Source organism: Streptomyces sp. NPDC018045 (assembly GCF_044327445.1).
Lineage (GTDB): Bacteria > Actinomycetota > Actinomycetes > Streptomycetales > Streptomycetaceae > Streptomyces.
Genome location: NZ_JBIRFL010000003.1, coordinates 58,694 through 517,214, shown reverse-complemented (window position 1 = coordinate 517,214; position 458,521 = coordinate 58,694). Strand labels below are relative to the sequence as shown.

Below are 458,521 nucleotides of genomic sequence, written 5' to 3'. Positions count from 1 at the left end.
TCCACGGTCGTCGTCGGCGAGGAGGCCCTGGCGTACGACATCTTGCTCAGCGGCACCAGCGGCCTCGGCGGCCAGGTCCGCAGCGCGGTCACCGGCGAGCCGGTGGCGGACGCGATGGTCGTGGTCACCGATGTGCGCGGCGAGGTGCTGGCCACCGGCAAGACCGGCGAGGAGGGCTTCTTCTCCTTCGACGAGCTGGCCCCCGGCACGTACACCATCGCCGTCAACGCGGCCGACTTCCGGCCGACGGCACTGCCGGCCGAGGTCGGCGGGCAGGGCACGACCCGGATGGAGATCGAGCTGCTGTCCGGCGCCCGGGTGCAGGGCATCGTACGGGCGGGAGCCGACCGGCGTCCGCTGCCGGACGCGCGGGTCACGCTCGTGGACGCGGCGGGCAACGTCGTGGCCAACTCCACCACCGGTGAGGACGGCGCGTACGCCTTCACCGACCTGGACGCGGGCGACTACACGGTCATCGCGAGCGGCTACCCGCCGGTCGCCAACGGCCTGACGGTCGACGCGCGCGGGGTCGACGGCTACGACGTCGAGCTCGCCCACCCCGGCGAGTGATCCCGGGCCCGGGGGTCGCCGTACGGCGGCGGGCCCCCGGGGACCCCGGTGAGCCGGGACCCGGACACGTCCGGAAGCCCCGGTCAGGCCGGAAGCCCCGGCAGGACCGGGACCCCCGGTAGGGCCGGGGGACAAGACCCCGGTTCACGGTGTCCTTTTGAGCGGAGAGGCAGCGCGGACCGGACCCCAGGGCTCCGGCGGCGGCACGCGCACAGGCAGGGGACGGCCTGCGTGCCGCCGCCCGGAGCCCGACATGTGAGAGGCAAGAACGGGAGTGGGAATGACTTCGACGGGCGCGGCAGCGGGAGCGGCCAAGGGCGCGGGCGTACGCGCACAGGTCCGTACACGGGACGGCTGGGCGGTGCAGCACGCGGTGCTGACCGTCACCGACATGACCGGCACCCAGGTGCTGCGCGCGGCGGCCGACGAGGACGGTGTCGCACGGGACGCGCAGCCGCTGGCCCCCGGCCCGTACACGGTGATCGTGACGGCCGTCGGCTACGCGCCGGTCGCCTCCAGCGCGATCGTGACGGCGAGCGGCCGGATGGACGTCGGCACCGTGGTGCTGGCCCGCCAGGGCGGGGCCGAGCTGCCGCCGCCCGGCGCCTGGACCATCGACCCGACGCACTCGACGGTCGCGGCGACCGCCCAGCACCTGGGCATCACCAGCGTGCACGGCCGCTTCCTGGACTTCGCGGGACGCATCGAGATCGCCGAGGACCTGGAGAAGTCGTCGGTCGAGGCGGTCATCAGGACGGCGTCGATCGACACCGGCAACGGGATGCGCGACGGGCACCTGCGGACCGGGGACTTCCTCGACATCGAGCAGTACCCGGAGATGACCTACCGCAGCACCGGCCTGGAGCCGGCCGGCCCCGACCGCTGGACCGTGCACGGCGACCTGACGCTGCGCGGCGTGGTCCGCCCGGTGGACCTGGACCTGAGCTACCTCGGTACCGGCCCCGACCCGTGGGGCGGCGTGCGGGCGGCCTTCAACGCCACCGCCGAGCTGCGCCGCGAGGACTTCAAGATGAACTACAACCAGGTCGTCGCCGCCGGAATCGCGGCGATCGGCACGACCCTGAGGGTCGAGCTGGACATCCAGGCCGTACAGGGCGAGAACCTGCCCACGGCCTGACGACCGCGGCCCATACCCCGACCGGGGGCCGCATGCGACGGTGCCCCGCCCCTTGCAGCGCTGCAAGGGGCGGGGCACCGTCGTGCGGGGAGTCCCGTCAGTTGGTCTTGCACTTGTTCCCCGTGGCGGGGTTCAGCAGCCCGATGACGTCGATGGTGTTGCCGCAGAGGTTCAGGCCGAGGTCGATCGGTACCTGAATGGCGTTGCCCGACAGGATGCCGGGCGAGTTGGCGACCTTGGCACCCGCCCCGGCGTCGGCGACGGCGGTACCGACGCTGCCGAAGACGGCGGCGACGGTCAGGACACCCGCGCTGATGGTGGTACGAACGCGCATGTGGAGCTCCTTACGCTGCGCTGAGAAATGATCAGAAAAGAGGTACACACGGCGCGGTGACCGGAAACCGCCGCGCCCGCCGATGCCCACGTTCGGCGGGGGCCCTTCACCCGTCCGGACGCGCTCGACGCCCGTACCCGGGGGGCGAGGTGATAGGGCCGCCGTCAGCTACCTTTTGGTGGTCTGATCCGTTCTGGTGCGGGTGGTGGAAGAGGCGGGAGGGACGCCGGTGCCGGCTGCTGCGGCGGCGTCGGTGACGTCGGCGGCGTCATTCGCTGCGGCCGTCGCCTGTCCCCGCTCCCGTTCCTGTTGCCGCTCCCGCTCGCGCATCGCCTCGATGCCCGCGATCTGTAGTTCGAGGGCGAAGGCGAAGTCGTCGGACAGCCGCTGTTCCGCCGACAGCTCCTCACGGGCGTACGTGGCGTTGACGGACAGCTCCATCGTCTCGGCGAAGCGCGGGCGGTCCCGCACCGCCTCCACGACCTGCTGGAAGTACTCGTCCAGGGTGGTGCCCTCGGCCCGGCAGTGGGCGCGGTGCTGGCCCTGGATGCTGCAGAAGCCGTAGACGAACTGAAACACGGCGGCCAGCGCGCCCGACGTCGACTCCTTCGACAGGCCGCTGCGCGCCATCACCCGCAGCGTCGCGTTGGAGAACGCCATCGAGCGCGGCCCGAAGTTGAGGTACTCCCCCAGGAGCCTGGGCAGCCACGTGTGGGCGAGCAGCAGTTTGCGGTACTCGAAGGCCAGGTGGCGGAGCTGGTCGCGCCAGTCGGCCCGCTCGTCGGACTCGTCGGGCAGGTCGAGTTCGCCGGCCACCGCGTCCATGGCCAGTTCCAGCAGGTCGTCCTTGGTGTCGACGTACCAGTAGACGGACATGGCCGTGACGCCGAGTTCGGCGGCGAGGCGGCGCATGGAGAACTTCGCCAGGCCCTCGGCGTCCAGCAGCCGGACCGTGGCCGCGACGATCTTGTCGAGGTCCAGTCCGGCCGGCTGCTCCGCCTTCCGTTTCACCGGGGGGCGCTCGGCCAGCCACACACTCCTCGGCTGCTTCCCGGCGCGGCTCGAAGTCGCTGCCATCTCGCGCCCTCCCTTTCGTTCACGCAGTGGTACGGAGTCGATGCTATTCCGGCCGGGCGGCGGCCGGACGCGGGCGTACGGAGCCGTCTTCCGGGGCGGCGGATCCGGGCGCCATGGCGCCGGACGACGCGGCTCCGGACAGGGCGGCCTCGGTGCCGGGGGTTTTGGTGGCGGCAGCTCCGGTGGTGGGGCCTTCCGTCGCGGGGTCTTCGGCGGCCGGGGTGCCGGCGGTCGGGAGGCCGCGCTCCGCACGGCGCAGCAGGAAGGCCGCGAGCAGCCCGCCGAGGAAGACGGCGGCCGCGCCGACCAGTTGGCTGGTGCCGATGCCGGAGGCGAACGCGTCGTGGACGGCTGCCCGGTCCGCGTCCGTACGGGCCATCGCCAGCGCGGCCGGCAGCGAACCGGCACCCAGGGCGACCGCGGGCAGCAGCGCGGCGAAGCGGGAGTTGAGGACCGCGCCGAGGACGGCGACGCCCAGGCCCTGGCCGAACTCCATCAGCGTGCCGTTCACGCCCGCGCCCACTCCGGCCTTCTCCACCGGGATCGACGACATGATGGCGTTGGCCATGGTGGGCATCGCGAACGCCACGCCGACACCCATCAGCAGCAGGCCGAGCAGCATGCCGCCGTAACTGTCGCTGCCGAGGGTGGCGATGGCGGTCAGACCGCCGGCCAGCAGGCTCATGCCCACCACGATCATGCCGGGGGTGCCCAGCTTGGGCAGCAGCCGGACACCGAGGCCGGTGAAGTTCAGCGCGACGACCATCAGGGCCAGCGGCGCCATCCGCAGCCCGGCCTCCAGTGGCCCGTATCCGAGGACGAGTTGCAGGTGCTGGGTGAGCAGGAACATCGAGCCGCCCATGCCGAAGGCCACCAGGATGCCGCCGGAGACCGCGCCGATGAACCGGCTGTTGCGGAAGAAGTGCATGTCCAGCATCGGGTTCGGTATGTGCAGTTCCCACAGCGCGAACACGGCGAGGCCCACGACGCCGACGGCGGCGGAGAGCAGCACCCGGCCGGAGAGCCAGCCGCTCTCGGGCCCCGAGATGATCGCGAAGACCACGCCCACCATGCCGACCATGGAGAGCAGCGCGCCGACCAGGTCGGGACGGTCGCCGCTGGCGTTCTTCGACTCGGGGACGAGCCGCACCACGGCGACCAGGCCGATCAGGGCGACCGGGATGTTGATCAGGAACAGCGAGCCCCACCAGAAGTGGGCCAGCAGGGAGCCGCCGATCAGCGGCCCGGCGGCGAAGCCGAGCGAGTTGACCGAACTCCAGATGCCGATGGCCTTCGGGCGCTCGGCGTCGTCGAAGATCTGCATGACGACGGCGAGCGTGGTCGTCATCAGCAGCGCGCCGCCGACGCCCATGGCCGCGCGGGCCGCGATGAGCTGGCCGGGCGACTGGGCGAGGGAGGCGGCGAGCGAGGCGACGCCGAACAGCACCAGGCCGAGGGCGAGCATCTTCTTGCGGCCGTAGCGGTCGGCGGCGTTGCCGGCGGTGAGCAGCAGGCCGGACTGGACCAGCGAGTACGCGTTGAGCATCCACTGGACGTCGGCGGTGGTCGCGCCCATCTCCTCGGTGAGCGAGGGGACGGCGACGTTCAGGACGGTGTTGTCGAGCAGGACGGTCAACTGCGCGAGACAGATGACCGCGAGGATGAGCCAGCGGGTGGGATTGCGGGCCGGGCTCACGGGTGGAGTGGCACCGGAGGCCACGGAGGACATACGGGCTCCCTGTACGGAGAGGTCGAGCGGAGCAGCGGGACATCTACACCGTACAGGGAGCGCTATACGCCGTACAGCCAATAAGAGAGAGGGCAGGCCGGACCTCTGGTCACATCACGAGGCGGGTCGCGTCAGGTCGTACAGCGTCGTATTGCCGACGGTCACCTTCTCGAAGGACTTCTCGACCCAGCTCGTGATGTCGGACGAGGTGGACTTCTGGGCACCGTTCGGCCCGAAGAAGCCGCCGCCCGTTCCGCCGCCGATGTAGTAATGGATCTTGCCCTGGCGTACGTACTCCTTGAACTGTGCGAGCGTCGGCGACGGGTCGCTGCCGTTGAAACCCCCGATGGGCATGACCGGCACCTGGGCGGCGAGCTGGTAACTGGCGGCGTTCTGGGAGCCGGTCGCGGCGGCCGCCCAGGTGTAGTCGTCCGCGTCCTTCTGGAGGGCGGCCTTGGCCTTGGCGCCGACCTGCTGACCGTTGAGGAGACCGCCCAGCATGTTGCCCTGGGCGGGGGCTTGGGTGGGGGTTCTGCCGGGGTTTCGGCCTTGGCTCTGGCGGGGGTTCTGGCCTTGGCCGGGGTTCTGGCCTTGGCCGGGGTTCTGGCCTTGGCCGGGGTTCTGGCTCTGGCCAGGGGGCGGGCCGTCCTTGCCTCCCTTGCCTCCCTTCCCGTCCTTCCCGTCCTTCCCGTCCTTCCCGTCCTTGCCTGCCTTTCCGCCGGGTCCAGGCCCCCCGACGACGATCATGCCACCGTGCCGGCCCCCGGCGCCCTCCACCGCCGGGCCGGCGGTGACGATCGACCCGGTGTGCGCCGTGCCGACCGTGTTCGCCGCGTACGCCACCGGACCGCCCAGCCCGGCGGCCACGCCCAGACCGGCGGCCACCACGGCCAGCCGCCGGCCCATCCGTACGGACAGCAGCAGTCCCAGCGCCGCCACGGCGCCGACCGCCAGCACCGACCAGCGCAGCCACGGCAGCCACTGCGGCGAGCGGGCCAGCAGGACGTACGCCCACGCAGCCGTCACCGCGACGGTGCCCGCGAGAACGACAATGGCGGCGGTGCGGTCGCGCCGCCGCCACAGCAGCGTCGCGCCCATCGCGACCAGCGCCGCGATGTACGGAGCCAGCGCGATGTTGTAGTACTGGTGGAAGATCCCGGACATGAAGCTGAACGTCGCGAACGTGATCAGCAGCGCGCCGCCCCACACCAGGAACGCCGCGCGCGCGGCATCCGTCCGCCCCGCCCGCCGCAGCACGACCAGCCCCGCGACCAGCAGCAAGAACGCGGCCGGCAGCAACCAGGAGATCTGCCCGCCCATGTCGGAGGTGAAGAGCCGGGTGATGCCGGTGTCACCCCAGCCTCCCCCACCCCCGCCTCCGCCGGGGCGGCCGCCGCCCACGCTGCCGGTCTCGTTGCCGTTGATGCGGCCGAGGCCGTTGTAGCCGAAGGTCAGCTCCAGGAAGCTGTTGCGCTGCGAACCCCCGATGTACGGGCGCGAACCGGCCGGCCACAGCTCGACGATCGCGACCCACCAGCCGCCGGACACGACCATCGTCAGCCCGCCGAGCAGGAGTTGGCCGAACCGCCTGCGCACTCGCGTGGGTGCGCAGACCGCGTACACGACCACCAGCGGCGGCAGGATCAGCCATGCCTGCAACGTCTTGGTCAGGAAGGCCAGGCCGAAGCAGACACCCGCCAGCACCAGCCACTTCGTACGGGCGTCCTCCAGCGCGCGCAGCACGCCGTACACGGCGCACACCATCAGCAGGCACAGCAGGGCATCGGGGTTGTTGAAGCGGAACATCAGGGCGGCGACCGGCGTCAGCGCGAGCAGCGCCCCCGCGAACAGCCCGGCGCCCACCCCGAAACGGCGCCGTACGGCCGCGTACAGCACCCCGACCGTGGCGACGCCCATCAGCGCCTCCGGCACCAGGATCGCCCACGAATTGAGGCCGAAGAGCCGTACGGACAGGCCCATCGGCCACAAGGCGGCCGGGGGCTTGTCGACGGTGATGGAGTTCGCGGCGTCGGACGAACCGAAGAAGAACGCCTTCCAGCTCGCGGAACCGGCCTGGGCGGCCGCCGAGTAGAACTGGTTCGCGTAACCGGACGCGCCGAGGTCCCAGAGGAAGAGCGCGGCGGACGCCAGGAGCAGCGCGAGGAGGGCGGGGCGGGCCCAGCGGGGGGAGGCGGAGGGGGCGGCCGGGCCGGGTGCTGCCTCGGTCGGGCCCGCCGGATCGGTGGAGTCCGCCGGATCGGTGGGGCCCGCCGGATCGGTCGGCTCCGTCGGCTCCGCCGGTTCGGTGAGGCGGGGGTGGTGCGTGGTCATCGGGCGCTCCTGCCGAGGTGGTGCGGGCGGTGCGAGAGGTTCGGTACGGCCGGGTGGCGGTCCGGTGCGTTGTCCCGGCCCGTCGCGGTGCCCCGGCCTGTCGCGGTGCCCCGGCCCGGTGCGCTGTCCAGGTCCGGTGCGGTATGCCGACCCGGTGTGCTCATACGACCGTTGCCGCCGTGCCGACCGTTGCCGCCACCCCCGCCGTCCCGCTCCCGGTCCGAGAAGACCCATGCCCGGAAGAGCAGGAACCGCAGCAGCGTCGCCGCGAGGTTCGCGGCCACCAGCACGGCCATCTCGGTGCCGTGCGCGGGGTCGCCGGTCGCGGCGTCCAGCGCGGCCAGGGACCCGCTGGTCAGCGCCAGCCCGATGCCGAAGACGACGAGCCCCTGGGCCTGGTGGCGGACGGCGCGCTCCCGCCCCCGTACGCCGAAGGTCAGCCGCCGGTTCGCCGCCGTGTTGCCGATCGCCGACAGCAGCAGTGCGGCGGCGTTGGCCGGCTGCGGCCCGACGCCGAGCCGGAAGAGGGAGTAGAGGCCGAGGTAGAGCAGGGTGCTCAGGGCGCCGACCGCGCAGAAGCCCAGGATCTGGCGGGCCAGACCGCGCGGTACGCCGGTCAGTTCGCGGTCGCGCGGGTCGTCACCGAAGGGGCGCGCGAGCCGGTCCAGCGGAAGCGCGCCGGTCGCCAGCGCGCGCCCCACGCGCCAGACGCCCTTGAGGTCCTCGGTGGCCGTCCGCACGATGTGCACGGTGCTGTCCGGGTCGTCCACCCAGTCCACCGGCACCTCGTGGATGCGCAGCCCGGCGCGTTCCGCGAGCACCAGCATCTCGGTGTCGAAGAACCACCCGCTGTCCTCGACCATCGGCAGCAGCCGCTCGGCGACATCGCCGCGTACGGCCTTGAATCCGCACTGCGCGTCCGAGAACCGGGCCGCCAGCGAACCGCGCAGGATGAGGTTGTAGGAGCGGGAGATGAACTCCCGCTTGGGGCCGCGCACCACCCGCGAGCTGCGGGCCAGGCGCGAGCCGATCGCCAGGTCGGAGTGGCCCGAGATGAGCGGGGCGACCAGCGGCAGCAGCGCGTTCAGGTCGGTGGACAGGTCGACGTCCATGTAGGCGAGTACCGGCGCGTCGGAGTGGGACCACACGGCGCGCAGGGCCCGGCCGCGGCCCTTCTCCTCCAGGCGTACGGCCGTCACCTCGTCGATCGCCTCGTCCAGCGACGCGGAGATCTCGGGCGTGCGGTCCGTGCTCGCGTTGTCCGCGACGGTGATGCGGAAGCCGTAGGGGAAGGTGCGGGAGAGGTGGTCGTGGAGCCGGCGGACGCACGGCTCCAGGTCGGACTCCTCGTTGTAGACGGGGATCACGACATCGAGCACCGTGTCGATCTGGCCGAGGCGCAGATGCTCACGGGGCGGCAGGGAGCCCAGGGGGGTATGGGCCGGCTGTGTCGTCGTCATGGCACCGACACTCGCCAAGTGCGCTGTCACCCTTGTGTGGTGCCGCTGTGCCCAGGCTGTGAATGGGCGTATTCAAGGGGCGTGTGGGAATGCTGGAGGGCGCGTGTGGCGTCGCGCGCCGGTCCGTCGACGGGCAGCCGGACACGGAAGACGGTCTGTCCGGGCACGCTCTCCACGCCGACCGTGCCGCCGTGCGCCGCGACCACGGCCTCCACGATCGCCAGCCCGAGCCCCGTACTGCCTCCGGCACGGGAGCCCGTACCGGAGGCGGTGGTGGAGGCGGCGGCACCGTCGCCGTCGCGGCCGGTCCGGGGGGCGTTGTCGTCGCCGGTCCGGGGGGCCGGGCATCCCGTATGGCAACCGGTCAGGGGGGCCGCGTCCCTCGCACGGGAAGCGTCCCGAGCACCCGCGTCCCCCGTACGGGTACGCGACGCGTCGCCGCGGGCGAAGCGCTCGAAGACGTGCGGCAGCAGTTCGGGCGGCACGCCGGGGCCGTCGTCCCGTACCTCCAGCCGGACGAAGTGCCCCGCCCCGGGCAGCGGCATCTCGCGCCGCAGGCGGGCGACGACCGTGGTGCCCTCCGGCGTGTGCGTACGGGCGTTGGCCAGCAAGTTGACCAGGACCTGGAGCAGTCGGTCGGGATCGGCCCGTACGGGCACGGGGTCGGCCGGCAGCTCCAGGCGCCACTGGTGACGGGGGCCGGCGGCGCGGGCGTCGCTGACGGCGTCCACGACGAGCGGCGCGAGATCGGCGCACTCGTACGACAGCGGGCGCCCGGAATCCAGTCTGGCGAGCAGCAGCAGATCCTCCACCAGCCCGGTCATGCGCACCGCCTCGGACTCGATGCGGCCCAGGGCGTGCCGGGTGGCCGGGCCCGGCTCCTCGCGGCCCCGCCGGGTCAGCTCGGCGTAGCCCCGTATCGAGGCCAGCGGCGTCCGCAGCTCGTGGCTCGCGTCCGCGACGAACCGGCGGACCCGCGTCTCGCTCTCCTGCCGGGCGGCCAGCGCCGACCCCACGTGACCGAGCATCCGGTTGAGTGCCGCGCCCACCTGCCCGACCTCCGTACGCGGGTCCGCTTCGGCGGCCGGGACCCGCTCGTGCAGCGCGACCTCACCGCGGTGCAGCGGGAGTTCGGAGACGCGGGTGGCGGTGGCGGCGACCCGGCGCAACGGCCACAGCGCGATACGGACCGTGGCGGCGCCCGCGAGACCGGCGGCCACCAGACCCGCCGCGGTCACACAGACCTCGACGACGATCAGCCGCCCGACGACGTCCTGCACCTCGCCGGACGGCAGGCCGACCAGCGCGGAGTCGTCCGGCGCCGACTCGACGCGGTAGTCGCCCAGGCCGGGGAGGGTGACGGTGTGCGGACGCCCGTCCCGCGGGACGACGGCCAGCGCCCGTACCTGCTCGTCGGTCAGGCTGACCAGGTTCTGCGCGGGCAGCGGATTGCGCGCGTCGATACTGCGGGCGGCGGCGGTGACGTCGCCCTCGGGGGAGAGCCGCGCCCCGACGGTGCCGATGGGCCGGCCGGGGCCCGCGATGAACCCGAGGTCACGGTGCCCGGTGAAGTCACCCTGCCGTCCGACGGAATGCTGGGCCGACTCCCGGAGTTTTCCGTCGAGTTGGTGCTGGAGGTAGGAGTGCAGCGCGATGGTGGTGACCGTACCGATCACCGCACAGACCACCGCGATCAGCAGAACCGCCGACACCACCAGCCGCGTCCGCAGGGTCCACCGCCGCGGCCGGAGCCGGATCCGCCGGGGACGCCGGTGCCGGTGCGCAGCAGGAGAAGCGACGGCCCCGGCCCCCGGCCCCGCCCGCGCGGCGGGAGAAGCTGCGGCGGCCCCGGACACCCGCTACCCGCCGGGCTTGATCAGGTAGCCGGCCCCGCGGCGCGTATGGATCATCGGGGCGCGGCCCGCGTCGATCTTCCGGCGCAGATACGAGATGTACAGCTCCACGACGTTGGCCTGGCCGCCGAAGTCGTAGCTCCACACCCGGTCCAGGATCTGCGTCTTGCTCAGCACCCGGCGCGGGTTGCGCATCAGGTAACGCAGCAGCTCGAACTCGGTGGCCGTCAGGTGGATCTCCTGGCCGCCCCGCCACACCTCGTGGCTCTCCTCGTCGAGCAGCAGGTCACCCACCGAGAGCAGCGACTCGCCGCGGCCCGCCGCCGCGCCCGCCCGGCGCAGCAGACCGCGCAGCCGTGCCACCACCTCCTCCAGGCTGAAGGGCTTGGTCACATAGTCGTCGCCGCCCGCCGTCAGCCCGGCGATCCGGTCCTCGACCGCGTCCTTCGCGGTCAGGAACAGCACCGGTACCTCGGGCAGTTCGTGGCGCAGCCGACCCAGTACGGTCAGGCCGTCCATGTCCGGCAGCATCACGTCGAGCAGCACCGCGTCCGGCCGCCACTCACGTGCCGCCCGCAGCGCGGCCGTGCCGTCGCCTTCGGCGCGGATGTCCCAGCCCTCGTAACGCAGCGCCAGGGAGAGCAGTTCGGCGAGCGACGCCTCGTCGTCGACGACCAGCACCCGTACCGGGCTCCCGTCGGGACGCAGCAGTCCGGCATGCTTCTTGGCGGTGGATGTGGACGCTGTCACGGTCATGCTGTCGAGGCTGACCACCCCCTCTGAGAGCCGTCTTGCGCGTACCTGTGAATCTCCTGAGAAACACCCGTCACCACAGCACTGATGCGGTGGGACCGGGCTGGGCCGCCCCCCGCGCGGTCCAGCCGGTCACCACGGAAACAGCATCGCACCCACCACTGACAATCGCTCTGACCTGCGCCTTCGCCGGGAAAAGCGCCCCAGCACGGCCCCGCCGAAACCGACCGCCGACCGCACCCACCCCCTCGGTCGCCGCCCCGCCCGTCGGTCGCCACCCCGCCCGTCCCGGGCTTCCCTTCACCCCGACGTCAATCCGTACCGTCACGGCATGAAGATCCTCACCCTCAACGGCAGCCTGCGCGCCCGCTCCTCCAACGGCGCCGTCCTGCGCTCCGCCCTCGCGCTCACCGACGCCACGTCAGCCGCCGCCGACATCAGCGCGCTTCCCCACTTCGACCCGGACCTGGACACCGAAGGTGCCACGCCGCCCGCCCCGGTGGCCGCCCTGCGCCGGGCCGCGGTGGACGCGGACGCCCTCCTGGCCGTCAGCCCGGAGTACGCCCACGGCGTCCCCGGCGTCCTCAAGAACGCCCTCGACTGGCTGGTCAGCAGCGCCGAGTTCCTGGGCAAGCCGGCCGCGGTACTGACCGCCTCGCCCTCACCGGCCGGCGCCGCCCACGCACACGGGCAGCTATGCGAAATCCTGCGCATGATGTCCGCCGACGTGATCCCGGATGCCTGCCGCGACCTCGCGGCCATCGGTCCGAAGACCGACCCGGCCACCGGAACCGTCACCGACCCCGCCACCCTCCAGACCCTGCGCACGGCCATGAGGGCACTGACCACCGCAGCCACGGCAGTCACCACAGCCGCCGCGGTCACGGTCACCGCCGAAGCCACCACCGACGCCACCACAGACGCCGCAGACACGACAATCACCACAGACGCCACAGTCACGGCCACCACTCCAACCACCCCAACCACCCCAGGCAACCCAGCCACCCCCACCCCCCACAGCCCCCAGCCCGCGCACACGCCCTAGAACAAGCTCCCCTGCTCCTCACCCGCCCCACCCTTCGGAGCCCGCACCACCGCCGTGGTCACCCCGCCCACCGCACGCCGCAACACCCACCCCGCCAGCAACCGCGTGTCCACCACGAACACCTCCGCCTCCCGCTCCCCGGATGCCACCGCACCCCGCACATACAGATCGGCCCCCACCCACGCCACAACAGCCCCCACGACCTCTTCCCCCGCAGCCAGCCCAGAGACCTCCCCGGCCCCCACCGGAATCCGCGCCGCCCCGAACACCTCCGTATGATCCGTCCACGCGAACGCGGCCGGCTCCAGCGCCTCCGGCCAGCCCGCCAACCCACGTGCCGCGCCGTGCAGTCCGGCCAGCGCCGCCACCCGCTCCGGCACCGGCGGCAGCGCGGCACGCGCCGCCCGCTTCGCCGCCTTGCCGAACCGGTCCCGTACGTCCAGGGCGCTCCCCAACAACGCTTCCGCACGCCGCGCGGCCATCAGCGGCCCGTATCCCAGCCACGCGTACGTGACCGCCCCCTGCTCCACCAGGCGCGCCGCGCCGCGCTCGGCCGCCGTGATCCCCACCTTCAGCAGGCCGGGCCCGAAGTACGCCAGGTAGACGCCGTACGTACGCGGATCGTCGGCCACCGTGTCCGCCGCCACCGACCGCGAACGGTCGAGCCGCGCACAGTCCGCACACTGGTCCCGCGCGCTCCCGCCGTCGATCACCGCCGCGTACGGGCAGGCCGTCCACCGCGCTCCCCGCCGCACCCCGAGGCACCGCCGCTCGCCCGTCACCGCGAACGCCAGCGGCTTTCCCGCGGGAAGGGCGCTGCGCCGCCACGCGCCGCGTCCGGGGCAGTACCAGCCGAGCCCCGGCTCGTTCCCGGCCCAGCTCGGCCCCGTACACCACCAGGCGCCCGCCCCGCTCACGTCCCGGCACCCGCCGCGACCGAGCCGGACCGCGCCGGACCGGCCGCGTCGCCCCGGAAGGTGCCGCGGTACGCGCTGGGCGACACACCGACCGCGGCCTGGAAGTGCTGCCGCAGCGAGGCCGCCGTGCCGAACCCGGCGTCCGCCGCCACCCGGTCCACCGTCAGTTCCGTCTCCTCCAGCAACTGCCGCGCCCGCTCGACGCGCTGCTGTGTCAGCCACTGCAACGGCGACACCCCCACCTCGTCGCGGAACCGCCGGGTGAAGGTCCGGACGCTCATCGCCTCGCACGTGGCCAGTTCCCGCAGGGTCACGGGCCGGTCCAGGTGCTCCAGCGCCCAGGCGCGGGCCGCGGCCGTCGAGGAGTACCGCGGTTCGGGCACCGGCCGCCGGATGAACTGGGCCTGCCCGCCTTCCCGGTGCGGCGGCACGACGGTACGCCGCGCCACCTCGTTGGCCACCGCCGCCCCGTGATCACACCTGATCATGTGCAGGCACAGATCGATCCCCGAGGCGACCCCGGCGGCCGTCAGCACCCCGTCGTCGTCCGTGTACAGGACGTCCGCGTCCAGCGCCACCGTCGGAAAGAGCTGCCGGAACTGCTCCGCCGACCCCCAGTGCGTCGTCGCCCGCCGCCCCTCCAGCAGCCCGGCCGCCGCCAGCACGAACGATCCCGTACAGATCGAGGCGATCCGCGCACCAGGACGGATGCGCGCCACCGCCCGCGCCATCTCCTCGCCCAGGCGGCCGTCGTCCGTCCCGCAGTCCTGCTCCGAGGCCGGCACCACGACGGTGTCCGCCTCCGCCAGCGCCTCGGGTCCGTGGCGCACACGGACCGTGAAGTCCGCGTCCGTACCCAGCTCCCCCGGCTCCGGCGCACACGTCACCACCTCGTACAACCGCCGCCCGTCGGCCGCCTCGGCGTACCCGAAGAGGCGGTGGACGATCCCCAGCTCCATCGGAAGCAGCCCGTGCCGCACCAGTACGGCGACCCGATGCCGCCCGTCCTCCGCGAAGACACCCATGGCCCGATCCTTGCACACCTTGGCCATCCGGCCACTCGTCCGGCGGGGACCACCGCCCCCAGGATCGAAGCACGGATCCGTTCAGTAACCCCACTCCCCTCCCTCCCCACTGACAACCCCACTCCGACCCCGAAAGGTCTCCCATGAAGGTCCTGTGGCTCGCCGCCCACCCCGAGGAGCGCTCCCTGAACGGCTCCCTCAAGGACGAGGGCCTGCGCACCCTGCGCGCCCACGGCCACGAGGTCCAGCTCTCCGACCTCTACGCCATGAAGTGGAACCCGGTCGTCGACGCCGACGACTTCGACCACACCCCCGGGGCGCGCCTCCAGATCAGCGCCGCCGCCGAACGGGCCCACGGCAACGGCACCTTGAGCCCCGACATCCGCGCCGAGCAGGAGAAGGTCACCTGGGCGGACACCCTCGTCGTCCAGTTCCCCCTCTGGTGGTACGGGATGCCCGCCATCCTCAAGGGCTGGTTCGACCGCGTCTTCGTCAAGGGCTTCGCGTACGGCATCAACGACCCCGCCACCGGGCAGCCGCTCCGCTACGGCGACGGCCCGCTGACCGGCAAGCGCGCCATGACCGTCGTCACCGCCGGCGCCCGCCCCTCGTCCATCGGCCCCCGAGGCGTCAACGGCGACCTCAACGACCTGCTCTTCCCCCTCCACCACGGCACCTTCTGGTACACGGGCATGAGCGTCGTCCCGCCGTTCTTCGTCCCCTCGGCGGACCGGATGACCCCCACCACGTTCGAGGACACCGTCGACCGGCTCCGCGACCGCCTCCTGGACCTGCCCTCGACCCCGCCCCTGCCCTTCCGCCGCCAGAACTCCGCCGACTACGACCCGGAAACCCTCACCCTGCGCCCGGACCTCGCACCGCACACCACCGGCCCGGCCCTGCACTACACGGAGACTCCGTAGACAAAAAAGACCGGTCCGGCACGTTTCCGTGCCGGACCGGTCTTCGCAGTAGCGGGGACAGGATTTGAACCTGCGACCTCTGGGTTATGAGCCCAGCGAGCTACCGAGCTGCTCCACCCCGCGTCGGTTGCCCTGACTCTACGCGACACCCACCCCAAAGGGAAATCATCACCCGCCCAGCCCCTCACCCACCCCACCGCCAACCACGACAAAGCCCCCGTCCGGGTGACCCGGCGGGGGCTTTGACCTGCTGTGCGCTCGGCAGGATTCGAACCTGCAACCTTCTGATCCGTAGTCAGATGCTCTATCCGTTAAGCTACGAGCGCTTGGCTTTCCGGCGGTTTTTCTTGCCGGTCGGCGTTGCGGGAACAACATTACATGAACCACGCCGTGAGGCGAAATCCGATTGCCCCACCCCCTCTGACCTGCGGAAACACCCTGCGGGTGGGGGTGGGGGGCTACTCGGGCCAGGCGGAGTCCTCGACGGTCCGTACGAAGTCCGGACGGATGTGGTCCGGATCGAAGCGGGACAGGACGTCGGACCCTGTGGTGCCGAGGGTGGTCTCCGGGCGGTGGGCGATGCCCTGGTGGAGGGCGCGGAGGATGCGGCGCTTGAAGTCGGGACGGGGGTGGGCCACGAGGATCTCGTCGCGGGCCTCCGACGGGAGGGTGGCGTAGCCGATGCCGAGGACGTCCAGGTCGAAGCCGGCCGCGAGGAGGGCGATCTCCGGGGCCATGCGGTGGGGGACCTCCGGCGTGGTGTGCAGGGCGACGGCTTCCCAGGCGAGACGGGCGCGGTCCGGCGCCACGCCGCGGGCGGTCAGGAAGCGGTGGGCCGCGTCGGCGCCGTCCAGCTCGTAGCGCTGCCGGGAGGCGCGGAACCGGTCGGTCAGACCGAGGGCGTGGAAGAGGGCGCCGACGTAGAGGAGTTCCGCGTCGAAGGCCAGGCCCCGCTCGCGGCCGTGCCGGGCGCCGAAGAGGTGGACCCGGCGGGAGTGGTGGTAGATCAGCTCGTCGGTGGTGTCCCGGATCAGCTCGGTGGCCTCCTTGGCCAGGGCACTGTCGGGGAGGGGGATGCCGGCGATGTGGGTGTGGGTGGTGTGCGCGGTGTGGGTGGCGCGGCGGATCGCGGTCGGGTCCGGGGGTGGGGGCTGGTTGCTGTCGGGGGGCATGGCAGCAGGGTGGACCGGAATGCCGGGCGGGCGCTCGGAGTGTTCCGGACAGGTGTGTCGGGGGGCCGGTCGGCGGCGGGGCGGCGAGGGGTATGGGGGCCGGGCCGGGTTGGGCCGGGTGGGCAGGTCGTGGCGCGGCTGGGCCGGATCTGCGGCCCGTACGGCGAATTCCGTGCGCGGCCGGGTGAGCGGGGAAAACCGGCGGGGAAAAGCGTTCAGGCCCCGGTCGTGGTGACCGGGGCCTGAACGAAACGGAGCGGAGGCGGAGGGATTTGAACCCTCGATGGGCTTTAAAACCCAAACCGCATTAGCAGTGCGGCGCCATAGACCGGACTAGGCGACGCCTCCACACGCCCCGACCGCGCGCAAGCGCGATGTGGCGTGACCAGATGATGGCACAGCTCGGCGGGCTGTCACCAATCGACCCCTACGGTACTCGGCGGCCCGGCTCCCCGGCAAAGGTCTTTGCGGGGTGATTCGGAAGGGTTCGCGGGAGGCCCGGGACGGCTCTCGGGGCCGCACCGGTCGTACGAAGGGCCCGACCCCGGCCCGTCCCGCCGCGCCGCCCCCATCCCCGGCGCGCCCCGCACCCCGCGAATCGAACGCGGCTCAAACATCCCGGCGGGCGAGAGGCCGCGCGCAACGTCGGGCCCGGCGGCGCGTTAGACGCTGCGGGGACGGGACGGGTCCCGGCGGAAACGCTTCCGTGCCGCCCCCGGACCTGTCCCCATGCCTCCTGGAGTCCCGATGCCGTTCCGCCGGCTGTTCCGCTTCGCCACGGCCACCGCCGCCGCCACCGCCGCGCTCGCCCTGACCGCCCCGGTCGCCGCTTCCGCGCCCGCCGACGTCTCCGTCGGGTCCCCGTCCGTCACGGCGCCCCTCCCGCTCCTGTCGCGCTCCTCCGACCACCTCACGGTCACCGTCAGCGACACCGGCAAGGCGGCCGCGGACGGCACGTACGAGCTGTACTGCCACCCGGCGCGCGGCACCCACACCGACGCGCGCGGCGCCTGCGACAAGCTGGACCGGCTGACGCGGTGGGGCAAGGACCCGTTCGCGGGCGTGCCGAAGAACAGCCGGTGCACGATGCAGTACGGAGGTCCGGCCACCGCGCGGGTCACCGGCACCTGGGCGGGGCGCCCGGTCAACGCCCAGTTCAAGCGCACCGACGGGTGTGAGATCAGCCGCTGGGACCGGTTCGTGCCGGTGCTGCCCTCGCTCGCTTCGTGATGTGCAAGCGGGCCAGTTCAGGATGCGGGGCACATGTCGGGCGTGCGACGAGTCGCACAATCCCGTGGCATTACCTCCTCGTCATCCGTCTCCGCGTCCACATCAGGTGCCCGTAGACTCCCTTCCAGTGACCCGCGGCGGACGTGGCTGCGGGCGCGGCAAGGTGCGGTAACTGCAGGGAGGAAGCGTCGTCGTGAGCAGCAGGCCATCCCGAGGCGCTGCTCGCCTCGCAGCCATACTCGACGCCCTGCCGGACGCGTTGCTGCTGGTGAACTGCAACGGCACGGTCGTCAACGCGAACGCCATCGCCCTGGAGACCTTCGAGGCCCCGGGCACCGCTCTTGTCGGCCGCGGGCTGCTGGACCTGCTGCCGTCCTTCGACTCCAAGCGCATCCCCGGTTCGATGCGGCGCCACGACGAGCAGGAGCAGGGCCCGCGCACGAAGCCGACGCGGATGGTCGCCCGCCGCACCGACGGCAGAGAGCTGCTGGTCGAGGTGACCAGCGCGAACCTGGAGGACGGCCGTACGCCGTACGAGTCCGCCTTCGAGGCCGCGTACGCCGACCACCGCAACGGTTACACCGGCGACGAGTTGCTGATGCTCGTCGTACGGGACCTGACCGGGACGCTCGACACCGAGACCGAGCTGGCCCGCCAGCAGCGGCAGACCGAGATGATCCTGCGCGCCGCGGCCGAGGGCGTCGTCGGCGTCGACTCCGCGGGCAAGGTCGTCCTCGTCAACCCGTCCGCCGCGCAGATCCTCGGCTACCGGGCCAGCGAGCTGGGCGGCAAGGAACTGCATCCGCTCATCCACCACTCGCGGGCCGACGGCACGCCGCTGCCCTGGGAGGAGACGCCGCTCGCCGACTCGCTGCGCTCCGGGCGCAAGCACCGGGTGCGGGGGCAGGCGCTGTGGGCCAAGGACGGGCGGTCGGTCCCGGTGGACCTGACGACCGCGCCGGTACGCGACGGCGACCAGCTCGTGGGCGCGGTGATGACGTTCACCGACCGGCGGCCCTATGACGCGCTCGCGGCGCGCCACACGCAGCTCCTGGCCGTACTGGACCAGTCGCTGCGCGGCCCGCTGGAGGAGCTGAAGGCGGAGCTGGGCACACTGGCGTCCGACCCGGCCGGCCAGCTCTGGCCGGAGGCGAACCAGATCCTGCACCACCTCGCCGCCGGGTACGCGCGGATGACGACGTTGGTCGACAACGTGCTGAGCTACCAGCGGCTGGACGCGGGCGGCGAACGGCTCGCACGGTCCAAGGTCTCGCTCGACGGGGTCGTGGCGGCCGGCGTCGAGGGCGCCATCGAGCTGATCGGCCCGGGCCGCGCGCAGTTCGCGGTGCACGCGCCGCCGATCGAGGCCGAGGTCGACGCGGAGCGGCTCGCGCAGGCCCTGTCCCACCTGATCGCGGACGTGGCCGGGGTCGACGCCACCGGCAAGTCCTCCGGTGGCGGGGCCGAGGCCGCCGCCTCCGGTGACTCGACGATCGTGGTGGCCGCGGCGCAGCGCGGCGAGGTCGTACGGATCGAGGTGCGCGGCCCGTACGGCGGTGGCAACCCGGTCCACGCGCCCATCGTGCGTGGCATCGTGCGGCAGCACGGCGGCGTGCTGCAGACGCACGAGGTGCCGGGCGCGGGCGGCAGCGCGTACGTACTCGAAGTGCCGGTGTCGGCCGGTGGCACGCCGGTGTCCGGCAGCGCGGACCGGGCGGGCGAGGCGACGGGCAACGAGACGACGGTGATGCCGGTGCCCGCCGAGCGGGCCCGGGGGACGCAGGCGCGGGCTCAGGGCCCGGGCGCGAAGGCCAAGGGCGTGCCGGGTGCGCAGGCTCAGGGTGGTGAAGGCGGGGCGGCCGGTCCTGAGGGAGCGGCCGGTTCCGGTGGGGCTGCCGTTGGGCGTGGGGCCGCTGATGGGCTGCGGCCGGTGAGCGGTCCTGGTGGTGCCGGGGGTGCTGGTGGTGCTGGGCGTCCCGGTGCGTCTGGTGCTGCGAGTGGCGATCCGGCCCGTACGGACGGTGGGACCGAGGGCGCGCCGACCGGGCGGCGCCGGGCACGGCACGGTGACGTACCGGAGCAGCAGCCGGGCGGCGGTGCCGCGGCGGCCGGGAACGGCAACCGCCAGGTGCCCCGGGCCCGCAGCGAAGCGGACGCCGCCGGGCGGCAGGCTCCGGGCGGCCCCGGTACCGGCGTCGGCGGTACGGGCACGGGCGGCGGCCGCCCGGGCGTGGCTCCGGAAATGCCCGGTACGCCCGGTGGACCCGGTGCGGCCGGGATGCCGCAGGGCATGGCCGGGGCCGAGGTCGTACCGCCGGGTGGCCGGCGCCGGGCCCAGCAGGACGCCCCCGAGGGCGCCGGGCGCGCCGCGCTCCCGGCGGCCGCGAACGGCCCGCAGGGGCAGGCTCAGGGGCAGCAGCAGGGCCAGGGGCACGGGCAGGCGGTCCATGCCCAGGCCGCCCACGTCCAGGACCCCCAAGCCCACCAGGCCCACCAGGCACAAGCGGCGCACGCCCAGGGGCAGGTGCCGCCGTCCGGACGCCGGGCACGCAGAGCGCTGGCCGACACGGCCGAACGCCCCATCCCGAACCAGTCGCAGGCCCCCGTCCGTAACGCGCACTCGGCCTTCGCGCTGCCGCCCGCCGCGGCCGACCAGCTTCCGCAGTCCCCCCTGCCCGCGCTGCCGGTCCTGCCCGGGCAGGCGTCCGGGCGGCCCGACGGCCCGCAGGGCGGTACGGGTACGGACGCGGGCACCGGCACGGGCCGCCGCCGCGCCCACACCGGTACGCCCGACGCGGCCGGTGGTCCGGCCGGGGCGGCGCCCGACCCGGGTGCGCCCGAGGGCGGTTGGGGCCCCGAGCCGACCGGGCGGCGCCGTGCGCGCCGGGCCGCCGCCGAGGAGCGGGCCGCTGCCGCGATGGCCGACTCGGAGTCGACGGGGACGTTCGTCGCCGGTCCTGAGGGGCTGGTGGCGCACCCCACCGAGGGCGGGGCGCCGGCTCCCGGTGCCGCTCCGGTGGCCGGTCCCGGAACCACTCCGGCTGCCGGGGACGTTCCCCCCGCGCCGACCGGGCGGCGGCGTGGGCGCCCCAGCCCGGTGGAGGCCGAGCAGGGCGGCCAGGGGCCGCAGAACCAGAACCAGAACCAGGATCCGGCTCGGCCGGGGATGTCGAACGCACCGGGCCATCCGCAGGACCGGGCCGGTCGGCCCGGCCCCTCCGGTGCGCCCGGGAACGGCACCGGCACCGGACCCGCCGCCGGTGGCCCCACCGAGGGCCCCGGCGCGGCCGAGGCGCCCGTACCCGACCCGACGGCCCCCCGGCAGCCCATGCCCGCTCCCGCCTCTCCGGAGACCGCGGAGGGCGACGACGCGGCGGGTGACCCCGCCGCGGGCCACTCCCACGGGCGCGCCTTCAGTGTGCGTACGCTCGGGCAGGGTGTGCCGTTCTCGCAGCAGCTCACCGAGCAGCAGCGTCCGGGCGCGCCCGGAGGCGCCGCGCCCGCCGCGGGCTCGGGCCGCCGCCGCAAGCTGGCGCAGCCGCCGCAGGAGGGCGAGCGTACGGCCGCGTCCGACGCCGCCCCCGCCGAGGCCCGGCCGCACCCGCAGCCCGGTGCCCACGCACCGGGACAGGCCCAGCCCCAGCAGTCGCAGCAGCACCTGCTGAACGCCTCGGAGGGGCGCGCCTTCGCCGTCTCCGCGCCCGACGAGGGCAGCGAGGGCCCGGAGCCGCTGGACGGCCCCAACGGCGCCGTCGAGGTGACCGAGCCGCAACCGCAGCCGATGGACGACGAGTTGCCGCCGGAGCCGCTGGACAATCCGCGCCGGCTGCTGGTCTGGCCCGCCCCGGACGTCTCCACCCAGCAGGCGCTGAGCGACCGCGGCTACCGCCCGGTCATCGTCAACTCCCGCGAAGAGGTGGACGCGCAGATCGCCGCGTATCCGGCGGCGCTCTTCGTCGACCCGCTGACCGGGCCGATCACCCGTACCGCGCTGCAGTCGCTGCGTACCGCGGCGGTGGCGGCCGAGGTGCCGGTCCTGGTGACGGCCGGACTCGGCCAGGCGACGCGGGAGGCCGCGTACGGGGCCGACCCGGCCGTACTCCTCAAGGCGCTCGCCCCGCGCGACAGCGAGCAGCACCCGCCGCGGGTCCTGCTGACCGAGGAGAACGACGCCGTCGCCGGAGCGCTGATCGCCTCGCTGGAACGGCGCGGCATGCAGGTGGCACGGGCGGCCACGGACGCGGACGCGGTGGCGCTCGCGGCCCAGACACGCCCGAACCTGGTGGTGATGGACCTGATGCAGGTACGCCGCCGCCGGGCCGGAATCGTCGACTGGCTGCGCTCGAACGGCCGGCTCAACCGCACCCCGCTGGTCGTCTACACGTCGGCGGACCTCGATCCGGCCCAGTTGCCGCGGCTCGCGGCGGGCGAGACCGTGCTCTTCCTGGCGGAGCGCTCGACGAGCGCGGAGGTGCAGGCCCGGATCGTCGACCTGCTCGCCAAGATCGGTACGAACTGAGGCACCGGGCCCGGCCGACGGCTCCGGTGGGCGTCCCCGGCGGGCGTCTCCGGGGACGGCGGTGACCGGCTCCGGGGACGACGGTGGACGGCTCCGGAGACGACGCCGGCCCGCTCCGGTGGCTTCGGCCGCCGGCCCCGGTCGACGGCCCCGGAGGTCACCGGAGCCGCCCGCCCGGCCCGTACGGGTACGCCGTCGTCTCACCTCACCCGGGTGACCGTCAGCTCCCCGTCCGCGTACTGCCTGCGCAGCACCTTCTTGTCGAACTTGCCGACGCTGGTCTTCGGTACGGCCGCCACCGCCGTCCACCGCTCCGGGAGCTGCCAGCGCGCCACCCGCTCGCCGAGGAAGGTCCGCAGCTCCTCGAATCCGGCGCTCGCGCCGTCCCGCAGCACCACGGCGGCCAGCGGGCGTTCGCCCCACTTGTCGTCCGGTACGGCCACCACCGCGGCCTCGGCGACCGCCGGGTGGGCCATCAGGTGGTTCTCCAGCTCGACCGAGGAGATCCACTCGCCGCCGGACTTGATGACGTCCTTGGCACGGTCGGTCAGGGTCAGATAGCCGTCCGGCGTGATCGTGCCGACGTCACCGGTGCGCAGCCAGCCGTCGGGGCTGAACTTGTCCTCGGGGCGCAGGTCGGCGCCGTCCGCGCCGCCGTAGTACGCGCCCGCGATCCACGGGCCGCGCACCTCCAGCTCGCCCGCCGACTCGCCGTCCCAGGGCAGGTGGGCGCCGTCGGGGCCGACCAGCCGGGCCTCCACGGAGGCGGGGAAGCGGCCCTGCGTCGCGCGGTAGGCCCACTCCTCCTCGCCGCTCACGCCGGCCGGCGGGTGCGAGACCGAGCCGAGCGGGGAGGTCTCGGTCATGCCCCAGGCGTGCACCACGCGCAGCCCGTGCCGCTCCTCGAAGGCGCGCATCAGCGCCGGGGGACACGCGGAGCCGCCGATGACGGCGTTGCGCAGCGAGGTGACGTCGCGCTTCGTGGCGTCCAGCTCGGCGAGCAGGCCCTGCCAGATGGTGGGCACGGCGGCGGCGACGGTCGGCCGTACCGTCTCGATCATCTCGGCGATCGGCCCCGGCTGAAGGAACCGGTCCGGCATCAGCAGGGAGGCCCCGGCCATGAAGGAGGCGTGCGGCAGGCCCCAGGCGTTCACGTGGAACATCGGCACCACCGGCATCGCGATGTCCTTGCCGCCCAGCGCGAACGCCTCGGCGTTGTTGACCTGCATGGAGTGCAGGTAGAGGGAGCGGTGGCTGTAGGCCACGCCCTTCGGATCGCCGGTCGTGCCGGAGGTGTAGCAGAGCGCGGCGGCCTGCCGTTCGTCGATCTCCGGCCAGTCGAAGTGCTGCGGGCGGCCGGCGATCAGCTCCTCGTACTCATGGACGCGGGGCCGCACGCCGTCGAGTACGGAGCGGTCGCCGGCTCCCGACACGACGACGTGCTCGACCGTCGGCAGGTGCGGCAGCAGTGGCGCCAGCAGCGGCAGCAGGGAGCCGTTGACCAGTACGACCCGGTCGGCGGCGTGGTTGACGATCCACACGAGCTGCTCGACGGGCAGCCGCAGATTGAGGGTGTGGAGCACGGCACCCATGGAGGGAATCGCCAGATATGCCTCCATGTGCTCGGAGTTGTTCCACATCAACGTTCCTGTTGCACTCCCCTCGGTCACTCCGAGGTCGCGCAAGGCATGTGCAAGCTGAGCGGCACGGGCGCCGATCTCCGCGTAGCTCCGGCGGTGTGGTTCGCCTTCACCGGTCCAGGTGATCACCTGGGATCGTCCGTGGATCGTTGAACCGTGCGTCAAGATCCTCGAAACGAGCAGGGGTACGTCTTGCATCGTGCTCTGCACCGGGAGCCTCCCCATAGGGTGCGCCTGTTACGCGCGGGTAAGTTCCTGGTGATTGTCCTGGTGTTTCTCGCGGTATGTCACTACCCGGCCAGTGCCAATTCGGCCGTGGTCACGGTTGCTGGCAGGTCCGAGTCGCCGTCGACAGGCGGCATGTCGGGTGACGTCCATGGGTCCGGTTCCCACACAGGGTGAACCTCAATCAGTCCATCTTCGCCATGTTCGCCGTTTCGGACGAGTGCCACCCGCCGGATGAGTTGCCGGATGATCGCGTTTCGCTCGGCTGTGAGGAGCGTGTCCCACTCCTCGATCAGCCCTACGGCGATCGGCCGGAAGTCCTCGACGCTTGGCAGTTCCTCGATCACGGCGACCTTGTCCAGGTCGCGTTTGATCGCGTCCCGTTGCGCTACAAGCGTGTCCCGGGCATCCTCGTACGTCCCTTCTGGGTACTTTTCAGGGTTGAGTGCGTTGTCTACCGCAAGCCGCTTGAGCGCGTCGATGTACTTGGCGTGCTCAGCCTGCAACTTCACCCGCTGCCTCAGTACGCGCGTGCGTTCTGCTTCGAGGTCACGTTGTTCTTGTTCCGCGGCTGGGGCCTGGTCGATGCCGGCTGCCTGTGTGCGCAGCCAACGAAGGAACGCGTCTTCAACCTTGTCGCGCTGAATCCAGACGCCTTCACAGGCTGTGCCGCCTGACTGAGTGTGTGCGCTGCACCGGTAGGCGTGTCCAGGAATGACCACCTTCTGTTTCTGGCGTGTGGTCTGTAGCGAGTTGATCCCTGTGCCGCCTCGGCAGGCGCGGTGGCGTACAAGGCCGGAAAGCATGTACTTGGCTTTGCGGGATCGGGGGGCTGTGTCCTTGATCTGTTGGCGTCGTGCTTGGTACTGCTGCCAAAGGTCGAGGGCGATGAGTTCCTCGTGTGCGCCTTCGATCAGGAAGTGGTTGGGGCAGCCTCCGTTCGTCAGTCGGTTCTCGCAGGTGCACTTGGGGTCGTGGATGCGGAGCAGGCCGGCGGCGAACCCGCTATCCATGTAGCGTTTGAGGGTTTCCGACCGCCAGAGGGTGTTACGAGTGGTCCGGTACCCCTGGCTGTTGAGCCATGCGCAGAGCTGCGGAAATCCGTCGCCTGCCACATAGCGTCGGTACAACTCAGCGACGACCGGGCCGAGTTCGGGGTCTATCTCGTACCACTCTTTTTGAGTGGTCCAGCTTCCGTTGGGGAGCAGTACTCGGCGGGGGTGCCAGATGTAGCCGAAGCGGGCGCGTCCGGTGGCTGGCAGTTTGGCGTCGCGGCGGAGTTGGTGTGTCTCCTTCCACTGTTCGCCTGCCCGGTCGCTTTCGTAGGCGGCGAACTCGAACAGGATGCCGCGTTGCAGCTTTCCGAGGGCGGTGCGTGCGTCGATCTGCTCTGTGGCGGATTCGAGTTGTCCGCCGACGGACTCGACGCGCTTGAGGTTGACGGCAATGCCGTCGCGGTTGCGGCCGAAACGGCTGTACTTCCATACAGCGATTCCCTTGGCGTCGCCGCGTTCGACGGCCGCAATCCCTCGCATGACCTTGCGTTTGAAGTTTCGCCCGGTCTTGTCGAGGTCGATGATCCATCGAACGATGCGCCGACGGGTGCGGCGGGCCCAGTCTTCGATGGCGGCCTTTTGGATCTGAGGAGAGATTTTCTCCTCTTTCCATGTCGAGACGCGTATGTACCCGATGTACGGTTCGAGGCCGGAGAGGTCATCCGGTATGACGACGTCGGCCATGAACGTTTCGAGTCCGTTGTGCTCGGTCTCTGGTGTGTCCTCTGGTTCGAGGACTGGTGCACGCATCAACGTGCGTCCCTCCCTTGGTCATTCGGTATGGGGTGCGGTCGCGCTACCCCCCGCGGTAGCGCGTACGGCTGGTGGCGTTCCTCCTTCGTGGCGCCGAATGGTTTCGTCAGGCGGTGCGGCGCGGGGCCATGTCGTCCTGTGCGGTGCGCGGTGCCGGGACGGCGCGCAGGCGTCGCACCGTGGGTGTGTCCGGCGTGACGCTGGTGGTGCCGTCGCCGTTGGGCGGGATGATCAGTCCGCGGGAGCAGTGGTCGAGGCAGAGGCGGTACCCCTCTCGGCGCAGCGCCTCGTCGGATTCCCGGCTGAGGCGGGTGTGCCGGCGGACGCGGGAGAGGATGACGCCGGGCAGGAGGGCGAGGGCGAGGCAGGCCCCAACTGCCGCGAGCCGTCCGTTACCTGTGGCCGCGCTGATGGTGATCAGGGCGAGGCTGGTGACGAACGCAAGGTGCGTGGCCGCGATGTAGAGGTGCTCGCGGGTGATCAATGGGGCGGGCCTTTCTGTGCTATCCGTTCGCGCGGCGGTCGTCCTTCGTGCCGCGTAGGGCGCCGACCATGGCTTCGAATGCGGCGACGGACTGCGGGTCTGTGATGCCTAGCTCGGCTGCTGCCTGTTGTGGCGTTATGGGGTCGGGACTGATGGGGCGGGCGGCGGCGGCGAGATCCTCGGGCCTGGCGATGGCTGCGCGTACGAGCAGCTCTCCCAGTGGGACGCGCAGCGTTTCGGCAAGGAGTGTGAGCGTCCGCAGGTCGGGGATGCCGTCAGCTCGTAGGAGTCGTGAGACGGTCGCCGGGCTGATGCCTGAGTCGGTGGCGAATCTCTTCTGTCCCCCGCGTTCGGTGTAACCGCGCTGGTCGAGTTGCTCGCGGAGCCATGTTGCGAACGTCTGTGGTGAGTGGGCAGCACCTGATGTCATGCGTGAAACATATCGCGCATGAATGAAACCCACAGCCTGAGTGCCGATTTGTCAAGGTTTGCGCCCCTCCCCCGTATGTGCCGCGCTTGTCACTGTTGGTCACAGGATGATCGTTATTTTTCAGTTTAAGCACGTGAGGGACGGCCTGTCACCCACGTTCTGAAACATACCGCCACGTAGTGACAGCCCCGGGGCGTCACAAGTGTGCGGCACACGCACGCCCATCACGTTTCACACGTGAAACGACTGTGCTAGTTTCATTCCCGAGAGAAACGTTTCTCTCGCGAAAGGAACAGTCATGCCGTACGCCTCTGCTGCCCTGCGCGCTGCTGCCACCAAGCGCGGCGATCACACCCCCGCCGCCATGGCCCGCCGCATGGGCGTCCCCTACCTCGCCGCCTACCGGTGGGCCACCGGCCGCCACGCCCCCAGCCCGGCCGGCCTCGCCGCCATCGAGCGCGCCTACGGCCTCACCGCCGCCGACCTCGTCCGCAAGGAGGTCCGCAGCGCATGAGCACCGTGATCCCCCGTGAGCAGGCGTTCGCCGACGCCCGCCGCATCCTCGACCACGCCCGCGCCCGCCGCGACGCCCTGCCCATCCGGCAGGCCGCCGAGCAGGCCGCCGTCGGATCGTTCCGCAGCGCCGACGAGATCGAGCTGCACCTGCGCCGCCTGCACCGCAGCGCCCGCCAGCAGCAGCCAGCCGCGGCCCCGACCTCCGCCGCCGCCTGATGAGCGCCCTCGACGCCCTCGCCGAGGCGTACGCCGACGATCCGGCCACCGTCGAGCACCTGCTGCTCGCCCTCGCCGACGCGTCCGCGCATGCCGCCCACATGCGGCACGACCCGGCCGCCACCGACTACGGCCGCAACTCGGCCTACGCCGCACTCGACGCCGCCCGCGAGCGCCTCGCCACCGTCCTCGACCTGTCCAGCACTACGAACGGAGCCACCCTGTGACCGTCCTCCCCTTCGAGCGCCGCACCGTCCCGGCCGCGGCGGGCCCGTCCGACCTGTCCGCCGAACAGGTCAAGACCCTGCTTGCCCCCATCAACCCGGGACGCGTGCAGAACCTGCGCGGGCAGTCCCACCTCGAAGCGTGGGATGTCCGCCGGTGGCTCAACCGAGTCTTCGGCTTCGGTGGCTGGGCCGACGAGACGCTCGAACTCGCCTGCGTCGCACAGGTGGAGATCAAGCCGGGCCGCTGGACAGTCATCTACCGGGCGCAGGTGCGCCTCACGGTGAAGACGACCGACGGACGCGTGCTCACCACCTATGACGACGCCGCCATGGGCGACTCGCGCAATCAGCCGTCGCTCGGCGACGCCCACGACCAGGCCATGAAAACCGCCCTCTCGCAGGCGCTGAAGCGGTGCGCGCACAACTTGGGCGATCAGTTCGGCCTGAGCCTCTACAACGACGGGAGCCGCAACCCTGTTGGCCTGTGGTCGGCCGCACACCCCGTGCCCAAGGGGGCTGACGATGCCGTGCCGGGCGTGCCGGACGACGAGCCGGTGAAGCCCGAGCCCGCCCCGAAGGTCGAGGAGCAGGAGCCGCCGGCCGAGCAGCAGGTGCGCCGTACGAAGCGGGCCGAAGGTGGCCCGTGGGAGCAGCAGCCGAACGGTCCGCACCGCGTCAAGCGGTCCGCCGCGCCGCAGCAGGCGCCCGCCGCGCCCGGCCCGTCCCGCGACTACCTCGCCGAGGCGCGCGCCGCCGAGTCGCGCGAGCGGTTCGATCAGGTGCGCGCCGCGGCGGTCGCCGAGGGGGCCCCGCAGCAGTACCTCGCCCAGCTCGACGCCATCGCCCGCCGCAAGGAGCAGGCCGCCCAGCAGCAGGGATCGGCGCAGCCGCAGAAGTCGGCCCGCGGAAGCGCGGAGAAGAAGACTGCGGTCCGGGGCCGCACCGTCAAGGCCGCGCCCGAGGCTGACGCCTCCCGCGACCAGCACGCCGCCGCCCTCGCCGAGCTGCTCGCCGTGGGGGCCGCCCTCAGCCTGACCGCCGAGCACCTCGACGACATCGCCCGCGCCGAGCACGGCCGCCCGGCCGCCGAGTGCACCGTCGAGCAGCTCGCCGCCCTGGTTGCAGACCTGCGCGCCGCGACCGAGGAGGCCGCCGCGTGAGCGCCGACCAGACCTCCGAGGCCCCGAAGTACACACCCGCGCAGATCAAGGCCGCCACGACCCGCGAAGCCGTCCTCAAAGCCCTACTTGACCAGGTCGAGGCCGCTTACGAGACCGCCCGCACCGACGTGCAGGCCATGCTCGACGAACAGCAGAAGCTCAGCGGCGGCACCAAGTTCGAGGCCGTCCTGCCCGACGGAACCAAGGTCGGCGACATCGGTCTGACCGGTGGCGAACCGGCCGCCAAGATCACCGACGAGCGCGCGTTCGCCGCGTGGGCACGAGAGCGGTTCCCGTCCGAGGCCGTGACCAAGCTGGTCAAGACCGTGCAGCCTGCGTTCGTCGGGCGGCTGCTCGACCAGATGACCGCGGCCGGTGCCGCGCGCATCGTCGACGAGGAGACCGGCGAAGTCCTCGACGTACCAGGGGTCGAGATCAAGGCCACCCGTAGGCGGTCGCATTCCGTGCGGTTCCTGCGCAAGAGCAAGGCCCGGCCCAAGGACGGCCGCGCCCTGGTCGCCGAGGCATGGCGGGCCGGAGTCCTCGCCCCGATCGTGTTGCCCGCCCTCGCCCCGGCGCCGCCGGCCGACGAGACCGGGGGTGCAGCGTGAGCCGCATCGTGCGCGGACTCGACCTGTCCCTGACCGGTAGCGGTGTGGCCGGTGCCGGGTGGGCGCAGACCCTCGGCAGCAAGGGACGACGGCACGACCCGTACGCGGTGCGCCGCGCCCGCCTCGACCGCCTCGCCGACCGCATCCTCGACACCGTCGGCACCTGCGATCTCGCCGTGGTCGAGGGCCCGAGTTACGGATCGCGCGGCGCCGGAACCTGGGACCGCGCCGGGTTGTGGTGGCTGGTCGTCGACCGCCTCGCCGCCCGGAAAATCCCGGTCGCCGTGGTCGCCCCGACCGCCCGCGCCCGGTACGCGACCGGGGACGGCCGTGCGGGCAAGCAGGCCGTACTCGACGCCACCGCAGCCCGGTACGGGATCGCGCTGCGCGACGACAACCAGGCCGACGCGTACGTGCTCGCCGCGATGGGGCACGACTGGATCGGCGAGCCGCTCGCCACTGTGCCGGACCGGCACCGCGCCGCCCTGGCCCGGGTCGAGTGGCCCGATCTGCTGCCGCCCCCGGCCGTGCAGCTCGGCCTCGACGGGACCGGGTTGCCGTACCCGGAGACGATCCCGGCCGCACCGCGGCGGCGCCGACTGCGCCCGGTCGAGCCTCCCGCGGCCGGCCCCGGGCAGGTCGACGCCCTCGCCCTGGTCGAGGAGGTGGGCGCCGCATGAAGTGCGGCCACTGGATCGGCTCGAAGAAACGCTTCTGCCGCATCCCCGGGGCCCGCCTCTACCTGCCCGGTTACCGGTGCCCCCTGCACACTCCCGCGGCCCTCAGCGGCCGCCCGGAGCCCGGCGCGCCGCCCCGCCCCGCACCCGCTCAACCCTGAACCAGGAGATCCCCGCACATGAGCTACGACGCCCGCGAATGGGTGTGGGAGCACAGCACCGCCAAGGGCACCGCCCGCATGGTCCTCGTCCTGATCGCCGACCGGTGCCCCGACCGCCGGTGCATCGCGTACGCCTCGGTTTCCGCGCTCATGAAGCGCGCCAACGCCAGCCGAACGGCCGTACGCTCCGCGCTCGACAAGCTGCTCGAAGGCGACGAGCTGCTGCTGCTCGAAGGGCGGAAGGGGCCCCGCGGCGAGACCTACTACATGCTGCCGACGGCCGCGCGGTTCCTCGCCGAGCAGGACGTCGAGGGGGGCCGGAATGCGGCCCCCGCAGGGTCGGAATCCGACCCGGCTGACCACTTCGGCGGGGGGTCGGAATCCGACCCGGGGGAGCGGATTCCGACCCGGGAGGGGGCCGGAATCCGGCCCGGAGGAGGGACGGAATCCGACCCCCAGAACAGAAGTGAACCGAAGGGAACGGTAAAGAGCAGCAGCTCTACCGCCCCCACCTCCGCTGACGAGTGGAACCCCAACACCGCCGCCCGCACGTGGGCGCAGCAGCAGGGCCACCTCGACCGCCTCGGCGAGCACGGCCTGCTCGCCGCTACTGAGAAGTGGCGCACGTACCGGCACGCCGCTCCGCCCCGTACGCCTGCGGCGTGGGCCGCTGACTGGCGCGCGTGGATCGCACGGGAGCGCCCCACCGTCCCCGGCCGCCCCGCCCTGTATGCCCTGCCCGGTGGCACGCCTGCCTCGGCGCCCGGCCGGACCCGTGCTCAGGCGCACACCGACGCTCTGCTCGCCGCCCTCGAAGACGACCCGACCGGAACGGAGTAACTGCCGTGGAACGCCGCGAAATTGCTGGACTGCTCGCCTACATCGGCCGCCTCGACCCGCGCACCATGCGCACCGACACGGCCGAACTGCGTGACCAGATTGCCCAGTGGCACGAACTGCTCGGCGACGTGCCGCTGCTCACCGAGCAGGGGTGGGACGCCCGCGAGACCGTACGGGCGCACATCCTCGACAGTCCGTACCCGATCCTGCCCGTGGACGTCGTCCGCAAGTGGCGCGCCTACAGCCGCGACCGCCTCGCCCGCCACACCGACCCCACCCCGGCCGCAGACCCGGACAACGTCGAGGCATGGCGCGCCGAGTTGCTCGGCACCCGGCACGCCGTCGCCAAGGGTCAGCAGGCGCCGACCGAGCAGCGCGCCATCACCGCCGGGCCGGGCCCGCACGTCGAGGAGTACCTGCGCGCCACCGGGTCGCCCATCCCGCCCGCCGTGCGCAACGACCTCGCCGCCTACCGGCCGGTGCGGGCCGCACGCGAGGCCGCCGTCATGGCCGGCCGCCCCGACCCGCTCAGCGTGCGGTGCGAATGGTGCCACGCCCCCATCGGAGAGCCCTGCCGCTCCCGCCGCACCCGCCCCGACGGGTCCGTGCGCGGCAACGCCCGGCGCGCCATTCCGCACCCCTCGCGCGTCGACCTCGCCGCCGCCCGCACCCGACAGGAGACAGCCGCATGACCTCCCGTACGTTCCGCGTCACCGGCGTATGGCCGGCGCCTGCGCCCGACAGCACCGCGCAGGGCAGCGACCGGGCCCGTATCCGGGCCACTGCCCGCAGGTGGGCCGCCGCCGGAGCAACCGCCACCGTCGAGGAGGCCGCCGCCGGCTGGTCATGGCGCCACGTCAAGACCTACGCCCCGCCCGCACCGGCCCCCAGGGTCGAGCAGGCCCTCGCCGCCGTTCCCCCGCCGCGCGTCGAGCAGGTCGTCGACCAGGACGAGCGCGCCATGTACGAGCGGCTCATGCGGCAGGCCCCGACCGGCCGAGACCACCGCGGACGCGTCGCCTGTCGCCACGTCGCCAACGGCCGCGGCATCCGCTGACCCCCAGGGGCAACTCGGAGGACAGCGCACACCCATACCCGCTACGTTTCACGTACGATTCAAACCGAGCATTTCGTTTCACGAAAGAAAGAGAGCGCCCGTTGTCCGGCGAGACCGTCATCACGCTTATAGGCAATCTGGTCGACGACCCTGAGCTGCGGTTCACCCCCGCCGGCGTCGCGGTCGCATCCTTCCGCGTCGCCTCGACCCCGCGCACGTTCGACCGGCAGGCCAACGAGTGGAAGGACGGCGAGAGCCTGTTCCTGACCTGCTCGGCGTGGCGCAGCCTCGGCGAGAACGTCGCCGCGTCCCTCAGCCGCGGCGCCCGGGTCATCGTGCAGGGCCGTCTCAAGCAGCGCAGCTACGAAGACCGCGAGGGGGTCAAGCGCACCGTGTTCGAGCTGGACGTCGAGGACTGCGGCCCCTCCCTGCTCCGCGCAACCGCCACCGTCACGAAAACCACCGGCAACAACGGCTTCAACGGCCCGCAGGCGCCTCAGCAGCCCGCCGCCGACCCGTGGGCCCAGCAGCAGCCGCAGCGCCCCGCACAGCGCCCCCAGCAGCCGCAGCAGCACCAGGGCGGATACAGCGACGAACCCCCGTTCTGACCGTCGCCCGCGACCGGTCGCTGCCGCCCCCACGCGCGGGAGGGAGGACGCGGTACTCACCGTGCACACCGTGAACACCGCATCCTCCCGCCCGCCCGAATCCCGGAGAACTCCCGTGCTCGTTCCGCACCGCCGCACCGTCCACGTCACCCGAACCGAACACGCCCTCCCCCTGCCCGCATCGCTGCTCGACGTGGCCCACCTGGTCGAGATCGTGCGCGACGAACTCGACCGTGCCGACCGCTCCGCCGCCGAGGCCGAGCTGCGCGCCGCCGACGGGAACCTGATCGCGTCGTACGAGATACCGCGCGCCTCGGTGGTGAAGCGATGAGCCGCCGCCGCAACGCGCGGGCCGAGCGTGAGCACCTGCGCGACACCCGCCGCGAGCAGCTCGCCGTCCTCCTGTCCCGCGCCGAGCGCGGCGTGATCAGCCGTGCCGAGGCCGCCCTGCTGCGCGCCGCCGTCGAGGCCGAGATCGGCGAGGGCGACCGGTACCGACGTGAGGCCGGTGGGCAGCAGGCCGCCGTACGTCGGGAGCAGCAGCGCGTCGCCGCCGGCGAGCAGGCCCTCGTCGAGGCCGAGCAGCGCGCCGAGGCCGCCGAGCAGGCCCTCGCCGAGCAGCGCCGCGCCGGGGCGCAGCAGTGAGCACCAGGCCGCACCGCCGGCGCCGGTGCTGTTCCCTGCGCCCCTCGCGCCCCGTACACCAGACCACCGCGTAACCCCGTCGAGGAGACACCACCCGTGCAGCACCCCATCGCCCACCGCACCGCCGCCCGCCTGCGCACCATCCGGGAGCAGTGGGGCGCCCTGGAAGCCGCCGTCGAGACGCCGCCCACCTCCCGCGAGTGGCCGCCGGCCGAGACCCGCGCGTTCCTCAACACCGGGAGCAGCGACGGGGCCCTGCTGGTCGAGGACCGTGCGCCCCTCACGTTGCGGGATCATCCGGCGCCCGCGAATCTCGACGCCCTCGACTGCGGCCTGTTCGTCGAGCAGCAGGTGTTCGACCTCGCCGACACCCTCGCCGCCGCCGTGCAGCACGCCGACCCGTCCGGCCGGGGCCGGTGGGTGTACCGGAATCCGGGCGCGCCGGACGCTCGTACGGCCACTGGCTCCCGCGCGCACGGCCTGCACTGGGCCGCCCTGTACGTCGAGGGCCGCGTGCTCGACGAGGACACCACTCCGGAGTACGACGAGGCCGGCACCCTGCTCCCTGCTCCGTTCTCTCCGCTCCCCGAGCACCTGCTGCACGAAGCGGCCCGCGTGACCCAGCAGTGCGAGCAGCGCATCGCGCGCGCCCTCACCGCGGACACGATCACTGCCAGCCGGACCCTGCCGACGCCGTGCCCGTCGTGCGGGGGCGCCCTGGTCGCGCGCGGCGCACCGGCCGAACCGCCGGCAGTGACGTGCCGGACGGGCGCAGCGTGCGGAGCCGACACCGGCCAGGACGCGCAGGGGCGCCGCGTGTGGGCGTGGCCCGAGTGCCTGCCTCTGCTACTTGCCGCGCAGCAGGCCGAGGACGTGTTGCCGCAGGCAGCGTGACGAGGGGCCCCAGGGTCGACCCTGGGGCCCTTCGCACGTGGCGCGGAATTCGGCGAGCCGACTTCGGTGCGGCCAACGCAACTTCCGCAACTCCGCCCTTGTGAAGCGACTTCAGAAGTCGCTACAGTGAGGCTCGCCGGACCTCACCCGGCGCCCTGCCGGACCTCACCCGGCACACCACAACCAAGGGAGCAACCCCCATGGAAATCACCATCCCCGGCGCCCTCGCCGACCACCTCGCCAGCACCAACCTCGCCACCGGCCCCGCGTCCGTCGATCCGGCCGCGCCCGCAGCCCGCGCCGCCCTCGACGCCGGACGCCGCGGACGTGGCCGCACGCTGGTGATCACGCCTCGCTCGACCGCTGTACTCCAGTTCATCAGCGCGTTTGCCGAGGCGATCCTGATCAATCGCACGTTGCACACCGCGGCCGAGGCACGCGCCGCCCGTGCGTGGCTCAACCGCGCCGGACGCGCTACGGCAACGCTCGCCGCCGACCTCGCCGCCGAGCGCCGCCGGGCCGCCGCCGAGGTCGCCCTCGCCAAGACCGTTGAGGAGGACGACACCGAGCACGCCGCCGAACAGGCCAGCAGCGAGGGCAGGGCCGCCGGTACATGGCGCGACGAGTGGATAGGCGAGCAGGCGGGCGACGACACTCTGTTTGCCATCGAGCCGGCCGCCGAACAGGGCGCCCTCTTTGCCCCCGGTCCTCGTGTCGTGTGCGCCGACGGCCGCGAACGCACCGTCGAGGACACGGTCGAGCGCACCGGCGAACCGGCCCGCGTCGTCGTCGAGGGTGGCACCGAGTGGATCGCCGACAACCGCCGGCCTGTCCGCGAGCAGCAGCGCGCCGCCCTCGCGCGGATCAAGGCCAAGGCCGACGCCGACCGCGCCGCCTACCAGGCCGCAACCGATGATCAGATCGCCGCCGAGTGCGCCGCGCACGGTGTGCCGGCCCCGCACACCGTCACCGCCCGAATCGCCGCCCGCACCAAGCAGACGCCTGCCCGCCGCCTGATTGAGGGCGTTGTCGTGACCCACGTCGGCACCGCCAAGGGCAGCACCCCGGCCGACGCCGACCACCCGAACGTGATGGCCGCCCGCTCCGCCCTCGACGGCCTCGCCGCCGCGACCATGACCGACCACCACGACGTGACCGAACCGACCGAGGACGAACAGCACGTACGCGGGTACCTGATCGACCCCCGCGAAGGTGACCGCGTCGCCGTCTACTGGCTCGAAGGCGGGCGCGTCATCCGACGTGACCAGATGCCGCACGGGCCCGCCCTCGACTGCCTCGCCGACCGGCTGCACCGCCGCGGATGGAAGATCGAACCCATGCTGCGTATCTCGCAGTGCGTGTTCGCCCACCGGCCCGCCAAGTAATCCCCAACCGGCCCGCCCCGGCCGGGGCGGGCCCCCTCCCAAACCGACAGGAGCAGCACATGAGCACCGACGATCAGGAGCCCCAGGCGCAGGAACCGCAGTCGCTCAGGGAGCAGCAGGCTGCCGTACGCGAATACCTGAGTGAGCGCGGCTACCAGGTTCGGCCCGCGCCTGCCGACAAGGCCCGCGCCGACCTTGACGCCCTGCTCGACGGCCGTCCGCAACTCGCCACCCTTGCGCTCAACCTGGTTACGGCTGCCCTTGATTCCGGAACGGTCGTCACCAACAGGGGCCCCATGTCCTCACGCGACATTACGAGCACGCTGCGCCGAGGGCGCCGATCGCAGTTGCTCGCCGACCGCGCCGAGATGATCGAAGGCGAGTTCCCCGTCGAGCTGCACCCCATGGCGCTCGCTCTCGCCCAGCTCGCCGACACCCGCAAGGCGGGCGAAAAGGCCGTCGAGTCAACCCCGGCCATGATCCGGCGCGCCAAGGCCGAGGGCATGAAGCCGGCTGACATCGCGCGCCTGCTCAAGGTCAGCGACTCGCACGTATACGCCGTTCTGCGCAAGAAGGTCGACCAGGAGGCAGTTACCACGGTCGAGAAGTTCCTCGGCGAGATGACGGGTGCGTTTGCAGAGGCGGACCGGGAAGTCTACGAGCGTAGGCGCGCACATGTGCCCGCAGGGCAGACTCTCTACAACTGGCGCCTTGACCTGCATGACGGCCCAGACGGGGCCGGGTGGCGAGTGCGGGACGAGGGCGACGCCGCCGACATTCCGGGGAGCGAGGCCCGCCTCGCTCTCGCAGTGCTCGCCGATGCCGAGGCGGACGACGAGGACGTCAGGCGGCACCGTGCCCGCGTCTTGGTCTGGGAAGGCCCCGAGGGCACTGACGACGATGCCCTGTACTTCCACAAGCGCGAGCCCGCCGCGGACACTGCGACACCGCCGCCCGCCGACACCCCCGACGACAAGTAACCAAACAGTGCGGGCCCGCTTCGGCGACCTCACCGCCGTACGGGCCCTAACCGATGAACGGGAGCAACCCCCGCCCATGGCTACGCACCACCCTACCTACGCACGCCCGGACACGAGTACGCCCTCATGGGCACACCTCGCCGCCGCCGTGGCTGCCACCGCCGGTTTCGCCGCCCTGGCGTTCCGGCTGTCCTTCGAGGCGCTTACCGCCCTCGCCGCCGAGCACGGCACCGCCGCCGATGTGGCGTGGATGTTCGCCGTTCTGGTCGACGGGGGCGCAGTCGTCGGCACCGTCGGCGTGGTCGCCGCCAAGCGCGCCGGCCGCCGGACCCGGGCCTACTGGGCAACCGTCGTCACGTTCGCCGCCGTGTCCCTCGCGTTCAACGTCGAGCACTCCGACGGAACAGGCGTAGGCGTCGCTATCGCCGTCGTGCCGCCCATCGCGCAGCTTGTCGCTACCGAGTTGCTCGTGCGGATGCTGCCTGCCGCCGGTACGGCGACGGCCGCCGACGTCGCACCGGCGGTTGTGCAGGCCGACGCCGCCGCCCGCCGGGCGCAGGCTGCGGCGGATGCCGCCGGTAGCGCCGCCGCTAACGCGCAGGCCGTGCTCGACGCTGCCGCCCGGACCGTCACCGACGCCGCCGCCATGGTGCGGACCGATACCCGCGACGCTGTCGCCGACGCTGTCGAGCGCAGCGCCGAGGCCGCGAGCGTCGCCACCGGCGCCGCCGCCCGCGCTGAGCAGGCCGCCGCCGTCCTGGTCCCCGCCGCCGCGCCGCCGCTCGCCCTGGTGGACCTCGCCGCCGCCGTCGCTGCGGTCGAGGCGCCGCCTGCCCTCGACGACGTCCTCGACGACGCTCCGGCGCCGCTCCCCTTGTCCGCGACGTTCACCGCGCCGCCGCTCCCGACGTCCGCGCCGCTCGACGACGACCTCGACGACGCCGCCCCCGCCGGCGCAGCAGTGCCCGCCGCTCCGGCCGACGCAGTCGCCGCGTACCGTCGCCTGCGCCGTGAGACCGGTGGCCGGCCGACGGCCGAGGCTCTCGGCCGGGCGTTGGGGGTGAGACGGACGCGGGGCGGGGAGCTGCGCCGCTTGGTCGAGCAGGCCCTCGAAACCCCTGTTGCTGCCGTTATCGAATCGTGATCTAATGGGGGGCGTCTCCGGCGTGCCCGGAAACACCCCACCCTCGACGCCCCGGTGCACCCCCCGCACCGGGGCGTCGTCATGCCCGCGGGAGGTGAGACCGTGCGCGAGCCGATCACCGACGCCGACCGCAACCAGGTCCGCCGCCTGCACGCCGCAGGCAAGACCCGCAACCAGATCGCACGGGAAATCGGGCGCAGCGGCTCGACCGTGTCCAAGATCGCCCGCGACCTGAACCTGTCCTTCGAGCGCGGGCCCGAGGTGATCGCCGCCACCGAGGCGCGCCGTATCGACCTCGCCGCCCGCCGGCAGCAACTCGCCGAGATGTTGCACCAGGACGCCGAGCGTCTGCGCGCGCAGCTCTGGGAGCCCTGCACCATCGGCGCGTTCGGTGGCAAGGACAACCAGTGGTCCGAGGTGACCCTCGACCGCCCGCAGTTCTCCGATCAGCGGCAGATCCTCGCCGCAACGTCCATCGCCGTCGACCGGTCCCTGCGCCTCGCCCCTGCTGAGGGCGGCGAGGGCGCCGACCAGGTCCGTTCGATGCTCGGCACCCTCGGCGACGTGCTCACCGGCGCGTTCGCCGACGACGAGGGGGACGACGGGGGGTGAGCCGTGCGCCTGCCCAAAGGCGTCGACCTCCCCCTGTCCCGCAAGCAACTCCGCTCCATCGGGCGCGCCACCGCCCGTATCAACCTGTGGCACGGCAGCGTCAGGTCGGGCAAGACCGTTGCGTCACTGCTGGCGTTCGTGATCGCGGTTGCCGCGGCCGGCCCGTCGGGACTGATCCTGATCTGTGGCAGGTCGCTGCAAACGATCGAGCGGAACGTGTTCGAGCCGCTCGCCGACCCGGCGCTGTTCGGCCCTCTGGCGCGGCACATTCACCACACCCGCGGCGCCACCACGGCCACGATCCTCGGCCGTACGGTCCACCTGATCGGCGCGTCCGATGTCCGGGCCGAGGGACGCCTGCGCGGCCTGACCGCGCAGCTCGCCTACGTCGACGAGGCCACCCTCGTTCCAGAGAGTTTCTGGACGCAGCTCCTCGCCCGACTCAGCACGCCCGGCGCGCGGCTGATCGCCACCACCAATCCGGACAGTCCGCGGCACTGGCTCAAGGTCGGATACCTCGACCGGGCCCAGGAACTCGACCTTCGGCACTGGCACTTCAAGCTCGCCGACAATCCGTCGCTGAGCCGGGCGTACGTCGATGCCTTGAGCGCCGAATACGTCGGCCTGTGGCGTCGCCGCATGATCGACGGTGCATGGGTCGTCGCCGAGGGCGCCGTGTTCGACATGTGGGACGAGCAGCAGCACGTCGTCGACACTCTGCCGCCGATGGTGCGGTACTGGTGCGCCGCGGACTACGGCACGACGAATCCGTTCGCTGCCCTGGTGCTGGGCCTCGGCGCCGACGACCGGCTGTACGTCACGTCGGAGTGGCGCCACGACAGCAAGGCCGCGCACCGGCAGATGACCGACGCCCAGTACAGCGAGGCCGTACGGGCGTGGCTGGCACGGCAGCAGGTCGAGCCGGAGTGGACGTTCATCGACCCGTCGGCCGCCTCCTTCCAGACGCAGCTATGGGCCGACGGCCACCCCGGCGTCACCCGGGCCGACAACGAGGTAGGCGCGGGCATCCGGTCCGTGTCGTCCGCCCTCGCCGCCGGCCTGCTGCGCGTCCACAAGTCCTGTACCGGCCTGCTCGACGAGATCCCTGGTTACTCATGGGACCCGGCCGCCTCCGCCAAGGGCGAAGACAAGCCGATCAAGATCAACGATCACTCCGTTGACGCCCTGCGCTATGCGGTACACAGCACGGCCCATGAGTGGCGGCACTTGATCACTGCGGCCTATCCGTGTGTTCGCTCCTAGGAGGGAACTTCGGGGCAACGAGACTGGTAGCAAATGAACGCGCTTATAAGCCCAATGAACGCGAAGGGCGCAATCATGCCCTTCGGAGCGTTCAGCTCGAAGCTCATCACCCATACCGTGAGAGCGCATACACCCGCCAGTAGCGTGAGGGCGAGCTGCCGCTTTAGCCATCTGTGGTACCGGCGCTGGGCGGCTTGTCGCTGAGCGGCGTACTCACGCGCTGCCTGATCCTCAGCCTCTAGCCGTGCATTCCACCTCCGTACCAGGCGTGCCTGCTCGGCTGCATCAGCCGGATTGCTGGCCGGGGCGCCGTAGATCGCGCCTGCCTGATAGACATCGCCACTCACCTGGCCACTCAACTCGTTGCTCACGTACGGCCGTTGCTCCATAGACGCAAGATACGCCGGAGCCTCACTAGATCACCATTTGGAGGTCCCGATGCCTCTGCCCGAGAACGGGACCGCGTGGCCGCCTCGGAGCGTCGCTCCGCTGTACGCCGATATTCGCGTTGATGATGCCTGGTACTCCGGTGACCGTAAGAAGCTGACCAACGTCTACCGCCACGCTCCGCAGCAGCGCCACGACGGCCGGCGCCGTCTGTGGGGGCGCCACCGCCCGCCGGGCCAGCGCGAGCACCGGCTGCACATTCCCCTCGCCGGAGAGATCGCGCAGACCAGCGCGGATTTGCTGTTCGCCGACACTCCCGTGATCACCGTGGGGGACACGGCGACGCAGGATCGCCTCGACGACCTGCTCGACGCGGGCGGGGTGCCTGAGCTGCTGCTCACCGCGGCCGAGACCGCCGCGGCTCTCAGCGGCGTTTTCCTGCGGGTGATGTGGGACCGGGACGCCGCCCCCGACCGGCCCCTGCTCACGGCCGTACACCCCGACCAGGCCGTACCGGAATGGCACTTTGGGATCATGAAGGCCGTCACCTTCTGGCGGGCCCTGTCCTCGACGACCGCGACCGTGTGGCGTCACCTCGAACGCCACGAACGCGGGCGCATCCTGCACGGCCTGTACGAGGGGACCGACGACCAGCTCGGCCGCCGCGTGCCACTCACTGAGCACCCCGACACCGCGGCCCTCGCCGACTCCCTCGGTGCGGAAGGCGACGCCATCGAAACCGGCATCGATCTGCTCACCGCCGTGTACGTGCCGAACATCGGCCCCAACCGCCGACACCGCGGCGCCCCCTGGGGACGCAGTGATCTACAGGGCGTGCACGACCTGCTCGACGCTCTCGACGAGACATGGACATCGTGGCTGCGGGATATCCGTCTGGCCCGCGCCCGGCTGATCGTGCCCGACGGCTACCTGCGTGACCGGGGCCCCGGCAGGGGAGCGTCGTTCGACGCCGACCAGGAGGTATGGCAGACCCTCAATATCCCGCCGACGGAGCAGGGCGCCGGCATCACGTTGTCGCAGTTCGCCATCCGGGTCGAAGAGCACCGCGCAACCGCTGAGGCGATCGTGCGGCAGGCCACGACCGCGGCCGGCTACTCCCCCGCCTCCGTCGGGCTCGACGGGGACGGGGCCGCCGTCACCGCAACCGAGATCGCCGCCCGTGACCATCGGTCGATGGTGACCCGCGGCAAGAAGGCGCGCTACTGGCGTCGGGCAATCGCCGACATCCTGCACGTCCTGCTCGCCATCGACGCGCAGCAGTTCGGCAGCCGCATCACGCCGGAGCGGCCGACCGTGGATATCGGCGACGGTGTCGCCGAGGACCCCGGCAGCACCGCGCAGACGCTTGCCCTGCTCACGCAGGCGCAGGCGCTGAGCACCGACACGAAGGTGCGCATGGTGCATCCGGACTGGGACGATCAGGCCGTTGCCGAGGAAGTAGCCCACATCCATGCAGAGACCGGGCAGGCCGCCCCTGATCCGGTGGCGAGTTTCCCGCTCGCCGTCTGAGTCACGTATCTTCTATCGCACTAGGAAGATCCGACGGCGCATTGTCATATCTTCAACAGCTCCATTGGAGCGGTTTAAGCTTCCGTGCGCTGAACTGAAATCTCCCTCTGCGCGCCCGTGGCGGGTACCCCTTTACGAGACATGAAAGTTCTCCGCAACAGGGAGTAATCATGCGCAAAGCCCGACGCACAGGCCGCTACACCCTCACCCTGGCCGTGGCCTGCACCCTGGCCTTTTCCAACTCGACGATGGCCCAAGCGGCTGACATCACACGCCCAATCCCGAACCTCTACGCAGGAACGTGGTTGAAGGACTGGATGACAACCTCAGAAGGAAAGGTCACCTTTAAGAGGAAGACTGTAGAAATTTCCGCCATGATTTACATGGAGTGCTCGGGCGACGGTTCAGCGTACTTGCAACACTACACACGCGGAAAAGTCACGAGCCCCACCAAGAAGACAACGCCTGTTTACTGCCCAAACGGCAATGTCGCTGAATGGACAGTAGGGGTGAACGACTTTAGCGAGACTCATGGTGAGAGCGCCATGATTCGCGCGTGCATCTCCATGTCCGTCGGTTCAGGGTGTAGTGACTGGGTCGAGGTACGCGAACATCCAAAGCGGTAAGGAAGCAGGGCCCCCCTCCCCGTCTGAACGCAAGGGGGGTGCCGCATGCCTGTGTCCCCCGACCAGGTCGAGTACCTCGCCGCGGTGACCGCGGACCTGTACGCCGGAGTCGAGCGGCAACTGCTCGAACTGTGTGCGCGGCAGCTCGCCGCGGGACTGGACGCGCCGGGGTGGGCCGTCGCCAAACTCGCCGCCGTGTCCCCGCTGCGGCGCGCGGCCGACGAGCTGCTCGGCGCTCTGGCCGGGACCGTCGACACCGAGGTACGGCACGCTGTGGCCGAGGCGTACGACGCCGGCCGCGCTTCCGCCCTAGAAGAACTCGACGCCCTGCCGGATGAGGAGCGGCGGACGGTGGCCGAGCGGACCCCGCACGCGCGAGCCGTCGACCGCCTCGCCGCCGAGACGATCAACACCGTCACCTCGACCCACCGCGGCATTCTCCGCGCGGTCGAGGACGGGTACCGGCAGGTCGTTGCCGAGGTCACCGCGGCGCCCCTGCTCGGCACCGAGACACGCCGACAGGCCACACAGCAGGCCATGCAGCGGTTCGCCGACCGAGGCATTTCCTCGTTTCGGGACCGGGCGGGGCGCCGCTGGTCGCTGACCGCGTACGCCGAGATGGCTGTACGGACGTCCGTTGCGCGGGCCGCGACCGAAGCACACATGACCACCCTCGCCGACGCCGGCATAGACCTGGTCATCGTCTCCAACAGCCCGCGCGAGTGCCCGCTGTGCCGCCCGTGGGAACGCCGCATCCTGTCCATTGGCGGGCCGGACGGGGCCCGGACGGTCGAAGTCGAGCACGCCCTCGACGACGGCCGCATGATCCGCGTGGACGTGGCCGGATCGCTCGACGAAGCCCGCCGCGCCGGCCTCCAACACCCCAACTGCCGCCACAGTGTGTCGTCTTACACGCCCGGTCTGACCACCGTGGAAGCACCGGAGCCGGACCCGGCCGGATACGAGGCTGGTCAGCGGCAGCGCGAGATCGAGCGGCACATCCGCAAGTACAAGAACCGGGCGGCCGGTGCGACCACGCCGGAAGCCAAGGCGCAGGCCGAGGCCAAGGTGCGCCAGTGGCAAGGGGCCATGCGGCTCCATCTGGCCGCGCACCCGAAGCTGCGGCGCCTGCGCCACCGGGAACAGCCGGGCGCGTCCAACCTGCCCGTCAAGCGGGCCGCGGCGCCGGACGACGTCATGCAGGCCGCCCGCGTGCGCGCCAGTGACGACGCCACGCTGCGGGAGATGTCCGACGACCAGCTCGGCGCCGCCATGCGGCCCGGAGTGCTCGACGACCGCGCCCGCGACCGAATCGCCACGGAGGCGGACCGCCGCGACCGCGAGGCCCTGCTCGATTGCGTGCGGACCGGTGACCTGTCGTCGGTTGCCGACGACGACCTCGCCGAAGCGATGCGCCACGGGACCGTCGGCGACCTCGCCCGAATCGCCGCCGAGTTCGACCGGCGGTACCCGCCCGAGCCCCTGCCCGCGCCCGCGCGCAGCGGCGACGCCGTTGAGGACCTGATCGCCGACCGCGCCGCCCTCGACGACCTGCTCGCCCCCGCCCCCGATCCGGACGGGTGGGCGGCCCTCGCCGATGACGACACCTGGGCCGCACTGGTTGAGCAGGAGCGCGCTGCCCAGCGGACCACGCGCGCGGCACGCCACGCCCCGACGGCCGAGCCGGAGCAGGCGCCGCGCGTCACGCGCCGTGTCGCACGGCAGATGTACGACGAGTACGTGATGCGGCAGTACCTCGCGGCCGAGGACGATCTACGCGGCGTACTGCTCAACAAGCAGGCCGCGGCGGCCGGACATGATCCGGTGTCGCTGTTCTCCGGGCCCGCGCGCATCGCGCACGCCCGCGCGTCCGACGAGCTGCGGGCATGGTGGGCTGAGCACGGCCGGCTGACGCAGGCCGAGTTCATCGAATCGGTAACCGGTGAGCGGCAGCGATGGGCCGAGGGCGCCCGTAAGAACGAGTCGGACCACCAGAACAAGAGGTGAGCATGAGAACGCGCGAGCAGGTCATCCGGGCCGTCACCGCCGGGGCCGAGGCCCGACGCCGCGGCGACCGGCCGACCACCTGCCCGTACCCGCGTGACTCCCTGCTGCGCTCCGCGTGGATTCGCGGATACACCCGCGCCGCGCCACCCGCGCCCGGCCGCGAAGACGACGAGTAGCACCACCCACCGACGCCCACCGGGGCCCGCCAGGCGCGGGCCCCTTTCGTATGCCCGCACGCCCGCCCGGCGCGGGCCCAGCACCAGGAGCACCACGCATGAGCGAGAACGGCACCGCCAGCGGACAGCAGGGCGCGCCGAGCGCCGACGCCGGGGGCACCCCGTCCGCGGCACCGCCGAACAGCCCTCCGCCCGCGCCGGCCGACAACGCCCCCACGGCCCCGGCCGCCGATCCGGCCGCCGAGCAGCGGGTGAGCGCCGCCGAGCAGGCAGCGCAGCAGGCCGCCACTGAGCGCGACGACCTGCTCGCCGCCCTGCGCAAGGTGCTCGACCCGGAGGGTTCCGCGGCCGACGGGGACCCGGCGCGTCTGGCCGAGCAGGCTGCCGCCGAGCGCGATCAGGCCCGCGCCGAGGCGCGGCAGCTCCGTGTCGAGCTGGCTGCGCACCAGGCCGCGCACACCGCCGGCGCCGACCCCGCCCGCCTGCTCGACTCCCGCACTGTCGAGAAGCAGCTCGCCGACCTCGACCCGACGGACGCCAAGTTCGGCGACCAGCTCGCCGAGGTGATCAAGACCGCCCTTGAGGCCAGCCCGCACCTGCGCGCCGCCGCTCCCGGCCCGGCCAAGGGCGGCGCCGACTTCACCGGCACCACGGCCGAGCGCCGGCCCGCCACCCTGCATGACGCCATCGCCGCCCGCCTCACCGGCTGAACCACTGGAGACACCCGCCCATGGCCATCACCCTCGCCGACGCCAAGCTGAACACGCAGGACGACATCGACCTCATGGTGATCGATGAGTTCCGCAAGTCCTCGTGGCTGCTCGACAACCTGACCTTCGACGATGTCGTGAACCCCGCCGGGGGCGGCGCGACGCTCACGTACGGCTACACCCGACTCGTCACCGAGCGCGGCGCCGCCTTCCGCCCGCTGAACACCGAGTACAGCACCGAGCAGGCCAAGCGCACCCGCGCGACCGTCGACCTGTCCGTGCTGGGCGGCGCATTCGAGATCGACCGCGTCCTGTCCAACCTCGGCCCGGCCGCTACGAATGAAGTGGCGTTCCAGATGAACCAGACGATCAAGAGCGCCAAGGCGTTCTTTGCTGATCAGGTCATCAACGGCACCCGCAACACCTCGACCGCCACCGGATTTGAGGGGCTGTCCAAGATCCTCACTGGTTCCCGCACCGAGGAAACGCGGGGCCCCAACTGGACGGCCCCCGCCGACCAGCTCACCGCGCACAACGCACTCGATGACCTCGACGAGTTCCTCGGCATGTTGGATGACACCCCGAGCGCGCTGCTCGGCAACAAAAAGACCATCGCTCGTATCCGCTCCCTCGCCCGTCGGGCTGGCTACTACAGCCGCACCGAGAACGCTTTCGGGCAGGTGGTCGAGAACTACAACGGCATTCCGTTCGTGGACCTGGGCGCCAAGGCAGGTTCCGCCGACCCCGTGATCGGCATCGACGCCAAGACCGGCACCACCGACCTCTACGCCGTCCGCTTCGGACTCGACGCCTTCCACGGTGTCTCGACCGTCGGCAGCAACCTGGTACGGCAGTGGCTCCCCAACTTCGACACCGCCGGCGCCGTCAAGCGCGGCGAGGTGGAACTCGGCCCGGTCGCCGTCGCCCTCAAGACGACCAAGAGCGCGGCTGTGTGGCGTGGCATCAAGGTCAGCCAGGGCACCGGCACCGGCACCGGCGGGGCGTAACGTTCATGCGCCGCCCCTACGCCACGCCCGAACAGCTCGCCGCATGGACAGGGGCGACCGTTCCGGACGACGCCGAGCGGCTGCTCGCCCGCGCGTCCGAGGACATCGATTCGGCTCTGCTGACTGCCGTGTATCCGGTCGACGCGGACGGCGACCCCACCGACCCGGCCACCGCCGCGGCCCTCGCCCGCGCCACCTGCGCTCAGGTCGAATACTGGGCCGCCGCGGGCACCGACGGCACCGGGGCGGGTGATCACTGGGACAGCGTGAGCATCGGGCCGGTGAGCCTGTCGGGGCGCACCGCGCGCCCACCGGGCGCCACCGGGGTGGAGCTGGCGCCGCGCGCCGATCGCATTCTGCGCCGTGCCGGACTCGCCCCGGGCCGGGTGATCGCGTGGTGACCCGCGTGCCCGAGGTACTGCTGCGCCACCGCATCACGGTCGAGCCGTACGCGGGGGAAGGCGCCTACGGGCCCCAGTACCGCCACGCCATCCCGAATGTGCCCGCCCTGGTCGACGTGAGCGTGCGCATGGTGCGTGCCCCGGACGGCCGGCAGGTAACCGCCTCGGCAACGATCGTGGCCGGGCCGCTGCTCGACTGCCCGCCCGGGTCCCGCATCACGCTTCCTGACGGGCGCACCACTACGGCGCTCACCACCGCCCACCACACCGCGCCCGGTCTGCCGGTGCCTGCCTGTACGGAAGTGACCTGCGAATGAGCGGACCGCGCCACGAACTGAACTGGAACGGCGCTGCCGTGACTGAGGCGCTCCGGCAGGCCGCTGCCCACGGTGCCCTGCTCGGCGCCGAGCATGTTCTACAGCTCAGCCGTCAGCTTGTGCCGATCGAGGAGGGCACCCTCGAACGGAGCGGCGCGACCAGTGTGGACGCGCGCCGCGGCACGGCCGCCGTGTCCTACGACACCCCGTACGCCCGCCGCGTGCACGAGGACATGACCGCGCGGCACGACCCCGGCCGCACCGCCAAGTACCTCGAACGCGTCCTGCCGAGCGCGACCGACACCGTGCAGGCGCTCATCGCCGCGCAGGTCAGGCGGGCGCTGCGCTGATGTCGTACACCGTCGACCTGCTCGACGGTCTCGCCCGCCTGCTCGACGCCGCAGACGTCGGCACCTACCGGCCCGACGGCGTGTACGCGGCCGACGAGACCGCCATCACCATTGCCGCCACTCCTCCGGCGCCGGATCGGGTCATCTGCCTGTCGGCGTACCCCGTCGAGGAGTCCACGGCCCTGACCGACACCACCACCGGCATACAGGTGCGCACCCGCGCCGGGCCGGACCCGCGCGAAGTCGACGCCCTCGACGACCAGGTACTCGACGTGCTGCACGGCTCCGGCCCCCACCACTGGGGCGCGGCATACGTGCAGCTCATCTACCGCAACTCGGCCGCCCCCATCGGCGCCGACAGCAGCGGGCGCGCGGAGCGCAGCAGCAACTACTACGCCCGCGCACACCGCGCGGCCCGACACCTTGAATAGGGAGGCGCCTTGAGCACCCCGACGCCGCCGGCCGAGACGATCACCGCCCTCGCACGCCGGTACCGGTGCGAGATCGACATGAGCACGGACGGCACCACCCCCGCATGGACGCTGCTGCCGGGTATCAGTGAGTTCGCGCCGAAGATCGAGCCCACGCAGCAGGAGAGCACGACGTACGACGCCGAGGGGTGGGTCGAGCAGACCGTGACCATGCTCGCCTGGTCCATCGAGACGACCATCGCGCACCGCGCCCACCCGACCACCGGCGTGTTCAACGCTGTGCAGGAACGTTTGCGCAAGGCGTCGATGGCGTTCGGTGCTGACTCGTATGTGCGGGTGCGGTACTACGACCGCAACGGGGCCGCGGACGCGTACGCGGGCACGGCCCTGGTCACGTGGGAGCCGGACGGCGGCGGCGCCGACGAACTCGACACCGTCAAGATCACCCTGACCGGGTCGGGCCCGCTGGTTGAAATCACCAACCCGGCCGCCGGTACCGGCAAGACGCTGACCCCGTCGCCGAAGGGGGAGGCCGCCTGATGGCGTTCAAGGAACTCGGCGAACTGCTCGACGAGACGTTGGCCATACCGATCAAGGGCACCGTCTACACCGTGCCCGCCCCGTCCGCCGAGATCGGTCTGCGGGTACAGGCGATCACCAACGCCGCGGCGGTCGCCGCCGACGGCGGACGCGTCGACGAGACGATCCTCAGCGATGCGGCCGAGCGCGACCTGTTCCGCGACGTGCTCGGCACCGCACACCGCCAGATGGTGGCCGACGGCGTGCCGTGGCCCGCCCTCAAGCACGCCGCGATCACGGCCATGGTGTGGATCGCGCAGGACCAGGACGCCGCCGAAGCCTTCTGGAACTCCGGCGGCGACCCAAACCGCTTGGCCCCGAACCGGGCGGCACGTCGGGCCCGGCCGGGCGCGGCGAACTCGACCCAGTCTCGGGGCTCTACGAGTGGTACGAGTGGCCCGAAGGGCACGCCCCGTCCCGCGGGCAAGGGTCGCGCGCCGCGCTGACGTGGCGCCGCATCCTCGACGAGTGGCCGCTCGTCGAGGCGGACCTGCACGAGGTCTATGGCATCGACCTGGGCGCCCCCGGCATCCTGCGCGCCCGCTCCTGGCGCTGGCTCCGCCTGCGCATCCTCGGCTTGCTCTCTGCTGAATCGCGGCTCGCCCGCGTGCTCACTCCCTCGCACGACGCTCCCGCCCCGGGAGGCACGACCCCCCGGAGGTGAGCGCGCATGGCTCTCATGGTCGGCGAACTCGCCGCCACGATCCGGGTGGACGACTCCGGGGCCCGTGCGGGTATCCGCCGCGCCGAGGCTGCCATGCGCGCCGGCGGCGACCGGATGGCAGCCGACGCGGGCAGCAGCGGACAGCAGGCCGGCCGCCAGCTCGGCGACGGCGTCGCCGATGGTGCCGAGCGGGGCGGGGACCGCGCGGCCAGCAAGGTCGGCGAGGCCCTGAAGAAGGGGATCGCCGCCGCGGCGATCGGCGCCACGATCGGCGGCGCACTGATCGCGGGCATTGGCTCCGCCCTCGAACAGGGCAAGATCCCCGGGCAGCTTCAGGCGCAGCTAGGCACCACTGGGCCCGTGGCCGCGACGTACGGCAAGGTCGCGGGTGATCTGTACGCGGGCGCCGTGGTCGACTCGGTGCAGGACGGCGCCGAGATCATCAAGGGCATTGCCCGCAACGGCCTCTTGCCGCCGGAGGCGACACAGGCCCAGGTCCAGACGATGGGCCGGCGGGTCGCCGATACGGCAGCCGTCATGGGCGAGGACGTTTCCAAGGTCTCTCGCGCCGTCGGCACGATGATGAAAAACGGCCTCGCCAAATCGGCGGATGAGGCCATGGACGTCCTTGTCAAGGGCGCCCAAGACGGCATCGATACTGCCGAGGATCTGCTCGATACTTTCTCGGAGTATCCGACGGAATTCCGGCAGCTTGGTCTCGACGCGAAAACGTCGATGGGTCTGCTTCAGCAGGGGCTCAAGGGCGGTGCGCGCGACGCTGACGTAGTCGCCGACGCCCTGAAAGAGTTCACCCTGCAAGCGCAGGGGATGAACGACGCCACAAAGAAGGCGTATGCAGATCTCGGCCTGTCCGGCGAGAAGATGCAGGCGGTTTTCCAGAAGGGCGGGCCCGCCGCCGGGAAAGCCTTCGAGCAGGTCATCACGAAACTCCGGGCCGTCAAAGACCCGGCCAAGAAAAGCGAGATCGCCCTCGGACTGTTCGGCACGAAGTTCGAGGACATGCAGCAGGCGATCTACGCCCTCGACCCTGCGCACGCGGTGCAGGCCCTCGGCAAGGTCAAAGGCGCCACCGACGCGGCCGGCAACGCCATGCGCGACAACGCCGCGACGAAGATCGAACGCTTCAAGCGGTCGTTGACGCAAGGCGCCGTCGAGGTGATCGGCACGTACGTGGTTCCGGCGTTGATCAAGTTGGGTCAGTGGGTGCTCTCGCTCGGCTCGAAGTGGGACGCCGTAACCGGGTTCATCTCCCGGCACTCGACCGCCCTGACGATCGCGGCGAGCGTGATCACGCTCCTGATGCTGCCCACGCTGGTCAGCCTCGGCGTACAGGCCACCACGACCGGCGCGGCTGTGGTGGCGAGCTGGGCCACGCAGGGCGCCGCCGCGGTGACCGGCGCGGCGCGGTTCGTCGCCTCGAACGCTATGACGTTGGCCGGGTGGGCGGCGCAGGGCGCCGCCGCCACAGTCAACGCCGGTCGCGTGGTTGCCGGTTGGGTGCTCATGGGTGCGCAGTCCATGATCCAGGGCGCCCGCATGGCTGCTGCGTGGCTGCTGGCCATGGGCCCGATACCGCTGATTATCGCGGCAGTTGTCGGCCTGGTCGCGCTGATCGTCTCCAACTGGGACGCCATCCAGTCCAAGACGGCCGCCGTCTGGGACTGGATATGGAACAAGATCAAGGCCGTTGGCCAATTCCTGATCGACCTGTTCCTGAATTTCACCCTCGTCGGGATCATCATCAAGCACTGGGACGACATCAAGGCCGGAACTCAGCGCGTTTGGACGGCCATTGTCGACTGGGTCAAGGCACTCCCCGGGCGCATCGTCGACTTCTTCCTGAACTGGACTCTCGTTGGCTTGATCATCAAGCACTGGAGTTCCATCAAGGAGGGCACGAAGCGCAAGGCCGGGGAAATGCTCGACTGGGTCCGTGAACTGCCGGGAAAAATCGTCGGGTTCTTCGGCGATTTCGGATCGATGCTCTACGACAAGGGACTCGACCTGATCCGCGGCCTGTGGAACGGAATTCAGAACATGGGCCCGTGGCTCGCCCGCAAACTGGTGAGCTGGGCCAAAGACATGATCCCCGGACCGATCGCCCGCGCGCTCGGCATCCACTCGCCCTCGCGCCTCATGCGCGACAAGATCGGCAAATTCATTCCGGCCGGTGTCGTCGAGGGCATCAAGGCCGGTGCGCCCGCGGTCGATCGCACCATGCGCAACCTCGTCTCCCTGCCGCCCGCGCCGCAGTTCGCCGCCGCCGGCGGCGGGCCGTCGTACGGGCCCGGGTTCGGCGGGGGCATGGCGCCCGCGGTGCACATCGAGAACTGGCACGCCGGATCGGCGACCGCGGACCAGACAGCCGCGGCACTCGCTTGGCACGCCAAGGGCAGGGGGTGACATGGCCGCCGGAGACCTGGTCACCCTGCCCGGTCACATCCAGTACGGCGACCTGCTGATCGGCCCCGGCACCGCCGTGCGCTGGAAGTCGGTCACCGGCTGGCTCGATACGCCCAGCCTCGATTCCGGCACCGTGGTGCGCTCGGACGGGCACGGCGCCTACCCCGGACCGCTGTACGCACAGCCACGCACGATCACGGTGGATGGGCTGGTGATCCGTACGGCGCCCGGCGCGATGTCGGCCGCCGTACGGACCCTGTCCGCACACCTCGCGTTGCGCGACGACGAGCTGCCGCTCGTGATCCGCCTGGACGACGCGCCGCCGCTGATGTGCTGGGCCCGGTGCCTGCGCCGCTCCATCCCCGTCGACACCGGGTACCGCATCGGCACGAGCATCGGCGGGGCGATCCAGTTCGAGGCCACCGACCCGCGCCGCTACAGCCTGACCGAGCAGCGCATCGAGACCCGCCTGCCCTCCCCCGAGCCCGGTCTCGACTGGCACCACGACCCCGGGCCCGAACACCTCGACTGGCAGACCGATCCGGGCCCCGAACAGCTCGATTTCGGCGCCCCCGGATCGACCGGCGCCCTGATCGCAGTCAACGAGGGCGACGCCGACGCGCACCCCGTGATCGTCTTCCGGGGCCCGGTCGCCCGGCCGAGCCTGACGAATCTGCGCACGGGCGAGGCGGTCGAGTACGACATCGACCTCGCTGCCGACGACGTGCTGCACGTCGACACCAACGCCGGCACCGTCACCCTCAACGGCAACGGTGGCGCCTCGCGCCTGCACACCGCGACCGCCCGCTCGATCCCGGAGCAGGCATTCACCCTCGCCCCCGGTGTCACGCAGCTTGCGTTCCGGGCCGCGCCCGGATCATCCGACCCCCGCGCGAGCGTCACCGTGCGCTACCGCTCGGCCTACTGGTAAGGAGAGATCGCCCGTGACCGTGCGCGCCGCATGGCTGCTGCCGCTGGGGCAGACCCGACAGGACACCCGCACCGCGCCCGTGGGGACCATGGCGCCGGAGGACGCAATGACCTCGCGCGCCGGAGTGATCGCCGGAGGGCAGCCGTTCACCGCAACTGGGGTCGGCGCCATGCAGGTACAGATCGGTGTCGGCCGCGCTGTGGTGCAGGGCACCGCCGCGCAGGGCGCCTATCCGGTCGCCGTGACGGCACCGGAGACGCTATCGGTCGCGGACGGCGACGCGCAGTACGGCCGTATCGACACGGTCGTGCTCCGCATCCTCGACGGGCTGTACGACACCAGCGAGCAGACCCTCGCCGCCGTCGAGATCATCCAAGGAGACCGCTCCGACACCCCCACCGCGCCACCCCTGCCGCCCGCCTGCCTCGCCTTGTGGGACATCGCGGTTCCGGCGGGCACGTCGGCTGGGGTGGGCGGGATCAACTGGGCCACCGCGTTGACCGATCGGCGCCGCTACACCGCGGCGTACGGCGGGATCATCCCCCGCGGCGGGCCCGCGTCCTACCCGGGCGCCTACGACGGGCAGTACCGCGACACCGGCACCGGACTGGAACGCTGGTCCGCCGCCGCCGCAGCGTGGCAGCCGTACCCGGCCGATACCGGGTGGCTCGACCTGCCCCTGCCCACCGGATATCAGCGGTTCTCCAGCAACGCGTACCCCTTCCAGATCAGGAAGTGCGGCACGCAGGTACACCTACGTGGGCGCATCGTACGCACCGCCGGCCTCATCCCCGCCGACGGCCAACCCCTGCCCGGTCTGACCTTGCCGCAGACGTACTGGCCCACCCAGTCGCCCACCTCGTACGCCGAGGTCAGTTTCGGCTGTGAGGTCAGTGCGACCTCTCCGGCCGGCACCGTCCGCGGCGAGATCAGCGGCCGAGGCAAGATCACCGCAGCTTTCCAGCGCGCCACCAGTTCTTGGCTGGCGTTCGGCTGCTCCTGGTGGACCGACTGACCCACGCGCAAGGGGGTGGCCGTGTCCGCCCCCTACCGGGCCCTGTTCTGCGACCTGCGCACCGACCAGGTCATCGACGCCCTGCCCGTACAGGGCGTGTCCCTTGACGACTGGATCGGCAAAAGCGGGTCGCTCGGCGCCACCATCCCCATACCGAACGCCGCGTTGGCCGCCCGGGTGCGGCGCGCGGTGACGCCCGGCCGCACCGCCGTATGGATCGAGCGGGGCCGAGAGATTTGGTGGGGCGGCATCCTGTGGACTGCCAACGTCAGCAGTTCCTCGCGCGGGTTTCTGTCCATGCAGATACAGGCCGCTACCTGGGATTCGTACCTCGATCACCGGTTGCTGTACGACACGATGACCGCGGCCGGTGTTGATCAGTTCGACATCGCGCGGCAGCTCGTCGACTACGCGCAGCAGCAGGCCGGCGGAGACATCGGCATCGAGTACGACACCCACGCCTCCGGGATGCTGCGCGACCGCACGTACAGCCGGTACGACCTGCCCACGATCCGCGATCTTCTGTCCAAACTCGGTCAGGTCGAGCAGGGTTTCGAGTGGCGCATCGCGTCGTACCGCGATCCGGAGTCCGGCCGACGGGTCAAACGGCTGCGTCTGGGCTGCCCGATACTGCGCAGCGGTACGGCCGACATCGTCCTCGACCACCCCGGGCCCGTCCTGACGTACTCGTGGCCGGTGGACGCGACCGGGCAGGCGAACGTCTGGCAGTCGCGCGGGTCGAGCACCAACAGCAACCAGGCCGCCGACAGTGTGCCGCTGATGTCGCAGCTCCTGGTCGCCGAGGACGACATCGCGGCCGGCTGGCCGCGGCTGGACGGCAGCAGCGATCACTCGACCGTCGAGCAGCAGGCCACCCTCGACGCGCACGCCCGCGCAGACGGGGCCGCCGCCCGCCACCCGCTCACCATTCCCGAAATCACCGTGCGCGTCACTGATTCGATCTCGCCCGCGCTGCTCGGCGCGTCCATCCGATTGCGCGTCCGGGATCTGTGGTTCCCCGAAGGGCTCGACCGCCGGTACCGCGTCGTCGGCATCGCCATCACACCGCCCTCCCGCGGCACCCCCGAGACCGCAAAGCTCTATTTGGAGGCCGCCTGATATGGCCGCGATCCCCCTTGACCTGCTCGACCGCATCCGGGCCCTCGAACGGCAGGTGCGGGAGCTGTCCGGCCGCGCGCAGATGCGGCCGGCGCTGAACACGATCAACCACGGAACCGTGACCATCGGTGAGGGCGGGCAACTGCGGGTGCAGGCGCCCAACGGCCACGACGTTTTCGGTACCGGGCAGTCCCCCCAAGGTGACTGGTATGTCGAGATGGCCCGCGAGGACGGCACCCCGGCCGTTCAGGTTGGCAACAACACCTTCGATGGTGACGACGTTCGGCAGATGGTCCGGCTGCGGTCGCGCTCCGGCGACGTGATCGTGATGGACGACTACTACGCCGACGGTTACCTCGGCCGCCCGTGGGTGCCCGTCCCCATGTCCTCCGCCGCGTACGTCACCGGGTCCGAATGGCGCACCACACACGTCGGGCGCATTCAGGCGCAGCACGCCGTACTTGCCGCTTCCTGGTCGGTTTACGCCCCGCCCGGCACCACCGCCGAGACGCGCCTGATGATCAACCGGGGCGGCGAGTTGTCGCAGCTCGGCGAGGCGGTCGAGGCGGGCGGTAAAGAAGTCTTCACCACTCAGCGCCTCACCCCGGGCGATCACCGCCTGAACCTCGGCGACACCGCGACCCTCGTCCTTCAGGCCCGCCGTGCCAGTGGCAGCGGAACGGGTGAGGCGTGGTGCCTCGGTATGTGGGGCGTGCACACCACCACCGCCAACGAAGCGAACTGAACCGGAGCCCCTTTTCGTGCTGCCCGAGAACATCCCCACGGTCACCGTGACCGGCCGTTTCCTCTCCCCCGACGGACAGCCCCTGTCCGGCACCGTGGTTTTCCGCGCCCCCGGACAGATCACGTTTCCCGACTCCGACGTGATCCTCGGCGGCCCGGTCGTGGCAAGCCTCGACGCGCAGGGCCGCATCACCGCGCGCCTGCCCGCGACCGACGCGCCGCACATGGACCCGGCCGGCTGGTCGTACACCGTCGCCGAACAGCTCGCCGGTATCCCCAACGGGCGCAGCTACCAAGTCCTGTTGCCCGCGGAGGCGCCGCAGGTCGACCTCGCCGATATCGCGCCCACGGACCCCAGCAAGCCGAACTACGTCGCCGTACGCGGCGCCTCGGCCTACGAGGTAGCCGTCGCGAACGGCTTCTCCGGCACCGTCGCCGACTGGCTTTCGTCCCTGGTCGGTCCGCGCGGGCCGGAGGGTGCGACCGGCCCGCGCGGCGAGCAGGGCCCCCGCGGTGAACGCGGCGAGCAGGGCCCGCCCGGCGCCGACGGGGCACCGGGAAAGGACGGTGCCCCCGGCGTCGTCCAGTCCATCAACGGCCACCGTGCAGCCGAGGTCACCCTCGACGCCGCGGACGTGCACGCCGTACCGGACACCGCGCCGGGTGCTCCAGGTGGTGTCGCGCAGCTCGACGCCGACGGGCGCGTGCCCGCCGCCCAGCTTCCCCCGCTCACCGCGGGCGGCGTGGCGTCCGTCAACGGGGACCGCGGCCCGGACGTGCAGCTCGACGCCGCGGGCGTCGGAGCGGTCCCCGCCGCCGCGGCCGGCGCCCCGAACGGCGTCGCCCAGCTCGGTGCGGACGGGCGCGTACCCGCCGCTCAGCTCCCCGCGCCGGTCAGCGGCGCCCGCAACGTCTGGACGCCGCAGGCACTCGGTTTTCAGGCATGGACGTGTGACCCGTACACGGTCGCCAACCCCGTGATCAAGTACCTCACTCCTCAGCGGCTGTACGTCTGCGGCATCAACATCACGGAACCGACCAAGGTCAACCGGGTGATCATGTTCGCCCGCGGCTACGGAGGGGTGTCCTCCAACCGCTACGCCGCGGGCATCTACCGCGAGGACGGCACGAAGGTCACCAGCACCGCGGCGCCGGTCGGCCTCGCGATGGCCGGGCAGACCGCCGGTAGCCCACCGCAGATGCTCAACAACCACATCGGGGCAACGCCGATCGCCATGCCTGCAACGGTGACTCTGGCGCCCGGCCGCTACTGGCTGACCTGGGCACTGACCACGGGCGGCACAGCCGATTACGCGTACTTCCACGTGCAGAACGAGTCGCCGGTCGCAACGGCGAACTTCTTCTTCGGTGCGCCGTTCGCGCGTGCCTGGTACCTCAACGGCCAGTCCGACACCCCCGCCCGCCTCAACCAGGCCGAGGCGAACGCACTGACTGACCACGATTTTCCGATCATGGCTCTCGCCCTGGCCTGAGCTGCCCGCAACAGAGAGGACCCATCCATGTCCAAGACCGTCCGCGCCGAAGTCACCGTGACCTACGGCGACGGCAAGGGGCTGAGTAGGGCCGTCATCAGCCACGACATTGCCGTCACCGGCTGGGCGCCGGGTGGCTCCGTCTACCTCACGCCCCAGGAGAACGAGGCCGCGCTGCGCGCCGCCGCCCAGGCGTTCGCCGCCGCCCTGCCCACCGACCGCGGGTACAACATCGACGCCTTCCTGGTGAGCGAGACCGAGACTCCCGCCTGATCCGCTCCGCTCCCACGCCCCAGCCCCGTGCCACATGGCCGGGGCTTTCTTGATGTCTGGAGATACATGGCACAGCCGCTTTCCGCCGACCGCCTGCTCGCCGCCCTGCGCGCCGAGGGACTCAACGTCATTGAGTACGGCAACTGGCGTTCCCACAACCGCAACCACAAGGGCTCGTTCGGCCCGGTCAACGGCGTGATCATTCATCACACCGTCAGCTCCGGCACCGACAACACGGTGCGCATGTGCCACGACGGATACGCCGATCTTCCCGGGCCGCTGTGCCATGCCGTGATCGCCAAGAACGGCGACGTCTACCTGCTCAGCTCCGGCCGCGCCAACCACGCGGGCAAGGGCGACCGCGACGTGCTCAACGCCGTGATCGCCGAGCGCGCCCTGCCCGCCACCAACGACAACAACACCGACGGCAACGTGCACTTCTACGGATTCGAGTGCGTGAACCTGGGCAACGGGGCCGACCCGTGGCCCGAGGCGCAGCTCGACGCCATCGAGCGGGCCGGCGCCGCCATCTGCCGCGCCTACGGCTGGAGTGCAGCGAGCGTGATCGGTCACAAGGAGTGGACGAACACCAAGATCGACCCGCGCGGTTTCAGCATGGCCACCATGCGCGAGCGCATCGACCGCCGCCTCGGCACCAAGCCCGGCAAGCCCGTCCCGGCGCCGCAGTACGAGCCGTTTCCGGGAGTCGACTTCTTCAAGACCTACCCGCGGTCCCCGATCGTGACCGCGATGGGCCGGCGCCTGGTCGAGGTGGGGTGTTCGGCGTATGCGTCCGGGCCCGGCCCGCAGTGGACCAGTGCTGATCGCGAGTCGTTCCGCAAGTGGCAGAAGCGCCTCGGCGACGCCCCGCAGTACTGCGATGGCTGGCCCGGCCGCCGCCAGTGGGACGCGCTCAAGGTCCCCAAGGTCTGACCCCACCCCAGCCGTACGGGTCCGCGCCGCCGCGCGGGCCCGCTTCCATTTCCCTGAAAGGAATCCATGTCTCCCGAGAACAAGCGCACCATTCGCACCGTGGCGCAGGGCATCGTCGCGTTCGCCCTGGCCCTGCCCGCGATCATCGACGCATCCGGCATCCCCGACACGCTGCCGTGGGTGGCCGGCTCCCTCGCCGTCGCCGGTGGCCTCACGCGCGTGATGGCCCTGCCGCAGGTCGAGGCCCTGCTCGACCGCGTCGGCCTCGGCCTGGTCGACGACCAGGACTCGGCCCGTAAGGACGGGGGCAACGTGTGACCGAGCCCGCCAGCACCGGGGTAGCCCTCGAACTGGAACGGCTCCGCGGGACCGTCGAGGCCGGGTTCGCCCGCCTCGACGGCGCCCTCGCCCTGCTCGTACAGCGATCCGACCAGACCGACCAGCGCATAGCCGACCTCGAACAGCGTCTCGCGTCCGTGGAGCGCGGCCGGTGGCCGCTGCCCAGCATCGCGGCCCTGGTCGCCGTCGCCGGTCTACTGCTCACCCTCTGGCAAGCCACCGCCGCCCACTGACATCGCAGTGCCCCCGCTCCGGCCATGCGCCGGGGCGGGGGCATTCTGTCGTTTTCGGACGTGCGACGGGCCGCCGACTTGTGGTCGACGGCCCGTCAGAGGGAGTTTCACCGCCTCGCGGATATGCCTGTTCGGCTACCGGCGAGGGAACACTCGCCCCCCTCTCCTCCGCTGTCCACCCGCCGCCGCGTTGGGAAGGCATGGGACGAGCGGAAGCGGTGGTTTCTGATCCGCCGGTCCCGGCCGCAGGGTTGCGTGTCATCGTCGAGGTGGACCTGCACCGGCCCCTCGTATCCGCTGCACCAGCAGGTGTAGAGGTAGCCGCGCCGGTCCGGCGGGGGCGTCACCCCGCGCCGCGGCGCCGGCCACGTCGCCCAGTGGATCAGGAGTATGGCCGCCGCACAGCTCAGGCCGATGGCGAAGAACCCCCAGAGCATGTGCGCGTAGGTCACGGCCGTATCTCCTGGTGCAGCAACGGGTCGAAGATGGTCGCGCCTAGCACTTGGGCGAATTCGTGCAGGAAGTCGACCGCGTGCTCGACGCTTAACTCGGCATGGGCAGACATGTCATTGATGTACAGCCACACCGGCCGGGACGCCCCTTCCACATAGCTCACGTACACAGGCGGCTCTTTGACCGCCTCGGAGAGACTGATCACGAAACGTCACCCTTTCTGGCTCTGTCGAGCGCGAACCACACGCCCTTGCGGACGCGGTGCTCGGCGTTGGGCCGGTAGATGCCCCAGCGGGACGCAAGCGCCTCGACGAGCAGCAGGCCACGCCCCGATCCGTCGTCGACCAGGGCCGGCAGGCTCAGGAGTCGGCTTCGGGGCGCGTCGTCCCACACGGCCACACGTACGGACGCAGGGTGCACGGCTACGTCGAGGCGTACGACGGCTGTCTCGGTGTGCAAGTGAACATTGGTGACCAACTCACTGACCAGCACACGCACGTCGTCCGCTAGTTCGGCGACGCCGAGGAGGGCCAGCAGTTCACCGGTGATGGTCCGGGCGATACGCGGCGCGGTGTCTCCGCAGGGCAGATCGAACCGGAACGACTGGTGGGGTTGCGGGGGTGCAGGGGGTGATGCGGGGGGTGCGAGAGTCATAGCTACGTCTCCCAACGCGGTCTGACACGCGCCGCGTCGCTGCCGTGTCCTTGACCACTCCCCGGGGGCACGCCCGAAGGCGCGCGCGAGCGGCTGCACTTCGGCAATCCGACATGTTGCGCGGTGCTGCGACGACCGTAGCGCGTCCGTCTCACTTGTTGTACCCCTTCGCACGAAAGGTGGAACGCTGTGGACCCACGCAGGTACACGGTCCACACTGAGACGGAGCAGAAGGGGAACCGATGCCACCAAGAAAGGCACCAACCGCGCGCCAGCGCCGCGTAGGGGTCGAGCTGCGCAAGATGCGCGAACACGCCGGCCTCGCGCTGGGCGAGGCCGCGGCCCTACTCGGCACCGACCGGACCACGATCAGCAACACCGAGTCAGGGCGGTTCGGAGTGAGCGGTGAGCGCGTACGCCAGTGGGCGACGCACTACACATGCCCGGACGCCGACTACATCGACGCGTTGGCAGCCATGGCCGAGGAACGCGTTCATGGCTGGTGGGAGGATTACCGAGACGACCTCTCGCGCGGGGTCTTGGACCTCGCCGAGCTGGAACACCATGCGGTCGCGCTGCGAGCAGTCCAGATCATGCACATGCCTGGCTTGCTTCAGTCCGAGGACTACGCCCGTGCTGTGTTCGAGGAAGCCGTCCCACCCCTTGAGCCTGCCGCGCTGCGCCGCCGGCTGTCGCATCGTTTGAGACGTCGCGATGTGCTCGACCGCACGTCGCCCCCTTCGTGCACCTTCCTGATCCATGAAGCGGCTCTGCGCATGGAGTTCGGTGGGCGCGCGGTCGCCCATACCCAGCGCGAGTACCTGCTCAAGCAGATGGACCGGGACAACGTCGAGGTCCGAATCATTCCGTTCGGCGCCGGGTTCCCCAACGCTGGCAGCTCAACACTGTACGCGCACGGCCCTGTTCCGCAGTTGGACACCGTTCAAACCGACATTCCGACGGGCCCGACGTTCTTGGACGCAGAAACACGCTTGTCTAACTACCGTGCGGTTCTCGACCGCACGCAAGAGCGATCTTTGTCCCCCGCGGAGTCTGCCGACTTCATTCGCAAAATAGCAAAACAAGCATGAAGGCTGGAGATAGTGGAAATTCAGTGGCGGAAGTCGTCTAAGTCGACCGACGCAGAGGATAACTGCGTGGAAATCGCCGTACACGAGGGCGAGATACTAATGCGCGAGAGCGCCGACCCAAAGGTCGTAGTTCGCACATCGCAAGCCAAGTTCCGCGCATTCCTCGCGGGCGCCAAAGAAGGCGAGTTCGACGACATGACCTAGCCCCCACTGCGACAAAACCCCCCATTGGGCGTGATGGGGGGTTTTGTCATTAAGTGTAGGTATCAAAGATTTGCATATGCAGTCTCACTCTTTAGACGTACAACCATTGAGACGGTCGTGAAGCACGCGCTACCGTTGCAGCGCGTCGCTGTCCCGAGACCGCATCCCGCAGATGTACGGGCGGCGCGCACCTCTCACTGCCGTAAGGCATGAGGGAACCCGTGAATCCCTTCCCCGTCGATTCGCCCCTAGCAGGGCGCGGCGGGGAAGGGGCGCGGTATCAACACAGCAGGTCTCACCCCGCAAGGGAAAGGAAGACTCTGTGACAGACATTGCGCACCCCCGGGAAGCATTTCCGCTCGCACCCGAAGGCGGACGCATTCCCCACAGCACCGAGCCCCCCACCGGGCCGACTAGCCGTCCGTGGATTCTCCGCTTCGCCCGAGTCCCGGACGCTACTCACGCGACTGTACGGCCGGCCGCCTTCTACGACACCGAATTGCAGATGTCCGTAACACCGCTCGGCGAACCCGTCATCACCTTCGGCCAGACGCACGACCCCACCATTCCCGACGGGGATGTGAAAGATCCTCCGCCGCTCGACGAGGGAGCCAAGGACTGATGACCATCCTCGTCATCGCGGCCCGCGATGACTGGCCCACCGACCGCATCGTGCGGATGCTCACCGACCGCGGCGCCGACGTGTTCCGCCTCGACTCCGCCGACTTCCCACAGCAGCTCACCCTCGACAGCCACCTCGGCCCCACCGGCTGGACCGGAACCCTGTCCAACGCGCACCGCGCCGCGGACCTCTCCAAGATCGAGGCCGCCTACTTCCGCGCCCCCGGCGCCTTCCAGTTCCCGGCCGCCATGTCCGCCCCGGAACGCCACTTCGCCGCCGCCCAGGCCCGCGCCGGCCTCGGCGGCATCCTCACCGCGCTCAACTGCCGATGGGTCAGCCACCCCGCCGCCATGTCCCGCGCCGAGTACAAGCCCCTGCAACTCGCCACAGCCCGCGAGTGCGGCCTGCGTGTCCCCCCAACGCTCATCACCAACGACCCGGCCGCCGTCCGTACCTTCGCTCACGACATCGGCGGCCCGATCATCTGCAAGCCGATCGCCAGCCCCGTCTTCATCGAGGGCGACCAGCTCAAGACGGTCTACACCCGCCGCCTCACCTCCGACGACCTCGCCGACCTCGCCGGAATCGACACCACCGCCCACCTCTTCCAAGCATGGGTGGACAAGGCCCACGAGGTCCGCCTCACCATCGTTGGCCACCAGTTGTTCGCCGCCGAGATCCACGCCGGCAGCCCCCAGGCACACGAGGACTGGCGCAGCGACTACCCGTCGCTCACCTACAAGCCCACCCGCACACCCGACCGCATCGCGCACGCCGTACGCCGCCTCACCAGCCGCCTCGGTCTCCGCTTCGCGGCCTGTGACTTCATCGTCAGCCCTGACGGCGAGTGGACGTTCCTCGAATCCAACCCGTGCGGTCAGTGGGACTGGATCGCGCACGCCACGGGGCTCCCCATCGCTGAGGCAATCGCCGATGAACTGCAAGGAGTAGCGCCGTGAACGCCCACCTCCCCGACGATGTCCGGCGCCGGTTGGCCGCCCTTGTCATCGACCTCGAAAAGGCCGGCGCACTCCGCTCTGAGTTCTGGGCGCAGATTTTCGCCACCGTGCCTCGGCACGCCTTCGTGCCACGCTGGTACGAGCAGCAGGCCACCGAGGCAGGCGTCACCGCTTGGCGCCTGCGTGACGACTCCGACCGGGACGCATGGCTCACCGCCGTCTACAGCGACCGAACCCTCGTCACCGCCCTCGACCCCGCCACCGCCGAGCAGATCGACGACCGCACGTGGACCGGTCTTCCCACCTCGTCCAGTACCGCACCGCACATCACGGCCGGGATGCTCGAAGAACTCGACGTGCACGACGGTCACCGCGTCTGGGATGTAGGCACCGGCACCGGCTACCTCACAGCCCTACTGTGCGCCCGCCTCGGCTCCCGCCGCGTCCACTCCAGCGACATCACCCCCGAACTCGTCGACGCCGCCCGCAACCGCTTGGCCGACCTCGGCTACACCCCCGAACTCACCGCCGCCGACGCCCGCCTCGGCCACCCCGGAACGACCAAGTTCGACCGCATCCTCGCCACCTGCTCCGTGCAGACCATCCCCACCGCATGGGTGCAGCAGACGCGCAGAGGTGGCGCCATCCTGACCGACCTTGATCTCGGCATCGAGGGCGGACTCGTCCGCGTCACCGTCGACGGCGATTACGCCGGCGGCGGCTTCACCAAGACGACCGGCCGATTCATGGCGGCCCGCGCCGACGCCCACACCTACCTTCGCAAGCCCCGCGCTCCGTACGCCCCAGAAGCCGCCACACGGCCCACCACGGTCACCGCGGCAGACGTCCGGAACAACTACCCCTTCCGCCTGCTCCTCGCCTTCCACCTGCCCTACAGCACGCTCGTCTACCACTCCGCTGACGACGGCACTCTTTCCCTCCAGCTTCAGCAACACGACGGAACATGGGCCCGCGCCCCGATCACCGGAGACCACCCCCACACCGTCACTTACGGCGGAACACACAACCTGTGGACAACCGTCGAGGCCGCATGGCAGTGGTGGAACGACCACAACCGCCCAACGCAAGATCAGTTCGGCTACGCCCGCGAGCCGAACGGCCAGCACTACGCATGGCACATCCCCGACGGCCGCCGATGGAACCTCAAACCGTAGGTCGCCGCCATGCAAAGAAGCGCCTCCGGCTGCACTACAGCCGGAGGCGCTCCGTACCTACCCTCTCTGACCTGCGCTTACGCCGCTCTACAGCTTGCACGTGCAACAGAGACGTTGATCCACATGAGAGTGGCCACCCGCTCGTCGCCGCGGACGCCCAGCTCGTCGTGGAGGGCGTGGGCGAGCTGCGCCGTGCGCAGGCCCACGTCGCGGAAGGTGCGGCGGTGCGGCCCGGTCGGCTCCCCGGTCCACGTCACCACCTCGGAGGAGCCGTGCACCCCCGCCCCGTGCTGGAGAATGCGGGTCACTGTCAGCGGTACGTCCTGCATCGTGCTCAGCACCGGGGGCCTCCCGAAGGACCGGGTTACGCGCGGGTAGGGTTGCGCGCCGATTCTGTCTCCGTACCACGCGGTATGTCACCCCCGCACGGAGAAATCAGGAGTCTCGGACACTACGGTCGTGGCAGCCTGGAGGCATGGGGACGATGGTGGGAACGGTGACCACGCTGTGGCGATATCCGGTGAAATCACTGCTGGGTGAGGAGGTTCCGGACGCCACTGCGGACGCCCGCGGGCTGGCCGGGGACCGCGCGCTCGCCCTGGTGCACCAGACATCCGGCCAGGTCGCCAGCGCCAAGAACCCCCGATTGTGGCGCGACTTGCTGAAGTTGCGGGCCGAGATCATCGACGGTGCCGTACGGATCACGCTCCCCTCCGGCCGGACCGTACGGTCCACCGACGCGCACGTGGACAGGACGCTCTCCGCGCACCTCGGGCAGCCCGTCACCCTGACCGGCACCCGGCCCGACGGCGCCACCCTCGAACGCTCCCACCCCGAAGAGGTGCTGGACGCCGGAACGGACGCCCGGGTCGACCACGACACCCTGGAGATCGGCGCCCAGGCCCCGCCCGGCACCTTCTTCGACTACGCGCCACTGCACCTGATCACCCGCGCCACCCTCGACCGGATCACCGAACTCGGTCCCCGGGCCACCACCGTCGAGGCCGAGCGCTACCGCCCCAACATCGTGATCCGCACCGAGGCCGCCGGTTTCGTGGAGAACGACTGGCCCGGCCGCGAACTGCGCATCGGCGACGACCTCACCCTCCGGATCGTGGCCCGCACACCGCGCTGCGCCGTACCGACGCTGGAGCACGGCAGGCTCCCGCGTGACCCGGACGCCCTGCGGGTGCCCGCGCGCCACAACCGGGTGGTGCCGAGGGAGGGCATGGGGCCGCAGCCGTGTGCGGGCGTGTACGCGCAGGTCGTCCGGCCGGGACGGATCCGGCAGGGGGACGCCGTACGGCTGACGTGAGAGCCCGGGCCCGGCAGGGCCCGGCGCCGTACTGATGGTGTGAGCCCGGGCCCAGCGCCGGTGAGCCGGGCGGGGGCGGGCGCACACGGAGGCGGTCCGTGTGCGCGGGGGAGGTGTCCTACGCGGCGACGGACAGTTCCGGGTCCTCGCGGAGCTTGGCCAGGGCCCGGGAGACCGCACTCTTGACCGTACCGACGGAGACCCCGAGCACCTCCGCCGTCTGCACCTCGCTCAGGTCCTCGTAATAGCGGAGCACGACCATGGCCCGCTGCCGCGCCGGCAGCCGCAGCACCGCCCGCCACATCGCGTCCCGCAGCACCTGGGCCTCGGCCGGGTCGGGCGCCGGCACCGGGTCGGGCTCGGGTATCTCCTCGCAGGCGAACTCGTCGACCTTGCGCTTGCGCCACTGCGAGGTGCGGGTGTTCAGCAGGGCGCGGCGCACATAGCCGTCCAGCGCCCGGTGGTCCTCTATCCGCTCCCACGCCACGAACGTCTTGGTCAGCGCGGTCTGCAGCAGGTCCTCGGCGTCGCTGGGGTTGGCGGTGAGCGAGCGGGCGGTCCGCAGCAGCACCGGCCCGCGGGCCCGTACGTAGGACGAGAACGACGGGAACACAGCGGCGCGGGAGGCGCTGATGCACACTGGCGTGGTCATGGTCCAACGCTAGAAGCGCGGGATGCCGAAGCGGATCGCCCCCAGGTGCCGAAGGCCCCTCCCTCTCAAGTTGTACAGGTGGGGTTGGCCCTACCTCCTAAAGGCGGACGGCCCCTCGTCCCTCGTCAGGGTCACCCTCCCACTTTCGGCAGGGGCCCGGCTCCGGGGCCCCTGCTCCGGGGCCCCGTCCGGTCCGGCCGTCCGACCGGTCCGTCCCACCGGGCTACCTGATCACGGCGACCGGCGCGTCCACCTGATTGCGGTCGATGACCAGCTTGCGCCCGCCGTACGTCTCGGCGACGTTGCCCGCGTACTGGTGGATCCGGCGGTGCGGACGCCACGCCGTGCCGGACAGCTCGGGCTCGCCGTACAGGTTCGGCTTGGTGTGCCAGCGCGCGAACCACATCACCGCCGGCAGGTCCCGGGTACCGGCCTGCCGCGCCCGCTCCATGTGCCGTACGCCGGAGTCGGCGCTGCTGTAGAAGCCGGGCACGTAGCCCAGGCGGACGGTCTCCCGGTTCCAGGCCCGGATGAAGTCCAGTGTCCTACGGGTGCAGGCCGCGTCGCGCAGGCTGTACGCCTCCATGTCCAGGTAGAGCGCGCTGTCCGGGGCGATGCCCAGCGCCTTGGCGCGCCGTACCGCGTCCTGGGCCTCGCTCGTGCCCGCCTGGACCGGACGGCTGCCGATGGTCACCTTGCGCTTGTGCTGGTTGACGACGCAGGGCGCCTGCGAGCCGACATACAGCGGCAGCAGCCGCCAGCCCGCGCTGTGGGCGGCGCGCACCCAGTCGCGGCTGAGGTTCGGCTGGTTGGGGCAGGCCCGGCCGCGCCCGCCGAAGTAGATGCCGATGCCGCGGTACTTGGACGCCTTCCAGGCTTGCAGGGTGCTCTGCGGGGGCGTCTTGCAAGTGTCGAACGCCCAGCCCTGGAACACGTTCGGGCCGCGTGGTCCGGCCCGGTCGGGCTCCGCGCCGGCGGCCGGGGCGAGGAGCGTGGCCAGTACACCGAGCAGCCCGGTCAGGGCCGCGGCCAGGACGGTGGGGCGCGAGGCGCCCCGTCGGATGATCCTTTTTGTCGATCCCATACCCCGGAGTCAAAGTGCGGCCACGCTGCGCCGCGCGCCGGACACGCCAGCAGCCGCACGCATTCAACCGTCTGGGTGCTTTCCCGGGGCGGTGTTCGAAGAGGGTTCGGCCGGGGTGAGACACGGGCCCTCAGCCGTCGGCCCCCAGCACCAGCCCGGAGGTCGGCACGCCCGTACCGGCCGTGACCAGGACACCGGCGGCGCCCGGCACCTGGTTGACGGAGGTGCCGCGGAGCTGCCGTACCGCCTCCGCGATCCCGTTCATGCCGTGCAGATACGCCTCGCCGAGCTGCCCGCCGTGCGTGTTGAGCGGCAGGCCGCCCGCGGCGACGAAATCCGCCGCCTCGCCCGGCGCGCAGAAACCGAACTCCTCCAACTGCATCAGCACGAACGGCGTGAAGTGGTCGTAGAGGATGCCGACGTCGATGTCCGCCGGACGCAGCCCGCTCGTCCGCCAGAGCTGCCGCGCCACCACGGCCGACTCGGGCAGACCGGTCAGGCCGTCCCGGTAGTAGCTGGTCATCTGCTCCTGGGCGCGGCCCGCGCCCTGTGCCGCCGCCCGGATCACCGCGGGCGGATGCCGCAGGCCGCGGGCCCGGTCGAGCGAGGTGACGACGAGGGCCTGGCCGCCGTCCGTCTCCTGGCAGCAGTCGAGCAGCCGCAGCGGCTCGACGATCCAGCGGGACGCCGCGTGGTCCGCGAGCGTGATCGGTCTGCCGTGGAAGAACGCGGCGGGGTTGCGCGCGGCGTGCCGTCGGCAGACGACCGCGACCTGTCCGAACGCCTCCGTGGTGAGCCCGTACGCGTACAGGTACCGCTGCGCCGCCATGGCGACCCAGGAGGCGGGCGTCAGCAGCCCCGCGGGCAGGTTCCAGCCGAGCGCCACGCCCTCGGCGGACGGTTCGCGGCGCTGCACACCGGCGCCGAAGCGGCGGCCCGAGCGCTCGTTGAACGCCCGGTAGCAGACGACGACTTCGGCGACCCCGGCGGCGACCGCGAGGGCCGCCTGCTGGACGGTGGCGCAGGCGGCGCCACCGCCGTAGTGGACGCGGGAGAAGAAGGACAGTTCGCCGATGCCGGCCGCCTGGGCGACGGTGATCTCCGGGCTGGTGTCCATCGTGAAGGTGACCATGCCGTCCACGTCGCCGGGGCCGAGCCCGGCGTCGTCCAGGGCGGCCCGGACGGCTTCGACGGCGAGCTTCAGCTCGCTGCGGCCGGAGTCCTTGGAGAACTCGGTGGCACCGATCCCGACGACGGCCGCCCGGCCGCCGAGGGTGTCCGCGCGGCGGAGGCTCATGGGGTGGCCTCCTGGGCCGCCTCCTGGGCGAGGGCAGGGCCGGGGGCGGGGACGGTGAGGGTCACCGTGCCGGTGACGTGGTGGCCGAGGCGGTTGGTGCCCACGACCCGTACGTCCACCGTGGCACCGTCCACGGCGAGGACCTTCCCGCGTAACACCATGACATCACCCGGGTAGTTGGGTGCCCCGAGCCGGATCGCGACCTTGCGGAGCACCGCGCGGGGGCCGAAGACGTCGGTGATGTAGCGGCCCACGAGGCCGTTCGTGGTCAGGATGTTCATGAAGACATCAGGGGAGCCCTTGGCCCTGGCCGCCTCGGTGTCGTGGTGCACGTCCTGGTAGTCACGGGAGGCGACGGCCCCCGCGACGATGAGGGTGCGGGTGACGGGGACGGTCAGCGGGGGCAGTTCGTCACCGGGCCTCATGGCTTCCTTTTCCGTAACGTCTCATGGCTTCTTTCCGTTCCACCGCATGACTTCCGCCCGTCCGCCTCGTGGCTTCCTTCCGTTCCGCCGCATGCCTGCTTCCCGGTGAAGACGGGCAGCACCAGTTCTTCGTCCACGGACCGGAACTCCAGCCGTACGGGCATCCCGATGCGCACCTCCTCCGGCGCCACCCCGACCAAATCGGTCACCATCCGTACGCCTTCCGCCAGTTCGACCAGCCCGACCGCGTACGGCGGGTCGAAGGCCGGGAAGGGCGGGTGGTGCATCACGACGTACGAGAAGACCGTGCCGGAACCGGCGGCCTCCACGGTGTCCCAGCCCTCGCCGCCGCAGGTCCGGCAGCCGGGCAGCCAGGGGAACCGGAGCGTCGCGCAGTCCGCGCAGCGCTGGATGAGCAGCTTGCGGCGGGCGACTCCGTCCCAGAACCCGGCGTTGTCCCGGTTGATCACGGGGCGCGGGCGGCGGCTCGTACGGCCGGCCCCTGATGACGGCTGTCCGGCGTCCGGCTCCGGGCGCCCGGCGGGGGCGTACTTGAGGATGCGGAAACGATGCGTCCCGGCCGGTTCGCCGTCCGCCCGTACGTCCATCCGCGTCGTGACGAAGTACCCCGTACCCAGCTTCGTCGTCTTGCGCGGGGACACCGACTCGATGACGGAGTCGAAGGTGACGCGGTCACCGGGGCGCAGCGGGCGCAGATACTCCTGCTCGCAGTCGGTCGCGACGACGGCGGTGCAGCCGGCCTCGTCCAGCAGGGCGAAGAGCGCCTCGTGCGCCGCCGAGCGGCCCGGGTGCCCGGAGAGGCCGCCCATCGTCCACGCCTGCAACATGGTGGGCGGGGCGATCGCGCCGGGACCCTGGTACGCGGGGCTGGTGTCGCCCATGGCCTCGCACCAATGCCGGATCATCGGCTCGTTGACAGGGTCCTTGCCGACCCCGGCCGTCACGGCGGCCTGTCCTTCGAAGGTCTTCAGCCGTATGTGCAGGGCGTCACTCGCGGTTTCGTCCGGGGGGCCGTTCGCGGGGCCCGCGGTGCCGTCCGCAGGGCCGTCCGCAGGGCCGTCCGCGGTGCCGTCCGCAGGGCCGTTCGCGGTGCCCGCAGCGTTCCCCGCGCTTGGGGCCATGCTCACGGACGCGTCCTCGGCCGTACGCTCGGCCACCTCATCAGCCATGTTCTCGCCCCCACTCCGGCCTCCACGGGAACGAACGAAGAGTTCCTGACTGTCGGTCAGGAACCGTCCCGAGTCAAGAGCGCCATGGCACCGGCCGGCCGAGACCTCCGGTCCCCACGACCGGCCGCCCGTACTTTTCCGACCTTTCCCGGCCAAGCCCCCCTGCCCCCTTCCCTGAATCGAACGCGCATACGAAAATGGAGCCATGGCCTCTCCCCACCTCACCGCCACCGGAAGCCATCCCTCCCACCCCGCCGCCCGCACCGCCCGGCACAGCCCCCGGACCGCCCGGCATCACGGCGACGACCACGCCGCCGCCCTCACCCACGCCCTCGTCGCGGCCGGCCGCGGTTACTCCGTCATCCCGCTCACCCGCGCCAAACTCCCCGCCGTACGCTCCCCCCACCACGCCGACCCGTCCCCCACCCCCTGCCGCGGCGCCTGCGGCCGCCCCGGGCACGGCATCCACGACGCGACCTCGGACCCGATCGCCGTACGCCGCCTCTTCGCGGCCGCGCCCTGGGCCACCGCGTACGGCATCGCCTGCGGTGTCCCCCCGCACCACCTCATCGGCATCGACCTGGACACCAAGAACGGCGCGGACGGCCTCACCGCCCTGCGCCTGCTCGCCGCGGAACACCACTTCGCCCTGCCGCCCACCGTCACGGTCCACACCCCGAGCGGCGGCCGCCACCTGTACTTCGCCGGCCCGCCGGCCCCGCCCGTACCCAACTCCGCGGGCCGCCTGGCCCCGGGCATCGACATCCGCGGCACCGGCGGCTACCTGGTCGGCCCCGGCTCCCGTACGTCCCGGGGCGCCTATTACCTCGCCCCCGGCACCCCACGGACCCCGGCCCCGGCCCCGACTCCGCTGATCACCCTCCTCCCTCCCCAGACACCGCCGCACCCCCACCCCCACGCGCTCCACCACCCGTCCGCCCTGCCCTCGCCTCCCCCGCACCCCAACCCGGCCCCCGCGCTGCTCCGCTTCGTCCGCACCTCCCCGGACGGCCAGCGCAACGCCCGCCTCTTCTGGGCCGCCTGCCGCGCCTACGAGTCGGGCCTGGGCCAGGAGATGGCCACCGCCCTGACGACCGCCGCCCTCCAAACGGGCCTCACCGAACGCGAGGCCCGCGCGACGATCGCCTCGGCGGCCCGGCACTGAGCCGGTGCGTCCGGACCATGTCTCTCTCCCCGACCCGACCACCCCGGGGGTGCAGTTGCCATGGGCATGCGGGCTGGCCGCCCGCCGGAACATGAAGACGTCAAATCTTGGGAATGCCGAGATCGGCGAAGAGTTGTCGGGTATCCGAATCCACCGAGTAGAGGACCGTGCCGCGAATGGAGCGCGTCATGAGGACCCCGTAGGCGTTGCAGATTCGTTTCGCCAATTCTTCGTCAGAGCGAATCCGGCTGGCCTTGCTGTGCACATGCTCACGGTCCAGAGCCCAAGCCGTCCCGGTCCAGGTGAGGTCGGGGCCCATGATGACACCGCCCCACTCGTACTCGAGCCCTTGAGCCGTGTGGACACAACCGATCTGCCCGAACCCTCCCGGATCCGTGGCCCAGAAGCGGCGCTTCGGCACACCAGGTGTCGGGTGGTTGTCGCCGGCATTCCACGGCCGCGACCAGCCGCCCTCCAGCGCGACGTCCGGCGCTGTGCCCGTGTCGTCGGTCCACTTCCAGCACAGCCCGGCGGTCATCCGGGCACTCGCCCCCGCGTCCATCTTCGACTGCAGGAATTTCTCCATCCGCGCTGCGCTGTCGGCGTAGTACAGCTCGAACGGTTCCGGCTCGTGATCAGCATCCGGATTCCACGGCAGCGGGTCACCGATCAGCAGCCGCTGCACCCACGTGTCGTAAGTGGAACTTCCGACCGCCCGAAGCGCGCGGTCGAGATGGATCGGCACGACCTCCGCTCGCAACTTCTGTATTGCTTCTATGAGTCCGCTTTCGCTCCAAACTTCCTCTGCGAACAGCCTCTGGTCTCCGTCAATGAAGAACACAGGCACTTTGGCCCGCGTCACGATCACGGACACCGACGACTCGCCCGGGCGCATGGAGAACGAGCCCGTCATCGGGCGTTCGGTGAGCCGGTGCGCTTCATCGCACAGCAACAAATCCAGTTGGTCGTGCCCCACCTTGTCAGCGACCTGGTTTAAGGTCGTGAAGGCCTTTCCCTTCCCTCTGACGCCGCGTTTGAAGTTCTCCCGGGAAGCCACGCCCCCTGACACAAAGCGCGCGTCGGCTCCACCCTTGAGAGCCTCGCCCAGCAGTGTCAGTGCCACCAGAGACTTCCCGGTACCCGCCCTCCCGCTGACGACGTACACCTTCTTCGCACCAGGCGACGGCTTCCGAACCGAGGCCATGATTCCGTCCACAGCTTCGCGCTGTTTCTCCAGCAAGCTGAACTTCGTGTAGCCGTTGACGATGCCCCCGACTTCGGACGTCAGCAGCGCACCCGAGCGACGCCGGGCCAGGAGCTCCTGTGCCGCTTCAGCGTCCATCGCAGGAGTGAAACGTTTCTGCAGAAACTTGCGAAGATCGTCCGGCTGACGAGCAGTGAACGTCGGGATGTCCGGGACAGGCCGTACCATACTGATCCACTGGGACTGCAGGTTCTTGAGGTTGTGCAGATACGAGGCTCCCGCAAGGTGCACGTACCGGTCGTCGAACATGCTGTGATGACGCCTGAGTGCATCAAGGTTGTCCCTGACCTGCACGGCGGGGTGCTTTTTGTGTTGCCCGTAGCACGGTGCGAAGACCCGCTCTACCGCGCAGTCCCCACAGAGCGAGCCCGCAGTGGACTTTCTGCACGGGCCGCAAAGCCCGACCGTCGTCTTCGAGGAGTCAGGACGCTCCACCTCGGCCCACTGCTTCAATTCGATCGCGGCGAAGCTCAGCCCACCGTCCGGGTGCCTGCCGGCGAGCACTACATCGATCGGGTTCATCGCCGGATGGACGCGGTACTCCACGAACACGTACACCTGCCCGAGCCTGAGATCGGCCAGCGCTGTGGCCACCTCGTACACGCTCTCCCGCCACGACGTCATCTCGCTCTCGGAGGGCTGCTTCCCCTTGGGGTGCGCCGCCTTGTAGCAGGCCACGATCTTGGGGATGAGGCGCTCCCGATCCCGCACCAGTTCCTCAGCCGGCCAGAACGCTTCCAGCTCCGACCAAGTGCCCCCGCCAGCCATCTCGCCTACCTGCTTCCGCCGTCGACCGTCCGTCTCGAACATTCACACGCTTGACGGCAGTGATGCTAGTGACCAGGTGGGTGAATGAGTACCGCAAGTGGCCAAAGTGTCAACAGCTTTCACCGGCCGGAACAACTGCCTGTTGCGTTTGACGTCAGGCGGTGCCGGACACGATGTCGTCCAAGATGCACCCCGCCTCCGAACCGCTCCCACCCCTCGGAGGCGAAGCGGTGAGGACACGCCGGCCGACGCGTACTCGTCGGCCGACGCTGTGCCCTTCCTCGTTTACAGGTCGAGCCAAGAGCAGATGAGCCGTCCGAGTACGTAGACGCTCACCTTGACCAGGGCCTGCCCGACGGGCCGCAAAACGGCCCGCCGCTTGGTGCACTTCTCCGTGTCCAAGAGGTTTCCTCTCTCAGCAATGGCCCGCCCGTGCCGGTGCGGGGAGTGCCTCCCGGCGACTCCGCCGGAAAGCCGAACCCGCGTATCGGGTAGGGCAGATGAAGCTTGAGAAAGGGCTTGGACGAAACAGTACCGGGCTGCTCGCATCTGCCTCGAACCGGGCCGCTTCTGAAAGCCGTTGAAGGACTCAGGCACGGCCAGTAGGAGGGCGCCCCGGCAGGCCGCACGCGGGCCCAGCCGAACGAGCAGGCCCTACGCGGGGCCCAAAGTTCCCATCCACGTCTGGCCCACATGGGCTGGTCCCCAGCGAGGCAGCAGCGATACGGAGAGTGACAGCACATACGCGAAAGGGGCGCCCGATTCGCTCGGGCGCCCCTTCTGACCAGCTACTTCGCTGGCCTCGGCGGAGGCTGTGGGATTTGAACCCACGGTGGGGGGTTACCCCACGACAGTTTTCAAGACTGTTCCCTTAGGCCGCTCGGGCAAGCCTCCCCGCGCGCCGGTGGACGGTGCGCGGGGATCAGACTAGCGCGTCACTTGTCGCCCGTGCGTTGGCCCAGGGTCACCTGGGCGGTGCGCTCCTTGCCGCCGCGCTTGTAGGTGAGAGTCACCTTGTCGCCCGGCTTGTGCTGGTAGATGGTGCTGATCAGGGTGGGGCCGCTGTCGATGATGGTGTTGTCGAGCTTGGTGATCGTGTCGCCGGGCTTCAGGCCGGCCTTGTCGGCGGGGCCGTTCGGGGTGACCGAGGCGGAGCCGCCGGCGCCGCCGTCCGGGGCGATGGTCGCGCCGTCGCCGGTGTCCCGCATCAGGACCTGGGCGCCGATCTGGGGGTAGACCGGCTGGCCCTTCTTGATCAGGTCGTTGGCGACCCGCTTGGCCTGGTCGATCGGGATGGCGAAGCCGAGGCCGATGCTGCCGGTCTGGCTCTCGCCGCCGAAGCCGCCACCGCCGTTGCCGGCGGACTGGATGGCCGAGTTGATCCCGATGACGCTGCCGGTGGCGTCCATCAGGGGGCCGCCGGAGTTGCCCGGGTTGATCGAGGCGTCCGTCTGGAGGGCGCTCATGTACGAGGGGGTCGCACCGCCGCCGTCGCTGGAGGCCACCGGGCGGTTCTTGGCGCTGATGATGCCGGTGGTGACCGTTCCGGACAGGCCGAAGGGCGCGCCGATGGCGATCGTCGCGTCACCCACCTGGACGTTGGCGGACTTGCCGAGCGGGAGCGGGACGAGGTCGGCGTCGGAGGGGTTCTTGAGCTTGATGACGGCGACGTCGTAGCCCTGGGCCCGGCCGATGACCTCGGCGTCGTACTTCTTGCCGTTGGAGAACGTGGCGGTCAGCTTGCCGCCCTGGGCGGCGCTGGCGACGACGTGGTTGTTGGTGAGGATGTGGCCCTGCTTGTCGTAGACGAAGCCGGTGCCGGTGCCGCCCTCGCCGGTCGCGCCCTGCGCCTCGATCGTCACGACGCTGGGCAGCGCCTTCTGCGCTATCCCGGAGACGGAGGTGGGCTTGCGGTTGAGCGCCTCGGGGTCGCCGGAGGCGGAGACCGTGGTGGAGTTCGCGTCGTCGCGGTTGGCGGCCCAGAAGCCGATGCCGCCGCCGATGCCGCCGGCCACCAGGGCGGCGACGAGTACGGCGGCGACCAGGCCGCCGCCGCGGCGCTTCTTGGGCGCGGGCGCGCCCGGGGCGCCCCACACGCCGTCCGGGCCGCCCGCGCCGCCGCCTCCGTAACCGGGCGGGGGGCCGCCCCAGCCGCCCGCGGAGGCGCCGTGTGCCGCCGTCGCGTACGGGGGCGGCGTGGCCTGGTGTGCGGCGTGGGAGGGGGCACCCTCGCCGCCCGGGTAGGGGTGGGCGCCCGGGTGCGGCTGGTGGGCCGGGTGCGGGCCGCCTGCCGCGTGCGGCCCGTCCTGCGGGTCCGTCGGCCGGGAGATCTGCTGCGTGCGGCCGGGAGCGCCGTCCGCCGGACCCGCCTGACCGGCCGTCGGCGCGAACTCCGGCGGCGGGGGCGCGGACGGCGGGGTCGAGGCGGGAACCGGCGCGGAAGCGGGCGCGGAGCCTGCTCTGGGCGCGTCGTGCGCCTCCGCCGCGCCCGGCGCGTCGTGCGCCCCCGGGGCACCCGGTGCGTCGGGGGACTCCGGCGTGCCCGCCGCGCCCCGCACACCCGCGCCGTCCGAAGGACGCGCACCGGACTCGGGTGCGCTGTCCGACGCCTGGGGCGCCGACGGCGGCTGGGCCTCCGGCGGGACGGCGGCGCCCTCGTTCTCGGTGCTCACGGCTCTCTCCTCAGCTTCGCGACGGTGCCGGGCCACGGCCCGGCCTCTCCTTGGGATGCGGTCCGGTGTCCAGGATGCGGCGTAGGACCCTGGCGTACGGGCGACGGGCAGGCAGTACCGGCGACTGTCACAGGTGCAAGCCTTTCCCACCACGCGTCAGGGCGCCGTAAGCCGAGGCTGTGACTCTCCCCCCATCCTTTATGCCGGACAAAAACGGCGCATCCGATGTTATGCGGATCAGGTAGCGCACAAGGCGTCCCTCTCGCGGGCGATGGCACGATAACCCGGTGACCACCGCGTACCCGCTCCGGGACCGCACCCCGGGCCCCTCCCCCATTTCCGTCGTAGCCCATCGTGGCGCGTCCGAGGACGCACCGGAACACACTCTGGCCGCCTACCGCAGGGCGATCGAGGACGGCGCCGACGCGCTGGAGTGCGACGTACGGCTCACCGCCGACGGCCACCTCGTCTGCGTCCACGACCGCCGGATCAACCGGACCTCCAACGGGCGCGGCGCGGTCTCCGCCCTGGAGCTGGCCGACCTGGCCGCGCTGGACTTCGGCTCCTGGAAGGAGGACGAGGACGCGACCTGGGAGGCGCCGGACCGCCAGCACGAGGACCCGGAGCGCACGTCCGTCCTGACCCTGGAGCGACTTCTCGAACTCGTGTCCGATGCCGACCGCCGCGTCGAGCTGGCCATCGAGACCAAGCACCCCACCCGCTGGGCCGGCCAGGTGGAGGAGCGGCTGGTCGCCCTATTGGCGAGATTCGGCCACACCAGGGCATCGGCCGAGGGGCCGCCGCCCGTCCGCGTCATGAGCTTCTCGGCCCGGTCGCTGCACCGGGTGCGGACCGCGGCCCCCGACATCCCCGGTGTCTATCTGATGCAGTTCCTGACGCCGCGCCACCGCGACGGGCGGCTGCCGCCCGGTGTGGGCATCGCGGGGCCCGGCGTCCGGATCCTGCGCGCGCATCCCGATTACGTCTCCAAGGCGCACCGCGCGGGCCACCAGGTGCACGTCTGGACCGTCAACGATGAGGCGGATGTCGAGCTGTGTGAACGCCTGGGAGTGGACGCAATCATCACGAACCGCCCCAAACAGGTACGAGCCCAACTGGGCCTGGAGTAGCGGCCGTCACGGGGAGTGCACCGGCGCACTCGGCCCGTGTCCGATCGTCGCGAGTGCGTCACCGCACCTGGCCTGGCCGGTTTCCGGTCCAGGCCATTGGGGCATCCATCTCGTGGCGTGGGGTGAAGGAGGTCTCGGGGGTGGCGTTGATGGTGGCACAAGAGGTGCCGACGGCGTCGGTCATGGCCGTACCCCATGGTCCGTCGGGGGTCGGGGCGGCCAGGCGGCGCATGCGTGCCGAGCTGCTGGCAAGCGGTGTTCAGGACACGGTCGTCGACGATGCGGTACTCATTCTTTCCGAACTGCTGAGCAATTCGTGTCGGCATGCGCGTCCGATATGCGTGCTGGAGGCGCCGGGTTCCGTACGGGGCCCGGCCCCCGACGCGACGCCGGACGCGATACGCGCGGCGTGGCGCATCGACGGGCACGGCCAGTTGACCATCGCGGTCACCGACGGTGGCGGCCCGACCCGGCCACAACCGGCCACTCCGTCGGTCACCGCCAGGGGCGGCCGCGGGCTGGCGATCATCCGGTCCCTCGCCAAGGAATGGGGCGTGGAGGACGCGGAGGGTGAGGTGACCGTCTGGGCACTGCTCGCCTCGCACGGCCTCCGCAGCACGTTCGCTACGCGCGTCGACCTCCCGGTGGAGCTGTCCGCCGACTTCTCCGGCGGCGCGCTTCCCGGACGCTCGAACGGCGTCCCGCAGGGACGCGGGACCGGCCGTCGACGCACCGACCGGGCCCCGGCGCCGGATCGGGTCCCAGCACCGGAACGGGCTCCGGCACCGGCCATCCGCCGCGACGAGCCCGTTCCCAGCCTCGGTGAACCGACACTCCAGCTCGGCGGGGAGCCGCCCCTCCGGTTCGGTGAGCCGGCTCCCCGGCTCGGTGAGCCGGCGCTCCGGCTCGGTGAACCGGCTCCCGTGGCGGAACCGGCCACCGCCGGCGGGCGCGGCGCGGCCCTCCGGCAGAGCGCCAGGACCGGGCGGGACGCGGCCATCGGCCAGGGCCCGGCCCTCGCGGACACGGCCGCCCGGCCGCCGGAGCTGTCCCTGGTGGAGTTCGACCGCTCGGCCAACTGAGGCGGGCGTACAGCCCGCGGGCCGGGCCACGCGACAGCCCGGGGGCCGGGCCGCGAGGCAGGCCACGGGACAGCCTGGGACATCTCGGGGGCATCCCGGGAGCTTCTTTGAGGGCAGCCCAGAGGACATCCCCGGGAGCAACCTGGAAGCTGGGCTGCGAACCCCCGCCACGGACCGGGCCGAGGCCCGCCCGGCCCCGGCCCGCGCCGCCACGTCCGCCCCGCCTACGCGCCCGGCAGTTGCCCGTGCGCGTCCGGGCCGTACCCCCGCCGTCCGGGGCGCCGACGCGGCCGTACGGCGGCGAGCGGTCGCGCGGGACCAATTCCGTTGGTCTGCGCGGCGGAGGCGGCAGGCGGGGAACCGTTCCGTCCCCATCCCGGGCAGTGCGCGGCCGTGGGCCGCAGCGCGCGGCGTGGGGCCGGTCCCAGTCGTCTAGGCTCGCGCCGGAACGCGTCCGTACGCCCAGGAACGACCAGGAGAAAGCCTCGCCATGGCCAAGAAGCGCCGTCCCCAGACCAAGGCCGCAGCACCGCAGATCAAGGACGGCGAGATTCCCGTCGTCGGGCCGCGCGAGCCCTGCCCCTGTGGCTCGGGCCGCCGCTACAAGGCGTGCCACGGCCGGAGCGCGGCGCACGCCGCCACCGAGCTGGTGCAGCGCCCCTTCGAGGGCCTCCAGGGCGAGTGCGACTGGGTGGCGCTGCGCGAGCTGGTGCCCGCCGCCACGGTCGAGTTGAAGCTCAAGGACGGGCTGCCCGAGGGCGTGCCGTCCGTGACACTGGCGACCGTCCTGCCCATGGCCTGGCCCGCGCTGCGCCGCGACAACGGCGCCGTCCTGCTCGGCCTGCAGAACGACACCGCGTCGGGCGACCTCAGCCGCGACCTCGCGGACACGCTGCGCCGCGCGCTGGCCGTCGAGCCGGGTACGCCGGTCGCCGCCGAGCGCGCCGCCGCGGACGGCCCGCGTCTGCAGGACCTGCTGGACCCGGCCGCGCCGTTCGAGCCCCAGGTGCACAGCGGCTTCGAGTTCTGGGTGGAGGACGCCGAGAACGCGACCGGCGAGGTCGCCGCCTCCCTGGAGCGGGCGAACGCCGCCGCCATCCCGACCGCCCGGCTGGACGGCCTGGAGGGCGCCTACTGGTGCGAGACGCCCGAGAAGAACCACCTGCGCTGGGTGATGGCCCACCCGGAGGAGAAGCTGCTGGACGCGCTGGCCCGGCTGCACGCCGCCGGTACGTCCTCGCTGGGTGAAGGCACCCGTCTGGTCGGGTCGTTCCGCGCGCACGGTCTGGTCGTGCCGGTCTGGGACCTGCCCTCCGGGATGGGCGCCGCCGACGTGGCCGAGTCGGCCGCCGCCTTCGGGGAGCGGCTCGCCACGGCGCTCACCACGGACACTCCGCTGACGCCGGAGGAGCGCCGCGCCCGCAGCGGCCTCACCAACCGTCAGGTGACGCTGAGCTGAGCGTGACGCGCGGGGCGCGAAGCGGGGCGTCGGGCGTGACTCCGGTCACAAGTCGCCGTACCGACCGGTAAATACGCGTCCGGAATTCCACGATCGAATTTGCGAACCGCGGATCTCTTGTTACCGTTCTAGGAGCCCGGTCGCTGGTGCATCCCCCGTCGCCAGCGACCGGGCGCTTCCATGCCCGCGTCCGCAGGACCGGGCGGACGGCCCCGATGCCGTGTGACCGCCGCGAGGGCACCGCCCCGGCGCGACCGGCCCGCCACAGCCCCTGTGAGCCCGCCTCCCGCCGTTTCCGGCCCGCCGCGCCCTTCCCGTCGGCCCGCCCACCGACACGGCCGCCAGCCCCCCGTACCGGACGCCACGGACGCCGTCCACGGTCCGCCGTCGCGCCGGGCCCGACGTACCCCGCCGTACGTCGCCACCGCTCCCGTACCGTCAGTGGTCCGAACCACCGGCATCCGGCGCCGGGTTGCTGCCGGAGCGCAGCAGCTTCCGCTCGCCCCGCGCGTCTGCGACCTCCGCGACCGCGACATACGCCGCCCGGTCGCGGTCGGCCATCGCCTCACGTGGGGTTTCGCAGCTTCCGGGCTCGTCACCGGCCGGCAGGTCGCAGTGCGCCTGCACGGTCCGGCCGTCCGGCCGCATCAGGGTCAGAACGGCGTGCAGGGGCTCGCCGGAGGTGTTCCGGTAGTACGTGCGCCCCCAGGTCCGGCCGCCCCCGGAAAGAACGCATGTCTGAGCTTCCACCCCTTCGGGTGATGCGAGTTCAGGGCCGCAGCGGGCACCACGCCGACCGTCGGACGTGCGGGAGTCCGTACGAGGGGCCGCGCGAGGGCCCGTACGGGCGTCATCGCGGGAATCGGCACGGGAATCGGGGCGGGCGTCCGTACGGGCACCTGTACGCGGGCCTGTGCGCGCACCGTGGGACGGGCCCGGTGCCGCGTATGGACCCGGTGCCGCGTACGGAGCCGACGCGGCGGAGAGGCCCGACGCGGCGGACGGGCCCCCGCCGACCGGAACACCGGCATCCGGATGTGGAGCACTCGCGGAGCCGTCGGCCGCCGACCGATCGGATTCGGCCGGACCAGCGGTCGCCGCGGCCAGCGGCAGCGCGACGGCGAGCGCGACCGTGCTCGCCAGCGCGATCATGCGGAGATTCGGCGCACGCTCCATGGGACCACCTGGGATTGTCAGGGCGACGGAGTTGACCGCCGGATTGACGGTGCGCCGAACATAACGGCCCGGAACGGGCACATAACGGGCTCGTACCCCCGATTCCCCACCAACACCGGGCAGCTCACACCCGTACGAGTGAACCGCCCGCGCGTTCTTCGTCCGCGCCGAGCGGTGGGAGGGGAGCCGGGGTCAGGAGGCGGTGGTACGGACGCCGGGCGGAGCGCCCGGCGTGAGCACACCCGGCCGGGCGACGCCGTACGCGAGCAGACGGTCCGGGAGCGGGCAGGCGGTCCGGTCCGGGAGCGGACGGTCCGGTGCGAGAACGGGCAGTCCGGCACCCGAGCGAACGGTTCAGTAAGCGAGCCGGCTGCCGCCGTCCGGCGCGCTGGTGCTCGCGGTGACCAGGGCGTCCACGATCGTCTCCACCCGGGGCAGCCAGGGCGCGGCCGGTCCGGTGCCCGGCGACCGCTCCCAGCGCACCTTGCCCGCGCCGATCTGCGAGGGCGGCAGCACCACGTAGCCGCCCTCGCTGTGAAAGCGCAACGAACTCGGCACCCAGTCCCGGGAGTGCAGCAACTCGCCCAGTTCCGCGAGGGAGTACGGGGCGACCAGCAACGACCAGCGGGTGGGGGTGGCGACGACCGGGCCGGTCCGGACGCCGAAGTGGTCCAGGGCGGCCAGCGCCCGCGCCCCGGCGACGGCCGGCAGGCTCAGCGCGCAAGGCGCCCGGCCGCCGGTGGCCAGCAGGACGGGCGCGGTCGGCCGGTTCGTCCACCACCAACGCACCATCCGGGCATCGGTGGTGGCGGCGAACAGGCCGGGGTCGAAGGGGTGCGCGCCGGGCACCACGCAGTCCGGGTCGGGGCAACTGCACGGGCGCGTCCCGCGCTCGGCACGGCCCCGCCCGGCGGGCGGCTTGCCGCCCGCCTGTTTCCCGCCGGTCCGCAGCCCGACGCCCGGGAGTACGGGCCACTGCCACTCGGTGGCGCAGTGGAGCGCCGCACCGAGCAGCGCCGACCTTCCGCCGCGCCGAAGCTGAAGCTTGCGTCGCCTTCCGAGGATCTCGCGCATGAGCGCTCGTTCCTTTCCGTTAACGCCGAGGGCTATGTCCATCGCACTACATGCCGGTTCATGCCGCTGCGTGGCGTTCTCCGGTGGCTCCTGCGAACCCCTGACGCCACGTGGATCTCTGGTCACTGCGTGTACGGAGCAGCGCATCACGCCATACGCCGAGCGTGGAACGTGGCGGAGGGTGGCGCACGCATGGCGCTTGCTGTCCCGTGAAGCAGATCCGCCACTTGGGGGTGCGGTGCGGCGCGGTCGTCGCCGTGTTAGACGCCCGTGCCCGTCGGAGAGTTCCGGCGCGGCCCCAACTGGCTCCGCGCCTTTCCGAGTACGTACCCGCCATGGTGGTGATGACGCACTGTCGAACGCCGCCAGTCGACCTCAAATTGACGTTCGGGGGGATATTTTCCGGCCAACTTCCTCGTCCCGTTGACACCACAAACCCCATGGGGACAATGCTGGACATCGTGTCACTGGGGCGTGTACATGTGGAGGCATTGATAGCGGAGCAGCATGACATGGGGGTTTGCGATGCTATTGAGGAAATTGAGCAGTTCGACACACTACTCAACAACACTCAACAAAATGCCGCAATCCACTCCAACATGCGGCCTGACCTGGGGATTCACCCGGCGCTACGTAAGCCGTCGGCCATGACCACCCCCCACGTACCGAAAGTGGCTGGAATCGAACCAGCACTCCCCGCCCCCACGCACACTGCCGAGTCCACAACCGCAGCAGCCCCTGCGGGCACCTCACCCGACACCCGCCCCACGGCCGTCCAGGACCGCCTCGCCGGCCGGGTCTCCGACCTCACCACGCTGCACGACCTCACCGAGCGGCTGGCCCGTACACGGACGCTCGAAGCCGCTCTCCAGGAGCTGCTGCGCGCCGGTTCCTCCCTCGTGGGCGCCCGGCGCGGGCTGGTGGTCCTCGAACCGTCCGACGGGCACGGGCCGGACACCACCATCGGCCTCGGACTCGGACAGGCGGACATCGGCCACATCGAGACCGTGCCGCGCCGCGCGCTCTCCTTCGGCCGGATCCTCGACGGCCTGCCCGTACAGGACGGACCCGCGCGGGACCGGGCGCCCGGCGTCGGAGCCGGGGCCGGAACCGGATCCGGAGTCGGAGCCGCCGCGCCGGAAAGACCTGACGGGCGCCCTGCGGGCGCGCCCACCGGCACCCCGGCCGGCAGCGTCCCGGCCGGCACCGGCATCCCCACCGACACCGGCTCCAGCTCGGGCACCGGCACCGGCACCGGCACCGGCACCGACGACATCGAGCAGGGCAGCACGGCGGCGGGCAGCGGGCGCCCGGACGGTTCCGGCTGCGTCGCCTGCGGACACGGCCACATCGCCCAGCCCGACATTCCCGGCGAGCCCGGCCTCGATCCCCGCCTCCGGGAGGTCGCCGCCCGCCTCGGGTACGCGGCCAGCTACGCCGTACCGCTGGAGGCCGGGTCCGCCGGCCGGTTCGGCGCCGCGGTCTGGCTCTACGACGAGCCCGCCGAGCCCGCCGAGCGGCAGCGCCACCTCGTCGGCCGCTACCTCGCGTACGCCACCGAACACCTCGCCCGCCTCCTCGAACTGCACCGCCAGCGGCAGACCGTGGCGACGCTGCGCGAGGAGCTGCTGCCCAGCAGGCTGCCCCGGGTGCCCGGGGTGCGGCTCGCGATACGGCACAGCTCCGGACCGCTCGGCGGCGGTGACTGGTACGACGCGCTCCCGCTGCCGGACGGCGCGCTGGGCCTGGCGGTCGGCTCCGTCACCGGCCCCGGGCCGGGCGCGGTGGCCGCCATGGGGCGGCTGCGGGCCTCGCTGCGCGCGTACGCGGTGATGGAGGGAGAGGACCCGGTCGCGGTCCTCTCCGACCTCGAACTGCTGCTGCGGCTGACCGAGCCGGCCCGCAGCGCGACGGCCCTGTTCGCCTTCGCCGAGGCGCCGCCGGGCGCACCGGGAGCCGGCCGGGGACCGGGCGCGCCCCCGGCCGGGGTGCCGGGGACGGCCGGGCTGCCGGGCGCGGGCGTCGGAACGTACGGCGGGACCGGTGGCGCGTACGCGGGGGCGGACGGAACGTACGGCGGGCGGGACGGCGGCCGGACGGCCGCGCGCCGGATCGTGCTGGCCGGGGCGGGGCACTGCCCGCCGCTGATCATCGGCGACCGCCGTACCGAGTACGTGGAGACCTCCCTGTCCGCGCCGCTGGGCATGCTGGCGTGCTGGGAAGCGCCGAGCGTGGAACTGCGACCGGTGTCAGGAGAAACCCTTCTGCTGTACAGCGACGGGCTGCTGCGCCGCACCGGCGAGCCGATGGACCGCGCCTTCACCCGGCTGCACGCCGCCGCCGCGGGCGTCCCCCGGTCCGCACGCCACGACCCCGAGGCGCTCACGGACCACCTGCTGCGCACCCTGCTGCCGGACGGGCTCGACGACCCGGAGTCACCGGAGGACGTGGTGCTGCTCGCGGCGTACTTCGAGTAGCCGTGCCGCTGCGGGGCGGCGGACCGCGCGGCCGGCCACCGCGGCGTTCCCCGTACGGCGGAGGCCGCGCCCCGTACGCGCCCGGCTGCTTACGCGTAGCCCTCTCCGTACGCGCCCCGGCTCCACTCGCGTACCTGTCTCCGTACGCGGCCCCGGCTCCGTACGCGGCCCCGGCTCCGTACGCGCCCGCGTTTCCACACCCGGAACGCGGCGCCCCGCTCCTCCGCGTGCCCGGCCCGCCACGGGCGGTCGGCGGCGCGCGCCCGAACTGTCTGATACCTCACCGCTTCCGGCCCCTGGACCCCCTTCCCCGCGCACTTACGATGGAATGCGGTGCAGTCTTACAAGGAGGCATAGTGACCGACGAGCTCACGCCGGAGACCCCGGACGAGGACGAGCAGCCGATCAAGCAGCGTAAGAACGGCCTTTACCCGGGCGTATCGGACGAGCTCGCGGAGAACATGACGTCGGGCTGGGCCGACACCGAGCTGCGTGACCTGGAGCCCGTCGAGCAGGCACCGAACGCGGCCCGGCGGCGCGAGGCCCTGTCCCGCCGCTTCCCCGGCGAGCGCCTGGTGATCCCGGCGGGCAACCTGAAGACCCGCTCCAACGACACCGAGTACGACTTCCGCGCCTCGACCGAGTTCGTGTACCTCACGGGCGACCAGACCGACGACAGCGTGCTCGTCCTGGAGCCCCGCGAGAACGGCGAGGGCCACGACGCGACGGTCTACCGCCTGCCCCGCTCCAACCGCGCGAACGGCGAGTTCTGGCTGAACGGCATGGGCGAACTGTGGGTCGGCCGCCGCAACAGCCTGACCGAGGCCGCCACGCTGCTCGGCGTCCCCTGCGCGGACGTGCGCGAGCTGGCCGGCACGCTGCGCGAGGCGACCGGCCCGGTCCGCGTGGTGCGCGGCCACGACGCCGGCATCGAGGCGGCGCTGGCCGACAAGGTCACCGCCGAGCGCGACGAAGAGCTGCGGGTGTACCTCTCCGAGGCGCGCCTGGTGAAGGACGCCTTCGAGATCGGTGAGCTGCAGAAGGCGGTCGACTCGACCGTGCGCGGCTTCGAGGACGTCGTGAAGGTCCTGGACAAGGCCGAGGCGACCAGCGAGCGCTACATCGAAGGAACGTTCTTCCTGCGCGCCCGCGTCGAGGGCAACGACGTCGGCTACGGCTCGATCTGCGCCGCCGGGCCGCACGCCACCACCCTGCACTGGGTCCGCAACAACGGCGAGGTGCGCTCCGGCGACCTGCTGCTGCTGGACGCGGGCGTGGAGACCACCACCCTCTACACCGCGGACGTCACCCGTACGCTGCCGATCAACGGCAGGTACAACGACCTCCAGCGCAAGATCTACGACGCCGTGTACGAGGCCCAGGAGGCGGGCATCGCGGCGGTCAAGCCGGGCGCCGCCTTCCGCGACTTCCACGACGCCGCCCAGCGCGTGCTCGCCGAGAAGCTGGTCGAGTGGGGCCTGGTCGAGGGCCCGGTGGACCGGGTGCTGGAGCTGGGGCTGCAGCGCCGCTGGACGCTGCACGGCACCGGCCACATGCTCGGCCTGGACGTCCACGACTGCGCCGCCGCCCGTACGGAGGCGTACGTCAACGGGACGCTGGAGGCCGGCATGGTGCTGACCGTCGAGCCCGGCCTGTACTTCCAGGCGGACGACCTGACCGTGCCGGAGGAGTACCGCGGCATCGGCGTCCGCATCGAGGACGACATCCTCGTCACCGAGGACGGCAACCGGAACCTGTCCGCCGCGCTGCCGCGCCGCGCGGACGAGGTCGAGGCGTGGATGGCGGAGCTGACCGGGCAGCGGGGCTGATCCCGGACCCGATCACAGCCGCGGCCACGGGCCGCTCCGGCGGGCGGCCGGTGACTCTTACGGAGTCACCGGCCGCCTTCGGCGTTTCCGGCGCTTCCTGTGCCCGTGTCCCCGCCGCCCCCGGCGGGTGCGAAAGCCCCGGCCCGTGCCGCCGCCCAGGCGGCCTCCGCGGCGCAGTCGGCCAGCCGGAGGTCGACGGGCCTGCGGGCGATCAGCAGCCGGTAGTAGAAGGGCGCGCCCAGGGCGGCCAGGACCTCGTCCGGTTCGGCACCGGCGGGCAGTTCGCCGCGCTCCGCGGCGCGGGTCACCATGCTGCCGGCCAGCCGCAGCCGCTGGTCGAAGAACTGCCGCAGCACGTCGGCGGCCTCCGGCCGGCGGGCCGCGGCGGACACCACCGCGTCCAGCAGCCCGCAGTAGCGCGGTTCCGTGTAGAAGGCGGCGATCGAACGGCCCAGCGCGCGCAGGTCGCCGCGGAGCGTGCCGGTGTCCGGGAGCGGGATCTCGGCGCTCAGGTCGGCCATCAGCTCGCAGACGAGCCCCTCGGGAGTGCGCCAGCGGCGGTAGACCGTCGCGACGTGGACCCCGGAGCGCTGCGCGATCCGCTCCATGGTGAGCGCGGCGTACCCGCCCTCCCCCAGCTCCTCGAAGACCGCGTCCAGTACGGCTTGTCTCGTACGCGCGGTACGTCCCCCCGGCCGGGACGCTCCGGGAGGGTGCTGCGCTGTGCTCACGGCGGCTCCGTATTGCAGTGCGGGTTCAGGCCACGTATCGTCCAGACCACGCTAACGCGAGTCACTTCGCGTTAGAGCGGGTGGGCGTGGGTCCCGCGGCAGTCGGGGACGCGGCGGGGGACGTCCTTCCCCTGCGGGACCACGCCACCCGCCACCCGCCATCGACCGACCGGCCGGCCGGTTCCCGGGCACTTCTTCAGCAGGTCGGGGCCGGCGCGCGGAGCAGGGCCGGGAGGCCGGTGCCCGAGCAGGGCCGGGAGGCCGGTGCCCGGAGCCGGTTCGTACGACGTCGGTACGGCGTCGTCACGACGTCGGGGACCCCGCGGCAGCCCCCTCACGACGCCATCAGCGGCGCCTCCTCCTTCCACTTGAGGATCTTGTCGAAGCTGACCACCGCGCCGCGCCGCCCGGTGCGGTTGCGGTAGCGGACGTGATCGGTCAGGGCCTCGATCAGAAAGAGCCCCCGTCCGTGCTCGGCCTGGGCCGGGGCGGGGGCTGCCATGGGTGGGGGCGGCGCGTGATCGGGCAACGTGCTCCGCCCGGGGCGCATGGACCTGCGGGCCCGTTCCCGGAACCCGGGACCGGAGTCGGTGACTTCGATACGACAGGTGTCGCCGTTGATGAAGGCGGTGACCCGATAGTCCTCCGCAGCGGCGTCGCCACCGTGTTCGACGACGTTCGCACACGCTTCGGAGAGGGCGACGGACAGGTCGTGGGAGATGTCCGGGTCCACCCCGGCCGTCTCCATCGTTCCCAGCAGGAGCCGCCGGGCGAGCGGGACGCTCGCGGCCTCGCGCCGCAGATGCAGGGACCACCAGATGCTCATCGCTGTAGCCTCCTGGTCGCGGCTCGACATATCGATACGTATTGCCGGGGCACATGGTCCGTAAGCGTGCTCCGGACGTGACTCCGCTCATTCGGCCGATGCGCCCCCGACGCCCGCCGGTGTAGCGGTGCCTGTGTGCGCCCGCGTGCGCGCCGGAGCTGACCGTGAGTGCTCCGGCGGCGCCCCTCGCTCCGCGCCCCGCACTGACCTGCGCGGACCGGAATGGCGCGATCCGCCGGGTGCCGGGCGGCGGACCTGCCGTATGCGGGCCGTAAGGGCAGTGGGATGATGGCGCGGCCATGACTGCCCCGTCCGACCCCGAAGAGCGCGCCGCCGCGGACCTGCGGCTGCTGAGGGCCGCGGTGTTCACCGCGGTCTGCGTCGCGCTGTCCGCGGCCGGGCACATGATCGGATCCTGCGCCGCCGTCCCGCTGTGGACGCTGGGCGTGGGTTGCGCGGCGGTGTTCGCCGTCGCGGCGCCGCTGGCCGGGCGGGAACGCTCGCTGCCCGGCATCGCCGTGGCGCTGGCCGCCGGCCAGCTCGCGCTGCACACCGTCTTCGCGCTGGGACAGCACCGGATGGCGCCCACGGCCGCCACGGCACCGGCCGGCGGCGGGCTCTCCGACCAGGCGGCCGTCTCCCTCGCCCGGCACATCACCTGCGGCCTCGGCGCCGGGCAACTGGACGGCGCCGAGGCGCGCCGCATCCTGCACACCTCGGTGCTCGGCCCGGGCGGCCCCGGTGCTCCGGGCGGCGCCGCCGGGCACGCCATGGACCCGGCGGCCACGGCGGCGCACGGGCTGCTGCCCTCGCTGCCCATGCTGCTGGCGCACCTGCTCGCGGCGCTGGCCGCCGGCTGGCTGCTGCGCCGCGGCGAGGCGGCCCTGTGGCGGCTGGTACGGCTCTCGGTGCCCGCGGCGCGGGAGGCGTCGGCCGTGGCGGAAGCGCTCGCCGGCGCACTGCGCGGCGCGCTCGCGCTCGTACGCGCCCTGTGTACCGGGCTCCTGGGGGCGGCCGTACGCCCCGTGGCGCGTTTCTCGTCCGGGGGCGGCCGGGCCCGCCCGAAGGAACTCGCGCTCCAGCACAGTGTCGTCAGGCGGGGCCCGCCCGCCCTGGCCCTCGCGGCCTGACGACCACGCACCGCACTCCCCGCGGCAGGACCGGGCACCCGCCCCGGCGCACGGGAGGTGGCGGCGTGCGCTGTCGTCACCGCACGCGCGCCGGCCGTTCCTTCCCTGTCCCTCCTGCCTGTGGAGTGCATTCCCGCCATGTCTGAGACCACTGCCGTACCGTCACCGTCCCCTGCCACACCGTCACCGGGCGCCGCACCGGCCCCGCACGCGGGCCGCCGCGGCCGGCTCGCCCGCCGGCTGCCCGTCGTGGGCGGACTCGCCGCCGGCGGCGTCCTGCTGCTCGCCGGCCCCGCCTTCGCGCACGTCAGCGTGCAGCCGGGCCAGGCCGAGCAGGGCGGCTACGCGACGATCAACTTCAAGGTCCCCAACGAGCGCGACAACGCCTCGACCGTGAAGCTCGAAGTGAGCCTGCCGACCGACCACCCGCTGGCGTCCGCCATGCCGCAGCCGGTGCCGGGCTGGAAGATCGACGTCACCCGGACCAAGCTCGACAAGCCCCTGGAGACGCACGGCAAGAAGCTCACCGAGGCCGTCTCGAAGATCACCTGGACCTCGGACGGCAGCACGATCGAGCCCGGCCAGTTCCAGCAGTTCCCGGTCTCCGTCGGACAGTTGCCCAAGGCCGACCGGATGGTCTTCAAGGCCCTCCAGACGTACGACAACAAGGAGGTCGTACGGTGGATCGAGCCGACCAAGAAGGGCGGCCCCGAGCCGGAGAACCCGGCGCCGGTGCTCGAACTGACCCCCGCGTCCGGTGACGGCCACGGCTCCGGCACGGCCGACGCGAAGAACACCGGCGGCGACGCGGACGGCGGCCGGCCGGCCGCCGCGGACGGCAGCGACACCACGGCGCGCGTCCTGGGCGGCGCCGGCATCGTCGTCGGCATCATCGGTGTCGCGTTCGGCGTGCTCGCCGGCCGGCGCCGCGGCGCCTGATCCGACCCCGTGCCCGTCCCCGGCGCCCGGCCTCCCGGGCGCCGGCCGGCGCACCCTTCCTGAAAACGGGACACACGTACATGCGCAAGAGGAACCTGACCGCCGCCGGCATCGCGCTGGTCTCGGCCCTGACCCTGGCCGCCTGCGACAGCGGTGACGACAGCGGCAAGCCCGCCGCCAGCGTCTCCGGCGGCACCCGCTCCGAGCCGATCGTCACGCTCGACCAGCCCATGGAGAAGCCGGACCTGGTCCTGACGGACACCGAGGGCAAGAAGTACGACCTGATCGAGCAGACCAAGGGCCACCCGACCCTGGTCTACTTCGGCTACACCCACTGCCCGGACGTCTGCCCGCTGACGATGAACAACATCGACGTCGCGATGCGGCAGTTGCCCAAGGCCGAACAGGACGACCTGCGCGTCGTCTTCGTCACCTCGGACCCCGAGCGGGACACGCCCGCCGCGCTCAAGAAGTGGCTCGGCGGCATCAATAAGAAGTTCGTCGGCCTGACCGGCTCCTTCGACACCATCCAGGCCGGCGCGCGCAGCGTGAACATCGGCATCGAGAAGCCCGTCAAGAAGAAGAACGGCGACGTGGTCTCCACCCACGGCGCGCAGGTCCTGCTCAGCTCCCCCAAGGACGACAAGATCCACTGGATGGGGATGCAGGACGCCGGCGTCGACCACTACTCCACAGCACTTCCGAAGATCGTCAAGGGACAGAACCCGTGAACCGCCGCACCACCCTCGCCGCCGTACTCGCCCTCACCGCCGGATTCGCCCTCGCGGGCTGCGGCGGGGACAGCGCACCCGAGCTGAAGGTCTCCGGGCCGTACATGCCGCAGCCGGTCGACCAGAGCATGGCCGGAGCGTTCATGATCATCGAGAACTCCGGCGGTACGGCCGACAAGCTCACCTCCGTCACCAGCGACCTGGCCGACGACGTCACCATGCACACCACCAAGGACAACAAGATGGAGGAGGCCAAGTCCCTGGACATACCCGCGAACGGCAAGCTGGAACTCGCCCGCGGCGGCAACCACCTGATGTTCATGGGGCTGAAGAAGAAGCCGGTCGAGGGCCAGCGGGTCAGCGTGGAGCTGCACTTCGGCACGTCGAAGACGATCAAGGTGGACGTCCCGGTCAAGGCCGCCACGTACACCCCGAAGAACGGCGGGGCCGAGCCCGGCGCCGGGGACGCGTCCGGCCACGGGGCGACGCAGCACGGCGGCTCCCAGCACGGCGGATCGAAGCACGAAGGCTCGGAGCAAGCGGGCTCGGAGCACGAGGGTGCCACGCACGATCACGCGCAGCACGACGCCAAGAAGTAGGGGGCGCCTCGCCATGACCACCACCGTCCTCTGCGCACCGGGCTCCGGCGCCAGCGCCCCGAGCGCACGCCGGGGCGGCGGCGCACCGCGCGTCCGCCGGCCGTACGCGCTGCGTCTCCTCGTGCTCGCGGCGGCCCTGTTCGGCGCGCTGTTCGGGGGCGCCGCCCCGGCCTCCGCCCATGCCGCGCTGACCGGCAGCACGCCCGCGCAGGGGTCGGTGGTGCGGAGCGCACCCGAACAGGTCAGCCTCACCTTCTCCGAGGGCGTCGCGATGGGCGACGACTCGATCCGGGTCCTGGACCCGCAGGGCAAGCGGGTGGACCGCGGCAAGCTGCGCGACCTGTGCAGCGGCGAGACGGTCAAGTACGGCGCCGGGCTGCCGCCGGGGCTCCCGGACGGCACGTACACCGTCGCCTGGCAGGCGGTCTCCGCCGACAGCCACCCGGTCTCCGGCGCCTTCACCTTCTCCGTGGGCGCGCCCTCCGAGACGAGCGCGCCGCTGCCGCAGCAGGAGGTCGGCGGCGGTGTGGTCGGCGCGCTGTACGGCATCGCCCGCTACCTCGCGTACGCGGGTTTCGTCGTCCTGGTGGGCGGGGCGGCCTTCGTCCTGATCTGCCGCCCGGCCGCCGCGCGCGTACGGTCCGTGCGGCGGCTGGTCGCCCGCGGCTGGGCCGCGCTGACCGCCACGACCATCGCGATGCTGCTGCTGCGCACCCCCTACACGACGTCCGGCGACCTCGCCGACGTCTTCGACCTCGGCGGGCTCCGTCAGGTCCTGGAGACCAAGCCGGGGGCCGCGCTGGTCTCCCGGCTGCTGCTGCTCGCCGCCGCGGCCCTGTTCGTGGCCGTCCTCTTCGGCGCGTACGCCCGCGCGCAGCAGAGCGGGGCGCGCACCGGCGCGGAGGGCGAGACGGTCCCGAAGGCACGGTCGGGGCAGGAGCCGAGCGAAGGTGCGCAGGCGGAGCGGGCCGGGCAGGACAAGGGCTCGCGGGACGCGGCCCGTTCGGCCGACGGCACCCCGGACGGCACCGCCGACGCGTCGCCCCACGGCACCGCCGACGCGGACGCCAAGCGCCGCAAGGACCTCACTCTCGGGCTCTCCGTCGGCGGCGGCATCGTCGCCGTGGGGCTGGCCGCGACCTGGGCGATGGCCGAGCATGCCTCGACCGGCCTGCAAACCGCTGTCGCCATGCCGGTGGACGTCCTGCACCTGCTGGCCGTCGCCAGTTGGCTCGGCGGCCTGACCGCGCTGCTGGTCTCCCTCTACCGGGGCCCGTCCGTGGCCCGTTCCGCCGTACGGCGCTTCTCGCGGCTGGCGTTCGGTTCCGTCCTGGTGGTCGTCGCGACCGGTGTGTACCAGTCGTGGCGGCAGGTCGGCACCTGGCAGGCGCTGACCGACACCTCGTACGGCCGACTGCTGCTGGTCAAGGTGGCGCTGGTCGTCGTCCTCGTCGGCGTCGCCTGGTTCTCGCGGCGCTGGACGGCGCGGCTGGGCGAGGCCCCGGCGCCCGAGGCGGAAGCCACCGCCGTACTGGAGAGCGTGGCGGCACGTACGGAGACGGCGGTACGTACGGAGCCGACGGCGCGCGGCGAGGGCGCGGCGCCCGGCGGCGCGGCCACGGGCCCGGCGGACACCGGCGGGCCGGCGGAGGACGCCGACCCCGAGCGGGCCGCGCAACTCGCCCGGCAGCGCGCGGCACTGGCCACCGCGCGGACGAAGCGCATCCGCGACGCCGACCCGGAGCGTTCCGGGCTGCGCCGCTCGGTCCTCGCCGAGGCGACGATCGCCGTGGTCGTGCTGGCCGTCACCACCGTGCTGACCGCCACCGAACCGGCGCGTACGGAGGAGGCTGTGAAGGCGGCCGGCGGGGCCGGGCAGCCGGCCGACGCCAACCAGCCGAAGGTGCTGAACATCGCCTTCGACACCGGCGGCCCGCGCGGCAAGGGCACCGCACGCGTCGACCTGGACCCCGGCCGCAGCGGCAGCGGCAGCGCCAACACTCTGCACCTGCGGATCGCCGACCCGGACGGCAGGACCCGGGACGTCCCCGAGGTGAAGGTCTCCTTCACCCTCCCGGACAAGAACCTCGGGCCGCTGCCGGTCACCCTCGACCACGTCAGCGAAGGACACTGGAGCGCGCGCGACGTCCAGTTGCCGGTGCCCGGACAGTGGCAGCTCTCCCTGGTCGTACGGACCTCCGACATCGACCAGGTCACCGAGACCAGGAACGTGAAGATCAACTCATGACGACCACCGCTTCTCCCTCCGGCGGCACCCCCGGGGCCGACGACCGCACCGGCTCCGGGCCCCAGCGCCCCGAGACCCTCGAACTGTCCCGCCGACGCCTGCTGGGCACCGTCGGCGCCGCGGGCGCGGCGGGTCTCGTCGCCGGTGCCGCGGGCGGCGCGATCGGTGTCGCCGCCGCCCAGGACGGCCCGCCGACCGCCCTGAACAGCGTCGGTTCGACCGCGGTCGCCTTCCGCGACGAGCGGGCCAGGCAGCAGGCGGGCATCACCACGCCCCTCCAGGCGCGCGGGCACCTCGTCGCCTTCGACCTCGCGCCGGGCGCCGGGCGCAAGGAGGCGGCCGCGCTGCTGCGCCGCTGGTCCCGTACGGCCGAGGAGCTGATGGCCGGGCGCGCCCCGGCCACGGACACCGGTGTCGCGCTGGACGCGGGCCCGTCCTCGCTCACCGTCACCTTCGGCTTCGGCCGCACCTTCTTCGACCGTACGGGCCTGGCCGCGCGCCGCCCGGTCCAGCTCGAACCGCTGCCGGACTTCTCCTCGGACGCGCTGGACGCCGGGCGCAGCAACGGCGACCTGTGGATCCAGATCGGGTCCGACGACGCGCTGGTCGCCTTCCACGCGCTGCGCGCCCTCCAGAAGGAGGCCGGGGACACCGCACGGCTGCGCTGGCAGATGAACGGCTTCAACCGCACCCCCGGCGCCACCGCGAGCCCGATGACCACCCGCAACCTGATGGGCCAGATCGACGGCACCAACAACCCCAAGCCGGCGGAACCGGACTTCGACGAGCGGATCTTCGTCGGCCGGGACGCCGGCAGCGGCCCGTACGCCTGGATGCGCGGCGGCTCGTACGCCGTCGTGCGCCGCATCCGGATGCTGCTGGACGACTGGGAGAAGCAGCCGCTGACCAAGCAGGAGAAGGTCATAGGCCGCCGCAAGTCCGACGGCGCGCCGCTGACCGGCGGCGACGAGCACACCAAGATGGACCTCGACAGGAACGGCCCCGACGGGCTGCCGGTCATCCCGGCCGACGCGCACGCGCGGATCGCGGCGCCGGAGTCCAACCAGGGCGCGGCCATGCTGCGGCGGCCGTTCTCGTTCCACGACGGGTTCCGGGACGACGGCGCCCCGGACGCCGGGCTGCTGTTCGTCTGCTGGCAGGCCGACCCGCTGCGCTCCTTCATCCCGATCCAGCGCAAGCTGGACCGGGGGGACGCGCTGTCGCCCTTCCTGCGGCACGAGGCGAGCGGACTGTTCGCCGTGCCGCCGGCCGCGGTGGCGGGCGGGTACGTGGGGCAGCCGTTGCTGGAGGGGTGACCGTTGGGACATGTGTCCTGCGGGGCTGTGGAACGGCTCCGGGGCCCGTGCGCTGTTTCGGGCTTCCCGGCCGGGGCGGCCGGGCGGGCGGGTAACGTGGCGAGCGGGTGATCGGCGAGGCGGTCCCCACCGGAGCGTGAGGGAGTCAGAGGCACATGTCGGTCAGCCGCTATACGTACCTGGGGCCCGAGGGAACGTTCACGGAGGCGGCCCTGCGGACGCTCCCGGAGGCCGCCACCCGCGAGCTCGTCCCGATGGTGTCCGTACCGGCCGCGCTGGACTCCGTACGGGCGGGTGAGGCCGCGGCCGCGCTGGTGCCGATCGAGAACTCGGTCGAGGGCGGGGTGACCACCACCCTGGACGAACTGGCCGCCGGCGAACCGCTGATGATCTACCGCGAGGTGCTGCTGCCGATCGCGTTCGCCCTGCTCGTCCGGCCCGGCACACGACTGGCGGACGTCAAGACCGTCACCGGGCACCCGGTGGCCCAGCCGCAGGTGCGCAAATGGCTCGCCGGGCATCTGCCCGAGGCGCTGTGGGAGTCGGCGGCGTCCAACGCGGACGGTGCGCGCCTGGTCCAGGAAGGCCGGTACGACGGCGCCTTCGCGGGGGAGTTCGCGGCCGCGACGTACGGCCTCGAACCGCTGGTCACCGAGATCCACGACGCGCAGAACGCCGCCACCCGCTTCGTGCTGGTGGGCCGGCCGGCCCGGCCGGCGGCGCGGACCGGCGCCGACAAGACCTCGGTCGTGCTCTGGCTGCGCGAGGACCACCCCGGCGCGCTGCTGGAGCTGCTCCAGGAGTACGCGGCCCGCGGCGTCAACCTGATGCGCATCGAGTCCCGGCCGACCGGAGAGGGCATCGGCTCCTACTGCTTCTCGGTGGACTGCGAGGGGCATCTCACGGACCGCCGGGTCGGGGAGGTGCTGATGGCGCTCAAGCGGGTCTGCCGGGAGGTGCGTTTCCTCGGCTCGTACCCGCGCGCCGACCGGGTGCGGACGAACGTACGGCCGGACACGGTGGACGAGGCCTTCACGCGCGCGGCGGACTGGCTGACGCGTTGCCTCGACGGGCGGGCCTGAGCCGTCCGCCGCGGGTGGCGGAGCGCCCGGGCGGCGATCCGGAGGGGGCCGCCGGGGGGCTGGTCTGGGGCCTTGGGGTTGTCCACAAAGTTATCCACAGGCCCCGTTCTCGACCTGGGGATAAGTCGACACAACGGCTGCCGCGACCCCGGCGGAGTCGACATGTTGCTCTACCGACCCCCGGAACCTTCCACAGCTCCGCGCAGCGGCCCGCGTCAGCACAAATTACGCGAACAATCCTTTAGGGCGAGGAAATCCCACACGAAAGAGCGTCCACTCGGGGTTTCGCCGGTGAATCCCTGGCAACGCATTCTTGAAACGGAACCGAATCTTCCGACTTCCACAGATCCCACACACAGCCTGTGGATAAGATTCCGTAACTCCCCCACCCCTGTGGACAACCCTGGGTACAACCCGCGTCGCCCTTCGCCCCGGACCGCCCGCCAACTCGGGCCGCCCACAAGGGAAGCCGAGCGGCACCCCGGGAGCGACTACCCCCGTACCGGCATCGGCGCAAGATTTCCCCGGCGCTTTTTTCCGCCACTTTCCGCCCGCCCGTACGACCCCCCGCCACACTTCCCGTGCCACCGCCTTCGCCTCCCGCCCTTCCCGCACGCCCCTTATGCCCTCCTTACGCGCCCTCACCGGGCCGCCTTTCCCTGCCGTACCGCACGGAATAACCAAACACACTAAACATCAACAAACCGGACAAAGCGCCACGCAGGGAATATGGCGTCGAAGGTCCCGCCCGCACCCCGGTAGCCTGGTGGGGTGATTGACCTTCGCCTGCTCCGTGAGGACCCCGACCGTGTGCGCGCGTCCCAGCGCGCCCGTGGAGAGGACGTCGCGCTCGTCGACGCACTGCTCTCCGCCGACGAGCGGCGCAGGACCTCCAGCGTCCGCTTCGACGAGCTGCGCGCCGAACAGAAGTCGCTCGGCAAGCTCATCCCCAAGGCCACCGGCGACGAGAAGGCCGCGCTGCTGAAGAAGGCCGGGGAGCTGTCCGCCGCCGTCAAGGCCGCGGACGCCGAGCAGGACCAGGCCAAGGAGGAGACCCAGTCCCTCCTGCGGAAGCTGGGCAACATCGTCCACCCCGACGTGCCCGTCGGCGGCGAGGAGGACTTCACGGTCCTGGAGACGCACGGCACGATCCGCGACTTCGCCGCCGAGGGCTTCGAGCCCAAGGACCACCTGGAGATCGGCCAGGCGCTGGCCGCGATCGACGTCGAGCGCGGCGCCAAGGTCTCCGGCTCGCGCTTCTACTACCTGACCGGCATCGGCGCGCTCCTGGAGCTCGCGCTGGTCAACGCCGCCATCGCGCAGGCCACCGAAGCCGGCTTCACGCCGATGCTCACCCCGGCCCTGGTGCGCCCGCACGCCATGGAGGGCACCGGCTTCCTCGGCCAGGCCGCGGAGAACGTGTACCACCTGGAGAAGGACGACTACTACCTGGTCGGCACCTCCGAGGTCCCGCTCGCCGCGTACCACATGGACGAGATCCTCGACGCGGACCACCTGCCGATCCGCTACGCGGGCTTCTCCCCGTGCTTCCGCCGCGAGGCCGGTACGTACGGCAAGGACACCCGGGGCATCTTCCGCGTCCACCAATTCGACAAGGTCGAGATGTTCTCGTACGTCGACCCCGAGGACGCCCAGGCCGAGCACCAGCGCCTGCTGGACTGGGAGAAGCAGTGGCTGACCGGCCTGGAGCTGCCCTTCCAGGTGATCGACGTGGCCACCGGCGACCTGGGCGCCTCGGCCTCGCGTAAGTACGACTGCGAGGCGTGGATCCCCACCCAGGGCAAGTACCGCGAGCTGACCAGCGCCTCGAACTGCGACGAGTTCCAGGCCCGCCGCCTGTCGGTCCGGATGCGGACGAACAAGGACGGCAAGCAGCAGGTCAAGCCGCTCGCCACGCTCAACGGCACGCTCTGCGCGGTGCCCCGCACCATCGTGGCGCTGTTCGAGAACCACCAGCAGGCGGACGGCACCGTGCGCGTGCCCGAGATGCTGCGCCCGTACCTGGGCGGCCGGGAGATCCTGGAGCCCGTCGCCCGGTGACCACCGCCCCCGAGCCCGCGCACCGGGCCGCCCCGGCCCGCCCGCTGCCGTACAAGCTCGTCGCGACCGATCTCGACGGCACGCTGCTGCGGCACGACGACACGATCTCCGGGCGCACCCGCGCCGCCTTGGCCACGGCCACGGCGGCGGGCGCCGCGCACATCGTCGTCACGGGCCGCGCGGTGCCGTGGACCCGGCACATCCTCGATGCGCTGGACTACGACGGCATAGCGGTGTGCGGGCAGGGCGCGCAGGTCTACCACGCGGGCGAGCACCGGCTGCTGACCTCGGTGACCCTCGACCGGCAGCTCGCCGGACTGGCCCTCGCCAAGATCGAGGCGGAGGTCGGCCCGCTGTTCCTGGCCGCGAGCCGGGACGGTCTGGACGGCGAGGTGCTGGTCACCCCCGGTTACCGCGTCCAGGAAGGCCCGCTGCCCAACCTGCTGGTCCAGGAACCGGGCGAGCTGTGGGCGGCCCCCCTCAACAAGGTCTACATCCAGCACCCGACCCTCGGCGACGACGAACTGGTCCGCGCCGCCCGCGAGGTCGCCGGCGACCTGGTCGGCGTGATGATGGCCGGCGAGGGCGTCGTCGAGCTCCTCCCCCTCGGCCTCTCCAAGGCCACCGGCCTCTCCCTGGCCGCCCGCCGCCTGGGCGTGAAGGCCGCGGACACGATCGCCTTCGGCGACATGCCCAACGACATCCCGATGTTCGGCTGGGCCGCACACGGCGTCGCCATGGCCAACGCCCACGACGAGCTGAAGGCCGTCGCGGACGAGACCACAGCCTCCAACGAGGAGGACGGCATCGCGGTCGTGCTGGAACGGCTGTACGGCGCCTGAGACGCACCCCGGCCCGCCCGGCCGCGTCGGTCCTCTGTCGGCCTCACCGTCCCCGGCCCGCCGCCGGCCCGCGCGCGATGGGGCCGGAGACGATCCGGCCGTGACCGTGTGGCCCGGCTCCCTTGAGGCGCCGGATCAGGGGGGCCGTCTCCATGTTCCGTACGGCGGGCAGCGCCGCGATCCGGGTGGTCAGGTACGTGTAGAGGGCGCGTACGTCCGGGCACAGGACCGACGCGAAGAGGTTGTGCGGGCCGGTGGTGGCGCAGGCGAACGCGATCTCGGGGTGCTGGGCCAGGGCGGCGCCGGTGGCGGCGAGTTCGCTGGGGGCGACGGAGAGCCAGAGGGAGACCATGACGCCGAGCCCGAAGTGCCGGGCGTCGTAGTCGACGTCGTAGTAGAGCACGCCGTCGGCACGCAGCTCGGACAGCCGGCGGCGGACGGTGGACTGCGACCAGCCGGTTGCCGTGGCCAGGTCGGCGAGGCCGGTGCGCCCGTCCTCGGCGAGAACGTCCAGAAGGCGCCGGTCGGTGTCGGTGAGCGTGACGGGCACCGCCCGCACGGGCGGGTCCACGGCCCGCGCGTCGGCCGCCGCGGACGCCGGGTGGCGCAGCCGTTCGGCCTGCTCCTCGGTCAGCGCGCCGGATTTGTTGACGAGCCCGAGCGGGCCGCCGAAGAACTCGTGCACCATGCAGTGCGCGGTGACGCCGACCACGCTCGGGGTCCGCGGCAGTTTCTGGAGGAGCAGCGCATCGCTGTCCCGGCTGCTCGCGGAGCGGCAGGCCACACTGATCTCGGTGCCGCCGGACATCAGGCTCACCCAGGACGTGTCGGGGCGCCGGGCGAGCGCCTCGGCGACCGCGACGGCCGCGTCGGGCGTGCACTGCACCCGTACGATCCACTCGATCTCGCCGAGGGCGGACGGGTCGGTGAGCCCCATGACCTTGATCATGCCCGCGCCGCGCAGGCGTCCGTAGCGGCGGGCGACGGTCTGGTCGGAGACGCCGAGGACCTCGGCGATACGGCTGAAGGGCGCCCGGCCGTCGAGCTGGAGGGCGTGGACCAGACTCCGGTCCAGTTCGTCGAAGCCGTCGGTTTTCACCATCGAAGGCTAACGCGTGTCGGATCGCGCCGCTCGGGACGCCGTGGTTGGGAATGACGGGCACCGGGACCGATTCTGGGCGGAATACGACTACACCGATCGCAGAGGTTCTTGATGCACAACGGGCGGAGCAAATGGTGGCCCCTGGTCGCCATCACCCTGGGCAACTTCATGTTGCTCGTCGACGTCACGATCGTGAACACCGCGCTGCCGCGGATCGCCGACGGCCTGGACGCCTCCTTCACCTCCCTGCAATGGGTGATGGACATCTACGCGCTGGCGCTGGCCGCGCTCCTGATGGTGGCCGGCTCGGCGGCCGACCTGTTCGGGCGCCGCAAGCTCTACCTGGCGGGCCTCGGGCTCTTCGCGCTGGCCTCGCTCGCCTGCGGGCTGGCCCCCGACGAGGGCACGCTGATCGCCGCGCGAGCGGTGCAGGGCGTGGGCGCGGCGGCCATGTTCGCCACGAACACCCCGCTGCTGATGGCCGCCTACCAGGGCCGTGACCGCGGAGTGGCGTTCGGCATCTGGGGCGGCACCAGCGGCGCCGCGGCGGCGGTCGGCCCGGTGCTGGGCGGCGTACTGACCCAGTACGTGGACTGGCGGGCGATCTTCCTGGTCAACCTGCCGCTGACGGCGGTGGCGGTCTGGATCACCGTGCGGTCGATCCAGGAGTCGCACGGCAACCGCGAGGCGCGCATCGACTGGCCGGGCGCCGGCGCGTTCACGCTGTGCGCGGGCGCACTGACGTACGGGCTGATGCGCGGCGGCGAGGAGGGCTGGACGGAGTCCGGCACCCTGCTGGCGCTGGCGGTGGCGCTGCTGTCGCTGCTCGTGTTCGTCGCCGTGGAGCGCCGGGCGCGACAGCCGCTGCTGGACCTGAAGCTGCTGCGCCGCCCGAGCTTCGCCGTCCTGATGGCGGCCGCGCTGCTGCTCCAGGCCGCGGCGTTCCCGTACCTGACGTACGTGGGTCTGTGGGTGCAGAACATCCTGGGCCTGAGCCCCGTGATGGGCGGTGTCGCGGTGCTGCCGATGGCGGTGGCGTCGATGGCCGTGGGCATGTTCGGCGGCCGGTTCCTGCACCGTCTGGCGCCGCAGGTGCCGATCGGCATCGGTCTGCTGCTGATCGGCGCGGGCCCGCTGCTGCACGTCCTGCTGCTGAACGACGGCTCCGGCTGGGCGGTCCTCGTCCCGGGCCTGCTCGTCAGCGGTCTCGGCATCGGCATGTCGATGCCGGTGCTGGTCTCGGCGGCGCTCGGCGCGGCTCCTCCGCAGCGCGCCGGCATGGCCAGCGGCGCCGTGAACACCTTCCGCCAGCTCGGCTACGCCATCGGCATCGCCGTCCTCGGCACGGTCTTCACGCAGGGCATGCGGTCCGCGGGCGCGTCCGCCGCCCCCGGCAGCGCGTACGTGCACGGCCTGACCCGGGTGTCCCTGGTCGCGGGCGTGGTGGCGGTGGCGGCGGGCCTGCTGGTCCTGGCCGTCGTCCGCCACCGGGAGGCGGAACGGACGGTTCCGGCCGCCGGAGGCGCGGCGGGAGCCGGGACGGCGGTGCCCGGAGCGAAGGAGTCCGGAGCGAACGGGTCGGGCGCGAACGGGGCCGACGCGAACGGCTCCGTGCCTGCGGGCCGGGGCCAGGCCGGTGGGGTGCCGGTCGGTGCCGACCGGGGGTGAGGCCGAGGCCGTACGACGGCGTGCGTACGGCTCGACCGTACCGCGCTCCTACCGGGGGCCGGCCCAGGACGGGTCGGCCCCCGGAACCGTATGGCGCCTGATCCGGTTCCGGGTGACCGCCCTGGGCCCTGCACCGATAGTCGACCCGGCCGTGTACCCAAGTCAATCCTCGGGTTTTCTTCCAAAGGCCCCAGGTATAGCTTGGGTTGGTGACCATCGATGATCTCCGTGCCTTCGTCGCCGTCTGCGAGGCGGGCAGCCTCAGCGCCGTCGCCCGTGATTTGGGCTGTACGCAGTCGGCGGTCAGCCAGCGCGTCAAACGGCTCGAACGCGAGGCGGGCATCGCCCTGTTGGAGCGGCGGTCGCGCGGCGTGGCCCCCACCCAGGCAGGCCGCATCCTCTGCCGCGCCGCGACCGGGTCGCTCGCCGAACTGGACCTGGCCCTGCGCCGCTTGGCCGATCTGCGCCGGGGCGACGGCGGCACCCTGAGGGTCACCACGGGAGCGACGACCGTACGGCACTTCATGTCGGCGGCGGTGGTCGCCTTCCGCGCCCGTCACCCGCACGTCGACCTGGAGTTCCAGACCGAGAACTCCGGCCGCCGCTGCTTCGAGTCGGTGGCCGACGGCACCGCCGAACTGGCCTGGATCACCATCGGCCCGCCCGTACGCGGCATCGAGCAGCACCCGGTGCTGGAGCTGCCGTGGGTGCTCGCCGTCCGGGCCGACGACCCGCTCGCCGACCGTGCCCGCATCGAGCCCGGTGAGCTGGCGGGCGGCCTGTCCGGCATCCGGCACATCCGGCTGCCGGAGAACTCCGTCTCGCGGATGCGGCTCGACGGCCACCTGGGGCGCCCGGAGACCGGGCCGGGTCCGTCCGGCGCGCGCGCCAGTTCCACCAGCGTGGCCGACTGGGACACCGCGATCCTGCTGGCGGAGCTGGGCGTCGGGCACGCGGTGGTACCGGACCTGCCGGGCTGGCGGGGTGCCGGGCATCCGGCGCTGCGGCTGATCCCGATCCCGGGGCTGCCACCGCTGGCGGCCGGGTGGGCGGTACGGCAGTGGGCGGCGCTGAGCCCGGTGGCGGTGGAGTTCGCCGAGACGGTGAACGACGCGCTCGGAGCGGGGACGGGAGTGGGAGCGGAGGTCGGGGTGGGAGCGGGCACGGGCGCGGTGTCGGACACGGCGGTCGCCGCCGATATGGCCGGCGCATCGGGCGCAAGGCCCCGGACACGGCGAACCGTGGGCGTCGAAGCACAGATGCCCCCGTGCGCCTTTCCACGCGCCGGCGCACTTGAGGGCGCACGGCACGACGCCGCCATGGCCGACGTACCCGGTACCGACGACGTACCCGATGCGACCGACGCCACCGCCGCACCCGGCATCCCGGAAGCACGCACCCCACCCGGCACAGCACCGGGCGCAACACCCGGCACGCCGGCCACCGCCCCTCCACCCACCCCCGGCCTCACCCCCCGGTGATCGGCTCCTGCAACTCGGTCACCCACTGTTCCCGGTCCTCCGGGGACTCCAGCGTCAGTTCCCGCGGGTACCCGGCGGAGCGGTAAGGGCTGTCGTCGAGCCAGCGGGCCAGCACCTGGGCGGTGGGCAGCACCCGTTCCATGGGCCCGCGGTGCACCACCGTGGCCGCCTGTCCGATCGCCGGCAGGTCCACGATCGCGAAGTCGTGGTGCGGCTGCGGGGCGGCCGCGACCACGACCGCCGCGTGCACCGTGATGCGGTCCCCGTTCCCGGGCGCGTCCTCGTAGTACGCGATTTCCGGGCCGGCCGGCTCGACGCCCGCTGCGGCCAGCCGCCGGAACAGATCGTCGTACAGCGGCCGGATGACCGGGCCGACGTCCTCGGGCCCGAAGCTCGCGGCGGTACCCGTCAGTTCGGCGACCCGTACCGCCTCGACCCGCTTGACCACCACCTCGTCGGCGGCCAGCCGCCCCTCGCCCTCGATCGTCCGCAGCCGCGCCTCGACCCGGGCCAGGCGGGCGCCGGCCGCCGTGACCGCCGCCGCCAGCTCGGCCCGGCGCAGCCGCAGCATGCCGCGCAGTTCCGCCGCGCTGACCTGCTCGTCCAGGATGGCGGTCACCTGCTGGAGGCTGAAGCCGAGGTCCTTGAGGGCGATGATGCGGTTGAGGCGGGCGAGCTGTCCGGCCTCGTAGTAGCGGTAGCCGGTGGCCGGGTCCGTACGGGCCGGGCGCAGCAGCCCGATGGCGTCGTAGTGGCGCAGCATGCGGGCCGACACACGGCCGTGGCCGGCGAACTCTCCGATGGTGAACATGACGTCTCCCAGTGCAGGGCTTGCCACGGTGTGAAGGTCAAGAGGGCGGGCCGGCGGTCGAGGCGATCCTCGTCGATGCCGGGCGGCGCCGCACCGCGATCGGGCCTTTGCCGAGGCGTACGCACGGGCCCGCGCCGGGGCGCACGTCGTTTCCGTGCACCGGGGCGTGCGCCGGAGCACCAGCATTCCGTCAAGGGGCGTCCACGGGCCGTCAACGATGCGTCAGTACGCCGCCGTGCGCAGGCCGCTACGGGCATAGCGTCGAGGAGGAGCCCCGGCACTTTCCTTCCCACCGGTCCGGGGCCGGTCCTGCGCGAGGAGCGACGTCGTGTCCCAGCAACACCTGTACGCGGAAGACCCCGAACCTGCCGAACCCGTCCCGGCCGGGCTGCTGTTCGTCCCTGTCCGGCCGGGCCCCGCGGGCTGTACGGCCCGCCTGTTCCGCACCCCGCTCGGCGGCCGCACCGCCGTCGGCTACACCTCCGCACAGCGGCTCGCCGCGGCGCTCGGCACCGACCAGCCGTGGATCCGGCTCGCCGAGCCCGCGCTGCGTGCCCTCGCCGAGCCGCTCGGCGCCGCCGTGCTGACCGTGGACCCGCGTCTCGCCCCCGGTTCTCCCCGTACGCCGCTGCTGCGGGCCGTCTGAGAAGGGGCGTACGACCACCATGACCGTGACGACCACGAACCCGACCCCGGCCGCACCACCGCGGCACGACGCCGCGCAGCAGCACGGCCGCCGCCCCGCCGACCTCTGCGTATGGCCCGCCTCGGCGGCCGAACTGCCCGACGCCGACCTCACCGTCGGCGGCGTCCCCCTCACCGAACTCGCCGCGCGCTTCGGCACTCCCACGTACGTCCTGGACGAGGCCGAGGTACGCGCCCGCTGCCGCGCCTACCTGCGCGCCTTCCCCGACGCCGACGTCCTGTACGCGGCCAAGGCCTTCCTGTGCCGCGCCATGGCCCACTGGGTCCGGGAGGAGGGCCTGGGCCTGGACGTCTGCTCCGCGGGCGAACTGGAACTCGCCGTCACCACCGGCTTCCCGCCCGCCCGAATCGTGCTGCACGGCAACGCCAAGAGCCCCGAGGACCTGCGCGCCGCGCTGCGCCTCGGTGTCGGCCGCATCGTCATCGACAGCACCTCCGAGATCGCCCGGCTCGCCGCCGCGGTGCCCGCCGGAACCCGGCAGCAGGTCCTCGTACGGGTGGTGCCGGGCATCGCGGCCGGCGGGCACGCCAAGATCCGTACGGGTACCGACGACCAGAAGTTCGGCCTGTCCCTGGCCGACGGGTCGGCGCAGCACGCCATCACCCGCGTCCTGGGCCAGCCGCGGCTCCACCTCGTCGGGCTGCACTGCCACCTGGGGTCGCAGATCACCACCGTCAAGCCGTACCTGTCGGCCGTACGGCGGCTGGTCGGGCTGCTGGCCCGGGTCCGCGAACAGCACGGCGTCACGCTGCCCCAGCTCGACATCGGGGGCGGCCACGGCGTCGCCTACCGGCCCGGCGAGGACTGCCTGGACATCGCGGCGCTCGGCGCCAGGATACGGGCGGAGCTGGCGGGCGGCTGCGCGGCGGCCGGGCTGCCGGTGCCCCGGCTGACCGTCGAACCGGGCCGCGCCATCGCGGGGCCGTCCGGCGTCGCCCTGTACCGGGTGCTGTCCGTCAAGCGGAGCGGTGAGCACACCTTCGTCGCCGTCGACGGCGGGATGAGCGACAACCCGCGGCCCGCGCTGTACGGGGTGCGCTACGCACCCCGGCTGGTCGGGCGGCAGTCGTCCGCCGCGCCCGTGCCGGTGAACGTGGTGGGGCGGCACTGCGAGGCGGGTGACGTGCTCGCCGCCGGCGTACGGCTGCCCGGGGACGTGCGGCCGGGGGACCTGCTCGCCGTCCCGGTGGCGGGCGCGTACCACCTGTCCATGGCCTCGGGCTACAACCTCGTCGGCCGCCCGCCGGTGGTGGCCGTCGCGGACGGGCACGCGCGGGTCCTCGTACGGCGGGAGTCCCTGGCGGACATGCAGGAGCGCGACATCGGACTGTGACGCGTCCGGGCTGTGACGCGCTCGAGGTGCGGTGTGCGCTGTGACGCGCCCGAACGGTGCGGTGTGCACGGAGGCGAGAACTCCGTGCATACTGCACCCATCAGTTGTAGGATGACTGGGCAACCGGGCGATCACCCTGCCCGGACCCGGACCGCACCCCGGGCCGACGGATCGAGGAGTTGCGCATGACGTTGCAGGCAGCGGGACGGCAGTCCCTCGTGGACACCGTCGTCGACGCCCTGCGCGCCCAGGTGGCCGCCGGCACCTGGCCGGTGGGCGAGCGCATCCCCACCGAACACACCCTGGCCGAGCAGCTCCAGGTCGGCCGCAACACCGTCCGCGAGGCCGTACGGGTCCTCGTGCACGCCGGCATGCTGCGCTCCCGGCAGGGCGAAGGCACTTTCGTCCTCTCCCAGGCCGACCCGGGCGAGATCATGCGCGGCATCCAGCGGGCCGGGGTCCGGGACGTGCTGGAGCTGCGCATCGCACTGGAGGCCGAAGCCGCCCGGCTGGCGGCGCAACGGCACGAGCCGGACGACCTGGAGCGGATGCGGGCCGCGCTGGACGCGCAGGCCGCACTGGAGGCCGCCGGCGGGCAGCCGTTCGGCGGCGATCTGGAGCTCTACGCCGATCATGACGTCGCCTTCCACCGGGCCGTCGTGGAGGCCGCGCACAACACCGCGCTGACCGCCACGTACGCCTGGTTCAGCAGCTCCGTACGCGAGGCGCTGGTCTCCTCGCTCGGCGACGAGCTGATGCCGCGGATCGTGCACGGCGACCACCGCGCCGTCCTGGACGCGATCGCCTCCGGTGACCCGGAGGCCGCGGAGAAAGCCGCCCGCGCGCTGCTGGAGCCGCCCAAACGGGCGGTGGAGAAGCTGCTCGCGGAGCGGTGATCGGTGCGCGGGACCGGGCTCCGGTGAGTACGGGTCCGGGGCGCACGGACGCGCCCCGCCGCCCGGAGCGGTGACCACCCCGCCCGCCCGGCCACCGCAGAAACGATCCCCCCTCCGCCCTCCGTACGTCCCGGTCCTCGGCCACGCCCGTACGACCGCCCCGTACGACCGCCCACGCCCCCCACGCAAGGAGAGTCACGTAGCCATGTCAGGGACCCGGACCGAAGCACCACTGATCGACGCCGAGGAGGACCTGGCCCCCGCGCCACCGGTCGCCGCGGCACGCCGCCGACTGCGCGCGCACCCGGTCCTGGTCCTGCTCGGCATCGTGCTCGCCTCACTGAACATGCGCGCCGCACTGGCCGGCGTCTCGCCGCTGGTGAGCGAGATCGGCGACCACTACCACCTGGCCGCGACCGCGAGCAGCCTCGTGACGACCATCCCGCTCGTCTTCATGGGCCTCGGCTCGATCGCCGCGCCGCGGCTGGCCCGCCGCTGGGGCACCGAGACGGTGCTGTGCGGCGCGCTGGTGCTGCTGTGCGGCGGCATCCTGCTGCGCATCGCCCCGCCGGTCGTCGCGCTGTTCGTGGGCTGTGCGGTGGTCGGTACGTCCATCGCCCTGCTGAACGTCCTGATGCCCGGCCTGATCAAGCGGGACTTCCCGGAGCGGGCCGCGGGCATGACCGCCCTGTACTCGACGGCGATGATCCTCGGCGCCACCGTGTCGGCGGCGTCCGCCGTGCCGCTGGAGAACGCGCTGGGCGGCTGGCAGGGGTCGCTGGCCTCATGGGCGCTGCTGGCCGCGGTCGCCGCGGCCGCCTGGATCCCGCAGGCGGTCATCGCGCGGCGCGGCACGCGGCACGGCCAGGCCGCCGCGACGCCGGCGCACACCACCGAGGACGGGCCCAACCTGAGCCGTACCCCGCTGGCCTGGCAGGTCACGCTCTTCATGGGCTCGCAGTCGCTGATCGCGTACGTGATGATCGCCTGGATGCCGACCATCTTCACCGACCACGGCATGAGCAAGGCCACCGCCGGGCTGGTCTTCGCCTTCAGCACCCTGGTGCAGATGGCCGGTTCGTTCGTGGTGCCGATGCTCGCCGGGCGGATGCGGCGGCAGCGGCTGCTGGCCGTCGCCGTCACCGTCCTGATGGCCTGCGGCATCGTCGGCCTCCTGGTGGCCCCGGTGGCGGGCGCCTGGATCTGGGCCGTCCTCCTCGGCATCGGACAGGGCGGCGCGCTCGGCCTGGCGCTGACGATGATGGTGCTGCGCTCCGGTGACGCCCACACCGCCGCCCGCCTCTCGGGCATGGCCCAGACCTGGGGCTACCTCCTCGCCGCCGTCGGCCCCCTGGCACTCGGCGCGGTACACCAGGCCACCCACGGCTGGACGGTACCGATCGTGCTGCTGCTGGCCGTCTGCGCGGGCCTGATCCTCCTGGGCCTGGGCGCGGGCCGCGACCGCCGGATCGGGACGAACGGATAACGGGGCCCGCCCGGCCCTGCGCCGGACTCCTTGCCGTCACGAGCGCTGCCTGCGGTCCGGTGGTCCGGGGCAGCGCTCGTCGCGTACCGCTGTTTTCGAGCCCCGCGGCAGCCTGGCCGAGGTCGCCGTCCGTCTGCTGCGGCCAACCGCTCGCCTCGTAGCTCAGCGATGTTCAGCACGTCCGTCAGGCATTCAGCCGTCCGACGCCACATGAAACAGGACTCCTCGGCCGTCAGCCGGGGACCGTCCGGCATCGCGCGTACGAGCGCCAGGACGACTGCCGCTGACTCGATCAAGTCGTTCCCGATCGCGTCGCTCATGGCGGCGACGACTCCGCCCGGTTGGCAGAACCCGATGCGTCCGTGCGCTGTCTCGGGCATGCGCCGGAAGTCGCTCATGCCGACACCGCCTCGAACGGCAGGGGCAGGCTCACAATCCACGTACGTGGTGAGCGGTCGAGGTTACTTCGTCGCCTTCGGGCCGACTGGCTGAGACCGCAGGGGTGACACGGGCGCCGGATGCGGGGGGCTCCGCTCGTCCGGCTCCCGTGCGGATGCGGGCCCGTTGTCAGTGGCGGTAGGTATAACTGCCCCATGGCACTGACGTGGAAGCTGGTCATCGACAGCACGAACGCGCCCGCCCTCGCGGACTTCTGGGCCGCCGCCCTGGAGTACGAGGTCGAGGACCCCAGCGCTCTCGTGGAGCAGTTGCTGGCCGCCGGGCACCTCGGCGAGGAGGCGGTTGCCGAGCACCGTGGCCGTAAGACCTTCCGTGGGTACGCCGCGGTTCGTCATCCCGAAGACCCGTTCGACGCGACCAGCGGCGTCGGGCGCGGGCGGCGGCTGCTCTTCCAGGACGTGCCCGAGGGCAAGGCGGGCAAGAACCGCCTGCACATCGACATCCACAGCGAGCCCGGCGGCCTCGACGCGCTGGTGGACCGGCTGGAGGAGCTGGGGGCGACCCGCGTCCGCCAGGTCGATCAGGGGCCCGCCGGGCACTGGTGGGTGATGCGGGACCCGGAGGGGAACGAGTTCTGCGCCGCGTAGGCCGGACCGGCCGGGTGTCCTGGCCTCGGTGAACGCGGAAGGCCCGGCCGCCTCCCAAGGGGGCTGCCGGGCCTTCTCCGGGGCCGCGGTGGTGCGGCTCCGGGGCCGCGATGGGCGTGGCTCCGGGACTGCGTTACGTGCGGCTCCGGGCCGTGATGGGTGCGACTCCAGGGCCGCGTGACGTCGCGCAGGTCCGCGATACGGCCCGCCTACTCCTCCCCCGCCAGCGTCAGCGACCGCAGCTTGCGTGCCGCGTACCAGGTCGCCAGGCCCGTCACGGCCACCAGGAGGACGACCGCGAGCGGCAGGCCCACCTCGGACGTGAGGGCGCCTTCCGCGCCGACCTTCTGGCCCACCGCAAGGGCCCACTGCTGCACGCTCAGCGTCCGCGCGCCCGGTACCAGGTTGCCGAAGAGGGTCTCCCACACCAGGGCGTAGACCAGGCCGAAGACGACCGCGTGCCGGCTGACCGTGCCGAAGAAGAGGAACAGCGCGCTGTACGCGACGGAGGCCACGGCGGCGGCGACCGCGTACGCGACCGCGATCTGCTGGCTGTTGCCGTTGAGGACGAACCCGGCGATCAGCACCGGTACGGCCGAGAACGCGGCCGTCACGCCGATCGCCACGACCAGCTTGGTGATGATGATCGAGGACCGCCGCAGCGGCTTGGCCAGCAGATACACCACCGAACCGTCGTCGATCTCCGGGCCGATGGCACCCGTACCGGCGATGACGCCGATCAACGGCACCATCGTCGCGAGTGCGAACGTGCCGAGCACACCGTTGGCGGTGGAGTCGTCGGCGCCGGCCAGCGCCCGTACGGCGACGGAGATGACGATCAGGAGGGCGGGCAGCGCGCAGAGGATCAGCGCGCGGCGCCGGCCGAGGAGGGCCCGGAAGGTGAGCCGGGCGACGGTGGGGTTGAAGACCGACGGGGCCGCGGAGGGGCCCGCGGCGGGGGCCGGGGACGGGTCCGGCCGGACCGATGAGGTCGCTGACATCGCTTTCAGGCTCCTTTCAGGCCGCGACGAGGTAGGAGAAGACCGATTCCAGGGACTCGTCGGAGGGCGAGACCGTCAGGAGGCGGATGCCGTGGTCGCGGGCGACGCGCGGCAGCAGGGCGGTGAACCGCGGGAAGTCGACGGCCTGGACGCGCAGCGCGCCCTCCTGGAGGTCCACCTCGATACCGGCCGTGGAGGGGTCGGCGATCAGGGCCGCGGCCAGGGCGCGGTCGTCGTCGGAGCGGATGAGATAGCGGTGCGGCCGGTCCGTCATCAGGCGGCGGATCTTGCGGAAGTCACCGGACGCGGCGTGCCGTCCGGCCACCACCACCTCGATGTGGGAGGCGAGTTGCTCGACCTCTTCGAGGATGTGGGACGAGAACAGGACCGTACGGCCCTGCGCACCCATGTTCCGCAGCAGCTCCATGAGCTGCATCCGCTGGCGCGGGTCCATGCCGTTGAACGGCTCGTCCAGCAGCAGTACGGACGGCTCGTGGACCAGCGCCGACGCCATCTTCACGCGCTGGCGCATGCCCTTGCTGTACGTGGAGATCTTGCGGTCCTGCGCGTACTCCATCTCGACGGTGGCCAGCGCGCGCCGCGCCGCATCCCGCCCCAGGCCGTGGAGTTCGGCGTTGGCGAGGACGAACTCGCGGCCGGTGAGGAAGTCGTACATCGCCTCGCGTTCGGGCACGATGCCGATGTCGCGGTATATGCGCTCGTTGCGCCAGACGGTCCGGCCGTCGAGGGTGACGGACCCGCCGGACGGGGCGAGGAAGCCGCCCATCATGTTGATCAGGGTGGACTTGCCCGCGCCGTTGGGGCCGAGGAGGCCGGTGACGCCGGGGCCGATGGTCATGGTGATGTCGTTGACGGCAACGACATTGCCGAACCAGCGGGAGACGTGGTCGATCTGGATGGTCGTCATGGGCGCGGCCCGTTCCTTCGGGGGCTGGTGGCGGGCGTCGGGTGCGCCTTCGGGGGCGCGGGGCGGGCGGTCACAGGCCGGCCTTCCGGTAGCGGCGCATCAGCAGGGCGTACGAGCCCGCGACGGCGAGCAGCGTGACCAGGAGGGCGACCAGCCCGGCGGCGGTGGACGGCTGGACCTCGCCGGGGAACGACGCGGTACCGCCGAGGAACGTCGCCTGCACACTGTCGATCAGGGTGATGGGCGAGAACAGGGCGAGCCAGCCGACGACGTCCTCCTGACCCTGGACGGCGGCGATGCCCTGTACGGCGCTCACCGCGGCGTACGGGATCGTCAGCGCGGCGATGACGGCGGCCACGCCGAAGCCGCGGCGCGGGGTCAGCGCGGAGATCACCAGGCCGACGCCGGCGAACAGCAGCGACAGCAGCGCCACCGACACCAGGCCCTGGGCCATCCCCTTGGTCTGGTCGACGAAGTCCATCTTGGCCAGCAGCGCGCCCACGTACAGGATCAGCAGCGGTGCGGCGGTCAGGAGGAACAGGGCGCCGGCCATGGCCGCGAACTTCGCCACCACGTAGTCGACCCGCTCGATCGGCCGGGAGAAGTACAGCGGCACCGTCTTGAAGCGCAGGTCGCGGGAGACGGACTGCGGTGCCTGGGCGGCCAGATAGAGGCCGATGACCGCTTGGAGGAAGATCGCGTACTGGGTGTACGCCACCGGGAGGTCCTTCATCTTCGTGAACACCGCGACCGCCACCATGATGGCCGCGGGCAGGCACATCACGGCGAACAGCAGCATCGGCAGGACCTTGGACTTCGGCGAGCGGCCGAGTCCGTAGGCGCCGCGCAGGCTCTGCGAGAACAGGGAGCGGCGGGCGTAGGCGCGGCCCAGGCGGGGGCCGTCGAAGTGGCGGTAGCCGATGTCGTGGATGACGTCCGGCGCCGCTCCGGCGGTGGGGTTCCTGGTCTCAGGCGACATCGGGGGCGCCTCCGTCCTCGGTGGCTCGGTGGGCGGTCGTCGCGGCGACGGCGGGGCGGGCCGTGGCGGGCCGCGCGCCGTCCGCGCCCGGCGCGCCGTCGCTCTGGAAGACCTCGGAGATGCGGTGCCGGCGCTGTTCCATCCGCACCAGGCCGAGGCCGAGGCCGGCGACGGTGTCGCGCAGCAGGTCGTACGTCTCCTCGCCGGTGGCCTCCACGTACAGCACATGGGTGGCGGAGGCGCCGCTCTCCGAGCCGGGGGCCGCGGTGGTCACCGCGACACCGGCGCGGGTCAGGGCCGCGCGCAGCGACGCCGTGCCGTCCGGGTGCTCGTCGGTGTCCGTGACCTCGACGGCGAGCGAGGCGGTGAGCCGGGTGAAGTCGTCGGTGGCGGAGGAGCGCAGCAGCTTGCCGCCGTCGATGACGACGACGTGGTCGCAGGTGCGCTCCAGTTCGCCGAGGAGGTGCGAGGTGACCAGGACCGATATGCCGAAGTCGGTGTGCACCCGGCGGATCAGACCGAGCATCTCGTCGCGGCCGACCGGGTCCAGGCCGTTGGTCGGCTCGTCCAGGAAGACCAACTGCGGGTCGTGGACCAGCGCCTGCGCCAGTTTGACGCGCTGCTTCATGCCCGTCGAATAACCGCCGATGGGGCGGTAGCGCTCCTCGTAGAGGCCGACGTGCCGCAGCGTGTCGGCGGTCCGCTCGCGGGCGGCGGTCGGCGGCAGGCCCGACATGCGCGCCATGTGGACGACGAACTCGGTGGCCGAGACGTCGGGCGGCAGGCAGTCGTGCTCCGGCATGTAGCCGACGCGCTCACGGATGGCGCCGCCTTCCCTGGCCACGTCCAGGCCCAGGACGGTCGCGGACCCCTCGCTGGCCGGGGCGAGGCCCAGCAGCAGCTTGATCAGGGTGGACTTGCCGGCACCGTTGGCACCCACCAGGCCGGTCACGCCGGGGCCGATGTCAACGGTGAGCCGGTCCAGCGCGGTCACCCTCGGGTACCGCTTGCTCAGGCTTTCGGTCACGATCACAGTCACACCATCGACGGTAGTGGCGCGCACCACACCGGTCGTCAGACCTGGCGGCTGGTTCGGACTCCGACCACAGGTGTAGGGGCCCGTAGGGGATCTCCTGCTTTCGGCCCCCAGGGAGGCGGTGGCGACGGCGGGACGGGGCCTGGACGGGGCCGTCGCCGGAGGCGCTCCCGCGAGTTTTCCACAGGCTGTGACCGACCCCTTGACGCCGACGCCGGGCATTGTCACATTCATCAGTGTCAAGTTACGGGCACGTACCGCGATGTACGGCTTACGGGACGGACGGTTGGCGATGGCATCGGCAGCAGGGGCCGCAGCGGCCCGGAGGGACGGCGGAGCGCGGGAGTTCACCGCCGAGCTGCGGGGATTCAGGGAGGTGCAGCGGCTGGCGTACGCCTGCGCCGAGGCGGTCGCCGCGCAGCTCAGGCCGGGGGTGACGGAGCGGGAGGCGGCGCGGATGCAGCGCGAGTGGCTGCGCGAACGCGGTGTACGGGACTGGTTCCACCTCCCCTTCGCCTGGTTCGGCGACCGTACGGCGTTCACGGGCTTCCGCATACCGCTGCAGTTCTTCCCCACCAACCGGCGCCTGGAGCCCGGGATGCCCTTCGTCCTCGACATGGCGCCGGTCCACCAGGGATACACCGCCGACATCGGCTATTCCGGCTGCCTCGGGCTCAACCCCGTGCACGACCGGCTGCTGGCCGACCTCGAAGCACACCGCGACCTGATCCTCGCCGAGGTGCGCGAACGCCGCCCGCTGCGCGAGATATACGAGGACGTCGAGCGGCTCATGGTCCGCCAGGGGTATGCGAACCGACACCGCGCCTATCCCTTCGGCGTGATCGCCCACAAGATCGACCGCGTGCAGCCCCGCCGCTGGTCACCCACGCTCTTCGGGTTCGGCACCCAGTCGCTCAAGGGCCTGGCCTCCGACGCGCTGCACGGCCACCGGGACGGCTGGTCGCCGCTGTGGAGCCCGTACAAATTCTCCGACCACCCACCGCAGCCGGGGCTGTGGGCGGTCGAACCGCACCTCGGTTTCCGGGGCACGGGCGCGAAGTTCGAGGAGATCCTCGTCGTGACGGACTCCGCCGATCCGCGGGAAAGCGCCTTTTGGCTGGACGACGATCTGCCGCACGTGCGGCGCTGGCAGGAGGAGAAGGCCGCATGAGCAAGCCGACAGGAGCCGGGCCGGAAGGCGCGCGGGAGCGCTGGGTCCGCACGGGCGGGGTGGAGCTGTGCGTCGCCGAGCTGGGCGACGCCGCGCGCCCCACGGTGGTGTTGGTGCACGGCTATCCGGACAGCAAGGAAGTGTGGTCGGAGGTGGCCCGCGGCCTGGCCGACCGCTTCCACGTGGTGCTGTACGACGTCCGGGGCTGCGGCCGGTCCACGGCGCCCAAGCCACTGCGCGGCGGCTTCACGCTGGAGAAACTGACCGACGACTTCCTCGCCGTCGCGGACGCGGTGAGCCCGGACCGGCCGGTCCACGTGGTCGGCCACGACTGGGGGTCGGTGCAGGCCTGGGAGTTCGCGACGGTACGGCGCACGGAAGGCCGGATCGCCTCCTTCACCTCGATGTCCGGCCCGTCCCTGGACCACTTCGGCCACTGGATCAAGAAGCGTGTCTCGCGCCCCACCCCGCGCCGCGCCGCCCAACTCCTCAACCAGGGCGCCAAGTCCTGGTACGTCTACATGCTGCACACCCCGGTCCTGCCCGAGCTGGCCTGGAAGGGGCCGCTCGGCAAGCGCTGGCCGAAGATCCTCCAGCGGGTGGAGAAGGTGCCGGCGGGCGACTACCCGACACCGTCCCTGCCCACGGACGCGGCGCACGGCGCGTGGCTCTACCGCGACAACGTCCGTGCCCGGCTGCGCCGTCCGCGTGCCGACGCCTACGCCCACTGCCCGGTGCAGCTCATCACGCCCACCGGTGACGCCTTCCTGTCCCAGCGGCTCTACGACGACCTCGGCCACTGGGTGCCGCACCTGGTGCGGCGCACCCTCCCGGCCAAGCACTGGGTGCCGCGCACCCGGCCCGACCAACTGGTGGCCTGGATCGGCGAGTTCGTGACGTCCAAGGAGGAGGGCGATCCGGCCAAGGAGGTCGTCGCCGCCGGCCCGTACGCCGACCGGTTCGGCGGACAGCTAGTAGTGATCACCGGGGCCGCCAGCGGCATCGGCCGGGCCACCGCGTTCGCCTTCGCCGAGGCGGGCGCGCGCGTCGTCGCCGTCGACCGGGACGCCGAGGGCGCGGCCCGTACGGCCGACCTGGCGCGGCTGGTCGGCGCCCCGCAGGCGTGGGCCGAGACGGCCGACGTCTCGGACGAGGCCGCCATGGAGAAACTGGCCGACAAGGTAGCCGCCGAGTACGGCACCGTCGACGTGCTGGTCAACAACGCCGGCATCGGCCTGGCCGGCTCCTTCCTCAGCACGACCACCGAGGACTGGAAGAAGGTCCTGGACGTCAATCTCTGGGGGGTCATCCACGGCTGCCGGCTCTTCGGCCGGCAGATGGCCGAGCGCGCGCAGGGCGGCCACATCGTCAACCTCGCCTCTGCCGCGGCCTTCCAGCCGTCGCGGATCCTGCCCGCCTACGGCGCGTCGAAGGCGGCGGTGCTGATGCTCAGCGAGTGCCTGCGCGCCGAACTGGCCGGTCAGGGCATCGGCGTGACGGCCATCTGCCCCGGCATAGTGAACACGAACATCACCGCGACGGCCCGCTTCGCCGGCGTCCCGGCGGACGAGGAGCAGCGCCGCCGGGCCAAGACGTCCCGGGCGTACGGCCTGCGCAACTACCCGCCGGAGAAGGTCGCCGACGCGATCCTGCGCGCGGTGGTCCGCAACGAGGCGGTCGTCCCCGTCACGCCCGAGGCGCGCGGCGCCCACCTGATGTCCCGCTTCGCTCCGCGCGCACTGCGCGCGCTGGCCCGCATCGAACCGCCCGTGTGAGCGCGTGCGCCACGGCGCGGGCAGGCCGGGGCGGGCGCGCCACCGCCCCGGTCTCCTCCCCCTTACGTCACACGTCAGGAGCCCAGCGTGAGCACGCACCCCTACGGTCCGGAGGAACACCACCCGATCGCCCCCCGCCGGGTCTCGTTCGACTGGCGCCGGACCCCGCTGCACTGGATACCGGACGAGCCCACCGCCACCCACGTCATCAACGTGCTGCACCTGCTGCTGCCCGCGGGCGAGCGCTGGTTCGTCAAGGTCTTCAAGGAGGCCCTGCCGCTGGTCCGTGACCCCGCGCTCCTCAAGGACGTCAAGGGTTTCATGGGCCAGGAGGCCACCCACAGCGTCCAGCACGCCTACGTCCTGGAACACCTCGCCCACCAGGGCCTGGACACCGCCCCGTACACGAAGCACGTCGACTTCCTCTTCGAGTACCTCCTCGGCGAACGGCCACCGTTCGCCGCCCCGATACCCACCCAGGAGTGGCTGCGCTTCCGGCTCTCCCTCATAGCCGCCATAGAGCAGTTCACCGCCATCCTCGGCAACTGGGTGCTGCACGCCGAGGGCCTGGACCGGGCCGGCCCCGACCCGGTCATGCTCGACCTGCTGCGCTGGCACGGCGCGGAAGAGGTCGAGCACCGCGCGGTGGCCTTCGACATGTACCAGCACACCGGCGGCGAAAACCTGCCCCGTTACGCCCGCCGGGTGCTGGGCATGGCCGTCACCGCGCCCGTCCTCCTCTACCTGTGGGCCTGGGGCGCCGCATACCTGATACGTCACGACCCCGAGCTGGCCGGCCGCCTGCGCTACTCCCTGCGCGCACACAACCGGGCCGTACGCGCCCAGCTCCTGCCGACCTGGCGTGAGCTGGGCGCCGCCGTACCGCGCTACCTGAAGCGGTCGTACCATCCCTCGCAGGAAGGGTCGCTGCGCAAGGCCGCCGCATACCTGGCGTCCTCACCGGCCGCCCGCGCCGCGGCGGGTGCGGTGGGCCGCGCGGCCATCTCGTAAGGAGCACCGCATTGACCGACCAGCCGCCGGCCGAGTACCGCATCGAGGACCTCGCCCACATCAGCGGCACCTCGGTCCGCACGATCCGCGCCTACCAGGACCGTGGCCTCCTCCCCAAGCCGGAGCGCCGCGGCCGGGCCAACGTCTACGGCGACGAACACCTGGAGCGCCTGCGCCGCACCGCCGATCTGCTCGACCGCGGCTACACCCTCGCCAGCATCAAGGAACTCCTGGAGGCCTGGGACACCGGCCGCGGCCTCGGTGGCGTACTGGGCCTGGTCGCCGAGATCGACGGCCCGTGGAGCGACGAGGAGGCGGCGCGCATCTCCCGCGCGGAGCTGGACGCCGCGTTCGGCGGCACACCGGACGAAGCGGCTCTGGCGGACGCCGTCGAGCTGGGCGTCCTGGAGCGCCTCCCCGGCATCGACGACGCCTTCCGCGTGCCCAGCCCCCAGGAGTTGGCCGTCGCCGCCGAGCTGCACTCAGCGGGCGTCCCCCTGACCGCCATCTCCGGCCACCTGCGCGAACTCCGCGGCCAGGTCGAACACATCGCGGCCCGCTTCCTCGACTTCACCACCGAATACGTCTTCCACCCCTACCTCGACCACCAGCCCACCGACGCCGAAGCCACCGAAGCCGCCGGCCTCGTACGCCGCCTCCGCCCCCTCGCCCAACAAACCGTCGACGCCGAACTGGCCCGCGCCATGCGCACATTGGCGACCCGGTACATCCATCACCACCTGGGGAGCGTCGGCGGGTCGAGCGACCGGGGGGAGGGGGCCGGGACGGGGCCGACCACGGTGACGTGCTCAGGGGTGGGGCCGGATGCGGCGGCGGACTCAGCGACGGGGGCGGACCTGGAGGCACGTCCCGGCCCTGGGGCGGGGCCGGCAGCAGGCCCGGGCGCGAAGACACGTTCGGGCGCGGGAACGGGGACGGGCGCGGGAACGGGTACAGCGGCCGGCTCGGGGGTGGGGCCGGGTACGGCGGCGGGCTCAGCAACGGAGGCGGGCCTGGAGGCCGGCCCTGGGGCGGGCGCGGCAGCAGGTCCGGTGCCCGCATCAGCCCGTACGCACACCCCCGGCCCCACGGCCGCCGCTGCCACCCCCCGCACAGCGACCGACACCGACATCGACGCCGACCTCGATTCCAACGCCGACCCCGACCCCAGCACCAGCACCAGCACCAGCACCGAGCCGATCCTTGTCTCGCTCCCCGCTGAGGCTGTTCGTGCCGTGCGGGACCTGGTCGGTCAGGAGAACGTGGCGGCCTTCATCACAGCCGCCGCCCAACGCGAGGTCCATTCCCGCACCATGGACGAGCTGGCCACCCGCCGCACGCCGCCCCGCTGACCGTCGGCCCCCGCCCGGCCCCCGCTCAGTCGAGGTTCATGTCACCGAAGACGACTTTGCTGTTCCAGTTGTTCCCTCCCCAGTTGTGCGAGGCGACGGACGGTGCGTAGGTGTGCTTGTCGATGGTGACGGCGCCGACTTCCCGGCCGTCACGGCCGCCGTCCCGCCCGGTGGGGCCGAGCCGGCCGAGGTCGGCGCCCTTCCCGGGCCGGCCGGTCCAGCCGTCGTGGCTCTCGGCGGTGGCCGTGCCGGTGGTGAGCAGGGTGGCCGCGGCGGTCAGGGACAGTGCGCCGAGGGCAGTGGCGGTACGTACACGCATGGGGCTTCTTTCCTCATCTGAAGCGGGCCGGAGCCGTCCGGCCCCGGCCCCGCCCGGCAACCGTGGACATCGCCCGGTCGCGGCAGGCGGGCCTCGTCGGAAGGCGGCGCCCGGAGCCGTACCGGCTTCGTCGACCGGAGCGGACCCCTTCATCCGATACCGCCGCATCTCCGGCCGCCATTCAGCGGCAGCCACTCGGGGACCGGAACGCCCCGTGGCGTCCGCTATTGGGCCGGGTCCGGAATCCAGTTCCCGTGGAAGCCGAAGGGCACCCGCTGGGGCAGGTGGACCGTGGCCACCGGCCCCTGGGATATGTCCTCCGCGTCGAGGATCACAAGATCACTGGTGTCGCGGGCGGCGTCGTAGACGTACGTGAGCAACCACCCCGGCCCGCCCGGCCGGTCGTCCGCCGGTGCGAAGGCCGCTTCGGCGGGTGTGCGTCCGGGACCGAAGTCGTGCCGGGTACTGGCGCCGGTGTGCAGGTCGTAACGGATCAGCGCACCCGGCATCGGGCCGGAGCCGGGGCCCTCGGACCGCGTGATGTGCCCGAACCTGGCGTCCAGCCCCGCCAGCCGGTCGTCGATGCGCGGGAACTCGCCCGACTGGTCGTCCATCTGCTCCTCGACGACCTTCCCCGAAGCAAGGTCGACGGTCCACCGCCACAGGGTGGGCGGCGACTTCAGCTCGAACGCCGGATAGCGGCAGACGTAGAGGACGATGCGCCCCAGGCTGTCGTCGTACGCGTTCAGGGAGTGGAAGACGTAGCAGGCATCGATGGTGAACCAGCGGACCTCACCGTACGGATCATCGCGGCGCAGTACGCCGAGCCGGGCGCCGTACTCCGCGTCCCACCCGAACGGCATACCGGGCCTCCCGTGGTCGTAGACGAGCGGGAGGTCCATGAAGACGACATGCCCGGCCGTCAGATGGAAGTCGTGCATCATCGTGGGCGCGCCCACCTCGACGGGGCGGCTCACCACCAACGCGCCGGAGGCATCGGCACGGTGGTACGTCAGGAACGGCGGCTCCGGGGCGCCGTACCCGAAGAAGTGCAGCTCGCCCGTGGTCGGGCAGGTCTTCGGATGAGCGGTCATGGCGGTGGTCAGGCGGCCGTCGAAGTCGTACGGGCCGACGGTTTCCAGCTCGCGTCCCGGGCGGTGGTCGAGCTCGTACGGGAAGGACGACTCGACCAGGGCGATGGTGCGGCCCGCGTGCCGGACGACATGGGTGTTGGCGACGCCGGCGGTCAGGATGGGGCGCCCCTGCCGGTCACGGCCCGGTATGCCGTCGGTGAACCTCGATGTGCGCACCCAGCGGTTGCGGTACGAGGCGGCCTTGCCGCCTTCCAGGCGGACGCCGTGGACCATGCCGTCCCCGAAGAACCAGTGCGCCGACGCGGCGTCCCGCGGGTTGGGGCCGTTGCGCAGATACCAGCCGGTCAGCTCGGGCGGCACCGCGCCGGTGACCGGCAGTTCATACGCGGTGAGCTCCTCCTGCACCGGGGCGAAATTTCCCGCCAGGTGCGGGGCAGGCGCGGCAGAGGTGCCGGACGCCGGGGCGGCGCCGGGAGCGTTTGACGTCGTCATGCGGGTCGAGCCTCCTGGACGTAGGAGTGGCCGTCGACCTTCGCCAGGAACCGTGCTCGCGCACGCTCCGGGTAGCTCGCGGTGAAACGCAGCGGGATGACGAAGGCGCAGACGTGGATGGCGATCATGACGGTCGAACCGAGCCCGTAGGCCGTGGCCAGGGCCTGCCCCGCAGCGGCGAGCGTGAAGGACGCCGCCCAGGCCGCGCTGAGCACGTGGTTGATCCGCAGGAAGAGCCGGGTCCGCCAGACCTCGGGCGGCGCCTTGCGGCGGGCTATGGCGAGCGTGAAGGGCCGACGGGCCGCCATCGACCCCCAGGCGATCAGCGCCAGCCAGCCGGAGGACAGGGCCCCGTCGTAGGCCCGCAGGCCGCTGTCCGGGCGGAAGAAGGCGAGGAACGTGATGCCCGCGAAGAAGACGAGACTGCCGTACTCCAGCACCCGGAGCGGCAGCGACAGCCCTTCGGCCCGCTCCAGGTACAGCACCACGCCACTGAGCACCAAGGCCAGCAGCGCGGCCCACTCCCAGGACGCCCAGGCCACAGCGCCGTAGGCGATCCACGGGAAGAACCCCCGCAAATAGGTCATGACTCTCGTCTCCCCCGTCATCCAGCGACATTCCAACTTCGACAGGTCAAAGCTAGAAGGTCTGCCGTTGACGTGTCAAGAGTGGAAGGTAAGGTGGCGGACATGAGCCTCCGCCACGCCGTTCTGGGCCTGCTGGCCGAAGCGCCCGCCAGCGGCTACGACTTGATGAAGACGTTCGACGTGTCGCTCGCGCACGTCTGGCCGGCCACCCAGAGCCAGGTCTACGGGGAGCTGAACAAGCTGACCGCGGCCGACCTCATCGAGGTGGCCTCCCACGGCCCCCGCGGCCGCAAGGAGTACGCCATCACCAAGGCGGGCCGGGCCGAGCTGCATCACTGGCTCACGGAGGTGGAGCCCGTCGGCCCACAGCGCCACGACGGCCTGCTCCGCGTCTTCTTCCTCGGCGTCCTGTCGCCCCTGGAGGCCCGTACATACCTCCTGCAACAGGCCGAGCGAGCCGCCCGCGCGCATGCCGCCTACCGGGACCTGGCGGACGCCGGCCACTGGGAGGACGAGATGGTCGCGGTGTACGGGCGGGTGGCCCTGGAATTCGGCCTGCGGCAGACGGCCATGATGCAGGATTGGGCCAACTGGGCGGCCCGGGAGATCACTTCGGACCAGGCCCGCCGGATCAGGGAGTCGGTCAGGGAGCAGGCGCAGGACCAAGGGCAAGACCAGGCTCAGGACCAAGAGCAGCCCCAGCCCCAGGACCAGCCCCAGGCTCAGGGCCAGCCGCAGGCCCAGCCCCGAGAGCAGCAGTGACCTGAGCTGGCAGACAAGCAGGACGTGAAGTACGAGCAGACGGTAAAGGGCCGGTCACAGCCCCGGCGCGCCCCAGACCGGGAACCAGCGGCTCAGATCCGGCTCGGTCTCCAGGTCGTCGGCGAGCAGGGCCCGGACTTCCAGTTCGAGCGCGTTGTCACGCTTCTCGGCCGCCCCGTCGGGGCCGTTCTGCGGCGCGAAGGGGTAGAACGTACCGCGCTTGTAGAGGTAGACCAGCGCGAGCGACCTGCCGCGCTCGTCCCGGAAGCCCATCAGGGAACACAGCAGTTGTGGGCCGAAACCGGCGCTCTCCAAAGAGCTGTTGACCGTGTGCAGGTCGTTCACCAGGCCCGCGCTGTCCTCCGGCTCGTGGCGCGCGAGCATCCAGGAGTAGCCGTAGTCGTCCCGGCTGAACTCGGCCGGGCTGCCCAGCAGATCCCGTACCTCCTCCTGGATGCCGCGGAACGCACCGCCTTCGACGCTCGCGAAGCACACCGAGCCGAGACCGGTGGGCCGGAACCCGGTCGCGGCCTGAAGCGTGACGGCGGCGGAGGGAAGCGCGAACAGCCGGTCGAGGTCGGGGCGTACCGGCTTGCTGCGCCCGAGGATGGCGTCCAGGAATCCCATACGGCGTCTCTCCTTGATCGAACTGCTCGTACCGCTCGCACTGCCGGTACCGCTCGCACTGCTGATACTGCTGGTACCCCTACGGGCCGCCCGAGCACGGGCCCGCGAGCCGCGGCCGTCCCGAACAACGCCCCGGGCACGGCCCCGTCACCCGGCTCCACCCCGGACCCGGCCCGCTTCCTACGGCCGCCCCAGTTGCGCCGAGATCCGTCCTAGCTGCTCCAGCCGCTGCTCCAACGTCGGGTGCGAGGACAGCAGCCGTCCGAAGCTCTCCTTCGTGAAGGCCGGTGCGAAGAAGAACGCGTTGAACGGTTCGGCCTTGCGCAGGTCCCGCGTCGGTATCTGCGCCATCTGCCCGGTGACCTTGGTGAGCGCGGCGGCCAGCGCCGACGGCCGTCCGGTCAGGATCGCCGCGGCCCGGTCGGCGGACAGCTCCCGGTAGCGCGACAGCAGCCGGGTGAGCAGGAAGCTGACGGCATAGACCACGGCACTGACCAGCGTGACGACCAGGACGGCGATCGCCGCGTTGTTGTCCCGGTTGTTGCGGCCGACGCCGCTCCACAGCGCCGCGCGCGTGATGATCCCGGCCAGCACGCCGAGGAACGAGGCGATGGTCATGACCGCGACATCGCGGTGCGCGACATGCGACAGTTCGTGCGCCAGCACGCCTTCCAGCTCCTCCGGCTCCAACCGCCGGAGGAGCCCGGTCGTCGCGCAGACCATCGCGTTCTTCTGGTTGCGCCCGGTCGCGAAGGCGTTCGGTACGTCGGACTCGGCGACGGCGACGCGCGGCTTGGGCATGTCGGCGAGCGCGCACAGCCGGTCCACGGCGCCGTGCAGTTCCGGTGCCTGCTCCGGGCTGACCTCGCGCGCCCCCATGCTGAAGGCCGCGATCCGGTCGCTGAACCAGAACTGCGCGACGAACATGGCGCCCGAGATGAGCAGCACCACGAGCCACGCACCCTTGAGGAGCACCACCAGCGCGCCCACCACGACCACGTACAGCAGGCCGATGAAGAACATCGTCGTCACCATGCGTGACGTCAGGCCGCGGTCGGGGGCGAATCGAGTCCGTGCCATGCCTCTCAGTCCTCCAAACCGCAGAGTCCGCAGAGTCCACCCGAGGAAACCACGAAGGCGCCTCTGACCCGATTCTCCCTCTTGTCCGCTCTGTGCGGCGTAAAGCGCAGGCCATGGATGCGTCCGTGCGCCGCCGAGGCCGTCCTACCGCTGGAGCTGCGCCAATCCCTCGGTCGCGATCCGCTCGAACACCGCAAGATCGGCTTCGAAGATCGAATCGGGGATCGGCCAGTGCAGCACGATCTCGTCGATGCCCGCCGCCGCGTGTGCGCCCGCGAAGTCCACGAAGGCGTCCACGGAGGCGAGCGGCCGGTCCGGCGTGAATCCGGTGAGCATGATCTTCTCCAGCTCCCCGGCATCCCGGCCGGTGTCGGCGCACGCCTTGCCCAGCCGCTCGACCTGGCTGCGGACCGCCTCCAGCGACTCGGCCGCGGTGCCGGACGCGGAGACCTTCGGGTCGCCGGTGGTCACCCACGCCTGCCCGTACCCGGCCGCCAGCCGCATCCCGCGCGGCCCGGTGGCCGCGACCGCGAACGGCAAACGGGGCCGCTGGACGCAGCCGGGGACGTTGCGCACCTCGTGGGCGCGGTAGTGCGCACCCTCGTACGAGACCACGTCCCGCGTCAGCAGTTGGTCCAGCAGCGGTACGAATTCGCCGAAGTGATCGGCCCGTTCCCTGGGTGTCCACGGTTCCTGGCCCAGCGCCGTGGCGTCGAAGCCGGAGCCGCCGGCGCCGATGCCCAGGGTGATCCGCCCGTCGCTGAGGTCGTCCAGGGAGATCAGTTCCTTGGCCAGGGTCACCGGGTGCCGGAAGTTCGGGGAGGTCACGAGCGTGCCCAGCCGCAGCCGGGACGTCGCGGCGGCGGCCGCGGTCAGCGTCGGCACGGCTGCGAACCACGGACCGTCGCGAAAGCTCCGCCAGGAGAGATGGTCATAGGTGTAAGCGGTGTGGAAGCCCAGTTCCTCGGCGCGCTGCCACACCTCCCGGCCACCCTCGGACCAGCGGCGGACGGGAAGGATCACGGTGCTCAGTCGCATGGGTACGAGCCTACGGCGGCGCGACGGCGGCCCTGTGGGCCGTGGGGAGCGACCGCACGCGGGAGACACACGCCGTACGCGCGGCGGGCACACGCCGTAGGCCCGCGCACGCTTCTGACCGTACGCCCGCTCCCGCACCCGTACGCCTGCCGGCGGCCCGGCCTGTGCGATCCGGCTCGGCCCGTGGGCGGACAGGTCCGGCACCCGCTTCGGTACGGTCCAGCGCTCGCCTCGCCACGGCCCGGTACCCGTTCCCGTACGGCTCTGGGCGCCCGCCGGAGTACGTCCCGGTGATCTCGACACGGACTCCGGCCCTGTCAAGCTCATGCGCGCGACCCGCCGCACGCCTGTGCGCGCATATGCGCGAAGATGGACTGCGTGACTGATGCCTCCGCAGGGCCGCCCCTGGCGCCCGGGTCCGACGGTAAAACGATCCGGCTGATCGCCACCGACCTCGACGGCACGTTGCTGCGCGACGACAAGACGGTCTCCGGCCGGACGATCGCCGCGCTGGCCGCCGCCGAGCGGGCGGGCATCGAAGTCTTCTTCGTGACCGGTCGTCCGGCCCGCTGGATGGACGTGGTCAGCGACCATGTGCACGGGCACGGGCTGGCGATCTGCGCGAACGGCGCGGCCGTCGTCGATCTCCACCGCGGCCGCCGCATCGTCGAGATCAGCCCCCTGGAACGGCCGGAGGCGCTCTGCGTCGTGCACGCGCTGCGCGACGCCGCTCCCGGTACGTCGTTCGCGGTCGAGCGGACCGGCGGCATCAACTACGAGCCGGAGTACCCGCCCTTCCACCTCGACCCGGCCGCTGTCATCGCCCCCGCGGAGAAGCTGCTGGCCGAGGCGAGCCCGGAGGACCACCGTTCTCCGTCGTACCCGGAGTCCCACTGTTCTCCGTCGTACCCGGACAGCCCGCAGCCCGCCTCGCCCCACCAGACCGCCAAGGCCCGGCAGACCGTCCAGTCCCACGAAAACACCATTCCCGCACCGCCCCCGCAGGACATCGGCGCCGACCAGCCCGTGCTGAAGCTCCTCGCGTACCACCCCGACCTGGACCCGGACGCCTTCCTGGACCTGGCCCGCGCGCGGGCGGGCGCCTACGCCTCCTTCACCCGGTCCAGCCCCACCGCGCTCCTGGAGATCAGCGGGCTGGGCGTCAGCAAGGCCGGCACCCTGGCGCGCTGCTGTGCGGAGCGTGGCATCACCCCTGACCAGGTGGTCGCCTTCGGGGACATGCCCAACGACATCGAGATGCTGGCCTGGGCCGGGACCGCGTACGCCATGGCGAACGCGCACCCCGCCGTGCTGGCCGCGACGGACCGGCGCACGGCCGGCAACAACGAGGACGGCGTCGCGGCCGTCATCGAACGCATCCTGGAGCACCGCTGACCCCTGTTGTTTCCGGCAGCAACAGAAACATCACCGCCCTCACACCCCACCCGTGGCGCCCGCCACCTCCCTCACCGCAGCCGCACCCCCCGGCTCGCCAGCCACGGCACCGGGTCGACCCCCGACCCCATACGCGGCGTGCGGCGAACCTCGAAGTGCAGATGGGGCCCCGTGGAGTTGCCGGTCGTACCCGACAGCGCGATCTGCTGTCCCGGCCGCACCCGCTGCCCGGGGCGGGCCAACGCCGCCGACAAGTGCGCGTACTGCGAGAACGCACCGGCGCCGTGCTGCACGACCATGCTGATCCCGAAAGCGTCGCCGCAGGTCAGGCTGGTGACACGGCCCCAGCCCACGGACCGTACGGGCGTGCCGACCGGCACCGCGAAGTCCTGGCCGGTGTGGCCGTGCGCCCAGCGGCGGCCCGAGCCGCCGAAGCCGGCGGACAGGACGTAGCGCTCCACCGGCCGGGTCCACCCGCGCCCCGGCACCGGCGGCACCACCGGTTCGGAGCGCCGCGCCGCCGCCGTCACCGGGCCGGACGGTCCGCAGCGCCCGGCCCGGGACGCCTGCCGGGACAGCCGCTGTAGCCGGCCGCGGACCACGTCAAGGCGGCGGCCGATGTGCCGGCGCTCGGCGTCGAGACGGGACCGGTGGGCGTCGAGCGCGGCGGACCGGGACAGCACGGCCGCGCTGTCCGCCTCCAGGGACCGGCTCCGCCGCAGCGCTTCGCGCGCCCGCGCCGCGAGCAGGCGTTGTCGGCGCTCGGCCTTACGGTAGGCACTCAGCACCGCCTCCGCCCCGACACGTGCCTGGGCGCCGTGGCCTGCCCGGGCGCCCTGGCCTTCGTGGTCACCCTGCCCTGCCCGGGCGCCCTGGCGCGGCTTGGCACCCAGCTCGAACGGCAGCCGGCTGCCGCTGCGGTACTGCGCGCCCGCGACCCGTCCCGCCAGCCGCCGCAGTTCGGCGGCCGTGCGGCGTTCCCGGAGCAGCGCCGCGTGCAGCCGTGCGGCCCGGGCCCGGCCGGCCCGCACCTCGCGCACGGTCCTCGCGTACGACCGGCCGGTCCGGTGCACGGCCCTGCCGAGCCGGAGCACCTCCAGGCTCGCTTCGGCCAGCCGGTCGGTGCCGTGGCCGCGCGCCGGGGAGGGGCTCCGGGGGGCGGGAAGCGACGGCAGGGGGGTGGCGGCGCTCGGTTCCGCCGGGGCCGGGGCGACGGCCGGAGCTCCGGCGTGGGCCGCACCGCCGACGGCAGACGCCGTGCCGGCCGCCCCTGTCAGCGCTATGACCAGCGACAATGTCACCCGCACCGCGCGGGACGGCGCACCACGCGACCAGGAGGCAGGGCGGGAGGCCCGCCCGTGGGTACGTCGGGCAGGGCGCCACCGCCCCCGGACCGCCTTACGCAACCAATCCAGCAAGCCTGGACACATAGTCGGATAGTTGCCCGGATCGTCACGAACCCAACGAAAACGTTTCTCCAGTCCCACCCGCAGGACTCCGAACGGAGCAGCCCGACCTCCGCGGAATGGCCGGAATCAGCCGTTCCAGCAACCACGACAGATCACTCGAATACCGGCTGAACCGTATGGGTGTATCCCTTCCCCGACCGCCGCCCCACCGTGTCAGAGCGGCGCTTCCCAGGTCACCATCGTCCCCGCCCCGTCCTCGCCCAGGCCCGGTCCGTACGTGCTGGACCCGCCCAGCGACTCGGCCCGCTTCGCGAGGTTGCGCAGGCCGCTGCGCCGGCCGCCGTCCGGAATGCCCACCCCGTCGTCGGCGACCGTCAGCCGCACGCCGTCCCGGCCGTCCGGCAGCTTGATCATCGAGTCGACGACGACCTCGATGCGCGAGGCGTTCGCGTGCCGGAAGGCGTTGGACAGCGCCTCGCGCAGCGCGGCGATCAGGTTCTTGCCGGTCAGCTCGCCGACGCGGGCGTCCACCGGGCCGATGAAGTTCGCGGACGGCTGGAAACCGAGCGGCACGGCGGCGGTGCCGATCTCCCGCAGGACCCGGGTCCGCAGTCCGGACGGCGCCTCGGCCGGGCCCTGTTGCAGCGCGAAGATCGCGGTACGGATCTCCTGGATGGTGACGTCGAGTTCGTCGACGGCCTTGCCGATGCGCTCCTGCACCTCCGGCACGACCGACCTGCGCTGGGCGCTCTCCAGCATCATCCCGGTCGCGAAGAGCCGCTGGATGACCAGGTCGTGCAGGTCGCGGGCGATCCGGTCGCGGTCCTCGTAGACGGCGAGGCGTTCGCGGTCGCGCTGCGCGTCGGCCAGTACGAGCGCCAGCGCGGCCTGGGCCGCGAACTGGGTGGCCAGCGTGCGTTCGGCGGGGGTGAAGGGGCGCGCACCGCGTTCCCGCGGGGTGGCCAGTGTGCCCAGCACCCGGCCGCCGCTCTTGAGGGGCAGCATCATGCTGGGGCCGAACCGCGGCGCGACGTCCGTGACCATCCGCGGGTCGGTGGCCGAGTCCTCCACGAACACCGGCTCCCCGGCTAGCAGTTGTGCCGCCACCGGGCTCTCGGACGACATACGGGCACCGATGAGGCCGGCGGGGTCGTCCGCCGACGCCGCGACGATCTCCAGCCCGCCGCCCTCCGCGGGCAGCAGCACGATGCCGGCCGCGGAGTCCGCCAGCTTGCGGGCCTGTTCGGCGACGACCGCGAGCGCGTCGTGCACGTCGCTGCCGGCCAGCAGCGCGGTGGTCACCGCGGCCGAACCGTCGATCCACCGCTCCCGCTGCCGCGTCGCCGCGTACATTCGCGCGTTGCCGATCGCGATGCCGGCCTCGGTGGCGAGCACCCGCACCATGTGCAGGTCGCCCTCGCTGAACTCGCCACCCCCGCGCTTCTCGGTCAGATAGAGGTTGCCGAAAATCTCCCCCTGCACACGGATCGGCACCCCGAGGAACGTCCGCATCGGCGGGTGTTCCGGCGGGAAGCCCGCCGACCGCGCGTCCTGGGTCAGGTCGGCCAGCCGCAGCGCCTTCGGGTCGTGGATGAGCGCGCCGAGCAGTCCCTTGTGCCCGTCGGGCAGCGCGCCGATCCGGGCGTGTTCCTCGGGACCGACCCCGTACGTCACGAAGTCCGACAGGCCCTCGCGCGCCTCGTCGATGATCCCGATCGCGGCATAGCGGGCGTCGGCCAGCTCGGCGGCGGTCTCCACGATCCGGTCCAGGGTGATGTGCAGGTCCAGGCCCGCGCCGACGGTGCGCATCGCCTCCAGGAGCTGCGGGACGCGTGCGGTCAGCTCGGTCGACAGGCCCTGGAGGCTGCGGGTCGCCTCGGTGGCCGCTTCCATGGGGTCGGGCGCGGGCGCGGCCGCGCCGTCGGGGCCGGTGTCCGTCCCGGTGCCCATGGGGTCTGAGGGTCCTGTCGTGACTGCCATGGGACGAGCCTAATAGTCGCTTTTTCTCACGAAAAGCCTTCTATACGGCAATTCGGACGCCGGACCGGTCCACCCCGGACCGCCCCGGGCTGCCACGTCACCCCGGTCCGGACGTCCGCCGCCACCGTACGCAGCGGCCGCCCGCGTCCGTCGTTCTTCAGCCGTTCACCGCACCGGCCCCGCTCCCGCCAGGCGCGCGTCCGTCTCGTGTCCTTCCCCGGACCGCGGGTCCACCGCCCGTTCCCGCTCCCGCATCCGGCGGAACGGGCCGTCGGCCGCCGCCAGCTCCGCGTACGTGCCGCACTGGACGGGCCGCCCCTCGTCCAGGACCACCACCTCGTCGACGGCCTCCAGTCCCGCCAGCCGGTGCGTGATCAGGACGGTCGTACGGCCCTCGGTCGCGGCCAGCAGATCGGCGGTCAGTGCGTCGGCCGTGGCCAGGTCGAGGTGCTCGGCAGGCTCGTCCAGCACCAGGACGGGGAAATCGGCGAGCAGCGCACGCGCCAGCACCAGGCGCTGCCGCTGGCCGCCGGAGAGCCGGACGCCGTGCTCACCGACCATCGTGTCCAGCCCGTCGGGCAGCGACCGCACCCAGTCGGCCAGGCGGGCCCGCGCGAGCGCGTCCCACAGGCTGACCTCGTCCGCGCCGGTACGGGCGAGCCGCAGGTTCTCCCGTATGGAGCTGTCGAAGAGGTGGGCATCCTGCGCGCACAGGCCGACCTGGCGCCGTACGGCGTCACCGTCGGCTGCCGCCGCGTCCACACCGCTCAGCGTGTACGAGCCCGACTCCCGGTCCAGGAAGCGCAGCAGTACCTGGGCGAGCGTCGTCTTGCCCGAGCCGGACGGGCCGACGACCGCCAGACGCCGCCCGGCGCGGAGGGTGAACCCGACCCCGTCCAGCGCGGGGACCCGCTGCCCGGGATACCGGGCGGTCAGGTCCTCGACGACCAGCGGGAACGGCGTGTCCGGCAGCGCCACGGCCGCCGAGCCGGCCGGTTCGCGGACCGGCTCCGGGGCATCCAGCACCTCGAAGACCCGCTCGGCCGCCCGGCGCGTGCGCTGCCGGTACTGCACGGCGAGCGGCAGCCCCGCGACGGCCTCGAACGCCGCGAGCGGAACGAGCACCACGACCGCCAGGCACACGCCCGCCAGCCGCCCGTCGTGGACGGCCCGGACACCGACGACGGCCGCGGCGGCCACCGTCAGCCCGCACAGCAGCGCGGACAACCCGGCACCGACACCGGCCACGGCCGCCGAACGGGACGCGATCCGGGTCAGGTCGCGGTCGGCGCGCCGGGTCCGGCCGATACGGCGCGCGAGCGCGCCCGCCACCGTCAGTTCGGCCGTACCGGTGAGCAGATCGAGGACGTGGGCGGAGAGCACACCACGGGCGGGGGAGAGCTGCCGCTCGGCGCGGCGCGCGAGCACCGCGGACAGCGCCGGCACCCCGACACCCGCCAGCAGCAGACCGGCGGCGAGGACGGCGCCCGCCTCGGGCAGCAGCCAGGCGGTGAACCCGACCGAACCCACACCGACCACCACGGCCGCCCCGACCGGCAGCAGCCACCGCAGGAAATAGTCCTGCACGGCGTCGACATCGGCCACCAGGCGCGACAGCAGATCACCGCTGCTGCGCTCCCGCAGCCCGGCGGGCGCCAGGCGCTCCAGCCGCCGGAAGACGGCCACCCGTACGTCTGCGAGCATCCGGAAGACGGCGTCGTGCGCGACCAGCCGCTCCGCGTACCGGAACGCGGCCCGGCCGATGCCGAAGGCGCGCGTCGCGGTGACCGCCACCATCAGGTAGAGCACGGGCGGATGCTGTGCCGCCCGGGAGATGAGCCACCCGGACGTCCCCATGAGGCCCACGGCGCTGCCCAGCGCCAGGCTGCCCAGCAGCAGCGCCAGCCCGAGCCGCCCCCAGCGGGCCCGCGCCAGGCCCCGGAGCCGCGCCGGCGCCGGGCGCCGGGAACCGGGCACGACGTCCGGCCCGGCACCGGGCTCCGCGGCCGCGAGATCGTCGCGTGCGGCTTCCGCCTCGTCGCCCTGCCCGGCCGCAGCGGCGTCCGCGGCGGCGTCGACGTCCGGGGCGGTTGCCACGGCCTCTCCGACGCTCTCCGGTACGGGCACCGCGGGCGTCACCGGCGCGGCCAGCCGCACCGTACGGTCCGCCACCGCCAGCAGCGCGGGCCGGTGGACGACCAGGAGCACCGTGCGTCCGGCCGCCAGGCGGCGTACCGCCTCGACGATGCCCGCCTCCGTCTCGCCGTCCAGGTTCGCGGTCGGCTCGTCGAGCAGCAGGACCGGGCGGTCGGCGAGGAACGCGCGGGCCAGGGCCAGGCGTTGCCGCTGCCCCGCCGACAGGCCGGAGCCACCCTCGCCGAGCACGGTTTCCGCGCCGTCGGGCAGGGCGGAGACGAAGTCCAGGGCCCCGGCCTCGCGGAGCGCGGCCCGTACCGCCGCGTCGTCCGCGTCGGGGCGGGCCAGCCGCACGTTGTCGGCGATGGTGCCCGCGAAGAGGTACGGGCGCTGCGCCACCCAGGCGATGCGGCGCCGCCAGTCCTCCGGGTCGATGGCGGACAGGTCCCGGCCACCGACCCGTACCCGGCCCGCCGCGGGCGCGGCGAAGCCGAGAAGGACGTTCAGCAACGTCGTCTTGCCCGCGCCGGACGGGCCGACGAGGGCCACCGTCTCACCGGGCCTGACCTCGAACGACGTCGCGGGGAGCGAGGGTTCGGCGCGGCCGGGGTGGCGTACGACGAGACCTTCGACGGACAGCGCGGTGCTGTCGGGAGCGGGCTCGTCGCCCGTCGTGCGCAGCGGTGTCTCCAGCACCGCGAAGATCTCCTCGGCGGCCGCCAGGCCCTCGGCCGCCGCGTGGTACTGCGCGCCGACCTGCCGCAGCGGCAGATACGCCTCGGGCGCCAGGATCAGCACCAGCAGGCCCGTGTACAGGTCCAGGTCGCCGTGCACGAGCCGCATCCCGATGCCGACCGCCACCAGCGCGACCGAGATCGTGGCGAGCAGTTCCAGCGCGAACGAGGACAGGAAGGCGATCCGCAGGGTGCGCAGGGTGGCGCGGCGGTACTCACCGGTGATGGAGCGGATGGACGCCGCCTGCGCCTTGGCCCGTCCGAAGACCTTCAGCGTGGGCAGCCCGGCGACGACGTCCAGGAAGTGTCCCGAAAGCCGCGACAGCAACTGCCACTGGCGGTCCATGCGGTTCTGCGTGGCCCAGCCGATGAGGGCCATGAACAGCGGGATCAGCGGCAGTGTCACGACGATGGTCGCGGCCGAGATCCAGTCCCCGGCGACGATCCGCGCCAGCACCGCGACCGGTACGACGACCGCCAGGCCGAGCTGCGGCAGATAGCGCGCGAAGTAGTCGTCGAGGGCGTCGATGCCGCGGGTGGCGAGGGTGGTGAGTTCCCCGGAACGCTGGGTGCTCAACCACCCCGGCCCGAGGCCGGCGGCCGCCCGCGTCAGCAGCCGGGTACGCAGCTCGGACTTGACCGCCGCGCTCGCCCGGTGTGCGGCCAGTTCCGTCAGCCAGGCCACCAGGCCCCGGCCGACGGAGACCAGCGCGAGCAGCAGCACCGGTGTGCTCAGGTCGCCCAGTTCCAGGTTGTGCTGGAAGGCACCGACGACGACTTCGGCGATGAGCATGGCCTGGCCGATGACCAGGCCCGCGCCGGCCAGCCCGAGGACCACCACCGCGGCGAGGAAGAAGCGGGTGGCGCGGGCGTACCGCAGCAGGCGCGGGTCGACGGGTTTCACGTGAAACAACCTCTCCCGGGCGGAAGTTGATCAGTGGGGCCCCGGGCGGGGCCCCACCGGGGTGGTGCCTTCCTAGTGGGCGTCGGCGATGTGCTGCGTGCCGATCCGCTTGCGGAAGACCCAGTAGGTCCAGCCCTGGTAGAGCAGGACGATCGGAGTGGCGATGCCCGCGCCCCACGTCATGATCTTCAATGTGTACGCGCTGGAGGAGGCGTTGGAGACCGTGAGGTTCCAGCTCTCGTTCAGCGAGGACGGCATCACGTTCGGGAAGAGCGTCAGGAACAGCATCGCGACGGCGGCGACGATGGTGACGCCGGAGAACGCGAACGACCATCCCTCGCGCCCGAGCTGGTTCATCACCAGGGCCGCGACCAGCGCCAGTACCGCGACGGCCATCGCCACCAGGGACGTGGCGTCGCCCTTGTCGAGCTGGGTCCAGCCCAGGAAACCGAGCGCCAGCACGGCGGCGATCAGGCCCAGGACGGTGGCCGTCCGGCGGGCCCGCTGCCGGATGTCGCCCAGCGTCTTGAGCGAGGCGAACACCGCGCCGTGGAAAGTGAACAGCGACAGCGTGACCAGGCCGCCGAGCAGGGCGTACGGGTTCAGCAGGTCCAGGACCCCGCCGACGTACTCCTTGTGCGCGTCGATCTGCACACCCCGCACGATGTTGCCGAAGGCCACTCCCCACAGGAACGCGGGAAGCAGCGAGCACCAGAAGATCGCGTGCTCCCAGTTGCGCTGCCAGCGCTCCTCGTTCCGCTTGACGCGGTACTCGAAGGCCACGCCGCGCACGATCAGGCAGACCAGGATGAGCAGCAGCGGCAGGTAGAAGCCGGAGAAGAGGGTGGCGTACCACTCGGGGAAGGCGGCGAAGGTCGCGCCGCCCGCGCTGAGCAGCCACACCTCGTTGCCGTCCCAGACCGGGCCGATGGTGTTGATCAGGACCCGCCGCTCGGCGCGGTCCCGGGCGAGCAGCTTGGTCAGGACGCCGATGCCGAAGTCGAAGCCTTCGAGGAAGAAGTACCCCGTCCACAGCACGGCGATGAGTACGAACCAGACGTCATGGAGTTCCACGGTCGCCCCCTAGTACGAGAAGGCCATCGGCCGGTCGGCGTCCGCGGGGTCGCCGCCGATCTTGGTGGGCGGGTTGAGGTCGTCGTCCGTCAGCTCCGGCGGTCCGGCCTTGGCGTACTTGACCAGCAGGCGTACCTCGATGACCGCGAGGATCGCGTACAGCAGGGTGAAGACGGTCATCGACGTGAGCACCTCACCCTGCGAGACGCCCGGGGAGACCGCCGAGGAGGTCTTCAGGACGCCGTACACGGCCCAGGGCTGGCGGCCCATCTCGGTGAAGATCCAGCCCCAGGAGTTGGCGATGAGCGGGAAGCCGAGGGTGACGAACGCCAGCGACCAGTACGCCTTGCCCAGCCGGGCACCGAGCACCTTGTTCTTGGTGAACGCCAGGTTGGGTGGCTCCTCGTCCCCCGTACGCAGCCCCGGCGCGAGCCAGAACTTCTTGCGGGTGAGCCAGAGCCCGGCCAGACCGACGGCGAACGAGGCCATGCCGAAGCCGATCATCCAGCGGAAGCCCCAGTAGGCGACCGGGATGTTGGGCCGGTAGTCGCCGGGCCCGTACTTCTGCTGCTCGGCGCGGTTGACGTCGTTGATGCCGGGGACCGGTGTGGAGAAGTCGTTGTGCGCGAGGAAGGAGAGCAGGCCCGGTATCTCGATGGCGACCTTGTTGTGGCCCTTGTCCACGTCGCCGTAGGCGAAGACGGAGAACGGCGCGGGGCCTTCCTTGTCCCACAGTGCCTCGGCGGCGGCCATCTTCATCGGCTGCTGCCGGAACATGACCTTGCCGAGCTGGTCGCCGCTGATCGCGGTGAGCGCGCCGGCGATGACCAGGGTGACCAGGCCGAGCCGCAGCGAGGTGCGCATCACCTTGACGTGCTTCTTGCGCATCAGGTGGTACGCGGCGATGCCGACCATGAACGCGGCGCCGGTCAGGAACGCGGCGGTCAGCGTGTGGAAGACGACGACGAGGGTGGTGTCCTGGGTCAGCACCTTCCAGAAGTCGGTCAGCTCGGCGCGGCCGTTGGCGGCGTTGTACTTGTAGCCGACCGGGTGCTGCATCCAGGAGTTGGCGGCGAGGATGAAGTACGACGACAGGATCGTGCCGATCGAGACCATCCACATGCAGAAGCAGTGGATCTTCTTCGGCAGCTTGTCCCAGCCGAAGATCCACAGACCGATGAAGGTGGACTCGAAGAAGAAGGCGATGAGGGCCTCGAACGCGAGCGGGGCGCCGAAGACGTCACCGACGAACCGCGAGTAGTCGGACCAGTTCATGCCGAACTGGAACTCCTGGACGATGCCGGTGACGACACCCATCGCGATATTGATCAGGAAGAGCTTGCCCCAGAACTTGGTGGCCTTGAGGTACTGCTGCTTGCCCGTCCGTACCCATGCGGTCTCCAGCCCGGCCACCAGAGCGGCAAGGGAGATCGTGAGGGGGACGAAGAGGAAGTGGTAGACGGTCGTGATGCCGAATTGCCATCGCGCCAGGGTCTCTGGCGCCAACGCCAGGTCCACGTCGGGTCTCTCCTTACGTCGCCGTGTGCTGACTACGGCTGCTTCGCCCTAATTTGTCCCGATGGAAGCGGTACATAAAGGGCGGGCTTGTGAACGCGTTCACATTCACAAGCAATTATCACCCATGGCTGGTTCCCGACCCCGGCGGGGGGTGCGTGATGACCGTCACGCCCGGAAAAAGCGCGCGCGACCTCTTCCCGCGCACTTCGACAAGCTGTCGTATTCGGCGCCATGGAGATGCGAATCCGCCTCACATGGCCGGCCGGCCAACTGGCCGCCACCCTCGACGAGCCCCCGTCCCCCGCTGCGCTCGCCGCCGCCCGGCCACTCGTCGCGACCGCCCGGACCTGGGGCGAAGAGGTCCACGTCGACACCGGGCTCGCCCTCGCCCCGGAGAACGGCGCGCGACAGGTCGTCGACCCGGGCACCGCCGCCTTCTGGACCGGGGGCAGCGCGCCGGCGCTGCCCTACGGCCCCACGCCCCTGTCGAGAGGGGGCGAGTCCCGCCTCGCCCCCCCCGCAATGTGCTCGGCCGCCTCGACGGCGACCCGCGCGCTGGACACGGTGCGGGGCGGTGATCCCCTACGGGTCGAGCGCGCGTGATCCGCCCAGTCGGCGGAACCGGCGGGACCGGCGGGACCGGCGTGCACCCGTCCGACGCACGCCCCACCCGGCCGGCTCACGGCACCTAGCTGGTCACCGCGCTTGCCGAGCATGCTTTCCCGCTGGTCACCGCGCCCGCCTAGCACGTTTTCCCGCTGGTCACAGCTCCTTGCGGAACTGCTCGGCCGCCTGCACGAACAGGTCCATCGCCGCCGTCTCGCCGATCGTCACGCGCACCCCCTCACCCGGGAAGGGACGCACCACCACCCCGGCCTTCTCGCACGCCGCCGCGAAGTCGAGCGTACGGTCGCCCAGCCGCAGCCAGAGGAAGTTCGCGTGCGTTTCGGGCACCGTCCAGCCCTGCGCGGTCAGCGCCTCGCAGACCCGGGCCCGCTCCGTGACCAGCGCGTCCACCCGCTCCATCAGCGCGTCCTCGCTGCGCAGCGAGGCCACCGCCGCCTCCTGCGCGAGCTGGCTCACGCCGAACGGCACGGCCGTCTTGCGCAGCGCGGCCGCCACCGGCTCGTGGGCCACCGCGAAGCCGATCCGCAGCCCGGCGAGCCCGTACGCCTTGGAGAAGGTTCGCAGCACACAGACGTTGGGGCGGTCCCGGTACAGGTCCAGACCGTTCGGTACGTCCGCATCGCGGTTGAACTCCTGGTACGCCTCGTCCAGGACGATCAGAATGTCGCTCGGCACCCGGTCCAGGAACGCCTCCAGCTCCGCCCGGCGGACGACGGTGCCGGTGGGGTTGTTGGGGTTGCAGACGAAGATCAGCCGGGTCCGGTCGGTTATCGCCGCGTACATCGCGTCCAGGTCGTGCACCTCACCGGCGGTCAGCGGCACCTGCACGGAGGTGGCGCCGGCGACCTGGGTGACGATCGGGTACGCCTCGAAGGACCGCCACGCGTAGATCACTTCGTCACCGGGCCCGGCGGTCGACTGCACGAGCTGCTGGGCCACGCCCACCGAGCCGGTGCCCGTCGCCAGGTGCTCGACGGGCACCGAGAAGTGCTCCGACAACTCGGCCAGCAGCCCCGCGCAGGCCATGTCCGGGTAACGGTTGAAGGCCCCGGCGGCGGCCACCGCGCTCTCCAGGACGCCGGGCAGCGGCGGATACGGGTTCTCGTTGGAGGACAGCTTGTACGTGACGGGGCCGCCCGTCGCCGCCGGCTTGCCGGGCTTGTAGGTAGGGATGCCGTCCAGCGCAGCGCGCAGCTTCGGGCTCTTCTCGCTCACCGCAGGTTCCTCCTCGACCGTGCCGTCCGTCGCCAATACTCCACACCTTATGAGGATTGCCCCGTCAGGCGTAGGCCCCAGCCGGTACGGAAACCGTCCCGGAGTGCCAGCCCGGTAGGAGCGGATGCCCGGCCGGTGCACCTGTCCGGCACCCCGCCCGGGAAGATCGTCTCGGCGGGAGGCCCCCGGCCGGGAGATCACCGCGCGTTCCGTCCCCACCGCGCACAGCCCTTGGGGAGCGCTACTCCCTCCGTCACGCGCCGGTGGCTCGCGCCGTGGCGCGCATCCCTCGTGAAGGTGACTTGAGACCTCTTCGAGACCTGGACCAATCGGCAGGCGACTCCCAACGTTCCTCAACCAGTCGCTGGCGGGCACCACCAACTCCCTTGCTTTCGCAGGGCATCAAGGTCATAAAGCCGTGCAGAAACGTGCCTTTCCGCTCCTGCACGCAGCGCCCCGCGAAAGGACCGCCCGAGCCCTACTATCGGCTCGCCATGACAGCAGCAGGGAAGCACCAGGTGAGCCGGTCTACCGGTCGCCGGCTGGGGCGGGCAGGCATCCGGGACGTGGCCGCCGCAGCCGGGGTATCCATCACGACTGTCTCCGACGCGCTCAACGGCAAGGGCCGGCTTCCGGATGCCACCCGTCGCCACGTCCGCGAGGTGGCCGACCGGTTGGGTTACCGCCCTTCCGCCGCCGCCCGCACGCTCCGTACCGGCAAGTCAGGACTGATCGGCCTGACCGTCACCACGTACGGGGATGAACCTTTCACCTTCACCGAATTCGCGTACTTCGCGGAAATGGCCAGAGCCGCCACCTCGGCGGCGCTCGCCCGCGGGTACGCCCTCGTCATCCTGCCCGCGACCTCCCGCCACGACGTCTGGTCGAACGTCGCCCTCGACGGCACCGTCGTCATCGACCCGGCCGACGGCGACCCCGTCGTCACCGAGCTCGTACGGCACGGCATCCCCGTCGTCTCCGACGGCCGGCCCGGCGGCACCCTCCCCGTGATGGGCTGGGTCGACAACGACCACGAGGCGGCCGTCCTCGGCCTTCTCGACCACCTCGCCGACGCCGGCGCCCGCCGCATCGGCCTGCTCACCGGCACCACCACCGACACCTACACCCGCCTGTCCACCACCGCGTACCTGCGCTGGTGCGAGCGGGTCGGCCAGGACCCGGTGTACGAGTCCTACCCCGCCCACGACCCGTGCGCGGGCGCGGTGGCCGCCGACCGGCTGCTGGCCCGTCCGGACCGTCCGGACGCGGTGTACGGCCTGTTCGACCCGAACGGCACCGACCTGCTCGCGGCCGCCAGACGCTACGGGCTGCGCGTCCCCGAGGACCTGCTGCTGGTCTGCTGCAGCGAGTCCACGGTCTACGCCACGACCGAGCCGCCGATCACCACCCTCTCGCTCAAGCCCCGCCGGATCGGCACCGCCGTGGTTCAGCTCCTGATCGACGCCATCGAAGGGCTGGACAGCGGGCGTCCGGTCGAGCAGGTGATACCGACGGATCTGATCGTGCGGACCTCCTCCCAGCGCAGGTCCACACGGACGACCGTCAGTCCGCCCCGGGGACCGTCCGGGGCCTGAGGCCGCCGGTCACCGCGCGGGCCCTCCGGGTCCGACCGTCACACGTTCGAGCGGCCGTGTGGACGTGCCTTCCGCGTCCACACGGCCGGAGGTTTGTGTGGGGCACGCGAGGTGTTGTGTGCACGGTGGGGGCTGTGCGGCGGTGTGCCGGCGACCGTGCGGCGCGCGGCGGGCCCGTAGAGCCTGTCACGGTGCCCGTACGACCTGTCGCGGTGTCCGTACGAGTGTGGTACCCGTGCGACGTACGGCGGCCCCGTACGACCTGTCGCGGCGCCCGGGCGACTTGTGGCACCCGTGCGGCATACCGCGGGGCCCGTGCGACATACCGCGGTGCTCGCCCGACGCACCGGTGCACCGCCCCGCCCTCCGCCTCGGCCGGAGCCCGCCCCGTCACCGGCTCGCGGTCGGCCGACGCCACGCCGAAAGCGCCACTCGGGCGACTTCATCACGTCGTACCGTCGTCCTGCCGTCGCCGTGCCGCCCGCCCGGTGCCCCGTCGCCCGGGATAAAATCGGGTGGATCCCGGAGAAAACGGCAGCGAAGACCGGGCGCCGAACGATTGACCACCCCCGGGTGCGTCACAACCCGCGAGCGGCATTCCTATGATGGGCGCACGACACCACGGACCGCCGTCGACCAGGCAAGGTCCGCGAGGTGCACGGCGGCGCGATGGTGGAGGGGTCGATGACTCAGGGGGCCAGTGTGGGACCCATGGTGCGGACCATGCCGGCACAACCTCCGGCTCCGGCACAGCCGCCGGTGCCCCCGGCACCCGCGGTTCCCCCGCAGCCGCCGGCGCCGCCGGCCTCCGTGGGCGCGCCCGCCGCCCCGCACGGCATGCCGCCCGAGTACACGCCCACCGAGCGCTCCCTCCCGGTCATCGGCGCCGGTGCCCGGGCCGACGGCACCGGCCACGCCGCCGGCCGTACGGACCTCCCGCCCGTCACCCGTACGGACACCCTCATCGACCGCCCGACCGTCGACCTGACGGCGGTGCCCGAGTCGGCCGCGTCCGCCTCCGAGCAGCAGGAGGGCGGCGGCCCGCTGTACGTCGTCGGCGACGTGCACGGCTACTACGACGAGCTGCGCGAGGCGCTCGCCGCCGAGGGGCTCATCGACGCCGATGGCCAGTGGGCCGCCGGCAACGCCCGGCTGTGGTTCCTCGGCGACTTCACCGACCGCGGCCCGGACGGCATCGGCGTCATCGACCTCGTCATGCAGTTGTCCGCCGAGGCCGCGGCGGCCGGCGGCTACTGCAAGGCCCTCATGGGCAACCACGAACTGCTGCTGCTCGGCGCCAAGCGGTTCGGCGACACCCCGGTCCAGTCCGGCGCCGGTACCGCGTCCTTCCAGGCCGCCTGGCTCCTCAACGGCGGCCAGAAGACCGACATGGACCGCCTCCAGGACCACCACCTCCAGTGGATGGCCCGGCTGGACGCCGTGATGGAGGAGGACGGGCACCTGCTCGTGCACTCCGACACGACCGCCTATCTGGAGTACGGCGACTCCATCGAGGACGTCAACGACACCGTCCACGACGTCCTCACGCGCAGCGACGCCGACGAGGTCTGGGACCTGTTCCGCAAGTTCACCAAGCGGTTCGCCTTCCGCGACGAGGAAGCGGGCCCGCTGGCCGTACGCGAACTCCTCGACACCTACGGCGGCCGGCGCGTCGTGCACGGCCACAGCCCCATCCCGTACCTCCTCGGCGAGGTCGGCGGCGAGGACGACGAAGGTGAGGGCATCGCCGTCGACGGTCCGCACGTCTACGCCGACGGGCTGGCGATCGCCATGGACGGCGGGATCACCATGGCCGGAAAGCTACTGGTCGTTCAACTTCCCCTGAGTGGCTGAGCGTTATCCGGGCAGGGGTAGCGGCAGGTAGGGAAGTGGCGCAGCGGGGTCCGAGCTGGACAGGAGCGGTCCCTATTTCCGCAAACACCCTGTCACCCCGTGCCGGAGGCGCTCTACCATCGGTCTATCCGTAGCAGGCTCTCCTCCGTTTCCGCCCACTGCCCGGCCCACGCCGGCCTGTACGGCCCTACGGAGCATCGGGGGATGCACATGAACAGCGCTCCGCACCTGCTGAACGAGGACCGCGCGGACTTCGCGCGGCTCCTCGACGAGGCGCTGCGCACCGCGGAATACCGACCGGAAATGACCTCCGCGGCGGGAAAGCACCTCAACACCGAGCAGTTGCGCACCATGGCGCTCAGCGCCACGTCCGCCATCGCCGTATGCGCGACGGCCGAATACCGACACTATGTACGGCTTCGCGAGGAGCTGCGCACTCCCGCACCCGCACCGGACGCGGGCGGTGTGGAAGGCCGTGAGGAGAAAAGCGCGTCCGCGGGCGGCCCGGGGATCGACCTCGCCACGACCGTGAGCGAGGTCGCGGAACCGGCCGGTGCCGGGCTGGGCGCGATGCTCGCGGTACTGGCCCCGGTACTGGCGGGGATCGCCGCCGTCCTGTTCCTGGTCATCGGATACATCCTGCGGACGGTCGGCACCGACCCGGCCGCCGCCCAGCCGATGATCAGCGTCGGCTGGATCTTCGCGGCGATCACCGCCGCGGGGGCCCTCATCGCCATGGCGAGCCTGGTCCACGCGGCCTGGCGCAACGGGTCCACCTCGCTCCGCGCCCCACGCACCGGTGACGGGCGCGGCGGCCGGGCCCGGGAAGTGGACCTCGCCCGGGACGCCTGGCGGCAGGCGCTCCTGGAGCGCGGCATACTGCCGTTCCTGCGCGAGGCCCTGACCGACCCGGCCGGCGTCAACGGCCACGGCACGGCCCGGTACGTACCGCGCCGCGGCGTCGACGGTGGCAGTCGTATCCCGTCCCTGGGCTACTCACGGCCCGACTTCACCAGCCCGGACGGCGGCCCGCCCGCCGCTCCCCGACCCCGCTTCACCAGCCCGGACTTCACCAGCCCCGACTACGGCGGCCCGGACCACCATCCTGAATAGCGCCGACGTTCCATGACCGCGGGGGCCCGAAGCCGGGCCCCCGCGGTGCGCGTGCGAGGGCACTCCGCCCCGGTGGAGTGAAATGCGGTTCACCGGGCGGGGGTTGGAGTGGCCGGGGACTTACGTTCGGCGTGGAGGTGATTCGCGATGAGCGAATACGACCAACGACGGGTCACGAGACCCAGCAGGACGCCATGGACGTGAGTGACTTCGTGTACGGCGGCGACAGGAGCGCGCGTACGGAGGATCGCTCTCCCCCACGGGGAGCCCTGGTTCCCCGCAGCCGATGTCTGCCGGGAACCGGGTTACACGACCACCCGTGAGGCGCTCCTGGATCATGTGCCGAGCGACGAGAGTTTCCTGACGGCTTCGGGCCCGTCCGTCTCAGAAACCCTCACTCCGCGATCGGCAAATACACCCGATTCCCCGCCGCCGCGAACTCCTTCGACTTCTCGGCCATGCCGGCTTCCGCCTCCGCGTCGAGCGCCAGGTCGCCGCCGTGTTCGCGGCGGATGTCCTGGGAGATCTTCATGGAGCAGAACTTCGGGCCGCACATGGAGCAGAAGTGCGCCGTCTTCGCCGGCTCCGCCGGCAGCGTCGCGTCGTGGAAGGCGCGCGCCGTGTCCGGGTCGAGGGCCAGGTTGAACTGGTCCTCCCACCGGAACTCGAAGCGCGCGTCGGACAGCGCGTCGTCCCACTCCTGGGCGCCCGGGTGCCCCTTGGCCAGGTCCGCCGCATGGGCCGCGATCTTGTACGTGATGACACCGGTCTTCACGTCGTCCCGGTCCGGCAGGCCCAGGTGCTCCTTGGGCGTGACGTAGCAGAGCATCGCGGTGCCCCACCACGCGATCATCGCCGCGCCGATCCCGGAGGTGATGTGGTCGTACGCGGGCGCGATGTCCGTGGTCAGCGGGCCGAGCGTGTAGAACGGGGCCTCTTCGCAGATCTCCTGCTGAAGGTCGATGTTCTCCTTGATCTTGTGCATCGGGACGTGCCCCGGGCCTTCGATCATCGTCTGTACGCCGTGCCGCTTGGCGATCGAGTTCAGCTCCCCGAGCGTCCGCAGCTCCGCGAACTGCGCCTCGTCGTTGGCGTCCGCGATGGAGCCGGGGCGCAGCCCGTCGCCGAGGGAGTACGTGACGTCATAGGAGGCGAGGATCTCGCAGAGTTCCTCGAAGTGGGTGTAGAGGAACGACTCCTTGTGGTGGGCCAGGCACCACGCCGCCATGATGGAGCCGCCGCGCGAGACGATGCCGGTCTTGCGGCGGGCCGTCAGGGGGACGTACCGCAGCAGGACTCCCGCGTGCACGGTCATGTAGTCGACGCCCTGTTCGGCCTGCTCGATGACCGTGTCCTTGTAGATCTCCCAGGACAGTTCCTCGGCCTTGCCGTCCACCTTCTCCAGTGCCTGGTAGAGGGGGACGGTGCCGATGGGGACGGGGGAGTTGCGCAGTACCCATTCGCGGGTGGTGTGGATGTTGCGGCCGGTGGACAGGTCCATGACCGTGTCGGCGCCCCAGCGGGTCGCCCAGGTCATCTTCTCCACCTCCTCCTCGATGGAGGAGGTGACGGCGGAGTTTCCGATGTTCGCGTTGACCTTCACCAGGAAGTTCTTGCCGATGATCATCGGCTCGATCTCCGGGTGGTTGACGTTGGCGGGCAGTACGGCCCGGCCGGCCGCGATCTCGTCCCGTACGAACTCGGGTGAGACGTTCTCGCGGAGCGCGACGTACTCCATCTCCGTCGTGACCTCGCCGCGCCGCGCGTACGCGAGCTGGGTGACCGCGGCGCCGCCCCGGCCCCGGCGGGGCTGCCGGGGCCGGCCCGGGAAGACCGCGTCGAGGTTCTTCAGGCCGCCGCGCGGCGAGGTGTGCTTGAGGCCGTCGTCCTCGGGCCGCGGCGGGCGGCCCGCGTACTCCTCGGTGTCCCCGCGGCTGATGATCCAGTTCTCCCGCAGCGGTGCCAGGCCGCGGCGGACGTCCGTTTCGATGGTGGGGTCGGTGTACGGCCCTGACGTGTCGTAGAGCGTCACGTCCTTGCCGTTGGTGAGGTGCACACGACGGACCGGGACCCGGAGGTCGGGGCGCGATCCGGCGAGGTAGCCCTTGTGCCAGCCGATCTCCTTGGCGGAGCCCCGGCCGTTTTCGGGCGTGCGTGCATCCTGCAGAGTCATGAAGACCCACTCCCTACGCCGGCATTACCCGGTAACAGGTTCGGCGGTCGACGCAGCGATGTCCGTGCCGGCGGTCCGGCTTCTGCCGGACGTTCCGTACGGGGGTCAGCGCCCTCTCAGCCCGGTGCTCCGAGCTCCCGCGATTGCAAAGGTGCCACCACGGTAGCGGCCGGTGTGGCGCGGTGAACAGGGGGCCCTGCCAGTTCTTGCGATGATCGTGCGGTGACCAGCAACGAGCCTTCGCACTCCGCGCACCACGACGCTTCCGGTCCGCCGCACGGGTACGGGTACGGGCCGCAGCCCGGGTCCGCGCCCGGCCCTGATGCCGACTCCCGACGCGTCGTGCCTGATGACGGCCGTCAGCGGCACGCGCGCGCGCCACGCGACCAGGGGCACGACCAAGGACGCGGTCACGGGCACAATCACGGGCGCGATCCCGGCCAAGCCACACCGGAGACCGGCCACGGGGCCGGATCCGGACACGGGGCCGGGCACGGCCACGGCCACAGCCACGGGCACGGCCCCGCCGCCCCCGTCTCCCGTCACCTGCGGAAGGTCATCGCCGCGGTGCTCATCCCCTTCGCCGCCGCGGTCCTGGCCGGTCTGGTCGTGCTGTGGCCGGGCGGCGCTCCCGACCACAAGCCGACCGGCGTCGGCTTCGACCAGCCGACCGAGAAGGCGAAGGTGGTGAAGGTGGAGGAGGTGAACTGCGCGGACGTCCATGCCCAGCAGCAACAGCAACCGTCGCAGCAGCAACCGTCCTCCCCCGCGGGCCCCCGGCAGCCCACGCACTGCGAGCGGGCGGTCATCGAGGTGACCACGGGCAAGGACACGGGCCGGCGGTTCGAGTCGATCGTGACGCCCGACGCCACGCGGCACTACAAGGCCGGGCAGGGAGTCGTGGTCGCGTACGCGCCCAAAGCGCCCAAGGATTTGCAGTATTCGGTCACCGATGTGGACCGGACCTTCCCGATGTGGGTACTCGCCGCCATCTTCGCAGCGGCGGTCGTCGTGGTCGGGCGGCTGCGCGGCGTCCTCGCGCTGGTCGCGCTGGTCGTGAGCTTCCTGGTCCTGACGCTGTTCATCCTCCCCGCCATCCTCCAAGGGTCGAATCCCCTGGTGGTCGCCATCGTCGGGGGCAGCGCGATCATGCTGGTCGCCCTCTACATGTGCCACGGCCTCACGGCGCGTACGTCCGTCGCCGTCCTGGGCACGCTCGTCTCACTGCTGCTGATCGGCCTGCTCGGCTCCGTCTTCATCGGATGGGCGCTGCTGACCGGCAACACCGACGACCAGACCGGACTGGTGCACGGTCTGTACCCCGACATCGAGATCCGCGGGCTGCTGCTCGCGGGCATCATCATCGGTTCGCTGGGCGTGCTCGACGATGTGACCGTCACCCAGACCGCCGCGGTCTGGGAACTGAAGGAGGCCGACCCGTCGGCAGGCTGGCGCAAGCTCTACACCGCGGCGATGCGCATCGGCCGCGATCACATCGCGTCGGTCGTCAACACACTGGTGCTCGCCTACGCGGGCGCGGCACTGCCGTTGCTGTTGCTGTTCTCGATCGCACAGAGCAGCGTCGCGACAGTCGCCACCAGCGAGGTGGTCGCCGAGGAGGTCGTACGGACGCTGGTGGGCAGCATCGGCCTGGTCGCGTCCGTACCGCTGACCACTCTGCTGGCCGCGCTGGTCGTCTCGGCTGACCGGGGCACGGGCGGCGGCCTGCGCACGGACCACGGCACAGGCCGGGGCGATGACCGGGATACGGGGCGGAGCGCAGGACGCGCAGGGCACGCGGGACGGCGTGCCGGGCGGAGCGCCGGCGGTGGCAGACGGCGCCGCAAGCGCTGAACCGGCCGGTCGGCTCGGGCGCGTCCGGCCCGGCGACCATCCGGCGGGGCCGGCCGGAGCCGGCGCCGGTCACCCCGCCTTCTGCGCCTCCGAAAGAATCCGGTCCAATGTCGAGTCGAGCGTGTCGCACACCTCTTCCTCCCCGATCGGGACGAGTCGGTCCGTACGGTCGAGGAAGGCCACCAGCGGCGCGGCGCCGGCACGGAACAGCGCCCGTTCGTCGGCCACCTGAAGGCTGATGAAGACATCGCTGAGGTGCTCGGAGGAGGACGGCTCGATGCGTACGTCGCCCTCACCGGACGGCTTGCTCAGTCCGTCCAGCAGCAGTTCCCGGCTGAACGCCCAGGTCACGGGCACATCGCCGGGAAGGTCGAAGGTGAAGCTGACCGCATAGGGGTCCGCGCGGTCGAAGTACAGCTCCACCGGGATACGGAAGGCGAGTTCCTCGGACACGAGGAAGCTCATGATCACTTCTGCCTGAACTGTGTCGGTCATCAACCTCTGCCCCGGACTTGGTCGGAGATGGCCAGGAATCGTCCCTCTTGGCTCCATTGACGCCATCGTCTGTCACGTGCCAGCGGATCACAAGGAGTGATTTTTCAGATACTGATAGAGAAAGCGAGGGTAGTTAACGTCGCCTCCACCATTCTGCGTAGTCGATCGGTAACGCAGTGTAGGCGCTCGGTGTCGCTCGCGGGAAGAGAAATCGCCACGGTCGCCGCCGCCGAACCCACCTGGATCGGAATCGCCGAGCATACTGTGCCCAAGGCATATTCCTGTTGCTCATAGGCGACTTGGGCGCGGCGCACCGCGTCCAGGCGGTGCAGCAGATCGTCCTCGCTCCGCACCGTGTGGGGCGTGAGCGACCGCACCGGGTGCCGGGCCAAGTGGTCCTTCCTGGCCTGCTCGTCGAGTTGCGCGAGCAGGCACTGCCCGATCGCGTGTGCGTGCGCGGTGGTACGGAAGTCCACCCACTCCTCCACCGGCGGACATTGCGGACCCTCGGTGGCGGCCACCACCTCCACCTCGCCCGCGCGGTAGACGGCGAAGTAGACGGCCGCGCCGATCCGTTTGCCCACGACGGCCAGCGCGTCGCCGATCTCGGTACGCCTACGCCGCTCGGCGCCCGCCCTCCCGATGGAGCCGGCGGCCTCGCCGTAGACGAACACGCCGTTCTCGCGCCGCAGGTAACCCTCGTGCGTCAGGGTCCGCAACAGGTGGTACGTCGTCGGAAGCGGCAATCCCGCCTCCCTGGCCAGTTGCTTGGCGGGCGCGCCGGCGGGGTGCGCGCCCACTGCCTCCAACAGGCGCAGCGCCCGCTGCACCGAGCCGATCAACGTAGGGTGCGAGACGGATTCACCGTTCACCATTGCCAACGCCAACCCCCTGATCGGGTCACCGGGACAGCTCGGCCCCGACGGCGGGAGCCGCTCCCGCTACGCCCGCGTCTCCCAGGGGACTCCATCGTCGACGCGCCCGGCCCGGTCCTGCCTCACTCGGTATTTTCCGGAACGTCATCATCCGGAAGACGCCTGCGCACCGCACTCTAGCTTGGCCGCTCGGGGCGACAGGGGGCGTGGCAAGGGGATCGGCCGGTGACACGACACCCCCGCCAGCCCCGGGTCCGGCCGAGTTGCCGCACCTGATGGGTCGGAGTCCCGGTGGCGAAGGCGGACGGCGCGGGACGAAAGGCGAATGCCCCGCCCCCTTGCGGTACGGGGGGGGGCGGGGCAAAGCGGTACGGGTCAGGGCGGGGTGAAGCAGTGCGGGTCAGGGCGAGCCGGACCGGGCTGGGCCGGGACCCTGGACCGGTGGCCCTGGCGGGGCAGGGGGCCGGAGGAGCGGGCGCGACGGCAGGATCAGGCCCGGTCCCCGGCGTACCGCTCGGTCACCAGTCGCTCCGCGACGAGGAGGACGCGGAGCCCTTGATCCTGCGCGCCAGGTAGACGACACCGGCGATCAGCGCCGCCGCCACCAGCACCTTGAAGAGCAGGCCGATCAGGAAGCCGACCGCGCTGGCGATCAGGCTGCCGAACACCACCAGGAGGACGACGGGCACCGCGACCCACGTCACCCACCACGGAAGTCCTGCGAACGTCCCCTTGCCGGCCATTGCTCTGCCCTGCTTTCTGCGTCTTCTTCGCGTTTGCGGTCGTCTGTCTAAGGGGTGCCTGGGTCTTGCGGGCCCTGCTGGTCCTGTGGGCCCTGCTGGCCCTGCGGGTTGTTCATGTCGGGCATGGTCCCCGGGCTCCGTGGCCTTCGGCCCGCGGCCCGCGTTCCACTGCCCCGGTACGTGGTCCCCGGCCCTTGGCCTGGTCAACGTTCCGCGGCCGTACCGCGTGCCCGGCGCCCCGGGCCGGGGCCCGATGCTCCGTTCCCCCCTGCACCATCGATGCTAGGACGGCACGGGGCGGAACGGATGCCGCGCGGCCCGGGCCCTCCCCTGAACCGTCCCCTACGGGTCCGTGGGGGCGCGCCTCAGCTTTCGGGCGGAGAGAAGACCACCATGACCCGCAGGTCCTCGCTGATGTGGTGGAACTTGTGCGGTACTCCGGCGGGGACGTACACCACGCTGCCGCGCGCCACCGAGGTCGTCTCCATGCCGACGGTGATCGCCGCCCGTCCGCTGACGACCAGGTACACCTCGTCCTGGTTGTGCGGAAGCTGTGGATCGGTGCTGCCCGCGTCGAGGGCGTAGAGCCCGACCGACATGTTCCGCTCTCGCAGGAACTGCAGATACGCGCCGTCGTTGGCGGCCCGCTCCGCCTCCAGTTCGTCGAGCCTGAAAGCCTTCATGCCGTTGGTACCCCTCGGAGAGTCCGTATCGTCTGCGACGATCTCACCATGAAGAATTTCGTGGTCAAGACGATCGCCAACGCCGCGGCGCTTGCCGTGGCCATCTGGCTGCTGAAGGACATCACGCTGACCGGTGAGAACACCGGCCGCAAGGCGCTGACCCTGCTGCTCGTCGCGCTGATCTTCGGTGTGGTGAACTTCGTCGTCAAACCCGTGGTGAAGCTGCTGTCCTTGCCACTCTTCATCCTCACGCTCGGCCTCGTCACGCTCGTGATCAACGCGTTGATGCTGCTGCTCACCTCGTGGCTGGCGGAGAAGTTCGATCTCGCCTTCCACGTCCAGGGGTTCTGGACCGCCGTCCTGGGCGGCGTGATCATTTCCATCGTCTCCTGGGCGATGCACATGGTGCTGCCCGACGACAAGGACTGAACCGCCCGTGCGCACCCCGATACCGCGTCCGGCGCGCCCCCGGGCGGCCGCCCCGTACCGCGTCTGCTTCGTCTGCACCGGCAACATCTGCCGCTCCCCGATGGCCGAGGCCGTCTTCCGCGCCCGCGTCGAGGAGGCCGGCCTCGACGAGCTGGTCGCCGTCGACAGCGCCGGTACGGGCGGCTGGCACGAGGGCGACGGGGCCGATCCCCGGACCGTCGCCGTCCTCCGTGCCGCCGGCTACGAGGAGGACCACGTCGCGCGACAGTTCCAGGCCGAGTGGTTCGACGCGCTGGACCTGGTGATCGCGCTGGACAACGGCCATCTGCGCGCACTGCGACGGCTGGCGCCCACCGCGCGGGACGCGGCCAAGGTGCGGCTGCTGCGCTCGTACGACGCGGCGGTGTCGGCGGGGTCGCCCGCAAGCGCCGTACGCCTGACCGGGACGGCGCCCTCCGCCGAGGCTCCTTCGGGGGCGCGCTCCCACGATCTGGACGTCCCGGACCCGTATTACGGCGGTATGGCAGGGTTCGAGGCGTGCCTGGAGATGGTCGAGGCCGCGAGCGTTGGCCTGCTGGCAGCGGTGCGGGCTGCCCTCGATGAGGAGGGCGCCCCGACGGGAGTGCAGTCGGCCGGAGGGGCGCGGCCCGATGTTGGGGAGCGGCCCGCTGCCGGGGAGCCGTCTGTCGCCTAGCGGGGCCTCGGGGGTGGCGGGGCTCACGGTCAGGGCGTCCGCTGCCCTGAGCGATGCGGCGGGACCGCCACGGGCCGACCGGGCGCTTCATCCCCGAGCTTCCCTGAGCTTCGGGGGACTTCATCGAGTTTCACCGAGCTTCACCGAGGAGAACCCCGTATGACAGGCGACAGCACACGGGCCGTACGGGCCGGCCTCCCGGCGGCGGAGGCGTACGAGCCGTCCCTGCCCGGGCCGGTCTTCGCCGCGCACTACCACCTGCCCGGCGACGCCACCGGTCCGTACACGTACGGCCGTGAGTCCAACCCCACCTGGACCCGGCTGGAGGCGGCCATCGGCGACCTGGAGTCCCCGGACGAGCCCGCGCGGACCGTGGCCTTCGCCTCCGGGATGGCCGCCATCTCGGCCGTCCTCTTCTCCTGTCTGCGCAGTGGTGACGCGGTCGTTCTCCCGGAGGACGGCTACCAGTTGCTGCCCGCCGTGCGCGGGCGCCTGGAGAGTTACGGCATCGAGGTCCGTACGGCCCCCACCGCCGCTGACGGGCAGCTCGACGTGCTCGACGGCGCCCGGCTGCTGTGGATCGAGACGCCCTCCAACCCCGGCCTGGACGTCTGCGACATCCGGCGGCTGGCGGAGGCCGCGCACGCGCGCGGCGCCCTGGTCGCCGTCGACAACACCCTGGCCACCCCGCTCGGCCAGCGCCCCCTGGACCTCGGCGCCGACTTCTCCGTGGCCAGCGGCACCAAGGCGCTGACCGGCCACGGTGACGTACTCCTCGGTTACGTCACGACCCGCGACGCGGCGCTCGCCGACTCCGTACGGTCCTGGCGCAAGACCGTCGGCGCGATCCCCGGCCCGATGGAGGCGTGGCTGGCCCACCGGTCGCTCGCCACGCTCGCCCTGCGCGTGCGCCAGCAGTCCGCCGGAGCGCTCGCGCTCGCGTCGGCGCTGCGCGCACGGCCCGAGGTGACGGGCTTGCGGCATCCCGGGCTGCCGTCCGACCCCGCGCACGAGGTCGCCGTACGGCAGATGCGCGAGGGCCGCTTCGGCAACGTGGTCTCCTTCACGCTGCCCGGCCGCGCCCACGCGGAGCGCTTCCTGGGGGCGCTGACGCTCGTGGACGACGCCACCAGCTTCGGCGGCGTACGGTCGACCGCCGAGCGGCGCGGCCGATGGGGCGGCGACGCCGTGCCGGAAGGTTTCATCCGCTTCTCGGTCGGTGTGGAGGAGCCGGCGGACCTGATCGCGGATGTGCTGGCTGCGCTCGATGTGGCGTACGTGGCGGGGGATGGTGGCTGAGACGGAAGCGCAGGCTGAGGTGGGGAATCGACCATTCGCGCTCGACCGGACGACCGCCCCTCGGGGACAGCAGCCCGACCGATACCGGCCGACTCCGCCGGCACCGTCCGATACCGGCGACACCCGGCGATGCCCCGGTCCGTACCAATGCCGCTACGTCAGGCGGGCTGGCAGGGTATCCCCCCTCGGCACCCTGCCAGCCCCGGTTCGCATCATTTCGAACCGCGCAGACAAGGCTAGTTGACTCAGCGTCAGTGTCCAATCACGCTGACGACACAGTCCTATCGACAAATTTATAGTTGGGCGGTCACCGGCTCAGCGGGAATGGAGGGAGGTAGGGATGGACCTCGCTCTATTACGCACGTTCGTCACGGTGCACCGAGCGGGTTCCTTCACCCGCGCCGCCGCTCTGCTGGGACTCTCCCAGCCCGCCGTGACCAGCCAGATACGCAGCCTGGAGCGGCAGTTGGGACGCCCGCTCTTCCTCCGCAAGGCCCGTGGCGTCACCCCCACCACCGTCGGCGACGAGCTCGCCCACAAGGTGGCGCCCCATCTGGACGCGCTCACCGAGATCACCGAAGCCGGACTCGACGAGGAGTCCGCCATCCGCACCCTGCACCTGGCCGGTCCCCCGGAGTTCACCTCCCAGCGCGCGTTACCGGCGCTCGCACCCCTCATAGACCAGGGGCTCTGCGTACGAACCGCCTTCGGGCCCGCGGACGAACTGCTCTCCGGTCTCGCCGACGGCCACCACGACCTCGCGATCACCACCACCAGACCGCGAGGCGCCCTGCTCACCGCGACGCCGCTGTGCGACGAGGAGCACGTACTGATAGCCGCCCCACGGTGGGCGGCCCGCCTCGGCGGCCCCGCCGCCGTCCAGGTGAAGGGCGTCCGCGCGCTCGCCCCCGTACCGCTCGTCGAGGTCCACGAGAGCCTCCCGCTGATCTCCCGTTACTGGACAGCGGTCTTCGAGGCGCCGCCCGCGGCCTCCGCGGCCGTCATCGCCTCGGACTTACGGGCCGTGCTGGCGTGCGTGACGGCGGGCGCCGGGCTGGCGGTGCTGCCCCGCTACCTGTGCACGGAGGCCCTGGACAGCGGCGAGATCGTCGCCCTGCTCGACCCGCCGGTACCGCCCCTGCGTACGTACTTCCTGGTCACCCGGGCCGGGACGCTGGCCCTTCCGCACATCGCCCGCACCCATGAGTGGCTGCTGCGGGCGGCTGCGGAGTGGTGAGAGCGGAGAAGGGTGGCGAGGGGGCGAGGGGGTGGTGAGGAGCTGCGGGGGTCGGTACGGGCTGTGGGACGCCAGAAGGCCGGGAGGGCGGAGAGGGGGCCGGTGAGCGGACGGCAAGGCCCCCGGAACGCCCGCCGCACGGCCCGGGGCGCGCCTCGGCGGCCTGGTGGGACGGTGGTTTCACGGAGCCCCCGCTGCGGCATCTGTCCCGTATGACCGTACGGCCAGTCGTCAAACGCACCGCCCGCGCGATCCTGCTCGACGGTGCCGACATCGTTCTGATCAAGCGCACCAAGCCCGGCCGGGCCCCGTACTGGATCACTCCCGGCGGTGGCGTCGAGCCGGAGGACGCCACGGTCGTGGACGCCCTGCACCGCGAACTCCACGAGGAACTGGGTGCAAAGATCACCGACGTCGTCCCGGTCTTCGTGGACACCGTCGAGCACATCAGCGACGGCGGGGTGGACGGGGTGAAGGTGCAGCACTTCTTCGTCTGCCGCCTGGAGTCGATGGATCCCTCCCTGCGGCACGGGCCGGAGGTGGAGGAGCCCTGCGGAGAGTACGAGATCGTGCGGGTGCCGTTCACGCGGGTGGGGATCGCCTCGGCCGAGGTCGTGCCCCTGTCCCTGCGCCACTACCTCGACGGCAACATCGAGGGCGTACGGGCGATGCACGCGCCTGACCTCGGGTAATGCGGGGCCGGCTCGCGGTGGATCAAGACGGGCGCCCGGCAGGCCCTCCGGGGGCGTCTGTTGCGGGGGAGTAAGACGGCACGGCCGTGCCGACGTTGCCCGCGCCTCGGCCGGGAGCTGGCCGGGGCGCCGGTCGATGGGCGACGGGGAGCCGGGCGACGGGTGACGGGTGGCGGGTGACGGGTGGCGGGTGACGGGTGCGCGGATCGTCTGATTGCCGCCTCGGCTCCCGGCTCCCGGCTCCCGGCTCCCGGCCGAACACTCGCCGGCCTCTGACCGTGCGCGTCCTAGCCGAACCAGCCACGGAATACGTCCGCTTCGGGCTCGGCAGGGCCTCGCAGTCGAGCACGGGCGAGCACCCGCTCGACCTCCCGCTCCACTTGCTCCCGTACCTCCCGGACCTGCGGGGTCTGCGGGGTCTGCGGGGTCTGCGGGTGGGCCTCCTGGCGGGAGTCGAGTTCCGGGCGTGGCACGGGCGCCTGGAGCGGACCGGCTGCCGGGCGGGGGACGGACTCCAGGCGAGGGCCAGACTCCGGTCGGGGTGCGGCCTCCGGGTGGGGCTCAGGTTCTGGGTGGGAAGCGGGCTCCGGGTGGGGCTCAGGTTCCAGGTGAGGCTCAGGTGTCAGGTGAGGCTCGGGTGCCAGGAGCGGCTCAGGTGCCAGGAGGGGCACAGGTGCCGACGGAAGGGAGATCTCCGAGCGCCAGGTCGCCCCCGGCCCAGGCCCAGCAATCGCACCGGAGACGGCTTCCGGACGTGAAGTGCCGTTCCGACGCGCCCCGTCCCCCCGACCTTGGTTGCTCTCCAGACGCGCCCCATCCTCCCGGCCTTGGCTGCTCTCCCACCGCTCACCGTCTCCCTGCCGGGCGGCCGCCCCCGCCGCCGCGCCGAAGAAGTCCCCGCCCTTGCGCTTGGCGTCGTCCGTGCCCCAGGCGCGCGAGCCGCTCGCCTGCGGGGGCACCTTCTGCAGGTGCGGGATGTGCTTGGCGCAGTGGATGTACGTTTCCTCTACCGCCACCTCCACCCACAGTTGGGCCCGTCGGCCGGGTACCGGATCGACGGGCAGGTACGGGTGCCGCGCCCGCATCTCGTCATCCATGACGACCCGCGCCCGCCCGTTGACGTGCAGCCCGATGCGGTCACGCGTGAAGTCGATCATCAGGATGCCGAGGTGCGGGTTCTCGGAGAGGTTCCCGACGGACGCCATGACGCCGTTGCCGCGGTATTCCGGGTATGCGAGCGTGCGCTCGTCCAGGACCTGGAGGAACCCGGGCGGTCCGGCCCGGAACGTGGAGTCGCACTCGCCGTGCCGGTCGGCCGTCGCCAGGAAGAACATCTCCTGGCGTCCCACGAACTCCCGCATCCGCTCGTTGAGATGGTCGAGCACCTGATCGTCGTAGAACCGGTCGGCGCGGCCGGTCGTACCCATCCGCTGCTGCACCAGGTGCTCGCCATCGCTGCCCGGCCGCGCGTCTCGCACGCTCGTGCCAGGTCGGCCGCCAGGGTCCTCGCCCGGTCCCGCCAGTCCGTACGCGTCCGGAATTCCGGCCGTGCCGGGCTCGCCGAATGCCGTCAAACCGTCCCCACTGTGTGCCGCCACGCCGTGATCACCATGTGTCGTCAATGCTCAAGCTCCCGCCGCGACCAGCTCTTCCAGGGAGTCGTGCCGTATGCGATCGGAGGGGATACCGACCCCCATCAATGCGTCCACGCCGTTCCGTATCATTCCGGGCGGCCCGGACAAGTAGGCGTCATATTCCCTCCACGGCCCGTACTGACGCACGGCGTCGGGGAGTTGACCGCTGAGGCTGTTGGCCGGCCCGCCGGGGCGTCCGGTGGCCACGACCGGACGCACGGACAGCCAGGGGTGGCTCTGTTCCAGCCGCAGCATGGTGTCGAGGTCGTAGAGGTCGTGGCCGCTGCGGGCGCCGTAGAAGACCTCCATCGGACGTCGGTGGCCACGCTCGGCGACGTCCTCGACCAGGGCCTTGATCGGCGCGATGCCCGTGCCGCCGCCCAGACACAACAGGCCGTTGTCAGTGGTGTGGTCTACGGTCATGGAACCGGATGGGGGACCGAGCCGGACGACATCGCCGGGGCGGGCGCGATGGACCATGGCGTTGGACACCCAGCCGGCCGGTACGGCTTTCACGTGAAAGGAGAGCAAGCCGTCGGAGCGGGGCGCCGCGGCGAAGGAGTAGTGCCGCCATATGCGCGGCCACCAAGGGGTTTCCACACTGGCGTACTGACCGGCCAGAAAGGGGTAGGGCTGGTCGGGCCGGACGGTGACGACAGCGATGTCGGGCGTACGCAGCTCGTGGGAGACGACCTCGGCCTGCCACCAGGCGGGGGCCACCGCCTCGTTCTCGGCGGCAGCGTCGATCATGAGCTGCGAAATGGTGGTGTATGCCCGCGCCCAAGCGGCCTCGGCCTCCGGGCTCCAGGTGCCGGGAGCGTGCCGGGCGAGCGCGCTCAGCAGGCATTCGCCGACGGCCGGGTAGTGCTCGGGCAGCGTGCCGTACTTACGGTGCCCACGCCCGAGGTGGGAGAGGTACTCGGTGATGTAGTCCGTGTCGTCGACGTTCTCGACGGAGGTGAGCAACGCCTTGAACAGCCGGTCGCGTTGGACGTCCATCGCGGCGGGAAAGAGCGCCCGCAGATCGGGATGGCGCACGAAGAGCAACGCGTAGAAGTACGAGGTGGCCTTGTCCGCCACGGGCTCGATCTCACCCAGCGTCCGCCGAATGAGCATCGCGTCGGCGGAGCCGCCGGGGGCCGGGTGGGCATCGGTGACCGGGCGGGAGGCGGTGGACGGGCCAGGGGCTGCGGACGGAGGAGCGTCGTCGGTGGACGGAGGGGTGCCAGTGATCGAACGAGCGTCGTTGACCGGATGAGTTCCAGCGTCCGGACGAACGTCAGTGGCCGGACCAGCGCCAGTGGCCGAGAGGCGGCCGGCGGGTGGGCGGGCGTCGGTGGACGGGCGGGCGTCGGTGGACGGGCGGGCGTCGACAGCCGGATGAGCTCCGGCATCCGGACGAGCGTCGGTGACCGAGCGAGCGTCGACGGGCGGACGAGCGCCAGTGGCCGAGCGAGGGCCGGCGCCCGGGCGAGCATCGGTGTACGGGCGGATGTCGGGGTCCGGACGAGCGTCGGTGTGCAGGCGGGCGTCGGCGGGCGCGGCACTTGCCTGGCCTGCTGACGCGGTTACCTCATCAAGCGTCGATGCCGTCGTGCCCGGAGCGGAGTCGGGGTCGGAGGTGGAGGCGGAGGTGGTGGGCGGGTGGGTAGGGGGGAAAGGGGAAAGGGAACCGGCCCCGGCCGCCGTCAAAGGCCCGCCCCACGCGCCCTCGCCCGCCACAGCCTCGGCACCATGCTCTTCGGGTGCCCGTTCGCGCTCCGCCGCCGTACCCACGGGTCGTATCGAGCTGACCGGCCGGCTGGGTATCTGACCTCGGCCGTACCCGTCGCTCCACGCGCCAGGCCCGCCGCCCCGCACACGGCCGTCTTGCGCGTGGGTGTCCCACGCGTGGCTGCTGTCCCACGCGTGGTTGTTCTGCGGGGAGGGGCCTTGTGCGTGGAGGCCCCGTGCGTGCGGGTCTTGCGCGGGGGAGTCCTGCGCGTGGGAACCCTGCGAGGCCCACCCACCGTGGCCTTCGGTTCCGGCGCGGGCGTCGAATCCGTCACGGGCATCACCTTCAGCCCGGGCACCAGCCTCAGTACGAGCCCCAGCCGCATCCACAACCTCAGCGGGCGCCCCGACCTCAGTACGATCCTCGACCCCGGCATGAGTCCCAGCCCCGGCCCCGGCCCCGGTATGCTCCACCGCTTCGGCGCGCCCTTCGGGTTCGTCACGGCCGACGGCCGCGTCGCCGCCCTCACCATCGTGATCATTCCGGTCGTCCACGGGCCCAGGATGATCTTCGGAGATCTTCTTCGACGGAGTGAACCATCCCCAATCGCCACTGCTGCCGCCAGAAGAGCCGTTATCGGCTGTCGTGGTGGTCGGAGCGTCCATGGTCTGCCTCGCCTCGAACGTCTTTCGATCGTCTTCGCACTTCCGCAGTTCGGAATGTGCCCGCAATTCCCCCGCATCGCTTCGGAATACTTAATCGATCAGAGCAGTCCCGGCAACACCCTCCATAGCGGACACACTTCACGTTCGTCCGGCACCGCGCGGACTCCACTCTTCCGGCCTTCCGGCACCACGCGGACTCCTTCACCGCAGCGTGCCATGCGGGCCCCGCACGCCGGACAAACACCCGAAATCCCGGGCGCCGCGGACCGCTTTGCCACTAGGCTTGCGCGCTTCACGTACCGCCCCGCCGCACGGTTGCGGGCTGCCGGAAGCACTCGTACCGCTCGACCGGACTAGACCATACCTGCAGTATTTGAATCCACAACCCCCGTACGGAGAACACTTCCTTCGAGTTCCCCGCTTTCCGTGATCCTTCCCATAGAACACGGTTCATCGGGCATGAAGTGGCAAACGGCACAGGCAGCCGGGAATTACCCGTCGACCCGCACGAGTTCGTACGCCTCACGCAGGTCACGGCCGTCGTACGCGTATGAGGCCAGGCCACTGACATGGTGGTCCGCATTCACCGCCACGGAGGCGGGAACGGCCGCGAACAGGGCGGTGTCGGACATGGAATCGCCGTACGCCACACAGTCGGACCGGCTCAGTCCGAACTCGGCGCACAGTTCATCCATAATCCTCACCTTCGCAGACGCGGAAAGTATGCCGTCCGGTTCCACCGGTTCCCGAAAAGGCAGCGCGGGCCAGCGTGAGCCGTACGCGGCGTCCGCTCCCCAGCCCGTCAGCCGCTCCACGAAGAAGCCCGGCGACAGGGAGATCACCGCGCACCGCTCCCCCCGCCCCCGGATGTCGGCCCACACCTCCCGGATGCCGGCCAGCCACGGAGCGCCTTCGAAGGCCGCCGTCACGATTTCCTCGGTCAGCTCGGCCCACAGTTCGCACGCCAGCTCCGCGAAGCGCGGCGGCGTCAGCTCGCCGGCGATGAAGGCCCGCTCCAGCTCGGCGATCTCCCGGTCCAGTCCGAGCTGCCGGGATATTTCGACGGCGGCCGCCGAGCCGTAGAGCAGCGTTCCGTCCATATCGAATAGGTGTAGCTTCCCCATACCGCGAGCGTAGGCCGCGCTTCCCGTACCGGGCATCTCGCCCCTGGGGGCCGGGCCACTACTCACCCGCGCGTACGCCCGGATACTCCCGCCGTCAGACGCCCCGCCGCCCACCGGGCGCGACCGTGGAGCACATGAAACAGCTCAGCCGGCCCGCGCGCCGCGCTCTCCTCGTCGTCCACGTCGCGGTCTCCGTCGGCTGGCTCGGACTCACGCTCGGCCTGCTCACGCTCAGCGTCGTCGGATACACCTCGAAGTCGCTGGACACCACCGTGGCCGCCTACCGTGCCATGAAGATCTTCAGCGACTGGTTGATCCTCCCGGTGGCCCTGTCGGCGCTGGTCAGCGGGCTGGTGCTGTCCTTCGGTACGCCTTGGGGGCTGGCCCGCCACCATTGGGTCGTCGTCAAGTTCTGGCTGACGTTGGCGACCGTACTGCTGACGGCCTTCTCCTTGCGCCCGGGCATCGACCGGCTCGCCGCCGACGCCGTGGCCGGCACCCCGGACACCGGGCTGAGCATGGTGTCCGCGCCCTCCGTGGCGACGGCCACGTACCTCTTCGTCACCGCCGTCTCCGTACTGAAGCCCTGGGGACCCACCCGACGCGGCGGCCGACTGCGCGCTGCGCAGTCGGCCGAGGTCCGCGAACGGGCACGTAAGCACCCCAGCGGTGTCGTCAGTTGAGGCCCGCGGCCTCGATGGCGGTACGGGCAATGCGGTCGTCCTGCTCCGGCGCACCGCCGCCGACGCCGATCGCGCCGATCAGGCGGCCGTCCCGGTGGACCGGCACGCCGCCCGCGATGAACAGCAGCGGGCGGTCGAGCGCGGTGGGCAGGGTGTGGAACAGGCCGTCGGGCCGTACGGCGTCGACGAGATCGGCGGTCGGGGTGTCCAACTGCAACGCGGTGTACGCCTTGCGCGTGCTGGTCTCGCCCGAGATCAGCACGGCGGTGTCGTCGCGCCGGAAGCCGAGCAGATGACCGCCCGCGTCCAGCACGCTGACACTGCCCTGAACCCCGAGGTCAGCGGCGGCAGCTCGAGCGGCCTCCAGCAGGGCGTCCGCGTCGCGGGTGGTGAGGGGGCGGTCGGTGGGGGTGGTGCTCATGAGTGGTACTCCTGTGGTGCGTGTTGCTTGGGTATGAACTCGGGACGGGGCATAGGTGCGTACGTATGGGGCGCGCTCTCAGGCGCGTACGTCCGCCGGGACCACCGTCTCGGCGCTATCGCCGCCGCCACCGGGCCCTGAAGCGACGATCCGACCGCTCTGAACGCCCAGGCCGCTCCGGCCTTTCGGACCGTCGGCCAAACCACTCCGGTCTCTCTGAGCGCTCTGGGCTTTCTGGCCGCTCCGGCCACCCGTACCGCCTCGATCGCTCCTGCGCTCCAGCACCCCCGCGGCGACCGCGACACCCAGCGCCAGGACGGTCATCCCTACGCCGACCCAGTTCGGCGCGGTCAGACCGAGCCCCGCCGTGATGACGATCCCGCCGAGCCAGGAGGCGAGTGCGTTGCCGAAGTTGAAGGCCGCGATGTTGCCGACCGAGGCGAGAGTGGGCGCGGCCGCCGCCTGGTCCATGATCCGCTTCTGCAACGGCGGTACGGTCGCGAACCCGAAGGCCCCGATGAGCGCGATGGTGACGGTCGCGGCGGCCTTGTCGTGCGCGGCGACGCTGAACGCGGCCAGCGAGAGCGCGAGCCCGACCAGTGACACGTACAGCATCGGCATCATGTGGCGGTCGGTGAACCGCCCCGAGATCAGGTTGCCGCCCACCATGCCCAGGCCGAAGACGGCCGTGAGCCAGACGACGGACGACGGTGCGAAACCGGCCACCTCGGTCATCATCGAGGCGAGGTAGGTGACGGCCGCGAAAACGCCGCCGAAGCCGAGGACCGTCATCAGCATCGCCAGCCCGACCTGCGGGTTACGGAAGGCCGCGATCTCCTGGCCCATCGGGGAGGCCGCCTTGACGGGCTGCGCCGGGATCAGTTTGGCGACACCGAGGAAGCCGAGGACGCCCAGGAACGCGATGGCGACGAAGGTGGCACGCCAGTTGATCTGTTGAGCGAGCAGCGTTCCGAACGGTACGCCCACGACGTTGGCGACGGTCAGTCCGGCGAACATCATCGAGAGGGCGCCGGCCCGCTTCTGCGGCGCGACGAGGTCGGCGGCGACCAGCGAGCCGATGCCGAAGAACGCGCCGTGCGCAAAGGACGAAACGATGCGCCCGGCCAGCATCACCGCGAACACCGGCGCCACGGCGGTGAGCAGGTTGCCCACCACGAACAGTCCCATCAGCAGCATCAGCATCTGCTTACGGGTCATCCGGGTGCCGAGGGCGGTCGTCAGCGGAGCGCCGACGACGACTCCGAGCGCGTACAGGGTGGTCGCGTACCCGGCCAGGGGGATGGAGACGCCGAAGCCCGCGGCCACGTCGGGCAGCAGCCCCATCACCGCGAACTCGGTCATCCCGATCCCGAAGGCGCCGATGGTCAGCGCCAGGAGAGCGAGCGGCATGAGGGATCCCTTCGAAAACGATTGCATTCAGCTTTAGCCAGCGTCGACAATAATTGCAGACGCTGGTTACTTGCAAGCGCGGGCTATTTCGCTGGTGTCCTATCCTGGGTCGTACGACCTGTAAGGAGGTCCTCGATGACGCAGCAGACCCGGCAGGCGCCGCGGCAGGACCAGCGACGGACGCGGCAGAACGGCCGCCGCCCGGAACCGGCAGCCGACGGGCGCGCGGAGGTGCATACGGGCACGGCTTCGGGTACGGAGACGGCCCCGACCGGCCGTCGGGGTCGGGCCGCGGCGACGGGCTCGTCCGGGCATGCGGACACAGCCACGGGCTCGGCCGCAGGTACGGGCTCGGCCGCAGATACGGGTAGAGGTACGGGTACGGGCTCATCGGCGAATACGGGCTCAGCCGCGAACGCGACGGCCCCCGGGCACGGCTGCCCAACCGGTTCCGACTCCGGCCCCGGTTCCGCTCCGGCCCTCGCCCAGGGCTGGTGCGCCCTCTCCGCCCTGCACGGCCGCATCGAGTCGCACATCGAGCGCGCGTTGCAGGCGCGGCACGACCTGAGTGTCCGGGAGTTCTCCGTCCTGAGCGTGCTCAGCGAGCAGCACGACGGTCCGGGCGGTCACCTGCGGATGCACCAGGTCGCGGACTCGGTCGTGCTCAGCCAGAGCGCCACCACCCGCCTGGTCACCCGCCTCGAAGAGCGCCGGCTGCTCTCCCGGTACCTGTGCCCCGACGACCGGCGCGGCATCTACACCAACGTCACCGACGAGGGCCGTCAGCTACTCGAAGAGGCCCGGCCGACGCACGACGCGGCACTGCGCGAAGCACTCCAGGATGCCGCAAAGCGTCCCGAACTGGCCCCTCTGGTAACCGCGGTGGAAACCCTCGCGCCGCCTGCCTGAGCAGGGGTGCGTAGGGTCCCGCCCATGAGCGACATCGAGATCCGTCCCGCGACCGAGGACGACCTTCCCGCCATCGTCGTGATGCTGGCCGACGACGCACTGGGCGCCACCCGCGAGACCCCGGACGACCTGACCCCGTACCGCACGGCGTACGAACTGCTGGCCGCCGACCCCAACCAGCACCTGGTCGTCGCCGTACGCGGCGAGCGACCGGTGGGAACGCTCCAACTCACCGTGATTCCCGGGCTCTCGCGGCGCGGCAGCAGCCGTTCCGTCATCGAGGCGGTACGCGTCCACTCGGACGAGCGGGGCAACGGCCTGGGGACCCGGCTGATCGAATGGGCGATCACCGAATCCCGCACCCTCGGCTGCCGACTCGTCCAGCTCACCTCGGACGCGACGCGCGTCGACGCCCACCGCTTCTACGAGCACCTCGGCTTCGAGGCTTCCCACCTGGGCTTCAAGCTCCACCTCTGACCCGGCGCCGCCCCGCCCACGGCACCCTCACACCCGCCCCGTCCGTCCCAGGGCGCCCGCGAAACCACCTTCAGGGCGTCCGGGACATCCGGGCCCGCGCGGCGTCGCCATCACGCCCGGCGCCACAGCCGAACCAGACAACGCGAAGCAGCACGCAGTACTACGGAGCGTCCCTTCAGCCGCTTCCCACACTCCGACCACGCATATGCGCCGCCCGGGCCCTGTCCCGGTACGCCCTCTGACGGCAGGCCCCGCCACAGAACCGCGCCGGCCGCCCCGTACGTGCGGGCGGAACAGGCTCCTCGCATACCTCGCACCGGGTTTCGTTACGCTCTCGCCCTCGATGCGGCAGTTTCGTTACGCCTCCACCGCCCCGCAGCCCGTCGCACCACAACGTCGTCATGCGCCCCTGCGGCGCCCCCGAGGACGACCGTCGCTGCTCCATCGAGAGGCACCCGACCAACAGCGCCAGGACATCATCGATGTCGACGTCCCTCCTTACACCGCCTGCCTCTTGAGCCCTTTTGAGCAGCGCACCCAGGGCCTCGGCGAAGTCCCGCTCGACCTGCGGTGAGGGCTCGTACCCGCCCTCACCGGCCGCTTCCAGCGCATCGCACAACGCCTTGTTACGTGACGCCAGCCGCACCACCGACGCGAGGAAGCGGAAGAAGACGGCGACGGGATCCGTAGCGTCGACCAAGTCCCGTGCGGTGTCCGTGAAAAGGCGCACCCGGTCGGCGACCGTGGCCCTGAACAGCGCATCTTTGGAAGGGAAATGACGGTAGACGGTCCCCGTACCCACTCCGGCGCGCCGCGCGATCTCTCCCAGCGGGACCCCTAGCCCCTGCTCTTCAAAGGCAGTTCGGGCTGCCCGCAACACCAGCTCCCTGTTGCGGCGCGCATCGGCACGCGCCGGCGCTGCCTTCTCGCTCGCCGCCATCGAGCCTCCTGAGAACCGTTGACTTCCGGGCCGAGCGTCCGCGCTCAACCGGGTCGCATATTCCGATTCTACGGGAGCCTCAAATCATGATCCCCCACGCCGCGCTATCGCGGTGCCCTGAGAGCGATGGGGCGGCAAGGCGATGGGGTGGCCCACCGGCGCGGCGGGCCGCTGGTGCGGTGACGCGGCGGTCGGTGCCCCGCCGATGCGGTGGCCTGCCACTGCGCCGCCTCCTGGCGGACGACTGGTCGGTACGGGCCCCACCCGCGACCCGACGACCCCGGCAGCCCGTTCTCTGGCGACTCCGGAAGCAGACGTACGCGCCACGGACGTGGCCGCCGACCCGGTCTCGTCGGCCACCGCCACCGGGGGGGGCACCCGGGGCCACCACCCTCCAGCCTGTCTCCGACTGCCCCGACCTGCCACCGGAGTACGCCTGAAAGGGGGGCCGCTACGAACACAACGCCCATACGTCCGCCATCCGCCTCAACTGCGCCTGCAAATAAGGGCGTTAAAGGCCGAGCACGCCACGAATAACGCATCCTCGACGCATGGCTGCACCGCCGCGCCGCCATACAAGCCGCGCGCCTCCACCCCAACAACCAGCAATCAGCAATCAGCAATCAGCAATCAGCAATCAGCAACCAGCCCAACAACCAGCGCAGCCTGTTTCACGTGAAACAGAGCCCGCCAACAAAAAATTGGGGGTGTCGTTTCACGTGAAACGACACCCCCACCACCCCGCAGCACCACCGCCGCGAAGCGAACGCGCTGAACGCCTCAGCCCGCGATGACCTCATCCCATGCCGAACCCGCCGCCGCAGCCGCCCCGTCACCGTCCACCGTGACGCCGAGCACCCGCAGGCCGGCCGCCAGCGCCGCGAGCGAGGCCAGCACCACGCCGCGCTCCGCCGCCTGACCGTAGTGGTTCACCCGGACCATCTCCTTGGCGAGTGCTCCTGCCGCGGCCTGCACGGGCACCATGACTGTGCCGTCCGCCGCGTCCAGCGCAGCCGCGACGATCTCGCGGGCGTCCATGTCCGCGGGCACACGTAGTGTCGTGGCCGCCGGGGCCGCGTCCTCGTCCCGCAGCACGTACGGGGACAGGGCGCCGAGCGCACGCACACCAGCCCGTACCGCCGCGGCAGCCGCGCGGTGCCGGGTGATGACGGCGTTCAGGCCCTCCGCGTCGACACGGTCCACGGCCTGCTCCAGGGCCAGCATCTCCAGTTGCGCCGGAGCGTGCGGAAGCGCGGTACGACCACCGTCGATCCAGCGCTCCTTCCAGTCCAGCAGCGAGAGGTAGGAACGGCGGGGAGCCTGCTCGTTGGCCGCGATGCGCTCCCAGGCCCGGGCGCTCACCGAGACGGCCGAGACACCGGCCGGCCCTGCCAGCGCCTTCTGCCCGCCGATCACACACAGGTCGACGCCCCACTCGTCGGTGAGCAGCGGTTCGGCGCCCACCGAGGCCACGGCGTCCAGCATCAGCAGCGCACCGTGCTCCCGCACAATGGCGCCGATCTCGGCGACCGGATTGGTGTTGCCGGTCGCCGCCTCGGCATGCACCAGACTCACGAAGTCGATGGCGGGGTGGTCCCGCAGCGCCTCCGCCACCTGTTCAGGTCGCACGGCCCCGGTGAACGGCGCGCTGATCGTCACGACCTCGGCATCACAGGACCGCAGCCAGCCGCCGAAGGTCTCGCCGTATGGTCCGGTCACGATGTTGAGCGCCGTGCTGCCGGGCCCCACGGCGGAGCGGATGCACGCTTCCAGCGGCAGCAGCGCCTCGCCCTGGGTAGCCACCACATCGGCCTGGGTCCGCATCAGCGCCGCGACCTTGTCCTCGATCCGCGCGAAGTGTCCGGCGGTGAGCGGCGGCAGGTCGAGCAGGTCCGGGGCGTCGGAGGTCGTGTTCACGGCGGTCGCGTCAGTCACGGTGGCCTTCCAGCGGTAGCGGGCCGCGGTGCGGCGGCTCCTGATATCTGGCTCGACTGTACGTCCGGGGCCGTCACCCCTGCCGTACGGGCTCGGTCACCCGCGCCGCGCCATGCCCACCACGTCGGCCCGCCGTGGCAGGAGTCCGCCGGCCCCGGCCCGGCGTCCCCGTCAGCGGCCGCGCCAGCCCTCCGCGTCGACCCCGCCCGGCACCGGCCCAGCGGGCTCGTACGGGCCCCGGGTGAAGACGAAGGTGCCCACGTCCAAGTGACTGACCGCGCCGTCCTCGGTACGGACGACGCGCAGCCTCTCACCGGAGAAGTAACCGTCCAGCCCGGTCCAGGTGCCGTCAGCTTCCGCACGGAACCGCGAGGCGCGGCCCCCTGGGCCCGACAGAAGCGAGATCTCCAGCCCCCGGTCGGCACCCAACCGCAGCACATACGGGTGTGCGCCCCAGTACCACGGCCCCGTGAGGGCCAGCAGATCCTCGTCCAACGGCCCGGCCATCGGGCGCCATGGCTCGGGAATCCGCGGCTCCCGGTCCGCGACGATGCCGGCCAGTTCGGCGGCGATGGTGCTGATGGCCGGCCCCGACGTGCAGTTCGCCAGAGCGATACCGGCGACGTCCTCGGCCACGTCGACCCACAGGGACGCCACGAAGCCGGGCATGGATCCGGTGTGGCCGAACAGCAGGCGTCCGCGCCGCCGCAGGAGCTGGAGGCCGAGTCCGAAGCCGTCGGCCCACACCGCGCCCTCGGGAGGCACGGCCGGAGCCCGCATTTCGGCAAGGGTGGCAGCGCTGAGCACACGGTCGTCACCACGGGCCAGGAACGCCGCCCAACGTCCCAGGTCCTCAGCCGTGGACCAGAGCTGCCCGGCCGGACTCATCAGGCCGGTGTCCTGGGCGGGCTCCGGCAGCAGTACGTCCGCCCAGGGGTGCACCGCCCAGCCGTCGGTGTGCGGGGCCTGCGGCTGGAGCGTTGTACGGCTCATACCCAACGGCTCCAGCACCTCCCGGCGCAGCACATCGCCCCAGGGCGTCCCACCGCGCAGGCGCTCGACCAGGGTGCCCAGCAGGGCGTATCCCGGGTTGGAGTAGTGGAACCGCCGCCCGGCGGGCAGGCGACGCGGTTCCTCGTCGAAAAGGTCTCCGGGCTCCTGCCGCAGCGTTCCGGGCGTCCGCTCCCACCAGGGCCCGCGAGCTTCGGCCGACAGCCCGGAACTGTGCGAGAGGAGCTGGGCGACCGTCGCGTCCGGAGCCGCGCTGCCCGGTACGTGCTTACCGAGCGGGTCGTCCAGTGTGAGCAGCCCTTCGTCCCGTAGCCGCAGGACCAGTACCGCGACGAACGTCTTGGTGATCGACCCGATCCGGTACTGAACGTCCACACCGCCCGCTGCGCCGACGTCGGCGCCCCGGCGGGACCCGGCCCATGCCACCTGCCCACCCCGTACGACCGCCCCCGTCAGCGAGGGCGCACGCCCCTCGGCCTGGCCGATCGCCAGCCGACGCCACAGCGCCCGCCTCGTCTCCGGCAACAGCGCACCGAACCGCTCCGCGCCGTGCTCACCCGAGTCGCTCAGCTCCTGGTACGAGTCCAACCCCTGTGATGGGTAGGGCGATTCCGCACTCATGGCACTCCTCGACGGCTCATCAACCAGGCTTCGGACAAGAATGAACCACCTGTCCCATCACCCGCACCACCGAGTTGGCCCGCGCCTCTGCCCGAACCCGTGTACGTGACGTCGACGTCAACGGCTACGGTCGTCCTGGCGCCCGGAACCGCACCGACCGGGCCGGACGGGGGCACACATGCGGATCGGAGAACTGGCCGAGCGAGCCGGTACCACCACGCGCACCCTGCGGTACTACGAGGCGCGCGGGCTGCTCCATGCCGAACGCACGGCCAACGGCCACCGCGTCTACGGCGAAGCGGACCTGCGCCTGCTCCAGCAGATCCAGGTGCTGCAGCGCTTCGGCTTCGAGCTGGAGGAGACTCGGCCCTTCGTGGAATGCCTGCGGGCCGGCCACCCCGCAGGCGACGCCTGCCCCGCCTCGCTCCAGGTCTACCGGCGCAAGCTGGCCGAGTTGGACGCCTGTATCGCCCAGCTCCAGGAGGTACGGGAGCAGGTGGGCGGCCACCTGGCCCGCGCCGAGGAGGCCTTGAGCGAACTGGCGAGCACGACCGCACACCCCGGCGGACTCCACCCGCGCTGCGAACTCGCCCAATCCGACACCTCGGGCCCTCCAGTCCTCCCTCCGGGCTCAGCCATCCACCGGTGAGCGAACCTTCCCACCCAGCTTCGCAATGGCTTTCCCGAGCAGCTTCTGCTCCTCCGCCGGCAGCCATCGCGCCGCATGGACCATGTGCAGCGCCGAACGAAGCCGCTCACGGTCCTGCTCGGCACCAAGGTTTCCCAGGTACGCGGGCAGGATCAGCCCCAGCGCCTTGAGGTCCTTCCGCGCGCAGAGCCTGGCCAGCAGATCGGCCAGCAGTCCACCCGCGGCGCCGACGGCATTCCGGTCATGCGGCGCTTCATCCACCACCGCGGCGTCAACCGATGCCCGCAGCCCCTCCGCAATCGCGAACCGAACCCACATCCCGTAGTCGCCGTCGGGCGCGTCCCTCATCCGCTCGGCAGCACGCTGAAAGTACCCGTACGCCACGGTCGTCTCGCCCAGCTCTCGATGAGCGCGCGCCATGTTCGCGTACAGGGACGCGTAGAACCCGCTGACGCGTTCGTCACCCACCCGGTCCGCCCGGTCCAGGCACTCCTGATTCCACCGGAGTGTGTCCTCCGGCGTGTCCTGGTGCCGGGCCACGTAGTGAGCGGCGACGCACGCCTCGTAATCGTCGTCCGCGTCCTCCCACGCCCGCAGAAACAACCGCCGCGCTTCGTTGTCCTCACCCAGCGCCTCGGCCTCCATACCTCGCGCACACAGCCGCACCACGTGATTCCCCGCGTCCACCGTTCCCCCTCAGTCCGTTTCACGTGAAACAAGCTCCTGCACCGGCATGACCAAGGTGGTGAAGCTGCCTTGGTCGGCGGAGCGCACGACCACCGGCTCAATCCCGGAAGCAATCTCCAGCAGCGCATCGGGCCCTACACCCGCGTCCAGAGCAGGGACGAGCACCGCCGGATCGAAGGCGATACGCAACGACGGCCCCGTACAGACCGCACTCACCACGACAGGACTGACCCCACCCCCGCTCACAACCGCCTCCTGAGCACCCACCCGGATTGTGAGGACGGCCCCTTTCTCCCGCTCGGCGACGGCCGCACGGAGCACCGCCCGGTCCGCGATGATCCGGTGCCGGACGTCCCCCACCCCCTCCAGCACCATCCGATAATCGGGAAACTCCTCTGCACGCCCCACAAGTGTGCGGCGCTCCCCGCCCTCCCCGATCAGACACCCGTCGTCACCGTTCACCTCGACATCGACCTGCTGCTGCCGCAGCGTCCACACCGCCAGGTCTGCCAGATCTCCCGCCTCGACGAACACCCGGCACGGACCACCGCCCGTCGTCCTCGCCCTCAGCACCCGGACCGCCAGCCGGTACCGGTCCGTGGCGGCCAACCGCACCTCGCCGTCACCCAGCTCGATCAGTACGCGGCCAAGGGCCGGGAACCTCGCCCGCGTCTCGGCGTCCGCGACCGCAGATCCCACCTGCCGTACGGCGCTGGCCAGCTCGGCACCCCCGACCCCGGCCCACCCGTGGGGCTGCGGTGGGGCCTCCGCCGGAAACCCCCGCAGCATTTCCTCGATCAGCACCCGCGCGGCATCCGCTGTCTGCCGCGTCCGCTCCAGGTGCGTGCGGAGCACCGTACGCGCTTCCGTCTCGCGCCCATCGAGTACGGCCCTGGCGTCCACCAGCGGCAGCCCCGCCTCCCGCAACCTGCGGAGCAGCACAGCCCGGCTCTCCTGCCCCACCCCGTAAAACCGGTAGCCACTCACCGGATCGACCTTGGCGGGACGCAACACCCCACAGTCGTCGTAGAAGCGCAACGCGCTCGGAGCCAGACCCACCAGCCGGCCGAACGCCCCGATGCCCAGCAAATCCTCGCTCTCGCCCATGACCGCGATTGTGGGGCTTCCAGCAACCTGAAGGTCAAAGCCGGGCCCGATCAGCACTGCGCCCCATCATCTACGCCGGCGTCCGACCCAGCGCATGCCAGACCCGGCCACGCAACAGTTCGTACTCCGCTCCACGACGTGGCGGCCGGCCCACGGGCCGCTGAACGGCTCGGCCGCCGGACACCACCTGGCCGCGTCGGAACTGCTCCTGCGTGAGGTCGATCTCGATGCCGCTGGGCAGGCGGTTCCACCAGTGATACCCATGCTGCTCACCGTCGAGATACACCTCACCGACCATGAGTTCGCCACCGAAGAAGTCGTGCACAACGAGAGCGGTGATGTCGCATTGGCCCCAGGCGGGATTGCCGGCACTCCAGGGGTCACGGGCGAGGTCATCAGCCGAACACGTATCCGCAGTCCAGCCCGAGCGAACAGCATGCGTGATGTCGGCAAGCGTCCAAGGAGTCATGCAGCGCATCTTCACAGCAACCACTGACAACGCGGCCGCCAGTTACAAGTCCGCTTTCGCGAGAGCGAGTTCGCCTCGCCGACCGCCGTCGAGCTGTCGCGTGAGTATCCCGTGACATCGCAGATGGAGCCCTGCCACCCGACTGTAGGATCACGCGGCTCGTGTCATAGAGAGTTGCGCTGACCAGCAAGTTCCTGACCTGTCTCGGGGTGTTGCCCTACGCCTCTGTCTCACCTCCCTTGGCTTTTCCTCGCAGGGCAACAGGAGCGTGCCGGATGATGGGATGGTGCAGCTCCCCTACGTCTACCGCGTCACCAAGTACGACCCCGACGACCGTGACCACGGGCATTACACCGGTAGTGAGGACACCGTCAGCGATCACGGTGAGGTCGAGGCGTCTTACCTTCAAGCGGTCGCGGCGTTCGCCGGGGACACCGGCATCGATCACCTGGCCGTACGTGAACCACGGGTCCCGTCCTTCGCGCACTTCGGTGTGGAGCCTCCGGTGGATGGCTTTGGTTTGGACGGACTCTTCTCTGCCGGCCCTACCGGTTTTCACGACGGGGCAGAAGTACCGCTCGAAATCGGGCTGGAGCTGGTGCGCGCCATGTTGCGCGACAACGGCGCCTGGTGCCGACTGGAGGTCTCAGACGCGTTCGCGGTCCATGTGGGGTGGGACCAATACCTCTACATCGGAAGTATCCGGCCCTGCGAGGAGGCACTGTCCCGAACCCGCGCGCTGGGGCTGTTCCCAGAACGCCTGAATTCCTCTCCATACGAGATGGAGACCGATGACGCAGATGTCCAGCGGCCCGGTGACGACGAATTCTGGGCCGGTCTGCGCTGGGCGGTCGCTGCATGCCGCGCCGGGCTACTGGAAGAGACGTACGTCGAAGGCGCCTCCAGGTGGCACCGCCTCACCCGCGACACCATCGACACCGTTCGCGCCGGGCTTGCTCCCCGCGCCCGGCTGGCCGTGTGGCCGGGCTTGTCCTCCGACGTTGACGCAGTCATCGGTGCCCTCCCCACCGAGGGCCTCGTCGAATGTGTCTGGCAGGAGAGGGACGGCCGGATCCAGAGCGCTGTCGCTGACGAGGACGATTTCCCAGGGCTGGCCGCCCGGATATCCGATGCCGACGCTGCAACGCTCCTGCCCGTGTATGCCGATGAACGTGCGCCTCTGTTCACCGCTGTCATGCCTGACAGCGACGGAGTGGTCCGGGCCCGCTGGCAGACCGAGCCGACGCCGAGCGACCGGAACTGGGCCTTTCTCAAGACACTTCACCGAGGTGAGATCGTCAACGGCACGGTGACCCGGATCGCCGGCTTCGGCGTCACCTTCGTGGACATCGGGGGCTTCGAGGCGATGATCAATATCCCCGAACTGTCATGGCGTCCCGTCAACCACCCCTCCGACATCGTCTCCGTCGGTCAGGAGGTCGACGCCGAAATTCTCAACGTCGACCCATTCCGCGAACGCGTATCACTGTCTCTCAAGGCCCTGCACGAAGATCCAATGCAGCTACTGACCGGGCAGATTGGACAGACGCTCGTCGGCCGCGTCACCAAACTCATACCGTTCGGCGCATTCGTACGTATTGAAGAGGTGGAGAACGGTTTCGAGGGGCTGGTGCACGACTCCGAATTGGTCAGCGAGCACCTGGAAACTCCTCAGCTCGGCATCCAGGTCGGTGACGCGCTACTGGTCAAGATCCTGGACATCGACCCGGTTCACCGTCGAATCACTCTCTCGCACCGGCAAGCCGTCTCAGACGTCTAGCCCCAGACCGTACTGACGATCAGGGTTCCGCGATGAAACCCGCTGCCCACACGAGCCCCCGTCAGGTCTGTGCCATATCCACGAACCGCGAATAGTGCCCCTGGAAGGCCACGGTGATGGTCGCCGTCGGGCCGTTACGGTGCTTGGCCACGATCAGGTCGGCCTCGCCGGCGCGGGGAGATTCCTTTTCGTAGGCGTCTTCGCGGTGGAGCAGGATGACCATGTCCGCGTCCTGCTCGATGGAGCCCGACTCACGCAGGTCCGAGACCATCGGCTTCTTGTCCGTACGCTGCTCGGGGCCACGGTTGAGCTGCGAGAGCGCGATGACCGGCAGTTCCAGTTCCTTGGCCAGCAACTTGAGGTTTCGGGACATGTCCGAGACCTCCTGCTGACGGCTCTCGGCGCGCTTGGAGCCGCCGGACTGCATGAGCTGGAGGTAGTCGATGACCACCAGCTTCAGTTCGTTGCGCTGCTTGAGGCGCCGGCACTTCGCGCGGATCTCCATCATCGACAGATTCGGCGAGTCGTCGATGTAGAGAGGGGCGGCCGATACGTCGGGCATCCGCCGGGCCAGCCGGGTCCAGTCCTCGTCCGTCATGGACCCGGACCGCATGTGGTGCAGAGCCACCCGCGCCTCGGCGGACAGCAGTCGCATCGCGATCTCGTTGCGGCCCATTTCGAGCGAGAAGATCACGCTCGGCAGGTTGCTCTTGATGGAGCACGCGCGGGCGAAGTCCAGCGCGAGCGTGGACTTACCCATCGCGGGACGGGCCGCGATGACGATCATCTGGCCGGGATGCAGGCCGTTGGTGAGGGAGTCCAGGTCGGTGAAGCCGGTGGGTACGCCGGTCATCTGGCCCTGACGGGAGCCGATCGCCTCGATCTCGTCGAGGGCGCCTTCCATGATGTCGCCGAGCGGGAGGTAGTCCTCACTGGTGCGCTGCTCGGTGACGGCGTAGATCTCCGCCTGTGCGCTGTTGACGATCTCGTCGACGTCGCCGTCGGCGGCGTATCCCATCTGCGTGATGCGGGTGCCGGCCTCGACGAGCCGGCGCAGGACCGCCCGCTCGTGGACGATCTCGGCGTAGTACTCCGCGTTGGCCGCCGTCGGCACGGACTGCACCAGGGTGTGCAGATACGACGCGCCGCCCACCCGGGCGATCTCCCCGCGCTTGGTCAGTTCGGCCGCGATCGTGATCGGGTCGGCCGGCTCGCCCTTCGCGTACAGGTCGAGGATCGCCTGGTAGATCAGTTCATGGGCGGGCCGGTAGAAGTCGTGGCCCTTGAGGACCTCGACGACGTCCGCGATGGCGTCCTTGGACAGCAGCATGCCGCCGAGCACGGACTGCTCGGCGTCCAGGTCCTGGGGCGGTACGCGCTCGAAGCCGCCGGAGGGCCAGCCGCCCTCCTCGTCGCCACCGCGATCGCGGCGGTCGTCGCGGCCACGGCCCTTGCCCTCGCCCCGGCGGGAGCGCGCGGCGGGCAGCCGGTCACTGGGGCCGGCGTCCGCCCAGGGGTCCTCCACGGGCTCGGGCATACTCACCCCGGCACCTCCTCCCGTCCGCGGCGCGGACCTTGCTGTGCCCTTCTTTCTTACGGCACGGCTCTGACAAACGAGACGCCCGACTCCGGTTACGGCGCGTCGAGTTCGGATGGGTTCTCAGACCGGAACAGGGGCCAGGCGCCGGACTACGGTAGGCCCGTATGCACCGTCCGCCAATCTGGTTATCCACAGGCCATGTGGACGAGGGCCCCGTTCCTGTGGAGAAGTGCGCCGATCCTGTGCACGGCACGGGGGACACCGCTGTGGACAAACACACAATCAGCCGGTCACGCCCCACCTGACCTGCGGTTTTGTCGTCCATAGGCTGTGGGGGAGAAAAACTTCGGCAACCTGTTCATGATCGGGCCAAACGCCACGGAGGAGAACGCTCCGGAGGCCACTAAGTAATGATCACTAAGCAGTTGTGCCACTTACCTGTGGAAGATTAGATTGGCAGCATGACACAGGCTCCCGCGACGCCGCGGCGCACCGACCGCCGCCACGACCGAGAGATCATCTCGCTCGCTCTGCCCGCCTTCGGCGCACTCGTCGCGGAACCGCTCTTCGTCATGGTCGACAGTGCCGTCATCGGCCACCTCGGCACCCGGCAGCTCGCCGGCCTCGGCGTCGCCGCCCCGCTGCTGACGACCGCGGTCTCGGTCTTCGTCTTCCTCGCGTACGCCACCACTGCCGCCGTCGCCCGGCGGGTCGGCGCCGGCGACCGCTCCGCCGCCATCCGGCAGGGCATGGACGGTATCTGGCTCGCCCTGCTGCTGGGCGCGGCGGTGGTCGCCGTCGTCCTGCCCACCGCTCCCTGGCTCGTCGACGTCTTCGGCGCCTCGGCCACCGCCGCCCCGTACGCCATCACCTACCTGCGCATCAGCGCTCTCGGCATCCCGGCGATGCTCGTGGTGCTCGCGGCCACCGGCGTGCTCCGCGGCCTCCAGGACACCCGGACGCCGCTGTACGTCGCCATCGGCGGCTTCTCCGTCAACGCGGCCCTGAACATCGGCCTGGTCTACGGCGCCGGGCTCGGCATCGCCGGCTCCGCCTGGGGAACGGTCATCGCCCAGTGCGGCATGGCAGCCGTCTACCTGGTCGTCGTCGTACGCGGCGCCCGTCGGCACGGTGCCTCCCTCCGGCCGGACGCCGCCGGAATCCGCGCCTGTGCCCAGGCCGGGGTGCCGCTGCTGGTACGTACGCTCTCGCTGCGCGCCGTCCTGATGATCGCGACCGCCGTCGCCGCCCGCCTCGGTGACGCCGATGTGGCCGCCCACCAGATCGTCACCACCCTGTGGTCGCTGCTGGCCTTCGCCCTGGATGCCATCGCCATCGCCGGTCAGGCGATCATCGGCCGCTATCTGGGGGCCGACGACGTGGCGGGCGCCAAGGCCGTCTGCCGCCGCATGGTGCAGTGGGGCATCGCCTCCGGCGTGGTGCTCGGCCTGCTCGTCGTGCTCACGCGCCCGCTGTTCATGCCACTGTTCACCGACGACCCGGCCGTGAAGGACGCGCTGCTGCCCGCGCTCCTGGTCGTCGCTCTCACCCAACCGGTCGCCGGCATCGTCTTCATCCTCGACGGCGTGCTGATGGGTGCCGGCGACGGCCCGTACCTCGCCTGGGCGATGCTGGTCACCCTGGCCCTCTTCGCGCCCGCCGCGCTGCTGGTGCCGGTCGTCGGCGGCGGCCTGACCGCCCTGTGGTGGGCCATGGCCCTGATGATGACCGTGCGGATGCTGACATTGTGGGCGCGCACCCGCTCCGGCCGCTGGATTGTGACCGGAGCCTCGCGTTGAAGCCACCCGAAACCACGGCCCCGTGTTGATAATGACCGTGTGCGCCCGCTTGCCAGGAAGATCGTCCTGCCCCTGACACTCACCGTCATCGGGGCAGGCGTCATAGTGGGTTACGCCTCCCAGGAAGCCGACACCAGCAGCCGCGGCCACGGAACTCTCAGGAGCGGTTACGGCAAATCAGGAGAGGCCGACCGGGACCCCCAGGACCAGGACCCGTCCGCCACGGCGCCCGCCGATGACGGCAGCGCGTACACCCCGCGCAGCACGGAGCAGAACGCCCGGGTGGGCGCGATCTTCGAGAAGGACGACTCCGGCGACCACTTCTGCACCGCCAGCGTCGTACAGAGCCCCGGCCGGAACATGCTGATCACCGCGGCGCACTGCGCTTTCGACCCCGAGACCGGCGAACCCGTCAACGACCTCGTCTTCGCACCGGACTACCGCGACGGCAAGGAGCCCAACGGCCTGTGGAAGGTCGAGAAGGTCGTGGTCGACGACCGCTGGGCCAAGTCCCAGGACGAGGACATGGACGTCGCCTTCCTCGTCCTCGGCAGCAAGGACGGCAAGCAGATCCAGGACGTGCTGGGCGGCAACACCCTCGGCATCGATCCGGGCTTCGACAATGACGTCAAGATCACTGGTTACCCCACCAGCAGCGAGACGCCGATCTCCTGCCACAACCGCGCCACGAGGTTCAGCGACACACAGATGCGGGTCCAGTGCACCGACTTCGCGGGGGGTACGAGCGGCAGCCCGTGGCTCGCCGACTACGACCCCAAAAGCCACACCGGAACCGTGATCGGAGTCCTGGGCGGGCACCAGGGCGGCGGTGACGAGGACGACGTGTCCTACGCCGCGTACTTCGGTGACGCGGTCGCCGATCTCTACAAGCGGGCCCAGGACGAAGACGAAGGCTGAGCCGCCGCCCACGCGCGAAAGGGCCGCACCCCGTTTCCGGAGTGCGGCCCTTTCGTGTGCTGCGGTGTCGCTGCTATCAGGCGGCGACGACCTCGACGCCCAGCTTCGCGACGACGTCGCTGTGCAGGCGCACGGACACCTGGTGCGCGCCCAGGGTCTTGATCGGCGAGCCGAGCTCGACGCGGCGCTTGTCCACGTCGGGGCCGCCCGCGGCCTTGATCGCCGAGGCGACATCGGCCGGCGTGACGGAGCCGAACAGGCGACCGGCGTCGCCGGCACGCACGGCCAGCTTCACCTTGACGCCCTCAAGCTGGCCCTTGACCTCGTTGGCCTGCTCGACCGAGGCGATCTCGCGGATCTTGCGACCGCGACGGATCTGCTCGACGTCCTTCTCGCCACCCTTGGTCCAGCGGATCGCGAAACCACGCGGGACCAGGTAGTTACGGGCGTAACCGTCGCGAACGTCGACGACGTCGCCGGCGGTGCCGAGGCCGGAGACCTCGTGGGTGAGGATGATCTTCATGAGTCGGTCACCCTTCCCTTATCGCGCAGTGGAGGTGTAGGGCAGCAGCGCCATCTCACGGCTGTTCTTCACGGCCGTGGCGACGTCACGCTGGTGCTGGGTGCAGTTGCCGGTCACCCGGCGGGCACGAATCTTGCCGCGGTCGGAGATGAACTTCCGCAGCAGGTTCGTGTCCTTGTAGTCGACGTAGGAGATCTTCTCCTTGCAGAACACGCAAACCTTCTTCTTAGGCTTGCGAGCAGGCGGCTTCGCCATTGTCTCTCTCCAGTGAGTTCAAGAAGTTTGTGCTGACGCCCTCAGGCCCTCGGCGCCGTTTCACGCTGTTTCACGTGAAACAGCGTGCGTACGTGCCGAACGTCGGACCTAGAAGGGCGGCTCGTCCGAGTAGCCACCGCCGGAGCCACCGCCCCAGCCACCGCCGCCACCCTGCTGGCCGCCGCCTGCAGGGGCACCGGTCGCCCACGGGTCGTCGGCGGGAGCACCGCCGCCGCCCTGCTGGCCGCCGCCGGGGCCGCCGCCCCAGCCGCCGCCACCCTGGCCACCGCCCTGCGGACCGCCGCCGAAGCCACCGCCCTGGCCACCGCGGCCCGAGGTCTTGGTGACCTTGGCCGTGGCATTGCGCAAGCTGGCGCCGACCTCGTCGACGTCGAGCTCGTAGACCGTGCGCTTGACGCCCTCGCGGTCCTCGTACGACCGCTGCTTCAGGCGGCCCTGCACGATCACGCGGGTGCCCCGCGTGAGGGACTCGGCGACGTTCTCCGCCGCCTGACGCCACACCGAGCAGGTCAGGAACAGGCTCTCGCCGTCCTTCCACTCATTGGTCTGACGGTCGAAGGTGCGGGGGGTGGACGCGACGCGGAACTTCGCGACCGCCGCACCGGACGGGGTGAAGCGCAGCTCGGGGTCGTCGACAAGATTGCCGACAACCGTGATGACGGTCTCGCCTGCCATTAGGGGAACCTCTCGGCGGGTGTGCTGCTGGCTGCTGGTGTTGCTACTCGAACCCGGTTACCGCTGACGCTGATGCGTTCAGTGGGTCTCGGGACGGAGGACCTTGGTCCGGAGGACCGACTCGTTCAGGTTCATCTGACGGTCGAGTTCCTTGACGACCGCAGGCTCGGCCTGCAGGTCGATGACCGAGTAGATGCCCTCGGGCTTCTTGTTGATCTCGTACGAGAGACGACGACGGCCCCAGGTGTCGACCTTCTCGACCTTTCCGTTGCCCTCACGGACGACGGAGAGGAAGTTCTCGATCAGCGGGGAGACAGCGCGCTCCTCGAGATCGGGGTCGAGGATGACCATCACCTCGTAGTGACGCATGTAGAACCCACCTCCTTTGGACTCAGCGGCCACGGTCGTTCCGTGGCAGGAGGGTCATGATGCGTTCCGCACCCGGCCTGGCCAGGAGACCTGGGCAGACGTGGGCGCAGACTGTACAGAGTACCCGCCTCCGGGCTTCCGGTTGAAATCCGGCCGCTGATCCCCCCAATCTGGAACACAACGGGTGTGAGCGGCGTTACAGTTCGCCGCCCTGTCTTCGGAGGTGCCGCATGGCACAGGCAGTCCGGCCGCAGCACGGCCTTCTCTCTCTTCTGAACAGCGACGGCAAGGCCCATCCCGTCGAGAACACCCTCGTCGCCGTGACGCTGGTGTTCGGCGTGATCGCCTTCATCACCGCCCACTTCCACCACCTCCACCTGCTCAGTTCCTGGACGGGACTGATCGGCATCGGTACCGGCGCCTGGGGACAGTTCATCTCCGCGACGACCGGTGAGCGCTTCCTGCTGATCATCGGTCTCGGCGCCGCGGCGATCGGCTTCTTCCTCGGCATGGCGCACGGTGGTCTCTTCGGCGGGCTGCTCGGCTAGCCGGGCAGCGGGGGCTTCACCCCCTTCGCCCAAACGGGGCGCTCCTTTGTCGCAGTAGGCTTCGGCGCGAGAGCCGGAGCCCCGACCATGGGGACACACCTGCCGAGGAGCGCCCCGCATGAGCCTGACCCTGAGGACCATCAGCCGAGAGCAGCATCTGGCGTACATCCAGAGCCTGCCTTCGGCCAGCCACATGCAGGTCCCGGCCTGGGCCGATGTGAAGTCCGAATGGCGCTCGGAGAACCTGGGCTGGTTCGACAAGACCGGTCAACTGGTCGGCGCCGGCCTGGTCCTCTACCGCCAGTTGCCCAAGATCAAGCGGTACCTCGCCTACCTGCCCGAGGGCCCGGTGATCAACTGGTTCTCCCCGAACCTGGAGGACTGGCTCAAGCCGATGCTGGCGCACCTGAAGCAGCAGGGCGCCTTCTCGGTGAAGATGGGCCCGCCGGTGATCATCCGACGCTGGGACGCCGCCGCGATCAAGGCCGGCATCCAGGACCCGGACGTCAAGCGGCTGCGTGACATCGAGGCCACCCACATCGAGCCGCGCGCCTTCGAGGTGTCCGACAAGCTGCGCCGGATGGGCTGGCAGCAGGGCGAGGACGGCGGGGCCGGCTTCGGTGACGTGCAGCCCCGCTACGTCTTCCAGGTGCCGCTGGAGAACCGCTCGCTGGAGGACGTCCACAAGGGCTTCAACCAACTGTGGCGCCGCAACATCAAGAAGGCCGAGAAGGCCGGTGTCGAGGTCGTCCAGGGACGCTACGAGGACCTCGCCGAGTGGCAGCGGCTGTACGAGATCACCGCGGTACGCGACCGCTTCCGGCCGCGCCCGCTCAGTTACTTCCAGCGGATGTGGGCGGCCCTCAACAGCGAGGACCCCAACCGCATGCGGCTGTACTTCGCGCGCCACAACGGCGTGAACCTCTCCGCCGCGACGATGCTGGTCGTCGGCGGTCACGTCTGGTACTCCTACGGGGCCTCGGACAACATCGGCCGTGAGGTCCGGCCCTCCAACGCCATGCAGTGGCGGATGCTGCGCGACGCCTACGCACTGGGCGCCACCGTCTACGACCTGCGCGGCATCAGCGACTCGCTCGACGAGAACGACCACCTCTTCGGCCTCATCCAGTTCAAGGTGGGCACGGGCGGGCAGGCAGCCGAGTACCTGGGCGAGTGGGACTTCCCGCTCAACAAGCTCCTGCACAAGGCGCTCGACATCTACATGTCGCGCCGCTGACCGCCACACCCCTTTTCGACCGCAACGCAGCCACGAGAAAGGTTCCGGGCCCGGCCATGGCGCTCACCCTCTACGTCGACACCGCGCGCTGGCGGGCACACCAGCAGAGCGTTCTGCAGCAGTTCCCGGGGCTCGTCCCGGTCTGCAAAGGCAACGGTTACGGCTTCGGCCACGAGCGCCTCGCCGAGGAGACGACCCGGCTCGGCGCCGATCTCCTCGCCGTGGGGACGACGTACGAAGCGGCCCGCATGAAGGACTACTTCAGCGGTGACCTGCTCGTGCTGACTCCCTTCCGGCACGGTGAGGAACCGGTTCCGCTGCCGGACCGCGCCATCCGTTCGGTCTCCTCGGTCGAGGGGGTGGGCGGCCTGGTGGGTGCCCGGGTGGTCGTCGAGGTCATGAGCAGCATGAAGCGCCACGGTGTGCTGCCCGAGGAATTGCCGAAGCTGGCCGCGGCCATAGAGGACGTACGGCTGGAGGGCTTCGCCATCCACCTGCCGCTGGACCGCACCGACGGCTCCGACGCGGTGGAGGAGGTCATCGGCTGGATGGACCGGCTGCGGGCCGCCCGCCTGCCGCTGCACACGATGTTCGTCAGCCACCTCAAGGCCGACGAGCTCCACCGCCTCCAGCAGCAGTTCCCGCAGACGCGCTTTCGCGCGCGGATCGGCACGCGGCTGTGGCTCGGCGATCACGACGCCACCGAGTACCGCGGCTCGGTCCTGGACGTCACCCGGGTCGGCAAGGGCGACCGCTTCGGCTACCGCCAGCAGAAGGCCGCCTCGGACGGCTACCTGGTCGTGGTGGCCGGCGGCACGTCGCACGGTGTGGGCCTGGAGTCGCCCAAGGCGCTGCACGGCGTGATGCCCCGCGCCAAGGGCGTGGCGCGTGCGGGTCTGGCGACCGTCAACCGCAACCTCTCGCCGTACGTGTGGGCGGGCAAGCAGCGGTGGTTCGCGGAGCCCCCGCACATGCAGGTCTCCATCCTCTTCGTGCCGGGCGACGCCCCCGAGCCCCAGGTCGGCGAGGACCTGGTGGCCCACCTGCGGCACACCACGACGCAGTACGACCGCCTCGTGGACCGCTGAGCCGCGGCCGCTTCCACGGACACGGAACGGGCCCGGGGCCGCAGATCTGCTCTGCGGCCCCGGGCCCGTTCCGTACGCGTCGCCAGTCGCCGGCGTGCGGCTAATCCCGGGCCGCGCCCCAGCGCACCTGGGGCGCCCCCTCGAACTGCATGGCGTGTTGCGGCAGGTGATGCGCACGGCCGAGCACGAAGACGTCCGGAGCGTGGTGCAGCACGCCGCCCGACGGGTCGTCGTCGCCGTCCCTGCGTACGACGTCCCGCTCCGGGAGGAGTACGTCGCGTACCACCACGGCACACAGGTACAGCGTCCCCAGCAGGTGCAGCGCTATGGCTACCTGATAGCCCTCCAGCGGCAGCCCCTGGTGCTTGTCGCCGTTGCCGGTGTAGGCGAGGTACAGCCAGATGCCCAGGAAGTACATGACCTCGCACGCCTGCCACACCAGGAAGTCGCGCCAGCGTGGTCGCGCCAGCACGGCGAGCGGGATCAGCCACAGCACGTACTGCGGCGAGTAGACCTTGTTGGTGAGGATGAACAGTGCGACGACCAGGAAGGCGAGCTGTGCGAACCGTGGGCGGCGCGGTGCGTAGAAGGTGAGCAGCGCCAGGGCGCCGCACCCCAGGATCATCAACAGCGTCGCGTAGGTGTTCGCGTCCTCCAGCGGATTGCCGGTGCGCTGGGAGATGAGCAGCCAGATCGAACCGAAGTCGATGGGCCGCTCCTGGCTGAAGGTGTAGAACTTCGCCCAGCCTTCGCGGATGTGGAATCCGGACGCATCGTGCGTGATCATCACCGGAACGTTGACCACGAGCCACGCGGCGACCGCTCCGGCCACGGCCTTGCCGTAGGCGCGCCACTGCCCGGCCCGCCAGCACAGCACGAGCAGTGGCCCGAGCAGCAGCACCGGATACAGCTTCGCGGCGGTCGCGAGCCCGATGAACACACCCGCAGCGAGAGCCCGGCTGCGCGACCACATCAGCATTCCGGCGGCGGTCAGCGCGACGGCCAGGAGGTCCCAGTTGATCGTGGCGGTGAGCGCGAGGGCGGGAGCCAGGGCGACCAGGAGGCCGTCCCAGGGGCGCCGGCGGTGGGTGCGGGCCACGCATACGGCGAGGACCGCAGCACAGGCCATCAGCATGCCGGCGTTGACCAGCCAGTAGATCTGCTCACGCTCCTGGATGGAGCCACCGTGCGGGGTCAGCCAGGACGCGACCTCCATGAACACTCCGGTCAGTACCGGGTATTCGAGGTACTCCATGTCGCCGGGCAGTTTGTCGAAGTACGGGATCAGTCCGTCGGCGAAGCCGCGGCCCGCGTACAGGTGGGGGATGTCGGAGTAGCAGGCGTGGGTGTACTGGCTGGTGGCACCGAAGAACCACCCGCTCTCGTAGCAGGGCAGCTTCTGCACCATGCCGAGTGCGAACATCCCGATCACGACGAGCGCGATGACGCGTACCGGACTCCACCAGCCCGTGCCGAAGAGCGCGCGCCGCCCGGCAGGGCCGCCGACCAGCTCGCTGCCGGACGCCGCCACCTCGTCCCGTCGCGTCGGCCGTACGGGCTCGTCCTGTCGCACGCTCGTCATGCGCCCATCCTGCCGTACGGCTGTGGGCCGAACGCGGAGAAGCCCCCGGCCCGTATCCACGGGTCCGGGGGCTTCTCCGTCACGTTTCACGTGAAACAGTCAGCGGTCAATCTCGTCGTCCACCTGACGCTCCGCCGGCCGGGTTGCCGAAGATGTCACCTTCGTCGTCTCCGGGCCCGCCGGTGCTCGGGTCGGGCGTTGCGGTGGTGCCACCGGAATCTCCGCCACCCGGACGCCCACCGGTCTCCCCGCCACCGGTCGCTCCACCATTGACCCTGCAGTTGAGGTCCCAGTCCGCACACGTATGGGTCGGCTTGGGGCTGGCGGGGGGGCTGGACGGTGCGGACTTGCTCGGGGTGGGCGTCGGTGAGCTGGGCGGGGGAGTGGACGGGGTGGGCTTCGGGGAGGGGCTCATCCCCTCTCCGTAGACCGTCTGGCCGATCGGTGCGGGCTCCGGGAAGCGTTCGAGCTTCTTGCCCTTCATGACCTGAGCCATGTAGTCCGCCCAGATACGGGCCGGGAACGACGCACCGTGGATCTTCTCCTCGCCACCGACGCCGTACATCTTCAAGAACTGCTGCTGTTTGGCCTGGTCGTCCACTCGCCACATGCCGATCGTGGTGGCCAACTGCTTCGTATAGCCGGCGAACCAGGCCGACTTGTTGTCGTCGGTGGTACCGGTCTTGCCTGCTGCCTCCCGCCCGTCGGGCAGCTTGGCGGCCGTACCGGTGCCCTTCTCCACCACGGTCTTCAGGACGTCCGTCACGTTGTCCGCGACCGCCGAGCTGAAGCCCGTCTTGGGCTTCTTGGTGTGCTCGTACATGCTCTTGCCGTCCTTCTCGACGGACTCGACCGAGTACGGGTCGTCCTGCTGGCCGCTGGCGGCGAAGGTGGCGTACGCACCGGCCAGCCGGATCGCGCTCGGTGCCGAGGTGCCCAGCGAGTAGGTCGGCGTGGTCTTCGCCATGCTCTGGTCGTCGCGGAGACCGGCGGCGATGGCGGCTCCCTTCACCTTGTCACGGCCCACATCCATGCCGAGCTGGATGTAGGGGGTGTTCACCGAGAACTGCATGGCGGTGCGGAGGGTGATCTTTCCGCGGTTCTCGTTGCCGTCGTTCGCCTGGTGCCACTCCTTGCCGTCCTTGTCATGCCAGACGGTCCCGTCGTAGTTGAGCAGCTTCAGCTTGTTGTCGCCGTTGTAGATGCTGCTCGGCGAGACGCGCGTGCGCCGTTCGGGATTGCGGGGATCCCGAACGCCGTCGCTCATCGCCGCCGCCAGCACGAACGGCTTGAAGGTCGAGCCGACCTGGACACCGGTGTAGTCGGCGTTGTTCGTGTAGTGCTGGGTCGCGTCCTTGCCGCCGTAGATGGCGACGATCTTCCCCGTACCCGGCTCGACCGATGCGCCGCCGAACTGGACGTACTTGTCCACCTCGCGCTTGTCGGGCTTGATGTGCTCCTTGGTGACCTTGTCCACGGACGCCGCGAGTTCGTTGACCTGCTTCTCGTCGAAGGTCGTGTGGATCTCGTAGCCGCCCTTCTTCAGCATGACGTCCGTGATCTTGGTGTTTGCCGTGATGTAGTTGTTGGCAAGGTCGACCAGATAACCCTTCTGGCCGCGGAGGTCCATGGCCTTCTTGGGCTTCTTCGGCATCGGGAAGTCCTTGATCTGGTCCCGCTCCGCCTTGGTCATCCGCTTGACCTCGACCTCACGGTCCAGCGTCCACTTCCAGCGGGCCTCGGCGCGCTTGAGGTTCGCGCCCTTGGCCTCCGTCGAGATGTACGGGTCGTAGAGGTTGGGACCGTTGAGCAGCGACGCGAGGAACGCTCCCTCGCTCGGGGTGAGCTTGTCGCAGTCCTTGCCGTAGTACGCCCGCGACGCCGCCTGGATGCCGTAAGCCCCTCGCCCGTAATACGCGGTGTTGAGGTAACCGGCCAGGATCGTGGGCTTCTTCACCTTGATGCCCACCTTTATGGAGATGAACAGCTCGGTCAGCTTGCGCTTGAGCGTCTGTGACTGATCGAGGTAGGTGTTCTTCACGTACTGCTGGGTGATGGTGGAGCCACTCTGGGTCTCACCGCCCTTGGCCATGTTGAAGACCGCACGGGCGATACCCATCGGGTCGACGCCCGAGTCCTGGTCGAACGACGCGTTCTCGGCGGAGATCACCGCGTTCTGCATGGACTTGGGGATCGAGGTGATCGGCACGATCTGGCGGTTGAGTTGACCACCGCCGGCGACCACCATCGGCTTGCCGTTCGACCAGTAGTAGACGTTCTTCTGAAGCTGCGAAGCCTTCTGCGGGTTCGGGATGTCCACATAGGCGAGCGCGAGGCCGGCCGCACCGACGATCAGTGCGCAGAAGCCGATGCAGGTGCCGAGGACCTGTTTCCACGAGGGCATGAACCGGCGCCAGCCGATCTTTCCGGCCCGCGGATAGTCGATGAACCGCTTCTTGCCGGGCCTGCCCGCTCCCCGGCCCCGCCCGCGGCCGCCCGCGTCGCCACTGCCACCGCCACCGGTGCGGCGCCCGCCGCCACGGCCGCCACGGCCACTGCCCGAGGCCATCGCCGCCGTGTCGGAGGCACGTCGTCGGCCGCCGCGTTGTGCGGCGCGCCGGGCCTCGGCTCTGCCGCCGGCCGGCCGTTCCTGCCCGTACGCTCCGGCGTCGGTGCCGGGATCAGGGGTGGAGCCGCGGGTGGGCGCGGCACGGCGCCCCGGTGATTGCTGTGCGGCTCGTCGGGCCGCAGCACGTCCGCCGCCCTGCGGCTGGGGCGGTTTGCGACGGTGCTCGCTCATGGAACGAATACTCCTCGGGCAGGCGCGCTATCTATCTCGTCGCCTGAAGGCGGCAGTTGGGCTTCAGGTCCCCCCGACGTACGGCACCCATATGGCGCATGGGGTCGCACTACACCGAGGACGGGGACGTCATGTTCCGCCCCACGGTTCCCGGCAGTTTGCATGGCGCACAGACTACGCACGGCCAAAACCTGCCCACTGTTGAAATTCACTCCAAATCAGTCAGGTTGGGTGGAACGAAACGGTGTTGTGATGGCGCTCACCGTCCCCCCTCTTGTTCCTCTCGTGGGTCCGATCTATCGTCTGGATGTATCGGATCGATACATCAGCTCGGCATAAAGAACGCACGACACCAAGGAGGCGGACATGAGCAGGCGGTCCGGCATCCTTGAGTTCGCCGTCCTCGGACTGCTCCGCGAGTCCCCCATGCACGGCTACGAGCTGCGCAAACGGCTCAACACCTCGCTGGGGGTCTTCCGTGCGTTCAGCTACGGCACGCTCTACCCCTGCCTCAAGTCACTGGTCACCAACGGCTGGCTGACCGAGGAGACGGGCAGTTCCCCGGAACCCGCGCCCGCGTCCCTCACCGGCCGCCGGGCGAAGATCGTCTATCGGCTGACAGCGGAGGGGAAGAGCCACTTCGAGGAGCTGCTCGCCCACTCCGGCCCGGACGCGTGGGAGGACGAACACTTCGGCGTCCGCTTCGCCTTCTTCGGGCAGACCTCGCGCGACGTACGGATGCGGGTCCTGGAAGGCCGCCGCAGCCGGCTGGAGGAGCGCCTCGAAAAGATGCGCACCTCCTTGGCACGGTCACGCGAGCGGCTGGACGACTACACCCTCGAACTGCAGCGGCACGGTATGGAGTCCGTGGAACGCGAGGTCCGGTGGCTCAACGAGCTGATCGAGAGCGAGCGCGCCGGCCGCGATCAGCGCGCCGCGGACCCCGCGGAGCAGGACCAGAAGGACACGTCAGCAGATACGGGCGGCCTGCCCCGGCGTCGGGGAGGTTCCCGGCCGGATCCGTCCGATGACACCACCACATGAGGTTCCGCAGACCGTGGGACCTTGTCGAGATCACAGGGAGCAACCGGAATGGGTTCGGTTCGCGTAGCCATCGTCGGCGTGGGCAACTGCGCCGCCTCGCTGGTACAAGGCGTCGAGTACTACAAGGACGCAGACCCGGACAGCCGCGTGCCCGGCCTGATGCACGTGCAGTTCGGCGACTACCACGTGCGTGACATCGAGTTCGTGGCCGCTTTCGACGTCGACGCCAAGAAGGTCGGCCTCGACCTGGCGGACGCCATCGGCGCCAGCGAGAACAACACCATCAAGATCTGCGACGTGCCGAACTCCGGCGTGACCGTCCAACGCGGACACACCCTCGACGGCCTGGGCAAGTACTACCGCCAGACCATCGAGGAGTCCGACGAGGCGCCGGTGGACATCGTCCAGGTGCTCAAGGACCAGCAGGTCGACGTCCTGGTGTGCTACCTGCCCGTCGGCTCCGAGGACGCCGCGAAGTTCTACGCCCAGTGCGCCATCGACGCCAAGGTCGCCTTCGTCAACGCCCTGCCGGTCTTCATCGCCGGCACCAAGGAGTGGGCGGACAAGTTCACCGAGGCGGGCGTGCCGATCGTCGGTGACGACATCAAGTCCCAGGTCGGCGCCACGATCACGCACCGCGTGATGGCCAAGCTCTTCGAGGACCGGGGCGTCATCCTGGACCGCACGATGCAGTTGAACGTCGGCGGCAACATGGACTTCAAGAACATGCTCGAACGGGAGCGCCTGGAGTCCAAGAAGATCTCCAAGACGCAGGCCGTCACCTCGCAGATCCGCGACCGCGACATGGGCGAGGACAACGTCCACATCGGTCCGTCGGACTTCGTCGCCTGGCTGGACGACCGCAAGTGGGCCTACGTGCGCCTGGAGGGCCGTGCCTTCGGTGACGTCCCGCTGAACCTGGAGTACAAGCTGGAGGTCTGGGACTCCCCGAACTCCGCGGGTGTCATCATCGACGCGCTGCGCGCCGCGAAGATCGCCAAGGACCGCGGCATCGGTGGTCCGGTGCTCTCCGCGTCCTCGTACTTCATGAAGTCGCCGCCGGTGCAGTACTTCGACGACGAGGCGCACGCGAACGTCGAGAAGTTCATCAAGGGCGAGGTCGAGCGCTAAGCGCCACGCCTTTCCCCCGTGCTCACAGGCCCCCGGAAATTCCGTCCGGGGGCCTGTGAGCTGTGTGAGGCTGGGCCCCATGCCCGTTGTGCGTGACCTCCGCGTACTGCTCCAGCTACGCGACTTCCGCTCCCTGCTGGCCGTACGGCTTCTCTCCCAGGCCGCCGACGGTGTCTACCAGGTCGCGCTCGCCACATACGTCGTCTTCTCCCCCGAGAAACAGACCTCTCCCGCGGCCATCGCCTCCGCCATGGCGGTGCTGCTGCTCCCGTACTCGCTCCTCGGCCCGTTCGCGGGCGTCCTCCTCGACCGCTGGCGCCGCCGGCAGGTGCTGCTCTACGGCAACCTGCTGCGCACCGCACTCGCCGTCGGCACCGCGGCCCTGATCACGGCGCAGGTCCCGGACGGGCTCTTCTACGCGTCCGCCCTCTCCGTCATGGCCGTCAACCGCTTCGTGCTGGCCGGGCTCTCGGCCGCGCTGCCCCGGGTGGTCGACGGCACGGAGCACCTGGTGATGGCGAACTCCCTCTCACCGACCGCCGGCACGCTCGCGACCACCGCGGGAGGCGGCCTCGCCTTCGCCGCCCGGCTAGCGGGCATCGAGTCGAACTCGGTCGTCGTGGTGCTGGCAGCGGTCCTGTATCTCTGCGCTGCCGGTGTCTCGCTGCGGATGACACCGGGGCTACTCGGGCCCGAGCCGGCACAGCTCCAGCCACGCTTGGGTGCTGCCTTGTCCAGCACCGCCCGTGGTCTGGTGGAGGGCTTGCGTCACCTTGCGCAGCGCCGAACGGCCGCAGCGGCGCTGACAGCGATGACCGCGCTGCGCTTCTGCTACGGGGCGCTGACGGTGACGGTGCTGATGCTGTGCCGGTACGCCTGGTCCACCGACGAGTCGCACGGGCTGGCGCTCCTCGGGATCGCCGTCGGTGTGTCGGGGGCCGGTTTCTTCGCTGCCGCGGTCATCACCCCGCCGGTCGTGGCCCGCCTCGGCCCCCTGGCCTGGATGGCGTGCTGCGCGGGGCTGTCGGCCGTACTGGCTCCTGCTCTGGGGCTGGCCTTCGCGTACGGCCCGATGCTGATGGCGGCCTTCGTGCTCGGCCTCAGCACGCAGGGAGCCAAGATCTCCACGGACACGGTGGTGCAGTCGTCCGTGGACGACGCCTTCCGCGGTCGGGTTTTCGCCGTGTACGACATGCTCTTCAACGTCGCCTATGTCGGTGCCGCGGCGGCGGCAGCGTTGATGTTGCCGCCGGACGGCAGGTCGAGTCTGCTCGTCATCGGCGTGGCCCTGCTCCTCGCGGCGACCGCCGTGTCCCTGGTGCGCTTTCTGCGGAGCTAGGCACCCGCCCCTGTCGGCGCCGTCGGCGACGGGGCCCGTCGTAAGCCGATACGCCACGCGCTCTGCACACATGACACGGCATTCACCAGGGGGACCTTCGTGGCCACCGATGACACGAAGAAGGAGGGAACACCGCGCGTTTCACGTGAAACACGGCGCCGGAGGCGGGGCCGTGTTTCACGTGAAACAGGCTCAGCTCTGCGCGGCCCACCACTCCCGCAGGGCCGCGACGGCCTGGTCCCGCTCCATCGGCCCGTTCTCCAGCCGCAGTTCGAGCAGGTGCTTGTACGCCTTGCCGACCGCCGGGCCAGGGGCGACGCCGAGGATCTGCATGATGTCGTTGCCGTCCAGGTCCGGCCGGATCGAGTCCAGCTCCTCCTGCTCCTGCAGACGCGCGATCCGCTCCTCCAGCCCGTCATAGGCACGGGAGAGAGCGTTGGCCTTGCGCTTGTTACGGGTGGTGCAGTCCGAACGCGTCAGCTTGTGCAGTCGCCGCAACTGCGGGCCGGCGTCCCGTACGTACCGGCGGACCGCGGAGTCGGTCCACTCACCCGTCCCGTAACCGTGGAAGCGCAGGTGCAGCTCCACCAGGAGCGAGACATCCTTGATCATGTCGTTGGAGTACTTCAGCGCGGCCATCCGCTTCTTGGTCATCTTCGCGCCCACGACTTCGTGGTGGTGGAAGGAGACCCGGCCGTCGCTCTCGAAGCGCCGCGTCTTCGGCTTGCCGATGTCGTGCAGCAGCGCCGCCAGCCGCAGGACCAGGTCCGGACCGTCCTCTTCGAGGTCGATCGCCTGCTCCAGCACCGTCAGCGAGTGCTCGTAGACGTCCTTGTGGCGGTGATGTTCGTCACTCTCCAGCCGCAGGGCGGGCAGTTCCGGCAGCACCCGGTCGGCGATTCCCGTGTCGACCAGCAGCCTGAGGCCCTTGCGCGGGTGTGCGCCGAGCAGCAGTTTGTTCAACTCGTCCCGAACCCGCTCGGCGGAGACGATGTCGATGCGCTCGGCCATGGCCTTCATGGCCGAGACGACGTCCTCGGCCACCTCGAAGTCCAACTGAGCCGCGAACCGGGCTGCCCGCATCATCCGCAGCGGGTCGTCGGAGAACGACTCCTCCGGCGTTCCCGGCGTGCGCAGGACACGCGCCGCCAGGTCCTCCAGGCCGTTGTGCGGATCGATGAACTCCTTCTGCGGCAGCGCCACCGCCATGGCGTTCACCGTGAAGTCCCGGCGCACCAGATCCTGCTCGATGGAGTCGCCGTAGGACACCTCGGGCTTGCGCGAGGTTCGGTCGTACGCCTCGGAGCGGTACGTGGTGACCTCGATGTCGAACGAGTCCTTCTTGCAGCCGACCGTGCCGAAGGCGATACCCACCTCCCACACCGCGTCCGCCCACGGACGCACGATCCGCAGCACGTCCTCGGGACGGGCGTCGGTGGTGAAGTCCAGGTCGTTGCCGAGCCGGCCGAGCAGGGCGTCCCGCACCGAACCTCCGACCAGGGCAAGCGTGAACCCGGCCTCCTGGAAGCGGCGGGCCAGGTCGTCCGCGACGGGGGACACCCGCAACAGTTCGCCGACGGCACGGCGCTGCGCCTGGCTCAGCGCACTCGTCGACTGCGAGGTCCGCTCGGACTGCGGGGCGAGGAAGTCATTGTTGGCGTTCGGCACAACAGAACAGGGTACGTGTCCGCGTCCGGCGAAGCGTCCCATCGCCCGCCCCGCCGGGCATCCGTGTGGAAAGGGGACAAGGCCCTCCTGCGGCCGGGCAACGGGCGATCTTGTGGAGCAGTCCCCAGCACTTCGGCACAGCGGGTCTCGTTACCATGCGTGGACGCACATTCCGACGACCACTGACGACGACGAGGGACGGGCGAACGCGTGGCCGAGGCGGCAGGGTTCCAAGGGAGTGAACGGCCGCGCGGTCGGTGGTCGCGCCGGGCCGCGGCGCTGATCGCCGGAGTGCCGTTGCTGGTCGCGTTGCTGCAGTTCCCGGCCGCCCCCGAAGCCCGTGCCGCCGGTCCGCGCACCGTCGATGTGTCCATCGACGCGCTCACGCCCACCGTGCCCAAGAAGAACGACACCCTCACCGTCTCCGGCACCCTCACCAACCGCGGTGACTCCCCGGTCACCGACGCGCACGTAGGCCTGCGGCGGGGCCAGGCCCTCACCAGCCGCAGCGCCATCGACACGGCCGCCAAACGCACCGGCTTCTCGCCCGGCGCGGACGGCGAGGAGATCGAGAACCGCACCCAGAAGATCGACAAGCTGGCCCCGGGCGTCAGCCGCACCTTCACCCTCCAGGTGCCGGTCAAGGACCTCGGCCTGGGTGACGACGGTGTCTACCAGCTCGGGGTCTCCTTGTCCGGCCGGGCCGGGGGCAGCTCGTACGAGCAGGTGCTCGGCGCCCAGCGGACGTTCCTGCCCTGGCAGACCTCCGACGTGGCGAAGAAGACACAGCTCACGTACCTGTGGCCGCTGATCTCCTCGACGCACCTCACCGCGGAGACCGACGCGGACGCGGAGCAGACCCCCGTCTTCCGCAACGACAACCTGGCCGCGGAGATCGCCCCCGGCGGACGGCTCCAGCAGCTCGTGGCGCTCGGCAAGGACCTCCCCGTCACCTTCGTCATCGACCCCGACGTGCTCGCCTCCGTCGAAGCGATGACCAAGACGTACAAGGTCGAAGGGCCGAACGGCCCCACGGCGGGCAAGAACCAGGCGATCGCCAAGCAATGGCTGAAGCAGGTGGAGGAGGCCGTCAAGACCCACGAGGTCATCGCCCTCCCCTTCGCCGACCCCGACCTGGCCTCCCTCGCCCATCGCGGCAAGGAGGTGCCCAGCGCCCTCGGTCACCTCGGCTCCGCCACGACGCTGGCGGCCACGGCCGTGGAGACGGTCCTGGGCGTCAAGCCCCGTACCGACTTCGCGTGGCCCGTCGAGGGCGCCGTCGACTCCTCGATCGTCGATGTGGCCACCTCCGGCGGCGCCCACAACATCATCGCCCGCAGCGACAGCATCCAGGAGAACGACCTCTCCTACAGCCCGACGGCGGCCCGCCCCATCGGCGGCGGGAACACCGCGATCGTCTCGGACGCACGGCTGTCCACCGCGTTCGAGGGCGACCTGTCCAAGGCCGAGAACTCCACCCTCGCCATTCAAAAGTTCCTCGCCCAGAGCCTCATGGTCAACGGCCAGGAGCCCGAGCGGCAGCGCAACCTCGTCGTCGCCCCGCAGCGCACGCCCTCCGTCAGCCAGGCCCAGGCGATGGCCGCCGGCGTGAAGAGCCTGGTGCCCGGCCGCTGGGCCGAACCGCTGAGTCTGGTGGGTGCTGCCAAGGCCGCGCCCGACCCGAACGCCAACCGCGACGTGCCCAGGAGCTCCGCCTACCCGTCCTCGCTGCGCAAGCAGGAGCTGCCGACCGAGGCCTTCGAGGAGATCCAGGACACCCAGAGCACGCTGGACGACTTCAAGCCCATCCTGTCCCAGCCCGGCCGCGTGGTGACGCCGTTCGGCAGCGCCATCATGCGGGAGATGTCGACGGAGTGGCGGGGCGACGAGGCGGGCGCCGCGGCGTTCCGCGGCTCCGTGCGCACCTATCTCGACGGTCTGACGAAGAACGTGCAACTGATCCAGAAGTCGGACGCGACGCTCTCCGGGCGCAGCGCGACCATTCCGGTGACGGTGCAGAACAACCTGGTCCAGGGCGTGAAGGGCCTGACGCTGGAACTCACGTCCTCGCAGCCCAACCGCCTGGACACGGGTGAGCCCCAGGAGATCACGGTCGACGGCGGCCACAGCCAGTCGTTCAAGTTCGACACGACGGCGAACGCCAACGGCCCCGTGCAGGTGACGGCGCAGCTCTACACCTCCGAGGGCAAGCCGTACGGCCGGCCGATGACCTTTCAGGTCAACGTCACCGAGATCACCTCGACGATCATGCTCGTGATCGCGGGTGGCGTGCTGCTGCTCGTCCTCGCCGGTGTGCGCATCTACCTCCAGCGCAAGCGTGCCGGGTCCCGGCACGAGGAGGGGACCGACGGTGGCGAGGGGGCCGCCGGAGCCGGTGACGGCAACGGGGACGACGGCGGTACGGACGGTGACGAGCCGGTGCAGCCGGGTGACCCCGAGCCGGACACCGGTTCGGGAAGCACGGACCCGTCCGGCTCAGGTGAGAAAGTGGACCGTTGATGGATGGCGGGGCCGGATGGCCGGCGACAGATGAGGTGGGGCAGCGATGAATGCGCCGTACGACGGTGACCGCGGCAGGGGTGCGCACGGCACCCCCGCGGGTCAGGGACCGCCGACGCCCCAGGGGCAGCCGCCCCATGACCCATATATGCAGGACGCGTACGCCAACGACCCCTACCGGTCGCAGGACCCCACGACCCAGGACCCGGTGAACGACGTCTTCTACGACCGGTCGGCACATCCCCCGCCGCCTCCCGGCCAGGCCCCGAACCCGCTCTACCAGCAGCCGCCCGCCCCGCAGCACACTCCGGACCCCCAGGTGTGGGCCCCGCCCCCGCCTCCCGAGCCCCAGGGCCCGACCCGGCACCTGCCGTACGGTGACGACGCCGCCACCACGCAGTTCGTCGGAGTGGACGACCTCATCACGCAGGCCGCCGACGAGCGCCCTGAGCAGGACGCCTTCGCGCACCTGTACCGGGACCAGCAGCAGCCGTACGAGCCCCAGCGCCCGCACGACCCGCAGCGACCGCAGTACGAACCGCGGCAGTCGCCCGAACCGCAGCGGCCGTACGCGCCGCAGCAGCCGATGGCACCGCAGCCGGAACCCTTCCCGCAGGCCGCCGCCGTACCGGAGCAGCCGCCGGCGCCCGCGCCTGAACCCGCCGCGTCCGCCAAGCGCCCCGGCGGACGCGCGTCGAGCCTGCTGAAGTCCAGCGCCGTCATGGCCGCGGGCACACTGGTCTCCCGGATCCTGGGCTTCGTACGCAACCTCGTCATCGCCGCGGCGATCGGTGTCGGCACCCTCAACGACTCGTACCAGGTCGCCAACACCCTGCCGACGATGATCTACATCCTGGTCGGCGGCGGCGCCCTGAACGCGGTGTTCATCCCGCAACTGGTGCGGGCCATGAAGAACGACGAGGACGGCGGCGAGGCGTACGCCAACCGCCTCCTGACCCTGGTCACCGTGTTGATGGCAGGGATCACCACGGTCTGTGTGCTGGCGGCGCCGGTCTTCATCAGCATGATGTCGCCGAAGATCGCCTCCGACCCCGAGCAGATGGAAGTGGCGGTCGCCTTTGCCCGCTACTGCCTGCCGACCATGTTCTTCATGGGCGTGCACGTCGTACTGGGGCAGATCCTCAACGCCCGTGGCCGGTTCGGCGCGATGATGTGGACCCCGGTCCTCAACAACGTCATCGTGATCGCCACCTTCGGCGCGTTCATCTGGGTCTTCGGCAGCTTCTCGCAGAGCGGCGTGAGCGCCGGCAACGTCTCCGCCGACGCGATCCGGCTGCTGGGCATCGGCACGCTGCTCGGACTGACCGTGCAGGCGCTGGCCATGTTCCCCTACCTCCGGGACGCCGGGTTCCGGCTCCGCCCGCGCTTCGACTGGCGCGGCCACGGACTCGGCAAGGCCGCTCGGCTCGCCAAGTGGACCTTCTTCTTCGTCCTGGCCAACCAGGTCGGCCTGGTCGTGGTGACCCAGATCGCCACCTGGGCGGGTTCGGTCGCCGAGGGCGAGGGCCACTCCGGTACCGGTATCACCGCCTACAACTACGCGCTGCAGCTCTGGCAGATGCCGCAGGCCATCATCACCGTCTCGGTCATGACCGCCGTCCTGCCGCGCATCTCCCGGGCCGCGCACGACGGGGACGTCACCGCCGTGCGCGACGACATCTCCTACGGGCTGCGGACCTCCGCGGTCGCCATCGTGCCGTGCGCCTTCGCGTTCCTGGCGCTCGGTGTGCCCATGGCGACGCTGATGTTCTCCAGCGCGGGCGCCGGTGCCACCAACATCGGTTACGTGATCATGGCGTTCGGCCTGGGCCTGATCCCGTACTCCGCGCAGTACGTCATCCTGCGCGGTTTCTACGCCTACGAGGACACCCGCACACCGTTCTTCAACACGGTGATCGTCGCCGCCGTCAACGCGGCGGTCTCCGGTCTGTGCTTCCTCCTCCTGCCGGCGCGCTGGGTCGTGGTCGGCCTCGCCGCCGCCTATGGCCTGGCCTACGCCGTCGGCGTCGGTGTGGCCTGGCGACGCCTGCGCACACGACTGGGTGGTGACCTGGACGGACCGCACGTCATTCGTACGTACGCCCGTCTCGCCGGTGCCTGCGTGCCCGCCGCCCTGGTCGGCGGCGCGGCCGCATACGGAATCACCCTGGCGCTCGGCAGCGGCGCCATCGGTTCGCTGGCCGCCTTGGCCGGTGGCGGTGTCACACTGATCGCCGTCTTCTTCCTCGCCGCGAAGCGGATGCGGGTCGAGGAGATGAACGCCATGGTCGGCATGGTGCGCGCCAAGCTGGGGCGCTGAGCGGGCACAACCATCGGCCGCAACCGTGTGTCGTGCATAGTGGCGGTCTGTGGGCACAATTGTCTTGGCTCGTAGAGCCTGCAACGGATGGGGAGGCAGGAACGACGGTGGCGGAACGGAGCACGGCTGCCGTCGACGTGGCCGACACGAGCGGTGAGAAACCGCTGACCGCCCAGGCGGGACAGGCCACGAACGACGGTGCGGAGGCCGAGAGCGTAACCGGCACGGACCAGGACACCGCACGCACCGGCGATCAGCCTGCCGCGGTGGCCGACACCAAGCCGCCCGAACTGCACAGCGGCCACAAGCTCGCCAGACGCTACCGCCTGGAGGAGTGCGTCACCCGTCTGGACGGATTCAGCAGTTGGCGTGCGGTCGACGAGAAACTGCGCCGTGCCGTCGGCGTACACATCCTGCCCGCGGACCACCCGCGCGCCCGCCCCGTACTGTCCGCCGCGCGCTCCGCCGCGCTGCTCGGCGACCCCCGCTTCGTGCAGGTCCTCGACGCCGTCGAGGAGAACGACCTCGTCTACGTCGTGCACGAGTGGCTGCCGGACGCCACGGAACTGACCGCCGTGCTCGCCGGCGGCCCGCTCGAACCGCACGACGCCTATCAGCTCGTCAGCCAGGTCTCCCAGGCCATGGCCGCCGCCCACCGGGAAGGCCTGTCCCATCTCAGGCTCAACCCCGGCTCGGTGCTGCGGACCGAGTCCGGGCAGTACCGCATCCGCGGCCTGGCCGTGATGGCCGCCCTGCGCGGCATCACCAGCGAGCACCCGCAGCGCACGGACACCGAGGCGATCGGCGCGCTCCTGTACGCCGCCCTCACCCAGCGCTGGCCGTACGAGAGCGACGCGTACGGCCTGTCGGGGCTTCCCAAGGACGTCGGCATGATCCCGCCGGACCAGGTACGGGCCGGAGTGCACCGCGGCCTGTCCGAGCTCGCCATGCGCGCGCTGGTCAACGACGGCGCCACCGCCTCCCGCCAGGAGCCGGCCTGCACCACTCCGGAGGAACTGGCGAAGGCCGTCACGGCCATACCGCGTATCCGTCCCCCGGAGCCGTCCTTCGCCTCCCCGCCGCCCTACCAGCGCACCGGTTTCCAGCAAGGTGCGTACGGGCAGCCCCCGTCGCGCAACGGAGGTGCGACGGTACGGGCCGGGGCCGTGCCCACCCCGCCTCCGCCCTTGCAGAGCCGCACCGGCCGGGCCCTGAAGTGGTGCGTGTCCGGGCTGCTCATCGCGGCACTGGGGCTCGGTAGCTGGCAACTGGCGGACACCCTTCTGCAGGGCGAGGGCCAGGACAACCAGGAGAGCACGCAGCCCGAGAGCGGCAAGCAGAAGAAGCCCGCCCCGAAGCCGATCACGATCGACAGCGCTACGGAGTTCTCTCCCCTGTCCGGCTCGCCCGTCGGTGGCCGCCAGTCCCCGGCCTCGAACGCCGTGGACGGTGACCCGGGCACCGCCTGGATCACCGGTCAGTTCAGGGGCTGGGCGAACTTCGGCAATCTCTCCTCCCGTGCGGACGGCAGTGGGATCGTCGTCGACCTCGGCAGCGTCAAGGACGTATCCGAGGTCCAGGCCAGCATGTACCGGGCGGGCCACACGGCCGAGGTGCTCGCGGCCGATCCGGACACATCGAACCCGACGACGCTCAGCGCCTTCCCCAAACGCCTCTCGAAGCTGGAGAAGGCCGGCTCCACCTTGTCCGTCAAGCTCGACAAGCCGGTCAAGACGCGTTACCTCCTGGTCCACATCACGGAACTCCCCAGTGACGGGTCGGGGGACGGTTATCGGGGCGGCATCTCCGAGATCAAGGTCAGTGGCTGACTCCTTCGAGTGCCCTTCGCGGGGCGCTCGAAGGGCTTGATCCGTTCTCCGTTCCCGCGGGAGCCGGCCGACTCCCGGGGCTTGTTTACTTCCTGCGGGTGACCGGCTTCAATGGGGCCCAGATATCCGCTACCCGCACAGGGGGGCACGTGGAGGCGGGGAACAACGGGCCTCACGACGTGAGCGACAGCGATCTTCTCGCGCGCCACGTCAAAGGTGACCCCGACGCCTTCGGTGAGATAGTGCGGCGCCACCGTGACCGGCTCTGGGCGGTGGCGCTTCGTACGCTCGGGGACCGGGAAGAAGCGGCGGACGCCGTGCAGGACGCACTCGTCTCGGCTTATCGGGCCGCTCATACCTTTCGTGGTCAGTCGGCCGTCACCACCTGGCTGCACCGCATCACGGTCAACGCCTGCCTGGACCGGGCCCGCAAAGCGGCCTCCCGCCGTACGTCGCCGGTCGCCGAGACGGAGCGGCTGGAGCAGTTGCTGGAGCCGCACGAGTCCGCCGCCGGGCCGGCCGAGCGGCAGGACCTGCACCGGGAACTGCTCGGTGCGCTGCGCACGCTGCCCGAAGAACAACGTGCGGCGCTGGTCCTCGTTGACATGCAGGGATACCCGGTGGCCGAGGCCGCCGCAATCCTCGATGTCCCCACCGGGACGGTGAAGAGCCGGTGTGCGCGGGGCCGGGCACGGCTTCTTCCGATGCTCACCCATCTGCGTCCGGGTGAAGGGGATAACAGACCCGTCAGCGGGGGAAGGAACCGGGCGCAGGGGACATCCGTCCCAGAGGCGGCAGGGCCGAAGGACACAGATGCCGTGAAGGGCGGAGGTGGGCGCTCGTGACTTCGACGACCGACACGGACGAGCACCCGGAGGTCTCAGAGATCTCCGCGCTCACGGACGGTCTGCTCTCTCCGTCCCGCACCGCCGATCTACGCGATCACTTGGCGTGCTGTGCGCTGTGCGAGGACGTGCATGCCTCGCTGGAAGAGATCCGGGGCTTGCTGGGAACGCTCCCGGGACCTGCTCGGATGCCGACGGATGTGGCGGAGCGGATCGACGCGGCGCTGGCGGCCGAGGCTCTGCTCGACTCCACCGCTCCGGACCAGGAGGCCGTCGTTTCACGTGAAACCCCGGCGGCCGCTGCCGCCCCTGTTTCACGTGAAACCGACGTGGCGCCCTCCCCTTCCCCTTCCCCTCCCGCATCCGTCACCCGGCCCGCCGGGCATCCCCGGGCGGCTTCGGGGCCGGGGCGCCGGGCCGCCGGTGCGCGGCCCCGAAGCCGGCGCTGGCCCAGGGCGCTGCTCGGCGCCGCAGCCGCCGCAGCGGTCATCGGCGTCGGCGGAATCGTCATCCAGAACGCGTCCACCGACAGCGGCCAGGAGAACGCGCGGAAGCACCCCACCGAGGCCACGGAGAAGAGCACGGGAGCCGCGTCGGCGCTGTCGTCCGCCACGCTGGAGTCACGGGTCCACGACCTGCTCGCCTCGTCGCACACCAAGAAGACTCCGGATGTCGGCGCACAAAGCTCCGCGGACACCCCGCTGCGCGGCGCGACGAACGCCGTTCCGTCTTGCGTCCAGCGCGGCACCGGCCGGCCCGAGACACCTCTGGCGGCCACGCGCAGCTCCTACGAGGGGCAGGACGCGTACCTGGTGATCCTGCCGCACCCGACCGACGCCGACCGCGTCTCGGCGTACGTCATCTCCGCCTCCTGCGTCGCCGCGTCACCGCCTGCCCCTGGCGAGGTGCTGCTGACCCACTCGTACCGGCGAGCCTGAACCGGCGGTAAGGGCGCCGGGGCACCGCGGGAATGCTTGCCCCTTAGGATCCGTTGGGTGGGGTGAGAGTTCACCGAGAGCCCCAGCAAGCAGTCGGCAGAGACAAGGAAGACACCCGTGAGCGACGTCCGTAACGTGATCATCATCGGCTCCGGGCCCGCGGGCTACACCGCCGCGCTCTACACCGCCCGTGCCTCCCTGAAGCCGCTGGTTTTCGAGGGCGCCGTCACCGCCGGTGGCGCGCTGATGAACACCACCGAGGTGGAGAACTTCCCCGGGTTCCGTGACGGCATCATGGGCCCCGACCTGATGGACAACATGCGCGCCCAGGCCGAGCGCTTCGGTGCCGAGCTGATTCCGGACGACGTGGTCTCGGCCGACCTGTCCGGGGAGATCAAGACCGTCACCGACACGGCCGGCACGGTCCACCGCGCCAAGGCCGTGATCGTCACCACCGGCTCCCAGCACCGCAAGCTGGGCCTGCCCCGTGAGGACGAGCTCTCCGGCCGCGGTGTCTCGTGGTGCGCCACCTGCGACGGCTTCTTCTTCAAGGACCAGGACATCGCCGTGGTCGGCGGCGGCGACACCGCGATGGAGGAGGCCACCTTCCTCTCCCGCTTCGCCAAGTCGGTCACGATCATCCACCGCCGCGACACGCTGCGCGCGAGCAAGGCGATGCAGGAGCGTGCCTTCGCCGACCCGAAGATCAACTTCGTCTGGGACAGCGAGGTCGCCGAGATCCACGGCGAGAACAAGCTCTCCGGCCTGACGCTGCGCAACCTGAAGACCGACGAGACCTCGGAACTGCCGGTGACCGGTCTGTTCATCGCGATCGGCCACGACCCGCGCACCGAGCTGTTCAAGGGCCAGTTGGAGCTGGACGACGAGGGTTACCTCCAGGTGGAGGCCCCCAGCACCCGTACGAACATCACGGGCGTCTTCGCCGCCGGTGACGTCGTCGACCATACCTACCGCCAGGCGATCACGGCGGCCGGCACGGGCTGCTCCGCGGCCCTCGACGCCGAGCGGCACCTCGCCGCGCTCTCGGACAGCGAGGACGTTCCGGAGCCGGAGAAGACCGCTTCCGCCTGATCCCGCCCCTGACGCCCCCCAGCCCCCACCCCACTCAGTAAGGAGACTGCCATGGCCGGTGCCACGGTGACCGTGACGGACGCCAACTTCGAAGAGGTCGTCCTCAAGAGCGACAAGCCCGTACTCGTGGACTTCTGGGCCACCTGGTGCGGCCCGTGCCGCCAGATCGCCCCGTCGCTGGAGGCCATCGCCGCCGAGCACGACGAGATCGTCATCGCCAAGCTGAACACCGACGAGAACCCGACCACCACCGCCAAGTACGGCGTCATGTCGATCCCGACGATGAACGTCTACCAGGGCGGCGAGGTCGTGAAGACCATCGTCGGCGCCAAGCCGAAGGCGATGCTGGAGCGCGAGCTGGGCGACTTCCTCGCCTGATCGCACCACACGTCCGCGCGAACGGGCCCGCCCCTCCGGGGGCGGGCCCGTTCGCGTTGGTTCGGCCCGTCTCTAGAGCGGACGCAGGGCGGGCTCCTTCTGCACCGCGCCCAGCAGGCGGTCGAGGGCCAACTCCACGTCTTCCTTCCAGGAGATCGTGGTGCGCAGCTCCAGCCTCAGGCGGGGGAAGCGGGGATGCGGACGGACCGTCTTGAAGCCGACGGCCAGGAGGTGGTCGGCGGGAAGCACACACGCGGGCTCCTCCCAGCGGGCATCGCCGAACGCCTCGACCGCCTTGAAGCCTCGGCGGATCAGGTCCTTGGCCACCGTCTGCACCATCACCCGCCCCAGTCCTTGGCCCTGATATCCGGGTGTCAGCCAGGCCGTGAGGAGTTGTACGGCGTCGGGTGACACCGGGCTCGTGGGGAAGGCCGTGGAACGCGGCACGTACGCGGGCGGAGCGTACAGCACGAAACCGACCGGGACGTCGTCGACGTAGACCACCCGTCCGCAGGAGCCCCACTCCAGGAGGACGGCCGAGATCCAGGCTTCCTTCTCCAGCTCGGGCCGACCCGCTCTTACCGCGGCTTCCCCGCTGACGGGGTCGAGTTCCCAGAAGACGCAGGAGCGGCAGCGCTTGGGGAGATCCGGAAGGTTGTCCAGCGTGAGCGGTACGAGCCGACGGCCCATGAAGGCAGGTCCTCACTTCCCTCGCCCGCCGCACCGCGCGATACCGTCCGTACGTCCCGCTCACTGAGCAGGCCACTGACGAAACCACCGACCGCTCCGAGGCCGAAGCCCGCTGCCAGCAGTCCGGTGCGGCTCACCGTTCGCATGGCTTACTCCTTGTTGTGGGGGTTTCCCCGTGGATGTGCGCCATACCCGATCGCATCGTATCCACGGTCCGCTCGCACGGGTACCGCCACACAGCAAAGGACGGGCCGTGTTCCGCGATCCGCTGGGAACACGGCCCGTCCTCCGGGCCGGGGAGACTCGGCTCAGTCCTCTTCGCCGTGCTCCTCGGCGAGGCTCTTGTCCAGCACCCGGCCTTCACCGGGCGCCAACGTGCCGAGAATGCGCTCCAGGTCGTCTATCGAAGCGAACTCAACGACGATCTTGCCCTTCTTCTGCCCGAGGTCGACCTTCACCCGGGTCTCGAAACGGTCGGACAGCCGGGACGCGAGGCCGGTCAGGGCCGGGGAGACCCGGGCGCCGGCCCGCGGCTTCTTCGCCTTGGTGGTCCCGGCGGGCTCGGAGCCCATCAGCCGCACGATCTCCTCGACCGAACGGACCGACAGCCCTTCGGCGACGATGCGGCGCGCCAGCCGGTCCTGCTCCTCCGAGTCGTCCACGGAGAGCAGCGCACGGGCGTGGCCGGCGGAGAGCACCCCGGAAGCGACCCTGAGCTGCACGGACGTCGAGAGCTTCAGCAGTCGCAAGGTGTTGGTGACCTGCGAGCGCGACCGGCCGATGCGGTCGGCCAGCTCGTCGTGGGTGCACTTGAAGTCCCGCAGCAGTTGGTCGTACGCCGCGGCCTCTTCCAGCGGGTTCAACTGCGCCCGGTGAAGGTTCTCCAGCAGCGCGTCCAGCAGCAGCTTCTCGTCGTCGGTCGCCCGGACGATCGCCGGGATGCGCTCCAGGCCGGCCTCGCGGCAGGCCCGCCAGCGACGCTCGCCCATGATGAGCTCGTACCGCTGGGGGCCCTTCTGCCGGACGACCACCGGCTGGAGGAGACCGACCTCCTGGATGGAGGTGACCAGCTCGGCGAGGGCGTCCTCGTCGAAGACCTCACGCGGCTGTCTCGGGTTGGGCGTGATCGCGTCGAGCGGCAGCTCGGCGAAGTGCGCTCCCGCGACCTCCTCCGGCACGTCCGCCACCGTTCCGGTCTCCTGCGGCTCTTCCGTTTCACGTGAAACGGACTTGGACCCGATCGAGGTGACCTTGGCCGCCGCCACACCGCGTTCCGGTGGCAGGGTCGGCACCGCGGTAGGTGATGTCGCCCCCCGGCCCACCGCGGGAGCGGCGTTGTCCGCTGCCTGCGGTGCCGCGGGGATCAGCGCACCGAGCCCACGGCCCAGTCCTCTACGTCGTTCGCTCACTGATTCCCCTCCGACATGCTGTGCTGTGGTTCGTAGTTCACGGTGAGCCCCTCGGTGCCGGTCCCGGCCCGGGCGACTCCACGCAAGGCGATCTCCCGGGCCGCCTCCAGGTAGGAGAGCGAACCGCTGGATCCCGGGTCGTAGGTGAGGACCGTCTGCCCGTAACTGGGCGCCTCGGAGATGCGGACCGAACGGGGGATGCTGGTGCGCAGCACCTCGCTGCCGAAGTGGTTGCGCACCTCGTCCGCGACCTGGGAGGCCAGCCGGGTCCGGCCGTCGTACATGGTGAGCAGGATCGTCGACACATGGAGCTTGGGGTTGAGGTGCCCGCGCACCAGGTCGACATTGCGCAGCAACTGGCCGAGACCTTCCAGCGCGTAGTACTCACACTGGATGGGGATCAGCACCTCGGCACCCGCGACCATCGCGTTGACGGTCAGCAGGCCGAGCGAGGGCGGGCAGTCGATGAGGATGTAGTCCAGCGGCTGTTCATACGCCTTGATGGCCCGGTCCAGCCGGCTCTCCCGCGCCACCAGCGAGACCAGTTCGATCTCGGCGCCGGCCAGGTCGATCGTGGCAGGAGCGCAGAACAGCCCCTCCACATCGGGCACCGGGACCACGACGCCGGACAGCGGCTTGCTCTCCACCAGCACGTCGTAGATGGAGGGGACTTCGGCGTGATGATCGATGCCCAGGGCTGTGGAGGCATTGCCCTGTGGGTCGAGGTCGATGACCAGGACGCGGGCGCCGTGCAGAGCCAGGGAAGCGGCAAGGTTGACCGTCGTGGTGGTCTTGCCGACCCCGCCCTTCTGGTTGGCGACCACCATGACCCGGGTTTCCTCGGGCCGCGGCATCGCGTCTCCCGCGCGGCCAAGCGTCTGAACCGCCATCTGAGCTGCACGACCGATCGGGGTGTCGTCCATGGGGGACGGCGTTTCACGTGAAACGTCATCCCCGAGCGACTCGCTACGGGGACCGGGGACCGGATCGGTCATCGGGCCCGCGATGTTGGCGTCGGACCGCAAGGATTCACTCTCCTCGACATCAGGCTCGCAGTGCTCAGAGCCTGCCATGCTTTCGGCGTCGTGAACCAGTGAGGTCCGCTCTCCTGTGGATGAACCCACTTCTGTGGATACTTCCGTGACCCGTGTGGGCTTCCGGTCGCGCGGCGCGGCAGCCGCGCGACCACGGCTGATGATTCCATGCAGCAGAGAACGACGTTTCACGTGAAACACGATGCCAGCGTTGCGTCCGTTTTGTACGCGACACTCCGCTTTATGCCGTTTTGATGTTTTTGCTGAGGTAGCCAGCAGGGGCGCAGCCCCCGCTCAGCGACGCCGCCCCCTCTGCGCACGGCTGGGCCTGGCCGCCTTCGCACGCTTGGCCGCGAAGCGCACACCGCCGGGGCTCTCACCGACCTCGACGCGGACCACGGTCGACAGCGGATCCACGATGCCCTCACCGACCTGGACGACCGAGGTCTCCACGACACCGAGCTTGCTCAGCGCGGCACGGGCGCCCTTCAGCTCCTCCTCGGCGGTGTCGCCCTTGAGGGCCAGCATCTCGCCGTAGGGACGCAGCAGCGGCACACCCCAGCCCGCCAGCCGGTCGAGCGGAGCCACGGCACGCGCGGTCACCACATGCACCTGCGGAAGCTTGTCCATGACCTCCTCCGCACGGCCGCGCACCACCGTGACGTGATCCAGCCCGAGCAGCTCGACCACCTCCAGCAGGAAGTTCGTCCGCCGCAGCAGCGGCTCCAGCAGCGTGATCTTGAGGTCCGGCCGTACCAGGGCCAGCGGGATGCCCGGCAGGCCCGCCCCCGAGCCGACATCGCAGACGGTGACGCCCTCGGGCACCACCTCGGAGAGCACCGCGCAGTTCAGCAGGTGCCGCTCCCACAGCCGCGGCACCTCACGCGGACCGATCAGTCCTCTCCGTACGCCCGCGTCGGCGAGCAGCTCGCCGTAGCGCACGGCTTCCGGGTAACGCTCACCGAACACCTCGCGCGCCACATCCGGCGCGGGGGGGAGCTCCGCTGCTGCGTCCGTCACGGGAATCGCCCTTCCTCTGGACTGTTGTAAGACTGACAAGATGTGGCCCCGCCTGCGAGACAGACGGGGCCGGTGGCATCAAGGCTGATCGGGGCTCGGGCCGTCAGGCCGGGAGGACCACCACACAGCGCTGGGGCTCCTCGCCCTCGGACTCGCTGCGCAGGCCGGCGGCGGCCACCGCGTCGTGCACGACCTTGCGCTCGAAGGGGGTCATCGCCTTCAGCTTCACCGGCTCGCCGGTGCCCTTGGCCTCCTCCGCCGCCTTCGCACCCAGCTCCGCGAGTTCCTCGCGCTTCTGGGCCCGGTACCCCGCGATGTCCAGCATCAGACGGCTGCGGTCACCGGTCTCACGGTGCACCGCGAGCCGGGTCAGCTCCTGGAGCGCCTCCAGCACCTCGCCGTCCCGACCCACCAGCTTTTGCAGGTCACGGCTGGTCGAGTCGCTGACGATCGACACGGCGGCGCGGTCGGCCTCGACGTCCATGTCGATGTCACCGTCGAGGTCGGCGATGTCCAGCAGACCCTCGAGGTAGTCGGCCGCGATCTCGCCTTCCTGCTCCAGGCGGGTGAGGGTGTCGGTCCCCTCAGCGGCCGGGGTCCCCCCTGTCGACGACGAGGGGCGGGTCGTGTCCGTCACGGAAGGACTCCTTCTTACTTCTTGGACGGGTGCTTGGGCCGCTGCTGGCCCTTGCGCTGTCCGGACTTGGCGTTACGGGAGCCGGAGGCGGAGGAGCCGCCCTTCGACTTGCTGCCCTGCGGTGCCTGCTTCTCCAAGGACTGCTTCTTCGAAGCGTTCGCGTCGGAGGCATCGGAAGCGCTGGAGCCGGACCCCGCGCGGGTGCGCCGCTGCGCACCGCCGGCGTCGGCGGTCTTGCCGCTGGTGGGCTGCGTCTGGCGCTTGGCCTTGGTCTGCCGCTTGGGCTGCTGCCGGTTCTGGCGCGCCTCATCGGCGACCTTCTTGGCCTCGACCTCGGCCGGGTCTTCCTTGAGCTTGCCCTTGGCCCGCAGCCGCTGCTGGCGCTCCTCGAAAGCCTTGCTGCCCGGGGTCGGGTTCCGGCGGATGACGAACATCTGCTGACCCATGGTCCACACGTTGGTGGTCAGCCAGTACAGCAGGACGCCGACGGGGAAGCCGGGGAAGCCGATACCGAAGACGGCGAACATGATCGGGAAGACGTACATCAGCATCTTCTGCTGCTGCATGAACGGCGTCTTCACCGTGAGGTCGACGTTCTTCGTCATCAACTGGCGCTGCGTGTAGAACTGCGACGCCGACATCAGGACGATCATGATGACGGTGACCACGCGGACATCGGTGACCGAGGCACCCAGGGACTGGATCTTCTCCGGGGTGTCCAGGAACTTCGCGGCCAGCGGAGCGCCGAAGATGTGCGCCTTCTGCGCGCTCTCCAGCAGCGACTGGTTGATGACACCGACCGTCTGGTTGTTCGCGATGTGGCTGAGGACCTGGTACAGCGAGATGAAGAAGGGCGACTGCGCCAGGATCGGCAGGCAACTGGAGAGCGGGTTGGTGCCCGTCTCCTTGTACAGCTTCATCATCTCTTCGGACTGACGCTGCTTGTCGCTCTTGTAGCGCTCCTGGATCGCCTTCATCTTCGGCTGGAGCGCCTGCATGTTCCGTGTCGACTTGATCTGCTTCACGAAGAGCGGGATCAGGCAGATACGGATCAGCACCACCAGCGAGACGATGGACAGACCCCACGCCGCGCCACTGTTCTCGTCGAAGATGAGGCTGTAGAACGAGTGGAACTGGACGATGATCCAGGAAACTGCGTAATAGAGAGGACCGAGGATCGTGTCCACGAATCAGGCTCCTTGGGCGTTGGGCTGAGTCTCGGGCTGTGCGGCGGGCTCAGGGACGGCGGGCCCGCCCAGGCGGCTCCTCAGCCGCTGATGCCAGACCGGACGCTTCCGGGGAGGGACGTGGTCGACGCCACCTGGCGACCACGGGTTGCAACGCAGGATGCGCCAAGCCGTCAGCGCTGTCCCTTTCACCGCGCCGTGCCGATCGATGGCCGTGTAGCCGTAGTGGGAGCACGACGGGTAATACCGGCAGACCGGGCCCAGCAGAGGGCTGATGGTCCACTGGTACAGCTTGATCAGCAACAGCAGCGGGTACTTCACCGCGGCTCCCTCCCCTGACCTCGGGTTGGGGGATCTCCATCCAGCAGCCGCTGCAGCGCGGTGTCCAGGTCGCGGGCCAGTTGGTCGTGACCCGCCTCGCCCGCACCGGGCAGCGCCCGTACGACAACCAGGCTACCGGCGGGCAGCCGGTCCAGCCGGTCGTGCACAAGGTGGCGCAGCCGGCGCTTGACCTTGTTGCGGACCACGGCACCGCCGATGGCCTTGCTCACGACGAAACCCGCACGCGCCGGGGGAGGGCTCTCCCCCGCTGCGTGCGGGTCCGTTGCACCGCTGCGTAGGTGGACGACGAGGAGCGGGCGCCCGGCCCTGCGTCCCCGGCGTACCGCGGTCGCAAAGTCCTCGCGCCGCCTCAGCCGATGCTCGGTAGGCAGCACGTCATGGACCTAGCTCAGGGCTCAGGCCGACAGGCGGGCGCGACCCTTGCCACGGCGGGACGCGAGGATCGCGCGGCCGGCACGGGTACGCATACGCAGGCGGAAGCCGTGGGTCTTCGCGCGACGACGGTTGTTCGGCTGGAAGGTGCGCTTGCTCACTCGGGGGCTCCAGAGATGCTTGGTGTCTCCGGGGAGACAGGTGTGGGGTGTCGACTGGCTGTCACCGTGCGCCCACGAGTAGCTCGCAACGCCCGAGTGCACCGCTACTACGATCACTAGAGCGCGATCTTTGCCCATCGGAGGCAGGCGGCAGCAGCCATCGACAACTCGACCTGGTCACGGTACGCGGGGCGGCGTCATCCGGTCAAACCGGCCCTCGGCCGGGACACACTATGCACAGCCTGTGGACAACAACTTGAATCACCAGGGTCGCCCTGACTACCGTGGGTCAACTCCGATTCCTTCCCGCCCGTCCTGAGAATCACACATTCGTGGGACCAGTGAGAGAGCGTGCTCTGTGGCCGACGTACCTGCCGATCTTGCCGCAGTGTGGCCACGCGTACTTGATCACCTCCTACGCGCGGAGAGCGACAGCCTCAAGCCGAAGGACCAGGACTGGCTGAAGCGGACCCAGCCGCTGGCGCTGGTGGCCGACACCGCCTTGCTGGCCGTGCCCAACGAGTTCGCCAAGGGTGTGCTGGAAGGCCGGCTCGCGCCGCTCATCGGTGAGGCCCTGAGCCACGAGTGCGGCCGCCCGATCCGGATCGCGATCACCGTCGACGACTCCGCCGAAGAGCCGCAGCAGCAGATGCCGTCGTCCCAGCCGTCGGGGCACATGCAGCAGCGCCACCAGCCCCAGCAGCCCCAGCAGCAGTCGGGGCAGCAGCACGACGCGTACAGCGGTTACGACAATCGGCAGAGCGAGGGCTACGACAACCGGCAGGGCTACGGCCACCAGGACGACGACCTGCCCCACGTCCGTCCCGCGTACCCGGAGTACCAGCAGCAGCACCAGCAGTCCCGGCACGAGCCGGGCGCCTGGCCGCAGCACTCCGGCATGGGCGGCCAGACCGGGCCCGGCCCGCGCGAGGACTACGGGTGGCAGCAGCAGCGCCTCGGCGGCTTCCCGGAGCGCGATCCTTACGCGACGCCACCGCCCTCCCACGTACAGCAGCAGCACCAGCATCCCCAGCGGTCACAGGGCGACTACCGCTCATCGGCCCCCGAGCACACCGGCCCGCCGCAGCGCCAGCACTCCGAGGGCCACTCCCCGTACGATCAGCAGCCGCCGCAGCGCCGCGATCTCGCCGAGCACCAGCCGCCCGCGCACATCCAGAACCCCGGCCCCGGCGGACTGCCCGCGCCCAGCGGCGCCCCCGGCCCGCTCGCCGCGCAGCCCGCGCCCGCGACCGGCCCCGGTGAGCCGACCGCCCGGCTGAACCCCAAGTACCTCTTCGACACCTTCGTCATCGGGGCCTCCAACCGCTTCGCGCACGCCGCCGCGGTCGCCGTGGCCGAGGCGCCGGCCAAGGCGTACAACCCGCTGTTCATCTACGGGGAGTCCGGCCTCGGCAAGACGCACCTCCTGCACGCCATCGGGCACTACGCGCGCAGCCTCTACCCGGGCACCCGGGTGCGGTACGTGAGCTCGGAGGAGTTCACCAACGAGTTCATCAACTCCATCCGCGACGGCAAGGCGGACGCGTTCCGCAAGCGCTACCGCGACATGGACATCCTGCTCGTCGACGACATCCAGTTCCTGGCCAGCAAGGAGTCGACGCAGGAGGAGTTCTTCCACACCTTCAACACGCTGCACAACGCGAACAAGCAGATCGTGCTGTCCTCGGACCGGCCGCCCAAACAACTGGTCACGCTGGAGGACCGGCTGCGCAACCGCTTCGAGTGGGGGCTGATCACCGACGTCCAGCCGCCGGAGCTGGAGACCCGCATCGCGATCCTGCGCAAGAAGGCGGTGCAGGAGCAGCTCAACGCGCCGCCGGAGGTGCTGGAGTTCATCGCCTCCCGTATCTCGCGCAACATCCGCGAACTGGAGGGGGCGCTGATCCGGGTCACCGCCTTCGCCTCCCTCAACCGCCAGCCGGTGGACCTGGGCCTGACGGAGATCGTCCTCAAGGACCTGATCCCCGGTGGCGAGGACGCGGCGCCCGAGATCACCGCGACCGCCATCATGGCCGCGACCGCCGACTACTTCGGGCTGACGGTGGACGACCTGTGCGGATCGTCGCGCAGCCGGGTCCTGGTGACGGCCCGGCAGATCGCGATGTACCTGTGCCGTGAGCTGACGGATCTGTCGCTGCCGAAGATCGGCGCGCAGTTCGGCGGCCGCGACCATACGACGGTGATGCACGCCGACCGCAAGATCCGGGCCCTGATGGCCGAGCGCCGCTCCATCTACAACCAGGTGACCGAGCTGACGAACCGCATCAAGAACGGCTGACGCGGCCTCAGCCACGGGCCGGCCGGAGTTTCCAGGGCGCGCCGGGACGTAACTGCTCCCGGGGCGCCCTTCGCCGTTCGGGCGGCTCTGCGGGGCCGCCTGGGCCGCCCGTACGTCGGAGTCCGGCGCCGCCCCTGCCCACCGGGGGCGTCTCCTGAGGGCCCGTCGTACGGCGAGGGCTTCTCTGCCGCAGAACGCGCCCTCTGCCTCACGTCCGCCCTGCCGACGCGACGCCCTGAGGACGTCCGAAACCCCGATCCGGTGCCCCATCGGCCCCGCCCTGTCCCGTCCCGACGCTGTGGAAGGCCCCCCGCTCTGTTCGATTCCGTGTCAGGTCACGGCCGTGCTCCACAGATTGGCCAAGATTCTTCCGTCCACATGCTGGGGACTGGGAAGTTATCCCTGTGGCTTCCACAGGCGGCCGGGCCGAAGGGGCATCAGCCGAGGTCAGAGCGGTGTGGATTTGTGGCTAACCTTCATCCACAGGGTGTGGACAGAGAGATCGTCCACAGGGGGCCTACCTGGTTGTCCACTGCCCGCCCACAGGCGGCTCGCCCTTGTCCCCAACTTCTCCACACCCCTGTCCACTGTTCGGCAAGGCGACACCCGCGCTCACCGGGCCGAGTGAAAGGCGTCACACCAAGGTGCCGGATTGGGCTGTGGGGAACCGGGGTAAAGCTGGGGACAGGACTGGGGAGAAGTAGGGCTGCCCTGTGTATCGGGTGTGCATGAAGAACGCCGGTCCACAGGAAGGGCCGGTTGTCCACGGCTGTCGCCCACAGGCCCGGTGGACAAAAAAACCGTGTTGACCTGCGCAGATTCAGTTGTCCACGGTTTCCACAGGCCCTACTACTACGACCACAGATAGCTACCGGGGAACTCGTTTCGAAACGGGTGCTGTGCACAACTTGGGGATCTGTCGTCCGACGCCTCTCGCCCCGACTTGACCCCGAGCAGCAACGGCTGTCGGTGACGTACGTCAGACTGGTCTCCGGCGACCCAGCCGACGAAGAAGGCCAGCAGGGCGTAAGCCAGCAACAGCAGGAGGCGGTTTCCGGTGAAGATCCGGGTGGAGCGCGATGTACTCGCGGAGGCAGTGGCCTGGGCGGCCAAGAGCCTCCCGGCCCGTCCGCCGGTGCCCGTCCTCGCGGGCCTGCTGCTGAAGGCGGAGGAAGGCAGCCTGAGCCTCTCCGGCTTCGACTACGAGGTCTCGGCCCGCGTCTCCGTGGACGCGGACGTGGAGGAGGAAGGCACCGTCCTGGTCTCCGGCCGCCTGCTGGCCGACATCTGCCGTGCCCTCCCCAACCGCCCGGTCGAGATCTCCACCGACGGCGTACGGGTCACCGTCGTCTGCGGCTCCTCCCGGTTCACCCTCCACACCCTTCCCGTGGAGGAGTACCCGGCGCTGCCGCAGATGCCGACCGCCACCGGCACCGTGCCCGGTGAGGTCTTCGCCGCGGCCGCCGCCCAGGTCGCCATCGCCGCCGGCCGCGACGACACCCTCCCGGTGCTCACCGGTGTACGGATCGAGATCGAGGGCGACACCGTCACCCTGGCCTCCACCGACCGCTACCGCTTCGCGGTGCGCGAGTTCCTGTGGAAGCCGGAGAGCCCGGACGCCTCCGCGGTGGCGCTGGTGCCCGCCAAGACGCTGCTGGACACCGCCAAGTCCCTCAGCAGCGGCGACAGCGTCACACTGGCGCTGTCCGGCTCCGGTGCCGGTGAGGGTCTGATCGGTTTCGAGGGCGCGGGCCGCCGGACGACCACCCGGCTGCTGGAGGGTGACCTCCCGAAGTACCGCACGCTCTTCCCGACCGAGTTCAACTCGGTCGCCGTGATCGAGACCGCCCCGTTCGTCGAGGCCGTCAAGCGTGTGGCGCTGGTCGCCGAGCGGAACACGCCGGTGCGTCTGAGCTTCGAGCAGGGCGTGTTGATCCTGGAGGCCGGCTCCAGCGACGACGCACAGGCTGTGGAGCGGGTGGACGCGGACCTGGAGGGCGACGACATCTCCATCGCCTTCAACCCGGGCTTCCTCCTGGAGGGCCTGTCGGCGATCGACTCCCCGGTGGCCCAGCTCTCCTTCACCACCTCGACCAAGCCGGCGCTGCTCAGCGGGCGCCCGGCCAAGGACGCCGAGGCGGATGACGCGTACAAGTACCTGATCATGCCGGTGCGCCTCTCCGGCTGATCGGCCGTCCGGCGACGGAAGTCACCCGGGAGTTTTTCCTCCGCCCCCGATACACGAGCGTCCAGTGCGTGCATCGGGGGCGGAAGCTTTTCGGCGGCCCGGTTGAATTCCCCTCCAAGGGATAATGTCCACGGGCCGCGGAAAACCACGCACCGTACCGAGCGGGTCGTGTTCAGCGTTTTTCTCTCTCCGCACGGAGGGAGGGGAATACGGAATGATCCGAGTGTGCACACCTGTGGAAAAGGCCGGAGACCCCTCACGCGTGCACCCGCACCGCCCTCGGCCCATGGCCCGCCCGGCCGCCCCGCGCCCCACGGTCATCCACAGCCGGTGGATCCGGTTCCCCTGCGCAGCCCCAGCCGCTGGTCACAGGCGTGTCGGCCGCCCGTCTCGGATTGGGACTGTGGAAAACCCGCCGACGGCCGCCTTCCATGACGTCGCCCTGGTCGACGTGAAACAGGGGCAGCGCGGCACGCCGAAGAAAGGCACCTTTCCCCACAAAGCGCCCCTGTGACTCGCCCCGCGCCATAGCCTTGAATGCGTGATCGCCCGCCGCGGGTCGCCCTTCGGAACCTGCCCGGCCCCGAATTCGCCCCGACTGCCGCTGCCCGATCCGGAAAAAGCCGAAAGGCCGCGGATGACGCCTGCCGAACCCCCGGTTGTCCACAGGTGTGGGGGCCGCGCCGCCGCGTCGTGGCTTCGCGCGTAAACTCGACGCGTAGGGCGGGGATGTGCCGTAACGCAACGTAAGGGGTACTGATGGAGCTCGGTCTCGTCGGTCTCGGCAAGATGGGCGGCAACATGCGCGAGCGCATCCGCCGCGCAGGCCACACCGTCATCGGATACGACCGCAATCCGGACCTGGCTGACGTCCACAGCCTCAAGGAGCTGGTGGACGGGCTGAAGGGCCCGCGCGTGGTGTGGGTCATGGTGCCCGCCGGCGACGCGACCCAGGCGACCATCGACGAGCTGGGCGAGCTGCTGTCCCCCGGCGACGTCGTGGTGGACGGCGGGAACTCCCGCTGGACCGACGACGAGAAGCACTCCGAGGAGCTGCGCGCCAAGGGCATCGGCTTCGTCGACTGCGGCGTCTCGGGCGGTGTCTGGGGCCTGGAGAACGGCTACGCGCTGATGTACGGCGGCTCCACGGAGGACGTCGCCAAGGTGCAGCCGATCTTCGACGCGCTCAAGCCGGAGGGCGACTACGGCTCGGTGCACGCCGGCAAGGTCGGCGCGGGCCACTTCGCCAAGATGGTCCACAACGGCATCGAGTACGCCATGATGCAGGCCTACGCCGAGGGCTGGGAGCTGCTGGAGGCGGTCGACTCGGTCACCGATGTGCGCGAGGTCTTCCGGTCCTGGCAGGAGGGCACGGTCATCCGTTCCTGGCTGCTGGACCTGGCGGTCAACGCGCTGGACGACGACGAGCACCTGGAGAAGCTGCGGGGCTTCGCCGCCGACTCCGGCGAGGGCCGCTGGACGGTCGAGGCCGCGATCGACAACGCCGTACCGCTGCCCGCGATCACGGCGTCGCTCTTCGCGCGCTTCGCCTCGCGCCAGGACGACTCGCCGCAGATGAAGATGATCGCGGCGCTGCGGAACCAGTTCGGCGGCCACGCCGTCGAGAACGCGAAGAAGTAAGCAAGCAGCAAGCAGTCCGGTAACAGCAGCTCGGTAGCCGGGGGAGGTCGGCGCGCCACATGCACGTATCGCATCTCTCGCTCGCCGACTTCCGCTCGTACGCCCGGGTCGAGGTCCCGCTCGGCCCGGGCGTCACCGCTTTCGTGGGCCCCAACGGGCAGGGCAAGACCAACCTCGTCGAGGCGGTCGGCTATCTGGCCACCCTCGGCAGCCACCGGGTCTCCTCCGACGCCCCGCTGGTGCGGATGGGCGCCGAGCGGGCGATCGTGCGGGCCGCGGTCGTCCAGGGCGAGCGGCAGCAGCTCGTGGAGCTGGAGCTGAATCCGGGAAAGGCCAACCGGGCCCGTATCAACAGGTCGTCGCAGGTCAGACCGCGTGACGTGCTGGGGATCGTACGGACGGTGCTGTTCGCGCCGGAGGACCTGGCGCTGGTCAAGGGCGATCCGGGGGAGCGCCGCCGTTTCCTGGACGAGCTGATCACGGCGCGTTCGCCGCGGATGGCGGGTGTCCGCTCGGACTACGACCGGGTGCTCAAGCAGCGCAACACGCTCCTGAAGAGCGCGGCGCTGGCACGCCGGCACGGCGGCCGCAGGGGGGACGGTTCGAGCCCGGGGGCGGACCTGTCGACCTTGGACGTGTGGGACCAGCACCTGGCCCGGGCCGGCGCGGAGCTGCTGGCCCAGCGCCTGGACCTGATCGCCGCGCTCCAGCCGCTGGCCGACAAGGCGTACGAGCAGTTGGCGCCGGGCGGCGGGCCGCTGGCGATGGACTACCGCGGCTCGGCCGGCGAGGGGCTGCACGGCGCCGCGACGCGAGAGGAGCTGTTCGGGCTGCTGATCGAGGCGCTCGGCGCGGCCCGTAAGAACGAGATCGAGCGCGGGGTGACGCTGGTCGGCCCGCACCGCGACGACCTGCTGCTCAAACTGGGACAACTGCCCGCCAAGGGGTATGCGAGCCACGGCGAGTCCTGGTCGTACGCGCTCGCGCTGCGGCTGGCCTCGTACGACCTGCTGCGCGGCGAGGGCAACGAACCGGTGCTGGTGCTCGACGACGTCTTCGCGGAGCTGGACAGCCGGCGGCGGGAGCGGCTGGCGGAGCTGGTGGCGCCCGGTGAGCAGGTGCTGGTGACGGCGGCGGTGGACGACGACGTGCCGGGCGTGCTGTCCGGGACCCGCTTCGCGGTGTCCGAGGGCGTCGTGGAGCAGGTCTCACCGTGAGCGGGCGACGGAGCCGGTGATGAGCGGCGAGCGACCGGACCGGCCCTCCGAGGAGCCCTCGGAGCGGCCGCCCGGCGCGGACCAGCCCAAGCCTCCGGAGCTGTCCGGGATCGATCTGGCCCGGCAGGCGCTGGTCGCCGCCAAGGAGCAGGCGAAGGCGCGAGGCGCCGCCGCGCAGCAGAAGAAGCAGGCGCGCCGTGGCGGCCTGCGCTCCGGCGCGCGGGCGGACGGGCGCGATCCGCTGCCGCTGGGTGCGGCGATCAACCGGCTCATCACCGAGCGCGGCTGGGAGACCCCGGCGGCGGTCGGTGGCGTCATGGGGCGCTGGCCGCAGTTGGTGGGGCCGGAGGTGGCGCAGCACTGCGAGCCGCAGAAGTACGACGAGGACGCGCGCGTGCTGACGGTGCAGTGCGACTCGACGGTGTGGGCGACGCAGTTGCGGCTGCTGGCGCCGCAGCTCGTCGCGCGGCTGAACCAGGACCTGGGCCAGGGCACCGTGAAGCTGATCAAGGTGCTGGGGCCGGGTGGTCCGGCGCGGCGGTACGGGCCGTTGCGGGCGCCCGGCAGCAAGGGTCCCGGGGACACGTACGGCTGAGGTGAACGCGTGGTACGGGTGAGACTCCGCTCACGGTAGCCGGAGGTTGACAGCCCGAAGCGCTGAACGCCCTCTAGAGCGTCCTGGGGCCCCGTCGCAGATATGGGGAGTCGGCCAACGGCACTTCAGGGCGGCACATGACGACTCAGGCGCCCGCAAACCCCCATCAGTGTCGGCGCTACCGGTAGACTGGTAGCAATCCCGCCCACTCGCGGAACATGTCGAACGACGCAGCCGCCCAGCTTCTGATGGAGGCGGCTCGTGCTGTGCCAGAAAGGGCGCTTCGTGGCCGACTCCGGCGACCTCAACGAGAACAACACGGCTTCTATTGAAGAGGGGGTTCCTGCCGGCGCCAGTGGCGACTCTCCGGAAGAGAAGTCGTACGACGCCAGCGCGATCACCGTCCTTGAGGGCCTGGACGCGGTCCGTAAGCGTCCGGGCATGTACATCGGCTCGACCGGTGAGCGTGGTCTGCACCACCTCGTGCAAGAGGTCGTCGACAACTCGGTCGACGAGGCGATGGCCGGGTACGCGGACACCATCGACGTGACGATCCTGCCGGACGGCGGCGTGCGCGTCGTCGACAACGGCCGCGGCATCCCCGTGGGCATCGTGCCGTCGGAGAAGAAGCCGGCCGTCGAGGTCGTGCTGACGGTGCTGCACGCGGGCGGCAAGTTCGGCGGCGGCGGTTACGCGGTCTCCGGTGGTCTGCACGGCGTCGGCGTCTCCGTCGTCAACGCGCTGTCGCAGAAGGTCTCCGTCGAGGTCAAGACGGACGGCTACCGCTGGACGCAGGACTACAAGCTCGGCGTGCCGACGGCTCCGCTGGCCCGTAACGAGGCCACCGAGGAGACCGGCACGTCGGTGACGTTCTGGGCCGACGGCGACATCTTCGAGACGACCGAGTACAGCTTCGAGACGCTGTCGCGCCGTTTCCAGGAGATGGCGTTCCTCAACAAGGGCCTGACGATCAAGCTCACCGACGAGCGCGCGGCCCATGTGGACGAGGAGGGCAACCCGCTCACGGTCACGTACCACTACGAGGGCGGCATCGTCGACTTCGTGACGTACCTGAACCAGCGCAAGGGCGAGGTGGTGCACCCCACCGTCATCGACATCGAGGCCGAGGACAAGGAGCGGATGCTCTCGGTCGAGGTGGCGATGCAGTGGAACACCCAGTACACGGAGGGTGTCTACAGCTTCGCCAACACCATCCACACGCACGAGGGCGGTACGCACGAAGAGGGCTTCCGCTCGGCGATGACGGGTCTGATCAACCGTTACGCCCGGGACAAGAAGCTGCTGCGCGAGAAGGACGACAACCTCACGGGTGAGGACATCCGCGAGGGTCTGACGGCGATCATCTCGGTCAAGCTCGGTGAGCCGCAGTTCGAGGGCCAGACCAAGACGAAGCTGGGCAACACCGAGGCCAAGACCTTCGTGCAGAAGGTGGTCCACGAGCACCTGACGGACTGGCTCGACCGCAACCCGAACGAGGCCGCGGACATCATCCGCAAGGGCATCCAGGCCGCGACCGCGCGCGTGGCGGCCCGCAAGGCCCGCGACCTGACCCGGCGCAAGGGCCTGCTGGAGACGGCGTCGCTGCCCGGCAAGCTCTCGGACTGCCAGTCGAACGATCCCACCAAGTGCGAGATCTTCATCGTCGAGGGTGACTCCGCCGGCGGCTCGGCCAAGTCCGGCCGTGACCCGCAGTACCAGGCCATCCTGCCGATCCGCGGCAAGATCCTGAACGTGGAGAAGGCGCGGGTCGACAAGATCCTGCACAACAACGAGGTGCAGGCGCTGATCTCGGCCTTCGGTACCGGGGTCCACGAGGACTTCGACATCGAGAAGCTCCGGTACCACAAGATCATCCTGATGGCGGACGCCGACGTCGACGGCCAGCACATCAACACCCTGCTGCTCACCTTCCTCTTCCGCTTCATGCGGCCGCTGGTGGAGGCCGGGCACGTCTACCTCTCCCGCCCGCCGCTCTACAAGATCAAGTGGGGTCGGGACGACCACGAGTACGCCTACTCCGACCGGGAGCGCAACGCCCTGATCGAGCTCGGCAAGCAGAACGGCAAGCGGATCAAGGACGACTCGGTCCAGCGCTTCAAGGGTCTGGGCGAGATGAACGCCGAGGAGCTGCGGGTGACGACGATGGACGTCGACAGCCGGGTGCTCGGCCAGGTCTCGCTGGACGACGCGGCGCGCGCCGACGACCTGTTCTCGGTGCTGATGGGTGAGGACGTCGAAGCCCGGCGCTCCTTCATCCAGCGCAACGCCAAGGACGTCCGCTTCCTCGACATCTGAGCCCTGTCGGCCCTCCCCCGCCCGCCGGCGGGGACCGCAGCAGCCGCAGCTCGAAAGGACTTTGAACAGCAATGGCCGACGAGAACCCCCCTGTGACCCCGGACGGCGTGACCGCCGACGGCACCGCCGCCGCCATCGAAGGCGTCGGTATGCGCGTCGAGCCCGTCGGGCTCGAAACGGAGATGCAGCGCTCCTACCTCGACTACGCGATGTCCGTCATCGTCTCGCGTGCGCTGCCGGACGTGCGGGACGGCCTCAAGCCGGTGCACCGCCGCGTCCTGTACGCGATGTACGACGGCGGGTACCGCCCCGAGAAGGGCTTCTACAAGTGCGCCCGCGTCGTCGGCGACGTGATGGGTACGTACCACCCGCACGGTGACTCCTCCATCTACGACGCCCTGGTCCGCCTGGCCCAGCCGTGGTCGATGCGGATGCCGCTGGTGGACTCCAACGGCAACTTCGGCTCGCCGGGCAACGACCCGGCCGCGGCCATGCGGTACACCGAGTGCAAGATGAAGCAGCTCTCCATGGAGATGCTGCGGGACATCGACGAGGAGACCGTCGATTTCCAGGACAACTACGACGGCCGCAACCAGGAGCCGACGGTCCTGCCGGCCCGCTTCCCGAACCTGCTGATCAACGGCAGCGCCGGCATCGCGGTCGGCATGGCGACCAACATCCCGCCGCACAACCTGCGCGAGGTCGCCGCCGGTGCCCAGTGGGCGCTGGAGAACCCCGAGGCGTCCAACGAGGAGCTGCTCGACGCGCTCATCGAGCGCATCAAGGGCCCGGACTTCCCCACCGGCGCGCTGGTGGTGGGCCGCAAGGGCATCGAGGACGCGTACCGCACCGGCCGCGGCTCGATCACGATGCGCGCGGTGGTCGAGGTCGAGGAGATCCAGAACCGCCAGTGCCTGGTGGTCACGGAGCTGCCGTACCAGGTCAACCCGGACAACCTCGCGCAGAAGATCGCCGACCTGGTGAAGGACGGCAAGATCGGCGGCATCGCCGACGTGCGCGACGAGACCTCCTCGCGCACCGGCCAGCGCCTGGTGATCGTCCTCAAGCGGGACGCCGTCGCCAAGGTCGTGCTGAACAACCTCTACAAGCACACCGACCTGCAGACGAACTTCGGTGCGAACATGCTGGCGCTGGTGGACGGCGTGCCGCGCACCCTGTCGCTGGACGCGTTCATCCGCAACTGGGTCAGCCACCAGGTCGAGGTCATCGTCCGGCGTACCAAGTTCCGGCTGCGCAAGGCCGAGGAGCGGGCCCACATCCTGCGTGGTCTGCTCAAGGCGCTGGACGCGATCGACGAGGTCATCGCGCTGATCCGGCGCAGCGACACGGTCGACGTGGCGCGCGAGGGCCTGATGGGCCTGCTGGCCATCGACGAGATCCAGGCCAACGCGATCCTGGAGATGCAGTTGCGACGGCTGGCCGCCCTGGAGCGCCAGAAGATCACCGCCGAGCACGACGAACTCCAGACGAAGATCAACGAGTACAACGCGATCCTCGCCTCGCCGGAGCGCCAGCGCCAGATCATCAGCGAGGAGCTGGCGGCGATCGTCGAGAAGTTCGGCGACGACCGGCGCTCGAAGCTGGTGCCCTTCGAGGGCGACATGTCCGTCGAGGACCTGATCGCCGAGGAGGACATCGTCGTCACGATCACCCGTGGCGGCTATGTGAAGCGGACGAAGACCGACGACTACCGCTCGCAGAAGCGCGGCGGCAAGGGCGTACGCGGTACGAAGCTGAAGGAAGACGACATCGTCGACCACTTCTTCGTCTCCACCACCCACCACTGGCTGCTGTTCTTCACCAACAAGGGCCGGGTCTACCGGGCCAAGGCGTACGAGCTGCCGGACGCCGGCCGGGACGCGCGCGGCCAGCACGTGGCCAACCTGCTCGCCTTCCAGCCGGACGAGCAGATCGCGCAGATCCTGGCGATCCGCGACTACGAGGCCACGCCCTACCTGGTGCTCGCCACCAAGCGGGGCCTGGTGAAGAAGACGCCGCTCAAGGACTACGACTCGCCGCGTTCCGGCGGTGTCATCGCCATCAACCTCCGGGAGACGGAGGAGGGCGCGGACGACGAGCTGATCGGCGCGGAGCTGGTCTCCGGTGCGGACGACCTGCTGCTGATCAGCAAGAAGGCACAGTCGATCCGGTTCACCGCCACGGATGAAGCGCTGCGTCCGATGGGACGCGCCACGTCGGGTGTCAAGGGCATGAGTTTCCGCGAGGGCGATGAACTGCTCTCGATGAATGTGGTGCGGGCCGGTACGTTCGTCTTCACCGCCACCGACGGGGGCTACGCCAAGCGCACGTCGGTGGACGAGTACCGCGTCCAGGGCCGCGGTGGCCTCGGCATCAAGGCCGCCAAGATCGTGGAGGACCGGGGTGAGCTGGTCGGCGCCCTGGTGGTCGAGGAGACGGATGAGATTCTCGCCATCACGCTCAGCGGTGGCGTGATCCGTACGCGGGTCAGCGAGGTCAGGGAGACGGGCCGTGACACCATGGGCGTCCAACTGATCAACCTGGGCAAGCGCGATGCCGTGGTCGGTATCGCACGTAACGCCGAGGCCGGTCGCGAGGCCGAAGAGGTCGACGCGGGCGCGGAGCCCGGGCCGGCCGACGAGGCGGCGGACACCGAGGCCGCGGTGGCCGAGGGCGGCGAGTCCCCGGCGGAGTAACGCGAGGAGTAGGTCGTGAGTGGAGCCACGGGCGCTGCGGCGGGTGGACCGGGAGACAGGAAGAACTCCCGTTCGGGACCCGCGACCGTGACGGAGGACAGCGTCCGTGGCTCCGCCACGTCCGGCGGCACCTCGTCCGAGGGCTCCTATCAGGGGGGAACCGTGACCGACAGGCGTCAGCCGCATCCGAAGCAGCCGCATTCCGCGTCGCAGCCGCAGCCCCCCGCGCGGGGGGCGGGGCCGACGGCCGGGGCCCAGGGCGGGGCCACTCAGGGCGGCCAACAGCCGTACCAGCCGCCCCAGGCGTACCGATCGGGTGCGGGACAGAGCGCGGGAGCGCAGCAGGGGGTGCGCCGGCCGCGTACGGGCGCCCGTACGACGCCGCGTACCCGAAAGGCCCGGCTGCGTGTTGCCCGGGCCGACCCGTGGTCGGTGATGAAGGTCAGCTTTCTGCTGTCCATCGCGCTCGGGATCTGCACCCTCGTGGCTGTCGCGGTGCTGTGGATGGTGATGGACGCGATGGGTGTCTTCTCCACCGTCGGCGGCACGATCAGCGAGGCGACGGGCTCGGGCGACGGCGGCGGCTTCGACCTCCAGACGTTCCTGTCACTGCCGCGGGTGCTGCTGTTCACGGCGGTCATCGCGGTGATCGACGTCGTGCTCGCCACGGCGCTGGCCACGCTCGGGGCGTTCATCTACAACATCTCGGCCGGGTTCGTGGGCGGCGTGGAGCTGACCCTCGCCGAGGACGAGTGACGGGCGCGGTCATCTTCGGGAGGGGCCGTTCGGCGGCCCCGCCCGGGGGCCGCGGGCTCCCGGAGCACGATTTTGGGAATGCCTCTGAAGTGCGCTAATCTTTCGGTGCAGCGCGGGGCTATAGCTCAGACGGTTAGAGCGCTTCCCTGATAAGGAAGAGGCCACAGGTTCAAGTCCTGTTAGCCCCACCAGCGCGAGAGAGGTCCCACCGGAGACGGTGGGGCCTCTCTCGTTTGTGCGACCAGGACGTGACGGGCGGTGTGCCGTGGCGCATGGGTCAGGACCTAGGTCACCGATCGGTATCGGCCGGTGTGTATCATCGGCCCCCAGAGGTCCCCTACGTCAACGAAAGACGAGGTCGCGCGGTGAAGAAGCTTCTCCTGGTCGCACTGGCCGCCATCGGCGGGCTCCTCGTGTACCGCCAGATCCAGGCGGATCGCGCCGAGCAGGATCTGTGGACGGAGGCGACCGACTCCGTGCCCGCAGGTTCGGGTGTGTGAGACGCAGAGCAGTTCGTAGTCAACGTACGTACCCCGGTCACCGTGTGACGGTGACCGGGGTCTCGTGCGTCCGGGGGCGGGGCGGTGTACGACACGGCCGTTCCGGCGGGTTTGCCATAGCACATAAGTAGCTTGCAAAAGCAAATGTGGTGAGGGGTGGCTCGTGGCGAGGGGGCGTACGCGCAGGTCCGGGCGGGCCGGGAGGCTGGTGCCGGTCCTGGTGCCCGTGCTGGTGTCCGTACCGGCGCTGGCGGGTTCTGCGACGGCGGGGCCGGCGGATGGGTTGCGAGACGGCCCGCCCGTCTACAGGACAGCGGCCGACGCCCAGCCCATACGGGGCACAGCAGGCCGCTCGGACGCGCCACGGATCGACCCCGGGACCTACACCGACACCCTCGCCCGCGGCGACGAGAAGTACTACGCCGTGCGGCTGGACGGGAAATCCAGCGCCTACTTCTCCGCGGTGGCCGCGCCCCCGCCGGGCAGTGAAGTAGCGGACTACACCGACAGCCTGAAGGTCAGTCTCCGGGATGCCGCCGGCAACGCCTGTTCCCCGGGAGGGAGTACGTCCTTCCACGGCCGCGGCATGGCGTACCCGATCGCCGACTACGCCACCCGCCGCATCGACGGCCCGCGGACCAACTGCCAGCAGGCAGGCGCCTACTACGTCGTCGTCAAGCGGGTGGGCAGGGCGTCGGCGGAGGGAGCGGGCCGCTGGCCCCTCGAACTGCGTTTCCAGCGCGAACCCGGCCTCACCGGCACGCCGCCCGCCCAGCCCGCGCCGGGCACCTGGTCGACCGCGACACCCGTACCGCTGACCGGTGGCACGAAGCGGGACGCCGAGGGCGGTACCGGCTTCAACGATGCCGGGCCGATCGGCAAAGGGGTGTGGCAGGACCGGATCAGGCCGGGGGAGACCCGGTTCTACCGGGTGCCGGTGGACTGGGGGCAGCAGCTCAGCGTGAGCGTGGAACTGCCGGGCGGGACGCTGGTGGGCGGGCGCGGGGAGACGGGCGCGGCCGCCGGCTCCGAATCCGGCTCGGCCTCCGGCTCCGGGTCGGGGGTGCCGGGTCGTGGGGCGCTGCGGGGGCCGGGTGTGGTGGCCGGCTCGCGGCTGGTGGCGAGCGCGCTGGGGCTGGGGGTCTACAACCCGGCCCGCGGCCCCGTCAGCGACACCCGCTTCATCGCGTACGACGGGAAACCGGCAGCCGCCCGGCTCGTCACGGCCCCGGTGGACTACGGCAACCGCTACAACGCCACCGCCCCGGTCAGCGCGATGCGCTTCGCGGGCTCGTACTACCTCGCCGTGTCGCTGCACCCGGACGCCGCGAAGTACTTCAAGGACGGCACCCCGATCACCCTGCGCGTCGACCCGACGGGCCGCCCGCAGCGCGGCCCCGACTACCGGGAGGACGCCGCCGACTTCTCCGTCACACCACAGCAACGCGCGGCGGCGGGCGAAGGTATGACGGCACAACAGGTGGGGCCGAGCAGCACGCTGCGCATGGTGGGGTACGGAGGCATCAGCACGGGAGTGGTACTGCTGCTGGCGCTGGGGGTGTGGGCGGTCGCGGCGCGCTGGAGGAGCGGCGGAGCGGGCAGGCAGGGCTGAACCCCGTACCGCGTACGGGCTTACGGGTCGGCTGACGGGGCGCAGTACCCGGCGCGTCAGCTCACGGCCAGTGCCCAGACGCCGAACGCGATGCACAGCAGCGCCACAACGATCACCGGGACCGCGACCTTGGGGGGCGGCCCGGGACGCCGCTGCGGCACGGCCCGGTGCCGATGGGACGGGACGCGCCCGACGGGCGCCAGGGGCTGCGGGGCGCCGGGCGTGTAGGGGCGGGTGGCCGGGGGCTCAGCCGGTGGCCGACCGTGGGGGTGCGCCGGGGGCAGGGGCGGCGGGCTGGTGGGCGTGTGCCCGGAGCCCGGGGTGTGCGCGACGGGGTGCTGCGGAGCGGGTAAGCCGCTGGACGGGGGCGCGAGCGGAAAGCTGCCGGTGTCGGACGTGGTCGTCGAAGGGGGCGTGGAGGGGGGCGGCGGGGGCGGATGGGGTGTGGAGGGTAGGGGGGTGGAGAGCGGTGGGGACTCGGCCCCTGGCTGCCTCGGCTGTTCCGACCGTTCCGACCGCTCTGGCTGCTCCGCCCGCTCCGACTGCCCCGACCGTTCCGACTGCCCCGACCGCTCCAACTGCTCTGGCCGCTCCGGTTGCCGCGGGCGCAGCGGGCCGTCCGGTCCGAAGCCGGTCGGCAGTGGCCCGATGTGGTCGAAGACCTCGACGACCTCGTCCTCGATCGTCGCTTCCGGCAGCAGCTCGGCCGCCGCGAGAAGCGCCTTGCGCGCGCCTGCGGCCGTCTTGAAGCGCAGCTCCGGGTCCGGTTGCAGCAGGGTCGCCAGCACTTGCCACAGCGGCTCCGCGATGCCCTCGGGAGCCTCCGGCGTACCGCGCTCCGCGAAGTGCTCGACCAGGCCCTGGGTGTCCGGCTTGGCTCCGGTGAGCAGGTGCACCGCGACCAGGCCGACCGCGAAGAGGTCCCCGGGAAAGTCGGGCTCGGCGCCGAGCATCTGTTCCGGCGCGAAGTAACCGGGCGTACCCACCACGTAATTGGCGTCGGTCAGCCGCGGCTCGCCCTTGCGCATCGAGATGCCGAAGTCGGACAGCCGCACGTGCGGGCGGCCGGTGCCGGTCGACTCCAGCAGGATGTTCGCGGGCTTGATGTCGCGGTGCACGATGCCTTCCGCGTGGACCGCCGTCAGCCCCGACAGCAGTTGGTCGAGCAGTACGCACACCAGGCGCGGCGGCAGCGGCCCGTAGTCGCCCACCAGGTGTGCCAGCGAGCCGCCGTGCACCAGGTCCATGGTGAACAGGACCTTGTCGTCGTCCGCGGCCCAGCTCGCGGGGGCCACCACGTGCGGGTGGTCGATCCGTACGGCCTGTTCGCGTACGAACCGCAGCAGGGTGTGCGCGTCGCTCTGCTGCAGGACCTTGGCCGCCACGTAACGGCGGCGTCGCTGGTCCCAGGCGCGCCAGACGGCTCCCACGCCGCCCCGCCCGATCGGGTCGATCAGCTCGTACCGACCGGCGAAGACCTCACCCATTGCGCCCCGTCCGCCTACCGAACCGCCGAACTGCCCGACTTCCGGGGGCCGTCGCGCGCGCCGCCCCCGGCTGTCCGCCGTCTAACTCTGGTGGGCCTCGTAGTGGGAGACCGCGTCCGCGGTGCGTCCCGCTCCGTAGACCCGGAGGAACTCTGCCAGTTCGGGGTGGGTGGGGGCGAGGGTGTTCGCGGCGTCGATGATGTCGCCGGCGGCCGAAACGGAGCGCAACAGCGACTGGATCTCGCGTACCACGCGCCGTACGGTCGTCGCCCCTGTGGACGAGGCCGTCTGCGCGGTGTTGTTGAGCACCGATCCGCCCGCGGTCTTCTTGATCTCGTCCATCCGGTCGGTGGCCTCGGCGGCGCTCACGCTGCCGTCCGCCACCTGCCCGGCCAGCTCCTGGAGCGCCTGAACCCGCTGGACGACGGCCGGATTCCCGATCTTGGCCCGCTGGCCGCTCATGAGCTGTGACAGCATGGGCGCGGAGAGCCCGAGGACGGACGCGAGACGGGCCTGGTTGAGGCCGAGATCGTCGATGAGACGGCGGAACAGCGCTCCCAGAGGTTCGCCGTACCAACTGCGCTGCAGCTCCCGAGCGCGCGCGGTGGCTTCTTGCTGTGCTGCGTCCATGGCGTCTCCCCTGTCTCCCCGATCGCGCTTCGCTGCCGCGAATCTCGCGAAGCATCCTACGGAGAGCGCCTGTGCGCGGCGATACCCGGTCGGGAAACCTCCCGGGCACCGGGTACCCTGGTTCGCGACGGGGCCTTAGCTCAGTTGGTAGAGCGCTGTCTTTGCATGGCAGATGTCAGGGGTTCGACTCCCCTAGGCTCCACGGGATCAGACCCCTCCCGCCCGCGTATGCGCAGGTGGGAGGGGTCTTTTTGGTGCATGGGGGGCTGGCGGTGCCGGGTGGGTCAGGGCTTTGGGCCGCCGCGTTCGTCCGCTTCGGCCTCGGCCTGCTTGGCCTGGACCTCGGGGTCCAGGGCGGCGGCCTCGGGGGTGCCGTCGACGGCGGTCAGGGTGGCGCGCTCGTTGACCTCGGTGGGGGCCGGGGGTTCGACCAGCCAGTCCGGGTTGGCCTGCTTGTCCCACCACTTCCAGGCGGCGTAGGCACCGCCGGCGAGCAGGCCCACGACGGCGAGGCGCTTGGCGGCCTGGCCGGCGCGGCGGCGGCGGTTGTGCTTCTTGACGAGCTTGTCGATCTCCTTGGCCGACACCTGGCCGCGGAGGGCGGCGAGGGCGGCGGTGCCGCGGGCCACGGCCTGTTCGCGGACCGGTTCGGCCGCGGCGCGTGCGCTGTGCACGGCGTGCTCGACGCGGGGGGCGGTGTAGTCGGCGGCCTGGCGGGCGGCCTTGCGGGTGCGCTTGGCGGCCTTGCTCGCGGCCGCGTCCACCTTGGGGGGCAGGGCACCGCGGGCGTGTTCGAGGCGCGGCTGCAGATGGGTGTCGTACTGGCTGCGGGCCTGGTGAGCGGCCTCGGCCACCTTGGGTGCCAGTCGCGTGCGGGCCTCGTGCGCGTAGTGCGTGGCGGTGTCCTTGGCCGTACCGGCATACGGAGCCACCACCTCCGCCGCGTGCCGCACGCTGTCCTTGGCCGAACTGGTCGCCGCGCGCACGCTGTCCTTGCGGGTCACGGGATCCTCCTCCTCGGTGGCGTGTCCGGGGGGCTCGGGGGTTGTCCCCCAATGTCTGCTGTGTCGCCTGTCCACCCGAGGCAAGATCATGCCTGCTCACACGACATACGGCATGCGCGGGCGGGCATCCGGGTCATTGGGGGCCATACGGAGCCTTGCGATGACAATGCCACGGTTTTCCGGGCCGTGCGCCGGTTCGGCGGGTACTGGTGGCGGATCGGCGGGTACGCGTGGCGGAAAGGGGAGGCGCGATCGCGGCGGTGTCCGGGTGCCGGGCGGACGTCCATGCGAGGATCGGGAACCGTCAGTGCAGACTATGGAAGGTAGATCGTGGCTGAAGAGCTCTACGCCACCCTGAAGACCAATCAGGGCGACATCGAGATTCGGCTCCTGCCGAACCACGCGCCGAAGACGGTGAAGAACTTCGTCGAGCTCGCCAAGGGTGAGCGGGAGTGGACCAACCCGGAGACCGGCGAGAAGACCACGGACAAGCTGTACGACGGCACGGTCTTCCACCGGGTGATCAGCGGCTTCATGATCCAGGGCGGCGACCCGCTGGGCAACGGCACGGGCGGCCCCGGCTACGAGTTCGGGGACGAGTTCCACCCCGACCTGGCCTTCACCAAGCCGTACCTCCTCGCCATGGCCAACGCCGGTCCGGGCACCAACGGCTCGCAGTTCTTCATCACGGTCTCCCCGACTTCCTGGCTGACCGGCAAGCACACCATCTTCGGTGAGGTCACCAGCGACGCGGGCAAGAAGGTCGTGGACACCATCGCGGCGGCCCAGACCAACCCGCGCACCGACCGCCCGGTCAACGACGTCGTGATCGAGTCGGTCGTCGTCGAGAGCCGCTGAGGCGCGGCCACGCGACATCGCGGCCGTCCGGCCCGGAAACCCCGTAGCGGCCCGGGGCGCGGACGGCGGGAACCATTGCGCCCTGCCCGGTCGTAGATCGGGTAGGGCGCGCACTTCGTCGTGCGGGGACGTCCGCACGGATTCGGACGAGGGACCGAGGGGACCATGGACCAGGCGCCGGGCAGCCCACAGGAGCCGCGGGACGCGCGGGCCGGCGACGCCGTGCCCGGCTGCTACCGCCATCCGGACCGTGCGACGGGCATCAGTTGTACGCGCTGCGAGCGGCCCATCTGCCCTGAGTGCATGGTCAGCGCGTCGGTCGGGTTCCAGTGCCCGGACTGCGTACGCGACGGCAGCGGTACGGGCCGTACGGCGCAGGCCACCGCGCCCCGGACGATCGCGGGCGGCTCGCCGGCCACGGACACCCGCCTGGTCACCAAGATCCTGCTCGGGATCAACGTCGCGGTGTTCATCGCGGTGCTGGCGGTGGGCGGGAGCCTGGTCCAGGACCTGGAGATGATCGGCGGGGCCTTCGTCCCCGAGGACCTGAAGTTCATCGGCGTCGCCGAGGGCGAGTACTACCGCCTGCTGACGGCCACGTTCCTGCACGAGCAGCCGATGCACATCATCTTCAACATGCTCTCGCTGTGGTGGCTCGGCCCGCCGCTGGAGGCGGCCCTCGGCCGGGCCCGCTTCCTCGCCCTCTACCTGCTCTCCGCCCTCGGCGGCAGCGCCCTGTCGTACCTCCTCGCCGCACAGAACCAGCCGTCGCTGGGGGCGTCCGGCGCTATCTTCGGGCTGCTCGGCGCGACGGCCATACTGATGCGCCGCCTGAACTACGACATGCGCCCGGTGCTGATCCTGCTGGCGCTGAACCTCGTCTTCACGTTCGCGTGGCCGGACATCGCGTGGCAGGCGCATGTCGGCGGGCTGATCGTGGGCGCGGCCGTGACGTACGGGATGGTGCACGCTCCACGGGAGCGGCGGGCGCTGGTGCAGGGCGTGACGTTCGCGGTGGCGTTCCTGGTGATCGTCGCGGTGGTGTGGCTGCGGACCGTCCAGCTCGTGGGCTGAGCGGGGGCGGAGGCAGAGCCGGGGCCGGGTCCGGGGCCGGAGGCGCTGGGCGCGGTCGGCCGGTGGGACGGGCGGCTCGGACTCACGGTGTGCTGTCGCCCCGTGCCCGGCTGTGAAGGCGGGAAGAGCGTTTCGGGTACGGGTTGTCCACAGTGTGTGCCGGATCTTGTGCACCGGGTGGGGAACGTGTGTTCCGCTCTGCACTGAGCTGCGTTTTCCCAGGAAGAACAGGGCGGGACGGCGGTCCGGACGAAGGGCCGCTGGTCACACCGGCGTCAACCGCCGGGAAGTTATCCACAGATCTTCTGAAGTTTTCCCCGGCTGTGGATAACTGTGTGGATGGCCTTGGGCAGGGCTTGCGCGACGACGTCCGCGCGGGGTGTGAAAAGCGGCCCGGGTGGCGGGCGGAACAGTGGCCGGGGCGGGGGCGGCGCTGTGGCCGCCCCGCCGGGCGTGGTCGCCCTCGAAGGCCAGGGTCACCGGGGCCTGGGACCGGTACGGGCTACTTCCACTGGGTGGACACGCCGAAGCCCACCGCGATGAAGCCGAACCCGCACACGATGTTCCAGTTGCCCATCGCCTTGACGGGCATGTCGCCCCCGGTCACGTAAAAGAGCACGATCCAGACCAGACCGATCAGGAACAGCGCCAGCATCACCGGCGCGACCCAGCCCCGGCCGGAACTCATGCGCAGATTGGTCGTCTGCTTCGCCGGCGGCGGCGTGAAGTCGTCCTTCTTGCGGATCCGTGACTTCGGCACGAGGAACTCTCCTGTCGATGATCTGCGTGACCGCACTGGGGGCGGAAGATGCGTGACGCGGGCCGGGCGGGGATGCCACGGGGAGCGGTTTCCGTTCCCGGGCGTCCGTTAGCGTAGTGCTTCCGCGGCGTCGTAAGGAGCAAGGGTACGTTGAGCACTTCCGCTGACTCCCCCGGCCGCCCGCCGCGCCGCCGCCTGCGGCCGGTGCGCCTGCTGACCCTGACGGTCTTCGCACTCGCCGGCCTGATCTTCTGGCTGAGCTTCGACACCGCGCGCGGCACGGATCTGCGCTCCGACGACTCGATGCTGCGCCTGTCCGACCTCATCCAGGAACGCAGCCACAAGAACGGCGCCCACGACGAGCGCAACGCCGTGCTGCGCGGCGAGGTCGACGCCCTCGCGCACCAGGACAGTGGCAACTCGGAGGCCGAGAACGCCGAGCTGGCGGCGCTGGAGAAGAACGCGGGCACCAAGCCGGTGGCCGGCCAGGGCATGACCGTCACCCTCACCGACGCCCCGCCGAACGCCACCGCGAAGATCCCCGGCGTACCGGAGCCGCAGCCCAACGACCTGGTCATCCACCAGCAGGACCTGCAGGCCGTGGTCAACGCCCTGTGGCAGGGCGGCGCCAAGGGGATCCGGGTCATGGACCAGCGGCTGATCTCGACCAGCGCGGTGCGCTGCGTCGGCAACACCCTGATCCTCCAGGGCCGCGTCTACTCGCCGCCGTACAAGGTCACCGCCGTCGGCGACCGCGAGAAGTTGAACAGGGCGCTGACCGCCTCGCCGGCCATCCAGAACTACATGCAGTACGTGAACGCCTACGGCCTCGGCTGGAAAGTCGACCAGCACGAGACGGTGACTCTGCCCGGCTACTCCGGCACAGTGGATCTCCACTACGCACAGCCTGTGAAGCCGTGATCCGCCGGCCGCCCGCACCGGCGCCGGCGGCCGGGGAGGGGGCGGTCCGCCATGACGGCACGGTCCGAGGCGAGGCGGCGCGCCGGCGCGGGGAGGCGGCCCGGTGCGGCGGCGCGGCTGGTCGTACGGACGCTCAGCGAGGGCTGTGTCACCGTCGGCACGCTGATCGTGCTCTTCGTGGTGTACGTCCTGTTCTGGACGGGCGTACGGGCCGACAGCGCGATGGACGGTGAGATCGGCAAGCTGAAGGACCGATGGTCCACCGCCCCGGCCGCCCCGGCCTCTCCGGACGGCGCCGCCGGGCAGGTCGGCGGGCCCGCGCAGCAGCCCCGGTACGAGAACGGCACGTCCTTCGCCGTGATGTACATCCCCCGGTTCGGTGCCGACTGGAGCAAGCCCGTGCTGGAGGGCACCGGGACGGGCGTCCTCAAGAAGGGGCTGGGGCACTACGACCGCACCGCGCGACTCGGGGAGACGGGCAACTTCGCGGTCGCCGGGCACCGCCGCACCTACGGTGACCCGTTCAAGGACTTCCCCGAGCTGCGGCCGGGCGACGCGGTGGTCCTCACGGACGGCACCACCTGGTTCACGTACCGCATCGACCGGCCCCCCTACACGACGCTGCCCACCGACACCGGGGTGATCGACCCCGTACCCCGCAAATCGGGATACAACGGTCCGGGTCGTTACCTCACCCTGACGACCTGCGAGCCGGAGTGGGGCCACAGCCACCGGTTGATCGCCTGGGCACATCTGGATTCCACCCAACCCGTGGAGCGCGGAAGGCCGTCGGCTTTGACCGGCTGACCCCCCGGCCACCGCCCTCGCCCTTTAGTCTGGTGGGGCGATCGACATCGATCGACACGGTCATCGTCATCGGCGAGTGGGGACAGCGACAGCATGTACGGCTGGATCTGGCGGCATCTGCCGGGCAACGCATGGGTGAGGGCGCTGGTCTCACTCGTGCTGGTGCTGGCGATCGTCTACGTGCTCTTCCAGTACGTCTTCCCGTGGGCGGAGCCGCTGCTCCCCTTCAACGACGTAACAGTTGACCGAGGGATGGGCGCCGTCCGATGACCGCAAGGATTCTCGTCGTCGACAACTACGACAGCTTCGTCTTCAACCTCGTCCAGTACCTCTACCAACTCGGGGCCGAGTGCGAGGTGCTGCGCAACGACGAGGTCGAGCTGCGGCACGCCCAGGACAACTTCGACGGAGTGCTGCTTTCTCCGGGGCCCGGCGCCCCCGAGCAGGCCGGCGTCTGCGTCGACATGGTCCGGCACTGCGCCGACACGGGCGTGCCGGTCTTCGGCGTCTGCCTCGGGCTGCAGTCGATGGCGGTCGCGTACGGCGGTGTCGTGGGCCGGGCCCCCGAGCTGTTGCACGGCAAGACCTCCCTCGTCTCCCACGAGGGCGCGGGCGTCTTCAAGGGGCTGCCCACCCCCTTCACCGCCACCCGTTACCACTCCCTGGCCGTGCAGCCGGGCACCGTCCCCGACGAGATGGTGGTCACCGCCTGGACGGGCGACGACGCCGAGACCGGTGTGGCGATGGGGCTGCGGCACCGCGAACTGCCCGTGGAAGGCGTCCAGTTCCACCCCGAGTCGGTGCTGACCGAGTGGGGCCACCGGATGCTCGCCAACTGGCTGGTGGAGTGCGGCGATTCCGGTGCGGTGGAGCGTTCGGCGGGGCTTGCCCCGGTGGTCGGCAAGGTCGGCGCGTGACTGACCTCCGCCCCGAGCGCGAGGAGAGGTCCTACGAGCCGTCGCGCGACGCCGACGGCACGTACGACCGCGAGGCGTTCGAGGCGGCCGTCGGACAACTGGACGACCCGCTGACGGACCCGCTCCCGGGCCGTCCGCCGACGCGGGAGCCGCGGCCCGGCGCCGGGCCCGACACGGGCACCGGCCCCGCAGCCGGGCCCGGGCAGAGCGCACAGCCGGGGCCGACGCAGCCCGGCTCGGGTCGGAGCGGCTCGCCGTGGTTCCGCCCGCACCAGGCCCCGGCGGCGTCCTCCGCGCAGCAGCAGGCTCCGGCCAGGCCCCAAGCCTCGGGACGCAACCAGGCTCCGGCCCGGAACCAGGTCCCGGTTCAGCAGCAGGCCCAGGCCCATGACCCCGTACCTGCCCGGAACCCGGCCCCGGCCGAGAACCGGCCCCCTGCCCAGCCCCGTTCTGCGAACGGCCCGATATCCGGCCCGGCCCCGGCCCCCGCATACGTGGCGGACCCGGAACCGGCTCCGGACCCCGCGCCCACAGCGGACCCTTTCCTGAACCCGGCCCTCGACCCGCCGTACGTACCGGGCCCGGTCGCCGCTGCGGATCCGACCCACGCCGCGAGCCCGCTGCCTACCTCGGGTCCGGCGCGGACTTCGAACCCGACGCGGCCCTCGGTCCCGACGCAGTCACCGGACCCGGCGCACCCCCAGGACTCCGTCTACGACGCCGAGACCATGGCGCTTCGTCAGGCCGAGGAGTCCGGCAGCGATCCCGGTGGGCCGGACGTTGTTTCACGTGAAACCGCGCCGCGGCCGACCGCCCCGACGGCTCCGGACGCGGCTGTCGGCGCGACACCCTCACCCCCGCCGGCGACCGGTGGCCGCGCCGCACGCCGTAAAGCTGCCCAGGAGGCAGCCAAGCGCGGCAACAGGCGTGCCCGGCGCGGTTCCCCTTCGACCACCGCCGAAGCCCCTTCCTCGGCCGCTGAGGCGCCTTCCGCGCCCATGACGCGGCTGGAGGCCCGCCGTGCCGAGCGGGCCCGCAAGGAGAGCCCGGGCATCATCGTCAGCCGCGCCGTGGGCGAGGTGTTCATCACCCTGGGCGTCCTGATGCTGCTCTTCGTGACCTACCAGTTGTGGTGGACGAATGTCCTGGCGCATCAGCAGGCGGGCGGCACCGCCAGCAACCTGGAGCACGAGTGGGACGAGGGCGGCGAGGACCGCAGGCCCGACGCCTTCTCGCCCGGCCAGGGCTTCGCGATCATGTATATCCCCAAGCTGGACGTGAAGGTCCCGATCGCCGAGGGCATCAGCAAGCCCGCGGTGCTGGACCGCGGCATGGTCGGCCACTACGACAAGAACAGCGTGAAGACCGCGATGCCCTGGGACAAGCAGGGCAACTTCGCGGTGGCCGGGCACCGCAACACCCACGGTGAGCCGTTCCGCTACATCAACAAGCTCACCAAGGGCGACAAGATCGTCGTCGAGACGCGGAGCACGTACTACACGTACACGATGGAGAGCATCCTGCCGCAGACCTCGCCGCGGAACATCGCGGTGATCGGGGCGGTGCCGAAGGGCTCCGGGTTCACCGGCCCCGGCCGCTACCTCACGCTGACGACCTGCACCCCGGAATTCACCAGTACCTACCGGATGATCGTCTGGGGCAAGATGGTCGAGGAGCGGCCGCGGAGCAAGGGCAAGCCGGATGCGCTCGTCATCTGAGCGAACGTAAGAGGGGTACCACGCGGTGACTGCCACCGGACACGACGAGGACACCGGCCCGGCGGCGGAGCAGCCGGCGTCCACGCCGCCGCGCCGTCTGCGCGGGCGCATCGCCGCCGTCGTCAGCGTCATCGGCGAGCTGCTGATCACGGCGGGGCTGATCCTGGCCCTCTTCGTCGTCTACTCGCTGTGGTGGACGAACGTCCTCGCCGACCGTGAGGCGCACAAGCAGGGCGACACGGTACGCAAGAACTGGGCTAAGACGCCGACGGGCCCGGGCGCGCTCGACACCAAGGACGGCATCGGCTTCCTGCACGTCCCCGCGATGAAGAACGGCGAGGTGCTCGTCAAGAAGGGCATCGCCCCGGATGTCCTCAACGAGGGCGTCGCCGGTTACTACACCGAGCCGGTCAAGTCGGCCCTTCCGCAGGACAAGAAGGGCAACTTCTCGCTCGCCGCGCACCGCGACGGCCACGGCGCGAAGTTCCACAACATCGACAAGCTCAAGGACGGCGACCCGATCGTCTTCGAGTCCAAGGACACCTGGTACATCTACAAGGTCTACGCGTCGCTGGACGAGACCTCGAAGTACAACGTCGACGTCCTGGACGACGTCCCCAAGGAGTCCGGCAAGCGCAAGCCGGGCCGCTACATCACGCTGACGACCTGCACGCCGGTCTACACCTCCACGTACCGCTACATCGTCTGGGGCGAGCTGGAGCGCACCGAGAAGGTCGACGCCGAGCGCACCCCGCCGAAGGAACTGCGGTAGTCGATACCGCATGAGAAACAAATCGTGCGCGGGCAGGGAATAGAAATTCGTTCAAAATGAAAGCGCATGGGCGCGCCTTGGCATTTCGTCGGGACTTGCCAAAGTGTGATGCTGCTTGTTGACCGGGAATTTTATCCTGTATACGGTAATGATCGTAGTCATTGTGTAATGGGGAGGGGAAATGAAAGTAAAGAAGGCAATTGCCTCGGGGGGTGCCGTAGCTATCCTTGCGGCGTCCGGCATCCTCGCGTCGGCACCTTCTGCGTCCGCAACTGTGGACTGTAACCTGAACTGGTTCTGCCTGTACTACAACTCCAGGCTGCACGGAGCATGGTACGGAACCTTGACTAATGAGCCGAACCTCGATCGATACACTTTCGAGGCGATGGGCGAGTCGGCGGGCCACCGGAAGCCGGTGAAGAATAACGCTGGGTCCGCTTGGAACAGGTCTACACATGCTGTCCGTGTGTACTTCAACTCGGGATACCGTGGTGCTTACGATGTCGTTCCCGCGAGGGATGACCCGAAGGGTGACCCGGTATCGGACCTGCCGAAGACCAAGAACAACAATGCGTCGATTCTGTGGATGCAGTGAACTGATTAGCTGACGCATTGATGCATATGTGGGCCGCGCGGGCTGTCATGCGATAAGTCGACAGCCTGTGCGGCTTCTTCTGTTCATTGGTATGCGAACTGGCGTACCGAGGATGAAGTAACTGATCAGGATCATTTCATCGTGAATTACAATCGAAAGATTATCCTGACCGCTGTTCTGCTCGTCGCCCTCGCGGGGTGCGGTGAAGAGCCGCCGCGAACTGGTAACAGTAGTGACAGAGCAGAAGCTCCCCCCATGCGCTCGATGGGTGACAGGCTTGTGCTTCCGGTCGAAGCGTACCTGCTGTCGGACAAGCAGCGTCAGTTGATCCAGCAGGCAAAGGCGACGATCACCGAATCCTGTATGAAGAACCTGGGGCTCGACTACACGCCGGAACCACGCGTGCCAGCGACCGGCCTGGGCCTTACCGACCGGCGGTACGGGATGACCGATGCGACGTTTGCCCGTGAGAACGGCTACCACCTACCCACCATACGCGGTGGGGGTTCTGCAGTCCCTGATAAGCCTCTGAAAGGCGAAGAGTATCTCGCATTGTACGGCCGCGGGGACGGCGAGAAGGATATACGGTCGGCCGCGATCAAAATCAACGACAAGGATGTGCCCCGCGGCGGCTGCGCGGGGTCTGCCGAAAGGGAACTGGCCGGAGGGTCGGATGAGGTGTATGGCGAGGGGCAGATCGCTCTCGAAGTCTCCAAAAAAAGTTTCGAAGAGTCCCGATCCGACCCGCGGGTGCGCTCACTGATTCCACAGTGGTCCAGATGTATGAAGGAAAAGGGCTACTCGTACAGTGACCCGCTCACATCCGGAGAGGATGTCATGGGAGGTGAAGAGCCTTCCGAGAAAGAGAAAGATGTCGCCGTGGCCGATGCCGAGTGCAACAATCAGACGAAACTGGCCAAAAAATGGCATTCTGTTGAGTCGGCGATACAGGAAAAGTTCATCAACTTGAACAAAGGGCCTCTGGAGCGCCTGCGCGCTCTAAAAGAAAAGGAGCTTGTGAAGTCCCGCGCAGTGATTTCTGGCAATTGATCAAGGAGCGGCGCGCGGTGAACGTCCTCCGTGGAGCAACAGCACCGGCCCCGGCACCCGAGAAGGGTGCCGGGGCTTTCCCGTGCGGCGACGGTTTTCCCGTCAGTGCCTGTTGTGGCGTCCCCACCAGTTGCCGAGTATGCCGCCCTCGTCACCGCTGTCTTCGTCCCCGCTGGGAGAAGCACCCATCGTGGTGAGCGTCACCGTCGTGGAGCCGGGGGCGGACGGGGTGTTCGGCTGCGGGTCCTGGGTGACCACGCGGGCCTTGTCGTCCTGTGAACTGCCGCCCGCGAACTGGATGTTCGTGAAGCCGGCGTCCTGCAGGGCCTTCTTGGCGTCCTTGACGGTCTGGCCGATGACGGTGGGCACCGGCTTCTGCTCGCCGGCCTTGCCGACGGTCAGCGTGATCGTCGAGCCGTTCCGGGCCTGCGTGTTGCCGTCCGGGGTCTGCTTGGTGACCTTGCCGACCTGGTTCGGGTCGGAGGTTTCCTCCTCGGTCTTGCTGACCTGGAAACCGAGGTCGGTGAGCTGCTTGGAGGCGGTGTTGAAGTCCTGCCCGACCACCGGCGGCACCGTCGACGTCGGCGACTTCTTGGCGACGACCAGCGTGATCTTGGTCTTCTTGGTGCCCTCGCTCTGCGCCTTGGGGTCCTGGTCGGTGACCGTCCCCTCCGTGCGGTCGGAGACGCGCTCGGTCTTCTGGACGTCCTCGAAACCCTTGCTCTTCAGCTCGTCCTTTGCCTGGTCGAACGGCAGCCCTCGGACGTCGGGGATGGTGACCTTCTCCGGCCCGGTGCAGAGCGTCACCGTCACCGTGTCGTCCTTGGCGACCGTCCCGCCGGCGGCCGGGTCCTGCTTGGTGATCTGGTCTTTCTCGACGTTGTCGCAGGCCGTGCTGCCGCCCTTGGAGACCTTGAAGCCGCCGTTCACACCGGCCGACTTGGCCTGTTCCAGGGTCTTCCCGGTCAGCTCCGGCACCTTGACGTCGCTGCTGGTGTTCGTGTTGCTGAACATCGCCTTGCCGATGAAGATCGCACCGGCCAGGACGAGGATGCCCGCGACGACGAGCAGGATCGTCGAGGTGTGCTTCTTCTTCTGGCCGCCACCGCCGCGGCGCCGGTCGGGCCGCTCGTCGTAGCCGTAACCCCCGTCGTCCGGGTTCATCGGCGGCAGCATCGACGTCTGGCCCGCCGGGTCCTGCGGGCGCAGCATCGCCGTCGGCTGGTCCTGGTCGTAGCCGGCCGCGCCGAGGGCGGCGGTCGCCGCGACCGGCTGCCCGTCGAGGGCCGCCTCGATGTCGGCGCGCATCTCGTCCGCCGACTGGTAGCGGTAGTCGGGGTCCTTGACCAGCGCCTTGAGGACGATGGCGTCCATCTCGGGCGTGATCTCGGGGTCGAAGCTGCTCGGCGGCTGCGGTTCTTCCCGTACGTGCTGGTAGGCGACCGCGACGGGCGAGTCGCCGACGAACGGCGGCCGCACGGTGAGCAGCTCGTAGAGCAGACAGCCGGTGGAGTACAGGTCGGAGCGGGCGTCGACCTGCTCGCCCTTGGCCTGCTCGGGCGAGAGGTACTGCGCGGTGCCGATGACCGCGGCGGTCTGCGTCATCGTCATGCCGGCGTCGCCCATTGCACGGGCGATGCCGAAGTCCATGACCTTCACCTGGCCGGTGCGGGTCAGCATGACGTTGGCCGGTTTGATGTCGCGGTGGACGATGCCGGCCCGGTGCGAGTACTCCAGCGCCTGGAGCACCCCGATGGTCATCTCCAGCGACCGCTCGGGCAGCAGCTTGCGACCGGAGTGCAGCAGCTCACGCAGGGTGGAACCGTCGACGTACTCCATGACGATGTACGGGATGGAGACGCCGTCGACGTAGTCCTCGCCGGTGTCGTACACCGCGACGATCGAGGGGTGGTTCAGCGAGGCGGCCGACTGGGCCTCACGGCGGAACCGGGCCTGGAAGGACGGGTCGCGGGCGAGGTCCACGCGCAGCGTCTTCACAGCGACGGTGCGGCCCAGGCGGGTGTCGTGCGCGAGGTAGACCTCGGCCATGCCACCGCGGCCGAGCACCGAGCCCAGCTCGTACCGGCCGCCGAGGCGACGCGGCTCTTCCATAAGCTTCTCCAGCCCTCTCCGTCAGTCCCGACCGCACCCGTGTGTGGTCCGGCGGTGTGCTGTTCGGGCATACCGTACCCGGCACGCCGTGCGGGGCCCGGTCGCGACCGGCACCTGATATCCGACCGGTATTGGCGTGACCGGGGTCACTTCTTGCCGTCGAGTACCGCCTCCATGACCTTCTTGGCGATGGGGGCGGCCAGCCTGCCGCCCGCGATGTCGCCGCGGAGCGTGTCCGAGCCCTCGATCACGACGGCGACGGCCACCGGCGTTCCCTTGGAGGTCTTGGCGTAGGAGATGAACCAGGCGTACGGGTTGTCCTTGTTGTTCTCGCCGTGCTGGGCGGTGCCGGTCTTGCCGCCGACGGTGACGCCGTCGATCTGGCCGTTGGTGCCGGTGCCGTTCTTGACGACGCCCTCCATCATCTCCTGGAGCTTCTGGGCGTTCTCCGGCTTGAGCGGCTGGCTCATCGCCTCCGGCGTGTGCTGCTGCACGACGTTGAGGTTGGGGGCCACGATCTTGTCGACCATGTACGGCTTCATCAGCTTGCCGCCGTTGGCGATGGCCGCGGTGATCATGGCCATCTGTAGCGGGGTGGCGCGGTTGGACGCCTGGCCGATGCCGGCCATCGCGTTCTGCGGCCGGTTGTCGGTCGGGTAGACGCTCTCGGCGGCCCGTACCGGGGTGTCGACCTCGGGGTCGTTGTAGCCGAACTTCTCGGCCTCGGCCTTCATCTTCTTGTTGCCGAGGTCGGCGCTGATCTTGCCGAAGACGGTGTTGCAGGACCAGCGCAGCGCTTCCTTGAGGCTGGCGTTCTCGCAGGGGATGTTGCCCTCGTTGTTCAGCGGCTGGTGCGCGGTGTCCGGCAGGTACCAGGGCAGCGGCGAGTCGGTCTTGGCGTTGATGTCGGTGTAGAGGCCGTTCTCCAGCGCCGCGGCAGCCGTGACGACCTTGAAGGTGGAGCCCGGCGGGTAGGTCTGGCGCAGCGCCCGGTTGAGCATCGGGTCGTCCGGGTTGTTCTTCTTCAGCAGCCCGTTGTACGCCTTGGCGTCCTTGTCGGACATGCCGGCGAAGGTGGAGGGGTCGTACGACGGGGTGCTGGCCAGCGCCAGGATCGCGCCGGTCTCCGGGTTGATCGCGGCGACCGCGCCCTTGCTCTTGCCCAGCTCGTCGTAGGCGGCCTTCTGGGCCTTGGCGTTCAGGGTGGTGACGACGTCGCCGCCGCGCTGCTTCTCGCCGGTGAACATGTCGACCGTACGGCTGAAGAAGAGCTTGTCGTCGGTGCCCGACAGGATGCTGTCGTTGAGCTTTTCGAGCTGGTTGGAGCCGAACGCCTGGGACGCGTAGCCGGTGACCGGCGCCCACATCGGGCCGTCCTTGTAGGTCCGCTTGTACTTGAAGTCGCCGCTCTCGTTGGTGGTCGAGCCGGTGATGGCCTTGCCGTCGACGATGATGTTGCCGCGCGGCTGGCTGTAGCGCTCGATGGCCACCCGCCGGTTGTGCGCGTCGTTCTTCAGCTCGTCGGCCTGGACGAACTGCACCCAGTTGACGCGGATGAGCAGGGAGAGAACCAGCAGGCCGCAGAAGATGGCGACGCGGCGCAGAGGCTTGTTCACGGTCGGACCACCTGGGTCATCTCGGCGTCGGTGGAGGGGGCGGGGGCCGGGGCGGGCCGGCGCGCGGTGTCGCTGATGCGCAGCAGGAGCGCGACCAGGGCCCAGTTCGCGATGACGGAGGAGCCGCCCTGTGCGAGGAACGGCATCGTCATACCGGTCAGCGGGATCAGGCCGGTCACACCGCCGGCGACGACGAAGACCTGGAGGGCGAAGGCGCCGGACAGGCCGATGGCGAGGAGCTTGCCGAACGGGTCGCGGGCGGCCAGCGCCGTACGGATGCCGCGCTCGATGAGCAGGCCGTACAGCAGCAGGATCGCCATCAGGCCGGCGAGGCCGGCTTCCTCGCCGACGGTGGCGAGGATGTAGTCGCTCTTGGGTGCGATGCCGCCGATCAGGCGGGAGTAGCCCTGGCCGAGGCCGGAGCCGAGGATGCCGCCGGAGCCGAAGGAGTACATCGCCTGGGCGGTCTCGGTGACGCCGCCGTTGAGCAGCTCCAGGGGGTTGAGCCAGTTGTGCACCCGGGTCTGGACGTGCGACTCGAAGGTGGCCACCGCGACCGCGCCGCCGCCGCTGAGCAGCAGGCCGAAGACGATCCAGCTCGTCCGCTCGGTGGCCACGTACAGCATGACCACGAACAGGCCGAAGAAGAGCAGGGACGTACCGAGGTCGGTCTCGAAGACCAGGATCATCAGGCTCAGCGCCCAGATGACCAGGATCGGCCCGAGGTCGCGGCCGCGCGGCAGGTACAGGCCCATGAAGCGGCGGCTGGCCAGCGCCAGCGCGTCCCGTTTGACCATGAGATAGCCCGCGAAGAAGATCGCGATGACGATCTTGGCGAACTCACCGGGCTGCAGCGAACCGACACCGGGGATGGTGATCCAGATGCGGGCGCCGAACTTGGCCGGGAAGAAGATCGGGGCGATCAGCAGGACCAGCGCGACGACCATCGAGATGTAGGTGTAGCGCTGCAGGACACGGTGGTCCTTGAGGAAGATCAGCACGCCGAGGAAGAGGGCGACGCCGAGCGTCGACCACATCATCTGCCCGGGCGCCAGGGCGCCGCCGAGCTGCTTGGTGGTGATCTGCGGTTCCTGGTCCAGGCGCCAGATGAAGACCAGGCCGAGACCGTTGAGGAGGGTCGCGATGGGCAGCATCAGCGGGTCGGCGTACGGGGCCCACTTGCGTACGACGAGGTGGGTGACGCCGGCCAGCAGGCCGAGGCCGAGGGAGTAGCCCAGGATGCCGGCCGGCACCGAGCCCTCCTTGGCCAGACCCACGTTGATGTAGGCGAAGACCGGGATGAGCACCGCGAAGACGAGCATGGCCAGCTCGGTGTTGCGGCGGCTCGGGGCACCGATCGTGCCCACGGTGGTCGTGGTGGTGGTACTGCTCATCAGTTCTACGGCCCCCTACGCCCTCACTGCTGGGTGCTGCAATTCTTTTCCAGCTTCTGCTGCTCCTCGGAGGGGGGCGTCTGGCTGGTGGTGGGAGTGGGCGTCGGGGCCGCCGGCTTCCCTGGCTTGCCCTTGTTCTTGCGGGCCTCTTCCTCGGCCTTCTTGCGGTCCTCCGCCGCCTTGCGCTCCGCCGCTTCCCGCTGGTCCTTCGACCGGCAGGCGTCGGCCTGCTTGCCCAGCTCGGAGACCTTGTCGATCGCCTGGTTGCGGCTGTCGACGGCGATGGTCTCCTTGACCTGGTTGCGCTGGTAGACGGGGAGGTACTTGAGTTCGATCTCGGGGTGGTCCTCGTCGACGTTGTTGAGCTTGATCCAGGCGAGATCCTGGCTGATGCCCTGGTACAGCGCGACGTGCTCGTCCTTGGCGCCGACGAAGTACTGCTTCTGCGTCCAGCGGTAGCCCGCGTACAGGCCGCCGCCGACGACGGCCAGCGCCAGCACGATGATCAGCGACCGTTTGATCCACCGGCCCCGGCCGCGCTCCGGCTTGAGGAACTCCTCGTCCGTGAACGCGCCGAACGAGCCCTGCGGCGGGCCCGTGATGTCGTTGTCGCCGCTGCCCGGCGGGCCGAACGCGCCGCCCGGCGCGGCCTGCTGCGCGTCCCGGTGGCGGCCCAGTTCGGCGGCGCGGGCGGCCGGCGTCTGCATCGTGCTGGGGTCGCTGAGCTGGTTCTGGTTCTCGGCGACGGCGCCGACGACGACCGGGGTGTCGTTGAGGTGGGTCGTGAGGGTGTCACCGGCGTCGACGTCCAGGACGTCGGCGACGATGCACGTGATGTTGTCCGGACCGCCGCCGCGCAGCGCGAGCTGGATCAGTTCCTGCACCGTTTCGTGCGGGCCCTGGTAGCTGGCGAGGGTGTCCTCCATGGTCTGGTGGCTGACCACGCCGGACAGGCCGTCCGAGCAGATCAGGTAGCGGTCGCCGGCCCGTACCTCGCGGATCGACAGGTCGGGCTCGACGTGGTCGCCGCTGCCCAGCGCGCGCATCAGCAGGGAGCGCTGCGGGTGGGTGGTGGCTTCCTCCTCGGTGATCCGGCCCTCGTCGACGAGCCGCTGCACCCAGGTGTGGTCCTGCGTGATCTGCGTCAGGACGCCGTCGCGCAGCAGGTACGCGCGGGAGTCGCCGACATGGACGAGGCCGAGCCGCTGGCCGGTCCACAGCAGGGCGGTCAGGGTCGTGCCCATGCCCTCTAGCTGCGGGTCCTCCTCGACCATGACGCGTAGCTGGTCGTTGGCGCGCTGTACGGCCGTACCGAGGGAAGTGAGGATGTCGGAGCCGGGGACGTCGTCGTCGAGCTGGACCAGGGTGGAGATCACCTCGGAGGAGGCGACCTCGCCCGCGGCCTGGCCGCCCATGCCGTCGGCGATGGCGAGCAGGCGCGGGCCGGCGTAACCGGAGTCCTCGTTGCCCTCCCGGATCATGCCCTTGTGCGATCCGGCGGCGAAGCGCAGTGACAGACTCATACGCACCTCGCCCGTCGGCTCGGGGTACATCCGCACGGTGCCCACCCTCCGGTCGGGAGCGCGCTCGGGTCCGCCGAGTGGACCGCCGCGGCTCGCTCGCTCCGCTCGCTCATTGTCGTACTACTTCCGCAGCTCGATGACGGTCTTGCCGATGCGGATCGGGGCTCCCAGCGGAATCGGTGTCGGGGTCGTCAGTCGGGTCCGGTCGAGATACGTGCCGTTGGTGGACCCGAGATCCTCGACGATCCACTGGCCGTCACGGTCCGGGTAGATCCTGGCATGTCGGCTGGAGGCGTAGTCGTCGTCCAGCACGATCGTGGAGTCGTGCGCGCGTCCCAGGGAGATGGTCTGGCCCTGGAGGGCGACGGTCGTACCCGTCAACGTGCCCTCGGAGACCACCAGCTTTGTGGGGGCACCGCGGCGCTGACGGTTGTTGCCGCGGCCGCCCTCCTGGCGGCGCTGCGGCGGTGGAGCGGTCTGCTGGCGCTGCTGCGCACGCGCCTCCTGCCCGCCGCGGCGGGCGGCGCCGCGCTGCGTGACACGCGTGCCGAACAGGTCGCTGCGGATGACCTGGACGGCCACGATGACGAACAGCCACAGTACGGCGAGGAAACCCAACCGCATGACCGTGAGGGTCAGCTCTGACATTGCCCCCGCTTCACCCTTCGGCTTGCCGGTAAACGATGGTGGTACTGCCCACGACGATCCGCGAGCCGTCGCGGAGCGTAGCGCGGGTGGTGTGCTGCCCGTCTACCACGATGCCGTTGGTAGAACCCAGATCCTGGATGGTCGCAGGCGTTCCGACGCGGATCTCGCAGTGCCGGCGGGAGACTCCCGGGTCGTCGATCCGTACGTCGGCGTCGGTGCTGCGGCCGAGGACGAGCGTGGACCGGGAGATCTGGTGGCGGTTGCCGTTGATCTCGATCCAGCGGCGCGTCTGGGCGTAAGGCTGGGCACCGGCACCCGGCACGGCCGCGCGGGGCGCGGCACCGGGCGGCGAGGTGGGCATGGGGGGCGGGCCCACATGACCGCCGGGACCGGACGGGCCGCTCCGGGGCGCGGCGGGGCGCTGGGCCGCCGCGGCGGCACCCGGGTGCTCCTGGGACGTGCTGGACGCGAGGGTACGGCTGCGGACGCGGTACAGGCCGGTGTCGAGATCGTCGGCCTTCTCCAGGTGCACCTTGATCGGGCCCATGAAGGTGTAGCGCTGCTGCTTGGCGTAGTCGCGGACCATGCCGGAGAGCTCGTCTCCGAGCTGGCCGCTGTACGGGCTGAGCCGCTCGTAGTCGGGGGTGCTCAGTTCGACGATGAAGTCGTTGGGGACGACCGTGCGGTCGCGGTTCCAGATGGTGGCGTTGTTGTCGCACTCGCGCTGGAGCGCGCCGGCGATCTCAACGGGCTGCACCTCGGACTTGAACACCTTGGCGAAGGTGCCGTTGACGAGACCTTCGAGACGCTGCTCGAAGCGCTTCAGTACTCCCACGGGGCACCTCCTTCCTCAGTCTTCGTCAGGTCGGTCTTCGACAGGGTCGTCCTGATACTGCTTACTGATCGTATCCACGCGCCGGGAAATCGGCTGGTTCCCCTTTCCCGTCGTGAGGACGAGTGTCGCCCCTCACAAGGTTGCTCACTGCCGCTTGCTGGTGCGTCACTCCGGCGTAACCGCGATGGGGCCGCGGTGTCGCCGTGGTGAAACCTGCTGTGTCACCGGCCACCGGGGCGGGCCCTGGCACCGCGATGGCTTCGCGATGAGACCGCGCCGGCGTTGCGATGGCACTGCGATCGTAGATGTGCCCCACTCACAGTGTCCCGCAACCGCCGTGTTCGCCGACCGGGTGGGGCGGCGGGGCGGGGGCGGATGTGCGCGGGGGTGTGTGGGGGTGGCGGGAATCGGGCGGGTGGCGGAATCGGGCCGGGTCCGAGGCGCGGGGTCCGTCGTGCGGCCGCGGCAGCGGGCCGCGGGTCGTCGGGCGTGGCGGGGCGGCGGCCGAGGACGTCGGGGACGTCGGGGACGTCGGGGACGGTGCTGCGGTCGGGTGGCCGGTCGTCTCCGGGGTGACGAGGGGACTCCGGAGACGGGCCGGGGCGGCCTCCGGAGAACGGATGTGAAGGCACCCCTGACAGCGTGCTAATGTTCTGGGTGTCGGCAGGCGAGAGCGCAAGACCCGGACGGAACAGCCCGGATCAGGCGAAAGAATCTGACGGCACACCCAATGCGCGGGTGGCGGAATAGGCAGACGCGCTGGATTCAGGTTCCAGTGCCCGAAAGGGCGTGGGGGTTCAACTCCCCCCTCGCGCACAGATGAGACCCCCGGTCCGGGATTCCCGGACCGGGGGTCTTTCGTTGTGCCGGTGGTTCTTCCGGTATGGATTCCGGCGGTCGGTGCGGTGGTCCGTACGGGTCCGGTGCCGGCGTCGCGGTCCGCACGGATTTCGGCGGTCGGTGACGCGCTCCGTACGGGCTCCGGTGCCCGCGTCGCGTTCCGCACAGGCTCTGGGGGCGGCCTCGCTCTCCGTACGGATTTCGGCGTCACGCTCCGTACAGGCCCCCGGACGGCTTCGTGGGCCGTCGCCCGAAAGAACCGGTGAGGGCTACGTCACATCGGTGACGGCCGCACTGAAGGCGCGGGTGCGCGCGGTCTCGCGGTCCTGGTGCCAGACGAGGCCGAGCGCGGAGTCCGGCAGGCCGGTGACCGGTACGAACGTGATGTCGCGGCGCCCGTGGTAGTCCGCCGTGGGGCGGCAGAGCAGCATCGCGCCGCGTCCGGCGGCGGCCAGGGTCAGGCCCTCCTGAAGGGTGCGGACGCCGGGGCCGGGCGGGATGGGGCGGCCGCCGGGGGTGCTGGTGGGGGCCTGGGCGTGCCGCCAGTAGTCGGGCGCGGGGCCCTCGACGGTGACGAGGGGCCCGTCGGCCAGGTCCTCGGCGTGGATGGAGGCGCGGGAGGCGAAGGGATGGCGTACGGAGACGGCGAGTGTCTGCGGCTGCTCGGAGAAGACGGGCCCCAGTGCGAGGCCGGGCTCCTCGACGGGCAGCAGGACGACGGCGGCGTCGACCTCGTCGCGGTGCACCGGGCCGAAGGGGTCCTGGAGCGGTATCTCGACGATCTGTGTGGCGCAGCCGGGGTGGCGGGCGTGGAAGGTGTCGATGGCCTTCATGATGCGGTCGTCGGCGGTGCCCTGGAAGCCGATGCGCAGCCGGCCCTCGATGCCGCGGGCGGCGGTGACGGTGGCCTCGACCGTGCCGCGCAGGGTGTCGTAGGCGGGGCGGAGGGCGGCGAGGAAGTCCGTGCCGAGCGGAGTGAGCCGTACCCGGCGGCTGGTGCGCTCCACGAGGCGGGCGCCGACGCGCCGTTCCAGCGCGCGGACGAGCTGGCTGACGCGGCTCTGTGAGACGTACAGGCGTGCGCCGGTGCGGCCGAAGTGCAGTTCCTCGGCGAGGACGAGGAAGCACTCCAGTTCACGGATCTTCAGGCCGCCGGAGGTGGCGGGGACGGTGTGGTGCTGGGCGGGCGGGGTACTCCGGGATCGATGAGCCACGCTCATGGAAGCGTGAGGTGATCGCCGTTGTTCCCGCGGGCGGCGGCGCATTGGCTGGGGGCCATGACGACGATCGAGGAAACGGCGGGCCGCGACGACGAGTTGCGGCCGGGCAGGGGCGCGGGATGGCCCGCGGTGGGCGCGTTGGCGGCGGCCACGTTCACGGTGGTGACCTCCGAGATGCTGCCGGTCGGGCTGCTGACGCCCATCGGGGGCGCATTGGGGGTCACGGACGGTACGGCGGGGCTGACGCTCACGGTGGCCGGTGTGGTCGCGGCGCTGGGGGCGCCGTTGCTGACGCTGGCGGTGGGCCGGGCGGACCGGCGGGCGGTGCTGTGCGGGCTGATGGCGATGCTCACGGTGGCGAACCTGCTGGCCGCGTGGGCGCCCGGTTTCGGGGTGATGCTGGCGGCGCGGGTGCTGGTCGGTCTGGGCATGGGCGGCGTGTGGGCGCTGGCGGCGGGGCTGGCGGTGCGGCTGGTCGCGGCGCGGTCGGTGGCGGCGGCGACGTCGTTGATCTTCAGCGGGGTGGCCGCGGCGTCGGTCCTCGGGGTGCCGACGGGCACACTGACGGGGCAACTGGGTGGGTGGCGCGCCGCGTTCGTCGTGGTGGGCTTGGTGTCGGCGCTGGTCACGGTGGCGCTGGCCGCACTGCTGCCGCCACTGCCGGCCGCGGGGGCCGTGCGGCTGGGCGGGGTGCTGCGGCTGTTCCGCGACGCACGGGTGCGTACCGGGCTGATCGTGGTGGCACTTCTGGTGGGCGGGCACTTCGCCGCGTACACGTACGTGCGGCCGGTCCTGGAGGAGGTGTCCGGGGTCGGTTCCGGGGTGATCAGTACGTTGCTGCTGGTGTACGGGGTCGCGGGCGTCGTGGGGAACTTCGTGGGCGGCGTGGGGGCGGCGCGGTCACCGCGCGGCACCTTGGTGGTGATCAGCGCGGTGCTGGCCGGGGCCGTGCTGCTGGTGCCCGTCCTGGGGGTGGGCGTGCCGGGCGCGGCGGCGTTGCTGGCGGTGTGGGGACTGGCGTACGGCGGGGTGTCGGTCAGTACGCAGACGTGGCTGATGGTCGTGGCGCCGGAGGCGCGGGAGGCGGCGTCCGCGCTGTTCGTGGCGGTGTTCAACGCGGCGATCGCGCTGGGTGCGTTCGGCGGGGGCCGGGTCGTGGACGGCTGGGGGTTCATCGCGGTGCTGTGGACCGGGGGCGCGCTGGCCGTGGGGGCGTTGGTGGCGGTGGGGGTGGGGCGGGGGCCGGGGCGGGTGAGGGGGTGAGGTGGGGTGTGGGTAGGTGAGCGGGGGGCATGAGGGGCGTTTGCGAGGTGGGGTGTGGGGGTGGTTTGTGAGCTGGGGTGTGGGGCCGGTGTGTGGGGCCGGTGTGTGGGATCGGCTTGCGGAGACGGCCTGGCGGGGGATCAGCGACTTTCGTCGCGGCAGGGAACGACGAACGGTGACTGCGCCGGCGGGTGGGATTTTCCTACGCTCGGTGCGTGAACATCACGGGGAATGCACAGGTGGCGGCCCGGGCGACGGCGGTCCGGGCCGCGGCAGGGCGGCTGTGGCGGTGCCTGGCCCGCCCGGAGCAGTGGCCGCCGTACCGCGTCGTCGGTGAGTCGCTGCTGGCGCTGCTGCTGGGGCTGATCGCGCTCGGCGTGGAGAAGATCAGCGACACCAGCGATGTCCGTACGTGGCTGGTGACGGTGGCGGTGATGGTGCTCTCGCCGCTGCGCCGTGCCCTGCCCGGCACGGTCCTGATCTTCGCGGCGTCGCTGAGCTGGATGTTCGTGGGGGTGGCGGCGCTGCTGATCGTGGCGGGCTGGTCGGCCGGGCGCCGGATCGCGGGCAGCGCGCGGGCGCTGGTGGTGTTCGCGGTGGCGCTGCTGTCGAGCATGGTGGTGCCCGTGGTCGAGGACTTCCCGCTGGTGTCGCCGGAAACGCTGATGTTCCTGGCGGTGTCCTTCCTGGCGATAGTGGCCATGCCCGGCATCGCGAGCCGCTACTGGTCCCAGAACCGCACCCTGGTGGACATCCTCCACGCGCAACGCTCACAACTGCTGCGGGAGAACGCGATGATCGCCCGCCAGACGCAGTTGCGCGAGCGGCAGCGCATCGCGCAGGACATGCACGACAGCCTGGGCCATCAGCTCACGCTGATCGCCGTGCACACGGGCGCGCTGGAGGTGGACTGCGAACTCAACGCGCGGCAGCGGGAGGCCGTGGGCGTGCTGCGCGGAGCGTCGGTGGCGGCGATGCGCGAGCTGCGCGAGGTCGTGGGCCTGCTCCGTGACGAGCACGAGGACACGGCCGCGGCGCATCCGGCGATCGGCGCGGGCACGGCCGCGGACGCCGGGCGGCGCGGGGTGGCCCAGGTGGACGCGCTGGTCGAGGCGTCGCGTGGCGCGGGGGCGCGAATAGCCGTCGCCCGGTCGGGGGAGCCGCGTGCGCTGGCGCCGGCCGTCGACCGGGCCGCGTACCGCGTCGTGCAGGAGGGGCTGACCAACGCGCACAAGCACGCGTCGGGCGCGCCGGTGACGGTGGCGCTGCGCTACGAGCCGGACTCGCTGCTGGTGGAGGTGGTCAACGGGCCGGTGCCGCCGGGCGCGGCCGGCGGTCCGGAGGTCAGCGGCGGCCAGGGACTGACGGGGCTGCGGGAGCGGGCCCGGCTGGTCGGCGGCATGGTGCACAGCGGCCCGGTGCCGGACGGCGGTTTCCGGCTCGCCGGGGTACTTCCGTACGGGCCGGTGACGGTGGCGACGACGGCCGCGGAGCCGGTGCCGGCGGTCGAGCCGGTCGGTGCGGGCGGCGGCTTTTCGGATCACGGTCGCGGGCGTCCCGTGGTGCATACCGGCAAGGACGGTCAGCCGGTCATCGACTGGTCCCGGGTGTACGCGGCGCCGGACACGGCGATGTTCCGCGGGGAGGCCAGGCGCCGCGGGTTCGCTGTCGGGTGCGGCTTGGCGGCGGGGGTGGTCGTGGTGCTGGGACCGGTGACCGCCTGGGGGACGGTCGAGGTCTTCAAGGCGATGGAGGACGCCGCGGTGTCGCCGGACACCTACGAGCAGATGAAGCTCGGCCTGCCGGAGGCCGAGGCCCGGGAGCGGCTGCCGGCCGGGTCGTTCCTCAACAGCGGGCTGAACGACCAGGGGCCCGCGAAGCCGGAGGGCGCGCGCTGCGAGACGTTCATGTCCACGGAACCGTCGGAGAACTGGGACGAGGACCGTGCGTTCCGGTTCTGTTTCAAGGGCGGAAAGCTGGTGGAGAAGCGGACCTTCCTGGGGAAGGTCTGAGCGCGGCCGGACGGGCCGGCGTGTGAATGGGGGGAAGATGGCGCTGTCCGTGGAAGCAACCGATCCAGCCCGTGCGGGAGTCCGAGTGATCAGGGTGATCGTCGCCGACGACGAGCCGCTCATCAGGGCCGGCATCCGGATGATCCTGACCTCCGCCCGGGACATCGCGGTCGTGGCGGAGGCCGGTAACGGCAAGGAGGCGGTCGAGGCCGCGCGTGGCCATGGTGCGGACGTCGTGCTCCTGGACATCCAGATGCCGGTCATGGACGGGCTGACGGCACTGGCCGAGCTGCGCCGGGCGGCACCGTCCGTGCGGGCTCTGATCCTGACGACGTTCGGGGAGCGGGAGAACGTCCTGCGGGCGATGGGCGAGGGAAGCGCGGGCTTCCTGCTGAAGGACTCGGCGCCGGACGAACTGATCCGGGCGGTGCATGCCGCCGCCGCCGGCCATGCCTACATGTCGCCGGCGGCGACCCGGCATGTCGCCGATTCGCTGGTGACGCACGGCAGCGGTCCCGGCGGTGGGGCCGGTGCGACCCGCACGGCCCGGCGCGCGGAGGAGGCCAGACAGCGGCTGTCCGTCCTGACGGAGCGGGAGAGGGAGGTGCTGTCCCTGCTCGGCGAGGGTCTCTCCAACGCCGACGCGGGCGAGCGGATCCATATGAGCGAGGCGACGGTGAAGACGTACGTCAGCCGGATCCTGTCCAAGCTGGGTTGTGAGAACCGGGTCCAGGCGGCCCTGCTCGCCCGGGACGCGGAGTTGGGGGCGGGGGCGTAGCCCCGGGTGAGGGGCGGTGGCGGGGCTGGGTTTCTGCCGGGCTGGGGCCTGTTGGGATCCGGTATCCGTGGGGGCCTCGGCCGGGGGCGGGGTGGGGGCCCGAGGCGGGGCCCGGCGGGTGGGTTCGCGTCCGACCGTTCCCGGTGGGGTGGGGTCGTGTCCCGGTCGGTTTCGGCTGGCGGCCGGGCTCGCGTGCGACTGCTCCGGCGGGGTGGGCTCGCGTCCGACCGTTCCCGGCGGGTGGGCTCGTGTCCGGTCGGTTGCGGCTGACGGCCGGGCTCGCGCCCGACCGTTCCCACCGGGCTGGGTTCGCACGGGCCGGTCGGCCGGGGGGTTCGCCTGGCCGACGGGGGTGTGCGGTCCGGTCCGGGCCGTCCCGGCGGGTGACGGGGCGTGCGCCGGACGTGTGTCAGGCGGCGTGACGCGCGGCGAGGGCCTTGGCCTTGTCGGCGGCGTCCTGGAGGGCCTTGTCACGGGAGGCCTCGTACTGCGGTATGAGGTCCGCCATCGCCGGGTTGCGGGGAGCCGCGGTCAGCTCGGGGACGATGAAGTCGACCTCCATGCCGAACATGGTGCCGAGCACAGCCCCCAGGTAGTTCTGGACGTAGTCGAAACCCGCTCGGGGCGTGCCGGGGGCGTACGAGCCACCGCGGCTGGTGACGATGATCGCCGGAATGCCCTTGAGCGAGGACTCCTCCCCGGTGGTCCGGCCCATGAAGATCACGTGATCCAGCCATGCCTTCAGCGTGGAGGCGATCGTGAAGTTGTACATGGGGGCGCCGATGACGACCGCGTCCGCCTTCTCCAGCTCCTCGACCAGTTCCAGGCGCCGGGCGAAGGCGGTCCGCTGCTCGGGGGTGAGGGCGTCCGGGGCACTGAAGGCGGCGGTGTAGCCCGGGGCCTCCAGGTGCGGCAGCGGCGTGGCGGCGAGGTCCCGGTAGATGACGGTGCCGTCGGGGTGCTGCTCCTCCCAGGCCTTGCGGAAGGCGGCGGTCACCGCGCGGGAGGCGGACCCGTCGGCCGGGAAGAGGGAGGAGTCGAGGTGCAGAAGCGTGGCCATGATGCGGTCCTTCGGTCGTGGCCGGCGCGCGGCCCGAGGGTGAGTTCCGGTCGTAACTGTGTTTAGCACAGTAGCTTACTTTTCCGCAGCACCCAACGGGAAGGCAGTACCCTGGGCGCATGGCGGAGCGCGGCGAGGAGACATGCAGGCAGGTGGACGCCGGCATGGCGCGGGTTTTCGCGCTGCTCGGCAAGCGGTGGTCCGGCCTGCTCGTGTCCGTCCTCCTCGGAGGCCCGGTGCACTTCGCCGAGCTGCGGCGGGCGGTCCCCGGAATCAGCGAACGCATGCTCTCGGACCGGCTCACGGAGCTGTCCGCGGCCGGTCTCGTCGTACGGGAGGTCGACGGCGGCCCGCCGCTGCGCGTCTCGTACCGCCTGACCGAGGCCGGGCGGGCGCTCGACCCCGCGCTCAAGGAGCTGGGCCGGTGGGCGGAGACGTACCTCGCCGACGGCGGACAGTGTCCGGAGCGCTTCCGGAAGTGAGCGGTCGGGGTGGAGGGTGCCGGGTGCTCCCGGGTGTCCGAGGCGTGTGGGGCCGGAGGGCCGGAGCCCGGTCGCGAGGCTCAGCCGTGGCGTTCCTGCGCGGCGTTGTAGCGCAGCAGGTATGAAGCGAAACGGTCCAGGTCCTCCTCGTCCCAGTCGGCGAGCCGCTCGTGGAACGCCTGGCGGCGGCTGGCGGTGACGTTGGCCAGCGTCTGCGCGCCCTTGGCCGTGGGGTGCAGCACCTGGACGCGGTGGTCGTCCGGGTCGACGCGGCGCTCCACGAAACCGAGCTTCTCCAGGGCGGAGATCTGCCGGCTGACCGTGGACTTGTCCAGGAGGTAGTGCGCGGCCAGGTCGGTCGCGCGGCATCCCTTCTGGTCGTCGAGGTGCGCCAGCAGCGTGTACGAGACGAGTGACAGCTCGGGGTGCATACGGGCGGCGGTGGCGCGGGCCCGGCGGGCGAACGCGGTCATCTCCTGCTGGATGGTCTCGACGGATTCGTCTCTGCGGGCCACGGGTGCTTGCCTTTCGTCGAAGTGGTTGTATAGTACAACGTGAAATGAGAGTTGTATAAGCCAACTACACTCGACGCTGAGCGACTAGCTTGAGAAGGCACGACGCATGAGTTCGGTCCGACGCCCCGACCACCACCGCCCCGATCATCGAGCCGATCTGCGGCATGTCCTCACCCATCTGATCACCCCGTTGCTGATGTGCATCGGGATGGGACTGGCCTATCTGGGGGCGTTCGCGCACCCCGAGCCGCACCACCTGCCCGTCGCCGTGGTCGGTTCGGGTTCCCAGACGCAGGTGCTCGCCCAGTCGATCAGCGACAAGGCGCACGGCGGCCTGGACGTCCGCACGGTCGGCAGCCGGGCCGAGGCTGTGGACCAGTTGAAGCACCAGGAGATCTTCGGCGCGTACGTGATGGACGCGCCCGCCTCCGGGGACGGCGCACCGGCCGGGGCGAGCGGCGGAGCGTCGGCCTCGAAGGGCGACGGCGCGTCGGCTGGGAAGGGTGGCAGTGCTGCGCCGGCCGCCTCGGCGGTCAAGGGCGGCGGGACGAAGGCGGCGCCTGAGCTGCTGGTCGCGTCGGCCGGTTCCGACACCATGGCATCCGTCGTGCAGAAGATCTTCACGCCCGTGGCGGCCCAGCAGGGCGCACCGCTCAAGGTCACCGATGTCGCGCCGCCGGCCGAGGACGACCCGACGGGCCAGGGCCTCTTCTTCCTGATGGTCGCGATCAGCATCGGTTCGTATGCCTCGGTCGCGGTGATCGGCGGCGCCGGGGCCGTACTGCCGATCCGGCTGCGCGCGGCGCTGGCGGTCGGTACCTCCTTCGTGGTGAGTGTCATCGGGACGCTCTTCGCCGGGCCGGTCTTCCACCTCGTCGATCATGGGCTGTGGGGGCTGTGGTCCATGGCCTGGCTGTACTCGGCGGGCATTCTGCTGATCGGCACCGGGCTGCACACGTTCCTCAAGCGCTGGACCACGCTGGGTGTGATGGCGCTGTTCGTGATGCTCAACTTCACGTCCGCCGGTGGTGTCTTCCGCCCCGAGCTGCAGAACGGTTTCTTCGCCTCCCTCCACGCATTCTGGAACGGCGCCGGCTTCGTCGAGGGCACCCGCAGCCACGTCTACTTCGACGGCAACGGGCTGGCCGGACACGTCTGGACGCTGGTGCTGTGGCTGGTCGTGGGCTTCGCGATGATCGGCGTGGCGTCCCTGGCCGAGGCGCGCCGCCGGCGCGCGGCGGCGGCCGCGGCGCAGAACGCGACGGCCGTGGCCGCGGCCGCCGTGGCCGCCACGGTGCCGGAGCGCCGCTCCGCCCACGCCGTGAGGTCCGCTGACGCCAAGGACTCCGAGCACGCCAAGGACTCCGAGCAGGCCAAGGCTGCCGAGGAGGAGATGGAAGAGGCAGTCGGAGTCTGAGCCGAAGGCCCCCGGATCGGGGTGCTGCATCACCTACGACTCTGTCACGCAGAGTTATCCACAGGCCCTGCCGCGAGGCGGGGCCTGTCTGTACCGTCGTGAACACGCGGCGGAGACAGCGTCCCGGCGACCGGCGGCAGACACCGGTTCTGCGGGCGTTCCGACGCGGCCGGACGACGGGTCCGGCGTCGGTGCCACGGGGCGAAGGGGGAGGTGGGCGCGGTGACACGATTGCCGTACGTACCAGGGTTCGCGAAGCGGGACGCGCGGGGCCCCGCGCCGAAGGCGGTCGGCAAGGCGCTTCGGCAGAGGGCGCCACGCTCCGCGCACGGCCGGTTCACCACGGACGCCGGGCGGCCGGACGCGGTGACGACGGTCGAGGAGTCCAACGTCGGCCGCCTCCCGGAACTGCTGTCCCTACGGGTCGGGCGCATGCGCATCGCCGCATATCTGCGCGCCGACGCCGGGTGGGGGCGGGGGAGGGGAGGCCCTTCCAGGTGCGGCAGTTCCGGAACCGTAAAGGCAGCGTCGACCCAGCCGCTCTCGCCGGCGACCAGATCGACGACTACGCGCGAATGACGGGCGCGTTGCTGGCCCGGGCTCATGCGCACACTGCCGATCCGCGCGTGGTGGCTGGGTACTGCGGCAAGAGCGGTGCGTTGGACGAGGCGCTGGCCGATTTCGCGGTGGCCTACGCGGACCGTACGGAGGCGGACCACGCGGAGTTGGTCGCGGCGATCAGGAAGGGGCGGATAGCCGCGGAGACGGGAGTCTGAGCGGGGCCGGTCCGGGCCGTAGGGTGGCCGGGTGACGAACTCGCAGGCGGAGAACGCGCAGGACGGCCAGGACGCACACGCTGACCGTGGGGCCGCGGGCCATGCGGCCCACGCATCGCAGGGTGGACACCAGGCCCCGGCGGGTCAGGAGGACTACGCAGGCTCTGCGGCCCATGCGGCGCGCGGCGGTCTTGCCGATCCCGGTGCCCAGGGCGGTCACGCGGCTCACGCTGCGGGGCAGGACTGCTATCCGGGGCAGGGCGCCCACCCGGCTCAAGGCGACTACGCCGAAAACGGGAGCGCCGGCCACGCGGCCGCGGCGGATGAGGGCGGCTCCGCGGCTCATGGGGGCCAGTATGGCTATCCGGGATCGGACGGCCGGATGGGGACGGTAGGACCGGCGGGTCAAGGAGCCCCTGATGGGCCGGGCGAAGCGGTTCATACCCACGGCCCGTCCCCCGCCCACGAAGCCGGTGACCCCGAAACCCCCGACCCCGCCCCCCGCCCCCACGAGGCTCCGCACGCTCCTCAAGAAGCTGAGAACCGTGAGGAGCCCCACGAAGACAGCGGCCCGAGGCAGCCCGACCAGGACGGTGGCGCGGCCGGGGCTTCGACGCGGCGGTTGGCGCAGGCTGTGGAGGCTGCTGAGCAGGCGTTGATCGAGTTCGAGATCGCGGTGGAGACGTTCCGGGTGGAGGTGGAGAACTTCTCCCGGCTGCACCACCAGCGTCTCGGCCCCATGTACTCGCGGCTGGATGAGCTGGATGCCCAGATCGCCGAGGCGATCGCGGCTCGTACGGGCGCCCCCGAGGACGTACGCAAGGCCCGGGAGGCGCGGGCGGCGGTGCTGCCGATGCCCGACGTCGAGGAGCTTTTCCACGGGTGGATGGGGTCCGAGGGGCTGTACCCGGAGGCCGAGGCGATGCTCACCGAGCAGTCGGTCCGGCCCCCGCAGAAGGTGCGGCCGAGCGAGGAGGCCCGCCGGGTCTACCGCGACCTGGTGCGCAAGGCCCACCCCGACCTTGCGCGCGACGAGGCCGAGCGTGGGCGCAGGGACGCGTTCATCGTGCGGGTCAACGCCGCGTACGGTGCCGGGGACGAGGCCGCGCTGCGCGAGCTGGCCCGTGAGTGGGAGGCCGGGCCCGTGCCGCAGCAGCAGCGGCTGAGCGAGAGCGAGGAGCTCTACGCTCGGCTGGAGTGGCTGTCGGCGCGCAAGGAGATGCTCGCGGCGGTCGCAGCGGAGCTGGAGGAGGGCGCGATCGGCGCGATGATCAAGATGGCGCCCGAGGACCCGGACGCGCTGCTGGAGGAGATCGCCGAGAAGCTGCTCGCGGACGTCGCCGAGCGCGAGGCATACCTGGCGCAGTTGGTCGGGTAGCGTCGGGGCCATGCATTTTGGTTCTCTGCCCACGGTCGGTGTCGACGCTCTGACGTCCGAGGACTTCCTCCTGGACGTACGGGAGGACGACGAGTGGGAAGCGGGGCACGCCGAGGGCGCGCTGCACATCCCGATGAGCGAGTTCGTCGCCCGGTACGGCGAGTTGACGGAGCAGGCGCCCGATGGCGGCAAGGTCTATGTGCTGTGCCGGGTCGGCGGCCGTTCCGCGCAGGTCGCCCAGTACCTGATTCAGCAGGGCATCGACGCGGTGAACGTCGACGGCGGCATGCAAGCGTGGGAGGCCGCCGGCCGCCCGGTCAAGGACAGTAGGGGTGAGCCGGGCGCGGTCATCTGACCTGCTGCTTTCAGATGGTCGCTCAGCCGAGGGCGTGAGCGGCCAGCAGCTCGCCCAAGGCCTCTTCGTGGGCGGCGGCCGGGCCGAGGGCAAGTTCGAGCTGCTTCGCCCAGGCGTGGTAGCGGTGCAGTGAGTAGTCCGTGTCCGCGCCGAAACCGCCGTGCAGATGCTGTGCGGTCTGTGCGACGCGGCGCACGCCCTCCGAAGCCCAGATCTTGGCCACCGCCACATCCCCTGCCGGTGGCAGCGCACCGCTCGCGGCGCTGCTGATACGCCACGCGGCCTGCCAGAGGGTGGCCTCCATGGCCCGCAGATCGATGTAGCGGTCGGCGGCTTGGACGGCGACGGCCTGGAAGGTGGCGACGGGGAAGCCGAACTGTTCCCGCTTCGCCGTGTAGGCGCTGGTCATGGCCAGTACGGCTTGGCCGAGGCCGAGAGCGAGCGCGCACGTTCCGGTGGTGAGGACGGTGCGCAGCCACTCCCAGGCACCCGGGTCGGTGATCACGTCATCGGAGCGGATCCGTACGGAGTCCAGATGGACTTCCGCGAGGCGTTCGCCGTTGGTGGAGACCTGGTCGTGGAGGCGGACGCCGTTCCGGAGGCGGGGGACGAGGGCGAGTACGGCCGTTCCGTCGCCGGTGTGGGCGGGGACGAGGATGCGGTCGGCGTTCTGTGCCCAGGGGACGGCGGTCTGGATGCCGTCGAGAGCCCAACCGGATTCTTCCTGGCGGGCGGTGACGGCGAGTTCGGCGGGGTCGTGGCCGGTACGTCCGCTGGTGGCGACGGTGATGACCAGTTCGCCGCGGCCGGTCCGGGGCAGTACGTCGGCGCGCAGGGCATCGGCGGCGTACGTCTGGACCGCGAGGGCCGCGGCGCTGTTCTCCAGCAGCGGTACGCGGGCGAGCACCTTGGCGGACTCGCGTAGCACCAGGCAGAGGGCGATCGGGTCCAGGCCCGCTCCGCCGTACTCGGGGGCGAGCAGCAGGCTCAGCAGGTCGGCGTCGGCCAGCTTGCGCCACAGGGGGCGATCGAAGTCGTCGGCCACCGGTCCGGCGGTGAGCGCGGGGCTCGGCACACTGTCGGGAACGACGTCCGCGAAGACGGCCTTGGCCGCCTCGACAGCCGCCTGCTGTTCCTCGGAGAAGGTGAAGTCCACTGGCCTGTCCTCCCGCGTGCCCGCACGGCTGCTACCTGACGGGTCGTCAAGCTAGAACAGGTTGCAGTATTTGTGAATGGGCTCAACGGTCGAAGTCCAGCTCGACCTCCTCCGTCACGGGATGCGACTGGCAGGCGAGGACGTATCCCGACGCGACTTCCTCGGCCTCCAGCGCGTAATTGCGGTCCATGCGGACCTCGCCCGAGACCAGGAACGCGCGGCAGGTCCCGCAGACGCCGCCCTTGCACGCGTACGGTGCGTCCGCGCGGTTGCGCAACACGGTCTCCAGCAGTGGCTCACCGTCCAGGACCGGCCAACTGCCCGCCCGCCCGTCCAGAGTCGCGGTCACGGTGCTGTGCGCGGGAGCACGGAACGGCGCGGGACCACCGGGGAGCGCGGTTCCCGCAGCCGGGACGCTCCCGGCCGTGGTGACCGTGGGAGCGGCGCCTGCGAGGGCGGCCTCGGCGAGCGCCGACGCGGGCGCGGCGGGCTCGGATATGTGGAAGATCTCTTCGTGGATGCGATCGCGGGGGACGTGGAGGGCGCGCAGGGCGCGTTCCGCAGCCTGGACCAGGCCGTACGGGCCGCACAGGTACCAGCCCTCCACCGAGCCCACGGGGAGCAGGGCGGGCAGCAACTCCCGCAACCGGCCCTCGTCCAGGCGGCCCGAGGGCAGCCCCGACTGCTGGTCCTCGCGGGAGAGGACGGAGACGAGCTGGAAGCGGTCCGGAAAGCGGTCCTTGAGGTCGGCGACCTCCTCCAGGAACATGGTCGACGCTGCCGTACGGTCGCTGCGGACCAGGCAGAAACGGGCGTCCGGGCAACGGGCCAGCAGCGTCGCGACGATGGACAGCACCGGGGTGATACCGCTGCCGCCGACGATGCCCACGAAGTGCCCGGGGCGAGGTTCGAGCACGAAACGCCCGGTCGGCGCCATGACGTCCACCGTGTCACCGACGGCCAGTTCCTTGAGCGCGTACGTGGAGAACTCGCCGTCCTCGACCAGCCGGATCCCCACCCGCAGTGCGGGCTCGTCCGACGCCGGAGTGCAGATCGAGTACGTACGGCGGATCTCCCGGCCGTCCACCGTGCGGCGCAGTGCGATGTGCTGGCCCGGGACGTGCCGGAAGGTTTCGCGCAGTTCGGACGGGACCTGGAAGGTGACGGCGACGGCGTCGTCCGTGAGCCGCTCGATCTCCGCGACCCGGAGCGGGTGGAACATCACAACTCCTTGAAGTGGTCGAACGGTTCACGGCAGGACTCGCAGCGGCGCAGGGCCTTGCAGGCGGTGGAGGAGAAGCGGCTGAGCAGCGTGGTCTCGGTCGATCCGCAGTGCGGGCAGCGGATCGCCAGGGCCACCGGTACGGGGCCGCCGGCCGGACCGGTGGGGCGTGGCGGGGCGATGCCGAACTCGGTCAGCTTCCGGCGGCCCTCGGCGCTGATCGCGTCGGTCGTCCAGGGCGGGTCGAGGACCGTACGCACCTCGACCTGGGGGATGCCGTTGTCGTGGAGGACGCGCTCGATGTCGGCGGACATGGCTTCGATGGCGGGGCAGCCCGTGTATGTCGGGGTGAGCTGGACCTCCACCTGCCCGGGGCCCGTCAGCCGCAGTCCGCGCAGGACGCCCAGCTCGGCCAGGGTGACGACCGGCAGCTCCGGGTCCGGTACGGAACCGGCCAGGTCGCGCAGCCGTTCTTCGAGAGCGGTGGTCACCATGTCGCCCCCGGGTGGCTGCGGTGCAGGTGCTGCATCTCGGCGAGCATCCGGCCGAATGGCTCGGTGTGCAGCCCCTGGCGTCCGGCTCCCGCGGTCCAGGCACCGCGGCTCGGGCCCTGCGGGACCAAGAGGGTGGCGCGCGTCAGCACGGCTTCGATGCGCGTGGCCCAGGCGTCGCGCAGCGCGGGCAGGTCGAGGTCCAGCCCAGGTACGGGCTCGAAGAGCTCGCCGGTGAAGCGCCACAGGGCGTCCAGGCCGCGCTGCATGCGTCCGTGGCTCTCCTCGGTGCCGTCTCCCAGGCGCAGGGTCCACTGCTCGGCGTGGTCGCGGTGGTAAGCGACCTCCTTGACCGCCTTCGCCGTGAGGGGGGCCAGCGGGCCGCCGCCGGTGGCCAGTTCGCCGTACAGCAGCTCCTGATACGTGGAGAAGTAGAGCTGACGGGCGATGGTGTGGGCGAAGTCGCCGTTGGGCTGTTCGACGAGCTGGCAGTTGCGGAAGGCCCGTTCCTCGCGCAGATAGGCCAGTTCGTCCTCGTCGCCGGCGAGGGAGAGCAGGACGCGGGCCTGGCCGAGAAGGTCCAGCGCGATGTTCGCGAGGGCCACCTCTTCCTCCAGGACGGGGGCGTGTCCGGCCCACTCCCCCAGCCGGTGGGAGAGGACCAGGGCGTCGTCACCGAGGGCCAGGGCCGGGGCAGCGGCGGCGACGTCCCGGGCGAGGGAGCCCACGGGGGCGGGGGCCGCGGGGCTGTGGGTGGCGGCCGGGTCCTGAGCTGTCGGTACGGGCTTCACAGGTGCTGCACCCCGTCCGGGATCTCGTAGAAGGTCGGGTGGCGGTAGGGCTTGTCGGCGGCCGGCTCGAAGAAGGAGTCCTTCTCGTCCGGGGAGGAGGCGGAGATCGCGGCGGACGGGACCACCCAGATCGAGATGCCCTCGGAGCGACGGGTGTAGAGATCGCGGGCGTTGCGCAGGGCCATCGCCGCGTCCGGGGCGTGGAGGCTGCCCGCGTGGGTGTGGGACAGGCCGCGCCTGCTGCGGACGAAGACCTCCCACAGCGGCCAGTCGGCGGGCCGCGCGGAGGCAGCGGCCGAGGCGCCGCCCCGGGGTACGGCGGACGCGTGACCTGCTGCCGCGCCCGGCGCGACCTGGCTCCTCCGCCCGGCCTGGCCCCCGGGGCCGACCGGTCCCGCCTGGCTCTCCGGCCCTCCGCTGCCCTCCGTGCCGGTCGTGGTCATCGGGTCCCCTCCCCGTGCTTGGCCGCGTACGCCGCAGCGGCGTCGCGCACCCAGGTGCCTTCTTCGTGGGCGCGGCGGCGTTGGCCTATCCGCTGTTCGTTGCAGGGCCCGTTGCCCTTGAGGACCTCGCGGAACTCGTCCCAGTCGATGGGGCCGAAGTCCCAGTGGCCACGCTGCTCGTTCCACCTGAGGTCGGGGTCCGGGAGGGTGAGGCCGAGTGATTCGGCCTGCGGGACGCAGATGTCCACGAAGCGCTGGCGCAGCTCGTCGTTGGAGTGCCGTTTGATCTTCCAGGCCATGGACTGGGCGGAGTGCGCCGATGCGTCGTCGGGAGGACCGAACATCATCAGCGATGGCCACCACCACCGGTCCACCGCGTCCTGTGCCATGGCGTGCTGGGCGTCGGTGCCGCGGCTCAGGGCCAGCAGGAGTTCGTAGCCCTGGCGCTGGTGGAAGGACTCCTCTTTGCAGACGCGGACCATGGCGCGGGCGTACGGGCCGTAGGAGCAGCGGCACAGCGGGACTTGGTTCGTGATCGCGGCGCCGTCCACCAGCCAGCCGATGGCGCCGACGTCGGCCCAGGTCAGGGTGGGGTAGTTGAAGATGGACGAGTACTTCTGGCGGCCGGAGTGCAGTTTGTCGAGCAGCTCGTCGCGGCTTGTGCCGAGGGTTTCGGCGGCGCTGTAGAGATACAGGCCGTGCCCCGCCTCGTCCTGCACCTTCGCCATCAGGATCGCCTTGCGGCGCAAGGACGGCGCCCGGGTGATCCAGTTCGCCTCCGGCTGCATGCCGATGATCTCGGAGTGCGCGTGCTGCGCCATCTGGCGCACCAGCGATGAGCGGTAGGCGTCCGGCATCCAGTCGCGCGGCTCGATGCGCTCGTCCGCGGCCACGGCCGCGTCGAAGCCTGCCTCCAGGGCCGCGAGGGACTCCTCGCCCGGCGCGATCGTCGTCATGTGATCCCCCTGCCTCCCGACCGACCGATCGTTCGGTTCAATGGTGTGGCTCGCACATGCGGGGTGTCAAGCCTGTGGATAACTCGGGGAAGGGTGTGCCGGGTGGGGCCGTCTAGGTACGGTTCCGGGGCGGTGAAAAGCCGCTCGGGAACTGGGAACGGGGCAGGAATGCAGCCATACGGGGACGAATCGCGGCCACCAGCCGCGCTCTCGCTGCCGTCACGCATCGTGGTGACCGTCGTGGCAGGCGCCGTGACGCTGGCCGTCGCGATTCACCTGGCGATGATGTTCCTGCACGTGGCACCGCCGAACACGCTGAGCAAGCAGCACGGCGAAGTGATCAACGACTACGTCTTCCCGGAGTACGAGCAGAACTGGAAGCTGTTCGCGCCCAACCCGTTGCAGCAGAACATCGCGGTGCAGGTACGGGCCCAGGTGCGCACCGCGGGCGACGACCGGGAGACCACCGGCTGGACCGACCTGTCCGCCGTCGACGGCCGGGCCCTGCTGCACAACCTCGTACCGAGCCACACCCAGCAGAACGAACTCCGCCGCGCCTGGGAGTACTACCTCAATACCCACGACGCGCAGAACCGCGCGTCCGGGATGCGGGGCGAGCTGTCCGAGCAGTACGTACGGCGCATCGTGATGCAGCGCATGAGTGCGCAGTGGGCGGCGCGCGGCGCGGTCGAGCAGATACAGGTCCGCTCGATGACGACGGCCGTCAGCCCGCCGTCGTGGAGCACGGAGAAGATCAGTGACAAGCCCAGGTACCGCGAGCTGCCCTGGTGGCCGGTCACCGCAGACGACCTGCCCGAAGGAGCGAAGATCCAGTGACAGCGCGCAGGTTGCCTTCGCAGACGCCCGGGGGCACGGCGGAAACCGGCTCCCCGGCCACCACCACCGGTACCGGAGCCGGCGCCCCGCTGACGCCCGGCGGGCCCGCCATCGCCTCCCCCGCCACGACCGTCCCCGCCCAGGGCCCGACGGGGCGAGCAGCCTCCGCCGACCCGTCCCGCACCGCCTGGCCCGTCGTCTCCCCGCCCCCTGGTCCGGTCGCCGGGCAGCCCGCCGGCACCGATGAGACGCGCGTGGAGCGCGCCTTCGGGCGGGCCTTCAGGCGCGTCACGGGCAGTGCCTTCGCCCCGTACCAATCCGCCGTCCTCCGCATCGGCTTCGCGGCCACCTGGCTCTTCTTCCTGCTGCGGGAGTGGCCGAACCGGCATGAGCTCTACGGGCCGCACGGCCCCTGGAGCGGCGACATGGCACGGCGGCTCCTGGACGGCAACTCGGCCTTCTCGATCCTGACCTGGACCGACAGTCGCGGCTGGTTCGAACTCGTCTACGGGCTCGCCGTCGTCGTCAGCGCTCTGCTGCTGGTCGGCTGGCGCACCCGCACCATGTCGGTGCTGTTCATGGTGGGCGTGCTCTCGCTGCAGAACCGCAGCATCTTCATCGGGGACGGCGGCGACAACGTCATCCATCTGATGGCCCTCTATCTGGTGCTCACCCGCTGCGGGCAGGTGTGGTCGCTGGACGCCCGCCGCGAGGCGAAGCTCGCGCGGTCGTCCGACGGCCGTCCGGAGCGCGACATCACCGGCGTCGTCCTGTGGTCGGCCCTGGGGCTGTTCCTCGCCGTCGCGCAGGTCCTGGGTCTGTCCGGTCTGTCCTGGTTCGGCCCCGGGCCCTTCCCGAACGTGGGCTGGGGCCTGACGTTCTGGGTCCTGTGGCTCGCCCACGGCGCCTGGTGGGCGGCGCGGCGGTACGCGCCCGGAGAGCCGCGTGTCGTGCTCGACATGATCACCAAGCTGGTGCACAACGGCGCCCTGCTGGTGATCGTCGTGGAGGTCTGCCTGATCTACGCCACGGCCGGCTGGTACAAGATCCAGGGCTCCCGCTGGCAGGACGGCACCGCCGCGTACTACCCGATGCACCTGGACTACTTCTCGCCCTGGCCGGAGCTGTCCCGGGTGCTCGCCGACAACGGCCTGATGATCATGCTGGTCACCTACGGCACGGTGATCGTGCAGGTCGCCTTCCCCTTCACCCTCTTCAACCGCCGTCTGAAGAACGTGCTGCTGGCCGTGATGATCTGCGAGCACCTGTCGATCGCGTTCCTGCTCGGCCTGCCGTTCTTCTCGCTCGCGATGATCACGGCGGACGCGGTGTTCCTGCCGACGGTCTTCCTGGTGTGGCTGGGGGCCCGGGTCACCTCCGTACGCGACCGGGTGCTCCCCCGCCGTACGGGAGGCGGGGAGCGGGACCGGCCGACGGCCGTCGGCACGTCCTGAGCGCGGGCAGCCACGCGCCCCGGAGGCGGACCCAGGGACGGTCACTCGCGGTGGTGGGCGGATGTCGCCGTGACCGTGGGCGGCGGAGGCCCGCCCCCGGGACGGTTGAGATAGTGGGGAAATGATCGAGAACGGTTCCTCGGACGATCCGGTACGGCGCTGGCGCGCGAGCGCCGACGACCCGGCCGCGGTCCTCCTGGACGGCTTCCACGCGCTGAAGCACGCCCTGCGCTTCGGCGGGGCCGTACGGCACGTCCTGACCAGCGACAAGCCCGCCCTGCTGGCGCTCGCCGAGGAACTCGCGGACGATCTGACCGGCGACCTCGACGCGCTGGCGGAGCAGGTGCCGACGGCGGCGCTGCGCACGCTCCTGCCGAAGGTGCACCCCACGGGTGTCGCCGCCCTCGCCGTGCGCCCCGACGCCGCGGCGAACCTGGCCAGGCTCCGCGCGGCCCCGCGGTCCGCCCCCGTCGTCCTGCTGGAGAACCCGCGCAACCTGGGCAACATCGGCGCCGTCGTCCGCCTGGCGGCCGGTTTCGGCGCCACCGGGGTGGTCACCACCGGCTCGCTCGACCCCTGGCACCCCAACGCCGTACGAGGCAGCGCCGGCCTGCACTTCGCCGGCGCGGTGGAGCGCCTGTCGCTGCCGGAACTGCCGCCCGGACCGGTCTATGCCCTCGACCCGGAGGGCACGGACATCCGCTCCGTGACGTTCCCCGACGACGCGATCCTGGCCTTCGGGTCCGAGCGGCAGGGCATCTCGGACGAGCTGCGGGAACGGGCGACCGCGCTGGTCGCGGTGCCGATGCAGGCGCGGGTCTCCAGCTTCAACCTGGCCACGAGCGTGGCCATGGGCCTCTTCCACTGGATGTCCCGCGGCACCCCGGCCCCGGCCGCCGCGGCCGGGAGGACCGGAGCGGCCGGGCCGGCCGGCTTCTAGCCCGCCTCCACGGGCCTGCGCACCTCCACCGTCCGGAAGCGGTCGGCCACGAACGCGCCGTCGCACAGCGCCGCGTTCGCCGCGGGGTTGCCGCCCGAGCCGTGGAAGTCGGAGAAGGCGGCGGTCTGGTTGACGTACACCCCACCGGTCAGGTTGAGGGAGAGCTGCGCGCACTCCTCCAGGCACGCCTCCTCCACCAGCGTCTCCACCTCCTCGGAGGTGGTGTACGCGCCGACCGTCATCGCGCCCTTGACGCGGGTCGTGTGCCGCAGCAGGTCCACCGCGTCCGCCGCCGAGTCGACGGCCACCGCGAAGGAGACGGGGCCGAAGCACTCCGACAGGTAGGCGGCGTCGGCGCCCGCACCCTCCCAGAGCTTGCGTGCGCCGTCCATCTTGACCATCACCGGCGTACGGACCGTGGCGTCGGGGAAGTCGGGGTTGGCCACCTCGCGGGAGGCCAGGGCCACCTCGCCCAGCCCGGAGGCCGCCTCGATCCGCTCCTTGACCTGCGGGTTGACGATCGCGCCCAGCAGGGCGTTGGCCCGCGCGTCGTCGCCCAGCAGCTTGTCGACGGCGGTCGCGAGGTCGCCGACCACGTCGTCGTACGACTTGGGGCCGGCGTCCGTGGTGATGCCGTCGCGGGGGATGAGGAGGTTCTGCGGGGTGGTGCACATCTGACCGCTGTACAGGGACAGCGAGAAGGCGAGGTTGCCGAGCATGCCCTTGTAGTCGTCCGTGGAGTCGATGACGACCGTGTTGACGCCGGCCTTCTCCGTGTAGACGCGCGCCTGGGGCGCGTTGGCCTCCAGCCAGTCGCCGAACTCCGTCGAGCCCGTGTAGTCGATGATGCGGACCTCGGGGCGCACCGCGAGGGTCTTGGCCAGGCCCTCGCCGGGCCGGTCGACGGCCAGGGCCACCAGGTCGGGGGAGAATCCGGCCTCGGCGAGCACCTCGCGCGCCACCCGGACGGTGAGCGCGAGCGGCAGCACGGCCTGCGGATGCGGCTTGACCAGGACGGCGTTTCCGGTGGCCAGGGAGGCGAACAGGCCCGGGTAGCCGTTCCACGTCGGGAAGGTGTTGCAGCCGATCAGGAGGGCGACGCCACGGGGGACGGCCTTGAAGGACTTGGACAGCTCCAGGGGGCCGCGCTTGCCCTGGGGCTTGGACCACGCGGCTTTCTCCGGGGTGCGGACCTGCTCCGCGTAGGCGTAGACGACCGCCTCCAGGCCGCGGTCCTGAGCGTGGGGCCCGCCCGCCTGGAACGCCATCATGAACGCCTGGCCGCTGGTGTGCATCACGGCCTGCGCGAACTCATGGGTGCGCGCGCTGATCCGCGACAGGATCTCCAGGCACACCAGGGCCCGGGTCTGCGGGCCGGCGTCGCGCCATGCGGGCATCGCCGCGCGCATCGCGGGCAGCAGCACGTCCGCGTCCGGGTGCGGGTAGCTGATGTTCAACCCGATGCCGTACGGCGAGACTTCCGCCCCCGTCCAGTCGTCCGTGCCGGGCTGGTCCAGCTCGAAACGCCTGCCGCGCAGGGCGTCGAAGGCGGCCTGGCCGTCCGCAGCGGCGTTCTCCCCATAGGCCTTGGGGTGCTCGGGGTGCGGGGACCAGTACGCGCGGGTACGGATCGTCTCCAGCGCCTGGTCGAGCGTCGGGCGGTGCTTTTCGAGCAGATGCGCTGTGGTCAGTTCGTCGGCCATCGGAGACCAACTCCTCGTCGGGTGCGGCTGGGGCCTGCCGTCTCCATGCGCCAGCCCCGTGGCGCGGACGCCACATCGAGAACGCGACGCCGCTGCGACGACAGATCCGAGGACAGGGCTGGGCACCATTTCGGCGACGGGGCTAGAGTAACCGAACGATCGGTCGGGGCAAGAGGGTCCGGCGAACCTGTGGACAACTCCGTCGGGGAGGATCAGCCGTCATGACAGCCATCGAAGCGGGCCGCACCGTCGCGGTCGTCGGCACGGGCACCATGGGCCAGGGAATCGCGCAGGTCGCGCTGGTCGCGGGGCACCCGGTCCGGCTCTACGACGCCCTGCCGGGCCGGGCCGCCGAGGCCGCCGAGGCGATCGGGCGCCGCCTGGACCGGCTGGTGGAGAAGGGCAAGCTGGCACCCGCGGAGCGCGCGGCGGCCCGCGCGCGCCTCAGCCCCGCCACCGCACTCCCCGAACTCGCCGACGCCGCACTCGTCGTCGAGGCGATCGTGGAGGACCTGGGTGCGAAGCAGCAGTTGTTCGCCGCCCTGGAGGACGTGGTCGGTGAACACTGCCTGCTGGCCACGAACACCTCGTCCCTGTCCGTGACCGCCGTCGCGGGCGCGCTCCGGCTGCCGGGACGCTTCGTCGGCCTGCACTTCTTCAACCCGGCGCCGCTGCTGCCCCTCGTGGAGGTCGTCAGCGGCTTCACGACGGACACCTCGGTGGCCACCACCGCGTACGAGACGGCCGCGGCATGGGGCAAGTCCCCCGTACGCAGCGCCGACACCCCCGGATTCATCGTCAACCGCATCGCTCGCCCCTTCTATGCGGAAGCCCTGCGCCTGTACGAGGAGCGGGCCGCCGACCCGGCCACCATCGACGCCGTGCTGCGGGAGTCCGGTGGCTTCCGTATGGGGCCGTTCGAGCTGATGGACCTCATCGGGCAGGACGTGAACGAGGCCGTCACCCGGTCGGTGTGGGAGGGCTTCTTCCACGATCCGAAGTTCACGCCCTCACTGGCGCAGCGGCGCCTCGTGGAGGCCGGTCTGCTGGGACGCAAGACGGGGCGGGGCTGGTACGACTACGCCGACGGGGTCCCCGGAGCGCAGCCGCACACCGCGCCGCCGTGCCCGGCGCCGGCGGCGGTGAGGGTGCACACGCAGCTCGCCGGGCCCGCCGCCGTGCTCCAGGAGCTGATCGGCGAGGCCGGGATCAAGATCACCCAGGATCGGTCGCCGGGGGAGCACGAGGGCTGCGTCCGGCTGCCGGGCGGCGTCCGCCTGGCGCTGACCGACGGCCACCCCGCCACGGGCGACATGTCCGGTCCGGCGATCCGCTTCGACCTCGCGCTGGATTACCGGGCCGCGACCCGCATCGCGCTCGCGCCCGGGGCGGAGACCTCCGAACAGGACGTACGGGAGGCGGTGGGCCTCTTCCAGGCGCTCGGCAAGGAGGTCAGCGTCATCGACGACGTACCGGGCATGGTCGTTGCCCGTACGGTCGCGATGATCGTGGACTTCGCCGCGGACGCCGAGGCCCGCGGGGTCGCGAGCCGAGAGGACATCGACACGGCCATGCGGCTGGGCGTGAACTACCCCGGCGGGCCCTCGGAGTGGGCCGGGCGCGTCGGCCGGCACTGGGTGTGGCATCTGCTGGATACGCTGCGTCACCAGTACGCCAACGGCCGCTACGGTCCGTCCTGGGCGCTGCGCCGCAGTGTGAAGCCGAACGGGCGGATGCTCTAATCATGACCATGGCCAAGCGCGACACCTACACGCCCGATTCGCTGCTGTCGGTCGCCGTCGAGGTGTTCAACGAGCGCGGGTACGACGGCACCTCCATGGAGCACCTCTCCCGGGCGGCCGGCATCTCCAAGTCCTCGATCTACCACCATGTACGCAGCAAGGAAGAACTGCTGCACCGCGCCATAAGCCGGGCGCTGGACGGGCTTTTCGGGGTCCTCCAGGAGCCCGGGGCGGGTACGGGGCGGGCCATCGAGCGCCTGGAGTACGTGGCCAGGCGTGAGGCGGAAGTGCTGATGGAGGAGCTGCCGTACGTGACGCTGCTGCTGCGGGTGCGCGGCAACACGGACACGGAGCGCTGGGCCATGGAGCGCCGACGGGAGTTCGACGGCGAGGTCACCGAGCTGCTCAAGCAGGCCGCGGCCGACGGTGACCTGCGCGCGGACGTGGACGTACGGCTGGCGACCCGGCTGCTCTTCGGGATGATCAACTCGATCGTGGAGTGGTACCGGCCGGGCCGGGGCGGCTCGGCGAGCAGGGAAGAGGTCGCGGAGGCCGTGGTGCGTACGGCGTTCGCGGGGCTGCGGACCTGAGGCAGGGCCCCGGGCGGGTCCGAGAGGCGCGGCCTGGAAGCCGCGCCTTCCGCTATCCCTGCTCGGCCCCCAGGTCGGTCTCCTCGAAGACGAGCAGGGTGCGGGTGCTGAGCACTTCCGGGATCGACTGGATACGGGTGAGGACCAGTTCCCGCAGCTCCTGGTTGTCCTTGGTGTGCACCAGCAGCAGGACGTCGAAATCGCCGCTGACCAGGGCGATGTGCGAGGCCCCCGGAAGCGCCGTGAGCTGGGCGCGGACCGTGCGCCAGGAGTTCTGCACGATCTTCAGCGTGACATAGGCGGAGGCGCCCTGACCGGCCCGTTCCTGGTCGATGCGCGCGCTGAAGCCACGGATCACGCCGTCGTCGATCAGACGGTTGATGCGCGCGTAGGCGTTGGCGCGCGAGACGTGTACGCGCTCGGCCACGGAGCGTATCGAGGCCCGGCCGTCGGCCTGGAGCATGTTCAGGATCGCGCGGTCGATGGTGTCCAAGGGGCGTAAGGGGCGATGTCCTCCGTTACTGGCCATCTGTTCGTCCGGCATACCGCCTCGCCTCCCCTGTGTGGACGCCCTGTCCTCATCTCAGGCTGTGGAGAACCGATTGTCCACAGGCTGAGCCCGCCTGTAGCCAAAATGTGCCGGCGACCGAACAATCGGTAGGGACGGGCCGGTCGCCCGCCCCGTTCGTTCCTTACCCGCCCGTCGTCCCTCACCGCCCCCCCAGCGAGGCGCTCCGCGCCACTCTTTTCCGAAGTCCAAGGAGGTGCTCGTCATGACGGTTCTTGAGCAGCGCGGCAGCAAGAGGAGCGGGAGCCACCAGCCCGCGCCACCGCCCGCGTGGCGCCCCCGCGTGGACCCCGCGCCCCTCCTGCCCGACGCGGAGCCGTACCGGCTGCTGGGCACGGCTGCCGCGGCCCGGATCGACGCCGGACTGCTGACGGATCTGTACGGGCACCTGGTGCGCGGCCGCCGGTACAACGCCCAGGCCACGGCCCTGACACGGCAGGGCAGGCTGGCGGTGTACCCCTCCTCCACCGGTCAGGAGGCATGCCAGGTCGCCGCCGCCCGGGTGCTCAAGGAGCGGGACTGGCTCTTCCCCAGTTACCGCGACACCCTCGCCGCCGTGGCCCGCGGGCTCGACCCCGTGCAGGCCCTCACCCTGCTGCGGGGCGACTGGCACACGGGATACGACCCGCGCGAGCACCGCATCGCTCCCCTGTGCACCCCACTGGCCACCCAACTCCCGCACGCGGTCGGCCTCGCGCACGCCGCGTGCCTGAAGGGGGACGACGTGGTGGCGCTCGCCATGGTGGGTGACGGCGGCACCAGCGAGGGCGACTTCCACGAAGCGCTGAACTTCGCCGCGGTGTGGCAGGCCCCGGTCGTCTTCCTCGTCCAGAACAACGGATTCGCGATCTCCGTACCGCTCGCCAAGCAGTCCGCCGCGCCGTCCCTCGCCCACAAGGCCGTCGGGTACGGCATGCCGGGCCGCCTGGTGGACGGCAACGACGCGCCGGCGCTGCACGAGGTGCTCGGCGAGGCGGTGGAGCGGGCGCGCCGGGGCGGGGGACCGACGCTCGTCGAGGCGCTCACGTACCGCATCGAGGCGCACACCAACGCCGATGACGCCACCCGCTACCGCACCGACGCCGAGGTCGAGCAGTGGCGGGGACACGACCCGATAGCCCTGCTGGAGCATGAGTTGACGGAGCGCGGCCTGCTCACCGACGACTTCGTGCGGCAGACCCGGGACGGTGCCGAGGAGCTGGCCGCCGACCTCAGGGACCGCATGAACCAGGACCCGGCCCTGGACCCGATGGATCTGTTCGCGCATGTCTACGCCGAGCAGACCGGCCAGCTACGGGAGCAGGCGGCGCAGCTTCGGGCCGAGCTGGCGGTCGAGGCGGCGGACGCCGGAGAAGGCGCGGGCACGCTCGCCGGAAAAGGCGCCGGCCGGGCGACGGCGGACGACGCGGCGGGGGAGGAGCGGCCATGACGGTGACAGCGGCGGAGGCCACACGCAAGCCCGCCAGCATGGCGCAGGCACTGAACCGTGCGCTGCGCGACGCGATGGCCGCGGACCCGGCCGTCCATGTGATGGGCGAGGACGTGGGCGAGCTGGGCGGGGTCTTCCGGGTCACCGACGGCCTGGTGAAGGAGTTCGGCGAGGAGCGCTGCGGCGACACCCCGCTCGCCGAGGCGGGCATCCTCGGCACGGCGGTCGGTATGGCCATGTACGGCCTGCGGCCGGTCGTGGAGATGCAGTTCGACGCCTTCGCCTACCCAGGCTTCGAGCAACTGATCAGCCACGTCTCCCGGATGCGCAACCGCACCCGGGGCGCGATGCCGCTGCCGCTGACCATCCGCGTCCCGTACGGCGGCGGGATCGGTGGCGTGGAGCACCACAGCGACTCCTCCGAGGCGTACTACCTCGCCACCCCCGGCCTCCAGGTCGTCACCCCGGCGACGGTCGCCGACGCGTACGGCCTGTTGCGGGCGGCCATCGCCTCCGACGACCCGGTGGTCTTCCTCGAACCGAAGCGGCTCTACTGGTCGCGCGCCGACTGGTCCCCCGAAGCCCCGGAGCCGGTGGCCGAGCTGGGCCGGGCGGAGATCCGGCGGCCCGGCCGCAGCGCGACGCTGATCACGTACGGCCCGTCGCTGCCGGTCTGCCTGGAGGCGGCCGAAGCGGCCACGGCGGAGGGCTGGGACCTGGAAGTCCTCGACCTGCGTTCGTTGCTGCCCTTCGACGACGAGACGGTCTGCGCCTCGGTACGGCGCACCGGCCGCGCGGTCGTCGTGCACGAGTCCAGCGGCTTCGGCGGCCCCGGCGGGGAGATAGCCGCGCGCGTCACGGAGCGCTGTTTCCACCATCTTGAGGCGCCGGTGCTGCGGGTCGCGGGCTTCGACATCCCGTATCCGCCGCCGATGCTGGAGCGCCACCACCTGCCGGGTGTCGACCGGATCCTGGACACCGTCAGCCGGCTCCAGTGGGAGTCGGACTGGACCGAGGGGAGCGGTGACTGATGGCCGTGGTCCGTGAGTTCACGCTGCCCGACCTGGGCGAGGGCCTGACCGAGGCGACGGTGGTGCGGTGGCTGGTCGAGGTCGGCGAGGTCGTCGCCGTCGACCAGCCGGTGGTCGAGGTGGAGACCGCGAAGGCCCTGGTGGACGTGCCGTGTCCGTACGGGGGCGTGGTCACCGCGCGGTTCGGCGACGAGGGTGCGGAACTGCCGGTGGGGTCGCCGCTGCTGACGGTGGCGGTCGGAGCCCCGGCAGTGGCCGGGCCGGGGACGGAAGCGGGCCGGACGCCCGGGAAGGGGGCGGGCGCGGCGGGTGAGGTCTCCGGGGAAGAGCGGGGGGCCCGAAGGGGTGGCGGTACGGGTGCAGAGGTTGGGGAGGGTGCTGAGACTGGTGGGAGCGCTGAGGCCGGGGGGCGTGGAGAGGCCGGTGGGGGTGCGGCCGAGGGGTCGGGGAATGTGCTGGTCGGGTACGGGACGAGCGCCGCGGCGGGGCGTCGGCGGCGGGTTCGTCCGGCGGGGCGTGTGGGGGCGGGAGGTGCCGGCGCCGGTGCTGGGAGGGCTGAGGCAGGGGGCGCAGGTGCGGGGGCTTCTGGTGCTGGTGGTGCCGGGGCCGGGGTGGCTCAGCGGGTGTCGCCGGGAGCGGGAGCGGGAGCGGGAAAGGGGACAGGGGCCGGGGCGGGTGAGGGGCCGGGGCCGGGTGAGGTGCGTGGCGGTGGCGTCCCCGGTGGGCCGGTGCCGGTCGTTTCGCCGTTGGTCCGGCGGCTGGCGCGTGAGCACGGGCTGGACCTTCGGGAGATACGGGGGTCGGGCCCGGAGGGGCTGATCCTTCGTAAGGATGTCGAGCGGGCGGTGCGTGCTCGGGGCGCGGTGCAGGCGGAGGCCGGGGCCCGAGTGGGAGCTGGAGTCGAGGCGACGGCCGGGAGCGGAGCCGGAACCCCGGTCGTGGCCGGAGCCGGGGCGGGTAGCCCGGTCGGCGACGGAGGCGGCCACGGGCGAGAGCCCGTGGGGCTTCCCCCGGAGGCCGAGCGCATTCCGCTGAGGGGCATGCGGGGCGCCGCGGCGGAGAAGTTCCGGCGCAGCCGCCAGGAGATCCCCGACGCGACGTGCTGGGTGGACGCCGACGCCACGGAACTGCTCGCCGCGCGGCGGGAGATGAATGCCGTCGGCGGTGCCAAGGTGTCGCTGCTCGCCCTGCTGGCCCGGATCTGTACGGCTGCCCTCGCGCGGTATCCGCAGCTCAACGCCACCGTCGACGGGGAGGCCAACGAGATCGTGCGGTTGCCCGCCGTCCACCTGGGCTTCGCGGCGCAGACCGAGCGCGGGCTGGTGGTGCCGGTCGTACGGGACGCGCACCGCCGCACGGCCGAGGGGCTGACCGCCGAGATGGCCCGGCTGACCGAGGCGGCCCGGACCGGAGGGCTCGGCCTCGCCGAGCTGACCCACGGCACCTTCACCCTCAACAACTACGGCGTCTTCGGGGTCGACGGCTCCACGCCGATCATCAACCACCCCGAGGCGGCGATGCTCGGCGTGGGCCGAATAACGGCGAAGCCGTGGGTCCACGGCGGGGAGTTGGCCGTACGCCAGGTCGTGCAACTGTCGCTCACCTTCGACCACCGGGTGTGCGACGGGGGGACCGCCGGAGGGTTCCTGCGGTTCGTCGCGGACTGTGTGGAGCGGCCGGCGGTGTTGTTGCGGACGGTGTGAGCGGGGCGGGTTGGTGATCGGGACGGGACCGGTCGGTGATGGGAACGGGCCGGGGCGGTGACCGGGGTGGGCTGGGTCGGTGATCGGGACGGGCCCGGCGATACTCAAGGGGTGACCGACGACCAGACCGCTCACGACCGGGGCACCCGCGACCGGGCCGCCTACGGCCAGGCCGTCCGCGACCGGGCCGCTCACGACCAGACCGCTCACGACGGGGCAGCCCGCGGCCAGGCCACCCGCGATCGGGCCGCCCCCGGCCAGGTCGCCCACGACCGGGCCGGGTGCGATGAGGCTGTCCGTGGCCGGTCTGCCCGTGGCTGGTCCGCTCACGATCAGCACCCGCGTGACGACACCGAGGGTGGTGTCGGCGCGCGGGGTGAGCCGGTGCCGTACGACGTCATCGTGCTCGCCGGGGGTGCCGCCCGGCGGCTCGGTGGGGTGGACAAGCCCGCGGTGTCCGTCGGGGGCCGGGCGTTGCTGGACCGGGTGCTCGACGCCTGTGCGGACGCGGCGACCGCCGTCGTCGTCGGGCCCCGGCGGCCCACCGTGCGGCCGGTCGTGTACGCCCGTGAAGCCCCGCCCGGTGGTGGGCCGCTCGCCGCGCTGGACGCCGGGCTGCGGCACACCACGGCGCCGGTGGTGCTGGTGCTCTCCGCCGACCTGCCGTTCCTGACCGGTGGGACCGTACGGTCGCTGCTCGCGGCGGCCGCGGAGGACGGGACCGATGGCGCGCTGCTGCGGGACGCGGAGGGCCGGGACCAGCCGCTGGTCGCCGCTTACCGGGCGGGGGCGCTGCGCCGCGCGCTGGACGCCGTACGGAGTGCGCACGAGGCGCTCGCCGGGCTGCCGTTGCGGGCGCTGGTGGCGCGGTTGGATCTGTGCCGGGTGGCCGATTCGACGGACACGGCGTCCTTCGACTGCGACACCTGGGAGGACATCGAAGCGGCACGCGCCCGCATCAGGGAGCATGGAACCGTGTTGGACGAATGGATCACCGCAGCCAAGGCCGAACTGGGCATCGAACTCGATGTCGACACGGCGGCACTCCTCGACCTCGCGCGCGACGCCGCGCACGGTGTGGCCCGGCCGGCGGCGCCGCTGACGACGTTCCTGGTCGGTTACGCCGCCGCTCAGCAGGGCCGGGACGTGCCGGCTCTGGCGGAGAAGGTGGCCGCGCTGGCCAACCGCTGGGCCGCCGAGTCCGCCGAGAACACCGAAACCGCCGAGAACACCGAAACCGCCGAGAACACCGAAACCGCCGAGTCCGCCGAGAAGGCCGAATCCGCCGGCGCCATGCCGGAGGCGGCGCCCGGGGCCGAGCCGAAAGTGAAGCCGGCGGAATGACGGACGGGGAGTTCGACGACGCGCTGGCACTGGCCAACGGCGGCTCCGCCGAGGTGCCGCGCCGCGATGCCCAGCGGCCGTCCGGCCGCGACGCCGACGCCTACCGTGCGCCGGCGGGGCGGAACGACGGCGGCGGACGTGCGCGGACCCCGTACGGCGATGGCGGGCGCGAGCGGAGCCGTTATGACGACGGCAGCCGTGAGCGGAGCCGGTACGGGGACGGCCGGTCGCCGTATCGCGGTGCCGGCCGGGCACCGGAGCCCGGTGACGGGTACGGGCCGGCTTCCGGTCGCGGCTCCGCGCCGAGGCCTGGGGGCAGCTCCGCGCCGCCGCCTTCCGCAGGCGACCGCGCGCCCGCCTCCTCGGACGACGGCTACGTGCGGGCCTCCGACGAAGGCTACGCGCGGGCTGTCGACAACGGCTATGCGTGGGACGGCTACGCGCGGGCCTCCGACGAGGGCTACGTGCGGGCCTCCTCCGAGGACGGCTACGCGCGGGCTTGCGACGAAGGCTACGTGCGGGCCTCCTCCGAGGACGGCTACGCGCGGGCTTGCGACGAAGGCTACGCGCGGGCCTCCTCCGAGGACCGCTACGTGCGGGCCGCTTCCGACGACCGCTACGCACGTGCCTCCGACGACCACTGTGCGCGGGCCTCCTCCGACGACGGCTACGCGCCGGTCTTCGACGACGGCTACGCGTGGATCTTCGAGGACCGGGAGCCGACCCGGGAGGCCGGTCGGGGCGGGAAGGCGCCGACGGCCGGTACCGGACTGGACGACGACCCGCGCCTGGGTCCGTACACACCGTGGAACACCGCGTCGGACGCGGGAGCGCGCGGGGAGCCGACGCGCGCCCCCGAAAGCGCGGACGCCCCCTCACCCGCACCCCACACCCCGTCCCCAGCCCGGCACGCCGGCGACCCACCCGCCGCCCCAGGGACCCCGAACCTCCCCGCCACCCCGTCACCGACCCCCAACGCCTCAGCCACCCCGCCCTCCACCCCCGCACCCCCGCCGGCCACCCCCGCCGCTGCCGCCGACACCCCCGGTCTCCCCGGCCACACCGGACACCCCGGCCGACGCGCCCGGCACGACCGTCCCGCGCCGACCCCGTGGCGTACGGCGCGCAGGATCGCCGCCCGTGCCCCGTACGGTCCGCTGCCCCCGGTCGTCTGCCCGCTCGGCGGCGCGGCGCTCGGGCGTACCCTCGCCGAGCCGCTGACCGCGCTCACCGATCTGCCGTCCTTCGACACGTCCGCCATGGACGGCTGGGCGGTCGCCGGGCCCGGCCCCTGGCACCTCGCCGCCCGCACCCGTCCGGACGAGCGCGAACACGGCATCCTCGCCGGTCACGAGCCGTCCGAAGCCGTTGCCGACGGTGACGCGGTGCCGATCGCCACGGGCGCGCGCATCCCGCCCGGCGCCACGGCCGTACTGCGCAGCGAGCACGGCGAGGTGCGCGAACGGGCCGACGGATGCGCGCAGTTGTACGCGCCCGCTCCCGTGCCGCCCGGCCAGGACATCCGGCCGCGCGGCCAGGAGTGCCGCCGGGGCGATCAACTCCTGCCCGCCGGTGCCCTGGTGACCCCGGCCGTGCTGGGCCTGGCGGCGGCCGCCGGGTACGACGCGCTGACCGCGTATCCCCGGCCGCGTGTCGAAGTGTTCGTGCTGGGCGACGAGTTGACACACTCCGGGCTGCCCGCCGAGGGCCGGATCCGGGATGCGCTCGGCCCGATGATCACCCCGTGGCTGCGCGCGCTGGGTGCTGAGCCCGGGCCGCCACGCCATCTCGGGGACGATGCCGAGGTGTTGTACGACGCGCTCGCGTCCTCGGACGCCGATCTGGTGATCACCACCGGGGGCACGGCCTCCGGGCCCGTGGACCATGTCCATCCCACGCTGCGCAGGCTGGGGGCGGAGGTACTGGTGGACGGCGTCGCGGTACGCCCCGGGCACCCCATGCTCCTCGCCCGCCTCCCGCACCACCCGGACCCGAGCCCCGAGGGCCCGTCGGGCACCATCCGCGCCGGTGCCCCCGCCCGCCTTCTGGTCGGGCTGCCCGGAAACCCGCTCGCCGCCGTGTCGGGCCTGCTCACCCTGGCGGAACCGGCACTGCGTACGCTCGCCGCCCGCCGCCGGCTGCCCTCCTACCGGGCGCCCCTGACCGCCGGCGTGCCCGGCCACCCGCACGACACGCGGCTGGTGCCGGTCGCCTTCCGGGACGCCGCGGCCGACGAGTTGGACGGGGACGGCGGCGCGGTCGTACCGCTGCGCTTCAGCGGACCCGCCATGCTGCGCGGCATCGCTGCGGCCGACGCGATGGCGGTCGTACCGCCCGGCGGCGCGGCACGCGGTGAGGAGGTCGAACTTCTCGACCTGCCCTGGACGGCCGACGGAACGGCGGACATGGTGACGGGCTGGGCACCCGAAGCGCCCCACGCACCCGCCACCGCCACGCCCGACACACCGCACGCGCCCCACGCACCCGCCACACCCCACGCACCCGCCACCCCAGCCCCCCGCTCGAACGTTTCCCCGGCCCGGCCGCCCGCCCCCGGCTCCGCCCCACCGGCCAAGATCACCCCACCGGCCAAGACCACCTCACCCGGCCGCACCGACTCAACCGGCCCCACCACCTCATCCGACCCGACCGACTCGCCCGGCCCCACCACCTCATCCCACCCCACCGACCCGACCGACCCCCTCGGCACCACCGACCCGACCGGCGGAGGCGCCGCATGAAGCTCCCCACCCACGATGCCGCGGCGCGCGAGGTTCCCGAGGAGTCCAGCTACCGCATCGTGCTGCCCCGCCGCACTCCGGTGGCGCCGCTGCGCCAGGTCGCGCGCCGGCTCCTGATGGCCCTGCTGGTGCTCGTCGCGACGGTGGCCATCGTCTGGATCGACCGCGACGAGTACCACGACAACGCCAACGGCTCCGTCGACTTCCTCGACTGCGTCTACTACGCCACCGTCACGCTCTCCACCACGGGTTACGGCGACATCGTCCCGTACGGGGACGGTGCGCGGCTGCTGAACATCCTGCTCATCACTCCCCTCCGAGTCCTCTTCCTGATCATCCTGGTCGGGACCACTCTCGAAGTCCTCACCGAGCGCACCCGCGAGCAGTGGCAACTGAACCGCTGGAGAAACGCCTTGCGCGACCACACCGTCATCGTCGGCTTCGGCACCAAGGGCCGGTCCGCGGCCCAGACCCTGCGCGCGACGGGCCTGACCCGCGACCGCATCGTCATCGTCGACCCGAGCCCCAAGGTCATCGACTCGGCGGTGGCCGAGGGCTTCGCGGGCGTGGTCGGCGACGCGACCCGCAGTGACGTCCTGGTACGGGCCGAGGTCCAGCGCGCCCGTCAGGTCGTCATCGCCACCCAGCGCGACGACACGGCCGTCCTCGTCTCGCTCACCGCCCGCCAGCTCAACAAGAAGGCCAACATCGTCGCGGCCGTGCGCGAGGAGGAGAACGCGCCGCTGCTGCGCCAGTCCGGCGCCGACATGGTCATCACCTCGGCCAGCGCCGCCGGCCGCCTGCTGGGCCTGTCGGTGCACAGCCCCAGCGCCGGTACGGTCCTGGAGGACCTGATCCAGCAGGGCAGCGGGCTGGACCTGATCGAGCGCCCGGTGGTGAAGGCGGAGGTCGGCAAGTCGGTACGGGAGACCGACGACCTGATCGTCTCCGTACTGCGCGGCCACCGGCTGCTCGGGTACGACGATCCGGCGGCCAGCCCGTTGCAGGCCGCCGACCGGGTGATCACCATCGTCCGGGCCGCGCAGGCGGAACAGCAGGACGGGCCGACCAAGCCCGGCGTCAAGCCGATGATCCCCGGCACGGGGGTCTCCTCGATGGCACCCGTACGCCGCGACGACTGACGCCCCCGGAAGCGGTCTCCCGGAAGCGCGCCCCGGGAATCGACCTCCGGGATGCGCCCCCGGAAGAGACTCCCGGCCGCAGCCCCCAGGAGCGCCCTCCCGGCCGCAGCCTCTCAGGAGCGCCCCCAGGAGCGCCCTCCCGGAAGCGCCCCCGGGGCGCCCCCCCCGGCAGCGACCTTCCGGCAGCGGTCTCCCGGAAGCGCGCCCCCCGACCGCCTCCGTACGAGGTCGCGACTGGCGGAGTAGCCTCGCGGCCATGCGTGCGATCACCATTCCCGAACCCGGCGGTCCCGACGCCCTCGTATGGGCGGAGGTGCCCGACCCGCAACCGTCCGAGGGGGAGGTCCTGGTCGAGGTGGCGGCCACGGCCGTCAACCGCGCCGACCTCCTCCAGCGCCAGGGCTTCTACGACCCGCCACCCGGCGCGTCCCCGTACCCCGGCCTGGAGTGCGCCGGCCGCGTCAAGGCCCTCGGCCCGGGGGTCAGCGGCTGGTCGGTCGGCGACGAGGTGTGCGCGCTGCTGGCGGGCGGCGGGTACGCGGAGCAGGTCGTCGTCCCCGCGGGCCAGCTCCTGCCCGTACCGAAGGGCCTCGACATGGCCGCCGCGGCGGCACTGCCCGAGGTGACCTGCACCGTTTGGTCCAACGTCTTCATGATCGCCCACCTGCGGCCCGGTGAGACGCTGCTCGTGCACGGCGGCTCCAGCGGCATCGGCACGATGGCGATCCAGCTCGCCAAGGCCGTCGGCGCCCGGGTCGCGGTCACCGCGGGCAGCGCCGACAAGCTGGCCCGCTGCGCCGAACTGGGCGCCGACATCCTCGTCAACTACCGGGACCAGGATTTCGTCGAGGAGGTGCGCAAGGCCACCGACGGCAAGGGCGCGGACGTCATCCTGGACATCATGGGTGCCAAGTACCTCGACCGGAACGTCAAGGCGCTGGCCACCAACGGACGGCTCGCGATCATCGGCCTCCAGGGCGGTGCGAAGGGCGAGTTGAACCTCGGCGCGCTGCTCACCAAGCGCGGTGCCGTCACCGCCACCTCGCTGCGCGGCCGTCCGCTGGCCGAGAAGGCGGCGATCGTCGCGGCGGTACGGGAACACGTCTGGCCGCTGGTCGAGAACGGCCGGGTCCGGCCGATCGTGGACCGTACGCTGCCGATCGCGGAGGCCGCCGAGGCGCACCGGATCGTGGACGCGAGCAGCCATGTGGGCAAGGTCGTCCTGACGGTCTGAACCGGCCGCACCGGGCGTGCCGCGGTGGTGCCGTCGACTCGGCACCACCGCGCGCCCGGCCGCGCCGCCATCACCCCCTGGCCGTATGCCCGATACGCCCGAGATGCCGCCGGTAACGCTCCGTGTGACGCTGAGGAGATCAGGCGGCGACTCCGCAGGCCACGGGAGGTCATGGGCGTGACTCCGGAACTCGTGACCCCAGAACTCGTGGCCCCGGCCCCGGCCCCGGCCCCGGCCCTGGCCCCGGCCCTGGCCCCGGCCCTGGCCCCGGCCCTGGCCCCGGCCCCGGCCCCGACTCCGGAACCAACGGCTCCGTATCCGGCGTCTCCGGAACCCTCGGCCACCCGCCCCCACCGGTTCCGCCTCCACCTCGCGTCCGGTCTGGTGCTCGCCACAACGCTGTTGCCCCTTCCGTGCGGAACGGCGTCGGCGGCCACGGCGTCGGCCATGACACCGAAGACGGCCGTGCTCGACGGCGGCGACGCCTCCGGTCGCGACGCCTCCGGCCGCGGCCAAGCCCTCGGAACGAGAACCGGGAGGGCCCCCGGAACGGGAACCGGGAGGGCCCCCGGAACGAGAACCGGGAGGGCCCCCGGAACGGGAACCGGTACAGGGACCGGTCCCGGAGCGGCCCCCGATGCCGGAACCGGCCCCGCCCCCGAATCAGGACCGAACGCCCCCACCTCCACCCACTCGCGCCCCTCCCACTCCCAGAGCCACACCCCTCACACCCCCACCGACCCCCTGATCTCGCTCAACCAGGCCAACCCCCTGATCCCCCTCCTCCCGGCCCCGCTCGGCCCGCTGCTCGGTTCCGGTCCGGGCTCCGCCGGCCCGGCCCTGCCGTCGGAGGCTCACCCGTCCGCCCCCGGCGCTCCCTCGGCCGGTGCGGGGGCCCCGGACGGCCGCGCGTCCCGCTCCCCGTCCCCCGCTGCCACCTCACGACGCCCTGGAACGGCCTCTCCCGCCCCCTCGGCCACCCGCCGGGATGATCTGGCCGGGCGCCTCGCCCATCGCCCCTACGTGCCCCTGCCGCCCCTCCAGGCCCCCGCGCCGACGGCGTCCGCCGCCCGCTCGCACGGCCCCTCCCGTTACGCGCCCGGAGCGGTGCCCGGCGCCGCCTCCGCCGCCTCACCGGCCCCGTACGCCGGTACCGGGCCGGGCAGCGGCCGCCGGGTCCTCCCCCTGGGCGCGGGTATGGCACTGACCGGCCTCGGGCTCGCCTTCATCGCCCTGCGCCTGCGGCGCTCGTGACCGGGTCAGCGACCTCGGCCCAAAGCTTGTCCGCTCCCCGAGGTTGGATCACCTTTCTCCCAGGGCACAACCGTTCCTAGTCAGGTGTACGAGAGAATGGCGGCATGGATATGCCGATGAACGAACGGTCGCAGGAGAGCCCGCACGTCCTGGTTGTCGGCCCGGACGGAATGGCTCTCGGCAGCGCCGGCTCCGGTGGCGGGGACGGCGACGACGAGTCCCGCGAGGTTCCCGTGACGGACATGGTCGAACAGCCCGCGAAGGTCATGCGCATCGGCAGCATGATCAAGCAGCTTCTCGAAGAGGTGAAGGCGGCACCGCTGGACGAGGCGAGCCGGGTGCGCCTCAAGGAGATCCACTCCAGCTCGGTCAAGGAGCTGGAGGACGGCCTGGCGCCCGAGCTGGTCGAGGAGCTGGAGCGGCTGTCCCTGCCGTTCACCGACGACTCGGTGCCCACGGACGCGGAACTGCGGATCGCGCAGGCCCAGTTGGTCGGCTGGCTGGAAGGCCTCTTCCACGGCATCCAGACCGCGCTGTTCGCCCAGCAGATGGCGGCCCGCGCGCAGTTGGAGCAGATGCGCCGCGCGCTGCCGCCCGGCGCGGTGCCGTCCGACGACATGGAACAGGCCGCGCCCGGCCAGGGCGGCGCCCGCTCCGGTCCGTACCTTTAACCCGCGAACCGTCCCCCGTATCCCGACTGACCTGCTGTCCTGCTGACCTGCTGCCCTGCTGACCCACCGCCCTGACGACACGGGAAGCCCCACCCGCACCCCTGACTCAGGAAGCGCCATAGGAAGAGGCCCGCCGCGCATCCCGCGCGCCGGGCCTCTCCCGTGTCACTGCCGATCAGGACCGATCAGAACCGATCAGGGCCGACCGGGCGCCCGCCCCGTCCTTCGAGCTGCGTCCGTCCGACGAGCTGCGCCCCGCCCTACGAGCTGCGCCCCGTGGACACGGTCAGGTGAATCTTCTCGCCGCCCTTCGGGTCCCACAGCGAGATCGGCGACTGGGTGATGACGGTGTTCTTGCCGTAGATGGAGCTGTTGCGCTCGGAGACGTCGTACGGCCAGCCGGCCGCGTCCAGGCACCGCTTCACCGAGTCCAGGTTCTTGCCGTAGAAGGACGGCAGGAAGACCTTGCCCTTCTGGCTGTAGCTCTTGGCCGGGTCGGTGCAGCGCGTGGTGGAGATCGTGGCCGTGGGGTCCTCGCCCTTGACCGAGGACGACGGCGACGGGGAGTAGGTGTACGGGCTGGTGCGGCGGGTGGTGTGGCTGCTGCCGCCGCTCAGGCCGATGCCGATGGCGATCGCGGTGACCACGACCACGCCGACGATGGCGGAGACGACGATCACCGGGGTGTTGCCGCGGCCGCCGGGGCGGTTGCCGCCGGACCCGGGGCCGACCGGCGCCGGCGTCGGCGCGGGGGCCGAGGGGCCCGCGTACGGCGGCGGAGTCTGGAAGCTGTTGTTGTACGGGGCCGGGCCGGGGCCCTGGGAGGGGACCGGCGCCGGCGCCCGGTAGGCGTTGGCCGGCGGCGGCGTGGACGGCGCGGTGGGCCCGAAGCCCGGTCCGCCGGCCGCCGACGGGCCGGGACCCATCGACGGCCCCATCGGCGGGCCTGCCTGCGGGCCCGCCTGGGGCGCGGCCTGCGTCGGCCGGTACGGCGTCCGGACGTTCGGCGGTGCCGGGGTGTGCGGCCCCGCGGCGTTCGCGGACGCGGCCGGGAAGACCGCGGAGGCCACCGAGGAGCCGCTGGTGCGGGCGCGCGGACCCTCGCTGATGATCAGCGGTGTCGCGCCGGGCCGGCCCGACCCGGCGACGCGCAGGCACTCGTCCCGCATCGCCTCGGCGGTCGGGAACCGCTCGTTGGGGTTCTTCTTCAGCGCGCGGGCGACGAGCGCGTCCACGGCGGGCGGCAGCGACCGGTTGATGCCGGAGGGGACCGGCGGCTCCTCCTGGACGTGCGCGTACGCGATGGCCAGCGGGGAGTCCGCGTCGAAGGGAAGCTGCCCGGTCAGCAGTTCGAAGAGCATGATGCCGACCGAATACAGGTCGGAGCGGGCGTCCACGCCGCGGCCCAGGGCCTGCTCGGGCGAGAGGTACTGCGGGGTGCCGACGACCATGCCGGTCTGCGTCATCGAGGTGACGCCGGACTGCATGGCGCGGGCGATGCCGAAGTCCATGACCTTGACGATGCCGCGCTTGTTCAGCATGACGTTGCCGGGCTTGATGTCCCGGTGGACCAGCCCCATCTCGTGGCTGGCCTCCAGAGCGGCCAGCACATCGGCGGTGATCTTCAGCGCCTTCTCGGTGGGCATCGCGCCGTGCCGGGCGATGTCGTCGTCCAGGTCGGAGCGGAGCGGCCGGCCCGTCACGTACTCCATGACGATGTACGGCATCATGGCGCCGTCGCCCGCGCCGGTGGCGCTGTCGGAGAGCGTGTCCTCGCCGGTGTCGAACACCGAGACGATGTTGGTGTGCGTGAGCTTCGCCACGGCCTGGGCCTCGCGCCGGAAGCGCTCGCGGAACGCCTGCTCGCGTCCCAGCTCGGTGTGCAGCGTCTTGATCGCGACCTCGCGGTCCAGCACGCTGTCGTACGCGAGGTGCACGGACGCCATGCCGCCGGCGCCCAGAAGATCACGGAGCTGGTAGCGTCCACCGCCGACCGAACGGCCCTCGTACCGGTTCTGAGCGCCGTCCTGGCTCATGGTTCCGCTTCCCCCTTGGCGCGCTGTTCCCGCGCACGTTTTGCGGCGCGCCGCACCTCGTGGCTGTTGCCGTGCCCGTCCGTGCGGCGACGCATGGCGTGTTGACGTGCACAGACGTTACTCAACGTCGTGGGTCCCGGCACCTGCGGCAGGTGGCCGGCCCCATGGCACGCGCGGCTGCGGACGTGCCGAGATCAGTATGGGTTGTGCCGGGATCGCGTCCGAGTCCCAGCCCAGTCTGCCCCAGGGCCCGGGCACGTCAAGCTGTGTGCCCGTTCCGTGACCAGATGCGCAAGATCCCATTACGGTCCCGACCCGCGCGGACCGCCGTTCGGCGCGTGATCACCCCGGGTTAACTTGCGACAATGGGGCCGTAGAAGGTGTGATGACCGGTCCATCACGGGACCGGCGTGTGCCGCGGAGCCTGTAGCGTGCTCTAGCGAAGACCGAGACCTTACCGCTGTGATGCGGATCGATACGACGGCGAGGACCGATGGCACCGACGCAGAGCCCACAGGGCCCGTCCGATCCTGATGCCACCGGCTCCCACTCTCCTGACGCGAATCTTTCCGATACGCCGGAGATGTGGGGCAATGGCGGTTTGGTGGGCGACGGACGCTACCGGCTCACGCGCCGGCTCGGCCGGGGCGGTATGGCGGAGGTGTTCGCCGCCGAGGACGTGCGCCTCGGCCGCACCGTCGCCGTCAAGCTGCTGCGCGCCGACCTCGCGGAGGACCCGGTCTCCAAGGCCCGGTTCACCCGCGAGGCACAGTCCGTCGCAGGGCTGAACCACCACGCGGTGGTGGCGGTGTACGACTCCGGCGAGGACTACGTCGGCGGCAACACCGTGCCGTACATCGTCATGGAGCTGGTCGAGGGCCGCACCATCCGTGACCTGCTGCTGAACGCGGACGCCCCGCCGCCGGACCAGGCGCTGATCATCGTCTCCGGGGTGCTGGAGGCGCTGGCCTACAGCCATCAGCACGGCATCGTGCACCGCGACATCAAGCCCGCGAACGTCATCATCACGCACGGCGGCGCGGTCAAGGTGATGGACTTCGGCATCGCCCGCGCGCTGCACGGCGCGCAGTCGACGATGACGCAGACCGGCATGGTCATGGGCACGCCGCAGTACCTGTCGCCCGAGCAGGCCCTCGGCAAGACCGTCGACACCCGCTCCGACCTGTACGCGACCGGCTGCCTGCTGTACGAACTGCTGGCCCTGCGCCCCCCGTTCACCGGCGAGACCCCGCTGTCGGTCGTCTACCAGCACGTCCAGGACATGCCGGTGCCGCCCTCCGAGGTCGCCGGGGCGGTGCCGCCGGAGCTGGACGGCCTGGTGATGCGCTCGCTGGCCAAGGACCCGGACGACCGTTTCCAGACCGCGGAGGAGATGCGCGGGCTGGTCCAGTACGCCTTGCAGATGCTGCACGAGCAGGGTGGCCACACCGGTACGTGGAACACCGGCCCGGTCGCCGTGCACGAGGGCGGGCACACCCCGGCCCTGGGCTCGGCCGCCACCACCGCCCTGCCGCACCCGGACCACGGGCAGACCACGGCGCAGCCGATCCTGCCCCCCGGTATGCGGGACGGGGACGGCGGCTACGACGGCGGGCACCGGCCCGCCAAGGGCGGCAGCGGCAAGATCTGGCTGATCGCGGCGCTCGCGGTGATCGCCATCGCGGTCGGTGTGGCCATCGCGCTGCAGAACGCGGGCGGCGACGAGAAGAAGTCCCCGCCGCCGACCAAGAGCCCGTCGGCGTCCCAGAGCTCCGAGGCGCAGACCTCCGAGTCGCCGTCCGACGAGCCGTCGGACACGTACACGCAGCCCGGCGGCACGGGCGGCAACTCGCACACGTACAACCCGCCGACGACGCGCTACCCGAGCACGCCGCGCACCTCACGGCCGCCCACCACGCCGCCGCCCACCAGCAACCCGCCGACGACGCCGCCGCCCACCAAGCCGTCCAACGGCGGGACGACCAACGGCAACACGAGCACCGGCTCCGACGGCGGCAACGGTGACTCCAACGGCGGGACGACCAACGGCAACACGAGCACCGGCAGCGGGAACGCCGGGACGAGCGCGGGCAGCGGCCCGGGCGGCAGCGGCGCGAACGGTGAAGCGGACAGCGACTGACCGCGACCCGCTAGGCGACCGCACAGCGATCGCACAGCACCTCGCCTGACCACAGCGGGCGGCCGGATCACCGGCCGCCCGCTGTGGCGTTCCCGGGCGCGTCCGCGGCCTCCCGCGACGTGCTCCACCCGGAAGCGCCCCCACGGCCCGCCGTCACTCCGTGAAAGCCCCCCGTACCGCCGCGTACTCCCGCGTCCACCACACCGCCAGCGCGGCCGCCGCCGGGAACTGCGGGTCGGCCCGCCGGTCGCCCAGCCGGTAGCGCCAGTCGAGCATCCAGAAGTCGTTGAGCCGCTCCCACCACACCCGGTGCACGGCGGCGGCAAGTTCCGCCGCGCCGGCGCCCGAGGCGCGGCGGTAGGCGCCCGCGTAGGCCCGTACCTTCGGCAGGTCGAGGGTGCCGGCCGGCTGGACGAAGAAGATCGCGGCGGCCCGTACGGCCTCTTCCGCGCGGGGCTGTACGCCCAGCCGGTCCCAGTCGACGATGGCGGCCGGTTCGGCGCCCCGATAGAGCAGGTTGAGCGGGTGGAAGTCGCCGTGCACCCAGCCGGCGGCGGGCACCTGTGCCGCCTCCGGCCGCCGGTGGGCCTCCCGTTCCAGCAGCGCGCGGCGCTCCAGCAGCCGGTGTTCGGCCAGTTCGTCGAAGCTGCTGCGCGGCCGGGACCGGCGGGCGAGCGCGAGCAGTTCGTCGATCATCTCGAAGGTCCGCGCGGGGTCGGCGCCCGCGTGCTCGTACGGGGTCCCGGGGCCCGCCGGGTCGCGCGTTATGACCTGCTCCAGCGCGGTGTGCACCCGGCCCAGCAGGGCGCCCAGGCGGCACGACTGGAGGCGGGTGAGGGCGGCGCCGTCGCGGTGGCGGCCGTCGACCCAGGGGTGCAGCGCGTAGCAGCGGCCGCCGAGGACGGTGACCGTACGGCCGTCCGTGTCGGCGAGCGGCGGGGCGACCGGCAGGCCGAGCGCGCCCAGGCGGCGCGTGGCGCGGTGCTGGCGGGCGATGGCGGCCTGATCGCCGTCGAGGTGGTGTTTGAGGAAGTAGCGGCCGTGGGTGGTGGCGAGGCGGTAGCCGCGGTTGAGCAGCCCCTCGGCGACCGGCTCGCACGTCAACGGCTCCCCGGCGCCGTAACGGCGCAGCAGGGAGCCGAGGGTGTGTCCGTCGGGCGTGGTCACCGTCCGGACATCGGATGAGCGCAGCACGCGCCAGATGTTAGATCACCACGTCACACTGAGTGGGCGTAACGGAACACAGGGACATCACACAGGTAGTGGACCTTGACAAACTCCGCTTCTATGCGGAGGAAAACCGGGTCGAAGGGCTCTCCGTCGGCCAGCCGCGGGGTGCGGCCGAAGAGTTCGTACTCGGCCGGCGTGGGCACGATGGCGCGTGCGGTGCCGGTGAACTGGACGGACCACGTGTCGTTGGCGCCGGAGTTGACGTTGTCGGCCTCGTAGGCGACGACGTTGCCGTCCAGGGCGCGGTGGTAGCCGTGGCCGCGGTGCAGCCGCAGCAGGAGCCGGCCGTCGCTCACGACATGCCGCGTGACGGCGGTGAAGGGCAGCGCCCGCTGGCTGGCCGACACCCGTCCGTAGGGGACGCGGTTCAGCAGCTCGATGGCGTGGAGGTCGTCGGTGGGCATGGATACACCCTGCCGTGCCGGTGCGCGGGAAAGTAGGGGCACCCGCCCTGGGGAAAACGGGACGTTGGTCCTGAATCGTGCGGGGATTCTCCGCGGCGGGGTGTTTCGGGAGGTCGGAGCGGTGATGACCGCCGATTTTTTCCTCCTCTTGAACTTTCCCCCACGGTATTCGTTCAGGACTTTTACTCAAAAAGTTTTTTCGCGAGATGTGGGTGCGGGCCGGTGGGCGTCGAACCCGGGGACACGAAAAGGCCGGGCCCGCCCCCGGAGGGTGCGCCCGGCCCCGGCGGCACCGCGCTACTGCCGCTCCGCCTTCATCCGCGCCACGTACGCGGCCGCCTGTGACCGGCGCTCCATGCCCAGCTTCGAGAGCAGGCTGGAGACATAGTTCTTGATCGTCTTCTCGGCGAGGTGCAGCCGCTCGCCGATCGCCCGGTTGGTCAGTCCCTCGCCGATCAGGTCGAGGATCTTGCGCTCCTGCTCGGTGAGGTTGGCCAGCCGGTCGTCGCCGCGCGGGTTGTTGCCGTCCCGCAGCCGCTCCAGGACGCGGGCGGTGGCCACCGGGTCCAGCAGCGACTTGCCGGCCGCCACGTCCCGTACGGCGGACAGCAGCTCGTTGCCCCGGATGGCCTTGAGCACATATCCGGACGCGCCGGCCATGATGGCGTCGAAGAGCGCCTCGTCGTCCGCGAAAGATGTGAGCATCAGGCATTTGATGGACTCGTCCTGGGAACGGATCTCGCGACAGACCTCGACACCGCTGCCGTCCGGCAGCCGGACGTCCAGCACGGCCACGTCGGGACGCGTCGCAGGGATCCTGACCAGGGCATCTGCGGCGGTGCCGGCCTCGCCGACCACTTCGATGTCCGCCTCTACCGAGAGCATCTCGTGGACGCCGCGCCGCACGACCTCGTGGTCGTCGAGCAGGAATACCGTGATTTTTCCTTCTTCGCGCACCCGCTCAGTCTCACACACGAACCCTTCCCGTGCTCCAGGTCACCGATATAACGTGCCGTTGTCCCGGCGGACTGCAACGCTGTGAACAGGGGATTGCCGACTGGTCGGCGCAATGCTCGGAAATCCAAGCAAAATACTTGGAACCCCAAGCAAAGTCGCAGGTCAGGGCCCCTTTCGCCTAGGCTCCGGAAGTGGGGCACAACGCCCCCTTCCGGCAGGCCGTGGCCGGGGCACCTTGTTCCACCCGGGCCGCGCCGTGCCGCACACACCCCGTGCGCCGTAACGGATACCGGGTGAGCCGCAATACGGCCACCGGCGGACCCCGGGGGCCGGACAGACGGAGGAGCAGCACGTGACCGTGGAGAGCACTGCCGCGCGGAAGAACACCCGCGGTGGCGGCAAGCGCACCACCGCAAAAAAGGCGTCGCCCGCCAAGGTGAAGGCGACCGCCCCGGCCCCGGCCGAGGCGGAGCAGGACCAGCTCGTACAGTTGCTGACCCCCGAAGGAAAGCGCGTCGAGCACCCCGAGTACGCGATCGACCTGTCGGACGGGGAACTGCGCGGGCTGTACCGGGACATGGTCCTCACGCGGCGCTTCGACGCCGAGGCGACCACCCTCCAGCGCCAGGGCGAGCTGGGCCTGTGGGCCTCGCTGCTGGGCCAGGAGGCCGCGCAGATCGGCTCCGGGCGCGCGCTGCGCGACGACGACTACGTCTTCCCGACCTACCGGGAGCACGGCGTCGCCTGGTGCCGGGGCGTGGACCCGACGAATCTGCTGGGCATGTTCCGCGGTGTGAACAACGGCGGCTGGGACCCCAACAGCAACAACTTCCACCTGTACACGATCGTCATCGGCTCGCAGACGCTGCACGCGACCGGCTACGCGATGGGCGTCCAGAAGGACGGCGCCGACTCGGCGGTCATCGCCTACTTCGGTGACGGTGCCTCCAGCCAGGGCGACGTGGCCGAGTCCTTCACCTTCTCCGCGGTCTACAACGCCCCCGTGGTGTTCTTCTGCCAGAACAATCAGTGGGCGATCTCCGAGCCCACCGAGAAGCAGACCCGCGTCCCGCTCTACCAGCGCGCCCGCGGCTACGGCTTCCCCGGCGTACGGGTCGACGGCAACGACGTGCTGGCCTGCCTGGCCGTGACCAGGGCGGCCCTGGACCGGGCCCGCGCGGGCGAGGGCCCGACCCTCGTCGAGGCGTTCACGTACCGGATGGGCGCCCACACCACCTCCGACGACCCGACGCGCTACCGCCGCGACGAGGAGCGCGAGGCGTGGGAGGCCAAGGACCCGATCCTGCGGCTGCGCATCTACCTGGAGGCCGAGGGCATCGCCGACCAGGCCTACCTGGACTCCGTCGAGGAGGAGAGCGAGGCGCTCGGCAAGCGGGTGCGCGAGGTGGTGCGCGCGATGCCGGACCCGGACACCCTGGCCATCTTTGAGAACGTCTACGCCGACGGGCACGCACTCGTCGACGAGGAGCGCGCGCAGTTCGCCGCGTACCAGGCGTCGTTCGTGGACGCGGAGGAGAACTGACCATGGCTGTCTTCGAGAAGATCACCATCGCCAAGGCGATCAACGAATCGCTGCGGGCCTCGATGGAGGCCGACCCCAAGGTCCTGGTCATGGGCGAGGACGTGGGCAAGCTCGGCGGCGTCTTCCGCGTCACCGACGGCCTGGAAAAGGACTTCGGCGAGGACCGGGTGATCGACACCCCGCTCGCCGAGTCCGGCATCGTCGGCACCGCCATCGGCATGGCGCTGCGCGGCTACCGGCCCGTCGTCGAGATCCAGTTCGACGGTTTCGTCTTTCCCGCGTACGACCAGATCGTCACCCAGCTCGCCAAGATGCACGCCCGTGCGCTGGGCAAGGTCAAGGTGCCGGTCGTCATCCGCATTCCGTACGGCGGCGGCATCGGCGCGGTCGAGCACCACTCGGAGTCGCCCGAGGCCCTCTTCGCGCACGTCGCGGGCCTCAAGTGCGTCTCGCCCTCGAACGCCTCGGACGCGTACTGGATGATGCGCCAGGCCATCGAGAGCGACGACCCGGTCATCTACTTCGAGCCCAAGCGCCGCTACCACGACAAGGGCCGCCTGGACACCGAGGCGATCCCCGCCCCGCTGCACAGGGCGCGGGTGGCGCAGCCCGGCACGGACCTGACGCTGGCCGCGTACGGCCCGATGGTCAAGGTCTGCCTGGACGCCGCCAAGGTCGCCGCCGAGGAGGGCAAGTCGGTCGAGGTCCTGGACCTGCGCACGATCTCGCCCCTCGACTTCGACGCGGTACAGACCTCGGTCGAGAAGACCCGGCGGCTGGTGATCGTCCACGAGGCGCCGGTCTTCCTCGGTACGGGCGCGGAGATCGCCGCCCGCATCACGGAGCGGTGCTTCTACCACCTGGAGGCCCCGGTGCTGCGGGTGGGCGGCTACCACGCGCCGTATCCGCCGTCCAGGCTGGAGGACGAGTACCTGCCGGGTCTGGACCGGGTGCTCGACGCGGTCGACCGTGCGCTGGCGTACTGAAGGGCTTGAGGAGTAGTGACCATGACTGCAACCGAGCAGCGCTTCCGCGAGTTCAAGATGCCCGACGTGGGCGAGGGACTCACCGAGGCCGAGATCCTCAAGTGGTATGTCCAGCCGGGTGACACCGTCACCGACGGGCAGGTCATCTGCGAGGTGGAGACCGCCAAGGCCGCCGTGGAGCTGCCCAGCCCGTACGAGGGCGTGGTGCACGCGGTGCACTTCGAGGAGGGCGCCACCGTCGACGTGGGCACCTCGATCATCGCGGTGGACACCGACCCGGGCGCCGGCCCGGCCGAGGCGCCCGCCCCGGCCGCCGAGGCCCCGGCGGCGGCCGAGGAGGACGCCGAGCCGCAGGGCCGACAGGCCGTCCTCGTCGGGTACGGCGCGGCCCCCTCGTCCACCAAGCGGCGGGCGCGCAAGCCGCAGCCGGGCGTACCGGCGCAGGAACCGGCCGCCGCGGCGGCCCGGACCGGGCTGAACGGCCACGCCGCGGCGGAGGCCGCCCCGGCACCCGCGGCGGAGGCAGCTCCCGCCGCCTCCGCACCGGCTGCCGTCCCCGCGGCCGGGCGCCCCCTGGCCAAGCCCCCGGTCCGCAAGCTGGCCAAGGACCTCGGCATCGACCTGGCCGCGGTCACCCCGACCGGCCCGGACGGCGTGATCACCCGCGAGGACGTGCACGCCGCAGCGGCCCCCGCGCCCGCCGCCGAGGCCACGGCCCCGCAGCCGGCCGTCGGCGCGGTCACCGGTGCCGCCACCGGCTCCGAGGCGGTCCGCGCCCGGGAGACCCGTATCCCGGTCAAGGGCGTACGCAAGGCCACCGCGCAGGCGATGGTCAACAGCGCCTTCACCGCGCCGCACGTCACGGAGTTCATCACCGTCGACGTGACCCGCACGATGAAGCTCGTCCAGGGGCTGAAGCAGGACCCCGACATGGCGGGCCTGCGCGTCAACCCGCTGCTGCTGGTCGCCAAGGCGCTGCTGGTCGCGATCAAGCGCAACCCCGAGGTCAACGCGGCCTGGGACGAGGAGAACCAGGAGATCGTCCGCAAGGACTACGTGAACCTGGGCATCGCGGCGGCCACCCCCCGCGGCCTGATCGTCCCGAACATCAAGGACGCGGAGGCCAAGACCCTGCCGCAGTTGGCCGCCGCGCTCGGCGAGCTGGTCACCACGGCCCGCGAGGGCAGGACCGCGCCCGGCGACATGGCGGGCGGCACGGTCACCATCACCAACGTGGGCGTCTTCGGCGTCGACACCGGCACCCCGATCCTCAACCCCGGGGAGTCGGCGATCCTCGCCTTCGGCGCGGTCAAGCTCCAGCCGTGGGTCCACAAGGGCAAGGTCAAGCCCCGCCAGGTCACCACGCTGGCGCTGTCCTTCGACCACCGCCTGGTCGACGGCGAACTGGGCTCCAAGGTCCTCGCGGACATCGCGGCGATCCTGGAACACCCCAAGCGGCTGATCACCTGGGCGTAGGAGCACGGGCTCCGGGCGGGATCCGTACGGGGACGGGCCCGGAGCGACCGGCATGGTCGCTCCGGGCCCGTCCGGTGGCGTCTGCTTGCGTCAGCCCCGGATGATCTCGACGGCGCGGCTGAGGTGCCCCACGGGGCCGGCCGGTGCCGAGCCGTCGGCCTGTGCCGCGCCCTTCGTCAGCGCGATACCGCCCCACAGCACGGCCACGAGCAGCGCGACCATGACGGTGGTCCGAGCACGTCGGCCGGCGTTCGTCCTGGACTGCATGGTGGTCTCCCCTTGCGTACGGTTCGGAGCCCGACTGCCGGCCCCTCCCTTCCATTACGTCACGGGAAAACGCCGATGTCGTACGCGCCAGGTACAGACCCACGTCAGCCTTAAGTCGGACACCGGTGGGCCCGGGGATACATCCTTCGGCAGATTCCCCGGCACCGCCCGTCGGCCACGACAGTGCCACCGGCACCGTCCCGCCCCAAATGGAGTTGCCGGCTCCGCTCTTCCTGCCTACCGTCGGCCGGATGAGCAGCCCGACGATCACCCGCCCCTACCGCCCGACGGACGAGCCGGCCGTCATGGACCTGTGGTCCCGTGCCGTACGCCAGGCCCACCCGTTCATCGAGGGCGAGGGTACGGGAGAGCGCGCCCGCCAACTCCGCGAGGTCTACCTCGTCCAGGCGGACAACTGGGTCGCCGAGGACGCGCACGACGGCACCGTACTCGGCCTCCTCGGCCTGCTCGGCTCCGAGATCGGCGGCCTCTTCGTCGCCCCCGAGGCGCAGGGCCGGGGCATCGGCGCCCAACTCGTGGAACACGCCGCCTCCCGTCACGGCGCGCTCACCCTCGAAGCCTTCGAACGCAACACGGCGGCCCGCGCGTTCTACGCCCGCCTCGGCTTCACGGAGCGCGCCCGCCGCACCGACGAGGCCACCGGCGAGACCCTGATCGCCCTCGACCGCCCGGCGCCCCTGCGCTCCGTCGGCTGGCTGCACCTGCGCGACGGCCGCCTGCTCAGTGTCCGTACGCGCGGCAACGACACGTTCTACCTCCCCGGCGGCAAGTACGAGCCGGGCGAGACCGCCGCCGAGGCCCTCGCCCGCGAACTCTCCGAGGAACTGGGCCTGTCCATCCCGGCGGGCGACCTGCGGGAAGCCTTCGTCATCCACGCCACTGCGCACGGCGTGAACGCCGGCCGCCCCCTCCACATGACCTGCTTCACGGGCGGCCCCCAGGACATCGCGCCCGCCCCCGGCCGCGAGATCGCCGAATACGCCTGGTTCGACCGCGACGAGTCCCGCGCACGCTGCGCCCCGGCCCACATGAAGGTCGTCAACCGCCTGATCGCCCAGGGGCACATGGCCGCGTAGCGGCGCGTTCCCGCAGCTCCACTTCCGCCCACACGGTCTTGCCGACGGTACGGGGCTCGGTCCCCCACCGATCGGCGAGGCCGTCGACGAGCACGAGCCCGTACCCCGACGTCGAGATCACCCCAGGCCTCTTGCGCGGTACGCGCTCCCCCCGTGGATCACTCACCTCGATCCGCAGCAGCACCGGGTTCATCACCAGCCGCACCCGGAACAGCCGCCCCCGCAACGAGCCGTGCAGCAACGCGTTGGTGGCCAGCTCCGAAACGATCACCCCCGCGTCCCCGGCGACGGCCCCCTGCCCCCACTCCGCCACCAGCCGCGCCGCCCGCCGCCGGGCGAGGGAGACGCTGCGCGCGGTGGGTGTGTAGTCGAGCTTGTCTTCGTAGGTGAGTTGGGGAACGGGCATGGCTGATCGCCTCCGTCGGGGTGCCAACGTTCTGCTCGCTCTGCGAGCGAGTGGACACAGACGGTAGTGTTGCTGTGCGTGACGCGGCAAGTCGTGCGCGCAGAAATTTTTACTCCGAGTAGGTTGGGTCAACTCGACGGTAAGGGGCGGGAGATGGCGGGCGATCGGCCGGAACGCGGCACCTCGGTCTCCACGGTGCTGGGCCGCAGGCTGGGCGGCGAACTGCTCCGCATGCGCGAAAGCCGGGGCCTGCGCCAGGCCCAAGCGGCGGAGGCGCTGACCGCATCGGTGCCCAAGGTCGCGAAGATGGAACGCGGGCTGGTGCCGATGCGGGATCCGGATGTCCGTGCGCTGTGTCACCTGTACGAGACGGATGATGCCGATACGGTGGCGCGGTTGTTGGGGTTGGCCAAGCTGGACCGGGAGCGGCGGAAGGCGAAGGGGTGGTGGAACGAATACCCCGCCCTTCAGGACATGGTGGAGTACGTGGCGCTGGAAGACGTTGCCGGTAGCGTGCGTACTTGGCAGCAGGCCACCGTGCCCGGCCTCCTCCAGACCGCCGACTACGCGCGTGCCCTCGCTGTTGGGAACGGAGCGTGGAGCGATCTCACCGAGATCGAGTCGTTCGTCGATGCCCGGATGGCGAGGCAGGCCCGACTCGACGGGGAGAGCCCGCTCCACCTCTGGGTCACCGTCCACGAGGCGGCCCTGCGTCAACTCGTCGGCGGTCGCCAAGTGATGCGCGCTCAGCTCGGCCGGTTGCTGGAAAGGAGCGAGCAGCCGAACATCACGTTCCAGGTTCTGCCTTACTCGGCCGGCGCGCACCCCGGTGTGACCAATGCCTTCACCATAGTTTCCTTCGAAGGGCCCGGCGCCGTCGACGTGGTGCACATGGATACGACCTCGGCTACCGTCTGGCTGGAGAGCGAACCTGACGCGGTACATCACCGGGCGATCTTCGACCGCATCACGCGCCTTGGGCTCGCGCAGCGCAGCTCGACAGAATTGATCGCCAATATCCGCAAGGAGATGTAGGCCGACGTGTCCGACTTCGTCTTCGTCAAGTCCAACCACAGCGGCGGAGCCCCCGCTCAGGAGTGCGTCGAGGTCGCGACGAACGTGCCCGCCGTCGTGGCTGTCCGCGACTCCAAGGATGCGTCGGGCCGTACCCTGCTCTTCGGCGACCGCCAGTGGCTGGCATTCCGGGCCGCCGTGATCGACGGACACATACGCACGGCGTCCCTCACCGCGTGACCGAACGCGCCGCCGGGCCATGTGTCGCGTCCGGTGGGTCGGTGACGGCATGCCCTCGCCGTGTGCGGTCAGGCGCCGACGGCCAGCCCCACCGCGTCGGCCAAGGTGCCCATTTCGAGGGTGAGGAGCGTACGGGGGTCGTGGCCCATGCCCTGGAAGCTGCCCTGGACTTCGAGGCTGACGATGCCGTGCATACGGGACCAGGCGAGTACGGAGGCGGCGAGGGCGGGGACCGGGTCGGCGGCTGCCGGGACGTAGGCGGCTGCCCACGCGGCGACCGGCGGGGCGGCCGCCCAGGCGCGCACCTCCTCGTACAGCGGCTCGGCGGCCGGCCACGGCCTGCCCTCGGCCAGGACCGCGACGAACGGCCCCATGACCGCGCGGGCGCTCTCCGTGGTGTGGGCGGGGGCCTCGTACGCCGTGGCGGGAGTGCCCGCGAGGAGCAGGTAGCGGTGCGGCTGGGCGAGGGCCCAGTCGCGGTACGCGTGGGCGAGGGCGAGCAGCCGCTCGCGCGGTGACCGGTCGGCGGCCCGGTGCGCCGCCGTACGGATGGCCTCGGCGGCGTCCTCGTAGCCGTCGCTGATGAGCGCCGTGAGCAGGTCGTCGCGGTTGCGGAAGTACTTGTAGAGGGCGGGGCCCGACATGCCGAGGGTCTTGGCGATGGCATTGATGCTCAGGGCCTCGATGCCGCCGGCCGCGATCTGCGCCAGCGCGGCCCGCTTGATCTCCTGTTGGACCTGGGCGCGGTAGCGCTGGCGTGGCGTCTGCGCGGTGTCGGCTGCGGTCGGCGGCATGGGGCGGCTCCATCCGGGCGGAAGGCGGGTTTTCCGGGGTGGCTAGGATATCGGCCGTAGATTTGGTTAGAGGCTGTAGCTATAGTGATGGGAGATAGCGAGTGGTGGTGCGGCGTCTCGCTCCGTACTGCCGCACTCCACGCTGCCGTATTCCGTCGAAGAACAGGGGTTCCGCATGTCTGCCGCCAAGTCGTCCCGCCCGCCGCACGTCGTCCTCGGCACCGGCCCGGCCGGGACGACGCTGGCCGGGGAGCTGCTGCGGCAGGGCTTTCGCGTACGGACCGTCGACCGCTCGGGCCGGGGCGGACCGCCCGGCGCGGAGGCCGTCGCCGCCGACCTGGGGTCACCGGCCGCCGCGCGGGAAGCGGTGGCCGGGGCCGAGGTGGTCTATCACTGCGTCAACGTCGCCTACGAACTCCAGGTCGAGGTGATGCCCGCCCTGCAAAAGGTGATCGTGGACGCCGTGGCGGCGGCGGGCGCCCGGCTGGTCGTGATGGACACTCTCTACCCGTACGGCCCGTCCGGCGGCGAACCGCTGACCGAGGACTCGCCGTGGCGGGCCACCTCCCGTAAGGGCCGGATGCGGGCGCAGTTGGACGGGGCCTACCTGTCGGCGCACGACGCGGGCCGGCTGCCGGTCGTGCTGGCCCGGGCCGCCGACTTCTACGGGCCGCGCGTCCTCAACTCGTCGCTGGGCGCGGCGACCTTCCCGGCGGCCCTGACCGGCGGCACGGTCCTGGCCCTCGGGAGCCTCGGCCTGCCGCACAGCTTCACGTACATCGGGGACGTCGCGCGCGGCCTGGCCCGCCTCGGGCAGGAGCCGGACGCGTACGGACGGGTCTGGCACCTGCCGACGGCTCCGGCCCCCACCGTGCGCGAGGTGCTGGAACTCGTCCGGGAGCACACCGGGACGCCGTTCGGGACGGAGGTGCTGGCGGAACCGCGCGCCTGGGGGGCGTTCGACGACGCCTTCATGGCGGAGTACGCCGAGCTGTTCCACCAGCACACCGAGGCGCAGACGATGGTCTCGGACGCGTTCGAGCGGCGCTTCGGCATGGCGCCGACCCCGTTGCGCCGGGGAATCGGCGCGACCGTCGACTGGTACCGGGAGTGGCTCGCGGAGCGGGGTGCGGTGGTGGGCGGTACGGCCTGACGGCGGGCGCGCCGACCGGGTGGGAGCGCGGTGAGCACGCGGGGCGGCTCGGGCGCGGCCCGTGAGGGGACCGGCCCGTCAGGAGACCGGCCGGGAACGGCCACCGTTCACTGCCGGGCTTTCCGGCCATGGAATAATGATCAAGGCTCGATCGGGAAATGCGACGGGCCGGTCACGCGCAGGTTCCTTGCGGGTGAGTTCATTTGCGTAGCCCAGGCACTACAGGGCGGAAACGGGGTATCGGGGAATGCGAATTTCGGGTAAGCGCGGCCGACTGGCCGGAATGGCGACCGCGGCGGTGTTCATCGGCGGCATGGTGCTCGGTACGGCTTCGGCCGCCAGCGCCGCGTCCCCCGACTACCGGTGCGGCAACTGGAAGAGCAACAGCCACAAGTGGACCGCGAGCTGCAGCGTGCGGAGCGGCAAGGCACGTGCCGCGACCGAGTGCTACAACGCGAAGCGGGGGACCTACGGCAAGCACGGCCGCTGGGTCACCCGTGGCAACTGGGCGTTCGGCGGGGACTGCGGCAGGGACCGCCTGGTGTCGACCGGTGTGGACTGGAAGCCCTGACCCGCGCCCATACGTCACGTACGGCCACGGGTGACCGGAATCCGGTGACCGGCCACGGGTGACCCGCGGTCGACGCAAAAGGCGTCCGGGGCGGTTTCTCCACCGCCCCGGACGCCTTTTCTGCTAAAGGAGGGCGGCTCCGGCTGCGCCGTCGTATCGCTCCCCGCACACTGGGGGCAATTGCCCCGGCGCGCGGCACATTCCCGTGTTCTCGTGGCGGGGCGAATCAAATCAGCAGGACCGAAGGGGCTGATTTGTGATGCGAGTAGCGGTCATAGGACAGGGATATGTGGGCTTGACCGGAGCGGTCGCCCTGGCCCATCAGGGGCATCACGTCACCGGGGTCGAACAGGATCCGGACCGGCTGCGCGTCCTGGACGCGGGCCGGGCCCCGGTCTTCGAGCCCGGACTGCCGGAGCAACTGGCGGCCGCGCAGGCCACCGGCCGGCTCCACTTCTCGGGCTCCGTCACCGAAAGCCACCGGCGGGCACCGTTCGACATCGTCCTCGTGACCGTCGGCACGCCCCCCGCGTCCGACGGGTCCGCCGATCTGACGCAGGTCACCTCCGTACTGGACGAGGTGCTGCGACTGCTGCCCGCACCCTGCGTGGTGCTGAAGTCCACCGTGCCGCCCGGGACGAGCGCCGTGCTCGCCGAGAACTACCCCGGGCTGCGTGAACGTTTCGCGTACAACCCCGAGTTCCTCAACCAGGGCAGCGCGCTGGAGGACTGGGCCGTGCCGGCCCGGATCGTGGCCGGCACCTGGGGCGAGGACGGGTTGCGGGCGCTGCGCGAGCTGTACGAGGGGATCGCCGCGCCGTGGGTCGAGACCACGCCGTCCGGCGCGGAAATGATCAAGTACGCGAGCAACGCCTTCCTCGCCACGAAGATCAGCTTCGCGAACGAGGTGGCCGGCATGTGCAACGGCCCGGACATCGACATCGACCACGTGATGCAGGGCGTCGGCTTCGACCCCCGGATCGGCCACGCCTTCCTCCAGCCCGGCCTCGGCTACGGCGACTCCTGCCTGCCCAAGGACACCAACGCGCTGGCCCACTGGGCGAGTACCGCGGGCCTGGCGACCCCGCTGCTGCGCGCCACCATCGCCGTCAACGACGCCCAGTTCGGGCTGGCCGTCCAGATGCTGCGCACCGAACTCGGCGACGGGCCCGCCGACGGCCTGGCGGACGCGGAGATCGCGGTGCTCGGCGTACGGTACGAGCCCTGGAGCGACGACCTGCGCGCCGCGCCCAGCCGTACGGTGGTCCCGGCGCTGCTCGGCCAGGGCGCGCGGGTGCGGGTGTGGGACCCGGGCACCGACACCGGCGCCATCGCCGGTCTCTTCCCCGGTGCCCGCCCGGTGTCCGCTCTGGCGGAGGCGGTCGAGGGCGCCCACGCCGCCGTGGTGCTGACCGAGTGGCCGCAGGCGATCGAGGCGGACTGGCGGGCGCTCGCCGGCCTGCTGGACGCGCCGCGGCTGGTCATCGACGGCAAGAACTGCCTCAGCCCGGAGCAGATGGCCGACCTGCCGGTCCGCTACCGCAGTGTCGGCACCCGGCTGCCCGCCTCGGCCGCCGGCGGCAGACCCGGCCCGGCGGCCCGCTCCCGTGGCGGCGCGCGGCCGTCACCCGCCGATGCCGCCGACGGCGCGGAGCCGGCACCGGGAGCCGCCGTCCGCAGCCGCCCTCCGGAACCGCCACCCCCTCTCCCAGACCGGTGAATCTCGGGACGTAAGGGGCGGCGTACGGAGTGTCGCGGGTACGGACACAGAGACACAGCGGTCGGTGCCCACGGCGAGGAGAGCGTTTCCGGTGAATCAGCCACCCACGCTGGACGAGCCGCCTCCGGACGAAGCTCCCCCGGAGGCGGGCCGTCCGGAACCGTCCGCGTGGGCCCCGATGCGCCGCCGGATGTTCCGGGCGCTGTGGATCGCCCAGCTCGCCGCCAACATGGGCACCTGGATGCAGACCGTCGGCGCCCAGTGGCTGATGGGCGACCTCGGCGGCGGAGCGCTGGAGGTCGCCCTCGTCCAGACCGCCACCACCCTGCCGGTCTTCGCGCTGGTGGTGCCCGCCGGAGCGCTCGGCGACATCCTCGACCAGCGGCGGCTGCTCCTCGGCGGGCAACTGCTGATGTTCGTCGGGGCGGCCGGCCTGTCCGCCGTCACCGCCGCCGACCAGGCCACCCCCACCCTGCTGCTCCTGCTCACCGCCGTGATGGGTGTGGGCGAGGCCTTCTGCATCTCCTCCTTCCAGGCCATCCAGCCCGAGCTGGTCAGCAAGGACGAGATTCCCCAGGCCGCCCTGCTCAACAGCGCCAACGGCAACGTCGCGCGGGCCGCCGGGCCGGCCCTCGGCGGCCTGCTGATCTCCTTGGCGGGCCCGGCGGCCACCTTCGGGATCAACGCGCTGTCCTTCCTGGGCGTCATGGTCGTCCTCTACGCCTGGCGGCGGCCCGCCACCCACCGGCCGCTGGGCTCGGAGCACGTCCGCGGCGCGATCCGCGCGGGCGCCCGGTACGTACGCAGGGCACCCATGTTCGGTGCCGTGCTCGGCCGCTCCGGGCTGTTCATGCTCTTCGCGGGCGGGCTGTGGGCGCTGCTCCCGGCGATCGCCCGCGGCCCGCTGGGCATGAGCGCGGGGGGCTACGGCCTGCTGCTGGGCTGTGTCGGGGTGGGCGCGGTGGGCGGCGCGCTGGCGCTGCCCGCGCTGCGGCCCCGTACGACGACGAACGGCCTGGTCACCGTCGCCATGATCCTGTACGCGGTCACCATGGCCGTGATCGGTCTGGTGGCGTCGGCGGTCGTCGCCGCGGTCGCCCTGATCATCTCGGGTCTGGCCTGGGTGGCGGTGCTGTCCACCCTCTCCGCCTCCGCGCAGATCCTGCTCCCCGTCTGGGCGCGCACCCGCGCGCTCGCCTACTACCAGCTCGTCTTCATGGGCGGCCAGGCGCTGGGCGGGGTGGGCTGGGGTCTGGTGGCCGACTGGTTCGGGGTGCGGAGCGCGTTCGTGATCGCGGGCATCGGGCTGGCGCTGACGACGGTGGTGGGCATGCGGACGATGCCGATGCCCACCGGCCACATCGACATGGAGCACGTCCAGCACTGGCCCGAGCCGGAGAGCATGCAGACGCCGGGCCGCAACATCGGGCCCGTCCTGGTCATCGTCGAGTGGCGGGTGGAGCGCGCCGACGCGGAGGCGTTCATCCGGGCCATGCAGCCGGTCGGGCAGGCCCGGCGGCGTACCGGAGCGACCATCTGGGGCCTGTATGAGGACATGGACGACCCGACGGTCTTCCTGGAGACGTTCACCGTCGTCTCCGAGCGGGAGCACCTGCGCCAGCACCTGGAACGCGGGACCAAGGAGGACCAGGAGCTGGAGGCGCGGGCCCGCAGCCTGACCCGGCCCGGCAGCGCTCCCCGGGTACGCCACCTGATCTGGGCGTACGCCCTGGACCGCGACGAGGAGCTGTCGGCCCACCAGCACTGAGCGCGCCCTCTGCGCCCCTTCTGCGCCCCTCTTGTGCCCTCGGCGCGGCACCGAGCCCCCTCTCCGCCCCGGCGCGGCGCCGAGCGCCCCCTCTCCGCCCCGGCACGGCCCCGAGCCCCCTCCGCGCCCCGGCACCGCTCCCGTCCGCATCCTGGACCGCCCTGCCTGACGCATACGTGTTGTATCTATGCTGTGCGCATGCCATCAGCCGCCGCTCCGGACACTTCCGCCCCGGACACCTCACGCACCGCGAACGCCCCCGCACCCGCCAAAGCCCCGCCCGCCGCCGAGCGCGTCTACGCGTACGTCAAGCAGGCCGTACTGGAGCGGCACTACGAAGGCGGCATGCTGCTCACCGAAGGGGAGCTGGCCGAGGCCGTCGGCGTGTCGCGCACGCCCGTACGGGAAGCGCTGCTGCGCCTGGAGGCCGAAGGGCTGCTGAAGCTCTACCCGAAGAAGGGCGCCATGGTCCTGCCGGTCTCCGCGCAGGAGATCGCGGACGTGGTGGAGACCCGGCTGCTGGTCGAGGAGCACGCCGCGCGCAAGGCCGTGCCGGCCGCCCCCGCGCTCATCGCCGAGCTGGAGGAACAGCTCGCCAAGATGGTGGAGCTGGCCGCCTCCGGCGACCTCGCCGCCGTGTCCGTCGCCGACCGCTGCTTCCACGCCGCGATCGTGCGCAGCGCCGGCAACCAGATCCTGGACCGGCTCTACGAGCAGTTGCGGGACCGGCAGCTACGGATGGGCGTCGCCGTGATGCACGCCAACCCGGACCGGATCGCGAAGAACATCGCGGAGCACGGGGAGATCCTCCAGGCGCTGCGCGCCGGGGACACGGCGGCGGCCGTGGACGCCGTGCACCGCCACGTGAGCTGGGTGCGGAACCTGGCGCAGGGAGACGTGCGATGAGCGGCGCGACCGCGGGCCGGGGCGCCCTGCTGCCCGGGGACCCGCCCGGCGGCCGCAGAGCCATGGCGGTCTGGGGCATCGGCGTCGCCGTCTACTTCGTGGCGATCACCTACCGTACGAGCCTGGGCGTGGCGGGACTGGACGCGGCGGAACGTTTCCACATCAACGCCTCCGCGCTCTCCACCTTCTCCATCCTCCAACTGCTGGTGTACGCGGGGATGCAGATACCCGTCGGCCTGATGGTCGACCGGCTCGGCACCAAGAAGGTGCTGATCCTGGGCGTCGTGCTGTACACCGTCGGCCAGTTCGGCTTCGCGCTGTCGCAGTCGTACGCCATGGCGCTGGGCTCGCGGGCGCTGCTCGGGTGCGGTGACGCGATGACGTTCATCAGCGTGCTGCGGCTGGGCGCGCACTGGTTCCCGGCCCGCCGGGGCCCGCTGATAGCCCAGATCGCCGCCCTCATCGGCATGGCGGGCAACCTCGTCTCCACCCTGGTCCTGGCCCGCCTGCTGCACACCTTCGGCTGGACACCGACCTTCGCGGCCAGCGCGGCGGGCGGCCTCCTCGTCCTGGCCCTGGTGCTGGCCTTCCTCAAGAACCACCCCGAGGGCCACGAGCCCGCCCCGGCGCCCGCCACCCACAGCGGCGGCGCCTACGTCCGCCGCCAGATCGCCGACGCCTGGCGCGAGCCGGGCACCCGGCTGGGCATGTGGGTGCACTTCACCACCCAGTTCCCGGCGATGGTCTTCCTGCTGCTCTGGGGTCTGCCGTTCCTCGTCGAGGCCCAGGGCCTGACGCGCGGCGGAGCGGGCGAACTGCTCACCCTCGTCGTGCTGTCCAACATGGTCGTCGGCCTGGTCTACGGGCAGGTCATCGCCCGCCACCACAGCGCCCGTACGCCGCTGGCACTCGGCACCGTCGCCGTCACCGCGCTGCTGTGGGCGGCCACGCTGGCCTGGCCGGCCGACCACGCGCCCATCTGGCTGCTGATCGTCCTGTGCACGGTGCTCGGCGCCTGCGGACCCGCCTCGATGATCGGCTTCGACTTCGCCCGCCCGGCCAACCCGCCGGAGCGCCAGGGCACCGCCTCCGGCATCGTCAACATGGGCGGCTTCACCGCGTCGATGACGACGCTGCTGGCCATCGGCGTCCTGCTGGACGCCACCGGTGACAACTACCGGATCGCGTTCGTCTCCGTCTTCGTCCTTCAGGCGCTGGGCGTCGCGCAGATCCTGCGGCTGCGCGGACCGGCGCACCGGCGGGAGCGGGAGCGGCTGGTGACCAGCCGGGTGGAGGCGGTGCACGTACCGGCGTGACGGGGCGGCCGGGGCCGGTGGCCGGCGGCGGCGCTACGGCGTGATCGCGAAGTGCGCCAGCACCGCGTCGGCCAGCGGCCGGTCGCCGTCGATCTTCACCTGCTCGGCGACGGCGGCGGGCCGCACCCGGCCGCAGGCCAGCCGGAAGAACGTCTCCCAGTCCATCGAGAGCGTCACGGCCGGACCGAGCGAGACACTGGCGTCGATCGTGCCGTTGCCCTGCGCGTCCACCCGGACCGTCCGCATGAACTCCAGCGCGCCGCTCACGTCGAAGACCACCGCCGCGCCGGCGGGCGCGCCCGCGTCCTTGGCGACCACCTTCGGCAGCGCGAGCAGCAGCAGGTCACGGGTGAGCTGCGCGCCGGGGGAGTCGAGGTTGCCGGGCGCGTTCAGCGCGTGGCGCAGGTCCTGTTCGTGGACCCAGACGTCGAACGCCCGCTGCCGCAGGGCGTACGCCAGCGAGCGCTCCTCGCCGAGCGGGGTACGCAGCACCGTCTCGGGGTCGCGGGTCTCGTTGCGCAGCGACCGGGCGCGGCGGATGACCATGTACTCCAGTTCGGCGGTCATCTCCGGACCGGTGTGGTGCCGCCGGACGTCCACCTGGAGCTCCATCCGGCGGGCGAATTCCGTGCGTACGTGGTAGAGGTCGCGCGGCAGGGAGTGGATGGGCCGGGGGTCGCCGAGCATCTCGCTCTCCAGGCCGATGATGTGCGAGACGATGTCGCGCACGGACCACCCCGGGAGGTCCGTCGCCCTGTTCCACTCACCTTCGACGAGTGGCTTGACCAGCTCGGATATCGCCTCGATGGAGTGCGTCCAGGCGTCGATGGAAGGCTGCAGGCTGGGATGGACGGTCACGGGACCCCTCGGACGGTTCGTACGCGGGCTGCTGTCTGTTCAGTTAAGTTACGCTGCGCACGGGCACCCCGACAGCGCTTTCGGGTGACCATCGTAGGTCGATTTTTGACGGCGTACCGGCTCGAATGCTTAGGCGGTGGTACTGTGCGCGCCTCACTGATCCAGATGCACGTGGACCCGGCGGAGCCGGCCAACACACGGCGCGAGCGGGCCGGTTCGCTGGTCCGCGGGCGCACGGCCGCCGATCTCGTGGTCCTTCCCGAGCTGTGGCCGGTCGGCGCCTTCGCGTTCGAGACGTTCGCCGACGAGGCGGAGCCCTTCGAAGGCCCCACGTACCAGGCGATGTCGGAAGCCTCCCGGGACGCCGGGGTATGGCTGCACGCGGGCTCCTTCGTCGAGCGGGCCCCCGACGGCACCCTCTACAACACCTCCCTCGTCTTCTCCCCCGACGGACAGCTCGCCGCCTCCTACCGCAAGATCCACCGCTTCGGTTTCGACAAGGGCGAGGCGGTCCTGATGGGCGCCGGTGACACGGTGGTCACCGTGCCGCTCCCCGATACGACCCTGGGCCTGGCGACCTGCTACGACCTGCGCTTCCCCGAACTCTTCCGGCAGTTGGTGGACGCCGGCGCGCAGACCCTGGTCATCCCGGCCGGCTGGCCCGCCCGCCGCCGCGCCCACTGGTCGCTGCTGGCCCGCGCCCGCGCGGTGGAGAACCAGAGCTACGTGCTGGCCTGCGGCACCGCGGGCACCAACGGCGGCGTCGAGCAGGCGGGCCACAGCGTCGTCGTCGACCCGTGGGGCGAGGTGCTCGCGGAGGCCGGACCGTACGAGGAAGTGCTGACCGTGGAGCTGGATCCGGCCAAGGTGGGCAAGACCCGCGCGGACTTCCCGGCCCTGCGCGACCGCGTACTCGGCCTGCCCACCCCGTAACCGGGAGCCGCCTCCCCCACCGACGCGCCCGTACGGCCCGGGCACGCCGCCACCCGGCCCGTACAGCCAGGTGACCTTGCCCGCCCCGTGCGCGGGTCCTTCACCGCCACGGGCCGCCGCGCACCGACCATGACCCCATGGCAGAAGCGGTCACGAAACGGCGGTTCACCCCGGAGCCAGGCTGCCCCCGGTGCACCCACCTGGACACAGCACGCCGCCGAGCGGCGACCACCCACGACCGCAGCGCCGAAACGGACGCCCGCGTCCTGATCAGACAACACATGCTCACGGAACACGGGACGGTGCTGGAGGCGGGGTGGCTGTGAGGCCGGGCAGGCCGCCCCGCCGCCTCGCACGCAGTACTCCCGTGACCGCGTGTTCATGCCCAAGTGGCACCCTTGAACCATGAACGACGCCGCCCCCACCCCGAGCACCCCGCGCCGCGCCCGTGTCCGCGCCCCCGAGTTGATCGGCAAAGGTGGCTGGCTGAACACCGGGGGGAAGGACTACACCCTCGCCGACCTGCGAGGACGCATTGTCGTCCTCGACTTCTGGACCTTCTGCTGCGTGAACTGCCTGCACGTCCTCGACGAGCTGCGGGAGCTGGAGGAGCGGCACCGGGACACCGTGGTGATCATCGGGGTGCACTCGCCGAAGTTCGTGCACGAGGCCGAGCACCAGGCCGTGGTGGACGCCGTCGAGCGGTACGAGGTCGAGCACCCGGTGCTGGACGACCCGGAGCTGGCCACCTGGAAGCAGTACGCGGTGCGGGCCTGGCCGACGCTGGTCGTCATCGATCCCGAGGGGTACGTCGTCGCCCAGCACGCCGGTGAGGGGCACGCGCACGCCATCGAGACGCTGGTCGCGGAGCTGGAGGCGGAGCACACGGCGAAGGGCACGCTGCGGCGCGGCGACGGCCCGTACGTACCGCCGGAGCCGGTCGCCACCGACCTGCGCTTCCCCGGCAAGGCGCTGCGGCTGCCCGGCGGCACCTTCCTGGTCTCGGACACCACCCGCCACCAGCTCGTCGAGCTGGCCGCGGACGGCGAGACGGTACTGCGCCGGATCGGCAGCGGCGAGCGCGGCCTCGGCCCGGACGCCTTCAGCGAGCCGCAGGGCCTGGCGCTGCTGCCGGACGGCCGGGTCGCCGTCGCCGACACGGTCAACCACGCCATCCGCACCTTCGACCCGGAGACCGGGGAGATCGCCACGGTGGCCGGGACCGGCAAGCAGTGGTGGCAGGGCTCGGCGGCCTCCGGCCCCGCCCGCGAGGTGGACCTGTCCTCGCCGTGGGACGTGGCCTGGTGGCAGGACCGGCTGTGGATCGCGATGGCCGGGGTGCACCAGCTCTGGACGTACGACCCGGCCACGGACACCGTCGAGGCGGTCGCCGGTACGACGAACGAGGGGCTGGTGGACGGGCCGGCCGCCGAGGCGTGGTTCGCGCAGCCGTCCGGGCTGGCCGCGGGCGGCGACCGGCTGTGGGTCGCGGACTCCGAGACCAGCGCGGTGCGCTGGCTGGACACGGAACTGGTCGTGCACACGGCGGTGGGTACCGGCCTGTTCGACTTCGGTCACCGCGACGGCGCTGCCGCCCAGGCGCTGCTCCAGCACCCGCTGGGCGTCACCGCGCTGCCCGACGGCTCGGTGGCCGTCTCCGACACGTACAACCACGCGCTGCGCCGCTACGACCCGGCGACCGGTGAGGTCAGCACGCTCGCCACCGACCTGCGCGAGCCGTCCGGCGCGGTGCTGGTGGGCGGCGCGGGCTTTGGCGACCCGGAGATCGTCGTGGTGGAGTCGGCGCGGCACCGGCTGACCCGGCTGCGGCTGCCCGAGGAGGCCGTACGCGTCGAGTCGGTCGCGCACCGCACCCAGCGCGCGGCGACCGAGGTCGGCCCCGGCAAGCTCCGCCTGGACGTCATCTTCCAGGCCCCGGCGGGCCAGAAGCTGGACCTCCGCTACGGCCCGTCCACCCGGCTGCTGGTCAGCTCCACACCCCCGGAACTGCTCGCCTCGGGTGAGGGCGCGGACACCGATCTCGGCCGCGACCTGGTGCTGGCGGACGGCGTCACTGAAGGCGTGCTGCACGTCTCCGCGATGGCGGCGTCCTGTGACGACGACCCGGCGGTCGAGTACCCGGCGTGCCATGTGCACCAGCAGGACTGGGGCGTTCCGGTACGGGTCGTCGAGGGCGGCACGGACCGGCTGGCGCTGGTGCTGGCGGGGCTGGACGAGGCGGCCGCCGAATGACGGCGCGCGTGCGGCCCGGAGCGGCCCCCGGGCCGTACGCGCCCGGCTACCTCCGGGGCTTGGTGTAGCTCTCCGCCCGGTTCAGCGTCTTCTGCCAGTACGTGACCTGGGAGGCACCCACCGCCACCGGCGCGTCACGGAGGTCGACGCGCTGCGGCGGGCCCTTCGGGGCGCCGTTCGGATCGCTGCCGCTGAACTCGATCGTCGCGTACGTCTTCTTGCCGCTGCCCTGCTGGGCGGCGGTCGCGGTGGGAATGCTCGCCCAGATCGTCCCCTTGGGCGCGACGGTCTCCACGTCCCCGCCCGAGCAGGACCGTGGCGAGCTGTCCGTCGGTTCACTGCTCAAGCTCGCCGGCGCGCTCAAGACGGACGTTGCGGTGATATTGGGGCAGCAGGTGCCGAGACGAGGCATGAACCGCGATGACCGCGCAGCGCTGCGTCACCTGTCTGACTCCGTCCACGAGAGCGCGCTCGGAGAGTTGGGAGGGCATCGACGACCCGAGCACACTCGATGAGTTGTCGAGGGCGCGCGACCTGGCTTGGACCGCCTACTGGGCGAGCGACACGGTGAGAGTGAGCAGCCTCGCCTCGAAAGTCCTCATGGAAGGGCAGGTCCGCTATGACAGCGCCACAGGAGGCGAGCGCGAGCAACTGGCTCTGGTGCTGGCGAGCACGTACCGGGTCGCCGCGTCGTGCGCGAACGGCTTCGGCCAGCGCGACCTCGCCCTGAGCGCGCTCACCTCCGCAAAACTGCTGGCCAAGGAAGCCGACGACCCGGTGGTCATGGCGCTGCTCGAATCCACGCTCTCCTGGATCCATGAGCGTGTGGTGCGGTGGTCGGCGGACGGACGCCCGTCGGCCGACCGGATGCGGCTGCATGTCGGCCCCGGCGGGCACCACCTCATGTGGGAGTGACGGCAGCCATCCGCCCGTTCAGACGCACCCGTCGGCCACGCCGAGGCTCCCCCCCCGACTCGCTACCAGCCCCCCGGCAGCCGGTAGACGGAGACATGGGAGGCGGACTCGGCGGTGAACTCGGTGCCGTGCCAGTCGGCGTGGCGGGACTCCAGGGTGAAGTCGGCCAACTGGGCCATGAGGTCGAGTTCGGCGGGCCAGACGTAGCGGTGTGGGCTGCGGGCCAGGTGGGCCCGGCCGGTCTGGTCGTAGCGGAAGTGGTGGGAGACGAGGTGCTGGTGGAGGGGGTCGTAGGTGTCGAGGCCGATGTAGTCGGCCTCGGTCTTCCAGACCACGGCCTGCCGGCCGGGTGGGAGTTGGCGCAGCTCCGGGACGCCCAGCTCGATGACGAACCGGCCGCCCGGGGCGAGGTGGCGGGCGGCGTTGCGGAAGCACGCGACCTGTTCTGCCTGGGTGAGCAGGTTGGAGATGGTGTTGAAGACGAGATAGACGAGCTGGAACGGGCCGGGGGCGGAGGCGGTCGCCATGTCGCCGACGACGACCGGAATGGTGGCCTCGTCCGCCTTGGTACGCAATTGGTCGATCATCGGCCGGGACAGTTCGACGCCGGTGACCGGGACGCCGCGCTGCGCGAGGGGTACGGCGACGCGGCCGGTGCCGACGGCGAACTCCAGCGCCCGTCCGCCGCCCGCGAGTTCGGCGAGGCGGTCGACGGCCGGGTCCAGCACCTCCGGTGCGAACATGCCGGTGCCGGGCGTGTCGTAGCTCCGAGCGGTGTCCTCGTCCCAGATCTCGTCCTGTCGCATGGAGCCCACGGTCCTCGCCACGGGCCCATGGTGTCCAAGGATTTTGTGGCGTTCGGGCCGGGTGGGCGCCACGGGAGCGCGTCCAGGTGTGGAGCCGCATCGTTTCCTTGCTGTGTGCCCACGGCACCCGTCAGTCGTCGTAGCGCATCCGGTGGGTCTCCTCGACCACCGGGGCCGCCGGGCTCGGTGGCTGCATCCGGCGGCGCTTGAAGATGCTGACGTACGCCGCGATGCCGATGATGCCGACCGCCATCAGGATCAGGCCGACGAGGTGGAGGTTGACTCCGGCCATGTGCCAGTCCACCGCGAAGGTCAGGATGCCCCCCAGCGCGAGTAGACCGATGCACCATCCGATGCCCATGGTTGTGCCTCCGTACGCAATTGGATGTTCCGGGCCGGTCGTTGACCGGGTACCCGGGGCCGGTGGCACCAATCGCGTGGTCCCGAAGGCGGGCCGCTACGGCCGGACCGCGCGGTTCACGTCGTGCTGCCAGTAGGTGACCCGCGCGCCGCCGTCGACGCGGACGCCGCCGGGGAGCCGTACCTGCGCGCGGGCGCCGGGTATGCCGTGGCCGGCGTGGTCGGTGAAGCCGACCGACAGGGTGCGCACCTCTTGGGCGGGCCCGGCGGAGGACGGCGTGAGAGCGGCGTAGGCGGTGCCGCCCGGGGCCAGGGTGAGCGGTGCGCGGGGTGCGCCCTTGGCGTCCGGGGTGCCGGCGGGGGACGGGCTGCCGCCGGGCAGGCGCGGGAAGCCGTACAGGTCGCAGGCGGCGCTGGAGGTGTTGGTGGCCTGGAGGAGGAGGCGGCCGGGCGGCTGGGGGAGCGGCTTGGCCGCGACCACCACCTTCGAGGGACCGCAGGCCGGATGGCCGCCGTCGCCGGTGGCCCGGCCGGTGCGCTGGTCGCCGGGCATGCCCGGGCCCAGCGGCTCGTCCGAGCCGCCGGAGTCCTTCCCGAACGGGTGGAACGGCTTGGCGTCGTTGGTCTTCAGCGCCTCCTGCCCGCCGCAGGCGCTGAGCAGGCCGAGCGCGGCCACTGCCGTGAGCCCGGCGGCAGCGGCCCGCAGCGTACGGGCACGGCTGCGCCCGCCGGCACGGTGGCGGGCGCGGCGGGCGGTGGCGGCCTCCGTAACGGTATGGCGCGGCATGGGGTCTCCCGGGGTCGCTGCGTTTGCTCCATGGTGCGGTGCCACCCTGACGTGTTCCCCTGCCGCCTGGCTAACGCTTCCCTAACGCGCCCGGCGCGGGCGGTGCCGGGCGGAGCTTCAGCACGGGCCGCCGGAAACGGTACGGAGCGCTCCGCCGGCGTTCTCGTCGTCGGTGCCGAGCACGCCCTGCCGGGAGTGCGGCAGGCAGGCCAGTGCCTCTATCTTGTGGCCTACGTAGCGGCCGAGAGGCTTCGGGTCCTTCCGTACGGACAGCCGTACCGTGCCCCGGCGGTCGGCGGACACCGTCCCCGCGTCGTAGAGGGCGGAGTCGAAGGGGCCGTCGTCGCCCGGGTCCGAGGCCGAGGAGACGCTGAGCGCGCCGGACGCGCCGACCTTCAGGTCGCTGACGTGCCGTACGTGCGCCGCGGGGTACGGCGCGCGGAACGTCGCCGCGACCGGGGCGGAGACGGTGTGGCGGGCGAGGTCGAGCCGGGCGGCGCGCAGGGTGGCGGGACGGCTGTCCCGGCCGCGGTCGGCCCACACGGCGACGAGCCGGCCCGCCTGGTGGGAGAGTGCGAAGCCTTCGTAGTCGTCGTCCTCCGAGGCGCCGGGGACGGTGAAGGTGCCGAGGGTGCGCGCCACGCTCCGGTCCGCGTTCAGGCGCAGGTGGTAGCCCGTGCCGTCGCTCGCCAGGGCGACGTACTCACCGGGCCGGCCGGGGACCGCGTCGAGCGCCTCCAGGTCGGTGGGCGTCTCGCCGCCCTCCCAGGCCAGCGGGCGCACCCGGGGGCGGTCGCCGGGCCGCAGACGTATGGTGGCGAGCCGGTTCTCGCCGGGCTTCTTGTTGTCGCGGGCGACGAGGAGATCGGTACGGCCCGCACGGGAGCCCGGTACGACGGCGAGGCCGCTGACCCCGGAGGTGATGTCGTCCCCCACCTGCTGCCAGGGCACGGGGCGGCCTGACGGGCGGGCCGTGGCGCTCCCCGTGGCGACGAGGGGGACCGTACAGGCGAGGGCGGCGACCACGGCCAGGTACCGGCTTCTGATCATGGGCAGACGGTAGGGGGTCCCTCCCGGGGAAGGGAACAGCCGTGGGGAGAAAGGGGCGGGGGCAGCCGCCTGGGGCCGGGCGCCCATCCGGCCATTTCGCCTCGTACCGGGGCGAGTTCCCGTACGGTGCCGAGTTCCCGTACGGTGCTGGCTTCTCGGACTGTGCCGAGTTCCCGTATCGCCCCCGGCCCCTGCTGGGCCTCCAGCCCCTCTGCCGGACCCGGGCCCCCAGCTCCCCCGCCCGGCCCCGGCCCCCACTCCCCTGTCCCACTCCCCTGACCCAGTCCCAACCCCCGCCCCAACCCCCGCCCCTCAGTCCTCGACAGACCCCCCGGCCGGCCCCTCGTCGCGGGCGAAGAGCTGGGTCAGGGTGCTGATCGTGTAGACGTCGGTGGACTCCTCGTCGACCAGGTGCATCTCGGTGAGCCGGTCCAGGCCCTCCTGGATGACCTCCGGATCGGAGCCGGCCAGGGCCGCCGCGACCGACGCGTTCAGGTGCCCGTCGGCGTTCGCGGCGAGCGCGCTGAGCAGCCGCGCGTCGTCCGCGGAGAGTCGGGCCACGGACATCCGCAGGGCCGCGGCGACGCCGGTGTCCTCGGCGGACAGCAGGGCCAGGCGCCGCCGTTCGTCACGCAGGGCGGCGGCCAGACGGGCCAGCCGCCAGCGCGGCCGGGCCGTGAGCTGCGCGGCGGCCGCGCGCAGGGCCAGCGGCAGCCCGTCGCAGAGTTCGACCAGTTCCCGCGCGGCGTCCGGGTCGTCGGCGACCCGTTCCGCGCCGAGCATCGCCCCGAGCAGCGCGGTGCCCTCCGCCGCGCCGAGCGCCTGGAGGGCGACCGGCCGGGCGCAGTCGGTGGCGACCAGGCCGTCGAGGCGGCTGCGGCTGGTGACGACGGTCGCGCAGTGCGCGCCGCCGGGCAGCAGCGGGCGCACCTGCGCGGAACTCTGCGCGTTGTCGAGGACGACCAGCAGGCGGCGCCCGGCCACCAGCGACCTGAAGAGCGCGGAGGCCGACTGCGCGGACGTCGGCACGCGCTCCGGGGGCGTACCGAGCGCGAGCAGGAAGTCGCGCAGGATCTCGACGGGCTCGGCCGCCGCGCCCTCGTTGAAGCCGCGCAGGTCGGCGAAGAGCTGGCCGTCGGGGAAGGCGCCGGCGTACGCGTGCGACCACTGGACCGCGCAGGCGGTCTTGCCCACGCCGGCCGGGCCGGTGACGACGGCGAGCGGGCTCTCGCCCGGCTCGGCGGACTGCACCACGGCGGTCAGGGCAGCGAGTTGCTGCTCGCGGCCGAGGAAGCGGGCGGGCGGCCGGGGCAGCAGGTGGGGTACGGCGGGTGGCCCGGCGGCCCGGCCGGGCGCGCCGCCCACGGGCCCCCGCCCGCCCTGGGCGGGTACGCGGGGATCCGCGGCTGTCCGAGGGTCAGCGGCGGCCGCGCGGTCGGCGGAAGTGCCCGCCACCGGCGCCGCGCCACCCGGCACCGGCCTCGCGCCCCCTGCTGTCTGTCCCGCGCCGCCCGCCGGAGCGGACGTGGCGCCCCGGCCGGCGCCGGGCGCCGCGCCGCTTCGCGCACGCCCCCCGGCGCCCGCTTCCTCCGCGCGCAGGATCTCCTCGTACGCGCCCTTCAGCCGCGCCCCGGGCCCGACGCCCAGTTCCTCGTCGAGCAGGCGCCGCGTCCGGTGGAACCACTCCATCGCGTCCGACTGCCGCCCGGTACGGAACAGCGCGCGGATCAGCTCGGCGACCATCCCCTCCCGCAGCGGGTTGTTGACCGCGGCCGTGTAGAGGATCGCCGCGGCCTGTTCGTGCTCGCCGAGCGCGCCGTGTGCCCGGGCCAGCGCCTCGGTGGCCGCCAGCCGCTGCTCCTCCAGGGCGTGCGCGGCGGCGGCGAACGGCGGGCTGGTGACGGTGCCGGTGAGCGCGGGGCCGCGCCACAGGCCGAGCGCCTCGCGCAGCAGCGGCACCGCGTCGCCGGGGGCCGCCTCGGGGCGGGCCAGCGCGACGAGTTCGGCGAAACGGTGGGCGTCGATCAGCTCCTCGGGCAGGCGCAGCAGGTATGCCGAGCCGTGGGTGGCCAGTTCGATGCCGTACGCGTCGGCGCCGCCCTCGGCCAGCGTCGCGCGCAGCCGCGAGACATGGCCCTGGACGACCGTACGGGCGTGTTCGGGTGGTTCGTCCTCCCAGAGGGAGTCGATCAACTGCTCTAGAGGGACGGTGGTGTTGGGCTGGAGCAGCAGCAGCGCCAGCACACTGCGCCGCTTGGCGGGCCCGAGCGTCAGCTCACCGGAGCCGGTGGTGACGGATATCGGGCCCAGCAGGGAGAAGTCCAACTCAGCCCTCCAGGAAGGCCGTCAGGGCGCCGGCCAGCAGGTGCGGGTCCTCGCTGCCGCACAGCTCGCGCGCCGAGTGCATCGACAGGATGGCAACACCGATGTCGACCGTGCTGATTCCGTGCCGGGCGGCCGTGATGGGCCCGATGGTGGTGCCGCAGGGCATCGCGTTGTTCGAGACGAAGGACTGCCACGGCACGTCGGCCCGCTCGCAGGCGGCCGCGAAGACGGCGCGGCCGCTGCCGTCGGTGGCGTAGCGCTGGTTGACGTTGACCTTCAGGATCGGGCCGCCGTTGGGCATCGGGTGGTGGCCCGGGTCGTGCCGCTCGGTGTAGTTGGGGTGCAGGGCGTGGCCGGTGTCGGAGGAGAGGCAGACGGTGCCGGCGAAGGCGCGGGCACGGTCCTCGTAGGCGCCGCCGCGGGCGAAGACCGAACGTTCCAGCACCGTACCGAGCAGCGGGCCGTCGGCGCCGGTGTCGGACTGGCTGCCGTTCTCCTCGTGGTCGAAGGCGGCGAGCACCGGGATGTGCGGCGGCTCCTCGCCGGAGGTGGCGACCGCCGCCAGCGCGGCCGTACCGGCGTGCACGGACAGCAGGTTGTCCATCCGCGGCCCGGCCACCAGCTCGCGGTCGCGGCCGAGGTAGGCGGGCGGCTCGATGCTGTGGAGCATCAGGTCCCAGCCGCGTATGTCGCCCGCGGGCAGCCCGATCTCCTCCTCGACGAAAGCGACCAGGTCGCCCTCGCGGACCTCGCCCAGGCCCCAGATCGGTGTCATGTGGCGCTGCTTGTCGAGCTTGAGGCCGTCGGCGTTGACCGAGCGGTCCAGATGCACGGCGAGCTGCGGTACCCGCATCAGCGCGCGGTCGATGTTGACCAGCCGGGTGCTGCCGTCGCGCAGCGTGACGCGGCCGCTGAGGCCCAGGTCGCGGTCGAGCCAGGTGTTGAGCAGGGTGCCGCCGTAGACCTCGACGGCGACCTGCCGCCAGCCGCGGTGACCGGTGTCCGGGATGGGCTTGACGCGCAGATTGGGCGAGTCGGTGTGGGCGCCGACGATGCGGTACGGAGTGGCGGCGGTGGCGCCCTCCGGTACGTACCAGGCAATGATCGCCCCGCCGCGCAGCACGTACTTGCCGCCGCTCTCCCCGTCCCAGGCGTCGGTCTCCGCCACCTGCCGGAAACCCGCTTTCTCCAGCCGCTCGGCCGCGTTGGCCACCGCGTGGTACGGCGAGGGGGCGGCGGCGAGGAAGGACATCAGGTCGTCGGTGTGGCCGCGGTCGAAGCGGGCGGAATGGCTCATGGTTTCAGCATAAGGAGTAGCGGGTGCCCTTCCCTGGTATAGGCGTCCCCATGCATCACGGTATGGGAACCTCACTGCCCTTTCGGGCAGTCGCGCGGCCGGCGTTCGGGCACGGTGCGAGACGGACCCCGCACCGTACGGGACGACCGGGAGCCGCCCCGAGCCCCGGTACCCGGCGCCGGGGGCCGCTTCCCCGGGACGACGATGCCCGCCTCCCCGGGGGATGGGAGGCGGGCAACGCCAGTCTGGCGCGCTTGTCTGAGAACGCTGTGAGAGCGTCCCGTGCACCGTATTTTTCGGACGGGGCTTAAACCGTCCTTAGAACGCCCGCAGAGCGCGCCACGTCCCTCGGGTCACCTCAGAACGCGGCCTCGTCCAGCTCCATCAGCGACTGGTCGACGGTCTCGGCCAGGCCACGCTGCACGGACACGCCGGGCAGCACGTTGTGCGCGAAGAACTTCGCCGCCGCGATCTTGCCCTCGTAGAACGGCTTGTCCTTGCTGGAGGCGCCCGCCAGCTTCTCGCTCGCGACCGCGGCGCCCTTCAGGAGCAGGTAGCCGATGACGACGTCGCCGGAGGCCATCAGCAGGCGGGTGGTGTTCAGCCCCACCTTGTAGATGGACTTCACGTCCTTCTCGGTCGCCGCGAGGTCGGTCAGCATCGCGCCGACGATCGCCTCCAGGTCGGCGGCGGCCTTCGCCAGCTCGCCGCGGGCCGTCTCCAGCGCCTCGCCGCCGACGGCCTCCGCGAGGAACTTCTTGATCTCCTCGGAGAGCGCGGTCATCGCCTGGCCCTGGTCCCGGACGATCTTCCGGAAGAAGAAGTCCTGGCCCTGGATGGCGGTGGTGCCCTCGTAGAGGGTGTCGATCTTGGCGTCGCGGATGTACTGCTCGACCGGGTACTCCTGGAGGTAGCCGGAGCCGCCGAAGGTCTGGAGCGACTGGGCGAGCTGCTCGTAGGACTTCTCCGAGCCGTAGCCCTTGACGATCGGCAGCAGCAGGTCGTTCAGGCGGGTCGCGGCGGAGGCGTCCTCGCCCGCGGCCTCCTTGGCGATGATCTCGTCCTGAACGGTCGCGGTGTAGAGCACCAGGGCGCGCATGCCCTCGGCGTACGCCTTCTGCGTCATCAGCGCGCGGCGGACGTCGGGGTGGTGGGTGATGGTGACGCGCGGCGCGGTCTTGTCGGTGAAGGCGGCCAGGTCCGGGCCCTGCACGCGCTCCTTGGCGTACTCCAGGGCGTTGAGGTAGCCGGTGGAGAGGGTGGCGATGGCCTTCGTGCCGACCATCATCCGCGCGAACTCGATGATCTTGAACATCTGGCGGATGCCGTCGTGCTTCTCGCCCAGCAGCCAGCCCTTGGCCGGGTGGTTGGCGCCGAAGGTCATCTCGCAGGTGTTGGAGGCCTTCAGGCCCATCTTGTGCTCGACGTTGGTGGCGTAGACGCCGTTGCGCTCGCCCAGCTCGCCGGTCTCCGGGTCGAAGTCGTACTTCGGCACGATGAACAGCGACAGGCCCTTGGTGCCGGGGCCCGCGCCCTCGGGGCGGGCCAGCACGAAGTGCACGATGTTCTCGGACATGTCGTGCTCACCGGAGGTGATGAAGCGCTTGACGCCCTCGATGTGCCAGGTGCCGTCCGCCTGCTGGGTGGCCTTGGTGCGGCCGGCGCCGACGTCCGAACCCGCGTCGGGCTCGGTCAGCACCATGGTGGAGCCCCACTGCCGGTCCACCATGAGCTGCGCGATCTTGTGCTGCTCCTCGGTGCCCTCGTCGTGCAGCACACCCGCGAAGGCCGGGCCGGAGGCGTACATCCAGATCGCCGGGTTGGCGCCCAGGATGGTCTCGGCGAAGGCCCACAGCAGGGAGCGCGGCGCGGTGGTGCCGCCGATCTCCTCCGGGATGCCCAGGCGCCACCACTCGGCGTCCATGTACGCCTGGTAGCTCTTCTTGAAGGTGTCGGGCACCGGCGCGGTGTTGGTGTCCGGGTCGAAGACCGGCGGGTTGCGGTCGGTGTCGGCGAAGGAGTCGGCCAGCTCGTTCTCGGAGAGCCGGGCGATCTCGCTCAGCACACTCTTGGCGGTGTCGACGTCCATCTCCGCGAACGGTCCGGTGCCGTACACGCTGTCGCGGCCGAGCACCTCGAAGAGGTTGAACTCGATGTCGCGGAGATTCGACTTGTAGTGGCCCATGGGTACGGCTCCGTAAGGTTCGGGAGGAGACCCAGCGCTTGGAAGCGAGGGACCTCAAACGCAATACCAGCAAGTAGCTACGATGATGCTACCCGTCGGTAATAAGAAGCAACCCCTGACCGCCCATCTGTGACGAGCGTCCCTGAGCGCCGCCAGGGCCCCTGCCGTACACATCGGGGGCCGCGGGGCCCGCCGTCGCGGGGCCCGAGGGGCCGCACGGCCCGGCCGACCGCCCGCCGCACGCCCCTACCGCGGCTCCTGCGGCCACTTCTGCGGCGCGTCGCTGGTGATCACCCGGCACTCGGCGGGCTCGCCGGGCCCCGGGGACCGCCCCGCCGCGACCTGACGCTCGCCGTCGAGCAGGATCCGGCAGGAGGCCGTGCCGTTCCCGGCCGGCCGCACCTCCACCCGCGCCTCCTCGCCGGCGTCCACGACCACCGTCCGGCGCCAGGGCAGCCGTGTCCCGCCGGTCCGTTCCTCGCGCCGGTCGCCGTCCGCCGTGCGCAGGTAGCGCACCTCGTCGGCGTGCGGCGGGCCGCCCGTGGAGACGGCCTCGTACGTCAGGGACCAGGCGGCCCCCGCCTGCCTGAGCTGGAAGGCGCCGTAGAGCATCAGCCCGCAGGCGCTCACGGCGGCGAGGGTGAGCAGTACGCCGCCGCGGGTGATGCGCGGCTTCGGGCGGTCGCGTGGAGTCATCGGTGCAGGGCCTCGGTCGGTCGGGCGGGCTCGGAGCTGTTCCAACGTAGCGGCGTACCGGCCGCGCCGACTCAGTACGCTGTGCCGCATGTACGGCTACGACCAGAACGCGGGCGCCGGGCAGCAGCAGTACGGTGCGCCCCCGCCGCAGCACCCGGCCCCCGGCGGCTACGGCGAGCAGCCGCTCTACCCCGAGCCGTCCCCGCCCTCCCTCGCCGACGCGGTCCGGGCCTTCACCACCGGCTCGATGTCGGCGGAGGACTTCCAGGGCATCTTCTCCACCTCCAAGGTCTACTGCCCGCGCGGCGACAACCCCGGGTTCCTGGCGCTGCACAACACCCAGCAGCCGGTCATCCCGATGTTCACCTCGCTCAAGGAGCTGCGCCGGTACGCGGGCAAGGAGTCCAAGTACTTCGTGATCACCGGCGCCGAGGTCCTGGACCTGCTCCCCACCGGCTACGGCTTCGTCCTGGACATGGAGGGCGACCACCGCATGGTCTTCGACGCCAAGTCGGTGGAGCAGATGGTCGACTTCGCGATGCGCCGGATGTACGGCTGACGACCGCACGGCGGCGGCGCCCGGCGGTGCCGCCGCGCTCTTTGGCGTATCCGCCCGGCGGTGCCGCCGCGCTCTGAGGCGCATCCGGCCGCCGTGCCGCGGGCGACGCCGGTGCCGGAGTCCTTCTCGTACGCGCTCGCGCCGTCCGGTGCCTGCCGCGCGCCCGTCCCGGCCCGCGGCCGGTCGCACTTCTCCTTGGCCATCGGCCTTTTCCTGGCCGCGTAGCCCGTACGGACCCGGTCGTGCCTCTCCAGGCATCCCCGCACTCCTCCCCACCCCTCCCCTCCCCACCTCCCAACCCCTCCCCACCTGCTCTTTCCGTGCCGGGAGCCCGGTGGGAACGGGCGACGCCTTGCAGGTTGTTCAGAGTTCAACTAAGTTGAAAGACGAACGACCGAGGAGGCCGTCATGCCCGCAGTGACCGTAGAGAACCCGCTGACCCTGCCGCGTGTGGCGGCGCCCGCCGACGCCCGGCCGCGCGCCGTGCTCGCGGTGTCCACCGCACCCGGCGGTTTCGAGGGGGAGGGCTTCCCGGTACGCCGTGCCTTCGCCGGCATCGACTACACGTACCTGGATCCGTTCATCATGATGGATCAGATGGGTGAGGTGGAGTACGCGCCGGGCGAGCCCAAGGGCACCCCCTGGCACCCCCACCGCGGCTTCGAGACCGTTACGTACCTGATCGACGGGACCTTCATCCACCGTGACTCGCACGGTGGCGGCGGTGTCATCAACGACGGTGACACCCAGTGGATGACGGCGGGCTCCGGCCTGCTGCACATCGAGGCGCCGCCGGAGGAGCTGGTCATGACCGGCGGGCTCTTCCACGGCCTCCAGCTCTGGGTGAACCTCCCCAAGAAGGACAAGATGATGGCGCCGCGCTACCAGGACATCGGCGGCGGCCAGGTCAGACTGCTGACCTCGGCGGACGGCGGCGCGCTGCTGCGGCTGATCGCGGGCGACATCGACGGCCACGAGGGGCCGGGCATCACCCACACGCCGATCACGATGATGCACGTCTCGGTCAACCCCGGTGCCGAGGTGACCATCCCGTGGCGTTCGGACTTCAATGCGCTGGCGTACGGGCTGGCCGGACGCGGCACCGCGGGCCCGCTCGGGCGGCCGTTCCGCACCGGACAGGCCGTCGTGTTCGGCCCCGGCGGCGACTCGCTCACCCTCCGGGCGGACGCCGCGCAGGAGTCCCGCAGCCCCAACCTGGAGGTCGTGCTGCTCGGCGGGCAGCCGATCCGCGAGCCGATGATGCACTACGGCCCGTTCGTCATGAACACCCACGCCGAACTGGCCCAGGCCTTCGAGGACTTCCAGGCCGGACGGCTGGGGACGGTGCCGGCCGAGGAGCGCTGAGCCGGACGGCGGGTACGGGCCGGATGCGGCCCGTACCGGCCCGGGTCGCATCCGCTCGCGGCGGAATGCCGCCACCCGCGGGCGGCTCCGTGATCCACTGGCAGGGTGCGAAACGATCTGAGATCCCCGGACCGTCAGCCGCTCCTCCCGGCCGCCGCCCGCCGCGCCGCGGCCTGGTGCGGCGTGGGCCTGCTCGTCGCCGCCGTGGCGGCCGTCGGCGTCTGGCTGTGCGTGACCCTGAGCGCCGCCGTCACCCCCGCCCTGCTGGCCCTGCTCGGCAGCGCGCTGCTCGGGCCGGTCTACCGGCGGCTGGTGGCGATGAAACTCAACCGGTCGCTGGCCGCCGGGCTGACCTGCGCGCTGCTGGTCGTGGTGGTCGGCGGCGCCGGGTACATCGTCGTCAGCGCGCTGATCGACACCGGCGACCAGATCATCGCCTCGCTCAAGGACGCCACCAAGGAGGTGTCCCGGCACTTCGGCGCCGCCGGTACCTCACTGGACGACATCGTCTCCAACGCCAAGCCCTTCATAGGGAAGTTCGGCGGCACCGCGGCCTCCGGCCTCCTGGAGGGCGTCGGTGTCGTGGCGGCCGCCCTCGCCGCCTCCGTACTCGCCCTGTTCCTGACGTTCTTCTTCCTGCGCGACTCCGACAAGGCCGTCCGGGCCCTGCACGACTGGGCCCCCGGCGACTCGGCGCCGGGCCTGGAGCAGATGGCCCGCCGCGGCTTCCAGGCCATCGAGGGCTTCATGCGCGGAACGACACTGATCGCGCTGATCGACGCCATCGGCATCACCGTCGGCCTGCTGGTCCTCCAGGTGCCCGGTGCCTTCGGCCTGGGCGCGCTGGTCTTCGTGGGCGCCTACATCCCGTACCTGGGCTCGTTCCTGTCCGGTTCGGTGGCCGTCCTGGTCGCGTTCGCCGACGACCGCGGCCCGGCCATCGCGCTCTGGACGCTGGGCATCGTCCTGGTGGTGTTCTTCCTGGAGGGCCACATCCTCCAGCCGATCGTGCAGAGCCGTACGGTCCAGATGCACCCGGCGATCGTGATGCTCGCGATCACCGCGGGCGCCAGCGTCGCCGGGGTCATGGGGATGCTGCTGTCCGTGCCGCTGACCGCGGCCGCCTTCGGTGTGCTCTCGGAGCTGCGCCGGCACTACGCCGCGGGCTCGGGCACCGAGTCGCCGGAGACGGCGGCCAGGTCCGTCAGCGAAGGCTCGGCGCCGCCCGCCGCGTCCTCGTAGAGCTCGAACCACGTCGACTTGCCGTCGCCGCGCGGATCCACGCCCCACGCACCCGCCAGCAGCTCCATCAGCACCAGGCCGCGCCCCGAGGACGCCAGCTCGCCCGGGGTGCGGCGGTGCGGCAGCTCGTCGCTGCTGTCGGCGACGTCGACCCGGATGCGGCGGCTGCCCTTGCGGCCGGTGATCTCCGCGACCAGCAGCGCGTCGCCGTCCGTGTGCATCAGCACGTTGGTGACCATCTCGGAGACCATCAGGACGGCCGAGTCGACCTGGTCCTCGTCGGACCAGTCGTGCAGCACGTCACGGACCTGGTTACGGGCCTCCGCTATCCGCTCCGGCTCGGCCTGCTTGACGGTCAGCACCGTACGGCGGACGGGCTGGTGCGCCGCCGCGCCACCGGTGCCGACCCCGCAACTGCCGCCCTCGCGGCACAGCAGCAGCATCGCTATGTCGTCCTCGCGACGATCCATGAACGGGCCGGTGGTGTGGTACGAGGGCGGGCCGTGCACGGCCTGGACGAGGGCGTCGGCGAGCTTCTCCAGACCCGCCGCGTCCTCCAGTGTCGGGGCGACGACGTCCGTGGCCTCCCCGGCCGGGTCCTCGGCCCCGTACGTCTCGATGACGTGCCGCAGCCGGGCCCAGCCCGACTCCAGGTCGTGCCCGCCGGTCTCGATCAGCCCGTCCGTGCAGACCAGCATCGTCTCGCCGGGCTCCAGGACGAGCCGGGTGGTGGGGTAGTCGGTGTCCGGCACGATGCCCAGCGGCAGGCCGCCCGCGGTGGGCCGGACGAGTACGGTCCCGTCGGCCATCCGGATGGTGGGGTCGGGGTGCCCGGCCCGCGCGATGTCCAGCAGGCCGGTCGCCGGGTCCACCTCGATGTAGAGGCAGGTGGCGAAGCGCGGGTCCTCGCCGCCGAACTCGGTGTCGTTGATGCCGGACAGGAAGCGGGAGGCGCGGGAGAGCACCGCGTCGGGGTGGTGGCCCTCCGAGGCGTAGGCGCGCAGGGCGATCCGGAGCTGTCCCATCAGGCCAGCGGCCCGTACGTCATGACCCTGTACGTCGCCGATGACCAGCGCGATCCGGCCGGAGGGCAGCGTGATCATGTCGTACCAGTCGCCGCCGACCTCCAGGCCGCCTCCGGTCGGCACGTACCGCGCCGCCACCGTCATCCCGGGGATGTCCGGCTGCACCGTCGGCATCATGCTGCGCTGGAGGCCGTCGGTCAGCTCGCGCCGCGACTCCTGGTCGCCGGCGCGGGCCAGCGCCTGGGCGAGCATCCGGGCGACGGTGGTGAGCACCGAGCGCTCGTCGGGGGTGAAGGCGACCGGCGTGCCGAAGGCCGCCATCCAGGCGCCGATCGTACGGCCCGCGCTGACCAGGGGCAGGAAGGCCCAGGACTCGCGGTGGAAGGCGGCGGCCACCGGCCAGGTGGCGGGGTAGCGGCGGCGGTAGTCCTCGGGGGAGGGCAGGTAGACGGCGCGGCCGGTGCGCACCACCTCGGCGGCCGGGTAGTCGGTGTCCAGCGGCATGTCGGCGAAGGGGGTGGTGTCGCCCTGCCGGTGCCCGTGGTGGCCGATGACGGAGATCCGGTCGCCCTCGATGGCGAAGACCGCCAGGCCGTCCGGGCTGAAACCGGGCATGGACAGGCCGGCGGCGACGCGCAGCACCTCGGTGGTGGAGTGCGCCTCGGCGAGCGCGCGGCCCGCGTCCAGCAGGAACGCCTCGCGGGAGCGGCGCCAGTCGCCGGCGGCCGGGGCGTGCGGGGAGGCGGTGCCGGGCTGCGTCTCGAAGATCTCCTGGACGGTGCCGACCAGCTCGTAGTCCGTGTGGTCGGTGTCGCTGCGCAGGAAGGCGCGGGAGCGGGTGCGGACGGTGCGCAGTACCCGGCCCTCGTTGTCCATGACGCGCAGCCGGGCCTCGGCGATGCTGCTCTCGGTGACGGAGAGGTTGACGATGCCGGTGACCTCGGCGAAGTCACCGGGGTGGAGGCGGGAGCGCATGGCCGCCTCGGACAGCTCGGTGGGTTCCGCGGGCAGCCCCAGCAGCCGGGCGGTCTCGGCGTCGAGGGTCACCTGTCCCGAGACGTTGTCCCAGCGCCACAGGCCGGTCGCGGTGGCGGCCAGGAGGTCCTTGGTGCGCATTGCATCACTTTATGTGGGTTTGAGGGGGCCCGACCAGCGCGGCGGGCATGACCATCATCCCATGGCCTGCATGACGCGGATATGACAAACAATGGCCGTGGGGTGACCGGTAACCTTGAGCGGAAACTGTCACATCTCAACTTGCGACGACTTGGATGAGCGATGCATCGGTACCGGTCCCATAACTGTGGCGAGCTCCGAGCCGCGGACGTCGACACCGACGTCCGCCTCAGCGGCTGGCTGCACAATCGACGTGACCTGGGCGGCATCCTCTTCATCGATCTGCGCGACCACTACGGTCTGGTCCAGCTCGTCGCCCGCCCCGGCACCCCGGCCAACGAGGCGCTCGGCTCGCTGACCAAGGAGTCCGTCGTCCGGATCGACGGCAGGGTCAGCGCGCGCGGCGCGGACAACGTCAACCCCGACCTGCCCACCGGCGAGATCGAGGTCGAGGTCACCGCCGTCGAGGTGCTGGGCGCCGCCGAGCAGATCCCCTTCACGATCAACGCCGAGGACGGGGTCAACGAGGAGAAGCGCCTCGAATACCGCTTCCTGGACCTGCGCCGCGAGCGCATGCACCGCAACCTGATGCTGCGCACCGCCGTCATCTCCGCCATCCGGCACAAGATGACCGCCCTCGGCTTCAACGAGATGGCGACGCCGATCCTGTCCGCGACCTCCCCCGAGGGCGCCCGCGACTTCCTCGTCCCGTCCCGTCTGCACGCCGGCCGGTTCTACGCGCTGCCGCAGGCCCCGCAGCAGTTCAAGCAGTTGCTGATGATCGCGGGCTTCGACCGCTACTTCCAGATCGCGCCCTGCTTCCGCGACGAGGACGCCCGCGCGGACCGCTCGCCGGGCGAGTTCTACCAGCTCGACGTCGAGATGAGCTTCGTCGAGCAGGAGGACGTCTTCGGCCCGATCGAGCAGCTCATGACCGAGCTGTTCACCGAGTTCGGCGGCGGCCGCACGGTCACCTCGCCGTTCCCGCGGATCCCGTTCCGCGAGTCGATGCTCAAGTACGGCTCCGACAAGCCGGACCTCCGCGCCGAGCTGGAGCTGGTCGACGTCTCGTCGGTCTTCGCCGGCTCCGGCTTCAAGGCGTTCGCCGGCAAGCACGTCCGCGCCCTGGCCGTGCCGGACACCGCCGACCAGCCGCGCAAGTTCTTCGACCAGATGGGTGACTTCGCCGTCCAGCAGGGCGCGAAGGGCCTGGCCTGGGTCCGCGTCGGCGAGTCGAACGCGCTCACCGGCCCGATCGCCAAGTTCCTCACCGAGGACGACGTCAAGGCGCTGGTCGAGGCCCTGGACCTGAAGCCGGGCTCGGCCGTCTTCTTCGGCGCCGGCGAGTTCGACGAGGTCTCCAAGATCATGGGCGCGGTCCGCGTCGAGGCGGCCAAGCGCACCGGCCACTTCGTCGAGGACGAGTTCCGCTTCTGCTGGATCGTCGACTTCCCGATGTTCGAGAAGGACGAGGACACCGGAAAGATCGAGTTCTCCCACAACCCGTTCTCCATGCCCCAGGGCGGCCTGGAGGCGCTGGAGACCAAGGACCCGCTGGACGTCCTCGCCTGGCAGTACGACATCGTCTGCAACGGCGTCGAGCTGTCCTCCGGCGCCATCCGCAACCACGAGCCGGAGGTCATGTACAAGGCCTTCGAGATCGCCGGTTACTCGAAGGAGACCGTCGAGGCCGAGTTCGGCGGCATGCTCCGCGCCTTCAAGTTCGGCGCCCCGCCGCACGGCGGCATCGCCCCCGGCGTCGACCGCATCGTCATGCTCCTCGCCGACGAGCCCAACATCCGCGAGACCATCGCCTTCCCCCTCAACGGCAACGCCCAGGACCTGCTCATGGGCGCCCCGACCGAGGTCGAGGAGGCGCGGCTGAAGGAACTGCACCTGTCGATCCGGAAGCCGCAGGTCAAGTAGTTCATTCGTACGTGTGATGGGCCCGTGATCCGATGATCACGGGCCCTTTCGCACGCCACGCTCCGGGCGGGACGCAACTCGCGGAGAATCCGGTCGCGGTGTATCGGGAAGACGTACGGTGGAAGGCACCACCGATCCCGGAGGAGACCGATGTGGGCGTCGTCGAAGAGCACGCGAGTGTCCTGAGCCAGGAGCAGTTCGAGGAGCTGGCTCGCCTCGGTGTGCGCGTGGACGAGGCGCTGCGGTTGGAACGGATCAACGGGAAAATCGGGGAGAAGGCCTTGCCGGACCCGGTGGGCATCGACCTGGACACCGAGCCGCTGAAGGGCTGGGCGCACTGACGCACCGTAACGGCGAGGGGCCCGGACCGACCGGTCCGGGCCCCTCGTGACGTCGTCTGCGCCCTACTCGGCCGCGCCGAACCGCTCCCGGTACGCCTCCAGGTCGTCCTCCGTGATCTTCGCGAAGAGCACCGGCGGCACCGTGAACGCCGTACCGGCCGGGACCGAGGCCAGCGTGCGGGCCTCGTCCGCCGTGACCCACGCCGCCGTGTCGTCGGCCAGCGCGAACGCGCCGCGCATGGCCTTCGCGGCCGCCGGGATGAACGGCTCGGAGACGATCGCGTACAGGTGGATCAGGTTCATCGCCGTACGCAGCGTCAGCGCCGCCGCTTCCTGGTCGGTCTTGATCTCCAGCCAGGGCGCCTTCTCCTCCAGGTAGGAGTTGCCGGCGCTCCACAGCGCCCGCAGGGCCGCCGCCGCCTTGCGGAACTGGAGGGCCTCCATGTGACCCTCGTACTCCGCCAGCAGCTCGGCGACCTGCTCGCCCAGCTTGCGCTCGGCCTCTCCGGCCGCCGCGCCCGCCGGCACCTCGTCACCGAAGCGCTTGCGCGAGAAGGACAGCACCCGGTTGACGAAGTTGCCCAGCGTGTCCGCCAGGTCCTTGTTCACCGACGACGAGAACAGCTCCCAGGTGAAGGACGTGTCGTCGGACTCCGGCGCGTTGGCGATCAGGAAGTAGCGCCAGTAGTCGGCGGGCAGCAGCTCCAGCGCCGCGTCGGTGAAGATGCCGCGCTGCTGCGAGGTGGAGAACTTGCCGCCGTAGTACGTCAGCCAGTTGAACGCCTTGAGGAAGTCGACCTTCTTCCACGGCTCGCGGGTGCCCAGCTCGGTGGCCGGGAACATCACCGAGTGGAACGGGACGTTGTCCTTGGCCATGAACTCCGTGTAGCGCACGTCGTCGGCCTCGTACCACCACGACTTCCAGTCGCGGTTGGCCGGGTCGGCGTCCGCCCACTCCTTCGTCGCGGCGATGTACTCGATCGGCGCGTCGAACCAGACGTAGAAGACCTTGCCCTCGGCGGCCAGCTCCGGCCACACATCGGCCGGCACCGGAACGCCCCACTCCAGGTCACGGGTGATCGCCCGGTCCTGGAGGCCCTCGGTCAGCCACTTGCGCGCGATGGACGACGCCAGCGTCGGCCAGTCCTCACTGCTGTCGTCGATCCACTGCTCGACCTCGCCCTGAAGCTTGGACTGGAGCAGGAAGAGGTGCTTGGTCTCCCGCACCTCCAGCTCGCTGCTGCCGCTGATCGCCGAACGCGCGTCGATCAGGTCGGTCGGGTCCAGCACGCGGGTGCAGTTCTCGCACTGGTCGCCGCGGGCCTTGTCGTAGCCGCAGTGCGGGCAGGTACCGACGATGTAGCGGTCCGGCAGGAAGCGCTCGTCGGCGATCGAGTAGACCTGCCGGATGGCCCGCTCCTCGATGAAGCCGTTCTCGTGCAGCTTGCGCGCGAAGTGCTGGGTCAGCTCCACGTTCTGCTGCGACGAGCTGCGCCCGAAGTGGTCGAACCGCAGGTGGAAGCCGTCGTAGATCGCCTTCTGCGCGTCGTGCTGCTCGGCGCAGTACGCGTCGACGGGCAGCCCCGCGTCCTTGGCCGCCAGCTCGGCGGGCGTGCCGTGCTCGTCCGTCGCGCAGATGTAGAGCACCTCGTGGCCGCGCTGGCGCAGATACCGTCCGTACACGTCGGCCGGGAGCATGGACCCCACCATGTTGCCCAGGTGCTTGATCCCGTTGATGTACGGAAGGGCGCTGGTGATGAGGTGTCGAGCCATTGCCGGCTGCTCCCAAGTCGCTACGGTGAGTGAGGTTTTGTTCTACGGAACGTCAATATCGTATCGGACCGGTACGGGGCCACCGCGCCCGGTTTTCCGCGCCCCCGTACCCCCTTGATCGTCCCCGGCGGGGGATCACCGCCGGCGGGCCACCACGAGCCCCCAGCCGGGGGCACCGTCGGGTCGGCGACCGGCGCCGCGCACCGGTACGAGCTCCACGGCGAACCCGGCAGCGGCCAGATCCGCCCGTACGGCGCGCAGCGACGAGGTCCGGTAGTACATGACGAACGGCGGACGCCACAGCGCGTTCCGTACGCGCATCACCGCGTCGAAGCCGAGCAGCGCCCAGTACAGCGCGGAGCGGGGACGCGGCGGCGCGGCGAGCGGGAAGGCGAAGATCCCACCCGGCCGCAGCGCCCGGTGCACACCGGCGAAGACGGCGGCGCGCTCGGCGGGCAGGAAGTGACCGAGGGCACCGAAGGTGACGGCGAGGTCGAAGGCAGAGGCGAAGGGGAGGGCCCGGGCGTCGGCGCGGACGTACTCCACGACCGGGTCGGCCGGCCGTTCGCCCGTGGGCACCTGCACCTGCTGTGTCTGGTGCTCCTGCTGCGCATGGTGCTGCTCCTGCTGCGTCTGGTCCTGCACCTGGTGGTGCCCCTGCGCCTCCGCGAGCATGCCCGCGCTGAAGTCGACGCCGACGACCCGCTCGCGGCACAGGGACCGCAGTACGCCGATGCCTGCCCCGGTACCGCAGCAGACGTCGAGCCCCACCTCGAACCGGCCGTCCGACGGGCCGAGGCCCCGCAAGGCGTCAGCCGTCGCGCCGAGAACCCGACCGGGCGTACGGAAGGGCGTGTGATCGAACTTCGGGGCCAGCAGGTCATAGCCGCGCTCCACGGAGGAGAGGGCCTGCACGGCCAGCTCACGGAGCGTGGGGCCCTGGGGGGTGAACACGAGGCCAGCGTACTGAGGGGGGGGCGCTTGGGGCGCGCCTGTGGGGGCGGGCCCTGAGGGGGCGCCTGCGGCACAGGGCGCGGGGCGCGGGGTGCGCAGGGCTGAGCCGCGCAACTTACAGAACCTCTGCTCCTCCCCCTCTACCTCTACGGAACCTTGCCCCCCTCCCTACGGAACCCCACCCCGTCCCCCCTCCCCATGCTTCGGCGCCTTCCCGTTCACCATCACGCCCGCGACCACCCCCGCCAGCAGCATGACCCCCGCGCCCCAGCCGATCGCCACCGTGAACCCGTGCACGACGCCGTCCTTCACGACGCCCTCCCGCATCGCGGGCGTGAGCCGGCCGCCCGCCTCCCTCGCGGCCGTGGCCAGGTGAGTTCCGATGTACGTCGCACTCGTCGACGTGGCGATGGTGTTCAGCAACGCCGTCCCGATCGAACCGCCGATCTGCTGCGCCGTATTGACGGTCGCGGACGTGACGCCCGAATCCTGCGGCGCGACGCCCGCCGTAGCCGTGGCCATCACCGGCATGAAGATCAGCCCCATACCGAGACCGACCAACAACTCAGACGGCAGTACATGCGACACGTACGCGGGCTCGGCGGTCAGCGTCGTCAGCCAGAACAGTCCCGCCGCCGCGAAGAGCGCCCCCGGCACCATCAGTACGCGCGGCGGCAGATGGTGCAGCAATCGCGCCGATATCTGTGTCGACCCGATGACGATCGCCGCCGTCACCGGCAGAAACGCCATGCCCGTCTTCACGGGCGAATACCCCAGCACCACCTGCAAGTAGTACGTCATGAACAAGAACATCCCGAACATGGCGATGACCGCCAACGCCATCGTCAGAAACGCACCCGCACGATTGCGGTCCCGCACGATGTGCAACGGCAGCAAGGGAGAACGCGCCCGCGCCTGCCACCCCGCGAAAGCCACCAACAACGCGGCCCCGCCCACCAGCATCCCGATGACCAGCCCGTCACCCCACCCCCGAGGCTGCGCCTCACTGCACCCGAAAACAATCGCGACCAGCCCGCCACACCCCAAGACCACACCCGGCACATCCAACCGAGCCCCGCGATGCCCCCGCCGGTCCTGCAAGAACACCCACGCTCCGGCGATTGCCACCACCGCGATCGGCACATTCACATACAGACACCACCGCCAGTCCAGGTATTCGGTCAACAACCCACCCGCTATCAACCCGATAGCCGACCCACCACCCGCGATGGCGCCATAAATCCCGAACGCCTTCCCCCGCTCCTTCCCGTCCGTGAACGTCGTCGTCAGCAACGACAACGCGGACGGCGCCAACACCGCAGCAAACACCCCCTGCAACGCCCGCGCCCCGAACAACAACCCCTGCCCGGACGCCGCCCCACCCAACGCGGACGCGATGGCAAACCCCACCAGCCCCATGACGAACGCCCGCTTCCGCCCCACCAGGTCAGCGATCCGCCCACCCAGCAACAACAACCCACCGAACGCGAGCGTGTACGCCGTGATGACCCACTGCCGGTTCGCATCCGACATATGCAACTCCCGCTGCGCAGAAGGCAGCGCGATATTGACAATCGTCGCATCCAACACAACCATCAGTTGCGCCAACGCAATAACAACCAGCCCCCACCACCGCCGGGGATCAGGCTCCTCGGCTCCCCCGACCCGCCCCTGCGCACCCCTCTGGCTATGGCTCTGGCTCATGAGGACCCGCCTCCGCCACCGGACGGTCAACGGCCGCCCGGGTTAGTTAGGGGCCGCAGCGTCAGTCCAGCGTAGGCGCAGGACTGACGCTGCGCTCGTTGGGAGGGCACCTGCGCCCCGGTCCGCCGACTACTGTTCGTGCCCGAGTTCACAGATGCCTTTTGCCGGGTGTTCCGTGTCCGCTGTTCGGTCACCTTTACTTGTTCAGCGAAAGTATAAGTTGGCGATCTGGGATGCTGATGCTGGCGACTTTTACTGTTACATCCTCATCGAGGACAAACGTGTGATCGGTGGCAGCTCGGAACCGTCTGCACGCTTTACCGGGGGTCGGCGAATCCGAGGGCGGCTTGTCGATGTCTCCAACGGCAATAACCTGCCGAACACGAGCGTTTATGCCGCGATGACCCGTTGCCGGTTGGCATCTGACATGTGCAACTCCCCTGCGCAGGAGGCGGCGGGCTTATCAACCATCGTCGCCTCCAACGCAACCATCAACTGCGCCGACGCAATTGCAATGAGCCCGGCCACTGCCGGGGGGGGGCCTCTGCCCCGTAGTCCGCCCCTGCACCCGACTTTGGCTCTGGTCTCATGAGGGTCCCTCTCCAAAGCTCAACGGTCAACGGCCATACCGTATTACAGGAGTGGGGGCTGGGATGGGGAAAATGTAAGCACTGGTGTGCTGAATTGTGAGTCGTCGGCAGTTTTCAGGACTGAAGTGACTCAACCCTCAATTTCTCGGTCCGGTAGCAGTCGATGGCCCAAAGCTCGCCGTGCATAAGACTTTCCCAGAATCCCGGTTCGCCCCAGGGTTCGGGGCAAATTGAAAGCGACCCACTCGCAGAAGTGAAGGCCCTCCAGGTCGGTGGCAGGTTTCGGGCCGTCACGCTGAAAAGTCGTGAATCAAAAAGGCCTGGAAGTTCACCCGGTATACTTTCGATGCGAAAGTAATTACCCCTGTCTGTCTGGCTGTAAATCTCGAGGACCAGGTATTCATTGCCAACCCTCAGTGATTCGGATCCTTGGTTGACTCTGGCGTCCTGACTGGACGTGCCTTCGAAGCGCACCTTCATTACGCGTTCACCCTCCTAACTTGATCTTGTAGTCGTAGAGGTAGGTCTCGCCTGTCGCGGCATTGTGATAAAAGTGAATTTCGAACGGCCCTTGAGGCCGGCACTGACATTTGGAGCCGAGGCCGGTGGGAACCGGCCGGGCCGCTGTGGTGGGGAAGAATTCCACCGAGGCGTACGTACGGGACATGACGACGGCCGCGGTGGGCCGGGTGGCCCGGCCGCGGCCGGTGGGGGGTGCCGGGTGGGGGCGTGCGTCAGGAGGGGAGGATGCCGGCGGTGCGGGCTTCCTGGAGCCAAGCGGGGAACTCGACCATGAGCTGCTGGTAGAGGTCGGCGTCGGCGAGGGAGCGGGGGTCGCGGCCGGCGTGGAAGAAGCCCGCGTTGTCGACGACGCGCTTCTCCGGTACGGCGAGGTCGTCCAGCTTGCGCAGGAAGTCGAAGCCCTTGGCGTCCGGGTCGCCGAAGCCGACGAACTGCCAGAAGATGGGGAGCTTCGCGGCCTCGCAGAGGGCCTTCTCGGCGGCCGGCTTGGAGGTGGGGGCGCCGTCGGTCTGGAAGATGACGAAGGCGGGGTCGGTCGCGCCGGACTTCTCGTAGTGCTCGATCACGGCGTTGATGGCCCAGTGGTAGTTCGTACGGCCCATGTGGCCGAGGCCCGCGTGCAGCTCCTCGATACGGCCTTCGTAGGTGGCCAGGTCGAGTTCGGCGGTGCCGTCGACGTCGGTGGAGAAGAAGACCACCGGGACACAGCCGTCGTCGTCGAGGTTGGCGGACAGGCCGAGGGCCTGTTCGGCCAGGTGCTGGACCGTGCCGTCCTTGTAGTAGTTGCGCATCGAGCCCGAGCGGTCGAGCACGAGGTAGACGGCCGCGCGCTGGGTGGCCAGACCCTGCTTTTCGAGCGAGACCCGGGCCGCCTTGTAGAGGCTGACGAGGCCGGGGGCCTGGGACTCGACCTTGGTGAGGGAGGCGGGGGCCACTCCGGGTTCCGCTGCCGTCGGCTCGGGGGTGGGGTCGGGCTTCGCCTCGGGGGTGAGGTCGGGTGCGGCGTCGGGAATGGGAGCGGGCTTGGCCTCCGACACGGGCTTGGTGTCCGGCTCGGGGGCGGGCTCGGCCTTCGCCTCGGGGGCGGGCTCGGGCCTGGTGTCCGGCTCGGGCTTCGCCGCAGCCTCGGGGGCCGCCTTTTCCTCTGCTGCCTCGGTCTTGGGGGCGGGCTCCGGCGTCGCTTCGGGCTTCGCCTCCGCCGTCTCGCCCTCGGGGCCCGCCTCGGCCTCCGCCTCGGTCTCCGGCTCCGCCTTCTGCTTCGTCGCCTCGGACTTGGGTTCCGCCTCGGCCTCCATCTCCTCGGCCGTGGTCTTCGCCTCGGCTTCCGGCGGGGCCTCCGCGTCAGCCTTTGCCTCGGCCTCGTCGCTCGCTTCCACGGCCGGCTCCGCGTTTGCTTCCGCGGCCGGCTCCGTGCCCGCCCCCGCGCCCACCTCCGCATCGGCCGACTCCGCTCCGCGAGTCGGCTTCTGGGTGTCGAAGGCCTGGGAGACGAGGTCGGAGGCCGAGTCCGCTGAGGGGGAGGACGGCGTGTCGGGGCGTGCGTTCTGGGAGGGGAGGGTGGCGGCCGGGGGATCGGCGGGGGCGGTGCGGGCGGTGGGGACGGCAGGGTCGCGGGGGGCGGTGGGTTCCGGGGTGGCCTCTTCGCGGGCCTCCGGGATCGTCGCCGTTTCCGGCGCCCGCGTGCCGCTCGCCGCCTCGTTCGATTCCTCGCGGGCCGCCTTGGAGCGACCGAAAGCGTTGCGCAGCAGACTCCGAATGCCCATCGGCGAACCTCTCTAGCGTGTGTGGGGTGCGGCGAATGTCCGAGAAGCGCGGACATGTCCCTGACCAGGCCGGACACGTAAGGGTAGCCGCCTGGGCCGGTCCCATCGTGGGACCCCGCGCGTCTCATGGCACGCCCCGTTTGGGTGTTTTGTGACTCGGGGTGGTGTGGGGGTCCGGGTGCTGGTGGGGGTGTGGGTGGCTTGCGTGGGAGGGACGTGTGTGGGGCGCGTACGAGGAGAGCGTATGTGCGGCGATCGGCTGTGCGAAGGGGCGGGCCGGGAGGAGAGAGGGAACAGAGAGGGGGAGGGGGAGGGGGAGGGGGAGGCGGTGGGGCGGAGGGTGAGGTGAGGCCACGTCAGGTACGAGGGCGGATGTTTGTGCGGTGCGGAGTGGTGAGGAGCGAGTGGAGGTTGGGGGGAGACCGCGTGCGGATGGGCCGCGAGTGCTTCTGTGCACGTCACGTGGGGGTGAGGGAGGAGAAGGGCGTGTCCGGGTGGGGAGTGGGGAGGGCGGCGGGGCCGTGATGGGCGCGGCCCGTGTGGTGACCCATCGTCCGTACGCCCGTTGACCCTGGCGGCGGTCCGGAGGACCGGACAGCCCTCGTACGGGTGACGGGAGAGGTGGGCGCATGGGGCTGACCAGTCAGTCGCTCGAAATCATGGTGATCACGCTGGCCGTGGCCTGCGTGGCCCTCACGGTGTGGCTGTGGCCGCGGCTGTCCCTGCGCGGTGTGCTCCCCGTACTGGGCAGGATCGGGTCCATCCTCGTCACCCAGACGGCGATTCTGTGTTCGCTCGCCCTGGCGGTGAACTCCAGCTTCGAGTTCTACAGCAGTTGGGACGAGCTGCTGGGCAACACCGACGAGGCGCCGGTGGCGGTGAACAAGGGAGGCGGCCCGCGGTACGCCGATGCCGGCAGTCTCCGGGGCGGGCTGGTCCAGCCCGCGGGGCCGCAGGGCCTGGACCGGGTCACCGGCCTGCCGTCGGGCGCGCCCGCCGAGGTCGGCAAGGTGGAGTCCGTACGGATCGTGGGGCGCCGTACCCGCGTCGTCAACCCGGCCTTCGTCTATCTGCCGCCGCAGTACTTCCAGCACCAGTACCGCCGCCAGCGCTTCCCCGTCTCCGTCGTCATCAGCGGCTATCCGGGCGGCATCATGAACCTCGCGCAGCACCTCCAGATCCCGCAGACCGCGGGAAAGCTGATCGAGGAGGGCCGGATGCAGCCGACCGTGCTGGTGATGGTCCGGCCGACGATCGCGCCGCCGCGGGACACCGAGTGCGTGGACGTGCCGGGCGGGCCGCGGGCCGAGACGTTCTTCACCCAGGACCTGCCGGAGGCCGTCAAGGCGGCCTACCGGGTGGGCCACGACCCCAGCGCGTGGGGCGCGTTCGGCTACTCCTCCGGCGGTACGTGCTCGCTGCTGCTGGCCCTGCGCAGCCCCGGTGTCTACACCTCCGCGGTCTCGCTCTCCGGCGACTACGCCGTCAAGGACGACCTGACGACCGGGGCCCTGTTCGGCAGCGGTACGGGCGCCGAGCGGCGGGAACGCGAGCACGACCTGCTGTGGCGCCTGAAGCACCTGCCCGTACCGCAGGTCTCGGCGCTGGTGGCCAGCAGCCGCCTGGGCGAGCCGAACTACCGCGACACCCTGCGGTTCATCGAGGCGGCGAAACCCCCGATGACCGTCGACTCCATCATCCTGCCGCGCGGCAGCCACCAGTTCTCGACGTGGCGGCGGGAGGTCGCGCCGGCGCTGGAGTGGCAGGGCCGCCAGCTCACGTTCCCGCAGGACGTGGAGGCCGCGCACACACCACCGAAGCGGCCGGGGCCGGGGGCGACGCCGGCAGCGTCCCCGGCACCGCCCCGGCCCTCGTCCTAGTTCCCGCTCCGGCCCCCTCGGCCTCGGTACCGGGCCCACCACGCCCCCTCACCCGTCCGGCCCGCCCGGCAGGACACCCGCCCCCCACCGCGGTGGACTTCTACAGTGACCACCGCTCCGGACGCAGTGACCGCCCCTCCGGACGACTGCCTGGCCCGCAACGACTGGATCTGTGGTGACTACTTGGCCACCCGCCGCCACATCCTCCTCGACGCGGTCCTCCAGCACCTGCATCTGACCGTGGTCTCCGTGCTGCTCGGCCTGGTGATCGCGCTGCCGCTGGCGCTGATCGCGCGCCGGTGGCGCTGGACGGTGGGGCCGGTGCTGGGTGTCACCACCGTGCTCTACACCATTCCGTCGCTGGCGATGTTCTCGCTGCTGCTGCCGCTGTACGGGCTGTCGTCCACCCTCGTGATCGTGGGGCTGGCGCTGTACTCGCTCACTCTTCTCGTACGGAACATCCTGGCGGGCCTGGCCGGCGTGCCGGAGGAGGCGAAGGAGGCGGCCCGCGGCATGGGGTACGGGCCGCTGCGGCAACTGCTCGCCGTCGAACTGCCGCTGGCGGTGCCCGCCGCGATGGCCGGGCTGCGCATCGCCACGGTCTCCGCGGTCGCGCTGACGACGATCGGTGCGATCGTCGGCCACGGCGGGCTGGGCAATCTGATCTACGCCGGTATGAACGCCTTCTTCAAGGCGCAGGTGCTGACGGCGTCCGTCCTGTGCGTCGTCATCGCCGTCGCCTTCGACCTGCTGCTGCTCGGCCTGGAGCGGCTGCTGACGCCGTGGCGGCGCGTATGAGGACGCTCGGGAACGTCTGGGCCTGGCTCAGTACGGGCGCAAACTGGGCCGGTGAGAACGGCATCTGGCACCGCCTCACGGAACACCTGCTGCTGACCGTCGGCTGTCTGCTCGCCGCCTGCCTGATCGCGCTGCCCGTCGCCGTCACGCTCGGGCACCTGGGCCGCGGCGGCGCGCTGGCCGTCAACCTCGCCAACGTCGGTCGGGCCGTGCCCACCTTCGCGGTGCTGGTGCTGCTCCTGCTCACCCCGCTCGGGCGGCACGGGGACTGGCCGACGTTCATCGCGCTGGTGCTGTTCGCGCTGCCGCCGCTGCTGACCAACGCGTACGTCGGGATGCGGGGGGTGGACCGGGGCGTGGTGGAGGCGGCCCGCGGGATGGGGATGTCCGGCGGGCAGATGGTGTGGCGGGTGGAGGTGCCGCTGGCGCTGCCGCTGGTGCTGACCGGGGTACGGATCGCGGCGGTGCAGCTCGTCGCCACGGCGACGCTGGCCGCGCTGGTCGGCGGGGGCGGGCTCGGCCGGATCATCACCGCCGGGTTCAACCTGGCGAGTACCGCGCAGGTGGTCGCGGGGGCGGTGGTCGTGGCGGTGTTCGCGCTGCTGATGGAGGCGGTGTTCGAGGTGGTCCAGCGGCTGGGCCCGGCATGGGCACGGGGGAGGGCGCGGTGATCGGGTGGCGGCGCGGTGTGGCGGGGGACGTGCTGATCGGGTGGCGGGGCGCGGTGATCGGGTGGCGGCGCGGTGTGGCGGCCGGGCTCCGTCGTACGGGCCGGAGTGCCGGTCCGGCGGCCGCGGTGGCGCTGGTCGTGGCCGGCTGTGCCGCCGGCCCCTCCCTGGAGAACCGCGGTCAGGTCACCGCCGCGCCCGGCGACAGCCACCACCTCTCGATCGGCTCGGCCGGCTTCACCGAGAGCGAGCTGCTGGCCCGGATGTACGCGGTGCTGCTCGACCGGGCCGGGTACGAGACGGACCTCCTCACCGTCGGCAACCGGGAGCTGTACGAGCCGTCCCTGGAGAGCGGCCAGATCGACGTCGTACCCGAGTACGCGGCGACCTTCGCCGACTGGCTGAACGCCAAGACCAAGGGTGCCGACGCCGACCCGGTCGCCTCACCGGACCTCGACACGACGATGAAGGTGCTGCGCGACCTGGCCACGCCCCGTGGCCTGACCGTGCTGCCGCCGGGCCGGGCCGTCGACCAGAACGCGTTCGCCGTGGCCGCCTCGTACGCGAAGCGGCACCGTCTGAAGACCCTCAGCGACCTGGGGCGCGCCAAGCTGCCGGTACGGCTGGCGGCGGGCGACGAGTGCGTACGGCGGCCGTTCTGCGCGCCCGGCCTGAAGCGTACGTACGGGATCGACATCACGGCCGTCGACCCGAAGGGGGTGGGCACCACGCCCGCCAAGCAGGCCGTGCAGAACGGGCAGGACCAGATGGTGCTGACGACCAGCACGGACGCGACGGTCGAGGAGTTCGGGCTGGTCTTCCTGGAGGACGACAAGAAGCTCCAGAACGCGGATTACGTCGTCCCGGTGGTCAACCGGGCCCGCGCGGGCAGTGCGGGGGTCGCCGCCGCCCTCGGCAAGCTCAACTCCGTCCTGACGACGGAGGACCTGGCGGAGCTGAACCTGCGGGTGGACCGCTGGCGGCGGCTCCCGGAGGACGTGGCGCGGGACTACCTGCGGAAGAAGGGGTTGCTCCAGCGGGGCGGGCCGGGGCTGGGCGGTGCGCGGTGGCGGGCGTAGGACGTAGCCGGAAACGCGCGCTCCCTCATCCGTATCGGCCGCCCGCCTGCCCGCCCGCTCGCCCACCGCGGCCGCCTGCTCGCCCACCGCGGCCGCCCGCCGCCACTCGGGCGCCCCGGCCGCCCGCCACCCGCCCCTCACTCCGTAGGCACCGAGTCCACCTCGGTCTCCTCCCGCGGTACGCCCCGCTCGTCCGACCCGATCGTGCGCCGCAGCGCCTCGTGCAGCTTGACGGGGGTCAGGACGCCCAGGAAGCGGGTGCCGTCCACGACGGCGATCCAGCCCGCGTCGTACTTGAGCATCTCGCTGAAGGCGTCCTTGAGCGAGCCGCTCACCGGCACCCACGCCTCCATCCGGCGCGCGTGCTCCGAAACGTTTCCCCGCGCGTCGGACACCTCCTCCGTGCCCACCCAGCCGTGCAGCCCGCCCTCCTCGTCCAGGGCGACGGCCCAGCGCGCGCCCTCCGCGCGCAGTCGGTCCGCCGCCCGGCCGGCCGGTTCGCCGAGGCGGACGAAGGGCGGGTGTTCCAGGTCGCCGGGGTCGATGCCGGTGACCGCGAGCTGCTTCAGGGCCCGGTCGCTGCCGACGAACTCGGCGACGTACGGGGAGGCCGGCGCGCCCAGCACACTCGCCGGCGTGTCGTACTGCTCGATGCGCCCCTGCCCGTAGACCGCGATCCGGTCGCCCAGCCGGATGGCCTCCTCGATGTCGTGCGTGACCAGCAGCACCGTCTTGTGCAGGGACGCCTGGAGCCGCAGGAACTCCTGCTGGAGCCGGTCGCGGACGACCGGGTCGACCGCGCCGAACGGCTCGTCCATCAGCAGCACGGGCGGGTCGGCGGCCAGCGCGCGGGCCACACCGACGCGCTGCCGTTCGCCGCCGGAGAGCTGGTCCGGGTAGCGCGGCCCGTGGACGGCGGGGTCCAGGCCCACCAGCTCCAGGAGTTCGGCAGCGCGGTCCCTGGCCTTCTTGCGCGGCCAGCCGGTCAGGAGCGGCACGGTGGCGGTGTTGTCGAGGACGGTGCGGTGCGGGAAGAGGCCGGTCTGCTGGATGACGTAGCCGATGCGGCGGCGCAGGCGTACGGGGTCGGCCGTCGCGATGTCCTCGTCCTCGACGACGATGCGGCCGCTCGTCGGATCGATGAGCCGGTTGACCATCTTCATCGTCGTGGTCTTGCCGCAGCCCGACGGCCCGACCAGCGTCACCAGCTCGCCCTCGGTGACCTCGAAGGACAGGTCGTCCACGGCGGTGGTGCCGTCCGGATAGCGCTTGGTGACGGACTCGAACCGGATCATTGATCCATTGAAGCCCGCGGGCCCGGTGCGGTCGCCTTATGCGGGCAAACGGGCACGTGGCCGGGTGTGCCGTCCTACTCCGCCAGTCCCTCCAGCCGCTCCCGCGCCGCCCGGACCGACCGGCCGCGCCAGGAGAGCCCGGACCACGGGTCGTCCTCGGCGAGGCGGTCGGGGAGGGTGGCCACCGTCCACCGCTGGGCCGTCAGTTCCGGGTCGTCCAGCTCGGCGCGGGAGATCGGGGTGGCCACCGGCGCGCCCGGCTTGGCCCGTACGGAATAGGGCGCCACCGCGGTCTGCGCGTACGCGTTGCGCTGTACGTCCAGGTAGATGCGGCCCTTGCGCTCGGCCTTGCGCTGCTCGGTGGTGAGCCGGTCCGGGTGGCGCCGGGCGAGCCGTTCGGCGGCCAGGTGCGCGAAGTCGCGTACCGCGTCGAAGCCGGAGCCGCCGTCCAGCGGCGCGATGACGTGCAGGCCGCGCGAGCCGGTGGTCATCAGGCGGACGGGCAGCCTCAGTTCGTCCCACAGTTCGCAGACCCGGTGGGCGGCCCACCGTACGTCCTCGAAGTCCGCGCCCTCCGACGGGTCGAGATCGAAGATGATCAGGTCGGGGTGGTCGGGGCGGTGCTCGCGGGAGAGCCAGCGGTGCACGGTGACGGTGGCCTGGTCCGCCAGGTAGACGAGGGTCGCCGGGTCGTCGCACACGACGTGGGTGACGGTGCCGCCCTCCTTGGACTGCTCGGAACGCCGTACCCATTCGGGGAAGTGGTCGGGGGCGTTCTTCTGCATCAGGGGCCTGCCGCCGATGCCGTCGGGGTGCCGTTCCAACATCAGCGGCCGGTCGCGCAGGTGCGGTACGGCGCGTCGGGCGACCGCCTTGTAGTGGTCGGCCAGGTCGGCCTTGGTGAGCCCGTCGTCCGGGAAGAGGACCTTGTCGGGACGGCTGATTCTGACCGTGCGCCGCCCCGCCTTGATGGTGTGTGCGTCGTCCGCGCCGCCGCTGCTGCCGCTCATACCGAGGACGGGTAACCGGCCGGGCCGTGGGGCAAACGCGGCGCGGCCCGGGCGCGGGGCGGCAGCCGTCCGGAGGACCGCACGCGCGCCCGGCCGTACCGGTTCGGCGGGGGGCCGTACGAGTTGCTTCCGGGGCACCGCCCCTCGTCCTGCCGGATACGCCCGGTTCGCGTGCTTACGATCCTGAGGGCTGTCGTCTCCTGGCGTCGTTTCACCCGAAGGCGGGCTACGACGGGCGCCACGTTGACGGCGGCCCTTGCCCTGCCATCGGTCGGGAGGGTGGATCGTTCGGGCGGAAGGGAACGCGACGATGAAGGCCGTAGCAGTCACCGCATTCGGCGAGCAGCCCCAGCTCATGGAACTCTCGGAGCCCGACCCCGGACCCGGCGAGGTCCTGGTGCGGATGTCCGCGGCCGGGGTCAACCCCCTCGACTGGAAGATCGCCGACGGGCTCCTCAAGGACGCCGCGCCGCACACCTTCCCGCTCGTCCTGGGGTCGGACGGCGCGGGCGAGGTGGTGGCTGTCGGTACCGGCGTGCGCCGCTTCACGGTGGGCGACTCGGTGTTCGGCCAGTTCCAGCGGCCGGCGCGGGGCGGCGGTTCGTACGGCGAGTTCGCGGCGGCCGAGGAGAAGGCGCTGGCCGGCGCGGCCCGCAACGTCACCTACGCGACGTCCGCCGCCGTCCCCACGGCCGGGACGACGGCGTACAACCTGGTGGAGGAGACCCGGATCAGCGAGGGCAAGCGGGTCCTGATCGTCGGCGGGACCGGCGGCGTCGGCACCTTCGCCACCCAGCTCGCGGCCGGGCGGGGCGCGGAGGTGATCGTCACCGCGCGGCCCGGCCTGACGGACCTGATGGCCGATCTGGGCGCCGCCGAGATGGTGGACCACACGCTGGGCCCGGTGGCCGACCAGGTGCTGGCGGCCCACCCGGACGGCGTGGACGTGCTGCTCGACCTGGTCAGCGGCCCGGCCGCGTTCGGCGAGATGACCCGGACCGTACGGGACGGCGGGACGGCCGTCTCCACCGTCGGAGCCGCCGACGCGGATGCCCTGACCGAGCACAACCTGCGCGGTTTCAACTTCCAGAACCGGCCCTCGCCGCAACTGCTGGAAATCCTCGCCGGGCAGCTCGACGCGGGTCGGCTGACCGTCATCGTCGGCGCCGAGACCACCCTGGGGGAGGCCCCGGAGGCGCTGGAGACCAGCCGTACGGGGCATGCGCAGGGCAAGACGGTCATCACTTTCTGAGCGCGGCCGGATCCTTCGGGCACGGCCGAACTTGGCGAGCACGGCCGAGCGGGCCGGGAGAGTGGATCTCAGTGATCGTGCGGCCCCGGCCGGTGGACCGGCCCGTGGGTGTCCGCGCAGTGCGGGGGCGCCGGCGCCGTGGCGTCCGGCCCGGCCGCTATGTGCAGCACCTCGCCGGGCCGGGGCTGCCCGCCCACGTGGTCGACCTGGAGGGTGGCGTGGGTGATGCCGTACTTCAGGCTCAGCAGCTCGTGCAGGCTGCGGCGTACGGCGTGGCAGTCGCCGCCCGGCGCGACCAGGATGTGCGCGGACAGGGCCGGTTCGCCGGACGTGATCTCCCAGATGTGCAGGTCGTGGACCTCCACCACCTGGTCCGCCTCGACGAGGTGGTCCCCCAGCGCGTCCGGGTCCACCCCGCTCGGCGCGGCCTCCATGAAGATCCGCCCGGACTCGCGGACCAGACCGGTGCCGGCCCGCAGCATCAGGACGACCACGACGAGCGAGGCGATGGCGTCGGCCCGCGCGAAGCCGGTGGTCAGCACGACCGCACCGGCGACGGCGGTGGCGATGAAGCCGAACAGGTCGGTCAGGATGTGCTGGTAGGCGCCCTCGACGTTCAGGCTGCTGCGGTTGGCCCGGGAGATGCACCAGGCGGCCGCGATGTTGACGACGACCCCGGCGAGCGCGGTGACCAGCACCAGGCCGCCGGTCACCTCGGGCGGTGACACCAGGCGGGTGATCGCCTCGTACCCGAGCCAGAGGGACAGCACGAGCAGCGTGATGCCGTTGGCCTGTGCGGAGAGGATCTCGGCGCGCTTGAGACCGTACGTGTAACCACCGCGCGCGGGCCGCGCGGCCAGCCGCATCGCGACCAGGGCCAGCACGATCGAGGCGGCGTCGGTGAGCATGTGGGCCGCGTCGGAGATCAGCGCCAGGGAGCTCGCCAGGAAACCGATCACCACCTCCACGGCCATGAACGCGGTGATCAGCGTCAGCGCGGCCCGCAGCCAGCGGCGGTCGGCGTCGGGGGAGACGGCGTGGGAGTGCGAGTGCCCGTGCCCGTGGCCGTGCGCGTGCCCGTGGTCGTGGCCGGGGCTGTCCCGGTGGCGGTGGCCGCGCCCGTGACCGTTTCCGGGCCCGGCGCCGTCTCCGCCCCCTTCTCCGTCCCCTGGTTCGCGTGCGTGATCGGGGTCCGGTCCGTGCGCGGCGGGCGGGTGTCCGTTGTCGGTGGCCGTGTCGGCGGTGGTGCGGCTGGCGGCGTGGGCGTGCTCGGTCATGGAACGCGCTCCTCCCTGGGGCGTCCGAAAGGACGTGCGCAAGGAAGCAAACCGCACTTCTCCGCTAGATCCAAAGGCTGCAGCGGTGACCGTTGTCATTACCACGCAACGGCGCGTCGTCGCAGGTCACAGCGGTGCGCTCGCTGAGCCGCGCGGCGGCCCGGTCCGCCCCCGGGCCGCCCGCCGCGGCGTCACCGGTCCCGGGGCGTACACCGCAGTGCGGCCGCCAGGCGCCGTGCCACGTCCGGGGCGCAGCGGCCCAGTTCCACCAGCGGGCGGGGTGCGTCCGCCGCCAGTGACGGGCCGTCCAGTCCCAGCGACGGCAGGGTGATCCCCACTCCGGCCAGCGCGGCCTGAAGCTCGTCGCGGGCCGCCTCCGCGTCCTTGACCTGTCCGTCCGCCGTCGCGCGTTCCACTGTGTCCATGATCGCAGCGCCTTCCCTCGGTGCCCATGTCGCGCTCCACCGAAGAGCATCGTTCGGTGAAACCACGATTACTAGGAGTAGCCAATTATGCGGCCACGAAACGAAATCGGGAGGGCTTGTGCCGATACCGGCGGATCCGGCCGCCAGAGCCCGCCGGTGAGGCGGCGGAGGGCCGCCTCTTACTCTGGAAACGCGCCGACCGGGTGTCTGCACCCGGTTGACTTTCCGCGTCCACCGGCCCCGCCGTACCACCCCCGTACGGCGACCGAACCGAAGCCATGAGGTAACCGGCAGTGAGCCCCGCCCCGCCCGCAGCGCCCCCGCCGCGTACCCCCGCCCGCGTCACCGTCGTCGGCATCGGCGCCGACGGCTGGGACGGGCTGCCGGCCGCCTCCCAGGAGGCGTTGCGCCGCGCCGGGACGCTCGTGGGCGGCGCGCGGCAGCTCGCCCTGCTGCCCGCCGGGTGCGCCGGTGAGCGGGTCCCGTGGCCGTCGCCGCTGCGGCCCGCCGTACCGGGGCTGCTCGCCGCGCACGCCGGGCGCGAGGTGTGCGTCCTGGCCAGCGGCGACCCGATGTTCCACGGCATCGGGCGGACGCTGGCCGAGGTGCTCGCCGAGGCGGGCGCCGCGCCGCCGCGCGTGCTGCCGCACCCGTCCTCCGTGTCGTATGCGTGCGCCCGGCTCGGCTGGCCCGTCGAGGACACCGAGGTGATCACCCTCGTCGGACGGCCCCTCGCGGGCCTGGCGGGCGCGCTGCACGACGGCCGCCGCCTCCTCGTCCTCTCCGCGGGCGCCGAAACCCCCGCCCAGGTCGCCGGACTGCTGCGCGAGCGCGGATTCGGGCCGACCCGGATACGCGTACTGGAGCAGCTCGGCGGGCCGCGCGAGCGACAGTCCGAGAGCACGGCCGCCGGCTGGCCGCCCTCGCCCGCCACCGATGGCGCCGACCCGCTCCACGCCATCGACCCGCTCAACGTCATCGCCCTGGACTGCGTCCGCGCCCCGGACACCCTCCGGCTCTCCGCCGCCCCCGGCCTGCCGGACGACGCGTACGAGCACGACGGCCAGCTCACCAAACGCCACGTACGCGCCGCCACGCTCGCCGCGCTGGCCCCCGCGCCCGGCGAACTGCTGTGGGACGTCGGCGGCGGCTCCGGCTCCATCGGCATCGAGTGGATGCGGACGCACCGCGCCTGCCGCGCCGTCGCCGTCGAGCGGGACGCCGTACGGGCCGGGCGCATCACCCGCAACGCGGACGCGCTCGGCGTACCGGCACTGCGCGTCGTCACCGGCCGCGCGCCCGAGGCGCTCGCCGGACTCCCGGCGCCCGACGCCGTGTTCATCGGCGGCGGCCTGACCGCGCCCGGCCTCCTGGAGGCGTGCTGGGCGGCGCTGCCGCCGGGCGGCCGGCTGGTCGCCAACACCGTCACCTTGGAGTCCGAGGCGCTGCTCGCCGACTGGTACCGGCGGTACGGCGGCGACCTCGTACGGCTCGCCGTCGCGCACGCCGTACCGGTGGGCGGCTTCACCGGCTGGCGGCAGGCCATGCCGGTCACGCAGTGGTCGGTGACGAAGGGCCTGGCGGCGGAGGGCCCGGCGGTGTCGACGGAAGCCGCGTCGACGGAAGCCGCGTCGGCGGAAGCGGCGTCGGCGGAAGCCGCGTCGGCGTCGCCGGGACCGGCCGCCACCCCCCACACCCCTGCTGCCCCCACTGCCCCTGGAGACGCACAGTGACCGTCCACTTCATCGGCGCCGGGCCCGGCGCCGCCGACCTGATCACGCTGCGCGGCGCCCGTCTGCTGGCCCGCTGCGAGGTCTGCCTGTACGCGGGCAGCCTGGTGCCGCGCGAACTGCTCGACGACTGCCCGCCCGGCGCCCGCCTGGTCGACACCGCCGACCTCGACCTCGACCAGATCACCGCCGAGCTGATCCGTGCCCACGAGGCCGGCCAGGACGTCGCCCGGCTGCACTCCGGCGACCCGTCCGTCTTCAGCGCCGTGGCCGAGCAGATGCGCCGTCTGGACGCGGCGGGCGTGCCGTACGAGGTCGTCCCCGGCGTCCCGGCGTTCGCCGCCGCGGCGGCCGCCCTCAAGCGCGAGCTGACCGTCCCCACCGTCGGTCAGACCGTCATCCTCACCCGCGTCGCCCAGCAGGCCACCCCCATGCCCGAGGGGGAGGACCTGGCGACCCTGGGCCGCGGCCGCGCCCTCCTGGTCCTGCACCTCGCGGCCCGCTACGTGGACCGGGTCGTCGGCGAACTCCTGCCGCACTACGGCGCCGACTGCCCCGCCGCGGTCGTCGCGATGGCCTCCCGCGCCGACGAACTCGTGCTGCGCGGCACGCTCGCCGACATCGCGGACCAGGTGAAGGCGGCGGGCGTGGTCCGTACGGCGGTCATCATGGTGGGCCGCACGCTGGGCGCCTCGCAGTTCCGCGACAGCCACCTGTACTCGACGGAGCGGGAGCGGGGCTGCTCGGACGGTGGCCCCGCGGACGGCGGCGCCGCCCGGGAGCAGGGCTGAACAACCGGTCGATGGCCCGTGGGCGGAGCGGCAAGGGCAGCCGGATGAGCGAGAGCGCGCGCGGCCCGTCGAGGCCCTGATCGTCGTCGATGTCCAGTCGGCTCTCTTCGCAGGCGACGACGCGGAGGGCGTCCCGGCCCGCTCAGCCTCACGGCCCGCCGCTCAGCCCCGCGGTCCGCCGCTCAGCCCCGCGGTCCGCGTGGCTCCGCCCGTCCCACCACGTTCCCCGCCCGGTCGATGCAGATCACGTCGACCGCGACGGGCGCGCCGCGCAGGACCGCCAGGGCCTCGTCGCGGGCCGTCGCGGCGACCAGGTCACCGAGCGGCACGCCGCGCGCCGCGCACAACTGGAGGGCGGCCAGCCCCGTATTGGCCTCCGCCACCTCGGCCGCCAGCGCCTCGTCCGCGCCGCCCTGCCGGGCCAGCTCCGCCAGGAACCCCTTGTCCACCTGCGAACGCGCCGAGTGCAGGTCCAGGTGGCCCGCCGCCAGCTTGGACAGCTTCGCGAAGCCGCCACAGACCGTCAGCCGGGGTACGGGATGCCGCCGTACGTACTTCAGCACCGCGCCCGCGAAGTCGCCCATGTCCAGCAGCGCGTCCTCCGGGAGGTCGTGCTCGGCGACCACGACCTTCTCCGAGGTCGAGCCGGTGCACCCGGCCACATGCGTACGCCCCGCCGCACGCGCCACATCCACACCACGCCGAATCGAGTCGATCCACGCCGAACACGAGTACGGCACCACGATCCCGGTCGTCCCCAGGACCGACAGCCCGCCGAGAATCCCCAGCCGCGGATTCCACGTACTGCGCGCGATCTCCTCCCCGTGATCGACCGACAGCTCGATCTCGACGTCCCCGCTGCCCCCGTGCCGCGCCGCGACCTCGGCGACGTGCTCCCGCATCATCTGCCGGGGCACCGGGTTGACGGCCGGCTCCCCGACGTCCAGCGGCAGCCCCGGCCGGGTGACCGTACCGACGCCGGGCCCGGCCTTGAAGACCACCCCGCTACCGGCCGGAAGCCGCCGCACGGTGGCCCGGACCAGCGCCCCGTGCGTGACGTCCGGATCGTCTCCCGCATCCTTGACGACGGCCGCCATGGCCGCCGAACGGTCCCCGGGCAGCTCCTCGGCGGCCAGCGCGAAAGCAGGCGTCTGCCCCTTCGGCAGCGTGATGGTCACCGGGTCCGGGAAATCCCCGGTCAGCAGCGCCGTGTACGCGGCCGTGGTCGCCGCGGTGGCACAGGCACCGGTCGTCCACCCGTGCCGCAGCCCGGTATGCGCGAGCTGCGCGGCACGCCCGCCGGCACCACTTCCGGCGCCGCTTCCGGCATCACTTCCCGTACCGGCCGTACGCCCGTCGGCGCCGCCTCCCGTACCGTTCCTCTCCGGAACCGCCTCAGCCATGGAGAAGACCGCCCGCCATGACCGACCCCGACGGCCCCGTCCGCCGCCCGCACGTCCTGATCCTCGGCGGTACGACCGAGGCCCGCCGGCTGGCCGCCGGCCTCGCGGACCGGCTGCCCGGCCTGCGTGTCACCACATCCCTGGCCGGCCGTGTGGCCGCGCCCCGGCTCCCGGCCGGCGAGGTCCGCATCGGCGGGTTCGGAGGCCCGGACGGCCTCGCACACTGGCTGCGCGAGCACGCGGTGGACGCGCTCATCGACGCCACCCATCCCTTCGCCGGCACGATCAGTTTCAACGCGGCACAGGCGGCCGCCACGGCCCATGTTCCCCTGCTCGCCCTCCGCAGGCCCGGCTGGGTCCCGGAGCCGGGCGACACCTGGCACCCGGTCGCCTCCCTGTCCGAAGCCGCTGCCGCTCTCCCCACCCTCGGCCACCGTGTCTTCCTCACCACCGGCCGCATGGGCCTCGCCGCCTTCGCCCACCTCACCGACCTCTGGTTCCTCGTCCGCTCCGTGGACGCCCCCGACCCCCCCTTCCCGCCCCGGATGGAGGCCCTCCTCGACCGGGGCCCCTTCACCCTCGAAGGCGAACGCGCCCTGCTCCGGGACCACCGCATCGACGTCCTGGTGACAAAGGACAGCGGCGCGGCAGCGACGGCCCCCAAACTGACGGCAGCGCGGGAGGCAGGGGTGCCGGTGGTGGTCGTACGGCGCCCGGAAACCCCACAGGACGTGCCGACCGCCGAGTCCCCGGCGGAGGCGATGGCGTGGGTGTGCGACCGCTTCGCGTGATCACGCCACGAGCCCCGGGCCTCGCCCGACGCCTCCGCTGACCGCCCTCGCGGTTCATATCGGCCCGATGAGACGAGGTTCGCGCAGGCCGGTTACGTGCGTGATCAACTCCGGGACGCGGATTGCCGCCTCCGGTTCCGCGGTGGCCCTGCCGGGCCCGCGAGAAGCGCGCTTCACCGGGGCCATGACGTGCTCCACCGGTTGGCCTCCCTGACGCGTTCCGTCAGTGCTTTGCGGCGTTCGGCGTCGTCCGGGGGTGGAGCGGGCTTCGGGGGCCGGGGGCGCTCGTCGGTCACGTTGCACACGTCCGGAGTACGGCGGCGAGGTGGCGGGCCACTTCGGGGGTGCAGCGGCCGAGGGTGACGAGCGGCCGGGCGATGTCGCCGCTCAGGGACGCGGCGTCCAGGCTGAGGGTGGGGAGTTTGACGCCGACGGCGGTGAGCGCGGTACGGAGTTCGTCGCGCGCTTCCTCGGCGTTTTTGATCGTATGTGTGGTTCGGGTGTGATCGGACGTAGCCATGTGCTTTTGCCTTTGAGTGGTCGCCGAAATACGCAAACACCTTGCGTGCAGCCATCGTTACGCTCTGAGAAGGGCGGCGGTAGCGGGACATCGTTGCCGCCTGGGCACGACAACGAGGGAGTTGGGCCGAGGTGGACGCGCGTGATCTGGAAGAGGAGGAGTCGGCACGCGAAGTGCTCGCCCGTGAACTGCGCCGCCTGCGGGAGGTGTCCGGGAGGTCGCTGAGCGAGCTGGCCGATGAGGCCAAGTACGACCGTACGTACTTGAACCGGCTGGAGAACGGCGAGCGCCTGTCGAGGCGGGACGTCATGGTGGCGTTGGACCGCATTTATGGCACGGGGAAACTCCTGGTCGGGCTCTGGACGCTGGCGCGCCGCAGTGCCTTCCTCGACCGGTTCCGACGGTTCATGGAGTACGAGGAGAAGGCCACCGTCATGCACAAGTACATGATGGCCATCCCCGGGCTGCTCCAGACCGAGGATTACGCTCGCGCGGTGCTGTCGTCGTCACCGACGCCGATCAGCCCGGCCCTGGTGGAAGACCGTGTCGTTGCCCGGATGGGCAGGCAAGAACTGCTGAAAAGGACCCCGCCGCCGAGCGTACGCGTCATTCTCGACGAGGCTGCGCTCCGACGGTCCATGGGAAGTCCCGAAGTCTGGCATGGGCAGCTCAGTCATATCCTGATCGCGGCGGAAGCGCCGAATATCGCTGTTCAGGTGCTGCCATTCAGCGCAGGTGGTCATGACCTGATGGGAGGCTCGCTGACGCTGCTGTGGATGGGCGATGGGAGCGCTGTCGCCTACCTCGAGGGCAACAGGTCGGGCGATTTGATCGATGACGCGGACGAGGTGGCCCAACTCAGGCTGTCCTACGATCGATTGCGGGACATGTCCCTCTCGCTGACCGATTCGGTCGCGTTCATCCAACAGGTGATGGAGGCCAGTACCCCATGAACACCAGTCGTGACATGCACGGTGTCCTGTGGCGGAAGAGCAGTTACAGCAATGGCGGCGACCACACCTGCGTCGAGGTCGCCGACGGCTTCCCCGGCGTCCTCCCCGTACGGGACAGCAAGGATCCGGGCGGCCCGGTGCTCATATTCACCCACGCCGCCTGGGCCGCCTTCATAACCGGGATGAAGGGTCAGGTTCGCACCTGACCCTTCATCCCGGGCTACGTCTCGCTCACCTCTCCGGATACCTCCGCGGCGTCCACACCGTCTCCCGGTCGTCGCCGTCGCGGCGTAGCGACTGTGTCTGGGAGGAGCCGATGAGGAGGATGGTGCGCATGTCGACTTCCTCGGGGTCCAGGGAGGACAGGTCCACCACGCGCACGGATTCGGTCGGGCCGCCCACGTCGCGGGCCAGGACCACCGGGGTGTCCGGGGTGCGGTGTTCCAGGAGGAGTTCGCGGGCCTTGGCCACCTGCCAGGTGCGGGTGCGGGAGCCGGGGTTGTAGAGGGCCATCGCCAGGTCGGCGGAGGCGGCGGCGTGGAGGCGTTCGGCGATGACCTCCCAGGGCTTGAGGCGGTCGGAGAGGGAGATGACCGCGTAGTCGTGGCCGAGGGGGGCGCCCGCGCGGGCGGCGGCCGCGTTGGCGGCGGTGACGCCGGGGAGGACGCGTACGGGAAGGGAGCGGTAGGGCTCCTGGGCGGCCACTTCGAGGACGGCGGTGGCCATGGCGAAGATGCCGGGGTCACCGCCGGAGACGACCGCGACCCGGCGGCCGCGGCGGGCCAGGTCGAGGGCGAGTTCGGCGCGTTCGGACTCGACCTTGTTGTCGGAGGCGTGGCGCGCCTGGCCGGGGCGTACGGGGACGCGGTCGAGGTACGTGGTGTAGCCGACGAGGTCGGTGGCGCAGGCGAGGGCGCCGCGCGACTCGGGGGTGAGCCAGCGGGGGCCTGCCGGGCCGGTGCCGACGACCACGACCTCACCGTACTCCGGCGCGGGGGGCGGGGTGGCGATGCGGCTGGGGACGACGGCCACCGAGAAGTAGGGGACGGAGGACGGGTCGACGGCGGCGAGCCGGTCGGTCCGTTCGCCGGGCATGGTGGCGCGTTCGACGTAGTCGGCTTCCGGGAGGCGGCCGGAGTCGGTCAGGGCCTGGTGCACGGAGGGGAAGGTGCGGCCGAGTTTCATGACGACCGCGGCGTCGGTGGCGGCGAGGCGTGCGGTCAGTTCCTCGGTGGGGAGGGTGCCGGGGAGGATGGTGAGGACCTCGTCGGCTTCGCACAGGGGCTTGCCGAGGCGGGCGGCGGCCGCGCTGACGGAGGTGACGCCGGGGATGACCTCCGTTTCGTAGCGGTCGGCCAGGCGCTGGTGCATGTGCTGGTACGAGCCGTAGAAGAGGGGGTCGCCCTCGGCGAGGACGGCGACGGTCCGGCCCGCGTCGAGGTGGGCGGCGAGGCGGGCGGCGGCCTCGGTGTAGAAGTCGTCGAGGGCGCCCCGGTAGCCGCCGGGGTGGTCCGTGGTCTCCGTGGTGACCGGGTAGACCAGGGGTTCTTCGATGTGGTCCGGGCGGATGTGCCGCTCGGCGATGGAGCGGGCGATCGAGCGGCCGTGGCGGGCGCTGTGGTACGCGATCACGTCGGCGGAGGAGATGACGTCGACGGCGCGCAGGGTCATCAGGGACGGGTCGCCGGGGCCCAGGCCGACCCCGTACAGACGGCCCGGGGCGGGGGAGGGGGGCTGCTCGGCCGTGCGGCCGGCGGTGTGCTGCTCGGTCACTCTTCCACGCTCGCTATCGCGTTGATCGCTGCCGCGGCCATGGCGCTGCCGCCGCGCCGCCCGCGTACCACCAGGTGTTCCAGGTCCGAGGGGTGCTGGGCCAGCGCGTCCTTGGACTCGGCCGCGCCGATGAAGCCGACCGGGATGCCGATGACGGCGGCCGGGCGGGGCGCGCCCTCCTCGATCATCTCCAGGAGGCGGAAGAGCGCGGTGGGGGCGTTGCCGACGGCGACCACCGCGCCGTCCAGGCGGTCGCGCCACAGTTCGAGGGCGGCGGCGCTGCGGGTGGTGCCCATGCGCGCGGCCAGGTCCGGTACGGCCGGGTCGGCGAGGGTGCAGATCACCTCGTTGCCGGCGGGCAGCCGCTTGCGGGTGACGCCGCTGGCGACCATGTTCGCGTCGCAGAGGATCGGCGCGCCCGCGCGCAGCGCCTCGCTCGCCCGGGCGACGACCTCGGGGGAGTACGCCAGGTCGCGTACGAGGTCGGTCATGCCGCAGGCGTGGATCATGCGGACCGCGACCCTGCTGACGTCGTCGGGCAGGTGCGCGAGGTCCGCCTCGGCGCGGATGGTGGCGAAGGACTGGCGGTAGATCTCCGCGCCGTCCCTCTCGTAGTCGAACTCGCTCACTGTGCTTCGTTGCCCTCGGTCATGTCGTGGTGGTGGCCGGCGGTGGCGTCGTGCGGGTGGCCGGCATGGCGTTGTCGGGTGGCCGCGCGGGCCGACGCGACGGCGTCGGCGAGGCGGCCGGGGTCGGTCAGGGGCACGGTGGCCGTGGTGTGCGCCCCGTCCCGTGCGGTGGCCCGGGTGCCCCGGACGGACACCTCGTAGGCGTCGCCGGTGGCCACCACGTCGACCCAGGTGCCGTGCGGGTGGCCGCAGCGGCGGGCGCAGCCCGACCAGTGGACGGGCAGCAGGCCGGGGCCGTCCGCGCGCAGGGTGGACACCGCGTCCGCCCGTACGTCGGACAGGGACTTGGCGCAGCCGGGGCGGCCGGTGCAGGCGCCGAGCCCGTACCAGGGGGAGGCCGGGTCGGTGACCAGACCGGCCGTGGCCAGTTCACGGAGCCGGGGTCCGGCCGCCTCGGGAGGCAGGCCGGTCAGGATCACGCCGCGCCAGGGTGTCATACGCAGTTCGCCGGGCTCTTCGCCGGACTCCGTGCGGGTGTCCGCGCCCGGGGCGGCGATGGCGGCCAGCCGCCGGAGGTGGGCGGTGCTGAGACGGCCGAGGGGGGCGAGGAGGGAGAGGGCGGTGGTGCCGTCGGGGGCGGTGAGGGCGCCGGGGCGGGGTGGGTGCGGCGCGGTGGGCGCCGGTGCCGGGACGGTCGCGTACGGGTGCGGGAGCCGCGCACGCAGCCGGGCGCGTACGGCCGTGGCGTCGTACCCGGGCGGGAGGTCCCGGACGCGCCAGGAGCCGTTGCCGGCCTCGTGGGCGACGGCGAGGAACGTCTCGGCGGCGGCCAGGGCCGCGCGCGGCGCGTCGTGGCCGGGCAGGCGCAGGGCTTCGGAGTCGTCGCCGACGCGCAGCAGCGCCGTGCCGCCGGCTTCTGCGATCAACGTCACATCGCCGCCGAGCGCGGCCATGTCGCCGCGGCCGTCGTCCAGGGCGAAGAGGAAGCGGCCGGAGAGGGCGGGGGCCGTGTCGCTCGCGCACAGGAGGCGGTCGAGTTCGCGGGCCCATCGCTGGACGGAGGCGGGTTCCCGCGCGTCCGTGCCGCGGGTCGTCCCGGCTGGTGGGGTGCCGTGCGCGCCCAGTCCGTCGAGTCCGGCGAGCGGTGAGGCGACGATGTTGCGCACGCGCTCGTGGCGGTCGGAGGGGAGGAGGCCGGCGGTGCGCAGCAGGTCCGCGAGGGGCGCGGCGCTGTCGTCGCCCAGGCCGCGCAGCTCCGCGTTGCCGCGGGAGGTGAGGGAGAGGTGGCCGTCGCCCAGGCGGTCCGCGGCGTCGGCCAGCGCCAGCGCCTGACGAGCCGTCAGCAGACCTGCGGGCAGCCGCAGTCGGGCCAGGAAGCCGTCGGCGGCGGAGTGCAGTCGCAGGGCTCCGGGGCAGGCGTCACCGCGGTCCCGTACGAGGGTTTCGTCCCGGTGTGGGGGTATCGCGGGGGTGGGCGGCATGGCGGCGAGCATACCGACGATGGCCTGGACGGTCTCCGCCCGCCGTCCGGCCACAGCCCTTACTATGCAGGTCGGTGGGTCACCTGGCCCGCCGGACGCCAGCGACGGCGCCAAGGGAGGAAGCCCGGTGCGAACCCGGCGCGGTCCCGCCACTGTGAGCCCGGCCACCACCGGGTGAGCCAGGAACTCCCGCCGTCCGTGAACACCGCCCGGGGCGCGGACCCCGAGGAAGGCCAGACGCCGCAATGATCCTGCTGCTGTCGACGTCCGACACCGACCTGCTCAGCGCCCGTGCGGCCGCCGGTCCCGTGCCGTACCGGCTCGCCAACCCCGCCCGGCTCGACCTCGCGGAGCTGCCCGCGCTCCTGGACGGCGCCGACCTGGTCGTCGTCCGCCTCCTCGGCGGCCTGCGCGCCTGGCAGGAGGGCCTGGACCAGCTCCTCGCCGCCGACCAGACCCGCCCCGTCGTGGTGCTCACCGGCGAACAGGCCCCGGACGCGCAGCTCATGGAGGCGTCCACCGTTCCCATCGGCATCGCGGCCGAGGCGCACGCCTACCTCGCGCACGGCGGCCCCGCCAACCTGGAGCAGCTCGCCCGGTTCCTGTCCGACACCGTGCTGCTGACCGGCCACGGCTTCGAGCCGCCGGCCGCCGCGCCCTCCTGGGGCCACCTGGAGCGCTCGAAGCACCTGGCGGCCGAGGCGCGTACCGGCGCGGAGGTCGTGGCCCGTACGGACGACACCGGTGCCGCGACCGGCCCACTGGTCGCCGTGCTCTACTACCGCGCCCACCACATGAGCGGCAACACCGGCTTCGTGGAGTCGCTGTGCGAGCGCATCGAGGAGGCCGGCGGCCGCCCGCTGCCGCTGTTCGTGGCCTCGCTGCGGGCGCCCGAGCCGGAGCTGATCGAGGAGCTGCGCGCCGCCGACGCCATCGTGACGACCGTGCTGGCGGCGGGCGGCACCAAGCCCGCCGAGGCGTCGGCCGGCGGTGACGACGAGTCCTGGGACGCGGGCGCGCTGGCCGCGCTGGACGTACCGATCCTCCAGGCCCTGTGCCTGACCGGGCCGCGCAGCGCCTGGGAGGAGAACGACGAGGGCCTGTCCCCGCTGGACGCCGCCAGCCAGATCGCGGTGCCCGAGTTCGACGGCCGGCTGATCACCGTCCCGTTCTCCTTCAAGGAGACCGACGAGGACGGCCTGCCGGTGTACGTCGCCGACCCCGAGCGCGCCGCCCGGGTCGCCGGCATCGCCGTCCGCCACGCCCGGCTGCGCCACATCGCGCCCGCCGACAAGCGCCTGGCGCTGGTGCTGTCCGCGTACCCGACCAAGCACTCCCGCATCGGCAACGCGGTCGGCCTGGACACCCCGGCGAGCGCGGTGGCGCTGCTGCGCCGCCTCCGGGACGAGGGCTACGACTACGGCGACGAGCCCGTACCCGGCCTGGAGTCCGGCGACGGCGACGAGCTGATCTACGCGCTGATCGAGGCCGGCGGCCACGACCAGGAGTGGCTCACCGAGGAGCAGCTCGCCCGCAACCCCGTCCGCATCCCGGCGGCCGACTACAAGCGCTGGTACGGCACGCTCCCGAAGGAACTGCGCGAGCAGGTCGAGGAGCACTGGGGCCCGCCGCCCGGCGAGATGTTCGTCGACCGCAGCCGCAACCCCGACGGCGACATCGTGCTGGCCGCCCTGCGCCGCGGCAACCTGCTCATCCTCATCCAGCCGCCGCGCGGCTTCGGCGAGAACCCGATCGCGATCTACCACGACCCCGATCTGCCGCCCTCGCACCACTACCTGGCCGCCTACCGCTGGATCGCCGCCTCCCGGGAGGACGGCGGCTTCGGCGCCGATGCCATGGTCCACCTCGGCAAGCACGGCAACCTGGAGTGGCTGCCCGGCAAGAACGCCGGCCTGTCCGCCGCCTGCGGACCGGACGCCGCCCTCGGCGACCTGCCGCTGATCTACCCGTTCCTGGTCAACGACCCGGGCGAGGGCACCCAGGCCAAGCGCCGGGTGCACGCCACGCTCGTCGACCACCTCGTACCGCCGATGGCCCGCGCCGAGTCGTACGGCGACATCGCGCGCCTGGAGCAGTTGCTCGACGAGTACGCGGCGATCTCCGCCATGGACCCGGCCAAGCTGCCCGCCATCCGCGCCCAGATCTGGACGCTGATCCAGGCCGCCAAGCTCCACCACGACCTCGGCCTGGAGGAGCGCCCGGACGACGAGGGCTTCGACGACTTCCTGCTGCACGTCGACGGCTGGCTGTGCGAGGTCAAGGACGCGCAGATCCGCGACGGCCTGCACGTCCTCGGCGGTGCGCCCGAGGGCGCGGCGCGCGTCAACCTCGTCCTGGCGATCCTGCGCGCCCGGCAGATCTGGGGCGGCACGTCCTCGCTGCCGGGCCTGCGCGAGGCGCTGGGCCTGGACGAGTCGGCCGCGACCCGGACCACCGCCGACGAGGTCGAGGAGCGCGCCCGCGGCCTGGTGCAGGCCATGGACGACGCGGACTGGGACCTCGCGGCCGTCGAGCGGGTCACCGCGGAGCTGCCGGAGGACCAGCGCGAGCCGGTGGCGGCGATCCTCGCCTTCGCCGCCCGCGAGGTCGTCCCGCGCCTCGCCGCCACCACCGACGAGATCGACCACGCCGTGCACGCGCTGGCCGGCGGCTTCGTCCCGGCGGGCCCGTCCGGATCGCCGCTGCGCGGTCTGGTCAACGTCCTGCCGACCGGCCGTAACTTCTACTCCGTCGACCCCAAGGCGGTGCCCAGCAAGCTGGCCTGGGAGACCGGCCAGGCGCTCGCCGACTCCCTCCTGGAGCGCTACCGCACCGACAACGGCGACTGGCCGACCTCGGTGGGCCTGTCGCTGTGGGGTACGAGCGCCATGCGCACCTCGGGCGACGACGTCGCCGAGGCCCTCGCGCTGCTCGGCATCCGGCCCGTCTGGGACGACGCCTCGCGCCGCGTGACCGGCCTGGAGCCGATCCCCGCCGACGAACTGGGGCGCCCCCGCGTCGATGTGACGCTGCGTATCTCCGGCTTCTTCCGCGACGCGTTCCCGCACGTCATCGGCCTGCTGGACGACGCGGTACGGCTCGCCGCCTCGCTGGACGAGCCCGCCGACGTCAACTACGTGCGCGCGCACGCGCAGGCCGACCTGGCCGCGCACGGCGACGAGCGCCGCGCCACCACCCGCATCTTCGGCTCCCGCCCCGGCACGTACGGCGCGGGCCTGCTCCAGCTCATCGACTCCCGCGACTGGCGCACCGACGCCGACCTCGCCGAGGTCTACACGGTGTGGGGCGGCTACGCCTACGGGCGCGGCCTGGAGGGCCGCCCGGCGCGCGAGGAGATGGAGACCGCGTACAAGCGGATCGCGGTGGCGGCGAAGAACACCGACACCCGCGAGCACGACATCGCCGACTCGGACGACTACTTCCAGTACCACGGCGGCATGGTCGCGACCGTGCGCGCGCTCAAGGGCACCGCGCCCGAGGCGTACATCGGCGACTCGACCCGGCCCGAGACGGTGCGCACCCGCACGCTGGTCGAGGAGACCTCCCGGGTCTTCCGCGCCCGCGTGGTCAACCCGCGCTGGATCGAGGCGATGCGCCGCCACGGCTACAAGGGCGCCTTCGAACTCGCCGCGACGGTCGACTACCTGTTCGGGTACGACGCCACCACCGGCGTCGTCGCCGACTGGATGTACGACAAGCTGGCGCAGACGTACGTCCTCGACCCGGAGAACCGCGCCTTCCTCCAGGAGGCCAACCCCTGGGCCCTGCACGGCATCGCGGAACGCCTCCTGGAGGCGGAGTCGCGCGGCATGTGGGCCGAGCCCGACAAGGAGACCCTGACGGCGCTCCGGGAGGCGTTCCTGGAGACCGAGGGGGACCTGGAGGAGAAGAGCTGACGCCCTGACCCCGGTACGACGGCGGAGCGCCGGACCGGCTGACCACTCAGCCGGTCCGGCGCTCCGCCGTTTCGTGCGGCCGGGCCTCAGCCCGTCGTGCTGAAACCCTCGCCGACGGTCAGCGTCACCACGCCCGCCCCGGCGGCCGCCCCGTCCGTCGCCTTCTCCGTCTTCACGCCCGACAGCCGGGCGCCCAGCACCTTCGCCTGGTCCTCCAGCGACGCCGGATAGCTGATGACCGTCTCGTTGGCGCCCGGGGCCGCGTTGCCGGTGGACACCACCGTGAAGCCCAGCTTGCGCAGCTCCGCCGCCGCGCCGGCCGCGTAACCCGGCGTGCCCGTGCCGTTGAGCACCCGTACCTTCACCGAGCGGGCCGTGACGAGCTTCTTGGCCTCGGCGGCCAGCTTGTCCTTGCTGACCTCCCGGTCGTGCGCGAGGTCGCTGAAGAGGCCGCCGGCCTGCGGGTACTGCCACACCACATTGGCCTTGTCGGTGGGCACGTCCGCCTCGCGCGAGTAGTTCGGCACGGTCAGGAACGTCAGGCGGTCGCTGGGGATGTCCTTGACGGTGGAGGCCAGTTCGGACAGCGGCTTGACGCCCGCCAGCTCGTCGTCGGTGGTGAGCGACTTGGTGGCCGAGTCGAGGAAGTCGTACAGCGCGCCGGGGCTGGTCAGCTTGGACTGCGCCTTCGCGCCGAGCGCCTTCATGAACTCCTGCTGGCGGCCGATGCGCCCGAGGTCGGAGCCGTCGCCGACGCTGTAGCGGGTACGGACGTAGCCGAGCGCCTTCTCGTCCTGGACGTTCTGGCAGCCCGCCTCCATGTCGAGGTGCGCCTTCTTGTCGTGGATCGCGGTCTTCGGGCAGACCTCTATGCCGCCCAGGGCGTTGACCATGCCCTTGAAGCCCTGGAAGTCGACCGAGACGAAGTGGTCGATGCGCAGCCCGGTGTTCTTCTCGACGGTCTTGATCGTGCAGGCCGCCGCGTTGGCGACGTCTCCGCCCTCGCCGCCGATGGTGAACGCTTCGTTGATCTTGAAGTGATGGGGCTTCGACTTCCGGCCGTTGCCGCTGTCGCAGGACGGGATGGACACCCAGGAGTCCCGCGGGAAGGAGACGGCGGTGGCCCACTCGCGGTTGGCGGCGATGTGCAGCACCATCAGCGTGTCCGACTGCATCGTCTCCAGGTTCTTGCCGTACTTGGCATTGGCGCCCGCGCGGCTGTCCGACCCGACGACGAGGATGTTCTTGGAGCCGGGGCTGAGGTTGGCGGGACGGTCGCCGCCGAGGCGGCTGCCGACGTCCGCGCCGTGGATGTTGCCGTCCAGCTTGAAGTAGACCCAGCCGCCGACCCCGGCCGTGATCAGCAGCAGGATGCCGATGACGCCGCCGGTCCAGGCGAGGATGCGCCCGCGCCGGGTCATCCGGGCCTTGCCGGGCCTGCGCCCGCGCCCGGAACCGGACCCGGCGGCGCGGCGCCCGCGGCCGGAGCCCGAACGGCCGGCTGCCCGGCGGGCGGAGCGGCCGCCGGAGCCCGCGGCACCGCCGGGGCCGGAGCCTGCCGAGCTTCGGGAGCCCCCGGTGGGGCCGGTGCGGCCGGAGGTGACGGAAGTTCCGGTCTGGCCGGAGGGTGCGCCCCGCCGGGGCCGGTGCCTGTCTTGCACGCCTAATGGTCCTTCTGGTGCGTCAGATGCCCGCGCTCGGCAGAACGAGAATCCGGTCGGGGTCGTACGGAAACCACTGCGGGCAACTGCCGCCGCTGCCGCGCATCGTACGCAACCGGCACCACAGTTCGCCTGCCCCGTCCCGCCACCAGGCGCTGATACGGCCCAATTCCCACTCGCCGCCCGGGTGTTGCAGCTCCACCGGCTGGTAGACCCATCGCACCTCCGCCTCCGGAGGAGGGCCACCGTCCGGCGGGGGCCCGGACCTCGTCGTCATCTCCCCCTCCCGCCACGCCCGTTGCGAACGTTTTGGCGCACTCTACAGCCCGGATCTACAGGTCTGTAGAAGAGAACGGGTGTGGGGCAGATCACACGGGGCGGGGTGAGGGGTGTGTAGGGAGAGGCTGACGGGGCCGGTGCGGGCAAGGTCGGCGGCACGTTCGGGCGACTGATATGGCCGGACGGCCGGCGCGTCCGGGTGGCCGGTGCGTCCGGGCGATCGGTGTGTCCGGGGGATCGGTGCGCCCGGATGGCCGGGCCGCCCGGCAGGCCGGCGTCTCAGAGCGGGGTGGCCGCCTTGAGGACGAGGAAGAGGGCCACCGCCGCGTTCAGGGCGGAGAGGGCCGAGGCGGCGGTGCCCGCGGCCGCGACCAGGACGGCCAGGCCCGCCGGGGTGAGGGCCGGCGGCCAGCCGCGGGCCGGGGGCACCGGGCCCAGGAGCGCCGCCACCCGGCGCGGCACGGGGCCCGGCTCCGGAGCGGCGAAGCCCGCCAGCAGCGGGCCGGGCGTGGGCCGGGAGACCAGCGCGGCCTTGCCGACGGCCCGCGCGGTCAGCCGCCGGTCGCCGACGGTCCGCGCCGCGTCCTCGTCGGCCCAGCGCTCGGCGCTGAAGGCGACCGCCGTACGCAGCGGCAGCAGCAGCGGGTTCGCGCAGCCTGCCAGCCGTACGGCGAGCTGGAAGCGGTGGTGGCGTTCCGCGAGGTGGGCCCGCTCGTGGGCGAGCAAAGCGCGGCGCTCGTCGCTGTCCAGGCTGCGCAGCATGCCGCGGGAGACCGCGATCCGGCCGGGCCGCGCGGGCCTGCCGGGGCGGGCGGGCAGGCCGGGTACGGCGTAGGCGTACGGGGCGTCGTCGGGCAGTACCGCCAGTTCCGTGGCGGACGGCAGGCCGTCCAGCGCGCGGTGCGTACGGGAGCGGACGCGGTAGTGGCGGCGCAGTTCGGCGCCGCAGGCCGTCAGGACGGCGGCGAGCGCGGCGATGGCCGTCGCACCGGCCACCTCGGCGATCGGTACGGCGGCCCGCACCTCCGGGTCCGACCAGGCGTCGGGCAGCGGGTTGCCGGGGAGCTGGGCGGTGCCCACCACCATCAGCAGTCCCAGGCACAGCGTGCTGCACACCCCGAGGACCGCGGCGAGGGCGGTCAGCAGGCGGGTGGTGCTGCGCGGATGCAGGTGCTGGCCGGCGAGGCGGGCGATCGGCAGCGCGGTCAGCGGCAGGACGAGCGGGAGGAAGACGAAGACGCCCATGGGTCAGTCAGTCCCCGGAACTCTCGGCCGCTCCGGGGCCCTCGCCGGTGGCGCGCTCCAGCAGGGCGCGCAGCAGCCGCTCGTCCTGGGCGGACAGGGCCGAGACGAAGCTGGCCAGGACGGCGTCCCGGTCGGACTCGCTGTCCAGGACGCGGCGCATCCGCAGCGCGGCGAGCCCGGCTTCGTCGGCGGCCGGGGTCCACGCGTAGGACCGGCCGACGCGTTCGCGGGTGACAGCCTTCTTGGCGTGCAGGCGGGAGAGGATCGTCATCACCGTCGTGTACGCGAGGTCGTCGCCGAGGTGGTCCTGTACCCAGGCGGCGGTCGCGGGTCCGGGCGCCCGGTGCAGCGCGGCCAGTACCTGCGCCTCCAGTTCGCCCTGGCCCCGGCGGCGCGCCCGGTCGCGCCCGCCCGGATGGCCGTCGAAGGGGTCCCCGTTCATTGCCGTCGCCTCCCGTTCGTGCCGCGCGCCCCGCGCGGCGGGGGCGTCGCCGCATCCTACTGAGCGGTCCGGGAACGCGTCCCGGTCCTCGTTCGTCATCTTCTACAGCACTGTAGATTTTGTGGCCCGCCCCACAGGGGAGGCCACACCCCGACCCGGGAGGAACATCCATGGGAGTCTCGCTGGCCAAGGGCGGCAACGTCTCGCTGTCGAAGGAGGCGCCCGGCCTGACCGCCGTGACGGTGGGCCTCGGCTGGGACGTCCGTACGACCACCGGCGCCGACTACGACCTGGACGCGAGCGCCCTGCTGTGCAACGAGTCGGGCAAGGTCGTCTCGGACCGGCACTTCGTCTTCTACAACAACCTCACCAGCCCGGACGGCTCGGTGCAGCACACCGGCGACAACCTGACCGGTGAGGGCGAGGGCGACGACGAGTCGGTCAACGTGAACCTGGCCGGTGTGCCCGCCGAGGTCTCCAAGATCGTTTTCCCGGTGTCCATCCACGACGCGCAGTCCCGCGGCCAGAGCTTCGGCCAGGTCCGCAACGCCTTCATCCGCGTCGTCAACCAGGCGGACGGCGTCGAGCTGGCCCGCTACGACCTGACCGAGGACGCCTCCACCGAGACCGCCATGGTCTTCGGCGAGCTGTACCGGCACGGCGCGGAGTGGAAGTTCCGCGCGGTCGGCCAGGGCTACGCGTCCGGGCTGGCCGGCATCGCGGCGGACTTCGGCGTCAACGTCTGATCCGTACCCCTGTTCGGGGCCCCTCCCCGCCGTACGGACCGGCGGCCGGTGGCCTGGTCCGTACGGCGGGTGAGGGGTGCGGCGGCGGGCCCGCGGCGTGTGTGCCGCGGGCCCGCCGCCGTGTGCCGCGTGTGCTGCGTGTGCCGCGTGTGCCGCGTGCGCGGCGTGCCGCGTGTGCGGCGGCCGGCTCAGAGGTCGAACTCGGCCGGCGGGATGTCCAGCGCGTAGCAGACCTCGCGCACCACGGCCTGCTCGGTCTTGTCGAAGTCGCCGTCGGCGCCGCCGATGACGATGCCGATCTGAATCACGGCGCGCGCCTCGACCGGCTTCTTCTTCACCTTGCCGATCTCCTGCATGAGGCCGACCTTGCCGAAGTCGAAGTCGGCGGTCAGCTTGTCCAGGTAGTCGTCGAAGCGGCGGCGCAGGTCGTCGGCGGAGAAGTTCTGCAGCACCTCGTTGGTGGCGATGAGCTGCGCCACCCGCTGCCGCTCGGAGGGGTCGATGTGCCCGTCGGCGGCGGCGACGAGCGCGCACATCGCCATGCTCGCGTCCCGGAAGGCGCCGCTCTTCAGTTCGTTCTTCTTCGCGACGAGCTGGGTCTGCATCGTCTGGGCGGAATCCTTGATCCGGTCCCACAGAGCCATGTGGATCTCCTTGTCGTTCCCGCGTGGTGCCGCGCATCGCTGCTGGTCGAGTCATGCGCAAGCAAAATCTACAACCTTGTAGAAGTTGATGGGGCGGGGTGGGGTGCCGGGTCGGGTGTTCACGCTGCGGTGCCCGGCGAAGAGTTCGTAATGTGGGGCAAAACAGGCATGACGAAGGGGTTCCATGGATTCCGTGTCTTCGCCCGCCGAGCCCGCCGAGCCGGCCGGGCCCGGCGACCACCGGACAGAGCCGGCCGGCCCGCCCTCCCGCCCCGGCCTGTGGAAACGGTGCCTGTGGGGCGGCCTGGCGCTCTGGGTGCTCACCGCCGTCATCACGTACGCCACCCGCAACACCACCCTGCTGCCGACCCTCATCCTCCTCGGCAGCTTCCTCGTCCCGGTCGTCTTCGCCCTGTGGGCGTACGAGAAGTACGGCCGCGCCGTGGGCCTCCAGGCCCTGCTGAGCTGCTTCGTCGTCGGCGGCATCCTGGGCGTGCTGGGCGCCTCGGTGATGGAGTACTACCTTCTGCACCCCTCCCTGTGGATGTTCCTCGGCGTCGGGCTGATCGAGGAAGCGGTCAAGCTGTGCGCGCTGATGTTCGTGGTCCGCCGGTGGCGGGGCCTGCGGGGCCTGCGGACGGGCATGGTGCTGGGCGCGGCGGTCGGCTTCGGGTTCGCCGCGTTCGAGAGTTCCGGATACGCCTTCAACGCCGCCGTCACCATGGACGGCCTCAACCTGCGGGCCCTGCTGGAGACGGAGATCCTGCGCGGCCTGCTGGCGCCCTTCGGGCACGGGCTGTGGACGGCGATCGCGGGCGGCGTCCTGCTGCGGTTCCGCGAGCCGGACGGCCGGTTCCGCTTTCCCGGTCCGGTGATCGGCGCGTACCTCGGCGTCTCGCTGCTGCACGCCCTGTGGGACTCCATGCACGGCATCGCGCTCTGGCTGGTCGCCCGGCTGACCACGAGCGGTCTGGACCGGGTGCTCTTCGACCAGGGCTACCTGCCCGCGCCGACCGGCGCGCAGCAGCATCTGTTCACCCTGTTCTCCGTCGGCGGGCTGGTGCTGGTCTCCCTGATCGCCGTGGCCTGGCTGGACGCGCTGGCACGCGGCGAGCGCAGGCGGTACGGGCCGGGCGGCCGGGGGCCCGGGCGAGGCGGGTCCGAGCGGGCGTAGGGCCGGGGCGGGCCGGAGGGGCCATGGGCTTGGGGCAGAGCGGGTCTCTGAGCGGGCGTAGGGCCTCGTGGTGGCTGGAACGGGCGTAGGGCCTCGTGGCGGGCCGGAACAGGTGTAGGGCCGGAGTACGTACCCCGGCCCCACGCTTCCCCCGTTCCCCCGCTCCCCCGTGCCCCCGTTCTTGTGGTGCCGTGCCCCCGTTCCCCCCGTTCCCCCCCCGTTTCGCCGGAAGCCCCCGCGGGTGTTCAGGCGATCGTGACCGTGCTCGCCGCCGTCCTCAGCGCAGGCGCAGGGCGCCGCGGATCGTGGCGAAGAGCTGCGTCTGGTCGGTGACGCCGAGCACGCGGTACGCCTGCGGGCCCTGCGCGGCGATCCGGACCTGCGTGCCGGTGTGCTCCTGCGACTTGCCCGGCGTGTTCGTCGAGTAGTTGACCTTCAGCTTGCCGCCCTCGTCGGTGACGAGCGTCGAGGAGAGGCCGGGCGGGCTGGCCTCCAGCGGCACGATCTGGCTGGAGTGGCCGTGGTCGGCGGTGGTGACCACGAGCGTGTCGGGGTGCTTGGCGGCGTAGTCCCGGGCCACCTTCACCGCACGGTCGAACGCCGCGGTCTCGCCGATCTGCCCGCAGGGGTCGGCGGCGTGGTCCTGCTTGTCGATCGAGGCGCCCTCGACCTGGAGGAAGAAGCCCTTGTCCCGGCCGTGGCCGCGCTGCGCCTTCTGCTTCTTCTCCAGCAGGTGGATCGCCTTGGCCGCCTGCTCGTCGAGGGCGGGCGTGCCCGCGGGCCGCTGCGGGTTGGAGGTCGTGCAGCGCTGCGGGTCGGTACCGCCGACAGCGGCGGGCTTGCCGGTCCACTCCACCGGCACGTTGCCCGGCGCGAAGAGCCCGAGCACCGGCTTGCCGTGCGCGACGCTCTTGACCCGCTTGAGCCCATCGCGGTCCGTGACGACCTGGTAGCCCAGCTTGCGGGCCTGTTCGGCCACCGTCATGCCCTGGTACGGGCCCTCGGTGATCTTCTGGTCGAAGCGCTGCTTGCCGCCGCCGAGGAGCACGTCCACCTTGTGGTTCACGCTCTGCTCGGCGATCGAGCCGGGGCCGCCCTTGCCGATCTTGTCGGTGGGGCACTTGGCCATGTCGGCCGGGCCCTGACAGCTTCGGTCGGTGGCGTGCGAGGCGAGCACGGCGGGGGTGGCGTCGGTCAGCTCGGCGGTGGTGACGGAACCGGTGGCGTAACCGTTCCTCTGCGCCAGCTCCAGGATCGTCGGCAGCGCCTTGTCGGTGTCCGGCGTCTTGGAGATCCGGCCGTTGACCGTCTTGTGGCCGGTGGCCCAGCCGCTGCCGCTGGCCGCGGAGTCCGTGACGTAGTCCGGCTTCTTGTGCCGGTCGACGGCGTACGTGGTGTACGTACCGGTCATCGGGAACTTGTCCATGTTCAGCCGGCCCGCGGCCCCCACGGTGTAGTCCCGGGCGAGGGTGATCTCGCTGTCGCCCATCCCGTCGCCGATCAGCAGGATGACGTTCTTCGCCGCTCCGCCCCTGACCGCCCGCTCCGCCTGGTCCTCGGACCCGAACGCGGCGGCGCCCGCGGGTACGGCCGCCGCGGTGGCGAGCACCACGGCGGCACCGGTGATGACGCCGCGACGGGACAGGCGCAGTCTTCGCATGAGTTCTCCTCTTCGCACGTCGGCCGGATGCCGACGCAGCGAAGCCCACCAGCCCATGGTGAATGCCCGGTGACCACCACACGGCACCTTGACCGCCGCCACCCCAACGGAGGGCGTCCGTGCGGGCGCGGGGCGGCGGTGGTCGCCCTTCCGGGCCCGTACGGCCGGTCGTCGCCCGGCGCTCGCGCTCCGTCCGGTTCGACCGACCGGGTGGTGTTCATCGGAAGAACGGCGAATCGCGGTCGTCGGTGCTCGTGTTCCCGAGCCGCCTACACATCATGAGGAAAGTACGCAAATCGGTCATCGGGACAAGCGTCTCAGCGGCGCTGTGCCACCGCTTCACCGCGGCGCCGCCCCGACGGCCCCGAATCACCGCAGGACCGAGCAGAGAGAAGAGAGGGATCATGGCCGCCACCAAGGTCACGAAACTCTGGACCGCCTTCGCCGTCATCATCGTCAAGTTCCTCGCCGCGCTGGGATTCCGTACCCCCGCCACGGCTTCCTCCGCGGCCTACGCCACGGTCCCGGCCCCGGCCGAAGGGGAGGCGCGCGGCACCGCCGCGACGCTCGCCGCCGCCGGAACCGGTTCCGCGACGAGGGAGGTGGCCGCGCCGCCCGGCAGCGGGACGGGCGCGGCGCGGCGGGCCGAGGCCCCCGGAAGCCCGGACGACGGGCGGTACGAGCGGGACTCCGGCCCTTCGTCGGCCGCCCCGCTGTTCGCCGCCCCCCGGACGATGTACGGACGGATGCTGCCACCGACGATGAAGCAGCGCATCCGCGCCGAGGCGCACGGCGCGGCACCCAGCTCCCGCTGCGTGCAGTCGGACGCCTTCGACGCACCGTACGCCGGACCCGTCGGCGCACCGCCGGCCCGCCCCGTCACGGCGCCGTCGACCCGCGCCGTGGTGCCCGCCGCCCGTCGCCCCGAACGCGTCCTCTGCCCGGCCTGAGCCGCCCGGAGCGCGCCCGAGCTGTGTGTCGAGTGCGTGCCTGAGCCGTACCGAGTACGCGTCGGGAACGTGTCGAGTACGCGCCGGACGTACCGAGTGGGCGCCTGAGCCGTACGGCGTGGGTGCCGGAGGACGGGCGGACGCATCGGGTGGGTACCGGGCAGGTAACGCGGTACCGGGCACGGAGCGCCGGGTACGGAGTACCGGGCATCGGGTATCGAACACCGCGTATCGAGCGCCGCGTACCGCGCATCGGGCCCCGAGTGACGGGCACCGTGTACCGAGCACCGAGTGCCGGCAGCGGTTCGCATTCGGGTTCTGGATTCCGGTTCCGGTTCCGGCCCTGGTTCTGGCCCTGGTTCCGACCGGCTTACGGAAGCGGCCTCTTGGCGGCCTCGTGAGTGAGGTCGAGGTCGAGGCGGCGTTCCCGGTCACCGGCGGTGAGTGAGACCCGGCCGGCGCGCGGCGGGAAGCCGGCGGCCGTCAGGGTGTAGGCGCCGCCAGCGAGGCCGGTGAAGGCGAAGGTGCCGTCCGGGCCGGTAAGGGTGCGGCCGGCGAGGGAACCGTCCTGGCCCTGGAGAGTGACGACGACGTCCGGCAGCGGGCGTCCGTGCGGGTCCCGTACGGCGCCGTGGACCGCGGCCGACGGGACGAGCCGGGCATCCTGACGTACGGGTGTGCCGGCGGACATGAGTGAGCGCGCGTGCGGGCGGTGGCCGGCGGCGCTCAGTATCAGGGTGAGGTCTCCGGACGGGAGCCCGCTCAGCTCCCAACTGCCGTGCGTGTCGGCTGTCGTGGTGGCCACGACATCGCCGTGCGCGTCGGTGAGGACGACACGTCCGCCGTCGAGCGGTGTGCCGTCGGCGCCTCCGAGGAGGGTGCCGCGGACGTGGCGGGCGCCGGACCGGGGCGCGGTGACGAGGGTGGACGCGGGCGTGGTGGCGCCCGCGGTGTCCGCCTGGGGAACGTCCATGGGCGTACGGGGGCGTGCGGGAGACGCGGGGGCGCCCGGCGCGGGGGCCTGGAGCGCGTCCGATCCGTGCGCGCCCTCCGAGGTGCCTGTCTTCCCGCTGTCCGGAGCGACCCGTTCGTGGTCCCCGGTCTCCTCCCCGCTCCGCGCGAGCAACTGCGGGCGGGACGCCGTGCGTGGTGACGGGAGGAACGCCGCCAGGGCGAGGCCGATGGCGACCGCGCCGGCGGCGATGCCGAACGAGGTGCGGAACCCGGCCATGGTCGGCACCGAGGCCGCGCCCGCCGGGGCGGACATATGGGCCAGCACCATGCCGATGACTGCGCTCGACACGGACGTGCCGATCGAGCGCATCAGGGTGTTGAGGCCGTTGGCGGCACTCGTCTCGGACGGGTCCACGGCGCCGACGATCAGGGCGGGCAGGGAGGAGTACGCCAGGCCGATGCCCGCCCCGACGACCACCGAGATGATCACGGTCTGCCAGGCCGCGCTCATCAGGCCCAGCCCGGCGGCGTACCCGACAGCGATGATCAGCATGCCGAGCATGAGCGTGGCCTTGGGGCCGCGCCGGGCGGATATGCGCGCGTACACGGGGGCGGTGAGCATCATCGTCAGGCCGAGCGGGGCGACGCACAGGCCCGCCACCACCATCGTCTGCCCCAGGCCGTAACCGGTGGACGCCGGGAGCTGGAGGAGCTGCGGCAGGACGAGGGAGATCGCGTAGAAGGCGACGCCCACCATGATGGACGTGAGGTTGGTGAGCAGCACCTCGCGGCGGGCGGTGGTGCGCAGGTCCACCAGCGGTGCGGTGACGCGCAGTTCGAAGACGCCCCACAGGACCAGGACGGCGACCGCGCCGCCGAACAGGCCGAGCGTGGCCGGCGAACCCCACCCCCAGTCACTGCCCTTGGTGACCGGCAGCAGCAGGCAGACCAGGCCGCCGGTCAGCCCGATCGCGCCGAGCACGTCGAACCGGCCGGTGGCGCGTACGGAGGTCTCGGGGACGAAGACGACGCTGAGCAGCATGGCCAGCACGCCCAGGCCCGCGGCGCCGAAGAACAGCGCGTGCCAGTCGGCCTGCTGGGCGACCAGGGACGCGGCGGGCAGCGCGAGACCGCCGCCGACGCCGATGGAGGAACTCATCAGCGCCATGGCCGAGCCGAGGCGTTCGCGCGGCAGCTCGTCGCGCATGATGCCGATGCCGAGCGGGATGGCCCCCATGGCGAAGCCCTGTAGCGCCCTGCCCATCAGCATCGTGGCCATGTCAACCGTAAAGCCGCAGATCAGCGAGCCGACCACCATGAAGCCGAGGCTGGTCAGCAGCATCCGCCGCTTGCCGTACAGATCGCCGAGCCGGCCCATGATGGGGGTCGCGACGGCGCCGGTGAGCAGGGTCGCCGTCATGACCCAGGTGGCGTTGTTCGGGGCGGTGGCCAGGAGCGTCGGCAGGTCCTTGATGACCGGTACGAGCATCGTCTGCATGACGGCGACGACGATGCCGGCGAAGGCGAGGACGGGGACGACGGCACCGCGCCCGGCCCGCCGGGCTCCCCGGGGTGCCTCGGGGGCCGGCGCGGCGGGATCGGGCGGGGGGTGGGCGGCGTGCGCCGGACCCCCGGCGCGCTGGTCCGTCGTCTGCGGCATGGGTGCGGCCTCCGATGGGTGCAAGTGAGTGCCCCCTGAACGCTTTTGCCGCCGTGGTCATTCCAACGCCCGCCGAAAAGACGCCGGACGGCGGCGGCGCACGTACCGCCCGTCCGGCGACGCGTGGTGGGCGGGCGACGCGTGTTCGGCGGGCGATGAGTGCCGGATGGGCGACCAGCGCCTGGCGGCCGCCGAGTGTTCGACGCCTGCCGAGCGGGCAACGCCCGCCGAGTCCCGGACGGACGCCGAATGACTGGCGTCGGCCGAGTCCCGGACGGACGCTGAATGACTGGCGTCGGCCGAGTGCCGGACGGGCGCCGAATGACTGGCGTCGGCCGAGTGCCGGACGGACGCCGAGTACCTGGCGCCCGCCAAGTGCCGGACGGGCGACGGGGCACGCGTCCGCCGCCGTCAGGCCCCCGGCTTGCGCGTCATCGCCCAGGTGCGCGGGCCGCCGCCGGGGAGCGGGTAGTCGGCGGTCACCTCGAATCCAAGGCGCTGGTAGAAGCGCACATTGCGCTCGTCCGAGGTCTCCAGGAAGGCAGGCACCCCCGCCGCCTCGGCGGCTTCGAGTCCGGGACGGAGCACCGCGCCGCCCAGACCGCGGCCCTGGTGGCCGGGGTCGACCCCCACCGAGCCGAGGAACCACACGGGTTCGGTGGGCCGGTGCACGCCCATGGCAGCCTCGGCCTGTGCGGACGCCTCGGCCCGGTCCCCGGCGAGCTGCGCGAATCGCGGCCCGAGTTCCCCGAAGACGTCACCTGCCGCGGCGGTCTCCGGGGTGGTCCACACGGCCACCGCGGCACCGTCGTCGGCCACCCACACCCGCCCGTGATCCAAACCCACGCGGGTGACGAACAGTTCGTTGAAGCGGTGCAGGCGGTCGGCGTGGTCGTCGGCCGCGATGGTGTGGCGGGTGAAGGGATAGTCGGCGAACGCGCGGTCCAGCGTGCGCAGGACGCGGGGCAGGTCCTCGCGGACCGCGGGCCGGACTGCGGGGGTGTGCGTGGTCATGGATGTCACCGGTTCGGTCGGGCGAGCGGGCACGTCACATCGCGGCGCGCACGGCAGGCGTACGACACCGCGTACAGCAGGGGTGAAACCCCCGTACGGTCATGTCTCAGGTAAGGACAGGGGACGCGGCTTTGCAAGCGCCCGGGCGAAGTGGGCCGGTTACGGGCGCCGTTGCGCGCGATCGCGGGCGGTTGTCGGCCAGCCAACAACCGCCCGCCTACCGAACACCGCCTACCGAACACCGCCTACCGAACACCGCGCGCCACCTGCCGAGCGTCACCCGCCGAGCACCGCCGGGCGGTCACCACCCGCCCGAGCACCGCCCGGCGCCCGCCGAACACCACACCCCGGCCAGCCAACGCCACCCGTCGCCCGCCACCCGTCGCCCGTCACCCGTCGCCCGTCGCCCGTCGAGCGGCGCCCGACGATCGCTTCCCCCGGCCGGCCAACGCCGCCCGGACCAGCGGCCCCCGCCCGCCACCTGGCCCCAGCCCTCCGTCCGCCCGGCCCCGGCCCCGACCGCCCCGAACCCAACGATCCACGGCGCGAACTCAGGACATGACCGTCAGCGCGCACGGCACCTGGAAGGTGATGATCGTCGGGCCGCCCACCGGACTGCTGATGCCGAGAGTGCCGTCGAAGGCGGCCAGCCGTCGCTGGATGCCCTGGAGGCCGCTGCCTGGCGCCAGGCCCGCGCCGCCGTTGCCGTCGTCGGTGACGCTGACGGCCAGCGCGCCGGCCCGGTACTGGATGTCGATGAGCACCCGGCCCGCACCGGAGTGCTTGGTGGCGTTGGTGAGCAGCTCGCAGACGGCGAAGTACGCGGCGGACTCCACGGCCGGCTCCGGGCGGGACGGCAGCTCCGCGGTCACCTGGACCTGGAGGCGGCTCTCCAGCGCGAGCGAGCGGACGGCGTCCACGAGGCCCCGGTCGGCGAGCACCGGCGGGTGGATGCCGCGTACGAGGTCGCGCAGCTCCTCCAGGGCACGCATGGAGGCGTCCCGGGTCTCGGCCAGCAGCGTACGGACGGCCTCGGGATTCTCGTCCAGGAGCGATTCGGCGGCGCCCAGCTTCATGCCCATGGCCAGCAGCCGCGCCTGCGCCCCGTCGTGCAGGTCGCGCTCGATGCGGCGGATCTCGGCGGCGGAGGAGTCGACGGCGTCGGTGCGCGTGCGGGCCAGGTGCTCCACCCGCCGGCCCATCCTGACCTTGGTGGTGGGCGCCAGCAGGGAGCGGGTGATGCGAGCGTGCAGGCGGAGCACGTACGGCGCGATCAGCAGGCTGAGGGGTATCTCGGCCAGGCCGAGACCGCCGGCGATCCAGGCGGTCTCCTGGCCGCGTACGGGCACGAACAGATACCAGGTGCCGTCCCAGACGCCGGTCACCGGCTCCCAGATGAACGGCAGCGTCATCCCGAAGAGGCCGTGCGCGAGCAGCGCGAACGGGGTCACCGCCAGCACGCCGGTCACGATGACGGCGCACTGCGCCCACAGCACATCGCGCCAGGTGGCGCTGTCGGAGATGATCGCCTCGCACCGGCGCCAGGCGCCCTTCCAGCCGCGCTCCGCGCGGGGCACGGGGCGGTACGGCTCGGCGATCGGCACTCCGGTGCGGCCGGTCAGACGTCGCTGGGTGCGGGCTGCCCGGCGCAGCGCCGCGATCAGGCCCGGTATGAGAAACAGGCCGAAGCCGAGGAGGGCCAGGGTCATGCCGAGGACGGCGAACCAGGCGAGGAAGATGGCGAGCAGGCCGAGGAAGAACATGCTCAGTCCGCGGCCCATGGCCACCCAGCCGGCGAGGAACCAGCCGCGCCCCTGACGTACATCCTGCACGTCGTTGTCCGTACCTTCGGTCATTCGACTCGTCTCCGTCTCCGTGCCTGCTCGGTGCGGGGCGCTCGCCGCGCCGTACGTCTCCATCGTCCGCCGCGCGGCGCCGGTAATCAGTGGTGTTAGCCCTACCTTTGAGCCGCGGCTTCTGGGGTTCGGAGGGCTTGGTGGGCTCGGTGGGCTTGGAGGGCTTCGGGAATCTCGGCGGCTTCGGGGGACGCGTACGTCAGATACGCCAGAACCGCCTGCACCCGGCGGTTGTCGTCCTTGGACGGCAGCAACTGGAGCTTGGTGAAGATGCTGTTGATGTGCTTGCCGATCGCCTTGTCCGTGACGAACAGCGCCTCGGCGATGGCGGCGTTCGACCTGCCCTCGGCCATCAGGCCCAGCACCTCCAGCTCACGCCGGGTCAGGCGGTCCAGGGGCTCCCGGCGCGCTCCGTGGTGCAGCAGCCGTTCGACGACCTTGGGGTCCAGGGCCGTACCGCCGCCCGCGACGCGGCGGACCGCCTCGACGAACTGGCGGCTGTTGAGCACCCGGTCCTTGAGCAGATAGCCGACCGATCCGGCCCCGTCGGCGAGCAGTTCGCGGGCGTAGAGCTGCTCCACATACTGCGACAGCACCAGGACGGGCAGGCCGGGGACGCGGCGCCGGGCCTCCAGCGCGACCTGGATGCCCTCGTCCGAGAAGGTCGGCGGCAGCCGTACGTCCACGATGGCCACGTCGGGCCGCTCGTCGAGCAGCGCGCGCAGCAGCTCCGGCGCGTTGTCGACGGACGCGACGACCGTGCAGCCGTGGGCCGTCAGCAGATGTTCCATGCCCTCCCTCAGGAGGAGCAGATCTTCTCCGAGGACGACGCGCATCATGGACCCCCCGTGCCGGCCGTTCGCGGACGCCGCCCCCGCGCGGCGTCTCTACGGTCCGGACCTTACCCCTTGCCTCTGACAACCCCTGGGCAATCCGGTGAAGTAGGGACGTACCCGGCAATGCGCGGCCATACTTCCTGAAGTCGCCCGCCCGCTCCGGAACCCGACGCTCACGCAAGGCCGCCGGGGAAGTTCCATGTATAGGGCATCCTCATAGGGCATCCGCTGCACTCTCGACCCGCACGGGAGCACAGCTCGACAAGAAGCACGACAGTTACGGAGCATTTCAACTTGCCTGCCAGAGCCCTGACTTCGTTAGTGCCGGCCGTCGTCGGCAGCGCCCTGCTCGCCCTCTCCCCCCTGACCGCTCAGGCCGCTCAGGCCGCACCCCCCACGCAGCACACCCCCTCCGCCCAGGCTCCCCAGCCTCCCCGGACGCCCCGCCCCACCCGGACCGCGCCCGACATCGCGGCCCAGGGCGCGACCCTGATCGACGGCGCGACCGGCACCTCCCTCTTCGGCAAGGAGGCGGACACGGTCCGCCCCATAGCCAGTACGGCGAAGATCATGGTCGCGTCCGTGGTGCTCGACGCCCAGGGCACCGACCTGGAACGGCGGGTCCCCGTCAAGCAGGAGTACCGGGACTTCGTCGCCCAGCACGGCTCCAGCACCGCCGACCTCCAGACCGGCGACAAGCTCACCGTCCGCCAGCTCCTCTACGCCACCCTCCTCCCCTCCGGCGCGGACGCCGCCTACGCCCTCGCCGACACCTTCGGCACCGGCGCCACCAGCAACGAACGCACCGCGTCCTTCATCGCGCAGATGAACCGGAAGGCCGCCGAACTGGGCCTCACCCACACCAAGTTCGACTCCTTCGACGGCGCGGGCACCGACGCCGGCACGCCGAACGAGCTGGCCAGGCTCGCCCGTCACGCCATGCGGAACGACACCTTCCGTACGGCCGTCAAGACCAAGCAGTACAAGGGCGAGGCCCCGGCCGCCAACGGCCGCACCCGCTACTACACCTGGAACAACACCAATCGGCTGCTCGGCTCGTACGACGGCGTGATCGGCATCAAGACCGGTACGACCACCCCGGCGGGCGACTGCCTGGTCTTCGCCGCCACCCGCGGCGACAAGACCCTCATCGGCACCATCCTGAACAGCAAGGACCGCTACGCCGACGCCGTCGAGCTCCTCGACCACGGCTTCGGCACCACCAAGGCCAAGGCCCTGAAGCTGCGCGCCCTCCCGGCGAACACCCCGCACAACTGATCAGCCGGCCGGTACGGAACTGACGGGGGCGCGGCCACATGGTGGACGCGCCCTCCGGCGTGCCCCGAGGCACCCGCTCGGGCCCCGGGCCAGACCGCCCCGCCCCCGCCTCACCGCTCCCAGTACTTGGCCACCGCCTGCGCATACGCCACCCGGTGGTCGAGGCTGTCGCCCCGGGCGCGGAAGCGGCCGCGTGCGGACTCCGTCAGGGCCGCCCGGCCGAAGAGGCCGCCGGGGCGCTTCCAGGCCGTGCGCAGGGGGGAGCCGATTTCGTCGATGGGGTGGTCGGAGACTGCCAGGCCGACCTGGTAGATCAGAACGAACGGCAGCAGTACCAGGCACAGGAGCAGCGACGGCACCGTACCCTCGCGGCCGCGCAGCGTCGTCCCGTCGGGCAGGTGGATCTCGTACGCGGGCCGCCACCGCTTCTTGCGCGGCGGCAGGCGGAGTTCGGCCAGGTGCTGGTGGTCCGGGGTGAGGACGGCGAGACGGCCGCCGTCCGTCCGGACGACCACGGCGAGCGGCGCGGCGCCGGCGGGATCGGCGGCGAGGGTGAAGCGCGGCTTGCAGCCCTTGGGGAGGGAGTATCCGTCGGGGGCGCCTCGGCGCACGTGGACGGGGTCGGCGCCCCGGGGGCGCAGCTCGTAGTTCTTGGGGTCGGGGTGGCGGGTGAAGGCGAGTGTCATGGAGTGTTCCGTCCCGTCGCGTCGGTGAGGTGCCGCACGGTACCGCCGCCTCAGCCGAACACCGCGCGTACGCCGCCCGGTGCCGGCTCCCCGGGGTTGTCGTCCTCCGGCGTCGCCGGCCGGACGTCCAGGCTCTCTCCGATCTGCCGCAACAGTCCGGTGTAGCGCGGCAGGTCGCCGAAGCACGGTGTCGAGAGGGCGAGCACCACCAGCCAGCCCCGCACCGGAGCCGGTACGTACAGCTCGACGTGGGCGAACTCCAGCACCGGAAGGATGCCCGTCCCCTCCGTCTCCGTGGCGTACAGGGAGAGCACGGCGGGGCCGCACGGCAGGTCCACCCGGTCGACGCTGCGGTGCTCTTCGAGGGCGAGCCCCTCCTGGATCGAGGCGGCGACGATGCCCGGGGCGTCCGGGTCCACGGCCTCCGCCCGTACGAGCAGGTGCGCGGTGCTCGCCGCGCCGTCCTCCGTCTCGTAGAGGGCGACGGACGCGTGGAGGACGCTGTCGGCGGCCAGCGCGGCCGTTAGGTCGGAGTAGGCGACGGCGGTGGTTTCGCGCTGGAACTCCGTACCGCCCGGCCAGATCTTCTCGGCCAGCTCCCACAGGGCGGCGTCGAGGACGTCCGGGGGAAGGTGCAGCGGCAGCTCGTGGAAACCCTCCGGGGTGTCCAGGGTGAGCGACACGCTCTGCGGGGACGCGGACATCAGAGCCTCCCCGCGGCCGGCGTACCGGGATCGGTGAGCTGGTTGTGGGCGCCGATGGCGATGCCCGGCACCTGCTGGGCCACCTGCGGGCCCTTGGACCACCAGGAGACCGGGTCGATGGAGCCGTCGGCCCGCATCGCCCCGCGCAGGGACGACTTGATGCCTTCGGGGGTGAGGCCGCTCTCCAGGACCTTGTTGAGGCCCTTGCTGATGCCCGCCTCCTTGATGCTCGCTCCCGCCACGTCCTGGACGTGGCTGTTCCACGCCAGCTTCATCCGGTTGCCGAAGCCGGTGGTGGTGAAGACCTTGCTGCCCCCGACGTACTCCTTGCCCATCCCGAGCAGCGACTTGCCCTCCAGGGCCCGCCCGGTGAACCCGGCGTCCCGCAGGGCGCGGATCTTGTTCACCTTGTCGATCGAGGCGACGGTACGGCCTTCCACCTGCGCCAGCTTCATGGGCACCTTGGCGCCCTTCATCGCGACGGACCCGAACTTCCCGAACGGGACCACCCCGATGCCGTCCCCCACCAGGTCCATCACGCTCACGTTCGCGCCGCCGAGCTTCGCCGCTCCGTGCGTGGCGAGGGCGCCCAGGGAGGCGCCCGCACTGGCGAGGGCCAGCGCGCCGGAGAGCGGCGGGCACCACAGGGTCAGCAGGGAGGCGACGCCCAGGATGCTGGAGGCGATCGACAGCCAGTCGCCGATCTGCTTCAGCAGGTCGGCGTGCTTGGTGCACCACTCCTGGATGCTGTGGCCCATGCTGGTGAAGAAGTCGCCGAGGCTCTCCCAGAAGCCCGGGTCGGGGGCCTTCTCCGTCGCGCGCCGGATGCGCTCGGCGATGCCGCGGGCCTCGTCCTGGTGGTTGCCGAGGAGGTCCTCGGCCTTCTTGACGATCGCCTCCAGCTCCTGGGTGGCGGAATCCAGCCGGCTGCGGGCGGAGTCCAGGGCGGTGTCCGCCTTGTTCAGCCGGGCGCTGGCCGCGTCGATCTTCTTCTGCGCGGCGTCCAGGGCGGCCTGGTCGGTGTAGTACGTGCCGGCCAGCCGCAGGTCCGGATCGGCGGCGGCCTGGTTGTACGCGCCGACCGCGCGCTCGTTCTCCGTCTTGCGGGTGGCGACCGTTTGCTTGGCCGCGGCGGCCTCCGCCTCGTACTGCTTGCCCTTGGTCTGGTACGAGGACAGCGCGGTGTGCCAGGCGCGGAGCTGGGTGACGGCGTCACCCATGGCGTCGCGGCTGTCGCTCACGTACTTCGGAAGATCACCGACCTTCTCGGAGAACGCCTTCGCCGCGTCGCCCTCCCAGTCACCGCCGCCCTTGCCGATGCGGGAGAGCACGGAGTGGGCGGAGTCCAGGGAGCGCTTGGCCGCGTCGAGTTTGCCGTTGAGGGCGTCGACGGAGCCCAGATCGCCGGGCGCCGGATTGAAGCCGAGGGCCGGAAAGTCCTGCTGGGTCATCGAGTCACCTGCCGGAGGTCGTGGAGCGCGGAACAGTTCGGATGAAGGTGCACGTCACGCCGCCTTCTTCGCGTTCTTCGCGAAGGCGTCGCGCAGCGCGTGCTCCAGCGACTCGTAGTTCTGCTTGACCTGCTTCAGCTTCTCCTCGATGGCCTGGGTGCCGTCGGCGATCTTCTTGATCGCGTTGTCCCAACTGTCGTGGAACTCGTCACAGGCGTTGTCCAGGGCCTCCGCACCGGTCGACTTCGGCCCGGTGTCCTTCAGCGCGCCCAGCGCTTTGCGCATATTGTCCTGACTGTCGTGCAGGTCCTTCAGCAGGCGACCAAGATTCTCCGCCTCGACCTTGAAATAGCTGCCCATGCACCCTCCTTGGCGTCCCCACGTCTATGCACAGCCGCCGCACACGTTACCGCCGGTCGGAACAGGAGACCGCACGGGGAGCGGGAGGAAAGCGTGAGCGAGGGTGCCGGCGGAGGGCGCTCACGGAATTCTGCTCCGCCCCCGTCATCGCGTACGAAAAAAGCCCCGGGCCGACGGCCTGGGGCTTTCTGCTGGAGCGGGTGACGGGAATCGAACCCGCGCTCTGAGCTTGGGAAGCTCATGTTCTACCATTAAACTACACCCGCTTGAGCGCCGCCCGTGGTGAGGGCGGTGCAGCGTCGCACACTCTACCTCATCGCAGGCCCCCGGTGCAGTTGACCGTGGGGTCCGGTCGTGTGTGGGGGGTGGGTTGCGGTGTGGGGTGCGGGAGTTGGGGCGTACGGTGGGGGCGCGGAGTGCCGCGTGCGGTGGCGCCCAGTTCATCCCCTAATGTGGCTTTTGTTGTCCACGCATTCGGGAGAGGACTTGATGGAGCGCACCGTCGTACGTTGTGCCGAAGGGCACGTGTTCAGCACCGCTTCGTTTCCCATGCAGACCACGGACCGGCTCGGCCCCGGCCGGCTGCTGCGGTGTCCGCGCTGCGCGCGGCTGCGGCATTCGGTGCCGGTGGGTGGCGAGAAGCGCTGAGGTCGTCCGGCCGCCGAGCGCGGGCCGGCAGGAGATGCGGAGCGGACGGCAGCCGGTGGAGCGGCTGTGAGAGTTCTGGGCGAGGGCCCGGTCCCCGAGGCGGGGGCCGGGCCCTCGTCGTGCGGGCCCGGCCCGCGGGGGCGGTGGTGGTGTGCGGAGCGGGCGGATCCGGGCGCGTATCCTCGATGCGTGCTTCTCTCAGACAAGGACATCCGGACCGAGATCGACGCGGGCCGGGTCCGCATCGATCCCTATGACGAGTCGATGGTGCAGCCGTCGAGTATCGATGTGCGCCTCGACCGGTACTTCCGGGTGTTCGAGAATCACCGGTACCCGCACATCGATCCCGCCGTGGAGCAGCAGGACCTGACGCGCGAGGTGGTGCCGGAGGGGGACGAGGCCTTCATCCTGCACCCCGGTGAGTTCGTGCTCGCCTCGACGTACGAGGTCATCACGCTCCCCGACGACCTCGCGTCGCGGTTGGAGGGGAAGAGTTCGCTGGGCCGGCTGGGGCTGCTGACGCACTCGACGGCCGGCTTCATCGACCCGGGTTTCAGCGGGCATGTCACGCTGGAGCTGAGCAATGTCGCGACGCTGCCGATAAAGCTGTGGCCCGGCATGAAGATCGGACAGCTCTGCATGTTCCGGCTGACGTCACCCGCCGAGCATCCGTACGGCTCCGAGAAGTACGGCTCCCGGTATCAGGGCCAGCGGGGGCCGACGCCTTCGCGGTCGTTCAAGAATTTTCATCGGACACAGGTCTGAGAGTGCGAGAGAACCAGTGAGTGGTGTGCGGGAGAACCTGACGTACGAGCGCTTCGGCGGCGCGATTCGCGAGCTGGCACAGACGATCGCCGACGACGGGTACGAGCCCGACATCGTGCTGTCGATCGCGCGCGGCGGCGTCTTCGTGGCCGGCGGCCTGGCGTACGCGCTGGACTGCAAGAACATCCACCTGGTGAACGTGGAGTTCTACACCGGGGTCGGTACGACCCTGGAGATGCCGGTCATGCTGGCGCCCGTACCGAACGCGATCGACTTCTCGGACAAGAAGGTGCTGATCGCGGACGACGTGGCCGACACCGGCAAGACGCTGAAACTGGTGCACGACTTCTGCCTGGGGACGGTGGCCGAGGTCCGCAGCGCGGTGATCTACGAGAAGTCGCACTCGCTGGTGAAGTGCGAGTACGTGTGGAAGCGCACGGACGAGTGGATCAACTTCCCGTGGAGCGTCGAGCCGCCGGTGGTGCGGCGCGAGGGACAGGTGCTCGACGCCTGAGCGAGGGCGGAGCGGGGACGGAGTGAGGACGGTCCGCGGGGGTCCGCAGGTGGTCTGCGGGCGGCGATCCGGGACCGGCCTCTGAGTGGGGAAGCGCATCGGGCGTGACGGTCCGGTGCGCTTCTTGGTGTCCGGGTGAGGGGGACATCGGATGGCTTCGGCGGATGCGGCGGATACGGCGGATACGGCGGATACGGTGACTCCGGCCGTACCGGCTGTCCCGGCCGCCCCATCCGCCCCGTTCGTTCTCGGTCGCCGCTGCCGCTGCCGCTGCCGCTGCCGCTGCCGCTGCCCCGTCCCCGGCCCCTCTTCCCGCCGCGTCCCCGCCACCTCCGTCTGTTTCCCCCGTGCCCTCCGTGTTTAGAGGGCGGCCTGTGAATTCGGGCCAATCCCGTTCCGGGTGTTCCGCCGTTCGCTACCTCCGAGTAGAAACCGGCGGAGACAGCAGACCGGAGGGGAGGCCCAAGGGTGCGTGCGAGAGCGGGGCGGCTGATGGCCGCCGCAGCGGCGTTGGCGGTGGGGTTCGGTGGAGCGGGCGGGGTCGCGGGGGTGGGCGCCGGTACGGCGGTGGCCGCCCAGGCGGGTCCCGCGGCGGCCAGGCCGCTGCCGCCCGAGCTGGAGAAGATCCGGGCGGCCGAGGCCGTCAAGCTGTACGGGGACGCGGCCGAGCGGCCGGTCGGGCAGCGCAAGACGTCCCTGATCTCGCTGGGGGACAGTGAGATATCCGGGGAAGGCGTCGGTACGTACGAGCCGGGGACGGACGGGCCCGACAACTGGTGCCACCGCTCGCCCGACGCCGCCATCCACCGGACCGGGATCGCGGCGGACGTGACGTACAACGTCGCCTGTTCCGGCGCGTACACCGGCAACATCAACATCGGCGGGACCAAGCAGTACGCCGACGAGCTGGTGCAGAGCGACAGCCTGGCGATCAAGGCACGCAACACCCGGCTGAAGATGGTGCTGCTGGTCGCCGGCGCCAACGACGACCTCCAGTTCGGTCCGGTGATGACGGACTGCGTCACCCGCTGGCTCACCTTGCAGGGGCCGTGCGAGCCCAAGTACCGGCCGGGGTGGCAGGGGCGGGTCGACGCGCTGGTGCCCAAGGTCGAGAAGAGCGTGCGTGACCTGCGGACCGTGATGCGGGACGCGGGGTACGCGGACGGCGACTACAAGTTGGTCGTGATGGGCTACCCGAGCCCGATCGGGCCGGACATCGAGGACAACCCGAACTTCCCGGGCAAGCTGCCGGGCGGGTGCACGGGGTACACCTCCGACTCCGCGTGGGGCCGCGACGCCGCCGTACCGGCCTTCGAAAAGGGGATGCGGAAGGTCGCCGCGGACACCGGCGCCACCTACCTCGACAACTCCCGGCTCTTCCACGGCCACGAGGTGTGCATGGAGGACACCTGGGCCCGCGGGCTGTACGTGAACCTCGCCAACCCCTTCCCGCCGGACGCCAACTCCGTACGGCAGTCCTTCCACCCGAACGCGCGCGGCCACGGCGCCTTCGCCTCCTGCCTCACGCAGCTCTACACGGCGGACCGGCGCGAGGCGTCCTGCGCCGACCCCGCGAGCACCGGGCAGCCGAAGCTGTACCCGCTGGCCTGGGACGACGTGTACCAGCCGCTGAAGAACGCCGGCACCGGCACCTGTGTGGACGCCAAGGGCGCGAGCAGCGGTAACGGTACGGCGGCCGTGGGCTGGGACTGCAACGGCCAGCGCAACCAGGAGTGGTGGCACGACGCGGAGCGCCGCTCCGTGCACGTGGGGCTGACGCAGGACCGCTGCCTGGACGTGCCGGGAGCGAAGTACGAGGCCGGGACCGGGCTGATCCTGTGGAACTGCTCGGGCGCGGCCAACCAGCAGTTCACGAAGGACGCTGCCAGCGGGTCGATCCGGCCGGCCGCCGCGCCCGGGCTGTGCCTGACGCTGGGCTCGGCCAAGGACGCGGTACGGCTGCAGAAGTGTGACGGGTCGGCGGCGCAGCGGTTCGCGTAACCCGTCGCGCGGGTGGGCGCCGGCGGGGAGGCCGGGGCCCGCCGGTACGCGGAAGGGCCCGCTCCGGGAGGCGCGGGCCCTTCCGTGCGTGGCGCGGGCGAACGTCTACAGGGTGCCGAGCTTGACCAGGGCCAGCAGCGCGACCATCTGGATGGCGGAGGCGCCCAGCGCCTTGGGCCACGGCAGGTCGTGCGACTTGCTCACCATCGAGGTGAAGAGCGCGCCCGCGGCCAGCCAGGTGGCCCAGCCGACCACCTGCACCAGGGTGCTGTCGCCGCCCAGGAACATCGCGAAGAGCAGCCGGGGCGCGTCCGTGACCGACATGATCAGCATGGACAGGCCGACGGTCGGCTGCCAGGCGCCGTCGCCGCCGAGCTGGCGGGCCAGGGTGTGGGTGACCGCGCCCAGGATCAGACCACCGATGACGAACATCACGGCGGTGATCAGCACCCACGGGATGCTGTTGGAGAGCGTGGCGTTCAGCACGTCCTCACGGGCCTTGTCGAAGCCGAAGACCGCGAGCAGGCCGTAGCCGAACGTCACGATCAGGGCCGGGCCCCAGACCGGGTGGTCGCGCATCTGCCAGAACGTCGGATTCGGGCGGGTGACCAGGCCGGTCAGCAGTTGCTTCCAGGGCAGGCGGGGACCGGCCGGCGGGGCCGAGGTCTGGCCCGCGCGGTAGGTGCCGCCGTCGCCGTACCCCGCGTCACCGTACGGGTCGCCCCCGGGCGCGCCGTGGGCGTACCCGCCGTCGTCGTACCGGCCGTTCGACGGTCCGCCGGGCGGGCCGTACGCGTCCGGGGCCTCGCCGACGCTGAACTGCTGGGTGTGGCCCGGGCTGTTGTCGTTGGCGTACGGGGCGTAGGACTGCTGCTGCGGCTGGTAGCCGCCGTCACCGAAGTACTCGGGCTCGCCGTGTCCGTCGCCGCCGTGCGGGCCTGCGGGGCGCGGGCCGCCGTACGGCTGCGGGGGCTGTGGCGGCCGGTGCGGTTGCTGCTGCCACTGCCCGTGCGGAGACGGGGGCTGCTGCCCGTACGGCTGTCCCTGCTGCCCGTACGGAGTCTGCTGCCCCTGCTGCTGCCCCTGTTGCGCGGAACGGGCGTCCCGTCCGCGACCCATCCTGAATCCAGCCACGTCATCGAACGTACCTGGTCTCGGGGGTCGCGTGGCCGGGCCCGGGGGCCCGGGGCGGCTTTGCTGCCGACCTGTGACATCCCCTAGGGGAGCGCGGGCGCGTCCCCGAGGGGGCACGGATGACACGCGAGGGGTGAGGGAGAACCGGGGTGGCGGATGGGGCGCGGGAGGCGGGCCCGGCGCGGGGTCCGCCGACCCATGAGGCATCGGATCGTCGTCGTCCGACGCCTCACGGGCGGGGGTCCGGCTGCGGTTACGGGGGGATACCGGCCGGTACCCAGGGGCGGCCCACCGCTGCGTGCCGCCGTCGGTATGCACGGACGGACGAACGCATCGGCAACACCGAATCAGCCCTGGCACCCCAGACCGTAGCGGTGCGGGAGCGGATGCATGATCCATTCTGCGCAGCCGGTATCCGGATCACGCTGCGTGTTCGCCGATGGGGCGGGGCGGGGGGAGGGGAGAGGGCGGTCGGGGAGGGCTCGCGGTTCGTCGGGTTCCTATGGTTCCGCCGGTTCTTGCGGTCCCCGGTTCCTGCGGCAGTCTCGGCCTTTCGGCCCGTGCGCCCGGCCCGAGCGCCCCGGGGCCCGGCCCGAGCGCCTGTCATTCCCCGGCCCGCGCGCCGTCGCCTCCGCAGCCCGCGAACCGTCGCTCCCTCAGGGCGCGTGCAGCGTCTGTGAGGGCGTCTCCCCGAACCGTTCCCGGTAACTGCGCGCGAACCGGCCCAGGTGCACGAAGCCCCACCGGTATGCCACTTCGCCCACGCTCAGCTCGCCGGGCCCCGCCGTCCGCAGCTCGTCCCGTACGCGGCTCAGCCGTACGTCACGCAGGTAGGCCATCGGCGACATGCCGACGTGCCGGCGGAAGCCCTCCTGGAGCCACCGGGCGCTGACCCGCGCGACGGCGGCCAGCTCGGCGGTGTCGAAGGGGTGCTCGGGCCGCTCCTGGATGGCGTCCACCGCGCGCTTCACGGGCGCCGGGCGGTGGGACGGCGCCGCCGGGGCCGACGGCTGGGTCAGTTCGTCGCGGTACGGGTGGTCGGCGGCCAGCAACAGCCCGCTCAGCAGGGTCTCTTGCAGCGGCGCCGCCACCAGTGGCCGGTGCACCAGCTCGCCCGCGTCCTGTATGTCCCGTACGGCGGTCCGGACCAGCCGTGCCCAGCTCAGGCCCGGTCCCCGGGACACGTCGAGGCCGGGGGCGAAGCGCACCGGGGTGCGGACCGGCCTGCCCAGCAGGTGCTCCAGATGCCGCTCCAGGTCCGCCGTCCGGATCTTCACCGCCAGCAGCCGGCACCCGCCGCTCCACCGGTCGATGGTGGTGACGCCGTCCGGCTGGAACACCCCGGCCCGTTCCGGCGTGATGATCTCCGGCGCCCGCGTCCCCTGCCGCCACTGGACGGAGCCGCTCAGCGGTACGTCCACGTGGTACGCGCCCAACTCGCCGAACCGCAGCCGCAGGTCGGTGCCGAAGCCGACCTCACCGACGGTGAGCGCCCCGAGCCGTACGACGTCGAGACTCGCGCCCACGTCGTCGCTCCGGGACAGCCGGTCGATGTGGCTGGCGTAGAACGTCTCGCCGATCGCCCACCGTGCCTCGTCCAGGTCCGCCGTCCGCAGGGACAGGACCGAAGGCACCGGCGGGACTGCGGCCCCCGGCTCCGCAGACATGTTCAGTACGACCCTTCCCCCGGGCAGCCCGTGGCAGACAGAACCGTCCGTCCGGCTCAGGCCGCCTCACCTGCGCACGGGGAAAGAATAGGTGCATCCTTCAGGCGCCGAGGCGGGTTATCCGCATACGGTTCCGCATACGCGTCCGCATGCGGGGGGTCACGTACAGATGTTCCGTGTGCGGAGTGTCCCGCGTGCGGGCGTGGGTGTGCCGCGTCCGGGTGTGGGTGTCCCGCGACGGAGTGTTCCGCGTGCGAGGTGCGAGGTGCGACGTGCCGCGGGCGGCCGGTGGTGAGGGGGCGGGGCGGCCACGGCTCGCGCGAGGGCGCGGACGGATGGCGACGGACCGATCAGGACGCCTTCGCCGCGCCCCGCGCCACCCGCTCGTACAGCTCCCGCGCCTCCTTGCCGAAGAGGACGGCCGTCGACTCGGCGTCGGTGTCGCCGCCGCTCAGGACGCCGACCAGGCGCCCGGGGCGGCGGGCGTCGTGGTGGTCGGCGAGCCAGGGTCCGCCGCTGGTGCCGTCGTAGAAGCCGCCGCACCGCATCCGGAGCATGTACGGCTCGTCGTCGTCGCGCCGGGTGTCCGTGGCGCAGGTGACCGGGCGGTTGCCGGGGTTGTAGGCCTCGTTCGGGTAGCCGACGACGGTGACGTGGCGGCGAGGGCCCGAGGACCAGTCGGGGGAGGCGGCACCGACGACTTCCTGGACGGAGCGGCCCTGCGCGTCCGGCTCGACGGTCAGGAAGGCGTAGTCGCCGCGGTCGTCGTCGTCCTCGGTCCAGGCCTCGGGCACGTGGATGCCGCTGACCTTCCACTTTCCGTACGGGAAGGTGCCCTCCCCGGCTCCGGAGAAGCGCGGCGCGAACTGGATGTCGCCGGTGACCGGGCCGGGCTCGTACCCGTCGGACGCGTCCTCGCCGTCGAAGTGGACGCAGTGCGCCGCGGTGGCGAGCATGTTGCCCTTCGGGCTGTCGACGACGCTCGCGGTGCAGTAGTGCTCGCCGTCGGCGATCAGGACACCGACGAACGGCAGGCCCTCGAAGGGCCGGGCGGAGGGCAGCGTGGGATCCGCCGCCCGCGACGCGCCGCCGCACCCGGCGAGTGTGACGAGCGCGGTGAGCGCGGCGGCCGTGGCGAGGGCGGCGGAAGCGGATCTCATGTACGGGACGGTACGTCGTGACGGCCCCGCCACGTCGCGACGACTCCGGTGCGACGTGACGTACGCGGTACGTCGGGACGGGGACGGTGCGACGTGAAGACCCCGAAACGACGCGAAGACTCCGGTACGTCGCGACGGCTCCGGTACGTCGCGACGTCCCCGGTGCGACGTCACGTCCCCGGAGCGACGTCACGTACGCGGTACGACGGGCCTCCCCCCAAAAAAATCCACGGCCGGCCCCGCGGAAGCGGAGCGGCCGTGGGCCGAGCGGAAAGGACCGAGCGGAAAGGAGCCGGCTACTTCACCGGCTCGGGCTCCGGGGCGTCCGTGGGGGCTTCCTCGCCCGCCGGGTCGACCGGGGTCCTGACGGAGTCCAGCAGGAGCTGGGCCACGTCGACGACCTGGACGGACTCCTTGGCCTGGCCGTCGTTCTTCTTGCCGTTGACCGAGTCGGTCAGCATGACCAGGCAGAACGGGCAGGCGGTGGAGACGATGTCCGGGTTCAGGGACAGGGCCTCGTCGACGCGCTCGTTGTTGATGCGCTTGCCGATCCGCTCCTCCATCCACATGCGCGCGCCGCCCGCGCCGCAGCAGAAGCCGCGCTCCTTGTGGCGGTGCATCTCCTCGTTGCGCAGGCCCGGCACCTTGGCGATGATCTCGCGCGGCGGCGTGTAGACCTTGTTGTGGCGGCCCAGGTAGCAGGGGTCGTGGTAGGTGATCAGGCCCTCGACCGGGGTGACGGGGATCAGCTTGCCCTCGTCGACCAGGTGCTGGAGCAACTGGGTGTGGTGGATGACCTCGTACTCGCCGCCGAGCTGCGGGTACTCGTTCGCGATCGTGTTGAAGCAGTGCGGGCAGGTGGCGACGATCTTCTTCGCCGACTTCGGCTTCTTCGTCGCCGGGTCCTCGTCGTCCTCACCGAAGGCCGCGTTGAGCGAGGCGACGTTCTCCGCGCCCAACTGCTGGAACAGGAACTCGTTGCCCAGCCGGCGCGGGGAGTCGCCGGTGCACTTCTCGTCGCCGCCCATGATCGCGAACTTCACGCCCGCGATGTGCAGCAGCTCGGCGAACGCCTTGGTGGTCTTCTTGGCGCGGTCCTCCAGGGCGCCCGCGCAGCCGACCCAGTACAGGTAGTCGACCTCGGTGAGGTCCTCGACGTCCTTGCCGACGACCGGGACCTCGAAGTCGACCTCCTTGGTCCAGGCCAGGCGCTGCTTCTTGGCCAGGCCCCAGGGGTTGCCCTTCTTCTCCAGATTCTTCAGCATCGTGCCGGCCTCGCTGGGGAAGCTCGACTCGATCATGACCTGATAGCGGCGCATGTCGACGATGTGGTCGATGTGCTCGATGTCCACCGGGCACTGCTCGACACAGGCGCCGCAGGTGGTGCAGGACCACAGGACGTCCGGATCGATGACGCCGCCCATGGCGGAGCCGCCGTCGGCCCCGGCCTCCAGGGCGCCGATCAGCGGGCGCTCGGCCTCGGCGAGCGCCGCCGCGGGCACGTCCTTGAGCTGGAAGGCACTCGCCTTCTCGGCGCCTTCCTCGTCCTTGCCGCCGCCGGCGAGCAGGTACGGGGCCTTGGCGTGCGCGTGGTCGCGCAGCGCCATGATCAGCAGCTTCGGCGACAGCGGCTTGCCGGTGTTCCAGGCGGGGCACTGCGACTGGCAGCGGCCGCACTCGGTGCAGGTGGAGAAGTCGAGCAGACCCTTCCAGGAGAAGTGCTCGATCTGGGAGACGCCGAACTGGTCGTCCTCGCCCGGGTCCTCGAAGTCGATCGGCTTGCCCGCGCTGGTCATCGGCTGGAGCGCGCCGAGCGCCACGTCGCCGCTGGACTCCCGCTTGAACCAGATGTTCGGGAAGGCCAGGAAGCGGTGCCAGGCCACGCCCATGTCGGTCTTCAGGGCGACCGTGATCATCCAGATGAAGGACGTCGCGATCTTCAGGCCGGCGAAGAAGTAGGTGAGGTTCTGGAGCGTCGAGACGTCCATGCCCTCCAGCCACGAGACCACGGGGTACGAGATGAAGAACGAGGCCTCGTAGCCGTCCACGTGATGCTGGGCGCCCTCCAGCGCGTGCAGCATGAAGATGCAGACGCCGACGATCAGGATGACGGCCTCGACGAAGTACGCCTGCCCGGTGTTGGAGCCGGCGAAGCGGGACTTGCGGCCCGCACCGCCCGGCCTGCTGAGCTGGCGGATGCCGATCAGGACCAGGATGCCGAGCACCGTCATGGTGCCGATGAACTCGACGAAGACGTTGTACGGCGCCCACTCGCCGATGACGGGCAGCAGCCAGTCGGCCTTGAAGAGCTGGCCGATGGCGTTGACGATCGTCAGCAGCAGCGAGAAGAAGCCCACCGCGACGAACCAGTGCGCCGCGCCGACGATGCCCCACTTGTTCATGCGCGTGTGGCCGAGGAACTCCTTGACCACGGTGACGGTGCGTCGCAGGGGGTCGTCGGTCCGGAGGCCGGCGGGTACGGGCTGGCCCAGCCGCATGAAGCGGAAGATCTGCACAATTGCGCGGCCGAACAGTGCGACGCCGACCGCGATAAGGACCAGCGACACGATGATCGCGGCGAGTTGCATGGGTGGCTCCTCGGGCCTGCGGGTGCGGGGGTTACGGGGAATACTTGAGGGGCTGCGCGTACGAACGAGGGGTACGCGGAGTCCGCGGTACAAGGACTACAGCGATTACTAAGCAGTAACTTTTTGGGTCTGCGCTGAGGTTACCCAGTATCCCGAGCGCCATGAAGCCGCCCGGCCGGTGATCTGTGTCGCGCAGGCAACCCTTCCCGCCCCGGGCCGCGTCCCCCGAAGGGGGAGTGACGGTAAGCCCGACATAAAAGTTGAGTGGTGCCGACTCAGGTCAATTGACAGGCTGGCGATGGTGCTGCACGCTTGAGCCTGTTCCACTCAAGTCATGGAGGAATCGAAATGGCACGTGCGGTCGGCATCGACCTGGGCACGACGAACTCCGTCGTCAGTGTTCTCGAAGGCGGTGAGCCCACCGTCATCACCAACGCCGAGGGCGCCAGGACCACGCCGTCCGTCGTCGCCTTCGCGAAGAACGGCGAGGTGCTGGTCGGCGAGGTCGCCAAGCGGCAGGCGGTCACCAACGTCGACAGGACGATCCGTTCGGTCAAGCGCCACATGGGCACTGACTGGAAGGTCAACCTGGACGGCAAGGACTTCAACCCGCAGCAGATGAGCGCCTTCATCCTGCAGAAGCTGAAGCGCGACGCGGAGTCCTACCTCGGCGAGAAGGTCACGGACGCGGTCATCACCGTCCCGGCCTACTTCAACGACTCCGAGCGGCAGGCCACCAAGGAGGCCGGCGAGATCGCGGGTCTGAACGTCCTGCGCATCGTCAACGAGCCCACCGCCGCGGCCCTGGCCTACGGCCTGGAGAAGGACGACCAGACCATCCTGGTCTTCGACCTCGGTGGCGGTACCTTCGACGTCTCGCTGCTGGAGATCGGCGACGGTGTCGTCGAGGTCAAGGCCACCAACGGCGACAACCACCTCGGTGGTGACGACTGGGACCAGCGCGTCGTCGACTACCTGGTCAAGCAGTTCCAGAACGGCCACGGCGTCGACCTCTCCAAGGACAAGATGGCGCTCCAGCGCCTGCGTGAGGCCGCGGAGAAGGCGAAGATCGAGCTGTCGTCGTCCACCGAGACGACGATCAACCTGCCCTACATCACGGCTTCCGCCGAGGGCCCGCTGCACCTGGACGAGAAGCTCACCCGGGCGCAGTTCCAGCAGCTCACCCAGGACCTCCTGGAGCGCTGCAAGACCCCGTTCCACAACGTCATCAAGGACGCCGGCATCGAGCTGTCCGAGATCGACCACGTGGTCCTGGTCGGCGGCTCGACCCGTATGCCGGCCGTCGCCGAGCTGGTCAAGGAGCTGACCGGCGGCAAGGACGCCAACAAGGGCGTCAACCCGGACGAGGTCGTCGCCATCGGCGCGTCGCTCCAGGCCGGTGTCCTCAAGGGTGAGGTCAAGGACGTCCTCCTGCTGGACGTCACCCCGCTGTCCCTCGGTATCGAGACCAAGGGCGGCATCATGACCAAGCTCATCGAGCGGAACACGACGATCCCGACCAAGCGCTCGGAGATCTTCACCACCGCCGAGGACAACCAGCCCTCCGTGCAGATCCAGGTCTACCAGGGCGAGCGCGAGATCGCGGCGTACAACAAGAAGCTCGGCATGTTCGAGCTGACCGGTCTGCCCCCGGCCCCGCGCGGCGTGCCGCAGATCGAGGTCACCTTCGACATCGACGCGAACGGCATCATGCACGTCGCGGCGAAGGACCTCGGCACCGGCAAGGAGCAGAAGATGACCGTCACCGGCGGCTCCTCGCTGCCGAAGGACGAGGTCGACCGGATGCGCCAGGAGGCCGAGCAGTACGCGGACGAGGACCACCGCCGCCGCGAGGCCGCCGAGTCCCGCAACCAGGGCGAGCAGCTCGTCTACCAGACGGAGAAGTTCCTCAAGGACAACGAGGAGAAGGTCCCCGCCGAGGTGAAGACCGAGGTCGAGACCGCCGTCGGCGAGCTGAAGGAGAAGCTCAAGGGCGAGGACACGGCCGAGATCCGCACCGCGACCGAGAAGGTCGCCGCGGTGAGCCAGAAGCTGGGCCAGGCCATGTACGCCGACGCGCAGGCCGCCGGTGCGGCCGCGGGTGGTGCCGAGGGCGCCGCCGGTGCCGAGGGTGGCCAGCAGGCCAAGGCCGAGGACGATGTCGTCGACGCCGAGATCGTCGACGACGAGAAGCCGAAGAAGGACGGTGCCGCGTGACGGAGGAGACTCCGGGCTTCGAGGAGAAGCCCGACGTCCCCGCCGAAGCCGCACAGACCCCTGATGACGCGGCGCAGGCCGAGTCCGCCGACACGGCGGGCTCGGCCCCGGCCGGGGATGCGAACCAGGACGTAGCTCTGACGGCGCAGTTGGATCAGGTGCGCACCGCGCTCGGCGAGCGCACCGCGGACCTCCAGCGGCTCCAGGCGGAGTACCAGAACTACCGTCGCCGGGTGGAGCGGGACCGGGTGTCGGTGAAGGAGATCGCCGCGGCGAATCTGCTCACCGAGCTGCTGCCCGTGCTCGACGACATCGGCCGGGCCCGGGAGCACGGCGAGCTGGTCGGCGGCTTCAAGTCGGTGGCCGAGTCGCTGGAGACGGTGGCCGCGAAGCTGGGCCTCCAGCAGTTCGGCAAGGAGGGCGAGCCCTTCGACCCGACGATCCACGAGGCCCTGATGCACTCGTACGCTCCGGATGTCACGGAGACCACGTGCGTCGCCATCCTCCAGCCCGGGTATCGCATCGGTGAACGAACGATCCGCCCCGCGCGGGTCGCGGTCGCCGAACCGCAGCCCGGCAAGGCCGCCTCGGAGGACGACGCGAAGGCTTCGGACGAGGAGAGCGGTGGCCCGGAGGAGGGCTGACGCGGCGGCGCGGGAAGCAGTTCGGGAGGAGGGACGTCGGGGATGAACACCAAGGACTTCGTGGAGAAGGACTACTACAAGGTCCTCGGCGTCCCGAAGGACGCCACCGAGGCGGAGATCAAGAAGGCGTACCGCAAGCTGGCCCGGGAGTTCCACCCGGACGCCAACAAGGGGGACGCCAAGGCCGAGGAGCGTTTCAAGGAGATCTCCGAGGCCAACGACATCCTCGGTGACCCCAAGCGCCGCAAGGAGTACGACGAGGCGCGGGCGCTGTTCGGCAACGGCGGCTTCCGCGCCGGCCCCGGTGGCGCCGGTGGCGGATCGTTCAACTTCGACCTGGGCGACCTCTTCGGAGGCGGCGCGCAGGGCGGCACGGCGGGCGGCGGCTTCGGCGGCGGGCTCGGTGACGTCTTCGGCGGCCTGTTCAACCGTGGTGGCGGCACGCGTACGCAGCCGCGCCGCGGTCAGGACATCGAGTCCGAGGTGACGCTCAGCTTCACCGAGGCGGCGGACGGGGCCACGGTCCCGCTGCGGATGTCCAGCCAGGCGCCCTGCAAGACGTGCTCCGGCACCGGCGACAAGAACGGCACGCCGCGCGTGTGCCCGACCTGTGTCGGCACCGGTCAGGTCAGCCGCGGCGGTGGTGGCGGTTTCTCGCTCACCGACCCGTGCGTGGACTGCAAGGGCCGCGGCCTGATCGCGGAGAACCCGTGCGATGTCTGCAAGGGCAGCGGCCGGGCGACCAGTTCGCGCACGATGCAGGTGCGCATCCCGGCGGGTGTCTCCGACGGGCAGCGCATCCGGCTGCGCGGCAAGGGCACCCCGGGCGAGCGCGGCGGGCCGAACGGCGATCTGTACGTCGTCGTGCACGTCGAGGCCCACCCGGTCTTCGGGCGCAAGGGTGACAACCTGACCGTCACCGTCCCGGTCACCTTCCCGGAGGCGGCGCTGGGCGGCGAGGTGCGGGTGCCGACCCTCGGCGGCCCGCCGGTGACGCTCAAGCTCCCGGCCGGGACGCCCAACGGACGTACGATGCGCGTGCGCGGCAAGGGCGCGTCGCGCAAGGACGGCACCCGCGGCGACCTGCTGGTCACCGTCGAGGTGAGCGTCCCCAAGGATCTCGGCGACGCCGCACGGGAGTCGTTGGAGTCCTACCGCGAGGCGACCGCGGGCGAGGACCCGCGGGCGGAGCTGTTCCAGGCCGCGAAGGGAGCTTGAGTCGGATGGATGGCCGGGGCGGGCGTCGGAACCCGTACGAACTGACCGAAGAGTCGCCGGTGTACGTCATTTCCGTCGCGGCTCAGCTCTCGGGTCTGCATCCGCAGACCCTGCGTCAGTACGACCGCCTGGGGCTGGTCTCGCCCGACCGTACGGCGGGGCGCGGCCGGCGCTATTCGGCCCGGGACATCGATCTGCTCCGGGAAGTGCAGCGGTTGTCGCAGGACGAGGGCATCAACCTCGCCGGCATCAAGCGCATCATCGAACTGGAGAATCAGGTCGCGGCCCTGCGCCAGCGGGTCGCCGAGCTGCAGCACGCGGTCGAGGGCGCGGCCGCCGCCATCCAGCAGCGGGAGGCGGCCGTGCACGCCTCGTACCGCCGCGACCTGGTCCCGTATCAGGACGTGCAGCAGGCCGGTGCGCTGGTCGTGTGGCGTCCGAAGAAGCGGTCCGAGTAGGCCGCCATCGTCTGCTGGCAGGGGCCGGGGTGCACACGCACCCCGGCCCCTGCCGCTCGTTCAGCAGCCGTTGTAGCCGGCCGTCGGCATGGACAGGCGGCGGTGCACATGGGACTTCATGGTGGACGTGTAGACCGGCTCGTCGTAGTCGGCGATCTCCAGCCGGACGCCGGCGGCGGCGCACCGGACGGTGAAGTCGTCGGCCGAGGCGATCGCGCTCTCCAGGGCACGGCGGCCGGGGGCGACGAACACGTCGACCAGGCCGGCCGCCACGTCCTGCCACAGCGCGGTGTGGTCGGCGCGGAGCCGGTGCACGCTCAGCCGGCAGGTCAGGTCGTAGTCGCGGGCCTGCGCCCACTGCGTACACATCGCGTGCTGGCTGTGGTCGTCCACCAGGAACGGGTCGTCGTCCAGCCCCGACAGCGGCATGAGGCAGGCGATCGCCGTCACTCGGACCGAGTTCATCGTGCCCCCCGGGACGTGGCGGGTGTGGGGGTGACGATACCGCCGCGCGACCGGCGCGGCGCAGGGGCGGTGCCGGGCGGCGAGGCGTATCCGCACGCATGGCCCCCGTGGTTACGCCCGGCCCAGCGCCTTGGTGACGGTGATCTCGATCATCACCCGGTCCGGCTTGGGGGTCGGAGTGCGGCCGTACCGCTCGGCGTAGCGCCGTACCGCGTCCGCCACCACGTCCGCGTCCGTACGGATCCGGGCGACGCCCTCCAGGGTGGCCCACCGCCTGCCCTGCATCTGGCACACCGCGACCCGGGCGCCGTCCGGGCCGCCCGCGAGGACATGGCCGACCTTGCTGCTGTCCTTACGGGTGATCACCCGGGCGATGCGCTGGTTCGCGTCGAAGGTGACACCGACCGGGACGACGTGCGGCGTGCCGTCGGGGCGCAGGGTGGTCAGCGTGCACAGGAGGTGCTCGCTCCAGAAGGCGAGGTACTCGGGGCTGAGGTCGTCCAGGTCGTGGGCCATGACCGGAAGAGTAATTGGGGAACCTGTGGGGATGCCGTGCGGAGGGACCGCGAAGGGCCGGCGAAGGTGGCGTGGAGGAGGCGTGAAGACGCCATGGAACCGCCATCCGCCCTGATGAAACGCGCAGAACGGCGGGCGGTCCCGCCACGGCGGCGGACGGCCCGGACCGGGACGACGGAGGCAGGTCGGGCGGGATCGGCCGGGCCGCGGCGGCGGCCGTACGCCGGTCCGGAGCGTACCCGCGCGGCGGCCGGCCGGCGCCGCGGCGGCGAGGCCCGGGCATGGACCGTGCCACCCGGTGCACCCGTAGGAGGGCCGGAAGACGCCGTGGAGTCCCCGGAACGGCCTTGAGTGGAATAGACTCAACTTATCGGACGTTGAGCTGAGCAGGTTCCACTGCCGGACCACGGCACCGATCACACACCCGAGCCCAAGGAGGAGCGCGCGAGTGGACGCCGAGCTGACCAACAAGAGCCGCGAGGCGCTGAGCGCCGCCAACGAGCGGGCGGTGACCGCGGGACACGCGGACATGACCCCCGCGCATCTGCTGCTCGCCCTCCTCGCCGGCGGGGACAACGAGAACATCACCGACCTGCTGGCCGCCGTCGGGGCGGACGCCGCCGCGCTGCGCTCCGGCGCCGAGCGCCAGCTCGCCGGACAGCCCAGCGTGCAGGGTTCCACGGTCGCGCCGCCGCAGCCCGACCGCGACACGCTGGCCGTCATCGCCGACGCGGCGCAGCGCGCCAAGGAGCTGGGCGACGAGTTCATCTCCACCGAGCACCTGCTCATCGGCATCGCCGCGAAGGGCGGCCGCGCCGGCGAACTGCTGACGGAGCAGGGCGCCACGGCCAAGAAGCTGCTGAGCGCCTTCGAGGACAGCCGCGGCGGCCGCCGGGTGACCACCCCGGACCCGGAGGGCACGTACAAGGCGCTGGAGAAGTTCGGTACGGACTTCACGGCGGCCGCGCGCGAGGGCCGACTGGACCCGGTCATCGGCCGTGACCAGGAGATCCGCCGTGTGGTGCAGGTCCTCTCACGGCGTACGAAGAACAACCCGGTGCTCATCGGCGAGCCCGGCGTCGGCAAGACCGCGGTCGTCGAGGGGCTGGCGCAGCGGATAGTGAAGGGCGACGTCCCCGAGTCGCTGCGCGACAAGCGGCTGGTGGCCCTGGACCTGGGCGCGATGGTCGCGGGCGCGAAGTACCGCGGCGAGTTCGAGGAGCGGCTCAAGACCGTCCTGGCGGAGATCAAGTCCAGCGACGGCCAGATCATCACGTTCATCGACGAGCTGCACACGGTCGTCGGCACCGGCGCCGGCGGCGACTCCGCCATGGACGCGGGCAACATGCTCAAGCCGATGCTGGCCCGCGGCGAGCTGCGCATGGTCGGCGCCACGACCCTGGACGAGTACCGCGAGCGCATCGAGAAGGACCCGGCGCTGGAGCGCCGCTTCCAGCAGGTGCTGGTCGCCGAGCCGACCGTCGAGGACACGGTCGCGATCCTGCGCGGGCTCAAGGGCCGCTACGAGGCGCACCACAAGGTGCAGATCGCCGACTCCGCGCTGGTCGCCGCCGCCACCCTCTCCGACCGCTACATCACCTCCCGCTTCCTGCCGGACAAGGCCATCGACCTGGTCGACGAGGCGGCCTCCCGCCTCCGTATGGAGATCGACTCCTCGCCCGTGGAGATCGACGAACTCCAGCGCTCCGTCGACCGGCTGCGCATGGAGGAGCTGGCGCTCAAGAACGAGACCGACGCCGGCTCCGTGCAGCGCCTGGAGAAGCTGCGCAAGGACCTCGCCGACAAGGAGGAGGAGCTGCGCGGCCTGACCGCCCGCTGGGAGAAGGAGAAGCAGGGCCTCAACCGCCTCGGTGAGCTGAAGGAGAAGCTGGACGAGCTGCGCGGCCAGGCCGAGCGCGCCCAGCGCGACGGCGACTTCGACACCGCCTCCAAGCTGTTGTACGGGGAGATCCCGGGCCTGGAGCGGGAACTGGAGGAGGCCGCCGCGGCCGAGGCCGAGCAGGAGGCGTCCCAGGACACCAAGTCCTCCATGGTCAAGGAGGAGGTCGGCCCGGACGACATCGCGGACGTGGTCGGCTCCTGGACCGGCATCCCGGCCGGGCGCCTGCTGGAGGGCGAGACGCAGAAGCTGCTGCGTATGGAGGACGAGCTGGGCAAGCGGCTGATCGGCCAGACCGAGGCCGTCCGGGCGGTCTCGGACGCGGTGCGCCGCACCCGCGCCGGCATCGCCGACCCGGACCGTCCCACCGGCTCGTTCCTCTTCCTCGGCCCGACCGGCGTCGGCAAGACCGAACTGGCCAAGGCGCTCGCCGACTTCCTCTTCGACGACGAGCGGGCAATGGTCCGCATCGACATGAGCGAGTACGGCGAGAAGCACAGCGTGGCCCGGCTGGTCGGCGCCCCGCCCGGCTACGTCGGTTACGAGGAGGGCGGCCAGCTCACCGAGGCGGTCCGCCGCCGCCCGTACTCGGTCGTCCTGCTGGATGAGGTGGAGAAGGCCCACCACGAGGTCTTCGACGTGCTGCTCCAGGTCCTCGACGACGGCCGGCTCACCGACGGCCAGGGCCGCACGGTGGACTTCCGCAACACGATCCTGATCCTGACCTCCAACCTGGGCTCCACCTTCCTGATGGACCCGCTGCTGAAGGAGGACCAAAAGCGGGAGAAGGTCCTGGAGACGGTACGGGCGTCGTTCCGGCCCGAGTTCCTCAACCGGCTGGACGACCTGGTGGTCTTCCACCCGCTCGGCACCGACCAGCTCCAGCGGATCGCGGGCATCCAGCTCGACCACCTCCAGCGCCGGCTCGCCGACCGCAGGCTGACGCTGGACGTCACCGACCGCGCCCTGACCTGGCTGGCCTGGCTCGGCCAGGAACCGGCCGCCGACCGGTCGCAGTCCGCGCCGGACCTGTCCTACGGGGCGCGCCCGCTGCGCCGCCTGGTCCAGACGGCCATCGGCGACCAGCTCGCCAAGGCGATCCTGGGGGGCGAGGTGCTGGACGGCGACACGGTACGGGTGGATGTGGCCGAGGACGGCAGGTCGCTGGTGGTCGGTCCCGTACGGTGAGCCGCACCGGACCGCCGGCCTCCGGACCGTCGCACGAGGTGTCCCGCCGCCGTCCTGCCCGTCGGCTTTTTGGCCCACAGCGGAGAGACGGCGGCGGGCTTGCCATGACGGGGCCGGGATGGGGGAGGATGGCGGGGACCATACGAAGGGAATTCCACGGTGAGCATCGACCCGTCCTCGATCCCGAATTTCGGGGGCCAGCCCGAACCGCAGCCGTCGGGGCCTGATGGTCCCGTCCTGCCCGACCAGGAACTGGTCAAGCAGCTCCTCGACCAGATGGAGCTGAAGTACGTAGTCGACGACGAGGGTGACCTCGCCGCCCCGTGGGAGCAGTTCCGCACGTACTTCATGTTCCGCGGCGAGGAGGAGCAGCAGATCTTCTCCGTCCGCACGTTCTACGACCGCCCGCACGGCATCGACGACAAGCCGAAGCTGCTGGAGGCGCTCGACGACTGGAACCGCCGGACGCTGTGGCCCAAGGCCTACACCCACACCCATGACGACGGTACGGTCCGGCTGATCGGCGAGGCGTCGATGCTGATCGGCACCGGCGTCGCTCTGGAGCACTTCGTGTCCAGCACGGTGAGCTGGGTCCGCGCGTCGATCGAGTTCGACAAGTGGATCGTCGAGCAGCTCGGCCTGGAGGCCGACATCGAGGGTGAAGACGACGAGAAGCCGGGTGACGCGGAGGCGTGAGCCTTCCCGTGACCACGGGTCTCGCGGGCCCCGGAGCGATGTGCTCCGGGGCCCGTGGTCGTCTTGGGGCGGCCGCGGCTCACAGCGGCAGCGGCGCCATGGCCAGCAGATACACGCCGTACCCGAGGGAGAGCACGGCCAGCGAGCCGGTCGCCAGGACCACCGAGCGTGGCCGGGCGCGGGCCAGCGCGACCGCCACCGGTACGAGCAGCGGGAAGGCCGGCAGCAGGAACCGCGGCTTGGAGGGGAAGTAGCCGGTGCCGCCCAGCGCCACGGCCACCAGGACCGCGGTGTAGACGAGCAGCGGCAGGGGCGGCCGGTCCAGCACCAGCAGGACCAGGAGCAGGACCGCCACGGCGACGACCGCGGCGGCCATGTGCTGCGCCAGCGGCTCGTTGTGCAGGAACAGCCGCTTCACGGACCGCAGGGTGTCCCGGCCGAAGTCGAAACGCGAGCCCCAGACCTCCTGTACCCGGAAGTAGCCGCGCGGTCCGGCGCCGGTGCGCGCCCCCACCCACAGGACGTAACCGAGCCATCCGGCGGGGGCGATCAGGGCCGCGGCCCAGTAGGGCCAGCGGGGGCGCCGGGGACGGGGCCCGGGGCCGCCCCGGTCGCGCCCGCGCCACCAGGTCCGTGCGGCTGCCGCCGCCATGACCGCCGCGGCGACCGCGAGGCCGTTCGGCCGGGCCAGACCGGCCGCCACCGCCAGGCCGCCGGCCCACAGCGGGCGGTCGGTGAGCAGCGCGTACAGTGCCCACGCGGCCAGCGCGGTGAGCAGCGGTTCCGTATAGCTCAGCGACTCGATGACGGCGTGCGGCAGCAGGGCCCACAGCACCACCAGGAAGGTGCCGGCGCGCCGTCCGTACAGATGTGCGCCGACCGCGAAGATGCCCCAGGCGGCCACGGCGGCGGCCGTCCAGGCGAGCAGCAGCCCGGCGTTGAGCGCGCCGATCGGCACGGCGGCGGACACGGCGCGGATCAGCCCGGGGTACAGGGGGAAGAAGGCCAGGTCGGCGAGGGGGTCGGGCGGCCACATGTGGTGGGGCGTCGGGGAGCCGTACCCGTACCGGGCCACACTCAGGTACCAGTTGGAGTCCCAGGTGGCGCCGAGCAGCGTGCGGGGGTGGCGGCCCGTGTGCCACGCCCAGAGCGCCGTGCACAGCACCCCCGCGCAGCGGATGGCCGCGAACAGCGCGAGGGCGGGTGCCGCGCGGCGCAGGGCGGCCCGGACGTGGACGCGTACGGATCCTGGCCGTACCGCCGCGGCGGCTGTGGTGTCGACGGTCTCGGCGGACACGAAACACCTCCGGTACGGCGCGCGGCGGCCACACGCCGCGCTCTCGGCGGCCCGGCGCACCCCGACACCACGACTCTCGGCGCCGCCCGCCCGCCTCGCGACCCCTGTGGCCCGGCTGTAGGCCGACCGGGTGGTGCACAGGGGCGCGGGGCCCGGGCCGCCCGGTCAGAGGCCACGGAGGCGGTCGACCGCCTCCTGGAGGACCTTTTCCTGCTTGCAGAAGGCGAAGCGCACGTATGGGGCGCCCTGGTCCTGGTGGTCGTAGAAGACGGCGTTGGGGATGGCCACGACGCCGGCGCGCTCCGGGAGGGCGCGGCAGAAGGCGAAACCGTCCTTCTCGCCGAGGGGGCGGATGTCGGTGGTGACGAAGTATGTGCCGGACGGGCGGAAGACCCGGAATCCGGCGGCGGCGAGGCCGTCGGCCAGCAGGTCGCGCTTGGTCCGCAGTTCGTCCCGCAGACCGGTGAAGTAGCTGTCGGGCAGGGCCAGCGCCTCGGCGACCGCGTACTGGAACGGTCCGGCGGAGACGTACGTGAGGAACTGCTTGGCGGAGCGGACGGCACCGGTCAGCTCCGGGCTCGCGGTCACCCAGCCGACCTTCCAGCCGGTGAAGGAGAAGGTCTTGCCGGCCGAGCCGATGGTGACGGTGCGCTCGCGCATGCCCGGCAGGGACGCCAGCGGGATGTGCTCGCCCTCGTAGACGAGGTGCTCGTACACCTCGTCGGTGATGACCAGCAGGTCGCGTTCGCAGGCGAGGCGGGCGATCTCGGTGAGTTCGGCGCGGTCGAGGACGGTGCCGGTGGGGTTGTGGGGGGTGTTGAGGAGGATGAGGCGGGTGCGGTCGGTGATGGCGTCGCGCAGCTCGTCGAGGTCGAGGGTGTACGTGCCGTCCTCGGCGGACGGGCGCAGCGTCACCGGGACGCGGGTGCCGCCCGCCATCGCGATGCAGGCCGCGTAGGAGTCGTAGTACGGCTCCAGCGCGATCACTTCGTCGCCGGGCTCCAGGAGGGCGAGCAGCGAGGCGGCGATGGCCTCGGTGGCGCCCGCGGTGACCAGGACCTCGGTGTCGGGGTCGTACGCGACGCCGAGGTGGCCGTAGAAGCGGTGCTGGTGCGCGGCGACGGCGGCGCGCAGTTCGGGGATGCCGGGGCCCGGCGGGTACTGGTTGCCGCGGCCGTCGCGCAGCGCGCGGACCGCCGCCTCCCTGACCTCCTCCGGCCCGTCGGTGTCGGGGAAGCCCTGTCCCAGGTTGATCGATCCGGTGCGTACGGCGAGGGCGGACATCTCGGCGAAGATCGTCGTACCGAACTCGGCGAGGCGGCGGTTGAGCAGCGGTCGTGACATGCCCGCCATCCTCCGCCGAACCTCTGGACTTCCTCAACTGTGCTTTGCGGCCGCCGGGGCCCGGGCATGAGCCCCGCACCGATGCCACGCACGGAACCGGCCGGCCCGAAAGGGGACGCCGGATCCGGAGTGGATCAGCGCGGACCGGAGAGGGATCCAGGGACACAAACGGTCAGTACGACAGCGCTTCGGCCGGGCCGGGGGACCCGGCGGCGGGCGGAGCGGGTGCCTCGCTTCGGGGGACGGAAAGGAGTGTGGGGCAGTGATGGGTTTTGTGGTCTTTCTCGTGATCTGTGTGGTGGTCGCGACCCTGGTGGCCACGGCGGCGCGGAGCCGCGACGGGGGCGGCTGCCACAGCCTCGGCAAGCGCCGGCGGGACGGCGCCGGCTGGTGGGTGGCCGGTGACCCGGGCGTGGGCGGCGGACACCACCACCACGGCAACTCCTGCGGCGGCTCGCTCTCCTGCGGCGGCGGTGGCGGCGGGCACCACTCGTCCTCGTCCTGCGGCGGCGGTGGCGGCTGCGGCGGAGGCAGCTCCTGAAAGGTGCGGGGTTTCGTTCGCGGGGCGGCCACGGCAGCGTTGCTGCCCCGTACACATGCAGGCGGCCCATACCGGCCCGCATATGCGTTCAGCAGGGTCAACGCCCGCTGAGGGGTGGGTTGTTGAACAACTGAACTGAGTGGCCCTCTGGGGGATGGAAACCCGGCGAAGATGGGTAAAAACGCTGTGGGCCCCGCTCGTTTCATGATTCCCTCTCCCTAGAGAATCCCAGTTCTCGGACCCCACGTGGGCACGAGCCGGCAGACAGTCGTAACCCTGATCCCGTCTCCGGGGCAGGCCGGCCCACCATCCACTGCGTGCTTGCGGAGCCGACCCATGCTCACGACCCTGAAAACGCCCTACACCGATACCCGCGCCTGTGACCTGGCCTGGGCACTCGGCAGGGAGCCGCTGCCGGCCCTCGCCGTGCTGGACCTCCAACTCGCCGACGCCCACGTGCAGTTGCGGCTGCTCGGAGCTTCCCATCAGGTGCTCCTGGAGGAGGAACGCGGCACCTGCTCCGAAACCGTCGCCTGCATACCCGGCAGCAGCACCCCGCTCCCCCTGGGCGTGGCGAAACGCATCGGCGACTGGGAGTACGAATTCGCGGCCCATGTCGAGACGCTCTCGCAGGGCTCGTTCGCCGGACGCGCCCAGGAACTGCTCGCCCTGGTCGCCGAACATCCCCTCGGCCTTGCCGGAACGTTCCCGGGCTCACCGCACGCGTTCACCGCGATGCTGGCGCAGCGCGAGGACGGACAGGTGCGCTGGCGCACCTGGCACGCCTACCCGCAGGAGGGGCGGCTGGTCGCGACCCGTACGCGGGTGGGCGTCCGGATGGCGGCAGCGCTCTGAACAGCGGCGACGCGCCCCGCTGTGGGTGGCGACCCGCGTGGGCGCCCTTACTGGCTCGCGGGCCGGGGGGCGTGCCCGTAGTGCTCCAAGTCGCCCGTGTGGGACGCTCACTACGCTCGTGTGGGTGACATAGGGCCATCCGGCGGTCACGTAGCGTTGCACGACATGATCGACCCGCCTGCTCCAGTCCACCGCGGTTCCCCCGTGCCGCCCGAGGCGGGGAGCCAGGCGCCACTGCCCGTACCCGCCGGGCTCGGCCGGCTGCTCGTCCTGGCCACGGTCTTCGTCTGCGCCGCCTGCGGCCTCGTGTACGAACTCGAACTGGTCGCCCTCGCCTCCTACCTGACCGGCGACTCGGTCACCCAGGCCTCCGTCGTGCTGTCCGTCATGGTTTTCGCCATGGGCGTCGGATCGCTGCTCGCCAAGCGGCTGCGCTGCCGGGCGGCCGTCGGCTTCGGGGCGCTGGAGGCGGTCCTCGCGCTCGTCGGCGGCTTCTCCGTGATGGCGCTCTACGCCTGCTACGCCTGGTTCGGCCAGTCCCGCTCCGCCCTGGTCGCCTTCTCGCTGGCCATCGGCATGCTCATCGGCGCCGAGGTGCCCCTGCTGATGACACTCATCCAGCGGGTCCGCCGCCAGGACGCCGGAGGCGCGGTGGCGGACCTGTTCGCGGCCGACTACGTGGGCGCCCTGGTCGGCGGACTGGCCTTTCCCTTCCTGCTGCTGCCGGTGCTGGGCCAGGTCTCCGGCGCCCTGCTCACCGGTTCGGTCAACGCGGTGGCCGGCGGCGGACTGGTGCTCTGGCTCTTCCGCAACGACCTGTCCGTACGGGCCCGCTGGGCGCTGATCGGCACGAACGTGCTGGCGCTGACACTGCTTGCGGCCGGGACGGTACTGGTCGCCCCCTTCGAACGGGCCGCGCGGGACGCGGTGTACGGGACGGCGGCGCGGGTCGCGGTCCGTACCGGCATCCAGGAAGTCGTGATCACCGGCGGCACGGGCCCGGCTCGGCAGGGGCGGCCCACACCGAGGGCCGGGACGCACGGTGCCGCGGCCGGGAAGACCGGCGGCCCGCTCGGGCTCTACCTGGACGGGCGGCTGCGGGCCAGCGCGGACGACGACCCCCCGTACCACGAAGGGCTGGTGCACCCGGCCATGGCCGGCGGCCCGCACCGCCGGGTCCTGGTGCTCGGAGGCGGCGACGGTCTCGCCGCCCGCGAGGTGCTGCGCCACCCCGGCGTCACGGCCGTGACGATCGTCGAACTCGACCCGGGCGTGGCACACCTGGCCCGTACGGACCCGGGGCTGTCCACGCTCAACGGGCACGCGCTGGACGACCCACGCGTACGGGTGGTCGCGGGCGATGTGTTCGAGTGGCTGCGGCGGGGCGGCGGCGCGCCCCGGAACGGCGGACCGTACGACGTGATCATCGCTGACCTCCCCGACCCGGTGAGCACCGCCAGCACCAAGCTCTACTCACAGGAGTTCTACGGCCTCGCCGCCCGCGCGCTGGCCGAGGGCGGCCGGCTGGCGGTGCACGCCGGGGAGCCCGCGACCCGTCCCCGCACGTTCTGGACGGTTGACGCGACCGTACGGGCCGCCGGCCTGCGCACCGTCCCGTACCGCATCTCCGGCCGCCCCACGCCCCGCACCGGCGCGCCGGAACGCTCCTGCGGAACGGCCCGCCCCGCTGCCCACCGCCCGGGCCCCGCCTGCGGCTGGGGCCTCCTTCTCGCGGCCCGCCACACACCCCGCCTGACCCTCTCCCCGGACACCCCCGCGCTGCGCTCCCTGACCCCCGTCACCCTCCAGAGAGCGGCCCGCTCCCTCACCCGCGTCCCCGGCCTGCCCCCGTCGACGCTGATGCACCCGCGCTACCTGGACTGAGACCGCTCAGCCCGCCGGTCCGACGCCCGGGGGCGTGCTACTCCGGGCTCCCGCCCCCGCCCGCGTCCCTCCGAGGGAGAAAATGGTGCCGGGCCGGACACGTGGGCCGGGAGGGCTGGGTAGGCTCCCATGCCATGGAGCACGAGGTGTACGTTCCGTTTCCCGTCGAGGCCGTACGGCAGGCGCTGACCGAGCCGGAGCGCGTGGCGCGCTGCATCCCCGGATGCCAACTCGACGCCGACGCGGACCCCGGCACCCCCGGCGGGCGGCTGCGGCTGCGCATCGGGAGTTCCACCATCACCTACCGCGGCACGCTCACCGTCACCGGCCGCGGTGCCGACACGGTCACGGTCGAAGCCAGCGGCATCGAGTCGCGGGGTGACGGCTCCGCCGAGCTGTCCCTCACCGTGCGGCTCGCCGCCGCGCCCGACGACTCCGCCTCCACGGTCCTCCGGTGCGCCGGCACGGTCATCAGCACGGGCCGCCTCGCGGACGCCACCGACCAGGCGGCCGAGTCCGCCGGACGCCGCGTCCTGGACCGCTTCGCCGCCAACCTTGCGGCGGACCTCGCCGACAACCCGCCGGAGCCCCAGGACAGCGGCGCCCCGGCCACGCCCCCCACCACCGCGCCCGCCTTCGACTCCGAGGTACCGCCGCCGTCGCTCGACCCGCTCGCCGACGCCGACGACCAGGACGGCACCCCGCCCGCCGAAGCCGCGCACGCGCGGCGCACGATGATCGGGCGCAGCGCCGAGGAAGTCGACCACGCGCCGCCGCGCGGCCGGTACGCGCCCGTGCCCGCCCCGCAGTCGGCGACCACCTCCGCCACTCTGCGCTGGGCGGCACCGGCCGCGGCCCTCGCGCTCGCGTCGGCGGTCGTGGTGGGCCGGGTGCTGCGGCGGCGCCGCTGACCGGGCGGCTCCGGTCCGCACCGGGCCCGTCCGGGCCGCCGGCGACAACCCGCCTGCCGCACCGCCGTACCGCCCCGGCTCCCCGTTAGGGTCGGACCGTGAGTGACAACGACACGCGAAACGCCGCACAGGGCCGGGTACGGCTGGCCGCCGGCGACGCCGAAGTGACCGTGGACCCGGCCAACGGATGCCGGGTCGCCGGCCTGCGGATCGGCGGGACGGAACTGCTGCGGCAAGGTGCCAAGTACGGCTCCTTCCCGATGGTGCCGTGGTGCGGCCGCATCGAGAACGGGCGCTTCCGCAACGGCGGCGAGGTGCACCAGATGCCGCTCAACTCCCCGCCGCACGCCATCCACGGCACCGGCCGCAACGTCGCCTGGACGACGGCACGTACGGACGCCACCAGCGCCGTGTTCACCTACGACCTCCTCGACCCGGCCGCCGCCCCTTGGCCGTACCCGGGCCGGGTCACCCAACTGGTCGAGCTGGCCGAGGACGGCAGCTCCCTCACCCTGACCATGGGCGTCGAGGCGAGCGCCGACTCCTTCCCCGCGCAGGCCGGCTGGCACCCGTGGTTCCTGCGCAGCCTGGACGGGGAAGGGCGGCGCGGCGAGGACGTCCGGATCGACTTCACCGCCGCGTGGCAGGAGGAGCGGGGCGAGAACCACCTGCCCACCGGACGGCGGACCGACCCGAAGCCCGGCCCCTGGGACGACTGCTTCGGCATGCCGGACGGTGTGGACGTCACCCTCACCTGGCCGGGCCGCCTGGAGCTGAAGGTCACCAGCGGCGCCGAGTGGGTGGTGGTCTACGACGAGCAGGAGGAGGCGGTCTGCGTGGAGCCGCAGTCCGGCCCGCCGAACGGCCTCAACACGACGCCGCGCCTGGTCACCCCGATCGAGCCGCTGGAAATCTCGACCACCTGGGCCTGGCGCGTCCTGTCCTGACCACCGGCGGCCCCCGGCCACCGGCGTCCGTCCCGGCCCCGGCAGACGCTCTAAGCTCGTGCGCATGACTGACGACGTACGCGGCGATCTGCTGCGGCAGATCAAGGACAAGGCCGTGGTGCACGGCAAGGTGACGCTCTCCTCCGGCAAGGAGGCCGATTACTACATCGACCTGCGCCGGATCACCCTCGACGGTGCGGCCGCGCCCCTCGTCGGCCAGTTGATGCTGGACATCACCGCCGACCTGGACTACGACGCGGTCGGCGGGCTCACGCTCGGTGCCGACCCGGTCGCGTCCTCCATGCTGCACGCGGCCGCGGCGCGCGGCCGCCGGCTGGACGCGTTCGTCGTGCGCAAGGCGCAGAAGACCCACGGGATGCAGCGGCGGATCGAGGGGCCGGACATCAAGGGCCGCCGGGTTCTGGTGGTCGAGGACACCTCCACCACCGGCGGCTCGCCGCTGACCGCCGTCGAGGCGGCGCGGGAGGCGGGCGCGGAGGTGGTCGCGGTCGCCACGATCGTCGACCGCGGGGCGGAGTCGGCCATCGCCGGCGCGGGGCTGCCGTACCTCACCGGTTACCGGCTCGGGGACCTCGGCCTCGCCTAGGCCTCGACGGGCGGACCGGCGCTGACCAGCGCTTATCGCAAACGGGTGGTGGGTTTCACGTGAAACCGGCCACCCGTCTGCGTTCGGGTGGCGTGTACGGGATGTGGAGCAAACCGCCGAGTCTGGGAAGATGAGCTACGGCGATGTCGTCGCCCCCTGGTCAGGGCCCAGAACGCACACCCGCACATCACAAGGAGCGGACAGATGCCCATCGCAACTCCCGAGGTCTACAACGAGATGCTGGACCGGGCGAAGGCAGGCAAGTTCGCCTACCCGGCCATCAACGTGACCTCGACGCAGACTCTGCACGCAGCGCTGCGTGGTTTCGCCGAGGCCGAGAGCGACGGCATCGTCCAGATTTCCACCGGTGGTGCGGAGTTCCTGGGCGGTCAGCACAACAAGGACATGGTGACCGGCGCCGTGGCGCTGGCGGAGTTCGCGCACATCGTCGCCGAGAAGTACGACATCAACGTCGCGCTGCACACCGACCACTGCCCCAAGGACAAGCTGGACGGCTACGTCCGTCCGCTGCTGGCCGTCTCCGAGCAGCGGGTGGCCAAGGGCCAGAACCCGCTGTTCCAGTCCCACATGTGGGACGGCTCCGCCGAGACCCTGGCCGACAACCTGTCCGTCGCGCAGGAGCTGCTGGCCCAGGCCGCCGCCGCGAAGATCATCCTTGAGGTCGAGATCACCCCGACCGGTGGCGAGGAGGACGGCGTCACCCACGAGATCAACGACGAGCTGTACACCACCGTCGACGACGCGGTGCGGACCGCTGAGGCGCTGGGTCTGGGCGAGAAGGGCCGCTACCTGCTCGCCGCCTCGTTCGGCAACGTGCACGGCGTCTACAAGCCGGGCAACGTCGTGCTCCGTCCCGAGCTCCTCAAGGACCTCCAGGAGGGTGTCGGCGCCAAGTACGGCAAGTCCGCGCCGTTCGACTTCGTCTTCCACGGCGGCTCGGGCTCCACGCCGGAGGAGATCGCCACGGCGCTGGAGAACGGCGTCGTGAAGATGAACCTGGACACGGACACGCAGTACGCGTTCACCCGGCCGATCGCGGACCACATGTTCCGCAACTACGACGGTGTCCTGAAGGTCGACGGCGACGTCGGCAACAAGAAGACCTACGACCCGCGGAGCTGGGGCAAGCTCGCGGAGGCCGGCATGGCCAAGCGCATCACCGAGGCCTGCGCCAACCTCCGCTCCACCGGCACCAAGATCAAGTAACCCCCTGGGTTGCCGAGGCCCCGCGTTCAGCCTGAACGCGGGGCCTCCGTGCGCTTGCGCCTTCGGCGCGGGGGCCTGGTGGGGGGTGCGTTGTGCGGCTTTTGGTCCGGTGGGTGGGGGCTCGGGGCCCTTCCGGGGTCACCCTCCCCCAGCCTCCGGCCGGGGGTGCCCCCACAGCACCCTTGAGGCAACGTGAGGGTCATCGTGAACCCTGGCGCCGGGCTGCCTGCGGGGAGGCGCCGGAATGTCCCCGAGCCCGCGCCGTGAGCGCCATCCCGCCATCGGGGTCACTCACTGACATCAGCAGTCCCCCCTCGCGCGAAGCGCGAACGTCCACCCCCACGGGCGCGCACCCGCGAAGAAGGCCCAGCCCCCTGAGGCCATCGTCGGCTGCCCCCCGGGAACCTTGGCAAACTGGTACCCATGGCCATTCACGAGAACCTTCTCGGGGGACCGCCCCCGACCGAACTCCCCGACGACCCCGAGCCCCGCGAGCTCCTCGCCTCGGGTGCCGCGCCGACGGACGTCGCGGCGAAGTATCCGACCTCCTCGCTGGCCTGGGCGCAGCTTGCGGACGACGCGTTCCAGGCGGGACGTACGGTCGAGTCGTACGCGTACGCCCGTACCGGCTACCACCGGGGCCTGGACGCGCTGCGCCGGGCCGGGTGGAAGGGCCACGGGCCGGTGCCGTTCGAGCACGAGCCGAACCGCGGCTTCCTGCGCGCCCTGCACGCGCTCGCCCGCGCCGCGCAGGCCATCGGTGAGCAGGCGGAGTACGAGCGCTGCACGACGTTCCTGCGGGAGTCGTCGCCGACCGCGGCGGACACCCTCTCGTAAGGCGCTGAGCTGCGCTTCCGGCTGCGGGCCGGAGTGGATCGCGGGCCGGTCGCGCATGCGCGACCGGCCCTTGGCATGCGGTCGGCGGCCTCTTGCGTGCCTTCGGTGGAGCACGGATGATGCCAGTGGGCCGGAAGATTCCGCGTCCGAGGGGACCGGGGCTCCGTTTGCCGACGGGAAGGAGCGGACCGCTACCCGGAAGCGAGCAGCATCGAGGAGTTCCTCATGTCGCAGCAGTCCGCCCCGCAGCGTCAGCCGGAGACCGATGACGTCCGCCGGCCCGATCTGAGCATCGGCAGCTCGGACACGACGCCGTACGAGGATTACGTCCACGCGGACGTGCTCACCCACCTTCAGCATCCGCTGTCCGACGATCCGGGCGAGCTGGCCTTCCTGGTGACGACGCAGGTGATGGAGCTGTGGTTCACCGTCGTCGTGCACGAGTGGCACACCGCTGCGCAGGCGCTGCGCCGGGACGACCTGCCGGTGGCGATGGAGGCGCTGGAGCGTTCGACGTATCAGATGGAGGCGCTCAACGCGGCGTGGAAGCCCCTGGCCCGGCTGACGCCGGCGCAGTTCAACGCGTTCCGGGGTGCGCTGGGGGAGGGGTCGGGGTTCCAGTCCGCGATGTACCGGCGGCTGGAGTTCCTGCTCGGTGAGAAGTCGGCGTCGATGCTCATACCGCATCGTGGCGCGCCGCGTGAGTACGCCGAGCTGGAGAAGGCGCTGCACGAGCCGAGTCTGTGGGACGAGGTGCTGCGGCTGCTGGCGCGCCGGGGCCATGCGATCCCCGGTGAGGTGCTGGAGCGTGAGGTGACGGCGCGGTACGAGCCGGACGCGCGGGTGGAGGCCGTGTGGGCCGAGATCTACGCGGGTCCGCGCGACGGTGAGTTGGTACGGCTCGGTGAGGCGTTGACGGACGTCGCGGAGCTGGTGTGGCGCTGGCGGAACGATCATTTGGTGGCGACGCGGCGGGCGATGGGAGCCAAGATGGGGACCGGCGGTTCGGCGGGTGTGGCGTGGCTGGAGAAACGGGCGGGCAAGAACGTTTTTCCGGAGCTGTGGACGGCACGCAGCCATGTCTGACCCGGCCGCGCGCGCCACGGTGCTGGACGCACGGGACGAACTCCGCGCCGTACGGGAGCAGTTCGAGCTGGACGACTGCGTGTACCTGGACGGGAACTCGCTGGGGGCCCTGCCCGGCCACGTGCCCGGGCGGGTCGCCGACGTCATCACCCGGGAGTGGGGCGAGCTGCGCATCCGTTCCTGGGAGGAGTCGGGCTGGTGGACCGCGCCGGAACGCGTCGGCGACCGCATCGCCCCGCTGCTGGGCGCCGCGCCGGGACAGGTGGTGGTCGGTGACTCGACCAGCGTCAACGTCTTCAAGGCGGTGGTCGGCGCCGTACGGATGGCGGGCGAGGGCCGGGACGAGATCCTGGCCGACGAGACGTCCTTCCCGACCGACGGGTACATCGCGGAGTCCGCGGCGCGGATGACGGGCTGCACCCTGCGTGCGCTGCCGGCCGCGCGGATACCCGGCGAGGCGGGGCCCCGGACCGCGCTCGCGCTGGTCAACCATGTCGACTACCGCACCGGCCGGCTCCACGACCTGCCCGGCATCACCGCCGCGCTGCACGAGGCCGGGGCGCTGGCGGTGTGGGACCTGTGCCACAGCGCGGGCGCGCTGCCGGTCCGGCTGGACGCGCACGGCGTGGATCTCGCGGTGGGCTGCACGTACAAGTACCTGAACGGCGGGCCGGGCTCGCCCGCGTATCTGTACGTGCGTGAAGAGCTTCAGGCGCGGTTCGACTCCCCGCTGCCCGGCTGGAACTCGCACGCCGTGCCCTTCGGCATGGACACCGCGTACGCCCCGGCCGACGGCATCGTCCGCGGCCGGGTCGGCACGCCCGACATCCTGTCCCTGCTCGCCCTGGAGGCGGCCCTGGACGTCTGGGACGGCGTGCGCGTCGAGGCCGTACGGGCCAAGAGCCTCGCGCTCGGCGACTTCTTCCTGGAGTGCGTGGCGACGTACGTACCGGAGGGGCGGGTGCGCTGTGTCACCCCGCGTGAGCACCCGCTGCGGGGCAGCCAGATCGCGCTGGCCTGCGCGGACGCGGGTGAGGTGATGACGGAGCTGATCCGGCGCGGGGTGATCGGCGACTTCCGCCACCCCGACGTGCTGCGCTTCGGCCTCACGCCGCTCTACACGTCCTTCGCGGACGTGGCGCGGGCCGCGCGGGTGCTGGGCGAGGTCGTGGGGTGAGCGGTGCGGGCGCCGCGCACGAGGAGACGGCGCTGCTCGGCCTCGCCCCCGAGGCGCCCGACGCGACGCTGACGTACGGGCCGCATCCGGACCAGGTGATCGACCTGTACGGGCCGCGGAACGACGGGCCGGTGGTGCTGCTGCTGCACGGCGGGTTCTGGCGCGCCGCGTACGACCGTACGCACCTGTCGCCGCTCGCCGCCGAACTGGCCCGGCACGGACTGCCGGTCGCCCTCGCCGAGTACCGCAGGGCGGGCGCGGGCGGCGGCTGGCCGCGTACGTACGAGGACGTGGTGGCCGCGGCGGCCGCGGTGGAGCGGCCCGTGGTGGCCGTGGGGCACTCGGCGGGCGGGCACCTCGCGCTGCTCCTGGCAGCGTCGCGCCCGGACGGCCGCGGACCGGACGCGCTGCTGCGGAGCATCGCCGTGGCGCCCGTCGCCGATCTCGCGCGCGCCCATGAGCTCGGGCTGAGCGACGGCGCGGTGGCGGAGTTCCTGGGCGCCGGGCCGGGGTGGGCGGACCGGCTCGCCGCGGCCGACCCGGTGCGGTGGCCGCCGGGCACGGTGTCCGTGACGGTCCTGCACGGCACCGCCGACGCCGAGGTGCCCGTCGAGCTGTCCCGCCGCTACGTACGGGCCGCGGCGGCCGCCGGCGGGACCGTGCCGCTGCTGCGCGAACAGGCCGGAACCGGGCACTACGCGCACGTCACCCCCGGCACCGCCGCCTTCCGCGTCCTCCTCGCCACCCTCCGTAGTACTTGAGGAGGACGGCCGCAGATCCGCTCAGGAGGGGACGACCGGGAGCCGCGCTCTGCTTACCGTGGTGTGCGTGAACCAGACGACCCACTCGCAGCGCGACGACCTGCGCTCGGAAGTCCGACTCGTCCGCGGCGCGCTGAACCGGCTGCGTCAGGACCTGATCGTGGACGCCTTCGCCTTCCGCCCGATGCTGCCCCTGGACGACGCCCGCATGACCGGGTGGTCGTGGGTCCCCGGGCGGCTGCGCCGCCATCTGCGCTGGGCACCGCACTTCGCGCTCGCGGCCGTCGCGGCCGTCGTGTTCCTCGGGATTTCGAGCGTGCTGGCCCGTTCCAGCCCGCTGGACTTCGTCTTCACGGCGGCCTTCAGCTTCCTGCTCGCCGCGCCGCTCGCGCTGACGCTGTTCCGCCCGATCGGCGCGTTCTGGCTGTCCGGCGGAACGCTCGGCCTCGCGATGCTCGCCTACGTCGTCACCGGCTCCGGCGCCGAGGGGTACGGGATCGGCTTCGCCACCCACACCGCGGTGATGGTCCTGGTCGTGTTGCGTACCCGGCCCCGGCTGGCCGCCGAGATGTGGCTGACCACGATGGCCGCGACCGGTGTGATGGTGCTGTTGGTACCCCACCGGGTCTCGGACGTGGCGGCGCTCGCGGTGGTGACGGCGTTCGCGCTGGTTCCCGCCGCCGCCATCCGCGCCTGGCGCGAGGAGCGGCGCAACGTCGTCGAGACGCGGACCGCCACCGCCGAGGAGCGCTCGCGGCGCACGCTGCTGGAGGAGCGCGCCCTGATCGCCCGCGAGCTGCACGACGTGGTCGCGCACCACATGTCCGTCATCGCCATCCAGGCCGAGGCCGCCCCGTACCGCGTCAAGGACACCCCGCCCGAGCTGGCCACCTCCTTCTCGACCATCCGGGAGAACGCGGTGGCGGCGCTGACCGAGCTGCGCCGCATCCTCGGCGTCGTACGGTCCGAGGACCCGGACGCCTTCGCCGACGCCGACCCGGAGGCGCCGCAGCCGACCCTCGCCAGCCTCGATTCGCTGTTGGAGAGCGTGCGCGGGGCGGGACTGATCGTCGAGGCCGTGATCACCGGCTCGCCGCGGCCGCTGCCGCAGGGCGTCGAGCTGTCCGCGTACCGCATCGTCCAGGAGGCGCTCAGCAACACCCTGCGGCACGCGCCGGGCGCGGAGGCGCGGGTGGAGATCTCGTATGTGCTCGGCGGCCTCGGACTGCGTATCGTCAACGGCAAGGCGAGCCGCCTGGCCAAACCGTCACCGGGGGCCGGGCACGGCGTACTGGGAATGCGGGAACGGGTGCAGATGCTGGGCGGCGAGATGACGGCGGACCATACCGACGAAGGCGGGTTCGAGGTCGCGGCCTTCATCCCCGTATCGGCGACGCCGGGCGCGGCGGAGGGGAAGACGGCGTGATCCGGGTACTGATCGTGGACGACCAGGTCATGGTCCGGGAGGGCTTCTCGGTGCTGCTGGGGGCGATGCCGGACATCGAGGTCGTCGGCGAGGCCGTGGACGGCCGGCAGGCGGTGGACAAGGTCGCGGAACTCCACCCCGACGTGGTGCTGATGGACATCCGGATGCCGGAGATGAACGGGCTGGAGGCGACCCGCGAGATCGTCGCGGCCGACGCGGACGCCAAGGTGCTGGTGCTGACCACCTTCGACCTCGACGAGTACGTCTACCAGGCGCTGCGGTCCGGGGCGAGCGGCTTCCTGCTCAAGGACGCCTCGGCGGGGCAGCTCGCGGAGGGCGTACGGATCGTGGCGGGCGGCGAGGCGCTGCTCGCGCCGACCGTCACCAAGCGGCTGATCTCGGAGTTCTCCAAGATCGATACGCCGCGGGCGCCCACCCAGGAACGCGTCGGCGATCTCACCGAACGGGAGACCGAGGTCCTGGTGCTGGTGGCCCAGGGCCTGTCCAACGGTGAGATCGCCGAGCATCTGGTCGTGGCCGAGTCGACGGTGAAGACGCACGTCAGCCGGATTCTGGTGAAACTGGGACTGCGCGACCGCACCCAGGCGGCGGTCTTCGCGTACGAGGCCCGGCTGGTCACGCCGGGCGGGTGAGGAGCGGCGGGCCGGGCCGCCGGATCACAGCCGTGCGATGTCGGACTTGGCCCGCAGCAGGGTGTCGCGGGTGATCACCAAGGTCCTTTCGTGGTCGGCCCGGCTCGCGTCGCCCGGCAGCCTCGCGACCAGGTCGGCCGTCATGTCGGTTCCGATGACGGCGAAGCGTCCGTCGCTCAGTTCGAAGAGATCGGGACAACTGCCGTTGCCCATGCTGCCGCGCTCCTGAGGGGTGGCGCCCAACCGTCGAGTGATTTCGAGTGCTGTCATCGGGCCGGAATACCCTTGCGGTAGGCGGCGGCGCGAGCCGAATTGCGGCAGTTTTGCTTTTCGGTGTGGGCCGGTTCGCCTGTATGCGTTTCATGGCTCGTTGTGTTGACCTTCGATCAAACGCAGGTTCGGCGTGTGCGGTTCTTGTGCGTTCGCCTGGGTCATCGCCTCGTCGACGAGGGCGGCGAAGCGCCGTTCGTGCGAAGCGGGGTCCAATGCGGCGCGCATGCGGCGCGCCGCTTCCCGGTATCCGCGGAAAGCCGGCGACCTGGGCGCGACGTCCTCGCCATGTGGAAAAGCACCAGTACGGCAGTGGAGGACGCCGCGGCGCCATAGGCCTGGCCCGCATTTCCACTGCCGGGGGTGCGCAGTCCGGGCACCATCGTCATGATCAGGCTGAGCAGCGCACAGGCCGCCCCGGCCGCCCCCGGACGGGGATCGCTCCCGCCGTACGGCGCGTCGGCGGCGCACGGGAAAGCACGGCGCCGGAGTCCGCTACAGCTCCGGCGCCGCACGTAGGGGAAACCGGTCGGGGTCAGCCGACGTCACGGCGGCGCAGCGCGGCCAGCCCCGCCGCCACGCATACCGCCGTCAGGGCGAGCAGCCACAGGAACGGGGCCGCCGTGGCGTCGCCGCCCGGCAGTTTCGGGAGATGGCTGAAGGGCGACAGGTTCATCGCCCACCGGGGGAGCTGGACGGCCGCGCCCACCCAGCCGATGCCCAGGCAGGCGCCGACCACGGCCCAGGTGGCGGCCGACGCCTTCGGCAGGGCGCCGACGAGCAGGACCGCGAGGCCGGTGACCGCCCAGACCGCCGGGGTCTGGGCCAGGGCCGCGCCCACCGCGGGGCCGAGCCGTCCGCCGGCGTCGCCGATCGTCAGGCCGTACGTGAAGCCGAGGCCCAGGCCGCCCAGGAGCAGGATGAGGACCGTGCCGAGGAAGGCGACGGCCAGGTGCCCGGCGGCCCAGCGCAGCCGTCCGACCGCGCCCGCCAGCACCGGCTCGGCCCGGCCGCCGGTCTCCTCGCCGCGCAGCCGCAGCACCGCGCCCGCCGCGAAGAGGGCCGCGACCATGCCGAGCATCCCGGACAGCGCGGCCACGAACGCGTCGGTCAGGCCCTGCTGCCCGCCCATCCGCCGGAAGATCTCGCGGGTCTGCTCGTTGCCGCCGACCAGGTCGGACGCGCCTTCGGTGATGCCGCCGAAGACGGCGCCGGCGAGCAGGAAGCCGGCCGACCAGCCGAGCAGGGTGGTCCGCTGGAGGCGCCAGGCCAGACCGAACGGGCCGTTCAGGGAGGCGGGCGCCCGGGCCGGGCCAGGTCGGGCGGCCAGGAAGCTCATGCCGAGGTCGCGGCGCGCGGTGAGCAGGTACGCGGCGCCGACCGTGCCGGCCGTGCCGGCGAGGAAGAGCAGCAGCACCCACCAGCGTTCACCGGCGAACGCGCGCACGTTCTCGGCCCAGCCGACGGGCGAGGCCCAGGTGAGCGGGGAGGAGGCGTCCTCGGTCCCGGCGTCGCCCGCGGCCCGCAGGACGAAGGCCGTGCCCAACGCCGCCCCGGCCAGGCCCTTGGCGGCCCGCGCGCTCTCGGTGAGCTGCGCGGTGATCGCCGCCAGTCCCGCGAGGACCAGGCCGGTGCCGCCGACGGCGAGACCGAGGGCCAGCGAGCCGGCCGCGGGCTGACCGGAGGCGGCCAGCCCGGCGCTGATGAGCAGGGCCAGCGCGGCGTCGGCGACGAGCGCGGCGAGCAGGGCCGCGGTGAGCGGGGCCCGCCGGCCGACCATGGCGGCGGAGAGGAGTTCCTGGCGGCCGGTCTCCTCCTCCTCGCGGGTGTGGCGCACGACGATCAGCAGGCTCAGCACGCCGGCCAGCAGCGCGGCGAAGCCGCCGATGCGCCAGGCGGTCAGGCCGCCGAGGGAGTCGCCGAACACCGGACCGTAAATGGCGCGCAGCGAACCGTTGGCGGTCATCGAGCCCGCCACCTCCGCGCGCTTGGCGGGCGTGTCGTAGAGCGTTTCGAGGGTGCCGCCCATGCTGACGACGGTCAGTCCGAGCAGCAGTACCCATGAGGGGATCAGCAGCCGGTCCCGGCGCAGGGCCAGGCGCAGCAGGGTGCCGGTACCGGCCAGGTCGCGGCGGCCGCCGGTACGGGCGGCCGCGGGGAGCGCCACGGTGGTCATCGCAGGGTCGCCTTCTCGGGACCGGCGGCGGAGGCGGCGGGCGCCGGGGCCCGGGCGGTGCGGGTGTCGTCCTGGTAGTGGCGCAGGAACAGCTCTTCCAGGGTGGGCGGCGTGCTGGTCAGGCTCCGTACGCCGGACCGGCTGAGCGAGCGCAGCACCGCGTCCAGCTTGTCGGTGTCCACCTGGAGCCGGACCCGGTGGCCCTGGATGTCGAGGTCGTGCACGCCGGGGAGGCGGGAGAGTCCGTCGGGCGCGCCGGCCAGTTCGGCGGTGACGCTCGTGCGGGTCAGGTGCCGCAGGTCGGCGAGGGAGCCGGACTCGACGGTGCGGCCCTTGCGGATGATGCTGACGCGGTCGCACAGCGCCTCGACCTCGGACAGTACGTGGCTGGAGAGGAGCACCGTACGGCCGCGGTCGCGCTCCTCCTCGACGCAGTCCTGGAAGACCTCCTCCATCAGCGGGTCCAGCCCGGAGGTCGGCTCGTCCAGGATGAGCAGGTCCACGTCGGAGGCGAACGCGGCGACCAGGGCGACCTTCTGGCGGTTGCCCTTGGAGTACGTCCGGCCCTTCTTGGTGGGGTCCAGTTCGAACCGCTCCAGGAGGCTGTCCCGGCGGGCCGGGTCGAGACCGCCGCGCAGCCGCCCGTAGAGGTCGATGACCTCGCCGCCGGAGAGGTTGCGCCACAGCGTGACGTCTCCGGGGACGTACGCGATCCGGCGGTGCAGGGCGACCGCGTCCCGCCACGGGTCCCGGCCCATCAGCTCCGCGCCACCCCCGTCGGCGCGGAGCAGTCCGAGCAGGACGCGGATGGTCGTGGACTTGCCCGCGCCGTTGGGGCCGAGGAATCCGTGCACCTCGCCGGTCTCGACGTCGAGGTCGAGACCGGCCAACGCGTGGGTCCGGCCGAAGGCCTTGCGGAGGCCGGACACCGAGATTGCCTTCGTCATGATTCTGAACATACGCTTTTTTCACAAAATTGTGAAGTTAAGAAACCGTATAAAGTTGGGGGAGCCGTTACACCGGCCCGGGGGAGCAGAGGAGAGGATCAGAGGGTGAGTGAGCAGGCAGGGCGTCAGCAGGACCGGGAACAGGCCCAGGGCCGGTCTCAGGACGGGGCGCACGGGCGGGACGAGGAGGCCGTCTCCCGGTTCGTGGAGCGCTTCGCGGCGGAGATGACCGAGGCGGGGATGCAGCGGATGGCCTCCCGGGTCTTCGCGGCGCTGCTCGCGTCCGACACCGCCGCCCTCACCTCCGCCGACCTGTCCGAGCGGCTACAGATCAGCCCCGCCGCCGTCTCCGGCGCGGTCCGCTACCTGACGCAGGTCGGCATGGTCCGCAGGGAGCGCGAACCGGGCACCCGCCGGGACCGCTACCGGCTCCACAACGAACTCTGGTACGAGACCCTGGGCAACCGCGACCGGTTGCTGACGCGCTGGGAAGAGGTGCTGCGGGAGGGCGTCAAGACGCTCGGTCCCGACACGCCGGCCGGCGCCCGGGCCGCCGAGACCGTCGAGTTCTTCGAGTTCCTGCAGGTCGAACTGGTCTCCCTGCTGGAGCGCTGGCGCGAGTACCGGGAGGAGCGGTTCGGGGAGGACCGGGCCCGGGAGGACCAGGGCGGGGCGGCGGGCCGGACGCGGGAGGACCGGGTCCGGGACGGGAGCTGAGGCCCGTACGGCCGTGCCCCGGCGTCAGCCCTGAGGCCGGGCCTCGGCTCAGCCCCCAGGCCAGCCCCCCCGCCCCCTCAGTCGTGCGGCAGCGTCAGCCGCCACGCGTCCGGGTGCACCGTCCACGTACGGGTCCTGACCGGGCCGCCCACGACCACGTCCGCCCGGTAGCGGAAGTCCGCGCCCGACACGGTCACCGCCCGCGCGCGGGCCCGTACCGGCGGTTCGGCCTCCTGCCAGTGCACGACGACCTCGGCCAGCCCGGTGCCGTCGTCGCTGTCGCCGGGCGTCACCGAGACCCATCGCACCGGCCGGTCCAGGTCGGCCAGCACCACGCCGTCCGCCTCGACGCGCAGCCGGTGGCCGGGGGTGACCGGCCGGCCGGCAGCCGCGGGACGGGTACGGGCGGTCAGCAGCGCCAGCGCCGCGCGGGCCGTACGGAGCGGCGCGTGCCACCACACGGCGGGACGGTCCGGCCGGGCGTCGGCCCCCGGCCCCGCTCCGGGGGCGGGCGGACCGGCCGCGTCGTGTGCCGCCGTGTGGTGCGCCGCCGTGTCGTGTGCCGTCGCTTCCGAGCCGGCGCGGGGCCGTGGCAGGCGTGGCCTGCCGAAGCGTTTCCGGTGGCGGAGCCGCCCGCCTGCCTCCGTACCGGACGGGATGTCCAGGCCGCCCAGCACGATGCCGTCGCTGTCGTCCGTGAGCAGGTGCAGGCTGTGGTCCGTACCGTCCAGGACCGCCCGGGCGGCGGCGACGGTGTCCGTCGGCACGCCCAGCGCGCGGGTCAGCTCCACCGTGCCCGGCGCGCCCACCGGCACCACCGCCAGCGCCACCCCCGCCAGATCGCGCTCCTTGTGCAGCAGCGCCACGGCGCGCAGCAGGGCGTGGTCGTCGCCGATCACCACGGGGCGGCGATGACCACGGCGGGCGAGCGCCCGCGCATACTCCTCGGGGCCGTCGGGAAGGCAGATCTTGGCGGCCGCGCCCGCGCACAGGACGTCCTTGGCGATCCGTACGGATTCCCCGTCCGTACTGCGGGCGGCCGGGTCGATGACCACGAGCAGGGGGTGCCCCCGGACCCCGTCCGGGAGAGAGTGCCCAGAAGGCTGCGCCGACACCTCGGTCCTTCCTCAGGTAGCATCTCGGTGCAAGAGCCCCTTGCGCTATTGCGCCAGGGGCTTCGTCTATTCCGGGGCACCGGTTCGACGGCTTCAGCGATGTCGTACGCATACATCAGCACGCATACGGCCTCACGCACGTTGGACATGCCCCGCCCGGAAGGGGTGTACGCCTGTGCCCGCACTTGTGCTGCTCGGTGCTCAGTGGGGTGATGAGGGCAAGGGAAAGGCCACCGATCTGCTCGGTGGGTCCGTCGACTATGTGGTGCGTTACCAGGGCGGCAACAACGCCGGTCACACGGTTGTCGTAGGCGACCAGAAATACGCGCTGCACCTTCTCCCTTCCGGAATCCTCTCGCCGGGGTGCACCCCGGTCATCGGCAACGGTGTCGTCGTCGACCCGGCGGTCCTGCTCTCCGAGCTGAGCGGACTCAACGAGCGTGGTGTCGACACGTCCAAGCTGCTGATCAGCGGTAACGCGCATCTGATCACGCCGTACAACATCACGGTCGACAAGGTCACGGAACGTTTCCTCGGCAAGCGGAAGATCGGTACGACCGGCCGCGGCATCGGCCCGACCTACGCCGACAAGATCAACCGCACCGGCATCCGCGTCCAGGACCTCTTCGACGAGTCGATCCTGCACCAGAAGGTCGAGGCGGCCCTCGACTTCAAGAACCAGGTGCTGGCCAAGCTCTACAACCACCGCGCGGTGGTCGCCGAGCAGGTCGTCGAGGAGATGCTCAGCTACGCGGACCAGATCAAGGGGTACGTGGCCGACACCACCCTCCTGCTGAACAACGCGATCGACGACGGCAAGGTCGTGCTCTTCGAGGGCGGCCAGGGCACGCTGCTCGACGTGGACCACGGCACGTACCCGTTCGTGACCTCCTCCAACCCGACCGCGGGCGGCGCCTGCACCGGCGCGGGGGTCGGCCCCACGAAGATCAGCCGGGTCATCGGCATCCTCAAGGCCTACACGACCCGCGTCGGCGCCGGCCCGTTCCCGACCGAGCTGTTCGACGCGGACGGCGAGGCGCTGCGCACCATCGGCGGCGAGCGCGGTGTGACCACCGGCCGTGACCGGCGCTGCGGCTGGTTCGACGCGGTCATCGCCCGCTACGCGACCCGCGTGAACGGCCTGACCGACTTCTTCCTCACCAAGCTGGACGTGCTCACCGGCTGGGAGCAGATCCCGGTCTGTGTCGCGTACGAGATCGACGGCAAGCGCGTCGAGGAGCTGCCGTACTCGCAGACCGACTTCCACCACGCGAAGCCGATCTACGAGAACCTGCCGGGCTGGTCCGAGGACATCACCAAGGCCAAGACCTTCGCCGAGCTGCCGAAGAACGCGCAGGCGTACGTCAAGGCGCTGGAGGAGATGTCCGGCGCGCCGATCTCCGCGATCGGCGTCGGCCCGGGCCGGGACGAGACGATCCAGGTCAATTCGTTCCTGGACTGACGGGTCCGATGCGTACGCGGCGGTAGCCGTACGAGAGCCGCGCCCCGCTCCACTCCGGAGCGGGGCGCGGCTCTCGCGTTCCACGGGGCGGGGCCCCGTCGGCGGCGCAGCCCGTCACCGGTGGGCCCGGGAGCTGACCACGAGGGCATCAGCCCTTCTTCGTGTACGTGTAAGTGGGCTTGCCGTCGTCGAAGATCCGGCGGAGCTTGCCGTCGGGCTGGAGACGCAGGGTGCTGGGGGCGCCCGCCTGGCAACTGGTCGCCGGGCCCGCCACGACGGTGGTCGGGCCGATGCGCAGCGGCGGTCCGGCGTTCATGAGGATGGCCTTGAACTCGCAGCGGTAGCCGGCCCCGCGCGCTTCCATGGCCAGGACGGTGTCGCCGACCGCGCCCTGGGCGAGGGTGAAGCGGATGGTGTCGCTGCCGCCCTTGCCGCGCTTGGTCTGCCAGTCGCCGAGGAACTTCTGCGGGATGACCCCGGGCTCCTTGCCGGCCGCCTTGCCGACCTTGCCGTCCGCCGCGGTCACGGTGCCGCCGTCGGCCTTCGCGGCGGTCCCGTCGCCTTCGTCCGGGCTGAAGATGAGGTAGGCGATGCCGATGCCGGCGGTGGCGAGACCGAGGCCGACGGCGGCGGCCAGACCGGCGGTGCGGGACCGGAGCCGACTGCCGGTGCCGGTGGCGCGGCCGCGGCCGCGGCCGGTGTGACTGGAGTGGCTGGTGTGTCCGGAGTGGCCGCTGCGGCTGTTGCTGTGGCCGGTGCGGCCCGTGGGGCTCTTGCGGCGGCGGCCGTGGGTGGTGGCGGAGGCGGACGGAGCCACCGTGGCGTCCGGTACGGCCGACGGGGTGCCGGCCGCGGCGTACGGCGGCAGTGTCGCGGGACCGGAGGCCGGGGGCGGCATGGGCGCCGAGGCAGGCGCCGGAGGGGGTGTGGGGGTCGGCTCCCGGGCCGCGTCGGCGTGGCTCCAAGAGCCGTTCTCCCAGGCCGGGCCGGGGTCCTCGGACGCCCCGTTGGGGTTCTCCGCGTCGAGCAGTTCGACGGCGTGCCGCCCCAGCTCGGCGATGAGCGCGCCCGGCAGCCAGGGTTCGTGGCCGTCGTCGTCGGAGCGGGTGTACGCGATGAGCTGTTCCGGTGTCGGGCGCTGTGCCGGGTCCTTGGCCAGGCAGGCCGCGACCAGGCTGTGCAGCCCGTACGGCAGCCCGGTCAGGTCCGGGTCCTCCTGGGCGATGCGGTACATCAGCGCGTGCACGCCGCTGTCGGACGTGCCGAAGGGCAGCCGGCCGGAGGCCGCGAACATCAGCACCGAGCCGAGGCAGAACACGTCGCTGGCGGGCGTGACGGGCCTGCCGCGCACCTGCTCGGGCGACATGAAGCCGGGGGAGCCGACGGCCTGGTTGGTGCGGGTGAGGCCGCCGCCGACGGTCACCGCCTCCAGCGCCCGCGCGATGCCGAAGTCGATGACCTTGGGGCCGTCGATGGTGAGCAGGATGTTGGACGGCTTGAGGTCGCGGTGGACGATGCCGGCGGCGTGGATGCTGCGCAGCGCGCCCGCCAGCCCGCCCGCGAGGATGCGCACGGAACGCTCGGGCAGCGGCGTACGGCCCTCGGTGATCACCTGCCGGAGCGAGGGACCCGCGATGTAGCCGGTGGCGACCCAGGGTGTCTCGGCCTCGGTGTCGGCGTCCAGGACGGGCGCGGTCCACTCGCCGCCGACCCGCCGCGCGGCCTGCACCTCCTGCCGGAAACGCGCCCGGAAGTCGTCCTGGCCCGACAGCTCGGTCTTGACCAGCTTGACGGCGACCGTGCGGCCGCGGTCGGAACGGGCGAGGTAGACCCGGCCCATACCGCCCTCGCCCAGCCGTCCCAGCAGCCGGTACGCCCCGATCCGTGGCGGGTCCTGGGGGCCGAGCGGCCCGAGGCGGCCGCGCTCTGCGCGCTCATTCACGTTCCGCTTGCCCTTTCACCTTGTTCGCCCTGTGCTCCCGGACGTGCCCTGCGGGGACGGGGCCGCAGGCGCGAACGTTCTGGACGACGCCGCCGGTTTCGTTTCGGTTCCCCGGTGTCCGTACGGGCCGCGGCCGGGCCGGGTGATGCGTGGCGAGTGGCGGTGGGTCGGGCCGGCCGGGCCGGGCGCGGGCTTCGGAACGGTCGTCAGGACGCGGGCGCGGGCCCACACTTCGGGGAACTCAGTAGCCGAGGTTATCGAGCGCCCGCGACAGCGTCTCCACCGCCTCCACGACCGCGCGGAAGCCCGGCGTCCCGCCGAGCTGTCCGGCCAGCTCGGCCGCGAACGCGCCGTGGTCCGGGGTGATCCGGTGCAAAGCGGTCAGACCGTCGTCCGTGAGCGCGAGCAACTTGGCCCGCCGGTGGGCGGGATTGGGCCGGTACTCGGCCAGCCCCTCCGCCACCACCAGGTCCGCGACCCGCTGCACGCTCTGCCGGGTGATGCCCAGCGCCCGCGCGATCCCGGCCACGGGCAGCGGACCGCCCGCCACGGCGCCGAGCACCTGCCGGCGGGCGGTGGTCAGTCCGGCCGGGCGGGCCAGTCGCTCCGACACGGCGAGGACCTGGCCGTTGAGGCGGAAGACGCCGAGGGCGGTACGGCTGAGGAGTTCGGGGGCGGGGCCGGTGGGGTGGGCGGAGGAGGGGTCGGCCGCAGGGCCCGTCGCCGGTGCGGCGCCGGGCTCCGGCGCGGGCCCGGTCATGCCGCTCCCTTTGCCGCCTGTACGAGGCCGGGCTCCCGGCCGGCGAGCGTGCCGTGGGCGGCGGGGTGGGCGGCGGTGCGGGGCTGCGCGGTCGTACAGGTCATGGTGGCTCCCCGGTGGGCGGGCCGCGCCGCGCGGTGCCGCGCCGACCCGTTGACAGCACCCTGTCGCCATGACAGCAGGCTGTCAACGAGCGCGAGGGGCGTCGGCCGTCCGGGTGGGCCGGGCGCGTTAACCCTCCAGGAGGGGCGGAGTTAACCCGTCCGTTCCTAGCGTCTGACGCGTACCGATCAGCAACCGACAGGAGACGCGCCATGGAGACGCTGGGGCAGCTCGCCGCCCACCTCGTGCTCGACCTCGCCGCGGTGAGCGTGCTGACGTTCGCCATCTACTACCCGCGCCACCGGCGCCGCGACCTGGTGCCCGCCTACCTCGCGCTGAACGTCGCGCTGTTCGCGGTCGTCTCGGCGCTGGCCCAGGTCGGGGCGGGCGGCACGGCCCTCGGATTCGGCCTGTTCGGAGTGCTGTCGATCATCCGGCTGCGGTCCGACTCGATCCAGCACGAGGAGGTCGCGTACTACTTCACGACGCTGGTCCTCGGCCTGCTGTGCGGCCTGCCGCACCTCGGCTTCGCCGTCGCGGCGACGCTCGCCGGGCTGCTGCTCCTGGTCATGTACGGCGCCGACCACCCGCGGCTGATGGCCCGTACCTGCCGCACCGTCGTCACCCTCGACGCCGTCCACACCGACCCGCGGGTGCTCCGCGCCGACCTGGCGCGCCGGCTCGGCGGCGAGCCGTTCAACTGGACGGTCAGGGAAGTCGACTTTGTCCGGGACCTGATGGTGGTGGACGTCCGCTTCCGTCTGCCGGAACCTTTCGGCAAGCCTGCTCGTACGACCTCAGAGCACGCCGACCGCAGCCGGTCCCGCACGATCACCCGCTCCGCCGCGCACCCGCGGCCCCGTCCCCTTTCCGAGGAGACCGTGTGATTCCCGCCGTACGAGCGATCGCCCGCGCCGCCATGGCGGCGCGCCCGATAACCCTCTCCGAGCTCCAGGCCCGCGCGGAGCTGATGGCCCGCATCGACCACAGCTACCTCGTACCGGTCGAGGTGTTCGCCGACTTCGCGGCCCGGCTGACCGATCCGCGGCGGCCGGGCGGCCCGTTCCAGGCGCTGTGCATCAACGGCCGCCGCTGGTTCGGCTACCACTCCGTCTACTACGACACCCCCGACCTGCGGGCCTTCCACGACCACCGGCAGGGCCGCCGCCACCGCTACAAGATCCGCGAGCGGCTCTACGAGGACTCCGGGGAGCGGCAGTTCGAGATCAAGCTCAAGGGGCGGCGCGGTGAGACGCTCAAGCGGCGGCAGCCGCTGCTGCCCGGGGAGGCGACGCTCGGACGCGGCCCGCGCGGCTTCCTGGCCTCCGTCCTGCACGGCACGTACGGCATCGCCGCGCCCCAGGAACTGGTGCCGTCCCTGGTGACCGACTACCGGCGCGCCACCTTCGTCGCCGACGAGCAGCGCATCACCTGCGACGCGGACCTGGTCTGCCGGGACGCGGGCACCGGCCGCAGCGTACGGGCCGACGGCGGCCTGGTCCTGGTCGAGACCAAGACATCGGTCACCGGCCATCTCACGGACGCGGACCGGCTGCTGCACACGTACGGGCTGCGCGCCGCCGAGTTCACCAAGTACTGCGGGGCGATGGCGGCGCTGCGGCCCGGGCTGACGGCCAACCAGTGGCGGCGGGCGGTACGGGCGGCGTTCCCGCGGGCGGCGGCGTAGGCGGCGCGGCCCGGGCGGAGCGCGTGCGGGCCCGGCGAGCCGGCGACCGTCAGGTGCGTCGTCCGGTGCCGGCCGGGCCGAAGCGGGCCGTGACCCGCGCGCCGCCCCCGGCCGCCGAACCGCACTCCAGCGAGCCGCCCGACTCCTCCGCCGCCCGGCGCACGATGTCCAGACCCAGCCCTGTCGAGCCGCCGCCGCTGCGGCCGCGCTCCGGGACGTGCCCGGCGGGAAAGCCGGGGCCGTCGTCCTCGACGGTGAGCCGACAGCCGCCGGTGACCTCGCGGGCGACCGTGATGCGCAGCCCCGCGCCGTCCGGGGTGTGGTCGAGGACGTTGCCGATCAGGGCGTCCACGGCCGCGGCGAGCCCCGCCGCGTCGGCCCGTACGGCGACCGGGCCGGCCGGGGCCTCGAAGCCCAGCTCGCGGCCCTGGTCCTCGGCCAGCGGGTGCCAGAAATCAGCGCGTTCACGGGCCACGGCGGCCAGGTCGGCGCGCGGGGAGTGCTGCGGGCGGGCCCCCGGCGCCGGGCCCGCCCGGCCCGGTTCCGCCGTGCCCCGCCGCGCCGCGCGCAGCGGCTCGCGTGCCGTACGGATGACGGCGTCGACGCTGCGTTCCAGCGCCGCGACGTCCGCCGCGATCCGCTCCGCCTCCGCCGGGTCGCGCAGCCCCTCCGCGTCCAGGCGCAGCGCGGCGACGGGGGTGCGCAGCCGGTGCGCGAGATCGGCCGCGTTCTCCCGTTCGGCGGTCAGGAAGCCGTCGATACGGTCCGCCAGGCGGTTCACCTCGCGCGCCACCGCGCGCAGCTCGGGCGGCCCGGACGGTGCGGCGCGCGCCGCCAGGTCGCCCGCGGCCAGCCGGTCGGCGACCTGGGACAGCCGGCGCGCCGAGCCGACCAGGCGGGCACCGAGCCGGTCGGCGACCAGCAGCCCGAGCAGGACCAGCGCCACGCCGATCCCGGCGATCTCCAGCGACGAGGCCAGCGTGCCCGCGTACAACTGGCCCTCCGACAGGGCGACGAGGACCACGGCGGTGCCGCCCGCCACGCCCTGCACCGGCACCAGGACGGTACGGCCCCCCGCGGGCGGCTCGTAGGTGAACGCCCGGCCGTAACGGGCCAGCCGGACCGCGTCGGTGATGGGCGCGGCGGGCCCGAGCACGGTGCCGTCGGCGAGCACGACCGAGGTGCGGGGCAGGCCGGGGCCGTTGGCGGAGTCGACGATGCCCGCGGCGGCCCGGCGCGCGTCCGGGCCCCCGCCGGACCCGCCGCCCCGCGCGCCGGCCAGCGCCTGGCCGACACCGGTGGCCAGTGAGTGCGCGCGTGAGGTGGCGTCGGCGGTGGCCCGGTCGGCGGCGTGGCTGCGGGTGAGCAGGGAGAGCGGGACCAGCAGGGCGGCGAGGACCAGCGCGGTGGTCGCGGCGGTGAGGAGGAGCAGGCTGCGGCGCACGGCTACGGCTCACGGGGCGGGGTGGGGCCGGGCCCGTCCGGCACGGTGTCCGGGCCGGGTGCGCCCTCCGGCGCCGCCAGTTTGACCCCGACCGTACGGACCGTGTGCAGGTAGCGCGGCCGCTGGGCCGTCTCGCCCAGTTTCCGCCGCAGCCACGACAGGTGGACGTCCACCGTCTTGTCCGCGCCGCCCAGCGGCTGCTGCCACACCTCCGCCAGCAGCTCCCGCCGGGAGATCACCTGCCCCGCGCGGCGCGCCAGGTAGGTGAGCAGGTCGAACTCACGCGGCGTCAGGTCGAGCGGTTCGCCGTCCAGGGACACCTCGCGCGCGGCCACGTCCACGCGCAGGCCGCCGACGCGCAGCGCGGGTTCCGGCCCGGCGGTGCCGAGGCGGCGCAGCACGGCCTTGATGCGCGCGTCCAACTGGGCGGCCCCGAAGGGTTTGACGATGTAGTCGTCGGCACCGTCCCCGAGGACCGCGACCATGTCCGGCTCCTCGTCGCGCGCGGTGGCGACGATCACCGGTACGTCGCTGACGGCCCGCAGCATCCGCAGCACCTGCGCGCCGTCCACGTCCGGCAGTCCGAGGTCCAGGACGACGAGGTCCGGGCGGTCCGTCACGGCGGCGTCCAGGCCGGACATGCCGGTCGCCGCGGTGGCCACGGCGTGCCCGCGGTCGCGCAGCGCGCGCAGCAGCGCGCCGCGCAACTGGGGGTCGTCCTCGACGACGAGGAGATGGGACATGCCCCTCACCGTAACCAGGCACGCCACCGCGACGGGAGACGCCGCGAGCGGTCGGCACGTGCCGGGCCAGGGGTTTGCCCGCGCCTTAACCGGACGTTAGGAAAGGGTGCGGGAGGCTGGCCGCGACGGTGACACCGGCCGTACGGGCCCTGCGGGCCGTACGGCAGACGGAAGGACGGCGCGATGGCGTGGCGCAGTGTGGCGGCGACGGCGGCCTGGGTGTGTGCGGTGGCCGCGGCGGGCGGCCTGGGCGCCTGGTCGCTGGCGAGCGCCGACACCGGCGGGCGCAACGCGCGGGCGCTCCCGCTGGACGACGGAGGCGTACGGGACAAGCTCGCCGCGGCCCGCGCCGCCTCGCCGGACCCGGCCTCCCCGAAGCCCGGACCGGGGTCGTCCTCCGGCGCCGCCGCGACCGGCCCGCCGTCCGGTTCCCCGTCGGGCGCCCCGCCCGGCACCGCCTCCGGCTCCCCGCCGGCCCGGCCCGACGGCGGCGGAACGGTCCGTCTGGCCGGGGGCAGCGCCACCGCCGAGTGCCGTACGGACGGCCGCGTCTACCTGACGGTCTGGAGCCCGGCCACCGGCTACCGCGCGGACGACGTACGGCGCGGGCCGGCCGCCACCGCCGCGATCGAGTTCGAGCCGCTCGACGACCACGTCGGCGACGACCACGCGTACACGCTCCACTGCGCGGCGGACGGCCGCCCCCGGGCGGCCTCGGCCCCGGAGGACGACGATGACGACTGAGCCGCCCGTCTGAGCCGTCGGCCCGGGCCGCCCGTCCGGGCCACCGCGTCGCGCCGTGGCCCTGGAGCTTCCTACAGCCCCACCGACAGACTGTCCGCGCCCGTCGTGAGCGCCATACACAGTGTCGGTACCTCGCGCCGTACGCCGGTCCCTAGGCTGAGGGCGTCCGCCGTACCGTGCCCTTGGCGGGCCCGAGCGATCCGAGGTAGTGACCGTGACCACGACGCAACCCGACCCGGCAGCCGGCGCGGCGGTACAGGCCACCGACCGCGCGCACGTCTTCCACTCCTGGTCAGCGCAGGGCCTGATCGACCCGATGCCGGTCGCCGGGGCCGAGGGCGCGTACTTCTGGGACTACGACGGCAACCGCTACCTCGACTTCTCCTCCCAGTTGGTCAACACCAACATCGGCCATCAGCACCCGAAGGTCGTCGCCGCGATCCAGGAGCAGGCCGGCAAGCTGTGCACCCTCGCGCCGGGCTTCGCCGTGGACGTCCGCGCCGAGGCCGCCCGCCTGGTCGCCGAGCGCACCCCCGGCGACCTCGACAAGATCTTCTTCACCAACGGCGGCGCGGAGGCCGTGGAGAACGCGGTCCGGATGGCCCGGCTGCACACCGGCCGGGCCAAGGTCCTGTCCACCTACCGCTCGTACCACGGCGCCACCGCCGCCGCGATCAACCTGACCGGTGACCCGCGCCGCTGGCCCTCGGACACCGCCTCGGCCGGTGTGGTGCACTTCTGGGGCCCGTTCCGCTACCGCTCGCCCTTCCACGCGGAGAGCGAGGCCCAGGAGTGCGAGCGCGCCCTCGCGCACCTGGAGGACACCATCGCCTTCGAGGGGCCGCAGTCGGTCGCCGCCGTCATCCTGGAGACCGTGCCGGGCACCGCCGGGATCATGGTCCCCCCGCCCGGCTACCTGGCCGGCGTCCGCGAGATCTGCGACCGGTACGGCATCGTCTTCATCCTGGACGAGGTCATGGCGGGCTTCGGCCGTACGGGCCGCTGGTTCGCCGCCGACCACTTCGGTGTCACGCCGGACCTGCTGACCTTCGCCAAGGGCGTGAACTCCGGTTACGTCCCGCTGGGCGGCGTCGCCCTCTCCGCCGAGATCGCCGCCACCTTCGACCAGCGCCCCTACCCGGGCGGCCTGACCTACTCCGGCCACCCGCTGGCCTGCGCCTCCGCCGTCGCCACGATCAACGCGATGGCCGAGGAGAAGATCGTGGAGAACGCCGCGGAGATCGGCGAGAAGGTCATCGGGCCGAAGCTGCGCGCCCTCGCGGAGCGGCACCCCTCGGTCGGCGAGGTGCGCGGTCTGGGCGTCTTCTGGGCGCTGGAACTGGTCAAGGACAAGGAGACGCGCGAGCCGCTCGTGCCGTACAACGCGTCGGGCGCGGCCAACGCCCCGATGGCGGAGTTCGCGGCGGCCTGCAAGCGCGGCGGCCTGTGGCCCTTCGTGAACATGAACCGCACCCACGTCGTGCCGCCCTGCACCGTCACGGAGGCCGAGGCCAAGGAGGGCCTGGCGGCCCTGGACGCGGCCCTGTCGGTGGCCGACGCGCACACGCGCTGAGGGCCTGCGTCCCGCGCCCGGCCGGGTTTCGGACACACGCGCTGAGGCCGGGCGCGGGGGCCCCGGAGCCGATGACGGGCGGGTCCGGCGGCGTCCCGGAGCCCGGTGGCGGCAGCCCGGGCGCGGGGCCGCGGCACCCGGTCACGGCCCGGCCCGGCGGCCCCTGCCGCCCCGGCCGGTCCCCGCGCCACCGTCGCCCCGCCCGTCCCCCTCGCCTATCGTGAGGGCGAGGGCCGCTCTCCTTGCGCGGTCTACGGACCATGCGGTCGTACGGGCCCCCGGGCCCTCGCGGCCGCCGAAGGAGACGGACACGATGCCCGCCGGCCCAGGCAGCGGAGTCATACGGCGCAACACCCTGCGCCAGCAGATCGCCGACGCGCTGCGCGACGAGGTGCTGGCCGGACGGCTGCCCTGCGGAGACCAGTTCACGGTCAAGGAGATCGCCGAGCAGTACGGGGTCTCCGCGACGCCCGTGCGGGAGGCGCTGCTCGACCTGTGCGCCCAGGGCCTCCTCGACGTCGAGCAGCACCGCGGTTTCCGCGTGCACGCCTTCACGGCCGCCGACTACCGGGAGATGGTCGAGGCCCGCACCCTGATCGTCGAGGGCATCTTCCGCACCCGCGCGGAGCGGGCGCTGAGAACCGCGTCCCCCGCCGTGATGATGTCCATCAGGCGCCGCGCCGAGGAGGCCGAACGGGCCGCGCGGGCCGGGGACTTGGACGTACTGATCGGGTACGACCTGCGCTTCTGGCGCGAACTGGGCAGTCTGGTGGGAAACCCGTACATCAGTGACTTCCTGGACCGGGTGCGTGTCCAGAGCTGGGTCTTCGCCGTGCCGCTGCTGCGGCGCGAGACGGACCTGCGCGGCCGGCTGTGGCACGGCCACCGCGACCTGGTCGGCGCCGTCGTCCGGCACGATCTGGCCGAGGCACAGCGGCTGGTGCGCGAGTACAACGAGCACTCCCTCGCCCTCGTCGGTGGCCCCGGCTAGCACTACGCTGTCCCGACCGCCCCCCACCCGACCGGAAGCGAGCCTCATCCCGTGGCATGTGACCTGTGGCTGGTCCCCCTTGTCGATGTGCTGTGCCACAGCCCCGACAACCCCTTCTCCGAAGAGATCGCCGCCTACGACCAGGCCCTCACGGAAGCGGGACTGCCGCCCGTCCCCGTCTTCAGCTACATGCCCGGCCTGTCGGGGGACGTCGCCCCGGTGGCGGGCTTCGACTACGACGCGCTGCACTTCCTGCGGCGCGCGTACCTGCTGCGGATGTGCGGGCTGGAGGTGACACCCGTGGACGAACTGGGCGGGGACTACGAACAGTTGCTGGAGATGTTCGAGACCACGGCGCAGGAGTCCCACCTGGTCTGGCACTACGACCACGCCGGGGCGTACGTCCCGGTCGACTTCCCGCACCCGCTGGCCACCGACGAACTGCTGGAGGGCGGCGGGCCGCTGGGCTCCGCGCACGGCCTGCTGCGCGACCTCGAAAAGGTCGCGCCGTCCATCGGTATCGATCCGGCCAATCCGCCGGCCGCGCCGCAAGCGCCCGCGCGGCCCACCACGCTGGAGGAACGGGTGGCGGGGCTGCCCCTCGACGACAGCCCGTTCGCGCGGGAGCGGCACGTCTGGCTGGGGCTGCACGCCGCGGCGACCCGCAGCCTGGGCCAAGGATCGATGATCGTCTTCAGTTGACGGCGCCGGCCGGCCCGGCCACGCCGCCGCCGGTTCCTCCGGACCTTCCCCCTCGGCGCGCGCGTACGGCACGCGGCGCACCGGCGCGTACGGCCCGGTGGGCCCGCTCGGCGTCCCGCGCGCGGGCGTGCGCCTCGGAATCTGCGTCTCCTCACCCCGGCCGGGGCCGGCCGCAGGCTCTCAGCGCGGTGACTCGGGCGGCCGCTGCCGCGGCATGTTCGGACGGGTGCCCGGCGGGAGCGTGATCCGGCCAGGTTGCGCACCGCCGGGCTCCGGACGCTGCTGCCCCCACTGCGCCGTCGCCCGCGCGGCCGGCGGCAGCGGGCCCGGACGGAACTGGGCCATCCAGTCGGCGGTCTCGGCCCGCACCAGCTCCGCGATGTCCTCGTTGAACCGGCGCAGCACGCCCAGGCAGCGCTCCGCCGCCTCGCCCGCGGTGCCCTCCGTCGGGCCGAGCACCTCACGGACGTTCTCCGAGGCCCAGTCGAACTGGAGCGCCTCCAGCCGCCGTTGCACCGCCTGCGCGGTCGCCATGTCCCGCATCCAGCCCGCGGTCACCCCGAAGAACCGGTCGCCGGCGACGCACGCCGCCGCCACCAGCAGCGCCAGGTACCCCCACTTCGCGCCCCCGGGTGCCACCCCGGTCAGGTCGAGCAGCGGCATCAGGCCGCCCGACGCCACACCGGCCGCCGCCCCCAGGCGCAGCGCCCGCGCACCGCGCCGTTTGGCCACCCGGTCGTGCAGGTACCAGGAGGCGGCCCGCAGGGCGCCCTGCTCGACCCAGTGGTACAGCTCGTCGAGGCGCTCAGCCGGCTCGCCCCAGTCCCCGAGCGGGAAGGGGCGGCTCCCCAGGTCGCCGCGGCCGCCCCCGAGCCCGCGCTCCTCCCGAGGGAGTCCCTCGGGCTGCATCTCCGGCTGACTCACCCGTGCACTCCCTCATGCAGATACGTGCGATGCGCGCGGTACGTACGAGACGGCCGGTGCGCATCCACCTTCCTACCGCCGAACGGTGGGCCTCGCCCCCAAGATCGCTTTATTTCCGCCCGGAAGTGGTGCGGAATCAGGTATAGGGCCATGCCCGCTCTCACTCGAAAGAGTGGCCACTGCCCGTCCTCGTACGGTTTCCCCGGCTTCCGCCCCACTCGTCCCCGCGTCCCGCCCGGCCGCACGGGGCCCGCGGGGGCGCCGCCCCGCACCGGCGCCCGCGACGACTAGGCTGCTCACGTGAAGGTCCTCGTCATCGGCGGCGGCGCCCGCGAACACGCCCTGTGCCGCTCCCTGTCCCTCGACCCCGACGTCACCGCGCTGCACTGCGCCCCCGGCAACGCCGGCATCGCGGAGGTGGCCGAGCTGCACACCGTCGATGCCGTCGACGGCGCGGCCGTGGCAGACCTGGCGCAGCGCCTGGCAGTGGAGCTGGTGATCGTCGGTCCCGAAGCGCCGCTGGTCGCCGGTGTCGCCGACGCCGTCCGCGAGCGCGGCATCCCGGTCTTCGGCCCGTCCGCGCAGGCGGCCGAGCTGGAAGGCTCCAAGGCGTTCGCCAAGGACGTGATGGCCGCCGCCGGGGTGCCCACCGCCCGCAGCTATCTGTGCACCACCCCCGCCGAGATCGACGCGGCGCTGGACGCGTTCGGCGCGCCGTACGTGGTCAAGGACGACGGCCTGGCCGCCGGCAAGGGCGTCGTGGTCACCGAGGACGTCGAGGCCGCTCGCGCGCACGCGCTGGCCTGCGGCCGCGTCGTCATCGAGGAGTTCCTCGACGGCCCCGAGGTCTCCCTGTTCGCCGTCACCGACGGCGAGACCGTCGTGCCGCTCCAGCCCGCCCAGGACTTCAAGCGCGCCCACGACGCCGACCAGGGCCCGAACACCGGCGGCATGGGCGCCTACAGCCCGCTGCCCTGGGCCGACCCCAAGCTGGTCGACGAGGTGCAGCGGACCGTGCTGCAGCCCACCGTCGACGAACTGCGCCGCCGCGGCACGCCCTTCTCCGGGCTGCTGTACGCGGGCCTGGCGATCACCTCGCGCGGGGTGCGCGTCATCGAGTTCAACGCCCGCTTCGGCGACCCGGAGACCCAGGTCGTGCTGGCCCGGCTGCGTACCCCGCTGTCCGCCCTGCTGCGCGCCGCGGCGACCGGCACGCTCGCCGCGCTGCCGCCGCTGCGCTGGAGCGACGACGCCGCGGTGACGGTCGTGGTGGCCGCGCACAACTACCCCGGCACGCCGCGCACGGGTGACCCGATCGGCGGCCTGACCGAGGTCGCGGAGAAGGACGCGCCCGGCGCGTACGTCCTGCACGCGGGCACGAAGAAGGACGCCGCCACCGGTGAGGTCGTCAGCGCGGGCGGCCGGGTGCTGTCCGTGACGGCCACCGGCACCGATCTGACCGCGGCGCGGGAGCGTGCCTACCGGGCGCTCGGCCGGATCACGCTGGACGGTTCGCACCACCGTACGGACATCGCGGCGCGCGCGGCGGGGGAGAGCTGAGCGGCCGGTCCGTCCCCGGCTCGATCCGCCCCCGGGCCTGCCCGGGGGCGGATGCCGCCGGGGCCGGTTCCTGACCGGTCCGGTCCCGGGCCGCGCCCGTTTCGCCCCGTTTTCCGGGCGGCCGGGACGGATGTGGCCGGGAAAAGGCTCCCGGCTTTACCCAAAGCCATTCCATCGAGTGACCGCGCCGCCATCCGGCTGACGGGGCGGGGAGCCCCAACTAGGGTTCCCGGCAAGCGTCGTGTGGCGCCCGTGCCGCCCGGCGGCACGGCTGTCACGGCGGCGTCCGGCAAGTGGCTCACCGGCATTGCGATGTCGGTGGCCGGTGCCACAGTGGTGGAGAGTGAGCAACGCCGCCGAAGCCGTCCACGGCCCCGGCACCGTTGCCCCGCTCTCGTCGTCCCGTGTTCTCGTCGTCCCGTTGGTCAGGGCAGCAGGGGGTGTACAGGCTGGTGGCAGGTCCGGAAGCAGGAGCAGAGGCGGCGCGCGCCCGCGCGCTCGCGGTGCTGCGGATCCGCGGCGCGGCGCTGGGCGTGGCCCTGGTGCCCGCGGCGGTGGCCGTGGTGCTGCTCGTCGGTGGCCTCACCGGCCGGATCGGCCGCGCCGACCCGGTCACGAGTTCCAGCGGCTGGGACACGGCGCGCTGGGCCGTGACGGGTATCGCGCTGGTCGTGCTGCTGCTGGCGGCGCTGGTCACGGCCGTCATCGTCCGGGCCCGGCCCGCGCTGAGCCCCTCGGTCCCCATAGCGGAGTCCTCGGCCCCCGACCTGTACCGCCTGGTGCGGGACCTGGCCGACCGGCTGGAGGTGCCCGCGCCGTCCGCGATAGCCCTGACGCCCGACTGCGACAGTTGGCTGGAGGACCGTACGCACCGCGCGCACACTCCGGCGCGCGGCCGGGCCGCACGCGGTCGGGGAGCGGGAGCGGGTGACGGGACGCGCGCCGTGCAGGCGCCGGTCCTGGTGATCGGCTCCCCGTTCATGTGGTGGATGCGGGTCGCCGAGCTGCGGGCGCTGCTGGCGCCCGTCGTGGCCGGCACGGGTCCCTCCGCCAACCCGGACATAGCCGCGGCCCGCCGCTTCGTACGGGGCCTGGACGCCGCGGTGGCGGTCTCCGCGCGCGGCAGGAGCCCCCTGGCCGCACCGGCGCCGGCGTTCGTCGGCTGGGCCGCGCGGCTGCTGCTGCGGGCCTGCCGCGAGCACGCCCTGGAAATGGAGCGGTGCGTGGCCGCCGCCGCGTCCGAGCGCGCCCAGAGCGTCGACTACGGCCTGCGGATCGTCGCCCAGGAGCAGGTCGGGCTCGCGTACGCGGGCTGGGACCGGCTGCTGACCCGGGTCGCGCTGCCCGCCTGGCGCATGGGCCGCTGGCCCTCCCGGCTGGACGCCGGGGTGGTCTCCGCGCTCACCGAGCTCTCCCGCCGCGACCGTCTGGCCGAAGGTTTCACCTCCCGCCTGGGCGAGCGCCCGGCGTGCGACCTCCTGGAGGAGCCCGGCGCCGTGGACCGCGCCGCCTCCCTGCTCGCCGCCCGCCTCTTCCACGGCGGCCCGGCCGAGCCGGGGCCCGACTGGTCCCCGGTCGGCTGGCAGCAGTATCCGGAGGAGGTCGTGGACCGCAAGTGGCGGCAGGAAGCGGCCCGGCTGCACCGGGTGCTGGACGCCCTCCCGTCGGTCCCCGGCGACGGCGCGCGGCCACCGCGCCCCCCGGCGGCGCCGGAGCGGGCCGCCCCGCCCGAGTGCCGCATACCCCGCCCGATGCCGCAGGCCCCGGCGCCGCAGTCCCCGATGCCGGGTGAGCGAAAGGAGGCGCGGGCCGAGCGGGAGCCGGAGCGGCAGCCGAAGCCGCAGCCGTCCCCCCGCTTCGCCGACCCCGGCCCGGAGAGCAGCGCGCCGACGCTGATACGGGTCATCGAACGACTGCTGGCGGACGAGCGCGCGGGCGACCTCGTCGCCGCCCGGCTCGGTGCCGAGCTGGCGCGCGAGGAGCGTGCGGAGGCGGAGCGCCAGGCGGCGCGCGCGCCCGCGCCCGACGGCCCGGACGCCGGTGTGTCCTGGGGCGACGGGCTCGCCGACGGGCTCCCGCTGTTCCCCATGCAGCCCCCGCGCACGGGCCGCGAGCTGCTTGCCGACCACGTGACCGCGATGGTGTGCTGCGCCGCCGTGGACACCGCCGGCGCCGCCCCCGGCCTGGACTGGCTCGACGGTCCGGTGCTGCTGGTCGACGGGGCGCGCCGGTCGGACCTGGGCCACCCGGTGCTCCGGCTCGTCGACGACGGTGACGCCGGGCCGCTGGGCGAGTGGCTCGGTGCGGTCGGGGTGCGGCCCGAGAAGCCGGTACGGCTCGTGTGAGGGGCGCCAAGGGCGCGTAGGGAGCGTACGGGGGCGCATTCGGGGGCATGAAGGAGCCGAGTGCGCCTGTTGTCGGCACCCGCTCCGCATCACCCGCACGACCGGGCTGAATGTTCCCCTCCAGTTCGTCGTTCATGGCCGGAACCCTCGCGAATTCACGACGAAGGGTGACGGAGTAAGTGCGTAATGTGATGTGCTGGGGTCGGCCCCAGTCGTTCAATCGAGCACGAAATCTGAGTGCCGCGGCGGCCTGCTCAGTCGGCGGGGGGACGCAGGGAGGGGAGTACGAGGTGGGGACGGAGCAGATCCGGCGCTGGGAGTCGGGAGCACTTGCGCACGCGGTCACGGACCCGTTCGGACAGGGCCCGCTGCCCTGGCTGCGCGGCAGTGAGAACTACTTCGACTCCGGTCAGGTGGTCCCCTGGTACGTCGACCCGGCGGTGGCCCCCGGCGAGAAGCGCCTGCCCTCCCCCCGCTCCAGCGCCGGCCCGCGGACGGCCGACGACGTACGGCAGCAGATCAAGGGCTTCGTGAGCACCGGCGCGGTCGCCCCCGGCGAGGCCATCGACTTCCGCGTGTCGGTCGATCCGCCGCAGCCCTTCAGCATCGACATCTACCGCATCGGCCACTACGCGGGCACCGGCGCCGCCAAGATCACCACCAGCCCCCGGCTGGCCGGCATCGTGCAGCCCGCGCCGCTCGCTGCCGACCGCACGGTCTCCTGCCACCACTGGTGGCTGTCCTGGCGCCTCCAGGTCCCCGCGTACTGGAAGCTCGGCGCGTACGTCGCCGTCCTGACCACCGCCGACGGCCACCGCAGCCACGTCCCCTTCACGGTCCGCGACGCCCACCCCGCCGACCTCCTGCTGCTCCTGCCCGACATCACCTGGCAGGCCTACAACCTCTACCCGGAGGACGGCCGCACCGGCGCCAGCCTGTACCACGCCTGGGACGCGGACGGCGCGCTGCTCGGCGAGGCGGACGCCGCCACCACCGTCTCCTTCGACCGTCCGTACGCGGGCGCCGGCCTGCCCCTGCACGTGGGCCACGCCTACGACTTCATCCGCTGGGCCGAGCGCTACGGCTACGACCTCGCCTACGCCGACGCCCGCGACCTGCACGCCGGGCTGGTCGACCCGTCCCGCTACCGCGGCCTGGTCTTCCCCGGCCACGACGAGTACTGGTCCCAGCCCATGCGCCGGACCGCCGAACTGGCCCGCGACAGCGGCACCTCACTCGTCTTCCTGTCCGCCAACACCATGTACTGGCAGGTCGACCTGGCCCCCTCGCCCGCCGGCCCGGACTCGTTGCTGAGCTGCCGAAAACGCCAGGGCCCCGGACGGCCCGCCCTCTGGCGCGAGGCCGGAGACCCGGAACAGCACCTGATGGGCATCCAGTACGCGGGCCGGGTGCCGGAGCCCGCCCCCCTGGTGGTCCGCAACGCCGACCACTGGATGTGGGAGGCGACCGGCGCCCACGAGGGCGACGAACTGCCGGGCCTCGTCGCGGGCGAGGCGGACCGATACTTCCCCCGCACGCCCCTGCCCGAGCACAGCCACCGCATCCTGCTGGCGCACTCCCCGTACGAGGACAGCGAGGGCGCGCGCCGCCACCAGGAGACCTCGCTGTACCGCGCCCTCAGCGGCGCGCTGGTCTTCGCGTCCGGCACCTTCGCCTGGTCACCGGCGCTGGACCGCCCCGGCCACGTCGACGAGCGTGTCCAGCGCGCCACGGCCAACCTGCTCGACCGCATCTGCAAGCGCGACTGATCCGGGCCGGCGGCCCGCGTCCGCCCACGGTCCGCCGCCGTCCGCCAACGGCCCGCCATTGTCCACCACCCGCCGACCGCAGCCCGCCACCACCGCGCGGCGAACGCCACCCCACCACCGCGCCGCGAACGCCCCGGCTACCGCGCCGCGAACACCCCCAGCTCCCGCGCCAGCGCCACCGTCAGGGCCCGGAAGATCCGGGTCTCGGGATTGGGGTCGCCCGCCCGCGTCGCGAGCACGCTGTGCGCGCACGGCGCGTCCAGCACCGGCACGTACACCGTTCCGGGCCACGGGTAATAGCGCGCGAAGGACTTCAGCCCGGAGCCCGCGCCACGGCCCGCCGCCACGCTCGTCAGCACGTCGTGCGGGGTCAGCGCGCAGTCCGGGGCGCGGCGCTCGCCCGCGTCGAAGTACAGGTAGTCGGTGAACGGCCGCGGCGTGTGCCGGGGCAGCTTCAGGAACGGCAGGTCGATGACGTCCGCGACCCGGACGCCGGTCGCCGCCGCGTCCGCGAGCCGCGAGGCGGCCGGCACCGCGACGATCCGCTGCTCGGTGGTCAGGACGTCCACCTCGATGCCCTCGGCCTCGATCGCGGGCCGTACGAACGCCACGTCCACCCGGTCCTCGCGCAGCGCGCTGCAGTGCTCCGTGAAGTTCAGCTCGACCAGCTTCAGCGGGACCTCCGGGCGCGCCCGCCGGAAGGCGTTGACGGCCGCCGGCGTGACCTCGGACGAGCCGTGCCCCATCACCCCCACCCGCAACCCGCGCGCCGTCAGGGACGACGCCGCCGAGGTGCGCCGCGCGGCCTCGGTCACGTCCTCCACGGCGGCGTTCGCGGCGGCCAGCAGCGTACGGGCGTGGGAGACCAGCCGCTGTCCGGCGGCGGTCGTCCGTACGGGGCCGTTGCCGCGGTCCAGCAGCCGGGTGCCGAGTTCGCGCTCCAGTTGCTGTACGTGCTGGGTGACCGCGGCCGGCGACAGGAAGAGGCGCGACGCGGCCCGCCCGAAGTGTTCTTCCTCGACCACCGCCAGGAAGGAAGACAGCCGTCGCAGGTCCATACCCGCCACGATAAAACGAACGGGCGACCGACCCCGGGGGCCGTTCACGATTCCTGAACGGGGGCGGCGCCGCGCGCCTCCGGCCTCGTACAACGGCTCTCATGAGCACGTCCCCAGCCGACACCCGCACCGTTTCCCATGCCCCGCCGCCCGCCGGCGGGCCCGGCGCCCTCGCCTTCCCGCCCACCGCGGCCCGCCGCGCGCCCCGCCACTGGCTGCGCGCCGGCTGGATGATGACGGCCTCCGGCTGGAGCGCCAACCAGTTCTCCGCCCTCCTCGCGGCCTACCGCGACGACCTGGGCCTGACCACGGCCACCACCACCGCCCTCTTCGCGGTGTACGTCCTCGGCCTGATCCCCGGGCTGCTGCTGGGCGGCCCGCTGGCCGACCGGTGCGGCCGCCGCCCCGTCGTCTTCACCGCGCTCGCCACCGCCGCCGTGGCGACGTGCCTGCTGATGGCGGGCCCGGCCGCCGCCTGGCTGCTGTGGCCCGGCCGCTTCCTGACCGGCCTCGGCGCGGGTGCCCTGCTCACCGCGGGCAGCGTCTGGATCAAGGAACTCTCCTCCGCGCCGTACGACCCGGCCACCGCACCCGGTACGGCGGCCCGCCGCTCCGGGCTCTTCCTCTCCGCGGGCTTCGCCTCCGGCGGGCTGGCCGCCGCGCTGATCGCCCAGTGGGCACCGCTCCCGATGGTCACCGCGTACGTCCCGCACCTGGTGCTCTCGGCGGCGGCCGCGGTGGCGGCCGCCCGGGCACCGGAGACGGGCCGGGGCGGGGCCGCGCACCGCGGGGCCACCGGCGAGGCGGACCGCGCGGGTTGGGAAGCGGCGCGTCCCGTCGCCCCCCGGCCGTCCGGTGCTGCCTCCGGCCGGTCCGGTGCGGCCTCCCGGCCGCCCGGCGCGCCCTTCCGGCGGCTGGTCGCCCCGGTGGCCCCCTGGGTGTTCGCCGCCCCCACCATCGCCTTCGTGACCCTCCCCGGGCTCGTCGGCGCCCGTCTGGACGGCTGGCAGACCGTGTACGCGGGCATCGCCACCGCCGTGACCCCCGGCGCCGGGCTCCTCGTGGCGCCCCTCGCCCGTCGCCTCGCCGCCCGGCACCGTCTCGCCACCGCCGCGGCCGGACTGGCGGCGATCGCGCTCGGCCTGCTCGTCGCCGCCGTCGCCGTCGCGGCCGGCCGGCCCGCCGTGGCGCTGATCGCCGCGATGGTCCTCGGCGGGGGTTACGGGCTGTGCGTGGCGTACGGGCTGACCGAGGTCGCCGTCCTGGCGCCGCCCCACCGGCTGGCCCGCCTCACCGCCCGCTTCTGGACCCTCGCCTACCTCGGGTTCTTCGCCCCGTACGGGGTCACCCTGCTCAGCGCGCTGGTGGCACCGCCGGTCATCCTCGCGGCCGCCGCCGTGCTGGCCTTGCTCACCCTGGGCGCGGTCGGCCGCGCGGCGCGCCGCGACCGGACCTGACCGGACCCTGCGACGTCGTTCCCGCCCCGCATACGGGAGAATCGGGCCGAGGGGCCTGGATCAACCTACGCGGAGGCAGCGTGTCCGGTTTTGTAGAAAAGCCCGAGGCCGTGGAGGTAGCGGGGCTCACCCACCTCCACACCGGCAAGGTGCGCGACCTCTACCAGAACGCCGACGGCGACCTGGTCATGGTCGCCAGCGACCGTATCTCCGCCTACGACTGGGTGCTGCCCACCGAGATTCCGGACAAGGGGCGGGTGCTGACCCAGCTCTCGCTGTGGTGGTTCGACCAGCTCGCCGACCTCGTCCCCAACCATGTCCTGTCCACGGAGCTGCCGCCCGGCGCCCCGGCGGACTGGGAAGGCCGGACGACGGTCTGCACGTCCCTCGCGATGGTCCCCGTCGAGTGCGTCGCCCGCGGCTATCTCACGGGCTCCGGCCTCGCCGAGTACGAGCAGACCCGCACGGTCTGCGGGCTGGCGCTGCCGGAGGGGCTGGCCGACGGCTCGGAGCTGCCCGGCCCGATCTTCACCCCCGCCACCAAGGCCGCCGTCGGCGAGCACGACGAGAACGTCCCGTACGAGGAGGTCGCCCGCCAGGTCGGTGCCGAGGTCGCCGCCCAGCTCCGGCAGAACACCCTCGCCGTGTACGGGCGCGCCCGCGACATCGCCCGCGAACGCGGCATCGTCCTGGCGGACACCAAGTTCGAGTTCGGCTTCGACCAAGAGCGCCGGCTGACGCTGGCGGACGAGGTGCTCACCCCGGACTCCTCCCGCTTCTGGCCCGCCGACGTGTGGCAGCCGGGCCGGCCGCAGCCCTCCTTCGACAAGCAGTTCGTCCGCGACTGGCTCACCTCGCCGGCCTCCGGCTGGGACCGCGGGAGCGAGCAGCCGCCCCCGCCGCTGCCCCAGGAGACGGTCGAGCGCACCCGCGCCAAGTACATCGAGGCGTACGAGCGGCTCACCGGGCTGGCCTGGTCGTGACGCCGGGCGGGCAGTGACGCCGGGCCGGTACGGGGCAGTGGTTCCGCCCCGGCCGGTCCGCCCCGGCCCGTGCCCGTACTGCGGAAAAGCCCTGGTGCCCCGTAACGCAGAAAGGCCCCGGTCGCGATGACCGGGGCCTTTTCCCTGAGCGGACGACGAGGCTCGAACTCGCGACCTCAACCTTGGCAAGGTTGCGCTCTACCAACTGAGCTACGTCCGCCTGCCCGCGCTCAGCGGCGCGGTGCGGGCTCCACTATAGCCAACCTCGGGCGCGGGCGATGCGCGCCGCCGCGTGCCGGTTCTCCGCGCAGAGTTTCGCGGCGGCCGAGGAGAGGTAGTTGCGCACCGTTCCCGGCGACAGCGCGGCCCGCTCCGCGATCTCCGCGATGGGCGCGCCGTTCTCCGCGTACTCCAGCACCTCCGCCTCCCGTACGGTCAGCGGCGAGTCCCCGGCGCTGATCGCGTCGGCCGCCAACTCCGGGTCCACGTAACGGTTTCCGGCGTGCACCGTGCGGATGATCTCGGCCAGCCGCTGGGCCGAGACGGTCTTCGGGACGAACCCCTTCACCCCCGCCTCCAGGGCCCGCTTCAGGTGGCCGGGACGCCCATGACTGGTCACGATCATGGTCCGGCAGCCGGGCAGCCGGCTGCGCAGGGATGTGGCCACCGCCACACCGTCCAGTCCCGGCATCTGAAGATCCAGTACGGCGATGTCGGGACGATGGGCCAGCGCCATCGCCAGCGCCTCCGGCCCCGAAGCGGCCTCCGCCACCACCTGGAGATCGTCCTCCAGCGCCAGCAGCGCCGCCAGCGCCCCCCGGATCAGATGCTCGTCGTCGGCGAGCAGCACCCGCAGTGGCGGCGGCCCCGCCGCGCCGTCCTCCGGCCTTCGCGCGTGCTCCGGCTCCCCGGCCGCCCCCGGCTCCTTCGCCCGCTGCGCCTCCGTCATGGTCTCCGCTTCCCTCACGTCGCTCTGTCCCTGCGGCCGGTGGCGCCCCGGCGCCCGACACCCGCCCCGCACGGCTCGTCCTCACGCAGACCGCTGCGCCCCGGCCGGCTGCCCGTCCGCGGCGGCCTCCGGCCCGTACCCCGCCGCCCGATCCTTCTCCAGCGGTACGTGGGCCCGCAGCCAGAAACGCCCGCCCGGCCGGGGGCCGACGGCCAGGGTGCCGCCGAGGGCGGCGAGCCGTTCCCGCAGTCCGGCGATGCCGCTCCCGCCACCGCCGTGCACGGCCTTCTCCCGCACGCCGTCGTTCTCCATCGTGAACACCACCGCCGAGCCCGCCCGGGCCGCCGTGGCCGGCCGGCCGCCCCCGGCCGTGCCGTCGGCCGTCACCCGCAGCGCCAGCCAGCAGGTGGCCGCGTCGGCGTGCCGCAGCACGTTGGTGGTGCCCTCCCGCACGACCCAGGCCAGCACCGACTGCACCTGCTGCGGCACGCCGGAACTGTCCTCCTGGTCGATGAGGCACTCCACCCCGGCCGCCCGGAGCACGGCCTGCGCCCCCGCCAGCTCCACCCCGAGGTCGGCCTCCCGGTAGGCGCGCACCACGTCCCGTACCTCCCGCTGGGAGTCCTGGGCCATCTGCTGCACCTCCGCCATCTGGTCGGCGGCCTCCGGGCGCCCCTTGCGCGCGAGCCGTTCCGCCAGTTCGCTCTTGAGCGCGATGACGGCCAGGTTCCGGCCGACCACGTCGTGCATGTCCCGCGCGAACCGCAGCCGCTCCTCGGTCACGGCCAGCCGCGCCTGGGCGCCCTTGGCCTCGTCCAGCTCACGCATCGCGGCGAGGATCCAGCCCCAGCTCCGGCACGCCAGCGCGGCGAAGGCCGCGGAGAAGACGAAGGCGGGCGGCAGCGCCCACGCGAACTTCAGCGGGACGCCCGCGAGGGCCATCGCCCCCATGGTGACCGCCGCGGCCACGGTCCATACCAACGCCTGCCGACGCTTCTTGATCACCAGGGAGAGGAGGCACCCGACGGGCAGGGCGGGGAACAGCATCGCCGTGCCGTAGACCGACACACGCATCGGCATGCTGGTGGCGAGCACCGTCAGCAGGGTCACCGACCCGGCCGCCAGCACCCCTGACACGGCGATCAGCCGCCATGGTGCGGGGGTGCCGTACACGTAGTGCGAGAGTCCGCGCCGGACGCCGGGTATGTAGACACCGCACTGCACCAGCCCCAGCACCACGGCCGCCACGAGCAGCGCCGGCAGCCGGTGCGCGTCGGCCGCCGCGGCGAGCAGGGACGCCGCGAGCCAGCCGATGAACAGCAGCCACGGTGTGACATACAGCGTCCACCGCGCCCACAGATGGACCTGCGCGACCCGGCCGCGCCCCCGCAACCTGCGCAGTTGCCCGTGGAACACCGGTCCCGCACCCCCGTCGTCATCGATGCCGTACATCGTCAGTGCCGTGGCTCCCAGCGGAACCACCGACGTACAGCAAACACCGCGAGACCGGCCCAGGCCAACGCGATGACCAGCCGCTTCAGCGTTTCGGTGAGGTCACCTTCGGCGAGCCAGCCGTCCCGGACCAGCCCCATCACCGGCGACAGCGGCAGCAGCTCCAGGACAGCGGCGACCTTGTCGGGCAGCACGTCCAGCGGCACGATCATCCCGGAGCCGCCCATCGAGACGAAGACGAACGGCATCGTGGTGAGCTGGGCCGCCTCGGCGCTCTTGGTGACGGCCGTGGAGGCGGCGGCCATCGCCACCGAGATCACCATGCCGAGCAGCACACCCAGCACGACCAGGTGCGGGGCCTTGGGGACGCCCGCGTGCAGGACGAGTCCGCCGAGGGCCGCCAGCAGGGCGCACTGCGCCAGGCCGAGGAGCACCGCCGGAAGCGCCGTCCCGGCCAGGATCTCCCGGTCCGTCAGCTCACCGCAGCGCAGCCGCTTGAGCACCAGCTCCTCGCGCCGCGTCACCAGCGACCCGGTGACGGACGAGTACACCGCGAAGAGCAGGACGAAGCCGATGGTCCCCGGCAGCAGCACCGTGCCGACCGACAGGCCGTTGTCCTGCAACGGCATCTGGGAGACCGCCTGCCGCATGGCGAAGGCCATGATCAGCGGCATCAGCAGCGTCATGAACAGGGCGGTCTTGTTACGGCCCAGCAGGGTCAGCTCCGCGCGGAACAACGCGGCCAGCCGCTCCCGTGAGCCCTTGCGGGCGGCCGTCGCGGCCCCTGCCCCGGGCCGTTCCTCGACGGCCTTGACGTCGGTGGCGCTCACTTGTCCTCCAAACCCTTGGCGATCCGCAGGAACGCCTCTTCCAGCGATGCCGAGCGGGCGTCCAGCCCTCGCAGCTCGATCCCCTCGTCGCGCGCCCATAGCAGTACGCCGGTCGCGGCCCGTTGCAGGTCGGACGTCCGCAGCCGCAGGGTCCGGCCCACCGTCTCGTGCCCTTCGACGCCCAGCGACGGCAGCGGCGGCAGGTCGTCCGCCGTGCGGCCCGGGGGCAGTTCGAAGGAGATCTGTGCGGGGTGGGTGGCCACCACGTCCGCGACGGTCCCGGCCGTCGCGATCCGGCCCCGATGCATGATCGCGAGACGGTCGGCCAGCTCCTCGGCCTCTTCCAGGTAGTGGGTGGTCAGCACGACCGTCGTGCCGCCCGCCCGCAGCTCGCGGATCAACTCCCAGGTCGCGCGGCGGGCTTCGGTGTCCAGGCCGGTGGTCGGCTCGTCGAGGAAGAGCACCTCGGGCCGTCCCAGCGTCGCCGTGGCCAGGTCCAGCCGTCGCCGCTCACCGCCGGAGAGCTGCTTGACCCGTACGTCCTTGCGCTGGGTCATGCCGACGGTGGCCAGCGCCTCGCCGACCGGCCGGGAGCCGGTGGTGGCGCCGGCCCACATCCGTACGGTCTCCTCCACGGTCAACTCCGCGGGAAAGCCGCCTTCCTGGAGCATCGCGCCGACGCGCGGCCGGACCTTCGCCCGCTCCGTGTACGGGTTGTGGCCCAGCACCCGCACCGTGCCGCCGGTCGGTGCGGCCAGTCCCTCCAGGAGCTCCAGGGTGGAGGTCTTACCAGCTCCGTTCGTCCCCAGCAGGGCGAACAGCTCGCCGCGGTGGACGGAGAAGTCGATGCCCCGCACCGCCTCGAAGGACGTGCCGCCCTTCTTGTTCTGCCGGCCGCCCCCGGACGGCCCGTACCGCCTGCGCAGGCCCGTGACGTCTATCACGCGCTCGGTCGTGTCCCCGATGTTCATGCTTCAAGGCTCCCGGCGGAACCCGGCCCCGGGCAGTGCGGCTTGTCATCACCGCAGATGACAAATGTCAGAAGGGGAGGGAGAAGCGTGTGGAGTGCGGGCGGGCCGGGCCCGGGATGCGGCCCGAAAGCCGCCCGGGGCCGCGGTGGGTACAGACAAAAGGCCCCGGTGGCGATGACCGGGGCCTTTTTCCTGAGCGGACGACGAGGCTCGAACTCGCGACCTCAACCTTGGCAAGGTTGCGCTCTACCAACTGAGCTACGTCCGCACGCATCCGACCGGCTTTCACCGGGCGGCGCGACAGCTACTCTACCTGATCCACCGGAGTGGTCGGTACTGCCGGAGCGGGTGACAGGGATTGCACACTGCGCCTCCCCCTTGGAAAGGGGGCGCTCTACTACTGAGCTACACCCGCATGACCACCATCAATCGGCCCGTAGGGACCGGTTGATGCTGTCAGAGCGGGTGACAGGGATCGCACACTGCGCCTCCCTCTTGGAAAGAGGGCGCTCTACTACTGAGCTACACCCGCGTGACTCCTCGGGATCCGGCCTTTCGGCCTCGCCCCTCGGCGTGCTCCAGACTCTAGCTGATCAACAGGGGTGCCGCGCAACTCCGCTGCGGGACAGCCGAAACCGGCCGTCGCCCGGCCGCCGTCGGGGCACCGCCGGACCGCCCTCCCCTGACCGTCGCCCGCCTGTCGTCGGGGAGCCGTACCCGTCTCCGTCCGGCCGCGGACCGGCGGCCGGACGGAGACGGGCGAGGAGGAGGGCGGGTGCGGCGGCGGCCCGGCGGCGGGCCCGGGTCAGTTGTTGGCGGCGTCGAAAGCCTCGTAGACCTTCTTCGGGATCCGGCCGCGCGGGGGCACGTCCATGCGGTGGGAACGGGCCCAGGCGCGCACGGCGGCGGGGTCCGGCGTCACGGAGGTGTGGTGGTACGCCTTGCCGGACTTCGACCGCTTGCGGCCGGCCTCCACGAACGGGGCGAGGGTGCCGCGCAGTTTCTTCGCATTGGCGGGATTGAGGTCGATCTCGTACCACTTCCCGTCCAAACCGAAGGTGACCGTCTCTGCGGCTTCTCCGCCTTCGATGTCATCGGAGAGCGTGACTACTACGCGCTGCGCCACGGATATCGGTCCTTTCGAGCAGCAACCCCGCCGTGACATGGGGGGATGCTGCAGATCCGGCTGATTGGGATCAATGCATTTTCATTTGTACAGCGGCGGGCATTGCATGGTGAAGCCCAGTTAATTTCCTCAGCGTGTCCTTCCGCAATGCGGACCCTAGGTCTTTTCTGAGATTTTCCCCACCGCTTACCGCGCCCGGCGTCGTACGGTGACTGCGCCGTCACGATATCTATGCGCGTAGATTTTCGAACACGGTACTGTGATGGCACCGCCTTACGCACCACACCATCGGGAGTGCCAGTGGCACGCGTCGTAGTCGACGTCATGCTCAAGCCGGAGATCCTCGACCCGCAGGGCCAGGCGGTGCAGCGCGCACTGCCACGCCTGGGATTCGAGGGGATCGGCGACGTCCGTCAGGGCAAGCGTTTCGAACTTGAGGTGGAGGGTCCGGTCGACGACGCCGCCCTCGCCCGGATCCGCGAGATGGCCGAGACCTTCCTCGCCAACACCGTCATCGAGGACTTCACCGTCCACGTCGAGGACCGGGCCGGATCATGACCCACCCGTCGCCCACCACCGCCGCGAGCGGAGGCCCTTCGGGCCGCGGAAACACGCGCATCGGAGTCGTGACCTTCCCCGGCACGCTCGACGACCGTGACACCCAGCGCGCCATCCGGCTCGCCGGGGCCGAGGCGGTGCCGCTGTGGCACCGCGACAAGGACCTCAAGCAGGTCGACGCCGTGGTGCTGCCCGGCGGCTTCTCCTACGGCGACTACCTGCGGGCCGGCGCCATCTCCCGCTTCTCGCCGGTCATGGAGACCGTGATCGAACAGGCCAAGGGCGGCCTGCCGGTCCTGGGCATCTGCAACGGCTTCCAGGTTCTGACCGAAACGCACCTGCTGCCCGGCGCCATGCTGCGCAACGACAGCCTGCACTTCATCTGCCGCGACCAGAAGCTGCGGGTGGAGAACGCGGACACCGCCTGGACCGCCGACTACACCGCCGGCCAGGAGATCTCCGTACCGCTGAAGAACATCGACGGCCGGTACGTCGCCGACGAGCGCACCCTCGACATGCTGGAGGCCGAGGGCCGGGTCGCCTTCCGCTACCTGACCGGGGGCGACACCGCCGACGGCTACGGCAACCCCAACGGTTCGCTGCGCGACATCGCCGGCGTCACCAACGAGGCGGGCAACGTCGTCGGCCTCATGCCGCACCCCGAGCACGCCGTCGAGCCGCTGATCGGCACCGGCCGTACGGACGGCCTCGGGTTCTTCACCTCGATCCTGAAGAAATTGGTCACCGCATGACGCTCGACACGGTCAAGCACGCAGCCGAGACGCCGGACACCGACCAGCCGTGGGCCGAACTGGGCCTGAAGCAGGACGAGTACGAGCGCGTCCGCGAGATCCTCGGCCGCCGCCCCACCGGCGCCGAACTCGCCATGTACTCCGTCATGTGGTCCGAGCACTGCTCGTACAAGAGCAGCAAGGTCCACCTGAAGCAGTTCGGCCAGAAGGTCCCCGAGAACGACGCGATGCTCGTCGGCATCGGTGAGAACGCGGGCGTCGTCGACGTGGGCCAGGGCTATGCGGTCACCTTCAAGGTCGAGTCGCACAACCACCCGTCCTACGTCGAGCCCTACCAGGGCGCCGCCACCGGCGTCGGCGGCATCGTCCGCGACATCATCGCCATGGGCGCCCGCCCGGTCGCCGTCGTGGACCCGCTGCGCTTCGGCGCCGCCGACCACCCCGACACCAAGCGCGTCCTGCCGGGCGTCGTCGCTGGCATCGGCGGCTACGGCAACTGCCTGGGCCTGCCCAACATCGGCGGGGAGGTCGTCTTCGACTCCTGCTACCAGGGCAACCCGCTGGTCAACGCCGGTGCCATCGGCGTGATGCGGCACGAGGACATCCACCTCGCCAAGGCGTCCGGCGCCGGCAACAAGGTCATCCTCTACGGCGCCCGGACCGGCGGTGACGGCATCGGCGGCGCCTCCATCCTGGCCTCCGAGACCTTCGACGACGCGAAGCCGTCCAAGCGCCCCGCCGTCCAGGTCGGCGACCCGTTCCAGGAGAAGCTGCTCATCGAGTGCACCCTGGAGGCGTTCGCCGAGAAGCTCGTCGTCGGCATCCAGGACCTCGGCGCGGCCGGGCTGTCCTGCGCCACCAGCGAGCTGGCCTCCAACGGCTCCGGCGGCATGCGCGTGGAACTGGACGACGTACCGCTGCGCGACTCGACGCTCTCGCCCGAGGAAATCCTCATGAGCGAGTCGCAGGAGCGCATGTGCGCGGTCGTCGAGCCGGAGAAGGTCGAGCGGTTCCTGGCGATCTGCGAGAAGTGGGACGTCACCGCCACCGTCATCGGCGAGGTCACCGACGGCGACCGGCTGGAGATCTTCTGGCACGGCGAGAAGATCGTCGACGTCGACCCGAAGACCGTCGCCCACGAAGGCCCGGTCTACGAGCGGCCGTACGCGCGCCCCGCGTGGCAGGACGAGCTGCAGGCCGACGACGCGGGCCAACTGCCGCGGCCGCAGACCGGCGAGGCGCTGCGCGAGCAGGTCCTGAAGCTGGTCGCCTCGCCCAACCAGGCGTCCAAGAGCTGGATCACCAGCCAGTACGACCACTTCGTGCAGGGCGGCACCGTGCTGGCCCAGCCGGAGGACGCCGGCATGATCCGTATCGACGAGGAAACCGGGCTGGGCGTGGCCATCGCCACCGACGGCAACGGCCGCTACGCCAAGCTCGACCCGTACCACGGCGCGCAGTTGGCGCTGGCCGAGTCCTACCGCAACGTCGCGGCCACCGGCGCCAAGCCGCTGGCGATCTCCGACTGCCTGAACTTCGGCTCGCCCGAGGATCCGGCGGTCATGTGGCAGTTCTCCGAGGCCGTGCGCGGTCTCGCCGACGGCTGCCTGGAACTCGGTACGCCGGTCACCGGCGGCAACGTCTCGCTCTACAACCAGACCGGCGAGGCCGCCATCCACCCGACCCCCGTGGTCGCGGTGCTCGGCGTCATCGACGACGTCAGCCGTCGCACGCCGGTCGCCTTCGCCGACGAGGGCCACCTCATCTACCTCCTCGGTGACACCAAGGACGAGTTCGGCGGCTCGGCCTGGTCCCAGGTCGTCCACGACCACCTGGGCGGCCTGCCGCCGCGGGTGGACCTGGGCCGCGAGAAGCTGCTCGGCGAGATCCTCATCTCGGCCTCCCGCGACGGCATGGTCGACGCGGCGCACGACCTGTCCGACGGCGGCCTGATCCAGGCCCTCGTCGAGTCGTGCCTGCGTGGCGGCAAGGGCGCCCGGATCGTCGTCCCCGACGGGCTGGACCCCTTCGTCCTCCTCTTCTCGGAGTCGGCGGGCCGCGCGATCGTCGCGGTCCCGCGCAGCGAGGAGCTGCGCTTCACCGACATGTGCGGTGCGCGCGGCCTCCCGGCCACCCGCATCGGTGTCGTCGACGGTGACACGATCGACGTCCAGGGGCAGTTCACCCTCCCGCTGAGCGACCTCCGCACAGCGCACGAGGCCACCCTCCCGTCCCTGTTCGCCTGACCCGACCCGAGGACACCACCCGTCACGCCCCTGCCCGCCCGGCGGCCCGCCCTTTCCGGATTCTTTCCGGGGGCGGGCTGTCGTGGTTCCGGGGCCGTCTGGGGTGTGGGGGCGGTTGGCCTGCTGGGCCGCCGGGCCGCCGGCCTGCCGAGCCGGGGCCCGCGTGCCGGGGCGCCAGAGGATCGGTGCGGTCGATCCGCCGGCCCGGGCGGCGTGTCGCGGACGTTGCCGTCGGTCTGCGGTTCAGCCGCTGACGGTGGTCTTCCCGGTTGTGGCCGCCACCTCGCCTGAGCCCTCGGCCGCGGCGGCATCCCCTCGTATGCGCAGGGCCAGGAGCAGCGCCAGCACCAGCACGGCCGTGGAGCAGAGGAAGACCACGGATATGGAGGAGCTGAAGGCGTCCACCGCGCGGGTGTGGGCCTCGCCCTTCAGGGCCGGTATGGCGCTGGTGGAGCCGCCGGGGCCGCGGTCGGCGTAGACACGGGCCAGCACCGTTCCGAAGAGGGCCGCGCCCAGTGAGCTGCCCAGGGTCTGGAAGAAGCGGACCGCCGTCGTCGCCACCCCGAGCTGGTGGCGCGGTGCGGCTCCCTGGACGAGCACGATCAACTGGCCGAGCGTCTGGCCGAAACCGGCGCCGAGCAGGAGGAGTTCGGCCCGTACGGTCCACAGGCCGGTGTCCGTGCCGTTCGTCGCGAGCAGGAGCGTGGCCACGGTGGCGCAGGCCGTACCGCTGATCACGGAGGCTTTCCCCGACCAGCCGCGGGCGCCGAGCCGGCCCGTCACCAGGCCCGCGCCGGCCATGCCGAGCGCCACCGGAATCATGAACAGGCTCGCCGAGGTCGGCTCGATGCCCCGCACCAACTGGAGGTAGATCATGACGTAGACCAGCGAGCCCATCAGGGCCACGCCGACCAGACCCTGGACGGCGAAGGCGGAGCGCAGCGTACGGATACGGAACATCGACAGCGGGAGCAGTGGTTCGGCGGCGGTGGCCTGCCGCCACAGGAACAGGGCGAGCAGCGCCACGGCCCCGCCTGCCAGGCCGAGGATCACGGGGGAGCCCCAGGAGTGGTCCCGGCCGCCCCACTCCGTCACCAGCAGCAGTGCCGTGGAGAACGCGGCGGCCAGGGCCGCCCCGAGAAAGTCGATGCGCCGCCGCTCGCCGTGCCGGGGCAGCTTGAGGACGAGTGCGGACGTGACGAGCACGACGAGGCCGACCGGCAGGTTGACGTAGAAGATCCAGCGCCAGTCGGCGTGCTCGGCGAGGAGGCCGCCGACGACCGGCCCCAGGGCCATGCCGGCCCCCGCGACCAGCCCGCCCACCCCGGCGCCCTTGCCCGCTCCGCGCGTCCCCGGCCCCTTGAGCCGGGCTATCACGACCATGGTGACGCTCATCAGCCCGCCACCGCCCAGGCCCTGCACCGCGCGGAAGGCGATCAACTGGTCCATGTCCTGCGCGGCCCCGCACAGCACCGAGCCGAGCAGGAAGGTGGCGACGGCCCCGAGGAAGACCCGCTTCGCGCCGAAAGCGTCGCAGAGCTTGCCGTACAGCGGCAGCGCGGCGGTGGCGGCGAGCGAGAACGCGCTGATGAGCCACGGGATGCGGTCGACGCCGTGCAGCGGGTCCAGCTCGCGGACGATCGGGACCGTCACGGCCGAGACGATGTTCTGGTCGAGGACGGCGAGCAGCATCGTCGCGAGGCAGACGGCGAACCCGGCCTTGCGCTGGGCCGATGTCATGCCGCCCGGCCCGTCGGCATCCGGCCCGTCGGCGCCCGGTCTGCCGACGGAGGGACCTGATGCGCCGGGCCCGGCGCCGCCGGTGGCGGTGTGGTCGGAGACGGTCGGCGACGGAGCGGTGGAAGCGTTCATGGCAGCACCATGCCCGCAAAGCATGGACCGAGTCAATATTTAAGCCGGTATTATTTTTTGCCCTGGTACAGTGGTGCCATGGCCGAGGAGCTGGGACTGCGCGAGCGCAAGAAACTGCAGACGGAACGGCGCGTCTGGCGGACCGCCGTCGAACTCTTCCTGGAGCGCGGCTTCGAGAAGGTCTCCGTCCAGGAGATCGCCGCCGCGGCCGAGGTCTCCAAGATGACCGTCTTCAACTACTACGGCTCCAAGGAGGACTTGGTCCTCAAGCCGATGGAGCACCACGCCGGCGACGTGGCCCAGGCCGTCAACACCCGCGGGCGGGGCGAGTCCGCGGTCGCGGCCGTCTGCCGACAGTTCGTCGAGATGCTGGAACTGCGGGACCCCTCCGTCGGCCTGTGCGACAAGGAGGAGGTGCTCAGCATCCGCCGGCTGATCGTGGAGACGCCGGCCCTGCTGCTTCGCGCGTACGCCAACCGGCTGCACGGCCTCCAGCAGCTCGCCGAGGTGCTGGAGCGGGAGTCCGGCGGCGACCGGATGGACGCCCAGGTCGCCGCGGGCCAGCTCATGGCCGCCCGCAACGCGCTGATCAACGAGAACCACCGCAGGCTGCTGGCCGGAGAGGCCGCCGACGCGGTGTATCCCGACGCGGTCGCCGCCGCCCACCGGGCCTTCGGCCTGGTGGAGCGAGGGCTCGGGGGCTACGCGACGCGCCCCGCCGAGTAGCCTCGACGCCATGCCAAGTGCCCGTAAGCCGTCCGGCCGGTCCCGCGCCCGCAGTTACGACTCCGCCAAGACCCGCGCCGCCGTCATCGCACAGTTCGGACACGTACGCTCCGCCGTACGGCGCCTGGCTCCCGAGCAGTTCGCGCTGCCCACCCGCCTGGGTGACTGGACGGTCCGCGAGTTGGTCGCCCACCTGGCCATGGCGGTGGAGCAGGTCCCCGCGGCACTCGGCCGGCCCGCGCCGCCCGCCCCGGAAGTCACCCTCGCCACCTGGCCGTTCGCGAGCCGAGCACTGGCCGCGAAGGTCGACGAGAACGCCCGCGACACGGCGGCCGGCGGCGAACCGGCCGACCTCCTGGACCTCGCCGCGGCGCGGTACGCCGAGGCCGTCCCGGTGGCTCCCGACGACCGGCTGCTGGCGGTCCGTATCGGGGCGATGCGCCTGGACGACTTCCTGGTGGCCCGCTGTGTCGAACTGGTCGTGCACACCGACGATCTGATCGCCGCGACCGGTCTGGAGATCCCGTTCGACCGCCATGCCCTGGCCACCGCCACCCGGCTGCTCGCCGACGCGCTCGCCGCCAAGGCGCCCGGCGGCTCCGTCGAGGTCCGGGTGCCGCCGTTCGCCGTCGTCCAGTGCGTCGAGGGCCCCCGGCACACCAGGGGCACCCCGCCCAACGTCGTCGAGACCGACCCGCTGACCTGGCTCCGCCTGGCCACCGGCCGTACGGCCTGGCCCGACGCGGTCGACGAGGCCGCCGTGAGCGCCAGCGGCGAACGGGCCGACCTCGCCCCCTACCTGCCCCTCATGGGCTGAACACCGCAACGGCGGCGGGGCTCCGACCTCCGCCGGGTCCGGGTCTTCGCCGGACCCGGACCGCAGCCGGGTCCCTGGCCTCCGCCGGGACCCGCCCCCGCCGGAACCCGCCCCCGGGCCGGACCCCGGCCCCACCCCCTTCCTGATCAGCCCGAGAACCCCCAGCGAGGTTGCCTTCGTAAAGGCTCTACTCCCCGGGATGAACCGGACACCGAGGACGGCAAGGAGGAAGCGGAACCAGTGGTTGAACACGACACGAAATACGGCCATCCGGGTGACCTTCCAGGCGACGTCCGTGGCGACGTCCACGGCGACGTCCGTGGTGACCTTCGAGGTGAAGGAACGGCGCCCGCGCGCACCCCGATAACGGCGCCCGCACACCCCCGACGACGCACCACGGAAACGCGGAAAGAAGCAGCGCCAGATCGCTCCAAAAGCCCCTGAAAGCACCAGAAGCAGCCACCGGAACACCACCCTCAACAGCGGTGTGGCGCATCTCACTCCAATCCGGTCGGCGCCCCCTGCGGTACCCCGTACGACACCCCCGGCAGCACCGAGACAGCCCGGGGAACAAGCAGGGAACCGCGTACCGGAATCCGTGGTGACCCGGCCGCTCCCTCGGCATCCCGTCCGTGAGTCGGGGCTCACGGCAGGCACTCGGCCACCTGGGCCAGGCGCCCCGGACCCGGCCCCGGTTCGATCCCCGGTTCGGATGAATCGCGGACCTGCCCTAGACTCGGTGCTGTGCCACGTGGTGACGGACGACTCAGCCACGACCTGCTCCCCGGCGAGAAGGGCCCCCAGGACGCATGCGGCGTCTTCGGTGTCTGGGCTCCGGGTGAAGAGGTCGCCAAACTCACCTATTTCGGGCTGTATGCCCTGCAGCACCGCGGTCAGGAGTCCGCGGGCATCGCAGTGAGCAACGGCTCCCAAATCCTCGTGTTCAAGGACATGGGCCTGGTTTCCCAGGTCTTCGACGAGACATCCCTCGGCTCCCTCCAGGGCCATATCGCCGTGGGCCACGCCCGCTACTCCACCACCGGGGCCTCGGTGTGGGAGAACGCCCAGCCGACGTTCCGCGCGACCGCGCACGGCTCGATCGCCCTGGGGCACAACGGCAACCTGGTCAACACCGCCGAACTCGCCGAGATGGTCGCCGCGCTGCCCCGTGAGGGCGGCCGCGCGACCCAGGTGGCGGCGACCAACGACACCGACCTCGTGACGGCCCTGCTGGCCGGCCAGGTCGACGAGGACGGCAAGCCGCTGACCGTCGAGGAGGCCGCGCCGCGCGTCCTGCCCAAGGTCATGGGCGCCTTCTCGCTGTGCTTCATGGACGAGCACACCCTGTACGCGGCCCGTGACCCGCAGGGCATCCGCCCGCTGGTCCTCGGCCGCCTTGAGCGCGGCTGGGTGGTGGCCTCCGAGACGGCCGCCCTGGACATCTGCGGCGCCAGCTTCATCCGCGAGATCGAGCCGGGCGAGCTGATCGCCGTCGACGAGAACGGGCTGCGCAGCTCCCGCTTCGCCGAGACCAAGCCCAAGGGCTGCGTCTTCGAGTACGTCTATCTGGCCCGCCCCGACACCGACATCGCGGGCCGCAACGTGTACCTCTCCCGGGTGGAGATGGGCCGCAAGCTGGCCGCCGAGGCCCCCGCCGACGCCGACCTCGTCATAGCGACCCCGGAGTCCGGCACGCCGGCCGCGGTCGGCTACGCCGAGGCCAGCGGCATCCCGTACGGCGTCGGCCTGGTCAAGAACTCCTACGTCGGCCGGACCTTCATCCAGCCCTCGCAGACCATCCGCCAGCTCGGTATCCGCCTCAAGCTCAACCCGCTCAAGGAAGTCATCCGCGGCAAGCGCCTGGTGGTCGTCGACGACTCGATCGTCCGCGGCAACACCCAGCGCGCCCTGGTCCGGATGCTCCGGGAGGCCGGCGCCGCCGAGGTCCACATCCGGATCTCCTCGCCGCCGATCAAGTGGCCGTGCTTCTACGGCATCGACTTCGCCACCCGCGCCGAGCTGATCGCCAACGGTCTGACCGTGGACGAGATCGGTACGTCGCTGGGCGCCGACTCGCTGGCGTACATCTCGATCGACGGCATGATCGAGTCGACGACGATCGCCAAGCCGGACCTGTGCCGCGCCTGCTTCGACGGCCAGTACCCGGTCGATCTCCCCGACCCGGAGCTGCTGGGCAAGCACCTCCTGGAGGCGGAGACCGCGGGCCAGGCCAAGCCGGACCTGGACGGCGTCGAGACGCTGACGGCCGGGGTCGGCGGCGCCGACGCGCTGCGCCGCCCGTAGAGCTCGTACCCACCGACAGGAAAGATCTCAACGCCATGTCTGCCGAGTCTTTTGAGCCTGCCCAGCACGCGGGCACCAGCGCCAGCTACGCAAGCGCGGGCGTGGACATCGAAGCGGGCGACCGCGCCGTCGACCTGATGAAGCAGTGGGTCAAGAAGGCCACCCGCCCCGAGGTCGTCGGCGGCCTCGGCGGGTTCGCCGGCCTCTTCGACGCCTCGGCCCTCAAGCGCTACGAGCGGCCGCTGCTCGCGTCGGCCACCGACGGCGTCGGCACCAAGGTCGACATCGCCCGCCGGATGGGCGTGTACGACACCATCGGCCACGACCTGGTCGGCATGGTCGTCGACGACCTGGTGGTCTGCGGTGCCGAACCGCTGTTCATGACCGACTACATCTGCGTCGGCAAGGTCTACCCGGAGCGGGTCGCGGCGATCGTCAAGGGCATCGCCGAGGGCTGTGTGCTGGCCGGCTGCGCGCTGGTCGGCGGCGAGACCGCGGAACACCCGGGGCTGCTCGGGGCAGACGACTTCGACGTCGCGGGCGCCGGTACGGGTGTCGTCGAGGCGGACCGGGTGCTGGGCGCGGATCGTATCCGTACGGGCGACGCCGTCATCGCGATGGAGTCCTCCGGTCTTCACTCGAACGGGTACTCACTCGTCCGCCACGTGCTGTTCGACCGCGCCGGCATGTCCCTGGACCAGCGGGTCGAGGAGTTCGGCCGCACGCTCGGCGAGGAACTGCTGGAGCCGACGAAGATCTACTCGCTGGACTGCCTGGCCCTGACCCGAACGGCCGAGGTGCACGCCTTCTCGCACATCACCGGCGGCGGCCTGGCCAACAACCTGGCCCGGGTGATCCCGGACGGCCTGCACGCCACGGTCGACCGGTCCACCTGGACCCCGGGCGCGATCTTCGACCTGGTCGGCAAGGCCGGCGACGTCGAGCGGCTGGAACTGGAGAAGACCCTGAACATGGGGGTCGGCATGATGGCCGTCGTCCCGCAGGAGTCGGTGGACGTGGCGCTGGCCACCCTCGCGGACCGCGGCGTGGACGCCTGGGTCAGCGGCGAGATCGTCGAGCGTGGCGACCACACCGAGGCAGTGACCCTGACCGGTGACTACTCCGCCTGAGCCGGCCGCCCCCAGGGCAGCACAGAACCCGGTCCGAGGTGACTACCCCGGACCGGGTCCGTGGAAATGCTGTGCACACCGTGCACGCACGACAGTTAAGACGTCGTACGTCAGGCGCGACGACGCTGCTGGGACGAGTTGCCCTCGTCCTCGTCATCGTCGTCTCGGTTGTAAAGGTCGGCGTACCGCGCGTACGGGTCGTCGTCCTCTTCATCCTCGAACGGCTCGCCGTTCGGCGGCTGCTGCTGTGCCGACTGTTGCGGCGATGCACCCAGCTCTTCGGCCAGGCGTGAGAGATCAGTCCCACCGCTGTTGTACTTCAGCTGGCGGGCGACCTTCGTCTGCTTGGCCTTGGCCCGGCCGCGCCCCATGGCTCGACCCCCTCAACGACGGGGCTCGACGGCCCCAGAGTCTTGACACGCGTTCATGATTCAGAGCGGACTCTCGACAGAGAGACCGGCCCGTAGGGCTTCAACGGTACCTGCTTCCGCGGCCATACGGTACGTCGCCCGCATCACCGACCGCTCGGCGCGACCGGCAGGACGCCCCGTCCCCGCTGGTCAGCTCCGATTTTAACCTGTCCGCCCGGGCGACCCGCCGACGGGTGGTGAGGGATGTCTCCTTCACCGCCCGTGATCCCTTACGGAGCGCTCGGTGATCGTTACGCGAGCGCTCCGGGGGCGGTTTTCCGTACGCCCGGTGGCGGCGACCGGCACGGTCCGTCACCGGTACGGCGTCCGCGGGGGTGTACGGGACTCGCTCGGGACCCTCCGTGAGCGCGATCGGATCGCGATCGGCTTCGGTCGGACCCGAGCATTGTCGGACTTTGTTGGGCGGAATCGGTCGCGGTCTCGGCCATGACCGGCCGAAAAATTGGCCTGAACTTGACGGTCCCGGCCGGGTCGGCGCCACCGGGAACGGCGGCGCCGGGCAGATCAGGCCCGCCGGGCGTCCGCCATGCGCTGTTCGGCCAGCCGGTCCGCCGCCGCGGCGGGCGGAATGCCGTCCTCCTTCGCACGAGCGAATATCGCCAGCGTGGTGTCGAAGATCTTCGCCGCCTTGGTCTTGCAGCGGTCGAAGTCGAAGCCGCGCAGCTCGTCGGCCACCTGGATGACGCCACCGGCGTTCACCACGTAGTCCGGCGCGTAGAGGACGCCGCGGTCGGAGAGGTCCTTCTCGACACCGGGGTGCGCGAGCTGGTTGTTGGCCGCGCCGCAGACCACCTTCGCGGTGAGCGCCGGCACGGTCTCGTCGTTCAGCGCGCCACCGAGCGCGCACGGCGCGTACACGTCCAGACCCGCCGTACGGATCAGCGACCCGGTGTCCGGGGCCACGCCGACCTGCGGATGCCGACTGCGGATGCGCTCGATCGATTCGGCCCGCACATCCGTGATCACGACCTCCGCGCCGTCCTGGAGCAGATGTTCGACGAGGTGGTGGCCCACCTTGCCGACCCCCGCGATGCCGACCTTGCGGCCGCGCAGCGTCGGGTCCCCCCACAGGTGCTGCGCCGAGGCGCGCATGCCCTGGAAGACACCGAAGGCGGTCAGTACGGAGGAGTCGCCGGCGCCGCCGTTCTCGGGGGAGCGGCCGGTGGTCCACCGGTTCGTCCGCGCGACGACATCCATGTCCGCGACGTAGGTACCGACATCGCACGCGGTCACATAGCGGCCGCCGAGGGACGCCACGAACCGTCCGTAGGCGAGCAGGAGTTCTTCGCTCTTGATCAGGTCGGGGTCGCCGATGATCACCGCCTTGCCGCCGCCGTGGTCGAGCCCGGCGAGGGCGTTCTTGTACGACATGCCACGGGAGAGGTTCAGGGCGTCCAGCACCGCCTCGTCCTCCGAGGCGTACGCGTGGAAGCGGGTACCGCCGAGGGCCGGGCCCAGGGCGGTGTCGTGGATGGCGATGACGGCCCGCAGGCCGCTGGCGCGGTCCTGGCAGAGGACCACTTGCTCGTGGCCACCCTGCTCGGAGCGGAACAGGGTGTGCAGGACACTCCCGTCGGCCGGGGGTGCCCCTTGCGAGGAGTGCTCGGGGGAGGAGGAAGGACGTACGTCGGTCACGGTGGTGACTCCCATAAGTCGCGGAGGACGCTCTCCGACGGCTCCCTTTGCTTGTGGCAGGGGGAGGGCGGGAGGGCCGGTCGGGAAGAGAGTAAGACCTGGAAGGCACGCTGATCGGTGCAGTGCGGAGGATCACCCTCTCCTGAGGGACGGACGTGGGACGATTTGCCGTATCCCGAGCCGGGTGGTGCGAGCCAACTCCCGGCACTTCGCACCTCTTTGCCATTCTTTGCGGTTGTTCTGCGGACGTCACGTTGTAGGAGACAAAGGAGCGGGCGTGGCCCTGGCGTCGTCGGTGATGGTCCCGTACGCGGCATATCTACGGGTCTACGAGCCGCTCGCGGCGTTCCCCGAACCGGAGCGCTCCTACTGGGCGCGCTATGCCCGGCGCGCGGAGACCCCCACGGTTCAGGACGAACTTCGGCGATCCCTGGCCGATTTGCTGCCGACCCCGCCCGTACCGGTCCCGGTCCACGAGAGCAGCGACGCCTTCGTCACGGTCGTGGACGGCGTGACGTGCGTCTGCCCCTGGCGGACGCGGCTGCGCGGCTGGCAGGCCCTGGAGGGGCTGGCCGAGCTGCTTCCGGCGCCCGTGCTGGACGCGGCGCTGCCCCCGGTGGTGCGGCGCCAGGCGGCCGCGGACTACGAGGAGTGGCTGGAGCGCAATCCGGACGCCCGGCCCTGGATCCGCACCGCCACCTGGCACGTACCGGTGCGCTGGTTCGCGCTCTTCGGCGACGGCGAGCGGGAGTACACCAAGAGCGAGCACGGCCCGGTGCTGCGGTATCGGACGCCCATGGTGCAGGCGCGGCGCCGGGTGGCGCGGGGCCTGCGCACGCTGCGCGACTCCCTGGAGGAGGGGCCGCTGATCGACGGCCTGGTGGACGTGGGCCGCTGGCTGGAGGAGTTCCATCCGCGGGCGCTGGTGGAGCTGGACTACGGCGGGCTGGTGCACGCGGTGCCCGAAGGGCAGCTCGCCGAGGACCGGTCGGCCGCCGAGGTGGCGGCGGGGCTGGCGGCGCTGCGCGAGGGGGACAGCGACCGGGCCGGCGAGGCGTACGAGAAGCTGTCGGACCGGTGGCGCGAGGTGCGGGAGCGTCAGTTCGCGAGCTGAGCCGGTGGTTCGGGAGGAACGCGGGGCCCACGGTCGGTCGTCGGCGTCTTCGCGGAACGACAAAATGATCTGCGGCCGTCGAAACTCGTGCACACTACTGGTACGGAGCAGTAGGACGTAGGTCCCGATCCGGGCGATTGCCTCAAGCGTGACCTAAAGCACTGACTTCGGGCCTTGCGGCCAAGCCATACCCTCGTGCCAAAATAGGACAAGGAGCCTGACAAGGGCCCCTTCCGTCCTACTAAGGGCGGATAGTTCGGTATTGCGCTCCTTGGTGGGTCTGATGGCGGCTGATCACCGTGTGACTGATCGTCACGGTGGTGTGACTGTCCGCTATGGCATGGTCCATCGGCTTCCGCCGAGGTTGAACACCTGAGAGGGCAATTCCATCGGTTTGGCCGACGTGGCTGGACAGATGGTGTAGTTGTAGTGCCGAGGACAAGCCGTTCGTCCTATAACCGACTCGGCCCGCGTCCGCCATTTCGGGCAACGCGGGTCAAGGTGCAGAATTTAGAGGAAAGAACCGTGATGGTTCGGTTCTCCCGAGGAGGCCGCTCATGACCGCTCGCACCCCTGACGCCGAGCCGCTGCTTACCCCCGCCGAGGTCGCCACGATGTTCCGCGTGGACCCGAAGACGGTGACCCGCTGGGCCAAGGCAGGCAAGCTCACGTCCATCCGCACGCTCGGAGGACACCGGCGCTACCGCGAAGCCGAGGTTCGCGCTCTGCTCGCGGGCATTCCGCAGCAGCGCAGCGAAAGCTGAACAACCGCATGACCGGGCTGTTTTCGGGCCCCCCAACCCGACCTCGGCCCATGGAGCCCCACCCGGCTCCGCTCAGCACCACCTAGCACCACACAGCTCCATACGACGCGGAGCCTGCCCCAACAGGCCCCACACCCGCACCATCTGGGTACGTCATCGATCGCGCTGGACTCCGCCGGGTCCAGCGCGATCTTTTTTGTGCGCGCGAGCCCGGGCGGGGCGGCCGGTCCGGCCGTCTGGGCACCGCCCGCGGGCGCCGGCGGGGGCGGGTCCCCGCTGTTCTCCGGTCCAGTCCAAGGGCTGCCGGGCGGGCGGTGCAATTGCACATATTAAATTGACCGGGTGTAGGGCGACCGTAAGATTCCCGGTTCCCGAAACCGGGGCGGTGACACCCGTCACAGCACGGGAAGGTTGTGGCGTCGGCGCCGCTGCGATAAAGGGCCCCCGCGCCCCCTCGCCCTCTCAACAGCCTCCCACCGAAGGGCTGATGGGGAAGGCGCCGTTGGTCACCGGGCCGGGGGACTTTGGTCCCCGCCCGCCTCCGGATGCCCCGCGGCGGGCGCGCCGGCCGCGTCCGACGGTGCCACACGGGACGCCGGGTCCGAGCCCGGCACGGCGTCAGAGGCCGCGGAAGGCTCCCTGGAGGGCCTGGCGGGCACCTGGGCGGCGGAGTCGGCGGCCGGGGCGTCCGCGGCGCGGCTGCGGGGCTCCATGGCGAGCCGCAGGAGACGGGCGCAGACGGGGCAGTGGCGGGTCAGATGGCGATAGCCCGTGGCGGCCGACAGATGGGCCCGCAGCAGCGCCCTGGTCTCGTGCCTGGCGACTGTCGACATCGCACACTCCTCCCGGCGCCGCGCCCTTCCTCGTGATTACCGGTGGTACGAGCCCCGGTCAATACACGCGTCGGCCCGGGCCCGTACGACCCGGACCCACGGGCCACGGGGCACGACGCCGCTCCCGTCCACACTCCCCAGACCCAGGGCAACGCAAACGGCCCGCATCCCAGGGGGATACGGGCCGAGCAGTGCGGTCCTGACGGGCTCTGCCGTGTCCGACAACGGCTCCGCCGCGGGCGCGGCCTGCCCTCGTGGCGCGCCCCCACGCAAACGGCCCGCATCCCAGGGGGATACGGGCCGAGCAGTGCGGTCCTGACGGGCTCTGCCGTGTCCGACAACGGCTCCGCCGCGGGCGCGGC

The 458,521-nt window shown here is 71.6% G+C and carries 400 protein-coding genes, 12 tRNA genes, 8 pseudogenes and 2 riboswitches (1 of these 422 only partly in view); of the genes and pseudogenes, 237 read left to right on the top strand and 183 right to left on the bottom strand.

Annotation, left to right across the window (positions count from 1 at the left end; all coding sequences use genetic code 11):
• Both ACH4EB_RS09930 and ACH4EB_RS09925 read left to right on the top strand, forming a co-directional pair.
• Positions 1–570 carry the end of an MFS transporter gene (locus ACH4EB_RS09930; protein WP_398346881.1) on the top strand. It extends 2,013 nt beyond the left edge of the window, so 570 of the gene's 2,583 nt are visible here — the last part of the coding sequence; the start codon falls outside the window, past its left edge; the stop codon is at positions 568–570.
• Positions 571–850: 280 nt separating this feature from the next.
• Complete coding sequence (locus tag ACH4EB_RS09925) at positions 851–1,708, top strand: YceI family protein (protein ID WP_398346880.1); 858 nt, start codon at positions 851–853, stop codon at positions 1,706–1,708.
• A gap of 97 nt (positions 1,709–1,805) precedes the next feature.
• Here the strand turns inward: ACH4EB_RS09925 and ACH4EB_RS09920 are convergent, their stop codons facing one another.
• The 7 genes from ACH4EB_RS09920 to ACH4EB_RS09890 all read right to left on the bottom strand — a co-directional run bounded on the left by ACH4EB_RS09920 (position 1,806) and on the right by ACH4EB_RS09890 (position 11,248).
• Complete coding sequence (locus ACH4EB_RS09920; RefSeq protein ID WP_398346879.1) at positions 1,806–2,042, bottom strand: chaplin; 237 nt, start codon at positions 2,040–2,042, stop codon at positions 1,806–1,808.
• 168 nt (positions 2,043–2,210) lie between these two features.
• Positions 2,211–3,119 carry a TetR/AcrR family transcriptional regulator gene (locus tag ACH4EB_RS09915; protein ID WP_398346878.1) on the bottom strand — a complete coding sequence of 303 codons (909 nt, stop codon included), beginning with the start codon at positions 3,117–3,119 and terminating at the stop codon, positions 2,211–2,213.
• 43 nt (positions 3,120–3,162) lie between these two features.
• Entirely contained in the window at positions 3,163–4,848 is a 1,686-nt protein-coding gene (locus ACH4EB_RS09910) for an MFS transporter (RefSeq protein ID WP_398346877.1), read from the bottom strand.
• Positions 4,849–4,962: 114 nt separating this feature from the next.
• Positions 4,963–7,179, bottom strand: coding sequence for an ArnT family glycosyltransferase (locus ACH4EB_RS09905; RefSeq protein WP_398346876.1), 2,217 nt, complete (start codon positions 7,177–7,179; stop codon positions 4,963–4,965).
• Entirely contained in the window at positions 7,176–8,639 is a 1,464-nt protein-coding gene (locus ACH4EB_RS09900) for a glycosyltransferase (RefSeq protein ID WP_398346875.1), read from the bottom strand. The genes ACH4EB_RS09905 and ACH4EB_RS09900 overlap by 4 nt, the downstream gene beginning before the upstream one ends.
• A 26-nt stretch (positions 8,640–8,665) precedes the next feature.
• Positions 8,666–10,357 carry a sensor histidine kinase gene (locus ACH4EB_RS09895; protein WP_398347066.1) on the bottom strand — a complete coding sequence of 564 codons (1,692 nt, stop codon included), beginning with the start codon at positions 10,355–10,357 and terminating at the stop codon, positions 8,666–8,668.
• A 141-nt stretch (positions 10,358–10,498) separates the two neighbouring features.
• Complete coding sequence (locus tag ACH4EB_RS09890; protein WP_398346873.1) at positions 10,499–11,248, bottom strand: response regulator transcription factor; 750 nt, start codon at positions 11,246–11,248, stop codon at positions 10,499–10,501.
• A 328-nt stretch (positions 11,249–11,576) separates the two neighbouring features.
• Here ACH4EB_RS09890 and ACH4EB_RS09885 point away from each other — a divergent pair, with 328 nt between their 5' ends.
• On the top strand, positions 11,577–12,290 hold the full coding sequence (locus tag ACH4EB_RS09885) for an NADPH-dependent FMN reductase (protein WP_398346872.1): 714 nt from the start codon (positions 11,577–11,579) through the stop codon (positions 12,288–12,290).
• Here the strand turns inward: ACH4EB_RS09885 and ACH4EB_RS09880 are convergent.
• Both ACH4EB_RS09880 and ACH4EB_RS09875 read right to left on the bottom strand, forming a co-directional pair.
• Positions 12,287–13,207: a DUF2797 domain-containing protein gene (locus ACH4EB_RS09880; RefSeq protein WP_398346871.1), complete on the bottom strand. Its 921-nt coding sequence runs from the start codon at positions 13,205–13,207 to the stop codon at positions 12,287–12,289. The genes ACH4EB_RS09885 and ACH4EB_RS09880 overlap by 4 nt on opposite strands.
• Positions 13,204–14,259: a GlxA family transcriptional regulator gene (locus tag ACH4EB_RS09875; protein WP_398346870.1), complete on the bottom strand. Its 1,056-nt coding sequence runs from the start codon at positions 14,257–14,259 to the stop codon at positions 13,204–13,206. The genes ACH4EB_RS09880 and ACH4EB_RS09875 overlap by 4 nt, the downstream gene beginning before the upstream one ends.
• A 116-nt stretch (positions 14,260–14,375) precedes the next feature.
• Between ACH4EB_RS09875 and ACH4EB_RS09870 the strand changes: the two genes are divergently transcribed.
• A complete protein-coding gene (locus ACH4EB_RS09870; protein WP_398346869.1) occupies positions 14,376–15,155 on the top strand; it encodes an NAD(P)H-dependent oxidoreductase in 780 nt (259 codons plus the stop codon).
• A gap of 49 nt (positions 15,156–15,204) precedes the next feature.
• Here the strand turns inward: ACH4EB_RS09870 and ACH4EB_RS09865 are convergent.
• The 4 genes from ACH4EB_RS09865 to ACH4EB_RS09850 form a co-directional block, all read right to left on the bottom strand.
• Positions 15,205–15,278: transfer RNA gene (locus tag ACH4EB_RS09865), tRNA-Met, on the bottom strand.
• A 130-nt stretch (positions 15,279–15,408) separates the two neighbouring features.
• Positions 15,409–15,481 (bottom strand) — tRNA-Arg (locus tag ACH4EB_RS09860).
• Positions 15,482–15,613: 132 nt separating this feature from the next.
• The gene (locus tag ACH4EB_RS09855) at positions 15,614–16,327 is read right to left on the bottom strand and encodes a phosphohydrolase (RefSeq protein ID WP_398346868.1); all 714 of its coding nucleotides are present in this window, start codon (positions 16,325–16,327) and stop codon (positions 15,614–15,616) included.
• Positions 16,328–16,584: 257 nt separating this feature from the next.
• Positions 16,585–16,675: transfer RNA gene (locus ACH4EB_RS09850), tRNA-Ser, on the bottom strand.
• 399 nt (positions 16,676–17,074) lie between these two features.
• Between ACH4EB_RS09850 and ACH4EB_RS09845 the strand changes: the two genes are divergently transcribed.
• Both ACH4EB_RS09845 and ACH4EB_RS09840 read left to right on the top strand, forming a co-directional pair.
• Entirely contained in the window at positions 17,075–17,557 is a 483-nt protein-coding gene (locus ACH4EB_RS09845) for an SSI family serine proteinase inhibitor (protein ID WP_398346867.1), read from the top strand.
• Between the two features lie 193 nt (positions 17,558–17,750).
• Entirely contained in the window at positions 17,751–22,076 is a 4,326-nt protein-coding gene (locus ACH4EB_RS09840; protein WP_398346866.1) for a PAS domain-containing protein, read from the top strand.
• A gap of 200 nt (positions 22,077–22,276) precedes the next feature.
• Here the strand turns inward: ACH4EB_RS09840 and ACH4EB_RS09835 are convergent, their stop codons facing one another.
• The 4 genes from ACH4EB_RS09835 to ACH4EB_RS09820 all read right to left on the bottom strand — a co-directional run bounded on the left by ACH4EB_RS09835 (position 22,277) and on the right by ACH4EB_RS09820 (position 26,663).
• Positions 22,277–23,926 (bottom strand): long-chain fatty acid--CoA ligase, encoded by a 1,650-nt coding sequence (locus tag ACH4EB_RS09835; RefSeq protein ID WP_398346865.1) that lies wholly within the window; start codon positions 23,924–23,926, stop codon positions 22,277–22,279.
• Between the two features lie 80 nt (positions 23,927–24,006).
• Entirely contained in the window at positions 24,007–25,680 is a 1,674-nt protein-coding gene (locus tag ACH4EB_RS09830; RefSeq protein ID WP_398346864.1) for a recombinase family protein, read from the bottom strand.
• Between the two features lie 175 nt (positions 25,681–25,855).
• A complete protein-coding gene (locus ACH4EB_RS09825) occupies positions 25,856–26,233 on the bottom strand; it encodes a hypothetical protein (RefSeq protein WP_398346863.1) in 378 nt (125 codons plus the stop codon).
• 19 nt (positions 26,234–26,252) lie between these two features.
• Positions 26,253–26,663, bottom strand: coding sequence for a helix-turn-helix domain-containing protein (locus tag ACH4EB_RS09820; RefSeq protein WP_398346862.1), 411 nt, complete (start codon positions 26,661–26,663; stop codon positions 26,253–26,255).
• Positions 26,664–26,961: 298 nt separating this feature from the next.
• Between ACH4EB_RS09820 and ACH4EB_RS09815 the strand changes: the two genes are divergently transcribed.
• The 18 genes from ACH4EB_RS09815 (at position 26,962) to ACH4EB_RS09730 (ending at position 39,659) form a co-directional block, all read left to right on the top strand.
• Positions 26,962–27,177: a helix-turn-helix domain-containing protein gene (locus ACH4EB_RS09815; RefSeq protein ID WP_398346861.1), complete on the top strand. Its 216-nt coding sequence runs from the start codon at positions 26,962–26,964 to the stop codon at positions 27,175–27,177.
• Complete coding sequence (locus tag ACH4EB_RS09810) at positions 27,174–27,395, top strand: hypothetical protein (protein ID WP_398346860.1); 222 nt, start codon at positions 27,174–27,176, stop codon at positions 27,393–27,395. Before ACH4EB_RS09815 ends, ACH4EB_RS09810 begins: the two co-directional genes overlap by 4 nt.
• Entirely contained in the window at positions 27,395–27,622 is a 228-nt protein-coding gene (locus tag ACH4EB_RS09805) for a hypothetical protein (RefSeq protein ID WP_398346859.1), read from the top strand. Before ACH4EB_RS09810 ends, ACH4EB_RS09805 begins: the two co-directional genes overlap by 1 nt.
• Entirely contained in the window at positions 27,619–28,782 is a 1,164-nt protein-coding gene (locus ACH4EB_RS09800; protein ID WP_398346858.1) for a Rad52/Rad22 family DNA repair protein, read from the top strand. Before ACH4EB_RS09805 ends, ACH4EB_RS09800 begins: the two co-directional genes overlap by 4 nt.
• Positions 28,779–29,393 (top strand): hypothetical protein, encoded by a 615-nt coding sequence (locus tag ACH4EB_RS09795; RefSeq protein ID WP_398346857.1) that lies wholly within the window; start codon positions 28,779–28,781, stop codon positions 29,391–29,393. Before ACH4EB_RS09800 ends, ACH4EB_RS09795 begins: the two co-directional genes overlap by 4 nt.
• Entirely contained in the window at positions 29,390–30,073 is a 684-nt protein-coding gene (locus ACH4EB_RS09790; RefSeq protein ID WP_398346856.1) for a hypothetical protein, read from the top strand. Before ACH4EB_RS09795 ends, ACH4EB_RS09790 begins: the two co-directional genes overlap by 4 nt.
• 176 nt (positions 30,074–30,249) lie before the next feature.
• On the top strand, positions 30,250–31,071 hold the full coding sequence (locus tag ACH4EB_RS09785) for a helix-turn-helix domain-containing protein (protein ID WP_398346855.1): 822 nt from the start codon (positions 30,250–30,252) through the stop codon (positions 31,069–31,071).
• Between the two features lie 5 nt (positions 31,072–31,076).
• Entirely contained in the window at positions 31,077–31,763 is a 687-nt protein-coding gene (locus ACH4EB_RS09780) for a hypothetical protein (protein WP_398346854.1), read from the top strand.
• Positions 31,760–32,128 (top strand): hypothetical protein, encoded by a 369-nt coding sequence (locus ACH4EB_RS09775; protein WP_398346853.1) that lies wholly within the window; start codon positions 31,760–31,762, stop codon positions 32,126–32,128. Before ACH4EB_RS09780 ends, ACH4EB_RS09775 begins: the two co-directional genes overlap by 4 nt.
• Positions 32,129–32,229: 101 nt before the next feature.
• Positions 32,230–32,736 (top strand): single-stranded DNA-binding protein, encoded by a 507-nt coding sequence (locus ACH4EB_RS09770; protein ID WP_398346852.1) that lies wholly within the window; start codon positions 32,230–32,232, stop codon positions 32,734–32,736.
• A 115-nt stretch (positions 32,737–32,851) separates the two neighbouring features.
• A complete protein-coding gene (locus ACH4EB_RS09765) occupies positions 32,852–33,067 on the top strand; it encodes a hypothetical protein (RefSeq protein ID WP_398346851.1) in 216 nt (71 codons plus the stop codon).
• Positions 33,064–33,381, top strand: coding sequence for a hypothetical protein (locus ACH4EB_RS09760; protein WP_398346850.1), 318 nt, complete (start codon positions 33,064–33,066; stop codon positions 33,379–33,381). Before ACH4EB_RS09765 ends, ACH4EB_RS09760 begins: the two co-directional genes overlap by 4 nt.
• Before the next feature lie 96 nt (positions 33,382–33,477).
• Positions 33,478–34,275 (top strand): hypothetical protein, encoded by a 798-nt coding sequence (locus ACH4EB_RS09755; protein WP_398346849.1) that lies wholly within the window; start codon positions 33,478–33,480, stop codon positions 34,273–34,275.
• 200 nt (positions 34,276–34,475) lie between these two features.
• Positions 34,476–35,660 (top strand): hypothetical protein, encoded by a 1,185-nt coding sequence (locus tag ACH4EB_RS09750; RefSeq protein ID WP_398346848.1) that lies wholly within the window; start codon positions 34,476–34,478, stop codon positions 35,658–35,660.
• Positions 35,661–35,719: 59 nt separating this feature from the next.
• On the top strand, positions 35,720–36,640 hold the full coding sequence (locus ACH4EB_RS09745; RefSeq protein WP_398346847.1) for a hypothetical protein: 921 nt from the start codon (positions 35,720–35,722) through the stop codon (positions 36,638–36,640).
• Positions 36,641–36,788: 148 nt separating this feature from the next.
• Positions 36,789–37,784: a DUF2637 domain-containing protein gene (locus tag ACH4EB_RS09740; RefSeq protein WP_398346846.1), complete on the top strand. Its 996-nt coding sequence runs from the start codon at positions 36,789–36,791 to the stop codon at positions 37,782–37,784.
• Between the two features lie 102 nt (positions 37,785–37,886).
• The gene (locus ACH4EB_RS09735; protein WP_398346845.1) at positions 37,887–38,396 is read left to right on the top strand and encodes a helix-turn-helix domain-containing protein; all 510 of its coding nucleotides are present in this window, start codon (positions 37,887–37,889) and stop codon (positions 38,394–38,396) included.
• Positions 38,397–38,399: 3 nt separating this feature from the next.
• Entirely contained in the window at positions 38,400–39,659 is a 1,260-nt protein-coding gene (locus ACH4EB_RS09730; protein ID WP_398346844.1) for a PBSX family phage terminase large subunit, read from the top strand.
• Here ACH4EB_RS09730 and ACH4EB_RS09725 read toward each other — a convergent pair.
• Complete coding sequence (locus ACH4EB_RS09725) at positions 39,656–40,030, bottom strand: hypothetical protein (RefSeq protein WP_398346843.1); 375 nt, start codon at positions 40,028–40,030, stop codon at positions 39,656–39,658. The genes ACH4EB_RS09730 and ACH4EB_RS09725 overlap by 4 nt on opposite strands.
• Positions 40,031–40,097: 67 nt before the next feature.
• On the opposite strand from ACH4EB_RS09725, the gene ACH4EB_RS09720 reads away from it, so the two are divergent.
• From ACH4EB_RS09720 to ACH4EB_RS09615, 22 genes are all read left to right on the top strand, one after another.
• Positions 40,098–41,576: a phage portal protein gene (locus tag ACH4EB_RS09720; protein WP_398346842.1), complete on the top strand. Its 1,479-nt coding sequence runs from the start codon at positions 40,098–40,100 to the stop codon at positions 41,574–41,576.
• 170 nt (positions 41,577–41,746) lie between these two features.
• A complete protein-coding gene (locus ACH4EB_RS09715) occupies positions 41,747–42,202 on the top strand; it encodes a hypothetical protein (protein WP_398346841.1) in 456 nt (151 codons plus the stop codon).
• A 45-nt stretch (positions 42,203–42,247) separates the two neighbouring features.
• Positions 42,248–44,209 carry a phage minor capsid protein gene (locus tag ACH4EB_RS09710; RefSeq protein ID WP_398346840.1) on the top strand — a complete coding sequence of 654 codons (1,962 nt, stop codon included), beginning with the start codon at positions 42,248–42,250 and terminating at the stop codon, positions 44,207–44,209.
• A 2-nt stretch (positions 44,210–44,211) separates the two neighbouring features.
• The gene (locus ACH4EB_RS09705; protein ID WP_398346839.1) at positions 44,212–44,385 is read left to right on the top strand and encodes an Rmf/CrpP fold protein; all 174 of its coding nucleotides are present in this window, start codon (positions 44,212–44,214) and stop codon (positions 44,383–44,385) included.
• Between the two features lie 98 nt (positions 44,386–44,483).
• Positions 44,484–45,095: a hypothetical protein gene (locus tag ACH4EB_RS09700; protein ID WP_398346838.1), complete on the top strand. Its 612-nt coding sequence runs from the start codon at positions 44,484–44,486 to the stop codon at positions 45,093–45,095.
• 20 nt (positions 45,096–45,115) lie between these two features.
• Positions 45,116–46,102 (top strand): major capsid protein, encoded by a 987-nt coding sequence (locus tag ACH4EB_RS09695; RefSeq protein ID WP_398346837.1) that lies wholly within the window; start codon positions 45,116–45,118, stop codon positions 46,100–46,102.
• A gap of 5 nt (positions 46,103–46,107) precedes the next feature.
• The gene (locus ACH4EB_RS09690; RefSeq protein WP_398346836.1) at positions 46,108–46,503 is read left to right on the top strand and encodes a hypothetical protein; all 396 of its coding nucleotides are present in this window, start codon (positions 46,108–46,110) and stop codon (positions 46,501–46,503) included.
• A gap of 5 nt (positions 46,504–46,508) precedes the next feature.
• Positions 46,509–46,820: a hypothetical protein gene (locus ACH4EB_RS09685; RefSeq protein WP_398346835.1), complete on the top strand. Its 312-nt coding sequence runs from the start codon at positions 46,509–46,511 to the stop codon at positions 46,818–46,820.
• Positions 46,817–47,170: a hypothetical protein gene (locus tag ACH4EB_RS09680; protein WP_398346834.1), complete on the top strand. Its 354-nt coding sequence runs from the start codon at positions 46,817–46,819 to the stop codon at positions 47,168–47,170. Before ACH4EB_RS09685 ends, ACH4EB_RS09680 begins: the two co-directional genes overlap by 4 nt.
• Complete coding sequence (locus ACH4EB_RS09675) at positions 47,170–47,601, top strand: minor capsid protein (RefSeq protein ID WP_398346833.1); 432 nt, start codon at positions 47,170–47,172, stop codon at positions 47,599–47,601. Before ACH4EB_RS09680 ends, ACH4EB_RS09675 begins: the two co-directional genes overlap by 1 nt.
• Before the next feature lie 9 nt (positions 47,602–47,610).
• Positions 47,611–48,141: a phage tail tube protein gene (locus tag ACH4EB_RS09670; RefSeq protein ID WP_398346832.1), complete on the top strand. Its 531-nt coding sequence runs from the start codon at positions 47,611–47,613 to the stop codon at positions 48,139–48,141.
• Positions 48,141–48,626: a hypothetical protein gene (locus tag ACH4EB_RS09665; RefSeq protein ID WP_398346831.1), complete on the top strand. Its 486-nt coding sequence runs from the start codon at positions 48,141–48,143 to the stop codon at positions 48,624–48,626. Before ACH4EB_RS09670 ends, ACH4EB_RS09665 begins: the two co-directional genes overlap by 1 nt.
• A 224-nt stretch (positions 48,627–48,850) precedes the next feature.
• Positions 48,851–51,268, top strand: a complete 2,418-nt coding sequence (locus ACH4EB_RS09660; RefSeq protein ID WP_398346830.1) for a phage tail tape measure protein — start codon at positions 48,851–48,853, stop codon at positions 51,266–51,268.
• Between the two features lies 1 nt (position 51,269).
• On the top strand, positions 51,270–52,199 hold the full coding sequence (locus ACH4EB_RS09655) for a phage distal tail protein (RefSeq protein WP_398346829.1): 930 nt from the start codon (positions 51,270–51,272) through the stop codon (positions 52,197–52,199).
• A gap of 13 nt (positions 52,200–52,212) precedes the next feature.
• The gene (locus ACH4EB_RS09650; protein WP_398346828.1) at positions 52,213–53,214 is read left to right on the top strand and encodes a hypothetical protein; all 1,002 of its coding nucleotides are present in this window, start codon (positions 52,213–52,215) and stop codon (positions 53,212–53,214) included.
• Positions 53,215–53,235: 21 nt separating this feature from the next.
• Positions 53,236–54,333 carry a hypothetical protein gene (locus ACH4EB_RS09645; RefSeq protein WP_398346826.1) on the top strand — a complete coding sequence of 366 codons (1,098 nt, stop codon included), beginning with the start codon at positions 53,236–53,238 and terminating at the stop codon, positions 54,331–54,333.
• 1 nt (position 54,334) lies between these two features.
• The gene (locus ACH4EB_RS09640; protein ID WP_398346825.1) at positions 54,335–55,078 is read left to right on the top strand and encodes a hypothetical protein; all 744 of its coding nucleotides are present in this window, start codon (positions 54,335–54,337) and stop codon (positions 55,076–55,078) included.
• Positions 55,079–55,094: 16 nt separating this feature from the next.
• On the top strand, positions 55,095–56,570 hold the full coding sequence (locus ACH4EB_RS09635; protein ID WP_398346824.1) for a hypothetical protein: 1,476 nt from the start codon (positions 55,095–55,097) through the stop codon (positions 56,568–56,570).
• A gap of 27 nt (positions 56,571–56,597) precedes the next feature.
• The gene (locus ACH4EB_RS09630) at positions 56,598–56,843 is read left to right on the top strand and encodes a hypothetical protein (RefSeq protein WP_398346823.1); all 246 of its coding nucleotides are present in this window, start codon (positions 56,598–56,600) and stop codon (positions 56,841–56,843) included.
• A 66-nt stretch (positions 56,844–56,909) separates the two neighbouring features.
• Complete coding sequence (locus ACH4EB_RS09625; protein WP_398346822.1) at positions 56,910–57,776, top strand: peptidoglycan-binding protein; 867 nt, start codon at positions 56,910–56,912, stop codon at positions 57,774–57,776.
• A 66-nt stretch (positions 57,777–57,842) separates the two neighbouring features.
• Entirely contained in the window at positions 57,843–58,094 is a 252-nt protein-coding gene (locus ACH4EB_RS09620) for a hypothetical protein (RefSeq protein WP_398346821.1), read from the top strand.
• The gene (locus ACH4EB_RS09615; protein WP_398346819.1) at positions 58,091–58,348 is read left to right on the top strand and encodes a hypothetical protein; all 258 of its coding nucleotides are present in this window, start codon (positions 58,091–58,093) and stop codon (positions 58,346–58,348) included. Before ACH4EB_RS09620 ends, ACH4EB_RS09615 begins: the two co-directional genes overlap by 4 nt.
• 448 nt (positions 58,349–58,796) lie before the next feature.
• Here the strand turns inward: ACH4EB_RS09615 and ACH4EB_RS09610 are convergent, their stop codons facing one another.
• On the bottom strand, positions 58,797–59,006 hold the full coding sequence (locus tag ACH4EB_RS09610) for a hypothetical protein (protein WP_398346818.1): 210 nt from the start codon (positions 59,004–59,006) through the stop codon (positions 58,797–58,799).
• Positions 59,003–59,455, bottom strand: coding sequence for an ATP-binding protein (locus tag ACH4EB_RS09605; protein WP_398346817.1), 453 nt, complete (start codon positions 59,453–59,455; stop codon positions 59,003–59,005). The genes ACH4EB_RS09610 and ACH4EB_RS09605 overlap by 4 nt, the downstream gene beginning before the upstream one ends.
• A 242-nt stretch (positions 59,456–59,697) precedes the next feature.
• On the opposite strand from ACH4EB_RS09605, the gene ACH4EB_RS09600 reads away from it, so the two are divergent.
• From ACH4EB_RS09600 to ACH4EB_RS09585, 4 genes are all read left to right on the top strand, one after another.
• Positions 59,698–60,546, top strand: coding sequence for a DUF5753 domain-containing protein (locus ACH4EB_RS09600; RefSeq protein WP_398346816.1), 849 nt, complete (start codon positions 59,698–59,700; stop codon positions 60,544–60,546).
• 12 nt (positions 60,547–60,558) lie between these two features.
• Positions 60,559–60,750, top strand: a complete 192-nt coding sequence (locus tag ACH4EB_RS09595) for a DUF397 domain-containing protein (protein ID WP_398346815.1) — start codon at positions 60,559–60,561, stop codon at positions 60,748–60,750.
• 621 nt (positions 60,751–61,371) lie between these two features.
• Positions 61,372–62,331 (top strand): ATP-grasp ribosomal peptide maturase, encoded by a 960-nt coding sequence (gene tgmB / locus ACH4EB_RS09590; protein WP_398346814.1) that lies wholly within the window; start codon positions 61,372–61,374, stop codon positions 62,329–62,331.
• Complete coding sequence (locus ACH4EB_RS09585; protein ID WP_398346813.1) at positions 62,328–63,506, top strand: methyltransferase domain-containing protein; 1,179 nt, start codon at positions 62,328–62,330, stop codon at positions 63,504–63,506. The genes tgmB and ACH4EB_RS09585 overlap by 4 nt, the downstream gene beginning before the upstream one ends.
• A 95-nt stretch (positions 63,507–63,601) precedes the next feature.
• On the opposite strand, the pseudogene ACH4EB_RS09580 reads toward ACH4EB_RS09585, so the two are convergent.
• Positions 63,602–63,847, bottom strand: a pseudogene (locus ACH4EB_RS09580) (fatty acid--CoA ligase); the annotation flags it as partial.
• 134 nt (positions 63,848–63,981) lie between these two features.
• On the opposite strand from ACH4EB_RS09580, the gene ACH4EB_RS09575 reads away from it, so the two are divergent.
• A complete protein-coding gene (locus ACH4EB_RS09575; RefSeq protein WP_398346812.1) occupies positions 63,982–64,821 on the top strand; it encodes an MOSC domain-containing protein in 840 nt (279 codons plus the stop codon).
• Between the two features lie 118 nt (positions 64,822–64,939).
• Here ACH4EB_RS09575 and ACH4EB_RS09570 read toward each other — a convergent pair whose 3' ends face one another.
• The 5 genes from ACH4EB_RS09570 to ACH4EB_RS09550 all read right to left on the bottom strand — a co-directional run bounded on the left by ACH4EB_RS09570 (position 64,940) and on the right by ACH4EB_RS09550 (position 69,421).
• Entirely contained in the window at positions 64,940–65,473 is a 534-nt protein-coding gene (locus ACH4EB_RS09570) for a SigE family RNA polymerase sigma factor (protein ID WP_398346811.1), read from the bottom strand.
• A 223-nt stretch (positions 65,474–65,696) separates the two neighbouring features.
• Positions 65,697–66,557, bottom strand: coding sequence for a DUF1906 domain-containing protein (locus ACH4EB_RS09565; RefSeq protein WP_398346810.1), 861 nt, complete (start codon positions 66,555–66,557; stop codon positions 65,697–65,699).
• A gap of 130 nt (positions 66,558–66,687) precedes the next feature.
• Positions 66,688–67,854, bottom strand: a complete 1,167-nt coding sequence (locus tag ACH4EB_RS09560) for a lipid-transfer protein (protein WP_398346809.1) — start codon at positions 67,852–67,854, stop codon at positions 66,688–66,690.
• Positions 67,851–68,279, bottom strand: coding sequence for a MaoC family dehydratase (locus ACH4EB_RS09555; RefSeq protein WP_398346808.1), 429 nt, complete (start codon positions 68,277–68,279; stop codon positions 67,851–67,853). The genes ACH4EB_RS09560 and ACH4EB_RS09555 overlap by 4 nt, the downstream gene beginning before the upstream one ends.
• A complete protein-coding gene (locus ACH4EB_RS09550) occupies positions 68,276–69,421 on the bottom strand; it encodes a bifunctional MaoC family dehydratase N-terminal/OB-fold nucleic acid binding domain-containing protein (RefSeq protein WP_398347065.1) in 1,146 nt (381 codons plus the stop codon). The genes ACH4EB_RS09555 and ACH4EB_RS09550 overlap by 4 nt, the downstream gene beginning before the upstream one ends.
• A gap of 253 nt (positions 69,422–69,674) precedes the next feature.
• Between ACH4EB_RS09550 and ACH4EB_RS09545 the strand changes: the two genes are divergently transcribed.
• On the top strand, positions 69,675–70,634 hold the full coding sequence (locus tag ACH4EB_RS09545; protein WP_398346807.1) for a bifunctional DNA primase/polymerase: 960 nt from the start codon (positions 69,675–69,677) through the stop codon (positions 70,632–70,634).
• A gap of 100 nt (positions 70,635–70,734) precedes the next feature.
• On the opposite strand, the gene ACH4EB_RS09540 is transcribed toward ACH4EB_RS09545, so the two are convergent.
• The 3 genes from ACH4EB_RS09540 to ACH4EB_RS09530 form a co-directional block, all read right to left on the bottom strand.
• Complete coding sequence (locus ACH4EB_RS09540) at positions 70,735–72,708, bottom strand: DNA/RNA helicase domain-containing protein (RefSeq protein ID WP_398346806.1); 1,974 nt, start codon at positions 72,706–72,708, stop codon at positions 70,735–70,737.
• A 764-nt stretch (positions 72,709–73,472) separates the two neighbouring features.
• Positions 73,473–73,560, bottom strand: a tRNA-Ser gene (locus ACH4EB_RS09535).
• Between the two features lie 41 nt (positions 73,561–73,601).
• Positions 73,602–75,338: a trypsin-like peptidase domain-containing protein gene (locus ACH4EB_RS09530; RefSeq protein WP_398346805.1), complete on the bottom strand. Its 1,737-nt coding sequence runs from the start codon at positions 75,336–75,338 to the stop codon at positions 73,602–73,604.
• Between the two features lie 287 nt (positions 75,339–75,625).
• On the opposite strand from ACH4EB_RS09530, the gene ACH4EB_RS09525 reads away from it, so the two are divergent.
• From ACH4EB_RS09525 to ACH4EB_RS09515, 3 genes and pseudogenes are all read left to right on the top strand, one after another.
• Positions 75,626–76,468, top strand: a complete 843-nt coding sequence (locus ACH4EB_RS09525; protein WP_398346804.1) for a glycerophosphodiester phosphodiesterase — start codon at positions 75,626–75,628, stop codon at positions 76,466–76,468.
• A 53-nt stretch (positions 76,469–76,521) separates the two neighbouring features.
• A pseudogene (locus ACH4EB_RS09520) lies at positions 76,522–77,112 on the top strand (ATP-binding protein); the annotation flags it as partial.
• Positions 77,113–78,040: 928 nt separating this feature from the next.
• Positions 78,041–79,009 carry a DUF5926 family protein gene (locus tag ACH4EB_RS09515; RefSeq protein ID WP_398346803.1) on the top strand — a complete coding sequence of 323 codons (969 nt, stop codon included), beginning with the start codon at positions 78,041–78,043 and terminating at the stop codon, positions 79,007–79,009.
• 438 nt (positions 79,010–79,447) lie between these two features.
• Here ACH4EB_RS09515 and ACH4EB_RS09510 read toward each other — a convergent pair whose 3' ends face one another.
• Positions 79,448–79,759 (bottom strand): hypothetical protein, encoded by a 312-nt coding sequence (locus tag ACH4EB_RS09510; protein WP_398346802.1) that lies wholly within the window; start codon positions 79,757–79,759, stop codon positions 79,448–79,450.
• Positions 79,760–80,539: 780 nt separating this feature from the next.
• Positions 80,540–81,259 carry a bifunctional DNA primase/polymerase gene (locus ACH4EB_RS09505; protein ID WP_398346801.1) on the bottom strand — a complete coding sequence of 240 codons (720 nt, stop codon included), beginning with the start codon at positions 81,257–81,259 and terminating at the stop codon, positions 80,540–80,542.
• A 647-nt stretch (positions 81,260–81,906) separates the two neighbouring features.
• On the opposite strand from ACH4EB_RS09505, the gene ACH4EB_RS09500 reads away from it, so the two are divergent.
• Together ACH4EB_RS09500 and ACH4EB_RS09495 are read left to right on the top strand one after the other, a co-directional pair.
• On the top strand, positions 81,907–83,736 hold the full coding sequence (locus tag ACH4EB_RS09500) for a PP2C family protein-serine/threonine phosphatase (RefSeq protein WP_398346800.1): 1,830 nt from the start codon (positions 81,907–81,909) through the stop codon (positions 83,734–83,736).
• 356 nt (positions 83,737–84,092) lie between these two features.
• The gene (locus ACH4EB_RS09495) at positions 84,093–85,565 is read left to right on the top strand and encodes an aminopeptidase P family protein (RefSeq protein WP_398346799.1); all 1,473 of its coding nucleotides are present in this window, start codon (positions 84,093–84,095) and stop codon (positions 85,563–85,565) included.
• 65 nt (positions 85,566–85,630) lie between these two features.
• Here ACH4EB_RS09495 and ACH4EB_RS09490 read toward each other — a convergent pair whose 3' ends face one another.
• Together ACH4EB_RS09490 and ACH4EB_RS09485 are read right to left on the bottom strand one after the other, a co-directional pair.
• Complete coding sequence (locus tag ACH4EB_RS09490) at positions 85,631–86,296, bottom strand: TetR/AcrR family transcriptional regulator (protein WP_398346798.1); 666 nt, start codon at positions 86,294–86,296, stop codon at positions 85,631–85,633.
• A gap of 334 nt (positions 86,297–86,630) precedes the next feature.
• Positions 86,631–87,122, bottom strand: coding sequence for an ATP-binding protein (locus ACH4EB_RS09485; RefSeq protein ID WP_398346797.1), 492 nt, complete (start codon positions 87,120–87,122; stop codon positions 86,631–86,633).
• A 299-nt stretch (positions 87,123–87,421) separates the two neighbouring features.
• Here ACH4EB_RS09485 and ACH4EB_RS09480 point away from each other — a divergent pair, with 299 nt between their 5' ends.
• The 9 genes and pseudogenes from ACH4EB_RS09480 to ACH4EB_RS09440 all read left to right on the top strand — a co-directional run bounded on the left by ACH4EB_RS09480 (position 87,422) and on the right by ACH4EB_RS09440 (position 98,070).
• Positions 87,422–88,252 (top strand): hypothetical protein, encoded by an 831-nt coding sequence (locus ACH4EB_RS09480; RefSeq protein ID WP_398346796.1) that lies wholly within the window; start codon positions 87,422–87,424, stop codon positions 88,250–88,252.
• 138 nt (positions 88,253–88,390) lie between these two features.
• Positions 88,391–89,191 (top strand): YcnI family protein, encoded by an 801-nt coding sequence (locus ACH4EB_RS09475; protein ID WP_398346795.1) that lies wholly within the window; start codon positions 88,391–88,393, stop codon positions 89,189–89,191.
• Positions 89,192–89,271: 80 nt separating this feature from the next.
• A complete protein-coding gene (locus tag ACH4EB_RS09470) occupies positions 89,272–89,922 on the top strand; it encodes an SCO family protein (RefSeq protein ID WP_398346794.1) in 651 nt (216 codons plus the stop codon).
• Positions 89,919–90,359 (top strand): annotated as a pseudogene (locus tag ACH4EB_RS09465) (copper chaperone PCu(A)C); the annotation flags it as partial. The gene ACH4EB_RS09470 and the pseudogene ACH4EB_RS09465, both read left to right, overlap by 4 nt.
• Positions 90,360–90,534: 175 nt before the next feature.
• Complete coding sequence (locus ACH4EB_RS09460) at positions 90,535–92,769, top strand: copper resistance protein CopC (RefSeq protein ID WP_398346793.1); 2,235 nt, start codon at positions 90,535–90,537, stop codon at positions 92,767–92,769.
• A complete protein-coding gene (efeB, locus tag ACH4EB_RS09455; protein ID WP_398346792.1) occupies positions 92,766–94,085 on the top strand; it encodes an iron uptake transporter deferrochelatase/peroxidase subunit in 1,320 nt (439 codons plus the stop codon). The genes ACH4EB_RS09460 and efeB overlap by 4 nt, the downstream gene beginning before the upstream one ends.
• Before the next feature lie 155 nt (positions 94,086–94,240).
• Complete coding sequence (gene pheA / locus ACH4EB_RS09450) at positions 94,241–95,167, top strand: prephenate dehydratase (protein ID WP_398346791.1); 927 nt, start codon at positions 94,241–94,243, stop codon at positions 95,165–95,167.
• A 771-nt stretch (positions 95,168–95,938) separates the two neighbouring features.
• Positions 95,939–97,228 carry a serine--tRNA ligase gene (gene serS / locus ACH4EB_RS09445; RefSeq protein WP_398346790.1) on the top strand — a complete coding sequence of 430 codons (1,290 nt, stop codon included), beginning with the start codon at positions 95,939–95,941 and terminating at the stop codon, positions 97,226–97,228.
• On the top strand, positions 97,225–98,070 hold the full coding sequence (locus ACH4EB_RS09440) for an HAD family hydrolase (RefSeq protein WP_398346789.1): 846 nt from the start codon (positions 97,225–97,227) through the stop codon (positions 98,068–98,070). Before serS ends, ACH4EB_RS09440 begins: the two co-directional genes overlap by 4 nt.
• A 43-nt stretch (positions 98,071–98,113) precedes the next feature.
• On the opposite strand, the gene ACH4EB_RS09435 is transcribed toward ACH4EB_RS09440, so the two are convergent.
• A complete protein-coding gene (locus tag ACH4EB_RS09435) occupies positions 98,114–99,169 on the bottom strand; it encodes an Lrp/AsnC family transcriptional regulator (protein WP_398347064.1) in 1,056 nt (351 codons plus the stop codon).
• Between the two features lie 114 nt (positions 99,170–99,283).
• On the opposite strand from ACH4EB_RS09435, the gene ACH4EB_RS09430 reads away from it, so the two are divergent.
• Positions 99,284–100,840, top strand: coding sequence for an MFS transporter (locus tag ACH4EB_RS09430; protein WP_398346788.1), 1,557 nt, complete (start codon positions 99,284–99,286; stop codon positions 100,838–100,840).
• 209 nt (positions 100,841–101,049) lie between these two features.
• A pseudogene (locus tag ACH4EB_RS09425) lies at positions 101,050–101,946 on the top strand (LysR family transcriptional regulator); the annotation flags it as partial.
• A 361-nt stretch (positions 101,947–102,307) separates the two neighbouring features.
• On the opposite strand, the gene ACH4EB_RS09420 reads toward ACH4EB_RS09425, so the two are convergent.
• The gene (locus ACH4EB_RS09420) at positions 102,308–103,132 is read right to left on the bottom strand and encodes a MerR family transcriptional regulator (RefSeq protein WP_398346787.1); all 825 of its coding nucleotides are present in this window, start codon (positions 103,130–103,132) and stop codon (positions 102,308–102,310) included.
• A gap of 328 nt (positions 103,133–103,460) precedes the next feature.
• Here ACH4EB_RS09420 and ACH4EB_RS09415 point away from each other — a divergent pair, with 328 nt between their 5' ends.
• The 5 genes from ACH4EB_RS09415 to ACH4EB_RS09395 all read left to right on the top strand — a co-directional run bounded on the left by ACH4EB_RS09415 (position 103,461) and on the right by ACH4EB_RS09395 (position 108,599).
• Positions 103,461–103,778, top strand: a complete 318-nt coding sequence (locus tag ACH4EB_RS09415) for an SAV_915 family protein (RefSeq protein ID WP_398346786.1) — start codon at positions 103,461–103,463, stop codon at positions 103,776–103,778.
• Between the two features lie 19 nt (positions 103,779–103,797).
• Entirely contained in the window at positions 103,798–105,171 is a 1,374-nt protein-coding gene (lysA, locus tag ACH4EB_RS09410; RefSeq protein WP_398346785.1) for a diaminopimelate decarboxylase, read from the top strand.
• Between the two features lie 185 nt (positions 105,172–105,356).
• The gene (locus ACH4EB_RS09405; RefSeq protein WP_398346784.1) at positions 105,357–106,067 is read left to right on the top strand and encodes a FadR/GntR family transcriptional regulator; all 711 of its coding nucleotides are present in this window, start codon (positions 105,357–105,359) and stop codon (positions 106,065–106,067) included.
• A gap of 205 nt (positions 106,068–106,272) precedes the next feature.
• Entirely contained in the window at positions 106,273–107,553 is a 1,281-nt protein-coding gene (locus ACH4EB_RS09400) for a CynX/NimT family MFS transporter (RefSeq protein ID WP_398346783.1), read from the top strand.
• Between the two features lie 593 nt (positions 107,554–108,146).
• The gene (locus ACH4EB_RS09395; RefSeq protein WP_398346782.1) at positions 108,147–108,599 is read left to right on the top strand and encodes a VOC family protein; all 453 of its coding nucleotides are present in this window, start codon (positions 108,147–108,149) and stop codon (positions 108,597–108,599) included.
• A gap of 209 nt (positions 108,600–108,808) precedes the next feature.
• Here the strand turns inward: ACH4EB_RS09395 and ACH4EB_RS09390 are convergent, their stop codons facing one another.
• The 4 genes from ACH4EB_RS09390 to ACH4EB_RS09375 all read right to left on the bottom strand — a co-directional run bounded on the left by ACH4EB_RS09390 (position 108,809) and on the right by ACH4EB_RS09375 (position 112,546).
• A complete protein-coding gene (locus tag ACH4EB_RS09390; RefSeq protein ID WP_398346781.1) occupies positions 108,809–109,600 on the bottom strand; it encodes an ABC transporter permease subunit in 792 nt (263 codons plus the stop codon).
• Between the two features lie 16 nt (positions 109,601–109,616).
• Positions 109,617–110,528 (bottom strand): ABC transporter ATP-binding protein, encoded by a 912-nt coding sequence (locus ACH4EB_RS09385; RefSeq protein ID WP_398346780.1) that lies wholly within the window; start codon positions 110,526–110,528, stop codon positions 109,617–109,619.
• A gap of 70 nt (positions 110,529–110,598) precedes the next feature.
• Positions 110,599–111,507, bottom strand: a complete 909-nt coding sequence (locus ACH4EB_RS09380; RefSeq protein WP_398346779.1) for an ABC transporter permease — start codon at positions 111,505–111,507, stop codon at positions 110,599–110,601.
• Entirely contained in the window at positions 111,497–112,546 is a 1,050-nt protein-coding gene (locus tag ACH4EB_RS09375; protein WP_398346778.1) for an ABC transporter ATP-binding protein, read from the bottom strand. Before ACH4EB_RS09375 ends, ACH4EB_RS09380 begins: the two co-directional genes overlap by 11 nt.
• 289 nt (positions 112,547–112,835) lie before the next feature.
• Here ACH4EB_RS09375 and ACH4EB_RS09370 point away from each other — a divergent pair, with 289 nt between their 5' ends.
• The 4 genes and pseudogenes from ACH4EB_RS09370 to ACH4EB_RS09355 all read left to right on the top strand — a co-directional run.
• Positions 112,836–113,714: a M24 family metallopeptidase gene (locus tag ACH4EB_RS09370; protein WP_398346777.1), complete on the top strand. Its 879-nt coding sequence runs from the start codon at positions 112,836–112,838 to the stop codon at positions 113,712–113,714.
• Positions 113,711–115,489, top strand: coding sequence for an SDR family oxidoreductase (locus ACH4EB_RS09365; RefSeq protein ID WP_398346776.1), 1,779 nt, complete (start codon positions 113,711–113,713; stop codon positions 115,487–115,489). Before ACH4EB_RS09370 ends, ACH4EB_RS09365 begins: the two co-directional genes overlap by 4 nt.
• Before the next feature lie 87 nt (positions 115,490–115,576).
• A complete protein-coding gene (locus ACH4EB_RS09360; protein WP_398346775.1) occupies positions 115,577–116,500 on the top strand; it encodes a metal-dependent hydrolase in 924 nt (307 codons plus the stop codon).
• A gap of 11 nt (positions 116,501–116,511) precedes the next feature.
• Positions 116,512–117,249: pseudogene (locus ACH4EB_RS09355) on the top strand (MerR family transcriptional regulator); the annotation flags it as partial.
• A 628-nt stretch (positions 117,250–117,877) separates the two neighbouring features.
• Here the strand turns inward: ACH4EB_RS09355 and ACH4EB_RS09350 are convergent.
• The 3 genes from ACH4EB_RS09350 to ACH4EB_RS09340 all read right to left on the bottom strand — a co-directional run bounded on the left by ACH4EB_RS09350 (position 117,878) and on the right by ACH4EB_RS09340 (position 120,344).
• Positions 117,878–118,171: a hypothetical protein gene (locus tag ACH4EB_RS09350; RefSeq protein ID WP_398346774.1), complete on the bottom strand. Its 294-nt coding sequence runs from the start codon at positions 118,169–118,171 to the stop codon at positions 117,878–117,880.
• Between the two features lie 224 nt (positions 118,172–118,395).
• Complete coding sequence (locus ACH4EB_RS09345) at positions 118,396–119,757, bottom strand: carotenoid oxygenase family protein (protein WP_398346773.1); 1,362 nt, start codon at positions 119,755–119,757, stop codon at positions 118,396–118,398.
• Complete coding sequence (locus ACH4EB_RS09340) at positions 119,754–120,344, bottom strand: hypothetical protein (protein WP_398346772.1); 591 nt, start codon at positions 120,342–120,344, stop codon at positions 119,754–119,756. The genes ACH4EB_RS09345 and ACH4EB_RS09340 overlap by 4 nt, the downstream gene beginning before the upstream one ends.
• Positions 120,345–120,446: 102 nt before the next feature.
• Between ACH4EB_RS09340 and ACH4EB_RS09335 the strand changes: the two genes are divergently transcribed.
• Complete coding sequence (locus ACH4EB_RS09335) at positions 120,447–121,106, top strand: helix-turn-helix transcriptional regulator (protein WP_398346771.1); 660 nt, start codon at positions 120,447–120,449, stop codon at positions 121,104–121,106.
• 54 nt (positions 121,107–121,160) lie between these two features.
• Here ACH4EB_RS09335 and ACH4EB_RS09330 read toward each other — a convergent pair whose 3' ends face one another.
• The 3 genes from ACH4EB_RS09330 to ACH4EB_RS09320 form a co-directional block, all read right to left on the bottom strand.
• Positions 121,161–121,733, bottom strand: a complete 573-nt coding sequence (locus tag ACH4EB_RS09330; protein ID WP_398346770.1) for a hypothetical protein — start codon at positions 121,731–121,733, stop codon at positions 121,161–121,163.
• A gap of 180 nt (positions 121,734–121,913) precedes the next feature.
• Entirely contained in the window at positions 121,914–122,813 is a 900-nt protein-coding gene (gene htpX, locus ACH4EB_RS09325; protein ID WP_398346769.1) for a zinc metalloprotease HtpX, read from the bottom strand.
• Positions 122,814–122,957: 144 nt separating this feature from the next.
• Positions 122,958–123,851, bottom strand: coding sequence for an LLM class flavin-dependent oxidoreductase (locus ACH4EB_RS09320; protein ID WP_398346768.1), 894 nt, complete (start codon positions 123,849–123,851; stop codon positions 122,958–122,960).
• 369 nt (positions 123,852–124,220) lie between these two features.
• On the opposite strand from ACH4EB_RS09320, the gene ACH4EB_RS09315 reads away from it, so the two are divergent.
• A complete protein-coding gene (locus tag ACH4EB_RS09315; protein ID WP_398346767.1) occupies positions 124,221–125,246 on the top strand; it encodes an HAD hydrolase family protein in 1,026 nt (341 codons plus the stop codon).
• Between the two features lie 71 nt (positions 125,247–125,317).
• Here ACH4EB_RS09315 and ACH4EB_RS09310 read toward each other — a convergent pair whose 3' ends face one another.
• The 5 genes from ACH4EB_RS09310 to ACH4EB_RS09290 all read right to left on the bottom strand — a co-directional run bounded on the left by ACH4EB_RS09310 (position 125,318) and on the right by ACH4EB_RS09290 (position 135,001).
• The gene (locus tag ACH4EB_RS09310; protein ID WP_398346766.1) at positions 125,318–126,553 is read right to left on the bottom strand and encodes a M23 family metallopeptidase; all 1,236 of its coding nucleotides are present in this window, start codon (positions 126,551–126,553) and stop codon (positions 125,318–125,320) included.
• A gap of 315 nt (positions 126,554–126,868) precedes the next feature.
• Positions 126,869–128,605, bottom strand: coding sequence for a GAF domain-containing protein (locus tag ACH4EB_RS09305; protein WP_398346765.1), 1,737 nt, complete (start codon positions 128,603–128,605; stop codon positions 126,869–126,871).
• 195 nt (positions 128,606–128,800) lie between these two features.
• A complete protein-coding gene (cydD, locus tag ACH4EB_RS09300) occupies positions 128,801–132,409 on the bottom strand; it encodes a thiol reductant ABC exporter subunit CydD (protein ID WP_398346764.1) in 3,609 nt (1,202 codons plus the stop codon).
• 72 nt (positions 132,410–132,481) lie between these two features.
• A complete protein-coding gene (gene cydB, locus ACH4EB_RS09295) occupies positions 132,482–133,483 on the bottom strand; it encodes a cytochrome d ubiquinol oxidase subunit II (RefSeq protein WP_398346763.1) in 1,002 nt (333 codons plus the stop codon).
• Between the two features lie 9 nt (positions 133,484–133,492).
• Positions 133,493–135,001: a cytochrome ubiquinol oxidase subunit I gene (locus ACH4EB_RS09290; RefSeq protein ID WP_398346762.1), complete on the bottom strand. Its 1,509-nt coding sequence runs from the start codon at positions 134,999–135,001 to the stop codon at positions 133,493–133,495.
• A 237-nt stretch (positions 135,002–135,238) separates the two neighbouring features.
• Here ACH4EB_RS09290 and ACH4EB_RS09285 point away from each other — a divergent pair.
• Positions 135,239–135,604, top strand: a pseudogene (locus ACH4EB_RS09285) (cyclophilin-like family protein).
• 159 nt (positions 135,605–135,763) lie between these two features.
• On the opposite strand, the gene hisC reads toward ACH4EB_RS09285, so the two are convergent.
• Entirely contained in the window at positions 135,764–136,843 is a 1,080-nt protein-coding gene (gene hisC, locus ACH4EB_RS09280; protein WP_398346761.1) for a histidinol-phosphate transaminase, read from the bottom strand.
• Positions 136,844–137,337: 494 nt separating this feature from the next.
• Between hisC and ACH4EB_RS09275 the strand changes: the two genes are divergently transcribed.
• The 3 genes from ACH4EB_RS09275 to ACH4EB_RS09265 all read left to right on the top strand — a co-directional run bounded on the left by ACH4EB_RS09275 (position 137,338) and on the right by ACH4EB_RS09265 (position 141,405).
• Positions 137,338–138,438 carry a LacI family DNA-binding transcriptional regulator gene (locus tag ACH4EB_RS09275; RefSeq protein ID WP_030178622.1) on the top strand — a complete coding sequence of 367 codons (1,101 nt, stop codon included), beginning with the start codon at positions 137,338–137,340 and terminating at the stop codon, positions 138,436–138,438.
• A 711-nt stretch (positions 138,439–139,149) separates the two neighbouring features.
• Positions 139,150–140,292 carry a metallophosphoesterase gene (locus ACH4EB_RS09270; protein ID WP_398346759.1) on the top strand — a complete coding sequence of 381 codons (1,143 nt, stop codon included), beginning with the start codon at positions 139,150–139,152 and terminating at the stop codon, positions 140,290–140,292.
• Between the two features lie 204 nt (positions 140,293–140,496).
• Positions 140,497–141,405, top strand: coding sequence for a hypothetical protein (locus tag ACH4EB_RS09265; RefSeq protein WP_398346758.1), 909 nt, complete (start codon positions 140,497–140,499; stop codon positions 141,403–141,405).
• Positions 141,406–141,799: 394 nt separating this feature from the next.
• Here ACH4EB_RS09265 and thiC read toward each other — a convergent pair whose 3' ends face one another.
• On the bottom strand, positions 141,800–143,578 hold the full coding sequence (gene thiC, locus ACH4EB_RS09260) for a phosphomethylpyrimidine synthase ThiC (RefSeq protein WP_398346757.1): 1,779 nt from the start codon (positions 143,576–143,578) through the stop codon (positions 141,800–141,802).
• Positions 143,572–143,729: riboswitch (TPP riboswitch) on the bottom strand. Its footprint overlaps the gene before it by 7 nt.
• Positions 143,730–143,800: 71 nt before the next feature.
• On the opposite strand from thiC, the gene ACH4EB_RS09255 reads away from it, so the two are divergent.
• Positions 143,801–145,432 carry a YibE/F family protein gene (locus ACH4EB_RS09255; RefSeq protein WP_398346756.1) on the top strand — a complete coding sequence of 544 codons (1,632 nt, stop codon included), beginning with the start codon at positions 143,801–143,803 and terminating at the stop codon, positions 145,430–145,432.
• A 69-nt stretch (positions 145,433–145,501) separates the two neighbouring features.
• On the opposite strand, the gene ACH4EB_RS09250 is transcribed toward ACH4EB_RS09255, so the two are convergent.
• From ACH4EB_RS09250 to ACH4EB_RS09235, 4 genes are all read right to left on the bottom strand, one after another.
• Complete coding sequence (locus ACH4EB_RS09250) at positions 145,502–145,927, bottom strand: SsgA family sporulation/cell division regulator (RefSeq protein ID WP_398346755.1); 426 nt, start codon at positions 145,925–145,927, stop codon at positions 145,502–145,504.
• Positions 145,928–146,031: 104 nt separating this feature from the next.
• A complete protein-coding gene (locus ACH4EB_RS09245; RefSeq protein ID WP_398347062.1) occupies positions 146,032–146,802 on the bottom strand; it encodes an IclR family transcriptional regulator in 771 nt (256 codons plus the stop codon).
• Positions 146,803–147,320: 518 nt separating this feature from the next.
• Positions 147,321–147,545, bottom strand: coding sequence for a DUF5326 family protein (locus ACH4EB_RS09240; protein WP_398346754.1), 225 nt, complete (start codon positions 147,543–147,545; stop codon positions 147,321–147,323).
• 365 nt (positions 147,546–147,910) lie between these two features.
• On the bottom strand, positions 147,911–148,228 hold the full coding sequence (locus ACH4EB_RS09235; protein ID WP_031006678.1) for a cupin domain-containing protein: 318 nt from the start codon (positions 148,226–148,228) through the stop codon (positions 147,911–147,913).
• A 48-nt stretch (positions 148,229–148,276) separates the two neighbouring features.
• On the opposite strand from ACH4EB_RS09235, the gene ACH4EB_RS09230 reads away from it, so the two are divergent.
• The 5 genes from ACH4EB_RS09230 (at position 148,277) to ACH4EB_RS09210 (ending at position 152,579) form a co-directional block, all read left to right on the top strand.
• Positions 148,277–148,657 carry a phage holin family protein gene (locus tag ACH4EB_RS09230; protein ID WP_398346753.1) on the top strand — a complete coding sequence of 127 codons (381 nt, stop codon included), beginning with the start codon at positions 148,277–148,279 and terminating at the stop codon, positions 148,655–148,657.
• Positions 148,658–148,757: 100 nt separating this feature from the next.
• Entirely contained in the window at positions 148,758–149,351 is a 594-nt protein-coding gene (locus ACH4EB_RS09225) for a low molecular weight protein-tyrosine-phosphatase (protein ID WP_398347061.1), read from the top strand.
• A 159-nt stretch (positions 149,352–149,510) separates the two neighbouring features.
• Complete coding sequence (locus tag ACH4EB_RS09220; RefSeq protein WP_398346752.1) at positions 149,511–150,650, top strand: cystathionine gamma-lyase; 1,140 nt, start codon at positions 149,511–149,513, stop codon at positions 150,648–150,650.
• A gap of 340 nt (positions 150,651–150,990) precedes the next feature.
• Positions 150,991–151,887, top strand: a complete 897-nt coding sequence (locus ACH4EB_RS09215; RefSeq protein WP_398346751.1) for a LysR family transcriptional regulator — start codon at positions 150,991–150,993, stop codon at positions 151,885–151,887.
• Between the two features lie 212 nt (positions 151,888–152,099).
• Positions 152,100–152,579, top strand: coding sequence for an NUDIX domain-containing protein (locus ACH4EB_RS09210; RefSeq protein ID WP_398346749.1), 480 nt, complete (start codon positions 152,100–152,102; stop codon positions 152,577–152,579).
• A gap of 869 nt (positions 152,580–153,448) precedes the next feature.
• Here ACH4EB_RS09210 and ACH4EB_RS09205 read toward each other — a convergent pair.
• From ACH4EB_RS09205 to ACH4EB_RS09195, 3 genes and pseudogenes are all read right to left on the bottom strand, one after another.
• Positions 153,449–154,006: pseudogene (locus ACH4EB_RS09205) on the bottom strand (pyridoxamine 5'-phosphate oxidase family protein); the annotation flags it as partial.
• 198 nt (positions 154,007–154,204) lie between these two features.
• Positions 154,205–155,737 (bottom strand): globin domain-containing protein, encoded by a 1,533-nt coding sequence (locus ACH4EB_RS09200; protein WP_398347060.1) that lies wholly within the window; start codon positions 155,735–155,737, stop codon positions 154,205–154,207.
• Between the two features lie 1,346 nt (positions 155,738–157,083).
• Positions 157,084–157,716 (bottom strand): HAD family hydrolase, encoded by a 633-nt coding sequence (locus ACH4EB_RS09195; protein WP_398346748.1) that lies wholly within the window; start codon positions 157,714–157,716, stop codon positions 157,084–157,086.
• 134 nt (positions 157,717–157,850) lie between these two features.
• Here ACH4EB_RS09195 and ACH4EB_RS09190 point away from each other — a divergent pair, with 134 nt between their 5' ends.
• Positions 157,851–158,399, top strand: a complete 549-nt coding sequence (locus ACH4EB_RS09190; protein WP_398346747.1) for a DUF2269 domain-containing protein — start codon at positions 157,851–157,853, stop codon at positions 158,397–158,399.
• Here ACH4EB_RS09190 and ACH4EB_RS09185 read toward each other — a convergent pair.
• Positions 158,392–158,820: a heme-binding protein gene (locus ACH4EB_RS09185; RefSeq protein WP_398346746.1), complete on the bottom strand. Its 429-nt coding sequence runs from the start codon at positions 158,818–158,820 to the stop codon at positions 158,392–158,394. The two genes, ACH4EB_RS09190 and ACH4EB_RS09185, sit on opposite strands and share 8 nt — an antisense overlap.
• A gap of 78 nt (positions 158,821–158,898) precedes the next feature.
• Positions 158,899–160,230 carry an MFS transporter gene (locus ACH4EB_RS09180; RefSeq protein ID WP_398346745.1) on the bottom strand — a complete coding sequence of 444 codons (1,332 nt, stop codon included), beginning with the start codon at positions 160,228–160,230 and terminating at the stop codon, positions 158,899–158,901.
• 510 nt (positions 160,231–160,740) lie between these two features.
• On the opposite strand from ACH4EB_RS09180, the gene ACH4EB_RS09175 reads away from it, so the two are divergent.
• Both ACH4EB_RS09175 and ACH4EB_RS09170 read left to right on the top strand, forming a co-directional pair.
• Complete coding sequence (locus tag ACH4EB_RS09175; RefSeq protein WP_398347059.1) at positions 160,741–161,139, top strand: MarR family winged helix-turn-helix transcriptional regulator; 399 nt, start codon at positions 160,741–160,743, stop codon at positions 161,137–161,139.
• Between the two features lie 24 nt (positions 161,140–161,163).
• Positions 161,164–161,616 (top strand): GNAT family N-acetyltransferase, encoded by a 453-nt coding sequence (locus tag ACH4EB_RS09170; protein ID WP_398346744.1) that lies wholly within the window; start codon positions 161,164–161,166, stop codon positions 161,614–161,616.
• 175 nt (positions 161,617–161,791) lie between these two features.
• On the opposite strand, the gene ACH4EB_RS09165 is transcribed toward ACH4EB_RS09170, so the two are convergent.
• The 3 genes from ACH4EB_RS09165 to ACH4EB_RS09155 all read right to left on the bottom strand — a co-directional run bounded on the left by ACH4EB_RS09165 (position 161,792) and on the right by ACH4EB_RS09155 (position 166,123).
• Positions 161,792–162,556 carry a TetR/AcrR family transcriptional regulator gene (locus tag ACH4EB_RS09165; protein ID WP_398346743.1) on the bottom strand — a complete coding sequence of 255 codons (765 nt, stop codon included), beginning with the start codon at positions 162,554–162,556 and terminating at the stop codon, positions 161,792–161,794.
• Positions 162,557–163,336: 780 nt separating this feature from the next.
• A complete protein-coding gene (locus ACH4EB_RS09160) occupies positions 163,337–164,491 on the bottom strand; it encodes a pyridoxal-phosphate-dependent aminotransferase family protein (protein ID WP_398346742.1) in 1,155 nt (384 codons plus the stop codon).
• Positions 164,492–164,662: 171 nt separating this feature from the next.
• Positions 164,663–166,123 (bottom strand): serine hydrolase domain-containing protein, encoded by a 1,461-nt coding sequence (locus ACH4EB_RS09155; RefSeq protein ID WP_398346741.1) that lies wholly within the window; start codon positions 166,121–166,123, stop codon positions 164,663–164,665.
• A 178-nt stretch (positions 166,124–166,301) separates the two neighbouring features.
• On the opposite strand from ACH4EB_RS09155, the gene ACH4EB_RS09150 reads away from it, so the two are divergent.
• Positions 166,302–166,772, top strand: a complete 471-nt coding sequence (locus ACH4EB_RS09150) for a MerR family transcriptional regulator (protein ID WP_398346740.1) — start codon at positions 166,302–166,304, stop codon at positions 166,770–166,772.
• Here ACH4EB_RS09150 and ACH4EB_RS09145 read toward each other — a convergent pair.
• The 3 genes from ACH4EB_RS09145 to ACH4EB_RS09135 form a co-directional block, all read right to left on the bottom strand.
• Positions 166,755–167,417 (bottom strand): hypothetical protein, encoded by a 663-nt coding sequence (locus ACH4EB_RS09145; RefSeq protein WP_398346739.1) that lies wholly within the window; start codon positions 167,415–167,417, stop codon positions 166,755–166,757. The genes ACH4EB_RS09150 and ACH4EB_RS09145 overlap by 18 nt on opposite strands.
• 51 nt (positions 167,418–167,468) lie before the next feature.
• Positions 167,469–168,566, bottom strand: coding sequence for a MerR family transcriptional regulator (locus ACH4EB_RS09140; RefSeq protein WP_398346738.1), 1,098 nt, complete (start codon positions 168,564–168,566; stop codon positions 167,469–167,471).
• 70 nt (positions 168,567–168,636) lie between these two features.
• The gene (locus ACH4EB_RS09135) at positions 168,637–169,035 is read right to left on the bottom strand and encodes a hypothetical protein (protein WP_398346736.1); all 399 of its coding nucleotides are present in this window, start codon (positions 169,033–169,035) and stop codon (positions 168,637–168,639) included.
• 283 nt (positions 169,036–169,318) lie between these two features.
• Here ACH4EB_RS09135 and ACH4EB_RS09130 point away from each other — a divergent pair, with 283 nt between their 5' ends.
• The gene (locus ACH4EB_RS09130; protein WP_398346735.1) at positions 169,319–170,815 is read left to right on the top strand and encodes a S1 RNA-binding domain-containing protein; all 1,497 of its coding nucleotides are present in this window, start codon (positions 169,319–169,321) and stop codon (positions 170,813–170,815) included.
• A gap of 61 nt (positions 170,816–170,876) precedes the next feature.
• Here ACH4EB_RS09130 and dnaB read toward each other — a convergent pair whose 3' ends face one another.
• Positions 170,877–172,352: a replicative DNA helicase gene (gene dnaB / locus ACH4EB_RS09125; RefSeq protein ID WP_030017091.1), complete on the bottom strand. Its 1,476-nt coding sequence runs from the start codon at positions 172,350–172,352 to the stop codon at positions 170,877–170,879.
• A gap of 464 nt (positions 172,353–172,816) precedes the next feature.
• On the opposite strand from dnaB, the gene ACH4EB_RS09120 reads away from it, so the two are divergent.
• Both ACH4EB_RS09120 and ACH4EB_RS09115 read left to right on the top strand, forming a co-directional pair.
• A complete protein-coding gene (locus ACH4EB_RS09120; RefSeq protein ID WP_398346734.1) occupies positions 172,817–174,154 on the top strand; it encodes an MATE family efflux transporter in 1,338 nt (445 codons plus the stop codon).
• Positions 174,155–174,193: 39 nt separating this feature from the next.
• Complete coding sequence (locus ACH4EB_RS09115; RefSeq protein ID WP_398346733.1) at positions 174,194–175,072, top strand: trypsin-like serine peptidase; 879 nt, start codon at positions 174,194–174,196, stop codon at positions 175,070–175,072.
• Between the two features lie 76 nt (positions 175,073–175,148).
• Here the strand turns inward: ACH4EB_RS09115 and rplI are convergent, their stop codons facing one another.
• The 4 genes from rplI to rpsF all read right to left on the bottom strand — a co-directional run bounded on the left by rplI (position 175,149) and on the right by rpsF (position 176,915).
• Positions 175,149–175,595 (bottom strand): 50S ribosomal protein L9, encoded by a 447-nt coding sequence (rplI, locus tag ACH4EB_RS09110; protein ID WP_031007733.1) that lies wholly within the window; start codon positions 175,593–175,595, stop codon positions 175,149–175,151.
• A gap of 18 nt (positions 175,596–175,613) precedes the next feature.
• The gene (rpsR, locus tag ACH4EB_RS09105) at positions 175,614–175,850 is read right to left on the bottom strand and encodes a 30S ribosomal protein S18 (RefSeq protein ID WP_003978893.1); all 237 of its coding nucleotides are present in this window, start codon (positions 175,848–175,850) and stop codon (positions 175,614–175,616) included.
• A gap of 108 nt (positions 175,851–175,958) precedes the next feature.
• Positions 175,959–176,546 carry a single-stranded DNA-binding protein gene (locus ACH4EB_RS09100; RefSeq protein ID WP_361153065.1) on the bottom strand — a complete coding sequence of 196 codons (588 nt, stop codon included), beginning with the start codon at positions 176,544–176,546 and terminating at the stop codon, positions 175,959–175,961.
• 78 nt (positions 176,547–176,624) lie between these two features.
• Entirely contained in the window at positions 176,625–176,915 is a 291-nt protein-coding gene (rpsF, locus tag ACH4EB_RS09095) for a 30S ribosomal protein S6 (RefSeq protein ID WP_003978891.1), read from the bottom strand.
• 230 nt (positions 176,916–177,145) lie between these two features.
• On the opposite strand from rpsF, the gene ACH4EB_RS09090 reads away from it, so the two are divergent.
• The 3 genes from ACH4EB_RS09090 (at position 177,146) to ACH4EB_RS09080 (ending at position 179,788) form a co-directional block, all read left to right on the top strand.
• Positions 177,146–177,463, top strand: a complete 318-nt coding sequence (locus ACH4EB_RS09090) for a hypothetical protein (protein WP_398346732.1) — start codon at positions 177,146–177,148, stop codon at positions 177,461–177,463.
• A gap of 118 nt (positions 177,464–177,581) precedes the next feature.
• Positions 177,582–178,700: a lipid II:glycine glycyltransferase FemX gene (locus ACH4EB_RS09085; protein WP_398346731.1), complete on the top strand. Its 1,119-nt coding sequence runs from the start codon at positions 177,582–177,584 to the stop codon at positions 178,698–178,700.
• 56 nt (positions 178,701–178,756) lie between these two features.
• Positions 178,757–179,788 carry an alanine racemase gene (locus tag ACH4EB_RS09080; RefSeq protein WP_398346730.1) on the top strand — a complete coding sequence of 344 codons (1,032 nt, stop codon included), beginning with the start codon at positions 178,757–178,759 and terminating at the stop codon, positions 179,786–179,788.
• Between the two features lie 100 nt (positions 179,789–179,888).
• Here ACH4EB_RS09080 and ACH4EB_RS09075 read toward each other — a convergent pair whose 3' ends face one another.
• Positions 179,889–181,370 (bottom strand): glycosyltransferase family 87 protein, encoded by a 1,482-nt coding sequence (locus tag ACH4EB_RS09075; protein WP_398346729.1) that lies wholly within the window; start codon positions 181,368–181,370, stop codon positions 179,889–179,891.
• A 106-nt stretch (positions 181,371–181,476) separates the two neighbouring features.
• Complete coding sequence (locus ACH4EB_RS09070; protein ID WP_398346728.1) at positions 181,477–184,170, bottom strand: transglycosylase domain-containing protein; 2,694 nt, start codon at positions 184,168–184,170, stop codon at positions 181,477–181,479.
• A gap of 366 nt (positions 184,171–184,536) precedes the next feature.
• Here ACH4EB_RS09070 and ACH4EB_RS09065 point away from each other — a divergent pair, with 366 nt between their 5' ends.
• The 3 genes from ACH4EB_RS09065 to ACH4EB_RS09055 all read left to right on the top strand — a co-directional run bounded on the left by ACH4EB_RS09065 (position 184,537) and on the right by ACH4EB_RS09055 (position 187,684).
• Positions 184,537–185,214 (top strand): helix-turn-helix transcriptional regulator, encoded by a 678-nt coding sequence (locus tag ACH4EB_RS09065; RefSeq protein ID WP_398346727.1) that lies wholly within the window; start codon positions 184,537–184,539, stop codon positions 185,212–185,214.
• 48 nt (positions 185,215–185,262) lie between these two features.
• Positions 185,263–186,345 (top strand): inositol-3-phosphate synthase, encoded by a 1,083-nt coding sequence (locus tag ACH4EB_RS09060; protein ID WP_398346726.1) that lies wholly within the window; start codon positions 185,263–185,265, stop codon positions 186,343–186,345.
• A gap of 79 nt (positions 186,346–186,424) precedes the next feature.
• Positions 186,425–187,684 (top strand): MFS transporter, encoded by a 1,260-nt coding sequence (locus tag ACH4EB_RS09055; protein ID WP_398346725.1) that lies wholly within the window; start codon positions 186,425–186,427, stop codon positions 187,682–187,684.
• Positions 187,685–187,876: 192 nt separating this feature from the next.
• Here ACH4EB_RS09055 and ACH4EB_RS09050 read toward each other — a convergent pair whose 3' ends face one another.
• The gene (locus ACH4EB_RS09050) at positions 187,877–189,352 is read right to left on the bottom strand and encodes a CCA tRNA nucleotidyltransferase (RefSeq protein ID WP_398346724.1); all 1,476 of its coding nucleotides are present in this window, start codon (positions 189,350–189,352) and stop codon (positions 187,877–187,879) included.
• Between the two features lie 210 nt (positions 189,353–189,562).
• On the opposite strand from ACH4EB_RS09050, the gene ACH4EB_RS09045 reads away from it, so the two are divergent.
• The 7 genes from ACH4EB_RS09045 (at position 189,563) to trxA (ending at position 199,274) form a co-directional block, all read left to right on the top strand.
• Positions 189,563–191,872 (top strand): DUF6049 family protein, encoded by a 2,310-nt coding sequence (locus ACH4EB_RS09045; RefSeq protein WP_398346723.1) that lies wholly within the window; start codon positions 189,563–189,565, stop codon positions 191,870–191,872.
• Between the two features lie 46 nt (positions 191,873–191,918).
• Complete coding sequence (murJ, locus tag ACH4EB_RS09040) at positions 191,919–194,192, top strand: murein biosynthesis integral membrane protein MurJ (RefSeq protein WP_398346722.1); 2,274 nt, start codon at positions 191,919–191,921, stop codon at positions 194,190–194,192.
• Positions 194,193–194,299: 107 nt separating this feature from the next.
• Positions 194,300–196,021 (top strand): protein kinase family protein, encoded by a 1,722-nt coding sequence (locus ACH4EB_RS09035; protein WP_398346721.1) that lies wholly within the window; start codon positions 194,300–194,302, stop codon positions 196,019–196,021.
• A 179-nt stretch (positions 196,022–196,200) separates the two neighbouring features.
• Entirely contained in the window at positions 196,201–196,866 is a 666-nt protein-coding gene (gene sigM / locus ACH4EB_RS09030) for an RNA polymerase sigma factor SigM (protein ID WP_398346719.1), read from the top strand.
• Complete coding sequence (locus ACH4EB_RS09025; protein WP_398346718.1) at positions 196,863–197,804, top strand: hypothetical protein; 942 nt, start codon at positions 196,863–196,865, stop codon at positions 197,802–197,804. Before sigM ends, ACH4EB_RS09025 begins: the two co-directional genes overlap by 4 nt.
• Positions 197,805–197,921: 117 nt before the next feature.
• On the top strand, positions 197,922–198,896 hold the full coding sequence (gene trxB / locus ACH4EB_RS09020) for a thioredoxin-disulfide reductase (RefSeq protein ID WP_398346717.1): 975 nt from the start codon (positions 197,922–197,924) through the stop codon (positions 198,894–198,896).
• A 51-nt stretch (positions 198,897–198,947) separates the two neighbouring features.
• Positions 198,948–199,274 carry a thioredoxin gene (gene trxA / locus ACH4EB_RS09015; protein ID WP_030017069.1) on the top strand — a complete coding sequence of 109 codons (327 nt, stop codon included), beginning with the start codon at positions 198,948–198,950 and terminating at the stop codon, positions 199,272–199,274.
• Between the two features lie 72 nt (positions 199,275–199,346).
• Here the strand turns inward: trxA and ACH4EB_RS09010 are convergent, their stop codons facing one another.
• From ACH4EB_RS09010 to rpmH, 9 genes are all read right to left on the bottom strand, one after another.
• Complete coding sequence (locus tag ACH4EB_RS09010) at positions 199,347–199,964, bottom strand: GNAT family N-acetyltransferase (protein ID WP_398346716.1); 618 nt, start codon at positions 199,962–199,964, stop codon at positions 199,347–199,349.
• A gap of 308 nt (positions 199,965–200,272) precedes the next feature.
• Positions 200,273–201,373, bottom strand: a complete 1,101-nt coding sequence (locus ACH4EB_RS09005) for a ParB/RepB/Spo0J family partition protein (RefSeq protein ID WP_398346715.1) — start codon at positions 201,371–201,373, stop codon at positions 200,273–200,275.
• A complete protein-coding gene (locus tag ACH4EB_RS09000) occupies positions 201,370–202,446 on the bottom strand; it encodes an AAA family ATPase (protein WP_398346714.1) in 1,077 nt (358 codons plus the stop codon). Before ACH4EB_RS09000 ends, ACH4EB_RS09005 begins: the two co-directional genes overlap by 4 nt.
• Before the next feature lie 255 nt (positions 202,447–202,701).
• Positions 202,702–203,427 (bottom strand): 16S rRNA (guanine(527)-N(7))-methyltransferase RsmG, encoded by a 726-nt coding sequence (gene rsmG, locus ACH4EB_RS08995; RefSeq protein WP_398346713.1) that lies wholly within the window; start codon positions 203,425–203,427, stop codon positions 202,702–202,704.
• 103 nt (positions 203,428–203,530) lie between these two features.
• On the bottom strand, positions 203,531–204,064 hold the full coding sequence (locus ACH4EB_RS08990; protein WP_398346712.1) for a protein jag: 534 nt from the start codon (positions 204,062–204,064) through the stop codon (positions 203,531–203,533).
• Between the two features lie 14 nt (positions 204,065–204,078).
• Positions 204,079–205,251 (bottom strand): membrane protein insertase YidC, encoded by a 1,173-nt coding sequence (yidC, locus tag ACH4EB_RS08985; RefSeq protein ID WP_398346711.1) that lies wholly within the window; start codon positions 205,249–205,251, stop codon positions 204,079–204,081.
• Positions 205,252–205,254: 3 nt separating this feature from the next.
• Positions 205,255–205,572 (bottom strand): membrane protein insertion efficiency factor YidD, encoded by a 318-nt coding sequence (gene yidD / locus ACH4EB_RS08980; protein WP_398346710.1) that lies wholly within the window; start codon positions 205,570–205,572, stop codon positions 205,255–205,257.
• Positions 205,569–205,967, bottom strand: a complete 399-nt coding sequence (gene rnpA, locus ACH4EB_RS08975) for a ribonuclease P protein component (protein ID WP_398346709.1) — start codon at positions 205,965–205,967, stop codon at positions 205,569–205,571. The genes yidD and rnpA overlap by 4 nt, the downstream gene beginning before the upstream one ends.
• A 21-nt stretch (positions 205,968–205,988) precedes the next feature.
• The gene (rpmH, locus tag ACH4EB_RS08970) at positions 205,989–206,126 is read right to left on the bottom strand and encodes a 50S ribosomal protein L34 (protein ID WP_003949374.1); all 138 of its coding nucleotides are present in this window, start codon (positions 206,124–206,126) and stop codon (positions 205,989–205,991) included.
• Positions 206,127–206,484: 358 nt separating this feature from the next.
• Here rpmH and dnaA point away from each other — a divergent pair, with 358 nt between their 5' ends.
• From dnaA to ACH4EB_RS08915, 11 genes are all read left to right on the top strand, one after another.
• Positions 206,485–208,425: a chromosomal replication initiator protein DnaA gene (gene dnaA / locus ACH4EB_RS08965; RefSeq protein WP_398346708.1), complete on the top strand. Its 1,941-nt coding sequence runs from the start codon at positions 206,485–206,487 to the stop codon at positions 208,423–208,425.
• Positions 208,426–209,482: 1,057 nt separating this feature from the next.
• Positions 209,483–210,613, top strand: a complete 1,131-nt coding sequence (gene dnaN / locus ACH4EB_RS08960) for a DNA polymerase III subunit beta (protein WP_398346707.1) — start codon at positions 209,483–209,485, stop codon at positions 210,611–210,613.
• A gap of 759 nt (positions 210,614–211,372) precedes the next feature.
• Positions 211,373–212,254, top strand: coding sequence for a phosphogluconate dehydrogenase (NAD(+)-dependent, decarboxylating) (gnd, locus tag ACH4EB_RS08955; RefSeq protein ID WP_398346706.1), 882 nt, complete (start codon positions 211,373–211,375; stop codon positions 212,252–212,254).
• Positions 212,255–212,313: 59 nt separating this feature from the next.
• Positions 212,314–213,471, top strand: coding sequence for a DNA replication/repair protein RecF (gene recF, locus ACH4EB_RS08950; RefSeq protein ID WP_398346705.1), 1,158 nt, complete (start codon positions 212,314–212,316; stop codon positions 213,469–213,471).
• 19 nt (positions 213,472–213,490) lie between these two features.
• Entirely contained in the window at positions 213,491–214,066 is a 576-nt protein-coding gene (locus tag ACH4EB_RS08945) for a DUF721 domain-containing protein (RefSeq protein WP_398346704.1), read from the top strand.
• Positions 214,067–214,327: 261 nt separating this feature from the next.
• Positions 214,328–216,382, top strand: coding sequence for a DNA topoisomerase (ATP-hydrolyzing) subunit B (gene gyrB, locus ACH4EB_RS08940; RefSeq protein ID WP_398346703.1), 2,055 nt, complete (start codon positions 214,328–214,330; stop codon positions 216,380–216,382).
• A 71-nt stretch (positions 216,383–216,453) separates the two neighbouring features.
• Positions 216,454–219,078: a DNA gyrase subunit A gene (gene gyrA, locus ACH4EB_RS08935; protein WP_398346701.1), complete on the top strand. Its 2,625-nt coding sequence runs from the start codon at positions 216,454–216,456 to the stop codon at positions 219,076–219,078.
• Between the two features lie 15 nt (positions 219,079–219,093).
• Entirely contained in the window at positions 219,094–219,834 is a 741-nt protein-coding gene (locus ACH4EB_RS08930) for a DUF3566 domain-containing protein (protein ID WP_398346700.1), read from the top strand.
• Between the two features lie 114 nt (positions 219,835–219,948).
• Positions 219,949–220,025, top strand: a tRNA-Ile gene (locus ACH4EB_RS08925).
• A 174-nt stretch (positions 220,026–220,199) separates the two neighbouring features.
• Positions 220,200–220,334 carry a DLW-39 family protein gene (locus ACH4EB_RS08920; RefSeq protein WP_003958712.1) on the top strand — a complete coding sequence of 45 codons (135 nt, stop codon included), beginning with the start codon at positions 220,200–220,202 and terminating at the stop codon, positions 220,332–220,334.
• Positions 220,335–220,497: 163 nt separating this feature from the next.
• Positions 220,498–221,946, top strand: a complete 1,449-nt coding sequence (locus tag ACH4EB_RS08915) for a hypothetical protein (protein WP_398346699.1) — start codon at positions 220,498–220,500, stop codon at positions 221,944–221,946.
• 56 nt (positions 221,947–222,002) lie between these two features.
• On the opposite strand, the gene ACH4EB_RS08910 is transcribed toward ACH4EB_RS08915, so the two are convergent.
• Both ACH4EB_RS08910 and ACH4EB_RS08905 read right to left on the bottom strand, forming a co-directional pair.
• Complete coding sequence (locus ACH4EB_RS08910; RefSeq protein WP_398346698.1) at positions 222,003–223,433, bottom strand: protein kinase; 1,431 nt, start codon at positions 223,431–223,433, stop codon at positions 222,003–222,005.
• Positions 223,434–223,514: 81 nt separating this feature from the next.
• Complete coding sequence (locus ACH4EB_RS08905) at positions 223,515–224,063, bottom strand: DNA-binding protein (protein WP_125046046.1); 549 nt, start codon at positions 224,061–224,063, stop codon at positions 223,515–223,517.
• A 129-nt stretch (positions 224,064–224,192) separates the two neighbouring features.
• Here ACH4EB_RS08905 and ACH4EB_RS08900 point away from each other — a divergent pair.
• Positions 224,193–224,265 (top strand) — tRNA-Ala (locus ACH4EB_RS08900).
• A gap of 82 nt (positions 224,266–224,347) precedes the next feature.
• Here the strand turns inward: ACH4EB_RS08900 and ACH4EB_RS08895 are convergent.
• Complete coding sequence (locus tag ACH4EB_RS08895; RefSeq protein WP_398346697.1) at positions 224,348–225,067, bottom strand: DUF5324 family protein; 720 nt, start codon at positions 225,065–225,067, stop codon at positions 224,348–224,350.
• A gap of 330 nt (positions 225,068–225,397) precedes the next feature.
• Between ACH4EB_RS08895 and ACH4EB_RS08890 the strand changes: the two genes are divergently transcribed.
• Both ACH4EB_RS08890 and ACH4EB_RS08885 read left to right on the top strand, forming a co-directional pair.
• Positions 225,398–225,925: a peptidylprolyl isomerase gene (locus ACH4EB_RS08890; RefSeq protein WP_398346696.1), complete on the top strand. Its 528-nt coding sequence runs from the start codon at positions 225,398–225,400 to the stop codon at positions 225,923–225,925.
• Positions 225,926–226,090: 165 nt separating this feature from the next.
• The gene (locus ACH4EB_RS08885) at positions 226,091–226,999 is read left to right on the top strand and encodes a rhomboid family intramembrane serine protease (RefSeq protein ID WP_398346695.1); all 909 of its coding nucleotides are present in this window, start codon (positions 226,091–226,093) and stop codon (positions 226,997–226,999) included.
• A 502-nt stretch (positions 227,000–227,501) separates the two neighbouring features.
• Here ACH4EB_RS08885 and crgA read toward each other — a convergent pair.
• On the bottom strand, positions 227,502–227,759 hold the full coding sequence (gene crgA, locus ACH4EB_RS08880; protein WP_398346694.1) for a cell division protein CrgA: 258 nt from the start codon (positions 227,757–227,759) through the stop codon (positions 227,502–227,504).
• Between the two features lie 150 nt (positions 227,760–227,909).
• On the opposite strand from crgA, the gene ACH4EB_RS08875 reads away from it, so the two are divergent.
• From ACH4EB_RS08875 to ACH4EB_RS08840, 8 genes are all read left to right on the top strand, one after another.
• Positions 227,910–228,680: a DUF881 domain-containing protein gene (locus tag ACH4EB_RS08875; protein ID WP_398346693.1), complete on the top strand. Its 771-nt coding sequence runs from the start codon at positions 227,910–227,912 to the stop codon at positions 228,678–228,680.
• A 51-nt stretch (positions 228,681–228,731) separates the two neighbouring features.
• Positions 228,732–229,487 carry a class E sortase gene (locus ACH4EB_RS08870; RefSeq protein WP_398346692.1) on the top strand — a complete coding sequence of 252 codons (756 nt, stop codon included), beginning with the start codon at positions 228,732–228,734 and terminating at the stop codon, positions 229,485–229,487.
• 93 nt (positions 229,488–229,580) lie between these two features.
• On the top strand, positions 229,581–229,757 hold the full coding sequence (locus ACH4EB_RS08865; protein WP_361153165.1) for a hypothetical protein: 177 nt from the start codon (positions 229,581–229,583) through the stop codon (positions 229,755–229,757).
• Positions 229,754–230,404, top strand: coding sequence for an aminodeoxychorismate/anthranilate synthase component II (locus ACH4EB_RS08860; RefSeq protein WP_398346691.1), 651 nt, complete (start codon positions 229,754–229,756; stop codon positions 230,402–230,404). The genes ACH4EB_RS08865 and ACH4EB_RS08860 overlap by 4 nt, the downstream gene beginning before the upstream one ends.
• 464 nt (positions 230,405–230,868) lie before the next feature.
• Positions 230,869–232,122: a class E sortase gene (locus ACH4EB_RS08855; RefSeq protein ID WP_398347058.1), complete on the top strand. Its 1,254-nt coding sequence runs from the start codon at positions 230,869–230,871 to the stop codon at positions 232,120–232,122.
• Between the two features lie 25 nt (positions 232,123–232,147).
• Complete coding sequence (locus ACH4EB_RS08850; RefSeq protein WP_398346690.1) at positions 232,148–232,894, top strand: class E sortase; 747 nt, start codon at positions 232,148–232,150, stop codon at positions 232,892–232,894.
• Positions 232,895–233,075: 181 nt separating this feature from the next.
• Positions 233,076–233,489, top strand: coding sequence for a peptidase inhibitor family I36 protein (locus tag ACH4EB_RS08845; protein WP_398346689.1), 414 nt, complete (start codon positions 233,076–233,078; stop codon positions 233,487–233,489).
• Positions 233,490–233,630: 141 nt separating this feature from the next.
• A complete protein-coding gene (locus tag ACH4EB_RS08840; protein ID WP_398346688.1) occupies positions 233,631–234,539 on the top strand; it encodes a hypothetical protein in 909 nt (302 codons plus the stop codon).
• A 102-nt stretch (positions 234,540–234,641) separates the two neighbouring features.
• On the opposite strand, the gene pknB is transcribed toward ACH4EB_RS08840, so the two are convergent.
• The 6 genes from pknB to ACH4EB_RS08810 form a co-directional block, all read right to left on the bottom strand.
• Positions 234,642–236,651, bottom strand: a complete 2,010-nt coding sequence (gene pknB / locus ACH4EB_RS08835) for a Stk1 family PASTA domain-containing Ser/Thr kinase (protein WP_398346687.1) — start codon at positions 236,649–236,651, stop codon at positions 234,642–234,644.
• A 146-nt stretch (positions 236,652–236,797) separates the two neighbouring features.
• Positions 236,798–238,267, bottom strand: a complete 1,470-nt coding sequence (locus ACH4EB_RS08830) for a peptidoglycan D,D-transpeptidase FtsI family protein (protein ID WP_398346686.1) — start codon at positions 238,265–238,267, stop codon at positions 236,798–236,800.
• Positions 238,264–239,661 carry an FtsW/RodA/SpoVE family cell cycle protein gene (locus tag ACH4EB_RS08825; protein WP_398346685.1) on the bottom strand — a complete coding sequence of 466 codons (1,398 nt, stop codon included), beginning with the start codon at positions 239,659–239,661 and terminating at the stop codon, positions 238,264–238,266. Before ACH4EB_RS08825 ends, ACH4EB_RS08830 begins: the two co-directional genes overlap by 4 nt.
• A gap of 23 nt (positions 239,662–239,684) precedes the next feature.
• Positions 239,685–241,184, bottom strand: coding sequence for a Stp1/IreP family PP2C-type Ser/Thr phosphatase (locus tag ACH4EB_RS08820; protein WP_398346684.1), 1,500 nt, complete (start codon positions 241,182–241,184; stop codon positions 239,685–239,687).
• A gap of 120 nt (positions 241,185–241,304) precedes the next feature.
• Complete coding sequence (locus ACH4EB_RS08815; protein WP_398346683.1) at positions 241,305–241,832, bottom strand: FHA domain-containing protein; 528 nt, start codon at positions 241,830–241,832, stop codon at positions 241,305–241,307.
• 10 nt (positions 241,833–241,842) lie between these two features.
• The gene (locus ACH4EB_RS08810; RefSeq protein WP_398346682.1) at positions 241,843–242,667 is read right to left on the bottom strand and encodes an FhaA domain-containing protein; all 825 of its coding nucleotides are present in this window, start codon (positions 242,665–242,667) and stop codon (positions 241,843–241,845) included.
• Positions 242,668–243,399: 732 nt separating this feature from the next.
• Between ACH4EB_RS08810 and ACH4EB_RS08805 the strand changes: the two genes are divergently transcribed.
• Positions 243,400–243,483 (top strand) — tRNA-Leu (locus ACH4EB_RS08805).
• A 293-nt stretch (positions 243,484–243,776) separates the two neighbouring features.
• On the opposite strand, the gene ACH4EB_RS08800 is transcribed toward ACH4EB_RS08805, so the two are convergent.
• On the bottom strand, positions 243,777–244,721 hold the full coding sequence (locus ACH4EB_RS08800) for a LysR family transcriptional regulator (protein ID WP_398346681.1): 945 nt from the start codon (positions 244,719–244,721) through the stop codon (positions 243,777–243,779).
• A 63-nt stretch (positions 244,722–244,784) separates the two neighbouring features.
• Between ACH4EB_RS08800 and ACH4EB_RS08795 the strand changes: the two genes are divergently transcribed.
• From ACH4EB_RS08795 to ACH4EB_RS08785, 3 genes are all read left to right on the top strand, one after another.
• Positions 244,785–245,990 (top strand): MFS transporter, encoded by a 1,206-nt coding sequence (locus tag ACH4EB_RS08795; protein ID WP_398346680.1) that lies wholly within the window; start codon positions 244,785–244,787, stop codon positions 245,988–245,990.
• Positions 245,991–246,205: 215 nt separating this feature from the next.
• Positions 246,206–248,002 carry a sensor histidine kinase gene (locus ACH4EB_RS08790; RefSeq protein WP_398346679.1) on the top strand — a complete coding sequence of 599 codons (1,797 nt, stop codon included), beginning with the start codon at positions 246,206–246,208 and terminating at the stop codon, positions 248,000–248,002.
• An 85-nt stretch (positions 248,003–248,087) separates the two neighbouring features.
• On the top strand, positions 248,088–248,780 hold the full coding sequence (locus ACH4EB_RS08785; RefSeq protein ID WP_398346678.1) for a response regulator: 693 nt from the start codon (positions 248,088–248,090) through the stop codon (positions 248,778–248,780).
• A gap of 409 nt (positions 248,781–249,189) precedes the next feature.
• Here ACH4EB_RS08785 and ACH4EB_RS08780 read toward each other — a convergent pair whose 3' ends face one another.
• Positions 249,190–249,840 (bottom strand): FMN-dependent NADH-azoreductase, encoded by a 651-nt coding sequence (locus ACH4EB_RS08780; protein ID WP_398346677.1) that lies wholly within the window; start codon positions 249,838–249,840, stop codon positions 249,190–249,192.
• A gap of 119 nt (positions 249,841–249,959) precedes the next feature.
• On the opposite strand from ACH4EB_RS08780, the gene ACH4EB_RS08775 reads away from it, so the two are divergent.
• Positions 249,960–250,322, top strand: a complete 363-nt coding sequence (locus tag ACH4EB_RS08775; protein ID WP_398346676.1) for a winged helix-turn-helix transcriptional regulator — start codon at positions 249,960–249,962, stop codon at positions 250,320–250,322.
• Positions 250,323–250,402: 80 nt separating this feature from the next.
• On the opposite strand, the gene ACH4EB_RS08770 is transcribed toward ACH4EB_RS08775, so the two are convergent.
• Positions 250,403–250,837 (bottom strand): MarR family winged helix-turn-helix transcriptional regulator, encoded by a 435-nt coding sequence (locus ACH4EB_RS08770; RefSeq protein ID WP_398346675.1) that lies wholly within the window; start codon positions 250,835–250,837, stop codon positions 250,403–250,405.
• A 106-nt stretch (positions 250,838–250,943) separates the two neighbouring features.
• Here ACH4EB_RS08770 and ACH4EB_RS08765 point away from each other — a divergent pair, with 106 nt between their 5' ends.
• From ACH4EB_RS08765 to ACH4EB_RS08750, 4 genes and pseudogenes are all read left to right on the top strand, one after another.
• Positions 250,944–252,254, top strand: coding sequence for an ABC transporter permease (locus ACH4EB_RS08765; protein WP_398346674.1), 1,311 nt, complete (start codon positions 250,944–250,946; stop codon positions 252,252–252,254).
• 479 nt (positions 252,255–252,733) lie between these two features.
• Positions 252,734–253,030: pseudogene (locus tag ACH4EB_RS08760) on the top strand (DUF2252 family protein); the annotation flags it as partial.
• A 622-nt stretch (positions 253,031–253,652) separates the two neighbouring features.
• Positions 253,653–254,408 carry a hypothetical protein gene (locus ACH4EB_RS08755; protein WP_398346673.1) on the top strand — a complete coding sequence of 252 codons (756 nt, stop codon included), beginning with the start codon at positions 253,653–253,655 and terminating at the stop codon, positions 254,406–254,408.
• A gap of 10 nt (positions 254,409–254,418) precedes the next feature.
• The gene (locus tag ACH4EB_RS08750; RefSeq protein WP_398346672.1) at positions 254,419–254,763 is read left to right on the top strand and encodes a rhodanese-like domain-containing protein; all 345 of its coding nucleotides are present in this window, start codon (positions 254,419–254,421) and stop codon (positions 254,761–254,763) included.
• A gap of 22 nt (positions 254,764–254,785) precedes the next feature.
• Here the strand turns inward: ACH4EB_RS08750 and ACH4EB_RS08745 are convergent, their stop codons facing one another.
• From ACH4EB_RS08745 to paaA, 6 genes are all read right to left on the bottom strand, one after another.
• Entirely contained in the window at positions 254,786–255,919 is a 1,134-nt protein-coding gene (locus ACH4EB_RS08745; protein WP_398346671.1) for an acyl-CoA dehydrogenase family protein, read from the bottom strand.
• A gap of 82 nt (positions 255,920–256,001) precedes the next feature.
• Positions 256,002–257,141, bottom strand: a complete 1,140-nt coding sequence (locus ACH4EB_RS08740; protein ID WP_398346670.1) for a 2Fe-2S iron-sulfur cluster-binding protein — start codon at positions 257,139–257,141, stop codon at positions 256,002–256,004.
• Positions 257,141–257,635 (bottom strand): 1,2-phenylacetyl-CoA epoxidase subunit PaaD, encoded by a 495-nt coding sequence (paaD, locus tag ACH4EB_RS08735; protein ID WP_398346669.1) that lies wholly within the window; start codon positions 257,633–257,635, stop codon positions 257,141–257,143. Before paaD ends, ACH4EB_RS08740 begins: the two co-directional genes overlap by 1 nt.
• Positions 257,629–258,360 (bottom strand): 1,2-phenylacetyl-CoA epoxidase subunit PaaC, encoded by a 732-nt coding sequence (gene paaC / locus ACH4EB_RS08730; protein ID WP_398347057.1) that lies wholly within the window; start codon positions 258,358–258,360, stop codon positions 257,629–257,631. Before paaC ends, paaD begins: the two co-directional genes overlap by 7 nt.
• Positions 258,361–258,419: 59 nt before the next feature.
• On the bottom strand, positions 258,420–258,866 hold the full coding sequence (gene paaB / locus ACH4EB_RS08725; protein WP_398346668.1) for a 1,2-phenylacetyl-CoA epoxidase subunit PaaB: 447 nt from the start codon (positions 258,864–258,866) through the stop codon (positions 258,420–258,422).
• Positions 258,863–259,822: a 1,2-phenylacetyl-CoA epoxidase subunit PaaA gene (paaA, locus tag ACH4EB_RS08720; RefSeq protein WP_398346667.1), complete on the bottom strand. Its 960-nt coding sequence runs from the start codon at positions 259,820–259,822 to the stop codon at positions 258,863–258,865. Before paaA ends, paaB begins: the two co-directional genes overlap by 4 nt.
• Positions 259,823–259,990: 168 nt before the next feature.
• Here paaA and ACH4EB_RS08715 point away from each other — a divergent pair, with 168 nt between their 5' ends.
• The 3 genes from ACH4EB_RS08715 (at position 259,991) to ACH4EB_RS08705 (ending at position 263,053) form a co-directional block, all read left to right on the top strand.
• Complete coding sequence (locus tag ACH4EB_RS08715) at positions 259,991–260,659, top strand: DUF5819 family protein (RefSeq protein WP_398346666.1); 669 nt, start codon at positions 259,991–259,993, stop codon at positions 260,657–260,659.
• Positions 260,656–262,113, top strand: coding sequence for an HTTM domain-containing protein (locus ACH4EB_RS08710; RefSeq protein ID WP_398346665.1), 1,458 nt, complete (start codon positions 260,656–260,658; stop codon positions 262,111–262,113). The genes ACH4EB_RS08715 and ACH4EB_RS08710 overlap by 4 nt, the downstream gene beginning before the upstream one ends.
• Positions 262,114–262,234: 121 nt before the next feature.
• On the top strand, positions 262,235–263,053 hold the full coding sequence (locus ACH4EB_RS08705; protein ID WP_398346664.1) for a TrmH family RNA methyltransferase: 819 nt from the start codon (positions 262,235–262,237) through the stop codon (positions 263,051–263,053).
• On the opposite strand, the gene paaN is transcribed toward ACH4EB_RS08705, so the two are convergent.
• Positions 263,050–264,756, bottom strand: a complete 1,707-nt coding sequence (gene paaN / locus ACH4EB_RS08700; RefSeq protein WP_398346663.1) for a phenylacetic acid degradation protein PaaN — start codon at positions 264,754–264,756, stop codon at positions 263,050–263,052. The genes ACH4EB_RS08705 and paaN overlap by 4 nt on opposite strands.
• Before the next feature lie 221 nt (positions 264,757–264,977).
• Here paaN and ACH4EB_RS08695 point away from each other — a divergent pair, with 221 nt between their 5' ends.
• Positions 264,978–266,498 carry a 3-hydroxyacyl-CoA dehydrogenase gene (locus ACH4EB_RS08695; RefSeq protein WP_398346662.1) on the top strand — a complete coding sequence of 507 codons (1,521 nt, stop codon included), beginning with the start codon at positions 264,978–264,980 and terminating at the stop codon, positions 266,496–266,498.
• A gap of 2 nt (positions 266,499–266,500) precedes the next feature.
• The gene (locus tag ACH4EB_RS08690; RefSeq protein WP_398346661.1) at positions 266,501–267,088 is read left to right on the top strand and encodes a TetR/AcrR family transcriptional regulator; all 588 of its coding nucleotides are present in this window, start codon (positions 266,501–266,503) and stop codon (positions 267,086–267,088) included.
• Between the two features lie 52 nt (positions 267,089–267,140).
• Here the strand turns inward: ACH4EB_RS08690 and ACH4EB_RS08685 are convergent, their stop codons facing one another.
• Entirely contained in the window at positions 267,141–267,632 is a 492-nt protein-coding gene (locus ACH4EB_RS08685) for an Lrp/AsnC family transcriptional regulator (protein WP_398346660.1), read from the bottom strand.
• Positions 267,633–267,861: 229 nt separating this feature from the next.
• On the opposite strand from ACH4EB_RS08685, the gene pdhA (ACH4EB_RS08680) reads away from it, so the two are divergent.
• From pdhA (ACH4EB_RS08680) to ACH4EB_RS08640, 9 genes are all read left to right on the top strand, one after another.
• A complete protein-coding gene (gene pdhA, locus ACH4EB_RS08680; RefSeq protein WP_398346659.1) occupies positions 267,862–269,085 on the top strand; it encodes a pyruvate dehydrogenase (acetyl-transferring) E1 component subunit alpha in 1,224 nt (407 codons plus the stop codon).
• Positions 269,082–270,116 (top strand): alpha-ketoacid dehydrogenase subunit beta, encoded by a 1,035-nt coding sequence (locus ACH4EB_RS08675; protein ID WP_398346658.1) that lies wholly within the window; start codon positions 269,082–269,084, stop codon positions 270,114–270,116. The genes pdhA (ACH4EB_RS08680) and ACH4EB_RS08675 overlap by 4 nt, the downstream gene beginning before the upstream one ends.
• Positions 270,116–271,819, top strand: a complete 1,704-nt coding sequence (locus tag ACH4EB_RS08670; protein ID WP_398346657.1) for a dihydrolipoamide acetyltransferase family protein — start codon at positions 270,116–270,118, stop codon at positions 271,817–271,819. The genes ACH4EB_RS08675 and ACH4EB_RS08670 overlap by 1 nt, the downstream gene beginning before the upstream one ends.
• A 384-nt stretch (positions 271,820–272,203) precedes the next feature.
• On the top strand, positions 272,204–273,163 hold the full coding sequence (locus ACH4EB_RS08665) for an NTP transferase domain-containing protein (RefSeq protein ID WP_398347056.1): 960 nt from the start codon (positions 272,204–272,206) through the stop codon (positions 273,161–273,163).
• Complete coding sequence (locus ACH4EB_RS08660) at positions 273,160–275,904, top strand: molybdopterin-binding protein (RefSeq protein WP_398346656.1); 2,745 nt, start codon at positions 273,160–273,162, stop codon at positions 275,902–275,904. Before ACH4EB_RS08665 ends, ACH4EB_RS08660 begins: the two co-directional genes overlap by 4 nt.
• Positions 275,901–277,046 carry a potassium channel family protein gene (locus ACH4EB_RS08655; RefSeq protein WP_398346655.1) on the top strand — a complete coding sequence of 382 codons (1,146 nt, stop codon included), beginning with the start codon at positions 275,901–275,903 and terminating at the stop codon, positions 277,044–277,046. The genes ACH4EB_RS08660 and ACH4EB_RS08655 overlap by 4 nt, the downstream gene beginning before the upstream one ends.
• 256 nt (positions 277,047–277,302) lie before the next feature.
• Complete coding sequence (locus ACH4EB_RS08650) at positions 277,303–278,280, top strand: NAD(P)H-quinone oxidoreductase (protein ID WP_398346654.1); 978 nt, start codon at positions 277,303–277,305, stop codon at positions 278,278–278,280.
• A gap of 1,023 nt (positions 278,281–279,303) precedes the next feature.
• Positions 279,304–279,534, top strand: coding sequence for a hypothetical protein (locus tag ACH4EB_RS08645; RefSeq protein WP_398346653.1), 231 nt, complete (start codon positions 279,304–279,306; stop codon positions 279,532–279,534).
• Between the two features lie 104 nt (positions 279,535–279,638).
• On the top strand, positions 279,639–280,205 hold the full coding sequence (locus tag ACH4EB_RS08640; RefSeq protein WP_398346652.1) for a bacterial proteasome activator family protein: 567 nt from the start codon (positions 279,639–279,641) through the stop codon (positions 280,203–280,205).
• A 260-nt stretch (positions 280,206–280,465) separates the two neighbouring features.
• On the opposite strand, the gene ACH4EB_RS08635 is transcribed toward ACH4EB_RS08640, so the two are convergent.
• Positions 280,466–282,241 (bottom strand): protein kinase, encoded by a 1,776-nt coding sequence (locus tag ACH4EB_RS08635; protein WP_398346651.1) that lies wholly within the window; start codon positions 282,239–282,241, stop codon positions 280,466–280,468.
• A gap of 493 nt (positions 282,242–282,734) precedes the next feature.
• Between ACH4EB_RS08635 and ACH4EB_RS08630 the strand changes: the two genes are divergently transcribed.
• Positions 282,735–284,381, top strand: coding sequence for a protein kinase (locus ACH4EB_RS08630; RefSeq protein WP_398346650.1), 1,647 nt, complete (start codon positions 282,735–282,737; stop codon positions 284,379–284,381).
• 153 nt (positions 284,382–284,534) lie between these two features.
• On the opposite strand, the gene ACH4EB_RS08625 is transcribed toward ACH4EB_RS08630, so the two are convergent.
• The 3 genes from ACH4EB_RS08625 to ACH4EB_RS08615 all read right to left on the bottom strand — a co-directional run bounded on the left by ACH4EB_RS08625 (position 284,535) and on the right by ACH4EB_RS08615 (position 286,972).
• A complete protein-coding gene (locus tag ACH4EB_RS08625) occupies positions 284,535–285,575 on the bottom strand; it encodes a phosphotransferase (RefSeq protein ID WP_398346649.1) in 1,041 nt (346 codons plus the stop codon).
• A 23-nt stretch (positions 285,576–285,598) separates the two neighbouring features.
• Positions 285,599–286,015, bottom strand: coding sequence for a pyridoxamine 5'-phosphate oxidase family protein (locus ACH4EB_RS08620; protein WP_398346648.1), 417 nt, complete (start codon positions 286,013–286,015; stop codon positions 285,599–285,601).
• Positions 286,016–286,312: 297 nt separating this feature from the next.
• Positions 286,313–286,972: a response regulator gene (locus ACH4EB_RS08615; protein ID WP_398347055.1), complete on the bottom strand. Its 660-nt coding sequence runs from the start codon at positions 286,970–286,972 to the stop codon at positions 286,313–286,315.
• A 352-nt stretch (positions 286,973–287,324) separates the two neighbouring features.
• On the opposite strand from ACH4EB_RS08615, the gene pdhA (ACH4EB_RS08610) reads away from it, so the two are divergent.
• The 3 genes from pdhA (ACH4EB_RS08610) to ACH4EB_RS08600 are packed head-to-tail and all read left to right on the top strand — an operon-like array spanning position 287,325 to position 290,977.
• On the top strand, positions 287,325–288,515 hold the full coding sequence (pdhA, locus tag ACH4EB_RS08610) for a pyruvate dehydrogenase (acetyl-transferring) E1 component subunit alpha (RefSeq protein ID WP_398346647.1): 1,191 nt from the start codon (positions 287,325–287,327) through the stop codon (positions 288,513–288,515).
• A 2-nt stretch (positions 288,516–288,517) separates the two neighbouring features.
• Positions 288,518–289,501, top strand: a complete 984-nt coding sequence (locus tag ACH4EB_RS08605) for an alpha-ketoacid dehydrogenase subunit beta (RefSeq protein WP_398346646.1) — start codon at positions 288,518–288,520, stop codon at positions 289,499–289,501.
• Between the two features lie 21 nt (positions 289,502–289,522).
• Positions 289,523–290,977 carry a dihydrolipoamide acetyltransferase family protein gene (locus tag ACH4EB_RS08600; protein WP_398346645.1) on the top strand — a complete coding sequence of 485 codons (1,455 nt, stop codon included), beginning with the start codon at positions 289,523–289,525 and terminating at the stop codon, positions 290,975–290,977.
• Positions 290,978–291,067: 90 nt separating this feature from the next.
• Here the strand turns inward: ACH4EB_RS08600 and ACH4EB_RS08595 are convergent, their stop codons facing one another.
• A complete protein-coding gene (locus ACH4EB_RS08595) occupies positions 291,068–291,244 on the bottom strand; it encodes a hypothetical protein (protein ID WP_398346644.1) in 177 nt (58 codons plus the stop codon).
• Between the two features lie 251 nt (positions 291,245–291,495).
• On the opposite strand from ACH4EB_RS08595, the gene ACH4EB_RS08590 reads away from it, so the two are divergent.
• The gene (locus tag ACH4EB_RS08590; RefSeq protein WP_398346643.1) at positions 291,496–292,341 is read left to right on the top strand and encodes a GNAT family N-acetyltransferase; all 846 of its coding nucleotides are present in this window, start codon (positions 291,496–291,498) and stop codon (positions 292,339–292,341) included.
• Here ACH4EB_RS08590 and ACH4EB_RS08585 read toward each other — a convergent pair.
• Positions 292,304–292,747: an ATP-binding protein gene (locus tag ACH4EB_RS08585; RefSeq protein ID WP_398346642.1), complete on the bottom strand. Its 444-nt coding sequence runs from the start codon at positions 292,745–292,747 to the stop codon at positions 292,304–292,306. The genes ACH4EB_RS08590 and ACH4EB_RS08585 overlap by 38 nt on opposite strands.
• 153 nt (positions 292,748–292,900) lie before the next feature.
• Between ACH4EB_RS08585 and ACH4EB_RS08580 the strand changes: the two genes are divergently transcribed.
• Both ACH4EB_RS08580 and ACH4EB_RS08575 read left to right on the top strand, forming a co-directional pair.
• On the top strand, positions 292,901–293,782 hold the full coding sequence (locus ACH4EB_RS08580; protein ID WP_398346641.1) for a helix-turn-helix domain-containing protein: 882 nt from the start codon (positions 292,901–292,903) through the stop codon (positions 293,780–293,782).
• A 6-nt stretch (positions 293,783–293,788) separates the two neighbouring features.
• Entirely contained in the window at positions 293,789–294,001 is a 213-nt protein-coding gene (locus tag ACH4EB_RS08575; protein ID WP_398346639.1) for a DUF397 domain-containing protein, read from the top strand.
• A gap of 68 nt (positions 294,002–294,069) precedes the next feature.
• Here the strand turns inward: ACH4EB_RS08575 and ACH4EB_RS08570 are convergent, their stop codons facing one another.
• Positions 294,070–294,795 carry a TetR/AcrR family transcriptional regulator gene (locus ACH4EB_RS08570; protein ID WP_398346638.1) on the bottom strand — a complete coding sequence of 242 codons (726 nt, stop codon included), beginning with the start codon at positions 294,793–294,795 and terminating at the stop codon, positions 294,070–294,072.
• A 175-nt stretch (positions 294,796–294,970) separates the two neighbouring features.
• Between ACH4EB_RS08570 and ACH4EB_RS08565 the strand changes: the two genes are divergently transcribed.
• The 6 genes from ACH4EB_RS08565 (at position 294,971) to ACH4EB_RS08540 (ending at position 302,229) form a co-directional block, all read left to right on the top strand.
• Entirely contained in the window at positions 294,971–295,948 is a 978-nt protein-coding gene (locus tag ACH4EB_RS08565; RefSeq protein ID WP_398346637.1) for an NAD-dependent epimerase/dehydratase family protein, read from the top strand.
• Positions 295,949–296,195: 247 nt separating this feature from the next.
• Positions 296,196–296,519, top strand: a complete 324-nt coding sequence (locus ACH4EB_RS08560) for a hypothetical protein (protein ID WP_398346636.1) — start codon at positions 296,196–296,198, stop codon at positions 296,517–296,519.
• Positions 296,520–296,778: 259 nt separating this feature from the next.
• A complete protein-coding gene (locus ACH4EB_RS08555; RefSeq protein WP_398346635.1) occupies positions 296,779–298,239 on the top strand; it encodes a UDP-glucose dehydrogenase family protein in 1,461 nt (486 codons plus the stop codon).
• Positions 298,240–298,330: 91 nt separating this feature from the next.
• Positions 298,331–300,007, top strand: coding sequence for an MFS transporter (locus ACH4EB_RS08550; RefSeq protein ID WP_398346634.1), 1,677 nt, complete (start codon positions 298,331–298,333; stop codon positions 300,005–300,007).
• Between the two features lie 198 nt (positions 300,008–300,205).
• Positions 300,206–300,913: a GntR family transcriptional regulator gene (locus ACH4EB_RS08545; RefSeq protein WP_398346633.1), complete on the top strand. Its 708-nt coding sequence runs from the start codon at positions 300,206–300,208 to the stop codon at positions 300,911–300,913.
• A complete protein-coding gene (locus ACH4EB_RS08540) occupies positions 300,910–302,229 on the top strand; it encodes a nitrate/nitrite transporter (RefSeq protein ID WP_398346632.1) in 1,320 nt (439 codons plus the stop codon). The genes ACH4EB_RS08545 and ACH4EB_RS08540 overlap by 4 nt, the downstream gene beginning before the upstream one ends.
• A 33-nt stretch (positions 302,230–302,262) precedes the next feature.
• Here the strand turns inward: ACH4EB_RS08540 and ACH4EB_RS08535 are convergent, their stop codons facing one another.
• Entirely contained in the window at positions 302,263–303,087 is an 825-nt protein-coding gene (locus ACH4EB_RS08535; RefSeq protein WP_398346631.1) for a maleylpyruvate isomerase family mycothiol-dependent enzyme, read from the bottom strand.
• A 144-nt stretch (positions 303,088–303,231) separates the two neighbouring features.
• On the opposite strand from ACH4EB_RS08535, the gene ACH4EB_RS08530 reads away from it, so the two are divergent.
• From ACH4EB_RS08530 to ACH4EB_RS08520, 3 genes are all read left to right on the top strand, one after another.
• The gene (locus ACH4EB_RS08530) at positions 303,232–304,020 is read left to right on the top strand and encodes a carbon-nitrogen family hydrolase (RefSeq protein WP_398346630.1); all 789 of its coding nucleotides are present in this window, start codon (positions 303,232–303,234) and stop codon (positions 304,018–304,020) included.
• A gap of 137 nt (positions 304,021–304,157) precedes the next feature.
• Positions 304,158–304,346 (top strand): hypothetical protein, encoded by a 189-nt coding sequence (locus ACH4EB_RS08525; protein WP_398346629.1) that lies wholly within the window; start codon positions 304,158–304,160, stop codon positions 304,344–304,346.
• 79 nt (positions 304,347–304,425) lie between these two features.
• Positions 304,426–306,273 carry an NHL domain-containing thioredoxin family protein gene (locus ACH4EB_RS08520; RefSeq protein ID WP_398346628.1) on the top strand — a complete coding sequence of 616 codons (1,848 nt, stop codon included), beginning with the start codon at positions 304,426–304,428 and terminating at the stop codon, positions 306,271–306,273.
• 46 nt (positions 306,274–306,319) lie between these two features.
• On the opposite strand, the gene ACH4EB_RS08515 is transcribed toward ACH4EB_RS08520, so the two are convergent.
• A complete protein-coding gene (locus ACH4EB_RS08515; RefSeq protein WP_398346627.1) occupies positions 306,320–306,619 on the bottom strand; it encodes a hypothetical protein in 300 nt (99 codons plus the stop codon).
• Between the two features lie 227 nt (positions 306,620–306,846).
• On the opposite strand from ACH4EB_RS08515, the gene ACH4EB_RS08510 reads away from it, so the two are divergent.
• Complete coding sequence (locus ACH4EB_RS08510; protein ID WP_398346626.1) at positions 306,847–307,188, top strand: hypothetical protein; 342 nt, start codon at positions 306,847–306,849, stop codon at positions 307,186–307,188.
• 62 nt (positions 307,189–307,250) lie between these two features.
• Here ACH4EB_RS08510 and ACH4EB_RS08505 read toward each other — a convergent pair whose 3' ends face one another.
• From ACH4EB_RS08505 to ACH4EB_RS08470, 8 genes are all read right to left on the bottom strand, one after another.
• Positions 307,251–307,994: a class I SAM-dependent methyltransferase gene (locus ACH4EB_RS08505; RefSeq protein ID WP_398347054.1), complete on the bottom strand. Its 744-nt coding sequence runs from the start codon at positions 307,992–307,994 to the stop codon at positions 307,251–307,253.
• 130 nt (positions 307,995–308,124) lie between these two features.
• The gene (locus ACH4EB_RS08500) at positions 308,125–308,355 is read right to left on the bottom strand and encodes a DUF6458 family protein (protein ID WP_398346625.1); all 231 of its coding nucleotides are present in this window, start codon (positions 308,353–308,355) and stop codon (positions 308,125–308,127) included.
• A gap of 96 nt (positions 308,356–308,451) precedes the next feature.
• Positions 308,452–309,141, bottom strand: coding sequence for a DUF4232 domain-containing protein (locus ACH4EB_RS08495; protein ID WP_398346624.1), 690 nt, complete (start codon positions 309,139–309,141; stop codon positions 308,452–308,454).
• Between the two features lie 117 nt (positions 309,142–309,258).
• Complete coding sequence (locus tag ACH4EB_RS08490) at positions 309,259–310,191, bottom strand: hypothetical protein (RefSeq protein WP_398346622.1); 933 nt, start codon at positions 310,189–310,191, stop codon at positions 309,259–309,261.
• Between the two features lie 312 nt (positions 310,192–310,503).
• Positions 310,504–312,516, bottom strand: coding sequence for a BTAD domain-containing putative transcriptional regulator (locus ACH4EB_RS08485; RefSeq protein ID WP_398346621.1), 2,013 nt, complete (start codon positions 312,514–312,516; stop codon positions 310,504–310,506).
• Between the two features lies 1 nt (position 312,517).
• A complete protein-coding gene (locus ACH4EB_RS08480) occupies positions 312,518–313,813 on the bottom strand; it encodes a M18 family aminopeptidase (protein WP_398346620.1) in 1,296 nt (431 codons plus the stop codon).
• A 358-nt stretch (positions 313,814–314,171) separates the two neighbouring features.
• Positions 314,172–315,998, bottom strand: coding sequence for an acyl-CoA dehydrogenase (locus ACH4EB_RS08475; protein WP_398346619.1), 1,827 nt, complete (start codon positions 315,996–315,998; stop codon positions 314,172–314,174).
• A gap of 246 nt (positions 315,999–316,244) precedes the next feature.
• Positions 316,245–316,694, bottom strand: a complete 450-nt coding sequence (locus ACH4EB_RS08470) for a hypothetical protein (protein WP_398346618.1) — start codon at positions 316,692–316,694, stop codon at positions 316,245–316,247.
• An 88-nt stretch (positions 316,695–316,782) separates the two neighbouring features.
• Here ACH4EB_RS08470 and ACH4EB_RS08465 point away from each other — a divergent pair, with 88 nt between their 5' ends.
• The 4 genes from ACH4EB_RS08465 (at position 316,783) to ACH4EB_RS08450 (ending at position 319,860) form a co-directional block, all read left to right on the top strand.
• Positions 316,783–317,253 carry an SseB family protein gene (locus ACH4EB_RS08465; RefSeq protein WP_003980379.1) on the top strand — a complete coding sequence of 157 codons (471 nt, stop codon included), beginning with the start codon at positions 316,783–316,785 and terminating at the stop codon, positions 317,251–317,253.
• A 60-nt stretch (positions 317,254–317,313) separates the two neighbouring features.
• Positions 317,314–317,478, top strand: coding sequence for a hypothetical protein (locus tag ACH4EB_RS08460; protein ID WP_398346617.1), 165 nt, complete (start codon positions 317,314–317,316; stop codon positions 317,476–317,478).
• Between the two features lie 183 nt (positions 317,479–317,661).
• Positions 317,662–318,618, top strand: a complete 957-nt coding sequence (locus ACH4EB_RS08455; RefSeq protein ID WP_398346616.1) for a pirin family protein — start codon at positions 317,662–317,664, stop codon at positions 318,616–318,618.
• 105 nt (positions 318,619–318,723) lie between these two features.
• The gene (locus tag ACH4EB_RS08450; RefSeq protein ID WP_398346615.1) at positions 318,724–319,860 is read left to right on the top strand and encodes an AI-2E family transporter; all 1,137 of its coding nucleotides are present in this window, start codon (positions 318,724–318,726) and stop codon (positions 319,858–319,860) included.
• Here ACH4EB_RS08450 and ACH4EB_RS08445 read toward each other — a convergent pair.
• Complete coding sequence (locus ACH4EB_RS08445) at positions 319,773–322,001, bottom strand: SpoIIE family protein phosphatase (RefSeq protein WP_398346614.1); 2,229 nt, start codon at positions 321,999–322,001, stop codon at positions 319,773–319,775. The two genes, ACH4EB_RS08450 and ACH4EB_RS08445, sit on opposite strands and share 88 nt — an antisense overlap.
• A 162-nt stretch (positions 322,002–322,163) precedes the next feature.
• On the opposite strand from ACH4EB_RS08445, the gene aspS reads away from it, so the two are divergent.
• Together aspS and ACH4EB_RS08435 are read left to right on the top strand one after the other, a co-directional pair.
• Positions 322,164–323,927 (top strand): aspartate--tRNA ligase, encoded by a 1,764-nt coding sequence (gene aspS, locus ACH4EB_RS08440; RefSeq protein WP_398346613.1) that lies wholly within the window; start codon positions 322,164–322,166, stop codon positions 323,925–323,927.
• 152 nt (positions 323,928–324,079) lie between these two features.
• Complete coding sequence (locus tag ACH4EB_RS08435; RefSeq protein ID WP_398346612.1) at positions 324,080–324,268, top strand: hypothetical protein; 189 nt, start codon at positions 324,080–324,082, stop codon at positions 324,266–324,268.
• 63 nt (positions 324,269–324,331) lie between these two features.
• Here ACH4EB_RS08435 and metG read toward each other — a convergent pair whose 3' ends face one another.
• From metG to ACH4EB_RS08415, 4 genes are all read right to left on the bottom strand, one after another.
• Positions 324,332–326,041 (bottom strand): methionine--tRNA ligase, encoded by a 1,710-nt coding sequence (gene metG, locus ACH4EB_RS08430; protein WP_398346611.1) that lies wholly within the window; start codon positions 326,039–326,041, stop codon positions 324,332–324,334.
• Between the two features lie 135 nt (positions 326,042–326,176).
• Positions 326,177–326,995, bottom strand: coding sequence for a class I SAM-dependent methyltransferase (locus ACH4EB_RS08425; RefSeq protein ID WP_398346610.1), 819 nt, complete (start codon positions 326,993–326,995; stop codon positions 326,177–326,179).
• Positions 326,996–327,163: 168 nt separating this feature from the next.
• Positions 327,164–328,699: an MFS transporter gene (locus ACH4EB_RS08420; RefSeq protein WP_398346609.1), complete on the bottom strand. Its 1,536-nt coding sequence runs from the start codon at positions 328,697–328,699 to the stop codon at positions 327,164–327,166.
• 1,324 nt (positions 328,700–330,023) lie between these two features.
• Positions 330,024–331,574: a VWA domain-containing protein gene (locus ACH4EB_RS08415; protein ID WP_398346608.1), complete on the bottom strand. Its 1,551-nt coding sequence runs from the start codon at positions 331,572–331,574 to the stop codon at positions 330,024–330,026.
• 629 nt (positions 331,575–332,203) lie between these two features.
• Between ACH4EB_RS08415 and ACH4EB_RS08410 the strand changes: the two genes are divergently transcribed.
• From ACH4EB_RS08410 to ACH4EB_RS08395, 4 genes are all read left to right on the top strand, one after another.
• Positions 332,204–333,454: an alpha/beta hydrolase gene (locus tag ACH4EB_RS08410; RefSeq protein ID WP_398346607.1), complete on the top strand. Its 1,251-nt coding sequence runs from the start codon at positions 332,204–332,206 to the stop codon at positions 333,452–333,454.
• 126 nt (positions 333,455–333,580) lie between these two features.
• Complete coding sequence (locus tag ACH4EB_RS08405; RefSeq protein ID WP_398347053.1) at positions 333,581–334,252, top strand: ABC transporter permease; 672 nt, start codon at positions 333,581–333,583, stop codon at positions 334,250–334,252.
• Positions 334,249–334,923 (top strand): ABC transporter permease, encoded by a 675-nt coding sequence (locus ACH4EB_RS08400; RefSeq protein WP_398346606.1) that lies wholly within the window; start codon positions 334,249–334,251, stop codon positions 334,921–334,923. Before ACH4EB_RS08405 ends, ACH4EB_RS08400 begins: the two co-directional genes overlap by 4 nt.
• Positions 334,924–335,048: 125 nt before the next feature.
• Positions 335,049–335,999 carry an ABC transporter substrate-binding protein gene (locus ACH4EB_RS08395; RefSeq protein ID WP_398347052.1) on the top strand — a complete coding sequence of 317 codons (951 nt, stop codon included), beginning with the start codon at positions 335,049–335,051 and terminating at the stop codon, positions 335,997–335,999.
• 137 nt (positions 336,000–336,136) lie between these two features.
• Here ACH4EB_RS08395 and ACH4EB_RS08390 read toward each other — a convergent pair whose 3' ends face one another.
• Positions 336,137–337,294: an ABC transporter ATP-binding protein gene (locus ACH4EB_RS08390; RefSeq protein WP_398346605.1), complete on the bottom strand. Its 1,158-nt coding sequence runs from the start codon at positions 337,292–337,294 to the stop codon at positions 336,137–336,139.
• A gap of 74 nt (positions 337,295–337,368) precedes the next feature.
• Entirely contained in the window at positions 337,369–338,304 is a 936-nt protein-coding gene (ligD, locus tag ACH4EB_RS08385; RefSeq protein WP_398346604.1) for a non-homologous end-joining DNA ligase, read from the bottom strand.
• Between the two features lie 310 nt (positions 338,305–338,614).
• Here ligD and ACH4EB_RS08380 point away from each other — a divergent pair, with 310 nt between their 5' ends.
• On the top strand, positions 338,615–339,556 hold the full coding sequence (locus ACH4EB_RS08380; RefSeq protein ID WP_398346603.1) for an NADP-dependent oxidoreductase: 942 nt from the start codon (positions 338,615–338,617) through the stop codon (positions 339,554–339,556).
• A gap of 68 nt (positions 339,557–339,624) precedes the next feature.
• Here the strand turns inward: ACH4EB_RS08380 and ACH4EB_RS08375 are convergent, their stop codons facing one another.
• Positions 339,625–340,833 carry a cation diffusion facilitator family transporter gene (locus tag ACH4EB_RS08375; RefSeq protein WP_398346602.1) on the bottom strand — a complete coding sequence of 403 codons (1,209 nt, stop codon included), beginning with the start codon at positions 340,831–340,833 and terminating at the stop codon, positions 339,625–339,627.
• Positions 340,834–341,024: 191 nt separating this feature from the next.
• A complete protein-coding gene (locus ACH4EB_RS08370) occupies positions 341,025–341,258 on the bottom strand; it encodes a hypothetical protein (protein WP_398346601.1) in 234 nt (77 codons plus the stop codon).
• Between the two features lie 293 nt (positions 341,259–341,551).
• On the opposite strand from ACH4EB_RS08370, the gene cbiE reads away from it, so the two are divergent.
• On the top strand, positions 341,552–342,991 hold the full coding sequence (gene cbiE, locus ACH4EB_RS08365; protein ID WP_398346599.1) for a precorrin-6y C5,15-methyltransferase (decarboxylating) subunit CbiE: 1,440 nt from the start codon (positions 341,552–341,554) through the stop codon (positions 342,989–342,991).
• Positions 342,988–343,779: a precorrin-4 C(11)-methyltransferase gene (cobM, locus tag ACH4EB_RS08360; RefSeq protein WP_398346598.1), complete on the top strand. Its 792-nt coding sequence runs from the start codon at positions 342,988–342,990 to the stop codon at positions 343,777–343,779. The genes cbiE and cobM overlap by 4 nt, the downstream gene beginning before the upstream one ends.
• Before the next feature lie 182 nt (positions 343,780–343,961).
• Here cobM and ACH4EB_RS08355 read toward each other — a convergent pair whose 3' ends face one another.
• Positions 343,962–345,182, bottom strand: a complete 1,221-nt coding sequence (locus tag ACH4EB_RS08355; RefSeq protein WP_398346597.1) for a cobalt-precorrin-5B (C(1))-methyltransferase — start codon at positions 345,180–345,182, stop codon at positions 343,962–343,964.
• 17 nt (positions 345,183–345,199) lie between these two features.
• On the opposite strand from ACH4EB_RS08355, the gene ACH4EB_RS08350 reads away from it, so the two are divergent.
• Entirely contained in the window at positions 345,200–345,973 is a 774-nt protein-coding gene (locus tag ACH4EB_RS08350) for a cobalt-precorrin-6A reductase (RefSeq protein WP_398346596.1), read from the top strand.
• Between the two features lie 292 nt (positions 345,974–346,265).
• On the opposite strand, the gene ACH4EB_RS08345 is transcribed toward ACH4EB_RS08350, so the two are convergent.
• On the bottom strand, positions 346,266–346,493 hold the full coding sequence (locus tag ACH4EB_RS08345; protein WP_398346595.1) for a hypothetical protein: 228 nt from the start codon (positions 346,491–346,493) through the stop codon (positions 346,266–346,268).
• Between the two features lie 131 nt (positions 346,494–346,624).
• Here ACH4EB_RS08345 and ACH4EB_RS08340 point away from each other — a divergent pair, with 131 nt between their 5' ends.
• Positions 346,625–347,446, top strand: a complete 822-nt coding sequence (locus ACH4EB_RS08340; RefSeq protein ID WP_398346594.1) for a helix-turn-helix domain-containing protein — start codon at positions 346,625–346,627, stop codon at positions 347,444–347,446.
• The gene (locus tag ACH4EB_RS08335) at positions 347,443–347,652 is read left to right on the top strand and encodes a DUF397 domain-containing protein (protein WP_398346593.1); all 210 of its coding nucleotides are present in this window, start codon (positions 347,443–347,445) and stop codon (positions 347,650–347,652) included. Before ACH4EB_RS08340 ends, ACH4EB_RS08335 begins: the two co-directional genes overlap by 4 nt.
• Before the next feature lie 25 nt (positions 347,653–347,677).
• Here ACH4EB_RS08335 and ACH4EB_RS08330 read toward each other — a convergent pair whose 3' ends face one another.
• Genes ACH4EB_RS08330 through ACH4EB_RS08320 form a run of 3 tightly spaced genes read right to left on the bottom strand, consistent with a single transcriptional unit; the run spans position 347,678 to position 351,341 of the window.
• The gene (locus tag ACH4EB_RS08330; protein ID WP_398346592.1) at positions 347,678–349,219 is read right to left on the bottom strand and encodes a precorrin-2 C(20)-methyltransferase; all 1,542 of its coding nucleotides are present in this window, start codon (positions 349,217–349,219) and stop codon (positions 347,678–347,680) included.
• Positions 349,216–349,848 (bottom strand): precorrin-8X methylmutase, encoded by a 633-nt coding sequence (locus ACH4EB_RS08325; RefSeq protein WP_398346591.1) that lies wholly within the window; start codon positions 349,846–349,848, stop codon positions 349,216–349,218. The genes ACH4EB_RS08330 and ACH4EB_RS08325 overlap by 4 nt, the downstream gene beginning before the upstream one ends.
• Complete coding sequence (locus tag ACH4EB_RS08320; protein ID WP_398347051.1) at positions 349,845–351,341, bottom strand: cobalamin biosynthesis protein CobG; 1,497 nt, start codon at positions 351,339–351,341, stop codon at positions 349,845–349,847. Before ACH4EB_RS08320 ends, ACH4EB_RS08325 begins: the two co-directional genes overlap by 4 nt.
• 104 nt (positions 351,342–351,445) lie before the next feature.
• Positions 351,446–351,518: riboswitch (cobalamin riboswitch) on the top strand.
• 56 nt (positions 351,519–351,574) lie between these two features.
• On the opposite strand from ACH4EB_RS08320, the gene cobN reads away from it, so the two are divergent.
• Complete coding sequence (gene cobN, locus ACH4EB_RS08315) at positions 351,575–355,246, top strand: cobaltochelatase subunit CobN (RefSeq protein ID WP_398346590.1); 3,672 nt, start codon at positions 351,575–351,577, stop codon at positions 355,244–355,246.
• Between the two features lie 86 nt (positions 355,247–355,332).
• Here the strand turns inward: cobN and ACH4EB_RS08310 are convergent, their stop codons facing one another.
• From ACH4EB_RS08310 to ACH4EB_RS08295, 4 genes are all read right to left on the bottom strand, one after another.
• Positions 355,333–356,667, bottom strand: a complete 1,335-nt coding sequence (locus tag ACH4EB_RS08310) for an LCP family protein (RefSeq protein WP_398346589.1) — start codon at positions 356,665–356,667, stop codon at positions 355,333–355,335.
• 262 nt (positions 356,668–356,929) lie between these two features.
• Positions 356,930–357,184, bottom strand: a complete 255-nt coding sequence (locus ACH4EB_RS08305) for a hypothetical protein (RefSeq protein ID WP_398346588.1) — start codon at positions 357,182–357,184, stop codon at positions 356,930–356,932.
• Between the two features lie 281 nt (positions 357,185–357,465).
• Positions 357,466–358,431: a M56 family metallopeptidase gene (locus ACH4EB_RS08300; RefSeq protein WP_398346587.1), complete on the bottom strand. Its 966-nt coding sequence runs from the start codon at positions 358,429–358,431 to the stop codon at positions 357,466–357,468.
• Positions 358,432–358,438: 7 nt separating this feature from the next.
• Positions 358,439–358,873, bottom strand: coding sequence for a BlaI/MecI/CopY family transcriptional regulator (locus tag ACH4EB_RS08295; RefSeq protein WP_398347050.1), 435 nt, complete (start codon positions 358,871–358,873; stop codon positions 358,439–358,441).
• Between the two features lie 170 nt (positions 358,874–359,043).
• Between ACH4EB_RS08295 and ACH4EB_RS08290 the strand changes: the two genes are divergently transcribed.
• Positions 359,044–359,619, top strand: a complete 576-nt coding sequence (locus ACH4EB_RS08290; protein ID WP_398346586.1) for a TerD family protein — start codon at positions 359,044–359,046, stop codon at positions 359,617–359,619.
• Positions 359,620–359,807: 188 nt separating this feature from the next.
• On the opposite strand, the gene ACH4EB_RS08285 is transcribed toward ACH4EB_RS08290, so the two are convergent.
• Positions 359,808–360,263 (bottom strand): tellurite resistance TerB family protein, encoded by a 456-nt coding sequence (locus ACH4EB_RS08285; protein WP_398346585.1) that lies wholly within the window; start codon positions 360,261–360,263, stop codon positions 359,808–359,810.
• A 184-nt stretch (positions 360,264–360,447) separates the two neighbouring features.
• Here ACH4EB_RS08285 and ACH4EB_RS08280 point away from each other — a divergent pair, with 184 nt between their 5' ends.
• A complete protein-coding gene (locus ACH4EB_RS08280) occupies positions 360,448–361,437 on the top strand; it encodes a PrsW family intramembrane metalloprotease (protein WP_398346584.1) in 990 nt (329 codons plus the stop codon).
• 277 nt (positions 361,438–361,714) lie between these two features.
• On the opposite strand, the gene ACH4EB_RS08275 is transcribed toward ACH4EB_RS08280, so the two are convergent.
• The gene (locus tag ACH4EB_RS08275) at positions 361,715–363,097 is read right to left on the bottom strand and encodes an alkaline phosphatase (RefSeq protein WP_398346583.1); all 1,383 of its coding nucleotides are present in this window, start codon (positions 363,095–363,097) and stop codon (positions 361,715–361,717) included.
• 404 nt (positions 363,098–363,501) lie between these two features.
• Here ACH4EB_RS08275 and ACH4EB_RS08270 point away from each other — a divergent pair, with 404 nt between their 5' ends.
• Complete coding sequence (locus ACH4EB_RS08270; protein WP_398346582.1) at positions 363,502–364,047, top strand: DUF6344 domain-containing protein; 546 nt, start codon at positions 363,502–363,504, stop codon at positions 364,045–364,047.
• A 370-nt stretch (positions 364,048–364,417) separates the two neighbouring features.
• On the opposite strand, the gene ACH4EB_RS08265 is transcribed toward ACH4EB_RS08270, so the two are convergent.
• The 4 genes from ACH4EB_RS08265 to ACH4EB_RS08250 all read right to left on the bottom strand — a co-directional run bounded on the left by ACH4EB_RS08265 (position 364,418) and on the right by ACH4EB_RS08250 (position 370,367).
• Complete coding sequence (locus tag ACH4EB_RS08265) at positions 364,418–366,661, bottom strand: MFS transporter (RefSeq protein ID WP_398346581.1); 2,244 nt, start codon at positions 366,659–366,661, stop codon at positions 364,418–364,420.
• A gap of 411 nt (positions 366,662–367,072) precedes the next feature.
• Complete coding sequence (locus ACH4EB_RS08260) at positions 367,073–367,675, bottom strand: GNAT family N-acetyltransferase (protein WP_398346580.1); 603 nt, start codon at positions 367,673–367,675, stop codon at positions 367,073–367,075.
• Between the two features lie 551 nt (positions 367,676–368,226).
• Positions 368,227–369,531: a sensor histidine kinase gene (locus ACH4EB_RS08255; RefSeq protein ID WP_398346579.1), complete on the bottom strand. Its 1,305-nt coding sequence runs from the start codon at positions 369,529–369,531 to the stop codon at positions 368,227–368,229.
• Between the two features lie 101 nt (positions 369,532–369,632).
• Positions 369,633–370,367 carry a response regulator gene (locus tag ACH4EB_RS08250; RefSeq protein ID WP_398347049.1) on the bottom strand — a complete coding sequence of 245 codons (735 nt, stop codon included), beginning with the start codon at positions 370,365–370,367 and terminating at the stop codon, positions 369,633–369,635.
• Positions 370,368–370,661: 294 nt separating this feature from the next.
• Between ACH4EB_RS08250 and ACH4EB_RS08245 the strand changes: the two genes are divergently transcribed.
• Positions 370,662–371,645, top strand: a complete 984-nt coding sequence (locus ACH4EB_RS08245) for a D-alanyl-D-alanine carboxypeptidase family protein (protein WP_398346577.1) — start codon at positions 370,662–370,664, stop codon at positions 371,643–371,645.
• 110 nt (positions 371,646–371,755) lie between these two features.
• Here ACH4EB_RS08245 and ACH4EB_RS08240 read toward each other — a convergent pair whose 3' ends face one another.
• From ACH4EB_RS08240 to ACH4EB_RS08220, 5 genes are all read right to left on the bottom strand, one after another.
• Entirely contained in the window at positions 371,756–372,331 is a 576-nt protein-coding gene (locus ACH4EB_RS08240; protein WP_398346576.1) for a hypothetical protein, read from the bottom strand.
• A gap of 50 nt (positions 372,332–372,381) precedes the next feature.
• Positions 372,382–373,035, bottom strand: coding sequence for a hypothetical protein (locus ACH4EB_RS08235; RefSeq protein WP_398346574.1), 654 nt, complete (start codon positions 373,033–373,035; stop codon positions 372,382–372,384).
• On the bottom strand, positions 373,035–374,486 hold the full coding sequence (locus tag ACH4EB_RS08230; protein WP_398346573.1) for a putative T7SS-secreted protein: 1,452 nt from the start codon (positions 374,484–374,486) through the stop codon (positions 373,035–373,037). Before ACH4EB_RS08230 ends, ACH4EB_RS08235 begins: the two co-directional genes overlap by 1 nt.
• Before the next feature lie 54 nt (positions 374,487–374,540).
• Positions 374,541–374,846, bottom strand: coding sequence for a hypothetical protein (locus tag ACH4EB_RS08225; RefSeq protein WP_073765668.1), 306 nt, complete (start codon positions 374,844–374,846; stop codon positions 374,541–374,543).
• Between the two features lie 192 nt (positions 374,847–375,038).
• Positions 375,039–375,112, bottom strand: a tRNA-Gly gene (locus tag ACH4EB_RS08220).
• A gap of 223 nt (positions 375,113–375,335) precedes the next feature.
• Here ACH4EB_RS08220 and ACH4EB_RS08215 point away from each other — a divergent pair.
• From ACH4EB_RS08215 to ACH4EB_RS08200, 4 genes are all read left to right on the top strand, one after another.
• Positions 375,336–375,494, top strand: coding sequence for a hypothetical protein (locus ACH4EB_RS08215; RefSeq protein WP_003979945.1), 159 nt, complete (start codon positions 375,336–375,338; stop codon positions 375,492–375,494).
• Positions 375,495–375,683: 189 nt separating this feature from the next.
• Entirely contained in the window at positions 375,684–376,259 is a 576-nt protein-coding gene (dcd, locus tag ACH4EB_RS08210; protein ID WP_398346572.1) for a dCTP deaminase, read from the top strand.
• 16 nt (positions 376,260–376,275) lie between these two features.
• Positions 376,276–376,773 (top strand): phosphoribosyltransferase, encoded by a 498-nt coding sequence (locus ACH4EB_RS08205; RefSeq protein ID WP_030017816.1) that lies wholly within the window; start codon positions 376,276–376,278, stop codon positions 376,771–376,773.
• 492 nt (positions 376,774–377,265) lie between these two features.
• Positions 377,266–378,774: a ricin-type beta-trefoil lectin domain protein gene (locus ACH4EB_RS08200; protein WP_398347048.1), complete on the top strand. Its 1,509-nt coding sequence runs from the start codon at positions 377,266–377,268 to the stop codon at positions 378,772–378,774.
• Positions 378,775–378,879: 105 nt separating this feature from the next.
• On the opposite strand, the gene ACH4EB_RS08195 is transcribed toward ACH4EB_RS08200, so the two are convergent.
• The 4 genes from ACH4EB_RS08195 to ACH4EB_RS08180 form a co-directional block, all read right to left on the bottom strand.
• Positions 378,880–379,893 carry a Yip1 family protein gene (locus ACH4EB_RS08195; protein WP_398347047.1) on the bottom strand — a complete coding sequence of 338 codons (1,014 nt, stop codon included), beginning with the start codon at positions 379,891–379,893 and terminating at the stop codon, positions 378,880–378,882.
• A gap of 671 nt (positions 379,894–380,564) precedes the next feature.
• Positions 380,565–381,542 carry an AraC family transcriptional regulator gene (locus ACH4EB_RS08190; protein WP_398346571.1) on the bottom strand — a complete coding sequence of 326 codons (978 nt, stop codon included), beginning with the start codon at positions 381,540–381,542 and terminating at the stop codon, positions 380,565–380,567.
• A gap of 383 nt (positions 381,543–381,925) precedes the next feature.
• Positions 381,926–382,735 (bottom strand): trypsin-like serine peptidase, encoded by an 810-nt coding sequence (locus ACH4EB_RS08185; protein ID WP_398346570.1) that lies wholly within the window; start codon positions 382,733–382,735, stop codon positions 381,926–381,928.
• Positions 382,736–383,031: 296 nt separating this feature from the next.
• Positions 383,032–385,323, bottom strand: coding sequence for a (Fe-S)-binding protein (locus tag ACH4EB_RS08180; protein ID WP_398346569.1), 2,292 nt, complete (start codon positions 385,321–385,323; stop codon positions 383,032–383,034).
• Between the two features lie 348 nt (positions 385,324–385,671).
• On the opposite strand from ACH4EB_RS08180, the gene dnaK reads away from it, so the two are divergent.
• Genes dnaK through ACH4EB_RS08160 form a run of 4 tightly spaced genes read left to right on the top strand, consistent with a single transcriptional unit; the run spans position 385,672 to position 389,860 of the window.
• A complete protein-coding gene (gene dnaK / locus ACH4EB_RS08175; protein ID WP_398346568.1) occupies positions 385,672–387,540 on the top strand; it encodes a molecular chaperone DnaK in 1,869 nt (622 codons plus the stop codon).
• Positions 387,537–388,184, top strand: a complete 648-nt coding sequence (gene grpE / locus ACH4EB_RS08170) for a nucleotide exchange factor GrpE (protein WP_398346567.1) — start codon at positions 387,537–387,539, stop codon at positions 388,182–388,184. Before dnaK ends, grpE begins: the two co-directional genes overlap by 4 nt.
• A 42-nt stretch (positions 388,185–388,226) precedes the next feature.
• Positions 388,227–389,402 (top strand): molecular chaperone DnaJ, encoded by a 1,176-nt coding sequence (gene dnaJ, locus ACH4EB_RS08165; RefSeq protein ID WP_398346566.1) that lies wholly within the window; start codon positions 388,227–388,229, stop codon positions 389,400–389,402.
• Positions 389,403–389,407: 5 nt separating this feature from the next.
• A complete protein-coding gene (locus ACH4EB_RS08160; protein ID WP_398346565.1) occupies positions 389,408–389,860 on the top strand; it encodes a heat shock protein transcriptional repressor HspR in 453 nt (150 codons plus the stop codon).
• Positions 389,861–389,920: 60 nt separating this feature from the next.
• On the opposite strand, the gene ACH4EB_RS08155 is transcribed toward ACH4EB_RS08160, so the two are convergent.
• Both ACH4EB_RS08155 and ACH4EB_RS08150 read right to left on the bottom strand, forming a co-directional pair.
• Positions 389,921–390,325 carry a hypothetical protein gene (locus ACH4EB_RS08155; RefSeq protein WP_398346564.1) on the bottom strand — a complete coding sequence of 135 codons (405 nt, stop codon included), beginning with the start codon at positions 390,323–390,325 and terminating at the stop codon, positions 389,921–389,923.
• Positions 390,326–390,436: 111 nt separating this feature from the next.
• Positions 390,437–390,841, bottom strand: a complete 405-nt coding sequence (locus ACH4EB_RS08150) for a TIGR03618 family F420-dependent PPOX class oxidoreductase (protein ID WP_398346563.1) — start codon at positions 390,839–390,841, stop codon at positions 390,437–390,439.
• 448 nt (positions 390,842–391,289) lie between these two features.
• On the opposite strand from ACH4EB_RS08150, the gene clpB reads away from it, so the two are divergent.
• Together clpB and ACH4EB_RS08140 are read left to right on the top strand one after the other, a co-directional pair.
• The gene (gene clpB, locus ACH4EB_RS08145) at positions 391,290–393,929 is read left to right on the top strand and encodes an ATP-dependent chaperone ClpB (protein ID WP_398346562.1); all 2,640 of its coding nucleotides are present in this window, start codon (positions 391,290–391,292) and stop codon (positions 393,927–393,929) included.
• 159 nt (positions 393,930–394,088) lie between these two features.
• Positions 394,089–394,625 carry a YbjN domain-containing protein gene (locus ACH4EB_RS08140; RefSeq protein WP_398346561.1) on the top strand — a complete coding sequence of 179 codons (537 nt, stop codon included), beginning with the start codon at positions 394,089–394,091 and terminating at the stop codon, positions 394,623–394,625.
• Between the two features lie 79 nt (positions 394,626–394,704).
• Here ACH4EB_RS08140 and ACH4EB_RS08135 read toward each other — a convergent pair whose 3' ends face one another.
• Positions 394,705–395,922, bottom strand: coding sequence for a hypothetical protein (locus ACH4EB_RS08135; RefSeq protein WP_398346560.1), 1,218 nt, complete (start codon positions 395,920–395,922; stop codon positions 394,705–394,707).
• A gap of 165 nt (positions 395,923–396,087) precedes the next feature.
• Positions 396,088–397,266, bottom strand: a complete 1,179-nt coding sequence (locus ACH4EB_RS08130; RefSeq protein WP_398346559.1) for a pyridoxal phosphate-dependent aminotransferase — start codon at positions 397,264–397,266, stop codon at positions 396,088–396,090.
• Positions 397,267–397,531: 265 nt separating this feature from the next.
• Here ACH4EB_RS08130 and ACH4EB_RS08125 point away from each other — a divergent pair, with 265 nt between their 5' ends.
• The 13 genes from ACH4EB_RS08125 to ACH4EB_RS08065 all read left to right on the top strand — a co-directional run bounded on the left by ACH4EB_RS08125 (position 397,532) and on the right by ACH4EB_RS08065 (position 410,178).
• Positions 397,532–397,807 (top strand): hypothetical protein, encoded by a 276-nt coding sequence (locus ACH4EB_RS08125; RefSeq protein ID WP_398346558.1) that lies wholly within the window; start codon positions 397,532–397,534, stop codon positions 397,805–397,807.
• Positions 397,808–398,143: 336 nt separating this feature from the next.
• Positions 398,144–398,662: a DUF2617 family protein gene (locus ACH4EB_RS08120; protein WP_398346557.1), complete on the top strand. Its 519-nt coding sequence runs from the start codon at positions 398,144–398,146 to the stop codon at positions 398,660–398,662.
• A gap of 165 nt (positions 398,663–398,827) precedes the next feature.
• Positions 398,828–400,546 (top strand): polyamine aminopropyltransferase, encoded by a 1,719-nt coding sequence (locus ACH4EB_RS08115; protein ID WP_398346556.1) that lies wholly within the window; start codon positions 398,828–398,830, stop codon positions 400,544–400,546.
• A gap of 134 nt (positions 400,547–400,680) precedes the next feature.
• Positions 400,681–401,457 (top strand): SRPBCC domain-containing protein, encoded by a 777-nt coding sequence (locus ACH4EB_RS08110; protein WP_398346555.1) that lies wholly within the window; start codon positions 400,681–400,683, stop codon positions 401,455–401,457.
• Between the two features lie 98 nt (positions 401,458–401,555).
• Complete coding sequence (locus ACH4EB_RS08105; protein ID WP_398346554.1) at positions 401,556–402,404, top strand: aldose 1-epimerase; 849 nt, start codon at positions 401,556–401,558, stop codon at positions 402,402–402,404.
• A gap of 64 nt (positions 402,405–402,468) precedes the next feature.
• Complete coding sequence (gene pyrE, locus ACH4EB_RS08100; protein WP_398346553.1) at positions 402,469–403,011, top strand: orotate phosphoribosyltransferase; 543 nt, start codon at positions 402,469–402,471, stop codon at positions 403,009–403,011.
• A 204-nt stretch (positions 403,012–403,215) separates the two neighbouring features.
• Complete coding sequence (gene fbaA, locus ACH4EB_RS08095; RefSeq protein WP_398346552.1) at positions 403,216–404,238, top strand: class II fructose-bisphosphate aldolase; 1,023 nt, start codon at positions 403,216–403,218, stop codon at positions 404,236–404,238.
• A 423-nt stretch (positions 404,239–404,661) separates the two neighbouring features.
• Positions 404,662–405,075 carry a DUF3151 domain-containing protein gene (locus ACH4EB_RS08090; RefSeq protein ID WP_398346551.1) on the top strand — a complete coding sequence of 138 codons (414 nt, stop codon included), beginning with the start codon at positions 404,662–404,664 and terminating at the stop codon, positions 405,073–405,075.
• A gap of 225 nt (positions 405,076–405,300) precedes the next feature.
• Positions 405,301–406,161 (top strand): tryptophan 2,3-dioxygenase family protein, encoded by an 861-nt coding sequence (locus ACH4EB_RS08085; protein WP_398346550.1) that lies wholly within the window; start codon positions 405,301–405,303, stop codon positions 406,159–406,161.
• Positions 406,154–407,338, top strand: a complete 1,185-nt coding sequence (kynU, locus tag ACH4EB_RS08080) for a kynureninase (RefSeq protein WP_398346549.1) — start codon at positions 406,154–406,156, stop codon at positions 407,336–407,338. The genes ACH4EB_RS08085 and kynU overlap by 8 nt, the downstream gene beginning before the upstream one ends.
• Entirely contained in the window at positions 407,335–408,099 is a 765-nt protein-coding gene (locus ACH4EB_RS08075) for an alpha/beta hydrolase family protein (RefSeq protein ID WP_398346548.1), read from the top strand. The genes kynU and ACH4EB_RS08075 overlap by 4 nt, the downstream gene beginning before the upstream one ends.
• Before the next feature lie 67 nt (positions 408,100–408,166).
• Positions 408,167–409,525, top strand: coding sequence for a sensor histidine kinase (locus ACH4EB_RS08070; RefSeq protein ID WP_398346547.1), 1,359 nt, complete (start codon positions 408,167–408,169; stop codon positions 409,523–409,525).
• Positions 409,526–409,554: 29 nt separating this feature from the next.
• Complete coding sequence (locus ACH4EB_RS08065; RefSeq protein WP_398347046.1) at positions 409,555–410,178, top strand: response regulator; 624 nt, start codon at positions 409,555–409,557, stop codon at positions 410,176–410,178.
• A gap of 24 nt (positions 410,179–410,202) precedes the next feature.
• Here ACH4EB_RS08065 and ACH4EB_RS08060 read toward each other — a convergent pair whose 3' ends face one another.
• The 4 genes from ACH4EB_RS08060 to ACH4EB_RS08045 all read right to left on the bottom strand — a co-directional run bounded on the left by ACH4EB_RS08060 (position 410,203) and on the right by ACH4EB_RS08045 (position 413,571).
• A complete protein-coding gene (locus ACH4EB_RS08060) occupies positions 410,203–410,448 on the bottom strand; it encodes a hypothetical protein (protein WP_398346546.1) in 246 nt (81 codons plus the stop codon).
• Positions 410,449–410,538: 90 nt separating this feature from the next.
• The gene (locus tag ACH4EB_RS08055; RefSeq protein WP_398346545.1) at positions 410,539–410,919 is read right to left on the bottom strand and encodes a DUF6082 family protein; all 381 of its coding nucleotides are present in this window, start codon (positions 410,917–410,919) and stop codon (positions 410,539–410,541) included.
• Positions 410,920–410,983: 64 nt separating this feature from the next.
• Complete coding sequence (locus ACH4EB_RS08050; protein WP_398346544.1) at positions 410,984–412,624, bottom strand: ABC transporter permease; 1,641 nt, start codon at positions 412,622–412,624, stop codon at positions 410,984–410,986.
• On the bottom strand, positions 412,621–413,571 hold the full coding sequence (locus ACH4EB_RS08045) for an ATP-binding cassette domain-containing protein (RefSeq protein ID WP_398346543.1): 951 nt from the start codon (positions 413,569–413,571) through the stop codon (positions 412,621–412,623). Before ACH4EB_RS08045 ends, ACH4EB_RS08050 begins: the two co-directional genes overlap by 4 nt.
• A 225-nt stretch (positions 413,572–413,796) precedes the next feature.
• Between ACH4EB_RS08045 and ACH4EB_RS08040 the strand changes: the two genes are divergently transcribed.
• The gene (locus tag ACH4EB_RS08040; RefSeq protein WP_398347045.1) at positions 413,797–414,288 is read left to right on the top strand and encodes a GbsR/MarR family transcriptional regulator; all 492 of its coding nucleotides are present in this window, start codon (positions 413,797–413,799) and stop codon (positions 414,286–414,288) included.
• Positions 414,289–414,365: 77 nt separating this feature from the next.
• Here ACH4EB_RS08040 and ACH4EB_RS08035 read toward each other — a convergent pair whose 3' ends face one another.
• Positions 414,366–415,343, bottom strand: coding sequence for a hypothetical protein (locus ACH4EB_RS08035; RefSeq protein WP_398346542.1), 978 nt, complete (start codon positions 415,341–415,343; stop codon positions 414,366–414,368).
• A gap of 235 nt (positions 415,344–415,578) precedes the next feature.
• Between ACH4EB_RS08035 and ACH4EB_RS08030 the strand changes: the two genes are divergently transcribed.
• On the top strand, positions 415,579–416,865 hold the full coding sequence (locus ACH4EB_RS08030) for an adenylosuccinate synthase (protein ID WP_073765745.1): 1,287 nt from the start codon (positions 415,579–415,581) through the stop codon (positions 416,863–416,865).
• A gap of 148 nt (positions 416,866–417,013) precedes the next feature.
• On the opposite strand, the gene ACH4EB_RS08025 is transcribed toward ACH4EB_RS08030, so the two are convergent.
• Both ACH4EB_RS08025 and ACH4EB_RS08020 read right to left on the bottom strand, forming a co-directional pair.
• A complete protein-coding gene (locus tag ACH4EB_RS08025) occupies positions 417,014–418,807 on the bottom strand; it encodes a serine/threonine-protein kinase (protein WP_398346541.1) in 1,794 nt (597 codons plus the stop codon).
• A 241-nt stretch (positions 418,808–419,048) separates the two neighbouring features.
• Positions 419,049–419,567: a MarR family winged helix-turn-helix transcriptional regulator gene (locus tag ACH4EB_RS08020; RefSeq protein ID WP_398346540.1), complete on the bottom strand. Its 519-nt coding sequence runs from the start codon at positions 419,565–419,567 to the stop codon at positions 419,049–419,051.
• Positions 419,568–419,881: 314 nt separating this feature from the next.
• Here ACH4EB_RS08020 and ACH4EB_RS08015 point away from each other — a divergent pair, with 314 nt between their 5' ends.
• Both ACH4EB_RS08015 and ACH4EB_RS08010 read left to right on the top strand, forming a co-directional pair.
• Positions 419,882–420,556, top strand: coding sequence for a DUF4956 domain-containing protein (locus tag ACH4EB_RS08015; protein ID WP_398346539.1), 675 nt, complete (start codon positions 419,882–419,884; stop codon positions 420,554–420,556).
• The gene (locus ACH4EB_RS08010; RefSeq protein ID WP_398346538.1) at positions 420,553–421,356 is read left to right on the top strand and encodes a polyphosphate polymerase domain-containing protein; all 804 of its coding nucleotides are present in this window, start codon (positions 420,553–420,555) and stop codon (positions 421,354–421,356) included. The genes ACH4EB_RS08015 and ACH4EB_RS08010 overlap by 4 nt, the downstream gene beginning before the upstream one ends.
• 49 nt (positions 421,357–421,405) lie before the next feature.
• Here ACH4EB_RS08010 and ACH4EB_RS08005 read toward each other — a convergent pair whose 3' ends face one another.
• Both ACH4EB_RS08005 and ACH4EB_RS08000 read right to left on the bottom strand, forming a co-directional pair.
• On the bottom strand, positions 421,406–422,800 hold the full coding sequence (locus ACH4EB_RS08005) for a sensor histidine kinase (protein ID WP_398346537.1): 1,395 nt from the start codon (positions 422,798–422,800) through the stop codon (positions 421,406–421,408).
• Between the two features lie 2 nt (positions 422,801–422,802).
• On the bottom strand, positions 422,803–423,543 hold the full coding sequence (locus ACH4EB_RS08000) for a response regulator transcription factor (RefSeq protein WP_398346536.1): 741 nt from the start codon (positions 423,541–423,543) through the stop codon (positions 422,803–422,805).
• 183 nt (positions 423,544–423,726) lie between these two features.
• On the opposite strand from ACH4EB_RS08000, the gene ACH4EB_RS07995 reads away from it, so the two are divergent.
• From ACH4EB_RS07995 to ACH4EB_RS07980, 4 genes are all read left to right on the top strand, one after another.
• Positions 423,727–424,287 carry a hypothetical protein gene (locus tag ACH4EB_RS07995; protein WP_398346535.1) on the top strand — a complete coding sequence of 187 codons (561 nt, stop codon included), beginning with the start codon at positions 423,727–423,729 and terminating at the stop codon, positions 424,285–424,287.
• Positions 424,288–424,501: 214 nt separating this feature from the next.
• Positions 424,502–425,860: an aspartate aminotransferase family protein gene (locus ACH4EB_RS07990; protein ID WP_398346534.1), complete on the top strand. Its 1,359-nt coding sequence runs from the start codon at positions 424,502–424,504 to the stop codon at positions 425,858–425,860.
• Between the two features lie 313 nt (positions 425,861–426,173).
• Positions 426,174–426,851: a GntR family transcriptional regulator gene (locus ACH4EB_RS07985; protein WP_398346533.1), complete on the top strand. Its 678-nt coding sequence runs from the start codon at positions 426,174–426,176 to the stop codon at positions 426,849–426,851.
• Positions 426,852–426,902: 51 nt separating this feature from the next.
• A complete protein-coding gene (locus ACH4EB_RS07980; protein ID WP_398346532.1) occupies positions 426,903–427,553 on the top strand; it encodes a hypothetical protein in 651 nt (216 codons plus the stop codon).
• 180 nt (positions 427,554–427,733) lie between these two features.
• Here ACH4EB_RS07980 and ACH4EB_RS07975 read toward each other — a convergent pair whose 3' ends face one another.
• Positions 427,734–428,477, bottom strand: coding sequence for an SLATT domain-containing protein (locus tag ACH4EB_RS07975; RefSeq protein WP_398346531.1), 744 nt, complete (start codon positions 428,475–428,477; stop codon positions 427,734–427,736).
• A gap of 300 nt (positions 428,478–428,777) precedes the next feature.
• On the opposite strand from ACH4EB_RS07975, the gene purD reads away from it, so the two are divergent.
• From purD to ACH4EB_RS07960, 3 genes are all read left to right on the top strand, one after another.
• The gene (gene purD, locus ACH4EB_RS07970) at positions 428,778–430,037 is read left to right on the top strand and encodes a phosphoribosylamine--glycine ligase (RefSeq protein WP_398346530.1); all 1,260 of its coding nucleotides are present in this window, start codon (positions 428,778–428,780) and stop codon (positions 430,035–430,037) included.
• A gap of 449 nt (positions 430,038–430,486) precedes the next feature.
• Positions 430,487–432,382 carry a hypothetical protein gene (locus tag ACH4EB_RS07965; protein WP_398347044.1) on the top strand — a complete coding sequence of 632 codons (1,896 nt, stop codon included), beginning with the start codon at positions 430,487–430,489 and terminating at the stop codon, positions 432,380–432,382.
• 290 nt (positions 432,383–432,672) lie between these two features.
• Positions 432,673–434,151: a N,N-dimethylformamidase beta subunit family domain-containing protein gene (locus ACH4EB_RS07960; protein ID WP_398346529.1), complete on the top strand. Its 1,479-nt coding sequence runs from the start codon at positions 432,673–432,675 to the stop codon at positions 434,149–434,151.
• A 137-nt stretch (positions 434,152–434,288) separates the two neighbouring features.
• On the opposite strand, the gene ACH4EB_RS07955 is transcribed toward ACH4EB_RS07960, so the two are convergent.
• The gene (locus ACH4EB_RS07955; RefSeq protein ID WP_398346528.1) at positions 434,289–435,209 is read right to left on the bottom strand and encodes a LysR substrate-binding domain-containing protein; all 921 of its coding nucleotides are present in this window, start codon (positions 435,207–435,209) and stop codon (positions 434,289–434,291) included.
• 101 nt (positions 435,210–435,310) lie between these two features.
• Between ACH4EB_RS07955 and ACH4EB_RS07950 the strand changes: the two genes are divergently transcribed.
• On the top strand, positions 435,311–436,666 hold the full coding sequence (locus ACH4EB_RS07950) for an MFS transporter (RefSeq protein ID WP_398346527.1): 1,356 nt from the start codon (positions 435,311–435,313) through the stop codon (positions 436,664–436,666).
• A gap of 80 nt (positions 436,667–436,746) precedes the next feature.
• Positions 436,747–437,649: a phosphoribosylaminoimidazolesuccinocarboxamide synthase gene (locus ACH4EB_RS07945; RefSeq protein WP_398346526.1), complete on the top strand. Its 903-nt coding sequence runs from the start codon at positions 436,747–436,749 to the stop codon at positions 437,647–437,649.
• A gap of 147 nt (positions 437,650–437,796) precedes the next feature.
• On the opposite strand, the gene ACH4EB_RS07940 is transcribed toward ACH4EB_RS07945, so the two are convergent.
• From ACH4EB_RS07940 to ACH4EB_RS07900, 9 genes are all read right to left on the bottom strand, one after another.
• A tRNA-Gly gene (locus ACH4EB_RS07940) sits at positions 437,797–437,869 on the bottom strand.
• A 33-nt stretch (positions 437,870–437,902) separates the two neighbouring features.
• Positions 437,903–438,598, bottom strand: coding sequence for a DNA-binding response regulator (locus tag ACH4EB_RS07935; RefSeq protein WP_398346525.1), 696 nt, complete (start codon positions 438,596–438,598; stop codon positions 437,903–437,905).
• 81 nt (positions 438,599–438,679) lie between these two features.
• A complete protein-coding gene (locus ACH4EB_RS07930; protein ID WP_398346524.1) occupies positions 438,680–440,080 on the bottom strand; it encodes a sensor histidine kinase in 1,401 nt (466 codons plus the stop codon).
• Positions 440,053–440,880 carry an ABC transporter permease gene (locus ACH4EB_RS07925; RefSeq protein WP_398346523.1) on the bottom strand — a complete coding sequence of 276 codons (828 nt, stop codon included), beginning with the start codon at positions 440,878–440,880 and terminating at the stop codon, positions 440,053–440,055. The genes ACH4EB_RS07930 and ACH4EB_RS07925 overlap by 28 nt, the downstream gene beginning before the upstream one ends.
• Positions 440,877–441,851 (bottom strand): ABC transporter ATP-binding protein, encoded by a 975-nt coding sequence (locus ACH4EB_RS07920; protein WP_398346522.1) that lies wholly within the window; start codon positions 441,849–441,851, stop codon positions 440,877–440,879. The genes ACH4EB_RS07925 and ACH4EB_RS07920 overlap by 4 nt, the downstream gene beginning before the upstream one ends.
• 195 nt (positions 441,852–442,046) lie before the next feature.
• Positions 442,047–442,119 (bottom strand) — tRNA-Gly (locus ACH4EB_RS07915).
• Positions 442,120–442,194: 75 nt separating this feature from the next.
• Positions 442,195–442,266: transfer RNA gene (locus tag ACH4EB_RS07910), tRNA-Gly, on the bottom strand.
• A 45-nt stretch (positions 442,267–442,311) separates the two neighbouring features.
• A tRNA-Gly gene (locus ACH4EB_RS07905) sits at positions 442,312–442,383 on the bottom strand.
• A gap of 273 nt (positions 442,384–442,656) precedes the next feature.
• Entirely contained in the window at positions 442,657–442,977 is a 321-nt protein-coding gene (locus tag ACH4EB_RS07900; protein ID WP_398346521.1) for an Lsr2 family protein, read from the bottom strand.
• Between the two features lie 300 nt (positions 442,978–443,277).
• Between ACH4EB_RS07900 and purS the strand changes: the two genes are divergently transcribed.
• The 3 genes from purS to purL are packed head-to-tail and all read left to right on the top strand — an operon-like array spanning position 443,278 to position 446,533.
• On the top strand, positions 443,278–443,535 hold the full coding sequence (gene purS, locus ACH4EB_RS07895; RefSeq protein WP_398346519.1) for a phosphoribosylformylglycinamidine synthase subunit PurS: 258 nt from the start codon (positions 443,278–443,280) through the stop codon (positions 443,533–443,535).
• Positions 443,532–444,287 (top strand): phosphoribosylformylglycinamidine synthase subunit PurQ, encoded by a 756-nt coding sequence (gene purQ / locus ACH4EB_RS07890; protein ID WP_398346518.1) that lies wholly within the window; start codon positions 443,532–443,534, stop codon positions 444,285–444,287. The genes purS and purQ overlap by 4 nt, the downstream gene beginning before the upstream one ends.
• The gene (purL, locus tag ACH4EB_RS07885) at positions 444,284–446,533 is read left to right on the top strand and encodes a phosphoribosylformylglycinamidine synthase subunit PurL (RefSeq protein ID WP_398346517.1); all 2,250 of its coding nucleotides are present in this window, start codon (positions 444,284–444,286) and stop codon (positions 446,531–446,533) included. The genes purQ and purL overlap by 4 nt, the downstream gene beginning before the upstream one ends.
• A 243-nt stretch (positions 446,534–446,776) precedes the next feature.
• Here purL and ACH4EB_RS07880 read toward each other — a convergent pair whose 3' ends face one another.
• Positions 446,777–448,405 (bottom strand): MFS transporter, encoded by a 1,629-nt coding sequence (locus ACH4EB_RS07880; protein WP_398346516.1) that lies wholly within the window; start codon positions 448,403–448,405, stop codon positions 446,777–446,779.
• 78 nt (positions 448,406–448,483) lie between these two features.
• Here ACH4EB_RS07880 and ACH4EB_RS07875 point away from each other — a divergent pair, with 78 nt between their 5' ends.
• The 4 genes from ACH4EB_RS07875 to purM all read left to right on the top strand — a co-directional run bounded on the left by ACH4EB_RS07875 (position 448,484) and on the right by purM (position 453,382).
• Entirely contained in the window at positions 448,484–449,131 is a 648-nt protein-coding gene (locus ACH4EB_RS07875) for a TetR/AcrR family transcriptional regulator (RefSeq protein ID WP_398346515.1), read from the top strand.
• A gap of 10 nt (positions 449,132–449,141) precedes the next feature.
• A complete protein-coding gene (locus ACH4EB_RS07870; protein ID WP_398346514.1) occupies positions 449,142–449,948 on the top strand; it encodes a sterol carrier family protein in 807 nt (268 codons plus the stop codon).
• Between the two features lie 744 nt (positions 449,949–450,692).
• Complete coding sequence (gene purF, locus ACH4EB_RS07865; protein WP_398346513.1) at positions 450,693–452,252, top strand: amidophosphoribosyltransferase; 1,560 nt, start codon at positions 450,693–450,695, stop codon at positions 452,250–452,252.
• Positions 452,253–452,287: 35 nt separating this feature from the next.
• Complete coding sequence (gene purM / locus ACH4EB_RS07860) at positions 452,288–453,382, top strand: phosphoribosylformylglycinamidine cyclo-ligase (RefSeq protein WP_398346512.1); 1,095 nt, start codon at positions 452,288–452,290, stop codon at positions 453,380–453,382.
• Between the two features lie 110 nt (positions 453,383–453,492).
• Here purM and ACH4EB_RS07855 read toward each other — a convergent pair whose 3' ends face one another.
• Positions 453,493–453,753 carry a DUF3073 domain-containing protein gene (locus ACH4EB_RS07855; RefSeq protein ID WP_398346511.1) on the bottom strand — a complete coding sequence of 87 codons (261 nt, stop codon included), beginning with the start codon at positions 453,751–453,753 and terminating at the stop codon, positions 453,493–453,495.
• A gap of 564 nt (positions 453,754–454,317) precedes the next feature.
• The gene (locus ACH4EB_RS07850) at positions 454,318–455,463 is read right to left on the bottom strand and encodes a Leu/Phe/Val dehydrogenase (protein WP_398346510.1); all 1,146 of its coding nucleotides are present in this window, start codon (positions 455,461–455,463) and stop codon (positions 454,318–454,320) included.
• Between the two features lie 262 nt (positions 455,464–455,725).
• Here ACH4EB_RS07850 and ACH4EB_RS07845 point away from each other — a divergent pair, with 262 nt between their 5' ends.
• Both ACH4EB_RS07845 and bldC read left to right on the top strand, forming a co-directional pair.
• Positions 455,726–456,562, top strand: coding sequence for a hypothetical protein (locus ACH4EB_RS07845; protein ID WP_398346509.1), 837 nt, complete (start codon positions 455,726–455,728; stop codon positions 456,560–456,562).
• A gap of 557 nt (positions 456,563–457,119) precedes the next feature.
• Positions 457,120–457,326: a developmental transcriptional regulator BldC gene (gene bldC / locus ACH4EB_RS07840; RefSeq protein WP_003980577.1), complete on the top strand. Its 207-nt coding sequence runs from the start codon at positions 457,120–457,122 to the stop codon at positions 457,324–457,326.
• Positions 457,327–457,832: 506 nt separating this feature from the next.
• Here bldC and ACH4EB_RS07835 read toward each other — a convergent pair.
• Positions 457,833–458,159, bottom strand: coding sequence for a DUF6274 family protein (locus ACH4EB_RS07835; protein ID WP_398346508.1), 327 nt, complete (start codon positions 458,157–458,159; stop codon positions 457,833–457,835).
• Positions 458,160–458,521: the final 362 nt, after the last annotated feature.

Excerpts from the sequence above, each read along its gene's own strand:
- ACH4EB_RS09925 (WP_398346880.1), top strand. The coding sequence starts at position 851 with ATGACTTCGACGGGCGCGGCAGCGGGAGCGGCCAAGGGCGCGGGCGTA.
- ACH4EB_RS09920 (WP_398346879.1), bottom strand. The coding sequence starts at position 2,042 with ATGCGCGTTCGTACCACCATCAGCGCGGGTGTCCTGACCGTCGCCGCC.
- ACH4EB_RS09915 (WP_398346878.1), bottom strand. The coding sequence starts at position 3,119 with ATGGCAGCGACTTCGAGCCGCGCCGGGAAGCAGCCGAGGAGTGTGTGG.
- ACH4EB_RS09910 (WP_398346877.1), bottom strand. The coding sequence starts at position 4,848 with ATGTCCTCCGTGGCCTCCGGTGCCACTCCACCCGTGAGCCCGGCCCGC.
- ACH4EB_RS09905 (WP_398346876.1), bottom strand. The coding sequence starts at position 7,179 with ATGACCACGCACCACCCCCGCCTCACCGAACCGGCGGAGCCGACGGAG.
- ACH4EB_RS09900 (WP_398346875.1), bottom strand. The coding sequence starts at position 8,639 with ATGACGACGACACAGCCGGCCCATACCCCCCTGGGCTCCCTGCCGCCC.
- ACH4EB_RS09890 (WP_398346873.1), bottom strand. The coding sequence starts at position 11,248 with ATGACCGTGACAGCGTCCACATCCACCGCCAAGAAGCATGCCGGACTG.
- ACH4EB_RS09885 (WP_398346872.1), top strand. The coding sequence starts at position 11,577 with ATGAAGATCCTCACCCTCAACGGCAGCCTGCGCGCCCGCTCCTCCAAC.
- ACH4EB_RS09875 (WP_398346870.1), bottom strand. The coding sequence starts at position 14,259 with ATGGCCAAGGTGTGCAAGGATCGGGCCATGGGTGTCTTCGCGGAGGAC.
- ACH4EB_RS09870 (WP_398346869.1), top strand. The coding sequence starts at position 14,376 with ATGAAGGTCCTGTGGCTCGCCGCCCACCCCGAGGAGCGCTCCCTGAAC.
- ACH4EB_RS09855 (WP_398346868.1), bottom strand. The coding sequence starts at position 16,327 with ATGCCCCCCGACAGCAACCAGCCCCCACCCCCGGACCCGACCGCGATC.
- ACH4EB_RS09845 (WP_398346867.1), top strand. The coding sequence starts at position 17,075 with ATGCCGTTCCGCCGGCTGTTCCGCTTCGCCACGGCCACCGCCGCCGCC.
- ACH4EB_RS09830 (WP_398346864.1), bottom strand. The coding sequence starts at position 25,680 with ATGGCCGACGTCGTCATACCGGATGACCTCTCCGGCCTCGAACCGTAC.
- ACH4EB_RS09820 (WP_398346862.1), bottom strand. The coding sequence starts at position 26,663 with ATGACATCAGGTGCTGCCCACTCACCACAGACGTTCGCAACATGGCTC.
- ACH4EB_RS09815 (WP_398346861.1), top strand. The coding sequence starts at position 26,962 with ATGCCGTACGCCTCTGCTGCCCTGCGCGCTGCTGCCACCAAGCGCGGC.
- ACH4EB_RS09810 (WP_398346860.1), top strand. The coding sequence starts at position 27,174 with ATGAGCACCGTGATCCCCCGTGAGCAGGCGTTCGCCGACGCCCGCCGC.
- ACH4EB_RS09805 (WP_398346859.1), top strand. The coding sequence starts at position 27,395 with ATGAGCGCCCTCGACGCCCTCGCCGAGGCGTACGCCGACGATCCGGCC.
- ACH4EB_RS09785 (WP_398346855.1), top strand. The coding sequence starts at position 30,250 with ATGAGCTACGACGCCCGCGAATGGGTGTGGGAGCACAGCACCGCCAAG.
- ACH4EB_RS09775 (WP_398346853.1), top strand. The coding sequence starts at position 31,760 with ATGACCTCCCGTACGTTCCGCGTCACCGGCGTATGGCCGGCGCCTGCG.
- ACH4EB_RS09760 (WP_398346850.1), top strand. The coding sequence starts at position 33,064 with ATGAGCCGCCGCCGCAACGCGCGGGCCGAGCGTGAGCACCTGCGCGAC.
- ACH4EB_RS09750 (WP_398346848.1), top strand. The coding sequence starts at position 34,476 with ATGGAAATCACCATCCCCGGCGCCCTCGCCGACCACCTCGCCAGCACC.
- ACH4EB_RS09745 (WP_398346847.1), top strand. The coding sequence starts at position 35,720 with ATGAGCACCGACGATCAGGAGCCCCAGGCGCAGGAACCGCAGTCGCTC.
- ACH4EB_RS09720 (WP_398346842.1), top strand. The coding sequence starts at position 40,098 with ATGCCTCTGCCCGAGAACGGGACCGCGTGGCCGCCTCGGAGCGTCGCT.
- ACH4EB_RS09715 (WP_398346841.1), top strand. The coding sequence starts at position 41,747 with ATGCGCAAAGCCCGACGCACAGGCCGCTACACCCTCACCCTGGCCGTG.
- ACH4EB_RS09710 (WP_398346840.1), top strand. The coding sequence starts at position 42,248 with ATGCCTGTGTCCCCCGACCAGGTCGAGTACCTCGCCGCGGTGACCGCG.
- ACH4EB_RS09705 (WP_398346839.1), top strand. The coding sequence starts at position 44,212 with ATGAGAACGCGCGAGCAGGTCATCCGGGCCGTCACCGCCGGGGCCGAG.
- ACH4EB_RS09700 (WP_398346838.1), top strand. The coding sequence starts at position 44,484 with ATGAGCGAGAACGGCACCGCCAGCGGACAGCAGGGCGCGCCGAGCGCC.
- ACH4EB_RS09695 (WP_398346837.1), top strand. The coding sequence starts at position 45,116 with ATGGCCATCACCCTCGCCGACGCCAAGCTGAACACGCAGGACGACATC.
- ACH4EB_RS09690 (WP_398346836.1), top strand. The coding sequence starts at position 46,108 with ATGCGCCGCCCCTACGCCACGCCCGAACAGCTCGCCGCATGGACAGGG.
- ACH4EB_RS09680 (WP_398346834.1), top strand. The coding sequence starts at position 46,817 with ATGAGCGGACCGCGCCACGAACTGAACTGGAACGGCGCTGCCGTGACT.
- ACH4EB_RS09675 (WP_398346833.1), top strand. The coding sequence starts at position 47,170 with ATGTCGTACACCGTCGACCTGCTCGACGGTCTCGCCCGCCTGCTCGAC.
- ACH4EB_RS09665 (WP_398346831.1), top strand. The coding sequence starts at position 48,141 with ATGGCGTTCAAGGAACTCGGCGAACTGCTCGACGAGACGTTGGCCATA.
- ACH4EB_RS09660 (WP_398346830.1), top strand. The coding sequence starts at position 48,851 with ATGGCTCTCATGGTCGGCGAACTCGCCGCCACGATCCGGGTGGACGAC.
- ACH4EB_RS09655 (WP_398346829.1), top strand. The coding sequence starts at position 51,270 with ATGGCCGCCGGAGACCTGGTCACCCTGCCCGGTCACATCCAGTACGGC.
- ACH4EB_RS09640 (WP_398346825.1), top strand. The coding sequence starts at position 54,335 with ATGGCCGCGATCCCCCTTGACCTGCTCGACCGCATCCGGGCCCTCGAA.
- ACH4EB_RS09630 (WP_398346823.1), top strand. The coding sequence starts at position 56,598 with ATGTCCAAGACCGTCCGCGCCGAAGTCACCGTGACCTACGGCGACGGC.
- ACH4EB_RS09625 (WP_398346822.1), top strand. The coding sequence starts at position 56,910 with ATGGCACAGCCGCTTTCCGCCGACCGCCTGCTCGCCGCCCTGCGCGCC.
- ACH4EB_RS09620 (WP_398346821.1), top strand. The coding sequence starts at position 57,843 with ATGTCTCCCGAGAACAAGCGCACCATTCGCACCGTGGCGCAGGGCATC.
- ACH4EB_RS09605 (WP_398346817.1), bottom strand. The coding sequence starts at position 59,455 with ATGACTCTCGCACCCCCCGCATCACCCCCTGCACCCCCGCAACCCCAC.
- ACH4EB_RS09600 (WP_398346816.1), top strand. The coding sequence starts at position 59,698 with ATGCCACCAAGAAAGGCACCAACCGCGCGCCAGCGCCGCGTAGGGGTC.
- tgmB (WP_398346814.1), top strand. The coding sequence starts at position 61,372 with ATGACCATCCTCGTCATCGCGGCCCGCGATGACTGGCCCACCGACCGC.
- ACH4EB_RS09575 (WP_398346812.1), top strand. The coding sequence starts at position 63,982 with ATGGGGACGATGGTGGGAACGGTGACCACGCTGTGGCGATATCCGGTG.
- ACH4EB_RS09570 (WP_398346811.1), bottom strand. The coding sequence starts at position 65,473 with ATGACCACGCCAGTGTGCATCAGCGCCTCCCGCGCCGCTGTGTTCCCG.
- ACH4EB_RS09565 (WP_398346810.1), bottom strand. The coding sequence starts at position 66,557 with ATGGGATCGACAAAAAGGATCATCCGACGGGGCGCCTCGCGCCCCACC.
- ACH4EB_RS09560 (WP_398346809.1), bottom strand. The coding sequence starts at position 67,854 with ATGAGCCTCCGCCGCGCGGACACCCTCGGCGGCCGGGCGGCCGTCGTC.
- ACH4EB_RS09555 (WP_398346808.1), bottom strand. The coding sequence starts at position 68,279 with ATGAGGCCCGGTGACGAACTGCCCCCGCTGACCGTCCCCGTCACCCGC.
- ACH4EB_RS09550 (WP_398347065.1), bottom strand. The coding sequence starts at position 69,421 with ATGGCCCCAAGCGCGGGGAACGCTGCGGGCACCGCGAACGGCCCTGCG.
- ACH4EB_RS09545 (WP_398346807.1), top strand. The coding sequence starts at position 69,675 with ATGGCCTCTCCCCACCTCACCGCCACCGGAAGCCATCCCTCCCACCCC.
- ACH4EB_RS09540 (WP_398346806.1), bottom strand. The coding sequence starts at position 72,708 with ATGTTCGAGACGGACGGTCGACGGCGGAAGCAGGTAGGCGAGATGGCT.
- ACH4EB_RS09515 (WP_398346803.1), top strand. The coding sequence starts at position 78,041 with ATGGCCAAGAAGCGCCGTCCCCAGACCAAGGCCGCAGCACCGCAGATC.
- ACH4EB_RS09505 (WP_398346801.1), bottom strand. The coding sequence starts at position 81,259 with ATGCGCGAGATCCTCGGAAGGCGACGCAAGCTTCAGCTTCGGCGCGGC.
- ACH4EB_RS09500 (WP_398346800.1), top strand. The coding sequence starts at position 81,907 with ATGACCACCCCCCACGTACCGAAAGTGGCTGGAATCGAACCAGCACTC.
- ACH4EB_RS09485 (WP_398346797.1), bottom strand. The coding sequence starts at position 87,122 with ATGAGCATCTGGTGGTCCCTGCATCTGCGGCGCGAGGCCGCGAGCGTC.
- ACH4EB_RS09480 (WP_398346796.1), top strand. The coding sequence starts at position 87,422 with ATGACTGCCCCGTCCGACCCCGAAGAGCGCGCCGCCGCGGACCTGCGG.
- ACH4EB_RS09475 (WP_398346795.1), top strand. The coding sequence starts at position 88,391 with ATGTCTGAGACCACTGCCGTACCGTCACCGTCCCCTGCCACACCGTCA.
- ACH4EB_RS09470 (WP_398346794.1), top strand. The coding sequence starts at position 89,272 with ATGCGCAAGAGGAACCTGACCGCCGCCGGCATCGCGCTGGTCTCGGCC.
- ACH4EB_RS09460 (WP_398346793.1), top strand. The coding sequence starts at position 90,535 with ATGACCACCACCGTCCTCTGCGCACCGGGCTCCGGCGCCAGCGCCCCG.
- efeB (WP_398346792.1), top strand. The coding sequence starts at position 92,766 with ATGACGACCACCGCTTCTCCCTCCGGCGGCACCCCCGGGGCCGACGAC.
- pheA (WP_398346791.1), top strand. The coding sequence starts at position 94,241 with ATGTCGGTCAGCCGCTATACGTACCTGGGGCCCGAGGGAACGTTCACG.
- ACH4EB_RS09430 (WP_398346788.1), top strand. The coding sequence starts at position 99,284 with ATGCACAACGGGCGGAGCAAATGGTGGCCCCTGGTCGCCATCACCCTG.
- ACH4EB_RS09420 (WP_398346787.1), bottom strand. The coding sequence starts at position 103,132 with ATGTTCACCATCGGAGAGTTCGCCGGCCACGGCCGTGTGTCGGCCCGC.
- lysA (WP_398346785.1), top strand. The coding sequence starts at position 103,798 with ATGACCGTGACGACCACGAACCCGACCCCGGCCGCACCACCGCGGCAC.
- ACH4EB_RS09405 (WP_398346784.1), top strand. The coding sequence starts at position 105,357 with ATGACGTTGCAGGCAGCGGGACGGCAGTCCCTCGTGGACACCGTCGTC.
- ACH4EB_RS09400 (WP_398346783.1), top strand. The coding sequence starts at position 106,273 with ATGTCAGGGACCCGGACCGAAGCACCACTGATCGACGCCGAGGAGGAC.
- ACH4EB_RS09395 (WP_398346782.1), top strand. The coding sequence starts at position 108,147 with ATGGCACTGACGTGGAAGCTGGTCATCGACAGCACGAACGCGCCCGCC.
- ACH4EB_RS09390 (WP_398346781.1), bottom strand. The coding sequence starts at position 109,600 with ATGTCAGCGACCTCATCGGTCCGGCCGGACCCGTCCCCGGCCCCCGCC.
- ACH4EB_RS09385 (WP_398346780.1), bottom strand. The coding sequence starts at position 110,528 with ATGACGACCATCCAGATCGACCACGTCTCCCGCTGGTTCGGCAATGTC.
- ACH4EB_RS09380 (WP_398346779.1), bottom strand. The coding sequence starts at position 111,507 with ATGTCGCCTGAGACCAGGAACCCCACCGCCGGAGCGGCGCCGGACGTC.
- ACH4EB_RS09370 (WP_398346777.1), top strand. The coding sequence starts at position 112,836 with ATGGCATCGGCAGCAGGGGCCGCAGCGGCCCGGAGGGACGGCGGAGCG.
- ACH4EB_RS09365 (WP_398346776.1), top strand. The coding sequence starts at position 113,711 with ATGAGCAAGCCGACAGGAGCCGGGCCGGAAGGCGCGCGGGAGCGCTGG.
- ACH4EB_RS09350 (WP_398346774.1), bottom strand. The coding sequence starts at position 118,171 with ATGCGTGTACGTACCGCCACTGCCCTCGGCGCACTGTCCCTGACCGCC.
- ACH4EB_RS09345 (WP_398346773.1), bottom strand. The coding sequence starts at position 119,757 with ATGACGACGTCAAACGCTCCCGGCGCCGCCCCGGCGTCCGGCACCTCT.
- ACH4EB_RS09340 (WP_398346772.1), bottom strand. The coding sequence starts at position 120,344 with ATGACCTATTTGCGGGGGTTCTTCCCGTGGATCGCCTACGGCGCTGTG.
- ACH4EB_RS09335 (WP_398346771.1), top strand. The coding sequence starts at position 120,447 with ATGAGCCTCCGCCACGCCGTTCTGGGCCTGCTGGCCGAAGCGCCCGCC.
- ACH4EB_RS09330 (WP_398346770.1), bottom strand. The coding sequence starts at position 121,733 with ATGGGATTCCTGGACGCCATCCTCGGGCGCAGCAAGCCGGTACGCCCC.
- htpX (WP_398346769.1), bottom strand. The coding sequence starts at position 122,813 with ATGGCACGGACTCGATTCGCCCCCGACCGCGGCCTGACGTCACGCATG.
- ACH4EB_RS09320 (WP_398346768.1), bottom strand. The coding sequence starts at position 123,851 with ATGCGACTGAGCACCGTGATCCTTCCCGTCCGCCGCTGGTCCGAGGGT.
- ACH4EB_RS09315 (WP_398346767.1), top strand. The coding sequence starts at position 124,221 with ATGGACTGCGTGACTGATGCCTCCGCAGGGCCGCCCCTGGCGCCCGGG.
- ACH4EB_RS09305 (WP_398346765.1), bottom strand. The coding sequence starts at position 128,605 with ATGGGCACCGGGACGGACACCGGCCCCGACGGCGCGGCCGCGCCCGCG.
- ACH4EB_RS09275 (WP_030178622.1), top strand. The coding sequence starts at position 137,338 with ATGACAGCAGCAGGGAAGCACCAGGTGAGCCGGTCTACCGGTCGCCGG.
- ACH4EB_RS09270 (WP_398346759.1), top strand. The coding sequence starts at position 139,150 with ATGGTGCGGACCATGCCGGCACAACCTCCGGCTCCGGCACAGCCGCCG.
- ACH4EB_RS09265 (WP_398346758.1), top strand. The coding sequence starts at position 140,497 with ATGCACATGAACAGCGCTCCGCACCTGCTGAACGAGGACCGCGCGGAC.
- thiC (WP_398346757.1), bottom strand. The coding sequence starts at position 143,578 with ATGACTCTGCAGGATGCACGCACGCCCGAAAACGGCCGGGGCTCCGCC.
- ACH4EB_RS09250 (WP_398346755.1), bottom strand. The coding sequence starts at position 145,927 with ATGACCGACACAGTTCAGGCAGAAGTGATCATGAGCTTCCTCGTGTCC.
- ACH4EB_RS09245 (WP_398347062.1), bottom strand. The coding sequence starts at position 146,802 with ATGGTGAACGGTGAATCCGTCTCGCACCCTACGTTGATCGGCTCGGTG.
- ACH4EB_RS09240 (WP_398346754.1), bottom strand. The coding sequence starts at position 147,545 with ATGGCCGGCAAGGGGACGTTCGCAGGACTTCCGTGGTGGGTGACGTGG.
- ACH4EB_RS09235 (WP_031006678.1), bottom strand. The coding sequence starts at position 148,228 with ATGAAGGCTTTCAGGCTCGACGAACTGGAGGCGGAGCGGGCCGCCAAC.
- ACH4EB_RS09230 (WP_398346753.1), top strand. The coding sequence starts at position 148,277 with ATGAAGAATTTCGTGGTCAAGACGATCGCCAACGCCGCGGCGCTTGCC.
- ACH4EB_RS09225 (WP_398347061.1), top strand. The coding sequence starts at position 148,758 with ATGGCCGAGGCCGTCTTCCGCGCCCGCGTCGAGGAGGCCGGCCTCGAC.
- ACH4EB_RS09220 (WP_398346752.1), top strand. The coding sequence starts at position 149,511 with ATGACAGGCGACAGCACACGGGCCGTACGGGCCGGCCTCCCGGCGGCG.
- ACH4EB_RS09215 (WP_398346751.1), top strand. The coding sequence starts at position 150,991 with ATGGACCTCGCTCTATTACGCACGTTCGTCACGGTGCACCGAGCGGGT.
- ACH4EB_RS09210 (WP_398346749.1), top strand. The coding sequence starts at position 152,100 with ATGACCGTACGGCCAGTCGTCAAACGCACCGCCCGCGCGATCCTGCTC.
- ACH4EB_RS09195 (WP_398346748.1), bottom strand. The coding sequence starts at position 157,716 with ATGGGGAAGCTACACCTATTCGATATGGACGGAACGCTGCTCTACGGC.
- ACH4EB_RS09190 (WP_398346747.1), top strand. The coding sequence starts at position 157,851 with ATGAAACAGCTCAGCCGGCCCGCGCGCCGCGCTCTCCTCGTCGTCCAC.
- ACH4EB_RS09185 (WP_398346746.1), bottom strand. The coding sequence starts at position 158,820 with ATGAGCACCACCCCCACCGACCGCCCCCTCACCACCCGCGACGCGGAC.
- ACH4EB_RS09180 (WP_398346745.1), bottom strand. The coding sequence starts at position 160,230 with ATGCCGCTCGCTCTCCTGGCGCTGACCATCGGCGCCTTCGGGATCGGG.
- ACH4EB_RS09170 (WP_398346744.1), top strand. The coding sequence starts at position 161,164 with ATGAGCGACATCGAGATCCGTCCCGCGACCGAGGACGACCTTCCCGCC.
- ACH4EB_RS09165 (WP_398346743.1), bottom strand. The coding sequence starts at position 162,556 with ATGGCGGCGAGCGAGAAGGCAGCGCCGGCGCGTGCCGATGCGCGCCGC.
- ACH4EB_RS09155 (WP_398346741.1), bottom strand. The coding sequence starts at position 166,123 with ATGAGTGCGGAATCGCCCTACCCATCACAGGGGTTGGACTCGTACCAG.
- ACH4EB_RS09150 (WP_398346740.1), top strand. The coding sequence starts at position 166,302 with ATGCGGATCGGAGAACTGGCCGAGCGAGCCGGTACCACCACGCGCACC.
- ACH4EB_RS09145 (WP_398346739.1), bottom strand. The coding sequence starts at position 167,417 with ATGGAGGCCGAGGCGCTGGGTGAGGACAACGAAGCGCGGCGGTTGTTT.
- ACH4EB_RS09140 (WP_398346738.1), bottom strand. The coding sequence starts at position 168,566 with ATGGGCGAGAGCGAGGATTTGCTGGGCATCGGGGCGTTCGGCCGGCTG.
- ACH4EB_RS09135 (WP_398346736.1), bottom strand. The coding sequence starts at position 169,035 with ATGACTCCTTGGACGCTTGCCGACATCACGCATGCTGTTCGCTCGGGC.
- ACH4EB_RS09130 (WP_398346735.1), top strand. The coding sequence starts at position 169,319 with ATGGTGCAGCTCCCCTACGTCTACCGCGTCACCAAGTACGACCCCGAC.
- dnaB (WP_030017091.1), bottom strand. The coding sequence starts at position 172,352 with ATGCCCGAGCCCGTGGAGGACCCCTGGGCGGACGCCGGCCCCAGTGAC.
- ACH4EB_RS09120 (WP_398346734.1), top strand. The coding sequence starts at position 172,817 with ATGACACAGGCTCCCGCGACGCCGCGGCGCACCGACCGCCGCCACGAC.
- rplI (WP_031007733.1), bottom strand. The coding sequence starts at position 175,595 with ATGAAGATCATCCTCACCCACGAGGTCTCCGGCCTCGGCACCGCCGGC.
- rpsR (WP_003978893.1), bottom strand. The coding sequence starts at position 175,850 with ATGGCGAAGCCGCCTGCTCGCAAGCCTAAGAAGAAGGTTTGCGTGTTC.
- ACH4EB_RS09100 (WP_361153065.1), bottom strand. The coding sequence starts at position 176,546 with ATGGCAGGCGAGACCGTCATCACGGTTGTCGGCAATCTTGTCGACGAC.
- rpsF (WP_003978891.1), bottom strand. The coding sequence starts at position 176,915 with ATGCGTCACTACGAGGTGATGGTCATCCTCGACCCCGATCTCGAGGAG.
- ACH4EB_RS09090 (WP_398346732.1), top strand. The coding sequence starts at position 177,146 with ATGGCACAGGCAGTCCGGCCGCAGCACGGCCTTCTCTCTCTTCTGAAC.
- ACH4EB_RS09085 (WP_398346731.1), top strand. The coding sequence starts at position 177,582 with ATGAGCCTGACCCTGAGGACCATCAGCCGAGAGCAGCATCTGGCGTAC.
- ACH4EB_RS09080 (WP_398346730.1), top strand. The coding sequence starts at position 178,757 with ATGGCGCTCACCCTCTACGTCGACACCGCGCGCTGGCGGGCACACCAG.
- ACH4EB_RS09075 (WP_398346729.1), bottom strand. The coding sequence starts at position 181,370 with ATGACGAGCGTGCGACAGGACGAGCCCGTACGGCCGACGCGACGGGAC.
- ACH4EB_RS09070 (WP_398346728.1), bottom strand. The coding sequence starts at position 184,170 with ATGAGCGAGCACCGTCGCAAACCGCCCCAGCCGCAGGGCGGCGGACGT.
- ACH4EB_RS09065 (WP_398346727.1), top strand. The coding sequence starts at position 184,537 with ATGAGCAGGCGGTCCGGCATCCTTGAGTTCGCCGTCCTCGGACTGCTC.
- ACH4EB_RS09060 (WP_398346726.1), top strand. The coding sequence starts at position 185,263 with ATGGGTTCGGTTCGCGTAGCCATCGTCGGCGTGGGCAACTGCGCCGCC.
- ACH4EB_RS09055 (WP_398346725.1), top strand. The coding sequence starts at position 186,425 with ATGCCCGTTGTGCGTGACCTCCGCGTACTGCTCCAGCTACGCGACTTC.
- murJ (WP_398346722.1), top strand. The coding sequence starts at position 191,919 with ATGAATGCGCCGTACGACGGTGACCGCGGCAGGGGTGCGCACGGCACC.
- trxA (WP_030017069.1), top strand. The coding sequence starts at position 198,948 with ATGGCCGGTGCCACGGTGACCGTGACGGACGCCAACTTCGAAGAGGTC.
- ACH4EB_RS09010 (WP_398346716.1), bottom strand. The coding sequence starts at position 199,964 with ATGGGCCGTCGGCTCGTACCGCTCACGCTGGACAACCTTCCGGATCTC.
- ACH4EB_RS09000 (WP_398346714.1), bottom strand. The coding sequence starts at position 202,446 with ATGGCAGGCTCTGAGCACTGCGAGCCTGATGTCGAGGAGAGTGAATCC.
- gnd (WP_398346706.1), top strand. The coding sequence starts at position 211,373 with ATGGAGCTCGGTCTCGTCGGTCTCGGCAAGATGGGCGGCAACATGCGC.
- recF (WP_398346705.1), top strand. The coding sequence starts at position 212,314 with ATGCACGTATCGCATCTCTCGCTCGCCGACTTCCGCTCGTACGCCCGG.
- ACH4EB_RS08945 (WP_398346704.1), top strand. The coding sequence starts at position 213,491 with ATGAGCGGCGAGCGACCGGACCGGCCCTCCGAGGAGCCCTCGGAGCGG.
- gyrA (WP_398346701.1), top strand. The coding sequence starts at position 216,454 with ATGGCCGACGAGAACCCCCCTGTGACCCCGGACGGCGTGACCGCCGAC.
- ACH4EB_RS08910 (WP_398346698.1), bottom strand. The coding sequence starts at position 223,433 with ATGGGTGAGGTCTTCGCCGGTCGGTACGAGCTGATCGACCCGATCGGG.
- ACH4EB_RS08905 (WP_125046046.1), bottom strand. The coding sequence starts at position 224,063 with ATGGACGCAGCACAGCAAGAAGCCACCGCGCGCGCTCGGGAGCTGCAG.
- ACH4EB_RS08885 (WP_398346695.1), top strand. The coding sequence starts at position 226,091 with ATGGACCAGGCGCCGGGCAGCCCACAGGAGCCGCGGGACGCGCGGGCC.
- ACH4EB_RS08870 (WP_398346692.1), top strand. The coding sequence starts at position 228,732 with ATGACGGCACGGTCCGAGGCGAGGCGGCGCGCCGGCGCGGGGAGGCGG.
- ACH4EB_RS08865 (WP_361153165.1), top strand. The coding sequence starts at position 229,581 with ATGTACGGCTGGATCTGGCGGCATCTGCCGGGCAACGCATGGGTGAGG.
- ACH4EB_RS08860 (WP_398346691.1), top strand. The coding sequence starts at position 229,754 with ATGACCGCAAGGATTCTCGTCGTCGACAACTACGACAGCTTCGTCTTC.
- ACH4EB_RS08845 (WP_398346689.1), top strand. The coding sequence starts at position 233,076 with ATGAAAGTAAAGAAGGCAATTGCCTCGGGGGGTGCCGTAGCTATCCTT.
- pknB (WP_398346687.1), bottom strand. The coding sequence starts at position 236,651 with ATGGAAGAGCCGCGTCGCCTCGGCGGCCGGTACGAGCTGGGCTCGGTG.
- ACH4EB_RS08825 (WP_398346685.1), bottom strand. The coding sequence starts at position 239,661 with ATGAGCAGTACCACCACCACGACCACCGTGGGCACGATCGGTGCCCCG.
- ACH4EB_RS08820 (WP_398346684.1), bottom strand. The coding sequence starts at position 241,184 with ATGAGTCTGTCACTGCGCTTCGCCGCCGGATCGCACAAGGGCATGATC.
- ACH4EB_RS08815 (WP_398346683.1), bottom strand. The coding sequence starts at position 241,832 with ATGTCAGAGCTGACCCTCACGGTCATGCGGTTGGGTTTCCTCGCCGTA.
- ACH4EB_RS08795 (WP_398346680.1), top strand. The coding sequence starts at position 244,785 with ATGACGACGATCGAGGAAACGGCGGGCCGCGACGACGAGTTGCGGCCG.
- ACH4EB_RS08780 (WP_398346677.1), bottom strand. The coding sequence starts at position 249,840 with ATGGCCACGCTTCTGCACCTCGACTCCTCCCTCTTCCCGGCCGACGGG.
- ACH4EB_RS08775 (WP_398346676.1), top strand. The coding sequence starts at position 249,960 with ATGGCGGAGCGCGGCGAGGAGACATGCAGGCAGGTGGACGCCGGCATG.
- ACH4EB_RS08765 (WP_398346674.1), top strand. The coding sequence starts at position 250,944 with ATGAGTTCGGTCCGACGCCCCGACCACCACCGCCCCGATCATCGAGCC.
- ACH4EB_RS08750 (WP_398346672.1), top strand. The coding sequence starts at position 254,419 with ATGCATTTTGGTTCTCTGCCCACGGTCGGTGTCGACGCTCTGACGTCC.
- ACH4EB_RS08740 (WP_398346670.1), bottom strand. The coding sequence starts at position 257,141 with ATGTTCCACCCGCTCCGGGTCGCGGAGATCGAGCGGCTCACGGACGAC.
- paaD (WP_398346669.1), bottom strand. The coding sequence starts at position 257,635 with ATGGTGACCACCGCTCTCGAAGAACGGCTGCGCGACCTGGCCGGTTCC.
- paaB (WP_398346668.1), bottom strand. The coding sequence starts at position 258,866 with ATGACCACGACCGGCACGGAGGGCAGCGGAGGGCCGGAGAGCCAGGCG.
- paaA (WP_398346667.1), bottom strand. The coding sequence starts at position 259,822 with ATGACGACGATCGCGCCGGGCGAGGAGTCCCTCGCGGCCCTGGAGGCA.
- ACH4EB_RS08715 (WP_398346666.1), top strand. The coding sequence starts at position 259,991 with ATGCAGCCATACGGGGACGAATCGCGGCCACCAGCCGCGCTCTCGCTG.
- ACH4EB_RS08705 (WP_398346664.1), top strand. The coding sequence starts at position 262,235 with ATGATCGAGAACGGTTCCTCGGACGATCCGGTACGGCGCTGGCGCGCG.
- paaN (WP_398346663.1), bottom strand. The coding sequence starts at position 264,756 with ATGGCCGACGAACTGACCACAGCGCATCTGCTCGAAAAGCACCGCCCG.
- ACH4EB_RS08695 (WP_398346662.1), top strand. The coding sequence starts at position 264,978 with ATGACAGCCATCGAAGCGGGCCGCACCGTCGCGGTCGTCGGCACGGGC.
- ACH4EB_RS08690 (WP_398346661.1), top strand. The coding sequence starts at position 266,501 with ATGACCATGGCCAAGCGCGACACCTACACGCCCGATTCGCTGCTGTCG.
- ACH4EB_RS08685 (WP_398346660.1), bottom strand. The coding sequence starts at position 267,632 with ATGCCGGACGAACAGATGGCCAGTAACGGAGGACATCGCCCCTTACGC.
- pdhA (WP_398346659.1), top strand. The coding sequence starts at position 267,862 with ATGACGGTTCTTGAGCAGCGCGGCAGCAAGAGGAGCGGGAGCCACCAG.
- ACH4EB_RS08675 (WP_398346658.1), top strand. The coding sequence starts at position 269,082 with ATGACGGTGACAGCGGCGGAGGCCACACGCAAGCCCGCCAGCATGGCG.
- ACH4EB_RS08670 (WP_398346657.1), top strand. The coding sequence starts at position 270,116 with ATGGCCGTGGTCCGTGAGTTCACGCTGCCCGACCTGGGCGAGGGCCTG.
- ACH4EB_RS08660 (WP_398346656.1), top strand. The coding sequence starts at position 273,160 with ATGACGGACGGGGAGTTCGACGACGCGCTGGCACTGGCCAACGGCGGC.
- ACH4EB_RS08655 (WP_398346655.1), top strand. The coding sequence starts at position 275,901 with ATGAAGCTCCCCACCCACGATGCCGCGGCGCGCGAGGTTCCCGAGGAG.
- ACH4EB_RS08650 (WP_398346654.1), top strand. The coding sequence starts at position 277,303 with ATGCGTGCGATCACCATTCCCGAACCCGGCGGTCCCGACGCCCTCGTA.
- ACH4EB_RS08640 (WP_398346652.1), top strand. The coding sequence starts at position 279,639 with ATGGATATGCCGATGAACGAACGGTCGCAGGAGAGCCCGCACGTCCTG.
- ACH4EB_RS08635 (WP_398346651.1), bottom strand. The coding sequence starts at position 282,241 with ATGAGCCAGGACGGCGCTCAGAACCGGTACGAGGGCCGTTCGGTCGGC.
- ACH4EB_RS08630 (WP_398346650.1), top strand. The coding sequence starts at position 282,735 with ATGGCACCGACGCAGAGCCCACAGGGCCCGTCCGATCCTGATGCCACC.
- ACH4EB_RS08620 (WP_398346648.1), bottom strand. The coding sequence starts at position 286,015 with ATGCCCACCGACGACCTCCACGCCATCGAGCTGCTGAACCGCGTCCCC.
- ACH4EB_RS08605 (WP_398346646.1), top strand. The coding sequence starts at position 288,518 with ATGGCTGTCTTCGAGAAGATCACCATCGCCAAGGCGATCAACGAATCG.
- ACH4EB_RS08600 (WP_398346645.1), top strand. The coding sequence starts at position 289,523 with ATGACTGCAACCGAGCAGCGCTTCCGCGAGTTCAAGATGCCCGACGTG.
- ACH4EB_RS08595 (WP_398346644.1), bottom strand. The coding sequence starts at position 291,244 with ATGCAGTCCAGGACGAACGCCGGCCGACGTGCTCGGACCACCGTCATG.
- ACH4EB_RS08590 (WP_398346643.1), top strand. The coding sequence starts at position 291,496 with ATGAGCAGCCCGACGATCACCCGCCCCTACCGCCCGACGGACGAGCCG.
- ACH4EB_RS08585 (WP_398346642.1), bottom strand. The coding sequence starts at position 292,747 with ATGCCCGTTCCCCAACTCACCTACGAAGACAAGCTCGACTACACACCC.
- ACH4EB_RS08580 (WP_398346641.1), top strand. The coding sequence starts at position 292,901 with ATGGCGGGCGATCGGCCGGAACGCGGCACCTCGGTCTCCACGGTGCTG.
- ACH4EB_RS08570 (WP_398346638.1), bottom strand. The coding sequence starts at position 294,795 with ATGCCGCCGACCGCAGCCGACACCGCGCAGACGCCACGCCAGCGCTAC.
- ACH4EB_RS08565 (WP_398346637.1), top strand. The coding sequence starts at position 294,971 with ATGTCTGCCGCCAAGTCGTCCCGCCCGCCGCACGTCGTCCTCGGCACC.
- ACH4EB_RS08560 (WP_398346636.1), top strand. The coding sequence starts at position 296,196 with ATGCGAATTTCGGGTAAGCGCGGCCGACTGGCCGGAATGGCGACCGCG.
- ACH4EB_RS08555 (WP_398346635.1), top strand. The coding sequence starts at position 296,779 with ATGCGAGTAGCGGTCATAGGACAGGGATATGTGGGCTTGACCGGAGCG.
- ACH4EB_RS08545 (WP_398346633.1), top strand. The coding sequence starts at position 300,206 with ATGCCATCAGCCGCCGCTCCGGACACTTCCGCCCCGGACACCTCACGC.
- ACH4EB_RS08540 (WP_398346632.1), top strand. The coding sequence starts at position 300,910 with ATGAGCGGCGCGACCGCGGGCCGGGGCGCCCTGCTGCCCGGGGACCCG.
- ACH4EB_RS08525 (WP_398346629.1), top strand. The coding sequence starts at position 304,158 with ATGGCAGAAGCGGTCACGAAACGGCGGTTCACCCCGGAGCCAGGCTGC.
- ACH4EB_RS08520 (WP_398346628.1), top strand. The coding sequence starts at position 304,426 with ATGAACGACGCCGCCCCCACCCCGAGCACCCCGCGCCGCGCCCGTGTC.
- ACH4EB_RS08505 (WP_398347054.1), bottom strand. The coding sequence starts at position 307,994 with ATGCGACAGGACGAGATCTGGGACGAGGACACCGCTCGGAGCTACGAC.
- ACH4EB_RS08500 (WP_398346625.1), bottom strand. The coding sequence starts at position 308,355 with ATGGGCATCGGATGGTGCATCGGTCTACTCGCGCTGGGGGGCATCCTG.
- ACH4EB_RS08495 (WP_398346624.1), bottom strand. The coding sequence starts at position 309,141 with ATGCCGCGCCATACCGTTACGGAGGCCGCCACCGCCCGCCGCGCCCGC.
- ACH4EB_RS08490 (WP_398346622.1), bottom strand. The coding sequence starts at position 310,191 with ATGATCAGAAGCCGGTACCTGGCCGTGGTCGCCGCCCTCGCCTGTACG.
- ACH4EB_RS08480 (WP_398346620.1), bottom strand. The coding sequence starts at position 313,813 with ATGAGCCATTCCGCCCGCTTCGACCGCGGCCACACCGACGACCTGATG.
- ACH4EB_RS08475 (WP_398346619.1), bottom strand. The coding sequence starts at position 315,998 with ATGGGCCACTACAAGTCGAATCTCCGCGACATCGAGTTCAACCTCTTC.
- ACH4EB_RS08470 (WP_398346618.1), bottom strand. The coding sequence starts at position 316,694 with ATGACTCCACGCGACCGCCCGAAGCCGCGCATCACCCGCGGCGGCGTA.
- ACH4EB_RS08465 (WP_003980379.1), top strand. The coding sequence starts at position 316,783 with ATGTACGGCTACGACCAGAACGCGGGCGCCGGGCAGCAGCAGTACGGT.
- ACH4EB_RS08455 (WP_398346616.1), top strand. The coding sequence starts at position 317,662 with ATGCCCGCAGTGACCGTAGAGAACCCGCTGACCCTGCCGCGTGTGGCG.
- ACH4EB_RS08445 (WP_398346614.1), bottom strand. The coding sequence starts at position 322,001 with ATGCGCACCAAGGACCTCCTGGCCGCCACCGCGACCGGCCTGTGGCGC.
- aspS (WP_398346613.1), top strand. The coding sequence starts at position 322,164 with ATGCATCGGTACCGGTCCCATAACTGTGGCGAGCTCCGAGCCGCGGAC.
- metG (WP_398346611.1), bottom strand. The coding sequence starts at position 326,041 with ATGGCTCGACACCTCATCACCAGCGCCCTTCCGTACATCAACGGGATC.
- ACH4EB_RS08420 (WP_398346609.1), bottom strand. The coding sequence starts at position 328,699 with ATGAGCCAGAGCCATAGCCAGAGGGGTGCGCAGGGGCGGGTCGGGGGA.
- ACH4EB_RS08415 (WP_398346608.1), bottom strand. The coding sequence starts at position 331,574 with ATGGGCATTCGGAGTCTGCTGCGCAACGCTTTCGGTCGCTCCAAGGCG.
- ACH4EB_RS08410 (WP_398346607.1), top strand. The coding sequence starts at position 332,204 with ATGGGGCTGACCAGTCAGTCGCTCGAAATCATGGTGATCACGCTGGCC.
- ACH4EB_RS08400 (WP_398346606.1), top strand. The coding sequence starts at position 334,249 with ATGAGGACGCTCGGGAACGTCTGGGCCTGGCTCAGTACGGGCGCAAAC.
- ACH4EB_RS08390 (WP_398346605.1), bottom strand. The coding sequence starts at position 337,294 with ATGATCCGGTTCGAGTCCGTCACCAAGCGCTATCCGGACGGCACCACC.
- ligD (WP_398346604.1), bottom strand. The coding sequence starts at position 338,304 with ATGAGCGGCAGCAGCGGCGGCGCGGACGACGCACACACCATCAAGGCG.
- ACH4EB_RS08380 (WP_398346603.1), top strand. The coding sequence starts at position 338,615 with ATGAAGGCCGTAGCAGTCACCGCATTCGGCGAGCAGCCCCAGCTCATG.
- ACH4EB_RS08375 (WP_398346602.1), bottom strand. The coding sequence starts at position 340,833 with ATGACCGAGCACGCCCACGCCGCCAGCCGCACCACCGCCGACACGGCC.
- ACH4EB_RS08370 (WP_398346601.1), bottom strand. The coding sequence starts at position 341,258 with ATGGACACAGTGGAACGCGCGACGGCGGACGGACAGGTCAAGGACGCG.
- ACH4EB_RS08355 (WP_398346597.1), bottom strand. The coding sequence starts at position 345,182 with ATGGCTGAGGCGGTTCCGGAGAGGAACGGTACGGGAGGCGGCGCCGAC.
- ACH4EB_RS08350 (WP_398346596.1), top strand. The coding sequence starts at position 345,200 with ATGACCGACCCCGACGGCCCCGTCCGCCGCCCGCACGTCCTGATCCTC.
- ACH4EB_RS08345 (WP_398346595.1), bottom strand. The coding sequence starts at position 346,493 with ATGGCTACGTCCGATCACACCCGAACCACACATACGATCAAAAACGCC.
- ACH4EB_RS08335 (WP_398346593.1), top strand. The coding sequence starts at position 347,443 with ATGAACACCAGTCGTGACATGCACGGTGTCCTGTGGCGGAAGAGCAGT.
- ACH4EB_RS08320 (WP_398347051.1), bottom strand. The coding sequence starts at position 351,341 with ATGCTCGCCGCCATGCCGCCCACCCCCGCGATACCCCCACACCGGGAC.
- cobN (WP_398346590.1), top strand. The coding sequence starts at position 351,575 with ATGATCCTGCTGCTGTCGACGTCCGACACCGACCTGCTCAGCGCCCGT.
- ACH4EB_RS08310 (WP_398346589.1), bottom strand. The coding sequence starts at position 356,667 with ATGACCCGGCGCGGGCGCATCCTCGCCTGGACCGGCGGCGTCATCGGC.
- ACH4EB_RS08305 (WP_398346588.1), bottom strand. The coding sequence starts at position 357,184 with ATGACGACGAGGTCCGGGCCCCCGCCGGACGGTGGCCCTCCTCCGGAG.
- ACH4EB_RS08300 (WP_398346587.1), bottom strand. The coding sequence starts at position 358,431 with ATGGGCGTCTTCGTCTTCCTCCCGCTCGTCCTGCCGCTGACCGCGCTG.
- ACH4EB_RS08295 (WP_398347050.1), bottom strand. The coding sequence starts at position 358,873 with ATGAACGGGGACCCCTTCGACGGCCATCCGGGCGGGCGCGACCGGGCG.
- ACH4EB_RS08290 (WP_398346586.1), top strand. The coding sequence starts at position 359,044 with ATGGGAGTCTCGCTGGCCAAGGGCGGCAACGTCTCGCTGTCGAAGGAG.
- ACH4EB_RS08285 (WP_398346585.1), bottom strand. The coding sequence starts at position 360,263 with ATGGCTCTGTGGGACCGGATCAAGGATTCCGCCCAGACGATGCAGACC.
- ACH4EB_RS08280 (WP_398346584.1), top strand. The coding sequence starts at position 360,448 with ATGGATTCCGTGTCTTCGCCCGCCGAGCCCGCCGAGCCGGCCGGGCCC.
- ACH4EB_RS08275 (WP_398346583.1), bottom strand. The coding sequence starts at position 363,097 with ATGCGAAGACTGCGCCTGTCCCGTCGCGGCGTCATCACCGGTGCCGCC.
- ACH4EB_RS08270 (WP_398346582.1), top strand. The coding sequence starts at position 363,502 with ATGGCCGCCACCAAGGTCACGAAACTCTGGACCGCCTTCGCCGTCATC.
- ACH4EB_RS08265 (WP_398346581.1), bottom strand. The coding sequence starts at position 366,661 with ATGCCGCAGACGACGGACCAGCGCGCCGGGGGTCCGGCGCACGCCGCC.
- ACH4EB_RS08260 (WP_398346580.1), bottom strand. The coding sequence starts at position 367,675 with ATGACCACGCACACCCCCGCAGTCCGGCCCGCGGTCCGCGAGGACCTG.
- ACH4EB_RS08255 (WP_398346579.1), bottom strand. The coding sequence starts at position 369,531 with ATGACCGAAGGTACGGACAACGACGTGCAGGATGTACGTCAGGGGCGC.
- ACH4EB_RS08250 (WP_398347049.1), bottom strand. The coding sequence starts at position 370,367 with ATGCGCGTCGTCCTCGGAGAAGATCTGCTCCTCCTGAGGGAGGGCATG.
- ACH4EB_RS08240 (WP_398346576.1), bottom strand. The coding sequence starts at position 372,331 with ATGACACTCGCCTTCACCCGCCACCCCGACCCCAAGAACTACGAGCTG.
- ACH4EB_RS08235 (WP_398346574.1), bottom strand. The coding sequence starts at position 373,035 with ATGTCCGCGTCCCCGCAGAGCGTGTCGCTCACCCTGGACACCCCGGAG.
- ACH4EB_RS08230 (WP_398346573.1), bottom strand. The coding sequence starts at position 374,486 with ATGACCCAGCAGGACTTTCCGGCCCTCGGCTTCAATCCGGCGCCCGGC.
- ACH4EB_RS08225 (WP_073765668.1), bottom strand. The coding sequence starts at position 374,846 with ATGGGCAGCTATTTCAAGGTCGAGGCGGAGAATCTTGGTCGCCTGCTG.
- ACH4EB_RS08215 (WP_003979945.1), top strand. The coding sequence starts at position 375,336 with ATGGAGCGCACCGTCGTACGTTGTGCCGAAGGGCACGTGTTCAGCACC.
- ACH4EB_RS08200 (WP_398347048.1), top strand. The coding sequence starts at position 377,266 with ATGGCCGCCGCAGCGGCGTTGGCGGTGGGGTTCGGTGGAGCGGGCGGG.
- ACH4EB_RS08195 (WP_398347047.1), bottom strand. The coding sequence starts at position 379,893 with ATGGGTCGCGGACGGGACGCCCGTTCCGCGCAACAGGGGCAGCAGCAG.
- ACH4EB_RS08185 (WP_398346570.1), bottom strand. The coding sequence starts at position 382,735 with ATGAGATCCGCTTCCGCCGCCCTCGCCACGGCCGCCGCGCTCACCGCG.
- ACH4EB_RS08180 (WP_398346569.1), bottom strand. The coding sequence starts at position 385,323 with ATGCAACTCGCCGCGATCATCGTGTCGCTGGTCCTTATCGCGGTCGGC.
- dnaK (WP_398346568.1), top strand. The coding sequence starts at position 385,672 with ATGGCACGTGCGGTCGGCATCGACCTGGGCACGACGAACTCCGTCGTC.
- dnaJ (WP_398346566.1), top strand. The coding sequence starts at position 388,227 with ATGAACACCAAGGACTTCGTGGAGAAGGACTACTACAAGGTCCTCGGC.
- ACH4EB_RS08160 (WP_398346565.1), top strand. The coding sequence starts at position 389,408 with ATGGATGGCCGGGGCGGGCGTCGGAACCCGTACGAACTGACCGAAGAG.
- ACH4EB_RS08155 (WP_398346564.1), bottom strand. The coding sequence starts at position 390,325 with ATGAACTCGGTCCGAGTGACGGCGATCGCCTGCCTCATGCCGCTGTCG.
- ACH4EB_RS08150 (WP_398346563.1), bottom strand. The coding sequence starts at position 390,841 with ATGGCCCACGACCTGGACGACCTCAGCCCCGAGTACCTCGCCTTCTGG.
- ACH4EB_RS08130 (WP_398346559.1), bottom strand. The coding sequence starts at position 397,266 with ATGTCACGACCGCTGCTCAACCGCCGCCTCGCCGAGTTCGGTACGACG.
- ACH4EB_RS08125 (WP_398346558.1), top strand. The coding sequence starts at position 397,532 with ATGGGTTTTGTGGTCTTTCTCGTGATCTGTGTGGTGGTCGCGACCCTG.
- ACH4EB_RS08120 (WP_398346557.1), top strand. The coding sequence starts at position 398,144 with ATGCTCACGACCCTGAAAACGCCCTACACCGATACCCGCGCCTGTGAC.
- ACH4EB_RS08115 (WP_398346556.1), top strand. The coding sequence starts at position 398,828 with ATGATCGACCCGCCTGCTCCAGTCCACCGCGGTTCCCCCGTGCCGCCC.
- ACH4EB_RS08110 (WP_398346555.1), top strand. The coding sequence starts at position 400,681 with ATGGAGCACGAGGTGTACGTTCCGTTTCCCGTCGAGGCCGTACGGCAG.
- pyrE (WP_398346553.1), top strand. The coding sequence starts at position 402,469 with ATGACTGACGACGTACGCGGCGATCTGCTGCGGCAGATCAAGGACAAG.
- fbaA (WP_398346552.1), top strand. The coding sequence starts at position 403,216 with ATGCCCATCGCAACTCCCGAGGTCTACAACGAGATGCTGGACCGGGCG.
- ACH4EB_RS08090 (WP_398346551.1), top strand. The coding sequence starts at position 404,662 with ATGGCCATTCACGAGAACCTTCTCGGGGGACCGCCCCCGACCGAACTC.
- ACH4EB_RS08085 (WP_398346550.1), top strand. The coding sequence starts at position 405,301 with ATGTCGCAGCAGTCCGCCCCGCAGCGTCAGCCGGAGACCGATGACGTC.
- kynU (WP_398346549.1), top strand. The coding sequence starts at position 406,154 with ATGTCTGACCCGGCCGCGCGCGCCACGGTGCTGGACGCACGGGACGAA.
- ACH4EB_RS08065 (WP_398347046.1), top strand. The coding sequence starts at position 409,555 with ATGGTCCGGGAGGGCTTCTCGGTGCTGCTGGGGGCGATGCCGGACATC.
- ACH4EB_RS08060 (WP_398346546.1), bottom strand. The coding sequence starts at position 410,448 with ATGACAGCACTCGAAATCACTCGACGGTTGGGCGCCACCCCTCAGGAG.
- ACH4EB_RS08050 (WP_398346544.1), bottom strand. The coding sequence starts at position 412,624 with ATGACCACCGTGGCGCTCCCCGCGGCCGCCCGTACCGGCGGCCGCCGC.
- ACH4EB_RS08045 (WP_398346543.1), bottom strand. The coding sequence starts at position 413,571 with ATGACGAAGGCAATCTCGGTGTCCGGCCTCCGCAAGGCCTTCGGCCGG.
- ACH4EB_RS08040 (WP_398347045.1), top strand. The coding sequence starts at position 413,797 with ATGACCGAGGCGGGGATGCAGCGGATGGCCTCCCGGGTCTTCGCGGCG.
- ACH4EB_RS08020 (WP_398346540.1), bottom strand. The coding sequence starts at position 419,567 with ATGACCGGGCCCGCGCCGGAGCCCGGCGCCGCACCGGCGACGGGCCCT.
- ACH4EB_RS08015 (WP_398346539.1), top strand. The coding sequence starts at position 419,882 with ATGGAGACGCTGGGGCAGCTCGCCGCCCACCTCGTGCTCGACCTCGCC.
- ACH4EB_RS08000 (WP_398346536.1), bottom strand. The coding sequence starts at position 423,543 with ATGTCCCATCTCCTCGTCGTCGAGGACGACCCCCAGTTGCGCGGCGCG.
- ACH4EB_RS07995 (WP_398346535.1), top strand. The coding sequence starts at position 423,727 with ATGGCGTGGCGCAGTGTGGCGGCGACGGCGGCCTGGGTGTGTGCGGTG.
- ACH4EB_RS07985 (WP_398346533.1), top strand. The coding sequence starts at position 426,174 with ATGCCCGCCGGCCCAGGCAGCGGAGTCATACGGCGCAACACCCTGCGC.
- ACH4EB_RS07955 (WP_398346528.1), bottom strand. The coding sequence starts at position 435,209 with ATGGACCTGCGACGGCTGTCTTCCTTCCTGGCGGTGGTCGAGGAAGAA.
- ACH4EB_RS07950 (WP_398346527.1), top strand. The coding sequence starts at position 435,311 with ATGAGCACGTCCCCAGCCGACACCCGCACCGTTTCCCATGCCCCGCCG.
- ACH4EB_RS07935 (WP_398346525.1), bottom strand. The coding sequence starts at position 438,598 with ATGACGGAGGCGCAGCGGGCGAAGGAGCCGGGGGCGGCCGGGGAGCCG.
- ACH4EB_RS07920 (WP_398346522.1), bottom strand. The coding sequence starts at position 441,851 with ATGAACATCGGGGACACGACCGAGCGCGTGATAGACGTCACGGGCCTG.
- purQ (WP_398346518.1), top strand. The coding sequence starts at position 443,532 with ATGACCCACCCGTCGCCCACCACCGCCGCGAGCGGAGGCCCTTCGGGC.
- purL (WP_398346517.1), top strand. The coding sequence starts at position 444,284 with ATGACGCTCGACACGGTCAAGCACGCAGCCGAGACGCCGGACACCGAC.
- ACH4EB_RS07880 (WP_398346516.1), bottom strand. The coding sequence starts at position 448,405 with ATGAACGCTTCCACCGCTCCGTCGCCGACCGTCTCCGACCACACCGCC.
- ACH4EB_RS07875 (WP_398346515.1), top strand. The coding sequence starts at position 448,484 with ATGGCCGAGGAGCTGGGACTGCGCGAGCGCAAGAAACTGCAGACGGAA.
- ACH4EB_RS07870 (WP_398346514.1), top strand. The coding sequence starts at position 449,142 with ATGCCAAGTGCCCGTAAGCCGTCCGGCCGGTCCCGCGCCCGCAGTTAC.
- purM (WP_398346512.1), top strand. The coding sequence starts at position 452,288 with ATGTCTGCCGAGTCTTTTGAGCCTGCCCAGCACGCGGGCACCAGCGCC.
- ACH4EB_RS07855 (WP_398346511.1), bottom strand. The coding sequence starts at position 453,753 with ATGGGGCGCGGCCGGGCCAAGGCCAAGCAGACGAAGGTCGCCCGCCAG.
- ACH4EB_RS07850 (WP_398346510.1), bottom strand. The coding sequence starts at position 455,463 with ATGGGAGTCACCACCGTGACCGACGTACGTCCTTCCTCCTCCCCCGAG.
- bldC (WP_003980577.1), top strand. The coding sequence starts at position 457,120 with ATGACCGCTCGCACCCCTGACGCCGAGCCGCTGCTTACCCCCGCCGAG.
- ACH4EB_RS07835 (WP_398346508.1), bottom strand. The coding sequence starts at position 458,159 with ATGTCGACAGTCGCCAGGCACGAGACCAGGGCGCTGCTGCGGGCCCAT.